Source organism: Bacillus sp. N3378-2at (assembly GCF_033412715.1).
Classification (GTDB): Bacteria; Bacillota; Bacilli; order Bacillales; family Bacillaceae; genus Bacillus; species Bacillus subtilis.
Window position 1 is genome coordinate 3,444,557 of the sequence record NZ_CP117986.1, and the last position, 461,373, is coordinate 3,905,929.

Annotated in this window: 483 protein-coding genes, 2 tRNA genes, 1 other RNA gene, 18 pseudogenes, 3 riboswitches and 1 other annotated feature (2 of these 508 only partly in view); of the genes and pseudogenes, 382 read left to right on the forward strand and 122 right to left on the reverse strand. The window is 44.3% G+C overall.

Going from position 1 to position 461,373, the window contains the following annotated elements; translation table 11 throughout:
• A protein-coding gene (locus PUN35_RS18375; protein WP_031601027.1) for a beta-class carbonic anhydrase crosses the window boundary here: on the forward strand, window positions 1–110 show its 3' portion. Its footprint begins 484 nt before the window's first position; the window shows 110 of its 594 coding nt (coding positions 485–594); its start codon lies off the left edge, out of view; its stop codon occupies window positions 108–110.
• Window positions 111–128: 18 nt separating this feature from the next.
• The gene (locus PUN35_RS18380; protein ID WP_014480994.1) at window positions 129–1,721 is read left to right on the forward strand and encodes a SulP family inorganic anion transporter; all 1,593 of its coding nucleotides are present in this window, start codon (window positions 129–131) and stop codon (window positions 1,719–1,721) included.
• A gap of 26 nt (window positions 1,722–1,747) precedes the next feature.
• Here PUN35_RS18380 and PUN35_RS18385 read toward each other — a convergent pair.
• Window positions 1,748–2,069, reverse strand: a pseudogene (locus PUN35_RS18385) (MazG nucleotide pyrophosphohydrolase domain-containing protein).
• A 116-nt stretch (window positions 2,070–2,185) separates the two neighbouring features.
• Here PUN35_RS18385 and PUN35_RS18390 point away from each other — a divergent pair.
• The 10 genes from PUN35_RS18390 (at window position 2,186) to pgmB (ending at window position 14,822) form a co-directional block, all read left to right on the forward strand.
• Window positions 2,186–2,761 carry an LOG family protein gene (locus PUN35_RS18390; RefSeq protein WP_003228180.1) on the forward strand — a complete coding sequence of 192 codons (576 nt, stop codon included), beginning with the start codon at window positions 2,186–2,188 and terminating at the stop codon, window positions 2,759–2,761.
• Between the two features lie 205 nt (window positions 2,762–2,966).
• Complete coding sequence (locus PUN35_RS18395) at window positions 2,967–3,917, forward strand: LacI family DNA-binding transcriptional regulator (protein ID WP_014480991.1); 951 nt, start codon at window positions 2,967–2,969, stop codon at window positions 3,915–3,917.
• A gap of 112 nt (window positions 3,918–4,029) precedes the next feature.
• Window positions 4,030–5,796 carry a maltogenic alpha-amylase gene (gene mdxD / locus PUN35_RS18400; protein WP_033881301.1) on the forward strand — a complete coding sequence of 589 codons (1,767 nt, stop codon included), beginning with the start codon at window positions 4,030–4,032 and terminating at the stop codon, window positions 5,794–5,796.
• A gap of 95 nt (window positions 5,797–5,891) precedes the next feature.
• Entirely contained in the window at window positions 5,892–7,145 is a 1,254-nt protein-coding gene (mdxE, locus tag PUN35_RS18405) for a maltodextrin ABC transporter substrate-binding protein MdxE (RefSeq protein ID WP_014480989.1), read from the forward strand.
• A gap of 40 nt (window positions 7,146–7,185) precedes the next feature.
• Window positions 7,186–8,496, forward strand: coding sequence for a maltodextrin ABC transporter permease MdxF (gene mdxF, locus PUN35_RS18410; protein ID WP_014480988.1), 1,311 nt, complete (start codon window positions 7,186–7,188; stop codon window positions 8,494–8,496).
• Window positions 8,497–9,333 carry a maltodextrin ABC transporter permease MdxG gene (gene mdxG / locus PUN35_RS18415; protein ID WP_014480987.1) on the forward strand — a complete coding sequence of 279 codons (837 nt, stop codon included), beginning with the start codon at window positions 8,497–8,499 and terminating at the stop codon, window positions 9,331–9,333.
• A gap of 4 nt (window positions 9,334–9,337) precedes the next feature.
• A complete protein-coding gene (locus tag PUN35_RS18420) occupies window positions 9,338–10,222 on the forward strand; it encodes a DUF1189 domain-containing protein (RefSeq protein WP_014480986.1) in 885 nt (294 codons plus the stop codon).
• Window positions 10,200–12,473, forward strand: coding sequence for a maltose phosphorylase (gene mdxK, locus PUN35_RS18425; protein ID WP_014480985.1), 2,274 nt, complete (start codon window positions 10,200–10,202; stop codon window positions 12,471–12,473). The genes PUN35_RS18420 and mdxK overlap by 23 nt, the downstream gene beginning before the upstream one ends.
• The gene (gene malL, locus PUN35_RS18430; RefSeq protein ID WP_033881298.1) at window positions 12,466–14,151 is read left to right on the forward strand and encodes an oligo-1,6-glucosidase; all 1,686 of its coding nucleotides are present in this window, start codon (window positions 12,466–12,468) and stop codon (window positions 14,149–14,151) included. The genes mdxK and malL overlap by 8 nt, the downstream gene beginning before the upstream one ends.
• Window positions 14,148–14,822: a beta-phosphoglucomutase gene (gene pgmB / locus PUN35_RS18435; protein WP_014480982.1), complete on the forward strand. Its 675-nt coding sequence runs from the start codon at window positions 14,148–14,150 to the stop codon at window positions 14,820–14,822. The genes malL and pgmB overlap by 4 nt, the downstream gene beginning before the upstream one ends.
• Before the next feature lie 62 nt (window positions 14,823–14,884).
• On the opposite strand, the gene clpP is transcribed toward pgmB, so the two are convergent.
• Window positions 14,885–15,478, reverse strand: coding sequence for an ATP-dependent Clp endopeptidase proteolytic subunit ClpP (gene clpP / locus PUN35_RS18440; protein WP_003228214.1), 594 nt, complete (start codon window positions 15,476–15,478; stop codon window positions 14,885–14,887).
• A 269-nt stretch (window positions 15,479–15,747) separates the two neighbouring features.
• Here clpP and PUN35_RS18445 point away from each other — a divergent pair.
• From PUN35_RS18445 to PUN35_RS18455, 3 genes are all read left to right on the forward strand, one after another.
• Window positions 15,748–15,823 (forward strand) — tRNA-Arg (locus PUN35_RS18445).
• 200 nt (window positions 15,824–16,023) lie between these two features.
• Window positions 16,024–17,013: a tyrosine-type recombinase/integrase gene (locus PUN35_RS18450; RefSeq protein ID WP_014480981.1), complete on the forward strand. Its 990-nt coding sequence runs from the start codon at window positions 16,024–16,026 to the stop codon at window positions 17,011–17,013.
• Between the two features lie 158 nt (window positions 17,014–17,171).
• Entirely contained in the window at window positions 17,172–17,903 is a 732-nt protein-coding gene (locus PUN35_RS18455) for a helix-turn-helix domain-containing protein (protein ID WP_041516560.1), read from the forward strand.
• Window positions 17,904–17,933: 30 nt separating this feature from the next.
• Here the strand turns inward: PUN35_RS18455 and PUN35_RS18460 are convergent, their stop codons facing one another.
• Together PUN35_RS18460 and PUN35_RS18465 are read right to left on the reverse strand one after the other, a co-directional pair.
• Window positions 17,934–18,116, reverse strand: coding sequence for a hypothetical protein (locus PUN35_RS18460; RefSeq protein ID WP_033881294.1), 183 nt, complete (start codon window positions 18,114–18,116; stop codon window positions 17,934–17,936).
• A gap of 59 nt (window positions 18,117–18,175) precedes the next feature.
• Window positions 18,176–18,409: a helix-turn-helix domain-containing protein gene (locus PUN35_RS18465; RefSeq protein WP_033881293.1), complete on the reverse strand. Its 234-nt coding sequence runs from the start codon at window positions 18,407–18,409 to the stop codon at window positions 18,176–18,178.
• Between the two features lie 588 nt (window positions 18,410–18,997).
• On the opposite strand from PUN35_RS18465, the gene PUN35_RS18470 reads away from it, so the two are divergent.
• Complete coding sequence (locus PUN35_RS18470) at window positions 18,998–19,333, forward strand: hypothetical protein (RefSeq protein ID WP_031601018.1); 336 nt, start codon at window positions 18,998–19,000, stop codon at window positions 19,331–19,333.
• A gap of 201 nt (window positions 19,334–19,534) precedes the next feature.
• Here PUN35_RS18470 and PUN35_RS18475 read toward each other — a convergent pair whose 3' ends face one another.
• Window positions 19,535–19,762 carry a helix-turn-helix domain-containing protein gene (locus PUN35_RS18475; protein WP_306306790.1) on the reverse strand — a complete coding sequence of 76 codons (228 nt, stop codon included), beginning with the start codon at window positions 19,760–19,762 and terminating at the stop codon, window positions 19,535–19,537.
• A 108-nt stretch (window positions 19,763–19,870) separates the two neighbouring features.
• Between PUN35_RS18475 and PUN35_RS18480 the strand changes: the two genes are divergently transcribed.
• The 17 genes from PUN35_RS18480 (at window position 19,871) to PUN35_RS18560 (ending at window position 28,766) form a co-directional block, all read left to right on the forward strand.
• Window positions 19,871–21,046 (forward strand): AimR family lysis-lysogeny pheromone receptor, encoded by a 1,176-nt coding sequence (locus tag PUN35_RS18480; protein ID WP_014480746.1) that lies wholly within the window; start codon window positions 19,871–19,873, stop codon window positions 21,044–21,046.
• A gap of 403 nt (window positions 21,047–21,449) precedes the next feature.
• Window positions 21,450–21,587: a hypothetical protein gene (locus PUN35_RS18485; protein ID WP_014480745.1), complete on the forward strand. Its 138-nt coding sequence runs from the start codon at window positions 21,450–21,452 to the stop codon at window positions 21,585–21,587.
• Window positions 21,580–22,122 (forward strand): hypothetical protein, encoded by a 543-nt coding sequence (locus PUN35_RS18490; RefSeq protein ID WP_041516557.1) that lies wholly within the window; start codon window positions 21,580–21,582, stop codon window positions 22,120–22,122. The genes PUN35_RS18485 and PUN35_RS18490 overlap by 8 nt, the downstream gene beginning before the upstream one ends.
• A gap of 37 nt (window positions 22,123–22,159) precedes the next feature.
• The gene (locus PUN35_RS18495; protein ID WP_031601016.1) at window positions 22,160–22,315 is read left to right on the forward strand and encodes a hypothetical protein; all 156 of its coding nucleotides are present in this window, start codon (window positions 22,160–22,162) and stop codon (window positions 22,313–22,315) included.
• Window positions 22,316–22,364: 49 nt separating this feature from the next.
• A complete protein-coding gene (locus PUN35_RS18500) occupies window positions 22,365–22,487 on the forward strand; it encodes a hypothetical protein (RefSeq protein WP_031601015.1) in 123 nt (40 codons plus the stop codon).
• Window positions 22,484–22,825 carry a hypothetical protein gene (locus tag PUN35_RS18505; RefSeq protein ID WP_033880970.1) on the forward strand — a complete coding sequence of 114 codons (342 nt, stop codon included), beginning with the start codon at window positions 22,484–22,486 and terminating at the stop codon, window positions 22,823–22,825. The genes PUN35_RS18500 and PUN35_RS18505 overlap by 4 nt, the downstream gene beginning before the upstream one ends.
• Before the next feature lie 13 nt (window positions 22,826–22,838).
• Window positions 22,839–23,018, forward strand: coding sequence for a hypothetical protein (locus tag PUN35_RS18510; RefSeq protein ID WP_206697824.1), 180 nt, complete (start codon window positions 22,839–22,841; stop codon window positions 23,016–23,018).
• A 682-nt stretch (window positions 23,019–23,700) separates the two neighbouring features.
• Window positions 23,701–23,898, forward strand: coding sequence for a helix-turn-helix transcriptional regulator (locus PUN35_RS18515; RefSeq protein ID WP_049832645.1), 198 nt, complete (start codon window positions 23,701–23,703; stop codon window positions 23,896–23,898).
• Complete coding sequence (locus PUN35_RS18520) at window positions 23,895–24,278, forward strand: hypothetical protein (protein WP_033880966.1); 384 nt, start codon at window positions 23,895–23,897, stop codon at window positions 24,276–24,278. The genes PUN35_RS18515 and PUN35_RS18520 overlap by 4 nt, the downstream gene beginning before the upstream one ends.
• Before the next feature lie 67 nt (window positions 24,279–24,345).
• Complete coding sequence (locus tag PUN35_RS18525; protein ID WP_033880965.1) at window positions 24,346–24,717, forward strand: sigma factor-like helix-turn-helix DNA-binding protein; 372 nt, start codon at window positions 24,346–24,348, stop codon at window positions 24,715–24,717.
• A gap of 72 nt (window positions 24,718–24,789) precedes the next feature.
• A complete protein-coding gene (locus tag PUN35_RS18530; protein WP_031601014.1) occupies window positions 24,790–25,581 on the forward strand; it encodes a hypothetical protein in 792 nt (263 codons plus the stop codon).
• Window positions 25,578–25,856 (forward strand): hypothetical protein, encoded by a 279-nt coding sequence (locus PUN35_RS18535; protein ID WP_031601013.1) that lies wholly within the window; start codon window positions 25,578–25,580, stop codon window positions 25,854–25,856. Before PUN35_RS18530 ends, PUN35_RS18535 begins: the two co-directional genes overlap by 4 nt.
• Window positions 25,853–26,395 (forward strand): hypothetical protein, encoded by a 543-nt coding sequence (locus tag PUN35_RS18540; RefSeq protein WP_031601012.1) that lies wholly within the window; start codon window positions 25,853–25,855, stop codon window positions 26,393–26,395. Before PUN35_RS18535 ends, PUN35_RS18540 begins: the two co-directional genes overlap by 4 nt.
• 1,044 nt (window positions 26,396–27,439) lie before the next feature.
• Window positions 27,440–27,619, forward strand: coding sequence for a hypothetical protein (locus PUN35_RS18545; RefSeq protein WP_033880962.1), 180 nt, complete (start codon window positions 27,440–27,442; stop codon window positions 27,617–27,619).
• Between the two features lie 252 nt (window positions 27,620–27,871).
• The gene (locus PUN35_RS18550) at window positions 27,872–28,183 is read left to right on the forward strand and encodes a hypothetical protein (protein ID WP_049832644.1); all 312 of its coding nucleotides are present in this window, start codon (window positions 27,872–27,874) and stop codon (window positions 28,181–28,183) included.
• Between the two features lie 245 nt (window positions 28,184–28,428).
• Window positions 28,429–28,500: transfer RNA gene (locus tag PUN35_RS18555), tRNA-Trp, on the forward strand.
• Window positions 28,501–28,556: 56 nt separating this feature from the next.
• Window positions 28,557–28,766, forward strand: coding sequence for a hypothetical protein (locus PUN35_RS18560; RefSeq protein WP_031601009.1), 210 nt, complete (start codon window positions 28,557–28,559; stop codon window positions 28,764–28,766).
• A gap of 29 nt (window positions 28,767–28,795) precedes the next feature.
• Here the strand turns inward: PUN35_RS18560 and PUN35_RS18565 are convergent, their stop codons facing one another.
• Entirely contained in the window at window positions 28,796–29,344 is a 549-nt protein-coding gene (locus PUN35_RS18565) for a site-specific integrase (RefSeq protein ID WP_033880961.1), read from the reverse strand.
• An 83-nt stretch (window positions 29,345–29,427) separates the two neighbouring features.
• Here PUN35_RS18565 and terL point away from each other — a divergent pair, with 83 nt between their 5' ends.
• The 25 genes from terL (at window position 29,428) to PUN35_RS18690 (ending at window position 49,819) form a co-directional block, all read left to right on the forward strand.
• Window positions 29,428–31,188 (forward strand): phage terminase large subunit, encoded by a 1,761-nt coding sequence (terL, locus tag PUN35_RS18570; protein WP_033880959.1) that lies wholly within the window; start codon window positions 29,428–29,430, stop codon window positions 31,186–31,188.
• A gap of 16 nt (window positions 31,189–31,204) precedes the next feature.
• Entirely contained in the window at window positions 31,205–31,639 is a 435-nt protein-coding gene (locus PUN35_RS18575; protein ID WP_031601007.1) for a phBC6A51 family helix-turn-helix protein, read from the forward strand.
• A gap of 4 nt (window positions 31,640–31,643) precedes the next feature.
• Window positions 31,644–33,314 (forward strand): phage portal protein, encoded by a 1,671-nt coding sequence (locus tag PUN35_RS18580; protein ID WP_031601006.1) that lies wholly within the window; start codon window positions 31,644–31,646, stop codon window positions 33,312–33,314.
• Window positions 33,314–34,126, forward strand: a complete 813-nt coding sequence (locus tag PUN35_RS18585; RefSeq protein ID WP_017695234.1) for a phage minor capsid protein — start codon at window positions 33,314–33,316, stop codon at window positions 34,124–34,126. Before PUN35_RS18580 ends, PUN35_RS18585 begins: the two co-directional genes overlap by 1 nt.
• 105 nt (window positions 34,127–34,231) lie before the next feature.
• Complete coding sequence (locus PUN35_RS18590) at window positions 34,232–34,792, forward strand: hypothetical protein (RefSeq protein WP_031601005.1); 561 nt, start codon at window positions 34,232–34,234, stop codon at window positions 34,790–34,792.
• A gap of 31 nt (window positions 34,793–34,823) precedes the next feature.
• The gene (locus PUN35_RS18595) at window positions 34,824–35,732 is read left to right on the forward strand and encodes a major capsid protein (protein WP_031601004.1); all 909 of its coding nucleotides are present in this window, start codon (window positions 34,824–34,826) and stop codon (window positions 35,730–35,732) included.
• A gap of 56 nt (window positions 35,733–35,788) precedes the next feature.
• Window positions 35,789–35,980, forward strand: a complete 192-nt coding sequence (locus tag PUN35_RS18600) for a hypothetical protein (protein ID WP_033880957.1) — start codon at window positions 35,789–35,791, stop codon at window positions 35,978–35,980.
• A 17-nt stretch (window positions 35,981–35,997) separates the two neighbouring features.
• The gene (locus tag PUN35_RS18605) at window positions 35,998–36,390 is read left to right on the forward strand and encodes a hypothetical protein (protein WP_031601003.1); all 393 of its coding nucleotides are present in this window, start codon (window positions 35,998–36,000) and stop codon (window positions 36,388–36,390) included.
• Window positions 36,391–36,471: 81 nt separating this feature from the next.
• On the forward strand, window positions 36,472–36,729 hold the full coding sequence (locus PUN35_RS18610) for a hypothetical protein (RefSeq protein ID WP_225910698.1): 258 nt from the start codon (window positions 36,472–36,474) through the stop codon (window positions 36,727–36,729).
• The gene (locus tag PUN35_RS18615) at window positions 36,726–37,133 is read left to right on the forward strand and encodes a hypothetical protein (RefSeq protein ID WP_033880954.1); all 408 of its coding nucleotides are present in this window, start codon (window positions 36,726–36,728) and stop codon (window positions 37,131–37,133) included. The genes PUN35_RS18610 and PUN35_RS18615 overlap by 4 nt, the downstream gene beginning before the upstream one ends.
• Before the next feature lie 4 nt (window positions 37,134–37,137).
• On the forward strand, window positions 37,138–37,512 hold the full coding sequence (locus tag PUN35_RS18620) for a minor capsid protein (RefSeq protein WP_033880952.1): 375 nt from the start codon (window positions 37,138–37,140) through the stop codon (window positions 37,510–37,512).
• 40 nt (window positions 37,513–37,552) lie between these two features.
• Window positions 37,553–38,122 carry a hypothetical protein gene (locus PUN35_RS18625; protein WP_033880949.1) on the forward strand — a complete coding sequence of 190 codons (570 nt, stop codon included), beginning with the start codon at window positions 37,553–37,555 and terminating at the stop codon, window positions 38,120–38,122.
• Window positions 38,123–38,181: 59 nt separating this feature from the next.
• Entirely contained in the window at window positions 38,182–38,565 is a 384-nt protein-coding gene (locus PUN35_RS18630; protein WP_017695225.1) for a hypothetical protein, read from the forward strand.
• 95 nt (window positions 38,566–38,660) lie between these two features.
• Entirely contained in the window at window positions 38,661–38,882 is a 222-nt protein-coding gene (locus PUN35_RS18635; RefSeq protein ID WP_033880947.1) for a hypothetical protein, read from the forward strand.
• A 4-nt stretch (window positions 38,883–38,886) separates the two neighbouring features.
• Window positions 38,887–41,709 (forward strand): phage tail tape measure protein, encoded by a 2,823-nt coding sequence (locus tag PUN35_RS18640; RefSeq protein ID WP_080283095.1) that lies wholly within the window; start codon window positions 38,887–38,889, stop codon window positions 41,707–41,709.
• A 3-nt stretch (window positions 41,710–41,712) separates the two neighbouring features.
• A complete protein-coding gene (locus PUN35_RS18645; RefSeq protein WP_033880944.1) occupies window positions 41,713–43,131 on the forward strand; it encodes a glucosaminidase domain-containing protein in 1,419 nt (472 codons plus the stop codon).
• A gap of 14 nt (window positions 43,132–43,145) precedes the next feature.
• A complete protein-coding gene (locus PUN35_RS18650) occupies window positions 43,146–44,540 on the forward strand; it encodes a phage tail protein (RefSeq protein ID WP_031600997.1) in 1,395 nt (464 codons plus the stop codon).
• A gap of 12 nt (window positions 44,541–44,552) precedes the next feature.
• Window positions 44,553–46,130 (forward strand): hypothetical protein, encoded by a 1,578-nt coding sequence (locus tag PUN35_RS18655; protein ID WP_031600996.1) that lies wholly within the window; start codon window positions 44,553–44,555, stop codon window positions 46,128–46,130.
• Window positions 46,131–46,166: 36 nt separating this feature from the next.
• Entirely contained in the window at window positions 46,167–47,390 is a 1,224-nt protein-coding gene (locus PUN35_RS18660; protein ID WP_031600995.1) for a BppU family phage baseplate upper protein, read from the forward strand.
• Window positions 47,391–47,405: 15 nt separating this feature from the next.
• Window positions 47,406–47,699 (forward strand): hypothetical protein, encoded by a 294-nt coding sequence (locus PUN35_RS18665; RefSeq protein WP_014480978.1) that lies wholly within the window; start codon window positions 47,406–47,408, stop codon window positions 47,697–47,699.
• On the forward strand, window positions 47,700–47,870 hold the full coding sequence (locus PUN35_RS18670) for an XkdX family protein (RefSeq protein WP_014480977.1): 171 nt from the start codon (window positions 47,700–47,702) through the stop codon (window positions 47,868–47,870).
• A gap of 24 nt (window positions 47,871–47,894) precedes the next feature.
• Window positions 47,895–48,098: a BhlA/UviB family holin-like peptide gene (locus PUN35_RS18675; RefSeq protein WP_033881227.1), complete on the forward strand. Its 204-nt coding sequence runs from the start codon at window positions 47,895–47,897 to the stop codon at window positions 48,096–48,098.
• Window positions 48,099–48,170: 72 nt separating this feature from the next.
• Complete coding sequence (locus PUN35_RS18680) at window positions 48,171–49,118, forward strand: N-acetylmuramoyl-L-alanine amidase (protein WP_033881228.1); 948 nt, start codon at window positions 48,171–48,173, stop codon at window positions 49,116–49,118.
• Window positions 49,119–49,137: 19 nt separating this feature from the next.
• Window positions 49,138–49,395: a holin gene (locus tag PUN35_RS18685; RefSeq protein ID WP_014480975.1), complete on the forward strand. Its 258-nt coding sequence runs from the start codon at window positions 49,138–49,140 to the stop codon at window positions 49,393–49,395.
• Between the two features lie 121 nt (window positions 49,396–49,516).
• Window positions 49,517–49,819 (forward strand): hypothetical protein, encoded by a 303-nt coding sequence (locus tag PUN35_RS18690; RefSeq protein ID WP_014480974.1) that lies wholly within the window; start codon window positions 49,517–49,519, stop codon window positions 49,817–49,819.
• 41 nt (window positions 49,820–49,860) lie between these two features.
• Here PUN35_RS18690 and PUN35_RS18695 read toward each other — a convergent pair whose 3' ends face one another.
• The 3 genes from PUN35_RS18695 to PUN35_RS18705 are packed head-to-tail and all read right to left on the reverse strand — an operon-like array spanning window position 49,861 to window position 51,955.
• Entirely contained in the window at window positions 49,861–50,493 is a 633-nt protein-coding gene (locus PUN35_RS18695) for a replication-relaxation family protein (protein ID WP_014480973.1), read from the reverse strand.
• Window positions 50,480–51,664, reverse strand: a complete 1,185-nt coding sequence (locus PUN35_RS18700) for an FtsK/SpoIIIE domain-containing protein (RefSeq protein WP_014480972.1) — start codon at window positions 51,662–51,664, stop codon at window positions 50,480–50,482. The genes PUN35_RS18695 and PUN35_RS18700 overlap by 14 nt, the downstream gene beginning before the upstream one ends.
• A gap of 12 nt (window positions 51,665–51,676) precedes the next feature.
• Window positions 51,677–51,955 (reverse strand): hypothetical protein, encoded by a 279-nt coding sequence (locus PUN35_RS18705; RefSeq protein ID WP_014480971.1) that lies wholly within the window; start codon window positions 51,953–51,955, stop codon window positions 51,677–51,679.
• Window positions 51,956–52,233: 278 nt separating this feature from the next.
• Between PUN35_RS18705 and PUN35_RS18710 the strand changes: the two genes are divergently transcribed.
• Together PUN35_RS18710 and PUN35_RS18715 are read left to right on the forward strand one after the other, a co-directional pair.
• Window positions 52,234–52,467 (forward strand): helix-turn-helix domain-containing protein, encoded by a 234-nt coding sequence (locus tag PUN35_RS18710; protein ID WP_033881229.1) that lies wholly within the window; start codon window positions 52,234–52,236, stop codon window positions 52,465–52,467.
• A 343-nt stretch (window positions 52,468–52,810) separates the two neighbouring features.
• Window positions 52,811–53,319 (forward strand): annotated as a pseudogene (locus tag PUN35_RS18715) (DUF3231 family protein).
• Window positions 53,320–53,354: 35 nt separating this feature from the next.
• Here PUN35_RS18715 and PUN35_RS18720 read toward each other — a convergent pair.
• The 6 genes from PUN35_RS18720 to sacB form a co-directional block, all read right to left on the reverse strand.
• On the reverse strand, window positions 53,355–53,675 hold the full coding sequence (locus PUN35_RS18720) for a QacE family quaternary ammonium compound efflux SMR transporter (protein WP_014480967.1): 321 nt from the start codon (window positions 53,673–53,675) through the stop codon (window positions 53,355–53,357).
• On the reverse strand, window positions 53,675–54,010 hold the full coding sequence (locus tag PUN35_RS18725; RefSeq protein WP_014480966.1) for an SMR family transporter: 336 nt from the start codon (window positions 54,008–54,010) through the stop codon (window positions 53,675–53,677). Before PUN35_RS18725 ends, PUN35_RS18720 begins: the two co-directional genes overlap by 1 nt.
• 81 nt (window positions 54,011–54,091) lie before the next feature.
• A complete protein-coding gene (locus PUN35_RS18730) occupies window positions 54,092–54,676 on the reverse strand; it encodes a TetR/AcrR family transcriptional regulator (protein ID WP_003228226.1) in 585 nt (194 codons plus the stop codon).
• A 94-nt stretch (window positions 54,677–54,770) separates the two neighbouring features.
• Window positions 54,771–56,333, reverse strand: a complete 1,563-nt coding sequence (aspP, locus tag PUN35_RS18735) for an aspartate/proton symporter AspP (RefSeq protein ID WP_003228228.1) — start codon at window positions 56,331–56,333, stop codon at window positions 54,771–54,773.
• A 105-nt stretch (window positions 56,334–56,438) separates the two neighbouring features.
• The gene (gene levB / locus PUN35_RS18740) at window positions 56,439–57,989 is read right to left on the reverse strand and encodes a 2,6-beta-fructan 6-levanbiohydrolase (RefSeq protein WP_014480965.1); all 1,551 of its coding nucleotides are present in this window, start codon (window positions 57,987–57,989) and stop codon (window positions 56,439–56,441) included.
• A 73-nt stretch (window positions 57,990–58,062) separates the two neighbouring features.
• Complete coding sequence (gene sacB, locus PUN35_RS18745) at window positions 58,063–59,484, reverse strand: levansucrase (protein ID WP_014480964.1); 1,422 nt, start codon at window positions 59,482–59,484, stop codon at window positions 58,063–58,065.
• A 538-nt stretch (window positions 59,485–60,022) separates the two neighbouring features.
• On the opposite strand from sacB, the pseudogene PUN35_RS18750 reads away from it, so the two are divergent.
• From PUN35_RS18750 to padC, 4 genes and pseudogenes are all read left to right on the forward strand, one after another.
• A pseudogene (locus PUN35_RS18750) lies at window positions 60,023–61,379 on the forward strand (serine hydrolase).
• Window positions 61,380–61,394: 15 nt separating this feature from the next.
• Window positions 61,395–62,078, forward strand: coding sequence for a broad specificity amino-acid racemase RacX (gene racX, locus PUN35_RS18755; RefSeq protein ID WP_014480961.1), 684 nt, complete (start codon window positions 61,395–61,397; stop codon window positions 62,076–62,078).
• 101 nt (window positions 62,079–62,179) lie between these two features.
• Window positions 62,180–62,664 (forward strand): annotated as a pseudogene (locus PUN35_RS18760) (DUF3237 domain-containing protein).
• Between the two features lie 22 nt (window positions 62,665–62,686).
• Window positions 62,687–63,172 (forward strand): phenolic acid decarboxylase, encoded by a 486-nt coding sequence (gene padC, locus PUN35_RS18765; protein WP_003243190.1) that lies wholly within the window; start codon window positions 62,687–62,689, stop codon window positions 63,170–63,172.
• Window positions 63,173–63,198: 26 nt separating this feature from the next.
• Here the strand turns inward: padC and PUN35_RS18770 are convergent, their stop codons facing one another.
• The 3 genes from PUN35_RS18770 to slrR all read right to left on the reverse strand — a co-directional run bounded on the left by PUN35_RS18770 (window position 63,199) and on the right by slrR (window position 65,395).
• Window positions 63,199–63,390 carry a hypothetical protein gene (locus PUN35_RS18770; RefSeq protein ID WP_014480958.1) on the reverse strand — a complete coding sequence of 64 codons (192 nt, stop codon included), beginning with the start codon at window positions 63,388–63,390 and terminating at the stop codon, window positions 63,199–63,201.
• 2 nt (window positions 63,391–63,392) lie between these two features.
• Window positions 63,393–64,862 carry a para-nitrobenzyl esterase gene (pnbA, locus tag PUN35_RS18775; protein ID WP_014480957.1) on the reverse strand — a complete coding sequence of 490 codons (1,470 nt, stop codon included), beginning with the start codon at window positions 64,860–64,862 and terminating at the stop codon, window positions 63,393–63,395.
• Window positions 64,863–64,936: 74 nt separating this feature from the next.
• Window positions 64,937–65,395: an HTH-type transcriptional regulator SlrR gene (gene slrR, locus PUN35_RS18780; RefSeq protein WP_014480956.1), complete on the reverse strand. Its 459-nt coding sequence runs from the start codon at window positions 65,393–65,395 to the stop codon at window positions 64,937–64,939.
• A gap of 245 nt (window positions 65,396–65,640) precedes the next feature.
• On the opposite strand from slrR, the gene PUN35_RS18785 reads away from it, so the two are divergent.
• From PUN35_RS18785 to PUN35_RS18855, 15 genes are all read left to right on the forward strand, one after another.
• Complete coding sequence (locus PUN35_RS18785) at window positions 65,641–66,345, forward strand: YveK family protein (RefSeq protein WP_003228247.1); 705 nt, start codon at window positions 65,641–65,643, stop codon at window positions 66,343–66,345.
• A gap of 5 nt (window positions 66,346–66,350) precedes the next feature.
• Window positions 66,351–67,034, forward strand: a complete 684-nt coding sequence (epsB, locus tag PUN35_RS18790) for a protein tyrosine kinase EpsB (RefSeq protein WP_014480955.1) — start codon at window positions 66,351–66,353, stop codon at window positions 67,032–67,034.
• Between the two features lie 234 nt (window positions 67,035–67,268).
• A complete protein-coding gene (locus tag PUN35_RS18795; protein ID WP_173401379.1) occupies window positions 67,269–69,089 on the forward strand; it encodes a polysaccharide biosynthesis protein in 1,821 nt (606 codons plus the stop codon).
• An 11-nt stretch (window positions 69,090–69,100) separates the two neighbouring features.
• The gene (locus PUN35_RS18800) at window positions 69,101–70,246 is read left to right on the forward strand and encodes a glycosyltransferase family 4 protein (protein ID WP_014480953.1); all 1,146 of its coding nucleotides are present in this window, start codon (window positions 69,101–69,103) and stop codon (window positions 70,244–70,246) included.
• Complete coding sequence (epsE, locus tag PUN35_RS18805) at window positions 70,243–71,079, forward strand: glycosyltransferase EpsE (protein WP_014480952.1); 837 nt, start codon at window positions 70,243–70,245, stop codon at window positions 71,077–71,079. Before PUN35_RS18800 ends, epsE begins: the two co-directional genes overlap by 4 nt.
• Window positions 71,072–72,226, forward strand: a complete 1,155-nt coding sequence (locus PUN35_RS18810; RefSeq protein WP_014480951.1) for a glycosyltransferase family 1 protein — start codon at window positions 71,072–71,074, stop codon at window positions 72,224–72,226. Before epsE ends, PUN35_RS18810 begins: the two co-directional genes overlap by 8 nt.
• Window positions 72,223–73,326: a biofilm exopolysaccharide biosynthesis protein EpsG gene (epsG, locus tag PUN35_RS18815; protein ID WP_014480950.1), complete on the forward strand. Its 1,104-nt coding sequence runs from the start codon at window positions 72,223–72,225 to the stop codon at window positions 73,324–73,326. Before PUN35_RS18810 ends, epsG begins: the two co-directional genes overlap by 4 nt.
• Window positions 73,327–73,350: 24 nt before the next feature.
• Window positions 73,351–74,385, forward strand: a complete 1,035-nt coding sequence (locus PUN35_RS18820; RefSeq protein ID WP_014480949.1) for a glycosyltransferase family 2 protein — start codon at window positions 73,351–73,353, stop codon at window positions 74,383–74,385.
• A gap of 4 nt (window positions 74,386–74,389) precedes the next feature.
• Entirely contained in the window at window positions 74,390–75,466 is a 1,077-nt protein-coding gene (locus tag PUN35_RS18825; RefSeq protein WP_014480948.1) for a polysaccharide pyruvyl transferase family protein, read from the forward strand.
• Window positions 75,463–76,491 (forward strand): glycosyltransferase, encoded by a 1,029-nt coding sequence (locus tag PUN35_RS18830; protein ID WP_014480947.1) that lies wholly within the window; start codon window positions 75,463–75,465, stop codon window positions 76,489–76,491. The genes PUN35_RS18825 and PUN35_RS18830 overlap by 4 nt, the downstream gene beginning before the upstream one ends.
• Window positions 76,488–78,005, forward strand: coding sequence for an MATE family efflux transporter (locus PUN35_RS18835; RefSeq protein ID WP_033881234.1), 1,518 nt, complete (start codon window positions 76,488–76,490; stop codon window positions 78,003–78,005). Before PUN35_RS18830 ends, PUN35_RS18835 begins: the two co-directional genes overlap by 4 nt.
• On the forward strand, window positions 78,002–78,610 hold the full coding sequence (locus tag PUN35_RS18840) for a sugar transferase (RefSeq protein WP_014480945.1): 609 nt from the start codon (window positions 78,002–78,004) through the stop codon (window positions 78,608–78,610). The genes PUN35_RS18835 and PUN35_RS18840 overlap by 4 nt, the downstream gene beginning before the upstream one ends.
• Window positions 78,607–79,257, forward strand: coding sequence for an acetyltransferase (locus PUN35_RS18845; RefSeq protein WP_014480944.1), 651 nt, complete (start codon window positions 78,607–78,609; stop codon window positions 79,255–79,257). Before PUN35_RS18840 ends, PUN35_RS18845 begins: the two co-directional genes overlap by 4 nt.
• Window positions 79,258–79,261: 4 nt before the next feature.
• A complete protein-coding gene (locus PUN35_RS18850) occupies window positions 79,262–80,428 on the forward strand; it encodes a DegT/DnrJ/EryC1/StrS family aminotransferase (RefSeq protein ID WP_014480943.1) in 1,167 nt (388 codons plus the stop codon).
• Complete coding sequence (locus tag PUN35_RS18855) at window positions 80,407–81,375, forward strand: polysaccharide pyruvyl transferase family protein (protein WP_014480942.1); 969 nt, start codon at window positions 80,407–80,409, stop codon at window positions 81,373–81,375. The genes PUN35_RS18850 and PUN35_RS18855 overlap by 22 nt, the downstream gene beginning before the upstream one ends.
• Window positions 81,376–81,384: 9 nt before the next feature.
• Here PUN35_RS18855 and yvfG read toward each other — a convergent pair whose 3' ends face one another.
• On the reverse strand, window positions 81,385–81,603 hold the full coding sequence (gene yvfG, locus PUN35_RS18860; protein WP_003219905.1) for a protein YvfG: 219 nt from the start codon (window positions 81,601–81,603) through the stop codon (window positions 81,385–81,387).
• A 78-nt stretch (window positions 81,604–81,681) separates the two neighbouring features.
• Between yvfG and rpoN the strand changes: the two genes are divergently transcribed.
• Window positions 81,682–82,992 carry an RNA polymerase factor sigma-54 gene (rpoN, locus tag PUN35_RS18865; RefSeq protein ID WP_033881237.1) on the forward strand — a complete coding sequence of 437 codons (1,311 nt, stop codon included), beginning with the start codon at window positions 81,682–81,684 and terminating at the stop codon, window positions 82,990–82,992.
• A 26-nt stretch (window positions 82,993–83,018) separates the two neighbouring features.
• Here the strand turns inward: rpoN and lutP are convergent, their stop codons facing one another.
• Window positions 83,019–84,710: an L-lactate permease LutP gene (gene lutP, locus PUN35_RS18870; protein WP_014480940.1), complete on the reverse strand. Its 1,692-nt coding sequence runs from the start codon at window positions 84,708–84,710 to the stop codon at window positions 83,019–83,021.
• Between the two features lie 227 nt (window positions 84,711–84,937).
• Here lutP and lutR point away from each other — a divergent pair, with 227 nt between their 5' ends.
• From lutR to ganB, 7 genes are all read left to right on the forward strand, one after another.
• On the forward strand, window positions 84,938–85,660 hold the full coding sequence (lutR, locus tag PUN35_RS18875) for an L-lactate utilization/bacilysin biosynthesis transcriptional regulator LutR (RefSeq protein WP_014480939.1): 723 nt from the start codon (window positions 84,938–84,940) through the stop codon (window positions 85,658–85,660).
• 179 nt (window positions 85,661–85,839) lie between these two features.
• A complete protein-coding gene (ganR, locus tag PUN35_RS18880; protein ID WP_014480938.1) occupies window positions 85,840–86,838 on the forward strand; it encodes a galactan degradation operon transcriptional regulator GanR in 999 nt (332 codons plus the stop codon).
• Window positions 86,839–86,972: 134 nt separating this feature from the next.
• Window positions 86,973–88,238, forward strand: coding sequence for an arabinogalactan oligomer ABC transporter substrate-binding protein GanS (ganS, locus tag PUN35_RS18885; protein ID WP_014480937.1), 1,266 nt, complete (start codon window positions 86,973–86,975; stop codon window positions 88,236–88,238).
• Between the two features lie 39 nt (window positions 88,239–88,277).
• Window positions 88,278–89,534 (forward strand): galactooligosaccharide ABC transporter permease GanP, encoded by a 1,257-nt coding sequence (gene ganP, locus PUN35_RS18890; protein ID WP_014480936.1) that lies wholly within the window; start codon window positions 88,278–88,280, stop codon window positions 89,532–89,534.
• A gap of 3 nt (window positions 89,535–89,537) precedes the next feature.
• On the forward strand, window positions 89,538–90,389 hold the full coding sequence (gene ganQ, locus PUN35_RS18895) for a galactooligosaccharide ABC transporter permease GanQ (RefSeq protein ID WP_014478026.1): 852 nt from the start codon (window positions 89,538–89,540) through the stop codon (window positions 90,387–90,389).
• Window positions 90,390–90,407: 18 nt separating this feature from the next.
• Entirely contained in the window at window positions 90,408–92,471 is a 2,064-nt protein-coding gene (gene ganA / locus PUN35_RS18900; RefSeq protein ID WP_072592560.1) for a beta-galactosidase GanA, read from the forward strand.
• A gap of 79 nt (window positions 92,472–92,550) precedes the next feature.
• A complete protein-coding gene (ganB, locus tag PUN35_RS18905) occupies window positions 92,551–93,840 on the forward strand; it encodes an arabinogalactan endo-beta-1,4-galactanase (RefSeq protein WP_014480934.1) in 1,290 nt (429 codons plus the stop codon).
• Between the two features lie 53 nt (window positions 93,841–93,893).
• On the opposite strand, the gene rsbP is transcribed toward ganB, so the two are convergent.
• The 5 genes from rsbP to PUN35_RS18930 all read right to left on the reverse strand — a co-directional run bounded on the left by rsbP (window position 93,894) and on the right by PUN35_RS18930 (window position 98,147).
• On the reverse strand, window positions 93,894–95,105 hold the full coding sequence (gene rsbP / locus PUN35_RS18910; RefSeq protein ID WP_014480933.1) for a phosphoserine phosphatase RsbP: 1,212 nt from the start codon (window positions 95,103–95,105) through the stop codon (window positions 93,894–93,896).
• A gap of 35 nt (window positions 95,106–95,140) precedes the next feature.
• On the reverse strand, window positions 95,141–95,950 hold the full coding sequence (gene rsbQ / locus PUN35_RS18915; protein WP_003228292.1) for a sigma factor SigB/phosphatase RsbP regulator RsbQ: 810 nt from the start codon (window positions 95,948–95,950) through the stop codon (window positions 95,141–95,143).
• 229 nt (window positions 95,951–96,179) lie between these two features.
• Window positions 96,180–96,599 (reverse strand): ASCH domain-containing protein, encoded by a 420-nt coding sequence (locus PUN35_RS18920; protein ID WP_014480932.1) that lies wholly within the window; start codon window positions 96,597–96,599, stop codon window positions 96,180–96,182.
• Window positions 96,577–97,611, reverse strand: coding sequence for a hypothetical protein (locus PUN35_RS18925; protein ID WP_014480931.1), 1,035 nt, complete (start codon window positions 97,609–97,611; stop codon window positions 96,577–96,579). The genes PUN35_RS18920 and PUN35_RS18925 overlap by 23 nt, the downstream gene beginning before the upstream one ends.
• Window positions 97,612–97,628: 17 nt before the next feature.
• The gene (locus tag PUN35_RS18930) at window positions 97,629–98,147 is read right to left on the reverse strand and encodes an ATP-binding protein (RefSeq protein WP_014480930.1); all 519 of its coding nucleotides are present in this window, start codon (window positions 98,145–98,147) and stop codon (window positions 97,629–97,631) included.
• A gap of 399 nt (window positions 98,148–98,546) precedes the next feature.
• On the opposite strand from PUN35_RS18930, the gene PUN35_RS18935 reads away from it, so the two are divergent.
• The 9 genes and pseudogenes from PUN35_RS18935 to PUN35_RS18975 all read left to right on the forward strand — a co-directional run bounded on the left by PUN35_RS18935 (window position 98,547) and on the right by PUN35_RS18975 (window position 107,889).
• A complete protein-coding gene (locus PUN35_RS18935; RefSeq protein WP_072592559.1) occupies window positions 98,547–99,452 on the forward strand; it encodes an ABC transporter ATP-binding protein in 906 nt (301 codons plus the stop codon).
• Window positions 99,453–100,190: an ABC transporter permease gene (locus tag PUN35_RS18940; protein ID WP_003228297.1), complete on the forward strand. Its 738-nt coding sequence runs from the start codon at window positions 99,453–99,455 to the stop codon at window positions 100,188–100,190.
• A 3-nt stretch (window positions 100,191–100,193) separates the two neighbouring features.
• Window positions 100,194–101,309 (forward strand): two-component system sensor histidine kinase YvfT, encoded by a 1,116-nt coding sequence (gene yvfT / locus PUN35_RS18945; RefSeq protein WP_014480928.1) that lies wholly within the window; start codon window positions 100,194–100,196, stop codon window positions 101,307–101,309.
• Between the two features lie 16 nt (window positions 101,310–101,325).
• Entirely contained in the window at window positions 101,326–101,928 is a 603-nt protein-coding gene (gene yvfU / locus PUN35_RS18950; protein ID WP_014478018.1) for a two-component system response regulator YvfU, read from the forward strand.
• A 174-nt stretch (window positions 101,929–102,102) separates the two neighbouring features.
• Window positions 102,103–102,819, forward strand: a complete 717-nt coding sequence (lutA, locus tag PUN35_RS18955; protein WP_014480927.1) for a lactate utilization iron-sulfur protein LutA — start codon at window positions 102,103–102,105, stop codon at window positions 102,817–102,819.
• 26 nt (window positions 102,820–102,845) lie between these two features.
• On the forward strand, window positions 102,846–104,285 hold the full coding sequence (gene lutB / locus PUN35_RS18960; RefSeq protein ID WP_014480926.1) for a lactate utilization iron-sulfur protein LutB: 1,440 nt from the start codon (window positions 102,846–102,848) through the stop codon (window positions 104,283–104,285).
• Window positions 104,285–105,007, forward strand: coding sequence for a lactate utilization protein LutC (gene lutC / locus PUN35_RS18965; protein ID WP_014480925.1), 723 nt, complete (start codon window positions 104,285–104,287; stop codon window positions 105,005–105,007). Before lutB ends, lutC begins: the two co-directional genes overlap by 1 nt.
• 107 nt (window positions 105,008–105,114) lie before the next feature.
• A pseudogene (locus PUN35_RS18970) lies at window positions 105,115–106,144 on the forward strand (glycosyl hydrolase family 18 protein).
• A 97-nt stretch (window positions 106,145–106,241) separates the two neighbouring features.
• Window positions 106,242–106,477, forward strand: a binding site (T-box leader).
• Window positions 106,478–106,545: 68 nt separating this feature from the next.
• Window positions 106,546–107,889, forward strand: coding sequence for an amino acid permease (locus tag PUN35_RS18975; protein ID WP_003228313.1), 1,344 nt, complete (start codon window positions 106,546–106,548; stop codon window positions 107,887–107,889).
• Between the two features lie 40 nt (window positions 107,890–107,929).
• Here PUN35_RS18975 and PUN35_RS18980 read toward each other — a convergent pair whose 3' ends face one another.
• Window positions 107,930–108,847, reverse strand: coding sequence for a DMT family transporter (locus tag PUN35_RS18980; RefSeq protein WP_014480922.1), 918 nt, complete (start codon window positions 108,845–108,847; stop codon window positions 107,930–107,932).
• 99 nt (window positions 108,848–108,946) lie between these two features.
• On the opposite strand from PUN35_RS18980, the gene PUN35_RS18985 reads away from it, so the two are divergent.
• Both PUN35_RS18985 and PUN35_RS18990 read left to right on the forward strand, forming a co-directional pair.
• Window positions 108,947–109,825 (forward strand): LysR family transcriptional regulator, encoded by an 879-nt coding sequence (locus PUN35_RS18985; RefSeq protein WP_014480921.1) that lies wholly within the window; start codon window positions 108,947–108,949, stop codon window positions 109,823–109,825.
• 156 nt (window positions 109,826–109,981) lie between these two features.
• Entirely contained in the window at window positions 109,982–110,992 is a 1,011-nt protein-coding gene (locus PUN35_RS18990) for an LLM class flavin-dependent oxidoreductase (RefSeq protein ID WP_014480920.1), read from the forward strand.
• A gap of 48 nt (window positions 110,993–111,040) precedes the next feature.
• On the opposite strand, the gene araR is transcribed toward PUN35_RS18990, so the two are convergent.
• Window positions 111,041–112,129: an arabinose utilization transcriptional regulator AraR gene (araR, locus tag PUN35_RS18995; RefSeq protein ID WP_003243070.1), complete on the reverse strand. Its 1,089-nt coding sequence runs from the start codon at window positions 112,127–112,129 to the stop codon at window positions 111,041–111,043.
• Between the two features lie 203 nt (window positions 112,130–112,332).
• Between araR and araE the strand changes: the two genes are divergently transcribed.
• The 7 genes from araE (at window position 112,333) to eno (ending at window position 121,244) form a co-directional block, all read left to right on the forward strand.
• Complete coding sequence (araE, locus tag PUN35_RS19000) at window positions 112,333–113,727, forward strand: arabinose-proton symporter AraE (protein ID WP_003243899.1); 1,395 nt, start codon at window positions 112,333–112,335, stop codon at window positions 113,725–113,727.
• 297 nt (window positions 113,728–114,024) lie between these two features.
• Window positions 114,025–115,047 carry a gapA transcriptional regulator CggR gene (gene cggR, locus PUN35_RS19005; RefSeq protein ID WP_033881240.1) on the forward strand — a complete coding sequence of 341 codons (1,023 nt, stop codon included), beginning with the start codon at window positions 114,025–114,027 and terminating at the stop codon, window positions 115,045–115,047.
• Window positions 115,048–115,093: 46 nt separating this feature from the next.
• On the forward strand, window positions 115,094–116,101 hold the full coding sequence (gene gap, locus PUN35_RS19010; protein WP_003219957.1) for a type I glyceraldehyde-3-phosphate dehydrogenase: 1,008 nt from the start codon (window positions 115,094–115,096) through the stop codon (window positions 116,099–116,101).
• 316 nt (window positions 116,102–116,417) lie between these two features.
• Window positions 116,418–117,602 (forward strand): phosphoglycerate kinase, encoded by a 1,185-nt coding sequence (locus PUN35_RS19015; RefSeq protein WP_003243051.1) that lies wholly within the window; start codon window positions 116,418–116,420, stop codon window positions 117,600–117,602.
• A 30-nt stretch (window positions 117,603–117,632) separates the two neighbouring features.
• A complete protein-coding gene (gene tpiA / locus PUN35_RS19020) occupies window positions 117,633–118,394 on the forward strand; it encodes a triose-phosphate isomerase (protein WP_003243394.1) in 762 nt (253 codons plus the stop codon).
• A complete protein-coding gene (gene gpmI / locus PUN35_RS19025; RefSeq protein ID WP_014480918.1) occupies window positions 118,387–119,922 on the forward strand; it encodes a 2,3-bisphosphoglycerate-independent phosphoglycerate mutase in 1,536 nt (511 codons plus the stop codon). The genes tpiA and gpmI overlap by 8 nt, the downstream gene beginning before the upstream one ends.
• 29 nt (window positions 119,923–119,951) lie before the next feature.
• Window positions 119,952–121,244 (forward strand): phosphopyruvate hydratase, encoded by a 1,293-nt coding sequence (gene eno / locus PUN35_RS19030; RefSeq protein WP_003228333.1) that lies wholly within the window; start codon window positions 119,952–119,954, stop codon window positions 121,242–121,244.
• A 43-nt stretch (window positions 121,245–121,287) separates the two neighbouring features.
• Here the strand turns inward: eno and PUN35_RS19035 are convergent, their stop codons facing one another.
• Window positions 121,288–121,755 (reverse strand): GNAT family N-acetyltransferase, encoded by a 468-nt coding sequence (locus PUN35_RS19035; RefSeq protein WP_072592558.1) that lies wholly within the window; start codon window positions 121,753–121,755, stop codon window positions 121,288–121,290.
• Window positions 121,756–121,882: 127 nt separating this feature from the next.
• Here PUN35_RS19035 and PUN35_RS19040 point away from each other — a divergent pair, with 127 nt between their 5' ends.
• Window positions 121,883–123,697, forward strand: coding sequence for a zinc ribbon domain-containing protein (locus tag PUN35_RS19040; protein ID WP_014480916.1), 1,815 nt, complete (start codon window positions 121,883–121,885; stop codon window positions 123,695–123,697).
• Window positions 123,698–123,732: 35 nt separating this feature from the next.
• Here the strand turns inward: PUN35_RS19040 and PUN35_RS19045 are convergent, their stop codons facing one another.
• Window positions 123,733–124,431, reverse strand: a complete 699-nt coding sequence (locus PUN35_RS19045) for a zinc ribbon domain-containing protein (protein ID WP_014480915.1) — start codon at window positions 124,429–124,431, stop codon at window positions 123,733–123,735.
• A gap of 131 nt (window positions 124,432–124,562) precedes the next feature.
• Window positions 124,563–125,177, reverse strand: a complete 615-nt coding sequence (locus PUN35_RS19050; protein ID WP_014480914.1) for a PH domain-containing protein — start codon at window positions 125,175–125,177, stop codon at window positions 124,563–124,565.
• A 149-nt stretch (window positions 125,178–125,326) separates the two neighbouring features.
• Between PUN35_RS19050 and PUN35_RS19055 the strand changes: the two genes are divergently transcribed.
• A complete protein-coding gene (locus PUN35_RS19055; protein ID WP_031600965.1) occupies window positions 125,327–125,962 on the forward strand; it encodes an NAAT family transporter in 636 nt (211 codons plus the stop codon).
• A gap of 16 nt (window positions 125,963–125,978) precedes the next feature.
• On the opposite strand, the gene opcR is transcribed toward PUN35_RS19055, so the two are convergent.
• Window positions 125,979–126,536 carry an opuC operon transcriptional regulator OpcR gene (opcR, locus tag PUN35_RS19060; protein WP_003228345.1) on the reverse strand — a complete coding sequence of 186 codons (558 nt, stop codon included), beginning with the start codon at window positions 126,534–126,536 and terminating at the stop codon, window positions 125,979–125,981.
• A gap of 263 nt (window positions 126,537–126,799) precedes the next feature.
• On the opposite strand from opcR, the gene opuCA reads away from it, so the two are divergent.
• Genes opuCA through opuCD form a run of 4 tightly spaced genes read left to right on the forward strand, consistent with a single transcriptional unit; the run spans window position 126,800 to window position 130,241 of the window.
• Window positions 126,800–127,942 (forward strand): osmoprotectant ABC transporter ATP-binding protein OpuCA, encoded by a 1,143-nt coding sequence (opuCA, locus tag PUN35_RS19065; RefSeq protein WP_014480912.1) that lies wholly within the window; start codon window positions 126,800–126,802, stop codon window positions 127,940–127,942.
• 22 nt (window positions 127,943–127,964) lie between these two features.
• Window positions 127,965–128,618: a glycine betaine/carnitine/choline/choline sulfate ABC transporter permease OpuCB gene (opuCB, locus tag PUN35_RS19070; protein WP_003228349.1), complete on the forward strand. Its 654-nt coding sequence runs from the start codon at window positions 127,965–127,967 to the stop codon at window positions 128,616–128,618.
• Between the two features lie 19 nt (window positions 128,619–128,637).
• Window positions 128,638–129,549 carry an osmoprotectant ABC transporter substrate-binding lipoprotein OpuCC gene (gene opuCC, locus PUN35_RS19075; protein WP_031600963.1) on the forward strand — a complete coding sequence of 304 codons (912 nt, stop codon included), beginning with the start codon at window positions 128,638–128,640 and terminating at the stop codon, window positions 129,547–129,549.
• A 17-nt stretch (window positions 129,550–129,566) separates the two neighbouring features.
• The gene (gene opuCD, locus PUN35_RS19080) at window positions 129,567–130,241 is read left to right on the forward strand and encodes a glycine betaine/carnitine/choline/choline sulfate ABC transporter permease OpuCD (protein ID WP_014478003.1); all 675 of its coding nucleotides are present in this window, start codon (window positions 129,567–129,569) and stop codon (window positions 130,239–130,241) included.
• A gap of 31 nt (window positions 130,242–130,272) precedes the next feature.
• Here the strand turns inward: opuCD and PUN35_RS19085 are convergent, their stop codons facing one another.
• The gene (locus PUN35_RS19085; protein ID WP_014480910.1) at window positions 130,273–130,806 is read right to left on the reverse strand and encodes a GbsR/MarR family transcriptional regulator; all 534 of its coding nucleotides are present in this window, start codon (window positions 130,804–130,806) and stop codon (window positions 130,273–130,275) included.
• 283 nt (window positions 130,807–131,089) lie between these two features.
• Between PUN35_RS19085 and opuBA the strand changes: the two genes are divergently transcribed.
• From opuBA to opuBD, 4 genes are read left to right on the forward strand one after another with little or no spacing between them, the layout of a single operon-like run.
• Complete coding sequence (opuBA, locus tag PUN35_RS19090) at window positions 131,090–132,235, forward strand: choline ABC transporter ATP-binding protein OpuBA (RefSeq protein WP_014480909.1); 1,146 nt, start codon at window positions 131,090–131,092, stop codon at window positions 132,233–132,235.
• A gap of 16 nt (window positions 132,236–132,251) precedes the next feature.
• Complete coding sequence (gene opuBB, locus PUN35_RS19095) at window positions 132,252–132,905, forward strand: choline ABC transporter permease OpuBB (RefSeq protein WP_003228370.1); 654 nt, start codon at window positions 132,252–132,254, stop codon at window positions 132,903–132,905.
• 11 nt (window positions 132,906–132,916) lie between these two features.
• Window positions 132,917–133,837, forward strand: a complete 921-nt coding sequence (gene opuBC, locus PUN35_RS19100; RefSeq protein ID WP_014480908.1) for a choline ABC transporter substrate-binding lipoprotein OpuBC — start codon at window positions 132,917–132,919, stop codon at window positions 133,835–133,837.
• Between the two features lie 16 nt (window positions 133,838–133,853).
• Window positions 133,854–134,534: a choline ABC transporter permease OpuBD gene (gene opuBD / locus PUN35_RS19105; protein ID WP_014480907.1), complete on the forward strand. Its 681-nt coding sequence runs from the start codon at window positions 133,854–133,856 to the stop codon at window positions 134,532–134,534.
• 40 nt (window positions 134,535–134,574) lie between these two features.
• Here the strand turns inward: opuBD and PUN35_RS19110 are convergent, their stop codons facing one another.
• The 4 genes from PUN35_RS19110 to rghR all read right to left on the reverse strand — a co-directional run bounded on the left by PUN35_RS19110 (window position 134,575) and on the right by rghR (window position 137,677).
• Window positions 134,575–136,275, reverse strand: coding sequence for a methyl-accepting chemotaxis protein (locus PUN35_RS19110; protein ID WP_014480906.1), 1,701 nt, complete (start codon window positions 136,273–136,275; stop codon window positions 134,575–134,577).
• Window positions 136,276–136,402: 127 nt separating this feature from the next.
• Window positions 136,403–136,729, reverse strand: coding sequence for a catDE operon transcriptional regulator CatR (catR, locus tag PUN35_RS19115; RefSeq protein WP_003242888.1), 327 nt, complete (start codon window positions 136,727–136,729; stop codon window positions 136,403–136,405).
• Window positions 136,730–136,820: 91 nt separating this feature from the next.
• The gene (locus PUN35_RS19120; RefSeq protein WP_014480905.1) at window positions 136,821–137,240 is read right to left on the reverse strand and encodes a helix-turn-helix domain-containing protein; all 420 of its coding nucleotides are present in this window, start codon (window positions 137,238–137,240) and stop codon (window positions 136,821–136,823) included.
• A 29-nt stretch (window positions 137,241–137,269) separates the two neighbouring features.
• Window positions 137,270–137,677 carry a transcriptional repressor RghR gene (gene rghR / locus PUN35_RS19125; RefSeq protein ID WP_003220034.1) on the reverse strand — a complete coding sequence of 136 codons (408 nt, stop codon included), beginning with the start codon at window positions 137,675–137,677 and terminating at the stop codon, window positions 137,270–137,272.
• A 151-nt stretch (window positions 137,678–137,828) separates the two neighbouring features.
• On the opposite strand from rghR, the gene PUN35_RS19130 reads away from it, so the two are divergent.
• Window positions 137,829–138,062 (forward strand): helix-turn-helix domain-containing protein, encoded by a 234-nt coding sequence (locus tag PUN35_RS19130; RefSeq protein WP_003220031.1) that lies wholly within the window; start codon window positions 137,829–137,831, stop codon window positions 138,060–138,062.
• 33 nt (window positions 138,063–138,095) lie between these two features.
• Here PUN35_RS19130 and PUN35_RS19135 read toward each other — a convergent pair whose 3' ends face one another.
• The gene (locus tag PUN35_RS19135) at window positions 138,096–138,869 is read right to left on the reverse strand and encodes an alpha/beta fold hydrolase (RefSeq protein ID WP_014480904.1); all 774 of its coding nucleotides are present in this window, start codon (window positions 138,867–138,869) and stop codon (window positions 138,096–138,098) included.
• 148 nt (window positions 138,870–139,017) lie between these two features.
• Here PUN35_RS19135 and secG point away from each other — a divergent pair, with 148 nt between their 5' ends.
• The 5 genes from secG to ssrA all read left to right on the forward strand — a co-directional run bounded on the left by secG (window position 139,018) and on the right by ssrA (window position 143,632).
• On the forward strand, window positions 139,018–139,248 hold the full coding sequence (gene secG, locus PUN35_RS19140) for a preprotein translocase subunit SecG (protein WP_003220028.1): 231 nt from the start codon (window positions 139,018–139,020) through the stop codon (window positions 139,246–139,248).
• 131 nt (window positions 139,249–139,379) lie between these two features.
• On the forward strand, window positions 139,380–140,120 hold the full coding sequence (locus PUN35_RS19145; RefSeq protein ID WP_003242610.1) for an alpha/beta hydrolase: 741 nt from the start codon (window positions 139,380–139,382) through the stop codon (window positions 140,118–140,120).
• 18 nt (window positions 140,121–140,138) lie between these two features.
• Window positions 140,139–142,478 carry a ribonuclease R gene (gene rnr / locus PUN35_RS19150; protein WP_003228386.1) on the forward strand — a complete coding sequence of 780 codons (2,340 nt, stop codon included), beginning with the start codon at window positions 140,139–140,141 and terminating at the stop codon, window positions 142,476–142,478.
• Window positions 142,479–142,622: 144 nt separating this feature from the next.
• The gene (smpB, locus tag PUN35_RS19155; protein WP_003220025.1) at window positions 142,623–143,093 is read left to right on the forward strand and encodes an SsrA-binding protein; all 471 of its coding nucleotides are present in this window, start codon (window positions 142,623–142,625) and stop codon (window positions 143,091–143,093) included.
• A 176-nt stretch (window positions 143,094–143,269) separates the two neighbouring features.
• Window positions 143,270–143,632, forward strand: a transfer-messenger RNA (tmRNA) gene (ssrA, locus tag PUN35_RS19160).
• A gap of 73 nt (window positions 143,633–143,705) precedes the next feature.
• Here the strand turns inward: ssrA and PUN35_RS19165 are convergent.
• A pseudogene (locus PUN35_RS19165) lies at window positions 143,706–144,766 on the reverse strand (tyrosine-type recombinase/integrase).
• Window positions 144,767–145,017: 251 nt separating this feature from the next.
• Here PUN35_RS19165 and PUN35_RS19170 point away from each other — a divergent pair.
• Both PUN35_RS19170 and PUN35_RS19175 read left to right on the forward strand, forming a co-directional pair.
• Complete coding sequence (locus PUN35_RS19170) at window positions 145,018–146,118, forward strand: AimR family lysis-lysogeny pheromone receptor (RefSeq protein WP_014480900.1); 1,101 nt, start codon at window positions 145,018–145,020, stop codon at window positions 146,116–146,118.
• 18 nt (window positions 146,119–146,136) lie between these two features.
• Window positions 146,137–146,265, forward strand: a complete 129-nt coding sequence (locus PUN35_RS19175; RefSeq protein WP_014480899.1) for a hypothetical protein — start codon at window positions 146,137–146,139, stop codon at window positions 146,263–146,265.
• A 285-nt stretch (window positions 146,266–146,550) separates the two neighbouring features.
• Here PUN35_RS19175 and PUN35_RS19180 read toward each other — a convergent pair whose 3' ends face one another.
• Entirely contained in the window at window positions 146,551–146,949 is a 399-nt protein-coding gene (locus PUN35_RS19180) for a helix-turn-helix domain-containing protein (RefSeq protein WP_014480897.1), read from the reverse strand.
• Window positions 146,950–147,183: 234 nt separating this feature from the next.
• Here PUN35_RS19180 and PUN35_RS19185 point away from each other — a divergent pair, with 234 nt between their 5' ends.
• From PUN35_RS19185 to PUN35_RS19435, 51 genes and pseudogenes are all read left to right on the forward strand, one after another.
• Window positions 147,184–147,387, forward strand: a complete 204-nt coding sequence (locus tag PUN35_RS19185; protein WP_014480896.1) for a helix-turn-helix domain-containing protein — start codon at window positions 147,184–147,186, stop codon at window positions 147,385–147,387.
• Window positions 147,388–147,438: 51 nt separating this feature from the next.
• Complete coding sequence (locus PUN35_RS19190) at window positions 147,439–147,630, forward strand: helix-turn-helix transcriptional regulator (RefSeq protein ID WP_033881244.1); 192 nt, start codon at window positions 147,439–147,441, stop codon at window positions 147,628–147,630.
• A gap of 24 nt (window positions 147,631–147,654) precedes the next feature.
• Window positions 147,655–147,873, forward strand: a complete 219-nt coding sequence (locus PUN35_RS19195; RefSeq protein WP_033881245.1) for a hypothetical protein — start codon at window positions 147,655–147,657, stop codon at window positions 147,871–147,873.
• A complete protein-coding gene (locus PUN35_RS19200) occupies window positions 147,866–148,747 on the forward strand; it encodes a phage replisome organizer N-terminal domain-containing protein (RefSeq protein ID WP_014480895.1) in 882 nt (293 codons plus the stop codon). The genes PUN35_RS19195 and PUN35_RS19200 overlap by 8 nt, the downstream gene beginning before the upstream one ends.
• Window positions 148,731–149,558 carry a P-loop NTPase family protein gene (locus PUN35_RS19205; protein WP_014480894.1) on the forward strand — a complete coding sequence of 276 codons (828 nt, stop codon included), beginning with the start codon at window positions 148,731–148,733 and terminating at the stop codon, window positions 149,556–149,558. Before PUN35_RS19200 ends, PUN35_RS19205 begins: the two co-directional genes overlap by 17 nt.
• Window positions 149,559–149,571: 13 nt before the next feature.
• Window positions 149,572–149,721, forward strand: coding sequence for a hypothetical protein (locus tag PUN35_RS19210; RefSeq protein ID WP_014480893.1), 150 nt, complete (start codon window positions 149,572–149,574; stop codon window positions 149,719–149,721).
• Window positions 149,718–149,876 carry a DUF6906 family protein gene (locus PUN35_RS19215; RefSeq protein ID WP_003220291.1) on the forward strand — a complete coding sequence of 53 codons (159 nt, stop codon included), beginning with the start codon at window positions 149,718–149,720 and terminating at the stop codon, window positions 149,874–149,876. The genes PUN35_RS19210 and PUN35_RS19215 overlap by 4 nt, the downstream gene beginning before the upstream one ends.
• Window positions 149,873–150,421: a hypothetical protein gene (locus PUN35_RS19220; RefSeq protein ID WP_014480892.1), complete on the forward strand. Its 549-nt coding sequence runs from the start codon at window positions 149,873–149,875 to the stop codon at window positions 150,419–150,421. The genes PUN35_RS19215 and PUN35_RS19220 overlap by 4 nt, the downstream gene beginning before the upstream one ends.
• Before the next feature lie 107 nt (window positions 150,422–150,528).
• Complete coding sequence (locus PUN35_RS19225; RefSeq protein ID WP_003237439.1) at window positions 150,529–150,669, forward strand: BH0509 family protein; 141 nt, start codon at window positions 150,529–150,531, stop codon at window positions 150,667–150,669.
• 12 nt (window positions 150,670–150,681) lie between these two features.
• Window positions 150,682–150,837 (forward strand): hypothetical protein, encoded by a 156-nt coding sequence (locus tag PUN35_RS19230; RefSeq protein ID WP_014480890.1) that lies wholly within the window; start codon window positions 150,682–150,684, stop codon window positions 150,835–150,837.
• A gap of 78 nt (window positions 150,838–150,915) precedes the next feature.
• Complete coding sequence (locus PUN35_RS19235) at window positions 150,916–151,113, forward strand: XtrA/YqaO family protein (RefSeq protein ID WP_003220282.1); 198 nt, start codon at window positions 150,916–150,918, stop codon at window positions 151,111–151,113.
• A 42-nt stretch (window positions 151,114–151,155) separates the two neighbouring features.
• Window positions 151,156–151,518 (forward strand): hypothetical protein, encoded by a 363-nt coding sequence (locus PUN35_RS19240; RefSeq protein ID WP_014480888.1) that lies wholly within the window; start codon window positions 151,156–151,158, stop codon window positions 151,516–151,518.
• Entirely contained in the window at window positions 151,515–151,832 is a 318-nt protein-coding gene (locus PUN35_RS19245; protein ID WP_014480887.1) for a hypothetical protein, read from the forward strand. Before PUN35_RS19240 ends, PUN35_RS19245 begins: the two co-directional genes overlap by 4 nt.
• On the forward strand, window positions 151,829–152,236 hold the full coding sequence (locus tag PUN35_RS19250; protein ID WP_014480886.1) for a hypothetical protein: 408 nt from the start codon (window positions 151,829–151,831) through the stop codon (window positions 152,234–152,236). Before PUN35_RS19245 ends, PUN35_RS19250 begins: the two co-directional genes overlap by 4 nt.
• The gene (locus PUN35_RS19255; protein WP_014480885.1) at window positions 152,233–152,490 is read left to right on the forward strand and encodes a YrzE family protein; all 258 of its coding nucleotides are present in this window, start codon (window positions 152,233–152,235) and stop codon (window positions 152,488–152,490) included. Before PUN35_RS19250 ends, PUN35_RS19255 begins: the two co-directional genes overlap by 4 nt.
• 117 nt (window positions 152,491–152,607) lie before the next feature.
• A complete protein-coding gene (locus PUN35_RS19260; RefSeq protein WP_014480884.1) occupies window positions 152,608–153,264 on the forward strand; it encodes a dUTP diphosphatase in 657 nt (218 codons plus the stop codon).
• Window positions 153,264–153,596 carry a hypothetical protein gene (locus PUN35_RS19265; RefSeq protein WP_014480883.1) on the forward strand — a complete coding sequence of 111 codons (333 nt, stop codon included), beginning with the start codon at window positions 153,264–153,266 and terminating at the stop codon, window positions 153,594–153,596. Before PUN35_RS19260 ends, PUN35_RS19265 begins: the two co-directional genes overlap by 1 nt.
• On the forward strand, window positions 153,593–154,012 hold the full coding sequence (locus tag PUN35_RS19270) for a YopX family protein (protein ID WP_014480882.1): 420 nt from the start codon (window positions 153,593–153,595) through the stop codon (window positions 154,010–154,012). The genes PUN35_RS19265 and PUN35_RS19270 overlap by 4 nt, the downstream gene beginning before the upstream one ends.
• On the forward strand, window positions 154,009–154,209 hold the full coding sequence (locus tag PUN35_RS19275) for a hypothetical protein (RefSeq protein ID WP_014480881.1): 201 nt from the start codon (window positions 154,009–154,011) through the stop codon (window positions 154,207–154,209). The genes PUN35_RS19270 and PUN35_RS19275 overlap by 4 nt, the downstream gene beginning before the upstream one ends.
• A gap of 108 nt (window positions 154,210–154,317) precedes the next feature.
• Window positions 154,318–154,446 carry a hypothetical protein gene (locus PUN35_RS19280; protein ID WP_031600946.1) on the forward strand — a complete coding sequence of 43 codons (129 nt, stop codon included), beginning with the start codon at window positions 154,318–154,320 and terminating at the stop codon, window positions 154,444–154,446.
• A gap of 16 nt (window positions 154,447–154,462) precedes the next feature.
• Window positions 154,463–154,915 carry an ArpU family phage packaging/lysis transcriptional regulator gene (locus tag PUN35_RS19285; protein ID WP_031600945.1) on the forward strand — a complete coding sequence of 151 codons (453 nt, stop codon included), beginning with the start codon at window positions 154,463–154,465 and terminating at the stop codon, window positions 154,913–154,915.
• Window positions 154,912–155,453: pseudogene (locus PUN35_RS19290) on the forward strand (tyrosine-type recombinase/integrase). Before PUN35_RS19285 ends, PUN35_RS19290 begins: the two are co-directional and overlap by 4 nt.
• A gap of 670 nt (window positions 155,454–156,123) precedes the next feature.
• Window positions 156,124–156,489, forward strand: a complete 366-nt coding sequence (locus PUN35_RS19295; RefSeq protein ID WP_123772464.1) for a PIN domain-containing protein — start codon at window positions 156,124–156,126, stop codon at window positions 156,487–156,489.
• Window positions 156,490–156,639: 150 nt separating this feature from the next.
• Window positions 156,640–157,413 (forward strand): hypothetical protein, encoded by a 774-nt coding sequence (locus PUN35_RS19300; RefSeq protein WP_031600943.1) that lies wholly within the window; start codon window positions 156,640–156,642, stop codon window positions 157,411–157,413.
• 390 nt (window positions 157,414–157,803) lie between these two features.
• Complete coding sequence (locus tag PUN35_RS19305) at window positions 157,804–158,550, forward strand: hypothetical protein (RefSeq protein ID WP_033881251.1); 747 nt, start codon at window positions 157,804–157,806, stop codon at window positions 158,548–158,550.
• Window positions 158,551–158,599: 49 nt separating this feature from the next.
• The gene (locus PUN35_RS19310; protein WP_046160532.1) at window positions 158,600–158,974 is read left to right on the forward strand and encodes an HNH endonuclease signature motif containing protein; all 375 of its coding nucleotides are present in this window, start codon (window positions 158,600–158,602) and stop codon (window positions 158,972–158,974) included.
• Complete coding sequence (locus PUN35_RS19315) at window positions 158,869–159,282, forward strand: hypothetical protein (RefSeq protein ID WP_224588978.1); 414 nt, start codon at window positions 158,869–158,871, stop codon at window positions 159,280–159,282. The genes PUN35_RS19310 and PUN35_RS19315 overlap by 106 nt, the downstream gene beginning before the upstream one ends.
• Before the next feature lie 71 nt (window positions 159,283–159,353).
• Window positions 159,354–159,887, forward strand: a complete 534-nt coding sequence (locus PUN35_RS19320; RefSeq protein ID WP_017697674.1) for a phage terminase small subunit P27 family — start codon at window positions 159,354–159,356, stop codon at window positions 159,885–159,887.
• Window positions 159,887–161,596 carry a terminase large subunit gene (locus tag PUN35_RS19325; protein WP_031600939.1) on the forward strand — a complete coding sequence of 570 codons (1,710 nt, stop codon included), beginning with the start codon at window positions 159,887–159,889 and terminating at the stop codon, window positions 161,594–161,596. The genes PUN35_RS19320 and PUN35_RS19325 overlap by 1 nt, the downstream gene beginning before the upstream one ends.
• A gap of 12 nt (window positions 161,597–161,608) precedes the next feature.
• Complete coding sequence (locus PUN35_RS19330; RefSeq protein WP_033882051.1) at window positions 161,609–161,824, forward strand: hypothetical protein; 216 nt, start codon at window positions 161,609–161,611, stop codon at window positions 161,822–161,824.
• A gap of 5 nt (window positions 161,825–161,829) precedes the next feature.
• A complete protein-coding gene (locus tag PUN35_RS19335) occupies window positions 161,830–163,077 on the forward strand; it encodes a phage portal protein (RefSeq protein ID WP_033882052.1) in 1,248 nt (415 codons plus the stop codon).
• Window positions 163,067–163,693 (forward strand): HK97 family phage prohead protease, encoded by a 627-nt coding sequence (locus PUN35_RS19340; protein ID WP_003220242.1) that lies wholly within the window; start codon window positions 163,067–163,069, stop codon window positions 163,691–163,693. The genes PUN35_RS19335 and PUN35_RS19340 overlap by 11 nt, the downstream gene beginning before the upstream one ends.
• A 36-nt stretch (window positions 163,694–163,729) precedes the next feature.
• The gene (locus tag PUN35_RS19345) at window positions 163,730–164,932 is read left to right on the forward strand and encodes a phage major capsid protein (protein ID WP_033882054.1); all 1,203 of its coding nucleotides are present in this window, start codon (window positions 163,730–163,732) and stop codon (window positions 164,930–164,932) included.
• A 15-nt stretch (window positions 164,933–164,947) separates the two neighbouring features.
• Window positions 164,948–165,262, forward strand: a complete 315-nt coding sequence (locus PUN35_RS19350; protein ID WP_031600935.1) for a hypothetical protein — start codon at window positions 164,948–164,950, stop codon at window positions 165,260–165,262.
• 28 nt (window positions 165,263–165,290) lie between these two features.
• Window positions 165,291–165,782 (forward strand): collagen-like domain-containing protein, encoded by a 492-nt coding sequence (locus tag PUN35_RS19355; protein ID WP_031600934.1) that lies wholly within the window; start codon window positions 165,291–165,293, stop codon window positions 165,780–165,782.
• Window positions 165,783–165,797: 15 nt separating this feature from the next.
• Window positions 165,798–166,145: a head-tail connector protein gene (locus PUN35_RS19360; RefSeq protein WP_031600933.1), complete on the forward strand. Its 348-nt coding sequence runs from the start codon at window positions 165,798–165,800 to the stop codon at window positions 166,143–166,145.
• Window positions 166,078–166,449, forward strand: coding sequence for a phage head closure protein (locus PUN35_RS19365; protein ID WP_033882056.1), 372 nt, complete (start codon window positions 166,078–166,080; stop codon window positions 166,447–166,449). Before PUN35_RS19360 ends, PUN35_RS19365 begins: the two co-directional genes overlap by 68 nt.
• Entirely contained in the window at window positions 166,442–166,825 is a 384-nt protein-coding gene (locus PUN35_RS19370) for an HK97-gp10 family putative phage morphogenesis protein (RefSeq protein WP_033882058.1), read from the forward strand. The genes PUN35_RS19365 and PUN35_RS19370 overlap by 8 nt, the downstream gene beginning before the upstream one ends.
• A complete protein-coding gene (locus PUN35_RS19375) occupies window positions 166,822–167,202 on the forward strand; it encodes a tail completion protein gp17 (RefSeq protein WP_031600930.1) in 381 nt (126 codons plus the stop codon). The genes PUN35_RS19370 and PUN35_RS19375 overlap by 4 nt, the downstream gene beginning before the upstream one ends.
• On the forward strand, window positions 167,203–167,814 hold the full coding sequence (locus tag PUN35_RS19380; RefSeq protein WP_017696306.1) for a major tail protein: 612 nt from the start codon (window positions 167,203–167,205) through the stop codon (window positions 167,812–167,814).
• Between the two features lie 54 nt (window positions 167,815–167,868).
• Entirely contained in the window at window positions 167,869–168,207 is a 339-nt protein-coding gene (gpG, locus tag PUN35_RS19385) for a phage tail assembly chaperone G (protein ID WP_003220222.1), read from the forward strand.
• A 2-nt stretch (window positions 168,208–168,209) separates the two neighbouring features.
• On the forward strand, window positions 168,210–168,389 hold the full coding sequence (locus tag PUN35_RS19390; protein ID WP_017696308.1) for a hypothetical protein: 180 nt from the start codon (window positions 168,210–168,212) through the stop codon (window positions 168,387–168,389).
• A gap of 12 nt (window positions 168,390–168,401) precedes the next feature.
• Window positions 168,402–172,280, forward strand: a complete 3,879-nt coding sequence (locus PUN35_RS19395) for a phage tail tape measure protein (protein ID WP_033882059.1) — start codon at window positions 168,402–168,404, stop codon at window positions 172,278–172,280.
• Window positions 172,280–173,119 (forward strand): phage tail family protein, encoded by an 840-nt coding sequence (locus tag PUN35_RS19400; RefSeq protein ID WP_031600927.1) that lies wholly within the window; start codon window positions 172,280–172,282, stop codon window positions 173,117–173,119. Before PUN35_RS19395 ends, PUN35_RS19400 begins: the two co-directional genes overlap by 1 nt.
• An 11-nt stretch (window positions 173,120–173,130) precedes the next feature.
• Window positions 173,131–174,837 (forward strand): phage tail spike protein, encoded by a 1,707-nt coding sequence (locus tag PUN35_RS19405; protein WP_031600926.1) that lies wholly within the window; start codon window positions 173,131–173,133, stop codon window positions 174,835–174,837.
• 36 nt (window positions 174,838–174,873) lie between these two features.
• The gene (locus tag PUN35_RS19410) at window positions 174,874–176,448 is read left to right on the forward strand and encodes a hypothetical protein (protein WP_072592555.1); all 1,575 of its coding nucleotides are present in this window, start codon (window positions 174,874–174,876) and stop codon (window positions 176,446–176,448) included.
• A 36-nt stretch (window positions 176,449–176,484) separates the two neighbouring features.
• Window positions 176,485–177,708 carry a BppU family phage baseplate upper protein gene (locus PUN35_RS19415; RefSeq protein ID WP_031600924.1) on the forward strand — a complete coding sequence of 408 codons (1,224 nt, stop codon included), beginning with the start codon at window positions 176,485–176,487 and terminating at the stop codon, window positions 177,706–177,708.
• Between the two features lie 15 nt (window positions 177,709–177,723).
• A complete protein-coding gene (locus PUN35_RS19420) occupies window positions 177,724–178,023 on the forward strand; it encodes a hypothetical protein (RefSeq protein WP_031600923.1) in 300 nt (99 codons plus the stop codon).
• Complete coding sequence (locus tag PUN35_RS19425) at window positions 178,020–178,190, forward strand: XkdX family protein (protein WP_014480879.1); 171 nt, start codon at window positions 178,020–178,022, stop codon at window positions 178,188–178,190. Before PUN35_RS19420 ends, PUN35_RS19425 begins: the two co-directional genes overlap by 4 nt.
• A 53-nt stretch (window positions 178,191–178,243) precedes the next feature.
• Complete coding sequence (locus PUN35_RS19430) at window positions 178,244–178,666, forward strand: phage holin family protein (protein ID WP_014480878.1); 423 nt, start codon at window positions 178,244–178,246, stop codon at window positions 178,664–178,666.
• A 41-nt stretch (window positions 178,667–178,707) separates the two neighbouring features.
• Window positions 178,708–179,649, forward strand: a complete 942-nt coding sequence (locus tag PUN35_RS19435) for an N-acetylmuramoyl-L-alanine amidase (RefSeq protein ID WP_014480877.1) — start codon at window positions 178,708–178,710, stop codon at window positions 179,647–179,649.
• 39 nt (window positions 179,650–179,688) lie between these two features.
• Here the strand turns inward: PUN35_RS19435 and PUN35_RS19440 are convergent, their stop codons facing one another.
• The 4 genes from PUN35_RS19440 to PUN35_RS19455 all read right to left on the reverse strand — a co-directional run bounded on the left by PUN35_RS19440 (window position 179,689) and on the right by PUN35_RS19455 (window position 182,971).
• Complete coding sequence (locus PUN35_RS19440; protein WP_014480876.1) at window positions 179,689–180,444, reverse strand: hypothetical protein; 756 nt, start codon at window positions 180,442–180,444, stop codon at window positions 179,689–179,691.
• A 189-nt stretch (window positions 180,445–180,633) separates the two neighbouring features.
• Window positions 180,634–181,023 (reverse strand): Imm50 family immunity protein, encoded by a 390-nt coding sequence (locus tag PUN35_RS19445; RefSeq protein ID WP_014480875.1) that lies wholly within the window; start codon window positions 181,021–181,023, stop codon window positions 180,634–180,636.
• A gap of 14 nt (window positions 181,024–181,037) precedes the next feature.
• Window positions 181,038–182,621 (reverse strand): T7SS effector LXG polymorphic toxin, encoded by a 1,584-nt coding sequence (locus tag PUN35_RS19450; RefSeq protein WP_014480874.1) that lies wholly within the window; start codon window positions 182,619–182,621, stop codon window positions 181,038–181,040.
• Between the two features lie 161 nt (window positions 182,622–182,782).
• Window positions 182,783–182,971 (reverse strand): hypothetical protein, encoded by a 189-nt coding sequence (locus tag PUN35_RS19455; RefSeq protein WP_033882082.1) that lies wholly within the window; start codon window positions 182,969–182,971, stop codon window positions 182,783–182,785.
• Between the two features lie 509 nt (window positions 182,972–183,480).
• Here PUN35_RS19455 and PUN35_RS19460 point away from each other — a divergent pair.
• From PUN35_RS19460 to azoRB, 6 genes and pseudogenes are all read left to right on the forward strand, one after another.
• Window positions 183,481–184,275, forward strand: coding sequence for an SDR family NAD(P)-dependent oxidoreductase (locus PUN35_RS19460; protein WP_003228388.1), 795 nt, complete (start codon window positions 183,481–183,483; stop codon window positions 184,273–184,275).
• A gap of 110 nt (window positions 184,276–184,385) precedes the next feature.
• Window positions 184,386–184,958: a TetR/AcrR family transcriptional regulator gene (locus PUN35_RS19465; protein WP_014480872.1), complete on the forward strand. Its 573-nt coding sequence runs from the start codon at window positions 184,386–184,388 to the stop codon at window positions 184,956–184,958.
• Window positions 184,955–185,314: a DMT family transporter gene (locus PUN35_RS19470; RefSeq protein WP_014480871.1), complete on the forward strand. Its 360-nt coding sequence runs from the start codon at window positions 184,955–184,957 to the stop codon at window positions 185,312–185,314. Before PUN35_RS19465 ends, PUN35_RS19470 begins: the two co-directional genes overlap by 4 nt.
• Window positions 185,311–185,712, forward strand: a pseudogene (locus tag PUN35_RS19475) (YvaD family protein). Before PUN35_RS19470 ends, PUN35_RS19475 begins: the two are co-directional and overlap by 4 nt.
• Window positions 185,713–185,877: 165 nt before the next feature.
• A complete protein-coding gene (locus tag PUN35_RS19480) occupies window positions 185,878–187,764 on the forward strand; it encodes an FUSC family protein (protein WP_014480868.1) in 1,887 nt (628 codons plus the stop codon).
• 137 nt (window positions 187,765–187,901) lie between these two features.
• Window positions 187,902–188,535, forward strand: a pseudogene (azoRB, locus tag PUN35_RS19485) (FMN-dependent NADH-azoreductase AzoRB).
• 36 nt (window positions 188,536–188,571) lie between these two features.
• Here azoRB and iolW read toward each other — a convergent pair.
• Entirely contained in the window at window positions 188,572–189,648 is a 1,077-nt protein-coding gene (gene iolW / locus PUN35_RS19490; protein WP_014480865.1) for a scyllo-inositol 2-dehydrogenase, read from the reverse strand.
• Between the two features lie 127 nt (window positions 189,649–189,775).
• Here iolW and csoR point away from each other — a divergent pair, with 127 nt between their 5' ends.
• The 7 genes from csoR (at window position 189,776) to PUN35_RS19525 (ending at window position 197,136) form a co-directional block, all read left to right on the forward strand.
• Window positions 189,776–190,081, forward strand: coding sequence for a copper-sensing transcriptional repressor CsoR (csoR, locus tag PUN35_RS19495; protein ID WP_003228404.1), 306 nt, complete (start codon window positions 189,776–189,778; stop codon window positions 190,079–190,081).
• Window positions 190,082–190,156: 75 nt separating this feature from the next.
• Entirely contained in the window at window positions 190,157–190,366 is a 210-nt protein-coding gene (gene copZ, locus PUN35_RS19500; RefSeq protein ID WP_003228406.1) for a copper chaperone CopZ, read from the forward strand.
• Window positions 190,367–190,449: 83 nt separating this feature from the next.
• Complete coding sequence (copA, locus tag PUN35_RS19505; RefSeq protein ID WP_033882081.1) at window positions 190,450–192,861, forward strand: copper-exporting P-type ATPase CopA; 2,412 nt, start codon at window positions 190,450–190,452, stop codon at window positions 192,859–192,861.
• 160 nt (window positions 192,862–193,021) lie between these two features.
• Window positions 193,022–195,130: a heavy metal translocating P-type ATPase gene (locus PUN35_RS19510; RefSeq protein ID WP_121509435.1), complete on the forward strand. Its 2,109-nt coding sequence runs from the start codon at window positions 193,022–193,024 to the stop codon at window positions 195,128–195,130.
• Between the two features lie 119 nt (window positions 195,131–195,249).
• Window positions 195,250–195,918: a disulfide bond formation protein BdbD gene (gene bdbD / locus PUN35_RS19515; protein WP_003228414.1), complete on the forward strand. Its 669-nt coding sequence runs from the start codon at window positions 195,250–195,252 to the stop codon at window positions 195,916–195,918.
• Window positions 195,919–195,922: 4 nt separating this feature from the next.
• Window positions 195,923–196,339, forward strand: a complete 417-nt coding sequence (locus PUN35_RS19520) for a disulfide oxidoreductase (protein ID WP_003228417.1) — start codon at window positions 195,923–195,925, stop codon at window positions 196,337–196,339.
• A 185-nt stretch (window positions 196,340–196,524) separates the two neighbouring features.
• Window positions 196,525–197,136, forward strand: coding sequence for a trimeric intracellular cation channel family protein (locus PUN35_RS19525; protein ID WP_003228419.1), 612 nt, complete (start codon window positions 196,525–196,527; stop codon window positions 197,134–197,136).
• 108 nt (window positions 197,137–197,244) lie between these two features.
• Here PUN35_RS19525 and PUN35_RS19530 read toward each other — a convergent pair whose 3' ends face one another.
• Window positions 197,245–197,679, reverse strand: a complete 435-nt coding sequence (locus PUN35_RS19530) for a hypothetical protein (RefSeq protein ID WP_014477979.1) — start codon at window positions 197,677–197,679, stop codon at window positions 197,245–197,247.
• Between the two features lie 577 nt (window positions 197,680–198,256).
• On the opposite strand from PUN35_RS19530, the gene helD reads away from it, so the two are divergent.
• The 4 genes from helD (at window position 198,257) to PUN35_RS19550 (ending at window position 206,577) form a co-directional block, all read left to right on the forward strand.
• Window positions 198,257–200,581, forward strand: coding sequence for a DNA helicase IV (gene helD / locus PUN35_RS19535; RefSeq protein WP_014480861.1), 2,325 nt, complete (start codon window positions 198,257–198,259; stop codon window positions 200,579–200,581).
• A gap of 170 nt (window positions 200,582–200,751) precedes the next feature.
• On the forward strand, window positions 200,752–202,569 hold the full coding sequence (locus tag PUN35_RS19540; RefSeq protein ID WP_014480860.1) for an assimilatory sulfite reductase (NADPH) flavoprotein subunit: 1,818 nt from the start codon (window positions 200,752–200,754) through the stop codon (window positions 202,567–202,569).
• Between the two features lie 25 nt (window positions 202,570–202,594).
• A complete protein-coding gene (gene cysI, locus PUN35_RS19545; RefSeq protein WP_003243849.1) occupies window positions 202,595–204,310 on the forward strand; it encodes an assimilatory sulfite reductase (NADPH) hemoprotein subunit in 1,716 nt (571 codons plus the stop codon).
• 254 nt (window positions 204,311–204,564) lie between these two features.
• The gene (locus PUN35_RS19550) at window positions 204,565–206,577 is read left to right on the forward strand and encodes a Na+/H+ antiporter (protein ID WP_014480859.1); all 2,013 of its coding nucleotides are present in this window, start codon (window positions 204,565–204,567) and stop codon (window positions 206,575–206,577) included.
• A gap of 44 nt (window positions 206,578–206,621) precedes the next feature.
• On the opposite strand, the gene yvgO is transcribed toward PUN35_RS19550, so the two are convergent.
• Window positions 206,622–207,107 (reverse strand): stress response protein YvgO, encoded by a 486-nt coding sequence (gene yvgO / locus PUN35_RS19555; RefSeq protein WP_014480858.1) that lies wholly within the window; start codon window positions 207,105–207,107, stop codon window positions 206,622–206,624.
• Window positions 207,108–207,329: 222 nt separating this feature from the next.
• Between yvgO and pgoN the strand changes: the two genes are divergently transcribed.
• Window positions 207,330–208,160: a glyoxal/methylglyoxal reductase gene (gene pgoN, locus PUN35_RS19560; protein WP_033882084.1), complete on the forward strand. Its 831-nt coding sequence runs from the start codon at window positions 207,330–207,332 to the stop codon at window positions 208,158–208,160.
• A gap of 30 nt (window positions 208,161–208,190) precedes the next feature.
• On the opposite strand, the gene modB is transcribed toward pgoN, so the two are convergent.
• Both modB and modA read right to left on the reverse strand, forming a co-directional pair.
• On the reverse strand, window positions 208,191–208,883 hold the full coding sequence (gene modB, locus PUN35_RS19565) for a molybdate ABC transporter permease subunit (protein WP_121517036.1): 693 nt from the start codon (window positions 208,881–208,883) through the stop codon (window positions 208,191–208,193).
• Window positions 208,855–209,637: a molybdate ABC transporter substrate-binding protein gene (modA, locus tag PUN35_RS19570; protein WP_014480855.1), complete on the reverse strand. Its 783-nt coding sequence runs from the start codon at window positions 209,635–209,637 to the stop codon at window positions 208,855–208,857. The genes modB and modA overlap by 29 nt, the downstream gene beginning before the upstream one ends.
• A gap of 110 nt (window positions 209,638–209,747) precedes the next feature.
• Here modA and PUN35_RS19575 point away from each other — a divergent pair, with 110 nt between their 5' ends.
• Window positions 209,748–210,674, forward strand: coding sequence for a substrate-binding domain-containing protein (locus PUN35_RS19575; protein ID WP_033882087.1), 927 nt, complete (start codon window positions 209,748–209,750; stop codon window positions 210,672–210,674).
• A gap of 27 nt (window positions 210,675–210,701) precedes the next feature.
• On the opposite strand, the gene PUN35_RS19580 is transcribed toward PUN35_RS19575, so the two are convergent.
• Window positions 210,702–212,555, reverse strand: coding sequence for an LTA synthase family protein (locus PUN35_RS19580; protein WP_014480853.1), 1,854 nt, complete (start codon window positions 212,553–212,555; stop codon window positions 210,702–210,704).
• Window positions 212,556–212,654: 99 nt separating this feature from the next.
• Window positions 212,655–213,137: a metal-dependent hydrolase gene (locus tag PUN35_RS19585; protein WP_003228444.1), complete on the reverse strand. Its 483-nt coding sequence runs from the start codon at window positions 213,135–213,137 to the stop codon at window positions 212,655–212,657.
• A gap of 166 nt (window positions 213,138–213,303) precedes the next feature.
• Here PUN35_RS19585 and sspJ point away from each other — a divergent pair, with 166 nt between their 5' ends.
• Complete coding sequence (gene sspJ, locus PUN35_RS19590) at window positions 213,304–213,444, forward strand: small acid-soluble spore protein SspJ (protein WP_003221612.1); 141 nt, start codon at window positions 213,304–213,306, stop codon at window positions 213,442–213,444.
• Window positions 213,445–213,560: 116 nt separating this feature from the next.
• A riboswitch (Lysine riboswitch) is annotated at window positions 213,561–213,740 on the forward strand.
• Between the two features lie 103 nt (window positions 213,741–213,843).
• Complete coding sequence (locus PUN35_RS19595; protein WP_003228445.1) at window positions 213,844–215,253, forward strand: amino acid permease; 1,410 nt, start codon at window positions 213,844–213,846, stop codon at window positions 215,251–215,253.
• Window positions 215,254–215,486: 233 nt separating this feature from the next.
• Here the strand turns inward: PUN35_RS19595 and PUN35_RS19600 are convergent, their stop codons facing one another.
• The gene (locus PUN35_RS19600) at window positions 215,487–216,434 is read right to left on the reverse strand and encodes an iron-hydroxamate ABC transporter substrate-binding protein (protein WP_014480851.1); all 948 of its coding nucleotides are present in this window, start codon (window positions 216,432–216,434) and stop codon (window positions 215,487–215,489) included.
• 205 nt (window positions 216,435–216,639) lie between these two features.
• Here PUN35_RS19600 and PUN35_RS19605 point away from each other — a divergent pair, with 205 nt between their 5' ends.
• The 6 genes from PUN35_RS19605 (at window position 216,640) to PUN35_RS19630 (ending at window position 222,780) form a co-directional block, all read left to right on the forward strand.
• Window positions 216,640–217,686: a FecCD family ABC transporter permease gene (locus tag PUN35_RS19605; RefSeq protein ID WP_041516607.1), complete on the forward strand. Its 1,047-nt coding sequence runs from the start codon at window positions 216,640–216,642 to the stop codon at window positions 217,684–217,686.
• The gene (locus tag PUN35_RS19610) at window positions 217,686–218,696 is read left to right on the forward strand and encodes a FecCD family ABC transporter permease (protein ID WP_003244298.1); all 1,011 of its coding nucleotides are present in this window, start codon (window positions 217,686–217,688) and stop codon (window positions 218,694–218,696) included. The genes PUN35_RS19605 and PUN35_RS19610 overlap by 1 nt, the downstream gene beginning before the upstream one ends.
• A 15-nt stretch (window positions 218,697–218,711) precedes the next feature.
• On the forward strand, window positions 218,712–219,521 hold the full coding sequence (locus PUN35_RS19615; RefSeq protein ID WP_003243882.1) for an ABC transporter ATP-binding protein: 810 nt from the start codon (window positions 218,712–218,714) through the stop codon (window positions 219,519–219,521).
• A gap of 170 nt (window positions 219,522–219,691) precedes the next feature.
• On the forward strand, window positions 219,692–220,885 hold the full coding sequence (locus PUN35_RS19620) for an efflux RND transporter periplasmic adaptor subunit (RefSeq protein WP_014480849.1): 1,194 nt from the start codon (window positions 219,692–219,694) through the stop codon (window positions 220,883–220,885).
• Window positions 220,869–221,558 (forward strand): ABC transporter ATP-binding protein, encoded by a 690-nt coding sequence (locus tag PUN35_RS19625; protein WP_014480848.1) that lies wholly within the window; start codon window positions 220,869–220,871, stop codon window positions 221,556–221,558. The genes PUN35_RS19620 and PUN35_RS19625 overlap by 17 nt, the downstream gene beginning before the upstream one ends.
• Entirely contained in the window at window positions 221,551–222,780 is a 1,230-nt protein-coding gene (locus PUN35_RS19630) for an ABC transporter permease (RefSeq protein WP_014480847.1), read from the forward strand. Before PUN35_RS19625 ends, PUN35_RS19630 begins: the two co-directional genes overlap by 8 nt.
• 32 nt (window positions 222,781–222,812) lie before the next feature.
• On the opposite strand, the gene rsiO is transcribed toward PUN35_RS19630, so the two are convergent.
• The 3 genes from rsiO to PUN35_RS19645 form a co-directional block, all read right to left on the reverse strand.
• Window positions 222,813–223,223 carry an acid stress-sensitive anti sigma factor RsiO gene (gene rsiO, locus PUN35_RS19635; RefSeq protein ID WP_003243579.1) on the reverse strand — a complete coding sequence of 137 codons (411 nt, stop codon included), beginning with the start codon at window positions 223,221–223,223 and terminating at the stop codon, window positions 222,813–222,815.
• Window positions 223,224–223,283: 60 nt separating this feature from the next.
• A complete protein-coding gene (oxdC, locus tag PUN35_RS19640; protein ID WP_014480845.1) occupies window positions 223,284–224,441 on the reverse strand; it encodes an oxalate decarboxylase in 1,158 nt (385 codons plus the stop codon).
• Window positions 224,442–224,561: 120 nt separating this feature from the next.
• On the reverse strand, window positions 224,562–224,714 hold the full coding sequence (locus PUN35_RS19645; RefSeq protein ID WP_003244090.1) for a YvrJ family protein: 153 nt from the start codon (window positions 224,712–224,714) through the stop codon (window positions 224,562–224,564).
• Between the two features lie 201 nt (window positions 224,715–224,915).
• Here PUN35_RS19645 and PUN35_RS19650 point away from each other — a divergent pair, with 201 nt between their 5' ends.
• The 5 genes from PUN35_RS19650 (at window position 224,916) to PUN35_RS19670 (ending at window position 229,242) form a co-directional block, all read left to right on the forward strand.
• Window positions 224,916–225,512 (forward strand): sigma-70 family RNA polymerase sigma factor, encoded by a 597-nt coding sequence (locus PUN35_RS19650; protein ID WP_031600902.1) that lies wholly within the window; start codon window positions 224,916–224,918, stop codon window positions 225,510–225,512.
• On the forward strand, window positions 225,449–225,688 hold the full coding sequence (gene rsoA / locus PUN35_RS19655) for a sigma-O factor regulator RsoA (protein WP_003228484.1): 240 nt from the start codon (window positions 225,449–225,451) through the stop codon (window positions 225,686–225,688). Before PUN35_RS19650 ends, rsoA begins: the two co-directional genes overlap by 64 nt.
• A gap of 151 nt (window positions 225,689–225,839) precedes the next feature.
• Complete coding sequence (gene yvrH / locus PUN35_RS19660; protein WP_003243545.1) at window positions 225,840–226,553, forward strand: two-component system response regulator YvrH; 714 nt, start codon at window positions 225,840–225,842, stop codon at window positions 226,551–226,553.
• Window positions 226,550–228,292, forward strand: a complete 1,743-nt coding sequence (gene yvrG, locus PUN35_RS19665) for a two-component system sensor histidine kinase YvrG (protein WP_014480842.1) — start codon at window positions 226,550–226,552, stop codon at window positions 228,290–228,292. The genes yvrH and yvrG overlap by 4 nt, the downstream gene beginning before the upstream one ends.
• A 71-nt stretch (window positions 228,293–228,363) precedes the next feature.
• Complete coding sequence (locus tag PUN35_RS19670; RefSeq protein WP_003228493.1) at window positions 228,364–229,242, forward strand: SMP-30/gluconolactonase/LRE family protein; 879 nt, start codon at window positions 228,364–228,366, stop codon at window positions 229,240–229,242.
• Between the two features lie 36 nt (window positions 229,243–229,278).
• Here the strand turns inward: PUN35_RS19670 and PUN35_RS19675 are convergent, their stop codons facing one another.
• The gene (locus PUN35_RS19675; RefSeq protein WP_014480841.1) at window positions 229,279–230,070 is read right to left on the reverse strand and encodes an SDR family NAD(P)-dependent oxidoreductase; all 792 of its coding nucleotides are present in this window, start codon (window positions 230,068–230,070) and stop codon (window positions 229,279–229,281) included.
• Window positions 230,071–230,223: 153 nt separating this feature from the next.
• Window positions 230,224–230,363, forward strand: a riboswitch (cobalamin riboswitch).
• Window positions 230,364–230,467: 104 nt separating this feature from the next.
• Between PUN35_RS19675 and PUN35_RS19680 the strand changes: the two genes are divergently transcribed.
• The 11 genes from PUN35_RS19680 (at window position 230,468) to liaR (ending at window position 240,483) form a co-directional block, all read left to right on the forward strand.
• Complete coding sequence (locus tag PUN35_RS19680; protein WP_014480840.1) at window positions 230,468–231,412, forward strand: ABC transporter substrate-binding protein; 945 nt, start codon at window positions 230,468–230,470, stop codon at window positions 231,410–231,412.
• On the forward strand, window positions 231,375–232,436 hold the full coding sequence (locus PUN35_RS19685) for a FecCD family ABC transporter permease (RefSeq protein WP_033882094.1): 1,062 nt from the start codon (window positions 231,375–231,377) through the stop codon (window positions 232,434–232,436). The genes PUN35_RS19680 and PUN35_RS19685 overlap by 38 nt, the downstream gene beginning before the upstream one ends.
• A complete protein-coding gene (locus PUN35_RS19690; protein ID WP_072592611.1) occupies window positions 232,436–233,764 on the forward strand; it encodes an ABC transporter ATP-binding protein in 1,329 nt (442 codons plus the stop codon). The genes PUN35_RS19685 and PUN35_RS19690 overlap by 1 nt, the downstream gene beginning before the upstream one ends.
• Before the next feature lie 22 nt (window positions 233,765–233,786).
• On the forward strand, window positions 233,787–234,368 hold the full coding sequence (locus tag PUN35_RS19695; RefSeq protein ID WP_014480837.1) for a cob(I)yrinic acid a,c-diamide adenosyltransferase: 582 nt from the start codon (window positions 233,787–233,789) through the stop codon (window positions 234,366–234,368).
• A gap of 176 nt (window positions 234,369–234,544) precedes the next feature.
• Entirely contained in the window at window positions 234,545–235,813 is a 1,269-nt protein-coding gene (locus PUN35_RS19700) for an MFS transporter (protein ID WP_014480836.1), read from the forward strand.
• Between the two features lie 161 nt (window positions 235,814–235,974).
• Window positions 235,975–236,355: a cell envelope stress-induced membrane anchor protein LiaI gene (gene liaI / locus PUN35_RS19705; protein WP_014480835.1), complete on the forward strand. Its 381-nt coding sequence runs from the start codon at window positions 235,975–235,977 to the stop codon at window positions 236,353–236,355.
• Between the two features lie 26 nt (window positions 236,356–236,381).
• A complete protein-coding gene (gene liaH, locus PUN35_RS19710) occupies window positions 236,382–237,059 on the forward strand; it encodes a stress responsive protein LiaH (RefSeq protein WP_014480834.1) in 678 nt (225 codons plus the stop codon).
• Window positions 237,060–237,159: 100 nt separating this feature from the next.
• A complete protein-coding gene (locus PUN35_RS19715; RefSeq protein ID WP_014480833.1) occupies window positions 237,160–238,032 on the forward strand; it encodes a LiaG family protein in 873 nt (290 codons plus the stop codon).
• 33 nt (window positions 238,033–238,065) lie between these two features.
• Entirely contained in the window at window positions 238,066–238,791 is a 726-nt protein-coding gene (gene liaF, locus PUN35_RS19720) for a LiaRS two-component regulatory system accessory protein LiaF (RefSeq protein WP_014480832.1), read from the forward strand.
• A complete protein-coding gene (gene liaS, locus PUN35_RS19725; RefSeq protein ID WP_014480831.1) occupies window positions 238,788–239,870 on the forward strand; it encodes a two-component system sensor histidine kinase LiaS in 1,083 nt (360 codons plus the stop codon). The genes liaF and liaS overlap by 4 nt, the downstream gene beginning before the upstream one ends.
• Window positions 239,848–240,483: a two-component system response regulator LiaR gene (liaR, locus tag PUN35_RS19730; RefSeq protein WP_014480830.1), complete on the forward strand. Its 636-nt coding sequence runs from the start codon at window positions 239,848–239,850 to the stop codon at window positions 240,481–240,483. The genes liaS and liaR overlap by 23 nt, the downstream gene beginning before the upstream one ends.
• 7 nt (window positions 240,484–240,490) lie before the next feature.
• Here liaR and gerAC read toward each other — a convergent pair whose 3' ends face one another.
• From gerAC to gerAA, 3 genes are read right to left on the reverse strand one after another with little or no spacing between them, the layout of a single operon-like run.
• Window positions 240,491–241,606 carry a spore germination receptor protein GerAC gene (gene gerAC, locus PUN35_RS19735; RefSeq protein WP_014480829.1) on the reverse strand — a complete coding sequence of 372 codons (1,116 nt, stop codon included), beginning with the start codon at window positions 241,604–241,606 and terminating at the stop codon, window positions 240,491–240,493.
• Complete coding sequence (gerAB, locus tag PUN35_RS19740) at window positions 241,603–242,700, reverse strand: spore germination receptor protein GerAB (RefSeq protein ID WP_014480828.1); 1,098 nt, start codon at window positions 242,698–242,700, stop codon at window positions 241,603–241,605. Before gerAB ends, gerAC begins: the two co-directional genes overlap by 4 nt.
• A complete protein-coding gene (gerAA, locus tag PUN35_RS19745; protein ID WP_014480827.1) occupies window positions 242,669–244,117 on the reverse strand; it encodes a spore germination receptor protein GerAA in 1,449 nt (482 codons plus the stop codon). Before gerAA ends, gerAB begins: the two co-directional genes overlap by 32 nt.
• A 118-nt stretch (window positions 244,118–244,235) precedes the next feature.
• On the opposite strand from gerAA, the gene PUN35_RS19750 reads away from it, so the two are divergent.
• Both PUN35_RS19750 and fumC read left to right on the forward strand, forming a co-directional pair.
• A complete protein-coding gene (locus tag PUN35_RS19750; protein WP_014480826.1) occupies window positions 244,236–244,421 on the forward strand; it encodes a YvzF family protein in 186 nt (61 codons plus the stop codon).
• A 66-nt stretch (window positions 244,422–244,487) separates the two neighbouring features.
• Window positions 244,488–245,876 (forward strand): class II fumarate hydratase, encoded by a 1,389-nt coding sequence (fumC, locus tag PUN35_RS19755; RefSeq protein ID WP_014480825.1) that lies wholly within the window; start codon window positions 244,488–244,490, stop codon window positions 245,874–245,876.
• A gap of 39 nt (window positions 245,877–245,915) precedes the next feature.
• Here the strand turns inward: fumC and PUN35_RS19760 are convergent, their stop codons facing one another.
• Window positions 245,916–246,791 carry a TetR/AcrR family transcriptional regulator gene (locus PUN35_RS19760; protein ID WP_003243192.1) on the reverse strand — a complete coding sequence of 292 codons (876 nt, stop codon included), beginning with the start codon at window positions 246,789–246,791 and terminating at the stop codon, window positions 245,916–245,918.
• Between the two features lie 167 nt (window positions 246,792–246,958).
• Between PUN35_RS19760 and spxO the strand changes: the two genes are divergently transcribed.
• On the forward strand, window positions 246,959–247,123 hold the full coding sequence (gene spxO, locus PUN35_RS19765; protein ID WP_003221681.1) for an anti-adapter protein SpxO: 165 nt from the start codon (window positions 246,959–246,961) through the stop codon (window positions 247,121–247,123).
• Window positions 247,124–247,150: 27 nt separating this feature from the next.
• On the opposite strand, the gene cssS is transcribed toward spxO, so the two are convergent.
• Both cssS and cssR read right to left on the reverse strand, forming a co-directional pair.
• On the reverse strand, window positions 247,151–248,506 hold the full coding sequence (cssS, locus tag PUN35_RS19770) for a two-component system sensor histidine kinase CssS (RefSeq protein WP_014480824.1): 1,356 nt from the start codon (window positions 248,504–248,506) through the stop codon (window positions 247,151–247,153).
• Window positions 248,503–249,180, reverse strand: coding sequence for a two-component system response regulator CssR (gene cssR / locus PUN35_RS19775; protein ID WP_014480823.1), 678 nt, complete (start codon window positions 249,178–249,180; stop codon window positions 248,503–248,505). The genes cssS and cssR overlap by 4 nt, the downstream gene beginning before the upstream one ends.
• Before the next feature lie 277 nt (window positions 249,181–249,457).
• On the opposite strand from cssR, the gene htrB reads away from it, so the two are divergent.
• Complete coding sequence (gene htrB, locus PUN35_RS19780) at window positions 249,458–250,834, forward strand: serine protease Do-like protein HtrB (RefSeq protein WP_014480822.1); 1,377 nt, start codon at window positions 249,458–249,460, stop codon at window positions 250,832–250,834.
• 43 nt (window positions 250,835–250,877) lie between these two features.
• Here htrB and mrgA read toward each other — a convergent pair whose 3' ends face one another.
• On the reverse strand, window positions 250,878–251,339 hold the full coding sequence (mrgA, locus tag PUN35_RS19785) for a metalloregulation DNA-binding stress protein MgrA (RefSeq protein WP_014480821.1): 462 nt from the start codon (window positions 251,337–251,339) through the stop codon (window positions 250,878–250,880).
• A gap of 89 nt (window positions 251,340–251,428) precedes the next feature.
• Window positions 251,429–252,214, reverse strand: a pseudogene (locus PUN35_RS19790) (oxidoreductase); the annotation flags it as partial.
• A gap of 870 nt (window positions 252,215–253,084) precedes the next feature.
• Here PUN35_RS19790 and PUN35_RS19795 point away from each other — a divergent pair.
• The 14 genes and pseudogenes from PUN35_RS19795 to PUN35_RS19860 all read left to right on the forward strand — a co-directional run bounded on the left by PUN35_RS19795 (window position 253,085) and on the right by PUN35_RS19860 (window position 268,472).
• Window positions 253,085–254,347, forward strand: coding sequence for an aminotransferase class I/II-fold pyridoxal phosphate-dependent enzyme (locus PUN35_RS19795; protein ID WP_014480818.1), 1,263 nt, complete (start codon window positions 253,085–253,087; stop codon window positions 254,345–254,347).
• Window positions 254,348–254,358: 11 nt separating this feature from the next.
• A complete protein-coding gene (locus tag PUN35_RS19800) occupies window positions 254,359–255,642 on the forward strand; it encodes a hypothetical protein (protein WP_014480817.1) in 1,284 nt (427 codons plus the stop codon).
• A 7-nt stretch (window positions 255,643–255,649) separates the two neighbouring features.
• The gene (locus PUN35_RS19805; RefSeq protein WP_014480816.1) at window positions 255,650–256,942 is read left to right on the forward strand and encodes a hypothetical protein; all 1,293 of its coding nucleotides are present in this window, start codon (window positions 255,650–255,652) and stop codon (window positions 256,940–256,942) included.
• Entirely contained in the window at window positions 256,939–258,273 is a 1,335-nt protein-coding gene (locus PUN35_RS19810; RefSeq protein ID WP_014480815.1) for a glutathionylspermidine synthase family protein, read from the forward strand. Before PUN35_RS19805 ends, PUN35_RS19810 begins: the two co-directional genes overlap by 4 nt.
• Window positions 258,273–258,797, forward strand: coding sequence for a GNAT family N-acetyltransferase (locus PUN35_RS19815; RefSeq protein ID WP_014480814.1), 525 nt, complete (start codon window positions 258,273–258,275; stop codon window positions 258,795–258,797). Before PUN35_RS19810 ends, PUN35_RS19815 begins: the two co-directional genes overlap by 1 nt.
• The gene (locus tag PUN35_RS19820; protein WP_014480813.1) at window positions 258,787–260,028 is read left to right on the forward strand and encodes an MFS transporter; all 1,242 of its coding nucleotides are present in this window, start codon (window positions 258,787–258,789) and stop codon (window positions 260,026–260,028) included. Before PUN35_RS19815 ends, PUN35_RS19820 begins: the two co-directional genes overlap by 11 nt.
• A 29-nt stretch (window positions 260,029–260,057) precedes the next feature.
• Window positions 260,058–261,164 carry a methyltransferase gene (locus PUN35_RS19825; RefSeq protein ID WP_014480812.1) on the forward strand — a complete coding sequence of 369 codons (1,107 nt, stop codon included), beginning with the start codon at window positions 260,058–260,060 and terminating at the stop codon, window positions 261,162–261,164.
• Window positions 261,165–261,221: 57 nt separating this feature from the next.
• A complete protein-coding gene (locus PUN35_RS19830; protein WP_014480811.1) occupies window positions 261,222–261,947 on the forward strand; it encodes an ABC transporter ATP-binding protein in 726 nt (241 codons plus the stop codon).
• On the forward strand, window positions 261,944–263,140 hold the full coding sequence (locus tag PUN35_RS19835) for an ABC transporter permease (RefSeq protein WP_029318434.1): 1,197 nt from the start codon (window positions 261,944–261,946) through the stop codon (window positions 263,138–263,140). The genes PUN35_RS19830 and PUN35_RS19835 overlap by 4 nt, the downstream gene beginning before the upstream one ends.
• A gap of 254 nt (window positions 263,141–263,394) precedes the next feature.
• Window positions 263,395–263,523 (forward strand): hypothetical protein, encoded by a 129-nt coding sequence (locus PUN35_RS19840; protein ID WP_014480809.1) that lies wholly within the window; start codon window positions 263,395–263,397, stop codon window positions 263,521–263,523.
• A 1,247-nt stretch (window positions 263,524–264,770) separates the two neighbouring features.
• Window positions 264,771–266,567 (forward strand): M3 family oligoendopeptidase, encoded by a 1,797-nt coding sequence (locus tag PUN35_RS19845; RefSeq protein WP_014480806.1) that lies wholly within the window; start codon window positions 264,771–264,773, stop codon window positions 266,565–266,567.
• A gap of 109 nt (window positions 266,568–266,676) precedes the next feature.
• On the forward strand, window positions 266,677–267,114 hold the full coding sequence (locus PUN35_RS19850) for a YusW family protein (protein WP_014477935.1): 438 nt from the start codon (window positions 266,677–266,679) through the stop codon (window positions 267,112–267,114).
• Window positions 267,115–267,331: 217 nt separating this feature from the next.
• Complete coding sequence (locus PUN35_RS19855) at window positions 267,332–268,159, forward strand: ABC transporter ATP-binding protein (RefSeq protein ID WP_080265401.1); 828 nt, start codon at window positions 267,332–267,334, stop codon at window positions 268,157–268,159.
• 24 nt (window positions 268,160–268,183) lie between these two features.
• A pseudogene (locus tag PUN35_RS19860) lies at window positions 268,184–268,472 on the forward strand (YusU family protein).
• Window positions 268,473–268,491: 19 nt separating this feature from the next.
• Here the strand turns inward: PUN35_RS19860 and PUN35_RS19865 are convergent.
• A complete protein-coding gene (locus tag PUN35_RS19865) occupies window positions 268,492–269,379 on the reverse strand; it encodes a LysR family transcriptional regulator (RefSeq protein WP_014480804.1) in 888 nt (295 codons plus the stop codon).
• 133 nt (window positions 269,380–269,512) lie between these two features.
• Between PUN35_RS19865 and PUN35_RS19870 the strand changes: the two genes are divergently transcribed.
• Together PUN35_RS19870 and PUN35_RS19875 are read left to right on the forward strand one after the other, a co-directional pair.
• The gene (locus tag PUN35_RS19870) at window positions 269,513–270,253 is read left to right on the forward strand and encodes an SDR family NAD(P)-dependent oxidoreductase (RefSeq protein WP_014480803.1); all 741 of its coding nucleotides are present in this window, start codon (window positions 269,513–269,515) and stop codon (window positions 270,251–270,253) included.
• An 18-nt stretch (window positions 270,254–270,271) separates the two neighbouring features.
• Window positions 270,272–270,655: a tautomerase family protein gene (locus PUN35_RS19875; protein WP_033882098.1), complete on the forward strand. Its 384-nt coding sequence runs from the start codon at window positions 270,272–270,274 to the stop codon at window positions 270,653–270,655.
• Between the two features lie 35 nt (window positions 270,656–270,690).
• Here the strand turns inward: PUN35_RS19875 and mdtP are convergent, their stop codons facing one another.
• The 4 genes from mdtP to PUN35_RS19895 all read right to left on the reverse strand — a co-directional run bounded on the left by mdtP (window position 270,691) and on the right by PUN35_RS19895 (window position 273,529).
• Window positions 270,691–272,316 carry a multidrug efflux MFS transporter MdtP gene (gene mdtP / locus PUN35_RS19880; RefSeq protein ID WP_014480801.1) on the reverse strand — a complete coding sequence of 542 codons (1,626 nt, stop codon included), beginning with the start codon at window positions 272,314–272,316 and terminating at the stop codon, window positions 270,691–270,693.
• Window positions 272,313–272,780 carry a MarR family transcriptional regulator MdtR gene (gene mdtR / locus PUN35_RS19885; RefSeq protein ID WP_014480800.1) on the reverse strand — a complete coding sequence of 156 codons (468 nt, stop codon included), beginning with the start codon at window positions 272,778–272,780 and terminating at the stop codon, window positions 272,313–272,315. The genes mdtP and mdtR overlap by 4 nt, the downstream gene beginning before the upstream one ends.
• A 158-nt stretch (window positions 272,781–272,938) precedes the next feature.
• Window positions 272,939–273,271: a spore coat protein gene (locus PUN35_RS19890; protein WP_003222766.1), complete on the reverse strand. Its 333-nt coding sequence runs from the start codon at window positions 273,269–273,271 to the stop codon at window positions 272,939–272,941.
• A 12-nt stretch (window positions 273,272–273,283) separates the two neighbouring features.
• Entirely contained in the window at window positions 273,284–273,529 is a 246-nt protein-coding gene (locus PUN35_RS19895; RefSeq protein ID WP_014480799.1) for a hypothetical protein, read from the reverse strand.
• 93 nt (window positions 273,530–273,622) lie between these two features.
• Between PUN35_RS19895 and PUN35_RS19900 the strand changes: the two genes are divergently transcribed.
• Entirely contained in the window at window positions 273,623–274,531 is a 909-nt protein-coding gene (locus PUN35_RS19900) for a proline dehydrogenase family protein (protein ID WP_014480798.1), read from the forward strand.
• Window positions 274,532–274,555: 24 nt separating this feature from the next.
• On the opposite strand, the gene PUN35_RS19905 is transcribed toward PUN35_RS19900, so the two are convergent.
• Window positions 274,556–274,702 carry a YuzL family protein gene (locus tag PUN35_RS19905; RefSeq protein WP_003240817.1) on the reverse strand — a complete coding sequence of 49 codons (147 nt, stop codon included), beginning with the start codon at window positions 274,700–274,702 and terminating at the stop codon, window positions 274,556–274,558.
• 174 nt (window positions 274,703–274,876) lie between these two features.
• Between PUN35_RS19905 and PUN35_RS19910 the strand changes: the two genes are divergently transcribed.
• The 21 genes and pseudogenes from PUN35_RS19910 to glxB all read left to right on the forward strand — a co-directional run bounded on the left by PUN35_RS19910 (window position 274,877) and on the right by glxB (window position 292,722).
• The gene (locus PUN35_RS19910; RefSeq protein ID WP_041516604.1) at window positions 274,877–277,246 is read left to right on the forward strand and encodes a 3-hydroxyacyl-CoA dehydrogenase/enoyl-CoA hydratase family protein; all 2,370 of its coding nucleotides are present in this window, start codon (window positions 274,877–274,879) and stop codon (window positions 277,244–277,246) included.
• Window positions 277,247–277,256: 10 nt separating this feature from the next.
• Window positions 277,257–278,432, forward strand: coding sequence for an acetyl-CoA C-acetyltransferase (locus PUN35_RS19915; RefSeq protein WP_014480796.1), 1,176 nt, complete (start codon window positions 277,257–277,259; stop codon window positions 278,430–278,432).
• Between the two features lie 17 nt (window positions 278,433–278,449).
• On the forward strand, window positions 278,450–280,234 hold the full coding sequence (fadE, locus tag PUN35_RS19920) for an acyl-CoA dehydrogenase FadE (protein WP_014480795.1): 1,785 nt from the start codon (window positions 278,450–278,452) through the stop codon (window positions 280,232–280,234).
• A 110-nt stretch (window positions 280,235–280,344) separates the two neighbouring features.
• Window positions 280,345–280,701, forward strand: a complete 357-nt coding sequence (locus tag PUN35_RS19925; protein WP_003222779.1) for an arsenate reductase family protein — start codon at window positions 280,345–280,347, stop codon at window positions 280,699–280,701.
• Window positions 280,702–280,767: 66 nt separating this feature from the next.
• On the forward strand, window positions 280,768–281,151 hold the full coding sequence (gene gcvH / locus PUN35_RS19930) for a glycine cleavage system protein GcvH (protein WP_003222781.1): 384 nt from the start codon (window positions 280,768–280,770) through the stop codon (window positions 281,149–281,151).
• 55 nt (window positions 281,152–281,206) lie between these two features.
• The gene (locus PUN35_RS19935; protein WP_014480794.1) at window positions 281,207–281,443 is read left to right on the forward strand and encodes a YusG family protein; all 237 of its coding nucleotides are present in this window, start codon (window positions 281,207–281,209) and stop codon (window positions 281,441–281,443) included.
• A 77-nt stretch (window positions 281,444–281,520) separates the two neighbouring features.
• Window positions 281,521–281,883: a toprim domain-containing protein gene (locus PUN35_RS19940; protein WP_015483668.1), complete on the forward strand. Its 363-nt coding sequence runs from the start codon at window positions 281,521–281,523 to the stop codon at window positions 281,881–281,883.
• Window position 281,884: 1 nt separating this feature from the next.
• On the forward strand, window positions 281,885–282,205 hold the full coding sequence (locus tag PUN35_RS19945; protein ID WP_014480792.1) for a thioredoxin family protein: 321 nt from the start codon (window positions 281,885–281,887) through the stop codon (window positions 282,203–282,205).
• Between the two features lie 106 nt (window positions 282,206–282,311).
• Window positions 282,312–282,656: an SCP2 sterol-binding domain-containing protein gene (locus PUN35_RS19950; RefSeq protein WP_014480791.1), complete on the forward strand. Its 345-nt coding sequence runs from the start codon at window positions 282,312–282,314 to the stop codon at window positions 282,654–282,656.
• Window positions 282,657–282,770: 114 nt separating this feature from the next.
• Window positions 282,771–282,877, forward strand: a riboswitch (SAM riboswitch).
• A 105-nt stretch (window positions 282,878–282,982) separates the two neighbouring features.
• The gene (gene metN / locus PUN35_RS19955) at window positions 282,983–284,008 is read left to right on the forward strand and encodes a methionine ABC transporter ATP-binding protein MetN (RefSeq protein WP_014480789.1); all 1,026 of its coding nucleotides are present in this window, start codon (window positions 282,983–282,985) and stop codon (window positions 284,006–284,008) included.
• On the forward strand, window positions 284,001–284,669 hold the full coding sequence (gene metP / locus PUN35_RS19960; RefSeq protein WP_003228593.1) for a methionine ABC transporter permease MetP: 669 nt from the start codon (window positions 284,001–284,003) through the stop codon (window positions 284,667–284,669). The genes metN and metP overlap by 8 nt, the downstream gene beginning before the upstream one ends.
• Window positions 284,670–284,682: 13 nt before the next feature.
• Complete coding sequence (gene metQ / locus PUN35_RS19965; RefSeq protein ID WP_003228595.1) at window positions 284,683–285,507, forward strand: methionine ABC transporter substrate-binding lipoprotein MetQ; 825 nt, start codon at window positions 284,683–284,685, stop codon at window positions 285,505–285,507.
• A gap of 84 nt (window positions 285,508–285,591) precedes the next feature.
• Window positions 285,592–285,969, forward strand: a pseudogene (locus tag PUN35_RS19970) (carboxymuconolactone decarboxylase family protein).
• A 193-nt stretch (window positions 285,970–286,162) separates the two neighbouring features.
• Window positions 286,163–286,300: a YuzK family famiily protein gene (locus PUN35_RS19975; RefSeq protein ID WP_003228600.1), complete on the forward strand. Its 138-nt coding sequence runs from the start codon at window positions 286,163–286,165 to the stop codon at window positions 286,298–286,300.
• Window positions 286,301–286,493: 193 nt separating this feature from the next.
• Entirely contained in the window at window positions 286,494–287,279 is a 786-nt protein-coding gene (sufC, locus tag PUN35_RS19980) for a Fe-S cluster assembly ATPase SufC (RefSeq protein WP_003151872.1), read from the forward strand.
• 17 nt (window positions 287,280–287,296) lie between these two features.
• The gene (sufD, locus tag PUN35_RS19985; protein WP_014480787.1) at window positions 287,297–288,610 is read left to right on the forward strand and encodes a Fe-S cluster assembly protein SufD; all 1,314 of its coding nucleotides are present in this window, start codon (window positions 287,297–287,299) and stop codon (window positions 288,608–288,610) included.
• Window positions 288,610–289,830, forward strand: a complete 1,221-nt coding sequence (sufS, locus tag PUN35_RS19990) for a cysteine desulfurase SufS (protein ID WP_014480786.1) — start codon at window positions 288,610–288,612, stop codon at window positions 289,828–289,830. The genes sufD and sufS overlap by 1 nt, the downstream gene beginning before the upstream one ends.
• Window positions 289,820–290,263: a Fe-S cluster assembly sulfur transfer protein SufU gene (gene sufU, locus PUN35_RS19995; RefSeq protein ID WP_014480785.1), complete on the forward strand. Its 444-nt coding sequence runs from the start codon at window positions 289,820–289,822 to the stop codon at window positions 290,261–290,263. Before sufS ends, sufU begins: the two co-directional genes overlap by 11 nt.
• Before the next feature lie 20 nt (window positions 290,264–290,283).
• Window positions 290,284–291,681, forward strand: a complete 1,398-nt coding sequence (sufB, locus tag PUN35_RS20000; protein ID WP_003228608.1) for a Fe-S cluster assembly protein SufB — start codon at window positions 290,284–290,286, stop codon at window positions 291,679–291,681.
• Between the two features lie 269 nt (window positions 291,682–291,950).
• On the forward strand, window positions 291,951–292,229 hold the full coding sequence (locus PUN35_RS20005) for an ArsR/SmtB family transcription factor (protein WP_033882108.1): 279 nt from the start codon (window positions 291,951–291,953) through the stop codon (window positions 292,227–292,229).
• A gap of 109 nt (window positions 292,230–292,338) precedes the next feature.
• A complete protein-coding gene (glxB, locus tag PUN35_RS20010) occupies window positions 292,339–292,722 on the forward strand; it encodes a methylglyoxalase (protein WP_014480784.1) in 384 nt (127 codons plus the stop codon).
• Window positions 292,723–292,785: 63 nt separating this feature from the next.
• Here glxB and PUN35_RS20015 read toward each other — a convergent pair whose 3' ends face one another.
• Complete coding sequence (locus tag PUN35_RS20015) at window positions 292,786–293,061, reverse strand: hypothetical protein (RefSeq protein WP_003243521.1); 276 nt, start codon at window positions 293,059–293,061, stop codon at window positions 292,786–292,788.
• Entirely contained in the window at window positions 293,061–293,207 is a 147-nt protein-coding gene (sspG, locus tag PUN35_RS20020; RefSeq protein WP_003228613.1) for an acid-soluble spore protein SspG, read from the reverse strand. The genes PUN35_RS20015 and sspG overlap by 1 nt, the downstream gene beginning before the upstream one ends.
• A gap of 158 nt (window positions 293,208–293,365) precedes the next feature.
• Here sspG and PUN35_RS20025 point away from each other — a divergent pair, with 158 nt between their 5' ends.
• The 7 genes and pseudogenes from PUN35_RS20025 to frlD all read left to right on the forward strand — a co-directional run bounded on the left by PUN35_RS20025 (window position 293,366) and on the right by frlD (window position 300,215).
• Window positions 293,366–294,484: an NAD(P)/FAD-dependent oxidoreductase gene (locus tag PUN35_RS20025; protein WP_014480783.1), complete on the forward strand. Its 1,119-nt coding sequence runs from the start codon at window positions 293,366–293,368 to the stop codon at window positions 294,482–294,484.
• A gap of 102 nt (window positions 294,485–294,586) precedes the next feature.
• On the forward strand, window positions 294,587–294,961 hold the full coding sequence (locus PUN35_RS20030; RefSeq protein WP_003228617.1) for a nucleotide excision repair endonuclease: 375 nt from the start codon (window positions 294,587–294,589) through the stop codon (window positions 294,959–294,961).
• Between the two features lie 215 nt (window positions 294,962–295,176).
• Complete coding sequence (frlB, locus tag PUN35_RS20035; RefSeq protein ID WP_014480782.1) at window positions 295,177–296,163, forward strand: fructosamine deglycase FrlB; 987 nt, start codon at window positions 295,177–295,179, stop codon at window positions 296,161–296,163.
• An 80-nt stretch (window positions 296,164–296,243) separates the two neighbouring features.
• On the forward strand, window positions 296,244–297,512 hold the full coding sequence (locus PUN35_RS20040; protein ID WP_014480781.1) for an ABC transporter substrate-binding protein: 1,269 nt from the start codon (window positions 296,244–296,246) through the stop codon (window positions 297,510–297,512).
• A 57-nt stretch (window positions 297,513–297,569) separates the two neighbouring features.
• Window positions 297,570–298,448: a carbohydrate ABC transporter permease gene (locus tag PUN35_RS20045; protein ID WP_014480780.1), complete on the forward strand. Its 879-nt coding sequence runs from the start codon at window positions 297,570–297,572 to the stop codon at window positions 298,446–298,448.
• A gap of 3 nt (window positions 298,449–298,451) precedes the next feature.
• Window positions 298,452–299,347, forward strand: a pseudogene (locus tag PUN35_RS20050) (carbohydrate ABC transporter permease).
• 13 nt (window positions 299,348–299,360) lie between these two features.
• Window positions 299,361–300,215 carry a fructosamine kinase FrlD gene (gene frlD / locus PUN35_RS20055; protein ID WP_003228626.1) on the forward strand — a complete coding sequence of 285 codons (855 nt, stop codon included), beginning with the start codon at window positions 299,361–299,363 and terminating at the stop codon, window positions 300,213–300,215.
• A 24-nt stretch (window positions 300,216–300,239) separates the two neighbouring features.
• Here the strand turns inward: frlD and frlR are convergent, their stop codons facing one another.
• A complete protein-coding gene (frlR, locus tag PUN35_RS20060; RefSeq protein ID WP_014480777.1) occupies window positions 300,240–300,968 on the reverse strand; it encodes a transcriptional regulator FrlR in 729 nt (242 codons plus the stop codon).
• A 181-nt stretch (window positions 300,969–301,149) separates the two neighbouring features.
• Here frlR and PUN35_RS20065 point away from each other — a divergent pair, with 181 nt between their 5' ends.
• On the forward strand, window positions 301,150–302,253 hold the full coding sequence (locus PUN35_RS20065) for an ABC transporter ATP-binding protein (protein ID WP_014480776.1): 1,104 nt from the start codon (window positions 301,150–301,152) through the stop codon (window positions 302,251–302,253).
• 178 nt (window positions 302,254–302,431) lie between these two features.
• Here the strand turns inward: PUN35_RS20065 and PUN35_RS20070 are convergent, their stop codons facing one another.
• Complete coding sequence (locus PUN35_RS20070) at window positions 302,432–303,298, reverse strand: endonuclease I family protein (RefSeq protein ID WP_014480775.1); 867 nt, start codon at window positions 303,296–303,298, stop codon at window positions 302,432–302,434.
• 82 nt (window positions 303,299–303,380) lie between these two features.
• A complete protein-coding gene (locus PUN35_RS20075) occupies window positions 303,381–303,518 on the reverse strand; it encodes a hypothetical protein (protein ID WP_014480774.1) in 138 nt (45 codons plus the stop codon).
• A gap of 222 nt (window positions 303,519–303,740) precedes the next feature.
• Between PUN35_RS20075 and allC the strand changes: the two genes are divergently transcribed.
• From allC to pucE, 7 genes are all read left to right on the forward strand, one after another.
• Complete coding sequence (gene allC, locus PUN35_RS20080; RefSeq protein WP_014480773.1) at window positions 303,741–304,979, forward strand: allantoate deiminase; 1,239 nt, start codon at window positions 303,741–303,743, stop codon at window positions 304,977–304,979.
• A 16-nt stretch (window positions 304,980–304,995) separates the two neighbouring features.
• Window positions 304,996–306,246, forward strand: a complete 1,251-nt coding sequence (gene pucG, locus PUN35_RS20085) for a (S)-ureidoglycine--glyoxylate transaminase (RefSeq protein ID WP_014480772.1) — start codon at window positions 304,996–304,998, stop codon at window positions 306,244–306,246.
• Window positions 306,247–306,472: 226 nt separating this feature from the next.
• Window positions 306,473–307,465, forward strand: coding sequence for an XdhC family protein (locus PUN35_RS20090; RefSeq protein WP_033882109.1), 993 nt, complete (start codon window positions 306,473–306,475; stop codon window positions 307,463–307,465).
• Entirely contained in the window at window positions 307,462–308,079 is a 618-nt protein-coding gene (gene pucB, locus PUN35_RS20095; protein WP_014480769.1) for a xanthine dehydrogenase accessory protein PucB, read from the forward strand. The genes PUN35_RS20090 and pucB overlap by 4 nt, the downstream gene beginning before the upstream one ends.
• Window positions 308,076–308,909, forward strand: a complete 834-nt coding sequence (pucC, locus tag PUN35_RS20100) for a xanthine dehydrogenase subunit C (RefSeq protein WP_014480768.1) — start codon at window positions 308,076–308,078, stop codon at window positions 308,907–308,909. Before pucB ends, pucC begins: the two co-directional genes overlap by 4 nt.
• On the forward strand, window positions 308,910–311,147 hold the full coding sequence (gene pucD / locus PUN35_RS20105) for a xanthine dehydrogenase subunit D (protein ID WP_014480767.1): 2,238 nt from the start codon (window positions 308,910–308,912) through the stop codon (window positions 311,145–311,147). It abuts the gene before it with no gap.
• Entirely contained in the window at window positions 311,138–311,659 is a 522-nt protein-coding gene (gene pucE, locus PUN35_RS20110) for a xanthine dehydrogenase subunit E (protein ID WP_014480766.1), read from the forward strand. Before pucD ends, pucE begins: the two co-directional genes overlap by 10 nt.
• A 206-nt stretch (window positions 311,660–311,865) precedes the next feature.
• Here the strand turns inward: pucE and yuzJ are convergent, their stop codons facing one another.
• The 6 genes from yuzJ to pucR all read right to left on the reverse strand — a co-directional run bounded on the left by yuzJ (window position 311,866) and on the right by pucR (window position 318,649).
• Entirely contained in the window at window positions 311,866–311,997 is a 132-nt protein-coding gene (gene yuzJ / locus PUN35_RS20115; RefSeq protein WP_009968115.1) for a YhzE/YjcZ family sporulation protein YuzJ, read from the reverse strand.
• Window positions 311,998–312,420: 423 nt separating this feature from the next.
• Entirely contained in the window at window positions 312,421–312,765 is a 345-nt protein-coding gene (gene uraH, locus PUN35_RS20120; RefSeq protein WP_014480763.1) for a hydroxyisourate hydrolase, read from the reverse strand.
• Window positions 312,765–314,249 (reverse strand): factor-independent urate hydroxylase, encoded by a 1,485-nt coding sequence (gene pucL, locus PUN35_RS20125; RefSeq protein WP_014480762.1) that lies wholly within the window; start codon window positions 314,247–314,249, stop codon window positions 312,765–312,767. The genes uraH and pucL overlap by 1 nt, the downstream gene beginning before the upstream one ends.
• 12 nt (window positions 314,250–314,261) lie before the next feature.
• Window positions 314,262–315,554 (reverse strand): uric acid permease PucK, encoded by a 1,293-nt coding sequence (gene pucK, locus PUN35_RS20130; RefSeq protein ID WP_014480761.1) that lies wholly within the window; start codon window positions 315,552–315,554, stop codon window positions 314,262–314,264.
• 5 nt (window positions 315,555–315,559) lie between these two features.
• The gene (gene pucJ / locus PUN35_RS20135; protein ID WP_033882116.1) at window positions 315,560–316,909 is read right to left on the reverse strand and encodes a uric acid permease PucJ; all 1,350 of its coding nucleotides are present in this window, start codon (window positions 316,907–316,909) and stop codon (window positions 315,560–315,562) included.
• A gap of 144 nt (window positions 316,910–317,053) precedes the next feature.
• On the reverse strand, window positions 317,054–318,649 hold the full coding sequence (pucR, locus tag PUN35_RS20140) for a purine catabolism transcriptional regulator PucR (protein ID WP_014480759.1): 1,596 nt from the start codon (window positions 318,647–318,649) through the stop codon (window positions 317,054–317,056).
• 174 nt (window positions 318,650–318,823) lie between these two features.
• Here pucR and PUN35_RS20145 point away from each other — a divergent pair, with 174 nt between their 5' ends.
• The 7 genes from PUN35_RS20145 (at window position 318,824) to yunB (ending at window position 324,951) form a co-directional block, all read left to right on the forward strand.
• Window positions 318,824–320,164, forward strand: a complete 1,341-nt coding sequence (locus PUN35_RS20145; protein ID WP_014480758.1) for an allantoinase — start codon at window positions 318,824–318,826, stop codon at window positions 320,162–320,164.
• Window positions 320,165–320,260: 96 nt separating this feature from the next.
• The gene (locus PUN35_RS20150) at window positions 320,261–320,608 is read left to right on the forward strand and encodes a YunG family protein (RefSeq protein WP_014480757.1); all 348 of its coding nucleotides are present in this window, start codon (window positions 320,261–320,263) and stop codon (window positions 320,606–320,608) included.
• Between the two features lie 37 nt (window positions 320,609–320,645).
• Window positions 320,646–321,494, forward strand: a complete 849-nt coding sequence (locus PUN35_RS20155) for a DUF72 domain-containing protein (protein ID WP_003243895.1) — start codon at window positions 320,646–320,648, stop codon at window positions 321,492–321,494.
• Window positions 321,495–321,511: 17 nt separating this feature from the next.
• Window positions 321,512–322,333: a sulfite exporter TauE/SafE family protein gene (locus PUN35_RS20160; protein WP_003228670.1), complete on the forward strand. Its 822-nt coding sequence runs from the start codon at window positions 321,512–321,514 to the stop codon at window positions 322,331–322,333.
• 19 nt (window positions 322,334–322,352) lie between these two features.
• Window positions 322,353–323,741 carry a bifunctional metallophosphatase/5'-nucleotidase gene (locus tag PUN35_RS20165; protein WP_014480756.1) on the forward strand — a complete coding sequence of 463 codons (1,389 nt, stop codon included), beginning with the start codon at window positions 322,353–322,355 and terminating at the stop codon, window positions 323,739–323,741.
• Window positions 323,742–323,805: 64 nt separating this feature from the next.
• Entirely contained in the window at window positions 323,806–324,111 is a 306-nt protein-coding gene (locus PUN35_RS20170; RefSeq protein ID WP_014480755.1) for a YunC family protein, read from the forward strand.
• A 72-nt stretch (window positions 324,112–324,183) separates the two neighbouring features.
• Window positions 324,184–324,951, forward strand: coding sequence for a sporulation protein YunB (gene yunB / locus PUN35_RS20175; protein ID WP_015483652.1), 768 nt, complete (start codon window positions 324,184–324,186; stop codon window positions 324,949–324,951).
• Window positions 324,952–324,978: 27 nt separating this feature from the next.
• Here yunB and lytH read toward each other — a convergent pair whose 3' ends face one another.
• Window positions 324,979–325,959 (reverse strand): L-Ala--D-Glu endopeptidase, encoded by a 981-nt coding sequence (gene lytH, locus PUN35_RS20180; protein WP_014480753.1) that lies wholly within the window; start codon window positions 325,957–325,959, stop codon window positions 324,979–324,981.
• 234 nt (window positions 325,960–326,193) lie between these two features.
• Here lytH and lipA point away from each other — a divergent pair, with 234 nt between their 5' ends.
• Entirely contained in the window at window positions 326,194–327,090 is an 897-nt protein-coding gene (gene lipA, locus PUN35_RS20185) for a lipoyl synthase (protein ID WP_003222888.1), read from the forward strand.
• 15 nt (window positions 327,091–327,105) lie between these two features.
• Here lipA and PUN35_RS20190 read toward each other — a convergent pair whose 3' ends face one another.
• Window positions 327,106–327,738, reverse strand: coding sequence for a YhcN/YlaJ family sporulation lipoprotein (locus PUN35_RS20190; RefSeq protein WP_014480752.1), 633 nt, complete (start codon window positions 327,736–327,738; stop codon window positions 327,106–327,108).
• Between the two features lie 112 nt (window positions 327,739–327,850).
• On the opposite strand from PUN35_RS20190, the gene PUN35_RS20195 reads away from it, so the two are divergent.
• From PUN35_RS20195 to nucF, 3 genes are read left to right on the forward strand one after another with little or no spacing between them, the layout of a single operon-like run.
• Window positions 327,851–328,126: a YutD family protein gene (locus tag PUN35_RS20195; protein ID WP_003228682.1), complete on the forward strand. Its 276-nt coding sequence runs from the start codon at window positions 327,851–327,853 to the stop codon at window positions 328,124–328,126.
• Window positions 328,127–328,149: 23 nt separating this feature from the next.
• The gene (locus PUN35_RS20200; protein ID WP_003228684.1) at window positions 328,150–328,584 is read left to right on the forward strand and encodes a DUF86 domain-containing protein; all 435 of its coding nucleotides are present in this window, start codon (window positions 328,150–328,152) and stop codon (window positions 328,582–328,584) included.
• Between the two features lie 28 nt (window positions 328,585–328,612).
• Window positions 328,613–329,383 (forward strand): 5' nucleotidase NucF, encoded by a 771-nt coding sequence (gene nucF, locus PUN35_RS20205; protein ID WP_003243196.1) that lies wholly within the window; start codon window positions 328,613–328,615, stop codon window positions 329,381–329,383.
• A 26-nt stretch (window positions 329,384–329,409) separates the two neighbouring features.
• Here the strand turns inward: nucF and PUN35_RS20210 are convergent, their stop codons facing one another.
• Window positions 329,410–329,910, reverse strand: a complete 501-nt coding sequence (locus PUN35_RS20210) for a phosphatidylglycerophosphatase A family protein (RefSeq protein WP_003243814.1) — start codon at window positions 329,908–329,910, stop codon at window positions 329,410–329,412.
• Between the two features lie 152 nt (window positions 329,911–330,062).
• Here PUN35_RS20210 and cotNH point away from each other — a divergent pair, with 152 nt between their 5' ends.
• The 5 genes from cotNH to PUN35_RS20235 all read left to right on the forward strand — a co-directional run bounded on the left by cotNH (window position 330,063) and on the right by PUN35_RS20235 (window position 336,648).
• A complete protein-coding gene (gene cotNH / locus PUN35_RS20215; protein WP_014480751.1) occupies window positions 330,063–331,082 on the forward strand; it encodes a spore coat-associated protein CotNH in 1,020 nt (339 codons plus the stop codon).
• A 200-nt stretch (window positions 331,083–331,282) separates the two neighbouring features.
• Complete coding sequence (locus PUN35_RS20220) at window positions 331,283–332,584, forward strand: homoserine dehydrogenase (RefSeq protein ID WP_003228694.1); 1,302 nt, start codon at window positions 331,283–331,285, stop codon at window positions 332,582–332,584.
• Complete coding sequence (gene thrC / locus PUN35_RS20225; RefSeq protein ID WP_031600869.1) at window positions 332,584–333,642, forward strand: threonine synthase; 1,059 nt, start codon at window positions 332,584–332,586, stop codon at window positions 333,640–333,642. Before PUN35_RS20220 ends, thrC begins: the two co-directional genes overlap by 1 nt.
• Window positions 333,639–334,568, forward strand: a complete 930-nt coding sequence (thrB, locus tag PUN35_RS20230) for a homoserine kinase (protein ID WP_003228699.1) — start codon at window positions 333,639–333,641, stop codon at window positions 334,566–334,568. The genes thrC and thrB overlap by 4 nt, the downstream gene beginning before the upstream one ends.
• 106 nt (window positions 334,569–334,674) lie before the next feature.
• Entirely contained in the window at window positions 334,675–336,648 is a 1,974-nt protein-coding gene (locus tag PUN35_RS20235) for a S9 family peptidase (protein WP_014480749.1), read from the forward strand.
• A gap of 42 nt (window positions 336,649–336,690) precedes the next feature.
• Here the strand turns inward: PUN35_RS20235 and PUN35_RS20240 are convergent, their stop codons facing one another.
• The gene (locus tag PUN35_RS20240; RefSeq protein WP_010886606.1) at window positions 336,691–337,026 is read right to left on the reverse strand and encodes a NifU family protein; all 336 of its coding nucleotides are present in this window, start codon (window positions 337,024–337,026) and stop codon (window positions 336,691–336,693) included.
• Between the two features lie 98 nt (window positions 337,027–337,124).
• Between PUN35_RS20240 and PUN35_RS20245 the strand changes: the two genes are divergently transcribed.
• Window positions 337,125–337,451, forward strand: coding sequence for a YuzD family protein (locus PUN35_RS20245; protein ID WP_014477874.1), 327 nt, complete (start codon window positions 337,125–337,127; stop codon window positions 337,449–337,451).
• 25 nt (window positions 337,452–337,476) lie between these two features.
• Here PUN35_RS20245 and PUN35_RS20250 read toward each other — a convergent pair whose 3' ends face one another.
• Window positions 337,477–338,544: an NAD(P)/FAD-dependent oxidoreductase gene (locus PUN35_RS20250; RefSeq protein WP_003228707.1), complete on the reverse strand. Its 1,068-nt coding sequence runs from the start codon at window positions 338,542–338,544 to the stop codon at window positions 337,477–337,479.
• A 262-nt stretch (window positions 338,545–338,806) separates the two neighbouring features.
• Here PUN35_RS20250 and PUN35_RS20255 point away from each other — a divergent pair, with 262 nt between their 5' ends.
• The 7 genes from PUN35_RS20255 (at window position 338,807) to PUN35_RS20285 (ending at window position 344,798) form a co-directional block, all read left to right on the forward strand.
• Window positions 338,807–339,043 carry a YuzB family protein gene (locus PUN35_RS20255; RefSeq protein ID WP_003222913.1) on the forward strand — a complete coding sequence of 79 codons (237 nt, stop codon included), beginning with the start codon at window positions 338,807–338,809 and terminating at the stop codon, window positions 339,041–339,043.
• 136 nt (window positions 339,044–339,179) lie between these two features.
• Entirely contained in the window at window positions 339,180–340,394 is a 1,215-nt protein-coding gene (locus PUN35_RS20260) for a NupC/NupG family nucleoside CNT transporter (protein WP_003228710.1), read from the forward strand.
• Window positions 340,395–340,516: 122 nt separating this feature from the next.
• Window positions 340,517–341,371, forward strand: a complete 855-nt coding sequence (gene dapF, locus PUN35_RS20265) for a diaminopimelate epimerase (protein ID WP_003243745.1) — start codon at window positions 340,517–340,519, stop codon at window positions 341,369–341,371.
• A gap of 78 nt (window positions 341,372–341,449) precedes the next feature.
• Complete coding sequence (locus tag PUN35_RS20270; protein WP_003244166.1) at window positions 341,450–341,812, forward strand: HesB/IscA family protein; 363 nt, start codon at window positions 341,450–341,452, stop codon at window positions 341,810–341,812.
• A 170-nt stretch (window positions 341,813–341,982) separates the two neighbouring features.
• Window positions 341,983–343,029 (forward strand): tyrosine-type recombinase/integrase, encoded by a 1,047-nt coding sequence (locus PUN35_RS20275; RefSeq protein WP_014480748.1) that lies wholly within the window; start codon window positions 341,983–341,985, stop codon window positions 343,027–343,029.
• 160 nt (window positions 343,030–343,189) lie between these two features.
• Window positions 343,190–343,915: a helix-turn-helix domain-containing protein gene (locus tag PUN35_RS20280; RefSeq protein ID WP_031600865.1), complete on the forward strand. Its 726-nt coding sequence runs from the start codon at window positions 343,190–343,192 to the stop codon at window positions 343,913–343,915.
• Between the two features lie 331 nt (window positions 343,916–344,246).
• Window positions 344,247–344,798, forward strand: coding sequence for a site-specific integrase (locus PUN35_RS20285; protein WP_033882127.1), 552 nt, complete (start codon window positions 344,247–344,249; stop codon window positions 344,796–344,798).
• Window positions 344,799–344,934: 136 nt separating this feature from the next.
• Here the strand turns inward: PUN35_RS20285 and PUN35_RS20290 are convergent, their stop codons facing one another.
• Window positions 344,935–345,171: a helix-turn-helix domain-containing protein gene (locus PUN35_RS20290; protein ID WP_017695574.1), complete on the reverse strand. Its 237-nt coding sequence runs from the start codon at window positions 345,169–345,171 to the stop codon at window positions 344,935–344,937.
• A 184-nt stretch (window positions 345,172–345,355) separates the two neighbouring features.
• Here PUN35_RS20290 and PUN35_RS20295 point away from each other — a divergent pair, with 184 nt between their 5' ends.
• The gene (locus tag PUN35_RS20295) at window positions 345,356–345,499 is read left to right on the forward strand and encodes a hypothetical protein (RefSeq protein WP_017695573.1); all 144 of its coding nucleotides are present in this window, start codon (window positions 345,356–345,358) and stop codon (window positions 345,497–345,499) included.
• Window positions 345,500–345,769: 270 nt separating this feature from the next.
• Window positions 345,770–346,105: a hypothetical protein gene (locus tag PUN35_RS20300; protein ID WP_017695572.1), complete on the forward strand. Its 336-nt coding sequence runs from the start codon at window positions 345,770–345,772 to the stop codon at window positions 346,103–346,105.
• 191 nt (window positions 346,106–346,296) lie between these two features.
• Here PUN35_RS20300 and PUN35_RS20305 read toward each other — a convergent pair whose 3' ends face one another.
• On the reverse strand, window positions 346,297–346,512 hold the full coding sequence (locus tag PUN35_RS20305) for a helix-turn-helix domain-containing protein (RefSeq protein WP_017695571.1): 216 nt from the start codon (window positions 346,510–346,512) through the stop codon (window positions 346,297–346,299).
• A 120-nt stretch (window positions 346,513–346,632) separates the two neighbouring features.
• Between PUN35_RS20305 and PUN35_RS20310 the strand changes: the two genes are divergently transcribed.
• The 19 genes and pseudogenes from PUN35_RS20310 (at window position 346,633) to paiB (ending at window position 359,864) form a co-directional block, all read left to right on the forward strand.
• Entirely contained in the window at window positions 346,633–347,808 is a 1,176-nt protein-coding gene (locus PUN35_RS20310) for an AimR family lysis-lysogeny pheromone receptor (RefSeq protein WP_033881308.1), read from the forward strand.
• A 403-nt stretch (window positions 347,809–348,211) separates the two neighbouring features.
• The gene (locus PUN35_RS20315; RefSeq protein WP_014480745.1) at window positions 348,212–348,349 is read left to right on the forward strand and encodes a hypothetical protein; all 138 of its coding nucleotides are present in this window, start codon (window positions 348,212–348,214) and stop codon (window positions 348,347–348,349) included.
• The gene (locus PUN35_RS20320) at window positions 348,342–348,884 is read left to right on the forward strand and encodes a hypothetical protein (RefSeq protein ID WP_041516551.1); all 543 of its coding nucleotides are present in this window, start codon (window positions 348,342–348,344) and stop codon (window positions 348,882–348,884) included. The genes PUN35_RS20315 and PUN35_RS20320 overlap by 8 nt, the downstream gene beginning before the upstream one ends.
• A 37-nt stretch (window positions 348,885–348,921) precedes the next feature.
• The gene (locus PUN35_RS20325; RefSeq protein WP_033881461.1) at window positions 348,922–349,248 is read left to right on the forward strand and encodes a hypothetical protein; all 327 of its coding nucleotides are present in this window, start codon (window positions 348,922–348,924) and stop codon (window positions 349,246–349,248) included.
• Complete coding sequence (locus tag PUN35_RS20330; RefSeq protein WP_033881464.1) at window positions 349,241–349,426, forward strand: hypothetical protein; 186 nt, start codon at window positions 349,241–349,243, stop codon at window positions 349,424–349,426. The genes PUN35_RS20325 and PUN35_RS20330 overlap by 8 nt, the downstream gene beginning before the upstream one ends.
• Before the next feature lie 941 nt (window positions 349,427–350,367).
• Complete coding sequence (locus PUN35_RS20335) at window positions 350,368–350,601, forward strand: helix-turn-helix domain-containing protein (protein WP_014480743.1); 234 nt, start codon at window positions 350,368–350,370, stop codon at window positions 350,599–350,601.
• Window positions 350,582–351,514, forward strand: coding sequence for a hypothetical protein (locus PUN35_RS20340; RefSeq protein WP_014480742.1), 933 nt, complete (start codon window positions 350,582–350,584; stop codon window positions 351,512–351,514). The genes PUN35_RS20335 and PUN35_RS20340 overlap by 20 nt, the downstream gene beginning before the upstream one ends.
• Window positions 351,515–351,589: 75 nt before the next feature.
• Window positions 351,590–351,808 (forward strand): hypothetical protein, encoded by a 219-nt coding sequence (locus tag PUN35_RS20345; RefSeq protein ID WP_014480741.1) that lies wholly within the window; start codon window positions 351,590–351,592, stop codon window positions 351,806–351,808.
• Between the two features lie 130 nt (window positions 351,809–351,938).
• Entirely contained in the window at window positions 351,939–352,139 is a 201-nt protein-coding gene (locus tag PUN35_RS20350; RefSeq protein ID WP_033881469.1) for a hypothetical protein, read from the forward strand.
• Complete coding sequence (locus PUN35_RS20355) at window positions 352,118–352,492, forward strand: hypothetical protein (protein ID WP_014480740.1); 375 nt, start codon at window positions 352,118–352,120, stop codon at window positions 352,490–352,492. The genes PUN35_RS20350 and PUN35_RS20355 overlap by 22 nt, the downstream gene beginning before the upstream one ends.
• Window positions 352,489–352,839: a hypothetical protein gene (locus tag PUN35_RS20360; protein ID WP_014480739.1), complete on the forward strand. Its 351-nt coding sequence runs from the start codon at window positions 352,489–352,491 to the stop codon at window positions 352,837–352,839. Before PUN35_RS20355 ends, PUN35_RS20360 begins: the two co-directional genes overlap by 4 nt.
• 161 nt (window positions 352,840–353,000) lie before the next feature.
• The gene (locus PUN35_RS20365; RefSeq protein WP_225910695.1) at window positions 353,001–353,321 is read left to right on the forward strand and encodes a hypothetical protein; all 321 of its coding nucleotides are present in this window, start codon (window positions 353,001–353,003) and stop codon (window positions 353,319–353,321) included.
• Between the two features lie 11 nt (window positions 353,322–353,332).
• Complete coding sequence (locus PUN35_RS20370; RefSeq protein WP_014480738.1) at window positions 353,333–353,959, forward strand: hypothetical protein; 627 nt, start codon at window positions 353,333–353,335, stop codon at window positions 353,957–353,959.
• Window positions 353,960–354,015: 56 nt separating this feature from the next.
• On the forward strand, window positions 354,016–354,348 hold the full coding sequence (locus PUN35_RS20375; RefSeq protein WP_033881466.1) for a hypothetical protein: 333 nt from the start codon (window positions 354,016–354,018) through the stop codon (window positions 354,346–354,348).
• Complete coding sequence (locus tag PUN35_RS20380) at window positions 354,348–357,461, forward strand: phage tail tape measure protein (RefSeq protein WP_014480736.1); 3,114 nt, start codon at window positions 354,348–354,350, stop codon at window positions 357,459–357,461. Before PUN35_RS20375 ends, PUN35_RS20380 begins: the two co-directional genes overlap by 1 nt.
• Before the next feature lie 133 nt (window positions 357,462–357,594).
• The gene (locus tag PUN35_RS20385; RefSeq protein WP_014480735.1) at window positions 357,595–358,047 is read left to right on the forward strand and encodes an SHOCT domain-containing protein; all 453 of its coding nucleotides are present in this window, start codon (window positions 357,595–357,597) and stop codon (window positions 358,045–358,047) included.
• Window positions 358,048–358,265: 218 nt separating this feature from the next.
• Window positions 358,266–358,361: pseudogene (locus PUN35_RS20390) on the forward strand (iron-sulfur cluster assembly accessory protein); the annotation flags it as partial.
• Between the two features lie 337 nt (window positions 358,362–358,698).
• Window positions 358,699–359,217 (forward strand): spermidine/spermine N(1)-acetyltransferase, encoded by a 519-nt coding sequence (paiA, locus tag PUN35_RS20395; RefSeq protein WP_014480734.1) that lies wholly within the window; start codon window positions 358,699–358,701, stop codon window positions 359,215–359,217.
• A gap of 23 nt (window positions 359,218–359,240) precedes the next feature.
• The gene (gene paiB / locus PUN35_RS20400; protein WP_014480733.1) at window positions 359,241–359,864 is read left to right on the forward strand and encodes a protease synthase/sporulation negative transcriptional regulator PaiB; all 624 of its coding nucleotides are present in this window, start codon (window positions 359,241–359,243) and stop codon (window positions 359,862–359,864) included.
• A gap of 73 nt (window positions 359,865–359,937) precedes the next feature.
• Here the strand turns inward: paiB and guaC are convergent, their stop codons facing one another.
• Window positions 359,938–360,918, reverse strand: coding sequence for a GMP reductase (gene guaC, locus PUN35_RS20405; RefSeq protein ID WP_014480732.1), 981 nt, complete (start codon window positions 360,916–360,918; stop codon window positions 359,938–359,940).
• Between the two features lie 276 nt (window positions 360,919–361,194).
• On the opposite strand from guaC, the gene PUN35_RS20410 reads away from it, so the two are divergent.
• Window positions 361,195–361,335: a hypothetical protein gene (locus PUN35_RS20410; RefSeq protein ID WP_003228723.1), complete on the forward strand. Its 141-nt coding sequence runs from the start codon at window positions 361,195–361,197 to the stop codon at window positions 361,333–361,335.
• Window positions 361,336–361,373: 38 nt separating this feature from the next.
• Here PUN35_RS20410 and yumC read toward each other — a convergent pair whose 3' ends face one another.
• The gene (gene yumC / locus PUN35_RS20415; RefSeq protein WP_014480730.1) at window positions 361,374–362,372 is read right to left on the reverse strand and encodes a ferredoxin--NADP reductase 2; all 999 of its coding nucleotides are present in this window, start codon (window positions 362,370–362,372) and stop codon (window positions 361,374–361,376) included.
• Between the two features lie 331 nt (window positions 362,373–362,703).
• Between yumC and PUN35_RS20420 the strand changes: the two genes are divergently transcribed.
• The 4 genes from PUN35_RS20420 to spsC all read left to right on the forward strand — a co-directional run bounded on the left by PUN35_RS20420 (window position 362,704) and on the right by spsC (window position 365,374).
• Window positions 362,704–363,924, forward strand: a complete 1,221-nt coding sequence (locus PUN35_RS20420; protein ID WP_033881474.1) for an NAD(P)/FAD-dependent oxidoreductase — start codon at window positions 362,704–362,706, stop codon at window positions 363,922–363,924.
• Window positions 363,925–364,096: 172 nt separating this feature from the next.
• Window positions 364,097–364,240: a YuiA family protein gene (locus tag PUN35_RS20425; RefSeq protein WP_003243733.1), complete on the forward strand. Its 144-nt coding sequence runs from the start codon at window positions 364,097–364,099 to the stop codon at window positions 364,238–364,240.
• Window positions 364,241–364,293: 53 nt separating this feature from the next.
• Entirely contained in the window at window positions 364,294–364,614 is a 321-nt protein-coding gene (locus PUN35_RS20430; protein ID WP_014480728.1) for a YuiB family protein, read from the forward strand.
• A gap of 103 nt (window positions 364,615–364,717) precedes the next feature.
• A complete protein-coding gene (spsC, locus tag PUN35_RS20435; protein ID WP_072175151.1) occupies window positions 364,718–365,374 on the forward strand; it encodes a stationary phase survival protein SpsC in 657 nt (218 codons plus the stop codon).
• 30 nt (window positions 365,375–365,404) lie between these two features.
• Here the strand turns inward: spsC and PUN35_RS20440 are convergent, their stop codons facing one another.
• Window positions 365,405–365,881 carry a divergent PAP2 family protein gene (locus PUN35_RS20440; RefSeq protein ID WP_003244337.1) on the reverse strand — a complete coding sequence of 159 codons (477 nt, stop codon included), beginning with the start codon at window positions 365,879–365,881 and terminating at the stop codon, window positions 365,405–365,407.
• A 157-nt stretch (window positions 365,882–366,038) separates the two neighbouring features.
• Here PUN35_RS20440 and PUN35_RS20445 point away from each other — a divergent pair, with 157 nt between their 5' ends.
• Complete coding sequence (locus PUN35_RS20445) at window positions 366,039–367,541, forward strand: leucyl aminopeptidase (protein WP_014480727.1); 1,503 nt, start codon at window positions 366,039–366,041, stop codon at window positions 367,539–367,541.
• 146 nt (window positions 367,542–367,687) lie between these two features.
• A complete protein-coding gene (locus PUN35_RS20450; RefSeq protein WP_003228736.1) occupies window positions 367,688–369,016 on the forward strand; it encodes a Na+/H+ antiporter family protein in 1,329 nt (442 codons plus the stop codon).
• Between the two features lie 69 nt (window positions 369,017–369,085).
• Here the strand turns inward: PUN35_RS20450 and PUN35_RS20455 are convergent, their stop codons facing one another.
• Window positions 369,086–369,688: a biotin transporter BioY gene (locus tag PUN35_RS20455; protein WP_003228737.1), complete on the reverse strand. Its 603-nt coding sequence runs from the start codon at window positions 369,686–369,688 to the stop codon at window positions 369,086–369,088.
• A gap of 100 nt (window positions 369,689–369,788) precedes the next feature.
• On the opposite strand from PUN35_RS20455, the gene PUN35_RS20460 reads away from it, so the two are divergent.
• The 8 genes from PUN35_RS20460 to PUN35_RS20495 all read left to right on the forward strand — a co-directional run bounded on the left by PUN35_RS20460 (window position 369,789) and on the right by PUN35_RS20495 (window position 383,664).
• On the forward strand, window positions 369,789–370,385 hold the full coding sequence (locus PUN35_RS20460) for a sulfite oxidase-like oxidoreductase (RefSeq protein WP_003228739.1): 597 nt from the start codon (window positions 369,789–369,791) through the stop codon (window positions 370,383–370,385).
• A 213-nt stretch (window positions 370,386–370,598) separates the two neighbouring features.
• Window positions 370,599–371,468: a ferri-bacillibactin esterase BesA gene (gene besA / locus PUN35_RS20465; protein WP_014480726.1), complete on the forward strand. Its 870-nt coding sequence runs from the start codon at window positions 370,599–370,601 to the stop codon at window positions 371,466–371,468.
• A gap of 193 nt (window positions 371,469–371,661) precedes the next feature.
• The gene (locus PUN35_RS20470) at window positions 371,662–372,447 is read left to right on the forward strand and encodes a 2,3-dihydro-2,3-dihydroxybenzoate dehydrogenase (protein ID WP_014480725.1); all 786 of its coding nucleotides are present in this window, start codon (window positions 371,662–371,664) and stop codon (window positions 372,445–372,447) included.
• 25 nt (window positions 372,448–372,472) lie between these two features.
• The gene (dhbC, locus tag PUN35_RS20475; protein WP_014480724.1) at window positions 372,473–373,669 is read left to right on the forward strand and encodes an isochorismate synthase DhbC; all 1,197 of its coding nucleotides are present in this window, start codon (window positions 372,473–372,475) and stop codon (window positions 373,667–373,669) included.
• A gap of 28 nt (window positions 373,670–373,697) precedes the next feature.
• Window positions 373,698–375,317 carry a (2,3-dihydroxybenzoyl)adenylate synthase gene (locus PUN35_RS20480; protein WP_014480723.1) on the forward strand — a complete coding sequence of 540 codons (1,620 nt, stop codon included), beginning with the start codon at window positions 373,698–373,700 and terminating at the stop codon, window positions 375,315–375,317.
• Window positions 375,318–375,344: 27 nt separating this feature from the next.
• The gene (locus PUN35_RS20485) at window positions 375,345–376,283 is read left to right on the forward strand and encodes an isochorismatase (RefSeq protein ID WP_014480722.1); all 939 of its coding nucleotides are present in this window, start codon (window positions 375,345–375,347) and stop codon (window positions 376,281–376,283) included.
• Window positions 376,284–376,302: 19 nt separating this feature from the next.
• Window positions 376,303–383,439, forward strand: a complete 7,137-nt coding sequence (gene dhbF, locus PUN35_RS20490; RefSeq protein ID WP_014480721.1) for a non-ribosomal peptide synthetase DhbF — start codon at window positions 376,303–376,305, stop codon at window positions 383,437–383,439.
• A 15-nt stretch (window positions 383,440–383,454) separates the two neighbouring features.
• On the forward strand, window positions 383,455–383,664 hold the full coding sequence (locus PUN35_RS20495; RefSeq protein ID WP_014480720.1) for an MbtH family protein: 210 nt from the start codon (window positions 383,455–383,457) through the stop codon (window positions 383,662–383,664).
• A 43-nt stretch (window positions 383,665–383,707) separates the two neighbouring features.
• On the opposite strand, the gene PUN35_RS20500 is transcribed toward PUN35_RS20495, so the two are convergent.
• From PUN35_RS20500 to adeR, 3 genes are all read right to left on the reverse strand, one after another.
• On the reverse strand, window positions 383,708–384,385 hold the full coding sequence (locus PUN35_RS20500; protein ID WP_014480719.1) for a YukJ family protein: 678 nt from the start codon (window positions 384,383–384,385) through the stop codon (window positions 383,708–383,710).
• A 111-nt stretch (window positions 384,386–384,496) separates the two neighbouring features.
• Window positions 384,497–385,633, reverse strand: a complete 1,137-nt coding sequence (ald, locus tag PUN35_RS20505; protein ID WP_014480718.1) for an alanine dehydrogenase — start codon at window positions 385,631–385,633, stop codon at window positions 384,497–384,499.
• A gap of 101 nt (window positions 385,634–385,734) precedes the next feature.
• Window positions 385,735–387,003 (reverse strand): sporulation transcriptional activator AdeR, encoded by a 1,269-nt coding sequence (gene adeR, locus PUN35_RS20510; protein ID WP_049832643.1) that lies wholly within the window; start codon window positions 387,001–387,003, stop codon window positions 385,735–385,737.
• Between the two features lie 521 nt (window positions 387,004–387,524).
• Between adeR and PUN35_RS20515 the strand changes: the two genes are divergently transcribed.
• From PUN35_RS20515 to PUN35_RS20555, 9 genes and pseudogenes are all read left to right on the forward strand, one after another.
• A complete protein-coding gene (locus PUN35_RS20515; RefSeq protein ID WP_003220661.1) occupies window positions 387,525–387,818 on the forward strand; it encodes a WXG100 family type VII secretion target in 294 nt (97 codons plus the stop codon).
• A 69-nt stretch (window positions 387,819–387,887) separates the two neighbouring features.
• Window positions 387,888–388,127 carry an ESX secretion system protein YukD gene (gene yukD / locus PUN35_RS20520; protein ID WP_003228763.1) on the forward strand — a complete coding sequence of 80 codons (240 nt, stop codon included), beginning with the start codon at window positions 387,888–387,890 and terminating at the stop codon, window positions 388,125–388,127.
• Window positions 388,128–388,141: 14 nt separating this feature from the next.
• Window positions 388,142–389,497 (forward strand): type VII secretion protein EssB, encoded by a 1,356-nt coding sequence (gene essB, locus PUN35_RS20525; RefSeq protein WP_014480715.1) that lies wholly within the window; start codon window positions 388,142–388,144, stop codon window positions 389,495–389,497.
• Between the two features lie 60 nt (window positions 389,498–389,557).
• Window positions 389,558–394,045 carry a type VII secretion protein EssC gene (gene essC / locus PUN35_RS20530; protein ID WP_014480714.1) on the forward strand — a complete coding sequence of 1,496 codons (4,488 nt, stop codon included), beginning with the start codon at window positions 389,558–389,560 and terminating at the stop codon, window positions 394,043–394,045.
• Window positions 394,042–397,221, forward strand: coding sequence for a type VII secretion protein EsaA (gene esaA, locus PUN35_RS20535; protein ID WP_014480713.1), 3,180 nt, complete (start codon window positions 394,042–394,044; stop codon window positions 397,219–397,221). The genes essC and esaA overlap by 4 nt, the downstream gene beginning before the upstream one ends.
• 31 nt (window positions 397,222–397,252) lie before the next feature.
• Window positions 397,253–397,708 (forward strand): type VII secretion protein EssA, encoded by a 456-nt coding sequence (gene essA, locus PUN35_RS20540; protein WP_010886603.1) that lies wholly within the window; start codon window positions 397,253–397,255, stop codon window positions 397,706–397,708.
• A 62-nt stretch (window positions 397,709–397,770) separates the two neighbouring features.
• Window positions 397,771–398,502 (forward strand): (S)-benzoin forming benzil reductase, encoded by a 732-nt coding sequence (locus PUN35_RS20545; RefSeq protein WP_003244421.1) that lies wholly within the window; start codon window positions 397,771–397,773, stop codon window positions 398,500–398,502.
• Window positions 398,503–398,699: 197 nt separating this feature from the next.
• Window positions 398,700–399,230 (forward strand): HD domain-containing protein, encoded by a 531-nt coding sequence (locus tag PUN35_RS20550; RefSeq protein ID WP_003244444.1) that lies wholly within the window; start codon window positions 398,700–398,702, stop codon window positions 399,228–399,230.
• 176 nt (window positions 399,231–399,406) lie between these two features.
• Window positions 399,407–399,642 (forward strand): annotated as a pseudogene (locus PUN35_RS20555) (YuzF family protein).
• A gap of 40 nt (window positions 399,643–399,682) precedes the next feature.
• On the opposite strand, the gene PUN35_RS20560 reads toward PUN35_RS20555, so the two are convergent.
• A complete protein-coding gene (locus PUN35_RS20560) occupies window positions 399,683–400,072 on the reverse strand; it encodes a DUF2283 domain-containing protein (protein WP_003243066.1) in 390 nt (129 codons plus the stop codon).
• Between the two features lie 114 nt (window positions 400,073–400,186).
• On the opposite strand from PUN35_RS20560, the gene PUN35_RS20565 reads away from it, so the two are divergent.
• The 7 genes from PUN35_RS20565 to pdeH all read left to right on the forward strand — a co-directional run bounded on the left by PUN35_RS20565 (window position 400,187) and on the right by pdeH (window position 405,869).
• Complete coding sequence (locus tag PUN35_RS20565) at window positions 400,187–401,296, forward strand: AI-2E family transporter (protein ID WP_014480712.1); 1,110 nt, start codon at window positions 400,187–400,189, stop codon at window positions 401,294–401,296.
• 59 nt (window positions 401,297–401,355) lie between these two features.
• Complete coding sequence (locus tag PUN35_RS20570) at window positions 401,356–401,577, forward strand: spore germination protein (RefSeq protein ID WP_014480711.1); 222 nt, start codon at window positions 401,356–401,358, stop codon at window positions 401,575–401,577.
• 72 nt (window positions 401,578–401,649) lie between these two features.
• Window positions 401,650–401,898, forward strand: coding sequence for a YueH family protein (locus tag PUN35_RS20575; RefSeq protein ID WP_003228783.1), 249 nt, complete (start codon window positions 401,650–401,652; stop codon window positions 401,896–401,898).
• Between the two features lie 71 nt (window positions 401,899–401,969).
• Window positions 401,970–402,368, forward strand: coding sequence for a YueI family protein (locus PUN35_RS20580; protein WP_014480710.1), 399 nt, complete (start codon window positions 401,970–401,972; stop codon window positions 402,366–402,368).
• Between the two features lie 96 nt (window positions 402,369–402,464).
• Window positions 402,465–403,016 (forward strand): cysteine hydrolase family protein, encoded by a 552-nt coding sequence (locus PUN35_RS20585; RefSeq protein WP_014480709.1) that lies wholly within the window; start codon window positions 402,465–402,467, stop codon window positions 403,014–403,016.
• A 15-nt stretch (window positions 403,017–403,031) separates the two neighbouring features.
• On the forward strand, window positions 403,032–404,504 hold the full coding sequence (locus tag PUN35_RS20590) for a nicotinate phosphoribosyltransferase (protein ID WP_014480708.1): 1,473 nt from the start codon (window positions 403,032–403,034) through the stop codon (window positions 404,502–404,504).
• Between the two features lie 135 nt (window positions 404,505–404,639).
• The gene (gene pdeH, locus PUN35_RS20595) at window positions 404,640–405,869 is read left to right on the forward strand and encodes a cyclic di-GMP phosphodiesterase (protein ID WP_014480707.1); all 1,230 of its coding nucleotides are present in this window, start codon (window positions 404,640–404,642) and stop codon (window positions 405,867–405,869) included.
• On the opposite strand, the gene PUN35_RS20600 is transcribed toward pdeH, so the two are convergent.
• Window positions 405,845–406,213 (reverse strand): YuzC family spore coat inner layer protein, encoded by a 369-nt coding sequence (locus tag PUN35_RS20600; protein ID WP_014477834.1) that lies wholly within the window; start codon window positions 406,211–406,213, stop codon window positions 405,845–405,847. The genes pdeH and PUN35_RS20600 overlap by 25 nt on opposite strands.
• Before the next feature lie 113 nt (window positions 406,214–406,326).
• On the reverse strand, window positions 406,327–406,452 hold the full coding sequence (locus PUN35_RS20605; protein ID WP_003228793.1) for a hypothetical protein: 126 nt from the start codon (window positions 406,450–406,452) through the stop codon (window positions 406,327–406,329).
• Between the two features lie 221 nt (window positions 406,453–406,673).
• Between PUN35_RS20605 and degQ the strand changes: the two genes are divergently transcribed.
• The 6 genes from degQ (at window position 406,674) to PUN35_RS20635 (ending at window position 411,537) form a co-directional block, all read left to right on the forward strand.
• Window positions 406,674–406,814 carry a degradation enzyme regulation protein DegQ gene (degQ, locus tag PUN35_RS20610; RefSeq protein ID WP_003220708.1) on the forward strand — a complete coding sequence of 47 codons (141 nt, stop codon included), beginning with the start codon at window positions 406,674–406,676 and terminating at the stop codon, window positions 406,812–406,814.
• A 184-nt stretch (window positions 406,815–406,998) separates the two neighbouring features.
• Window positions 406,999–407,862 (forward strand): polyprenyl synthetase family protein, encoded by an 864-nt coding sequence (locus PUN35_RS20615; RefSeq protein WP_014480705.1) that lies wholly within the window; start codon window positions 406,999–407,001, stop codon window positions 407,860–407,862.
• Window position 407,863: 1 nt separating this feature from the next.
• The gene (comX, locus tag PUN35_RS20620) at window positions 407,864–408,085 is read left to right on the forward strand and encodes a competence pheromone ComX (RefSeq protein WP_014480704.1); all 222 of its coding nucleotides are present in this window, start codon (window positions 407,864–407,866) and stop codon (window positions 408,083–408,085) included.
• A 15-nt stretch (window positions 408,086–408,100) separates the two neighbouring features.
• Window positions 408,101–410,413: a sensor histidine kinase gene (locus PUN35_RS20625; RefSeq protein WP_014480703.1), complete on the forward strand. Its 2,313-nt coding sequence runs from the start codon at window positions 408,101–408,103 to the stop codon at window positions 410,411–410,413.
• A gap of 80 nt (window positions 410,414–410,493) precedes the next feature.
• Complete coding sequence (gene comA, locus PUN35_RS20630) at window positions 410,494–411,138, forward strand: two-component system response regulator ComA (protein ID WP_003220716.1); 645 nt, start codon at window positions 410,494–410,496, stop codon at window positions 411,136–411,138.
• An 18-nt stretch (window positions 411,139–411,156) separates the two neighbouring features.
• The gene (locus PUN35_RS20635) at window positions 411,157–411,537 is read left to right on the forward strand and encodes a hotdog fold thioesterase (RefSeq protein ID WP_017695528.1); all 381 of its coding nucleotides are present in this window, start codon (window positions 411,157–411,159) and stop codon (window positions 411,535–411,537) included.
• A gap of 38 nt (window positions 411,538–411,575) precedes the next feature.
• On the opposite strand, the gene mnhG is transcribed toward PUN35_RS20635, so the two are convergent.
• Genes mnhG through PUN35_RS20670 form a run of 7 tightly spaced genes read right to left on the reverse strand, consistent with a single transcriptional unit; the run spans window position 411,576 to window position 417,344 of the window.
• Window positions 411,576–411,950 (reverse strand): monovalent cation/H(+) antiporter subunit G, encoded by a 375-nt coding sequence (gene mnhG / locus PUN35_RS20640; protein WP_014477830.1) that lies wholly within the window; start codon window positions 411,948–411,950, stop codon window positions 411,576–411,578.
• On the reverse strand, window positions 411,934–412,218 hold the full coding sequence (locus PUN35_RS20645) for a Na(+)/H(+) antiporter subunit F1 (RefSeq protein ID WP_003228814.1): 285 nt from the start codon (window positions 412,216–412,218) through the stop codon (window positions 411,934–411,936). The genes mnhG and PUN35_RS20645 overlap by 17 nt, the downstream gene beginning before the upstream one ends.
• Complete coding sequence (locus tag PUN35_RS20650; protein ID WP_003228815.1) at window positions 412,218–412,694, reverse strand: Na+/H+ antiporter subunit E; 477 nt, start codon at window positions 412,692–412,694, stop codon at window positions 412,218–412,220. Before PUN35_RS20650 ends, PUN35_RS20645 begins: the two co-directional genes overlap by 1 nt.
• Window positions 412,695–412,699: 5 nt before the next feature.
• Complete coding sequence (locus PUN35_RS20655) at window positions 412,700–414,181, reverse strand: Na+/H+ antiporter subunit D (protein WP_033881486.1); 1,482 nt, start codon at window positions 414,179–414,181, stop codon at window positions 412,700–412,702.
• On the reverse strand, window positions 414,174–414,515 hold the full coding sequence (locus PUN35_RS20660) for a Na(+)/H(+) antiporter subunit C (protein ID WP_014480700.1): 342 nt from the start codon (window positions 414,513–414,515) through the stop codon (window positions 414,174–414,176). The genes PUN35_RS20655 and PUN35_RS20660 overlap by 8 nt, the downstream gene beginning before the upstream one ends.
• Window positions 414,515–414,946 carry a Na(+)/H(+) antiporter subunit B gene (locus PUN35_RS20665; RefSeq protein WP_003228819.1) on the reverse strand — a complete coding sequence of 144 codons (432 nt, stop codon included), beginning with the start codon at window positions 414,944–414,946 and terminating at the stop codon, window positions 414,515–414,517. The genes PUN35_RS20660 and PUN35_RS20665 overlap by 1 nt, the downstream gene beginning before the upstream one ends.
• The gene (locus tag PUN35_RS20670) at window positions 414,939–417,344 is read right to left on the reverse strand and encodes a Na+/H+ antiporter subunit A (RefSeq protein ID WP_014480699.1); all 2,406 of its coding nucleotides are present in this window, start codon (window positions 417,342–417,344) and stop codon (window positions 414,939–414,941) included. Before PUN35_RS20670 ends, PUN35_RS20665 begins: the two co-directional genes overlap by 8 nt.
• A gap of 230 nt (window positions 417,345–417,574) precedes the next feature.
• Here PUN35_RS20670 and PUN35_RS20675 point away from each other — a divergent pair, with 230 nt between their 5' ends.
• The gene (locus tag PUN35_RS20675) at window positions 417,575–417,790 is read left to right on the forward strand and encodes a hypothetical protein (protein WP_015251336.1); all 216 of its coding nucleotides are present in this window, start codon (window positions 417,575–417,577) and stop codon (window positions 417,788–417,790) included.
• 35 nt (window positions 417,791–417,825) lie between these two features.
• Here PUN35_RS20675 and maeN read toward each other — a convergent pair whose 3' ends face one another.
• From maeN to maeL, 7 genes are all read right to left on the reverse strand, one after another.
• Complete coding sequence (gene maeN / locus PUN35_RS20680; RefSeq protein ID WP_003244241.1) at window positions 417,826–419,172, reverse strand: sodium/malate symporter MaeN; 1,347 nt, start codon at window positions 419,170–419,172, stop codon at window positions 417,826–417,828.
• Between the two features lie 153 nt (window positions 419,173–419,325).
• On the reverse strand, window positions 419,326–420,285 hold the full coding sequence (nupQ, locus tag PUN35_RS20685; protein WP_014480697.1) for a guanosine ABC transporter permease NupQ: 960 nt from the start codon (window positions 420,283–420,285) through the stop codon (window positions 419,326–419,328).
• Entirely contained in the window at window positions 420,286–421,332 is a 1,047-nt protein-coding gene (nupP, locus tag PUN35_RS20690) for a guanosine ABC transporter permease NupP (RefSeq protein ID WP_014480696.1), read from the reverse strand.
• Window positions 421,325–422,857 (reverse strand): guanosine ABC transporter ATP-binding protein NupO, encoded by a 1,533-nt coding sequence (gene nupO, locus PUN35_RS20695; RefSeq protein ID WP_014480695.1) that lies wholly within the window; start codon window positions 422,855–422,857, stop codon window positions 421,325–421,327. Before nupO ends, nupP begins: the two co-directional genes overlap by 8 nt.
• Before the next feature lie 75 nt (window positions 422,858–422,932).
• A complete protein-coding gene (nupN, locus tag PUN35_RS20700) occupies window positions 422,933–424,057 on the reverse strand; it encodes a guanosine ABC transporter substrate-binding protein NupN (RefSeq protein ID WP_014480694.1) in 1,125 nt (374 codons plus the stop codon).
• 424 nt (window positions 424,058–424,481) lie between these two features.
• Window positions 424,482–425,189: a two-component system response regulator MaeM gene (gene maeM, locus PUN35_RS20705; RefSeq protein WP_017695522.1), complete on the reverse strand. Its 708-nt coding sequence runs from the start codon at window positions 425,187–425,189 to the stop codon at window positions 424,482–424,484.
• Window positions 425,182–426,783 carry a two-component system sensor histidine kinase MaeL gene (maeL, locus tag PUN35_RS20710; protein ID WP_014480692.1) on the reverse strand — a complete coding sequence of 534 codons (1,602 nt, stop codon included), beginning with the start codon at window positions 426,781–426,783 and terminating at the stop codon, window positions 425,182–425,184. The genes maeM and maeL overlap by 8 nt, the downstream gene beginning before the upstream one ends.
• Before the next feature lie 177 nt (window positions 426,784–426,960).
• Between maeL and PUN35_RS20715 the strand changes: the two genes are divergently transcribed.
• Window positions 426,961–427,518 carry a YufK family protein gene (locus PUN35_RS20715; RefSeq protein ID WP_003228837.1) on the forward strand — a complete coding sequence of 186 codons (558 nt, stop codon included), beginning with the start codon at window positions 426,961–426,963 and terminating at the stop codon, window positions 427,516–427,518.
• A gap of 202 nt (window positions 427,519–427,720) precedes the next feature.
• Here the strand turns inward: PUN35_RS20715 and PUN35_RS20720 are convergent, their stop codons facing one another.
• From PUN35_RS20720 to PUN35_RS20730, 3 genes are all read right to left on the reverse strand, one after another.
• Window positions 427,721–428,134, reverse strand: coding sequence for a thiol-disulfide oxidoreductase DCC family protein (locus PUN35_RS20720; protein ID WP_014480691.1), 414 nt, complete (start codon window positions 428,132–428,134; stop codon window positions 427,721–427,723).
• A gap of 20 nt (window positions 428,135–428,154) precedes the next feature.
• A complete protein-coding gene (locus PUN35_RS20725; protein WP_017695519.1) occupies window positions 428,155–430,029 on the reverse strand; it encodes a transglycosylase domain-containing protein in 1,875 nt (624 codons plus the stop codon).
• A gap of 92 nt (window positions 430,030–430,121) precedes the next feature.
• Complete coding sequence (locus tag PUN35_RS20730; protein WP_371929879.1) at window positions 430,122–431,330, reverse strand: multidrug efflux MFS transporter; 1,209 nt, start codon at window positions 431,328–431,330, stop codon at window positions 430,122–430,124.
• Here PUN35_RS20730 and PUN35_RS20735 point away from each other — a divergent pair.
• Both PUN35_RS20735 and kapD read left to right on the forward strand, forming a co-directional pair.
• Window positions 431,233–431,436 carry a hypothetical protein gene (locus PUN35_RS20735; protein ID WP_003243502.1) on the forward strand — a complete coding sequence of 68 codons (204 nt, stop codon included), beginning with the start codon at window positions 431,233–431,235 and terminating at the stop codon, window positions 431,434–431,436. The genes PUN35_RS20730 and PUN35_RS20735 overlap by 98 nt on opposite strands.
• A 75-nt stretch (window positions 431,437–431,511) precedes the next feature.
• Entirely contained in the window at window positions 431,512–432,129 is a 618-nt protein-coding gene (gene kapD, locus PUN35_RS20740) for a 3'-5' exonuclease KapD (protein WP_014480688.1), read from the forward strand.
• Between the two features lie 26 nt (window positions 432,130–432,155).
• Here kapD and kapB read toward each other — a convergent pair whose 3' ends face one another.
• The 3 genes from kapB to patB all read right to left on the reverse strand — a co-directional run bounded on the left by kapB (window position 432,156) and on the right by patB (window position 435,163).
• Complete coding sequence (kapB, locus tag PUN35_RS20745) at window positions 432,156–432,542, reverse strand: kinase-associated lipoprotein KapB (protein WP_014480687.1); 387 nt, start codon at window positions 432,540–432,542, stop codon at window positions 432,156–432,158.
• A 45-nt stretch (window positions 432,543–432,587) separates the two neighbouring features.
• Window positions 432,588–433,874, reverse strand: coding sequence for a sporulation sensor histidine kinase KinB (kinB, locus tag PUN35_RS20750; RefSeq protein WP_014480686.1), 1,287 nt, complete (start codon window positions 433,872–433,874; stop codon window positions 432,588–432,590).
• A gap of 125 nt (window positions 433,875–433,999) precedes the next feature.
• On the reverse strand, window positions 434,000–435,163 hold the full coding sequence (gene patB, locus PUN35_RS20755) for a cystathionine beta-lyase PatB (protein ID WP_014480685.1): 1,164 nt from the start codon (window positions 435,161–435,163) through the stop codon (window positions 434,000–434,002).
• An 86-nt stretch (window positions 435,164–435,249) separates the two neighbouring features.
• Here patB and PUN35_RS20760 point away from each other — a divergent pair, with 86 nt between their 5' ends.
• The gene (locus PUN35_RS20760) at window positions 435,250–435,510 is read left to right on the forward strand and encodes a YugE family protein (RefSeq protein ID WP_014480684.1); all 261 of its coding nucleotides are present in this window, start codon (window positions 435,250–435,252) and stop codon (window positions 435,508–435,510) included.
• Between the two features lie 25 nt (window positions 435,511–435,535).
• On the opposite strand, the gene PUN35_RS20765 is transcribed toward PUN35_RS20760, so the two are convergent.
• Window positions 435,536–436,357, reverse strand: coding sequence for an alpha/beta fold hydrolase (locus PUN35_RS20765; RefSeq protein ID WP_014480683.1), 822 nt, complete (start codon window positions 436,355–436,357; stop codon window positions 435,536–435,538).
• 147 nt (window positions 436,358–436,504) lie between these two features.
• Here PUN35_RS20765 and PUN35_RS20770 point away from each other — a divergent pair, with 147 nt between their 5' ends.
• The 3 genes from PUN35_RS20770 to yugI all read left to right on the forward strand — a co-directional run bounded on the left by PUN35_RS20770 (window position 436,505) and on the right by yugI (window position 438,760).
• Window positions 436,505–437,005: an Lrp/AsnC family transcriptional regulator gene (locus PUN35_RS20770; protein ID WP_009968070.1), complete on the forward strand. Its 501-nt coding sequence runs from the start codon at window positions 436,505–436,507 to the stop codon at window positions 437,003–437,005.
• The gene (locus PUN35_RS20775) at window positions 437,006–438,166 is read left to right on the forward strand and encodes an aminotransferase (protein WP_003228862.1); all 1,161 of its coding nucleotides are present in this window, start codon (window positions 437,006–437,008) and stop codon (window positions 438,164–438,166) included.
• 201 nt (window positions 438,167–438,367) lie between these two features.
• Complete coding sequence (yugI, locus tag PUN35_RS20780; RefSeq protein WP_003228864.1) at window positions 438,368–438,760, forward strand: S1 domain-containing post-transcriptional regulator GSP13; 393 nt, start codon at window positions 438,368–438,370, stop codon at window positions 438,758–438,760.
• A gap of 78 nt (window positions 438,761–438,838) precedes the next feature.
• Here yugI and PUN35_RS20785 read toward each other — a convergent pair whose 3' ends face one another.
• The gene (locus tag PUN35_RS20785; protein ID WP_003220771.1) at window positions 438,839–439,075 is read right to left on the reverse strand and encodes a DUF378 domain-containing protein; all 237 of its coding nucleotides are present in this window, start codon (window positions 439,073–439,075) and stop codon (window positions 438,839–438,841) included.
• Window positions 439,076–439,304: 229 nt separating this feature from the next.
• On the opposite strand from PUN35_RS20785, the gene PUN35_RS20790 reads away from it, so the two are divergent.
• The 5 genes from PUN35_RS20790 (at window position 439,305) to PUN35_RS20810 (ending at window position 444,100) form a co-directional block, all read left to right on the forward strand.
• Window positions 439,305–440,468, forward strand: a complete 1,164-nt coding sequence (locus PUN35_RS20790) for an iron-containing alcohol dehydrogenase (protein ID WP_003228869.1) — start codon at window positions 439,305–439,307, stop codon at window positions 440,466–440,468.
• 101 nt (window positions 440,469–440,569) lie between these two features.
• On the forward strand, window positions 440,570–441,742 hold the full coding sequence (locus tag PUN35_RS20795; RefSeq protein ID WP_014480682.1) for an iron-containing alcohol dehydrogenase: 1,173 nt from the start codon (window positions 440,570–440,572) through the stop codon (window positions 441,740–441,742).
• 111 nt (window positions 441,743–441,853) lie between these two features.
• On the forward strand, window positions 441,854–443,206 hold the full coding sequence (locus tag PUN35_RS20800) for a glucose-6-phosphate isomerase (RefSeq protein WP_323709574.1): 1,353 nt from the start codon (window positions 441,854–441,856) through the stop codon (window positions 443,204–443,206).
• A 58-nt stretch (window positions 443,207–443,264) separates the two neighbouring features.
• Window positions 443,265–443,636, forward strand: a complete 372-nt coding sequence (locus tag PUN35_RS20805; protein WP_072175168.1) for a hypothetical protein — start codon at window positions 443,265–443,267, stop codon at window positions 443,634–443,636.
• A gap of 59 nt (window positions 443,637–443,695) precedes the next feature.
• Window positions 443,696–444,100 (forward strand): YugN-like family protein, encoded by a 405-nt coding sequence (locus PUN35_RS20810; RefSeq protein WP_003228878.1) that lies wholly within the window; start codon window positions 443,696–443,698, stop codon window positions 444,098–444,100.
• On the opposite strand, the gene kbfO is transcribed toward PUN35_RS20810, so the two are convergent.
• Together kbfO and mstX are read right to left on the reverse strand one after the other, a co-directional pair.
• Window positions 444,097–445,083: a potassium channel protein KbfO gene (gene kbfO, locus PUN35_RS20815; RefSeq protein ID WP_014480680.1), complete on the reverse strand. Its 987-nt coding sequence runs from the start codon at window positions 445,081–445,083 to the stop codon at window positions 444,097–444,099. The two genes, PUN35_RS20810 and kbfO, sit on opposite strands and share 4 nt — an antisense overlap.
• Window positions 445,080–445,412 carry a biofilm formation protein MstX gene (gene mstX, locus PUN35_RS20820; protein ID WP_003228886.1) on the reverse strand — a complete coding sequence of 111 codons (333 nt, stop codon included), beginning with the start codon at window positions 445,410–445,412 and terminating at the stop codon, window positions 445,080–445,082. The genes kbfO and mstX overlap by 4 nt, the downstream gene beginning before the upstream one ends.
• Before the next feature lie 46 nt (window positions 445,413–445,458).
• Here mstX and PUN35_RS20825 point away from each other — a divergent pair, with 46 nt between their 5' ends.
• The 7 genes from PUN35_RS20825 to PUN35_RS20855 all read left to right on the forward strand — a co-directional run bounded on the left by PUN35_RS20825 (window position 445,459) and on the right by PUN35_RS20855 (window position 450,594).
• A complete protein-coding gene (locus PUN35_RS20825; protein ID WP_014480679.1) occupies window positions 445,459–445,722 on the forward strand; it encodes a YuzI family membrane protein in 264 nt (87 codons plus the stop codon).
• A 41-nt stretch (window positions 445,723–445,763) separates the two neighbouring features.
• Window positions 445,764–446,441, forward strand: coding sequence for a zinc metallopeptidase (locus PUN35_RS20830; RefSeq protein ID WP_003228889.1), 678 nt, complete (start codon window positions 445,764–445,766; stop codon window positions 446,439–446,441).
• Window positions 446,442–446,484: 43 nt separating this feature from the next.
• Complete coding sequence (locus PUN35_RS20835) at window positions 446,485–447,774, forward strand: hemolysin family protein (RefSeq protein WP_014480678.1); 1,290 nt, start codon at window positions 446,485–446,487, stop codon at window positions 447,772–447,774.
• 126 nt (window positions 447,775–447,900) lie between these two features.
• Window positions 447,901–449,565 (forward strand): glycoside hydrolase family 13 protein, encoded by a 1,665-nt coding sequence (locus tag PUN35_RS20840; protein ID WP_014480677.1) that lies wholly within the window; start codon window positions 447,901–447,903, stop codon window positions 449,563–449,565.
• A gap of 25 nt (window positions 449,566–449,590) precedes the next feature.
• A complete protein-coding gene (locus PUN35_RS20845; RefSeq protein ID WP_003243642.1) occupies window positions 449,591–449,725 on the forward strand; it encodes a hypothetical protein in 135 nt (44 codons plus the stop codon).
• The gene (locus PUN35_RS20850) at window positions 449,685–450,083 is read left to right on the forward strand and encodes a secondary thiamine-phosphate synthase enzyme YjbQ (RefSeq protein WP_003243483.1); all 399 of its coding nucleotides are present in this window, start codon (window positions 449,685–449,687) and stop codon (window positions 450,081–450,083) included. Before PUN35_RS20845 ends, PUN35_RS20850 begins: the two co-directional genes overlap by 41 nt.
• A gap of 256 nt (window positions 450,084–450,339) precedes the next feature.
• On the forward strand, window positions 450,340–450,594 hold the full coding sequence (locus tag PUN35_RS20855) for a hypothetical protein (protein ID WP_014480675.1): 255 nt from the start codon (window positions 450,340–450,342) through the stop codon (window positions 450,592–450,594).
• Window positions 450,595–450,607: 13 nt separating this feature from the next.
• On the opposite strand, the gene PUN35_RS20860 is transcribed toward PUN35_RS20855, so the two are convergent.
• On the reverse strand, window positions 450,608–451,345 hold the full coding sequence (locus PUN35_RS20860) for a protein-glutamine gamma-glutamyltransferase (protein ID WP_003228904.1): 738 nt from the start codon (window positions 451,343–451,345) through the stop codon (window positions 450,608–450,610).
• A 158-nt stretch (window positions 451,346–451,503) separates the two neighbouring features.
• On the opposite strand from PUN35_RS20860, the gene mcpB reads away from it, so the two are divergent.
• From mcpB to PUN35_RS20885, 6 genes and pseudogenes are all read left to right on the forward strand, one after another.
• Window positions 451,504–453,492, forward strand: a complete 1,989-nt coding sequence (gene mcpB, locus PUN35_RS20865) for a methyl-accepting chemotaxis protein McpB (RefSeq protein WP_014480674.1) — start codon at window positions 451,504–451,506, stop codon at window positions 453,490–453,492.
• Window positions 453,493–453,668: 176 nt separating this feature from the next.
• Window positions 453,669–455,556: pseudogene (gene tlpA, locus PUN35_RS20870) on the forward strand (methyl-accepting chemotaxis protein TlpA).
• 266 nt (window positions 455,557–455,822) lie between these two features.
• A pseudogene (gene mcpA / locus PUN35_RS22520) lies at window positions 455,823–456,719 on the forward strand (methyl-accepting chemotaxis protein); the annotation flags it as partial.
• Window positions 456,714–457,664, forward strand: coding sequence for a methyl-accepting chemotaxis protein (locus PUN35_RS22525; protein WP_372338629.1), 951 nt, complete (start codon window positions 456,714–456,716; stop codon window positions 457,662–457,664). The pseudogene mcpA and the gene PUN35_RS22525, both read left to right, overlap by 6 nt.
• A 113-nt stretch (window positions 457,665–457,777) precedes the next feature.
• A pseudogene (gene tlpB, locus PUN35_RS20880) lies at window positions 457,778–459,765 on the forward strand (methyl-accepting chemotaxis protein TlpB).
• Between the two features lie 135 nt (window positions 459,766–459,900).
• Window positions 459,901–461,373: the 5' portion of a bifunctional rhamnulose-1-phosphate aldolase/short-chain dehydrogenase gene (locus tag PUN35_RS20885; protein ID WP_014480667.1), read on the forward strand. It continues 597 nt past the right edge of the window; only the first 1,473 of its 2,070 coding nucleotides appear in the window; its start codon is at window positions 459,901–459,903; its stop codon lies off the right edge, out of view.

The following is a 461,373-nucleotide window of genomic DNA, read 5'->3' on the forward strand; positions in this document are numbered from 1 at the left end:
TGCTTCCGAAAAAAGTGCCGGTTCACGGACTTGTCATTCATCCTGAAACAGGAAAACTTGATGTGGTCATTAACGGTTATGAAACTGAGCTTATAAACAATCACTCATAAGGGAGGTTATAATAAAATATGCGATTCTCAGGGAGATTCAAGGGATACAATTTGCAGAAATTTCAGAAAGACTTGATTGCAGGTATCGTAGTAGGTGTCGTGGCAATTCCTTTAGGAATGGCGTTTGCCATTGCCTCGGGAGTCGAGCCTGAATATGGGCTGTACACTGTTGTTATAGCAGGGATTTGTATTTCTTTGTTTGGAGGATCAAAATATCAGATTGGCGGTCCGACGGGCGCCTTTGTCCCGATTTTATTCGGCATTGTCATGCAATACGGCTTGGAAAATCTGCTGATTGCGGGGTTTATGGCAGGAGTGATGCTGGTGCTGTTTGGGCTGTTTAAGCTCGGAAAAATAATGAAATTCGTGCCCAAACCCGTTATCGTCGGTTTTACAGCCGGAATTGCCGTGCTGATCTTTACGGAACAAATCGCTAATTTTCTCGGATTGAGAAATGTTGAAAAACATGAGAACTTTCATCACAACATGTTTGAAATTGTGCAGCAGCTCGGCACCTTTAACGTATATGCCATTTTGACAGCTGTGATCGGGCTCGTCATTTTGCTTGTATCCGCCAAGGTGATGCCTAAAGTGCCGGGCGCTTTGTTGGCGCTTCTTATTTCCACAGTGGTCGCGGTTGTCTTTTTCCCTGACCGCATGGCAACGATCGGGTCAACTTATGGAGAAATCCCCCGCCATTTGCCGGAATTTCAGTTTCCTGAGCTTACTTTGGATAAAATGGTTATGCTGTTTCCGGCTGCGCTTGTCATCGCGCTTCTTGGAGGACTTGAGTCGATTTTGTCCGCAATGGTCGCTGATAACATGAAGGGCTCAAAGCATGACAGCAACAAGGAGCTTGTCGGCCAGGGGATTGCGAATATGGCAGCGCCCCTGTTTGGCGGAATCCCGGCTACAGGAGCGATTGCGAGAACGGCGACCAATATAAAAAACGGAGCGGTTTCCCCAGTTTCCGGCGTCGTTCACGGCGTAGTCGTTCTCCTTGTCCTGCTTGTATTTGCGCCTTATGCGTCCCATGTGCCGCTCGCCAGTATGGCACCGATTCTCATGGTGGTCGCATGGAATATGAGTGAGCGCAAGGAAGTCGCAAACATGCTGAGACTGAAAAATGCTGATTCCTTTATTTTGGCGGCGACCTTCGCCCTTACGGTTCTGTTTGACTTAATCATCGGTGTGGCAACCGGATTGCTGCTTGCATTCGTGTTCTTTATCAGAAGAATGAGCGAAGCGACCCGCATCCACAATCAGGAAACGCATCCTGTTCTGGCGAAGAGAGAAGATCCATCTGTCAGCATGTATGCCATAGAAGGGCCGCTGTTTTTCGGATCAATTGATTCCCTTGAATCGTCATTGCTGGAGCATGTACAGAAAAAACCGAAAACCCTTATTCTGCTCATGAATAAGGTGCACTATATGGATACGTCAGCTGAAGCGGTGCTTGGGAACATTATGAATCGAATTAAGCGCCACAATGGAAAGCTGATGATTGTAGGATTGCAATCGCAGCCAAAGGAGCTGCTGCATAAAACAGGCCTTTTTCACAAAATAGGAAAGCAGCATTTCTTTGATCACCATGATGAAATCACAGGTTAAAAAAAGCGGCCATCGCGGCCGCTTTTTTATGCATGCTCAAATCGTTTTGTCAGTTTTTCTTGGTGGGCCTTCATGACGTCTTCTAAAGAGACACCATACATATCAGCAAGAATGGCGATATTTCCGATGACATCTCCCATTTCTTCAATCAATTCTTGTTTTTGCTCAGCGCGTGACGATTCTTTCTCATCCGGCCGGTCTCTGCCGATTTCATACGCCCTGACAGCCCGGGCCAATTCTCCGGCTTCCTCCATTAAAAAGCCGACGCGAATAAAAGGTCCGTATTCTGTCCAGCCTCTTTTTTTCGTAAAACTCTTTCATCCATTTTTCTGCATCAGCCAGCTCCAACCTCATCACTCCTGCATTCTTTATGTATTTCATATTGATATTATCACATGGAGATGGGACAATATATAGTGTGTTTTTGAATGTTTAACACGATATATAGATGCGGAGATGACAAGTTGAAAACCATTTGTGTATTTGCGGGATCAAACCCTGGGGGAAATGAAGCGTATAAAAGAAAAGCGGCAGAGCTTGGCGTGTATATGGCTGAGCAGGGAATCGGCCTTGTCTATGGGGGCTCCCGCGTCGGCTTGATGGGCACGATTGCCGACGCGATTATGGAAAACGGCGGAACTGCAATCGGGGTCATGCCGAGCGGTTTGTTCAGCGGGGAGGTTGTCCATCAAAACCTGACTGAGCTGATTGAAGTAAACGGGATGCATGAACGAAAGGCTAAAATGAGCGAGCTGGCGGACGGCTTTATCTCGATGCCGGGCGGCTTCGGTACATATGAAGAATTATTTGAAGTGCTGTGCTGGGCACAGATCGGCATCCACCAAAAGCCAATCGGACTGTACAATGTAAACGGATATTTTGAACCAATGATGAAAATGGTGAAATACAGCATTCAAGAAGGGTTTTCTAACGAATCGCACCTAAAACTGATTCACAGCTCGTCACGGCCGGATGAGTTAATTGAGCAAATGCAAAATTATTCTTATCCGATTTTAGAAAAAAAGTGGACAGAAATTTAAAAAAGAGACTTTCTCATGGAAGTGGAGAGAATGAGTCTGCCATCTAGCGTATGAATCCATGAAAAATCGAGTGTTTTTAACAAAATGAGGTTTCCTTAAGGGAAATCTCTTTTTTATTTCTCTTTTGCCTGCATCGTATATTTAACAGTAATAGAGGACTTTATCACTAGTTTGGATAATAAGCACAGATAAGGAGGGGATGAAAATGGCAACATTGTCAGATGTGGCAAAAAAAGCAAATGTTTCGAAAATGACGGTATCACGAGTGATCAATCACCCCGAGACGGTGACAGATGAATTGAAAAAGCTTGTTCATTCTGCGATGAAAGAGCTGAATTACATCCCTAATTATGCGGCGAGAGCGCTCGTGCAAAACAGAACACAGGTTGTGAAACTATTGATACTTGAGGAAATGGATACGACAGAACCATATTACATGAACCTGCTGACAGGAATCAGCAGGGAGCTGGATCGCAATCACTATGCTCTCCAGCTTGTGACAAGAAATTCTCTTAATATTGGCCAATGTGACGGCATTATTGCCACCGGCTTGAGAAAGAACGATTTTGAAGGTGTAATAAAAGCGTTTGAGAAGCCGCTCGTCGTATTTGGGCAAAATGAAATGGGCTATGACTTTATCGATGTGAATAACGAGAAAGGCACTTTTATGGCAACCCGCCATGTTATGGGGCTGGGGGAGCGGGAAGTTGTCTTTTTTGGCATTGATTTAGATGAGCCTTTCGAACGTGCAAGAGAACAGGGGTATATACGGGCGATGAATAAAAGCTTTAAAAAATCGAATGTGTTTCGGATCGACAACAGTTCTAAGAAAAGTGAATGCCTTGCAAGAGAACTGCTGAAATCCATGGACAATCAGGCCGCATTTGTCTGCGCATCTGATCGAATCGCGCTCGGCGTCATTCGTGCGGCGCAATCCCTTGGAAAGCGAATTCCAGAAGACGTTGCGGTTACCGGGAATGACGGTGTGTTTCTTGACCGCATCTCCTCGCCGCGCTTGACTACGGTCAGACAGCCTGTTGTTGAAATGGGGGAAGCCTGTGCGAAAATGTTACTGAAAAAAATGAATGAAGACGGTGCTGCACAAGGAAGCCTATTTTTTGAACCAGAGTTAATTGTTCGAGAATCAACGCTGTAAGCGCCTTATTCTGTTATCGGTAACAGGGTGAAAAGAATTGTTCCCGCAATTTCATCATGATACTTTCAAACTATGAGCCGGCTTCAATAAAACGGAAATCAAAGGGGGAAACATGATGGAATATGCAGCGATTCACCACCAGCCATTCAGCACAGATGCTTATTCTTATGATGGGCGGACTGTGCATATCAAGATTCGGACGAAAAAAGGTGATGCAGATCACATTCGATTCATTTGGGGTGATCCCTATGAGTACAACGACGGCAAATGGTCCGCAAACGAGCAGCCGATGAGAAAAATTGCTGCAACAGAAATGCATGACTATTGGTTTGCTGAAGTGGTGCCGCCATTTAGACGTTTACAATATGCGTTTGTTGTAACAGACGATCATGAAGATATCTTTTTCGGAAGTTCGGGTGTATGCCCTTATAACGAAAAAACACTGGAAACGATTCATTATTACTTTAAATTTCCGTTTGTTCACGAGGCTGATACATTTCAAGCGCCTGAATGGGTCAAGTCAACGGTTTGGTATCAAATTTTTCCGGAGCGTTTTGCAAATGGAAGAGAAGACTTGTCACCGAAGAATGCATTGCCGTGGGGGAGCAAGGACCCGGGCGTCAATGATTTTTTTGGAGGAGATTTGCAAGGGATTGTTGACAAGCTTGATTATTTAGAGGATTTAGGGGTGAACGGCATTTATCTGACGCCGATCTTTTCCGCGCCTTCTAATCATAAATACGACACGCTGGATTACTTTTCTATTGATCCGCATTTCGGGGATCCAGAGATTTTTCGTACATTTGTCAGCCAGCTGCATCAGCGGGGGATGAGAATTATGCTTGATGCGGTTTTTAACCATATAGGAAGCGCGTCTCCGCAATGGCAGGATGTCGTCAAAAACGGAGATCTATCCCGCTATAAGGACTGGTTCCATATTCACTCTTTTCCCGTCACAGACGACAATTATGACAGATTTGCTTTTACAGCTGATATGCCGAAGCTAAACACGGCTAATCCCGAAGTGCAGAAATATTTGCTTGATATTGCTTTGTACTGGATTCGCGAATTTGACATTGACGGCTGGCGTTTGGATGTCGCAAATGAAGTGGATCACGTGTTTTGGAAGACATTTAGGCAGGCTGTATCAGCAGAAAATCCTGATGTTTATATTTTAGGTGAGATCTGGCATTCTGCCGAACCCTGGCTTAGAGGGGATGAATTTCATGCGGCGATGAATTACCCTTTTACAGAGCCTATGATTGAATATTTTGCTGACCGGACGATTCCAGCCTCACGTATGGCTCACCGTGTCAATGCACATTTGATGAATGGAATGAAGCAGGCCAATGAGGTGATGTTTAATTTACTGGATAGCCATACAAAGCGCCTTTTGACCAGATGCCGCAATGATGAGAAGAAAGCACGCGCGTTGCTGGCCTTTATGTTTGCCCAGACAGGCTCACCATGCATCTATTACGGGACGGAAATCGGGCTGGACGGCGAAAATGATCCATTATGCCGGAAATGTATGGTTTGGGAAAAGGAGAAGCAAAACCAAGACATGCTGCGATTTATGAAACGGTTAATTGCTTTACGCAAGCAGGAAAACACTTTATTGACTGAAGGACATCTTGAGTGGAATCTGCTGGACGACAAAAATGATTTTATTAGCTTTTCGCGGACTCTTGATGAAAAAATACTGATTTATTTCTTTAATCAAGGGAATGCGGTTCAACACGTCAGTTTACGAGAGTTGAATATTGATAGGAATAAGAAAATCTGTGATGCATGGACAGAGCAGCCGCTTCATCATCACGATGTCATTGCTGTTCAGCCGGGAGAATTTTTGATTTTGAGTGCTGCCGCCCCTGTATAACATTCTGTTATCGGTAACAAATCGAAAGTTGTTGTAACCGCTTTCTATAGGACAATACAATTGTTATAGTTTCGTAAATAGAAGGGGGAAAAGAGATGGTTCTTTTAAAAAAGGGATTCGCCATATTGGCGGCATCATTCCTGGCAATCGGCCTTGCCGCCTGCCAAAGTTCAAAAAATCCAGCAAGCGCTGATGGCAAAAAGGTGCTGACTGTGTCTATCGAAGAAACGTATAAAGAATACATTGAAAGCATAAAAACAAAGTTCGAAAAAGAGAATGATGTCACAGTAAAAATTGTTGAAAAGCAAATGTTCGAACAGTTAGAAGCGCTTCCTCTTGATGGCCCGGCGGGTAATGCGCCTGATGTTATGCTTGCTGCATATGACCGGATCGGCGGTTTGGGACAGCAAGGACATTTGCTTGACATTAAGCCATCTCATACAAAAAGCTTTGGTGATAAAGAAATGCAGCAGGTGACAGTTGACGGCAAAGTGTACGGAATGCCGCTAGTCATTGAGACACTTATTTTGTATTACAACAAAGATCTCTTAAAGACAGCGCCAAAAACATTTAAAGACCTTGAAAAATTAACAGAGGATCCTCGATTCGCGTTTGCTTCGGAAAAAGGAAAATCAACCGGATTTTTAGCAAAATGGACTGACTTTTATATGTCGTACGGCTTATTGGCTGGATACGGCGGATATGTATTTGGAAAAAACGGCACAGATTCCGGGGACATCGGCCTGAACAACAAAGGGGCTGTAGAAGCGGTGAAATATGCGGAGAAATGGTTTAAAACCTATTGGCCGAAAGGGATGCAAGACAATTCAAACGCAGACGACTTTATTCAGCAGATGTTTTTAGAAGGCAAAGCGGCTGCGATCATTGGCGGTCCTTGGTCAGCTGCCAACTATAAAGAGGCTAAATTGAACTACGGAGCGGCTCCCATTCCGACATTGCCAAATGGAGAAGAATACGCTCCTTTTGCCGGCGGGAAGGGCTGGGTAGCTTCAAAATATACAAAAGAGCCCGAGCTGGCTGAAAAATGGCTTGAGTATGCCGCAAATGATGCCAATGCTTACGCTTTTTATGAGGATACAAACGAAGTTCCAGCTAACACTGCTGCAAGGAAGAAAGCCGATGAGCAAAAGAATGAACTGACGTCAGCTGTGATTAAACAATATGAAACAGCAACGCCGACTCCAAATATTCCGGAAATGGCTGAAGTATGGACAGGAGCGGAAAGTTTAATTTTTGATGCAGCTTCAGGAAAAAAATCGACACAAACATCAGCGAATGATGCTGTAAACGTCATAAAGGAAAATATTAAAGAAAAGTATGTGAAATAAAACGGCGGGATAGCGTCCGGAAGAATAGAGGGCGGAAAAAATGAATAAACATCACACACTTGCAAAGCAAAAACGAAAGGCAGGGCTTTTATCGATCATTCCAGGACTTGGGCAGATTGCGAATCAGCAATTGTCAAAGGGGCTCTTATTTCTAGCCATCACAGGCTTGTTTGCTTTTGAATTATGCGTTTTCGGTATACAGGCGCTAAGCGGATTGATGACATTGGGAAGTGTTCCCGGTGAAGATCACTCGCTGTTTATGCTGATTGAAGGCACGCTGCAATTGATCGTGACGGTGATTTTCCTCATGTTCTATATCTTTAATATTCATGATTCGCGTAAGACAGCCGCTATGAAAGCGGCGGGTTTGGAGGTCAATACAACAGCCAAGGATATGATCTGTCATGCGGGCGATAAAGGGTTTCCATATCTATTTACACTGCCGGCATATATCATGATGGTGTTTTTTGTGATTATCTTTCCGGTTTTGGTGACTCTGTTTGTTGCATTAACAAACTATGATTTTTATCATATTCCGCCTAATCGTCTGATTGACTGGGTCGGGTTTAAAAATTTCTTAAATATTTTTTTCCTTGGCTCCTATCGTGAAACATTTGTGAATGTACTGGGCTGGACGGTTATCTGGACAATCTGCGCGACAACGCTGCAAATCATTTTAGGGATTGTGACGGCACTTTTCGTCAATCAGGATTTTATAAAAGGCAAGCGGATATTTCGAATGATTTTCTTATTTCCATGGGCTGTTCCGGCTTTTATTACAATCATGAGTTTTTCCAACATGTTTAACGACAGCATAGGAGCGGTGAATGCACAGGTGATACCATTATTCAATCACCTGCCGTTTGTCGAGCTGCCTGCGATCGCGTGGAAGACTGATCCTTTCTGGACAAAGACAGCCCTCATTATGATTCAGACGTGGCTCGGCTTTCCATATATATATGTCATGGTAACGGGAGTGCTTCAGGCGATTCCAGGTGAATTGTATGAAGCGGCAAAGATTGACGGGGCCACTTTTATTCAGCGTTTTCGGCATATTACATTCCCGATGATTTTATTTGCCACAGCACCCGTGATGATTACTCAGTATACGTTTAATTTCAATAATTTCTCGATCATCTATTTATTTAATGAGGGAGGGCCAGGCAGTGCGGGAGCCGGGGCCGGATCGACCGATATCTTAATTTCGTGGATTTATAAACTGACAACAGGCACATCACCCCAATATTCCGTTGCGGCGGCTGTGACACTGTTAATTTCTTTCATTGTCATTGGAATTTCACTGATTGCTTTCAAAAAATCGAATGCTTTTGGCAATGAGGAGGTTATGTAGGTGAACGCGAGCACTGCCAGAATGCTTAATAAAATCTGTACGTATTTATTTTTGACGCTTTTAAGTATTGTCATTATATATCCGTTGCTGATTACGGCATCATCAGCCTTCCGTGTGGGGAATTCGGCGGCTTTTCAGCTCGATTTTTCGGGTCCTTGGACATTGGATCATTTTAAGCGGCTATTTGACGAAACGCTTTATCTTCATTGGTACAGCAATACACTTGTCATCGCGCTATCGGTCATGGTTTTGCAGGTTACAATCGTGACACTTGCCGGGTACTCGTACAGCCGCTATCGGTTTGCAGGCAGAAAAAAGAGCCTGATATTCTTTTTAATCATTCAAATGGTGCCAACAATGGCGGCGCTGACTGCTTTTTATGTCTTGGCGATGCTAATAGGCGCACTCGATCAATACTGGTTTTTAACAGCGATCTATATCGGCGGCGGAATTCCGATGAACACGTGGCTGATGAAAGGTTATTTTGATACTGTGCCGAGAGAAATTGATGAAGCCGCGCGAATTGACGGAGCGGGACATCTGAGGATTTTCGCTTCAATTGTTCTGCCGCTTGTTAAGCCAATGCTCGCGGTGCAAGCGCTTTGGGCATTTATGGCACCGTTTGGCGATTATTTGCTGGCGAAATTTCTGCTTCGCTCACCGGAAAGGCTGACCATCGCTGTAGGATTACAATCCTTTATTTCTAATCCGCAGCAGCAAAAAGTAGCTCTATTTGCGGCTGGTGCCATCCTTGCCGCACTGCCGATATGCGTTCTATTCTTTTTTCTCCAAAAGAACTTTGTGTCCGGTTTGACAGCCGGCGGAACAAAGGGGTAATTCAATGAAGAATCTGGAGAATAAAAGCTTTATCATCCGCTGCCTGAAAGCGGCTGCATCTCCATCAGGTGTTTGCAGCTATGGGAATACCTTCAGCTGGCTGCAGCTCTCTTTTCTCTTTATGTTTTTAACGGCCTGCTTAATGGCGCCGTTAGCGGTTTCGTTTGTGAAAATGGATCGCTTCAGCGTTGCATCTTTTATGCCGTCAGCGATTCAAGGGGTTAATGATCAATTTGCTGATCAATTACAGGGTTTTCAAATCAGGAACGGAAAACTAACAGGCGGGAAGAGCTCTGAGAGGATTGAAGATGGGCAGAATGTGATGGCAGTCGATATGAAGCATGAATATGAGACAAGCGGTGAAAATGGGCGATTGAAAGTAACTGGATTTGAAAACGCCGTCATATTTCAACCTGATCAACTGGTGATCACCGATCAAAACGAAACGGGGTTTTCTGTTGGCTATGCGAAAATGGACGTTAAGCTCGAGAAACCAAACGTCCATGATGTAGAGGTCTTGATCGATACATTGTGGTTGGCACAGTATAAGCCGATGATCATGATGCTGGCATATACGGTGGTTTCTATGATCCAGCTTTTGTTAACGTTTGTTCTTGCAGGTGGCCTCTGGATCACAAAAATATCAAACATGGTCTCTATTGCATCATTCAAGGAAGCAGTATCTACGGCGATTTGCGCCTCGGCACTGCCGGCATTTGCGGCAGCTGCTATCGGCATGGTTCATTTTGATTTGATTACTGTATTGATGATCCATTCGTGTGGCGTTACTTTGATGATCTCTTTTGCATTTAGATATTTGACCAAAACCCGCCGTGATAATGGAAACTTACATTCGGGAGGAAATGATGATAAATCAGCGGTTATTTGAGATTGATGAATGGAAAATCAAAACAAATACATTTAATAAGGAGCGTACACGGCTGCTGGAAAGCCTGACGTCTCTTGCCAATGGCTATATGGGGGTCAGAGGGAATTTTGAAGAAGGCTATTCAGGCGACAGTCACCAAGGCACATATATTGCAGGCGTGTGGTTCCCCGACAAAACGCGAGTCGGCTGGTGGAAAAACGGGTATCCGGAATATTTCGGAAAAGTGATCAATGCAATGAACTTTATGGGCATAGGCTTATATGTTGACGGTGAAAAAATCGATCTCCATCAAAACCCAATCAAATCATTTGAGGTAGAACTCAATATGAAAGAGGGGATTCTGCGGCGAAGCGCTGTTGTCCGCATTCAGGGTAAATCCGTCAGAATCAGGTCAGAGCGGTTTCTTAGCCTTGCTGTAAAAGAACTCTGTGCGATTCATTATGAAGCGGAGTGCTTGACGGGAAATGCTGTCATTACGCTTGTTCCTTACCTGGATGGAAACGTGGCAAATGAAGATTCTAACTACCAAGAACAGTTTTGGCAGGAGGAAGCGAAAGGTGCTGATTCTCACAGCGGCCATTTAGCGGCAAAAACGATCGAAAATCCATTTGGAACACCGCGCTTCACGGTATTAGCCGCAATGGCAAACGAGACGGAGGGTTTTGTCCATGAAAGCTTTAAAACGACTGAAATGTATGTCGAGAATCGCTACAGTTATCAAACGAAGGCATCATTGAAAAAGTTTGTGATTGTCACGACTTCCCGTGATTTTCGGGAGGAAGAGCTTTTATCGAAAGCCAAGGAGCTTTTGGCGGATGTGGTAGAGAACGGCTATGAAGATGCAAAACGGAGGCACACTGATCGATGGAAGGAAAGATGGGCAAAAGCGGACATTGAGATTAAAGGAGATGAGGAGCTTCAACAAGGAATCCGCTACAATATCTTTCAGTTATTCTCGACATATTACGGGGGCGATGCCCGTTTGAATATCGGGCCGAAAGGATTTACTGGCGAGAAATATGGAGGTGCCGCATATTGGGATACTGAGGCGTACGCCGTTCCGATGTATTTGGCGACAGCCGAGCCGGAGGTGACGAAAAACCTGCTTTTGTATCGCTATCATCAGTTGGAGGCTGCCGAACGAAACGCGGCAAAATTGGGGATGAAGGGGGCACTTTATCCGATGGTGACGTTCACCGGTGATGAATGCCACAACGAATGGGAAATCACCTTTGAAGAAATTCACCGCAATGGCGCGATCTGTTATGCGATCTACAATTATATCAATTATACAGGCGACCGTAACTATATGGAAGAATACGGGATAGACGTACTTGTGGCAGTCAGCAGATTTTGGGCCGACCGTGTTCACTTCTCGAAACGAAAAAATAAGTATATGATCCATGGCGTCACAGGGCCGAATGAATACGAAAACAACGTTAACAACAATTGGTATACGAATGTCATTGCGGCTTGGACGTTGGAGTATACTCTACAAAGTCTCGAAAGTATCTCAGCGGAGAAACGCCGCCTTCTGGATGTACAGGAAGAAGAATTGAAAGTCTGGAGAGAAATCATCCAGCACATGTACTATCCGTATAGTGAAGAACTGCAAATTTTCGTTCAGCATGACACGTTCTTGGATAAAGACCTGCAAGCAGTTGACGAATTAGATCCAGCGGAACGGCCTCTTTACCAGAATTGGTCATGGGACAAGATTCTCCGCTCCAATTTTATTAAGCAGGCAGATGTTCTCCAAGGCATTTATCTTTTTAATGACCGTTTTACAATGGAAGAAAAACGGCGAAATTTTGAATTTTATGAGCCGATGACTGTCCATGAATCAAGCCTATCGCCCTCTGTCCATGCGATTCTCGCAGCCGAACTCAAGCTGGAAAAGAAAGCGCTCGAATTATATAAGCGCACAGCAAGGCTTGATCTTGATAATTACAATCATGATACGGAAGAAGGCTTGCATATTACTTCAATGACGGGTAGCTGGCTGACAATCGTTCATGGCTTTGCAGGCATGCGCACCGCGAATGAGACGCTGTCATTTGCTCCGTTTTTGCCGAAAGAATGGGACGAATATTCATTCAACATCAATTATCGAAACCGATTAATCAATGTGACGGTTGACGAAAAGCGCGTTATTTTTGAGCTTGTAAAAGGCGAGCCGCTGCACATGAACGTTTATGAGGAACCAGTTGTCCTACAGGGACGATGTGAAAGGAGAACGCCTAATGAGTGAATGGTGGAAAGAAGCTGTCGTTTATCAAATTTACCCGCGCAGTTTTTATGATGCCAATGGAGATGGATTCGGGGATTTGCAAGGTGTGATTCAAAAGCTGGATTACATCAAAAATCTCGGGGCGGATGTCATCTGGCTCTCCCCGGTATTTGATTCCCCGCAGGATGACAACGGATATGATATCAGCGATTACAAAAACATGTATGAAAAGTTTGGGACAAATGAAGATATGTTTCAGCTGATTGATGAAGTCCATAAACGCGGAATGAAAATCGTCATGGATTTGGTCGTGAACCACACATCAGATGAGCATGCTTGGTTTGCTGAAAGCCGCAAGTCGAAGGACAATCCTTACCGGGATTATTATTTTTGGAAAGATCCTAAACCGGACGGCTCAGAGCCGAATAATTGGGGATCGATCTTTTCAGGCTCAGCGTGGACATACGATGAAGGAACAGGGCAGTATTATTTGCACTACTTTTCGAAAAAACAGCCTGATTTAAATTGGGAAAACGAAGCCGTTCGCCGGGAAGTTTATAATGTAATGAGATTCTGGATGGATAGAGGCGTTGACGGCTGGCGGATGGATGTGATCGGTTCTATTTCTAAATACACCGATTTTCCGGACTACGAAACGGATCACAGCCGCAGCTATATTGTCGGCCGTTATCACTCTAACGGCCCCCGTCTTCATGAGTTTATTCAAGAGATGAACAGGGAAGTGCTTTCTCATTACGACTGCATGACAGTCGGAGAGGCAAACGGCTCTGACATTGAAGAGGCGAAAAAGTACACAGATGCAAGCAGGCAAGAGCTGAATATGATCTTTACATTTGAACATATGGATATTGATACAGAACAAAACTCGCCAAATGGGAAATGGCAGATCAAGCCGTTTGATTTGATTGCTTTAAAAAAGACGATGACAAGGTGGCAGACCGGGTTAATGAATGTCGGCTGGAATACCCTGTATTTTGAGAACCATGACCAGCCGAGGGTTATTTCCCGCTGGGGCAATGACGGGAAGCTCCGTAAGGAATGTGCGAAGGCATTTGCAACGGTTCTGCACGGCATGAAAGGAACGCCGTTTATTTACCAGGGAGAAGAAATCGGCATGGTCAACATCGATATGCCGCTGGAGATGTATGATGATCTTGAAATAAAGAATGCATATCGTGAACTAGTCGTCGAAAACAAAACGATGTCAGAAAAAGAGTTTGTCAAAGCCGTGATGATAAAAGGAAGGGATCATGCGAGAACACCGATGCAGTGGGATGCCGGAAAACATGCGGGATTCACAGCCGGAGACCCGTGGATACCGGTAAATTCCCGCTATCAAGATATCAATGTGAAAGAGTCTTTGGAAGATCAAGATTCGATTTTCTTTTACTATCAGAAGCTCATTCAATTACGAAAGCAATATAAGATTATGATATATGGCGATTATCAGCTGTTGCAGGAGAATGATCCGCAGGTCTTTTCTTACCTTCGAGAATATCAAGGGGAAAAGCTTCTTGTCGTTGTGAATTTATCGGAAGAAAAGGCTCTGTTCGAAGCGCCTCCAGAACTGATTCATGAGCGTTGGAAAGTGCTGATTTCAAACTATCCGCAGGAGCGGGCTGACTTAAAGAGTATTAGCCTCAAACCTTATGAAGCTGTGATGGGCATTAGTATATGAAAGCGGTCATTTTTGATTTAGACGGAGTGATAACAGATACTGCTGAATATCATTTTCTCGCTTGGAAGCACATCGCAGAACAAATCAATATCCCCTTTGACAGAGACATGAATGAAAGGCTAAAAGGAATCAGCAGAGAAGAGTCACTTGAAAGCATATTGATCTCTGGCGGTGCGGAAACAAAGTATACAAATGCGGAGAAACAAGAACTTATGCATCGGAAAAATCATGATTATCAAACGCTGATCAGCAAATTGACGCCGGAAGATCTTTTACCGGGGATTGGCAGGCTCCTATGTCAATTGAAAAACGAAAATATAAAAATCGGGTTAGCATCTTCAAGTCGCAATGCTCCTAAGATTTTAAGACGTTTGGCAATTATCGATGATTTTGATGCCATTGTTGATCCGACGGCTCTTGCGCAGGGGAAACCTGATCCTGACATCTTTTTAACAGCTGCAGCGCTGCTCGATGTTTCCCCTGCTGATTGCGCGGCAATAGAAGACGCAGAAGCAGGCATTTCTGCAATCAAATCTGCGGGGATGTTTGCGGTTGGTGTAGGTCAAGGACAGCCGATGCTTGGTGCTGATCTGGTTGTGAGGCAGACGAATGATTTGACGCTTGAGCTGTTACATGAGGAATGGGAGCAGTATAGAATAAAAAGTGTTTAAGGGAGTCAAATCCTTGAAATGAAAAAAACCTGCAAGAGACGCAGCTCTTGCAGGTTGTGTTATTACTTTTTGTCTTCTGTGTGAGTCAAAATTTTGTCAATCAGGCCGTATTCAAGCGCTTCTTCAGCAGACTTGAAGTTATCACGGTCTGTGTCGCGTTCGATCACTTCAAGCGGCTGGCCAGTACGTTCAGCAAGGACTTTGTTTAGTTTGTCGCGAAGCAAGAGAATGCGTTTCGCGGCAATTTCAATTTCTGTCGCCTGACCTTGCGCACCGCCAAGTGGCTGGTGAATCATGACTTCACTGTTTGGAAGCGCATAGCGTTTGCCTTTTTCGCCGGCTGCAAGCAGGAAAGCGCCCATTGATGCAGCCATACCGATACAAATTGTAGATACCTTCGGCTTAATAAACTGCATGGTATCATAGATCGCCATACCGGCTGTAATAGAGCCGCCCGGGCTGTTGATGTAAAGAGAAATTTCTTTTTCAGGGTCTTCTGCTGCTAAGAATAAAAGCTGTGACACGATGGAGTTCGCAACGTTGTCATCAATCGCAGATCCAAGCATGATGATACGATCCTTTAATAGACGAGAATAAATGTCATACGCTCTTTCCCCGCGGTTCGTTTGTTCAATGACTGTAGGTATTAAATTCATAATGCTCCTCCTTCACCTTTTAGGTAAGTATGTAGTTACATGATACATTTTTGGTCAATAAAGGTCAAACAAAAAGCTGGTCTGATATGCAAAGTCGTCTCTTTTTCCCATTTTCCCCAAAAATACATGGGTTCAAACCATCGTATGTCAGATTTCCAATTAAGATGCTGTGTCTATTTAAAAAACGGCCTCTCGAAATAGAGGGTTGTTATTTTAATTGAATTATCGTATAATTAGTTGTGCTGACGTTCTCATAACGCAGTCTATATGCGCTCGTAGCTCAGTTGGATAGAGCGGTGGTTTCCGGTACCACGTCTGTCGGGGGTTCGAATCCCTCCGAGCGCGTCCAATACGTTTTAACCCCGTCATATCAACGTTTTCCGACGGTCCGTTAAGGCGTTAAGTGTACGAAAAGTGTCCGAAAGGACGCGAACCGGTAAAGAACGGGCCCGGCTTTAATCGGCTGGCTCGTATCTCTTAAAACGATATAGTTCGATTCAGCAAACGTAACCTCGCGGATAAATAAATCCGGGAGGTTTTTTGTTATGGCGGTTTTAAAACGCAGGCAAGGCGTCAGGAATCGGCGTGAGACTGACGGAATAGTAAAGAGCTTCAGAGCGACGAAGACCGTTCACGAAGCGTTAGGGATCGTTTGCGAGTTATTCGAAACGGAGAACTATCGCGAAAGAACGATCAATGATTATCGGAAGTATTGGTCGGAATTTATGGAAGTGGCCGGCATACAGCCGACGGATAACATAACGGACATTACGGAAGATCATCTGCGGTCCTATATATCAACGATGCTAAACGTACGCGATCTTTCACCAGTAACGATAAATATCCGTTTAGGCGGCATCAAATCGATTCTTAGCCGAATGACTAAGCGCGGTCTTATAAACGAGAATCCAGCGAAAAGAGTAACAAAGCTGCGGGTCGATGAAAAGACGATTAAGATGCTCACGGACAGTCAAGTACGGCGATTCTTTAAAATGATCGATAAGGATACGTTCCCAGGCTTTCGCGATTATGTAGCGTTCCTCATTGCGTTAAAATGCGGGCTTCGTTCGAATGAGCTTGAAGGGCTTAAGCCGGAAGATATCGACTTTGATAACCTCGTCATCATGCTACCAGGCGCGGTTAACAAGAACCGTAAAAATAGAATGGTACCGATGACTGAGCAAGTCGCAGAAGAATTGCGCCAATTACTAACGGAAATGACGGAGTATTTTGGTACATTTACGCATGTTTTCGTTAATCAGTACGGCGAGAAGATCGCGAAAGATCATTTGCGGAAAAGAGCTGCGAAGTACGGGGAAATGGCGGATTTAAAAAAGGAATGTCGACCGAGCCTTCATAGCTTACGACATACCTTTGCGATTAATTATTTAAGAAACGGCAGCGATATACGTTCCTTACAAAAAATAATGGGACACGCTGACCTCGCTTCGACGGAAATATATCTCGATTATGTAGACGATATCGTAATCGAACAGTACAGAAAAGCAAGTCGAAACGATACATTAAAGGTTTAAAACAAAAAAAAAGAACGCCATCCAGCGGAAATGAATCCGATAGATAGAACGTCCTGACCTACGTCTATTATATCGGAAAAAAGCGTACTTGTCTACGTTTATTTAAGTGCGCCAAAATTTCCGTCGGACAGGTGTCTCTTATCGAGGAGAGAAACCGAATGTACACGAAAGAAGCCTCTAAAATGGCGTCATTCCGTTCAGTGGACGAGCTTAACGGCGCCATCCGTACGCACATATACCGCAATAAATCCGACCTAACGCCTGCCGCAATCGAGGTTCTAAAGGTGTTGTCTCGTCATGCCGTCAAAACGCCGGGCGTGGCGTATCTGAAGCTCGCAACGATCGCAGAACTAATCGGCAAGCACCGCGTTACCGTTATTCGCTCCATTAAACGACTAATTAATCTCGGCATTATCCGCAAAGAAATAAAGTATCGGCCAGTATCCGGCGGCAACGGCGCCAATATGTACGTTATCCTGCCAGCGGTTAAAGCCGATGTTACCCCGTCCGTGTTACCCCGCCAAGACGCCGAAAAGCCAACAGAGACAAAGGCGGAAGTATCGAAACGGAAAGACGAAGCTGTTATTTCTCAAAGCAAATTAAAGTTACTACGTAATACGTATAGCGCGTTTAAATCGGCAGTCAATACGTTTATTAGTGACCGCAAGTTAACGAACAAGCTTTACGGCATTTATTTAGCGCATACGTCGTATTTAAAAGGCGTTTATGCTGCCGATACGCTTCAAGAAATCGGACTGGAAGCTGTACGACAGACATTTATCGCGACTAAAAGGAAAGCTATACGCAATCTTGCCGGTTACTATAGCGGTGTGCTGGATCGGATGCTCGACCGTTTGTATGCTGCGCGATTTGACGATTTAGAAGCATAAAAAAGACGCTGATTGTTCAGCGCCAGTAATTTATCGAATGCGGACCGTTTTGCAATCCGGACACATAACTAGTTTAGACGGGGTTCTATCGCGAGTTGTCGAGTTCAATCCTCTACTTTTCACAAGAAAAACGTAGTCCTTATCTGCCGCAATTGGGACAAAGCTTCGCTCGCCTTCTTCGAATCCGCAAGCTGCACATTTTATGTTTGCCATTAAAAACACCTCCCTATGCCAATTATATCAGCGTAGAGAGGTGTTGTGTGGAGGCTCGGTCAGTCACGGCGTTCGAACTGGACTACCTCTTCGATCGGACAGTCTAAGTATTCGCATATTTGCGCGATCACTTTCAAGGCAACAAACTCACCGGCGGTCATCTTCGCTAATGTTGACGAGGATATGCCTAAGTCATTTCTAAGGTCTGTTTTATTCTTCTTCCGTTTAGCAAGTGTGACTTCTAACGGATGGTATGTAGGTTTTAGGTTTACGATTTTTTCTTTTCTAGCCATATGTATCACTCCGCAAATATGTTTTGTCCTATTATATCACAAATAACCCGAAAAAAATATTCGATATATTAAACATTTTGTTCGATAAAGTTATTGACAGAGGGGCTGCAGGTGCGATATACTATGTTTAATAAGTCGAACAATTTGTTTGATTAACGAAAGGAGGACAGGAGATTGATTGAACTAATAACAAAGCTTTCCGTTATCGCCGCATCATGGCTAACCATTTTCAAACTCTTGTTAGAACTTAACAAGATGCGAAAAGAGACGAAAAGCAAAAAGCGACGCTCTCCCTCCAAGAAGCAACGTCGCAAGTGACTAAGACGGGGCGAAAGCCCTGGCTGTTCAATCAATTATACCACATATGAAAAAGATTAATACAATCGAAATTTTTCTAATCGTTGCCCTTTGCTTCTGGATCGCGAACATGAATTTCGCAGCACTTTCTGTTTTAGACTTCATCGGAATAGGCACCGCGGTCGTATATTGCGGGTTGATCGTGTGGAAGTTGCTGTCCCGATGAAAAACAAACCGGCGTTCGGCGGCAGCGCAGTCGTCGGACGTCACAAAACGAAAGGATGATCCATTATGACAAACGTTATTAAACAAAGCAGCCTTATTCCGGCTGAGTACGTTATATATGACTACGCAGGAGAAGGTGAGGACTTGCGGAAGGATAAACAGCTCGTTCACGTTGGCGGTAACTTGGCGATTGGGTATGAAGAAGGCTGCGGTATTATGCTTTACGAAATGGCCGGCAATCCTGGCGCATGGGAGATCGGAGACAATGATAACGTCTTACACGATGTATACGACGATGGGTGGCTCTCTGATGTACCGATCGAAAAGCTCGCAAGTATGTCGGTTCTTGAATTCATGCTTGCGGTTGCCGAAAGAAAAGCTCAGAAGAAGGCAGTATCGTAGCGATTCGACAAATTTGTAAACAATTGCCTCTAAAATTTTTGTGACTTTCGACATAAATCGACTGTAATATTCGTAATAATCAGTTATCATAGTAGTATAAAACGGGAACGTCTGTACGGTTTTTAACGAATGATAAGCTAAAGTTGAACAAATGTACAACTTACCGGATGACGGGCGATGTTCACCCCGTCAGCGACCTACTTAATCCTCCGGAATCCATTCGTACAAGTCGTCTATCGTCGAATTGATAGCGACAGCAATGGTTTTCGCGGTATCGAATCCCATCCGACGACTACCGTTGACATACTTAGATACGATGCTCTTATCGTACCCGGTTCGGTCAACGATGTCGGTTTGGGTTAGCCCGCGTTTACGGAGTAGGTCACGAAGTAGACATTTCCCACGTCGATACTTCACCGGTCTAAACACCTCCGCAAAGCTATATATCGGGCTTTACGAGGAAATTATAACCTATTGCCGTCAGTTTTTCTATTCGTTTCTGGATGTACAATCATTTCGAGGAAGAAGGGGAAAAGGTTGAAAAGTTTATCTGATGAAATTCTGAACTTGATTGAAGACAGCGATTTAAGTTACAAAGAGGTTGCCCACATGGCCGGAGTTTCTGCGCGTAGTATTTATGAAATAAAAAATCGTGGAACTATAGGTTTTATAACTATGCTCAAAATCGCCCAAGTCTGTAACGGCGCGGATTATCATGAAAAAATGACTAAATGGTGTCACTTACTTACCACCACTGAAGGTATAAAACACGCCTTTGAATACGCAGCAATAAAAAGAGATATCGCACTTTTGGGTGACTTGTTAGACAATGCAGAAGGCGACTATTCATTGAGTGCGTACTATGGGATTTACAGCTTAATTTATAAATTTATGAAGAAGGAGATTGCTTTCTTAGACTTGTACGATTTGCTTAAGCAGGTTCGAATTTCGAAGGATAAAAACCTCGCGATTATAGTGGATATCTACAAATGTTATTTACTCTATTACCAAAAGGACTTTCTAGGCATTCTTCAGATGGCAAATGTAATCGAAAAAGAAATACAAAACATAGGTCAAGACAGAAGCGCTTTTTTCAGACAATGCTATATATACCGGTTGGCGGAAGTGTTAATGCCGGTCCACTTGCATTTTAATAATTTTGAAGCTTCACGCAAATTTGCGAAAATTCTACTTTACAGTAATATCAGCAGCAAAACTATGTCGGATGGTTATTATTGTATTGGGATGACGTACTTGGGTAGAGATAAGGAGGTTTGTTTAAAGAGTTTAGAACGTAGTTACGAACTGATGAAGGAGATAGAACGTTCTGATTTGATTGAAGAATCCAGAATGCACTTAGAACTAGCACGCCTGTACTATGAAGTAAAAGAAGGGGCGTCCATTAAAGGTGTGGCAGGTTTTGCGGAGAGAATGCAATTTAAAAGTGATTCGGATTTCATAAAGTATTTTGAATATCGGTTAGAGAACTCACTGTCAAAACTCTATGAGGGTTATAAATACTTTTTTAGTCGAAAGAATTTCTTGTTTGCTAATTTAATAGCCGATGACCTTGCGTGTTTTGGAGTCGACTCAGCGCAAGTAGAGGCACTTAAGTCGATAAATCTAAATGAAAAGGTGGAGTTTAATTTTGAAGAAGAAGTTGTTAGCTGTTTTAGCCATTGGAGCCGTATTAATATCGCTCGGGTATCTTAACAAAAATGATCAGGCATCAACGCAAGAGGCGAAGTCTGAATTTAAAGTGGCCGAGATAAGCCCAGGGGCGTAGAAACAAACACTGCCCGCTGATAAAAATTGGCGGGCGTACTCATAATTTAAAAAACGTTTTGGCGAACGTAGTAAAACAAAAAGGCCGCCCTGTTGGCGCAGGACGACCCGATCAAAATCAGTTAGAAGATATGCAAGTACGATATCTACACTCTTGGCGGAGTAATCGTATTTGCCGTCTGCTGTTACTCTCACATAACAGCATTTTTCAAGCAACCAAAAAATAACCCGAAGGTTTAGTTACTTATTTTGTATTTTATCCGTTGCCAACGGATTTTACAAGGCGAACAGTATACGAACACCTTCGGAAAATTGAATGGAGGTCAATGATATGCCAGTCGATTTCGGATGGATATTTCAAATATCCGCAGTAATCGTAGTGTTTATCTTAGGCTGCATGGCATGGGCGGTTTGGAAAGAGGATTCCGACGCTCAAAACAACAACTTCGGAGGGTTCGATAATGAATAAATATAACGTTTCTCGATCAGCAGTAAAAAACGCGGTAGTTCGTCTTGGTCTTACAAATGCGCAGGCACCGAACGCATTAATTAAATATGCACAAGGGTCTTCATTCGTTTGGTTACTCGAATCAACAAGCGGTAGCCAAGCCGTTTACGACAACTATAACGAAAGAGTGCGCCTTGTAATCGCAGAGAACGGCACCGTACTGGACGTTTTCCCCATTGATTACGCGCTACAGTCACCGCACAACTTATCGGAAGAGGTTTGCCAATCGCTTAAGGAGTCGACTAAAAAGACTCTGATCGCGAAAAGAGACGAGATCCACCGCAAATGGTGCGAAGCTGAACTCGCTTTTCACGAAAATAGTTACGAAATAGCTAAAGTGCGTTTCGGATTAATTGACGCGAGTACCGACGAGGCTGCGGCGTTAAACAGCCGTTTAGCGGAGCTTTGCGCAGATAATAAGCGACTGCACGAAGATAGATCAGCACTTAGAAAAGAACGGACTGAAATAGAGCGTGCTCTTGTACCTTATATCTAAGATTGCGGACGGAACTAAAATTCGAGGGGGAAACGAAATGGAGAAAGTAAAAGTGAATCATCTTTGGTTGGTTGAGGACGGAAAGCGTTTTGAAGAAGAAATTGACGCAATTAATATCGGAAATGGGTACGTACTCATTATGACAAACGGAGAAGATAACGAGCATTTAGTCGTTTCTTTACTCACTGTATGAAGGTTTAAACGGACCGGAAATCGGATGGTTCTCGGAAGTTCACGAAGATGTGGCGTACACGGTGCCGGAAAGTGGCGTCATTCCTACGCTGGAAGAGGTTGCGGCCATGTCTGCGGTTGATCTGATGTTATTCCTTGCGGGAAAAGCGCGAAGGGAGGCGCAGCCAGCATGAGCCCATTCAAAGCAGAAAAAGTACGGGTAGTTCGACACGGATCGACAGATTTCCCATATAAAGAAACATACGACGCCTATCTCATCGCGGCAGATACGGTAGCATTGTGCGCATTTGATGCGCTGGGCGGCGGCAGGTTTGCGTTTTACGACACTGACGGCCTAACGCGAAAGAAAGACGGCTACCACTTATATGACGATGCGCACCCGGAAGCATTCGTATTCGAGTTCGCCAAGACGACGGAGGCCTTAGCAAAGCTTGACGGTCGCGAAATAGCCGATATGAGCGTCGCGCAGTTCATGCGATTGTTTTTCACGGGAGGCGAAAGTTGTGTATAAAGCAGGCGAAACCGTGCGATATTGGGGCGTTAAAACTGGCGGACTGACTTGGCTCTCATCTGAAGCGATGATCGGTAAGGTAATCGACTGGCAGCGCGAAAAACAGAGTTATAAGATCGAGGGGCGGTCGGGAACCGTCCAGGACGTTCCGGAAAGGTTAATTGACGGAGATTGCGAAGTTAAAGCCGGTTAAACGCCGGCTTAATTTTTTGTCCATTTTCCGAAGTACATACGCATCTATAAGTGAGGGAAGAAATTTTGCGAAAAGGTGTCCGTTTTGGAAAGTGACCTTGCAGTTATTTATGAAAAGATTGTGCCAATCCGGAAGTGTATACGCAGTTATATATGAGAGGTGAAAATTTTTTTGAAGCGTCTGTCCCACTTGTGGTAGGGTATACGAGGTTTTTGGTAAAAATTAGGATGTCGTAAAATCTAAGGTAGCCTACCCATTATATAAGTGTAGGGACAAAAACAAGAAAAAGTGTGCCAATCCGATACCTAACCTCGCAGTTATATATGAGGAGGTAAATTTGCGCGACATTTATTTGATGTGCATATTATCGGTTGTACTACTTCAGGTGTCGTAAAATCAGATATATATATATATCGATGGGGCTTTACTTTTGAAGAACGAAAAATCGGTGCCAATCCGGAAGTAGATACGCAACTTATAATGACGGAAGAATTTTTCGCTTAATTGTGCGGTTTAGAAAAGTCGCGGGTATTATCTAGTAGAAAAAGATTTATTCAGATGTCGCAAAAAGATAGAGGGAGTTATTAATTTTTGTAGACTTCTGTCACAAGACGGAACAATAAGGGAGGTTTTGATCATCATTACCAATGAGTTATTCGAATTAATAAGAAGGCATCAAAATATGACGCAGGAGGAATTTGCGAACTTATTAGGGATAAGCAGAAAGACAGTAAGTGCGATTGAACGTAACAAGCGTCCGGTATCAAAAAGAACAGAACATAAACTAATTCAAAAAGTCCCCATTTCAGATAGCCTTCTAAACTACAAAATGAGGCATGACAGTCTGAAAGAATTTATAAAAACGGAGGTAAGTCAATGAGTGCGAAATCTGAATACTGTCATTTTTGCAAAAAGAAACACCCTCTTCGAAGTATTGCAGATAACAAAGGAAATGAGGTGGCGTTGTATTGTACGAACAAAAGGTTGGTAGTTAAATCAGACATAGCGTTGTGGGACGGCGAGGACTTATACGGTAAACTTCGCGAGTATGTAAGGAGAACCGCAGACATTAGTAGCCTGAGTCGTATTAGGCCCGATAAAATCGAAGGTTTGGCGAAGAAGTTTGCGTACACCTACTGTAAACTGCCTTATGCGAAAGAAAAACGTTTGGATTATGCATTTACTCAATACCATATACAAACGATTATTGTCCGGTTAAGGTCAGAGCTGAGGGCTAAAGGGTGGGGAAAGAGTTTTTGATTTTGACTTAAGGAAAAACGCTAAAAAGATCCAATAATATCTTAACATGAAAACGGGAGGGGACGCAATGGGTTCAGCGACAAACAGACCGGACCAACACCGCAAATATGAAGCGGACTATAAACTGAATGATTCCGAGGGTATCCGCTCTCTATTGCGTGATTACCACAAGCTCTGTTATAGCCGAATAAATGGCGATTACGCGGCTTCAGATATCCTCCTAGACTTAGATGATGCGATAGACGCCGCGACGCTCACAGCGCTTCAAAAACGAGCTTTAACGTTAATCTATATCGAGGATCTTACACAAAGGGAAGCCGCCGCCGAAATGGGTATCGAGAGAAGCGTTGTATCAAAACACGTAACTGCTGCCGTAGATAAAATCGCAGAAATTTACGCATATTGGGCGGATAGAGGCGAAGGCTACTGCGTTAATTGAATCAAACCGGGAGTGTACCTGCCGCACTCGACGATTTAAACTATAAAACTCAAAAAACAGGGGGAATTTTTAATGAAAAAGTTTACTGAAATCGAACGCAATCTTATTACTGTTATCTTGGACGGACGTCGCAACGATTATAAAAAGGAGCATGATTTCGAGAAGGTGTTCGGTAGAAACGCAACCATCGATCTGACGGAGGGGCGTACCTTTTTACTGGATGAGGCACTGTTTGGCGTAGAGGGGCCTCCGGAAATCATTTACGACCTCTTATACGAAGTGGAGTGCGGCAATGTAAGCTATGACGTTATGATTGATGCGCTTGAAGCCGCAGTAAATGGCGATTGGGAGAACGTTCCGAGTGTCGAAGAAGCGATGCATAGGTCGGTTATTGTAGACAAGTTCCTGGACGAGCTAAGTCGCTATTACAATGCACTCCGGATGCTACTGGAGCACGGTTGCGAAGTTGAAAAGCTCAAACGCATCGATGATGAGATCATTTTGGCGCTCGGGGTGGAAAAGCAAGGTGAGAAAAGCCTTATGGAGTGTCTGGGCGACAATAAATCCTGCCAGAACACTGCGGTTCGAGTGTTCGAATCAGCGGACTTATCCTCCCTTTTTGAAACAAACTTCCAGACCCTGCGAAAGCTGATCAATTTGTTACAGGAGTTGGATGGGCATCTTCCGCAATCAGTTGAGTTCGACGCCTTTTCATGTGAATCAGTAGTATCTGATATGGCGTTTATAGTCTCTGGAGCAGATACTGAGTGGACAGAGTTTATGGAGAACGTAGGTGTTTCAATCTATGACTGTGATGCGGAGAATTACATTGAACAACTTAAGGAGATGATTGAAAGTCTATGAAAACTTACAAAATTGTCTATAAACCGGCGATAAAGCCGTTATTTAAGCTCGCCGACCCTTACGATATCTATGCGTTCCCAATGCCCGAATTTACCGGGTATGGGACGGCAACAGGCGAAAGGGAAGAAACGGTTACAGCACCCAATAAACAAATCGCGAAATCTATGCTCGCCTGCAGTATCATGTCAGAGCACCTAGGCGCCGGCTACGACAGCACACCGATCATTGTTCAAGCTCTACAGAATATCGTATCAATCGAGGAGGTGCGCGAATGAGTAACGTACTAGCGTTTGGTGGTGGAGGCGAACAGGAACAGCGCAAGCCAATGCCGAATGACAAAGCCGCGCTCTTAGATAATCCGCAGGGCTTCGAGGTTTACAACCGCGAGCTCATGCGGAAAGTCTTTCCGCGCTTGATTAACGAAGCCTATGACGTAGCTTATGCCGAATACAAACGTAAGCCGGAGATACGCGATGTGGTGGCGTTTTACTTTCTGCTGCAGTCGTATATTGACGGTAACTATACGCGCAGTGACGGCACCATCAACGACAGGTTCGGCGCTTGCTTCTTAAATTATGAAACTATCCAGCAACGATTGCGGATTGAAAAGCACCGAATCAATCTGCTGGCCGCGATCTTAGAGACGAACGGGATTATACGGACGACCGGACACTACGAAGGGACGAAGCGCTTTAAGTGGTACTTTCCGTCGTTCTGTCCGCACATAACTGACGATGGATATATCGTTAATGAAGACGGTGAGAAGATCGTGCCGGACTTCGATGTGTACCGGATGAGACGGCGCAAACGTTGATATGACGCTTCATGTGCGCAGGACACATTAACGGTGATGTGTACAGGACACACTACGGATGATGTGCGCAGGACACATTGTAAAAAGAGAAAGACGTAAAAGAGCAATTAGTAAAAGAGAAACAAATAATAGCGAGCCAAATGCTTACGCCTTTGACATCGCAGATATTAGTTATAAAGGATGTGTAAGTAGTTAAGTACCTTATCGCGATAAAGAACTTAATATATAAATATCTGCGTACACGAAGGAGCGAAAGCGACGGAGTGGGCGCTATTCTTTTATATTAAGAAATAATACTTATAAATGCACAATATACCCGAATAGTTATCTATGTATTATGAAAGGGTATATGCACACAATGTGTCGATATGCTGTCTTACGTTATGAGAACCGATATGCACATTATCGGGCTTTAGCTGTCTATACGTTATGAAGAAGGCTATCGTAAAGAAGGGCTGCCACTTACGGAAATAATACCGAGGCATCAGCCGCAAATACTGGCGCCTTTCTTTATGATGAGACTGCGTGATACCACACGATATGCCTAACGTGTTGCATACGAATAGGTGACGCTACTTATATATGTAGGAACTCGGTACAACCTAGGCGAGATTGGTAACGAAGTGTAACCGTAAATCAAGCACGGGCCCGGCGCGGACGAACCCTTTCGAAACTCACGGGGCTGGTCCGGTTGCCTACCGGTATATGCAATACCTTATACATCATAGGCGGCATACGGCATAGCCAGCACCCGTTGATCTAGCGCGGTTTCTCGAATGTATAAATGACATACGATTGATTGCGTTGTGTTAACGAGGAGGAACGCCGGTATACCAACGATCGTCAATCAATTCGAATGTAACTCAATTTACTTCTGTTAAATTCATTATTCAATAATACGAATAAAGTATTCATTTGCAAAAATCCGAATTTGAAAAAGGCCGAGCCCCCCCAAGCCGCCCCAAAATGCCCCGGAAATCAGGCGAATAAAACTGCCGCACATTTTTTCGAACTCGGGGCGTCAACTAAACGGAGGTGATCGCGTTGTTCATTCAGGTTCAACGGCTGACAGACGACCAGAAGGCGCTATTAACGGAAAGGTTCGCGGAGATGCTCGAAGGAGACGGCGCGATAAAGATCACTGTAAATTGCGGAAGACCCTCCATATACGACATGGTAAGTAGAACGACGAGCTTCGAAATCATCGAATCGATTACGAAATGATAAACGGAGGCGTAGGCGTTGCCCCATAAATGCGACGTTTGCGAAAAAGATTGCGAAGTAGAATACGATGATATTAACGATCGTCATATGTGCGAACGATGTTGGGACGAATATTACGAGTCTTGTTATTATGGCGGCTTAACATAACGATTCTGTCACGAAATTAAAACGTCACAGCCGTTTTAATCCAGCCGGAGGGTATTCGGTAGGGCGACGGCTAGAAGCGCTAATTCTCGAAAGGAGGTGCGTAATATGACCGAGGATATTATCGCACTGATGCTCCGGATCGAAACACTATATCCTATAACGTTTGAAACGATACAACGTTCTTTAGCGCATTTAAAAGCGTCTAATTGCGCCTGGTCTGACGAAGACATAATCGAAGCGCTTGGCCGATTAGCATATCACGGATGTACCGGTATTGATGCGAGTATCAGAATCGCGAGAATTGCGGAGATACACGAATATAGCGCAGTAAAGAACGGTTTACACGTGTCACTTGAAACGCTAGGTGTAGACGAACGGTCAGCGCCTCCTCTCGTATGGTATATCTGCGGTAGGTAGCTCCGCATTCCCTCGTCTTAGGGACGCTAAAATAATAAAGACGCTATACCCGTCCTGACTGCGGATAGATATAAAGCAGTCGGCTACCAAACGCCATCAGAACGAGGCTTCCGCCAACACGGCGGCGGTCTTTTTGTGCTTGCGTTTTACTGATCAGCCGGAATGTGCTTCCGAGCCTTCCGGTAACGCTAGCGCACCCACCGACACGCCTCTTAACAATGCGGACCCCGGTCGGTGTGGCAAATAGGGGCGCATGTTCCTCGGCGGCGATGCGGTCTCCAAAACCGCGTGGGCAGGTTCGATCCCTGTCGCCCCTGTAAAAGCGGGTTTCACGTTGAAGCGCGCTTTAAATAACGAAAAGGAGACGATGTGAATGGCGGACAAACGCGTATCAGACGAAATTAACGTAAAAGTAAACGTAGAGGTATCCGAAGCCATAACTGGTCTCAAAGCGCTTCAGCGCGAAGCGAAGGCGGCGACCAAGGCGTTGGCTGAGTTGCGGGAGGAACAGGTGCGGTTCCTAAGTGATTTCGATTCAGCCGATCTAACGAGAGAACTTTTGTGCCAAGGCTACAGCAAATAAAAAGCACCGCAGGCGAAAAGCCCCGATGCTTAAAGGTTAACATTCGCGTATACTTCATCGATTCGGTCCTGGTTAATACCGATATAACGAAGCGTGACTGACTGCTTCGAGTGATTGAAGATCGATTGTAAAAGCGAAAGGTCAGTGCCATTCTTATACGCATGATATCCGAAGGTCTTACGTAAAGAATGGCAGCCGATCGTACCAAGCTTTTCCGAAAGGCCGGCACGTTCAACTGCTTCGTTTAGAATGCCATAAGCACGTACCCGGGTAATGGCTTTCGAACCCTTTCGTGAAGGAAACAGCCAGTCGTCGTCAGCAGCTTCGGCCGGAATCAATTCGGCAGCGGCTTTTTTGATCGCGGTGTTGAAAAAGAATCGTTTTGACTTCTTCGTTTTACCTTCCGTAATCGTAACGAAGTCCTTACCGCGAATATCACCGACCTTTAGCGCGAGAATATCGGAAATACGTAGTCCGGAGTTAATACCGATTGTAAATAGCAAAAGATCACGCCCACGAAGGGCTTTTTTTATTGCGTTTATTTGGCGTTTTTCTCTAATTGGTTGGACTTCGTTCATCTGAATATCACTCCGTTTTCAATATGTTAAATTCATGATATCGAAATTGTTCAATTATGTCAAATGAAAAAAGGAGGCAGCCAATGGCGTACATTAACGATCAATGGCTTGGCCGAGAAGAGCGCCAAAAGCGAATAGATTTAATTACCGATCGTGTGCGGAAATTGGTTGCGCTCATCGAAGCTGGAAAAGCTACCGATCATCATATCGATACTTTTCGAAAAGACAAAGACGAACTCATTAAATTAAAACGAGTACATCGCGCGGAAGTGGATATGCTCTATTTCTTTTACGAATATTTCTCCGAGGCGAGGAATCCTGGAAATCCGGACAACTTAGTTCCGACTGCTACGGTCGATATGGAACAAGCGCCGGATTTCCACGTTAAGTTATCTCGTATCCTCGATACGGTTTCTAATACTAACCGGACAGCGCGAATCGCTTGGGCGGCGAGTCGGGGGCACGCAAAGAGCGCATACCTATCAAACTCCTTTCCAGTCCACGAAATAGCTTATCGCAAAAGAAAAATGATCTTAATAATTTCGGAGACAAATGCGGGTTCCAAGAAATTCATTAAGTGGGTCGCCAATCAGTTAAAGTACAATATTAAGCTGCGCGAAGACTTTGGCGTTCTGCTACATGAGCAAAAGACACGGAACGAAAAGGATAGCGAAGAGGCGTTTTTGACTACGAATGGAATCAAGATGGAAGCCACGTCACTCGGTACGCAGATTCGCGGATTCCGTAACGGATCACAGCGCCCGGATCTGATAATTCTTGATGACTTGGAATCGCGAGACTCGAATAACACGCCGGAGCTACGCCAAAAGGCGAAAGACTGGCTAAACCAAGACCTAATGCCGGCTTACGATCCGACACAGACTGCCGTTATCTTTATGGGAACGCTAGTGCATCACGATTCCCTTTTAAATTACGTTCTAAATGAGCGTCGTGACTTCATAAAAAACAAGTTCCCCGCAATCGTTTCGATGCCTAAGCGCGGAGATTTATGGGCGGAATTTGAGCGCATTTACAAGGAGTATGAACCAACGGACGAAGAGCTCGCGGAAATGGAGACGGCAGAGGAAGAAATGCCAACACCAAACGCCCGAGCAGCGCTTGATTTTTACGAAGCAAACCGAGAGGCAATGGACGAGGGCGCCGAGGTTCTTTGGCCGGCCCGATTCCCTATAACGCATTTAATGCTCGAAAAAGTAAACTACGGGACTAAAGCATTCAATACCGAATTTATGAATAATCCAATCGACGAAGACTCTCAGGTATTCAAACCGGAGTCTTTTTATTATTACGACGGAATTGATTTCACCGAGGACAAGTACGACTTTTATAGCGGAATCGACTTCGCTATGGGTAAGGAACGCGGAGATTACTCGGCAATAGTTACTATCGGGAAACACAAAGCAACCGGCAAGATATACGTGGTCGACGCGTGGGGCGACCGAGTGCATCCGGACGTTTTCTTGCGTGTAATAGCCGACAAAGTTCGGAAGTATCAGCCGACTAAGATAGCGGCCGAGGCACAGATGGCGCAGGAGTTTTTTATCGATACATTAAGGCGCGAGCTGCAGATCGAAGGATATCCGGCGCATTCACGCGTTAAGAAGATAGTACAAAGGTCGCGCAAAGAGCTCCGTATCGAGGCACTTTTGCCGGAAATAGAAAACGGAACAATCGTTTTTAACCGTGGACATGCGCTTTTATTAGAGCAATTAGAACGATACGGTTCGAGGTGGAACGATGATCTACCGGATGCGTTAGAAATGGCGGTATCTATTTCGAAACACACAAAAAGCCCAATTCGGATGAAACCGAGTTGGCTATAAAGGAGGCGATAACTACATGTCAAGACTAAAGGAACTGGAATCAAAGCTTACTGTTCAGCAGAGAAAGGCGGCGCAGCTACTTGTCGAGAATGACGTAATCGCGGCAGCTTCCGGTGAGAAAAAGAGCCAGGAGGAAATAGCAAAGGAAGTCGGCGTCGACAGGATCACGACTTATAGATGGCGGCATCAAAACGCGACATTTATCGAATATATGAACCTACTAGCTGACGATATGCTTTCATCTCATCGCGCAGGTGTTTACGGGCAGCTTTTAAAACTAATCAACGGCAAACAGCCATCAGTTAAAGCGATCGACTTGTTTATGAAGCGTTACGGACTACTTACGGAGAAAGTTCAGACAACCGCGGGTCCGACCGAACCGAGCAGTAACGCGGATATCGAGAAGGAAATCGCAGAATTAGGCGAGATATTGGGCGAAAAGGAGGAATAGCGTAATGGGCGTTTTAGATTGGTTTAAACATCGCGGCCATGATCCAGACGAATGCCTGCACGTTAAAACGTACGGCATTATTCGAGAAGGAGCGCAGTTCCCGCCCGCAGACTCAATTGAGCGTCTGGCGAAATATAAACGAGCAAAAAAGTTCTTCGATGGGAAGCAAAGGGATCTATACGAAAGAGCCACGCACGTTCTTAAAGGAACACCTCATGCGGATCAGCTTGAAAAGCTTTATATCGCGATTAACTTGGCGGATATCCTTGTTACAAAGCCGGCCGATCTACTCGTAGGAGAGCCCGTTAGATTTGAGACGGGTAAGCCGGATACAAGCGAAGAACAAAAAGCGCTTAACAAGTACGTTGAAGAAAATGACGTTAATCAGTTAATCCATGAAAGTACAGTGTCTAACGGGTATAGAGGCGATGCGTGGTTTAAAGTTCGCTACGGTTATCGACAAGACTTTTCCGAAGTTAAGAAGTTAGGCTTGATCGATGGAGATGCGCCGCCGGGCGTTGAAATGGAGCCGATTATTGAGCACGTTAACGCAAATTTTGTTTTTCCGGAAACGTCAGACGGCAACGTGAAAACACTAAAAGCACTGAATATCGCGCAAGTTCAATGGGTGGAGACTGAAACCACTGAAATTCCTTACTTACTTGTCGAAAGGCATATACCGGGATATATCTTCTACTCGAAGTACCGTCTTTACGAGAATGGTTACGATAATTCTACCGGAACACCTATCCAGGTATTTAGAATTGGCGAATTAATCCCTGACGGAGTAGAGACGGAGTACGAAGAAACCGGCCTAACTCATATTCCTGTATTTCACGCACCATATAAGAGCGTAGATGACTCGCTCTTTGGGATCGGCGTCATAGAAAAGCTTGAAACTGTGTTGTCCGCGATAAATGATCGGCTTGTTCAGATCGACTATATCTTATATAAGCATAGCGATCCCGTTGCATTCGGTCCAGACTTAGAAGGCGATGGCGATTCTATCCAGTTCGGCGGCAGATATATTCCAGTTACGAAAGAGGATGCAACCCCCGGTTATATGACGTGGAACGGTCAATTAGACGCGGCTTTTAAAGAACTCGATATTTTATTCAGTAACGTTTTCCAAATGGCAGAGACGCCGCAATGGCTGTTCGGAACTACAGTTTCCGGAGAAAGCGGCGCCGGGACCGGAACATCACATACAGACGGCGCAGCAATAGAGGCCCGATTTATGCCGATTCTTTCGAAAGTTAAGCGAATCCGTACCCACTATGACAAAGCGATCAGAGATGCGTTATGGACGTGTATGTTATTCGATAAACAACTCGGTGACCTGAAAGTCGCAGAGGCAGTATATCCTAAAGCGGTTTGGAGCGACGGTCTACCTAAGAGTGCGAAAGAACTTGCGGAGATCATGCAAATACGTACCGGAGGCAAGCCGACAATCGACGTCAGAACTGCGATTAAGATGCAAGACGATGTCGATGACGAAAAAGCTGACGAAACTATTCGCCGTATTGAAGACGACGAGAAATCAGCAAACGGTTTTGTAGACTCGTCTATATTCAATGGAGAGGCTGAAGATCCGGGCACCTCCACAGACGAGCAGACGGAAGATCACGACAAAGCAAAATATCCCGAAGAAGTCCCGAAAGTAGATGACGAATAATGCCGCAAGTTCCCGAACCCAATTACGATTATCAAACGGATCAATTGGCTGCCCTTTATCAGAGTGCGATACGGGATATCTTAGCCGAGCTCGACCGAGTAGACGTCAGTAACTTTCAGAGAGCAAACGCGACGGCGACCCTTAAATCGATCAGCGAAATTCTAAGCGAATTAAACAAAGAGTCTGCCACATGGGTCAAAGAAAACGTCCCGAAAGCAGCAAAAGACGGAATAGTAAATACGTTACTATCTCTCGAAGTTGCTGCGAGCGTTTCAGAAGCCCAAAAGATCGTAGCTTTTAACGAAGTAAATGACGCGATGGTGGCCGCGGCGGTAGCAGATACACAAGCGGACCTTTTGGCCGTTACGCAGAACGTTGACCGAAAGACACGCGCAGCCGTTAGAAAAGCCGTATCTGATTCGATGCGGTATAACATGGCGCGCGGTACTAACGGGCGGCGAAGCATAACCGAAGATGTCAGAAAAGCACTTCAAAACTCGGTTACAACTGGCATCATTGACGCGCGAGGAAGGCGCTGGAAACCTGAAGTTTATTCGGAAATGGTAGTTCGAACAAAGATGATGGAAACTTATCGCGAAGCAAATACGAATGAGGCGGTAGGGCGCGGTGTTTATTACGCGCAGATATCATCGCACGGGGCAACGGATCTTTGCCGTAATCACGAAGGTCAAATTATTAAGCTGACGGAAGATGCGCCAGGCAACTATCCGACCTATGAAAGTCTGAAAGCGACTGGCGAGATATTTCACCCCCGATGCAAGCACGTTTTTTCACCTATAAGAAATCCTTAAGAGCGCCTATATTGGGCGCTTTTTTATATCGTCCGAACGTTAAGACGTTAAACGAAACGGTGCTTATTTAATAGGCGACGGCCTTAAAACGGTTGGAGGACGAGTATGAGCGAATCAAAACTTCTTCGATTGAACAGTCTTCAGTTTTTCTCGGAGCCGACAGAACCCGCAGCAAGCGAACCCACTGAACCTACAGCGGCCGCAGGATCAGAGGAAACACCGCCGGCAGAAAAAACGTTCACCCAGGAAGAGCTTAACAGAATCGTAACTGAACGGGTTGATCGCGAGAAGAAGAAGTATGCAGACTATGAGGATTTAAAAGCTCAATTAGCTGCGTTAGAAGACAAGACAAAGGCGGACAGCTCGGCTTTAGAAAAGTATGCCGAAGTCGAAGCGCGAAAGGACGCCCTAGAAGGAACGCTAACCAAGCTATTTGATTCCAAAATTACGGGCATCCCGGAAGAGTTTCATGATCTTATCCCTAGCGACGGCCCTATCGAGCAGCGGCTAGATTGGGTTGTAAAAGCTGAAGAAAAAGGGCTATTTGCCCCTAAAGCTAAGACGCCGTTAGGAAAACCAAGTAACCCGCAGCCAGATACAAGCGAACACCTATCCAAATTATCACCACGCGATCTAATCAGAAAAGGATACGCGAAAAACCAGTAACCCATATAAAACCAAAGGAGTGTTTATTTAAATGGCAATCTCATTAGTGGAATCAGCAAAACTAACCCAAGACGCACTGAAGAAGGGTGTTATTACAGAGTACGCACAGAACTCAGCAGCATTGGAGATCTTACCGTTTATCGAAATGGAAGGTAACGCGTTCTCTTATAACCGTGAAGGCGCACTGCCTGGTATCGATTTCCGTGCAGTAAATGAAGCTTACAAAGAAAGCTCAGGAACAGTAAACAACCAAGTCGCTCGTTTAGCGATTCTCGGTGGAGACGTAGACGTTGATAAATTTATCGCTCAAACAAGAAGCAATATTAATGACCAACGAATGGTACAAACATCTCTTAAAGTAAAAGCATTTGCGCGGTTCTTCGAAAAGAACTTCATTGACGGAGATGTAGGAGCCAACCCGAACGGATTTGACGGACTGAAAAAACTTACTACAACGGTTGTAGACGCCGGCGAGAATGGTAATCCTTTAACGCTCTCAATGCTTGACGAGTTACTAGACGCGGTCGATGGCGGCCCTAATGTTTTGTTGATGTCTAAGGAAATGCGAAGAAATTTAAAGGCCCTCATCCAAGCCGAAAACGGATACTTTGAAACAGACGGATACGACGCGTTTGGCCGTCCTGTATTAATGTATGGTGGCGTCCCTATCCGTACTATCGGCAAAGATACAAACAACGCTGAAATTCTCGGATTTAATGAAACTCAAGGAACTTCTGCGGACACTGGATCTATCTACGCGCTCCGCGTTGACGAAGCTGACGGCGTTGCGGGTATCACTAACGGCGGCGTTCAAGTATACGATCTAGGCGAGCTGCAACAAAAACCGGCTTACCGTACACGTATCGAGTTTTACGCTGGATTAGTTGTTCAGAACTCTTCATCTGCGGCTCGTCTTAAAGGTGTACAACGTAAAATCTAATCGCAGTAACTAACGGGGCGGCATAGTCCGCCCTATTCTTTTAAGGAGGAAAGATAATGAAATATAAAATCCAAGCCCCAAACGAGCATTATAACGGCATTACTGCGGGCGTTTCTTTTTCTTCCGGCGTTGCTGAAGTCGAGTCGAAAGAAGTACGGAACGAGCTCGTAAATAATTTCGGATACAAAGATATTAGTCCGGAGGCTAAGGCGCCTAAGAAACCCGCACGTAAATCCTCCGACAAGTAAAAAGGAGGCTGCCGGAAATGGCGTTAAGTTTAGAAGCTGCAAACGAATATATAAACCGTATGACTATAGATAACGAAGATTGGAACGATTATGAAGACGAAAAAAGAACCCGAATCCTTAACGTTGCTGAAGACGTACTCAAACGAAAATATCTCGATAACGATTACGTTATCCCGGATGATGCGGTGTACGAGTTCGCCAACGTTTTGGCAACGGCTTATAACGATACAAACCGTTTAAACAAGCACGGTATCGCATCGTTTTCTATTACGGGTGTCGGCTCGTTTACCTATAAAGAAACCTTACGTGCAGATGATGAGGCGCTTATTCCCAAAAAGACGTACGACCTTATCGGAGAAGCAAACGGAGTAAAGCTTGGCGGCCGTAGAGCAAAATGGACGGTGATGTAGATGCCGATCATTCCTATGCGTCAGATCGTACACGTAAGTCGCGATAGTTCGTCAGAGTTGGATAGATGGGGAAACCCGAAAGTGCCGAAAAAATTCGAATTGAAATGTCGGATAGACGAGGGTTCCAACATCGTATCCTCACGGACGTCGGGCGTAGTTAAAGGCGAGGAAGTCGTATCAACTGCGCGTATTCTTATCGATAAGCTGGCTGACGTGAAATACCAGGACGTTCTATCATTCACTAACGAGTTAGGCGAAACTGTCCAGCGGAAGCCGAAAGAAATTAATGTTCGCAGAAATATCGGAGGAAAGCCAATTCTTACGGAGGTCATCCTATGAGTTTTACACTTGATGCGGGCGACTTTCTCCATCGGCTTACCGAAGAAGAATCAAACGTAACACAGGCAGCAAAGACCGCAATGTACGACAACGTCGATGATCTCGCAAGGATTGCGCAAAACATAGCTCCGATCGATAAGGGAACGTTGCGTCGAGGGATGAAAAAGAAGGTAACACTTAAGCGAAAAAGCATTATCGGTGAAGTCTCGTTTTCAGCAAAGGACAAAGGCTTCAATTATGCCGTATGGACACACGAAGCCGATTATAATCTCGGTCCTACCTCGGCTGCTGCCGGAGGGGCGGACGGATATTCAGTCGGCAATAAGTACCTGGAGCGCCCATTAAAAGGTGAGGCACAAAAGTACATCGATAACATAGCAAACGCAGTGAAAGGGGCGTTGTAATGCGTTGAAGATACTCGAATTAATCTCGTTTATAGAAGCGCGAGTTGACGGCGTTTATTACCCGAACCGTTTTCCGCGTGAAGCAGTTGACGAATGTATCTCGGTTAAATTGACCGGAGGCTTTCCTCCGTCACAGTGGACCGGCAAGAAGCAGCCGTCTTTTCAAATTCTTGTACGTGGTAAAGCCGCCGGTGATGCTGCCTGCGAGGATAAGGCGTATGAGTTATATGGTGCCTTGTGTAATTTACGCGAAGTCACTATCGGAAATGATTCGGTAGTTATCATACGCGCGACAAACTCGGAACCGTTATTTATAGGTTATGACGACAATGATCGACCTCAATATTCGTTAAATTTTGATTGCGTTGTGCGCCCTTAATCGGGCGCTTTTTTATTGCGAAAAATAAGGAGGAAAACAAATGGCAGGAATTAGAACGATTAATGTTCCGATTGGCCCGGCTATCGTAGAGTACGGCGAAGGCGCGGACATGGTGGTATTTGATATCACTAAGGGCGGTATCAACTTTAAGGCACAAATGTCGAAGCAAGACACCACGGTAGATCAGTACGGGGATTCCGTTGTTAAGTCGACAACAAAAGGTGGAACAGCAGAGGTTACGGTACCTTTCGCGCTATATGATCTCGATAAACTTAGCGCAGCAATCCCTAATAGTACCCTCGTCGTTGACGGCGCAGACCCTACGAAGAAAAAACTCGTGGTAAGTGGGAAGGCCGGCCATGACATGCTTAAAGACGCGAAAAAGCTCGTTATTAAGCCGATTGATCCGGAGGCTACTGCGAACGATTGGATCACGATTCCACTTGCGGGCGCTATGACCGATCTCGAATATACCTACGATTCCGATAACGAAAGGATTGCGAACCTTACTTTCGTAGCTTATCCGGACACTCTAGGAAACGGCGACCTTTACATTCTTGGTGACGAAACGGCTGACGCTGCAAATACGGCTCCTTCAACAGGGGCGTGAACATAAGGCATCGCTTAATTGCGGTGTCTTTTTATATTTAACGAAAAGGAGCGAGTTGATTGGGTATTTTCGGTCTTAAAAAAGCGATGGACCAAACGGATAACAAAATGAGCCTCGGCGAAAAAACGGTCGAGATTCCGAAATTAACGCCGGCTAAATGGAAGCAACTATTCGGAACAGTAGATAAGATCCCAGGCTTGGTTCTTCAAGTGTTAACCGCGGAGAAAAGCGATTTTTATGCTTACCTTATGAGCGCAATCGATATCGGATTAGATGAGCTAGTCGATCTCGTAGCAGCTCTTAGCGACGTAGAGGCGGATTATCTTAAAGACGAAGTTGGGACAGACGAAATTGTGGAGTATTTAGTGCGAACAATTAAGAAAAATCGATTAGATACGCAATTAAAAAACCTAAAAAGCCTTCTTCCGAGCCCTCAAAAGTAAAAGAAGAAGGCGATAAGTACACAATCGACGATTATCTCATAGAAGCTGCGATTAACCTTGGCGTTACTCAGCACGAGATTGAGCACGAGTATTACATGGTAGATATACCGAAGTTCGTGCGACTTAACAACAAAAAACACGCATTAAAACGGATTGAAGAAGTACGCATCGCCTTAGCGACAAACAGCAGGGCGAGCGATGAGGAAGAATACAAGGCGCTTATTCAGGGCTTAACGAAAACCGCTGATATTCGCGCAGAAAATAGATTCGATCGGGAGAAATTTGAACAATTACGTTCATTTACGGGAGGGAGGTAACTAAATGGCAGGAGCAACAGTCGGAGAGATTCGCGCCCGGTTGGTACTCGATTCACAGGAGTTTAGCAACGGAGCCAATCGCGCACGACAAGAAATGGATCAGATGGGTCGTTCATCCGCGAGTCTTTCGAGTCAAATGGGCCTCGTCCAAAAAGCGGCGCTTGCCGTAGGTGGCGCAGTAGCGACCGGAGTAGGCGCGGCAGCAACAGCGGCAGCCAATTTCGAGCAGCAGATGAGCGCAGTAAAAGCCGTATCGGGCGCGTCAGAATCGGAAATGAAAAAGATGACCGATCTAGCGATTAAGCTCGGAGAGACAACGTCATTCAGCGCAACAGAAACGGCCAAGGCAACAGAAGAGCTCGTTAAAGCCGGTGTTAGCGTAACTGACATTATTAACGGTGGTCTGTCCGGTGCGCTGGACTTAGCTGCGGCTGGGAACATCGAACTTGCTGACGCGGCAGAAATCGCATCTACAGCCTTAAACGCGTTTAAAGACGACAATATCGAAGTTGTAGACGCGGCAAATATCTTGGCCGGTGCGGCAAACGCTTCAGCAACGGACGTAGGCGAGTTGAAGTACGGACTTTCTCAAGTATCTGCAGTAGCTTCCGGAGTCGGTATGTCGTTTAAGGATACTTCGACGGCATTGGCAGTTTTCGCACAAAACGGAATTAAAGGAAGCGATGCCGGAACGTCACTTAAAACGATGCTCGCGAATTTACAGCCGACCACAAAAGCACAAACCGAACTATTCTTTGATCTCGGATTAATGACTGAAGATGGGACTAACAAATTCTTCGACCAAGCTGGCAGTCTTAAAAGTCTTTCGGATATCGCAGGCATTTTACAGCAGTCGATGAAAGGCATGACTGATGAACAACGCCAGTGGACGTTACAAACGCTTTTCGGGTCTGATGCAGTACGTGGCGCGACGATTCTCTACAAAGAAGGCGCTAAGGGTGTAGACGAAATGTGGAAAGCGATGTCTAAAGTAGCTGCGGCAGACGTTGCGAAAACGAAACTCGACAACCTTAAAGGATCATTTGAGGAATTTAAAGGCGCATTGGAAACGCTTGGCATCAAGATCGGAAATGAGTTTTTACCCGCATTCCGTCAAATTGTAGACAGCGGTACCGCAGTCGTTCGCGTATTCAGCAACTTAAATCCAGGCGTTACGAAAACCGGTATTGAAATGGTCGGCGCTGCCGCCGGTATTGCGTTGGTCGCATCGTCAGCCGTTAAGCTTGCGACAGCCATGCGTGGTCTATTTATTGCGATGGGCCCTACCGGATGGGTTATCACAGGGCTTTCGATTCTTGGTGGCCTTTTAGTCGGCGTCAAAGAGGGCTATGATTCGATGAATACGGTTAGCCTCGAAGCAGCGAACGCCAAGCAAAAGGAAATCGACTCCTTAAACGGGTTGATAACCGAATTCGATAAGCTTCAAGCTAAGACGAAACTAACTTCGGACGAGTTTGCGAGGTACCTCGACATTAATGACCGTCTGAAGAGCGAAACAGATCCGCAAGCCATTGCACGACTGAAAGACGAACAAGCAGGGCTGAAAGATAAGTCCGGCCTTACTAATGCCGAATTTAAACGATTCCTCGAATTAAATGACGAGGTTATTAAGAAATCGCCGGACACCGAAGCCGCAATTAGCGGTCAGGGTAACGCGGTTGCTAAGAATACAAATGCGCTTAAAGCATTGAACGCAGAGAAAGCGGAAGAACTGCGTTTGGAGTTAGAGAAGCAAAAGAACCTCGCGGAAAAGAACTACGATAAGAACTTAGAAAGACAGAAACAGCTACAAAGCGAGATAAACGAGTTATCGAGACAGCGGAGCAAGAGCGAGGGCGAGGTCGCCAACCAAGTCGCGATCGTCGAAGCCACAGAGCAGAAGCTCCGTGAAGCTAAACTAGCCGGCAACGCTAAAGAGGTTGAGTCTTTAGAAACTGTATTAGGCGTTCAAAAAGGTACTTTATTAACACTTCGCGGCCAATTAGATACAACACTTTCTAAGATTTCTGCAAAGAACACAGAACTCAATAAGGTTAACGAAGAGATCGGTAAACTCGACACTGTTAAGCAAAAAATGGTCGACCTCGAACTTCGTCAAGTTGGACTGAACGCGAAGAAAGGCGAAGGCATAAAGGTCCTTAATAGTGAGATCGCAAGATTAAAAGACGCCAGGGCGAACCTCGTAAATAACACTTCAGCAGCGGACAAGAAAAAACAAGAATATCGCAAATCATTAGCTGCAATCGATAGTGAAATCGCTAAGCTACAAAGCGCAAAAGGACGCGTCCAAGAGATCACGGGAGCAGCCGAACAAATGAACGCCGCCCTAAGCAAAGATATTACGAAACGGATTACGACAATTACGACGGATGTTTCGATGAAAACAGAACGGGCAGTCAGTCGCGGAAGAGGAAACGAAGGTACTTACCACGTCGGGGGTATCGTCGGTGTCGGTCAAATTAACAAACTGCATACCGGAGGTCTCGCATCTAAATTCGTAGATCGGCCTATGAGCCACGAAGTGGATATTCGCGCACTTCGTAACGAAATGGTGCTAACCGAAGCACAGCAAGCAAACCTTATGCGAATGATCGACGCGGGACACACCGCAGCCATGAGCGGAAATCCAGCGGTGTCGGCCGATGTACTTCGCGCGCTAGTTTCGATCGAGCAGGCAGTACGCGATAGTAACGGGCAGGTTGTCGTAATGGATTCGGAAGCGGTCGGTCGATTAGTTGCGCCGCATGTTAGCCGCGCACAGCAAGACGATATCGATATGGCGCTTCTGACAGATGGGAGGTACTAGCGATTGAGTAATACGGATTTCATTAAGAAAATCGCCCCGGATGCGCAGAAAATGTATAAGAACTACAAGATACTCGCGAGTCTAATAATTGCGCAGGGCTGTCTCGAAAGCGCGTATGGAAATAGCGGCCTTGCAGTTGACGGCAAGAACTTGTTCGGTATGAAGGGCGAATATAATGGCCAATACGTGATTATGAAAACGTGGGAAGTTATCGACGGTCGGAACGTACAAGTCGACGCCAAATTTCGGAAGTACCCGTCTTGGTCCGAGTCAATCCAAGACCTCGCAAATCTTTATTTAAAGGGTACGAGCTGGGACCCGAATCATTATAAAGCGGTCGTCGGCGAAACAAACTACAAAAAAGCGACGGCAGCGTTAGTAAGTGCCGGTTATGCGACCGATCCTTCATACGCGACTAAGCTTAATAACATCATAGAAACGTATAGTCTGACGAAGTATGACACATTGGTATCCGAACCTACAACTACGCCGACACCGGCTCCTTTACCGTCGGTTGTAGTTCCGGAAGAAATCGAAATAGACGTCGATGCTTATTCGAACGACATTAAAGTCGATCCATCGGCTAACGTACCGATCACGGACGGGAACTTCCGTATCCAATACAAAAACGGAACCGTTATAGATATGGCGCGAAACCTTTCGGTATTGGTCCGAAGCTTTAGAATTAGCTCGCCTGATCCGGATATTGAATACGAAACAATCCCCGGAAGAAACGGATCTCTTAGAATGGGGAAAACGTATGGGAATCGCACTATAACGGCTGATTGCGTGTTTTTTGGTACAGATAATACGGACTATCACTTGTTGCTAGCCGAGCTTTTTCACGCGTTATATAAAGACGACGAGTATTTTTTAATCTCGGAAGCAACTCCTAAAAAGCGTTGGCGCGTCGAATTAAATTCGTCCTTTACTCCGGACAGAATGGGGAGCACCGGCGAATTTACTCTTACGTTTGTAAGTACGTCGACCTATTGCGAATCGGTTGCGACAACTTTAAGCGCATTTACTTTCGATTCTGATATGTGGCAAATTGGCGAAGGGCTTACCGAGGAAACCTTTAAATACAAGCATAGCACTAATACGTTCAAGATTTACAACGCGGGAACGGTTCGAATAGACCCGCTAGAGCTGCCGTTAAATATCTCGTACAAAGGTGCGTCTAACAAACTAGAGATATATAACAAAACAACTGGAGATAAGTGGACGTACTCGGGTACATCTTCAGCGTCCGATACGATTAAATTAACTGGCGTTATAGCGCGAAAGGGAAGTACGAGCATATTCGGAAATACAAACCACGGACTTATAACGCTTGCACCTGGCTGGAACGAATTTATACTCGGCGGCACCTCCGGCAACTTCGAGATTACGTTTGATTTCCGGTTTTATTATTTCGCATAAAGGAGGTGGGACGCATGACATTACTCGTAAAAAGCCTCGCAGGGCAATTCGAAAGGCTGACCGATTATAACGTCACCAAGAAAGACACTATTGATAATGAAAAGACTATATCCGCGACAGTTATTCAAACCTCGCGAAACGGCCACGCCTTTCCTCTAATCCAAAATGAGGGGGCGCTTTTTTATGAGGATGAAGAGTACGTAATTAAGAAAACGAAGTATACGCCGGCCGGGAAATTCCTACAGGTCGATATTGACGGAATACATCGTGCGTACGCGGATTTAGGAGATAATTATGTTTACACGACGTCAGGAAAAAAGAAAAATCTATATATCGAAGACATGCTTGATATTGCGCTAAAAGGCTCCGGGTACTCTTACGATGTCACTCCCGCCGGCCTTAGCGACTCTTTCGAAGTCGAGGAATTTGGCAACGGGTATTCACTCGGTCTATTAAACGACATCAAAGATAAGTATTCATGCGAATACGAGATCGTCGGTAAAAAGGTGTATATCGCGAAGGAAATATCCAGAGATACGGACTACGTGATTCGCGACCGGTTAAACGTAAAAGACCCATCGCAAGAACTTGATACGTCTTCAATCAAAACCTATATTCGCGGGTTCGGAAAGAAAGACTCCAAGACCGGAAAATACGCAGTCGAAGCCGAATACACGAGCCCTCTTGCGTCCGTCTACGGTATTAAGCACGCAAACCCGATCATAGATGACTCGTACGGTTCGGGTGATAAAGGGAAGTTGGAAAAACGGCTCGAAAAAGAGCTAACCGATAAGCTCGAAATCACGATTAATCTTACGTACACCGAAGTCGTAGCGCGAGGAATGCAGGACATCCGGAAAGGCGATTATGTTTGGTGCATATTAGAGCCGTTCGATTTAAAAACCAAACTCCGAGTTGTAAGTGTCGAGAGCTATTCCGATCCACATAAGCCGGATAACTTTACTTTCGGTAAACTACGACCAAGTTATAAGAAAACGGTTGCTAGTCTCTTGCGAACGCAAAAGTCTATCTCGAAAATGATCGACTCGTCCAGCGGAAAGCTAAAGGGCAGTGCAGTCGGCGAAAATATAACGATCGGATCGCAAGCGGTTTTCGAAGACGGTTACGACCCAACGAAAATATCAATTCCGACATACACGGTTGCGAACGCCACAACGGACGGACTCATGAGTGCCGCGGACTACGTTAAGTTAGCGAGTATCGTTATGGGGCCCGATGGTCAAGTATCAATCGCATTAGCGACGGCCACTTCGAACGGGTTGTTAAGTGCTGCCGATTTTTCGAAGCTACAGAATATCAAGGTCGGCTCGACGGTAATCGATCTGTCTACATTACCGCAACAGTTGGCCTCGTTAGATAAGAGAATAACAGCGTTAGAGACTCAATAAAGGAGGAATAAAATGCCGAAATACCCGTACAGAAAAGCCGGCATCACTTGGGATCGGACTTTTCGAAATAACCATAACCAAAACCTATCGGACATTGCAGACGATATTCGCGGCTCATATAATGCGCTAAATGCTCATGCTAAAGCTTCAACGGCGCATAAATCTTCACAGATCGCACATGGCGACGGATTAAGTGTTTCGCAAGAGATCGAGATTGCAAAGGCGCGGATTCGCAACCTGGTCTTAGAAGCGGACGGTACTAATGTAAAAGAGGTCGTGGATGCGCGCGTAGACGATGATGGTTTTGTGTATCCTGTGTTGAAAGAAAGATTAGATGCAGATAAGGGAGAAATTAAGACTCAACTGGAAGCAAATAAGAACCAACTAGCAGAAATGTACAAGACGGTTGAATTAATAACCAATTCGCAGGATGCTTTAAGCTATTTGAATAATGTTGAAGCGATGACTACATTTAAGGCGCGGGAAGAAGCTTTATTCTGGCCACAATCTGCAAATATAAACGAGCTGACAAATGAAATCTATGTTGCTTCCCAAGAAAATGAAGGAACAGAACTGAGAATTGAAATTCGCGATCTTGATACAGGTAGTTTCAAAGAAAGAAAATCAATCCCTATAGAATCTGGCGCATATACTGAGGGGCTGTCATTTTTTTATAATGACCAAGGTAACTTATGCTTTATCGTTAAAGCTTCAAAAATGTCTGGATATAATATTTTTAATTATGATACAGGAGAACTCTCGGATTTAATTAGAGCTAATGTAAGTAGTAAATATGCGGCTAACAAATACTATTTTGCTTCGATAACCGTAAATCAAGCCAGCATTCATGCTTATGTGTACACTTGGGAATCGATAAAGATGGGGAATCCCGTTCTATACACCGATTTTACTGTAGACTATATTCCTAACTTAGAGAAGGTACAAGGTATAACCCTAAATGATGGATTCCTATTCATGTCACACGGTAAAAGTAATGGGAGGCCGGCTATATCTGTGTACAACCTAGCTGGAGAACTTTTAAATTACTATATTTACACAAAAGACTCACTCGCTAGTGCGATCAATAAAAAGTTTTCTGACTTCATTCCGAATATTTACAACTATAACTTTGAAAATGAATCGTGCTGTGTGTACAAAGGAGATTTAGTTGCAGTTCAGGTCGTGAATAACGCCGACGTTGTTCTTGTACGGCATAATCGAATGTTGGGATATTCCTTGGATGTAAACGTAAACCAATCTCGCAAAGACACGGGATGGATGGATACAGAATTATTAAATGGTGCGACTGCCTACGTTCCAGAACGCATACCAAGAATACGGAGAATAGGAAATAAAATACGACTAGAAGCCGAACTAAAAGGCGTAACGACTATGGACACAGAGTATATAAGCTACTATCCTGAGTGGTCGCCCGATAGAGTGTTGCCCTTTACGATTCCAACATCAGGAGGGTACAATGCTGTTTGTCAAATCCAACCAAATGGGAAAGTGAAAATATTATCCACAAGACACCCTACTCCTGATGTGAATTCTTGGTACCCAATTGTTTTTGAATGGTATTTGAATTAATGTACGCGGCGACTATTTAAAGGGAGGTAACGGATATTGGCTATTTATAAAAACGGCTCTTACGCGTTCGATATAAACGCAATAACAGAAGGGAATTACCAATCATCTTTTATATTTTCAACGCAAGATATTAATACGGCAAAGTTGATATTTTATTTACGCAAGGACGGCATCCCATTGCCACTATCAGCCGTGACCGGAAAAGTAATCCTCGTTCCGTCCAGCGGTAAGCAGAGAATACGAGATGTCACGATAGTTGATCCGTTGAAAGGTATCGCAGAGTATGTTTTAGATGAGGATGAAATCAAAATGTACGGCAAATTCAACTGTCAACTCATTCTGAAATATACGAACGGGCAATCACTCTCTGCTCACAAATTCGGGTTTGAAATATCGCAAAGTCTTGCGGATCAAAACATCGCACCTCTCGCAGAATATTACGTCGATGATTTCGAATCATTAAAGGCGTTAATCATAGCGATGTATGACGAAGAAACAGCAATGCTCGACGAATTAAAAGCGAAGTTCTCTGATCTCGACCGAATTGAAACGAAAGAGGGAGCGCAAGAAAAGGCAGATGCAGCGGAAGCTAATGCGAAGGCTTATACGGACGAACACGCAGCTAAGACGGACAATCCTCACAAGGTAACGAAAGCTCAGGTGGGGTTAGCTAACGTCGATAATGTCAAACAAGCGAAGAAAACTGAGTTTGATAACCATGTCAATGACACGAGTAACCCACACGCTGTGACAAAAGCGCAGATTGGCTTATCGAATGTAGATGACGTGCAGCAGGCGAGTAAGATAGAATTTAAGGCACATGACGACGATACTACACGGCATATCACGGCTGATGAGCGAACAGCTTGGAACGCTAAAGAAACAACGAATGGCGCGCAAGAAAAAGCGGATAAGGCGCTTGCTGACGCCAAGACTTACGTATCTAACTTTTCGTGGGTTGTTGCGACTTTGCAGAACGGCTGGTCTCACTACAACGGCGGCGAAGATGTAGTTTTTGGAATTGACGCGTCGAAAACAGTATGGGTGCGAGGGGAAGCAAAAGGAGGCGTTGTTGGAACGACTGTTTTTACACTCCCTGAAAACATGCGGCCGCCACGATCTATGGGTTGTATACAAATAGCGTCAGGGTCGGCACAGGTTGCTCGGATTGCATACAAATCTACTGGGGAAGTCATCGTAGAAAGCGTATCCAGTAACCCGAACTATATTAAATTTGATTTCGCGTTTAAAGCGCTGTAGAGGAGGCGTTATCAAATGAAACAAATATACAAATACGACAACAAAATGAATTATGTGCCGTCAGAAAATATGATTATCAATGACGGCGAGGAGATTCCGGAAGGGTACACAGATATCCCTCCTGTTAATCCCGACGGCGCCGGCATGTATAAACCGGTGTTCGATAAAGGCAAATCGGAATGGCGCGAAACAGCTACACAAGAATACATCGACAGCTTACAGCCGCCTGACCCCGGACCGTCAGAAATCGAAGTCCTTCAGAAACAAGTGGCGGATCTATACTACTTAATCGCGTTAGGAGGAGCGTAAATGGCAATCGATTGGTTTACGTATATTAAAGGGTTTTATGGGAACGGCCTTTGGACGAAAAAGCAGGTCCACGACGTCGTCGCAGTAGGACGGATCACACCGGAACAATATGAAGAGATTACCGGAGATCCTTACGATCCGGATAATCCGCCTAGTGAAGATGTTGCTTAATTAACGGAAAGGAGGGCGCCATAATTGGGCGAACTAGACGTAATTAAATATTTTTTAACGCAAGGGCCCTTCGCGGTCCTTTTTACGTGGCTTCTTATTTACGTCATGAAGTCGAACCGGGAACGCGAATCAAGGCTGCAGGATCTACTCGATAAGTTTAGCGATAAGTATGATGTCATCATCGATAAGATCGATAGACTAGAAGAAAAATTTCGCGGAAGAGAGTAACCAAATAAACGCAATACGCCCGTCAGGTGAGAGTCCCGGCGGGCTTTTTTAATTTCGAAAGGAGACGATAAAATGGCGATTTCAGTACGTAAGAATCTCGTCGCATCAAGTAAGTATTCCGTTAAGTGTCCGTATTCTATGGATGCGAAATACATTACGTTCCACAATACGGCGAACGACGCATCAGCGGACGCAGAGATTCGGTATATGATCGGAAACAACAACGAAGTATCTTACCATTTCGCGGTGGACGATAAGGAAGTCGTTCAAGGAATTCCGACGGATCGTAACGCGTGGCATACCGGAGACGGTAGCGGATCAAATTCCGGAAACCGTACGTCTATCGGCGTAGAGGTTTGTTATTCGAAATCAGGAGGCGCTAAGTACAAAGCGGCCGAAAAGCTGGCGATTAAGTTTATTGCGCAACTGTTAAAAGAGCGCGGCTGGGGCGTTGATCGTGTCCGAAAGCACCAGGATTGGTCCGGCAAATATTGTCCGCATCGCGTGCTCGCTGAAGGACGTTGGGAATCTGTAAAGGCGGCAATCGCGGCGGAACTTAAAGCGCTCGGCGGAAAATCAACGTCATCTTCATCCGCGAAGAAATCAGCGCCAAAAGCTTCCGGGTCTACTTATACCGTCAAGAAAGGCGACACACTTTCCGAAATAGCGGAGAAAACAGGCGTAAGTGTAACGAAGCTTCAATCGTACAACGGCATCAAGAACGCGAATAAAATTACGGTCGGCCAGGTGCTCAAACTTAAAGGCGGATCGTCTAAGCCGTCGTCCGGCGGTAAGAAATACGTCTACCTTCCGGCTTCGGCCGATTCTTGGCGTATCTATCCGACTAACAAAGCGCCGGTTAAAGGAAATGAATGCGGCTACTTGCGCCCTCAGAAATTTGGCGGTCTGAAGTACGAAGTCCTTGCGAACCCACAAACGGACGTCTATACGATCAAAACGGATCAGTTCGGAAAAGTAAATATCTATGCTGCGAAATCAACCGGCGCAACAATAAAATAACCAAAAGGGAGACGATAACATGCAAGACGTTTTAATTTTCGCGACTGTACTGGCGCCTATTTTAACGGCGCTTGTTCAACTCGTTAAGAAAACGGTTAAGCTTCCAACTAATGTAATCCCGGCCATAAGCTTCGTAATTGGTATCGGATTGGGCGCGGTAGCATATCCGTTTACTGACCTCGACTTGGTGCTGCGGCTATGGGCCGGCGGCTTTGCGGGATTAGCTGCGACAGGTCTTTTTGAACTCGGAGCCAAACGCGAAGGTACAACGAAATAACGAAACTTTTAGCGAGTGCTTACGTATAATAACGTAGGTGCTCGCGTACATAAAAACTCATTGCGGATAAGTTTGGCGCCGTAGTATAATTTTACTAACTCATATAACGGAGGTTAGGCAGATGGTTAATTTCATTAAATACGTAGGACTGGCTATTTTGGCGTTAGGAGTTATTTCTTTTTTTGTACTAGGCTTCGGATTAAAGGCGTATACGCCGGGATTGTCGGAAGGTTATACGTATGCCGATCCTCACCCGTTGCGTTGGTTCTTTGCTGCTGCGTCATTACTCGGGGCGTCATTCTTCGGAAGTATGCTGCTCGGGTTGTCCCGCATCCTATTACACAAGGAATCAGAATCCGAACATATCCGAGAAATCCAAGAAGATATCCGCCTAATGAAAGCTCGCGGCGGAATTGTAAAATAGATAGTAGCGCCCTGTCCTTCGCGGATGGGGCGATTTTTTTGTTATGCAGATGATTGTTTCTCTTTCGGCTTTGTTATCGACTGGATGAACGCAGTAAAGGTCGGCGCCTGGAATACCTTAAATGGAAACGAAGGCAATCCGTATCGCGTATTCGACAGAATCAATACGTGCGGAAACATTATCCGCTCGGGATTCTGCCACGGTTCCAGCGCAATAATGCCCGACTGGAAAAACGCTTCGTACCGGTCTAACTTTTCGCGCATCTGTTTTTCCGAATAAACTGACCGCTGCACCTCGATAAAGAAAGGCGTCCGCCGATATAACGCAAATATATCCGGCTCGACCGTTCCCTTTTCGCCGTACTTCGGCTCCACCAAGAACGACTCCAACGCCTGCCCTCGCATCTCTTTATAAACGTTACCTATCGCAAGAAAATGATCGATCTTGGCGCTGTTCTTTTTCATCGTCGTTTCGCCGCCAAAGTAAACGTAAGGCTGGCGCGCCGTAGATCGCTGAATATGTCCGTCTCTAAGTAAACGCAGCAGAACGTTATTGGCTGCGTATTTTGGTCTGCGTAAATTTCCGAAATGTAATTCGGCAATCGTATCGCGATCCATTACGCGAAATTTATTAAGATCCGCAATGATCGCTTTATCTCGGTTAGTAAGGGCCATCGATAAACACGTCCTTTTCCGTTAAGGTTTCCGGCTCGGCTGCCGGTGGTTGCGGTGGCGGGCCGTCAACAAAACGGTTATTCCAGTTATCGATCCGATACGCGTCGAGAACCTTATCGGCATTCTCTTCCGATAAATAAGGCGCCTGCAGTTCGGTTAGTTCATCGCGTTTAATTACGAATCGGCCGGGCGTCGTTTTGCTAATCTGTTCACTTCCGGGCGTACCGATAATTTTTGCGTTAGATGCGTCCGTAGTACGAAAGCCCATCCGAACTGTTAATAAGCTGCGGATTTTTGTATCGAGAATATCGTGAGAAGGTCGCTGCAAGCTTAAGATTACGTAAATACCAAGCGCTCTCCCAAGCGATACTAACTGAACGATGATCTTTCGCATTTCTTTATCGTCCATTATCATAACGATCTCATCGATACAAAGCAGGATATAAGGCGGCTTAGTCGCGGCCGGTAATTTATCGACATGCGTAACGCTATGTTTGTTTAACGTCTCGCTGCGCTTTTTTAATTCAATCGCAAGAAAGGAGAGCATAACGGCGAGGTCTTCCGGATATACACATACGCTTTTTACGTGGCCGACACGTTTGAATAAGTGAAATTCACTCATCTTCAGATCGCCTAAATAAAGGTGAAGCTCGTCGGACGTCTTGTGTTGGATGAGCGTTGTCAAAATACTACGGAGCTGCGTACTTTTCCCTGCGCCGGGCTCTCCGGATATAAGGCAGTTAGGTTCCGTTATTGCGTCGTAAACCATCCAATTTCCGTTTATATCCCTTCCACAAACAATCGGCAGCCCTTTACCGACCAAAGCCGGCCCTATATTCGAGAAGCTATACGGCAGGGCTCCGGCTTGTGGACGTTTGTATATCGTTAATACGTACTTCTTAAGCTCGCCTTTTAACTCGATACTTTCCCCGAACACTTGCTTAAAAACGTACACCTTTTTCGCGACGTCTTTCGGGTCCATACCGTTGAGTAGCGTGAAGACATAACGCGTGAAATGTTCGTTTATAGTGACGTCATGAATCTTAGGATATCGTCGCGCCTCCTTACCGTTAGACAGCCGATTTCCGATATACAGATTCGCAGCGTTAAAAGCATATTTCAGCGTATTTTTAGCGTGCATAGAACGGAGCATATCTAATACTTTCGGCAAGGTGATCGCCTCCTATAACGTGGTGAAGAACCGAATCAATAAAGCGAAATATCCAACGGGTAGGCCGATCTTAAGCAAGCCGTTAAGCGCGTCCGCAATGTATGAGAATTTACCGCCAAACAAGCGCCCCTCTAGCCAAGCTGCACCTATACAAACAAGCCCGGCTCCGCCAACCAAAACGTACAGGCCGACGACCTCCGGCGTCATATCGAAAAATCCCTCTAATGTTAAACCCGGCACAAACGAAAAAGCTCGCGTTCCTCGGTCGTTCTTTCGTTTCGTTTTACTCAACTCTCTCACTCCTTAACAAGTTTTGCGATTCCTTTTATACCGGCGTTTATCCGGCCTAAAGTGCGGTAGGTTAACACGGTTGTAACCGTTACGGAGTTTTGTTTTAAGTGCGGTCGATTAACTATAAGCGTAAGGGAATCGTCTGTGTAGCTACCGTGTAGGTGCTGTGTAGTAAACGTTACGCTGCGTCGTTTGTCCAGTATGTCATTTTCTTTCGCGAGGTATAAAAAATGACGTTATGGACAAGGCTGTTTTTAAAAACGGGAGAGGGTGCGGACATGTTTTCGTTTTTCAATATCGGCAAGCCTCGGACAAGGTTCGGAAAGTGGATTGATCGAGAAGGAATTACGCAAATTGAAATCGAGGAAAAGGCGAAGCTTAGTCGCGGGACAGTCTCGAAATTATGTAACGATACCGAGTACGTCCCGAAGCATTCGACGTGGTCGAAGATAGAACGGGCTCTCAAATCGATGGGGTACGAAGTGGATCGCGAGGATTATTTTAGTAGCTGACGTGTTGACGCGCGGAGATTTAACGGTATATAATACGGACAAGTACATGCGGTGACCGCGTCCTTAATTTCGGGACCGTTAATCGCATTAAGTGTCCGTAAAGGTTACGGGTGCTCGATCGGATGTAATATCGTTATAGGTTTCCGGTACCACGTCTGTCGGGGGTTCGAATCCCTCCGAGCGCGTCCAATAGAACAACAGGAAAGACAAGGGTTTGGCAACTTGCCACTCTTGTCTTTTTTGTTTTGTTTCATTTCATAAATCTTTTTCGCTGAAACATAAATGTTCCTCCGCTTGGGCACGTTATGAAATGTGCAATATTGAATATGGGAGGAGGATGAACATGGGTATTTTAAGCGGGAATCCGCAGGATGAACCGATGCATTACGGTGAGGTATTCGGCTTGTAGATGTGATGGCGGGCACTAAAATGGTCGGCAATTACCAGATGCTATTGAATCATGTCGGTGATGACGACCTGAAGAAGCTGCTTCGTGAGTCTATTGAGAAATGCCAAGATGAAATCAAACAGGTCAGCACGATCCTGAAAGAAAACGGGGTGGCGCTGCCGCCGGCTTCTCCTGAACCGCCGACAGCAGATCTTAACGATATTCCGCCTGGCGCACGGTTTCTCGATCCGGATGTGGCGGCCTCCGCGGCAGCACAAAATGCTGCAGGTCTTGTGACATGCAGCAAAATGATGGGGCAATCGATTCGTGAGGATATTGCCATGATGTTTGGGCAATTTCATATGTCGAAAGCGGCAACCGGCGAAAAATACTTAAGGCTGCTAAAAAACAAAGGCTGGCTCATCCCGCCGCCGCTTCATCTTCAAAAACATCACGAAGTTTAATGGCAAAGGCATATACAGCTGTATATGCCTTGATTTTATGAAGATGACGTAAGACGCAGGCCGATGACGCCGGCTAGGATAAGGCAAAGTGAAATCACCTGTGAAAGCTGAAACCGCTCCTTAAACCAGATGAGCCCGACCGCCGAAACGCCAATGCTGCCAATGCCGGTCCAGACGGCATAAGCGACTCCGGCAGGCAGGACGATCATCGCTTGGGACAGGCAGTAAAAGGATAAGCCGAATCCAAGCGTCATCACAATGATCGGCCATTTTTTTCTTGTCCCATCAATATATTTCATGGCAATGGCAGCTATAATTTCTTCAATGCCGGCAATCACTAATAAAAACCATGCCATTATTGTTCACCTCCCGGTTGAGATTTGCTTTCTTTCGTAAATAATTTCATTCCTAAAATGCCAGCCAGCAATAAAGCTAAAAAGAACATTTGGGCTGCTGAGAAGGATTCGCCCAGAACAATTCCAGTCAGATATGTTCCGACGGTTCCGATTCCCACAAACACAGTGTACGCCGCGGCCATCGGGATTTTTTGATAAGAGCGGATCAACAGGATAAAGCTGACCGCGATTAAGATAAAAATGATGATCCAATCCAAAAGCGAATCGGCATGTTTGAGGGAAGAGGCCCAAACAACCTCTAAAAGCCCTGCAATAAAAACAAGAACCCAATTCAAATGAAACACCTCTCTATTTTATGAATGAACATCAGTCATTTTTAGGGCATTAAAAAATGAGCGGTGTTACCCAGTCATTTTTTAAGCAGTGCCTAAGCTCCGTTTTAAGAAAGTGAAAATTTCCTTTTTATACACTTCAACATTTTCATCTTGTTCAAATCCGATATAGAATCGTTCCGCAGTATTCTCGACCAAGTTGATAATCGTTCTGGCCGTCCATTTTGAATTGATGCCTTCCGTTACCTCATGGTTTGCAATGGCCTTGTTGATGATTTGTTCAAGCCAGGAATAATAAGGCTGATAGATCGTCTCCCATTTTTCCATGGAGTGGTCGATCGCAAGCCCGGAATAACAGAGGACAATAATATCCTTATGGCGTTCTGTAATGAGAAATGTCTCATCAATTAATATATCTAAAACGGTCCAAAAATCTTCGTCCCCATGCAGCCTACCTTTGATTTGATCAAGTGTATGGGTGAGAAGATTTTCTGCAATGGCCGGTATGAGGGCATTTTTAGATGAAAAATACAAATAGAATGTTCCTTGGGCAGTGCCGGCCTTTTTGACAATATCAGAAATAGAAGCTTTGTCGAGGCCTTTTTCAGAAATCACTTCTATGGCAGCCTGCAGAATTTTTTCATATTTGCCCGATGTTTGTTTTGGCATGAGGAACACCTCCAATAATGACTGACTATCATTCATTTTATCGCGTGAATGTATGTTTGTAAAGAATAAAGAAGCAAGAAAACCTGTTGCTTCTTTATTTATCGTAATCAATGGCGGCTTTTGGGAGCCCGGTATACTTTGCCCAGTAATAAATCGCAAGTGAGCCGATCGCGACTAAAATGAGGTCGACGGGATTGCTGATAATCCCTAAACCATGTCCGAAAGAACCGATGTAGGAAAAGATCAGCATCATAATATAAAACCCGATAAGCCACCAGGCTGATTTCAGCTGCTGAGCGAGGCTGACATCTTCTTTAGGCGTATATTTGCTGAAACAGAGATAGATCAAAAACATCACGAGCTGTGAACCGAGCAGCCAGGAGACTGTTTTCCATCCTGACCAGTACACGATAAACGCTGTAAATATAAAGGAAAGCGGCCCGATAATACTCATTCCTTTTAAATAAAACGGCCTGTTTAAGTCCTTCGCGTTGACCCTCAGCGCAGCTGAAGAAATGGGTGCAATCGCATATGAAAGAATGAGCGCGACTGAACAGACATTGACGAGCGCATTCCACGAAGGAAAGGGAAGTGTCCAGAAAATGGACAGGGCAAACGAAAGCCAAAGCGAAGCGCGGGGTGTCCCCGTATCTTTATTGACCTTTGAGAATATGCCAAATAATGTGCCGTTACGCGCCCAGGCGTAAACAAGGCGGGATGTCGTATTCATAAAGATATTCCCGTTTCCTCCGGGAGACAGAATGGCGTCTAAAATGACAAGCGTTGCAAGCCAGCCTAACCCGAGCATGACCGCAATATCCTTAAACGGCAATGAGAACTCCCGGCCAATTGCCGGCCAGCCATGTTTCAGTGTTTCTGTCGGGATTGCACCAATAAAGGTGACCTGCAAAACAGTATAAATGATGGTTGAAACGATGATGCAAATGATTAAAGCGATCGGGATATTGCGTTTTGGATTTTGGACTTCACCTGCTACAGATACAATCGGGTGCAGGCCGAGATACGCAAACATGACGCCGCCTGTCGAGATGGCAGCCTGAATACCTGTAAATCCAAACGGTGCAAATCCTTGAACGGATAAATTCTCCGGCTGAAAATGAAAGATCAGCACAATAATGATGGTAATCGGCACAATATATTTAAAAATCGATATGATGAAATTCGCCTTAGCGAAGGTTTTGACGCTCCAATAATTCAGCAGGAAAAACAAGCATAATAGGGCAAATTGCAAGATCCAGCCGGAAATGGTCGGCGAATCAGACCCTTTAATGGTCAGGCCGGGAAACCAATAGGCCACATACTGGCGCACAGCTGTCACTTCAATTGAAATCAAGCTTGTATAAGCGACAATCGTGACAAACGAAATTAAGTAGCCGACAAGGTGGCCATGTGAATAAACGGGGTATCGAATGATGCCTCCGGTACGGGGCAGAGCGGCTCCGAGCTCTGCATATACGAGCCCGATTAACAAAATAATGGCTCCTCCGAGGATCCAGGAAAAAGCGCCGGAGGGCCCTGCTTTTGAAGCGACATTACTGACAGCGAACAGCCACGCTGATCCAAAGATGGCTCCCATCCCAATCAAAATCAGATCAAACAGCGACATTGATTTTTGAAAATTTCCTTGTTTAGACATTCGCTTCCTCCTTTGAAACCAGCCTTATATTCCTTACAATGTCCAATATGTAACAGAGAATACCGCTCCTAATAAAAAACAGGGCAGCCTGCGCTGCCCCTGTTTTTATTCGTGAACCGAATCAAAGTGTTTCACTGTTATATTTTTGAAGGAGGCTGTGCCGCCGTCAGAATAAAGGGTAATTCCTTTATCTTCAGGCTTTGGGAAGACTTCATTTGAAAAAACGGTTTTCCCGTCGCCAACAAATACTTCTATCGTTGTTTTATCGACAAGTATTTTCAAATGCACCTTACGTTTGCTTACATCATAAGGAGCTTTGCTTTCGACAAAGGTATTGCTTTTGTCAGGCTGATTTGTGGCTGCTCTATTGACATATGCATAGCCGCCTTCGGCGAAAATGCCGACATCAATATGGCGTTTTTGGTCTTCTGATTCTCTGAGCCTGACGCCTGCATTCTTTAGCTCTGACCAAGAAAGATCCGTATCAAGCTGGTACGTATCACCTGTTATCGACAATGTTTTTGATCCGTTCACATCCTGATCCTCTATTTCGTCAGTTGAAACAGTCAGCTGCTCCAAAGCTTCAATCGGCTGTGAGACGAGGCTGTATGTTCCATCCTGCTCCTTCAGCCGGAGTTTGCGTATGACAGAATCTGTGCCGTTAAAGCCGTTCTTCATTGTCGGGGTGTTGTTGGCATAATCCCAATTGTTCATCCAGGCAAGCGCATACCGCTTTTCTAATGGATCTGTGCTTTTGCTGTCTTCGAACGTCACACCGCCATACCAGTCGAAGCCATAGTCAAGCCATTGGGCTTCAGTCTGATCCGCTTTGAATTCTTTTCCGTCGAAGCTTCCGGTCCAGTAGGCGTACGTATTTGGTTTGCCCCACGGTTTGCCATTCGCGCTGGCACCGAGAACCCACTTATTCGTTCCGTCGCTTGCCCGCATCATGTAGAGGTCGGGACATTCCACCATTCCCGCCTGTTCTGGGAAGAATCCGCTTGTGTAATGCCAGTCCTTAAGATTATCGGATTCATAAAAGCCGATTTTTGATCCTTCAGCCATGACCATGACCCATTTGTTATCCTGGTCATCCCATATGACTTTCGGATCTCTGAAATCGTCTGTGCCCGGATTAGGCATAACGGGGTTGCCACTGTAGAATTTGAATGATTTTCCTTTATCTGTGCTGTACCACAAATATTGCTCCTGTTTTTTGTCTTTGGCTGAGGGCTGTGTCACAATCGCGACAAGCGCATTTTTCCCGAAGCCGGCTGTGTTCTCTTTATCAACTACGACGGAACCGGTCCAAATGTCACCGTCCGGATTTGTATATTTCGGAATCGCCACGCCTTCATCGGTCCAGTGCACCAAATCCTCTGAGACGGCATGGCGCCATTCTGTGCCGTTGCCTTTTGGGTAATCCCGGTTATATAGATAGAAATAATGATACTTGCCATCAAAATAGATCGGTTTTTGAGGGTCATTTTTCCATTTATCCGGCGTCGTAAAATGATATGCCGCCCGGTAGTCCGGCTTCTGTTTTGATTTTATTTTTTGGTCATGTTCTTCTTTTGGAAATAAGTCGATAAACAGCAATATTTCTAAAAAGGTTAGGAATACGGTTAGCCATTTGCCTGCTTTTATATAGTTCATATGGGATTCACCTTTATGTTGATAAGAAATAAAAGAAAATGCCAATAGGATATCGGCATTTTCTTTTGCGTTTTTATTTGTTAACTGTTAATTGTCCTTGTTCAAGGATGCTGTCTTTGACAACAGATGTTTTCTTGCCTTTGATGTTCAGCAGGAAGCTTGGCGCAAACGTTGATTGTTTGTCTGCGTAGAACCCTCTGTTTGTCATATAGCTTGTAATCACGACATTGTTTCCTTTCGCTTGAGGTACAGCGAAGTGTGAGTAAGTAAAGGTTACATCGTTAGGATCAAGATCCATTTTTAACACAAGGCCAGTTTTGTTCAGCGGCTTGTATGGGCCAGTTAAAGAATTAGAAACATAACCAAGCATGTAAATATCGTTAGACGTAATGCCGTCAATCGTCATTTTTGATCCGCGGGAGTCAGTGAACAGGTACCATTTGCCGTTCATTTTAAAGACGTTCGCGCGTTCAATTTCATCTGTTACTGTGTTAGATGCAATCAGCGGTTTCATCACTTTTTTCAGTGTGTAGTCATCGTTTAGCTCAATCATGCCGAGGGCGCCGTTTGCTAACTCAGCCGTGCGTTTTTTATCGCTTTGCAGAAGTTTTTGACTTTCTTGACGGAAGAACGATGTGCTTTTGCCATAGTATGCTTTGTTAAATAAAGATTCTTCGCCTTGGTAGCCATCTTCAGTTCCAGTGTTTGCTTCAAATACTAAGTATTTGTGGCCTTTATCTTCTACGTAGTGAGGATCTCTCAGCGTATGGTTGTCGCCTGAGCTGTAGTTGCCTTCATCGATGAACTGCTGTACATTTTGATACGTTTTGCCGTCACCGTCAAAGATTGATTTATAATCCTCTACACCGTTGATGTTCAAAGAGCTGTCTGATGCTGATACGTTAACCTGTGCAGTTGTCAGTGTTTGTTTGCCGTAATGTTTACCGGAGAAATCAGTATAGAATAAACGGATTTTTCCGTCAGATGTAAATGTGGCTGAACCTGACCATTCTTGCGTTTGGTCTTTTAGGATAGAATCATTTGCATCGAATTTGTCGCTGTCTTTAAAGACGCGGCCAGCGTTTTTCCAGCTGTCAATAGAAGTTTCGCCGACTTTTTGATAGAACATGTAAATCGATGTGTCATCCGCATTTTTAGGATCTCCGGCTAATGCAAAGACGATGTGGTAGCCGTGATAGTTTGCGACTGTGCCATCAGCGTTTTGTAATGGCCAGCTGTCCCAAACGTCCAGGCCTTTTGCAGAAGAGATATTTTTAATTGTGGACGGATCGAATTCAGGCACTTGATATTTTTCATTTTTTTGCTGTTCAGGGATTTGCAGCATGTCATGGCGTGTAATATGGGAAATGCCGTACGTTTCCTTATATGGCTTTTGGTTTGTTTCTTTCGCAAACGCTTGAGTTGCGCCTCCTGCCAGCAGTGCAGTAGTAAAGGTCAATACTGTTGCTTGTTTTGCAAACTTTTTGATGTTCATCGTTCATGTCTCCTTTTTGTATGTACTGTGTTAGCGGTCTGCTTTTTCCAGCCCTCCTGTTTGAAGATGGCAAGTTAGTTACGCACAATAAAAAAAGACCTAAAATATGTAAGGGCTGACGCCAAAGTATACACTTTGCCCTTTACACATTTTAGGTCTTGCCTGCTTTAGTCAGTAACAAACCCGCGCGATTTACTTTTCGACCTCATTCTATTAGACTCTCGTTTGGATTGCAACTGGTCTATTTTCCTCTTTTGTTTGATAGAAAATCATAAAAGGATTTGCGGGATACGGGCCTAAAGAACTAAAAAATCTATCTGTTTCTTTTCATTCTCTGTATTTTTTATAGCTTCTGCTGCATGGGCATAAAGTTGCCTTTTTAATCATAATTCAGAAAATATCATAATATCTCATTTCACTAAATAGTAGTGAACGGCAGGTATATGTGATGGGTTAAAAAGGATCTCTAACTGAAGGGTTTTTCAAAATTTGAAACGTTAGTAGGTTAGTAACGTACAGAGATATGGGAGGTGGAGGAATGAAGCAGAGTAAAAGAAAGCATCTTCAGACGTTATTTGAGACATTAGGCGAAAAACATCAGTTTAACGGGACGGTTCTGGCTGCGGAGGGTGGCGACATTTTATATCACCACTCTTTTGGCTATGCGGAAATGACGGAAAAACGCCCGTTGAAAACCAACTCTTTGTTTGAGTTAGCGTCTTTGTCAAAGCCTTTTACAGCATTGGGAATCATCTTGCTGGAGGAGAAGGGGATTCTTGGCTATGAGGATAAAGTGGATCGCTGGCTGCCCGGTTTTCCGTATCAGGGCGTAACGATTCGGCATTTATTGAACCATACGTCAGGGCTTCCTGATTATATGGGATGGTTTTTTTGCCAATTGGGATTCACACAAGATTGCGGTGAATCAGGATATTGTCGATATGCTGATGAATGAGGGGCTATCTGGTTATTTTGAACCGAATGAAGGCTGGATGTACAGCAATACGGGGTATGTGCTGCTGGCGGTTATCATTGAAAAAGCATCTGGCATGAGCTATGCGGATTTTATGAAAACAAGTATTTTTTCACCGGCAGGCATGAATGAAACAAGAGTGTATAACAGGAGGCTTTCGCCTGAGCGAATTGATCATTATGCATATGGATATGTGTATGATGTACATTCCGAAACATACGTCCTTCCTGATGAGCTGGAGGAAACGAACTATGTTGTGTATCTCGATGGCATACAGGGAGATGGGACGGTGAACTCTGTCACAAGCGATTTGTTTCGATTTGATCAGGCTTTATATCAGGACGATTTCATCAGCAAGGCTTCTAAGGAATCTGCGTTTTCTCCAGTGCGTCTCAACAATGGAGAAACAATTGATTATGGCTTTGGCTGGGTACTGCAAAACAGTCCTGAAAAAGGGCGGGTTGTCAGCCACAGCGGAGGATGGCCCGGCTATTCGACGATGATGATCCGATATATCGATCATCGTAAAACGCTGATCTATTTGAGTAATAAGGAAGAGGATACTGAATATGAACAAGCGATTCTGAAGGCGGCGGAACATATTCTATTTGGCCAGCCATATGAGGTCCCGGAACGTCCTGCTGATAAAAAGAAAAAAGCAATTGATACGGCGATATACAGCCGCTATGTTGGCAGCTACCTGTTGCAGGATGGGACGGCTGCACAGGTGACTGCCGAGAATGAACGGCTTTATTTGGAGATCGCCGGACGGCTGAGACTGGAGTTGTTTCCTTCTTCGGAAACCCGTTTCTTTCTGCGAGCATTGTCTGTTGAAGTCGAGTTTACGTTAGGTGTGGATGCTGCGAAAAGCTTTATCCTCTATGAGGATGGCTCAGAGGAAGAAGCGGTCCGTACGAAGTAGAAAGGAATGAATTTGATGATCGGAATATTAGCCGGAATGGGGCCGAAATCGACCTCACCGTTTATTGATAAGGTGATTGATTACTGTCAGAAGCTGTATGGGGCTTCAAACGATATTGACTACCCGCACATGATGATCTATTCATGCCCGACGCCCTTCTATGCAGATCGTCCAATTGACCATGACGAGATGAAAAAAGCGATTATCGACGGAGCGGTAAAGCTCGAGAAAACAGACGTGGATTTCATTGCGCTGCCTTGTAATACGGCGCATGTCTACTATGAAGAGATTCAGCAGGCACTGTCGGTTCCTATGTTGCATATTGTTGAGGAAACGATAAAAGAGATTCCGCATCCTGCAAAAAAAGCGGTGGTTTTAGGAACAGAGCCAACCATCCAATCCGCCATCTACCAAAAAGTTCTGGAGGAAAATGGACAAGAAGTTGTTCACAAGGACCATTGGCAGCAGGCTGTGAACCAGCTTATCGCCGCAATCAAACAGCCAAATCATATGGAGTATTCACAATCATTGTGGCAGACGCTATATGAAGAAATCAGTCAGCATGCAGACATCATCATTTCAGCCTGCACGGATTTAAATGCGGTGTTAGATCATATTCAAAGTGAGATTCCGATGATAGATTCCTCTGCCTGTCTTGCAAAAAGCACTGTCAGCACATATCTTGCTTATCAAAGCTAGCTTCAGACAAGGACTGTCTTCAAACAGTCCTTGTTTTTTTATGTTCCTATTGTTTGACAGTTAACTTGCAATGGTGTTAAAGTAAACATGTAAATAGTTACATGTTTTTTTCTGAAGGTGAGGTGGTTCTCGTGAAGAAGCCGGTTTTAAAACCATTCGCCTCTTTAGAAATCAAGGTTGATCCGCCTATCGTGATTGGTGAGACAAGCCTGGGACTGAGACGATTCATTCCGATTCGTTCGGGAACAATAACCGGGGAAGTAAAGGGACGTATTTTGCCGGGCGTGCCGATTCACAAATGATTCGCGCTGACGGCAGAACAGATTTATCTGCCAGGTATGTGATTGAAACAGCAGATCATGAACTGATTTACATTGAAAACAATGGAATACGGCAAGTCAGCGAGCCGTTTCGAAAACAAGCGGCAGCCGGGGAAATTATTGATCCGGAGCATGTTTATTTTCGTACGGTACCGACGTTTGAAACAGGCAGTGAAGACTATCAATGGCTCCATGACCGCTTGTTTATCGGTTCCGCAGAAAGAACCCCTGATTACGTTCGACTAGACATTTATGAAGTGCAGTAAAAGACTAAGGAGAGTGTGAAAAATGGAAAACTTTATCGGAAGCCACATGATTTATACGTATGAAAACGGCTGGGAATACGAGATTTATATTAAAAACGACCATACAATTGATTATAGAATTCATAGCGGAATGGTTGCCGGACGCTGGGTTCGGGATCAGGAAGTGAATATTGTCAAACTGACAGAAGGCGTATATAAAGTGTCTTGGACAGAGCCGACTGGCACGGATGTTTCATTAAACTTTATGCCAAATGAAAAACGCATGCACGGCATTATTTTCTTCCCGAAATGGGTGCATGAACATCCTGAAATTACGGTTTGCTACCAAAATGACCACATTGATTTGATGAAAGAATCCCGCGAAAAATATGAAACGTATCCAAAATACGTTGTACCTGAATTTGCGGAAATTACATTTCTGAAAAATGAAGGAGTCGACAACGAAGAAGTGATTTCGAAGGCTCCTTATGAGGGAATGACAGACGATATTCGCGCGGGAAGATTATAATAAACAAAAAAACCCGGAAAAGAGAATTACTTCTCTTTTCCGGGTTTTCTTTTTGCTGAGTATGCGGGAACCATCACAATTCCCGTGAAAAACAGTATGATGCCAGTCCAGCGCATAGGCTGGTAATAGACTGTGTCCCGTAAACATACCACGGCCGATAAAATAATGATACAAGCTGCCACAACAATGGCAGCACCAATGTATCCTGTTTTCCCCATGTTTATTCACCTTTTGGAGGGAATAGTTTCTGCCTTTTTTCAGATTCGGGATCTTTTTCGATCGTAATCTCTGAATCTAAAATCAGCGTCTCTCTCGTTTCTTCATGATACGTCGGCCAATTCACAGCTTCGGTGCTTGGGTTTCCTGTTTTGGCGAACGTGATCCACGCTGATTGTATCGTGTGAGAAAGCTGTTTCACCTCATCCGTAATCTCCGCTTTTGCCATTCGTTCCAATCCGTCCAGATTTCCAAAGACAAAAGGAAGCTCTAATGCGTGAAACGCTTTATTGTACGGCGGCTTCTTCGGGTGCCAATCGAACCTGTACATCCAGACAGGGGCGTAATGAGACTGTGCGGATGCATAGGCGACGGCAGGGCGCCAAAATAATAAATCAGTCATCATATGAATTTGGCTTTCCAGAGAACGCGGATACAAATCGGCAACTTTCTCTGCCAGCGGCTTCCCTAGTAAAGACTCGAGCGCTGCATCAAGCGTTTCCTGAGAATGAACGTCTGAATCCGGGGTGAAAAATAAATATCCTTCATCACGGGTTGTTCCAATCAATAGAGGAATGCCGGAAGCAGCCCCTTCTGCGATCGCTTTTTCTGGTTCTTCAGGCAGCGTTTTCGGATCAAGGGCGGGCTGGAAGAACAGCTGAAAGATATTTTCTTTTTCTGCAATCCGAAGCTGATCAGCCGCTTTTAGCAAATCTTCCGCAGAAACCGTATGCAATTGATCCAGCTGGCTCTCATTAATTCCAAGGACTTGTAAAAAGGCAGCCGCAGTGCTTGCCGCTTGTTCTTTTGTCATTGTTCGGGAAGCGCCGCTTTCCATGATCGCTTTCTGGAACAGGCCTTTTGCCGCAGGCATAGCAAGCAGCGCGGCAATGCTCATGCCGCCGGCGGATTCTCCAAATACTGTTACGTTATCGGGATCACCGCCAAACGCTGAGATATTCTCCCGCACCCATTTCAGTGCGGCGGCTTGGTCTAAAAGCCCAAGGTTATCGGAATACGCCTCATCAAATGAAGACAAGTGCAAAAAGCCAAACGGCCCCAGCCGATAGTTCAGTGTAACGACAATGACCTCTCCCTGCGCCGCAAGTTTTGATCCGTCATACAATGGCTCACTGCCTGCGCCGAGATAAAAAGCGCCTCCGTGAATCCAAACCATGACAGGCAGGTTTTGGCTTGGAGTGTCAGGCGCAAATACATTGACAAACAAGCAATCCTCGGACTGGCGGGGCAGCTCAGTATACGAAAGTGACAGCAAATCAGACGGCTGCGGGCAAATAGGGCCGTATGCTGTGGCATCAAGGACATCTTCCCACACTTCAGGCGGCTCAGGTGCTTTAAAACGCCATTGTCCGACAGGCGGCTTGGCATAGGGGATGCCTTTCCACTTATGTACGCTGTTTTCCGTTGTGCCCTTTACTTTGCCGTATTGAGTCGTTACTATTTGATGAGTCATCGTGTTCTCTCCCTTTTTCCCCCATTATAAACAGATTTACCCTGCAGATGCGAACGTTAGCCCTTAACCGATCATCATCTTCCCATTGTTTTTAAAAAGGATTTGACTTCATAGACAGTCAAGCCGATTTCTCTTGCTTCCGCCATCAGCGCTTTCCATTCTTCTATATTGGATTCCGTCAATTTACGGTTGCGGTAAGAGGCAGTTTCAGGCTGTTCTTTCTTTAGCCTGTTCGTAAAAGTGAACAATTCTTCCTTTTCCATCCCGGCTTGTACGGCTTGCACTAAATGTACGCGCCATTCTTCTTCACCGCCGCTGATTTTTTCATACATCATTGTTTCTGCGTCAAATAATTCTGTTAATTCAACTTCCAGTGTGGCAGAAACTTTTTTTAAAAATTGAACGGACGGATTCGTGTGAACGCCTCTTTCAATTTTGCTTAAATAGGATTTGGATACGCCTGACTCAACAGCCAGCTGATTAATAGAATAGCCTTTTCTTTTACGGTACAAACGGATAATTCTTCCAATCATAATATGAAATTCTCCTCTATTCCTGTCGTTATTTTGTTCATTATAAGGAATTTTTCGTTCTTTATAAAATTTAAAATAATAAGGGAAGTGCAGTAAATTAGAGGAAAATCATGATTTTGTTCTCTAAAGAGAACTTATTGGCTTATTTTGCAATTTTTAAATAATAACGTTTTCTTTTATAATCCAATCATTAACAGAAAGGGGCGCGGGAAGCCAGCCGCGGGAAGGCTGAAGGCTATGAATACATGAATGAGAATATGAGTTTCAAAGAATTATATGCGATTGTCAGACACAGATTCGTGCTGATTCTGCTCATCACAATCGGCGTCACCCTTATTATGGGTTTTGTGCAATTTAAGGTCATTTCACCGACCTACCAGGCGTCGACACAGGTGCTGGTTCATGAATCAGACGGTGAAGAAAACTCGAATCTCAGTGACATCCAGCGAAATCTTCAGTATAGCAGCACGTTCCAATCGATTATGAAAAGCACTGCCTTGATGGAAGAAGTTAAGGCGGAATTGCACCTATCTGAATCGGCTTCCTCGCTGAAAGGAAAAGTGGTTACCAGCAGTGAAAATGAATCAGAAATCATTAACGTTGCCGTCCAGGATCACGATCCGGCGAAAGCGGCTGAGATTGCGAACACGTTAGTGAACAAGTTTGAAAAAGAAGTAGATGAAAGAATGAATGTACAAGGCGTACATATATTATCAGAGGCGAAGGCTTCTGAAAGCCCGATGATCAAGCCGGCCAGGCTGCGAAATATGGTCATGGCTTTTGGCGCTGCTGTCATGGGCGGCATTACACTGGCATTTTTTCTGCATTTTCTCGATGATACTTGCAAAAGTGCACGGCAGCTCAGCGAGAGAACCGGATTGCCATGCTTAGGCTCCGTTCCTGATGTCCACAAAGGGCGGAATCGCGGGATAAAACATTTCGGGGAGTGAAGCGAGTGATCTTTGGAAAAAAGAAAGCAAGGCGAGGTTTGGCTCAAATATCTGTTTTACACAATAAATCAGTTGTTGCGGAACAATATCGCACCATTCGGACAAACATTGAGTTCTCATCTGTCCAGACCAACTTGCGATCTATCCTCGTCACCTCCTCTGTGCCTGGTGAAGGTAAATCGTTCAGTGCAGCGAATCTTGCGGCTGTCTTTGCGCAGCAGCAGGAAAAGAAAGTACTGCTGGTGGATGCCGATTTAAGAAAGCCGACCATCAATCAGACGTTTCAGGTTGATAATGTAACCGGGCTGACAAATGTGCTGGTCGGCAATGCTTCACTCAGTGAGACGGTGCAAAAGACGCCGATTGATAACTTATATGTACTGACAAGCGGGCCGACCCCGCCAAACCCGGCAGAACTGCTGTCTTCAAAAGCAATGGGAGACTTAATATCTGAGATCTATGAACAATTCAGCCTCGTCATCTTTGATTCCCCTCCGCTTTTGGCTGTTGCAGATGCTCAGATTCTAGCAAATCAAACAGACGGCAGCGTGCTCGTCGTTTTAAGCGGAAAAACAAAAACCGATACCGTTCTGAAAGCAAAAGATGCACTGGAACAATCCAATGCGAAGCTGTTAGGCGCTCTTTTAAACAAAAAGAAAATGAAAAAATCGGAACACTATTCCTACTAGTTTTTGTAAAGGTGATGTCTCCTGACCTGTATCAATGGAGGCACTCGGCTCTGCTGTGGGCAGCTGAAGTTGCTGCCTTAGATGCTGGTCGTCGCTGGCGGGGCGTGAGGATGGGTTAAATGCCCACTTATCTGATATATACATAGGACGTATTGTCGGTTTAGCTGCTGCCGATTTTTTGGAGAGACGAAAACCGCCGCAGCTAAACCGATAAAAGAATTAGGGGGGAAAAGGTTGAGTTACCGGAGAAGACTGTCAATGATTATTGCGCTGGATACTTACCTCGTTTTAAATTCAGTTATTGCAGGATATCAATTTTTAAAGGATTCCTATCAATTTTATGACTCCGGAGCATTACTGCTTACCGCTGTCAGCTTGCTCCTCAGCTATCATGTGTGTGCTTTCCTGTTCAATCAGTATAAACAGGTGTGGACATACACCGGACTTGGCGAGCTGATTGTCCTGCTTAAGGGGATTACGCTTTCCGCCGCTGTGACCGGTATCATTCAGTATGCTGTGTATCATACGATGTTCTTCCGTCTGTTAACCGCGTGCTGGGTGCTTCAGCTTTTGTCTATTGGAGGGACCCGTATTTTATCCAGAGTATTAAACGAAAGCATCAGGAAAAAACGCTGCGCCTCGTCCCGCGCGCTGATTATCGGGGCGGGCTCAGGTGGGACTCTGATGGTCAGGCAGCTGCTTTCGAAAGATGAACCTGATATCATACCTGTCGCTTTTATTGATGACGACCAAACGAAGCATAAATTAGAAATTATGGGGCTGCCCGTAATCGGCGGTAAAGAAAGTATCATGCCTGCGGTGCAAAAGCTCAAAATTAATTATATTATTATTGCCATTCCTTCACTCCGCACCCATGAGCTTCAGGTGTTATATAAAGAATGTGTGCGAACCGGAGTAAGCATTAAAATTATGCCTCATTTTGATGAAATGCTGCTTGGCACACGAACTGCCGGACAAATCAGAGATGTAAAGGCTGAGGACTTGCTCGGCAGAAAGCCGGTAACCCTCGACACTAGCGAAATTTCGAACCGCATCAAAGGAAAAACAGTTCTTGTCACGGGAGCGGGCGGATCAATCGGCTCGGAAATCTGCCGTCAGATCAGTGCGTTTCAGCCTAAGGAAATCATTCTGCTCGGCCATGGGGAAAACAGCATTCATTCGATTTATACAGAGCTGAACGGACGATTCGGCAAACACATTGTGTTCCATACGGAAATCGCTGATGTGCAGGACCGCGATAAAATGTTTACCTTGATGAAAAAATACGAGCCGCATGTTGTCTATCATGCAGCTGCCCATAAGCATGTGCCTTTAATGGAACACAATCCTGAAGAGGCGGTCAAAAACAATATTATCGGAACAAAAAATGTCGCGGAAGCAGCCGATATGTCGGGAACAGAGACATTCGTGCTGATTTCATCGGACAAAGCGGTGAACCCAGCCAACGTAATGGGGGCGACAAAACGATTCGCAGAGATGATTATTATGAATCTTGGGAAAGTCAGCAGAACCAAATTTGTTGCTGTTCGCTTCGGCAATGTACTCGGGAGCCGCGGCAGCGTCATTCCGATTTTCAAAAAACAGATTGAAAAAGGCGGCCCGGTGACAGTAACACATCCGGCAATGACCCGCTATTTCATGACGATTCCCGAGGCATCAAGGCTTGTGATTCAGGCTGGGGCACTGGCGAAAGGGCGTCAAATTTTCGTTCTCGATATGGGAGAGCCCGTAAAGATTGTGGATCTTGCCAAAAACCTCATTCATTTGTCCGGCTACACGACTGAGCAGGTTCCAATCGAATTCACAGGCATTCGTCCGGGCGAAAAAATGTATGAAGAATTACTGAACAAAAATGAAGTCCATGCTGAACAAATCTTTCCAAAAATTCACATCGGTAAAGCGGTAGATGGCGATTGGCCGGTGCTGATGCGCTTTATCGAGGATTTTCATAAGCTGCCGGAAGCTGACCTGAGAGCGAGGCTGTTTGCGGCAATCAATACATCAGAAGAAATGACGGCTGCCAGCGTTCATTAGGGGGAGTGAAAATGACGAAAAAGATATTGTTTTGCGCGACTGTTGATTATCATTTTAAGGCCTTTCACCTCCCTTATTTTAAATGGTTCAAACAAATGGGCTGGGAGGTTCATGTCGCCGCGAACGGACAAACCAAGCTGCCGTATGTGGATGAGAAATTCTCCATCCCGATTCGCAGGTCACCTTTTGCCCCTCAGAACCTGGCCGTTTATAGGCAGCTGAAGAAAGTGATCGACACCTATGAATACGACATTGTCCATTGCCATACACCGGTCGGCGGCGTTCTCGCCAGACTGGCGGCGAGGCAGGCACGGCGGCACGGAACAAAGGTGCTGTATACAGCGCACGGATTTCACTTCTGCAAAGGAGCACCAATGAAAAATTGGCTTCTTTACTATCCGGTCGAGAAATGGCTTTCAGCATATACGGACTGCCTGATTACGATTAATGAAGAGGATTATAAACGGGCGAAAGGACTTCAAAGGCCGGGCGGAAGGACGCAGAAAATTCACGGCATTGGCGTCAACACCGAGCGTTTCCGGCCTGTCAGTCCGATAGAGCAGCAAAAACTCAGAGAAAAACACGGGTTCCGTAAAGATGATTTTATATTGGTTTATCCGGCTGAGCTCAATCTGAACAAAAACCAGAAGCAGTTAATAGAAGCCGCAGCCTTGCTAAAAGAAAAAATTCCTTCGCTCCGCCTTGTGTTTGCCGGGGAAGGGGCAATGGAACAAACGTATCAAACGTTAGCTGAAAAGCTTGGTGCCTCCGCCAATGTCTGTTTTTACGGCTTTTGCAGCGACATACATAAGCTGATTCAGCTTGCGGATGTATCTGTCGCATCCAGCATTAGAGAGGGCCTCGGCATGAATGTGCTTGAGGGAATGGCGGCAGAAAAACCGGCGATCGCCACAGATAATCGCGGGCATCGGGAAATCATTCGCGACGGAGAAAACGGTTTTCTGATCAAAATCGGTGACAGTGCTGCTTTTGCCCGCCGGATTGAACAGCTTTACCATAAGCCGGAGCTCTGCCGAAAGCTGGGACAGGAAGGCCGAAAAACAGCCTTGCGCTTCTCGGAGGCGCGAACGGTGGAAGAAATGGCAGATATTTATTCCGCGTACATGGATATGGATATAAAGGAGAAAAGCGTATGAACTCAGGACCGAAAGTTTCTGTCATTATGGGCATTTATAATTGCGAACGCACTTTGGCAGAAAGCATAGAATCCATTCTCAGCCAATCCTATAAAAATTGGGAGCTGATTTTGTGCGATGATGCGTCAACAGACGGCACGCTCCGTATCGCGAAGCAGTATGCCGCTCATTACAGCGACTGCATCAAACTGATTCAAAACAAAACAAATAAGCGGCTTGCCGCATCATTAAATCATTGTCTTTCGCATGCGACAGGCGATTATATCGCACGTCAGGACGGAGATGACCTTTCGTTTCCGCGCCGTCTGGAAAAGCAGGTCGCGTTTTTAGAAAAGCACCGACACTATCAGGTGGTTGGCACCGGCATGCTTGTGTTTGATGAATTTGGCGTAAGAGGCACCCGCATTCTGCCTTCTGTTCCGGAGCCGGGCATCATGGCAAAAGGGACTCCATTTTGCCACGGCACGATTATGATGAGAGCGAGTGCCTACCGCACGCTGAAAGGCTACCTGTCGGTGCGGCGGACGAGACGAATGGAAGATATTGATTTGTGGCTTCGCTTTTTTGAAGAGGGCTTCAGGGGCTATAATCTTCAGGAAGCCTTGTATAAAGTGAGGGAAGACAGCGATGCATTCAAACGGCGGTCATTTACGTATTCAATCGACAATGCCATTCTTGTCTATCAGGCGTGCAGACGCTTGAAGCTTCCTTTATCTGATTACATATATATCGCGAAACCGTTAATCCGCGCCTTTATGCCTGCAGCCGTGATGGATCGCTACCATAAAAAAAGAGTGATGAACCAACAGGAAGGGCTTGTCAAGCATGAATAGCAGCCAAAAGCGCGTGCTCCATGTTCTCAGCGGCATGAACAGGGGCGGCGCGGAAACCATGGTAATGAATTTATATCGGAAGATGGACAAAAGCAAAGTGCAATTTGATTTTTTAACGTATCGAAATGATCCGTGCGCTTATGATGAAGAGATTTTATCTTTAGGCGGGCGGCTTTTTTATGTCCCGAGCATTGGGCAAAGCAATCCCCTTACATTTGTGAGGAATGTGAGAAACGCGATAAAAGAAAACGGGCCGTTCAGCGCCGTTCATGCGCACACGGATTTCCAAACGGGTTTTATCGCCCTTGCGGCAAGGCTCGCCGGAGTGCCGGTCAGGGTATGCCACTCCCACAATACGTCTTGGAAGACCGGCTTCAACTGGAAGGATCGCTTGCAGCTGCTCGTGTTCAGGCGGCTCATTTTGGCAAATGCGACAGCGCTGTGTGCCTGCGGAGAGGATGCGGGCAGGTTTTTATTTGGACAGTCCAATATGGAGCGGGAGCGTGTTCACCTTCTTCCTAACGGGATTGACCTTGAGTTGTTCGCCCCAAATGGGCAGGCGGCTGATGAAGAAAAAGCAGCACGCGGCATTGCAGCCGACCGGCTCATCATCGGCCATGTGGCCCGGTTTCATGAAGTGAAAAACCACGCGTTCCTGTTGAAACTTGCCGCACATCTCAAAGAAAGAGGCGTTCGCTTTCAGCTCGTTCTGGCGGGAGACGGGCCGTTGCGCGGGGAGATAGAGGAGGAGGCGCGGCAGCAGAATTTGCTATCAGACGTCCTCTTTTTAGGCACGGAAGAACGGATCCATGAACTGATGCGAACATTCGATGTATTTGTCATGCCGTCTCTGTACGAAGGCTTGCCGGTTGTGCTTGTGGAAGCGCAGGCGTCGGGGCTTCCATGCATCATTTCAGACAGCATTACAGAAAAAGTCGACGCCGGTCTCGGGCTTGTCACAAGATTAAGTCTTTCTGAGCCGATCAGCGTCTGGGCTGAAACCATTGCAAGGGCGGCCGCCGCAGGCAGGCCGAAGCGTGAGTTCATCAACGAAACACTCGCTCAACTTGGCTACGATGCACAGCAAAATGTAGGAGCGCTGCTGAATGTATACAACATCAGCACGGAAAAGGACCATGACCGATGATTGTATATGCCGTTAATATGGGGATTGTATTTATTTGGTCTTGGTTCGCTAAAATGTGCGGCGGCCGTGACGATTCGCTTGCCACGGGGTATCGGCCGAATAAGCTTTTGATCTGGATTCCGCTCGCTTCACTTGTGCTCGTGTCAGGTCTCCGCTATCGAGTCGGCACGGATTTTCAGACGTACACGCTGCTGTACGAATTGGCGGGCGATTATCAAAATGTGTGGCAGATATTCGGTTTCGGCACAGCGAAAACAGCGACAGATCCGGGGTTTACCGCATTCCTTTGGCTGATGAATTTCATCACGGAAGATCCTCAAATCATGTATTTTACGGTGGCGGTCGTGACCTACAGCTTTATTATGAAGACACTCGCCGACTATGGCAGGCCGTTTGAGCTGAGTGTCTTTTTGTTTTTGGGAACCTTTCATTACTACGCGTCTTTTAACGGCATCAGGCAATACATGGTGGCAGCTGTTTTGTTTTGGGCGGTCCGTTATATCATCAGCGGGAACTGGAAGCGATATTTCCTGATTGTGCTGGTCAGCTCGCTCTTTCATTCGTCGGCGCTGATTATGATTCCGGTGTACTTTATTGTCAGAAGAAAAGCCTGGTCTCCGGCGATATTCGGCCTATCCGCTTTGTTTCTCGGCATGACATTTTTATATCAAAAATTTATTTCTGTGTTTGTCGTTGTACTTGAAAACAGCTCATACAGCCATTATGAAAAATGGCTCATGACGAACACAAATGGAATGAATGTGATCAAAATCGCTGTGTTGGTTCTGCCGCTGTTCCTTGCATTTTGCTATAAAGAACGACTGCGGAGTCTGTGGCCGCAAATTGATATTGTCGTCAATTTGTGCCTGCTAGGTTTTTTGTTCGGCCTTTTGGCCACAAAGGACGTGATTTTTGCCAGATTCAATATTTATTTCGGTCTGTATCAAATGATCCTAGTCCCTTATTTCGTCAGGATATTTGATGAAAAATCGAACGCTCTTATCTATATCGCTATCGTTGTTTGTTATTTTCTTTACAGTTATTTGCTTATGCCGGTCGATTCATCGGTTCTGCCTTACAGAACGATTTTTTCCCGGTAATTTATGCAAGAGGAGCCGGTCATTATGGAAACATCTGCGGTTAGTCTGTTAGTCGCTGTTTATAACACAGAAACATATATCAGAACGTGTCTCGAATCCCTGCGGAACCAGACAGTGGACAATATTGAAATCATCATCGTCAATGACGGTTCTCAAGACGCCAGCCCGGATATCGCAGAAGAATACGCCAAAATGGACAACAGGTTCAAGGTGATTCATCAGGAGAACCAGGGTCTCGGTGCGGTTCGGAATAAAGGCATTGAGGCAGCACGCGGCGAATTTATCGCGTTTATCGATTCAGACGATTGGATCGAACCTGATTATTGCGAGCAGATGCTCCGGGCAGCAGGCGATGAAACTGATCTGGTCATTTGCAATTATGCCGCAGAGTTTGAGGACACTGGCAAAACCATGGACTCTGACATTGCCCAAACCTATCAGGATCAGCCGAAGGAGCACTATATCAAGGCGTTATTCGAAGGGAAGGTCAGAGGGTTTTCATGGAACAAACTGTACAGAAGAAGCATGATTGAAGCCCATCGGCTGTCGTTTCCGCTCCGAGGCGAGCTGGAGCATGTCGAGGATCAGTTTTTCAGCTTCAGGGCTCACTTTTTCGCCCGCTCAGTATCCTACGTAAAAACGCCGCTCTATCATTATCGAATTCACCTTTCCTCCATTGTGCAGCGCTATCAGAAAAAATTGTTTGAATCAGGACTTGCGCTGTATGAGGCGAATGCGGCGTTTTTACAGGAGAACAACAAACTGGAGGAGTATCGCAAGGAGCTTGATACCTTTATCGTTCTTCACAGCAGCATCTGCATGCTGAATGAATGGAAAACGAGCGGCAGCCGCCGGCTGTTTGAAAAGCTTAGAAATGTTGGCGTGATATGCGCGGACCCGGTGTTTCAAGAAAGTCTTTCAAAAACGGGTACCGCTCCTTTTGACACAAAACGGTCATGCCTGCTTCTGATGGCGAAATACAGAATGATTCCGTTCGTCGCGATGGCATCGGCTGTGTATCAGCGGGTGATCGAGTACAAAATGAGAAACAGAGGGTGAGGACATGTCGTTACAATCGTTGAAAATCAATTTTGCAGAATGGCTGCTGCTAAAGGTCAAATACCCGTCCCAATATTGGCTGGGAGCGGCAGATCAGCCGGTAAAGGCCGCAGCACATCAGAAAAAAATCATACTGACCCTGCTGCCGTCCCATGACAATTTGGGAGATCACGCAATTGCTTATGCCAGCAAGGCATTTCTTGAGCAAGAATACCCGGACTTTGACATCGTCGAGGTTGATATGAAGGACATTTACAAATCAGCAAAAAGCCTGATCCGCTCGCGCCATCCGGAGGATATGGTCTTTATCATCGGCGGCGGAAACATGGGGGATATATACCGTTATGAGGAGTGGACGCGCCGCTTCATCATTAAAACATTCCATGACTATCGGGTTGTCCAGCTTCCGGCAACGGCTCATTTTTCTGACACGAAAAAAGGGCGCAAAGAGCTGAAACGGGCACAGAAAATTTATAATGCGCACCCCGGCCTGTTGCTGATGGCGCGGGATGAAACAACGTATCAATTTATGAAACAGCATTTTCAAGAAAAAACAATTTTGAAGCAGCCGGACATGGTGCTGTATTTAGATAGAAGCAAGACCCCCGCAGAACGCGAAGGGGTTTATATGTGTTTGCGCGAGGATCAGGAAAGCGTGCTTCAGGAGGAGCAGAGGAACCGAGTCAAAGCTGCGTTATTTGAGGAATTCAGCGAGATCAAACCCTTTACGACAACGATCGGGCGCCGGGTCAGCCGCGATACACGCGAACAAGAACTTGAAGCGCTGTGGTCTAAGCTGCAAAGCGCAGAAGCCGTCGTCACTGACAGGCTTCATGGCATGATTTTTTGCGCGCTGACAGGAACGCCGTGTGTTGTCATTCGCTCCTTTGACCATAAGGTGATGGAGGGCTATCAATGGCTTAAAGACATCCCGTTCATGAAGCTGATAGAACATCCGGAGCCAGAGCGCGTAACAGCCGCAGTCAATGAGCTTTTAACAAAAGAAACACCCCGTGCAGGCTTTCCGAGAGATGTGTATTTTAAAGGTCTGCGTGACAAAATCAGCGGTGAAGCGCAATGACCCCGCTCGTCAGCATTATTGTCCCGATGTATCATGTTGAACCATTTATAGGGGAGTGCATTGATTCTTTGCTTCGTCAAACGCTTTCTGATATTGAAATCATCCTCGTGAATGACGGAACACCGGATCGTTCAGGCGAAATTGCAGAGGATTATGCAAAACGGGATGCGAGAATCCGGGTCATTCATCAGGCAAACGGCGGGCTTAGTTCAGCGCGAAATACGGGAATAAAGGCCGCGCGGGGCACTTACATCGGCTTTGTAGACGGAGACGATTATGTATCATCCGCCATGTTCCAGAGACTGGCTGAAGAAGCGGAGGAAAATCGGCTCGACATCGTCGGATGCGGTTTTTACAAACAGTCATCGGACAGGCGGACATATGTGCCGCCGCAGCTTGAGGCAAACCGCGTGCTGACGAAACCAGAAATGACTGAACGGCTTAAACATGCTCACGAAACGAGATTTATCTGGTATGTATGGCGTTATCTTTACCGCCGTGAGCTTTTTGATAGGGCGAATCTGATGTTTGATGAAGACATCCGTTTTGCCGAAGACTCTCCCTTCAATTTGTCCGCTTTTTGCGAAGCGGAGCGGGTGAAAATGCTTGATGAGGGATTGTACATTTATCGTGAAAACCCGAACAGCCTGACAGAAATCCCTTATAAACCGGCGATGGATGAACATCTTCAAAAACAATATCAAGCTAAAATCGCATTCTACAATCACTATGGCTTAGCAGGCGCATGCCAAGAAGATTTGAATGTGTACATTTGCAGGCACCAGCTTCCGATGCTTTTGGCAAATGCCTGTGCTTCTCCGAATTCGCCGAAAGACATCAAAAAGAAGATCAGACAGATTTTATCCTATGACATGGTGCGGCAGGCTGTCAGACATACACCGTTTGAGAAATTATTAAGAGGAGAGCGCTTGGTATTAGCACTGTGTAAATGGCGGCTCACTTTTCTCATCAAGCTGTTTTTCGAGCATCGGGGGATAATGAAAGGCAGTGCGAAGCAAGCATGAAATTCACAATAAACTTCACCGCTAATCTCACGGCTTTTCTGTTGTCCGTTTTCCTATCGGTTTGGATGACGCCTTTTATTGTCAAAACGCTCGGTGTGGAAGCGTTTGGCTTTGTTCACTTGACACAAAATGTGATTAATTACTTTTCGGTTATTACCGTGGCGCTCAGCTCGGTTGTCGTTCGGTTCTTTTCTGTTGCTGCCCACAGGGGAGAGCGGGAGAAAGCAAATGCGTATATCAGCAATTATTTAGCGGCCTCTGTTTTGATTTCATTGCTGCTCTTGCTGCCGCTTGCGGGTTCGGCTTTTTTTATTGACCGCGTCATGAATGTGCCGCAAGCGCTTTTGGCAGATGTGCGTTTGTCGATTTTAATCGGCAGTTTGCTGTTTATTTTAACGTTTCTGATGGCGGGTTTCGGTGCTGCACCATTTTATGCCAACCGCCTTTATATCACCAGTTCCATTCAGGCGGTGCAAATGCTTATACGGGTGCTGTCTGTGCTGCTCCTGTTTGCATGCTTTGCGCCGAAAATCTGGCAGATCCAGCTTGCAGCTTTAGCTGGTGCTGTTATTGCGTCTGTGCTGTCTTTCTATTTCTTCAAAAAGCTGATTCCGTGGTTTTCGTTTCGTATGAAGGATCTTTCATTCCGCACTAGCAAGGAGCTGTTTCAAGCGGGCGCATGGAGCTCCGTCAATCAAATCGGCGTCCTGCTTTTTTTGCAGATTGATCTGTTAACCGCCAATTTGATGCTTGGGGCGTCCGCATCCGGGAAATACGCGGCGATTATCCAGTTTCCGCTGCTTTTGCGCAGCTTGGCCGGAACGGTCGCATCCCTGTTTGCGCCCATCATGACTTCATATTATTCAAAAGGCGATATGGAAGGATTGATGAATTACGCCAATAAGGCAGTAAGGCTCAATGGTCTTTTGCTTGCACTTCCTGCTGCCTTATTGGGCGGATTGGCGGGACCTTTTCTGACAATCTGGCTCGGACCGTCCTTTTCAACGATAGCACCGCTTTTATTTATTCATGCCGGATACTTGGTTGTCAGCCTCGCCTTTATGCCGCTGTTTTATATATGGACCGCTTTTAATCAACAAAAAACACCGGCGATTGTTACCCTGCTGTTAGGTGCGGTGAATGTGGTGCTGGCGGTCACGCTGAGCGGGCCGGCTCATCTCGGTCTGTACGGCATAACATTGGCAGGGGCCATTTCTCTTATTTTAAAAAATGCCATCTTTACGCCGCTTTACGTATCCCGCATTACAGGCTACAAAAAGCACGTGTTCTTTAAAGGCATCATCGGGCTTCTTTCAGCCGCTGTATTTGCCTGGGCGGTCTGTAAGGCAATTCAGTTCGTTGTGAAGATTGACAGCTGGCCGTCATTGATAGCGACGGGAGTGACAGTCAGCTTTTGCTACGCTGTTTTCGCTTTTATGCTCGTTTGTACAAAAGAGGAAAGACAGCTGGTATTAAAACGGTTTCGAAAAACGAAAGGAGCTGTGAATCTTTGATCCTGAAACGACTTTTTGATCTGACGGCCGCCATTTTTTTGTTGTGCTGTACAAGTGTGATCATTCTGTTCACCATCGCCGTTGTCAGGCTGAAAATAGGATCACCTGTCTTCTTTAAGCAAGTAAGGCCGGGCCTGCACGGCAAACCGTTCACCCTATATAAGTTCCGGACAATGACGGATGAACGGGACAGTGAGGGAAATCTGCTGCCCGATGAAGTCCGGCTGACGAAAACGGGCAGGCTGATCAGAAAGCTGAGCATTGATGAGCTTCCGCAGCTCCTGAATGTCCTGAAGGGCGATCTGAGCCTTGTCGGGCCGCGGCCGCTTTTGATGGACTATCTGCCTCTTTATACAGAAAAACAGGCACGGCGCCATGAGGTGAAGCCGGGTATCACAGGCTGGGCGCAAATCAATGGCAGAAACGCGATTTCCTGGGAAAAGAAATTTGAATTAGATGTTTGGTACGTTGACAACCGGTCATTTTTTCTCGATTTGAAAATTTTATGTTTGACGGTGCGAAAGGTCCTTGTTTCAGAAGGGATTCAGCAAACCAATCATGTGACCGCGGAACGGTTTACCGGAAGCGGAGATGTGTCCTCATGAAAAACGTGGCCATTGTGGGTGACGGCGGACACGGAAAGGTGATCAGAGAGCTGATAAACGCCCGCTCAGATACGCGCTTAGCCGCGGTGCTGGATGATAAATTCAAAACGTTCGAAGGCGGAAAAGAATGGTACACAGGACCGCCGGAAGCCGTTACTGAACTGCGCAGGCTCATTCCTGATGTGCTGTTTCTGATTGCTGTTGGGAATAACAGTGTCAGAAAACAGCTGGCGGAGCGACTGGGACTGAGGAAAGATGATTTTATTACATTGATTCACCCGTCAGCCATCGTCAGCAGGTCGGCTGTCATTGGGGAAGGGACAGTGATTATGGCGGGCGCGATCATTCAGGCGGATGCGCGCATCGGCGCTCATTGCATCATCAATACGGGTGCAGTGGCAGAGCACGATAATCAAATCAGCGATTACGTTCATCTGTCCCCGCGTGTCACGCTGTCAGGAGCGGTTTCCGTTCAGGAAGGCGCTCACGTCGGAACTGGTGCATCCGTCATACCGCAGATCACAATCGGGGCTTGGAGCATTGTCGGCGCCGGCTCCGCGGTGATCCGTCCCATACCGGACAGGGTAACGGCGGCCGGTGCTCCGGCACGCATCATTTCTTCCATTCAAACATCAAACAAAGGATGATTCTATGCATAAAAAAATCTACTTATCTCCCCCTCATATGAGCGGCAGGGAGCAGCACTATATTTCAGAAGCCTTTCGCTCAAACTGGATCGCGCCGCTTGGGCCGCTCGTGAATTCATTTGAAGAACAGCTGGCAGAACGAGTCGGTGTAAAAGCAGCCGCTGCGGTCGGCTCAGGAACGGCGGCGATTCATCTCGCCCTGCGTTTGCTTGAGGTAAAAGAAGGTGACAGCGTGTTTTGCCAGTCCTTCACATTTGTAGCAACCGCCAATCCGATTTTATATGAAAAAGCGGTGCCCGTCTTTATTGATTCTGAGCCTGATACGTGGAATATGTCGCCGACAGCCCTTGAAAGAGCATTGGAGGAAGCGAAAAGAAACGGAACACTGCCAAAAGCGGTTATTGCCGTCAATCTATATGGGCAGAGCGCGAAAATGGATGAAATCGTAAGCCTGTGCGATGCATACGGAGTTCCTGTCATTGAGGACGCAGCCGAATCTCTCGGAACAGTCTATAAAGGGAAGCAAAGCGGAACATTCGGGCGCTTCGGCATTTTTTCATTTAACGGGAACAAAATCATTACCACATCAGGGGGAGGGATGCTCGTTTCAAATGATGAAGCCGCAATTGAAAAAGCAAGATTTCTCGCTTCGCAGGCACGAGAACCGGCTGTTCATTATCAGCACAGTCAAATTGGACATAATTACAGGCTGAGCAATATCTTAGCCGGCGTCGGCATTGCCCAGCTTGAGGTGCTGGATGAGCGAGTGGAGACAAGAAGGACCATTTTCACGAGATACAAAAATGCGCTCGGTCACATAGACGGCGTCCGCTTTATGCCGGAGTACGCAGCAGGCGTATCCAATCGCTGGCTCACCACGCTCACACTTGATAACGGGCTCAGCCCATATGACGTAGTTCAACGTCTTGCTGAAGAAAACATTGAAGCCCGTCCGCTGTGGAAGCCGCTCCATACCCAGCCGCTATTCGATCCGGCTTTATTTTATTCTCATGAAGATACAGGAAGCGTATGCGAAGATTTGTTCAAGCGAGGAATCTGTCTCCCATCGGGGTCCAATATGACAGAAGATGAGCAAGACCGGGTCATTGAAGTGCTACTGCGCTTATTCCAAACTGCCGAGGTGAAGAAATGGACAGCAAGCATTCGATGATCAGCCTGAAACAGAAACTGTCCGGGCTGCTCGACGTCATACCGAAACAATCAGAGATTATATATGCTGACTATCCTCTATACGGAAATGTAGGGGATTTATTTATTATGAAAGGAACAGAAGCTTTCTTTAAAGAACACGGGATTCGGGTCAGAAAACGCTGGAATCCTGACAATTTTCCAGTCGGGCGAAAGCTGGATCCTCATCTCATCATCGTCTGCCAGGGAGGCGGAAACTTCGGGGATCTGTATCCGTATTATCAAGGCTTTAGAGAGAAAATCGTCCAAACCTATCCGAACCACAAAATTGTGATCCTGCCGCAATCGATTTATTTTCAAAACAAAGACAACCTCAAACGGACGGCAGAGATATTTTCTAAGCATGCGAACCTTCACATCATGACAAGGGAAAAAGCCTCCTATGCTACGGCACAGGCCTATTTTACAACAAATCACATTCAGCTTCTGCCTGATATGGCTCATCAGCTGTTTCCCGTCATTCCCACGCAGCAGCCGTCCAATCAAAAGCTGAGATTTATCCGAACAGATCATGAAGCAAACCAGGCGCTTCAGGAACACGCAGAAGCGGAAAGCTACGACTGGCGCACGGTGCTGTCAGCTTCAGACCGCCGGACGATTGCTTTTCTCCAAACGCTGAACGTCTTGAATAAAAAAGCAGGCAACCCTTTGCCCATTGCGTATATATGGGAAAAATACTCGGATTATATCGTCCAAAAAGCGATTCGGTTTTTCAGCCGTTACGAATCGGTGGAAACGTCAAGGCTGCACGGACACATCTTGTCTTCTCTTCTTCAAAAAGAAAACACGGTCATTGATAATTCCTACGGGAAAAACGCCAATTACTTTCATACCTGGATGGAAGGCGTGCCAAGCACCCATCTCATCCAACACGCCTCAAAGAAGGAAAACCTTCCTGCTCACATGTGAGCGGAAGGTTTATTTTGATTCTCCACGTTTGACTTTGTTGTATGCTTCATCTAAATGCTGAATCCGTTTCAGGACAACTGCGTTTTTCGTCAGCTGGTCCTGCACGAGTGTTGAGACAACGGAACGGTAGTAGCTGTTCATCGCGTGGATTTTATCCTCAGACTGATTCATTTCAATATGCTGTTTTAAATTCTCAATAAAATAAGGGACGGAAAAAAGTTCAGACATTTCTTTGGCAGCTCCTTTTTCATAAATGTATACGGTGTGATCTCAATCATGTACAATGAAGAAAGGGGAGTGAGCATGATGGATATGAAACTTCAGCAAGTACAAGTATTAAAGCCTCAACTGACACAGGAGCTCAGGCAGGCCATCACGCTGCTTGGCTATCATTCGGCAGAACTCGCCGAGTACATTGATGAGCTCTCACTGGAAAACCCTCTTATTGAACGAAAGGAAACAGACACACCGCCACTATCTTACCATAAAACAAACAAAAACAGGATGAATGCACAGGAAGCGGGCCTTCAATTAAGTAATCCGCAAAAAACATTGCAGGATGCGTTAAAACAGCAGTCACTCGATATGAATCTGACCAACACTGAAAAAAAGATTTTTAATTATCTGATTCATTCGCTTGATTCAAACGGGTACTTGGAAGAAGATGTGGAGGAGGCAGCACGGCGCCTATCTGTATCGGCTAAGGAAACGGAGGCTGTTTTGGCAAAACTCCAGTCGTTAGAACCGGCTGGAATCGGCGCGAGATCTTTGCAGGAATGCATCCTTCTTCAATTACAGCGGCTGCCGAACAGAAATGAACAAGCGGAAATGCTGGTTTCAGCTCATTTTGATGCTTTTGCACAAAAAAAATGGAAAGCGCTTTCAGTGGAGACAGGAATTCCGCTTCATACTATTCAAGATATCTCAGATGATATCGCGGCTCTTCATCCTAGACCTGGCCTTCTGTTTGCCCGGCCAGAGCAAGATGTGTATATTGAGCCTGATATTTTTATCACCGTAAAAAACGGGCACATTGCAGCGGAACTGAATACCCGCTCGTTTCCCGAGATCGATCTGCATCCGCAGTACAGAACGCTTTTATCATCCGGCTCCTGTCAGGATACTGTCTCCTATTTATCTGCGAAATATCAGGAGTGGCGCTGGCTGAGCCGCGCGCTGCGGCAGCGAAAACAGACAATCACGAGAATTATCAATGAACTGATCACACGCCAAAAGGATTTCTTTCTGAAAGGGCGAAGCGCAATGAAGCCGCTGACTCTCAGAGAGGTGGCGGACTGTCTAAGCCTTCATGAATCAACTGTGAGCCGGGCCATTAAAGGGAAAACAATACAAACGCCTTACGGGCTGTTTGAGATGAAACTCTTTTTCTCAGCAAAAGCCGAGGCTTCAGGTGATGGAGATGCGTCGAATTATGCAGTCAAAACGCATCTGGAAAACCTGATCAATCAAGAGGACAAAACAAAACCGCTTTCAGACCAAAAGCTTGTCGATTTGCTGTATGAACAACATGGCATCCAAATCTCGAGACGCACCGTGGCAAAATATCGCGACCAAATGAATATTCCGTCATCGGCAGCGAGAAAGCGATATAAATAAAATCCTCCCTAGACGGGAGGATTTTTTTAAGGAATCATCCAGCTGAATATGTGATGCTGCAAAAAGGTGATGATACAAACGAGCAGCAGCAAAAACAGACTGTGTTTAATGGTAAAGCGGAAAAGATCTGACTCCTTTCCGGCGAGTCCTACGGCAGCGCACGCCACCGCTATCGACTGCGGCGAAATCATTTTTCCTGTGACACCGCCTGAAGAATTGGCGGCCACAGACAGAACGGGGTCCATGCCGACTGATAATGCGGTGACTTTCTGCAGGTTGCCGAACAGCAGGTTGGCGGAAGTATCCGAGCCGGTAATGAAGACGCCGAGCCAGCCGAGGACGGGCGAAAAGAAGGTAAACATCGAACCTGTCAGCGCGAGTGTCATCCCGAGTGTCGTGCTCATTCCCGAGGAGTTGGTGACATAGGCAAAACCAACGACAGAAGCGATGGTCAAAATCGGAAGCTTCAATTCCTGGACTGTTTCTTTAAAAACGGTTCCCCAGTCTTTCCACGAAATCGCCGTGATGAACTTTGACAGCACTGCGGCAATCAATATCGCGGTGCCGGCCGAACCAAGCACCTCAAGCTTGTAAACCGCCTCAATCGGCGTACCGTCAGCATTGACAATCTGATTGTTCAAAAAAGGCACACCGGGGGCAAAAGTCAGTTTTTCTCCAACAGCATTCAGCCACTTCAAGAACGCCGCAGAGCCTTCATAATGCCCGGTCAGTGCAGATTTGACAGATGGAATGCCCCATACGGAAATCATCGCCGTCAGCAGCAGAAATGGCGACCAAGCCTTAAAAATCTGTCCGCCGCTGTATGCAGGCGCCGCCGGACTTGTGCGCGCCGTTTCAATTGAGGCGGCCGACTCTTGTTCACCGGCAAACCGGAATGCTGTTTTCGGCTTCCACCATTTCAAAAACACAGCAAGCGCAGCCATTGAAACAAGAGCTGACAAAACATCGGGCAGCTCAGGCCCTAAAAAATTGGAACTGAGATATTGAACAACAGCAAAGGAAACACCGGATACGAGAATCGCCGGCCAGATTTCCAAGGCTTTCCTGAACCCGCTCATGATGATGATTAAATAAAGAGGAATAAATACGGATAAAAACGGCAGCTGCCGCCCGACCATTTGCGAAATCTCCATCGCCGGAATCCCTGTCGGCCCTTCTACGGCTGTAATTGGAATCCCAATCGCCCCAAAGGCAACCGGCGCCGTATTGGCGATCAAACAGATCCCCGCAGCATAAAGAGGATTAAAGCCGAGACCGACCAGCAGCGCGGCAGAAATGGCGACCGGCGCTCCGAAGCCTGCTGCCCCTTCTAAAAAAGCCCCGAATGAAAAAGCGATCAAGAGAGCTTGAAGCCGTCGGTCATCAGTAATCGAGAGAACAGAGCTGCGAATGATATCAAACTGTCCCGTTTTCACAGTGATTTTATACAAAAAAACAGACGTCACAATGATCCAGCCGATCGGCAACAATCCGTATACGGCTCCTTGTGTCGCGGACATCAGCGCTTTTTCCGCCGGCATCCGATAAACCAATACAGCAATGATAAGGGCGATCCCCAATGTGGCCAAGCCAGCTGTATACCCCTTCATCCGTTTAATCGCGAGTGCCCAAAAAAAGAAAATAATCGGTACAAGTGCGGCAAGCGCTGATAATAGCAAATTTCCCCCTATAGGCGTATATGCCTGTGTCCATTGCATCCCAAACCCCTCCTTAAAACATAAACTGGCGCCATATGTAAGCGGTTTCCATAGATGATATGATCATCTGATGACTGGGTAATAAGACCAGTTACCTAGCATTATATTTTGAAAAAAATCAAAGTACAAGACTTTTTGACAAAATAGTCAAAATCTTTTGGCTGCCCACAAAACAGAGTATAATAGATCGTAAACAGCCAGACCTACAAGTTACGGGGTGAATTGCATTGAAATACAAACAGATTAAAACAAAAAAAATATATGAAGAAGTAGCGGATGCACTATTAGATATGATCAAAAACGGCGAATTGAAGCCTGGGGATAAACTGGACTCTGTTCAGGCGCTTGCTGAGAGCTTTCAAGTCAGCCGTTCAGCGGTTCGCGAAGCACTTTCTGCGCTAAAGGCGATGGGGCTTGTCGAAATGAAACAGGGAGAAGGCACGTATCTGAAGGAATTTGAGCTCAATCAAATTTCTCAGCCGCTCTCAGCCGCCCTTCTGATGAAAAAAGAGGACGTCAAGCAGCTGCTCGAGGTCAGAAAACTGCTTGAAATCGGCGTGGCTTCACTAGCGGCTGAAAAAAGGACAGAAGCAGATCTCAAAAGAATTCATGATGCACTAAAGGAAATGGGCAGCATTGAAGCGGACGGGGAGCTGGGAGAGAAAGCAGACTTTGCATTTCATCTTGCGCTTGCGGACGCTTCTCAAAATGAACTTCTTAAACACTTGATGAATCACGTGTCATCATTGCTGCTGGAAACAATGAGGGAAACGAGGAAAATCTGGCTGTTTTCCAAGAAGACCTCCGTTCAGCGGCTGTATGAGGAGCACGAACGGATTTACAATGCTGTGGCTGCCGGGAACGGTGCACAGGCGGAAGCCGCCATGCTGGCGCATTTGACGAATGTGGAAGATGTGCTTTCGGGATATTTCGAGGAAAATGTGCAATAACCAACTCATTTCCCGGGCAATTCCGCCGGTTCCGAATGATACGAACAACTGAGACTGAGCCGCAAATGGTTCAGTCTTTTTACATGGCAGCCAGAGGGCTTTGTGCACTTGACATTTGTGAAAAAGAAAGTAAAATATTTTACTAAAACAATGCGAGCTGAATAATGGAGGCAGATACAATGGCGACAATTAAAGATATCGCGCAGGAAGCGGGATTTTCAATCTCAACCGTTTCCCGCGTTTTAAATAACGATGAAAGCCTTTCTGTTCCTGATGAGACACGGGAGAAAATCTATGAAGCGGCGGAAAAGCTCAATTACCGCAAAAAAACAGTAAGGCCGCTGGTGAAACATATTGCGTTTTTATATTGGCTGACAGATAAAGAAGAATTAGAAGATGTCTATTTTAAAACGATGAGATTAGAAGTAGAGAAACTGGCGAAAGCATTCAATGTCGATATGACCACTTATAAAATAGCGGATGGAATCGAGAGCATTCCTGAACATACGGAAGGGTTTATTGCCGTCGGCACATTTTCAGATGAAGAGCTGGCTTTCCTCAGAAATCTCACTGAAAACGGCGTGTTCATCGATTCAACTCCTGATCCCGATCATTTTGACTCGGTAAGGCCCGATTTGGCACAAATGACAAGGAAGACGGTAAACATCCTGACTGAGAAGGGGCATAAGAGCATCGGTTTTATCGGCGGCACATACAAAAATCCGAATACCAATCAGGATGAAATGGACATCCGTGAACAAACCTTCAGATCCTATATGAGGGAAAAAGCCATGCTGGACGAGCGCTATATTTTCTGTCATCGCGGATTCTCTGTAGAAAACGGCTACCGCCTGATGTCAGCAGCGATCGACACATTAGGCGATCAGCTTCCGACTGCTTTTATGATTGCAGCGGACCCGATTGCAGTGGGCTGTCTGCAAGCCCTGAACGAAAAAGGAATTGCCATACCAAACAGGGTAAGCATTGTGAGTATCAACAACATCAGCTTCGCGAAGTATGTCTCGCCTCCTCTGACGACGTTTCATATTGATATACATGAATTATGTAAAAATGCTGTTCAATTACTGCTTGAACAAGTGCAGGACAAGAGAAGAACGGTAAAAACATTATATGTGGGCGCAGAATTAATCGTCAGGAAGAGTATGAATGAAGGATGACTTAGGACACTAAGTCATTTTTTATTTAGGTAAAAAAATTTACTCTATGAAGTAAATAGTTTGTTTACACATTTTCTCAGGCATGCTATATTATCTTTAAAGCGCTTTCATTCCTACCGAAAGGGTGACAATCAATGAAAATGGCAAAAAAGTGTTCCGTATTCATGCTCTGCGCAGCTGTCAGTTTATCCTTGGCGGCTTGCGGCCCAAAGGAAAGCAGCAGCGCCAAATCGAGTTCAAAAGGGTCAGAGCTTGTTGTATGGGAGGATAAAGAAAAGAGCATCGGCATTAAAGACGCCGTTGCTGCGTTTGAAAAAGAGCATGATGTGAAGGTCAAAGTCGTTGAAAAACCGTATGCCAAGCAGATTGAAGATTTGCGAATGGACGGACCGGCCGGCACAGGCCCTGACGTGTTAACAATGCCAGGGGACCAAATCGGAACCGCTGTCACGGAAGGATTACTCAAGGAATTACATGTCAAAAAAGACGTTCAATCACTTTATACTGACGCTTCCATTCAGTCTCAAATGGTAGATCAAAAGCTTTATGGACTGCCAAAAGCGGTCGAAACGACTGTCCTTTTTTACAACAAAGATCTCATCTCCGAAAAGGAATTGCCCAAAACGCTGGAAGAGTGGTACGACTATTCCAAAAAGACTGCTAATGGCAGCCAATTTGGCTTTTTAGCCCTATTTGATCAAATTTATTATGCAGAAAGTGTGATGAGCGGATATGGCGGATACATTTTTGGAAAGGCCAAAGATGGGAGCTATAACCCGTCAGACATTGGAATTAATAATGAAGGAGCTGTCAAAGGTGCGGCGCTGATTCAGAAGTTTTACAAAGATGGCCTGTTCCCGGCTGGCATTATTGGAGAACAAGGGATTAACGTATTGGAATCGCTGTTCACAGAAGGAAAAGCCGCCGCAATTATCTCTGGGCCATGGAATGTAGAAGCTTTTTCAAAAGCAGGAATCAATTATGGCATTACGAAACTGCCGAAGCTGGAAAATGGGAAAAACATGAGCTCCTTTATCGGCGTCAAAAGCTACAACGTTAGTGCATTTTCAAAGAATGAAGAGCTGGCGCAAGAATTAGCCGTTTTTCTGGCAAATGAAAAAAATTCTAAAACACGATATGAAGAAACGAAAGAAGTTCCTGCTGTGAAATCCCTAGCCAATGACCCGGCTATTATGAAAAGCGAGGCGGCACGGGCTGTTACTGAACAATCCCGTTTCTCAGAGCCAACCCCAAATATTCCGGAAATGAATGAAATATGGACGCCGGCTGATTCAGCATTACAGACGGTTGCAACAGGGAAGGCAGATCCGAAACAAGCATTGGATCAAGCAGCTGAAACGGCCAAAGGACAAATTAAGGCAAAGCACAGCGGAAAATAAAGAGAAAGCTAGATTTGTATTGTAAGAGAGGTGAAAACGGTGCAGCATCGTCAAGTCGCTTTGTTGCTTTCTATCATTCCGGGACTCGGGCAATTTTATAACAAGCAATGGATAAAAGGTATTGTCTTTCTTTTCTTAGGCGCATCGTTTTTTGCGGTCTTTGGAGATCTGCTCAATATGGGGTTTTGGGGAATCTTTACACTGGGAACAGAAGTGCCGCGGGATAATTCCGTTTTTCTGCTGGCGGAAGGGATTATTGCTGTCATCGTGACCTGCTTTGGCCTTGCGGTGTATTATGTAAATCTTCGCGATGCGTTCCAAAGCGGAAAACAACGTGATGAAAATAAGCCATTAAGTTCCTTAAAGGAACAATACCAGCATATCATTTCTGAGGGCTATCCTTATGTCGTCAGCGGCCCATCTTTGTTTATTTTAATTTTCGCCGTGATCTTTCCTATCTTATTCAGCTTTGCATTAGCGTTTACAAACTATGATTTGTATCATTCTCCTCCTGCAAAATTAATTGATTGGGTCGGTTTTCAAACGTTCGCAAATATTTTCACAGTTGATATTTGGAGGTCGACTTTTTTTGATGTACTGGCTTGGACGGTGGTTTGGACACTTGCTGCATCCACACTGCAAGTCACATTGGGGATTTTTCTCGCGATCATTGTTAACCAGAAAGACCTTCGGTTTAAACGTTTTTTTCGGACGATTCTGATTTTGCCATGGGCCGTTCCCGGTTTTGTGACGATTTTAATTTTTGCGGGACTGTTTAATGATAGCTTCGGTGCGATGAATCACGACATCTTGGCTTTCTTCGGGATAGATCCGCTTCCGTGGATGACAGATGCCAATTGGTCGAGGCTTGCATTGATTCTCATGCAGGGCTGGCTTGGATTTCCGTACATCTTTCTCGTCTCAACAGGCGTATTGCAATCCATCCCGGACGATCTGTATGAAGCAGCTACGATTGATGGCGCTTCTGTCTTTTCAAAGTTGAGATACATCACGCTTCCAATGGTGTTCATTGCAATGGCTCCGATTATCATTACCCAGTTTACGTTTAATTTTAATAACTTTAATATTATCTATCTATTCAATGGTGGAGGTCCGGCTGTAACCGGATCAACAGCCGGCGGGACAGATATCCTCGTTTCATGGATTTATAAATTGACAATGCAGTCCAGTCAATATTCTCTTGCTGCGGCTTTAACCATTTTATTATCTGTATTTGTTATCTCCATCGCATTGTGGCAATTCAGACAGACAAAGTCTTTTAAAGAGGGGGCATAAGGCATGCTGGCAGATATGAAGGTCAGAAAATATATCCGTCTCCTTTTCTCTTACTTGTTGCTAGCCTTTATGGCGGTCATCATTGTTTATCCTCTCCTTTGGACGGCAGGCGCAAGCTTTAATCCCGGCAACAGCTTAATCAGTACATCCATCATTCCGAAGCATCCGACATTCGACCATTACAAAGAATTATTTGCGGGCAAGGAAAGCCTTCAATATGTGCAGTGGTATGTCAACTCTATGAAGATCAGCCTGTTTACAATGGCAGGGTCTTTGCTCTGTGTGACGTTTACGGCCTATGCGTTTTCGCGCTTTCGGTTTAAAGGGAGGAAATACGCTTTAACGCTCTTTTTATTGCTCCAGATGATTCCTCAGTTTTCAGCTTTAATTGCCTTGTTTGTGCTGGCGCAAATCTTGGGAATGATCAATAGCCACTGGCTGCTAATCTTGCTTTATATCGGCGGCCTGATCCCGATGAATACGTATTTGATGAAAGGGTACATGGATTCCATTCCGATGGATTTAGACGAAAGCGCCAAGATTGACGGAGCCAGCAGCACCAGAATCTTCTTCCAGATCATTCTGCCATTATCAAAACCGATGGCGGCAGTCGTGGCCATGAACGGCTTTACCGGTCCGCTCGGAGATTTTGTGCTGTCCTCAACCATATTGAGAACGCCTGAATCATATACATTGCCCGTCGGTCTATTCAATTTAGTGAATGATGTCATGGGGGCCAGCTATACGACATTTGCGGCCGGAGCCCTGCTTATCAGCATACCGGTTGCCGTTATCTTTATCATGCTGCAAAAGAATTTTGTATCCGGATTAACCGCAGGCGGAACGAAGGGCTAAGAGAACAAGGAGGAGAATGTGATGTCAAAGCTTGAAAAAACGCACGTAACAGAAGCGAAATTTATGCTCCATGGGGGAGACTACAACCCCGATCAGTGGCTGGATCGGCCCGATATTTTAGCTGACGATATCAAACTGATGAAGCTTTCTCATACGAATACGTTTTCTGTCGGCATTTTTGCATGGAGCGCACTTGAGCCGGAGGAGGGCGTATATCAATTTGAATGGCTGGATGATATTTTTGAGCGGATTCACAGTATAGGCGGCCGGGTCATATTAGCAACGCCGAGCGGAGCCCGTCCGGCCTGGCTGTCGCAAACCTATCCGGAAGTTTTGCGCGTCAATGCCTCCCGCGTCAAACAGCTGCACGGCGGAAGGCACAACCACTGCCTCACATCTAAAGTCTACCGAGAAAAAACACGGCACATCAACCGCTTATTAGCAGAACGATACGGACATCACCCGGCGCTGTTAATGTGGCACATTTCAAACGAATACGGGGGAGATTGCCACTGTGATCTATGCCAGCATGCTTTCCGGGAGTGGCTGAAATCGAAATATGACAACAGCCTCAAGACATTGAACCAGGCGTGGTGGACCCCTTTTTGGAGCCATACGTTCAATGACTGGTCACAAATTGAAAGCCCTTCGCCGATCGGTGAAAATGGCTTGCATGGCCTGAATTTAGATTGGCGCCGGTTCGTCACCGATCAAACGATTTCGTTTTATAAAAATGAAATCATTCCGCTGAAAGAATTGACGCCTGATATCCCTATCACAACGAATTTTATGGCTGATACACCGGATTTGATCCCGTATCAGGGCCTCGACTACAGCAAATTTGCAAAGCATGTCGATGTCATCAGCTGGGACGCTTATCCTGTCTGGCACAATGACTGGGAAAGCACAGCTGATTTGGCGATGAAGGTCGGCTTTATCAATGATCTGTACCGAAGCTTGAAGCAGCAGCCTTTCTTATTAATGGAGTGTACGCCAAGCGCGGTCAATTGGCATAACGTCAACAAGGCAAAGCGCCCGGGCATGAATCTGCTGTCATCCATGCAAATGATTGCCCACGGCTCGGACAGCGTTCTCTATTTCCAATACCGCAAATCACGAGGGTCATCAGAAAAATTACACGGAGCGGTTGTGGATCATGACAATAGCCCGAAGAACCGCGTCTTTCAAGAAGTGGCCAAGGTAGGCGAGACATTGGAACGGCTGTCCGAAGTTGTCGGAACGAAGAGGACGGCTCAAACCGCGATTTTATATGACTGGGAAAATCATTGGGCGCTCGAGGATGCTCAGGGGTTTGCGAAGGCGACAAAACGTTATCCGCAAACGCTTCAGCAGCATTACCGCACATTCTGGGAACACGATATCCCTGTCGACGTCATCACGAAAGAACAAGACTTTTCACCATATAAACTGCTGATCGTCCCGATGCTGTATTTAATCAGCGAGGACACCATTTCCCGTTTAAAAGCGTTTACGGCTGATGGCGGCACCTTAGTCATGACGTATATCAGCGGGGTTGTGAATGAGCATGACTTAACATACACAGGCGGATGGCATCCGGATCTTCAAGCTATATTTGGAGTTGAGCCTCTTGAAACGGACACCCTGTATCCGAAGGATCGAAACGCTGTCAGCTACCGCAGCCAAATATATGAAATGAAGGATTATGCAACCGTGATTGATGTAAAGACAGCTTCAGTGGAAGCGGTGTATCAAGAAGATTTTTATGCGCGCACGCCAGCGGTCACAAGCCATGAGTATCAGCAGGGCAAGGCGTATTTTATCGGCGCGCGTTTGGAGGATCAATTTCAGCGTGATTTCTATGAGGGTCTGATCACAGACCTGTCTCTTTCTCCAGTTTTTCCGGTTCGGCACGGAAAAGGCGTCTCCGTACAAGCGAGGCAGGATCAGGACAATGATTATATTTTTATCATGAATTTCACGGAAGAAAAACAGCTGGTCACGTTTGATCAGAGTGTGAAGGACATAATGACAGGAGACATATTGTCAGGCGACCTGACGATGGAAAAGTATGAAGTGAGAATTGTCGTAAACACACATTAGGCTGATGCTCCGCTCGATATGGGCGGATTCTTTTTTCTATAGAATGAAAACGCTCACTAAGTCTTGGGGGGATGAAATCATGAAAAGCAAAGTGAAATTGTTCTTTGCGGCTGCCATCGTGTGGAGTGCATGTAGTTCAACAGGATATGCCGCTGCCATTGAGAAGGAGAAGCACGTGTCAAAGCTTCGGGCAGAGGATCTTTTTGTTAAAAAAGTAGAGGGGATGAACAAGGATTTTATCAAAGGGGCAGATGTGTCCAGCGTTATTGCTTTGGAAAACAGCGGTGTCACCTTTTACAATACAAGCGGAAAACGTCAGGACATCTTTACAACCTTAAAACAGGCTGGGGTCAACTATGTTCGCGTCCGCATCTGGAATCACCCGTATGATTCAAATGGCAACGGGTATGGCGGGGGAAACAATGATGTTCAAAAAGCCATCGAAATCGGAAAAAGAGCGACAGCGAACGGAATGAAGGTGCTGGCCGACTTTCACTACTCTGATTTCTGGGCCGATCCAGCGAAACAAAAGGTGCCCAAAGCCTGGGCGAATCTCAGCTTTGAAGCAAAAAAAGCAAAGCTCTATGAGTATACGAAACAAAGCCTGCAAAAGATGATCAAGGAAGGCTTTGACATCGGCATGGTTCAGGTCGGAAATGAAACAACAGGAGGATTTGCCGGTGAGACTGATTGGACGAAGATGTGCCAATTATTTAATGAAGGAAGCCGAGCGGTCAGGGAGACAAATTCAAATATTTTGGTCGCCCTGCATTTTACCAATCCTGAAACGGCTGGAAGGTATTCATTTATTGCAGAAACACTCAGCAAAAACAAAGTGGATTATGATGTGTTTGCTAGCTCCTATTATCCTTTCTGGCATGGCACATTACAAAATTTGACCTCTGTGCTGAAGGCTGTTGCCAATACGTACGGCAAAAAAGTCATGGTGGCGGAGACATCGTACACCTATACCGCTGAGGATGGCGATGGGCATGGAAATACAGCACCAAAAAGCGGGCAGACGCTGCCATATCCAATTTCTGTTCAAGGCCAGGCAACTGCAGTAAGAGATGTAATGGAGGCAGTGGCGAATACGGGCAAAGCAGGACTTGGTGTTTTCTACTGGGAGCCGGCGTGGATTCCAGTCGGGCCGAAGACACAGATAGAGAAAAACAAAGTGTTATGGGAAACATACGGGTCAGGGTGGGCGTCCAGCTATGCTGCTGAATACGACCCTGAAGACGCCGGGAAGTGGTATGGGGGAAGTGCTGTAGATAATCAAGCTTTATTTGATTTTAATGGACACCCGCTGCCTTCTTTGCAGGTGTTTCAATATGCGGAGTCAGGACATATTCCAAAGAAACGCTGAAACAAAAAAATCCATGAGATGTAACAAATCATTGTTATGTCTCATGGATCATTTTATTTTACATCAACTAATATAAAACATTCGTCATCACTCTTATGATGAGCTTCCTTTTGATGCTGCAGTGATGTAAGGATGTTCTCCTTCAGGTCAGCGATCGGCGAATCAGGTTGATCCTTTAGTAAATCATATAAATAACATGAAGCCGCAGGATCCATCACGCCATCCGTATACAGAAGCAATCTTCCGTCCTCCGTGTATGAAAGGCTGCTTGACTGAAACTCTAAGTCTTCAAACATCCCGATCGGAGGCGAGGTCGCGTGAAGCAGATGTTGAGTTCCGCTATCGTCCTGCCAAAGTGCCGGCGGATGCCCTGCGTTGACATAATCAATTCTTTGCCGTGCTATATCAATCTCGAGATAAATGGCAGTGCAATAATGTCTTGCTTCCTCATCATTTTGAAACAAGCTGTGAAGGTGCCGGTCCAATTCCTTCATAACTTTAACGGGGCTGAGACCTTGCGTGATCTGGCGCTGGAACAAAGGATGAAGAGACATCGTAATCAATGCAGATGAAATTCCGTGCCCCATCACATCAAGGATAATAATGCCGTAACGGTGTTCATCGATTTGATAATATCCGTAAAGATCACCTGACAATTCACTCGATGCGTTGTAATAAGAGTCAATCTGAACCTGATCGTTTACAATCGGTTCAGTCAACGAGTTTTTCTGGATCTTTCTGGCGAGTTCAAGCTCTCTTTTGGTGTTTAATTTAAATTGTTGATTTTGTTTATTGATCTCAAGAAGTTCTTCTTGTTTTGCTTTAAGCGTTTCCAAGGCAATTTTTAACTCCGCATTGGCTTTCTGTTTGGCAAGCAAAGCTTCCTGAGCCTCATTTCTGGCTATCAGCAGCTCATTTTCATATTCATTTCGCTTTCGCATTGGAATAAGAACACAATCAAAGACAGAAGCCTCGCTATCGTGTCTCGCAATAGCATTGATAAGGACGGGAATTTCTTCTCCATCTCTTGCTTTCAAGGAAATGTATATTTCTTCGATGTGATGCTCCAATTTCAAAAGCGGAAAAAAATAAAGCTGGCAGAAAAGCTGTGCGGGAATGGTCAACATCATATTCATGTGCTGGCCGATAACCTGCTCCGGTTCATAATCCAGAATCTTGATAAGGGTACGGTTGGCAGCTATGATCGACCCCTCTTCTGACAAAGCGAGGAAACCGCATGGTGCATCATTCAATTGTTTGTCCATCTAAGAGGGTCACCTCTATCCCTTTCGTTCCTATATCACACGTGTGCTTTTAAATAATCGCCGATCAGCTGTATCGTCTCATCTGGATGGCTCATATGAGGGCAATGTCCGCGAGCCTCCATTTGTTTCAGACTGCTATAAGGCAGATGCTGATGCATATACTTACCTACTGTTGCAGGTGCGATGATATCATCTGCACATTGGAGAATAAGAGAGGGAACCGTTACCTTCGAAAGATCCTCTCGGTGATCAGAAAAAAACGCCGCTTTCGCGAATTGGCGGGCAATGACAGGATCAGTAGAACAAAAACGGCTTTCAAGCTCTTCCTTAATTTCAGGCCGATCTGGCTGATTCAGAACGGTTGCCGCAAATACAGTCGCCCAGCCGATATAATTTTTCTCCATCATCTCCAGCAAGCCAAGGAGCTGCTCCTCTTCAAATCCTCCGTAATACTCAGGCGGATCATTCAAATAGCAAGGAGAAGGCCCCACCATCACCAGATGGGAAAAAAGCTCCGGGCGGCGGATGGATGCAAGCATCCCAATCAAGGCCCCGACGGAGTGACCCACAAACACGGTTTCCTTCAGATCTAAAGCTTCACAAACATCAAGAACATCCTGGGCATAGCCGTCAAGTGTCTGGTAACGATTCAGGTCATATGCGCGCAAATCTGAATGTCCCGAACCGACGTAATCAAATAAAATCACCCGATGATCTTCTTCAAAGGCAGGTGCCACGGCATTCCACACGCTTTGATCGCATCCAAAACCAGGTGCGAACATGATAGATGCTTTGCCGCTGCCTTTCACCTTCACATGATTTCTAGACAAAATCGCTTCGTTCATGATTGGCTCCTTTCAGCCGGAAAAATTAAATGTGTATTAACTTTCTGTTTTATTTTAAGCTTGAATGTACTATTAAATTTGTTCCTCTTTATAGTACAACGTTATATGTACCTTTGAAAGACAATAAAAGGTTTTGCGGATTTTGTTAGAATAGTAATCTATTTTAAAGCACAAATTTCTTAATAAAAAAACACTCCAACTTTTTTAATAGTAGGAGCATTCGCTTTTATTATATATTAAAATGTAATTGTTTGGTTGAATAATCATCTAAATCAAAACCCGATAAATACTTATATGATTGGGGGGGGGTAAAATCTTTATCAAAATCCCTGGGGTTTATTGGTTTATCATACTTGATAAACCTTTTTATTTTTATAGCAAATCCATCATCTCTACCAGAAAAATATTCTAAAAAAGAGTCTTTTGATATTCCAGAATATGAGGAAGTTTTTCTCCATATTTCTATTGGTGTATCATTTATTATTTTATCAATCGTAAATTCACCAATTATTTTTCCAACGGGCATTGTTGAATATATTATCACGGAATCAACTTTTTTTTTGAAAATTCTTTTTCTATATTCAAACTTTTTTGTCCCATTTATGATTTCTTCAACATATTCAGGTTTAATTGATAACAATACCTTCACTTACTCCACCTTCTTTTAGTATCCGCTTAAAATGTTCATCAGATAATTTAATAAATGACCAACGTGTATTTCTATCTAGGCCAATACCGTCCGCTAATTTTTTTCTAATTAATCTTTTGGTTAACGCTGCATTGTAGGTCATTTTTATTGCATAGCATCGACCACGATCATACCATGATTTTAAGTCATCTTTATCAAAAATACTATAGGTGGTAGCATACGTATAGAAGTCCTCAAAATTAGCAAATTCTTTTTGACTTTTCACCTCTTCTACTATACAAACTGAAGTAGCCACCGCTGTATATTCGGCAGACATGCCCTCACTTCTTGTTCGATACATAACTAATATGTCCCCAGGATTTGCTTGGTTTACTCTCATTGTTGTCACATAAGTTTTATGAATACTATTTGTAATTGTCACATCTTCTAGAATATCAATATTCTCATTATTTAATATTGAGTCAGGAAACATTACTGAGTGGTATTTTGGATATATAGCTAATAAAAATTTTTGCTTATTTCTTGTGTTTATCAATGGATAATCTAATAATATATTGTTTTTTACTTCTCTAAAATTTTTAACTAATACTAATTCACCATTTTTATCAGCTGCTCTATTAAAACCGTACTTTTCAAACAATTTAACAAGTGCATCATGCTTCTCAAATATTGTTACATAACAAAGATCAACTTTACCAGCAATAGCATAGTCGAGAGCTTTTTTGATAAAGCGTTCACCTAATCGAGTTCCATGAGGATTGATTTTTAATGTACCGATTTTTAAGGCATTTATACATTGAATATTAGGTGTAACGTCAGTTATAGGCCCACTTTCGTATTTTAAATAGAGAAACCCATTCACTAGACCTTTTTCATAAAGAACGTAGGCTTCTTCATCTTTTTTTCTTTTAAACCAATTCTCAAATCCATCATAATCTGCTTTAAGTGAATCAAAGAAAGGATCGTTAATGTCAATATCTCTAATTTTAACTTTCTCAAGGTAGTTAGTCATATATATCCTCCTAATTCTTAGTCTAATAGTTGCTTTATGAAGTGACACAATTCATCTTCTGTAGAAGACATTGGATTATAAAAAAAATAAGGAATCTCTAATTTTTTTGCTATGTATTCAGAATATTCGATCTCGGTAGATTGAAGAGATTCGAGTAAATCGATATCATAGCTAATATTATCACGACATTTAAGTCTTTCAGCTATTGTTTTGGTTAAATTAGTCAAGACTATTATTGCTTTAGGGGATAAGTCAATGAATGTTTTTTCATCTATTTTAGTTATTTTTCCTTCTTTATTCAGTAAACAAAAATGGCCATCTAAAAAGTAATTTTCATACTTTATCTCATCAATTGCCTCCTGTAAGAAAGTCTGATTTTGGTTAATGTTTTTTATTTTTTTACTCTTCCCGAACTGTTCTTTCTTTTTTTGAGATATTAAATTACTTGAAGAGAAGTGCATTAAATCAAACTTACTTTTTAGTTTATTACAAATAAATGATTTACCTACACCATGAATTCCCCCGATAAAAATCAATGTGTTAACCTCCTAGTTTTAAAGAGTTGTTTAGTTTGACTTAAAAACTTTTTTGGGAAAAGTTAATCGCATTTATATTGTCTATGTTGTGTTTCTGAAAACACCAATACAAGTGATGTCTTTTTAACTAAGTTTTCTCTCTTATCACATTTTAAACCTTTTTATACCAGTTAATAATCAAAAACGCCATTTTAATATTATAAATAAATTATACAACTGAATCCTTACCGTTAAAACAGTAAATTGAAAATGAAGAAAAATATGTAATGATTTTTGGGTTACCTAGACACCGGGATGAGAAAGAAAATGACATTTGTCACTTCATCATCATGACACCCCATACTAACATCGTCTTCTCCGTCATTTTACAATCAATGTAAACGATCAGGAGGTGCTCATGTGATGAAAGAAGTAGTAACAGTAAGCAACGTGACAAAACATTTCCATCGAAAAACCGCTGTAAACCACATCAGCTTCAGTATTGAAAAAGGAGAAATTGCAGCCATTCTCGGGCCAAATGGGGCAGGGAAGACGACCGTCATCTCTATGATATTAGGATTGCTGAAACCGAGTGAGGGAGAAATCAAACTATTTAACCGGGTTCCCGATGATCAACAGGTTCGTGAAAAAATAGGTGTAATGCTTCAGGAAGTAAGTGTCATGCCGGGCCTTAAGGTGGATGAAATTCTTGAACTCTTCCGGAGCTATTATCCGAATCCATTGTCCATGAAAGAACTCGTTTCGTTAACAGCACTCACCAAAGAAGATTTGAAAACAAGAGCAGAAAAATTATCCGGCGGACAAAAACGCCGTTTGAGCTTTGCTTTGGCTCTTGCCGGGAACCCAGAGCTGCTTATACTTGATGAACCGACAGTCGGCATGGACACTTCATCAAGACACCGATTCTGGCAGACCATTCACGGACTGTCGGACCAAGGAAAAACAATTATTTTTTCAACTCATTATTTACAGGAAGCAGACGATGCCGCACAGCGAATCCTATTTTTTACTGAAGGACAGCTTGTTGCAGACGGCTCACCAATGCAAATCCGCTCAAGAATTCAAAAACAGTCTGTTTCCTTTACGCTTCATTCAAGTGAATCAGTGGAAAGACTGTCTTGTCACCCGGAAGTCGAGAGAGTGATCCACGAGCATGAGAGAACCATCATCCAGACATCAAATACAGACAAAGTGTTGGCGCTGATCTTTCAAGAAAACATACATGCACGGGATATTCGAATTGAGCAAGCAACGCTCGATGAGGCATTTCGCCAGCTGGCTGACGGCAACAGGGAGGCGATGTGAGTGAACGTGCTGCAAAAGCAAAGCATCGCTGAAATGAAAAGGGTGCTTAGGAACAAGTACTTTGTGCTTTGGTCTCTGATCATGCCGATTGCCTTTTATTATTTCTTTACAAATGTAGTGAATACCAACGTCCCTGATCAACGTGCATGGGAAGCCCATTACCTGATGTCGATGACAGTCTTCAGCGTGATGGGTTCCTCTATCATGACGCTTGGCATCCGAATGGTACAAGAACGGTCACAAGGCTGGGCCGCCTTTATCCGCCTTACGCCTCTTCCGGATCATATCTATTTATCAGCTCAGATGATCGGCCAAAGTGTCATTCACGTTTTATCAATTACCGTCATATTTCTGTTCGGCGCAATCATCAATGATATTGCCTTGTCACCGTTTGAATGGATGATGAGCGGACTGTGGATTTTGTTTGGCGCATTGCCTTTTTTAGCATTAGGCACACTAATCGGCCTCATGAGAAAAGTAGAAACAGCGGCCGGAATCAGTAATGTGCTTTATATGCTGCTGGCTTTAGGCGGAGGGATGTGGATGCCGTTTGAGGTCATGCCTGACATGATGCAGAGCATTGGCCAGTGGCTTCCGTCTTATCATTTCGGGAGCGGAGCGTGGGAACTTGTCCGGGGCGGGAGTCCGACTTGGAAAAATATTCTGATATTAATCGCTTATATGATGCTCTTCATGCTACTATCTAAATATATAAGAAGAAAACAAGAAGCGGTGTAATACATGAAAAAGGCAATATCTATTTTCCCGAAGGAATTCGGGTTTTTCCCTTATATCTTTCTGGTGTATACGATTATGCCGTTCCTCTCTTTATTAAAAGAATCAGGGGTCAAACAGGGGATCGGATATGGCATGCTGCTCCTTTTTGTAGCGGCATATCGCCAGTTATTCTGCAGCGTGGGCAAAGCTTCGTTTACATATTGGCTTATCGTGCAAATGGCGGTTATTTTGATGTATAGTGTGTTTTACAATATCACCTATATATACTTAGGTTTTTTCCCTGCAAACTTTGTTGGTTATTATAAAGAGAAAACGAATTTTAACCGTGCGTTCTGCGCTTTAATCTTTATACTGCTTTTTCCATGCCTATACCAATTTATCGCGAATTCGGTCTCGCTTCGGGAGCTTTTTTCTGTTCTCCCGTTTCTCGTCATTATGCTCATTTCTCCATTCGGAATTCGTTCTATGTTTCGGAGGATTGAGCTTGAAAATAAGCTTGCACAAGCAAACGAACAGATAAAAGAACTCTCTAAAAGAGAGGAGCGTGTTCGAATCGCCCGTGATCTTCACGATACTCTTGGCCACACCCTGTCGCTGCTTACATTAAAAAGCCAGCTCATTCAGCGGCTGGCTGCATCTGATCCAGAACGGACCAAGCTTGAGGCAAAAGAAATGGAAACCAGTTCACGCTCCGCACTCAAGCAAGTTCGAGAGCTGGTTTCTGATATGAGAACGGTCACGATAACAGAGGAGCTCGTAAACATTCAGCACATATTAAGAGCGGGGAACATTACCTTTCAATACGAAGGAGCCGACGACTTTTCAGCGATATCTCCCGTCACTCAAAATATTATCAGTATGTGTATGCGGGAAGCCGTGACTAACATTATCAAGCACAGCAAAGCAACCCACTGTGCCATCACCATTTCTCAGTTTGCTGACAAAATGAGGATCGTGATACGGGATGACGGAAAGGGAGCGGCGAAGGAGAAAATGTTTGGAAATGGCCTGCGGGGAATGGAAGAACGGCTCATGCTCATTGAAGGGGGATTAACGGTTTCAGATCATAACGGAACGGTTGTGGCACTGACGATTCCGCTTATTAAAAAAGCAGAATGATTGGAGGACGAAAAGAATGATTCGTCTGTTTATTGCTGAGGACCAGCGAATGCTTTTAGGCGCTTTGGGATCTTTGCTTGATTTAGAAGAGGATATGACAGTCATCGGACAAGCATTAAACGGGGAAGAGGCGCTACATGCTATTTTGAAGCTGGAGCCGGATGTATGCATTATGGACATTGAAATGCCGGTTCGAAGCGGGCTGGATGTGGCAGAGGAATTAATGAAAAAAGGCTGCGTCAGCAAGGTCATTATTTTAACCACCTTTGCTCGCCCCGGATATTTTGAACGCGCCGTAAAGGCCGGTGCACATGGCTATCTGCTGAAAGACGGCGAAATTGACGATCTGGCCGATGCCATTCGAAAATGTGTAAAGGGAAAACGTGTCTTCAGCCCTGAGCTGACGTTTAATATGATGCGAGACGAAAATCCGCTAACCGTTAGAGAGCAAGAAATTCTGAGGCTTGCGGCTTTAGGCAAGACAACAAAAGACATTACGCTGGAGCTCTATTTATCTCAAGGCACAGTTCGAAACTATATCTCAGAAATCATCCAAAAGCTTCATGCGAAAAATCGGACAGAAGCCGCCAGCATTGCTGAGGAAAAGGGCTGGATTTAACCATATACTGCACTCCTGGGAGATCGGGAGTGTTTTTGATATGCCACAAATGAAAATATCCCTAGAAAACCCTTCCCTTCCATTGTCAGAATAGTGTACGATATTCATATAGTTATTTTAACTCAGGTCATCAGATGACCTGATCATATATTGGGGATGAGAGAGGGGTTCATCATGAAAGTCTCACTTTTTGTCACTTGTCTTGTTGATATGTTTCAAACAAATGTCGGAAAAGCAACGGTTGAGCTGCTGGAGCGGCTTGGGTGCGAGGTTGATTTTCCAGAAGGGCAGATTTGCTGCGGACAGCCGGCTTACAACAGCGGCTATGTACATGACGCCAAAAAAGCAATGAAACGGATGATCGAAACGTTTCAGGATTCCGAATATGTTGTCAGTCCTTCGGGTTCCTGCACAACGATGTTCCGGGAGTATCCGCACCTGTTTCAGGATGATCCGAAATGGGCCGATAAAGCGCAAAAGCTGGCGGATAAAACGTATGAACTGACAGATTTTATTGTGAACGTCCTTGGGGTAGAGGATGTCGGCGCGACCCTTCATACAAAAGCGACCTTACATACGTCGTGCCATATGACTAGGCTGCTGGGTGTTCGGGAGGAGCCGATGAAGCTGTTGAGCCATGTGAAGGGCCTGCAGTTTACAGAGCTTCCGGGCAAACATAACTGCTGCGGATTCGGAGGAACGTTCTCCGTCAAGATGGCGCAGATTTCTGAGCAGATGGTCGATGAAAAAGTCGAATGTGTGGAGGAAACGGGAGCAGAGGTGCTGATCGGTGCTGACTGCGGCTGTTTGATGAATATCGGGGGACGGCTTGACCGAAAAGATAAGAATGTCAAAGTGATGCACATCGCCGAAGTGCTCAACAGCAGATAAAACTGGATTCAGAGGGGGAAAGGATCATGGCGATGAAAATCGGTACTGACGCTTTTAAAGAGCGGGTATCACAGGGGATTGATAATGAATTTATGAGAGGTGCTGTTTCGGGTGCACAGGAGCGTCTGCGGACGCGGCGCCTAGAGGCAGCAGAAGAACTGGGAAACTGGGAGGAGTGGCGCTCATTATCAGAGGAAATCAGGCAGCATGTCCTTGAAAACCTTGATTTCTATCTCGGACAGCTTGCCGAAAATGTGGCGAAAAGAGGCGGACATGTCTATTTCGCGGAAACAGCGGAAGAGGCGTCTTCCTATATTCGGGATGTCATTCAAAAGAAGAACGGGAAGAAAATTGTGAAATCTAAATCAATGGTCACAGAGGAAATCAATCTGAATGAGGTGCTGGAGAAGGAAGGCTGTGAAGTCGTAGAAACCGATCTCGGCGAGTATATTTTGCAGATTGATGATCACGATCCGCCGTCACATATCGTAGCGCCCGCCCTTCATAAAAATAAAGAGCAGATACGCGATGTGTTTAAAGAAAGACTGGACTATCAACATACAGAAAAACCGGAAGAGCTGGTGATGCATGCGCGCGCCATTCTCCGGAAAAAGTTTCTGGAAGCGGATATCGGCATTACCGGCTGTAACTTCGCCATCGCTGACACGGGTTCCGTCAGCCTTGTGACCAATGAAGGAAATGGACGGCTTGTGAGCACCTTGCCGAAAACACAAATTACCGTCATGGGAATGGAGCGGATTGTCCCGTCATTTTCTGAATTTGAAGTGCTAGTCAGCATGCTGACAAGAAGTGCTGTCGGACAGCGGCTGACAAGTTATATTACAGCTTTGACGGGTCCGAAGCTGGAAGGTGAAGTGGACGGTCCGGAAGAATTCCATCTTGTCATCGTTGACAATGGACGATCCAATATCCTTGGAACGGAATTCCAGTCTGTGCTGCAATGTATCCGCTGTGCCGCCTGTATCAATGTCTGTCCTGTGTACCGCCATGTCGGCGGACATTCATACGGCTCAATCTACTCGGGGCCTATCGGAGCGGTTTTATCACCGTTGCTCGGCGGTTATGACGATTATAAGGAGCTGCCGTACGCGTCTTCACTGTGCGCTGCTTGTTCAGAAGCCTGCCCGGTCAAAATCCCGCTTCATGAGCTGCTACTCAAGCATCGTCAGAATATCGTCGAAAAAGAAGGCAGGGCGCCGATCAGTGAAAAGCTTGCAATGAAAGCATTCGGACTTGGCGCATCCTCCTTATCGCTTTACAAAATGGGCTCAAAATGGGCGCCGGCCGCCATGACGCCTTTTACAGAGGACGAAAAAATTTCGAAAGGGCCCGGCCCGCTTAAAAATTGGACCCAGATCCGCGACTTTCCGGCACCGCATAAATCGAGATTCAGAGACTGGTTTGCGGACAGAGAAACAAGTGAACGCACGAAGGAGGAGCAGTGATGACGAAGGGAACCATTCAGAATCAAGAGAGCTTTTTAAACCGAATCGCATCCAGCCTGGGCCGTGAACGAAGAACAGGAGGCGTGGCAGTCCCTGAATGGGCGCATCAGCCGCAATATAAAACACTTGAAGGTTATTCAGCGGATGACTTAGTCACAGTGCTCAAAAACCATTGTGTCAAAATCCATACAGAGCTGATTGAAACGGATTCAACCGGCCTTTACGATGCCCTGCGCGAGCAAGTCAGCCGCTTTTCCGGAGGCCCTGTCATCATTCCGAAGGACCCCCGCTTTGAAGAATACGGACTGAAAAGCCTGCTCACCAAGGACTGGCCGAGTGAAGGAACGCCGGTCTGGGAGTGGGATGCTGACAAAGGCGAGGAAAATATCAAAAAAGCGGAGCAAGCCAATGTAGGGATTACATTCAGCGAAATAACATTGGCTGAGTCGGGGACGGTTGTCCTCTTCTCCTCAAAAGACATCGGCCGATCTCTCAGCCTTCTGCCGACGACTTATATTGCGATCGTGCCGAAATCAAGCATTGTACCGAGAATGACACAAGCCAGTGATATCATCCGCCAAAACATTGCGGACGGTGTCACTGTTCCTTCATGTATCAACTACATTACCGGACCGAGCAACTCAGCAGACATTGAAATGGATTTAGTTGTGGGAGTGCACGGACCTGTAAAGGCAGCATATATTCTCGTCTCTGATCGCTGAACTCAGGAAGCCCGGCAGGCATATGCCGGGCTTTTTGGTTGAAAAAACTTCAACTTCCAATTTTTTGGCCGATGAGAAGAGTATGAATTGAAATAGGAGGAAATGCGATGAAAAAATGGCTGATCATAGCGGTTTCACTGGCGATTGCGATTGTTCTGTTTATCTATACAAAAGGAGAAGCGAAGGCAGCCGGAATGACACTAGGCTACACGACTGGGGATACGGCTTCATACAATTCTCTTACAAAATATCATACATACATGAATGCCATCGCAACCGATACGTTTGCGTTTGAAAAAAACGGACATGTGATTGGCGATGCCCCAACTAAGCAGCTGACATATGCGAAAAAGAAAAAAATCAAGACATGGGCTGTCATTTCAAACTATAATGATGCCATTTATGATTTTGACGGAGATTTAGCGAGTCGGGTCATGAGTAATAAAACAGCGAAAAAACGATTCACAGATCAGTTAATAACACTGGCCAAAAAGCACTCATATTACGGAATTAATATCGATTTTGAAGCAGTAAATCCAGAAGACCGCGCTGCATACTCGAACTTCATTCAATATGTCTCACAGGCTTTGAATAAGAAACATATTAAAACAATGGTATCCGTTCCGGCCAAAAGCGCCGATGATAAAAATGATGACTGGAGCTGGCCGTATGATTATGCGAAAATCGGCAAATATGCCGACTTCGTACAAGTCATGACCTACGATGAACACGGCATTTGGGGTGAGCCGGGGTCAGTGGCAAGCACAAACTGGATCAAAAGCTCTCTGCAGTTTTCAGTCAAAAAGATCAAAGCCAATAAAGTCATCATGGGAATCCCTGCGTACGGCTATGACTGGGATGTAAAAGACGGAAGTAACAGCACAATAAGGGAATGAGCTCAAATCCCTCATCAAAAAACAAAAAGCAAAGCCGGCATTCAACAAAAAATCAGGCTCGATGACGTTTTCTTATGTTGACAAAAAGAAGCATAAACATGTCGTGTGGTATGAAAACGAAAAAACCGTTCAAACGAAAAGCCATCTGGCAAAGCAATATAAAATAGCAGGTGTTTCAGTTTATGCATTAGGAAACGAGTCAGAATCCTTTTGGAAAGCCATTCGAAAAGGGACAAAATAACAGTTTCTTTTTTCTCTGAAGTTATTGACAGTTAAAAGAGAAGCACGTATATTATGTTAATATATTCAGAACATAAAATTTGAGTTTTTCAGAAAACTAAAACACATAGATTGGGAGCAGTAAAAGAAAGTGGTCAGAACAGAGAGCTGCGGGGTGGTGCGACGCAGCCTGATTCTTCTTTGAACTCGCCCGGGAGTGGTAAGACGGAACGGAATAGATTGAATATTCCCTATGTTTTAACGGCTAACCTTCGTTACAGGTCAAAAGCAGGATTCTTCATGAAGAATCAACAAGAGTGGTACCGCGGTCAGCCGAAGGCTCGTCGTCTCTTTATCTATTAGATTAGGTAGGAGACGGCGGGCTTTTTTGTTTTTGAAAACGAGAAGGAGAGGTAAAAGAGGATGAAAAACGACAATCAAACGTTAAAACGCACGATGACGTCCCGCCATATTATGATGATGGCGCTGGGCGGAGCAATCGGCGCAGGTTTATTTAAGGGGAGCAGCTCAGCGATCGATGTGGCAGGGCCATCTGTCATTATCGCATACCTGCTCGGCGGGATTATTTTGCTGTTTATTATGCAGGGACTGGCGGAAATGGCTGTTCGAAACCGTAACGCCAGAACCTTCCGTGATCTTGTCCAGCAGGTATTGGGAAATTACGCCGCTTACTTTTTGGACTGGATCTACTGGAAAATGTGGGTGCTTAACATTGCGGCTGAAGCTGTTGTAGCTGCGATTTTCATTCAATATTGGCTGCCGGGCTGCCCGATCTGGGTGTTGGCATTAGGAATTTCTCTTATCGTCACGATTGTAAACTTGCTTTCTGTTAAAATCTTCGCCGAAACTGAATATTGGCTGGCAATGATCAAGATTACCGTTATTATTATCTTTATTATTCTGGGATTGCTGCTCTTATTTGTATCATTCGGTGATCATACAGCATCCGGATTTTCCAACCTGACAGACCACGGCGGATTTTTCCCGCACGGCGGCACAGGGCTGATCACGGCGATGCTTGTCGTCATCTACTCTTACGGCGGTACAGAAATTATCGGTGTAACGCTTGCAGAGACAAAAAATCCGGAAAAGGTTGTCCCGAAAGCTGTCCGCAGCACACTGACACGGATTGTCGCGTTTTACCTGCTGCCGTTTTTCATCATCGTCAGCCTGATTCCATGGAACCAAGTCAATTCGGTTCCGGAAAGTCCTTTCGTGATGGTCTTTAAAATGGTAGGCATTCCGGGCGCGGACCATATCATGAATGCAGTCATCCTGCTGGCGATCATTTCTTCTATGAATTCAGGTTTATACGGATCATCACGCATTTTGTATACACAGGCAAGTGACGGAAGGCTTCCAAAGGTCTTCTCGAAGCTTTCATCGAAAAACGTACCGATGTTTGCGATTCTGATGTGCACTTCTTCTCTCTATATTGGCGTATTGATTTCTCTGTTCGCAGGAAGCCAAACATTTAATTATTTAATGGGATCATTGGGATATACCGTTTTATTCATTTGGCTGATCATCGGATTCGCTCATTTAAAATCGAGAAAACAGCAAACGGAAACACCGGCCTATTATGTAAAATGGTTCCCGTACACGACATGGTTTGCGATTGTGGCATTACTCGCCATTCTGATCGGAGTCATCATGACAACATCAATTGTCATTACCGGCATTACTGCGGCGATCTACCTTTTGATTACAGTTGCATATTTGGTCAAAGGACGCAAGCATCAGTAAATAAGAAACCCTCTTGCCGCATCCGGCAAGAGGGTTTTTATTATTGTGCAGCTTTCTCGTTTATACCAATCGCCGCAGCTTTCTGCGCTTTTGATTTTGTATTCACGAGACAGATGCTCGTGACAATCAGCAGCAGCCCTGCCAAGAGGCTAAGGGTGAGCGGTTCATGCAGGAAAATGGAGCTGGCCACGATTGATATGAGCGGAATCAAAAAAGTATAAGATGCGACCTTGCTTGCTTCGCCTGAACCGACAAGCGTAAAAAAGACAAGCCAGCCGAGCGCGATAACGAATACGGAGATGAACAGCAGGCTCGTGATAAACGGAGCTGTCCATTGGATCGCCGAAAAGCTTTCTGTCCAAAAGCCGGATATAAGCAGAAACACGCTTCCGATCGTCAGCTGCAGAGCGACCATCCAGATGGAATCGACGCGGCTGCCTGTTTTTTTCATATATACCGTCCCGAGCGCCCAGCTGATTGCGGAGCCGAGAGCCAGAAGAATCCCAATGACAGAAATATGCCCGCCAAAGCCCGCAGCACTAATGACGGCTACTCCCGCAAAACCGAGGATGAGCCCGATCACTTTCATTACAAACATGGATTCGCCGAGCCACAGCCAAGAAAATACACCCATCAGAACAGGCTGGAAGAAGACGATTGCAGAAAACAGGCCGGCCGGAAGATAATTCAGCCCGATCGTTTGCAGGCCGTAGAATAATGTAATATTTAAAAGAGCAGAAACAAGATAAATCGGCCACGTTTCTTTTAAGCGTAATTTATGAATACGCGGCAGTGCGACAATGACTAATAAAAGCCCGCCGATCAGCGTTCGGATGCCCGCGAACAATAATGGCGGAGAATAGGCGAGCGCGGCTTTGGACAGCGGCCAATTGACGCCCCACATGATGACGAGAAATGCGAGCAGGAGAGCTGTCCGCGTTTTTGAGAGCTGCTTCATTGTTCATTCACTCCTTGTAGAACTTTTCCATCATATGATACGGTAGAACATAAGATAAATAAAATGAATCTTTTTTATAGGGAGCATAAGTAAATTGTTATGACCATTACACAATTAAAGGTTTTTGTGAAAATAGCTGAAACGGGAAGCTTTACAAAAGCGGGTCAGGCGCTGAACATGACACAGCCGGCTGTCAGCCATGCGATTTCTGCGATCGAAGCTGAGCTTGATGTAAAGCTGATCATTCGTGACCGCCGCAATGGCCTGATGCTGACAGATACGGGAAAACAGATCTTAGTACACATTAGAGAAGTCTTAAAAGGCATTGAAAAAGTTGAGCAGGTAGCAGCAGCGGAAAAAGGGCTTGAACTGGGAACGATCCATATCGGCACATTCTCAACTGCCTCGGCTTATTTTATGCCGAAGCTGATCAGTGAATTTAAACAAAAATATCCGAAACTTGAGCTTGTGCTGCACGAGGGAACTGTAAATGAAGTCAAGGAGTGGCTTCATACGCGGATGATAGATGTTGGGATTCTTCTGTATCCAACAGAGGAGATGGAGTACATTCATTTGAAAAAAGACAAAATGGCTGTCGTGCTCAGGGACGATCACCCGCTTGCCGGTCATTCGGCCATTACGCTGAAAGATCTTGACCATGAACCGATGATCGTCTGTGACGGAGGCTATGAATCACCATTTGTCGATATGTTCAGGCAGGCGGGCGCTACGCTGCACCCAGCTTTCACGGTCTATAACATCAACACCTCGATCAGTATGATCAGAGAAGGCCTGGGTCTCGCGATTTTATCAGAAATGTCCATGTCGGGGATGCCGCTGCCGGAGCATGTGGTGACCCGGGAATTGGACCCGCAGGTATACCGTGATGTGCAGCTTGCTGTTCCGTCGCTAAAGGAGGCTTCTCTGGCGGCTAAGCTCTTTATTGAGATGGCTAAGGAGCTGTTTGGAGCAGAATAATGTTCCAAGCCGTTCGTTTTTTATTGTTCGAATTTCATCGAATCAAATTCTTTTATTCCTGAATGCAGTTGTGTTATGGTGTGATAGAAGTTCTTTCAATCATGACCTGACAGCTTTGGGCTGTTTACTGATAACACATTTGCAAAGGAGAACAATATGTCTAACAACCAACGCAAAGATACCTTGCTTTCTGTCTTGAATTTATCTCCGGTTGTTCAGGGAGGAACGATTGCAGAATCATTCCGAAACAGCATGGACTTGGCGCGCCGGGCAGAGGAATGGGGCTATCACCGTTACTGGCTTGCTGAACATCATAATATAGAAGGTGTTGCAAGCTCTGCCACCGCAGTTTTGATTGGCCATATTGCCGGAGGCACGAAGAAAATCCGCGTCGGTTCCGGCGGCATTATGCTCCCGAACCACTCTTCATTAGTCATTGCTGAACAATTCGGCACACTGGAAACACTGTATCCCGGGCGGATTGATCTGGGGCTTGGACGTGCGCCGGGAACAGACCAATTGACAGCCAGAGCGCTCCGAAGAAACATCAACAGCGGTGAGGATTTTCCAGAACAATTAGAGGAACTGCGCAATTATTTTAAACCGTCAGGAAATGTGCGCAATCAAGTTCGCGCCATTCCCGGAGAGGGCATAGATGTGCCGATTTGGCTGCTGGGCTCAAGCGGCTTCAGCGCCCGTCTGGCTGGCGAACTTGGTCTTCCGTTTGCGTTCGCGGCCCATTTCTCACCGGCGAATACGGTTCCCGCTTTGGAGCTGTACCGCAATTCCTTCACGCCGTCAGACGTGCTCGACGAACCGTATGCGATGGTCGGTGTCACCATTATCGCGGCAGATACAAACGAGAAAGCGCAGCACCTTGCGACTTCGCATTATCAAAGGTTTCTTGATCTTGTCCGCGGTACGCCGAACCAGCTTAAACCGCCTGTTGAGGATATGGACCAAATCTGGAGCCCGTATGAAAAAGCGATGGTCAATGAGCAGCTGAGCTCCACGATTGTCGGAGGTCCGGAAGAAGTGAAGGCGAAGCTTGAAGATTTCGTCAAAACGACACAGGCTGACGAAATTATGGTTAACTCAGAAACCTTTGAACACGCAGACAGAATGCGTTCGTTTGAAATCATCGCTGACGTTTGGAACAACAGATAACAGCTATAAAAAAAGCAATGTAGCGGGGGGACCCATACATTGCTTTTTTTATTCATTCAGTTTTCGTGCGGACTGGCGAATGATCAACTCAGGCTCAAATATGACATCCTCTTGCTTCGGCTTTTTATGCTCTAAGCAGTCAATGACATATTTGGCGGCTGCTTTTCCAAGCACTGATTTCGGATGTTTGACAGAGGTTAGTTTCACTTCTGAGATTTGGGCGAAATGTGAATCATCGTACCCGACAATAGACATATCCTCCGGCACTTTAAGATCCATCTCCCTCAGCATATCAATCACCTTCAGCGCAATTTCATCGTTATAACAAAGAATGGCTGTCGGCATGTGCTTGCTGTTTTTCTCCAGTGTGGCTTTTACTTTCTCCAGAAGTTTTGATTCTTTTTCTTCCGTTGTAAATGTCACGATCATATCCGGAGAAGGAAACAACTCACGCTCCCGGTGCGCCTGTATAAATCCGTTCATCCGTTTCACGCCTTGTGTGTCATCAGCTTTAAAAATACCCATCATATGCGTGTGGCCGAGAGAAAGCAAATGCTCCGCCGCCATCATCCCGCCTTTCACATCATCCAAGGTAAAACTCGGCGCGGCAAGCTCGGCATATGACGCGTTAATCATCGCAAAAGGAATGCCGTTTTTTTCCAAGTTCAGATAATAGCCGATGTTTGGGGTTTGAAGGGCGCTTTTTGTCGGTTCTACGATGAGTCCGTCAATATGCTGGGACAGCAGGTTTTCTAAGCCTCTTCTTTCGTTGTCCGGGTTGTTGTTTGTGCTTGTCAAAAGCATAGAATACCCCTGCTCGCTTAAATAGGACTCGATTCCTCTGATGATGCTCGGGAAAATATAGTCTGATATGTAGGTTGTCAAAACACCGATCGTTTTATTGGAATGCAGCGCTGACTTAGCAGAGCGTGAAGCGACAAAGGTGCCTCCGCCTTGCACGCTGTACAGCAGACCTTGTGATACGAGGTCTCCGATCGCTTTGCGGATGGTATGCCGGCTGACGCCGAATTGCTGCATTAATTCGTTTTCGGTAGGGATTTTTTGATCGGGCAGTATTTTGCCTTGATTAATCCATGAACTGATTTCTTCTTTTACTTGCGCGTATTTTGGTAACATATCCATTCCTCCAAAATGTATACGGACAAATTTCAGTATATCACAGCGTTCTTTGTAAGAAAACATTGACAGAAAATGCAAACAAGATTATTCTATATTTGTACGTACTAATTAAATGTAATTTTCGTTAAATTTTAATATAAGTACGTACAATTGAAAAACATAATGTAAACGCTTTACTCAACATTCGGGAGGGCAGGGAAATGAAGAATACTCCAACTCAATTAGAACCAAATGTTCCTGTAACACGAAGCCATTCTATGGGATTTGTCATTTTGATCTCATGTGCGGCGGGGCTTGGCGGCTTATTGTATGGCTATGACACGGCAGTGATTTCTGGCGCCATCGGTTTTCTGAAAGATTTATACAGCCTGAGTCCGTTTATGGAGGGACTTGTCATTTCAAGCATTATGATTGGAGGAGTTGTTGGCGTCGGGATATCCGGATTTTTAAGTGACAGATTCGGCCGGAGAAAAATTTTAATGACAGCCGCTTTGTTATTTGCGATATCAGCAATCGTTTCAGCGCTTTCTCAAGACGTGTCCACCTTAATCATTGCAAGGATTATCGGGGGGCTGGGAATCGGGATGGGCTCATCGCTCTCTGTTACGTATATTACAGAAGCGGCACCGCCAGCCATACGCGGAAGTTTATCTTCCTTATATCAGCTCTTTACGATACTGGGTATTTCCGCAACATACTTTATTAATCTAGCTGTGCAGCGGTCCGGAACATACGAATGGGGCGTGCACACCGGCTGGAGATGGATGCTTGCTTATGGAATGGTGCCGTCCGTCATCTTTTTCCTTGTCCTTCTCGTCGTTCCGGAAAGTCCGAGATGGCTGGCGAAAGCGGGCAAAACAAATGAAGCTTTAAAGATCCTGACACGTATTAATGGAGAAACTGTTGCAAAAGAAGAATTAAAGAACATTGAGAACTCATTAAAAATAGAACAAATGGGGTCGCTCTCCCAGCTGTTTAAGCCGGGTCTCAGAAAGGCGCTTGTCATTGGAATCCTGCTGGCGCTGTTTAACCAAGTCATCGGCATGAACGCGATTACTTACTATGGTCCGGAAATCTTTAAAATGATGGGATTCGGGCAAAACGCTGGATTTGTGACGACTTGTATCGTCGGGGTTGTAGAAGTCATCTTTACCGTTATTGCGGTGTTGCTGATTGATAAAGTCGGACGAAAAAAACTGATGTCCATCGGTTCTGCTTTTATGGCTATTTTTATGATTTTAATCGGGACGTCGTTTTATTTTGAGTTAACAAGCGGGATCATGATGATCGTCCTTATATTAGGTTTTGTCGCTGCTTTCTGTGTCTCGGTCGGACCGATCACATGGATTATGATTTCTGAAATCTTCCCGAACCATCTGCGTGCGCGGGCCGCGGGCATTGCGACCATCTTTTTATGGGGAGCAAACTGGGCGATCGGACAGTTTGTGCCAATGATGATCGATTCTTTCGGGCTCGCCTATACATTTTGGATCTTTGCGGTGATTAACATCCTTTGTTTCCTGTTTGTCGTTACGATCTGTCCGGAAACGAAGAACAAATCGCTCGAGGAAATTGAAAAGCTTTGGATAAAATGAAAACGCTTTAATGAAACAGCCCTTTCTGCGGGAAGGGCTGTTTATATTGGGATGCACCATTTGGCGCTTTCTGTATAAGATAAAGATATATAGGATAAAATATTGCTGGATAAAACGACGCGGCATGAAAACTCTGCGAATATTGTCGATGAATTGGCTCTTAACAGTTGAATAAACAATTCCACCCTGTTAAAATAATTAAAGAAAGCAGAAATGATTTTTTTTGGCTATGACGGGACGTTTTTTGTCATAGCGGGACATATAATGTCCAGCAAAAAAGGAAGGAACGTTTGAGTCATGAACCAGTTAATACAAGCTCAAAAAAAATTATTGCCTGATCTTCTGCTCGTTATGCAAAAGAGGTTTGAAATCTTGCAGTATATCAGGCTGACAGAACCCATCGGGCGAAGAAGCCTGTCTGCCAGTCTCGGAATCAGCGAGCGTGTGCTGAGGGGCGAGGTTCAGTTTTTAAAGGAACAGAACCTGGTCGATATTAAGACAAACGGCATGACATTGACAGAAGAGGGCTATGAACTGCTTTCTGTTTTGGAAGATACGATGAAAGATGTTTTAGGTTTGACTCTTTTGGAAAAGACATTAAAAGAACGTTTAAATCTGAAGGATGCCATTATCGTATCCGGAGACAGCGATCAATCCCCATGGGTCAAAAAAGAAATGGGAAGAGCGGCTGTCGCATGTATGAAAAAAAGATTTTCAGGCAAAAATATCGTCGCTGTAACTGGCGGTACGACAATTGAAGCTGTCGCCGAAATGATGACGCCGGATTCTAAAAACCGCGAGCTTTTGTTTGTGCCTGCAAGAGGCGGTTTAGGCGAAGACGTGAAAAACCAGGCGAACACCATATGCGCGCATATGGCGGAGAAGGCTTCAGGCACTTACCGGCTTTTGTTTGTTCCGGGACAGCTGTCACAAGGCGCCTATTCATCTATTATTGAAGAGCCTTCTGTCAAAGAGGTGCTGAACACCATTAAATCAGCGAGTATGCTGGTTCACGGAATCGGCGAAGCTAAAACTATGGCTCAGCGCAGAAACACGACTTTAGAAGACTTAAAGAAAATAGATGATAACGACGCGGTGACAGAAGCGTTCGGCTACTATTTTAACGCGGACGGCGAAGTGGTTCACAAAGTGCATTCTGTCGGAATGCAGCTGGATGACATAGACGCCATCCCCGATATTATTGCGGTAGCGGGCGGATCATCAAAAGCCGAGGCGATCGAGGCTTACTTTAAAAAGCCACGCAACACGGTTCTCGTCACAGACGAAGGAGCCGCAAAGAAGTTATTAAGGGATGAATAATCCCTCAATATAAATATCTCTCACTTATTTAAAGGAGGAAACAATCATGGCAGTAAAAGTCGGTATTAACGGTTTTGGTCGTATTGGACGTAACGTATTCCGCGCAGCATTAAACAATCCTGAAGTTGAGGTAGTAGCGGTTAACGATTTAACAGATGCTAACATGCTGGCTCACCTTTTACAATATGATTCTGTACACGGAAAATTAGACGCTGAAGTTTCAGTTGACGGTAACAACCTTGTTGTTAACGGCAAAACAATTGAAGTTTCTGCAGAACGCGATCCTGCTAAACTTAGCTGGGGCAAACAAGGCGTTGAAATCGTAGTTGAATCTACTGGTTTCTTCACAAAACGCGCAGACGCTGCGAAACACTTAGAAGCTGGCGCGAAAAAAGTAATCATCTCTGCTCCTGCTAACGAAGAAGATATCACAATCGTTATGGGTGTTAACGAAGATAAATACGATGCGGCTAACCACGATGTTATCTCTAACGCATCTTGCACAACAAACTGCCTTGCGCCGTTTGCAAAAGTACTTAACGATAAATTCGGCATCAAACGCGGTATGATGACAACTGTTCACTCTTACACAAACGATCAGCAAATCCTTGATCTTCCGCACAAAGACTACCGTCGTGCGCGTGCAGCAGCTGAAAACATCATCCCTACATCAACTGGTGCTGCTAAAGCAGTTTCTCTAGTTCTTCCTGAACTAAAAGGCAAACTGAACGGTGGAGCAATGCGTGTTCCAACTCCAAACGTTTCTCTAGTTGACTTGGTTGCTGAACTGAACCAAGAAGTAACAGCTGAAGAAGTAAACGCAGCTCTTAAAGAAGCGGCTGAAGGCGACCTTAAAGGAATCCTTGGCTACAGCGAAGAGCCATTAGTTTCTGGCGACTACAACGGAAACAAAAACTCTTCTACAATCGATGCTCTTTCTACAATGGTTATGGAAGGCAGCATGGTAAAAGTAATCTCTTGGTACGATAACGAAAGCGGCTACTCTAACCGCGTTGTTGACCTTGCAGCTTACATCGCAAAAAAAGGTCTTTAATTTATAGCTGAAAAAGGACCTGACTTGGTTCTTTCGAATAGAAGCGCTATAATGAAAGCGGACAAGGGAAGGGGACGGACTCCCTTTCCCTTTTTCCATGAAGACCGGCTTTCAGAAAACGCTCTGTGATAGAGAAACGACCGCGTTTTAAGCAGCTTTGCCGGCACTTTCGCCTAAGGCCGCTGCCCTGGCTTTTAGACGAACTGCCCTGTGCCGAAAAAGACTGCGATCTGCCCTAGCGGCGTTATCACTTGAACAGACGGTTTCACGTTTTTCGTGCTGTATGCAAACCATTTTGAAGGAGGATCTCCTAGGCATGAATAAAAAAACTCTCAAAGACATCGACGTAAAAGGCAAAGTTGTATTCTGCCGCGTCGACTTTAACGTTCCAATGAAAGACGGGGAAGTAACAGACGATACACGTATCCGTGCTGCGCTTCCAACAATCAAACACCTTGCAGACCAAGGCGCGAAAGTCCTTCTTGCGAGCCACTTAGGCCGCCCGAAAGGCGAAGTGGTTGAGGAGCTTCGTTTAACTCCTGTCGCTGCACGTCTCGGCGAACTGCTTGGAAAAGAAGTGAAAAAAGCGGATGAAGCATACGGCGATGCTGTAAAAGCACAAATTTCCGAGATGAAGGACGGAGACGTTCTTGTATTGGAAAACGTACGTTTCTATCCTGGTGAAGAGAAAAATGACCCTGAACTTGCAAAAGCATTTGCTGAGCTTGCAGATGTATATGTAAATGACGCATTCGGTGCTGCCCACCGTGCTCACGCATCTACAGCTGGAATTGCCGAGCATCTGCCAGCAGTTGCAGGTTTCTTAATGGAAAAAGAGCTTGATGTACTTGGAAAAGCGGTTTCCAATCCTGACCGCCCGTTCACAGCGATCATCGGCGGAGCGAAAGTAAAAGACAAAATCGGTGTAATCGAAAGTCTTCTTGATAAAGTAGACAACCTGATCATCGGCGGAGGTCTTGCTTATACTTTCGTAAAAGCGCTTGGCTATGAAGTCGGTAAATCTCTTCTTGAAGAGGATAAAATCGAGCTTGCGAAATCATTTATGGACCGCGCTAAAGAAAAAGGCGTTAACTTCTACATGCCTGAAGATGTACTCGTTGCAGATGATTTCTCTAACGATGCAAACGTGAAAATTGTGCCGATCTCTGAAATCCCTAGTGATTTAGAAGCAATCGACATTGGTACGAAAACACGCGAAACGTATGCTGACGTCATCAAAAACAGCAAACTTGTCGTGTGGAACGGACCAATGGGCGTATTCGAAATCGACTTGTTCGCTCAAGGAACAAAAGCGGTTGCGGAAGCATTGGCAGAGGCGAAAGATACATACTCTGTCATCGGCGGAGGAGACTCTGCGGCAGCGGTTGAAAAATTCGGCCTTGCTGACAAAATGAGCCACATCTCAACAGGCGGCGGCGCATCCCTTGAGTTTATGGAAGGCAAAGAGCTTCCAGGGGTAGCTGCACTGAACGATAAATAATCTCAAAACTGCTATAAGGAAGTGGAACAGATGAGAAAACCAATTATCGCCGGTAACTGGAAAATGAACAAAACACTCGGCGAAGCTGTCAGCTTCGTTGAAGAAGTGAAATCTTCCATTCCAGCAGCAGACAAAGCTGAAGCTGTTGTTTGCGCGCCAGCGCTTTTCTTAGAAAAGCTTGCTTCTGCTGTGAAAGGCACTGACCTAAAAGTCGGCGCTCAAAACATGCACTTCGAAGAAAGCGGCGCGTTCACAGGCGAAATCAGCCCGGTTGCTCTGAAAGACCTTGGCGTTGACTACTGCGTCATCGGCCACTCTGAGCGCCGTGAAATGTTCGCTGAAACTGATGAAACAGTTAACAAAAAAGCACATGCAGCTTTCAAACACGGCATTGTGCCGATCATCTGTGTAGGTGAAACGCTTGAAGAGCGTGAAGCCGGCAAAACAAATGATCTTGTTGCTGACCAAGTGAAAAAAGGCCTTGCTGGTCTTTCTGAAGAACAAGTTGCTGCTTCTGTTATTGCGTATGAGCCAATCTGGGCAATCGGAACAGGCAAATCTTCTACAGCGAAAGATGCGAATGACGTGTGTGCGCATATCCGTAAAACCGTCGCTGAAAGCTTCAGCCAAGAAGCTGCAGACAAGCTTCGCATCCAATATGGCGGAAGCGTAAAGCCTGCAAACATTAAAGAATATATGGCAGAGTCCGATATTGACGGTGCTTTGGTCGGCGGCGCGAGCCTTGAGCCACAGTCATTCGTTCAATTATTGGAGGAAGGTCAATATGAGTAAAAAACCAGCTGCACTCATCATTCTTGATGGGTTCGGATTACGTAACGAAACAGTAGGGAACGCAGTCGCTTTAGCGAAAAAACCGAATTTTGACCGCTATTGGAACCAGTATCCTCATCAAACATTGACTGCTTCAGGCGAGGCTGTAGGTCTTCCTGAAGGGCAAATGGGGAACTCCGAAGTAGGTCACTTAAATATCGGTGCGGGACGTATTGTGTACCAAAGCTTAACACGCGTAAATGTTGCCATTCGTGAAGGAGAGTTCGAACGCAATCAAACATTCCTTGACGCGATCAGCAACGCGAAAGAAAACAACAAAGCCTTGCACCTGTTCGGTCTTTTATCTGACGGAGGCGTGCACAGCCATATCAATCATTTATTCGCACTGTTAAAGCTTGCGAAAAAAGAAGGGCTGACAGAGGTTTATATCCATGGCTTCCTTGACGGCCGTGATGTAGGTCCGCAGACAGCGAAAACGTACATCAACCAGTTGAACGATCAAATCAAGGAAATCGGTGTAGGTGAAATCGCCAGCATTTCCGGACGTTACTACTCTATGGACCGCGACAAACGCTGGGACCGTGTAGAAAAAGCGTACCGCGCAATGGCGTACGGCGAAGGCCCATCTTACCGCAGCGCCCTGGATGTTGTTGATGATTCATATGCAAATGGTATCTACGATGAATTCGTGATTCCATCTGTCATCACAAAAGAAAACGGTGAGCCTGTTGCGAAAATCCAAGACGGCGATTCTGTGATTTTCTATAATTTCAGACCGGACCGCGCCATCCAGATTTCCAACACGTTCACAAACAAAGACTTCCGTGACTTCGACCGCGGCGAGAATTATCCAAAGAACCTGTATTTCGTCTGCCTGACTCACTTCAGTGAAACAGTTGACGGCTATGTAGCGTTTAAACCGATAAATCTTGATAACACAGTCGGAGAAGTATTATCTCAGCACGGGTTAAAACAGCTTCGAATTGCAGAAACTGAAAAGTATCCGCACGTCACGTTCTTTATGAGCGGCGGCCGTGAAGCTGAATTCCCGGGTGAAGAGCGTATTCTCATCAACTCGCCTAAAGTTGCAACGTATGACTTGAAGCCTGAGATGAGTGCGTATGAAGTGAAAGACGCGCTTGTCAAAGAAATTGAAGCTGACAAGCATGACGCGATCATTCTTAACTTCGCAAACCCTGATATGGTCGGCCACTCCGGAATGGTTGAACCAACAATTAAAGCAATTGAAGCAGTGGACGAATGCTTGGGCGAAGTCGTTGACGCGATCCTTGCTAAAGGCGGACACGCTATCATTACCGCTGATCACGGTAATGCTGACATTCTGATTACAGAATCAGGCGAACCGCACACTGCGCATACAACAAACCCAGTCCCTGTGATTGTAACGAAAGAAGGCATTACGCTGCGTGAAGGCGGAATCCTAGGCGACCTTGCACCAACGTTATTAGACCTTCTTGGTGTTGAAAAACCGAAAGAAATGACAGGAACATCTTTAATTCAAAAATAATTTGAAAATCAAAAGGAGAGACAAAACTCATGCCATACATTGTTGATGTTTATGCACGCGAAGTATTAGACTCCCGCGGCAACCCAACAGTTGAAGTTGAAGTATATACAGAAACAGGAGCTTTCGGCCGCGCATTAGTGCCAAGCGGAGCTTCTACAGGTGAATACGAAGCGGTTGAGCTTCGTGACGGCGACAAAGACCGTTACCTTGGAAAAGGCGTGTTAACAGCTGTTAACAACGTAAACGAAATCATTGCTCCAGAGCTTCTTGGCTTTGATGTAACTGAACAAAACGCAATCGATCAGCTTTTAATCGAGCTTGACGGTACTGAAAACAAAGGTAAACTTGGTGCGAACGCAATCCTTGGCGTATCTATGGCTTGTGCGCGTGCTGCTGCTGATTTCTTACAGATTCCTCTTTACCAATACCTTGGAGGATTCAACTCAAAAACGCTTCCTGTACCGATGATGAACATCGTAAACGGCGGAGAGCATGCTGATAACAACGTGGATATTCAAGAATTCATGATCATGCCTGTAGGTGCTCCTAACTTCCGTGAAGCACTTCGCATGGGCGCTCAAATCTTCCACAGCCTGAAATCAGTATTAAGCGCAAAAGGCTTAAACACTGCTGTAGGTGACGAAGGCGGATTCGCTCCAAACCTTGGTTCTAACGAAGAAGCGCTTCAAACAATCGTTGAAGCAATCGAAAAAGCCGGCTTCAAACCTGGCGAAGAAGTTAAACTTGCTATGGATGCTGCATCTTCTGAGTTCTACAACAAAGAAGACGGCAAATACCATCTGTCTGGCGAAGGCGTTGTGAAAACATCTGCTGAAATGGTTGACTGGTATGAAGAGCTTGTTTCTAAATACCCAATCATCTCGATCGAAGACGGACTTGACGAAAACGACTGGGAAGGCCACAAGCTTCTTACTGAGCGTCTTGGCAAAAAAGTTCAGCTTGTTGGTGACGACCTCTTCGTTACAAACACGAAAAAACTTTCTGAAGGTATTAAAAACGGCGTAGGCAACTCTATCCTGATCAAAGTAAACCAAATCGGTACATTGACTGAAACATTCGATGCGATCGAAATGGCGAAACGCGCAGGCTACACAGCTGTTATCTCTCACCGTTCTGGTGAAACTGAAGACAGCACAATCGCTGACATCGCTGTGGCAACAAACGCAGGACAAATCAAAACAGGTGCTCCGTCTCGTACGGACCGTGTTGCGAAATACAACCAGCTTCTTCGCATCGAAGATCAGTTGGCTGAAACTGCTCAATACCACGGTATCAACTCTTTCTACAACTTAAACAAGTAATAAAATGACCGCCGGGATTTTCTCGGCGGCTTTTTTTATGCTTTCAGAGATCCAAATAAAGCCTCACCATATCACGGCATTGAATGCCGTTTTCAAAAATCTCCTCGTCGTAGTGTCTGATAAAAAAATCATGGTCGATCGCTTGAAGGCGAAATCCGCATTTTTGATATAGAGACAATTGATGGATGCTTGAATTTCCAGTACCTATTTCAATCACCTTTGCTCCCATGTGTTTCGCTTTTTCAATGGCGTCGAGGATAAGAAGCTTGCCAATGCCCTGTTTTTGCATTGTTTGTTTTACTGCGATGTTAACGATTTCTACCGTTTGTGGCCTAGTTGTGATGATCACGTATACACCAGCTAATTCGCCTGATATATAACCTGTGTAGCATTCTCCTCTGACCAAGTAGTCATCAACAATTTCTTTTGACGGATCGGCGAGCAGCAGAAGCTCATACAGCGGTTGATCAAAGTTTGTTGCTTTTTGAATGGTGAGGTGTTGCATTATCATTCCACCTTTTCATAGTTTATAGAGATATTTTCATGATTTTCTCCAATTTCTTACCATTCTATTATAAAATATGTAACATAGGAAATAAGCACAAAATATAGCGGGTAACAAACAGGAGGAAAGCCACATGTTTTGTAAGGAATGCGGTCAAAAAAATAATGAAGGAGCCAAGTTTTGTAAACAATGCGGCACCCCGGTCGGAGGGGGCAGCAAACAGGCGAATCAAGAAACAGCTAGCACTGCAGAAACAAGGCAGGCTCCGCGAAAACCGATCCCTAAGAAAACCATCATTTTATGGAGCAGCATTGCAGCAGCGTGCGTTATATTATTCGCCGCATATAAAACCGGAGCGTACTTTACTTCAAAGGATAGGTTAGTCGACAAGTTTGAACAGGCCGTAAATGATGAGGATCAGGACCAAATCGCGACTCTGCTTACACCGGTAAATGACAAGCTGAAGCTCACTAAAAATAATGTAAAACCGTTTCTTACATATTTGAAGGATCATCCAGACAAAAAAGATGAACTTTTTGCATCGCTGCGTGATGAAACAGCCCAGAAGGATATCGTATATGCAGAAAAAGACGGGAAAAGCCTGCTGGTATTTGACCATTACGACTTAAAAGTAGCACCTGTTTATTTTGAAGTGAGCAGCAATTATAAAAATACCGATCTATATGTCAATAAAGAGGAAGCCGGATCTGTAAAGAAAGCAGATCAAGCACAAACTCTCGGTCCGTACATTCCCGGCGAATATACAGTCTCAGCCAAACTGACAAACGATGTCGTTGACCTTGTGAAAAAGGAAGACATTCAGGCGGTTGGCGATAGCAGCTTTCGTGTTGATCTCTCATTGGAAGCAGACGATGTGACATTCAGCTTAGCGGATGACATCAAGAGCGGGAAGGGAGATTTGCTGATTAACGGCAAGTCGATTCATAAAGATCCATTCAAATCCGTAACATATGGTCCGCTGCTGACAGATGGATCAATGACAGCTTCAGTCGAGGCAGAATTTCCGTGGGGAAAAACAAAAACTGCCGGCGTTCCGATCGATGACAACGAAATGAAGTTAACGTTAATTCCTGATCAAGATACACAGGAACAGATTATGAACACGATTGTCAAAACAACAAAACAATACTCCAAAGCTCTATCTGATGGGAATATAGCCCAGATGACAGAGGCAAGTGCCAATTGGAAGGCAGAGACGAAGGACACCGTCGATTCTATGAAAAGCGCGGATTCATACTTAAAAGATAGATACTTGGAAACTGATTTTGACCTGGACACATTTGCCCTCTCTCAAAAAAACGACGGGACGTGGCAGGTATCGGTAACAGGAAAAGAACTCCACCAGTCTTCTACGTATAACGACTATACAAAATCTGAAATGACTGACGACAGTCCGAGTTATGAATATCTTCTTTCATATGATAAAAAACAGAAAAAGTGGATTTTCGAAGATGCAGAATCAACATTCGAATCTGCAGGCACAAATATAAAGAAAATCAAAAATGATAAACCAGAGACATACACTTCCGCCTGGGCTGGCTCGAAAAACAAAGGCAGTGAAAGCTCTGCAAGCGGCAATGTTACAGATGAACAAGTGACATTATTTATGGGCAGTTATCTGCAAAGTCAGGCAGATGCCGTGAATCAAAATAATTTCTCACTAATGGAAGACAGCCTTGAAAAAGGCAGTTCCCTTTATTCCGACCAGCAGCATCTCGTGGCGAAACTAAATAAAGAGGGGACAACAGAAGACTTTAATAACTATGAAGTGAAAAGCTGGAGCCAAAATGGGTCGGCTGTCACAATTAAAACATACGAAGAATTCGAAATCACAAAATCAGGCGGCAGTCCAAAGCTCAGAACATATAACTGGACCTATACCGGCGTAGTGAAGAACGGAAGAATTTACTTAACGTCTATTCAATAAAACAACCCCATCACCAGCAGGTGATGGGGTTGTTTTTAAAAGAGCATATAACGGAAAATTTCTTTGACATAGTGTTCGATAATAAGCTGAAATGTAACGCAGATGATCAGATAAATCACAATCGTTGAGTAAATGACATCAATTTTCCCTTTATATGAATGCTGGTAACTGCCCAGCATCGCAGGAGGAATGGCGAAGAATGCACCGATTAAACCAACGGCTAATATGGTAAAGCAAATGTCTGTATGTAATAAAAAGAAGAAAAGGGCAAGAATCAAAATAGCCGTAAACGGTATGAGAAACGCTCCGAATCTTGAGAATGAATCCTTGAAAGACACTTGGTTTCCCGCGATTTTCAGGGCGAAAAAGATGCATGCATGCAGGCCAAATAGAAATAAAATAAAATAAATGGTTGGCTCTAAGAAGATTGCTGTAAAACTTGCGCTTCCGGGACCGTCTGAAAAAAGAATATAAAACATCAAAGGGGTCAGCAAACTGAAAAGAACCATCGTAATGATTGCGCTGATCAGCTGCTCTCCGCCTGTTGTTTTACATTCCTGATAAGGGCGTTTCAGGACGGATAAGACAAATGAACCGAACTGTTTTGCTGCTTGTTTTGCAGCGGCTCCAGTTTGAGCTGCATGCTGGTAGCCTGATTGACCGGGGAGCGGTGATCCGCATTTCTCACAAAAATTTCCGCCATCTGTTTGATGGCCGCATTGAGGACAATACATAAAATAACTCCTTTACCTGTAATATAGGGAAAATAGACTGATAGTTTTATTATAAAAGAAAAAAGTTGTAAAGTAATCAATATTCATACAAAAAAAGACACGAGGCCGATAGCAGCTGTGTCTTTTTTTATCTAGTTATTCATATATTTCTCAAATACATCCCCAAAATCCTTAATATGATACTGCGAGCGAACGGATGTCAGCCAAGTGAATCCGAATTTGGTCAGCTCTTTGTATTGCGTTTCAATATTGACGTGCTCAGGGCGGGTATGGTGAAGAATCGTCACTGCTTTATCTAAGCTTTGCTCCGCTTGATTGATTAAAATGTCATTTTCATAGGTTGTTTCAGCGATGCGAAGCAGTGCTTTATAAAGGTCTTTTAACTTTTCAATCTGGTCTTTGTGGACATCAATGTCGAATTGTTCACCGCCCAGCTTGAACTTAATTTCAACATCCAAATCGACTTTTCCGGCAGTTTCAAGAAAAACGTCAGAGATTTTATATTGCGAATAAGGATAGCGTTTCAACGTTCGTTTCGAGGAAGTGGCGCGTTCGCCGTCCACATGGATCAGGGCCAGGTTCGTAAAGCAATACTCGTCTGCTTTTGTTTTAATCAAGAAATAAATTTTCTCATTATCTTCATGCATGACATAGTCATCTGCGTCTGTTTTGTCATAGTCCTGAGGTTCGATAATTTTTCCGATATCAGATAAGCCCAAGGCATCTGCCGCAATTTTTTTGAACATCTGTATACGTCCTTCCTATTCAATTGGTCACTTCATTGTAGCATGGCGCGTTTCTGACAGGCTATAAAGGTTTACCGGGAAATCACCTCCGCGTAAAAGGGGGAAGAATAATTCTATTTTCTGTGCAGACAATACCAACAAGGAGGTATATGATGTTCTCATTCATCGTTCACGTTCTCATTTCTTTATTCGCAGTATCGAATCCGATCGGAAACGTACCGATATTTCTGACGCTGACAGAAGGCTATACTGCAGCGGAAAGAAAAGCGATTGCCCGGAAGGCAGCTATTTTATCCTTTTTTATTCTCGCAGCTTTTTTGTTTTTCGGTCATCTTATCTTTAAACTGTTTGATATCAACATTCACGCGCTACGAGTGGCGGGCGGCATATTCATTTTCGGCATTGCCTATAATCTATTGAATGCGAAAGAATCCCATGTGCAATCTCTTCACCATGATGAACATAAGGAAAGCAAGGAAAAAGCGGATATATCAGTCACACCTTTATCCATTCCGATCATTGCTGGGCCCGGAACGATTGCAACAGTGATGAGCCTTTCCGCCGGACATAGCGGCATTGGTCATTATGCGGCTGTCATGATCGGCATAGCCGCCGTTATTGCCCTGACCTTTCTCTTTTTCCACTATTCTGCTTTTATCAGCAGCAAACTCGGAAAAACTGAGATGAATGTGATTACCAGACTGATGGGATTAATCTTAGCCGTGGTTGCGGTCGGGATGATTGGTGCGGGGCTGAAAGGCATGTTTCCGATCTTAACCTCATGATGCAAAAAGCAGCTCCTTATTTTAGAGAGCTGCTTTCTTTTGTTTTTGGCACGTACCGAAAGACTTCCTCACTCTCAAAAAATTCAATCAACCTGCTCAGCCAATCATAGTAATGAAGCCATTCTTTTAATTCATTCAGCAGCTGATTGACTTTCTCTTCCGCTTCCGGGGTAAGCCCGTCCCTTTGTAAAAGATCACTCAGTTCCCGGTTTAATTTTTTATACAGCACTTTGTTTTTGCTCACGACCTTTGTCCAATTCGCCGCAAATAAAGAAATGAAGGTTTGATAATAATCCTGCTCGACGTCATAAAGGTCTTTTCGTACGCCTTTTTCAAACACCTTTTCGGCGATATTGGCATCGATCATTTCCCGGACAACCTGGCTCATCCGTGTTTTGCTCATGCCCGTTGCCTCAGAGAGCTCGCTTAAGGTCATCGGTTTTCGATTCATATAAATAATTCCGAGCACACGTCCGACAGTTGAAGGCATTCCAAACGTATGCATATTTTCGGCAATCTTCTCAATGAGATGCTCTTCAGCATGTTCAATGATGTCGAGAGCGGTTTTTTTCACAGCTGATCATCCCTTCAAATGGCAATTGATGGTGTCAATATATCATATTTCTTCCTGGTGTTGAAAATAGCTGAATGCAGAGGAAGTGGGAGGTATCCGGCGTAATTGTAAGAACACCCTTTCCGTCTCGGTCATAACAATAAATAATCTATAAATAACATATAATTTCAACACATTATAAACTTTTTATTTTACAAAGTTCAAACTATAATAAGGATTATACTTTTCAGAAAATTTAAAGGAAACCTGCGGAGGTGCACGGATTGCTGAAATTGGAACAAGTGTCAAAAGTATATAAAGGCGGCAAAAAAGCTGTGAACAGCATTGATTTAGATATTGCCAAAGGTGAATTTATCTGTTTTATCGGCCCGAGCGGCTGCGGAAAAACGACGACGATGAAGATGATCAACAGACTGATAGAACCATCGTCTGGAAGGATCTTTATCGACGGAGAAAATATTATGGAACAGGACCCGGTTGAGCTGAGGAGAAAAATCGGCTATGTGATTCAGCAGATTGGTTTGTTCCCCCATATGACCATCCAGCAGAACATCTCACTCGTACCAAAGCTGCTGAAATGGCCTGAGGAAAAGCGGAAAGAACGGGCGCGCGAGCTGTTAAAGCTTGTGGATATGGGCCCGGAGTATTTAGACCGTTATCCGTATGAGCTCAGCGGCGGACAGCAGCAGAGAATCGGCGTGCTGCGCGCCCTGGCAGCGGAACCCCCTCTCATTTTAATGGATGAACCGTTCGGAGCGCTTGATCCGATTACGCGTGATTCCCTTCAGGAAGAATTCAAAAAACTGCAGAGAACCTTAAACAAAACGATTGTGTTTGTAACCCACGATATGGATGAAGCGATTAAGCTTGCTGACAGGATTGTGATATTAAAAGCGGGAGAAATCGTTCAAGTCGGCACACCTGATGAGATTCTTCGAAACCCGGCAAATGAGTTTGTTGAAGAATTTATCGGGAAAGAGCGCCTGATTCAGTCAAGACCGGATATCGAGCGGGTAGAGCAAATGATGAACAGAACGCCGGTGACGGTATCTGCGGACAAAACGCTTTCTCAGGCGATTCAGCTGATGAGAGAAAAACGTGTTGACTCGCTGCTCGTTGTGGACCGGCAAAACGTGCTGAAGGGCTATGTTGATGTGGAAATGATTGATCAAAACCGCAAAAAAGCGAGCATCGTTGGCGACGTATACCGTTCAGATATATATACCGTTCAAAAAGGGGCGCTTCTTCGCGATACAGTCCGAAAAATTTTGAAGCAGGGGATCAAGTATGTTCCGGTGGTCGATGAACAGAACCATTTAGCAGGGATTGTGACAAGAGCGAGCCTCGTTGATATCGTATACGATTCCATTTGGGGCGACGAGGAAAACCAGCTCATGACGATCTGACCAGGGGAGGAGCTCTTTTAAGATGAATCAAATGATGACTTTTTTGCAAACGAACGGCGGAGAGCTGCTGTATAAAACAGGAGAGCATTTATATATTTCACTCATAGCCGTTGTATTGGGCATTATCGTTGCAGTGCCGCTCGGCGTTGCTCTTACCAGAATGAAAAAAGGCGCAGGTGCGGTAATCGGTTTCGTAAACATTGTGCAAACCCTGCCGAGTCTGGCGATTTTAGCCTTTTTTATTCCGCTTCTCGGCGTAGGAAAAGTGCCTGCGATTGTCGCTTTATTTTTCTATTCGGTGCTGCCGATCCTGCGCAATACGTATACCGGCATTAAAGGTGTAAATAAAAACCTCCTGGAATCGGGGAAAGGGATTGGCATGACCGGCTGGGAGCAGATTCGGCTCGTTGAAATCCCGCTGGCGATTCCCATCATCATGGCGGGGATCCGCACATCAACGATCTATCTAATTGGCTGGGCGACACTTGCGTCGTTTATCGGGGGAGGCGGCCTCGGGGACTATATTTTTATCGGACTGAACCTATACCAGCCTGAATATATCATTGGCGGTGCCGTGCCTGTCACAATTCTGGCAATTATTATTGATTATGTGCTGGCTGTGACAGAACGAAAGGTGACGCCGAAAGGCTTGCAAGGGATGAAGGAAGTTTCGTAAGGAGTTGGCACTGTTGAAAATGACAAAAATCAAATGGCTTGGCGCGTTTGCTCTCGTCTTTGTCATGCTGCTAGGCGGCTGCTCTCTGCCGGGTCTCGGCGGCGCTTCTGACGACACGATCAAAATCGGGGCGCAAAGCATGACAGAATCAGAAATTTTAGCGAATATGATCGCGCAGCTTATTGAACATGATACAGATTTGAATACCGCTTTAGTGAAAAACCTCGGCTCAAACTATGTTCAGCACCAAGCGATGCTGGGCGGTGACATTGATATTTCAGCCACGCGCTATTCCGGAACAGATTTAACAAGCACCCTCGGCAAGGAAGCGGAGAAAGATCCGAAAAAAGCGCTGAACATTGTGCAGAACGAGTTTCAAAAGCGCTTTTCTTATAAATGGTTTGATTCCTACGGCTTTGATAACACGTATGCCTTCACCGTAACAAAAAAGTTTGCGGAAAATGAGCATATTAACACCGTGTCCGACCTGAAAAAAAATGCCTCCCAATATAAATTAGGCGTCGACAATGCCTGGCTGAAACGGAAAGGCGACGGATATAAAGGCTTTGTCAGCACATATGGCTTTGAATTCGGCACAACTTATCCGATGCAGATCGGGCTTGTCTATGACGCAGTCAAAAACGGGAAAATGGACGCCGTTTTGGCTTATTCAACGGATGGACGGATTAAAGCATACGATCTGAAAATCTTAAAAGACGATAAGCGTTTCTTCCCGCCGTATGACTGTTCACCGGTGATTCCGGAAAAGGTGCTTAAGGAGCATCCGGAGCTTGAGGGTGTGATCAATAAGCTGATTGGGCAAATCGACACGGAAACGATGCAGGAACTTAATTATGAAGTGGATGGCAAGCTGAAGGAGCCGTCTGTCGTAGCAAAGGAATTTTTAGAGAAACATCATTATTTTGACTAAGAAAAGAGGTGGATCATATGGAAGTACTACAGCAGCTTGGCACATACTATTCGCAAAACGGCGGTTATGTGCTGCAGGAGTTTTACCGCCATTTTCTGATGTCGGTATACGGCGTTTTATTTGCCGCCATTGTTGGAATTCCGCTCGGCATCCTGATAGCCAGATACAGAAGATTAAGCGGATGGGTTTTTGCGGTCACGAACGTCATTCAGACGATCCCGGCTCTCGCCATGCTTGCCGTGCTGATGCTTGTCATGGGGCTGGGCGCTAATACGGTGATATTGTCATTATTTCTGTATTCTCTTCTGCCGATTATCAGAAATACGTATACAGGGATTATCAGTATTGAGCACGCCTATCTTGAATCCGGAAAAGCAATGGGGATGACAAAATTTCAAGTGCTGCGGATGGTCGAGCTTCCGCTTGCGCTTTCGGTCATAATGGCCGGCCTGCGCACCGCGCTTGTCATTGCCATCGGCATTACGGCCATCGGGACATTTGTCGGTGCAGGCGGTCTCGGGGACATCATCGTCAGGGGATCAAACGCCACAAACGGAACCGCGATTATATTAGCGGGAGCGATCCCCACAGCTCTGATGGCGGTGATTGCCGATTTGGTCATGGGCTGGCTTGAACGAGCATTAAGCCCGATTAAAAAGAGAAAGAAGAAAAATCTGGCAGGTGCCGCATAAGAAAAAACGCCTTGTAATGACAGGGCGTTTTTTACGGCTTCGGCACATATTTAAAAATTTCTTCGCTCTCAAAAAACTCAATCAAACGGCTGAGCCAATTATAATAATCAAGCCATTCCTTTAATTCTTTCAGCAGTTCATTCACTTTTTCTTCCGCTTCAGGAGTAAGCTCTTCATCCAACACGCTAAGCAGCTCCCGATTGAGTTTTTTATGCATCATTTTGTTTTTGCTGACGACTTTGCTCCAGGTGGCAGAAAACAGCGTGATAAATGTTTGATAGTAGTCCTGCTCAACCTCATATAAATCTTTTCGCACGCCTTTTTCGAACACCTTCTCGGCAATGTTGGCATCAAGCATTTCCCGCACTACCTGGCTCATGCGTGTTTTGCTCATGCCGGTGGCCTCAGATAATTCCGTAAGCGTCATCGGTTTTCGATTCATATAAATAATGCCCAGCACACGTCCGACGGTAGAGGGCATTCCAAATGCATGCATGTTTTCCGCGATTTTTTCTATAAAATGGTCCTCGGCTTGTTCAATGATCGTTAACGGATCTTTCTCCAACGGTTTCATCCTTTCAGCTAACAATTCCGATGTCAATATACCACATTTTTGATACGGCGAAAATGCTGTCAAAAGAGAATTTGGCAGGAAATTGGAGCAATAAGGAGATCAACACACGTCAATGCGGGTAAATCAGCGTTTACACATACTTCATAAATAATATGAACAAATTGTAAACTTTTTATTTTATAAACTTTATTCTATAATGGGAAGCATTCAATTGTCTGAAAAATTAAATTAAAACTGAACAAATTGAATAAACTTAATTTTGGAGGTGCGATGTTTGCTGACATTAGAAAATGTCTCGAAAACATACAAGGGCGGCAAAAAAGCTGTGAACAACGTAAATCTTAAGATTGCAAAAGGCGAATTTATCTGCTTTATCGGGCCGAGCGGCTGCGGAAAAACGACAACAATGAAAATGATTAACCGATTAATTGAGCCTTCCGCCGGAAAGATTTTCATTGACGGCGAAAACATCATGGACCAGGATCCTGTAGAGCTCAGGCGCAAAATTGGCTATGTGATTCAGCAGATCGGCCTGTTTCCCCATATGACCATTCAGCAGAATATCTCACTCGTCCCAAAACTGCTGAAATGGCCGGAGCAGCAGCGGAAAGAACGGGCGCGTGAGCTTTTAAAATTGGTCGATATGGGGCCTGAATATGTAGACCGTTACCCTCATGAATTAAGCGGGGGGCAGCAGCAGCGTATTGGTGTATTACGGGCACTTGCCGCGGAGCCGCCGCTTATCTTAATGGATGAACCGTTTGGGGCACTCGACCCGATTACGAGGGATTCCCTCCAGGAAGAATTTAAAAAACTGCAAAAAACCTTACATAAAACCATCGTATTTGTTACCCACGATATGGATGAAGCGATTAAGCTGGCAGACCGGATTGTGATTTTAAAAGCGGGAGAAATCGTTCAAGTTGGAACGCCCGATGACATTTTAAGAAATCCGGCAGACGAATTTGTTGAGGAATTTATCGGCAAGGAGCGGCTGATTCAGTCATCCAGCCCGGATGTTGAACGGGTTGACCAGATTATGAACACACAGCCTGTAACGATCACCGCGGATAAAACGCTTTCTGAGGCCATTCAGCTGATGAGGCAGGAACGGGTCGATTCATTGCTGGTCGTCGATGACGAGCACGTTCTGCAAGGCTATGTCGATGTTGAAATCATTGATCAATGCCGGAAAAAGGCCAATCTCATAGGTGAGGTTTTACATGAAGATATATACACAGTACTGGGCGGCACACTGCTGCGCGACACGGTCCGCAAAATTTTAAAACGGGGTGTCAAATATGTTCCCGTTGTGGATGAAGACCGACGCCTGATCGGAATTGTGACGAGGGCAAGTCTGGTCGACATCGTGTATGACTCCCTCTGGGGAGAAGAAAAGCAGCTCGCAGCATTGTCATAGGGAGGGGCGATAAGTCATGCATCATATTGTTCAATTTTTGCAAACCAATGGGGGCGAGCTTCTTTATAAAACATACGAGCATATTACGATATCGCTCATTGCTGTGATCTTAGGTGTGCTGGTTGCCGTCCCCCTCGGAGTTGTGCTTACCAGAATGAAAAAAGGAGCCGGCACCATTATCGGCATTGTCAATATCATTCAGACGCTGCCGAGTCTGGCCATCCTCGCTTTTTTTATTCCGCTCCTTGGTGTAGGGAAGGTTCCGGCCATTGTGGCTTTGTTTTTCTATTCCGTATTGCCGATTCTTCGCAACACGTATACCGGCATTCGCGGCGTCAACAAAAATCTGCTCGAGTCTGGTAAAGGAATCGGAATGACGCCGGCTGAACAAGTCCGCTTGGTGGAGCTGCCGCTTGCCGCACCAGTAATCATGGCGGGAATCAGAACATCGACGATTTACTTAATCGGCTGGGCCACGCTTGCTTCCTTTATCGGAGGCGGCGGATTGGGTGATTACATTTTTATCGGACTGAATTTATATCAGCCGGAATATATCATCGGGGGCGCGGTACCTGTCACGATATTGGCAATTGTGATTGATTATGTGCTGGCAGTTGCTGAACGAAAACTGACACCTGCCGGCATGCAGAGATTGAAGGAATTGTCATAAGGAGGCGGCTCATGAAAAGAAAATATCTCAAATTAATGATAGGTTTAGTACTTGCGGCAACGCTGACGCTGAGCGGCTGTTCGCTTCCTGGTCTCAGCGCTGCTGCAGACCAGACCATTAAAATCGGCGCGCAAAGCATGAGCGAATCAGAAATCATCGCCAGCATGCTTGGCCAGTTGATCGAACACCATACTGATCTCAAAACAACAACGATTAAAAATCTTGGCTCCAACGCGGTGCAGCAGCAGGCTTTAATGAACGGGGAAATTGACATTGCGGCCACAAGATATACGGGAGACGCGCTGACAGGCACGTTGAGAATGGAACCTGAAAAAGATCCGGACAAAGCGCTGGCGCTTACTCAGCGGGAGTTTAAAAAAAGATACAATTTAAAATGGTATAACTCCTACGGGTTTGATAATACATATGCCTTTACAGTCAGCAGGGAGCTGGCCGACCAATACCATTTAGAGACCGTATCAGACGTTAAAAAATGGGCGCCGCAATTAAAGCTGGGCGTTGATAACTATTGGATGAAGCTCAAAGGAAACGGCTATCAGGATTTTACGAAAACCTACGGCATGACATTCGGCGGCACGTATCCGATGCAGATCGGCCTTGTGTACGACGCGGTGAAAAGCGGAAAAATGGACATTGTGCTTGCGTATTCAACCGATGGAAGAATCAAGTCCTATGGTCTCAAAATGCTAAAGGATGATAAACAATTTTTCCCGCCGTACGACTGCTCTCCGGTTGTTCCGGAAAAGGTGCTCAAAGAACATCCTGAGCTTGAAGGCATCATCAAGAAAATGCTCGGAAAAATCGACACAGCCACGATGCAGGAGCTTAACTATGAAGTCGACGGCAATCTCAAAGAACCGTCTGTCGTTGCCAAGGAATATTTAGAAAAACATCGCTATTTCGAATCGTGAAAGGGGGAAGAGGTCAATGAACGTGCTTGAACAGTTAATGACGTATTACGCGCAGAATGGCAGTTACGTCATGGATGAATTCGGCCGCCACTTTCTCATGTCGGCTTACGGCGTATTGTGTGCCGCTGTCGTCGGGGTTCCGGCCGGAATCCTCATCGCGCATTTTCGCCGTTTGTCAGCCTGGGTGTTTGCCGTAACAAACGTTATTCAAACAATCCCGGCGCTCGCTATGCTGGCCGTCTTAATGCTTGTTATGGGGCTCGGCGCAAATACCGTGATTCTATCATTATTTCTGTATTCCCTGCTGCCGATTATTCGAAACACGTACACAGGCATTATCAGTATTGAACATGCCTACTTAGAATCGGGAAAAGCAATGGGCATGACGAAATTCCAAGTGCTCAGAATGGTTGAGCTCCCGCTCGCACTTTCTGTCATTATGGCGGGCCTTCGCACGGCTCTCGTCATTGCCATTGGAATTACAGCGATCGGCACATTTGTCGGTGCCGGAGGCCTTGGGGACATGATTGTCCGCGGCTCAAACGCAACAAACGGAACTGCGATTATTCTAGCCGGAGCGATACCAACTGCGGTGATGGCGGTAGGGGCGGATTTGCTCATGGCCTGGCTGGAGCGGGCATTAAGTCCGGTGAAGAAAAAAAGAACCGGGGCGAAACACGTTCAATCAGCTGCATAGAATAGAAAAAAGAGGCTGGAGTCCAGCCTCTTTTTTCTATTTAAATCGTAAACTGACCCATCTTCTCATTAAGCTCCTTGGCCAGCTGCTCAAGCTCTTCAGCATTTTGAAGCACTTGATCCATCGAATAGGCGGATTGCTCGGTTATTGAAAATGTTTCTTCAATGCCGGCGGCCGACTCTTCGGATACAGAAGCGATATTTTCAATCGATTGATTGATAGTAATCGATTGGTTTGTTAACTGCTTCAGGCCATCCGTTACTTCCTTAATGCTGTCTGCAACATGAGTGACGGATTGCTTGATATGCCGCATAGCCTGTCCGGTGTCTGTCAGGTTTTCCGTTCCTTTTTCGACTTCTGTAAAGCTGCTTTCCAAGTACGTAATGACAGTGTGGATCTCCTGCTGTGTCCCGCCTACAATCCGGGTAATATCCTGCACGGAATCAGAAACGCCGTCAGCCAGCTTTCTGACTTCATCAGCCACAACGGCGAAGCCTTTGCCGCTTTCTCCAGCGCGGGCAGCTTCAATCGCGGCGTTAAGGGACAGCAAATTCGTTTGCTCGGCAATTCCGTTGATGACTTGAACGAGCTTGTTAATATCCTGAGAATGCTGTTCCAGTGATCTCACTTTATGCACGGCTTCTTCAACAATATGATGGATGGTTTTCATTTGCTGTAATGACGTAGCCATATTTTCGTTTCCGCTTACCGCGAGTTCGAGAACGTTTTGAGACGTATCGCTGATGGTGATGCCGTGATTATAGGCTTTATCAATGCTTTCAGTGAACTCATTCATCGATTCGGCAATCGTCACCGCGTCTTGGGCCTGCTGTTCAGAGCCCTCAGCCATTTCGTTCATCGTTTCAGTAATATGTTTGCTGCCGGATCTTGTTTCATTCGTTGCGGTTGCAAGCACCTGTGAAGAAGAAAGAACCCGGCTTGATATGTCTTTAGAATATCCGACAATATCTCTCAGATTCCCTACCATTTTTTGCAGCGCTTCATTCAGATCACCCAGCTCGTCTTTTGAGTTGAGCGGCTCCATATCGTTCGACAGATCGCCTTCGGCAATATGATTGGCAGATTCCTTCATGCGAATGATAGGCTTTACAATGTTTCGCGTGATATAAAGCCAGATGAAAATGCTGATGAGGATTGATGCTGCCACAAGCAAAGCAGTGTAAATGAGCCCTTTATGATAGACGGCCTTCGTTTCTTTTACCGCTGTGTTGCTGCCTTCTTGATTTAAGTCAACAAGCTGAGTGATTGTTTTTTTCATATCCTCAAAGCTGGCCTCAGTCTGAACCAATAAACCTCTTACTTTGTCCATGTCATTCGTGCGGCCGCTTTCGATAATTTGCGCATGAATATCCATATAGGTATTCACTTCAGTTTGAAGCTGCTCGAACAGTTTCTGCTCTTTATCAGTGGAGATCGTTTTTTCGTAGTTATCGAGCTTTTGGTTAATGACTTCCATGATTTGATTCATTTCTTGATCAAGTGTATCCATTTTGCTTTTGTCTGTATAAATCAGAAAGTCCTTTTCTTTAGAAGACAGGTGCTCGGTTACATAATTAATTGAAGTGATTTCTTTGATGCCGTCAATCCATTTTGTGTTGATTTCATCTGTTTTTTGAATGATATGCTGCATATTAAGAACGCCTATTCCGCCTACAAGTAAATTGATCAGGATCAGTGTCAAAAATACCAGGCTGAATTTGCGGGAAATCGTCAGTCGCATATAGTGGTCTCCTTTAAAAACGTAATGTGTGGATGTACTATATATCGGCTGAGAAATCGTTTTCTCACCTGGGAAAAAATAAAAAACGGCTCTTTTCTCGTCTTTGAGATCAGAACCGTTTTAGCAATTAGTCAAGAAAGGAAGGGTCAATCCATTCAGTCGCCCATTTAGAAATCTCACCTAATATGGGTGCTAGTGCCTTTCCTTTATCAGTCAATGAATATTCGATGCGAACCGGAGTTTCAGGGATGACATCCCGCTTCACTACTCCTTCAAGCTCAAGTTCTTTCAGCCGTTCTGACAGAACTCTGCCGCTTAGATTTGGAAGTGCTGCTTCAATTTCGCTAAATCGCTGCGACCCGTTCAAGAGCTGAAATACGATTAAAGCGACCCAGCGTTTACTTAAGATGTCGACTGCTTTTTCAAATCTAGGACACATTTCTGATTGGTTCATACTTTTCACCTCGTCTGTCACTATTATAACGCAAATAACGAGGGAGGGTATGCAAGCGTGATTGATAAAATATAGAAAGAGAAACAGGGGATTATGAGGAAGAGGCGCGTTTTTTTGCTTCTGAAGACAAAAAATCGAAGTATTTGCTGAGATTTTCAATATCCTGCTTTGAGAGATGTTCCCATTTTTGACTATTGAAAATCGGGAGGTGCTCCGCTCCGCGCGTGACAGCCGTCTGGTAAATTTCATAAACGGATTGATAGCTTTCAGATGCTTCGCGGATTTCTTCAGGAAAGGCCTGAATATGGCCTGCGGCGGCCATTAGGTTTTCGTACGGCACTTTCAGGACGGCTGCCAGTTTTTTAATCGTGGCGGGTTTTGGCGTCCCGCGTTTGCCGTTTTCAATTTTTGAAATGGTGGCCGAGCTGATGCCTGAGTACACCGCAAGCTGATTCACTGTCAGTTTGCGGGCGCGGCGCAGCTCCCGTAATTGCTGTCCGAACGGTGACATGGTCTATCGCCTCACATTTCTATCAAGAGTCAGTCATCAGCAGACCGTTTTTTGGCTTCGTCTGAAATAAACGAAAAATAATGATCCAGCATGAGCAAATCTTCTTTATTGAGATATTGCCACTTTTCGTTCTCAAGAAGCGCAAGGTTTTTCAGATCATAAGCCTCCGCTTTTTCAAGCAGCTTGCACTTCGTTTCATAAGGGGCCCTGGCTTCATGCACTTCTTCGATGTAACCAGCCTTGTACATAAGTCCCTCATAAGGAATTTTTAAGGCCTCTGCCAGTTTTTTGATGGTGGCAGGTTTGGGAACGCCCCGTTTTCCGTTTTCGATTCTGGAGATGCCGGCCGCGCTTACGCCTGAATAAGTCGCCAGCTGGTTGACTGTTAACTTTCTCTCTTCACGCAATGCCCGTAATTGTTCGCCAAAGCTTTCCATATATCTCACCCCGTCCCACACTGTTACTCATATTTTAGTATGTTTATTGACTAAAGGGAATAGGTAGACTGGAAATGTATTGACGAAAGTTAACATAAGCCGTAATGTAAAAGTATAGAAAAAAGTTTTTCAGGAATGGAAGGTGAGGAAAGTGCCAGTAGAAAAGATACAGATTAGACGTGATTATGTCTTGCAGTATATGGTTAATAACGATTATTCCCTTAATCAGCTTGCGCTGGAAATCGGAGTCTCACCCGCCACACTGAGCCGCGTGCTGAATGGAGAAAGACGGCCGGGGCAGCTTGTGATCGGTAAAATGCTTCACTATTTTAATTTGAAATTTGAGGATCTTTTTTACTATGATTTTATTGACAAAAGTCAATGAAATGCAGAAAACGCAAGGAGATCCAAGCGTTTTCTATCTTGAATGTTGTGTCAGCACAAACCCTGTCACCAGCTCATTGCACGTTTTCCATTGTTTTGTCGGCAATTGATGTCCCTGATATTCCAATCTGAAAAATTCGGCATGTCTGCACGCTCTTCGGTAATAGCCTGCGTTTGTAAAGGTCCAGTCCCGCAGGCCTCCATACATAAACAGCATTGGCATGTCTAGGCGGGGCAGCTGTTCAATGCAGTTGTAGCCAAGCGAATCCAGATAATACTGATGCCAATGGGCCTGGTCTGCTTTTTTCATATGGTCTGTTAATATGCTGCGAAGCTGTCTGTCTTTTGTGTGGCTGCCAGCGAGGATTTTCATGAGCAAACCGGGGTTTTTTTCAAGCAGATACATTCCCAGTTTGTGCAGCTTCTGGCCGATTACGTTATGAACAGCGGGGTAGGCGCCGGACAGAATAAGGTGTGACACTTTGTCCGGGCGGGTGAAGCCGATATGCTGCGCGATTAAGCCTCCGGCAGAATACCCGAATAACACAGCTTTATCAATGTGCAAAGCGTCCATGAATTGCGCGATCTCGTTTGCGTAATAGGAAATAGACGCTGGCTGATCGATGTGATCACTATCACCGTGGCCGCTTAAATCGGGAAAAATCACCCTGAAATGTTTGGATAGAAGGCGCTGATAATAAAAAACCTTGCGTCCCATGCCCGGCGGGTGGATAAAAATGATAGGGATTCCCTGTCCATATTCTTCATAAAAAAGATGTTTCCTGCTGTCTATGCTGATAAGCGGCATCGCTTTTCTCCTTTGACCTTTTCATATGAATAGGGTAACCAAGATAAAACGTCTTATCCAGCCTTTTGGCGTCTGATACAGCGTGACATGCCAACCCTTTTCATGTAAAATAGAAGTAATGTAGCCAGTGAGTCTGGAGGTGTATGGGATGCACGCAGTTTTGATTACCTTATTGGTTATCGTCAGCATTGCACTTATTATTGTCGTTTTGCTTCAATCCAGTAAAAGCGCCGGATTATCTGGTGCGATTTCAGGCGGAGCGGAGCAGCTCTTCGGGAAACAAAAAGCAAGAGGTCTTGATTTAATTTTGCACCGCATTACGGTAGTGCTGGCAGTCTTGTTTTTCGTGTTAACGATTGCGCTTGCTTATATCCTATAGGGCAATGTTTGTATAAGGTCTGATGTGAAGTCAGGCCTTTTTCACGTTTCTGGATGATATTCAAATCGTTTTTTTCTGATTAAACTGTGGAAAACTAAAATGATCGTGCAGATAGAAAGGGAGACATGAGCATGAAAGTTGTGACACCAAAACCATTTACATTTAAAGGCGGAGACAAAGCGGTGCTTTTGCTGCATGGCTTTACAGGAAATACAGCGGATGTAAGGATGCTGGGACGATATTTGAATGAACGCGGCTATACGTGCCACGCGCCTCAATATGAAGGACATGGCGTCCCGCCTGAAGAACTTGTACATACGGGGCCCGAAGACTGGTGGAAAAACGTAATGGATGGCTATGAATACTTAAAATCTGAAGGCTATGAGAGCATTGCTGCCTGCGGACTGTCGCTTGGCGGGGTTTTTTCGCTGAAATTGGGTTACACTGTACCCATAAAGGGAATTGTCCCAATGTGCGCACCGATGCATATTAAGAGTGAAGAGGTTATGTATCAAGGCGTTCTTTCATACGCTCGCAATTACAAAAAGTTTGAGGGGAAAAGCCCGGAGCAAATTGAAGAGGAAATGAAAGAATTCGAAAAAACGCCGATGAATACCCTCAAGGCACTGCAAGACTTAATTGCTGATGTGCGGAATAATGTCGATATGATTTATTCACCGACATTTGTGGTGCAGGCCCGTCATGACCACATGATTAATACCGAAAGCGCCAATATTATTTACAACGAAGTGGAAACTGATGATAAACAGCTGAAATGGTACGAGGAATCAGGGCATGTCATTACACTCGACAAAGAACGTGACCTCGTCCATCAGGATGTGTATGAATTTTTAGAGAAGCTCGATTGGTAATCAACAGGAGGTCGGATAATGGAAAAAGAAGCATTTATGGAAAAGCTTCTCTCGTTTATGAAGGAAGAGGCGTACAAGCCTCTGACCGTTCAGGAACTTGAGGAGATGTTAAATATTACGGAAGCCGAGGAGTTTAAAGAGCTCGTCAAAGCGTTAGTCGCCTTGGAAGAAAAAGGGCTTATCGTACGGACGAGAAGCGACCGCTACGGCATTCCGGAGAAGATGAATTTAATAAAAGGAAAGATTTCAGCCCATGCGAAAGGATTCGCCTTTTTGCTGCCTGAGGATACGTCGTTAAGTGATGTGTTTATTCCGCCTAATGAGCTAAATACGGCAATGAACGGCGATATCGTCATGGTGCGTCTGAACTCACAGTCAAGCGGCTCCAGGCAGGAAGGAACCGTCATACGGATTTTAGAAAGAGCGATTCAGCGGGTTGTCGGCACGTATACAGAAACGAGAAACTTCGGCTTTGTCATTCCGGACGACAAAAAAATCACGAGTGACATCTTCATTCCGAAAAATGGGAAAAATGGAGCTGCGGAAGGGCATAAGGTTGTTGTCAAGCTGACGAGCTATCCTGAAGGCCGCATGAACGCAGAGGGTGAGGTTGAAACCATTCTCGGCCACAAAAACGACCCGGGCATTGATATTTTATCAGTCATTCATAAGCACGGCCTGCCGGGAGAATTTCCAGCTGACGCGATGGAACAGGCATCAAGTACGCCTGACACGATTGATGAAAAAGATCTGAAAGACCGCCGTGATCTCCGTGACCAGGTGATTGTCACCATTGATGGTGCGGATGCGAAGGATTTGGATGATGCAGTTACCGTGACGAAGCTTGATGATGGAAGCTACAAGCTTGGCGTTCACATAGCTGATGTCAGCCATTACGTAACCGAAAACTCGCCGATTGACAAAGAAGCGCTTGAAAGAGGGACAAGTGTGTATCTGGTTGACCGTGTCATCCCGATGATTCCGCACAGATTGTCAAACGGCATCTGCTCCTTAAATCCAAAGGTTGACCGCCTGACGCTTTCTTGTGAAATGACAATTAACAGTCAGGGACAGGTGACAGAGCACGAGATATTCCAAAGTGTCATCAAAACAACGGAAAGAATGACATATTCAGATGTGAATAAAATTCTTGTTGACGATGATGAAGAGCTGAAACAAAAATACGAGCCTCTTGTTCCGATGTTCAAAGACATGGAGCGTCTGGCTCAAATTCTGCGCGATAAGCGGATGGACCGCGGCGCCGTTGACTTTGATTTCAAAGAAGCAAAGGTGCTTGTTGATGACGAAGGAGCGGTTAAAGACGTTGTGATCAGAGAACGCTCTGTCGCCGAGAAGCTGATTGAAGAATTTATGCTTGTAGCAAACGAAACAGTGGCGGAGCATTTCCATTGGATGAACGTCCCGTTTATATACCGGATTCACGAAGAGCCGAATGCTGAAAAGCTGCAAAAGTTTTTAGAATTTGTGACGACATTTGGCTATGTGGTGAAAGGAACGGCGGGGAATATTCATCCGCGCGCGTTGCAAAGCATTCTGGACGCTGTGCGTGACAGACCAGAGGAAACGGTTATATCTACTGTTATGCTCCGTTCGATGAAACAGGCGAAATACGACCCGCAAAGCTTGGGGCACTTCGGTCTGTCAACGGAATTCTATACGCATTTCACATCGCCGATCCGCCGTTATCCGGACTTAATCGTTCACCGCCTGATCCGAACGTATTTGATCAACGGCAAAGTCGATGAAGCGACTCAGGAAAAGTGGGCTGAACGCCTGCCGGATATCGCCGAACATACATCATCAATGGAGCGCCGTGCAGTTGACGCCGAGCGTGAGACGGATGATCTGAAAAAAGCGGAATACATGCTTGATAAAATCGGTGAAGAGTTTGACGGCATGATCAGCTCTGTGACAAACTTCGGAATGTTCGTCGAGCTGCCGAATACAATTGAAGGACTCGTCCACGTCAGCTTTATGACAGATGACTACTACCGATTTGACGAACAGCATTTCGCAATGATCGGCGAGCGGACAGGCAACGTCTTCCGCATCGGGGATGAAATCACAGTCAAGGTTGTCGATGTCAATAAAGATGAGCGCAATATCGACTTTGAAATTGTCGGCATGAAGGGCACTCCGCGGCGTCCGAGAGAATTGGACAGCAGCCGGAGCAGAAAACGCGGAAAGCCTGCCAGAAAACGTGTTCAAAGCACCAATACACCTGTGTCTCCAGCTCCGTCTGAGGAAAAAGGGGAGTGGTTCACTAAGCCGAAGAAGAAAAAGAAAAAACGCGGCTTCCAGAATGCTCCGAAACAGAAACGGAAAAAGAAGAAATAGCAGCTCAACCAGCAAATAGGGCCGCAGCGCTCTATTTGCTTTCTTTCGGAAACAGCTTTTCATTGTAGCAGTACGTGACATTTGGTAAAATAGAGCGTATCGCAAAAGGTGGACAGTTTTTCCTTAGAGAGAGGAGGTTCTGGCATGCCAAAAGGGTCAGGAAAAGTATTATCTCAAAATAAGAAAGCCAATCACGATTATTTTATAGAAGAAACCTATGAAACAGGCATCGTTCTGCAAGGAACCGAAATCAAATCGATTCGCGCCGGCCGCGTAAACCTTAAGGATTCCTTCGCCAAAATCGAACGGGGAGAAGTGTTTCTCCACAATATGCACGTCAGCCCATATGAGCAGGGAAACCGCTATAACCATGATCCGCTTCGGACAAGAAAGCTGTTAATGCACCGCAAGGAGATTAATAAGCTGATCGGGTTAACAAAGGAAAAAGGCTATTCTCTCGTTCCGCTGAAGCTGTATTTAAAAAACGGCTTTGCCAAAGTGCTTCTCGGCCTTGGAAAAGGGAAGAAGAACTATGACAAACGGGAAGATCTGAAGCGCAAGGACGCGAAGCGGGAAATCGAAAGAGCGTTCAGAGACAGTCAAAAAGGCTTCTAAAGGCATAGTGCTTGATTCGAAAATCAGGCCTGTGCTATACTGTGTTCATGATCAGATCACGACGCCATTCATTTGAAGGATTTGACAATTGAAAAGAGCCGTGATCATGTTATAATAAGACTATAGCCAGTTTGAGTGAAAGCTTGATATTTTCTCCCGTATTTCCCTTATACCAAGGGGACGTTACGGATTCGACAGGGATGGATCGAGCTTGAGCTGCGAGCCGAGAGGCGATCTCGTAAACACGCACTTAAATATAACTGGCAAAACTAACAGTTTTAACCAAAACGTAGCATTAGCTGCCTAATAAGCGCAGCGAGCTCTTCCTGACATTGCCTATGTGTCTGTGAAGAGCACATCCAAGTAGGCTACGCTTGCGTTCCTGTCTGAGAACGTAAGAAGAGATGAACAGACTAGCTCTCGGAAGGCCCGCCCGCAGGCAAGAAGATGAGTGAAACCATAAATATGCAGGCTACGCTCGTAGACGCTTAAGTAATCGATGTTTCTGGACGTGGGTTCGACTCCCACCGTCTCCATACATATGTTGAAACCACAGTGTTATCAAGGGTTTAAGCGCCCTTGATAACAGCGTGGCAACATTTTGGCAACATTTTAGAAATTTTCTTTGTCCATAAGCTCAACTATTTCTTTTTGGGCTGAGGGGTAAAGGTGGCTATATGTGTTCAATGTTTCAGCCACATTTTTGTGTCCTAATCTTTGGGCTATGACGAGAGGATTACATCTCTTATGGATTAAGTATGACGCGTGAGAGTGTCTAAATTCATGTATAAGAATCCTTTTGACTCCAGACAATTTTAAGTATTTTTCGTATCGTCTATCTATTGTACTGGTTGCAATGCTATCATAGAATGAACCAAAAACTCTATACTCAGGTTTGACCGGTGCTATTTTTTCGGCGCTTTTTTTTATGCCTTTTAATAATTCCATAACTTTTTGAGGCATTGGATTAATTCGAATGGACGATTTAGTTTTAGGAGTAGTAACAATCCGATTGTATTCAGTTTTATTTATGTCAATTAGGTTATTATCGAAATCCACATCAGCCCAAGTCAATGCCAACATTTCTCCTTTCCTTGCCCCGCTGAAATACAGGGTCGTGAAAAATGCTCTGTACAATTCATCGTCAACCACTGAAATAAACTTCTTGAATTCATCAAACTCCCAATAATTCAATCTTTTATTTACTTCCATTTCAAAATTCCCTGCAATTTTTGCGGGGTTATTTTTCGTGCCATGAAACTTTATGGAGAAGTTAAATACAGCTGACAACGTTGTATGAATTTTTTTAAGAAGTCTGGTGCAAATTTATCTATTATTTTGCTTTGATACAGCATGACTTTTTTAGGTGTAATTGAGTCTACCTGAGTATTGCCAAACTCATGGATTAGATGGTTGTAAAGAATGTTTTTTATAACGTTAACAGAGGATTCTTTTCGTCGTGCTCTATACCAAGCGAAATAACTGTCAGCTGCTTCTTTGAAAGTTATATCAGAGGAATCATCTATCTCGATTAAAAATTTAGCTTCAGCTTCTTTCGCTGCTTTTTTTGTTTTAAATCCACGTTTTCTAGCCTGCTTTACACTGCCGTCCTCTCGCTGTACCCGGGTGGTAAAAAAGTATGTGTTTGTTTTCTTATCTTTGTATACCGGCAAAGTGATTCCATCCTTTCTAATCACTAATTCACAATATTAAGATAGCACTAGTTTTAAAACTTTAAAAGAAATTTTTACATAATTCATGAGAAAATAGACGGAATATTCAATACTTTTTGTTACAAATATGGTATAATTAAGTATAGGAATATTTTTCTTTAAAAATATTGCAAAATTCTAAATATTTTCGTCAGTATTCGACAATTTTCTATTTGCGCTTATGTTAAATTTAAGTTGAAAAGGTGATTATAGTGAACACGGTAGCAACAAGAGACATAAGGGGACATCTAAGAGAACTGATAAAATCATCGGGAGAAAAACAAATCACTGTCGCTGCTAATATAGGGATTAGCGAGGGATACCTTAGCAAATTCTTTAATGGGAAAGAGATTAATTTTTGGATGGTAAGAAATATTGTTCTGTACTTGGATAGCGAAAATGAAACTGAGTTAATGAGAAGGTATTGTTTAGACGGAGTAAAAAAGAAGAATTACCCTGCTGCATTAGAATATTGTTATGCTAAGAGACTATTTTCGGTTGTGGAAACCTTGATTGATAGACAAATTGAAAAAGACGGAAAACTCAATTCTTGGTCTAAAATCTATAAATTTATACTTGAAAATAGATTGTCGCTTGGAAGTTTGGAGTATACACAAAGGCTTAATGAGCTTAAATCAGATTGCCATGATACGAAAACCTTACTACTTATCTTAGAAATGTACGCTAATTTTCAAAGCAGAAAGTATGAACTAACTCTCGACAAAATCAAAAAAATTAAAAAGCTCATCAGTAGAATATCTGATCCGTTTTTAAAATTAGCGTTCTCTGCTCGTTTAGAAGAGGTTTCTGTGAATATATATTTAAAGCAAGATAACGCTGTGTATAAAGCGAGGGAAGCTGCTCATTCTCTTCACGAGAAAAATCTTAGTGTGAATTTAAATTTGACTGCACTGTACATATTAGCGTTGTCCTATATGAACGAGTCTTATTTTGTATCTTATGAATACTATAAGAAATGCATTAAATTACTCGACCAATTTCCAGACCGGATTAAAGAACTGACACAAAATAAAGAAGAAATAGCAATCCTACAACGGTACTGGGGAAAAGAGATTTCTACAGAATATCAGGTGACTACTTTCGCTAAGGCATTAGCAACACAGGACTCATTAAGCTCTTATTATGAGCATGATTTCTATAAAAGGTATGCTCTACTCTTTGACGGAATTAAAGAAGAGTCTGCAGAAAAGTTATTGCTGTCTCTATCTTTTTTCTCTCAGCAAAAAGATCAATTTCGATCAACCCTGCCAAAAATATACTTGATAAAATTAGGATTTAATTTTAATATTTAGTAGCAGGAGGTGTTGAAGATGAAAAAAATGATGGTAGTCTTAATCTTGGCGTTCGGTATACTGTCCTTAGGTGTTACAAATGGAGCATTAAACCATTCTAATGCAGAAGGCGAATTCCAAACAGCCGAGATTATTGTAGGCGCATAATTTCATCAACACCCTCGAAAAGCAAATATAATTTCAAAAAAGACGTTGCCAGCAATGGCATCGTCTTTCGTGCTTTTTGGGGAAATTTCCTGTTTTCAAAAAAAACGAAAACAGGAAATTCTTTTAAAAGTATTTGTTTTGATAACATTTTAAAATATAATGGAACATATGTTCTGTATAAATTGGGGGATGCAACATGAAAATCACTTTTGAAAATCTTATTGATAATTTGAGAAAGGAGATTAATAAAGAAAAGGAAAAGGTAAATGACCGAAAAGAGGCAGTTTAGTCCTTATCGTTCATATAACTTTCCTTTAATTTCCTTAACTCTTTCAAGTGTTGAATCACTATTTGTAACTCTTCTTCTGTTATTTTGCTACCGTTCTCGTGCACTATATTGAGTTTTTTTAGATCGTCGACTGTAATGCTTTTTTGTGCGAGTAACTTTTTCTCCGGGTCAGTAAAGCTATCCAAGCTTTCTTCATCAAAAAATAAATATGATTTATGAACATTAAAGTAATCAGCAATTTTCTCAATAACCTTCAACGAAGGCACTTGAGTATTGTTTTCTATTCTTGATAAATAACTCTGAGAAATTCCGATTTCCTTAGCTGCCTCATCCACAGTCTTTTTCTTTTCGGTTCTCAGACGTTTAACGGCATGTCCAATTTTCTTACTTTCCATGCTTAACCACCTTTTCATCTAAGGGATAAAGGATAAACAAATTGAATTTAATGTCAAAAATAAATTGACTTTAAATTCAAATTTAAAGTCAATGATACAAATAATGATATAAATATTATATCATAGCAACTTTCCGGACGGGAATATTGTATTGAAAAAAATACTTGCCACGAATATTCCTGTGTGGTATATTTTGAATATATTCCTGATAAGAATAATTTGGAGGGGTTAATTTTGATAGACTTATCTGAACTTGGTCATATGATCAGGAAAAAAAGAAAAGAGAGCGGTCTTTCTCAAACAGTTTTCGCAGAAAAGATCGGCTGTACTGGTTCTTATGTTTCACGGTTAGAAAACGGAAAGGTTTCGCCTACCTTAAAAAGCCTAGAACAAATTTCGCAAACATTAAATATCAAAGCGAAACTTTTTTTTGACTAGTTTCATACCTGTCAGGAATATAATTAGACTGAGGAGGCGTTTAATGGAGTTATGTACTTAAATCTTTTTGTTGCTAGGAAAGAAAAAAGAAAATCCCAACGTGAAATTGCTGAAGTTTTGAATATTAGTCCGCAGACCTATCACTTAAAGGAATCCGGTAAAAGTGATTTTCTTTTGGCGGAAGCGCGAGTTTTGGCCCAACTTTTCGAGCGGTCTATAGATGATCTGTTCAAAGTGAGCTAAATCGCGGTAAGGAGGTAAAATGCCATGTATTTAATTAGTCAAGTATGGTCGAAAGCAAAATTCCATACGGTTATAAGCGAATCAGAATCATTGCATCAGAAAGCTTTATGTAAGTTAGAGGCACAGGGCGGCAAAGTGGTTAGAACCGAAAGGATAGATAATGCATTGGGGTCAGTAATCGTCAATGGTAAGAGATCAGTTTGGCCTTTAACTAAATCAGAGAGGGCTGAACAAAATGTCTGAGGTAAAGTGGATCAAGTTAAGCACCCAGATGTTTGAGGACGAAAAAATTAAGTTGATAGAGCAAATGCCTGAATCAGATACGATTTTAATTATTTGGGTCAAATTGCTTTCTCAAGCTGGGAAAACCAATGCTTCTGGATACATTTATTTAAGCGAAAACATCCCTTATACAGAAGAAATGCTTGCAGCTATTTTCGGACGTCCTTTAGGTACAGTAAGGCTTGCTCTGCAAACGTTTAGACAATTTGGAATGATTGACATTACTGATGACAATTACATTTCAATTTCAAATTGGGAGAAGTATCAAAATCTTGACAGGTTGGAAGAAATCAGGGAACAAAACAGAATAAGAAAGCAGAGACAAAGGGCTAAGCAAAAGCTTTTATCTGTTGATAAAGGTATGTCACGTGACGTCACGGAACAAGTCACGTCGAGTCACGCAACAGATATAGATAAAGAATTAGATATAGATAAAGAAAAAGAATTAAAAGATATATTGTCGGGTAACCCCGACGACACGTCCTCTTCAAAAAAAGCAAAAGAGGACATTCCATACAAACTGATCATTGATCTGCTGAACAAAGTAGCAGGTACACGATACCGTCATACTACTGACAAAACAAGAAAACTTATAAAAAAACTTTGGAAAGACGGTTTTCGCTTTGAAGATTTCAAACACGTCATCCTAGTAAAAACAGAGGAATGGCTTCATGACCCTGCTATGAATAAGTTTCTGCGTCCTGAAACATTGTTCGGTACAAAATTCGAGTCTTATTTAAACCAAAAAGGAGGCTTATCACATGGAGGAAATCACAAGGGAGCGGGCAGCCGCAGTCAAGGGCGAAATATCTCGGAGGATGACATTCCATACTGATGAGGCTGGAAATCCTGTCTACTGCAATAAACACACAAGAATTATCGGCGGCGAAGAAAAGCCTTATCCAGTTCAACTGATGAAGCTGCGTGACGGCTCAGTGAAATGCCCAATGTGTGAAAGGGAACAGCGCAATAAGGAGATCGAACAAGAAGCTGAGGCGTGGCGCCGGCAGGTAGAGAGAAAGGTTCTTTCTACACATTCACTAATCGCTGATCCAACTCTGGTAAATGCAACATTCGAAACCTTTCATTGTTACAACAAAGAGGATACACAGAACAAACGCCGGATGCTTGAATTGGTTGATCAAATCAAAGCGGGCGTGATCATGAACATTTTTTTAACTGGCGAGTCAAATGCCGGGAAGAGTCACTTGGCAATATCAGCTCTTAAAGAACTGAACAAAAAGAGTCCAGAAGAGTATGCAAAATCAGCTCTTTTCGTTAATAGTGACGCACTCATGCGGCGTATTAAAAATTCTTTCAAAGATGATTCGGAAAAGCTTACGGAGTCCAAGGCAATCGAACTGCTTACAAGAGTCGACTACCTTGTTATTGATGACTTAGGGAGCGAAGTGGGCGACACAGATAATGAGAACAGGGCGGCATCTGATTTCATTTCAAGAGTTTGGTATGGAGTCTCTACTGGCAGACAAGGCAAGGTGACCATAGTGACAACCAATCTTACCGGCGTTGCTTTAGCAAAGCTTTATGACAGAAAGACCGTCAACCGACTTACAGCCCATCTTGAACAAATTGATTTTGTCGAGAAGCAAAAGAACAAAGGGCGTAAGACACCGGCTTTGCCTTAAGGGGGTGAGATAAGTGGTACAAGCAGTGATGCCCGGCGTTTGGGAGCTCAAGCCAGAACGGAAGCTTACTGACGCTGAACGAAAACAAGAGGTTAATAAACTTATTGCTCTCATTGATCAGAAAATTGCTGACTATCAAAACTTTAGGAGGAATGCAGTTTGAAACACGGTAAACGCCCAACACGCGCGCAAAAGGACATCATCAAGCAAAACGGTTTAAATCCAAACAACTGGCTGGTTTCTAAAAACCTGCAGCATGAACAGAGATTGATCATTGTTCATCGGTATACCGGGACGGTAAGGAAGTGTTTGGCATGAGCGTTGCGGTTCTTGCTGATCGGTTAGAAATCGCTTTGACTGATCTTAATTTTGAATGGTCATTGGTGCAAATGAGTCAGGTTGTTGATTATTGGTACGACGGCAAATCCATTTATGACATGGCGGAGCTGCTGAATAGAAAGCCAGATGAAATCATTTTGCTGATTGTTGACTTTGCAAGAGGTCGCGTGCTCCCGCCACGTCCTTATGGGTTAAATGCAAATAAACGAATTTCAATCAAGAGAACGCACCTGAAAGGTAAAAAAGATAATCTGCGGCGGTTCGTGCAGGATAGCCCGGTGTATATACCATTCATTGAAAAAAACTTTGTCTGGAATGATTCGGAGATCAAGCGGTTTCGTGAAATGTGGGAAGCCAATGAGTCTATTATCTGTATTTCAGAGGAGCTTAATAGAGACATAGACGAAGTGCTGTTCCTCGTTATGGATCAAGCCAGCAGGGACTTCATTCAGCCACGAATGAATGGACTTCTCGGAAAGGATGCGACGGAACATGATCTTATCAGGCAGCGCCTTCCCTTTTGAGAAAGCAACCATTCACCAACTTATGGTCATTGTGCGGTATGAAGAATGTCCGCCTGACTATAAAAATGCTGCGATGCAATTATTAATCAAGAAGGGAGCGGAGACCGTTGGAATGGACAGAACGTCAGCACTTGATTGAGTGGCTCACTATCTTGGGCGGATATGGAAAAGCATTTCTGGAACGCCAGTCAGACGATGAAATTGAGACACTTTACAACCTGCGTATCAAACAATTGAACGAAGAGTAAGGAGGCGAGGACATGACAGAGAATAAAAACTTACGTCAGCATGGAGAAGTCATTACATGGGTTATGACGGAAGAGGAGCGTTTGGAGTATATAAAAAAACATCCAATCATCCCAACGGAAGAACCACAGACAAAGCTGCAAGTTTTCCCGATGAACGATTGGATGTAATGATGGTCATTTAGTAAATGCCACCGTATGGAAAATAGAAACTCAACACTTTTATTATACCATACGGGGGCGTTTATAGTGAACTGTCCAAAACATATAGAAAATCTGGAACAGGTACTTAATCAAATTGAAAATGACAAAAATTACGTCATTGTGATTGACGGAAACAATAAATCATTCAAGTTAACGGAAATGCCAGAGCACGGGAAAACAATCGTGCAAACGTCAAAAGGCAATCTTTCAAGAATTGATTTTGAAATCGGATATAAAATGTGACGCAGAGGGGCCGGTCCTCTCTGCGATATGGGAGGAACGGACATGGATAAATTGCAGGAAATTAAAGCGCGTATTTCAAAACTGAAAGGCTATGAAAATGCTAAGCCAACAGATCAATACTGGATGGCTAAGGAGCATATTGATTTTCTGATTGATCGGACTGAACTGTCTGTTAAACAGCAGGAAATCATTGAGGAAAACAAACGCCAGCAGGAAGTAACGGTTCATCAATTCCGGCAGGCTCAGAAAGAAATTCAGCGGATCACTAAAGAGAGTGATGGTTTCAAACAAGCATTAGAAAAAATCGCTACTCTCAAGCCTTCTACTAACAATGATATCAACGCTTGCAACTTTCAATTTGCAATTACTACAGCCAATTTGGCATTGGAAGGTGATGCGGAATGAAAGAGTATCTAATTTTAACCACTAGATATAAAGACTTACATTTCGGTGGCAGTGTTCATTTGTTTTGGGGGATCAATAGCAGCGGATACACAGCTATTCTACAGCGTGCAGGACTTTATACAAAAGAAGAGGCCTTTAAAATCGGTAAGCATTCTGAGGGTCAGGACATACCGGTTCACTTCTCAAAATTCGGATTTGACCGTGCTTTCTTTGAAACAAAAGAACGTTTTGTACAAATGCCTGTTCTGTATTCAATATCTGAGGACTCTAAAAAGATCATTGCTGACTGGCAAAAGGATGGTGCTGCGGAATGAAAATTACAGTAGACAAAAAAGTGAAGAAGTTCTATCTAGCCCTTAGTAATACACGTAAGCCAGAGGATGGCAAATGGAAGCCGGCGGTTGGTCATGAAATTCAAGTTGGAAAATATCGTTTCTGTGCTATTCCATCGTTTGATCATATTAACGTATCAGAGGTAACAACCGGACTACAGGTTCTTAAAATTCCGATGACCTCTAAAATCTATCAGATGACACTCGACAAAGAAGACACGTTGAAATTTTTCGAGAGCGTTGGTAAGGATTTAATCAAAATCATCAATAAGCACAGTGCGGCTGTTTTTGATAAATGTCTTATGGAGCAAAAAAAGCACATGTTCAGCAGGCTTGGCGAAATGCCACCGGTTGAAGTTTTTGACATGGAGGAGGATGCAAAATGATCCCTCTACAAGTAGAGCTTCAGCGGGCAGTCAAAGCCACGAAAGACGAAGCGATGACAGTTGAGCAGGCTGCGGAATATTTGAAAGTGCATCCAGATTACATACCGGTGCTTGTGGCAAAGTCAGACGATCTGAAAATGATCGGCGATGAAACAATCATTGCAAAGCGTGATAAGACGAATGGCTGGCTTCTCGGTGGGATCGTGGCGGTTTTATTCTTTGCAATTGCGGTTCTGCCGGGGATAGGGGGATGACAGCATGATCGAATACAGCTGCCCTGAATGTGGTCACAACGAATTAGATATAAAAATCCGCCCAGATGCTTGCTGCCCGAAATGCGGCTGCAGCATGGGCGTTGAGGAGGAAATAGCGTGAATCTACAAAAAATGTTCGAAATGCAAAAGGCGCTTGATGATCGGATCATCAAAGAGAAGGGGCTGGAAGGTCAGGACTTGCTGCCAAACCTCATTCTTGCATTACAAGTGGAGCTGGCCGAGTGTGCGAATGAATGGCGCGGCTTTAAGCATTGGAGCAATGACCGGGAGCCACGTACAAAAATAGAACATTTTTGCCCTACATGCGAAGGCACTGGCGATGAAAACCACGATATTAATTTGCAATATCTCGAAGAAGGACATGCAGCTGAACCATATTCCAAATGCCAAGACTGCAACGGCTCTGGAAAGATAGGTGAATCGAACCCACTGCTTGAGGAATACGTGGACTGCCTGCATTTTATCTTGAGCATCGGGAACCGGCTTGGCTGGAATGACACTGACACCATAGATGATGTAGTCGTACAGCATTTAATATCTGACAAAGAGTTTGACACAGCAAAAACATTCTCTTGCTTGTTATCCATTGCTTATGGATTCCATTTCAGCAATGTGGAAAAGCGGACATATATCAGCTTGTTTACAACGTTCTTTGAATTAGGCAACAAGCTCGGCTTTAAATGGGAACAAATCGAAGCTGCATACATGGACAAAAACGCCGTCAATCATCAGCGGCAGCAGGAGGGGTATTGATGAACCACACTGACAACCCGATCATTTCAGCTTTACAAACAATTGAAGGAGGAAGAACAATGAATTTCTATGAAATCACTGAACCATATTACGCACTTCTCAAAGCGGAAGACAAGGCCGAAGCCGAGAAAATTTACATTGAGAACGTCGCCGACACGGACGATTACGATAATTTTCAAGATGAAGAAATCAATGAGGTAAGCCGTGATTATGCCCTTAGTGAATACAAAAGAATTATGGAGAAATATGGCGAAACCAATCATCATCTGATTATGGAAACGTTCAATGTTCCGGCGGGTGAAATGCTTATTTGGGACGGTTCACTAGAATGAACACAGCATACAGAGTTTGGGACGGCGAGCATATGCATTATTGGGATGATGAAGGGATAAAGTTGTTAATTGAGGGAGATAAGTGGACTTTATATCTTGAAGTTGCCACAGGTCATTTGCTTGATGTCGCGGATAGTGAAGATGGGAAGTCCGTTCTCATGTGGGGCACAGGGTCGAAGGATAAGAAAGGTAAGGATATATATCAAAAGGATATTACTGAGGAATCCTATATACATCCTATGTCTAAGGAGAATATCATTGATCGTTATGTAATAGAGCGAAAAAACGGATTTGACAGAATTGAACACGTTAGTGGAAAAGAAGGTTTTTACAGACACTTATGGTTACGAACTGATGAAGTTGAAGTCATCGGCGATGTATTTCAAAATCCTGATTTATTGGAGGGCGCGGAGTGAGTGAATACATTATAAAAGTCGGCAAACACGATTATTATGTGAAAGACTATAGGTTCAGCGCTTTAAATGGAGACATAGGATTGATGTTAACAGAAAGAATGGAAGAAGCGTACAAATGGGATGATCTAACCGAAGGCAGCTGCGAATCCCTTGCGTTTTTTATTGGAGGTAAAGTAATACCAAGTAATTTAGCTTAGAAAAATAAATATAAGTCCAAGATGGAGACGCCTGCGGACACTAATCACTGTACAGAGAATATCTGTGCTTTGGTTGGTGTCCGTTTTTTATTTGAACGGAGGGATAGCATGAAGAAGAGGAAGGAAAAGCCCAATAAAAACGCGCAGGAGCGTTCTGAACGGTTTTGGCGGCAAATTATGGGTCAAGATAGGCAAACATTGAAAAGAGGCAAAGGCGGGGCTTTAAGACGTAAATAAACGGGAGGGTAAAAATATGAATCAATTAACATTAAACATTCCCCAGATTGATGAAGAAGCAACTAAATTAAAAGCAGAGAAGCTGCTGGATCAATACCGGTTATATCTCTTACAGGTGCCAGATGATTTTTTGCCAAAGGTTACACCTACTTATAGCATTGTTCCGCCAAGTATCACGAATGAGTTTCATTCCTCAACAGAAGAGGCAGCATTAAAGCGTCTTGATTGGGAGATTCAGCGTGACAAATTCTTAAAAAGGATTCAAAGGGCTGTTAACCGGCTTTCTCAAAGAGAACGGCAGATCATTGTCATGCTCTATATGCAGCCGGAAGAAATGTATGATTATGAAGTGTATGCAGAAATGGACCTGAGCCAGCGCAGCTATTATCGTGTGAAGGCAAAGGCTCTATATCGGTTGGCATTTGCTCTGAGAGAAGAAGTATATAAGGATGGGGGAACCTCTGAATGAATTTTGTTCAGCCTATACGTGATCCGGAATGTATCTTCTACATCAAGAGGTTTTTAAAAGAGCAAAACATGAGGAATTACATGCTATTCGTGACCGGTATCAACTCAGGGCTCCGCATATCGGATATTCTGCAGCTGAGAGTAAGAGACGCGAAACGCCCTTATTTCAATCTCATAGAAAAGAAAACGAAAAAGAAAAAGAGAATCGACATGACGCCAGCTCTTCAAAGAGAATTTAAGGCCTATGTTGAAGGGAAAGAGGACCATGAGTTTCTCTTTAAAAGCCGTGAAGGGATTAACAAGCCAATATCCCGGTCGATGGCATACAAAATTCTCAGGGCTGCTGCTGAGTACGTGGGTTTAGATGACATTGGCACGCATACATTGAGGAAAACATTCGGCTATCACTTTTACAAACAAACGAAGGACGTTGCCATGCTGCAGAGATATTTAATCACTCGGACCAACGGACAACCCTGCGGTATATCGGAATCAATCAAGACGCCATGAACAACGCTATGAAGAAATTTAAAATATAACCCGGCTCATCCAAAACAACGAGGATGGGCCTTTTTCTTTGATTTTTCGTCAATTCCTCAAAAATAACAGATGTGTAATTCATTTTAGGGATATTGGTTCAAAACAGAGAGGACAAGGGGTTGGCTCAGTTCGACGAGTTGCACAGTATAAAACATATGGGGAATTCGTGGATTTGTGGGTAACCATAGTAAAAAAATAACATCGGAATCCACATATTTGTTTATTTTGCCACTCCTAGGTGGTATATTTTTCATACGGACAGCCATATCCTTTACTATCCAACTTGTTCTTTAATTTGGCCGACAAGTCAGAAAGGAGGGATTGTGTTGTCACATCATCATAAGGAGGAATGGATGATGAAGGTTTTAGAAGCTCTTTGAGAAAATGAATCTTGTGAACAAGAAGTAATTACTGAAAGACATGCTGAATTTCAAGAATCAATTGAAGCCTTACAGGAATTGGGGGAACTGTTGGCTGATGATCTGTTTGAGGATGGAGAGATTGAGGATATAATCTCTCAAGCAAGGGAGTTTGCCAAGATAACATGACCGTAAAAGCAGTTATAGACACCTCTACATTAGTAGATGGGCTGATCAGAGGTTATAAGGATCCAGAGTATATAATTAGAAAACTAAAAAAAGGTGACTTGATTTGCTTATGACGGAGGAAATGGCAAAGGAACTTTTTATTGTCGTTTATGCCTTATTAGAAAAAGCAAAGAATTCTCCGAAACAGAAAGTTTCATTTAACCCCAAAAAGTATTTGAGAGCAGTAAGCGTATTTAGTTTGAATGCTACAAAAATAAAAACCAGTACCCAAATTACCTCATGCGTTGATCCGAATGATAATATGTTTTTAGAATGCGCGATTGATGGAAAAGCTGAGTATTGTATTTCCAGTGATTATAGTATCCATAATTTTAAAAATTATTCGGATAACGAAATTGAATTGGAATGGGTTAAAGACATAAAGATATTCCACCCTTCTGATTACGTATTGCATGATCAAGGAAAAATTAAGACGACGGGCGCATAAGCCGTGGTCTATTTTTTTGCATTATATAGGAGCAGAAAATGACAAATTATAAAGAGTTCAGTCGATCCGAATAGATGGAGATAAATCTTTGTTGCCATGATTGGAATTAATATGTATTAATAATATTTATGTTTTTGGGAGTGTTTGCTTATGGAGAAATTTATAGATTTGTTTAGTCAAGGATGGGTCGGTTCGTTGATAGGAGTTATCGGAATAATAATTGGTATTTTCATTTCGTTTTATTTCTATTCAAAGGGAAAAATCAAACGTGATTTTGCATATTTGCTAAATACTCGTAGAGTTGTTGGAAAAGACAATTTTGCAACTGAAGATATTGAGATTACGGTTAAAGGTAAGTCTGTTAATAAATTAGTTAATACAATAATCAAAATTAGAAATAATGGGAACCAAACAATTAATGGTCAAGATACTTCCGTGAAAGATCCTATAAGATTTGAAGTTAGTAGCGATGAAGAGATTATTTCTGCGTCAATCCTAAATCAAACTAAATTTACAAATGACATATCAGTTAAACATAATGCCAATGAGCTTAATATATTGTACATAGAATTTGACTATTTAGATCCCGGAGATGGGGCCGCAATAGAGGTTTTACATACAGATAACACCGGTCCTCATGAAATAAAAGGTACTATTAAAGGTGTAAACTCTTTTAAAAATTATACAGACAATACTTTAGAGAAACGCACTCAAACGTTTATATTGTGGACTGCGCTAATACAAGGATTAATGATAGCTGGTATTGGTAGTCGGGATTCAATAGAATCTGTTTCTCGTTCTGCCATGTTATTATATAACATAATAATGTTAGTAATATCATTATGCATGATTACAATAAGTTTGTTGATTTTTAAAGATAGAATAAAGGAAATGAAGTACTTAAGATTTATTAATGATAAATAATAAAATGGCATAAACTTGGCAGGATAAAGGCACACCATTTCTTTTTAAGTAAGGTATCATGGTAATAGATAATAAATCGACAGGCGCTTTCCCAATTAGGAGGGCGCCTTTTCATTGGAATTTATCCCTAAAAAACTATGTACTAAATATTCTATTATGGAGGTAGTGCCGTGATTAAGGAAAGTAAGCTGCCATTTATAGAAACACTTGTGTCTCTTGGATGCTATGAAGGAGAAAAGGGAGCAGCTTTGTATGATATGTCGGTTCCTGAATAAACTAAATTGTTCGTTGAAACAAGATGTAAGCTTGTTCGTAAATAATTCGACAAATTCCGCAAATTATTCCTTATTTCTTCTCTTTCGCCGATAATATATGGTGGGAGTGAAAGCAATGAATAAGCAAACGACAAAAATTAATTGGGATTATGTTTTTTGGATTATTATTTTTTCGATAATACTATTTGATCTTATAATTTATGCTGGTGTAACTAAAGCTTTCTTTGGTGAAATTGATACCACAATATTATCTGCCTGTATTGCATTTATAGGTGCAATAATTGGAGGAGGTATAACATTTATAGGTGTTAAAAAGACAATCAAAGCTAATGAAGATTTATACTACAGAAATGAATTACCAAAACAACTATATAGGCTTGATAAGGTAATAACAGATGTTGATATGATTAATAAATTTGAACTTCGGGGAGTTAGGCACAACAATTATATAAATGATCGATACTTTTTTTCTTTGACTGGACAATTAAAATTAGAAAAAAGAGATTCATATAAAGAGTTTACAGTTGATTACTTAGAGAAATTTAAAGATGAACTTATATTTGTAGATGGTGAAGGATATAAAATTTGGATTGAGTTTAAAGAAAAAATCATTGCTATCGAAAAGTATTACAATACTGCAGAAGTTTTAACCCAAAAATTTCATAACGAACATGGTCATGAATATATGCAAGGTGATTTTAATGGGGATTTAGATAAATTAAGTAAAAAAATACAAGAACTAAAGGATAACGTAGACCAATTGGAAGTAAACTTTTTTGAGGAGTTAAGTCAAATATATATAGAACTTCAAAATAAATTAACCTCAAAGCAAGATCGAATGATTAAGGAAATGGATTTCTAGTATGACAGGCCTCTTTTGGAGGTCTATTTTTATTTACGCAGGTGATAGAATGCTAAAATCATTAAAACCTTGTGGTGAACCCTGTTGCTCTAACCTGACTCGAGAAAGTTACTGCGAACAGCACATGCGAACTAAACCAGCCTATGATCAATACCGGGAGTCCGCTACCAAACGGGGGTACAACAGCAAGTGGAGGCAGGCACGTCTTGGCTACCTGTCAAAGCATCCATTTTGTGTATCGTGCATGATGGAAGGTAGACGGGTGCCGGCAACAGTAGTCGATCATATCAAACCGCATAAAGGAGACAAGAAACTCTTTTGGGACTCAGGCAACTGGCAACCCTTATGTGCGCCGTGCCACAGCAGAAAGACAGCGAAGGAGGATGGAGGATTTGGGAACAGAACATCAAACGTGCATGTGTGATGAATGTGGAACAATGCTCTTGGTCAGAGGGTGCTCAAAGGTCAGGAAGCATGACGACGGCATCCGTGAGCAATATCAAGTGTCCTCGGTGTCGGACTGAGTATACATCCTATTACACCAATGCTGACATAAGACGTATGCAACAGAAGGTAAAGAAACTGTTTGCTCTTCGTGCAACGATGAAAAAGGAAACAGCATTCGATCTGTATACAAAGAAATTAACAGAAGAACAAAAGAAATTAGAAGCCGCCATGCTGCAGTTGAAAGAGAAAATGAGCACCCCCCACCCTAAAATCTCTGAGGGATGAACGCCGGAGACCGCGCTCCCCTCCCCATTTTGAAAAATTCCCTAAATGAAAATTCGGAAGGAGGTGAGGGAATGGCTAGACCACGGCAACCTGTTGACTTGCTACTGGTGAAAGGGAAGAAACACCTGACACAGCAAGAGATTGAGGAACGTCGAGCACAGGAAATAAAGGCACCAAACGACAAAGTAAAAGCTCCATCATATTTGCCAAAAGACTTAAAAAGAGAGTTTAAAAAGATAGCGGATGAGCTGAAAAACATCGGGATCATGACCAATTTAGATGTTGATGCGCTTGCCCGTTTTTTGTTTGCCCGGAAATTATATTTGCAAGTAACAGAGCAATTGCTTGAACGGGGTCCGATGAAAACAGTGATCGTTAGAAAATTTGACGATGACGGGAATGTAATAGGAGAAGAAGAAAAGGTTGTTCCGAATGATGACTATTCTGAACTATTGATAAACCAAGACAAGTTGTTTAAACAATGCCGGCAAGCTTCAAGCGACTTAGGACTGACCATTTCCTCTCGCTGTAAACTCGTTATCCCGAAAAAAGATGATGGGAAACCGAAGTCAAAAGAGGAAGAACGGTTCGGGGGCCGTATGTAATGCAGGAGATTACTGCCGAAGTTCTCATAGAACGGGTATGGTCATACGCTGAGAAAATCCGTTCCGGTGAAATCAAGGCAAGCAAAAAGCACAGATGGGCAGTTGAACGCTTTTTTCGAGATGTTGAACGCCTCGCAGATGGTGACTGTCCTTATTATTTTGACGCTGAGGCTGTTGTCGATTTTTATGAATGGGCGCGGCAATTCAGACACGTCGAGGGGATTCTTGCCGGACAGCCGATTGAGCTTACAGACTTTCAGCTTTTTATAGCGGCTAATATCTACGGTTTTTATAAAAAAGAAAACGGTGCTCGGCGATTTCGAAAAGTTTATATCCAGCTGGCCCGGAAAAATGCGAAATCACAGTTTCTTGCTTTAGTGGCGTCATACGAGATTTTTCCGACGCAAGAAAAACACCGGGTATTTATCGCCGGCTGGTCCAGAGAACAATCCGATGAGGTTTATCAAGCCATACTCGAACAGTTGCACCATGCGCCCATACTGAAAGGGAAATACTCCTCAGCCAATGGGCGAGTAAAAAAATACAACACAAACTCCATCATTCAGCCTTTATCTAGAGAAGCCCGGAAGTTAGGGGACGGGAAAAATCCATCTATTGGGATAGTGGACGAATATCATGCTCATGAAACAAGTGAAATTTATGATGTTCTTGATAGTGGTATGGTCGCCCGCCGCAGCCCGTTAATGGCTGTTATTACGACAGCCGGCTTTCATATGGAAAGGCCGTGTTTCAGGGAATATCAATATACAAGTAAAATCCTTGATCCAGACATTGACACGGAGAATGATGATTATTTTGTCATGATCTGTGAGCTTGATCCAGAGGACGATATAAAAGACGAATCAAACTGGATTAAAGCCAATCCCATTGTTGCAACGTATCCAGAGGGCATGGAGTCTTTGCGTGCTGCGCTTAAAGTAGCGCTGGAAGTTCCGGAGAAAATGAGAAGCTTCTTGACTAAAAATATGAATCGGTGGGTTGATCAAAAGGATAATGGATATATGAACATGACAAAATGGCGGGCATGCAGCGGCGACATTCCTGATTTACAGGGCATGTCAGTTTATCTGGGGCTTGATCTGTCTATGACTACAGACTTAACATCCGTTGGATATGTGGCTGTGCAGGAGGGATTTTACTACGTTGGTCAACATTCCTTTATGCCCGAGGCACGAGCCAAGGAAAAAATGGCAACAGATAAGGTGCTATATGATTTGTGGAAAGAGATGGGTTACATCACGTATACGGCAGGGGAAGCGGTTGATTATCAACGCGTCGAACAATGGATCATAGAATTTATTCATAAACATCGTTTCCGGCCGCAAGAGATCGTATACGATAAATGGAACGCTCTTCATTTAGCCCAACGTCTTGAATCAAAAGGGCTGACGACAGTAGAAATGCCACAAAGAATAAATCATCTTTCATTACCTACAAAGAGTTTTCGAGAAAACGTTTATGAGGGGAAAGTCATACACGGTGACGATCCGGTTTTAACATGGGCCATTAATAACGCGATTACGAAAATTGATCCGCAGGAAAATATCATGCTGGATAAAGCAAAATCGAAGCAAAGGATTGACCCTATTGCAGCTGTTATAAATGCGTATGCCCGTGCGATGTACTTCGGCAATAGTGGAAGAGTTGATTTGAATGAACATTTTGGGTCCGGCAATTTTAGTTTTTAGGATGTGAGAAGTATGAAAAAGGTTAGCGCCTTTTTTGCAATGTTTAACCCTAGAGTTATGAAAAGAGGGTTTTCTTTTTTCTTGTTGATATTAAATGATCTGCTGTTCATCACGGGAGCAGGCTTTATCCTGACAGCTGCTTATAGATGGAATACAAACATCGGTCTGATTCTGACGGGTGTCTTTTTTATGTTTTATGCCTATCTTCTGACCAAGAAAGCGAGGTGAAATAATTGCTAATAGATCGGATGTTTGAAAAACGGTCCGGTTCAACGGATATAGACGGTTTCAATGATTTATTTGTAAATTTATTCGGCGGCCGGAAAACAGCAAGCGGTGAAACTGTAAATGAAAGAAATTCATTAGTGAAGCCTGACGTTTTTGCATGCGTGAATGTATTATCTGATGATATTGCAAAGCTGCCGATCCATACGTTTCAAAAAACAGAAAACGGCATAAAACGTAATCCGGATCATCCCACTGCCTACGCTGTTTATGCACGTCCTAATCCTTATATGACGGCTTTCATCTGGAAAAAGTTGATGATGACGCATGTTTTGACGTGGGGAAACGGCTATTCATATATACAATTCGGCGAACATGGTTATCCAGAAGCGCTGTACCCTTTGCGCCCTGAAACTACAAACGCTTATATTAGTCCGATTACAGGCATGTTATGGTACCAAACGGTGGTCAATGGAAAGGCTATGGAGCTGTATGATCATGAAGTGCTGCATTTTAAAGGACTTTCAACAGATGGCATACACGGAAAATCACCCATAGGGGTAGTGCGGGAACATATCGGGGCACAATCGGCCGCTACAAAATACAATGCCAAGCTGTATAAAAATGAAGCAACACCGCGCGGGATCTTGAAAGTTCCTGCTTTTTTAGATGAGAAGCCTAAAGAGAATGTTCGTAAGGAATGGAAAAGAGTAAACCAGGGCGAAAATATTGCGATCATCGACAATGGCTTAGAATATCAATCTATTTCTATGCCATTGCAAGAAGCTCAATTTGTCGAGTCTATGAAATTTAATAAAGCGCAAATTTCAATGATCTATAAAGTGCCGTTGCATAAACTCAACGAATTAGATAAAGCAACCTTCTCCAATATTGAGCATCAGTCTATTGAATATGTCAGGAATACTCTGCAGCCGTGGATCGTGAATTTTGAACAAGAACTCAACGTCAAATTATTTATGGATCACAACCAAAGAAGCGGCCACTATGTAAAATTCAATGTCGACAGTGAGCTGCGGGGAGATAGCCAGTCGCAGGCTGAGTATTTTAAAACAATGCATGAAACAGGAGTGCTGAATAAAAACGAAATTAGAGAGCTCATTGAACGCAATCCGATTCCACACGGTGACAAATATCTTGCCAGCTTAAATTATGTGTTCCTTGATTTCATGGAGGAATATCAGCGTCTTAAAGCTGGCGGTGCCGTGAAAGGGGGTGACATCAAGAATGAAGGATAAAGAGGTCCGGCAGTTAACAACACCCATTGAAATACGTTCAGAAGGTGAAGGGCAAAGCGAATTTGTCGAAGGATATGCTTTGAAATTTGAAAAATGGTCAGAGCGTCTTGGATGGTTCAAGGAGATTATCAGCAGGAATGCACTTGATTCAGCCGATCTTTCAAACGTTATTGCTCTTTTTAATCATCAGCAAGACTTTCCTTTGGCGAGAAATACTGTTTCAGGCGATTCTGGGCGTCTTGACCTTGAAATAGATGGAATAGGTCTCAAATTCAGATTTAAGCCCTCAGACACGTCATATGCTCGTGATTTAATGGAGAATGTCCGCAGCGGTGTTATTAATCAATGCTCTTTTGCTTTTTCACTCGATTATGGAGACGCAGAAGCGGACGAGTGGCGGCTGAATGAAGATGAGGACATCTACGAGAGAAGAATTAACAAAATACATCGTATTTTTGATATATCTCTTGTCACGACGCCAGCGTATAGCGATACAGAGGCAGTCGTAGGCGCCCGCAGTTTGGAAAAAGTGGAGCAATTGAAGGAGAGCCGCAACGCATCAGATGAAACATTAAAAATGGAATTGGAATTACTTGACCTTGTACTCCCGGAGTAAGGTCTTTTTTTGTGTCTAAATAAGGAGGAAACCTATATGCCAATGCAAATGAGCAAAAAAGAAATTCAATTAAGACAGCAATTTACCGAAAAGAAGCAGCAAGCAGACAAGGCGCTGCAGGAGGGTAAAACAGATGAGGCCCGTGCCTTGCTTGATGAAGTGAAGCAGCTCAAGAATCAAATCGAATTGATGACCGAAGGACGTTCACTTGATGTGCCTGACTTGCCGGGCGGTGTGAATTTTGTGCCGGAACAGGAGCGGAATCCAGAGGGGCGATCAGGAAACGATGGGGATATAGAAGAACGACAAAATATGTTCCGCAAAGCCTTTATGAAGTCACTCCGCGGCAAGCGTTTAACTGATGAGGAACGTGACTTATTTGAAAGTGAAGAGTTTCGGGCAATGTCCGGAAAAAATGAAGAAGACGGTGGCATCCTGATCCCAGAGGATATTTCTAGACTAATCAAAGAGTTGAAACGGGAGCAAGTGCATCAGTTGGAGCAATACGTGACTGTTGAGCCAGTTGCAACTCGCTCAGGAAGCCGCATGCTTGAGAAAAATAGTGATTTGACTCCGTTTGCAGTTCTTGAAGAAATGGATGAGATTCAAGAAACAGATCAGCCGAAATTCTCCAAACTCTCTTATAACATTGTGGATTATGCTGGCATCTTGCCACTTTCAAATACACTACTTCAAGATACAGATCAAGCAATCATGGCCTATGTTGCTAAATGGTTTGTAAAGAAATCAATCACAACGCGTAATGCTTTGATTTTGGCGATTCTTGATAGCTTGAAAAAAGTAGAATTTAAAGGGTTGGACGCAATTAAAAAAGCTTTAAACGTAACGCTTGATCCTGCTATTTCATCAGGCGCAATCATCATGACTAACCAAGACGGCTTTGACTATCTTGATCAGTTAAAGGATGCAGACGGCAAATATCTACTTAAAGACATCCCTTCTGAACCGACAAACAAAATGCTATTTGGCTGTCGGGTAGTGGTCATTTCAAACAAGATTCTAAAAACAAAATCAGGGAAAGCGCCTGTCATTGTCGGCGATCTAAAAGAAGCGATTGTTTTATTTGACCGCCAGCAACAATCAATTGCCTCTACTGATGTCGGGGCCGGTGCATTTGAGACAAATACTACTAAAGTGCGCGCAATTGAGCGTGAAGATGTGAAGTTGTGGGATTCTGAGGCTATAGTGTACGGTCAATTGACGTTGCCTACTGAGTAATAAAGGAGGGTTATCATGCGAGTAACTAAAAACTACACCACTGATGGCGGAGATCGTACCGTCATTGGCGGTATTTTAGACATTGACGGCGGAACCGTTATGAAAGATGGTCAGGAAATTTCATTAGGCGGCGGAAATCAAACCGAAATGGGTGCAGGCAGTGTTACTCATGAAATGTTGCAGGATAAATCAGTCCGCAGCAACAATATAGGCACCGGAAGTGTAATGGAAGAGCACTTGAATTCAGCTATCACAGAAAGACTTTCAAGTTTAGAAAATAGATTAAAAGCATTAGAAACAGCGAAAACAGAACCAGCTGCAACTGAATGAAAAATATAAAAGAAAAGGATGAGTGAAGATGGCAGAAGATTATCTTTATGAGAGTGGCGGAGTAAAAACATCATCTGAGAAGGGTGCTGACGGAAAAGCAATCACACCCGTTTATTTAAAAGAAAACAGCGAGGAAAACCCTGTCTATGTGAAAGGACTTCAAGGTGAACCCGGACCCCAAGGTGAACCCGGACCCCAAGGTGAACCCGGACCTCAAGGTGAACCCGGACCCCAAGGTGAACCCGGACCTCAAGGTGAACCCGGACCCCAAGGTGAACCTGGTCCTCAAGGTGAGCCCGGTCCAAAGGGCGATCCAGCTGTAATTGAAGAAGGTTCTATTACTCACGAAATGTTGGGGGACAAGTCTGTTCGTAGCAACAATATTGGCACGGGAAGTGTCATGATGGATCATTTGAATGCAGAGGTGAAGGCAGTATTTGACCAGCTGCAGAAACAAATTGACGAGTTGAAAAATGATGTGCGGACGCTTAAAGGAACAGATGAAGCGCCACATGAATAAGGCGGTGTGTCCTAAATGGAACTAGAGGCTATTAAAAACTATTTAAAGATCGAGCATGAAGAAGATGATCGCCAACTCTTGAAACAAATAGCCGCGGCCAAAAGCTATATCATCAATGGAATAGGCCGGTATATAGAAGGGCACCCGCAATTTGAGCTGGTACTTCAGATGCTTGTTGAACATTGGTATGAAAACAAAGGGATATATGAGTCCGGGGGTGCCGGATCGTCTATCCCTTTTACTGCTGAAAATATATTGACGCAGCTGCGTTATATATCTGTGGAGGAACAAGAAGATGAGAAAAAAGATCAGCCAACTTCGGCACAGACTGACCTTTCAAAAGAAGGAGTCGATACAGGATGAAGAGCTGAATTGGAATGAGGGATATATTGATCTTTTCACTGTATGGGGAGCCATAGAAGGATTTAGTTCTCTCGGAAACAATGAATCTGTTGTCGCGGGAGCATTGGGAGTCAAATCACCGAAAAAAATCACTATTCGCTATCGAGATGACGTTCAACGAGATATGAGGATTGTAAAGTATGTCGGCAGAAACGAAAAGAATGAACCGATGTTCCGTACCTTTGATGTGATAGATTTTAACGATCCCGAAGATAACAAGGAAGAGCTTGAGATCATGTGTCGGGAGGTTGGTTTGAATGGCTAATATGGACATTGACGGCCTCGAAGAGTTAACTGTGTACTTTGAAAAGATTGGCGGGGATGTTGAGAAAGTTGAACCTGTGGCATTAAAGGCCGGCGGTGAAATTATTGCTGAACGGCAGCGCGGCCACGTTAACCGAAGTGATAAACAACAACCCCATATGCAGGACAATATCACAGTCTCAAATGTAAGAGAATCGAAGGACGGCGAGAAATTTGTTGCTGTTGGTCCGAATAAAAAAGTAGCGTTCCGAGGGAAATTCTTAGAGTGGGGCACTTCAAAAATGCCGCCGTATCCGTTCATAGAAAAAGGTGGACAAGAAGGGGAGGGGCCTGCTGTGGATTTAATGGAACGAATACTTACAGCGCCGATCAAATGACGATGGACCCGGTTCGTGAATTGGTCAAAACTCTTACGTCCAGTTCTAAATTAGATGAATTAGTAACGGGCGGAGTTCATAACCTTACCGCAAATGATGTGAATGCTTTTCCGAGAGTCGTATTTTATGAGCTTAAAGATGCTGATGCCGGTTATGCAGATAATAAAGCATACTGTTTTGAAGTTCGGTTTCAGATTAGTATATTCACTCAAGCAGCTTCGCGGAAATTTGAAAAGCCGATTGCTAATGAAATAGATAAGTTAATGCGTTCAATCGGTTATGGCCGGTATGATTCGCAACCATTATACGAAGAAGACACCAAAGTCTATCACAAAGCAATGAGATATGTAAAAGGCTATTTTAGGGAGGAAGAATAGATGGGAAAAATTTTAACCGGACTGGATATGTTCCATATCGCAGAAGTTCTGAAAGATACAAAAGATGAACTTGAGTTTTCAGTTCCAGAGGAATTACCAGGTGCAGTTAGTATGAAACTTGACCCGAAGTCTGAAACGGAAACTTTCTATGCGGATAACGGTGCGTATGCACAGTTAAGCAGCTTAGGAGACATTGACGGAGAAATGGAAGTCGCAGATTTACCCCTTGATATGCAGGCGAGGATTTTTGGGAAAACGGTTGAAAATGGCATTCATTTCTCTAGTGCAGATGACAGGCCACTAGAGATTGCGCTGGGTTTCCGTGCAAAAATTTCAACTGGTGGCTACCGTTACTATTGGGCTTTAAAAGGGAAGCCGGAATTAGTACCAGTTGAACATAAAACGGAGGAAGGAAAACCGTCGCCTCAATCTACTCAAGTGAAAATTAAATTTAGTCCACTGACAAATGTGAAAAAAGGAAAGAGAAGATGGGAAGCCAAAGCTGAAGAAGGAAACGGCATTAATGCTGATACTTGGTTCAGACAAGTTGTCTATAACAAAGACAGTTTTACTTCTGGCGGAAATGACGAAGTTGTTGACGTTGGTAAATAAGTAAACTGAGCGCTTTAAGCGCTCTTTTTTCTTGAATTAAAAGGAGGAATGAAAGTGGAGGCTTTAACAATCACTTTAAGAATTGACGGGAAAGACAAAAAGTTCGTGACACCAGACTTCATTTCCGGAAAGTTGTTTCGTAGTGCTGCGGCTATTGCAGAAGATTTTGAATCTAACGATACTGATAGGTTGTTTACTGAAAAACAAAATGAATTTGTCTGTAATGTATTCGGAAATAAATTCACGCTTGATCAATTTGAAGAGGGAATTGATTCCCGACTAGCTGGAAGAACAATTTATGCTACTGCAAATTATGTTCTTGGGAACATAACAGAAGCCAGCGCTCTGTTAAATCCGAACCAGAATGCAGATGGTGAAGAACCGGGGGAGTAAGTTTGTCCGAGGCTGTCATGGATATGTACAACGCCTTGGAAGAAGTCGGGTTCTCCCAAAACCAAATTGACGAAATGGACATTGTGTATCATCTCAAACGGTTGGCTAGGAGAAAAGAAACAACTGAAAATCCGAAAACTAATGAGAATGATCAAGTGTACATAGATCAGATTTTAGGATAAGGAGGTGCCCGATTGAGCAAGGATATTAAAGTCAAACTGTATTCCAATTCATCGCAGTTTAATACTGAAATGCGTGGTATTGCTGTCCAGATGAAAAATATCAAATCAGAGTTTGAGAAGAACCGTACAGCAGTTGGCGTATGGGGGAATCAGTTAAAGACTGCCCAAGTAACAGCCCGGACTCTTAGCCAACAGCTTGAGCAGCATAAACAAAAAGTAAAAGCACTTCAAAGAGCATATGCAGATGCAGCAATCAAAAAAGGGAAGGATGCAAGAGAGACACAATCTCTTGCCCGCCGACTGAATAATGCAACAGCTCAGATGAACAGAACGCAGCACGCTTTGAATGAAACAACTCAGAAAATCAAAGAAATGGAAAGCGCATCAAGAAGAGCTGCAACACGTATCAGGCAGATGGGTCAGCGCATGAATTCTGTAGGCGGAACAATGCGGAATGTTGGATCATCAGTAGCAATGACATCGGGTGTGGCCTTCGGTGGCTTAGTTTTGACATTCAAAGATGCCATACAAACAGGTATGGAATTTGAAAAACAAATGAGTAAGGTACAAGCGATCTCTGGCGGAACAGCGTCAGAGGTAGCCAAATTGAAAGAGCAAGCAAAAGAGCTCGGTGCAACCACTGTCTTTACAGCAAGTCAGGCGGCGGATGCACAGGGCTTTTTAGCTATGGCTGGATTTAAAGTGAATGATATTTATGATGCTATGCCGGGGATGCTCAGTCTTGCGGCTGCTGGTCAATTGGAGCTGGGCGCGGCGGCAGATATTACGTCAAACATCATGTCGTCTTTTGCTCTGAAAGCAAAAGAGTCAGGTCACGCTTCGGATGTCATTGCTTATGCAGCTGCTAACGCAAACACAAATGTAGAGCAGATGGGTGAAGCCATGAAATTCTTGGCACCTAATGCTCATTCACTTGGATGGGGTATGGAGGAATCAGCTGCTGCCATTATGGCCTTTGGTGATTCTGGTCTCCAAGGAACTTTAGCAGGACAAGCGTTTGGAACATCTTTAACCCGCCTTGCAGCGCCTTCCAGAAAAGCAGCCAAGGAAATAGAAAGATTAGGCTTTAATTTCTTTGATGCTGCTGGGAATATGAAGAGCATGCCAGAAGTAGTCGCTGAGATGGAAAAAGGCATGAAGGGCATGACGAAGGAGCAGCAGGCAGCTACACTGAAAACAATTGTGGGTGCCGAGGCGTATAAACATTGGACAATTCTTCTTCAAAAAGGGTCGAAAGCCCTCGGAGATAATACAAAAGCTCTTGAAAAGTCAGACGGGGCAGCCAAAAAGATGGCGGATACCATGCTGGATAATGCACATGGTAGTATCGTAGCGTTTGAATCGGCTCTTGAAGGCGCGAAAATAAAGCTTACCGAGAGCCTGTTGCCGGCACTTGGTGATTTAGCTGATAAAGGTGCCGATATTATATCCACTTTTAACAATATGGATTCCAGCACCGTTCAAACGATTGCCAAAACCGCACTTCTTGCCACAGGAGTTCTAGGCGTAACAACAGCCGTTGCAACGTTAACAGCTGGTATTGGAGCCCTCCTTGCATTCACCGGACCAATTGGTTTGGCAATTGTCGGCGGAACAGCTCTTCTCGGAGGAATCACTGTTGCTACTTATGCTTACAACGAAGAATTAAAGAATCAAAAGAAGAAGCAGGAAGAGGCACGGGAAGCTGCATTGCTATATGGTGAAGGGGTTTCTAAAGCGACTCAAAAGTCAGCAGCTGCTTATGTTGATTTGAGAGAAAAAGCTGAACTTCAATTATTTGAATTGAGCCGGGTTTCTGGTGAAGAAGCAGAAAAAATGTCTTCTAAACTTGTAACCACTTATTCTCAAATGCGGGACAGTCTAATCAAGGAACTTGAGGGATTAAAGAAAGATGCGTTGGTTGTTCTCAAAGGGTTATTTGAAGATACAGACGAGAATACCAAGAAACAAGGCGAAAAGATCACAGATAAGATGGTCGGCGCTATTGATAAGGACATGCAGGAAGCCCGCAAAAAGGTAAAAGAATTAGAACAGCTACAGAAGGACACGGGTCTTGTATCCTCAAAAATGAATGAATCGCAAAAGGCTAAATTCAATGAGATTCTTTCATACTTTGAGCAATCTACAAGTAAGTTTGCGGCCAATCAAAAAGAAGCTATCGCCATGCAAAAAGCTGTTTCCGAGCAACAAGGGAAACTATCATTCAAACAGGCGAAACAGTACAACGATGATATTAAGAAGGTTTATGAAGATGGACAAAAAGCAGCCAAAAAGGACTTGGATTATCGGAATGATGTCATTGAAAAACTATATGCACAGGGCTATATTGATGCAGAAAAACGCAATACTTTGCTCAGTAAGAGCACAGCTGATTATGACAAGGCTTTAGCGAAAAACACAGCTGCTTATGAAAAGAATTCAAGTGCTCTCTTCTCAAAAATGTCGAGAGACGGACAACTATTAGATTTAGAGACTGGAAAAGCATTAAAGCGACAAGATGAATATATTTCTAACTCAATGGGGATTATGGTCAAAACTGAGGAATCTGAATCCGCCTATCAAGAACGTTGGGCCAATAAACAGATTGAGTTTCTCCAAAGTCTAGGTAAAAGCAAAGAAGAGGCCATTGCTACCACACAGCAGGCACTTCAAGAGTTTTATCAAGGCGTTGGGATGACAGAAGGCGAAGCGCGAGCAGAAGCAAGTAAAGTTGTCTCAGCTGTTGAAGATGAAATGAATAAGCCTGGTAACACGCAAGCTGCCGGTCAGAAGGTTGTTCGCGACTTTGCCAGCGGCTTAAAACAAGCAAAGCCGGCCGTTGTGGGAGAAGGAACAGTTTTACAGCAGGCTTTAAATAATTCATTGAAGTCTGATACTTCTACACCTGCCCAAGCTGGTAAGTCTAAAGGGAACGCATTCAAATCAGGTTTGAATTCCACAAAAAACTCTAATGTTCAAAGTGGATCGGTCTTGCGTCAGGCTGTACTGAGTGAGCTCAACAAAGGCGGAGGACAGGCCAGTTCAGCTGGTCAGAACAAGGGGAATAAACATAAATCCGGTTTGAACTCAACGAAAGGAGCAAACACCTCTGCAGCTGGTTCACTCAGTTCATCCGTGACAAATACTCTTGGGAAAACTACAGATGGTGGCGGAGGTAAGAAAGCCGGGACCATGTTTTCGAGTGGAGTGAACAGCAAAAAAGGAAGCGCGAGCAGTGCAGGGAAGAATGTTTCCAACAGCGCGAAGACAGGTTTGAAAAGCGCTAAAACAAACAGTGTAGGCCAAGACTTTGTAACGGGATTTATAAACGGCATGGGTTCGCAAAATGGTTCGCTTTTCAGCGCTGCGTGGAATCTCGGTAAATCTGCATTAAGTGCATTAAAGAAATCAATTGATTCTCATTCTCCGTCAAAACTGACTCAATCGGAAGGTCACAACTTCTCAGATGGTTTTGCAATTGGGATTCAGAATAAATCAAAATTAGCGAAGAAAAGCGCTGTTTCCATGGCTCAAAGCACAATGAGCTCATTTAAACGGGAACTTAGCCAGATGGCTTTTGACATAAAGGGCGCGGCCGATCAGCTGATTTCTTTGAAATCGGAACTTGTGGTTAGAAACGAAGTAGATACACCATCGTTAAACCAAAAGCTTGATGCTTTGATCACGCTTTTATCCAAGGAACTTACAGGTGATGGAGGAGGAAGTGCGGGAATGAGCCAAACTCCAATTGTCATTTATCCTGCACCTGTTCAGATCGACGGGCAGCATGTTGCAAATATCCTGTTTGAAAAAGGAGATGGGAAAATTCTTGATCAAAAGAGTGCAGATCGTTACAACCAGAGTGCCTATAAAGGTGGGGTGAGAGGCTAATGCTTGATCTATATATAGATTTTAACGATGGAAGGGGGGAGCGAGAGCTGACAAGCTTGCTCCCTCGTTTTAGTGTGAGGGGTTTTACACCCGACTCTCCCAATATTGAGCGAGAAACAACAACGATGTCGAGGATAAACGGATTAGTCTTGCCGCAGCATCCCCGGGATGTTGTGTATAAGGAGCGGAGTATAAAAGTTGAATTTCTTCTCGATTCAATTATTGCTGAGACGTTTTACCAGAACAGGCATGAACTTTATGCCTTGTTAGTTCAGCCGTTTCCCTATTACATTTCAACGGATTTGTTTCCTAACCGTCGTTTTCTTGTTACTTGTGACGGGAATTTCTCTATCCCGAAAGATAAGCAGAAAAACCATGCAACATTCACTGTAGAGTTTACAGACATTCTTGGACTGGCTGAATCTAAATTCACATCATCTACCTCTCAAAACTTTTCCGGAGAGCATTGGAGTTTTGGCATGGGAATTTTAATGAGGGATGATCTTGAATATCACTTCAAAAACAAAAAGCGATTCAGCATTTATAATCCGGGGGATGCCATTGTAAATACTTTGCAGCATAACTACAATGTTACCTTTTGGGCGAAAGGAAAGAATGTCACAATAGTCAATCACACGAACGGTGAAAAGCTAAAGATTGAACAAGAGCTTCAACGATCTCAGAAGGTAACGTTCATCAAACAATATACAGTGATTAAAGATAAACGAATTAAAACCTCTGGCCGGCTTCCGTCCTTAGATATTGGATGGAACGAGTTTGAAATACAAAACTCGAATGATTTTGAAATCAAATTTGATACCCATTTTTATTACAAGTAAGGAGGGATGATATGGCTGCAGCAGACTTTATTAAAAGCCTTGTACCCGGTGCACAAAATGTATACAAAAAATACAATGTTCTCGCCAGCCTTGTCATCGCTCAGGGGTGTCTTGAGAGTGCGTACGGTACAAGTGGACTTGCTCAAAAAGCTCATAACCTTTTCGGCATAAAAGGGACCTATAACGGTCAATATGTCTTGATGTGGACAAGTGAGCAAGACAAATATGGAAACGTTACCCGGATTCAAGCAAAGTTTAGAAAGTATCCCTCCTATGCTGAAAGCTTGGCTGATTTAGGAAGCTTGTATAACCGTCTTGATCGGTATAAGGCGGTTGTGGGTGAAAGCAATTATAAAAAAGCATGCCAAGCAGTAAAAGACGGCGGATATGCTACTGATGTGAACTATCCGAGCAAGTTAATCAGTATCATAGATAAATATAATTTGACGCAATATGACAACATTACGACGCTGCCTAACGATCCAGATGTACCAGAGAATCCAGATACACCAGTTGAGGACCCTGTATTTCCAAGTAAGGAATATGCGGGGAAAGACATTTCTTTGAATAAAAACTTGCCTTCAGATGTGGATTTCCCTCAATTATTTGTTTCGACGACGGACGGAATGGATGTTGTTGAAATAACAGGGGTTATTGTTGATTTGACAGATGACACAACGGGAAAGAAAAGCTTTACCTTTACTATTACAAAAACTCAGCAGAATGCAGCTGAATTTGATCTCTTAATAAACGACAATATCCTTTATATAGACGAGAGAAAGTTCAATCACCAGAAATACTACATTACGGATGTTGACTTGAAACAATCAAAAAACGTAATCACAAAAACGATTACCGCGAATCATATCTATTCTGTCCTTCTTGTCGAAAACCGTGTTGAGGAAACTGTCTCTAAAAAGCTAAGGCTAAAAGAGGCACTTGATATTGCGCTGAAAGGGACGGACTTCACTTATGTATTAGAAGCTCCTGAAAGTGATTTCCCGTCTGCAGAAGAGGAGAATTTCGGAGAGAAAAACAGTACAGAATTGATGGATCAGATCATAGAGGATTATGACTTAGAAATTGATGTTGATAATTATAAGATTCATGTTTACAAGAAAATGGGGCAGGAAGTAGACTTCACGCTTGATTCCCGTTATAACATGCCGGGAATTAACATTAAAACAAACTCGCAAAACTGCACGACTCGGGCATGGGGGTACGGTGCCATGGAAAAGGATAGCAATTCTACGGATAAGAAACCTAAGTATGTTTTTGAACCTATTCTTTATGTTCATCCCGAAGAGAAAAAATTCTTACGAGAAGATAAACCAAGATGGGCTGATCCGCTAAAAGATGAAACAATCAAAAAGGCTAGCAGCATGGTTTCAGCTTTAAAAAAACATGTAAATCCTTACCCGGAAACAACGGTAAGTGTTGATTATCAATATATCTACGAACCTAAGCTTTTATCCATAGAAAAACCTTTTTGGAAAGGTGACACAATTCATGTTTTAGCTGATACGGCCGATGGCATTACGTTTGAAGATGATGTTCGTTTAGTAACCATTCAGTATAATCCTTTGAACCCTTATAGCAGTCCTAAGCTTACATTTGCGAATTTCAGAAAGGATATTCAAGATATTGCAGTCAATCAGGCCAAGAAAATAAGAGATCAAAAACGTTATATTGATCAGTTATTGCAAACGCTCCGATAAGCGTTTTTTATTTTGCTCAAGAAAGGAGTGCTGCTGTTGTTAACGCTAAGAAAGTATTTTGGTACCATCAGAAACGCATTATATGAGGAACAGCTTGCAAATGATTTAGGAAGCATTGAAACTGCTGTGAATGGTATTGAGCGAGATGTTACGAATCATAAACGGACAGACAATGCTCATACATCCTCACAGATCGCTCATGGGGGCGGACTAACTGTTTATGAAGAAATCGAAATTGCAAAAGCGCGTATACGAAACCTAATTTTAAACGCGGACGGAACCAACATAAAAGAGGTTGTGGATGCACGCGTAGACGATGATGGTTTTGTGTATCCTGTATTGAAAGAAAGATTGGATGCAGATAAGGGAGAAATTAAGACTCAACTGGAAGCAAATAAGAACCAACTAGCAGAAATGTACAAGACGGTTGAATTAATAACCAATTCGCAGGATGCTTTAAGCTATTTGAATAATGTTGAAGCGATGACTACATTTAAGGCGCGGGAAGAAGCTTTATTTTGGCCGCAATCTGCAAATATAAACGAGCTGACAAATGAAATCTATGTTGCTTCACAAGAAAATGAAGGAACAGAACTGAGAATTGAAATTCGCGATCTTGATACAGGTAGTTTCAAAGAAAGAAAATCAATCCCTATAGAATCTGGCGCATACACTGAGGGGCTGTCATTTTTTTATAATGACCAAGATAATTTATGCTTTATCGTTAAAGCTTCAAAAAGGGCTGGATATAATATTTTTAATTATGATACAGGAGAACTCTCGGATTTAATTATAGCTAATGTAAGCAGTAAATATGCGGCTAACAAATACTATTTTGCTTCGATAACCGTAAATCAAACCAGTATTCATGCTTATGTGTACACTTGGGAATCGATAAAGATGGGGAATCCCGTTCTATACACCGATTTTACTGTAGACTATATACCTAACTTGGAGAAGGTACAAGGCCTAACCCTAAATGATGGGTTCCTATTCATGTCACACGGTAAAAGCAACGGGAGGCCGGCTATATCCGTGTACAACCTAACTGGGGAGCTTTTGAATTACTATATTTACACAAAAGACTCACTCGCTAGTGCGATCAATAAAAAGTTTTCTAACTTCATTCCGAATATTTACAACTATAACTTTGAAAATGAATCGTGCTGTGTGTACAAAGGAGATTTAGTTGCAGTTCAGGTCGTGAATAACGCTGACGTTGTTCTTGTAAGGCATAATCGAATGCTGGGGTATTCCTTGGATGTAAATGTAAACCAATCTCGCAAAGATACGGGATGGATGAACATAGAATTATTAAATGGTGCGACTGCCTACGTTCCAGAACGCAAACCAAGAATACGAAGAATAGGGAATAAAATACGACTAGAGGCCGAACTCAAAGGCGTAACGACTATGGACACAGAGTATATAAGTTACTATCCTGAGTGGTCGCCCGATAGAGTGTTGCCCTTTACGATTCCAACATCAGGAGGGCACAATGCCGTTTGTCAAATCCAACCAAATGGGAAAGTGAAAATATTATCCACAAGGCACCCTACTCCTGATGTGAATTCCTGGTACCCAATTGTTTTTGAATGGTATTTGAATTAATGTACGCGGCGACTATTTAAAGGGAGGTAACGGATATTGGCTATTTATAAAAACGGCTCTTACGCGTTCGATATAAACGCAATAACAGAAGGGAATTACCAATCATCTTTTATATTTTCAACGCAAGATATCAATACGGCAAAGTTGATATTTTATTTACGCAAGGACGGCATCCCATTGCCACTATCAGCCGTGACTGGAAAAGTTATCCTCGTTCCGTCCAGCGGTAAGCAGAGAATACGAGATGTCACGATAGTTGATCCGTTGAAAGGTATCGCAGAGTATGTTTTAGATGAGGATGAAATCAAAATGTACGGCAAATTCAACTGTCAACTCATTCTGAAATATACGAACGGCCAAGCACTCTCTGCTCACAAATTCGGGTTTGAAGTATCGCAAAGCCTTGCGGACCAGAACATCGCATCTCTCGCAGAGTATTACGTCGATGATTTCGAATCATTAAAGGCGTTAATCATAGCGATGTATGACGAAGAAACAGCAATTCTGGACGAATTAAAAGCGAAGTTCTCCGATCTCGACCAAATTGAAACGAAAGAGGGAGCGCAAGAAAAGGCAGATACAGCGGAAGCTAACGCAAAGGCTTATACGTCCGAACACGCAGCTAAGACGGATAATCCTCACAAGGTAACGAAAGCTCAGGTGGGGTTAGCTAACGTCGATAATGTCAAACAAGCGAAGAAAACTGAGTTTGATAACCATGTCAATGACACGAGTAACCCACACGCTGTAACAAAAGCGCAGATTGGCTTATCGAATGTAGATGACGTGCAGCAGGCGAGTAAGATAGAATTTAAGGCGCATGACGATGATACTACACGGCATATCACGGCTGATGAGCGAACAGCTTGGAACGCTAAAGAAACAACGAATGGCGCGCAAGAAAAAGCGGATAAGGCGCTTGCTGACGCCAAGACTTACGTATCTAACTTTTCGTGGGTTGTTGCGACTTTGCAGAACGGCTGGTCTCACTACAACGGCGGCGAAGATGTAGTTTTTGGAATTGACGCGTCGAAAACAGTATGGGTGCGAGGGGAAGCAAAAGGAGGCGTTGTTGGAACGACTGTTTTTACACTCCCTGAAAACATGCGGCCGCCACGATCTATGGGTTGTATACAAATAGCATCAGGATCGGCACAGGTTGCTCGGATTGCATACAAATCTACTGGGGAAGTCATCGTAGAAAGCGTATCCAGTAACCCGAACTATATTAAATTTGATTTCGCGTTTAAAGCGCTGTAGAGGAGGCGTTATCAAATGAAACAAATATACAAATACGACAACAAAATGAATTATGTGCCGTCAGAAAATATGATTATCAATGACGGCGAGGAGATTCCGGAAGGGTACACAGATATCCCTCCTGTTAATCCCGACGGCGCCGGCATGTATAAACCGGTGTTCGATAAAGGCAAATCGGAATGGCGCGAAACAGCTACACAAGAGTATATCGACAGCTTACAACCTCCGCCTCCCGAACCGTCAGAGCTAGACAAGCTTAAACAGCAAGTATCTGACCTCACATTCAAGCTGTTAACAGGTGGTGTGATTAAATGAGTGATTGGTACGAAACAATAAAAGATTATTATGATGACAAACTCTGGACTCCTGAAATGGTCAGGGATATGATACCGATAAAGATTTTAACGCCAGGAGAATATCAAGAAATAACAGGTTTTATTTATCCAGCCACGGAGCCGGTTGTCATAGATTTAGGAAGTTAACCAACACCCAGAGAGGTGTTTTTATTTTGCCTCTAAGGAGGTGATAACAAGAAATGGAGGATACAACTGTGTTTATTAATTTTGAAACATTGGATTTAGCGAGAGTTTATCTGTTTGGGGGTGTAAAATATCTTGATTTAATGCTGGTGCTAAACATCATTGATATCCTTACCGGTGTGGTGAAAGCGTGGAAGTTTAAGGAGCTCCGCAGCCGTAGCGCGTGGTTCGGTTATGTGCGTAAGATGCTGAGTTTTTTGGTGGTCATTGTGGCAAATATCGTAGATACAATCCTCAATTTGAACGGTGTCCTGACATTTGGAACCGTTCTTTTTTATATCGCCAATGAGGGGCTTTCCATTACGGAGAACCTGGCACAGATCGGCGTTAAGATTCCGGCTGCTATCACGGACCGGCTTCACGTAATCGAAAATGACAACGAACAAACAAATGAAAAGGATGAACAGGCTGCTGGATAACCCGGCGGCCTTTTCTATAAACAAAAAGGAGACGATGAAACATGGTAAACATTATCCAAGACTTCATTCCGAAAGGAAATAAAAACAGACCAGCATACCCTATGAATCCTCATTATATTACAGTTCATAATACTTCGAATACTGCGAAAGGGGCAGACGCTGCCAGTCATGCTCGGTATGTTAAAAATCCGGAAACAGCAACCAGCTGGCACTTTACTGTGGATGATAAAGAGATTTATCAGCACCTTCCTTTAAATGAAAATGGCTGGCATGCAGGAGACGGAAACGGGACAGGAAACCGTAAATCAATTGGTATTGAAATCTGTGAAAATAGCGATGGGGATTTTGAAAAAGCTGTTTCAAATGCTCAATGGCTTATCAAGAAATTGATGAAAGAACAGGGGATTTCTTTTGCAAATGTCGTGCCTCATAAGCATTGGTCAGGTAAAGAGTGCCCTCGGAAGTTGCTGAACCGTTGGGATTCATTTAAAGCAGGGATCAGCGGTGCTGCATCTTCGCCGACAAAAACGGTTAAGAAAACCGCCGGAGATACCTACACAGTCAAAAAAGGCGATACTCTTTCCGAAATTGCAAAAGAGCACGGGGTGAGTGTGGCAAATCTTCAGAGCTGGAATAACATTAAAGACCCTAATAAAATCACAGTTGGCCAAAAGTTAAAGCTCACAGGCTCAAGCACTTCAAGCACTAAACCAAGCAGCAAAAAAACGTCATATGCGCTGCCTTCTGGAACCTTTAAAGTAACTAACCCTATGCGAAAAGGTGATGACGTAAGGCGGATTCAAAAAGCGTTGGCGGCTCTTTATTTCTACCCGGACAAGGGAGCGAAGAATAACGGTATCGACGGCGTGTATGGACCGAAAACAGCAAACGCAGTCAAGCGGTTCCAGTCTATGTACGGGCTTACTCAAGACGGCATTTATGGTTCTAAGACTAAAGCGAAACTTGAATCACTATTGAAGTAACAAAAAAACCCTCTCTTTTTCCAAAGAGAGGGGCATCATTTATTTCGGTTCGATTTTCACTACTACAGCTGTATCTGGAATTTTAGCGAGATGCACAAAGTAATCTCCCTCGTCTACATCCAACATATCTTGATCGCTTTCTAAGAGGTCATTTAAATGACCAATATCAATTCCTAACGCATGAAAAACTGCAAATGTATTAAAAAGACCAATTTCAGATTCAATATTATCTGAACCAGAAGTCATTAAATTTAAACCGTTGAAATTTTGATCGTTATCAAACCAAGCTGTTAAAGTAAAAACTCCGCCGGAGTCATCACTTTCAGTTTTTAGTTCTCTTGTATAAATGTCTTTATTTTCATCATGTTTAAAATCTCCAATGTTATCTCTATTAATATGATTGAGACTAGGAGATTCGATTTTTTCATCATTTTCAATATCTTGGACTGCATCATTAAAAGTCTGTACAAATTCCTCAAGGCTAAAATTAAATTCTTTTTGGTTATCCTCAACACTCTGAATGTCAGAGTCTTCGTCGTCTTCAGAATGCATCGGCTCCTCTTCTATTGAGGGTTCATCTGTAGTGCTTTCTGTGGCAGCAGTGACATCCTCAGTTTTGAATTTGTGAGATTCTCGATTCAACGTACCCATAATGAAAAAAAGACATAAAGCCAAAACAAGGCTTATTGGAGCTATTTGAATACCTATCTTCCTAGTTTTTTCAAAGAAGATAAAAATCAACGCTGTAATAAAGACAAAGGCTGCTAATGTTGCAAGAATACCAAGAATAATCATAAGATCCTCCTCTTTTTAAAACGAACATTTACATTTTAAAGCAAATGAGGATTTAATTCTATGATTTGTAAAGACATTGATAATGAGTGGGATTACAGAGCTGAAACGAAAGAGAAACTTGAAGCATTATTGAAGTAATAAAGGCCCCATCTAGTGTGAGAGAGGCCCTTTATTGTTTTAATCTGCTAATCATATAGCTTCATTAATATAACCATTAATTGATTGAATAAAACCGGTGTCTGCTTTTATCTTTGCATTAATTTCACCTGTTACATTTATTTCTAATAAGCCTTGTTCATCCTTAGTTATCTCAATGTTTCCTCTGTATGTATCTGAAGAAGTTTTCATTTCTAAGGAATGGATATCGAAGAAGTCCACTTGAAGGGCGATTGAGTTGTATCCCAGATTAGCCCATTTCTTAGGTGGATTCTCGGCATAGAATGGCATATCAAAATGCAATGTTACTTTTCTACCTTCTTCTTTTATATAAATACCTTCAATGCGTACACTTTCTAATCCTGGTACCTCGTTATATAAACTATTTAAAAAATGACTTTCTTCTATATTCTTGTACCACATAAAATCACCTCAAATTATTTATTAAAAGGATAATGTTCTTTTGTGCCAGGGACTTTTCCTGTTCGAGTATTATCAATTGGTCTAACGTTAAAGTGCGGACCTTGACCACCTTTTTCATGTCCAGCGCTATGATCTTGTATAATAATTTTTTCGCCTTTGTTGTTAGTGAAGGTGTATTCTCTCGTCCTAATGATTTTACCATTTTTATCTTTAATTACACGACCGCCTTCGTGAGGAGCAGTACGCATTTCTACACGATTGATTGATTCTGGTTGTTGAGCACGTGGTATACCGGCATCTCTTTTCGCTTCTTTAAAAGCCCCTTTTCTACTAACTGTAACTTGAGTTACGGTTTCAGTTGATGATGAAGCTTTAAGGCCCGTTTTTCCGGAAAAACCTTTTGCACCAAATGGCATGAAAACAGCAAGTGCTGCATTTATACTGTTATGCTGCTGTTCTTTTGAAATCTTATTGCCAAACATGTCGCGGCCTGTTATAGCTTCGCTAAAACCGTTCGCAGAAGCAAGCCCATAAAGACCTTTACTCGAATTTTGAAGAGCATGGAATGTCTGTGGCGTTTTGTAGACATCAAGTGCTTTGTCTGCTGTGTAGAGTGCTTTACTGGTTGAATAAACAGCTTTTCCGCCTTTTGCTAATTTTCCAGCCCATCCAACAATCGGGACATAACCTGCCGCAGCCATCGCTCCAGCTGCTACACGTTGGCCCTCTGTCAACTTTTCGCCGGTAACAGGATCAACTCCATCAGCGGCTCTTTTATAATCATAATATCCAGAGACTTCCCCTGTAAAATTACAAACAACATCCCACGTCTTTTCGTACCATGGCCTGTTCGCTAGCTCTTCCTGTTCTTTTGCTAGCCTTCTTTGTTCGGCCTGCTGATCTTTAAAGGCGATATAATCAGTCGATTGTTTTTTTACATCCTCAGTCATCTTGTGAATTTCACTGTCTCTATAAGCCTTTGCGTTATAGTGGATAGGAGAGGCACTCTTGCCTTTTGCTGTTGCATTTATGAGTGCTTGGTAATCAGCCTGAATCATTTGTTCATTTGCTTCTGACAAGGCGTATTCTGACGTTAGGTCCTCATCGACTTCACTTATTTTCTCGACTGTATTTTTTCGTTTTTTCTCAGCAGAAGATAACTCAGTTTTAAAATCTTCCGTTGAAAAAACATCTAAGGGAAGGACATCGTGTATTTCATTTAAGATGTCTTTGATGGCCTTTTTCTGTTCTGACATGATGGATTTTGATTTAGAATTAGCATTGGCCAACTCATGCTCTAGGAAGGATTCTTCTATGTAGGCATCTGATAAGCTGGAGTCTTCCAAGATACCAGGAATACTCGTTAAAAAAGATATTTTCATCTCAATTAGATCAATCCACTGGTCAGCAATGCCGGCCTGATCTTCATAAAATGATTTGATGTTATTTGCACCTTTACCTGAAAATTCACTATCATCTAAATCAGCGACAGCTTTGAATGCTTTCTTTAATTTGATCATTTTACTTTTTAAATCTTTGTATTCTTTTGCACGGTTTTCAGCTTCGGAAAGCAGTGTTTTGGCTTCAAATACTTTCATGATCATATCCCTTCTTTTGGAACTTTACATCTAAAATTTTACCACGAGGAAAAGAGGAATAATTGAAAAGGCTTTGTATTAGAAAAAAATGATTCGTTTGATCTGTGTCTTTGTTCCTGTTGTATAAAACAAAAAAAGTCCCGGCTCATTAGAGAGGGACTTTATATAATCCATAATTTCTTTTCTTTATCCCAAGAAAGCGCTCCTTTTCGAATAAGACTTTTTGTAGCCTCACGTATTTCCTGTTCGCTTTTCCCGGTCTTTCTTTTTAGTTCTGGCAAAGTCGGGTTCTTTCCGTAAAGACGCATATTAACAAAAATCTGATATAACTTTCGTTCGAAATCAGTCATGCTCATTTGTATTTCACGCCTTCTTATTCACATCCCATACCAACAGGCGGATCACACCGCATCCCGATGGCTGGATCATAATATTCAATTACCGGCGGATCAAGTTTAACATTCTTCATTTGTCTCAACTCCCATCACAATTACAACATAATATTATAATTCAATTATATCAGTAAGGATTCTGTGGCAACATTTTGGCAACAAATTCATAAAAAAATAGTTTTATTCGACCAAGGTGAATGAAAAGGAAATCCTTATTTATCAACGTTTTTCCACCATTTTAAAAATATATAAATGAAGTATAATAGACTCCCACCGTCTCCATACATACTGACAATAAAGCAGAACCTCTTAAGAGGTTCTGCTTTATTTTTTCTCCAAACCACAGGCACCAAAAAGTGCGTACTTCCATTTCGATCCCAGCTGTTTCATACTGATTGCAGAGCAGATGTTTCACCAATCAGATTTCTGTCAATAAATAAGAGGAATCAAAAACGGAGGGATGAATAATGAAGCTGAATTTACAAGGAAAAACCGCACTGGTGACCGGTTCGACATCAGGGATCGGAAAAGCTATTGCCTCTTCGTTAGCTGAAGAAGGTGCGGCAGTGATCATTAACGGACGCCGGGAAGAGAAAGTGAATCAGACGATAGATGAACTGAAAACACAACATGCTGAAGCGGTTCTTTATCCGGCCGCATTTGATTTGGGAACTGAAGAAGGCTGCAATGAGCTGTTTCAGGCATATCCAGAGGTTGATATTTTGGTCAACAATTTAGGGATTTTTGAACCGGCGGAGTACTTTGATATTCCCGACGATGAATGGTTTCGTTTTTTTGAAGTGAATATTATGAGCGGTGTAAGGCTGACACGCAGGTATTTGCATAACATGATAGAGAAAAAAGAAGGGCGTGTGATTTTCATTGCCAGTGAAGCGGCGATTATGCCGTCACAGGAAATGGCCCATTACAGTGCGACAAAAACGATGCAGCTGTCCATTTCCCGCAGTTTGGCGGAGCTGGCAACCGGCACGAATGTCACAGTCAACACCGTCATGCCGGGCTCTACCTTAACAGAGGGTGTGGAAACCATGCTGAACTCGCTGTATCCTGGTGAAAACCTGACTGTTCAAGAAGCTGAGGCACGTTTTATGAAAGAAAACCGGCCGACATCTATTATTCAAAGACTGATCCGTCCGGAAGAAATCGCCCACTTCGTTACATTTTTAAGCAGCCCGCTTTCCTCTGCGATCAATGGCGCGGCACTTCGGGCAGACGGCGGTTTGGTCCGCAGTGTCTTTTAAACCTCTCCCAACAGGAGAGGTTTTTTTATGTATTGTTGATTTCCATAAATTTCTGCCGTATAATATTGGTACCGAAATAGTTTTCTTGGTACCGAAAGCGGGGGATTAATGTGGAAAAAAGAATGATGGCGGAAACCATCCGACTGATCAAGCAGAAAGGATTTTCATTTACGATGAATGATTTGGCGGCAGCGCTGGGAACGAGCAAGCGGACGCTCTATGCATATTATTCATCTAAAGATCAGCTTGTTGAGGCGGTTGTCGAACAATTTATAGCTGAAATGAAGCAAATAGAAAGAGACATCTATGAAAATGAAAGTTTAAATGTGCTCGAAAAGGTGAAACAAATGCTGATCAGCCTTCCGCAGGGGATGGAACTGCTGAACATGGGATTATTAAATGAACTAAAGAAATACCATTACGATGCGTGGCTTACATTAGATGCGTTTATTAAGGAAGAATGGGCGATTGTCCTAGCATTATTAAACGAGTGCAAACAGCAAAAGAGAATCAGAAACATCAATCCGGACCTGTTTGTTCACATGTATATAGGGAGCATCAATCAAGTGTATGACCCTGAATATCCACTGAAACATCAGTTCACGACAGGAGAGGTTCTTGAATCAATTGTAGATGTTTTGTTTAACGGTATAACAGCTGATGAGGAGGCTGATGCCACGTGAATTGGGTGTTTCTATGCTTGGCGATTTTGTTTGAGGTTGCGGGAACGGTCAGCATGAAGCTATCATCCGGTTTTACAAAGCTTATTCCCAGTTTGCTGTTGATTTTCTTTTATGGAGGGAGTCTTTTCTTTCTGACGCTTACGCTAAAATCAATAGATGTATCAGTTGCTTATGCTGTATGGTCAGGGATGGGAATTGTCCTGATTACAGTCATTGGTTTTTGGTTTTTTCAAGAACATGTGAGTGTCATGAAAGTCATTTCAATTGGATTGATTATTGCCGGTGTTGTGTCTTTAAACCTGATCGATCATGCTAGGGTGTCTGAGCCGGTACATAAAAGCGGGCAGTACAAATGAGATATATGAAGCTGTTTTTTCTCGTGACTGATATCGGTTTTATCTTGTACTGGCTGTCAGCCGGGTTTTCGCTCATACCGGAAAACTGGGCTTTTAAACATCATGACCATCCGTTTATGATTGCCTGGAACTGGTCTTTTTTTCCGCTGGATATCCTGATTTCTGTCACAGGGTTGTACAGCTTGTACCTACAGCGGGTGAATCGTGCTGACTGGAAGCTGATGGCGCTGATTTCTCTTGTGCTGACCTGTTGTTCAGGTCTGCAGGCGCTATCATTCTGAACATTCAGCAGGGACTTTGATCTTGTGTGGTGGCTGTTTAATGGGTATCTATTGATTTATCCTTTATTTTTTATTCACCTGCTCTTAAAGGAAGGCAGAAGGACAAAACAGTCCTGACAGGTGCCGCTTTTATGATAATAAACTGATGTAATGAAGCAGAGACGGTATAAGTCTCTGTTTTTTTATCGGGCGCACCAATTGAGAAGCTAACCGCGTTTTTGGGCATACTAAAGCGAAGAAACGGGAAAAGTTCTACACATTCATTGAAAAGGATTTTGTCAAATGAACAAAACTGCTGCGAACAATCAAAGAATCATGCCTATCGTGAAGGATGCCTTTCGCATTCATGCAAATCCATTTCCTTGGAAAAAGGCTATCGGATCAGGTTTCGCTTCAGGGTTTCCTGTGCTGGTCAGTGCATTGGCAGGTCACACGGATTACGGATTAATTGCAAGTATCGGAGGCTTTGTTTATTTATATGCGGGCGGTGAATCGTACAAAAAGCGCGCCTTGAAGCTGCTCTTGGTTTCTATTGGGATCGCCCTCTCATTTGGTTTAGGGACACTTTTGTCCGGGATGCTTTGGATGATGGCGGCTGTTTTGGGGCTGATCGGTGCAGCGGCGATGTTTATTTTTAGCGCGCTCGGCATTCAAGGCCCTGCGCCGATGTTTTTTGTCCTTGCCTTTTTAGTCAGTTCCGGGCTGCCGGCCGATCCTTCACAAGCGCTGTTCAGAGCGGGACTGACGTTTCTCGGCGCCATTTTCGCCATGGGTATCGCTTTAATCGGCTGGTTATGGAACAAACATGGACCGGAGGGAGCGGTGCTGCAAAAAACATATCATCAGCTGGCTGCATGTCTTTCAGCCGTCGGAACGCCAGGTTTTCATAACGCACAGCATCAGACCGTGCTCATGCTTAGAACAGCCCGCCAAACGGTTCTTGGGAAAGGGAACAGACGGAAAAAATCGCGGCATGATGAACGATTTTTCCGCCTCCTTGAAAAAGCTGACGACATATTCCTTGCCATTATTCATTTTTCAGCTGAAACGCCGGACAGAGAGACCGCGCAGATTGAAAAGGCACTTCGCCAAACCGGAGATATGCTTGCGCATGAGAACGAATCTGAGCCTAGGCGGAAGCTGTTTGAAGAAATCAATGAGGTTTTGCATATCGCTTCAGGACGTTTTGATAAGCAGCTTGACGGGGAGCCGAGCCGCCTGCCATCCTCTTTTTACTTTTTGAGAAATGCCTTTGACTGGAAGTCTCCGGTTTTGATTAGAGCGTTAAAGTATGGAATTGTTCTGTTTGCCGCCGATATGTTTGCCCTCGCATTCGGCTTTGCACGCTCCTATTGGATTCCGCTTTCGGCAGCAGCGGTCATGCTTGGCACTACTGTTGTGTTTACGCTTCACAGGGCTATTCAGCGTTCGGCCGGAACGGTGATCGGTGTTATGCTGGCAGGCGCAATCCTGTTTTTTAAGCCGGGCGGTGTTTATATTGCGTTTTGTATTGCAGCGCTTCAATGTCTTCTTGAGATGCTGATCGTCCGCAATTATGCGCTGGCTGTTCCCTTTTTAACCGCAAATGCGCTTGTTATCACAGAAAGTATGCATGGCGGCGCGAGTGCCGGTTATTTTATGATAGCGAGGCTGACTGATGTAGCTGTCGGCAGCGTGATCGGGCTGTTGGGAACAATACTTTTGTGGCGGCGGTTTTCAACCAAGCGACTGCCTGAACTGATGAGGAACGTCATCCGGCTGGAAGGGCAGTTTATGGAGAAACTGTTAACCGGGCAGAATGCCGACGAACACAAGTTAAGGGTGAGTCTTGTCAGGCTTCGGGATGCGTATGACAAGGCCCTTGGAGAGTTTCCTCATGCGAATGCGGAGGCGCTCTGGCCTGCCATTTCCGGTGCTCAGCACTTAGGGTACTATTTGCTTTCGGCCCAAGCTCACCGCCGTCCGCCTGCTCCGTTTTCTGATGAAGAGATCAACCAGCTGCGGGCGTTTTTTGAACAGGCTGAGCAATCCTTTATAGTGAAAAGGATGCCTGCGGATATTCAAGTGCCGCATGTCCCTCATTATCCTCGAATCAGTAAAGAACTGTCCGCGCTGTATTCCGGCTTGAGAACAGCTTTTGAAAAGAAAGCTGTTTGGAAAGTTAAATAATCTTTAATTCGAGATGTTTTACTTGAAAGTAAATTTCTTTGTCTCTATAATAAAGTCTAAGAGAGACAGAATAATCATTATGCATCTGTATGATAATAATTGATGTGTGATTTTTAAAAACGAAAGGGCTGGTAAAAATGGCAAAAGTATTATATATCACTGCTCATCCGCATGACGAAGCAACTTCGTACAGTATGGCAACAGGTAAAGCATTTATCGAATCTTACAAAGAAGCGAATCCAAATGATGAAGTTGTACATATCGATTTGTACAAAGAAAACATCCCGCATATTGACGCAGATGTATTTAGCGTGGGGAAAGCTTCAGTCAGGTACAGGCTTTGAAGAGCTTTCTGAAAGCGAAAAAGCGAAAGTAGGCCGTTTGGGAGAGCTTAGCGATCAATTTGCATCAGCTGATAAGTACGTATTTGTTACTCCTTTATGGAACTTCTCATTCCCGCCAGTGATGAAAGCGTATCTCGATTCTGTTGCTGTTGCAGGAAAATCATTCAAATACACAGAACAAGGCCCTATTGGCTTGTTGACTGATAAAAAAGCAATTCATATCCAAGCGCGCGGCGGCTACTATTCAGAAGGCCCTGCGGCTGAGATGGAAATGGGGCACCGCTACATCGGCATCATGATGAACTTCTTCGGCGTACCATCATTCGAAGGCATTTTCGTAGAGGGACATAATGCGGAGCCTGATAAAGCACAGCAAATCAAAGAAGACGCGATTGCGCGTGCGAAAGAAGCAGGAAAAACATTCTAATGAAAAAGCCTCCCCTTATTTGGGGAGGCTTTTGTTTTAGTGCTCCAGCATAATGGTTCGTTTCTCTTTACTGCTTTTCATCGCGGCTTCAATGATGCGGATGACATTAATACCTTCCTCAGCAGTGACTGGCAGCGCAGCACCTTCCCGTATGCTTTCCGCTATTTTGCGGTAATAAGTAAGGTAGGAGCCATTTACTGATGGGATCGTTTCTGTTTTTTTGCCGGAGCCACGAATGGTTGTAAGCTGTCCGTAAAACTCCGGATCATCTGCACCCCAGCTGTCATCCTCTGGTTTTCTTCCCGCTCTGAGTGCGTCTTCCTGTCCGTCAATTCCGTATTTGATAAAGCTGGAATCTTTTCCATGGATTTGATAACGAGGTCCGTTTGCCGGAACGATTGATCCCCCGTATAGAATGGCTTGAAGCTTGCCATAGTCCAGGGTTAAATGAAAATAGTCAACCGTTTCGGCATTTTCCCGCTGGGCCATCACGTTTGCAGTCACGGCTTTAGGCATCCCAAACAAATGCAGGGTTTGGTCTATGATGTGGGAGCCGAGATCATACAGCGTACCAGTGGCAATGCCTTCTTTTTCCCGCCACCGCGCTTGAACTTCAGGTCTGTAGCGGTCATAGGAAACTTGATATGTATTGATATCTTCAAGAGATCCCTCAGAGATCAGCTTTTTAATCGTTAAAAAGTCGTTATCCCAGCGTCGGTTATGATATACGCTTAATAATACGCCTTTTTCATCGGCAGCCCTTTTTAATGTTTCCCCCTCTTCGGCTGTTGCTGTCATTGGTTTTTCCATCACAACATGTTTTCCGGCCTGTATGCATGCCATAGCATGCTCGTAATGAAGGCCGCTCGGGGTGGTGACAATGACAAGCTCAATGGCAGGGTCATTTGTGATTTCCTCAAGCTCATGTACAACCTCAGCATCTGGAAAGTCCCGTTTCACTTCTTCTGTCCGAGATGTCATGATTTTGCTGATTTGATATTCATCCAGAACATCCAGCAGCGGCCCGTGAAAAACAGAACCGGACAATCCGTATCCTAATATTCCAACCTTGATCGTATCCACTTTTCTTCTCCCCTTTAAAAGCGTTATCAACAGAAGTATATACCCTCCTGATCAAATGGTAAAACGTAACTGATTCATTTTTTGCGTCGGCATGCTTAGACAACCGTTTGGACAATCAGTATAATGGGAATTAATATCATTAAACAGAGGTGTACGCATGGAAAAGCATAACGAACATAAAACATTAAACCATAAAAGCTCGAAAGAAAAAGATCAGATTACAAACCGGCTTAAGCGGATTGAGGGCCAGGTCAGAGGCATTCAAAACATGGTGGAAAACGACAGATATTGTGTAGATATTCTTGTGCAAATTTCAGCTGTTCAGGCGGCAATGAAAAATGTGGCGCTTCATTTGCTTGAGGATCATGCCCATCATTGTGTAGCAGATGCCATCAAAAGCGGCGACGGGGAACAGGCCATTTCTGAGCTTTTGGACGTATTTAAAAAGTTCACAAAATCATAAAGCGTTTTTTTATTGTAATACCCTACGGGGGTATGGTAGGATGTAAATAGAAAGAATAAACAGGAGGAATTGATTATGGAACAAAAAACATTGCAAGTTGAAGGAATGTCTTGTCAGCACTGCGTCAAAGCAGTAGAAACAAGCGTAGGAGAACTGGACGGCGTCAGTGCCGTTCATGTCAATCTGGAAGCGGGTAAAGTCGATGTTTCGTTTGATGCTGACAAAGTATCAGTCAAAGATATTGCGGATGCGATAGAAGATCAGGGCTATGACGTAGCTGAGTGATTCAAGGTATCGCGCCTTTAGGGAGGCGCGATATTTCTTTCATTTTTATATACCCCCCAGGTGTATATAAAGGAGTGAGTATGTTGAGTGAACAAAAGGAAATCGCGATGCAGGTCTCTGGTATGACCTGTGCGGCATGTGCTGCCAGAATTGAAAAAGGCCTGAAGCGGATGCCCGGTGTCACGGATGCAAATGTTAATCTGGCAACGGAAACATCAAATGTAATCTACGATCCTGCTGAAACAGGGACTGCAGCGATTCAAGAAAAAATAGAAAAGCTGGGCTATCACGTTGTTACAGAAAAAGCTGAATTCGATATTGAAGGCATGACCTGTGCGGCTTGCGCCAATCGGATTGAAAAACGGCTTAACAAAATAGAAGGCGTCGCAAATGCACCAGTAAACTTCGCTTTAGAAACAGTTACGGTCGAATACAATCCAAAAGAAGCGTCTGTCGGCGATTTGAAAGAAGCGGTAGATAAGCTTGGATATAAGCTAAAGTTGAAGGGGGAACAGGACAGTGAGGCTGCTGCTGCTAAAAAGAAAGAAGAACGGAAGCAAACAGCGAGACTGATTTTTTCAGCTGTCCTGTCATTTCCATTGCTTTGGGCGATGGTGAGCCATTTTACATTTACATCATTCATTTGGGTACCCGATATATTTCTCAATCCGTGGATGCAATTTGCGCTGGCGACACCAGTCCAATTTCTGATCGGCTGGCCGTTTTATGTGGGTGCGTATAAGGCGCTCAGAAATAAAAGCGCCAATATGGATGTATTGGTCGCCCTCGGTACGACGGCTGCTTACGCTTATAGTCTTTATCTTACTTTTCAAAGTCTTGGATCTCACGGGCATACAGACGGCCTTTACTATGAAACAAGCGCGATTTTGCTGACGCTGATTTTATTAGGCAAGTTGTTTGAAACAAAAGCAAAAGGCCGTTCCTCGGATGCGATTAAAAAGCTGATGAAGCTTCAAGCGAAAACAGCGACTGTTGTAAGAGACGGACAGGAGCAAATCATCCCGATCGATGAAGTGCTTGTTAATGACATTGTTTACGTCAAACCCGGCGAACGAATTCCTGTCGACGGAGAAGTGGTTGAAGGCCGTTCAGCGGTTGACGAATCGATGATTACAGGAGAAAGTCTTCCTGTTGACAAAAATCCTGGTGACAGCGTGACAGGTTCAACCGTTAACGCAAACGGCTTTCTGAAAATTAAAGCTGTCAACGTCGGAAAGGATACTGCGCTTTCTCATATCATCAAAATTGTTGAGGAAGCACAAGGGTCAAAAGCGCCGATCCAGCGTCTCGCTGACCAGATTTCAGGCATTTTTGTACCCATTGTATTGGGGATTGCCGTTCTCACTTTTCTCATTTGGTACCTTTGGGCGGCTCCTGGCGATTTTGCTGAAGCGATCAGCAAGTTCATTGCGGTTCTTGTCATTGCCTGTCCTTGCGCCCTCGGTCTTGCCACTCCGACGAGCATAATGGCTGGATCTGGACGCGCTGCTGAATTCGGGATTTTATTTAAAGGCGGCGAGCATTTAGAAAAAACACATCGTCTCGATACCATTGTTCTTGATAAAACCGGAACCGTGACAAACGGGAAGCCGCGTCTGACAGATGCCATTCCATTCGGCCATTTTGAAGAAAAAGATTTGCTTCAATTTGCAGCGGCAGCGGAAACGGGATCAGAGCATCCGCTTGGCGAAGCGATTATTGCTGGCGTGAAAGATAAAGGGCTTGAGATACCGAAACTTACCCGCTTTGAAGCAAAAGTCGGCGCAGGCATTTTGGCTGAAGCCGGAGGAAAAAGCATTCTCGTCGGCACAAGAAAATTAATGGAGAGCGAACAGGTTGAGCATGGGGCTCTTCTCGCCCAAATGGAAGAGCTAGAGGCCGAAGGGAAAACAGTTATGCTTGTATCCATTGATGGAGAAGCAGCGGGGCTAGTAGCAGTTGCAGATACGATTAAGGATACGTCGCGGAAGGCTGTTGCCCGTCTGAAAGAGTTGGGTCTTGATGTCATCATGATGACAGGAGACAATCGCAGAACCGCAGAAGCCATTGCGAAGGAAGCGGGAATTGCGAATATCATTGCGGAAGTCCTTCCTGAACAAAAAGCGGCGGAAATCGCCCGCTTGCAAAAAGAAGGCCGCCAGACAGCAATGGTAGGCGACGGAATTAACGATGCGCCGGCGCTTGCCACAGCTGACATCGGCATGGCGATTGGAACTGGCACGGACATTGCCATGGAAACAGCAGACATTACACTGATTCGCGGCGATCTAAACAGCATTGCAGACGCAATCCGCATGAGTAGATTGACAATGAAAAACATTAAACAAAACTTATTCTGGGCGCTTGGCTATAACAGCCTCGGCATCCCAATCGCAGCACTTGGATTTTTAGCACCGTGGATAGCAGGAGCAGCAATGGCATTCAGCTCCGTTTCCGTTGTTCTGAATGCTCTTCGCCTGCAAAAAGTAAAATGAAAAACCGGCTATATGCCGGTTTTTGTTTTTCATTGACACTTTCTTGGAAAACAACATATAATAGGTGTAACTTATATATGAGTATATGCTCATATATATTAAAATGAATGCAATACTCATTGATACGCTTTGAAAAGGGAACCCTAAATCGGAAGGTAAGGTGAGACTAGTGAAACAGGAATACGTTCTGGACGGTTTGGATTGCAGCAATTGTGCCCAAAAAATCGAAAATGGAGTCAAAGGCATAAAAGGCATTGACGGATGCGCGGTAAATTTTGCGGCAAGCACCTTAACTGTCTCAGCCGATGGGAAAGAAGAGCAATGGGTCACGAATAAAGTAGAGAAAAAAGTGAAATCAATTGATCCGCATGTAACGGTTCGCCAAAAGCATATAAAGAAATCAGCTGATGATGGCTATCGTAATCGAATGGTCAATATGCTGATCAGAATGGCGGCGGCTGTCATTCTCGGCGCAACGGCATATTTGGTTCATTCGGGAACCATTGAACTTTTCCTTTTCCTCGCTGCTTATTTGATCATCGGCGGTGACATTATGATCCGCGCAGTCAAAAACATCATCCGCGGTCAGGTGTTTGATGAGCATTTCTTAATGGCTCTTGCCACAATCGGCGCCTTTCTGATTCAGCAATACCCTGAGGGCGTCGCAGTTATGCTGTTTTATCAAATCGGTGAGCTTTTTCAAGGTGCCGCGGTCAGCCGTTCCAGAAAATCAATTAGTGCGTTAATGGACATACGGCCTGATTACGCCAATCTCAAAACAAAGAACGGCATCGAACAGGTTTCCCCGGAGGACGTTCAGACAGGAGACATCATTGTGGTTAATCCGGGAGAAAGCATACCCCTGGACGGTAAGGTCGTGCAAGGGTCAGCGATGGTTGATACATCTGCTTTAACAGGTGAGTCCGTTCCGAGAAAAGCTGCGGTAGGACAAGATGTAATGTCAGGCTTTATCAATCAAAACGGCGTTCTGCATATTGAAGTCACAAAGAGCTATCAAGAATCAGCAGTATCAAAAATATTAGACTTGGTTCAGAATGCGAGCAGCCGTAAAGCCCGGACAGAAAACTTTATCACGAAGTTTGCCAAGTATTATACACCTGCTGTTGTGATCATCGCGGTATTGCTGGCCTTTGTTCCGCCGCTTGTTCTTTCTGGCGCCGCGCTTTCCGATTGGGTGTACCGCGCGCTTATCTTTTTAGTGATTTCTTGTCCTTGTGCGCTTGTTGTCTCCATTCCGCTCGGTTTCTTCGGCGGAATCGGAGCGGCCTCAAAGGCCGGAGTGCTTGTAAAGGGAAGCAATTATTTAGAAGCTTTGAATCAAGTCAAATACGCGGTGTTTGATAAAACGGGAACACTAACAAAAGGAAGCTTTGAAGTGACAGAAATCAAACCCGCGGAAGGTTTTACAAAGGATAGATTACTTGAAGCGGCGGCATACGCTGAGCTTCATTCACAGCATCCGATTGCTGAATCTGTGCGTAAAGCTTACGGGAAAATGCTTTCCTCCGATGAGATTGAGTCATACGAAGAAATCTCCGGTCACGGCATTTTTGCAAAGGTAAATGGAAATGAGATCCTTGCCGGGAATAAAAAGCTCATGGAAAGAGAACAAATTGAGGATGTCCCGGATGAAAATGCTGGAACAATCGTACACGTTGCTGTTGATCAACGCTATGCCGGAGCAATCATCATAGCGGATGAGATAAAGGAAGACGCAGCACAAGCGGTTGCTGATCTGAAGTCGCTTGGGATCAAACAGACAGCTATGCTGACGGGTGATTCGAAACAAACGGGAGAAGCCGTCGGAAAACAGCTTGGGATTGGTGAGGTATATGCAGAGCTGCTGCCGCAAGATAAAGTCGCGCAGGTCGAAGCATTGGAAGCTAAGCTTTCACCTAATGAAAAACTCATTTTTGTCGGTGACGGCATCAATGATACGCCGGTGCTTGCCCGCGCAGATATAGGGATCGCGATGGGAGGCCTTGGCTCAGACGCCGCAGTAGAAGCCGCAGACATCGTGCTGATGACAGATCAGCCGTCAAAAATAGCGGAAGCGATTCGGATTGCGAAACGGACACGGCGAATCGTGTGGCAAAACATCGGCTTTGCTTTAGGTGTGAAAGCGATCTTTCTCATTCTTGGTGCATTTGGAATTGCGACCATGTGGGAAGCGGTTTTCTCAGATGTCGGCGTTACACTGCTTGCTGTGGCGAACGCCATGCGCGTCATGCGTCTCAAAAACAAATAAATTGTCGGAGAGAATTCATTTTTTCGGGGTTTTCTTATCAGCGCTTGTCTTGTTAAAATAAAGAAGTGGGTCAATTGCGATCCGCTTCTTTTTTAATTTTAAAACGATGAGGTGTCGGAGTGAAAAAGAAACAGCAGTCTTCTGCGAAATTCGCGGTCATCCTTACGGTTGTGGTTGTTGTATTGCTAGCAGCCATTGTCATCATTAATAACAAAACGGAACAAGGTAATGATGCGGTGTCCGGGCAGCCGTCTATCAAAGGGCAGCCTGTGCTTGGCAAGGACGATGCACCGGTAACTGTAGTAGAATTCGGAGATTACAAATGTCCGTCTTGCAAGGTGTTTAACAGTGACATCTTTCCAAAAATACAAAAAGACTTTATTGATAAGGGCGATGTGAAATTTTCTTTCGTGAACGTCATGTTCCATGGAAAAGGTTCAAGGTTAGCGGCTCTTGCATCTGAAGAAGTATGGAAGGAAGACCCTGACTCTTTTTGGGATTTCCATGAAAAGCTGTTCGAAAAACAGCCGGATACGGAACAGGAATGGGTAACCCCAGGCCTCCTTGGTGATCTTGCAAAAAGCACCACAAAGATAAAACCTGAGACGCTCAAGGAAAATCTTGATAAGGAAACATTCGCTTCTCAAGTGGAAAAGGATTCTGACCTTAATCAAAAAATGAACATACAGGCAACACCGACGATTTACGTCAATGATAAAGTGATCAAAAATTTTGCGGATTATGATGAAATCAAAGAGACAATAGAAAAAGAGCTGAAAGGGAAGTAACGATATGAAAAATAGAATCGTATTTTTATATGCTTCCTGGGTTGTGGCTCTTATCGCTATGCTGGGCAGCCTGTATTTCAGTGAAATCAGAAAGTTTATTCCATGTGAACTGTGCTGGTACCAGCGTATCCTCATGTATCCGCTCGTCCTGATTTTAGGCATCGCCACCTTTCAAGGGGACACACGAGTGAAAAAATATGTGCTCCCAATGGCGATTATAGGGGCATTCATTTCGATCATGCATTACTTAGAGCAAAAAGTGCCCGGCTTTAGCGGCATTAAGCCATGTGTCAGCGGCGTGCCGTGCTCGGGCCAATATATTAACTGGTTTGGTTTTATTACGATTCCATTCCTGGCCCTGATTGCTTTTATCCTGATTATCATTTTTATGTGCCTGCTGAAAGGCGAAAAATCTGAATAACAAAAAAAGCGCCCGCGTATGCCGGGCGCTTTTTTAATTTCGCAAACTCATGCCATTCATCAATGCGGCATTCCCTCTAAATTTATCTTTTTTTCTCATAAAAATGTTATTGATTTTACGCTTGAGCGATTATAAAATCTAGAGGTCGTCAGAAAATTTAACAAACATAAAAGGGAGTCATCAGAATGGCTTGGGAGCTGCTCAGTGTGATTGGCATCATTGCGTTTGCAGTCAGCGGCGCAATTGTTGCGATGGAAGAGGAATATGATATTTTAGGAGTTTATATATTAGGGATTGTCACCGCTTTTGGAGGAGGAGCGATCCGCAATTTGCTGATCGGAGTTCCGGTGTCAGCGCTATGGGAGCAGGGAGCGTACTTTCAAATCGCGCTTTTATCTATTACAATTGTGTTTCTGTTTCCGAAGCTGCTGCTGAAGCATTGGAATAAGTGGGGCAATTTATCAGATGCGATCGGCCTCGCTGCCTTTGCTATCCAAGGCGCACTGTATGCTGTCAAAATGGGCCATCCGCTTAGTGCCGTGATCGTGGCTGCGGTGCTGACGGGAAGCGGGGGCGGAATCATCCGCGACCTTCTTGCCGGGCGCAAACCGCTTGTGCTGAAGGCAGAAATTTATGCAGTCTGGGCGGCTCTCGGCGGTTTAATCGTCGGCTTGGGCTGGCTGGGGAACTCGTTCGGCTTATACGTTCTGTTTTTCGTGCTCGTTGTTTGCCGGGTTTGTTCCTATATGTTTAATTGGAAGCTGCCAAACCGTTCTTTTCGCTTAGATAGTCAGTAAAATAAAAGAAACCTCTCCGTCATGGAGAGGTTTCTTTTATGGTAGCCTGCCGGGATCAAATAAAAAGTCCTTTTCGAATGCTGACGCGCAGAGCAAAGCTATTGAAAATTAATAGGTAGCCCAAAAGGTATAGCTGATGGTTTTTTTAGTTCCTGTGTTAGTGAATTTGAATCTGTATTTTGTTTTGTAGCTTTTAGAAGCTTGTTTGTAACTTAAATTTGTAGAGCCTTTTTTCGTTGCGTAAAAAGTTTTAACATTTTTCCAGCCTTTATTTGTCTTTTGTTGCAGAGTTGCTGTAATTTTCCCGCTGCCTGATCCGTTTGCTGTCATGTTGGCCCAAGTTCCTCGTCCTGGATAATAAATCTGAAATGTTGGCGAGTAAGTATAGTTTTTAAATGAGCCCGAATGGTAATGAGTACTCCATATTTGACCTTTTTTAACCCAATCTTTAGCTTCCGCTTTGTTGTTTACTAGGTCAATTGCCGTAAAACTTGTTACGGCTACGACGAATGCCAGCAACATCATAGATAGCTTTTTCTTCACTGAGTATTTCCTCCTAACTAATTCTGGTTCTTTCTTCATGTTTATATCATAAACCGAGAGAAATAATGTAACATCGTCCTATTCTCCCAAATGAAAAACTTCAATTTGTTGAAATATGTCGAAATTGGATGAAAAATGACTATTTTACTGCGACTATAGATACGATAGCAAGGATGTAGTTGCTTTATGGAAGATGACAATAACAGCCAGTTTAGTCATTCTTCACGTTAGATGAACAGACAAACACGGTAAAGCTCTGCGGTGTTTTTAAAATGAAAAAGAAATATTATATCGAAGATTGAATGGAATAAGGAATCGATACTGATGAAAGAGAAGATTCGCAACCTAAGAAAAGCACCTCCAACAGTGATCAATGTGAAATCATAAGAGAAAAAACCGATTTCGAGTTGAAATCGGTTTTTTCTGCATATAAATAACCCAAACCTTGATTGGTATTGGGTGAATGTGCTAAGATAAATTGTATTTGCTAGTTTCGTCATACATTAGATATATGTATCCAATTATATTTTACAGTATTTCATCTATGTTTGTCAACTATTTTCTGGAGGTGCCGTTCATGAATCAGCAGGATAAGGAATGGAAGGAAGAGCAGTCGAGAATAGATGAGGTGCTGCAGGAGCTCGAAAAAAAAGAGCGGTTTCTGGAAACGTCTGCGGGCGGGTTGAAGCATGATATCATCGGATTAAGAAAAAGCTTTTGGGAGGATGTTAAGGTTAATTTTGATGATGCCCATGAAGCGATTGAAACGATGGCAAGCATTAAGCAGCAGGCAGAGCTGCTGTCTGATCGGGAACACAATCATCGGCGCATGGATCAGCAGCTCAAACGAATTCATCAATTAAAAAAATCGCCTTATTTCGGCCGGATTGATTTTATTGAAAACGGCGAGGAGCAGGCAGAGCGAATTTATATCGGTTTAGCTTCCTGTTTGGATGAGAAGGAGGAACACTTTCTGATTTATGACTGGAGGGCGCCGATATCAAGTTTGTACTACAATTATTCCCCAGGAAAAGCGGAGTACGAGGTGCCCGGTGAAACGATAGAAGGGGAAATGGTGCTGAAACGCCAGTTTATGATCAAAAACGGCACTCTCAAGGCGATGTTTAATACCGATATGACGATTGGTGATGAAATGCTGCAAGAGGTATTAAGCCATCACTCCGATACCCAAATGAAAAACATCGTGTCTACGATTCAGAAAGAACAAAATCAGATTATCCGTAATGAAAAAAGCAAGATCCTGATCGTGCAGGGAGCGGCTGGCAGCGGGAAAACATCGGCTGCGCTTCAGCGTGTCGCTTATTTGTTATACAGGCACCGTGGCGTCATTGATGCCGGACAAATCGTTTTGTTTTCTCCCAACTTCTTATTTAACAGCTATGTCTCCTCTGTTTTGCCGGAGTTAGGAGAAGAGAATATGGAGCAGGCGACGTTTCAGGAATATATCGAGCATCGTCTTGGCCGCAGGTTCAAATGTGAAAGCCCCTTTGATCAGCTCGAATATTGCCTGACCGAAACAAAGGGAGGCGATTTTCCAACAAGGCTTGCGGGAATCACATGGAAGGCGGGTTTATCCTTTCAGCAATTCATTAATGAATACGTCACACGGCTTTCCTCTGACGGGATGATTTTTAAAAATATTATATTCCGCGGACAAAAGCTGATCACAAAGGAGCAAATTCAATCCTATTTTTACTCATTGGATCAAAATCACTCCATTCCGAATCGGATGGAGCAAACCGCGAAGTGGCTGCTGAGTGAGCTTAACAAGCTTGAGAAAAAGGAACGGCGAAAGGATTGGGTCGTTCATGAAGCTGAGCTGCTTGACAAAGAGGACTACTTGGACGTGTGCAAAAAACTGCAAGAAAGGAAACGATTCAGCGAGAGTACGTTTAACGATTATCAAAGAGAGCAGCAGCTGCTTGCCGCCATCATTGTGAAAAAAGCTTTCAAACCGCTCAAGCAGGCGGTCAGGCTCCTTGCATTTCTTGATGTTACACAGCTGTATTTGCAATTGTTTTCTGGCTGGGGAGGAAAATTTCAGCATGAGAAGATGGCCGCGATAGGTGAGCTGACCCGTTCGGCATTTACGGATAATAAATTGCTCTATGAGGACGCGGCACCGTTTCTTTATATGCAGGATCTGATTGAGGGCAGAAAGAAAAATACGAAGATCAAACATCTATTTATTGACGAAGCCCAGGACTATTCACCGTTTCAGATGGCTTACATGAGAAGCATTTTTCCGGCTGCCAGCATGACAGTGCTCGGTGATATCAATCAGTCCATCTACGCGCATACCATACACGGGGATCAGCGTATGGATGCGTGCTTTGAGGATGATCCTGCTGAGTATGTTCGTTTAAAGAGAACATACAGATCAACAAGGCAGATTGTCGAGTTTACCAAAGCGATGCTTCAAGATGGAGCGGATATTGAGCCGTTTAATAGAAGCGGGGAAATGCCGCTCGTTGTTAAAACTGAAGGACATGAGAGCCTTTGCCAAAAGCTCGCGCAAGAAATTGGCCGGCTCAAGAAAAAAGGGCACGAAACAATAGCCGTCATCTGCAAGACTGCGCAGCAATGCATACAGGCGCACGCCCACATGAGTGAATATACAGATGTTCGCCTGATTCATAAAGAAAATCAACCATTTCAAAAGGGTGTTTGCGTGATTCCGGTGTATTTAGCGAAGGGAATTGAATTTGACGCAGTGCTTGTCTATGATGCATCTGAAGAACACTATCATACAGAGCACGACCGCAGGCTTTTATATACTGCGTGCACCCGTGCGATGCACATGCTGGCGGTATTTTATACAGGTGAAGCCAGTCCGTTTGTAACCGCTGTGCCGCCTCACTTATATCAGATGGCTGAATGAAGAGAAGGGAGTCCTTCTCTTTTTTCTATTTACATGAAGCATAGCCGTTTTATCATTAGGATTCTTAATAGTTATCATCATGTAAATATATTTTACTTAAGCCTAGTATTCCGGTAAAGTTCAATTAGATGCAATTTTCGATCAGTTTATAACTTTGTGAGGTGGATACGTTGCAACTTCAGGTAATGAACAGTCCGTTTAATCAGGAGCAGGCAGAGCTCCTTAACCGCCTTCTGCCGACCTTGACCGAATCCCAGAAAATCTGGCTGAGCGGATATTTATCCGCTCAATCTGTTTCCGCCCAAGAAGCTGCGGGTGCGCCGGCGGCAGCTGTGTCTGCGGAAGCACCGGCACCGGCCGTTTCAAAAGAAGTGACCGTTCTTTATGGTTCACAGACGGGAAACGCACAGGGGCTTGCAGAAAATGCCGGCAAGCAGCTTGAACAGAGCGGTTTTCAAGTGACCGTCTCATCCATGAGCGATTTTAAGCCGAATCAGCTGAAGAAGGTAACCAATCTTTTAATCGTCGTCAGTACTCATGGAGAAGGCGAGCCGCCTGATAACGCGCTGTCGTTTCACGAATTTCTGCACGGAAGACGGGCGCCTAAGCTTGAAGATCTGCGTTTTTCCGTTTTGGCGCTTGGTGACAGTTCGTACGAATTTTTCTGCCAGACAGGGAAAGAATTTGATCAGCGCTTAGAAGAACTCGGCGGAAAACGGATTTCTCCGCGCGTTGATTGCGATCTTGACTATGATGAACCGGCAGCCGAATGGCTTGAGGGTGTATTGAAGGGATTAAATGAAGCTGGGGGCGGAAGCGCCGCGCCTGCGCCGCCGGCTGCGTCTCAAACCGGTGAGTCTTCGTATTCCAGAACAAACCCGTTTCGGGCTGAAGTGTTAGAAAATTTAAATTTAAACGGCAGAGGATCAAATAAAGAAACACGCCATGTGGAGCTGTCTCTTGAAGGATCAGGCCTGACTTACGAGCCTGGTGACAGCCTCGGCGTCTATCCAGAAAACGATCCGGAACTTGTCGAGCTGCTCCTTAAGGAAATGAATTGGGACCCGGAAGAAATTGTGACGCTTAATAAGCAAGGTGATGTCCGTCCGCTGAAAGAAGCGCTGATTTCTCACTATGAGATTACCGTTCTCACAAAACCGCTTCTTGAACAGGCAGCCCAGCTGACAGGGAACGATGAGCTTAGAGAGCTTTTAGCCCCGGGAAATGAGGAGAATGTAAAAGCCTATATTGAAGGGCGCGATTTGCTTGATCTCGTCCGTGACTATGGCCCATTTAGTGTATCTGCGCAGGAGTTTGTCTCGATTTTGCGAAAAATGCCTGCCCGCCTTTATTCGATTGCAAGCAGTTTATCCGCAAATCCGGATGAAGTGCATTTAACAATCGGCGCAGTCCGCTACGATGCGCATGGCCGTGAACGAAAAGGCGTCTGCTCGATTTTGTGCGCGGAACGTCTGCAGCCGGGAGACACACTGCCGGTTTATGTACAGCACAATCAAAACTTTAAGCTTCCGAAAGACCCTGAAACACCGATTATCATGGTGGGCCCTGGGACAGGCGTCGCACCTTTCCGTTCCTTTATGCAGGAGCGTGAGGAGACGGGAGCGGAAGGAAAGGCATGGATGTTCTTTGGCGATCAGCGCTTTGTCACGGATTTCCTTTACCAGACAGAGTGGCAGAATTGGCTCAAAGACGGTGTGCTGACAAAAATGGATGTGGCGTTCTCACGTGATACAGAAGAAAAAGTATATGTGCAGCACCGCATGCTTGAACATAGCGCAGAATTGTTTGAATGGCTTCAAGAAGGAGCGGCTGTTTACATTTGCGGAGATGAAAAGCACATGGCGCATGACGTCCATAACACATTGCTTGAAATTATCGAAAAAGAAGGCAATATGAGCCGCGAAGAGGCGGAGGCTTATCTTGCCGATATGCAGCAGCAAAAACGCTATCAGCGTGATGTATATTGATTTGACTTGAAAGGAGTTTTTCAACATGGTGACCAAAATTCTAAAAGCACCGGACGGCTCTCCAAGTGATGTTGAACGCATTAAAAAAGAAAGTGATTATTTGCGCGGCACGCTGAAAGAAGTGATGCTCGATCGAATCAGTGCGGGAATTCCGGATGATGATAACCGCCTGATGAAACACCACGGCAGTTATTTGCAGGATGACCGCGACCTCCGAAATGAACGCCAAAAGCAGAAGCTTGAGCCCGCATATCAGTTCATGCTGCGCGTGCGTATGCCAGGGGGCGTCTCGACGCCTGAACAATGGCTTGTCATGGATGACCTGTCCCAGAAATACGGGAACGGCACATTAAAATTGACGACACGTGAAACATTCCAAATGCACGGAATTCTGAAATGGAACATGAAGAAAACCATTCAGACGATCCACTCAGCACTTTTGGATACGATCGCAGCCTGCGGAGACGTAAACCGTAACGTCATGTGTGCATCAAACCCTTATCAATCTGAAATCCACTCAGAGGTATACGAGTGGTCTAAAAAATTAAGTGATGATCTGCTGCCGCGGACGAGAGCATATCATGAAATTTGGCTTGATGAGGAAAGAGTTGCCGGCACGCCGGAGGAAGAAGTCGAGCCAATGTACGGACCGCTCTATCTGCCGCGGAAGTTTAAAATCGGTATTGCCGTTCCGCCGTCTAATGATATTGACGTCTTTTCACAAGATCTGGGATTCATTGCGATTGTCGAGGATGGCAAGCTGATCGGTTTTAACGTGGCAATCGGCGGCGGTATGGGAATGACGCATGGCGATACTGCGACATATCCGCAATTAGCCAAGGTGATCGGTTTCTGCCGGCCTGAGCAAATGTATGACGTTGCTGAAAAAACGATTACGATTCAGCGTGATTACGGCAACCGTTCTGTCCGTAAAAATGCGCGGTTCAAATACACAGTTGACCGCCTCGGTTTAGAAAACGTAAAAGAAGAATTGGAAAACCGTCTCGGCTGGAGCCTGGAAGAAGCGAAGCCGTATCATTTCGATCATAACGGCGACCGCTATGGCTGGGTGGAAGGCATCGAGGATAAATGGCATTTCACGCTGTTTGTCGAAGGCGGCCGTATAACGGATTACGATGATTATAAGCTGATGACTGGCTTGCGGGAAATCGCCAAAGTTCATACAGGTGAGTTCCGGCTGACAGCCAATCAGAACTTAATGATTGCGAACGTTTCAAGCGATAAAAAAGAAGAAATCAGTGCTTTAATTGAACAATACGGACTAACTGACGGCAAGCACTATTCAGCGCTTCGCCGCAGCTCGATGGCGTGCGTCGCTCTTCCGACCTGCGGATTGGCAATGGCTGAAGCAGAACGTTATTTGCCGACCCTGTTAGATAAGATTGAAGAGATTATTGACGAAAACGGCCTTCGTGATCAGGAAATCACCATTCGCATGACAGGATGCCCGAACGGCTGTGCACGTCATGCACTCGGTGAGATCGGATTTATCGGAAAGGCGCCGGGCAAATATAATATGTATCTTGGCGCTGCGTTTGACGGAAGCCGTTTAAGCAAAATGTACCGTGAAAACATCGGTGAAGCAGACATTTTAAGCGAGCTGCGCATCCTTCTTTCCCGCTATGCGAAAGAACGTGAGGAAGGCGAGCATTTCGGTGACTTTGTCATCCGCGCGGGCATTATCAAAGCAACAACTGACGGTACGAATTTTCATGATTGAGAAAGAAAGACGAGAGACAGGGAGTAGCTTCCTGTCTCTTTTTTCTGTAATTTGCTCTGCTGCAAAAAAGTTCACTGTGAGCATATCATGAGAAAAAATACCCTAAAAAGGGTACTATAAAAGAAGACAAGTGTGGAGAGAACTCCTGCGAAACCACATAGCGTATGCAAGGCCACCCTAGCTCAAGGGCTTTTAGACAAACAGATTTTTTGGCTCATCATGCCGACACACAACAGACGAAGGAGGTCATGCATTTGGACATATTTTTAGTTGTGCTCGTATTATTAACGATTATTGCGATTTCTAATATCGTGAACCGGTTTATTCCGTTTATTCCGGTGCCGCTGATTCAAGTGGCTCTTGGGATTCTTGCCGCCTCATTTCCACAGGGACTTCATTTTGAATTAAACACCGAATTGTTTTTTGTTCTTTTTATCGCGCCTCTGCTATTTAATGATGGAAAGAGGACACCGCGGGCAGAGCTTTGGAATTTAAGGGCTCCGATTTTATTGCTTGCACTCGGCCTTGTATTTGCGACTGTGATTGTAGGCGGCTACACGATTCACTGGATGATTCCTGCTATTCCGCTGGCAGCGGCCTTTGGACTTGCGGCCATTCTTTCACCGACAGATGTCGTCGCTGTCAGCGCATTATCAGGAAGAGTGAAAATGCCAAAAGGGATTCTTCGCCTGCTGGAAGGTGAGGGGCTGATGAATGACGCATCAGGTCTGGTGGCCTTTAAGTTTGCGATTGCAGCGGCAGTGACTGGTGCATTTTCATTAGCACAAGCGGCTGTCAGCTTTGTCTTTATTTCTCTCGGAGGCTTGCTGTGCGGGGTTGTCATTTCATTTTTGATTATTCGTTTTCGCCTATTTCTGCGCCGCCTTGGCATGCAGGATGTCACGATGCATATGCTGATTCAAATTCTGACGCCGTTTGTGATTTATTTGGGAGCTGAAGAAATCGGCGTTTCCGGCATTTTAGCTGTTGTGGCTGGCGGTATTACCCATGCGGTTGAACAGGATCGTCTGGAATCAACGATGATCAAGCTGCAAATCGTCTCCTCAAGTACGTGGAACATTATTTTATTTATTTTGAACGGCCTGGTCTTCGTTATTCTCGGCACGCAAATTCCTGATGTTATTTCTGTTATCTTTAACGACACTGCCATCAGCAACATGAAGGTGATCGGCTATATCCTAGTCATCACATTTACGTTAATGCTCCTGAGATTCCTGTGGGTGCTGTTCTTCTGGAACGGCAAATGGTTCTTTAATAAAGATCAGAACATCTATAAACCGGGTCTTCGTTCGACGCTGTTAATTTCGATTTCCGGTGTGCGTGGAGCAGTAACGCTTGCAGGTTCTTTTTCCATTCCGTATTTCCTGGAGGACGGTACGCCGTTTCCGGAAAGAAATCTGATTCTCTTTTTAGCAGCCGGCGTCATTTTATGCACGCTTGTCATTGCTACCGTTGTGCTGCCGATTCTGACTGAAAAAGAAGAAGAGGACGAGGAACGAAACAAGAAGCTGCTGACGGCGAGACGTAAATTGATCAAAACAGCCCTTCAAACGATTAAAGAGGACATGAATGAGACAAACAAAACGGCCTCTCTTGCGGTGATAGCTGAATACAATGAGAAAATGAAAAATCTTCGTTTTCAGCAGTATACATCATCTAATCGCATTAAGAAGCACGAGCGAAAAGTCCGTGCGCAGGGGGTTAAGGCTGAGCAAGAGGCGCTGATGAAAATGCTGGAGCGGGGAGACATCCCGGAAGAAACAGCAAATGTGCTGCAAGAACGATTTAACGAGTTGGAAATTTTGTATGCGAACCCGTTTAAAGTCGGATTATCAAAAACAAGGCTCAAGAGGCTGATGTATTGGATTTTCTTCGGTGAACATAAAAAGCCGGAGATGTCGATTTTAAATGAAGCGGGATTGATACGGGCAACAAGAGTGAAAACGGCAAAAGCAGCGATAGAATATCTGGAAAAACATAAGACGGAAGAACATAAAGAAGTGTTTTTATCTGTCATTTCGTTCTATAAACAGTTAATTTTCAGGCTGGAGCACAGCCATCATGAGCTGAAATCAAGCGCCCATTTTGAAAATCAGAAGCTGGAAGTAAAGCTGAAGGCTGTGCAGGCGATCAGAAATGAAATTCAAACGCTCTTCGAAGAGAGGGAAATTTCCCGGGACATTTCCCATGAGCTTCGCCAATACATTAATGATGTCGAAGCCGCCATGCTTGAAGGCGGCGAATAAATGCAGCAAAAAAGCTGGCGTTAGAGCGCCAGCTTTTTTCTATATTAAGGGCGATGAAATGCGACAGTGCTGCCATCCCGGTCGAACCAGCCTCTGAAGGCCCAGTTGATCCAGCCGCCATCGCCTTTGTTTGTAAAGGTTCCATCTTCAAATACCCAAATGCCATACGTAATGCCGTCGTAAACGGCTGAGCCGTAAAATTGCACACCGTTCAAATGATCTTCATATTCCTGGCTTAAATTAAAGACCATGACATTATATTTTTGGCCGGATGCGTAGAAGGAAGACTCCATGAGGTTTTTCACAAACCCATCCCTGTTCTGTGCGGATTTGATGGCATCAGCGATCTGGTTGGCAATTCCAAGTACATCCAGATTGACGTTTAAACCTACATCAGCGGCAGTTGTTCCAGCAGCAGTTGTCTGCGACATCTTCGGAGCAGGATTTTCTTCAGCGGAAGCAAAGGACAAAGGGGCAATTGTCAAAGCGGCACCAAGAGCAAGTGTCATTGGGATACGAATACGTTTCAAGTTGTTTCCTCCTTTGTTTTCATTTGGTTACACTAAACGCATACCCTGCTCAATGTATTTGTAATCTCAATATTGTTAAAATAGGAAAAAAATAGTGTTTGGATTTGCCTGTGCTGTGAAAAAAGAAGCAAAAAGAGGGTCTTAAGCGTATTATTGGTATCGGCTGAGAGGAATGTGAGATAATATAGACGCTTACATTTCAGTGAAAGGGTGGATGTTCAAGTGCCAACAAGTTTAAAAGATACTGTAAAGTTACATAACGGAGTTGAAATGCCTTGGTTCGGTCTGGGTGTTTTTAAAGTAGAAAATGGTAATGAAGCGACTGAATCAGTGAAAGCGGCAATTAAAAATGGCTATCGCAGCATTGATACAGCAGCGATCTACAAAAATGAAGAAGGCGTTGGCATCGGGATTAAAGAATCCGGTGTGGCAAGAGAAGAGCTCTTCATCACATCAAAAGTGTGGAATGAAGAGCAAGGCTACGAAACAACGCTTGCTGCCTTTGAAAAGAGTCTGGAAAGATTGCAGCTTGATTACTTAGATTTATATTTGATCCACTGGCCTGGCAAAGATAAATATAAAGATACATGGCGCGCGCTTGAAAAGCTGTACAAAGACGGCAAAATCCGCGCGATCGGCGTCAGCAACTTCCAAGTTCATCATTTAGAAGAGCTGTTGAAAGATGCTGAAATCAAACCGATGGTGAACCAAGTTGAGTTTCACCCTCGCTTGACGCAAAAAGAATTAAGAGATTACTGCAAAGCGCAAGGCATTCAGCTGGAAGCGTGGTCTCCGCTCATGCAGGGACAGCTTTTGGATAACGAAGTACTGACACAGATTGCTGAAAAACACAATAAATCTGTGGCTCAAGTGATTTTGCGCTGGGATCTGCAGCATGAAGTTGTAACCATTCCAAAATCCATTAAAGAACACCGTATCATCGAAAACGCTGATATTTTTGATTTCGAATTGTCTCAAGAAGACATGGACAAAATTGACGCATTAAATAAAGATGAGCGTGTCGGCCCAAATCCTGATGAGCTTCTGTTTTAATCAAAAAACTCCCCGTTATGGGGAGTTTTTTTAGTGCGTTTTTTTCTGTTGAATGAAAAACAGCATCAAAAAGGAAATGACTACAATACAGACGACCCACGCCCAAGCAAGGGTATTGTTGCCGGAATCCAATGCGACATATATCGCCGTCGGCAGTGTTTGCGTAACACCGGGGATGTTTCCTGCAAACATGAGTGTTGCGCCAAATTCTCCGAGCGCCCGCGCAAGGCTGAGGATGCTTCCGGTCAGTAACGAAGGATAGGCAAGCGGGACGGAGATATGGATAAACACTTTCCATCTGCTAGCGCCGTCTACCATTGCCGCACCTTGTATATCGGGATCAATGTCAGCAAATCCGGTTTTGGCTGATTGATACATAAGCGGAAAGGCTACAACAGCCGAGGCGATCACAGCGGCCCACCAGGTGAAAATGACAGGCTGCTGGAAAATCCACTCGATGGCTTGTCCGATGAAGCTGTGCTTTCCGAAAATGACGATCAAAATAAAACCGACAACAGTAGGCGGAAGAACGAGCGGAAGCATAAAACATGTTTCGAGTGCCGTTTTTCCGAAAAATGATGCCCGTGACATCCATGCTCCAGCAAGTGTTCCGAGAATAATGACAACAATTCCGGCAACTGCCGCCACCTGAAAGGAAAGCGCAACGGGTGTGAAAAATTCTGAAGCGCTTATGCTACTCGGCAGTAAAGCCATATTTCTCAAATACTTTCATTGCTTCATCAGATTGCAGGTATTCGTAAAATTCCTTCGCTTCCTTACGGTGTTTTGTATCTTTTACGATTCCTAACGGATAGACAATTGGGCTGTGTGTATCTGCTTTTGCCTCGTCAATAATGTTGACCTTTTTCGAGACCAGGGCATCTGTTTTATAAACAATACCTGCGTCTACATTGCCGGTTTCAACATAAGAAAGAACTTGGCGAACGTCTTTTCCATACACAATTTTATCCTTCACTTTGTCCCATAAAGACAGCTTTGTCAGTGATTCTTTCCCATAAGCTCCTGCCGGTACGGATTCCGGAGTGCCAAGGGCGATTTTTTCTGATTCAGCCAGATTGCTGAAGCTTGTCACAGGTGAATCTCCGTTTTTCGGTACGACCAGCACAATTTCATTACCGACCAAATCAGTGCTGTCTTTTTTTGCGATATCTCCATCATCCACCAGCTTTTTAAATTTATCCTCAGCAGCTGAGAAGAACAGATCTGCTCCTGCTCCTTGAGAAATCTGTTTTTGCAAGGCGCCGGAAGAGCCATAGTTATCTTGGATGGTAATATTTTGATGCTCTTTTTCATAATTTTTTTGGATTTCCTCAAGTGCATCCTCCGCGCTGGCGGCAGCTGAGATGGTTAACGTTACTTTTTTCTCGCTGTCCGTTGAAGACTGGTTTGAAGAACAGCCTGCTGCAAGGAGAAAGGCAGTTAAGGCTGCGATGAAAATAGAATACTTCTTAAACATGATTGCACCCCTTATCATTAGATATAACTAATTATAACTGATTATGTTTGGTTTATGTGGGTTTTTTTACATTCGGCGAAAAGGTATAATAAAATAGGAGAGTGATGATGATGAATGAAACCTCTTCCTATACGATAGAAGAAGTTGCAGGTCTGCTGAAGGTATCAAAGCTGACCGTTTATGATTTGATTAAAAAAGGCGTGCTGCCTGCTTATCGTGTCGGAAGGCAGATGCGTGTGGATGAAGAAGATTTAAAGCAATATAAAACGAATATGAGAATGTCTCAGCCCATCGCTGCAACAGAAGCGCCGAAACAGGTGCAGGAGGCTGAGCCGGACGGCAGACGGAATGTCATGATCAGCGGACAGGACATTTCGATGGATCTTCTCAGCAAGCATTTGGAGAATGCCATTCAGGAGACGCCGCTCCGTAAATACAAAGGAAGCTTAAACAGCCTGATTGATATGTATCAAGGCAAGTGTGACATTGTCAGCCTCCATTTGTACGATGCTGAAACGGGCCAGTATAACGCTCCTTATGTAAAACGGATTTTGACAGGTGAACCGTTTTGTCTCATCAATGTCGTTCTCCGCAAAGCAGGACTGTATGTGAAAAAAGGGAATCCGAAAAACATTCAAGGCTGGAAAGACTTGAAAAGAGCCGATATCCGGATCATCAACAGGGAAAAGGGTTCTGGCGCAAGGGTGCTCCTTGATGAACAGCTTGGCTTGCTTGGTGTGAATCCGGCTGATGTAAAGGGATACGGCGATATCGTGACCGATCATTACGCTGCCGCTTCACAAGTTTCAAGCGGACAGGCTGACGCGGGAATCGGGGCGCAGCACGCGGCACATATGGGCAGTGTTGATTTTATCCCGCTCATCGACGAACAATATGATATCGTTGTTTTGAAAAAACATGAGCAGCTGCTGAAAGCCGTGAAGGAGATTTTGAATTCTGAGGAATACAAGGCGAATTTGTCTCATTTAAACGGCTATGAAACGAAGCTGACTGGCAAGGTGATGTTGGAAACGTAAAAAATCCCTCTTGATAGAGGGATTTTTTCATTCGGAAAACCTGAGCAGGTCACCATTTAAAATTTTATCAGAGAGAGAAAGTTCTTCGTTTGCTTTCTCCTTGTAAGGGAGGCACGCATCCTGATCTTCCAGCACTTCACCTGTTTTTTGGCTATAGCACGTGTTCTTTGTGTATATATAATCGTTCGTAATAAAGCTGCCGTTTCGCAGAACGGCGAATGGGGTGCGGTCGCCCGACAGCAAATCATTGCCGAATTGGATATCGCCTTTTGTCTCAACGCCGAGCAAATGCATCAGCGTCGGCCTGACGTCGACCTGTCCCCCGGCATCAGGGATGGTTTCCGGCTGTTGATCGGTGATTCCCGGGATATGTATGATAAACGGCACCCGCTGGAGCTGAACGTTGTCATACGGTGTGATTTCGTCTTTCCTTAAAAACTCAGCCATGGCCTCGTTATGGGCTTCAGAAATGCCGTAATGATCTCCCATAAATACGATCATCGAATTTTCGTATAAGCCTTCGTCCTTCAGTTTTTTGATAAAATGCTTCAATGCCTCATCCTCATAGCGAACCGTGGTCACATAGCGGTTTAACAGATCACTGCTTGAATCGAATTCATCTATCAGCTGATCCTTTTCATCAATCTCAAACGGAAAATGATTCGTTAACGTGATAAAACTGCTGTAGAACGGCTGCGGCAGGCTTTTCAGCTTTTCGGCGGACTGCTCTAAAAATTCTTTGTCTTTTAAACCCCAGCTTGTCGATGTCCCGGGAGTGACATGAAAATCATCAACATCAAAAAAGCGGTCAATGCCAAATGTATCGTACATGACATCTCTGTTCCAAAATGTTTTATGGTTAGCATGAAAGACGGCTGAATAATAATCGTGCTGCTTCAGCGATTTATACATCGTATAAAATTGATGGTCGCTTTTCGTGAAAAAGACGGCGCCGCTAAGGGAAGGATACAGTGAGTTAGCGACGATAAATTCTGAATCTGATGTTTTGCCTTGTTCTGTTTGCTGATAGAAATGATCAAAGGAATAGCTTTTTTTAATGAGATCATTCATAAATGGGGTAATTTCTTTTCCATTTACTTTTTCATTCAGAACAAAGCTTTGGGTCGATTCAAGTGTTACAAAGATGACATTGCGCCCCTTTGCAAGACCGAATTTGCTTTGATCAGGCTTGCTGTAATCAGCCTCTGTGTAGTTTTTAATGGCAGTTATACTGTCTTCATCGGCAAAAGCTTTCGCGCTGATATTAACAGTCTGAGAAATTGTATCGTAAATATGGAACTGAAACAGGCCGATGCTTTTGACTAGCATTTCCCGGTCAAAAGAATGTGCCAAAAGCTTCGGCTGCTGTACTTCTGCAAGTGCCAGTGTGCATAAAAGCATGCCGCAGGAAGCTGCATAGTACCGTTTGATCGTGCGGGGAGCGGCTTTTGTCTGTGGGTGTTTGGTTTTTCTGGCGAACAGCAGCAGAAAAACCAAATCCACAAACAGGGCGATAAACAGAGGATGGAACAATTCTTTTACACTGCTTCCCATATCGCTCATGTTGCTCGCCTGAAATAAAACCGGAATGGTAATAAAATCGATATAAAAGCCGTAAAAAATCGTATTAGAGATCAAGATAACAGTCAGAACCAAATTGGCAATCAGCAAAAAAGCCCGCTGCTTGTTTCCTTTCAGAAGCAGGCCGATCCCGAATAAAGGAAGAATAAAGCTGAGCGGGTTGACCAGCAGCATTAGCTCCTCCAACAGAGTATCGATTTGCAAATCAAAGCCGAGTTTATATATCACATACGTTTTGATCCACATAAATAAGATCGAAAAACATAAAAACCGCTGATTGTGAAAAAAGGTTCCTTTCATCAATATGACTCCTCACGTTTTCTTGATCATCTGCATGAAATGCTTCTTAAGTAAAACCTACTAAAAACAGCCGGTTCAGACAAGTCTCAGCACTCATGTTTAAAACATGCGCCCATGAAACAGCATATAAAAGTAGTAACATGAAGCAAGGGTCAGGCCGGCTAGCACGAGCTGCTCAGAAAAACTGCCTGTCTTCATATATAATGGAAGCCGAACGCGGATCGTTGAAGGGAATAATAATTTGATTCCGTTCACCGTCCAAGCGTCAAGAATCAAGTGGCTCGCCATTCCGATCATCAGGCCGGCTGATATGTTTTTATCTGGAATGTATGTAGAAGTGATAAAAAACATGATGAGCATAAACAGCAAGCTGTGTGTAAATGTGCGATGGCCAAAAACGGAGCTGACCACTTTCGATAAAATAGGAAATTTTCTCCCGATTTTGCTTTGTGTGTGGCAGATATCGGGTATTAATGCTCCAACCGCGCCTGACGCAGCCATAAGCACTGGATCAAATCCATAATAATAAGCCGCTGCCGTACAAGAAGCGATGCCTCCCATGATGTGTGTTTTTCCTGTCATTTGCCGCTTCTCCTTTTATCTTTTGCAAAAAATCTCTGAATTACAAATATATCAAGAGAATGTATGTTTGATCAACAGGACTTTGGACGATAAAAAATATCCCGCATAATTTTTCAGGAAAGAGGTATCTTAAACATGTACCTATTTTTTAAAAGAGGTGATACGAATGGGTTTCTTTAATAAAGATAAAGGAAAACGTTCCGAAAAAGAAAAAAACGTAATCCAAGGAGCTCTTGAAGATGCTGGTTCAGCTCTAAAAGATGATCCGCTTCAAGAAGCTGTGCAAAAAAAGAAAAATAATCGATAACCACATGCGGATAGGGCTTGGCTCTATCCGTATTTTCCATCTGTTCCCTTTGACAGATCATCCTTTCTTTGATAACCTTCTGGGAGTAACTGAATAATTAAATCCTCACTCTTTCTCAGTGAGGTAGAGGTTGCGCGGATGATGAGTCACACATGCCAGGCTGACAGGGGCTGTTAAACATGTGTAAAAGGCATCAGCGCCGAAGTGTGGAGAAAGCCGATCCTTCTCTATGCTGGGACTGTATCTGAATAAGTGCAGGACTGCCGCGTGCTTTTTCGCGGAGGGCTATCCGGAGATCAAGGGTGTGTGTTTCTTTAAGCATGGACTTTTGTTCAGGCTTTTTTTGCGTTTATATGATCTCGGGGTCTGGTCCGTACAAAGAATCATGGAGGTACTGGAATGGAACAGACAAAAAAATGGGGTTTTTGGTTATTAACGGCGTTTGTCGTTGGAAATATGGTTGGATCAGGAATTTTCTCCTTGCCGAGCTCGCTTGCTTCAATTGCGAGTCCGTTTGGAGCTACGTCCGCCTGGCTTTTGACAGGTGCCGGCGTGCTGATGATTGCACTTGTGTTCGGACATTTGTCCATTCGCAAGCCTGAACTGACAGCGGGACCGCAAAGTTATGCAAGAGCGCTGTTTTCTGACCCGAAAAAAGGCAACGCTGCCGGTTTCACAATGGTGTGGGGCTACTGGGTGGCGAGCTGGATCAGTAACGTGGCGATCATCACAAGTCTCGCCGGTTACTTGACTTCGTTCTTCCCGATCTTGGTTGATAAACGTGAGATGTTTTCGATCGGCGGGCAAGAGGTGACACTCGGCCAATTACTGACGTTTGCCGTATGTACGATCTTGTTATGGGGAACGCACGCGATTCTTGTTGCCAGCATTAACGGCGCAAGTAAACTAAACTTTGTCACAACGCTTTCTAAAGTGTTAGGTTTTGTCTTCTTTATCGTTGCCGGTTTATTTGTGTTTCAAACGGCATTATTCGGTCATTTTTATTTCCCGGTTCAAGGAGAAAACGGCACAAGCATTGGAATTGGCGGCCAGGTTCATAACGCCGCGATTTCTACACTGTGGGCGTTTGTCGGAATTGAATCCGCGGTGATCCTGTCCGGCCGTGCGCGCTCTCAGCGTGATGTGAAACGTGCGACAATTACCGGCTTGCTGATTGCCTTGAGCATATATATTATTGTGACTTTAATTACGATGGGTGTTCTGCCGCATGATAAGCTTGTCGGCTCTGAAAAACCATTTGTTGATGTACTCTATGCGATTGTTGGAAACGCGGGAAGCGTGATTATGGCGCTTTTGGCTATCCTTTGTTTATTCGGAACGATGCTCGGCTGGATTTTGCTTGGCTCTGAGGTGCCATACCAAGCCGCTAAAGCAGGAGATTTCCCGGCATTTTTTGCAAAAACGAATAAAAAGGGAAGTCCGGTCATTGCACTTATTATTACAAACGTCATGTCACAGGTCTTCATTTTCTCGGTTATTTCCCGGACAATAAGTGACGCATTTACATTTTTAACGACAGCGGCTACACTTGCATATTTAATTCCGTATCTGGTATCTGCAATCTACAGCTTGAAGGTAGTCATCAAAGGTGAAACGTATGACCAGCTGAAAGGCTCCCGTGTAAGAGACGGATTGATCGCGATACTGGCGTGTGCATACTCCGTGTTTGTTATCGTAACAGGCACAGCAGATTTAACGACATTTATCCTCGGCATCGGTTTATTCTTTGTCGGCTTAATCGTTTATCCATTTGTGAGTAAAAAGTTCCAGAAAGAAAAACAAGCATAATGAAAAGTCACCTGATTTGCTCAGGTGTCTTTTTTATAAAATCACAATTTCTCCTGTTAGGAATCCGTTCGTTAAATATGCAAAAAACGTTTTTCAGTCTCTCCAGCATAAAAAAACTGATCGTGTTGAGGATGCAGCTTAATATGAAGGCTCAAAGAAAATATCCGATATGATTCAAATTGAGCCGTTCCTTATAAATCAGCAAAAGAGCCGCGGGTAGGCGGCTCTTTTGTTTATTTAGTCAAGCTTTCCGTAATATACTCCAGTTGTCCTTCTAATGAAATCGGGTCTGTGAAATAGAAGCCAATCGGATCAATCTTGTATACATGGCCATTTTTAACGGCATTCAGGTTCTTCCAAATGGAGCTGTCAAATACGCCGCCATCATCACCGCCTGATTGCCATGGGCCCGCGAAAATGTAATCCCCGGCGAAATCAGGGAGCTTCTCTAATGAAATACTTGTATAACCTGGCCCCTGGTCAATGGCTTTTTCTTTTGTCAGCTTTGTAGCCTGCAGGCCGAGGTCTTTGTAAATGATGCTTCCGCCTCTTCCAAAGTCTTTACCAAATACGTAAATGTCTTTTCCGTTCGTTTGCATAATGGAAATGGTTTTGTCACCGACCGCTTTTTTGATTTTTGTTTTAGCGGCCGCAACTTTTTTATCCCACTCGGCCAGCCATTTTTCAGCTTTATCTTCAGTTCCCGTCATTTTTGCAAATTCTTTCAGCTGTTCGATGTTGTCGAGCTTATCGTATTTTACTGCGACAGTCGGCGCAATTTTTTCAAGCTTTTTAATATCAGCGCCCTGTGTTGTCCAGACGATAATCAGGTCAGGGTTCAAATCAATGACCTTTTCAACCGAAGTGCCGTCTCCGATGTTTTCGACGCCGTCGGTTTTTCCTTTGTAGTAAGGGTTTTTAAATACATTCTCAGGCGCACCGACAACGTTGATGCCGAGTGTTTTGAAGTAGCCGTAATAGCCGTCTGCCATGACAACCACCCGTTTAGGATGCTTCGGGATTTTTACATTTCCGTTTTCAGCCTTGTATGTAAAGGTTTCTGCGCCTTTTGAATCAGAGGCAGAACCTTTGCTTTCTGAGTTATTCCCGCAGGCTGCCAGCGCTGCAATCAATAACAGGGCAAAAAACGCGGCTCCGAGTTTCTTGTATATATGGGTCATATCTCATACCTTCTTTCTAAAAGATAGATGAAAAAGAGAATCATTATCATCTGTGATTATACCACTGCAAGTGCCGGTTGACACGATATTTTTGCAAATGCATTTTCATTTTTGTTCAAAACACTCTATTAAATCAGCTGAAAAAAGTGATATACTGAAACAGCAATTGATAATCATTATCAGTAACAGAAAGGAAGTACGGCAGTTGAGTCAACATAAAAATATACAGACTGCATCAGAAGAAATCCAATGGACGTCAAGGACATATGGCGCGGTCATCGTCCTTATTGCAGGTCTATGCCTGCTTTGCCTTGGCGCATTTTTATCCATATCCCTCGGTGCAGCGGATATTCATTTGCGCACTGTATGGGACGCCATTTTTTATTTCAAGCCGACAAAGACATCTCACCAAATTATACATGATCTTCGGCTGCCGAGAACGGCGGCTGCCGCGCTTGTAGGCGCATTGTTGGCAGTGTCGGGAGCAATCATGCAGGGGATGACGAGAAACCCTTTGGCAGAGCCTTCGATTATGGGTGTGACATCAGGCTCTGCGTTTGCGGTTTCGATTGCGTTTGCCTTTTTTCCCGGACTTTCTGCAATGGGGCTTGTGCTATGGTCCTTTGCGGGAGCGGGGCTGGGGGCATCGACGGTAATGGGCATCGGCTTGTTTTCAAGGGGCGGACTTACGCCTGTAAAGCTTGCTCTGGCGGGTACGGCAGTTACTTATTTCTTTACCGGCATTTCAACTGCCATTGCAATTCGCTTTGATGTCGCTCAGGATATCAGCTTTTGGTACGCAGGCGGGGTAGCGGGTGTGAAATGGCCGGGGGTCCAGCTTTTGTTTATTGCAGGGGCTGTCGGTTTAACGCTTGCGTTTTTCATCGCCCGGTCTGTGACAGTGTTGAGTCTCGGTGACGATCTGGCAAAAGGGCTTGGACAATATACATCAGCAGTGAAACTGGTGGGCATGCTTATTGTAGTAATTCTGACCGGAGCTGCGGTTTCCATTGCCGGCACCATTGCATTTATCGGGCTGATTATTCCGCATATTACCCGTTTTTTGGTCGGTGTGGATTATCGGTGGATCATTCCTTGCTCGGCGGTGCTCGGTGCTGTTTTGCTTGTTTTTGCTGACATAGCGGCCAGACTCGTAAATGCGCCCTTTGAGACGCCTGTCGGCGCGCTGACTTCTCTGATCGGCGTTCCCTTTTTCTTTTATTTGGCACGTCGTGAAAGGAGAGGGCTGTAATGAAAACAAAAACAAACAAACCGCTTATTGTAATGGCTGTGACCTTTTTGCTTATCGTGGTGGTCTTTTTTATCAGTCTCAATTTGGGCGTTATCAAAATTGCACCGCTTAAAACGCTTCAGGTCTTTTTCGGCCAAGGAACGGCGCGTGATGAACTTGTCTTATTTGAGTTCAGGCTGCCTCGGATCATCCTTTCTTTGCTTGTTGGAGCAGGGATCTCCGTAGCTGGAGCCATTTTGCAAAGCGTGTCTCAAAATGAACTTGCCGAGCCTGGTATTCTCGGAATTAACGCCGGCGGTTCACTTGCTGTAGTGCTTTTTATATACTTTTTTCAAGGGTCAGCTTCAGATCTCAGCTTTTTCGGAACATTTATGCTGCCATTCAGTGCTTTGGCAGGAGCAATCCTCGCTGCGTTTCTCATTTATATTCTGGCATGGAAAAAAGGCGTGACACCGATTCGGCTGATTTTAGTCGGCATAGGGGTGAATGCCGGATTCAATGCCCTGTTGCTGATTTTTCAGCTTAAGATGGACCCTCATGATTTTATGCAAGCCGCGGTTTGGATATCCGGCTCAATATGGGGGGCGAACTGGAATATGATCTGGGCGATTCTCCCTTGGATTGTGATCTTGCTTCTGTTTACTTTATATAAGGCACGCTATTTGAACATTATGCAGCTCGGAGACCAATTGGCGACCGGGCTGGGCACCGCTGTTGAAAAGGAAAGACGGATTCTTCTTCTGGCAGCGGTCACTCTTGCCGCTTCATGCGTGGCAGCTGCGGGGGGCATTGCGTTTCTCGGATTGATCGCGCCGCATGTGGCTAGAAGGCTGACCGGTCCACGTCACCAGACGCTGATACCGGTCTCCGCCTTCATCGGCTCATTCCTGTTTTTGCTTGCTGATACGCTGGCGAGAAATGTATTGGCACCATCAGAAATTCCGGTCGGACTTGTCATTTCCGTGCTAGGTGCGCCTTACTTTATTTATTTATTGATGAAAGCGAATTAGAGGAGGGGGCCGAATATGAATTCATTATCAACGGAACAGCTTGGAATCGGTTATGGCGACAGGGTGATTGTAGAGGATTTAAATATATCGATTCCTAAAGGGAAAATTACCACCTTAATTGGCCCGAACGGCTGCGGGAAATCAACGATTTTAAAAACAATGTCCAGAATTATGCGTTCACATGCAGGTGCCGTCTATTTAAACGGCAAAGCGATTCATAAAATGTCTACAAAGGACATTGCAAAAGATATGGCGATTCTTCCACAGACACCTGAAGCGCCGAGCGGCCTAACAGTGCACGAATTGGTGTCGTACGGCAGGTTTCCGCATCAATCAGGATTCGGCAGATTAAATGACGAAGACCGCCGGATTATCAAATGGGCGCTTGAAGAAACAGGCATGGCTGAATATGCTGAACGGCCGATTGAGGCATTGTCAGGCGGACAGCGTCAACGTGTGTGGATTGCCATGGCGCTTGCGCAAGGGACGGAACTGCTTCTGCTGGATGAACCTACAACGTATCTTGATCTTGCACATCAGCTTGAAATTCTGCAGCTGCTTGACAGACTCAACAAAGAGCAAGGGCGGACGATTTTAATGGTCATTCATGATCTTAACCATGCAGCTCGTTTTTCTCATTATATGATCGCGCTCAAAAAAGGCACGGTCATCAAGGAAGGAACTGCTCTGGAGGTCATGACACCGGACATTTTAAAGCAGGTATTTCAGATTGATGCCGAAATCGTGACTGATCCCCGTACAAATAAACCTGTATGCTTGACATATGACTTGATTAAAAATGAAAAAGAGCTAGTTACTGTATGAAAAAATCCCGGTTTGAAGCCGGGATTTTTTTTATTCGGCTTTGAAAATACAATTTTTCTATTTGATTCCGTCATTTCAATAAAAGGATTGCAAGTCTTTTTGAATTAATAGATAATATTGGTTAGAATGTTTCGAAAATATTACATAGTTTACAGAAAGAGGAGATCGTTGTGTCCAAGAAGAAAAAATGGCTTATTGGCGGTGCGATATGTGCCGGTGTGCTTGTATTGGCTGGGATCGGCGCTGGCGGTTTTTACTTTTTTACCCACATGAACCAAGTTGCCGTATCATCGGAGCCCTATGCTGAATCGGTCGCGGTATACATGGGAGGAGATTCAGAATCAGGCCAAACGTTTTCTGGAAAGGTTGAACCTGAGAAACAGCAGAAAGTATACATAGATTCAGAAAAAGGCAGCATTAAAAAAACATACGTCAAAGAAGGCGATCAGGTTAAAAAGGGCGATAAGCTTTTTGAGTATGAGGGCGAGGATCATTCTGATGAAGTGGAGCAAGCCAATTTGCAAATTGAAATGACAAATCTGCAAATCAACCGTTTGCAAAAATCAATAACGGAAACGGAAAAGAAGCTGAAAGTTGCAGGGAAAGAAGAGAAAACCCAGCTTCAAGATGAACTTGATCAGGCCAATTTCGATTTGAAAACAAGCCAGCTCGAACTGAAGCAGCATCAAAAAGAACTGGCTGGCCTGACGAAAAACAAAGGTTCCAATGTCATTACAAGCAAGCATGACGGAATCGTTCAAAGCGTCAATCAGGATATCGCTGACGGTGCAACAGGCGACCAGGCAACAGGCCCGTATATCCAGATTGTTTCGACAGGCAAATATCTGGTCAAAAGCCAAATCAATGAGCTGTTAATGGACACGATCAAAAAAGGCAGCAAAGTCAGGGTCACGCTGAAAACAGGCGGTGAGGGCGAGTGGAAAGGAAAGGTCACCTCGATCGGCAAGCTTCCAGCGGGAGCAGGCGAGGGTGAAGAATCAGAAAGCTTTGCTGATGAAGAAATGAACCCCCAGTCCTCTAACTATCCTTTCACCATTTTATTAGACAGCCATAAAGGTCTTGAAGTCGGCTATCATGTCAATATCGAAGTGATGAGTGATAATGCTGATGCGGATACGATCAAGCTGCCGTCCGACATGGTCATTCAGGATGACGGCGAACCGTATGTGTGGAAAGCTGATGAGAATCAGAAAGCGGTTAAGCAGCCTGTTGAAATCGGAGAGACTGATGAAAATGACATGGTGGAAATTAAGAGCGGCCTGACGCCGGAAGATTATGTGATCTATCCTGATCCCGCGGTCAAGGAAGGAAAGCAGGTTACAGTCAATGCTGACACTGAATAATATTTCGAAGTCGTACAAGCTGGGAAAAGAAGAAGTTCCAATCTTGAAACATATCAATCTGACTGTTCAGGCGGGGGAGTTTTTAGCTATTATGGGGCCTTCCGGTTCTGGAAAGTCAACGCTAATGAATATTATCGGCTGTTTGGACAGGCCAACCTCAGGAACCTATACGCTTGACCAGATCGATATATTGAAAGGGAAAGACGGGGCTTTAGCCGAAATTCGCAATGAATCAATCGGGTTTGTGTTTCAAACTTTCCATTTGCTGCCGCGTCTCACCGCGCTGCAAAATGTCGAGCTGCCGATGATCTACAATAAAGTGAAGAAAAAAGAGAGAAGGCAACGGGCATATGAAGCGCTGGAAAAGGTCGGATTAAAAGACAGGGTCTCCTACAAACCGCCTAAGCTGTCCGGCGGCCAAAAGCAGCGGGTGGCGATAGCGAGGGCCCTTGTCAATCAGCCGAGGTTTATTTTAGCTGATGAACCGACCGGGGCGCTTGATACCAAATCAAGTGAACAAATTTTGTCACTGTTTTCCGAACTGCATCGGGAAGGCAAGACCATTATTATGATAACCCACGACCCGGACGTCGCCAAAAAAGCTGACAGAACCGTTTTTATCAGAGACGGAGAGCTGGTATTAGATGAGAGAGGGGATATCAGCCATGCTTGAACATATTCGAATCTCCTTTCAATCCATTTTTTCTCATAAATTAAGATCGATTCTGACAATGCTCGGCGTGATTATCGGCATAGCGGCAATCATCGCGATTGTTTCAATGCTGAAGGGCCAAAGTGAGCAATTAAAGCAAAGTATGATCGGCATGGGAAACAACGCGATCAACGTTGTCTACCAGCCGTCTGGCGGAGAAGAGGAGAGCGGCGGCCCTCAGGTGTCGTATGCGTCCGCGCCGCCTGTAGCGGAAGAAACAGTAAAGGCGATCAAATCAGATCCGATGGTCAAAGGATTATCCTTATATTACTTGTCAGAAGGCGCGAGCGTTTTTCATTTAACAAACGTTTCGTATCCCCAAGTGTATGGAGTGGACGATGATTACTTCGACATGTTTCCAATCCGAATAACCGAAGGGAGAAAGCTGACGGAAAACGATTTAAACAGCACACACCAAGTAGTGATGATCAATGAAGCTGTCAGAGATGAACTGTTTCCAGACGGAGAAGCTCTGCATAAAAACATTGAGATGAATGGTGTGCCGTTTAAGGTCGTCGGTGTTTTTAAAGAAAAAAATCAACAGGAAAGCATGTTTGAAGGCGACTACGCGAACCCGGTTTTGTACGTGCCGAAAAAAGTGTGGCCGCTTATTGAAGGATTTGACGCGCCAACGCAGATTGCCGTGCAGGCTGATTCTTCTGAGCATATCCAAGAAGCGGGTGTAATGGCTGCAGATCTTTTAAATCAGGGACTGTCAGAAGCTGAGCTGGAAAAAGCAGAGTACAGTGTAATGGATCTTCAGGAGATCGCGCAGGAAGTGGAGTCCTTTAATCAGTCATTTGCATTGCTGCTTGGCGGTATCGCCAGTATTTCACTTTTGGTGGGCGGTATCGGCGTCATGAACATTATGCTCGTTTCCGTAACGGAGCGCACGAGGGAAATCGGAATTAAGAAAGCGCTCGGTGCTAAGCGGCGTGTGATTTTATTTCAATTTTTAACCGAGGCTGTCGTGCTGACAAGCATTGGCGGAATACTCGGTGTGCTGGCGGGCTTCGGCATCGCCAAGCTGCTGACGGTCATTTTTCCGATGCCTTTTATCGTCTCCATTCCAGCTGTTGTCGGAGCACTCATCTTTTCAATGGCAGTCGGCATTATCTTCGGCTTGCTTCCGTCTATCAAGGCTTCGAAGCTTCAGCCTGTAGACGCGCTTCGCTATGAATAAAAAGAACGCATCCAATTGGAATGCGTTCTTTTTTAGCTGGGAAGAGCCGAGTTGCATTTGTCTAAAATCAAAAAAACGGCTGCGACAATCATTTCTTCTGTGGTGGACAGCCAGATGTCGCTGATCAATTGGTCTGTTGTATGAGCAGTCATCCACAAAAACAGCAGCTGTACGATGCCGGCAAGGAGAATGAATAGACGTTTTCCTGTCTTGAAAAATGTAAAACTATGTATCATCAGCCTTTCAAATGGTTCAAAGCATAATCCGAGAACAAGAAATACCACGGCAAAAAGCAGGACATGAGCTGCTGAGCGGTAGCTCGTTCCCGCTAAAGAAAACAATATATAGATGACAGCAAAATAGGTCAACACCACTGCTGCTGCGGCTAGCAAGTACTTTATGGAGAGCCGCAATAAGCGTTTTGAAGGGTTTTGATGTTTCACTGGTTCAGCTCCTTATGAAGGCTTGCAGAGAACGAGTGCTCTCTGCAAGCCGCAAGTCTTTTATTTACTGCATTTCTTTTTCACTACTGGGTGCTTTTCTTTTGAAAGCACATCAGTAAAGTCTTTGCCCAAGTCAAGGTGTGCTTGAACAAATGTTTCAGGAAGCATGGCAAGCCATTGGTTTAAAGATACATCAGCATAATGGTCGTCTTTGAAGATTTCTAAAAAGACAAGCGGTTCATCCCCGATGTTTTCAACGTAATGACCCATTGCAAATGGTACATATCCGACATCACCGGCTTGGTAATTAAACGTTCTGGCATGGCCGTCAGATGCAAAAACGGTCATTCTAGCTTTACCGGAGATGTAGTATTGCCATTCGTGGGTATTCGGATGCCAGTGCAGTTCTCTCATGGCGCCGGGTTCTACTGTTACGAGCGCTGATGCGATGGTTTTAGACACTTTGAAGTTTGTCGAATCTGCAATGTATACATTTCCTCCCTCAGATTCGATCGGCTCTTGTTCAAGAAGTCGGTAAGTAAATGGATAAGGCACTTCGCCATTTGGCCCTTCCACAATATCATCTTTTAAACTGCCAGGAAGTTGGTTTTCAAATATATATTTTTCTTTGCCAGGTAAATTGGCAATCTCTTCTTTTGTCACGCCAAAGTTCGCAGCAATGACTTCTTTTGGAGTGTGGGCCAGCCAATCTGTCAGCTGGAACGTGCTGTTTTCAGAGAATGATCCATCGTCAAATACGAGCAGGAACTCAGCTCCCTCCTCCAGCGCTTGGATGGAGTGCGGCAGGCCTGACGGGAAGTACCAAAGGTCTCCTTCACCTACATCGTCAATAAAGCTGCGCCCTTTTTCATCTACAATTGTGACTCTTGCACTTCCGTAAATCATATAAGCCCATTCAGCTTCTTTATGCCAGTGAAGCTCGCGAATCGCACCTGGCTTCAGCCGCATATTTACGGATGCAAGGTTTTCTGAAATCGGCAATTCACGTACTGTCACTTCACGGGCATATCCGCCTTTTTCTAATCGGTTATGAGTATCAGAGAACGAAAACTTCATATTGCTGACGGTGCCATGATCGGTTTCAGGCGGAACGAGCATATCAGGGTTTTGCCGGTCTCTTTCAATATTGCGCGGGATTTTTACCGTTGCTCCTTTGTCTCCTCTAATTGGCTGCGGAATGTCATTTTGTTTTTTCATGAAATGTTTCCTCCTTACATTTAAATGTGATAGCAGAAAGAGAAGGTGAAAGGCCTTTCGTTTTCCCTTCTGTTTTGTTAAGTGAAAAAAACCAGTGAAAAGTCAACTTCGATTGAAAAATTATTTTTTTGCATGATCTTTCAGTTCTGTCATTAGTTCTATTAGTTGATCAAACTTCTTTTCGAATCGGGTCAGCAGATACATTGCAATCAGCGCGGGAAACCCCAAATTGCCGATCTGTTTTACGACTTCCTCTATAAAAACCTGATCCATAGGAAAATACCTCCCTTCTTTTTCTGCAGTCATGTATGTAAGTGAAGGAAAACCGATAAAACGTAAACTGCTGCAAAGTATTTTGCAAAACACTAGTCGGAAAGTAGTAGTTTACTTTTTTTTGCTTTCCTTCATTTAATTTAGTAGGGAGGCGGTTTGATGGACTATCAAAGTCTTTTACGGTCAAAATGTAAGGAGATAATGAAGCATCCCATCGTGAAGCATTTTTTGAGCAATCCTCAGCATTACCGTTTGTTCAAAAACGTAATGGAAAGCCCTAACGAAAAAGATGCAAAATCATTGGACGAGCTATTTAAGCAGTTTTATAAAGAAATCCGCATCGTCAAGTATATGAATTCAATGATTCGCATCTTTTCTATTGATTTTGATAAGCGGGTTCGCAAAAACCAAAAACGGTATCCGCTGACGGTTGATCATCCGGAGGCGGGAGATCGGCTTCCTTCCGAAACAGGTAGCGATGCATTTGAAGAATTTTTAGACAGGCAGGATGATTTGAGCCAGCATGTACAGGATTACCAGCTCTACCAAGCGATCCAGAAGCTGACTGACAAACAAAAAAGTGTGCTGACGAAAGTCTATCTTCACGGTGCCACGATGCAGGAGATTGCAGATTCATTAGGGGAGTCCCGACAAAACATTTCCAACATTCATAAAAAGGGGCTGGAGAATATCAGAAAGCAGCTAGCGGCGCAAAAAAGGGGGAAAAGTAAGCTGTGGACGGCCAGTTTGAACAAAAAAAGAAACAAAAAGACGAGACTTATGACATTGAGCATCTGATTGCATGCTTTTCACCGATGATCAGAAAAAAACTCAGCAATACGTCCTATCAAGAAAGAGAAGATTTAGAGCAAGAGCTGAAGATCAAAATGTTTGAAAAGGCTGATATGCTTTTGTGTCAGGATGTCCCGGGATTTTGGGAGTTTATTTTGTACATGGTAGATGAGAACTCATAATATTTTCATATGAAAAAACATCAAAAGGGAGCGCTTGTTTGCTCCTTTTTTGCTGTTTTGATTTGCCAAGCTCCAATGTATTCAAAAATGTACCATAAATAAACGATATAATGATAAGATGAAAAAAACAGTGACAGAAAGGAACATAAAAGTGGAAAATGCGTCAATTTTAATCGTAGACGATGAGAAAGCGATTGTGGACATGATCAAACGCGTTCTCGAAAAAGAAGGTTATCGAAATATACTGGATGCAGCAAGCGCAGAAGAAGCGATTCCCGTTGTGAAGGCCAATAAGGTTGACTTGATTGTGCTGGATGTCATGATGGGCGGAATGTCCGGTTTTGAAGCCTGCACACTTATCAGAGAGTATTCAGACGCTCCGATTTTTTTCCTGACGGCAAGATCATCCGACGCGGACAAATTATCGGGCTTTGCGGTTGGAGCTGATGACTATATCACAAAACCATTTAATCCGCTGGAATTAGCGGCGCGGATCAGAGCGCATCTCAAGCGTACATATCAATCGAAAGAAACGAGTTCAAATCAAACCTACACATATGATTACTTTACTTTTTCTCCGCAAAATGCCGAGTTGATCGTAGGCGGGGAAGCCGTTGCCTGTTCAGCCCAGCTTCTGCAGCTTTTGCAGTATTTTTGTGAACACCCTAACGTGGTGCTTTCCAAAGATCAAATATATGAAAAAGTATGGGGCTATCCTTCCTACGGTGACAACAACACCGTCATGGTTCATATTCGCAAGCTTAGGGAGAAGATTGAGCGCGATCCGAGCAATCCGGAGTATATTGTAACCGTTCGAGGTCTCGGCTATCGTTTTATCCCAAATCCTGAAGGCAAGCGGTCATGAGGTTAAGATGGAAGTTTTTGTTTCACTTTTTCGGCCAGATGCTGATTGTGATCCTGCTGCTTACGGTTATGCTTGTTGCGTCGTTTTTCTATTTAGACGCCCGTTTTAGCGATGCGGAATCCAATTCAGGGCTGACGAAAGCAACGACCGACACACTTGAGGCATATCTCGATGTAAACGAAGACGGGACATGGGAAGTGGATAATTTCCTGAAGAAATCTGTTGATAAACAGCACGGCTGGATGCAAATCATTGATTCGGAAGGAAACACTGATTATTCCTACGGCGTGCCAAAAGACGTGCCGGGCACCTATACCAAGAAAGAGCTTTTGTCTATTTATAAAACCAAAAAGCTTCATAACTATAAACTGAATTATTGGGCCATCAATATTGAAGATAAGTCGTATCTTCTATTGTCCGGCTGGAAATCAAAAAGTGAACAGCTCCTGACTTCCGTTGAAAAGCGTGAACAAAAGATAGACTCACTAGCGCACTATAAGTCTAGTACCATCGACTATATTAAACGGAAAAAAGGCGCCATTTACCTGTTAGACAGCAATGGAAAGATTCTCGACAGCATCAATAGCACAAAAAGCGAAAGAAAAACGATGAACCAGCTGGAGCTGCTTAAATACAGCTCTAAGCCTTGGAACTATAAGCGGGAAATTTCCGTTAAGATCCTCAATAAAGACAGATGGATGGTCGCTACGGTGCCAAACCCAGTCTATGTAACCGATCAGGAGTTTAACAAATCATTCCTGAAGGTTGTATTAAAAGCGATGTTTCTCGTGATGGCCGTTTTGTTCATGTATATCATTTGGATGACCGTTTGGTATATGTTCCGATTCGGGCTGCCGATTTTTCACACGATTAGATGGCTGGTCAATCTGTCAAAAGGGAAGCTTGAGGAACCCAGAAACCGGGACGGCCGTCCTGTCAGCAAAAATAAAAAGGGAAAAATCAAACAGCCGTACCGCTTCTTCGGTGAGATATTTGAATCAATGGATCAGCTGACTGAAACGCTGAGAAGGGATAAAAGAAACAGAGAAAAAATCCAGGCGACAAGGGAAGAATGGATTGCCGGTTTGTCACATGACTTAAAAACACCGCTCAGCAGCATTTACGGCTACAGCATGATGCTCGAGTCGAAGCAGTATGACTGGTCGCCGGAAGAAGTGAAAGAAATGGGGCAGGTTGTCAGAGAAAAATCTGAATACATGTCTAAGCTGATTGAAGACTTAAATTTAACGTATCGGCTGAAAAATGATGCTCTTCCTATTGAGAGAAATCTCACTAGCCTTATCCCGTTTTTTAAAAATGTCATTGAGGATTTTAAGAAAAATCCGTTTTCTGAAGGCTATGATATCTCGTTTGTATCCAAAGAAGAGCATATTGAATTTGCCCTTGATGAAGCGTGGTTCAGGCGCATATTAGAAAACCTCCTTGGGAATGCCGTGAAGCACAACGGCAAAGGAACAGAGATTCAAGTCATTCTGGAGCAAACAAAAAATCATATATCTTTAAAGGTGAAGGACAATGGGAAAGGAATGGATGAAGAAACGATCACCCATTTGTTTAACCGTTACTACAGAGGGACGAACACAAAAGATTCAACTGCCGGAACGGGTCTCGGGCTCGCGATTGCCAAGGAGCTTGTCCATCTGCATAACGGAACGATACATGTGAACAGCAGAATGAACATTGGAACGGTCATTACCATCCTTTTTAAAAAACAATAAACATCAAGTGGTTTGGACACCTCTTTGCCGGGAATAACAATATATAGACTGAAGCTAAAGAGGTGTAACACATGGATGCAGTATTGGAAGCAGACACTCGGGCAGTGATTGGAGAAGGCCCGTTATGGGATGAAGAAAACGGCCGCTTATATTGGGTTGATATCCTGGGGAGCGAGCTCCATATCTTTGACCCTGAAGAAAAAATCAACCGATCAATCAAATTCAAATCCTTTGTGACGGCGCTTGCGAAATATTCAAAGGATGAACTGATTATGACGATGAAGGACGGGTTTTACCTGTATCATCTTCGGGATGACAGCTTGGAAAAAATTAAACAGCCGAAGGACATGCATGAGAGCCTGAGATTTAATGATGCTAAATGTGACCCGTACGGAAGGCTTTGGGCGGGGACGACGAGCATGGAAGGCGAGCAAAAACAGGCGTCGCTGTACCGTTTGAATCTAGACGGCAGTCTTGTCAAAATCAAGGATCAAGTCTCCACCTCAAACGGTTTGGATTGGGACCGCGAGCGGAATTTGATGTATTACATCGACACGCCGACCCAGGAGATTGTACGTTACAGCTATGATCCTCAAAGCGGGGATGTTTCGAATCCAGAACCTGTCTATCGTTTTGATCAGTCAGACGGATTGCCGGACGGCATGACAATTGACCAAAATGGCATGCTGTGGGTGGCGCTGTTTGGCGGCAGCCGCGTTGTTCACATTGACCCGTTTCAGAAAAAAGAAATCAATTCAATCAGCGTGCCGGCTAAATATGTCACGTGCTGCGCGTTCGGCGGCAGAGACTTAAAAACCCTTTACATTACAACGGCAACAGAACAAATGACAGAAAAAGAGAGATACGAGCAGCCTCACGCTGGAGGGTTGTTTTCAGCACAACTGGAAACAGGCGGATATCAGCCGGTACCATTTGCTGGAGACGTATAAAAAAACGCATCCGAAACACGGATGCGTTTTTTTATACTACAGAGAACGGATAATGCCGCCTTCCACACGCTGTGCCGTGCCGTTAATGGCGGATGCGGCGTCAGACGCGAGGAATACGATTGTGTTGGCGACTTCTTCTGCTGTCGCGTATCGCTGAATAAGTGAGGTTGGCTCATTGACCTTGAAATAGTCTTTGATAAATGTATCTGTATCCTGGCCGGCTGCTTTTGCGGCGCCTTCCATATAGGATGCCACGCCCTCTGTCCAAGTAGGTCCCGGGAGCACTGAGTTAACCGTCACATTTGTGCCTTTTGTCATTTCAGCCATTCCTCTTGAAAGGCTGATCAGCGCCGTTTTTGTCATTGAGTATGGAATCATCGTTGGCAGCGGTTTGACGCCTGCTTCACTTGCAATATTTAAAATGCGGCCGCTGTTTTTGGCAAGCATTTTTGGAAGGAAGTGACGGCTTGTCCGAACGGCGCTCATCACGTTCACTTCGAAATATTGATTCCACTCTTCATCTGTCACATCGGCAAAGTCTTTTACCTCGAAGAAACCAAGGTTGTTGACAAGGATATCAATATCACCGATTTCATTTACTTTTTCAATAAAAGCCGCTGCTTCATCTGTTTTTGACAAATCGGCAGCAGCACCGTGCACCGTTCCATATCCAGAAAGCTCTTCAATCGTGCGATTAACAGTCTCCTGTTTGCGTCCGTTGACAATGACTGCCGCACCCTCTTGCAGAAAGCTTTTTGCGGCGGCTTTCCCGATACCGGACGTCGAGCCGGTGATTAAGACGAGTTTGTCTTTTAGCTGTAAATCCATAAGAATCATTCCTTTTGATTGATGATGGTATTAAGTATACAAGATCAAATTTAGTGTTTACGAGGATTTTGCTCCCATACACAATACGGGGAAAAGTCATTCGGGACACATATACAAGCCTGTCAGTCATATAGTATAATTACTCCGAAAAAAGGATACGAATGTCAAATAGGTGCCGGTCCGTGAACAACAGCCGGCTTAAAAGGGAAACCGGTAAAAGCCGGTGCGGTCCCGCCACTGTAATTGGCCAAGCGCCAAGAGCCAGGATACCTGCCTGTTTGATCAGCACGAATTCTGCGAGGACAGATGATGTGTAAACAATAGGCTTTTTTGTGTTGTTTACAGCATCTTTACCGTCGTAGAGATGCTTTTTTAGTTCGTTTAGGAGGAAGAGATTATGAAAAAACGAGCCGGGATATGGACTGCGCTCCTGTTGGCTGTTGTTATGCTGGCAGGCTGCGGCAATCCTGCGGATCAGAAGGATTCAAAGGCAAAACAAAAAACAGAAGTGTTCCCTGTCACCATTGATGATGCGTCGAACCAAGATGTAACCATCAAAAAAGAGCCAAAAAAGATTGTTTCATTAATGCCGAGCAACACAGAAATTACATACGCACTCGGCCTTGGTGACAAAGTGGTCGGTGTCACCACAAACGATACCTATCCAAAGGAAGTCAAAAAGGTTGAGAAAGTCGGAGATATGAATGTAAACGTTGAAAAAGTCATTTCTCTAAAACCAGATCTCGTTCTGGCCCATGAGTCTTCCATGTCAGCATCAGCGGATGCCATCAAACAGCTGAAAGACGCGGGCATTACAGTGCTGACTGTCAATGATGCACAATCATTCTCCGAGGTGTACAAATCAATCGAAATGATCGGAGAAGCTGGCGGGGCGGAGAAAAAAGCCGATCAGCTCGTGAAAAGTATGAAATCAGATCTAAAGGATATTCAAGAAAAAGCGAAAACCATTTCAAAAGACGAGGAGAAAAGCGTATTTATCGAGGTTTCTCCTGATCCTGACATTTATACAACCGGAAAAGATACGTTTATGAATGAAATGCTGAATGTCATCCATGCTAAAAACGCAGCTGCGGATCAGACAGGATGGGTGCAAATGACAGACGAGGCGATCGTAAAACTCAATCCTGATGCAATTGTTACAACGGACGGTGTGAAAGCGAAAGCTGTGGAAAAACGCGATGGCTGGAGCGAAATCAATGCTGTGAAACATCATCGTGTATATGATGTGGACCCTGATCTTGTGACACGTTCCGGTCCCCGTCTGATCGAAGGGGTCGAAGAACTTGCGGAAAGCATTTACCCGGATACGTTTAAAGAATAATCGTTATGCCGCATATATCATTGGTTTCTCATTTTTAGCCGTGAGCGTCATCTTAGGAATTTCTTGCGGCAGCCTGCATATTCCTATTCCCGCTGTTTTTCGTGTCTTTTGGCATCAAGGTTTCGGCGGCTCTATCGGTTCTGATGATCCGATGTACACTAATATTATGATGAATATCAGACTGCCGAGAGTTGTGCTGGCCGCCCTTGTGGGGGCGGCTCTTTCTATTGCAGGGGCCGCTTTTCAAGGATTGTTGAAAAATCCGCTTGCTGATCCCTATACGCTAGGTGTGTCATCCGGTGCTTCAGTCGGAGCTGTTGTGACTCTGTTCTTAGGTCTGCACCTTCCTGTCATCGGAGGGTTTACACTCCCGGTTGTGAGTGTAGCCGCGGCACTTGCCACGATGGCGGCGGTCCTTTTCTTCAGCCGCCTCGTTCATGCTTCGATGTCTGTTTCCACCCTCATTTTGACCGGTGTCATCACCAACTCTTTTTTGGGCGCATTTATTTCTCTTATCATCGCCTTGACAGGAGACAACCTGCTTCCGATTGTGCATTGGCTGCTTGGCAGCGTCTCAATGAGGGGCTGGAGCTATGTTATTTTGTTTCTCCCGTTTTTTCTTTTGGGAACCATTTTATTGATTATAAACGGAAGGGAACTGAACGTGATGACATATGGAGAAGATAAAGCAAAGCTTCTTGGAGTCAGTGTTCAGCAGAGGAAGATGCTGATTTTAATAGCCGGATCTCTTTTGACGGGAAGCGCTGTGGCAGTATCGGGTACGATTGGCTTTGTCGGCCTTGTGATTCCGCATATCACAAGGCTTTTGTGGGGAACGGACCATCGGCATTTACTGCCGCTGTCCGCCTTGCTCGGGGCAGGGTTTCTCGTTTTAGCCGATCTGCTTTCCAGAACCATCATTGAGCCGATTGAACTGCCGATCGGGATCATTACGTCCTTGGCGGGAGCGCCTGTGTTCGCTCTTATTTTAATTCGGCAGCACCGCGGGGGGAGAAGCTTATGATGAAGGCAGAAGGGCTGTCGGGAGGATACGGCGACAGCCGCCTAATTAACAATGTCAGCTTAACCGTGGAGAAGGGAGAATTTCTCGGAATTCTCGGCCCTAATGGAAGCGGAAAAACCACGCTTTTGCACTTGCTGACAGGTACGCTGCCGGCCAAGGAAGGCAGGGTTTATCTGGCTGGAAAACTGCTGGCGGACTATAAACCGAAGGAACTGGCGCAAATCATGGCTGTCCTGCCGCAAAAAACGGATCAAGCCTTCACCTTTACCGTCGAAGAAACTGTAGCCTTTGGCAGATATCCATTCCAAACGGGACTGTTCAGACAGCAGACTGAAAAGGATGAAGCCATTGTACAGGAAGCAATGGAGCAAACAGGAGTGGCCGATTTTGCGCAAAAGCCGATTCGCGAACTAAGCGGAGGGGAACAGCAGCGGGTGTATTTGGCACAAGCTTTGGCACAGCAGCCGCGCATTTTATTTTTGGACGAGCCGACTAATTTTCTCGATCTGGCTTATCAAAAAGACCTGCTTGATCTGATCAAACGCCTGACGAGAGAAAGCGGATTGGCGGCTGTCAGCGTTTTTCATGATCTGAACACCGCAAGCCTGTACTGTGATGAGCTCATGTTTATGAAAAACGGTACCGCCGGGCCTAAGCAAAAACCGGAATATGCTGTCACAGAACAAAGCATAAAGGCGGTGTACGATACAGATGTCACCGCCTTGGTACATCAAAGCTCACCTAAACCGATGATTGTGATTCAGCCTGAAAAAGATAGCGTGAAGCAGCAGTCTATCCCATTTGAAGCATTGCTCCAAGCGGGGCGTGATGACATTCTTCTGCAAACGGAAATCCCGCTTCGAACATTGTCCTCCACGCCTATCGGTGCAGGGTTTTCGTGGAGCAGGACGCTGATCCATAAACGGCTGCCAGATCAGCCAGATCCGATAGAAGGACTTACGGCCTGTCTTTCAGAAAGCGGTTTTCAACTGCAGGAGACGTGTGCGATGGCTTCTTCAGAAAGACTTGACCATTTCGTGTATCGAACATATGAAGACGGAGAGTTATCCGTTTTCATATGCGTTCAGACCGGCTTTTCGATTTGGATTTTGATTAACGGCTATGCGGCAGATCAATTCTTCATCAAGGCTCTTATGGCTGCCGAAGCAGAACGGACGAAAGTGCTGGGAGACGGAAGAGGCACAGGTGATATTCTCATCGCCGCGACTCAAACTCAGCAATCCGAAAACATAGAACAGCGGCTGAACCAATTGATAAAGAAAGGGACAGCTGAATGTATAAAAGAGGCTGCTGAGTTGTTTGAATAAGTCTGTAAAGGAGATTCAGGGTATGAAACTATATACAAAAACAGGCGATAAGGGACAAACGGGCTTAGTCGGGGGCAGGACGGACAAGGACAGCCTGCGCGTCGAAAGCTACGGCACGATTGACGAGCTTAACAGCTTTATCGGGCTTGCTTTGGCAGAGCTTTCCGGGCAGCTCGGCTTTGAAGATCTGACAGCCGAGCTGCTGACTATCCAGCATGAGCTGTTTGACTGCGGAGGCGATCTGGCAATCGTCACAGAAAGAAAAGACTATAAACTAACGGAAGAATCTGTTTCTTTTTTAGAAACACGCATTGATGCCTATACAGCAGAAGCGCCGGAACTGAAGAAATTTATTCTTCCAGGCGGATCAAAGGGTGCTTCGCTTCTCCATATCGCACGCACCATTACAAGGCGGGCAGAACGAAGAGTGGTGGCGCTGATGAAATCGGAGGAGATTCATGAAACAGTGCTGCGTTATCTCAATCGTCTGTCCGATTATTTCTTTGCCGCCGCCCGGGTTGTAAATGCAAGAAGCGGTATTGGCGATGTAGAATATGAAAGAAGTGCCATTGTGTTTCGGGACCGAAACAGCAGTGAATCATAAAAAGTGAAAACGAAAGCCGGCGTGTTCAAATACATGCCGGCTTTTTTTGTTTTTCACTCTGTCAATTTCCCATTTTACGACAAAAAGTGAACCTTATGAATTATTGACTGAAAAATGGAAAAATGAGATATTGTAATAAATAGATGTAAAAAATAGGCAGTGGGGGGCTCTGATGGATGGTGAATTTAATTGAAAGTGATAGCATCTGGAAGAGAAATTTCAATTATCTGTTTTTCTCAAGAATAGTCAAGATATCCGGCGATATGTTCGCATTTAATTCAATATTATGGTTTTTAATTTATGACGGCAAAGGTGCGATCGGCACTGCTTTATTGATTGCTGTCACGTTTTTGCCGGAAGCCGTTCTGGCGCCTGTGACGGGGCCTTTTATGAAACAGACCACGCTGAAATTCTGGATGTACTTTTCAGATCTGACAAGGGCGGCGATTGTTTTGATTATCCCTCTATGTCATTTTGCGGGCTTCTCTCCGCTGTGGTTTGTCATGACACTTATGATTGTGCATTCAGCTACTGGAGCTGCCTACAATCCCGCCTCTATCGCTTTGATTCCTCAAATCGTCAATGAACAGGGCATTCAAAAAGCAAACGCTGTGCTGCAATCCTCCGCTCAAATTGTCCGGCTTGGGGCTGTCACATTATGCGGCGCTTTTCTTACGTTTATCAGTCCTTCTTATACCATGCTTATCGCACTTGTGCTCTATTTGGTGTCGGGTTTTCTCGTTCTTTTTATTAAGTACACTGCGGTTGAATCTCAATCAGAGTCTGCGGTTGTTACACAGAGAGGCACATATATCGGAAGACTGAAACGCGGCTTTAGGCTCGTCAGAAAACACCAGATTTTATATCCGCTCGCCATTTACTGTATCTTTATGAATTTCGCGGCTGCCCCATGGGAAGCGCTCTCTGCCGTATACGTTGCGGAAGATTTAAACGGAGAGCCGATCGTTTACTCGCTGTTAAAAGCCACCACTGCCGGGGGTGCGTTTTTATTAGGGTTTGTGCTGGCGAAAGTCAAAGTAAACAGGTACGGCTTGTTATTCGTCACTGCTGGCATTATTGAAGGATTTGCTTTCTTTATTACCGGGATGAACACCTTTTTGCCGCTCGTCTTTTTCGCTGCTTTTACCTTTGGTGCCGCAGTCAGTGCTGTTAATGTTCCTGAGTACACGATTATCCAGACGTCTGTGGATAGTGAGGATCAGCCGCAGGTTTACGCCGTTATACATATGATCTCAAATATTTCGATTCCTGCCGGAGCTGTCATTTGCGGGTATGCCGCTAATGCTTTCGGCTCAGGAACAGTGATTGCTGCCGGCGGGATTGTCGAAATTATTGCGGGTATCGGAATCTTGCTGTTTACAAAACTGGCCAAAGCAGAAAGGTCCGACCTGATTAAAGAAAGGGAAGCAAGTGTTCATCTGTAAAGGGTTTTGAAACGCCATGCCTCGTGCATGGCGTTTTTTTGTGCCGATGGGTCCTGTGCGAGATACGACTCCGGTCTTATATAAAAATCAATCTCTGATTCGTTTTGCATATCTTCCAACTTGTATAAGATGAAGACAAGGAAAACGAAAGGAGGATCTGCATGAAGATCAACAAGAAAACAATAGGCGGATTCTTATTAATTGTATTTGGGATCTCCGTCTTTTTTGGAGGAGGAAGCTTCGGCTTTATCATCCCGCTCGCCATCGGGAGCTTGATGACATACGCAGGAGTCAAAAGGTTTGCCGCGGGAAAAACCATTACGGGAATCATCGTGGGCGGTATCGGAGCCATTATGCTCATCTGCTCACTTCCGTTTGTCGTCGGAATCGCATTGGCGGCCGCTATGGTGTATTACGGCTGGAAGCTGATGAAAAACGGATCAGCTGATAACGGTGTATCATCTTTTGATCCTGAACCGGCTTCTGCTGCCTACCAATCTCACTTTGATGACGAATGGGAAGAATTTTTGAAGAAAAAATAATATCAATATATTAGGAGGAATTAGGTATGGTATTAAAAAGAATCAGAGATATGTTTGTTGCGTCAGTTCATGAAGGACTTGATAAAATGGAGAATCCAAAGGTGATGCTGAATCAATATGTACGCGATATGGAAAGCGACATCGCAAAAGCAAAGCAAACAATTGTGAAACAGCACACGATTGCCTATCAATTTAAGAAAAAATATGAAGAAGCCGCTGAAGTGGCTGGCAAACGGAAAAATCAGGCACAGCTCGCATTTGACGCGGGTGAAGAAGAACTGGCGAAAAAGGCGCTGACTGAAATGAAGTATTTAGAAGGGAAGGCGGCTGAGCATAAAGCTTCCTATGAACAGGCAAACAGTCAGCTGGCTGATCTGAAAGAGCAGCTGGCTGCACTTGAAACAAAGCTTCAGGACGTAAAGGATAAAAAACAGGCGCTGATTGCGCGGGCAAATGCGGCGAAAGCTAAAGAGCATATGAATACGACATTTGACAAAATTGACAGTGAAAGCGCGTATCGTGAATTTTTACGTGTTGAAAATCGTATTGAAGAAATGGAAATCCGCGCGAATTATTCAAAGTCAGCGGAAGCCGGCGCAGAACTTACACGTAAAGAATTCGCAGACGATGTGGAAGCAGAGATTGAAAAAATGCGGACACTTTCACTGCAAAAATCAGACCAGACACAAGCGGCAAATGAATAAGCGGAACGGGGAAGGATTTGCGGTCAAGTCCTTCCCTTCCGCACGTATCAATTCGCAAGCTTTTCCTTTATAATAGAATGAATGAGAAGGATGAAACCGAATGAAAAAAATGCTTGGCAAACTGTTGATCACTGCCGGTATTCTGGTTTGTTTCGCTGTTGTCGTAAAAGATGTGTTTGCTGCAGGCCTGGGTTTCATAAATGGCATAGAAGCCGATTCAGCCAGCGCATCGCCGCGGGACATTGACAGCATGGTCATTGAGTCGGATAGCAAGGATGTCCGGATTATAGCGGAAGAACGAAGTGACATATCGGCAGGCATTTCAGGAGACTCAGGAAAGTTATTTGTTACTGAAAACAAAAGAAAACTGGAGCTGACCGTAAAGGAAAAAGAATTTCAATTTTTGAATGGGTTTAACCGTTCAACTCTTATCGTCAGGCTTCCGTATGATTATAAAGGTGATCTGGCAGTACGAACCTCAAGCGGCGACTTGTCTGTGGCCGGGAATGACCATCTTGCGCTTTCCGGGCTGAACGCAGTATCTGCGAGCGGAAATACGAGCGTGACGGACGTACGCCTTCAAGACCTGAAAGTGAAGGCATCATCGGGGGATGTTTCCATTTCAAATACCGTCTCTAAAACAGCCGGCATTGATTTAGCTTCAGGGGACGCAAATCTGGTTCATGTATCAGGCTCTCTTGATGTGAAAATGACTTCAGGAGATTTTAATGCTGTATTGAAAAAGGTAACCGGTCCCGTATCTGTCACGCTGACAAGCGGTGATGCTAATGTAAGCCTTCCCCAAAACGGCTGCTTTGCAGTCAATGCTTTATCAGCAAGCGGATACGTCAGTTCGCCGTATTCATTTGCTGACAAAGCACATAAAGAACAGCATCACATCACAGGCACGCAAGGAAGCGGCCGGCATCCAATCGACATCAAAACGGACAGCGGGGATCTAGCGATACGGTAGCACTAGGCAGAAGAAAGGAGGCGGACACCAGGAATGACAAAAAAACAGCTTCTCGGATTGATCATTGCTTTATTCGGCATCAGTATGTTTTTGCAAATTATCGGAATAGGCGATCTGCTGTTTTGGCCGCTCTTTTTTCTGATTGCCGGCTATTTCCTTAAAAAATATTCCCGTGATTGGCTTGGCTCCGTCATGTATATCTTTGCCGCGTTTCTATTTTTGAAAAACCTCTTCAGCATCACCTTTAATTTATTCGGCTATGCGTTTGCCGCATTTCTAATTTACGCCGGCTACAGGCTTATCAAAGGGAAGCCGATATTTGAACCGAATGAGAAACAGGTCAATCTCAATAAAAAAGAACATCATGATCCGCCAAAAGATGTAAAACATCCCGACATGCGCAGCTTTTTTATCGGTGAGCTGCAAATGATGAAGCAGCCGTTTGATCTGAATGATTTAAATGTTTCTGGTTTTATCGGTGATATCAAAATCGATTTGTCTAAAGCGATGATTCCCGAGGGAGAAAGCACAATCGTCATTAGCGGAGTCATTGGAAACGTTGATATTTATGTACCATCGGACCTTGAAGTAGCTGTCAGCTCGGCTGTTTTTATAGGAGACATCAATCTGATCGGCTCGAAGAAAAGCGGATTAAGCACGAAGGTATATGCCGCGTCAACCGATTTTAGCGAGTCAAAGCGCCGGGTCAAAGTGTCCGTTTCCTTATTTATCGGTGATGTGGATGTGAAGTACGTATGAGAAAAAAAATGCTTGCCAGCCTCCAATGGCGCGCCATCCGCATGACAACGGGAATCAGCCTGCTCCTTTTTGCCTGCCTGATTTCCTTTATGATGTTTTACTATCGGCTCGATCCGCTTGTTTTGCTGTCATCTAGCTGGTTCGGAATTCCGTTTATCCTGATTTTGCTTCTGATCAGCGTGACCGTCGGTTTCGCCTCAGGGTATATGTACGGCAACCGGTTGAAGACAAGGATTGATACATTAATTGAATCCATTTTAACCTTTGAAAACGGCAATTTCGCTTATCGGATACCGCCGCTCGGTGATGATGAAATCGGCCTGGCTGCTGATCAGCTGAACGAAATGGCGAAGCGCGTGGAACTTCAAGTCGCATCCCTCCAGAAACTTTCCAATGAACGTGCGGAATGGCAGGCTCAAATGAAGAAGTCGGTTATCTCAGAAGAACGCCAGCGATTGGCCAGAGATCTTCATGATGCGGTCAGCCAGCAGCTCTTTGCCATATCGATGATGACATCAGCCGTGCTGGAACATGTCAAGGATGCTGATGACAAAACAGTCAAGCGGATCAGGATGGTCGAGCATATGGCAGGCGAAGCCCAAAATGAGATGAGGGCGCTGCTGCTCCATTTACGGCCTGTTACCCTTGAAGGAAAAGGGCTGAAGGAGGGCCTTACGGAGCTTTTGGACGAGTTCCGAAAAAAGCAGCCGATTGATATTGAGTGGGATATACAGGACACAGCGATATCCAAGGGTGTTGAAGACCACTTGTTCAGAATCGTGCAGGAGGCCCTTTCAAACGTATTTAGACATTCAAAAGCGTCAAAAGTAACCGTGATTCTAGGCATAAAGAACAGCCAGCTCCGTCTGAAGGTGATTGATAATGGAAAAGGCTTTAAAATGGACCAGGTGAAAGCATCCTCATACGGATTGAATTCTATGAAAGAACGTGCAAGTGAAATCGGCGGGGTCGCCGAAGTGATTTCAGTAGAAGGAAAAGGCACCCAAATCGAAGTGAAGGTCCCGATTTTCCCGGAAGAAAAAGGAGAGAACGAACGTGATTCGAGTATTATTGATTGATGATCATGAAATGGTCAGAATGGGGCTCGCGGCTTTTTTGGAGGCGCAGCCCGATATTGAAGTCATCGGCGAAGCATCGGACGGCAGCGAAGGTGTTCGGCTTGCTGCGGAACTGTCGCCTGATGTCATTTTAATGGACCTTGTCATGGAGGGCATGGATGGCATTCAAGCTACAAAGCAAATTTGCCGGGAGCTTTCTGACCCGAAAATTATTGTGCTCACTAGCTTCATTGATGATGACAAAGTGTACCCGGTTATTGAAGCTGGCGCGCTCAGCTATCTGTTGAAAACCTCAAAAGCGGCAGAAATCGCCGATGCCATCCGCGCCGCAAGCAAGGGAGAGCCGAAGCTGGAGTCAAAAGTGGCGGGAAAAGTATTATCCAGGCTGCGCCACTCAGGTGAAAACGAGCTCCCTCATGAATCGCTTACGAAACGGGAGCTCGAAATACTCTTCCTGATCGCAGAAGGAAAGACAAACAAAGAAATAGGCGAGGAACTGTTTATTACGATTAAAACAGTCAAAACACATATTACCAATATTTTATCAAAGCTGGATGTCAGTGACCGGACGCAGGCGGCGGTGTACGCACACCGAAATCATCTCGTGAATTAGGCGGCTGTTATTTGTTTGCGCCTTTCGTTCCGAAGTCTCTGACAATCACATTGACCCGGTAGTCTATTTCCGCATTGCTGAAATAATCATCATCCCATTTTCTTGAGATCTTTTTCCACTTTTGAGGATAATGAATTCTGACTTGGTTTCCCAATCCGGTCACATCCGCTTTGATCTCTTTCTGCAGTTTCTCTGTAATAAATGTCGTTACTGTTTTGTGTACTTGTTTTTCGACTGTCTTTTCAATGCTTTTAATATATGAATCCTTAAACGAATCTTCACTAGGATTCCAGTCCTCAGATAGACGACCTTCAATAGTGCGGGTGACGGTGAATTTGAACTTTCCGTCCTTATAGGCCGTCTTGATCTTCCGATTGCTTGAATATACTTTATAAGAAAAGAGATGGCCATCGCGCTTCAAGTCAATGACGCCTCCCTCGACATTGCCTGAAAATAAGTTGATATTTTGAACCTCAATCGGGGTGAGATCTCCGTGCCATAATTTATTTTTGATGATAGAGGCTCCGTTTATCGCGAGCTTTCCGTTTTCCTTACCGACATGAGGGATGAGGAATGAATCGTCAGAGGTTAAGTGTTCTGAGATCTCCCCCAATGTAACTGGCTCCATCATTCTGATCGTCACCTTATTATTCTCTGTCAGATCATATATCACGTTGGATGCGGGTTCGTCTTCATCATTCATGTTAAATATATCCTTAGTTCGGCCGTTGGTGATAAAGACGTAGGAACTCCTCCTTGTTCCGTTGTCTCTGACAAACTGGTTAATAATGGCATCCGTTCCGATTTGATCCGCAATCACGTTTTTGGAAAGCAGAATGAGACGCAAATGCTGTAAAAACGTAGGATTATGCTTTAATGCAGAGGTTCTCATCATTTGATGGACAGTTTCACCCTTTGTGATAGAAAGCTGTGTCGGATCAGATGAAGAGCCCTCGCTGATTTTTTTCGGCACGAGAATTTGCTGTGTCAGCTCTAAATTTTCATCGTCAGGCTTGTCTAGCCCTACTCCGATCACTAAGCTTAATTCCTCGATATTCTCACTGTCCCAGCATCCGGACAGCAATAGGGTGCATATAAACATACATAAAATCCGGATTTTCATTTTGCTGTAATCCTCCTCTTGAGAGCTACAATGAAAAAGAGAATGAACGGAAGCAGAAACAGGGAGACAAAAATATAGCCAAGATAATCGCTATACATCATGACTTGATTGGCGTCATCCGGCCAGAGAGAAAAATAAAAGACCGCTATACCGATAATCACCATGCTTGTTTTAGTCGATAATCCAAATGTCTTCTTTAGCCCGTTAGCGGCAAAGTATCCGTAAATGACAAATGTGGTGAAAAACTGGATGATCCAGACCACCAGTAAAAACGATTCAAACCGTTCAATAAATATGCCTTTAAGCTCAAAGGACTGAAAGAGAGAAATAGTCGGCCAAATCAGCGTTTTTACCTCGGGAGCGGTCAAAGCTCCGACAACGATAATATACGTAAGGATATATAAAATAATCGGAATTAAAAATCCTAGAGACGCATATCTGAACGTGTATTTCTTTTTCTTCATATGTTCAGGAAGAAACAGCATCACTTCCATTCCTAAAAAAGAGATGGAAACGACGGTAAGGGAGTTTGCAATGGGTCCAAGGCCTTCGCCTAAAACAGGACGCAAATTATTGATATCAAAAATTTTAAAACTGATCCCGAACACAATCAGCAAAATAATAATGGTTACCGTTAAATAAAAGGGAAACAGCCGCGACACATCACTTAAGCCCCCAACGATTAAATAAATACCGCAGCAAATAAACGTTAAAATGATGACTTGAATTGGGGTTCTCTCCAGCAGGAAAAACTTCACCATTTCAGCCATTGCCCGTGTCTCGAAGCTGGCTACGCCGAGGAAATAGCCGCAGATCAAAAGGCCGATGATGCTGCCGATCCATTTCCCAAGCCCTTCCTTCAAATATTCAAAGAGTGAAGGGTATTGATGTTTTTTCTGAATGAGCGTGTTTAAATAAATGAAGAAAATAAAAATGAAACCTTCTAATATCAGCGTGATCCAGCCGTCAGGCGTATTAGCCTTAGTGGTCAGCGCTCGCGGCAATGTTAAAAGTCCGGCCCCAAGCATTGTATTTGCAACAATAGAAATACCTTGAAAGGTATTAAGTTTCAGTGGAGTCTGTTTTTGGCTCATTTGGATTATTCGCCTCTTTTGGTTTGTTTTTAATTGGGAGACGGATAATGGAGTCATCCGTATTTTTCAGGCTAAAGAATCCGTTTGGCGAAAAATACGGAGACCCAAAGCTCGTTTGTCTCGTTAAGTGCGTATAAACGACAAGCATAAATAAAATAATGCCGTACAGCCCTAAAATAGCGGCGGAAAACATCGAAATAAAACGCAGCACCCGGAAAGACAGACCCATTCCGTATTGAGGAACGGTAAAGGATGCCAGGGCAATGACACTGACGACAATGACCATAATCGAACTGACGAGATTCGCTTCTACAGCAGCCTGTCCGATGACTACGCCCCCAACGAGGCCGATCGTCTGTCCGAGCGGATTGGGGAGTCGCAGTCCGGCTTCCCTTAGCAGCTCGATGGTGACTTCCATCAGCAGGGCTTCAAATATCGGAGGGAACGGCACGTTTTCCCTGTTCGCCGAAATTGTAACGGCGAGCGCGGTCGGCAGCAGCCCCTGATGGAAGGAAACAAGTGCTATATAAATCGATGACAAAAACAAGGTGATAAAGATAGAAGCATAGCGCAGCGACCGGATAAGAGATGCTGAAATCCAGCGTTCATAGTAGTCATCCGGGGATTGCATCAGGATGCCGAGAGAAACCGGCACCAGCAGCACAAATGGTGAACCATCGACCAAAATTGCCACACGGCCGTTAAACAGGGCTGAAGATACTTTGTCAGGTCTTTCCGTATTTTGAATCTGCGGAAATGGTGAATATTTATTATCTTCAATGAGTTCCTCGAGCGTTCCGCTGTCCTGGATATCTTCCAGCTGGATATTTTTAAGCCGCGCCTTCACTTCTTTTATGACGGACTTTTTTGCTTTGCCTTCAATGTACATAATGGCTGCGGGCTTCAGCTTGTTTTCGCCGATCATGATTTTTTTGGTGATCAATTTCGGATGAGAGGTTCTTTGTCTAATCAGAGCGAGATTTGTATCGATATCCTCTACAAACGCTACTTTTGGGCCGCGAACCACTATTTCAGTTGTCGGCTCTGTCAGGCTTCTTGTTTTTTTCTTTCCTGTGGTCAGAATATAGGCTTTATCCAATCCGTTGATAAACACAGCACAATTGCCGTTGAGAATCGATTCAATCGTTTTTTTTGCGGTTTCAACAGGTCTTGCGTCAAGCTGGTCAAGGCGTTTTTTGACCTGGTCAAGCGTTAAGGTCTCCTCATCTTTAATTAAAGTTTTAATGGCTTCTGACACCTTATTCTCATCAGTCAGTTCACTGAAATAGAGATAGTAAAAAACCAGTCCGTTCGCAAGCATTTTTTTGTTTTTCACCAGATCATCGTTTTCTTTTAATTTTGGCAGCACCAATGCTAAATTATCGTGTATATATTCCTTAAACTCTGTTTGTTCCAATGAGGTCACCTCTTATCCAAAACCTTAGTAGAGGTTATCTTTTCCTATTAAAAAAATGATATACTGTGTTAGAGTATTTCATGGAGTAAGTTTTTTTTATGAAAGCGGAGGATACGAAGTGGCACAGGTAAGGCTAGCTGGAAATCAAGAAGAAATTGAACAGCTCATTAGATCATTTGAAAAGCATTATGATGTCTCTTATACATCAAAGGAGTACGGAAGGACGAATCCAAAATACAAATATTCAAAGGATTCCCGCGTATATCTTGAATTAAAATTAAAATCTGCCAAGATCGAAAAATAAAAAGGATTTTTTGTGTCATTGGCGAATTATGATCTATTGAAGCAACCGTTATGGAGGGATACATAAATGGAATACAGAATTGAACGAGACACCATGGGAGAAGTAAAAGTTCCTGCTGATAAATTTTGGGGCGCCCAAACACAGCGAAGCAAGGAGAACTTTAAGATCGGTTCTGAAAAAATGCCGATGCGTGTTGTGAAGGCGTTTGCAATCTTAAAACGAAGCACTGCTCTAGCTAATAAACGCCTCGGCAATCTGGATGCTGAAAAAGCAGAAGCGATTGCAGCGGTTTGTGATGATGTGCTCAAAGGCAAGTACGATGACAACTTCCCGCTTGTCGTATGGCAGACCGGAAGCGGCACACAAAGCAATATGAACATGAACGAAGTGGTAGCCAACCGTGCGACTGCTTTATTAAAAGAGAAGAACTCTGATCAAACGATTCATCCAAATGATGACGTGAACCGAAGCCAAAGCTCAAACGACACATTCCCGACTGCGATGCATGTTGCCGCTGTTTTGGCTGTTTACGAGCAGCTTGTGCCAGCGCTTGATCAGCTTCGCAATACACTGGATGAAAAAGCAAAAGCATACAATGATATTGTCAAAATCGGACGCACACATCTTCAGGATGCTACGCCACTGACCCTCGGACAGGAAATCAGCGGATGGGTTCACATGCTGGACCGTTCGAAGGAAATGATTTTGGAAGCGACAGATAAAATGCGTGCGCTTGCAATTGGTGGAACGGCTGTCGGAACAGGTATCAACGCCCACCCAGAGTTTGGAGAGCTTGTCTCAGAAGAGATCACTAAGCTGACCGGCCAAACGTTCAGCAGCTCCCCGAATAAATTCCACGCGCTGACAAGCCATGACGAAATCACTTATGTGCATGGCGCATTAAAAGCGCTTGCGGCTGACTTAATGAAAATCGCGAACGATGTCAGATGGCTCGCAAGCGGACCTCGCTGCGGCATCGGGGAGATCGTCATTCCTGAAAATGAGCCGGGAAGCTCTATTATGCCTGGTAAAGTCAACCCGACACAAAGCGAAGCGTTAACAATGATCGCAGCGCAAATCATGGGGAACGATGCTACAATCGGCTTTGCTGCGAGTCAGGGAAACTTTGAACTGAACGTGTTTAAGCCTGTTATCATTTACAACTTCCTGCAATCTGTGCAGCTGCTCAGTGACGGCATGAATTCATTCCATGATAAATGTGCTGTCGGTATTGAGCCTAATAAAGAAACCATTCAGGAAAACCTGTCAAATTCATTAATGCTTGTTACGGCGCTGAACCCGCATATCGGTTATGAAAACGCGGCGAAAATCGCCAAGCTTGCCCATAAAGAGGGATTGACGCTCAAAGAAGCAGCTTTGAAGCTTGAATTGCTGACAGAGGAGCAATTTAACGAAATGGTTAAGCCGGAAGACATGGTAAAACCAAAGGCGTAATAGTAAGAAAGAACGGCTGCTTTTTAAGCAGCCGTTCTTCTAAATATGTTGCTGTTTTAATAAATATTTAAGCTGCTCCGCATCTTTGGCGAGAGCTTCAGACTCCGTCAGATTATGAATCATTCCTTTTATGATCGCCAGCTTCGGTGTTTTTTTCTTCATTTCTGCTTCAAGTATGTCCAAGCTCTCCGATAATTCAAGAGAGGAGTTTGTGTTTAAGCTGTTAATTTTGTCACGTAGGCTTTTCACAATCGATTCAGTCAGCGGGTCAGGCCGTCCGTGCGTAAGAGGCCCGAATAAAGAGCTCGCCTCTTCCAATGTGATGAAAGGCTTATCGTTTCGTTCAGACATGCCTTTTACCATATCATCAATTCGATTCATAATGATATCAGCTAATTGAGACGGCTTCACAGTGTACCCGAGCAAAATCATGCACTCCAGGTAAATCTGGCTGATGCCCTCTATTAAAAAACAAAGCTCAGCAGTGTACGGTTCCGCTTTTTTTCCATAGATGTTCAGCAGGCTGTCGATATGAAATTGAAGTGAGGACTGGCGGATCTTTTTTGCGCATTGCTCCACTTCTTCTGTGTAAGGCAGAGAACCCTCCTTCAACTGCATGCTGATAAAATCTTTGTGTTCAAGAATGTTTTCATAGAGGACGGTCAGCTGTTTACGGTAAGCCGTTCTGGGGCTGTCGCCCTTCGTTTTAATATTTAAAATTCGGGTAAACGTTTTATCATAATAGTAGTTCAGCATAGAGAGAAGAAGCGCTTCTTTCGAAGGAAAATAAATATAAAAAGCGCCTTTAGATATTTTGCATTCTTTTGCGATTTCCTGAACTGATGTTGAGTTGTATCCTTTTTGGGCAAATAGTTTTAAGGCTGTTTCAATAATCAGTTTTTCTTTTTCCTTCAATGGTTCCACCCTTTCGGAGCCCGGAGGCCTGCTAGGATATGACCATATAGTCACACCGTCTGTTATAAAATTAACCTTATTGTAACTTGTTTTTTTATCATGTATTATTTATATTATAAATTGAGATGACCGAATGGTCAAAGTTCAAGCGAAAGGGTGAATCTAGAATGAGAGAATTGGACGAAATGATTAGCCGCTTGCGAAACAGAGGAATCAAAGTGGAGAAAGTCAAATATCCGAAGCAGACCTTGTCAGAGAAAAAATGGGTTCATCAATGCAAACAGCCGCTCAAAACAAATTACAGAGATTTTAACGGCTATTCTTTCACATAAAAAAATAGACTGCAAAACATCTACAGTCTATTTTGGCACTGCTATGCGGTATGTTACACCCGTTTTGTCATTTTCAATTGAGATAGATGCCTTATGAAGAGTTAAAATTCGTTTTACGATGCTTAGACCAATGCCGAATTCGCCTTTCTTCCCTTTATTAAAAGGCTCATAGAGGCTGGAGAGCATCTCATCTTCAATATGCGGACCGTCATTTTTAATGGTGATCACGATATTTCGATCATCTTGTTTCATGCTGATTTCTATTTTTGTCTCAGCATAGCGGATTTGATTTTCCAGAATGTTTTCGAGGAGTTTGTTCCATTGCTCCGGATCGCCCGGCATCAAAATATCCTCTTCTACATCAATTTCCCACGATAGTTCTTTCCGCGCCCACTTCAATCGTTCGATGACTTCTTCTGTCACTTCTACAATACTGAACATGTCGTGCTGCACTTTTTGCTTCGCTAAATAATCCAGCTTCGTTAAATATAATAAATCCTTTATTTTTTTCTCCAGCTTAAGAGCTTCGCATTCAATAACATCTACAGTGTTTTCAAGGTCTCCTTTAGGAAAAATCCCGTCTTTAATTGATTGTGTATAGCCTCTGATGACCATGACCGGCGTTTTTAAATCATGAGAGATATTTTGCAATAGAGTTCTTTCTGTTTCATCCTTTTGCACAAGCTTTTGGCGCATCTCTTCGATGGTATGGCCCAATTTTCCGATTTCATCTTTCCGGTCCACTTTTACTGGGTCATCCCAATCCTGTTCAGAAATCCGTTTGACGTGTTTTTCAAATGATACAAGAGGCCTTGATAAATACTTTGCAAGCCAAATAGCCGGAATCCAGCTTAATAAAATGACGACAGCTATAATAAACAGAAGCTGTTTGAATAAGGTATAGGCCAAATCGTCCCGATAAGAATCAAGCGCGTAAGAGAGCATCATCGCTGATTGTCCATTGACGGAAAGTCCCTTTTTAATGACAAAAAACACTTTCTCTCCATTGACGTCGGCGCTGTAACGTTTCTTTTTAGCTTCCTGCTGATCAGCCAGCTTGTACACCTTGTGGATAAATGAAGATGACAGAATGCTTAAATCCTTGTCTGAAGAAGCCTCTTCATTTTCAGGAAGGAGCACGTGCTGTACGGAGCGGACAGTTGTCGGCGCCGTCGCTTCCTCGCTGTAATAGCGCCTTTCAATCGAACCTGGCAGGCGGTACTCTGTCAGAACATGCTGCTCATTTTCAATCGTCGTATACGTTTCATTAGTGAAAAAATCTCGCAGCGTGTTTGAAAATAACACAAGCAGTAAAATCGATATCGCTAACAGGATGCCGGATATGACAACCCATATCTGAAACGCGAGCGGCTTGTTTTTCATGATGACATCAACCTGTAGCCGAAACCGTAAATCGTCTCCACCTTCAATTCAGGCATCTTTCTGCGCAGTCTCCGGACGAGATCATCAACGACCCGGTCTGTTCCGAAGTAGTCATGCCCCCACACTTTTAGGAGGATATCCTCACGAGAGTACGGATGCCCTTTATGATGGATAAATAATAGCAGCAGATCAAATTCCTTTGACGTCAAATTGATAATATTCCCGTTTTCGTCATAGACCTCGCGGGCGTCTTCAGCGACCCGATACGAGGAGACGGCAATTTCATTTTTTTGGACAGGAGGAGCTTCCTTATATACGAGCTGCAGCAGCTTTTGCACACGGATAATCAGCTCCCGCGGCAGAAACGGCTTTGAAATGTAGTCATTGCTGCCAAGCTCTAAGCCAAGCACTCTGTCAATATCCGCATCTCGGGCGGAAATAAAAATGACCGGCACGTCAGGATCTTTCGCCTTGATTTCTTTTATTAATGTATAGCCGTCGGTATCCGGCAGCATGATATCAAGAATCCATAGGTGGGGAGACGGTGTCATTTTCTTTCTGGCGTCTTCACCTTTCGTAAAAGATGTAATGTTCCAGCCCTCATTCTCTAAATACTTCGTCAGCAGTTCATTCAGGTTATCCTCATCTTCAACTAGATAAATGGTGTATGACAAGGCTCTTCACATCCTTTCAACGTCATTATAAACTAGTTTTAACATACGGCAGGCAATTTTCATAATTTCACATATTCTTTTCATTTTTATCCCACAATGTTTGTTTATGATATGTATAAGGGAAGAAAGGAAGAGAAAAAGAGCGAGGAAGATGTAGGATGATCAAACATATTCTATTTTGGTGCTTTGCTTTTCTCCTCATTATTGGGACAATTGAACTTGTACATGCGATGAATATGTAACGATAAATGAATAACCGTTAAAGGAGTGTAAGAACATGGATTATCGACGTGATGGCCAAAACGATCAACATCAAACTGAACCTTCACATACAGAACAGCAGAATACAGAAAACCAGAAGCTGATTGGACATTCTGAACAAGAATTGCTTGACGTGCCTGTGTCTTATGAAGCGGGACGGCAGGAAACGGCTTCTGCACTAGAAATGGAAAAGCAAGAAACGGCTGTGAAAAAAGAAAAGAAACGGAGAGCCGCATGGCTGAGCCCGATTTTAGGCGGTATTATCGGCGGGGGCCTCATGCTTGGCATCGCGCCTTATCTGCCGTCAGACCAAAATCAGGCGACCGAGACCGCTTCCGCAAATAAACAGGTGCAGTCTGATAATTTTACAACGGCGCCGATAACGAACGCATCAAACATCGCTGATATGGTAGAGGATTTAGAGCCTACGATTGTCGGAATCTCAAATATCCAAACCTCTCAAAATAACACATTCGGCACAGGAGGAGGCTCCAGCTCAGAAAGTGAAAGCGGAACCGGGTCAGGTGTTATTTTCAAAAAAGACAGCAATAAAGCGTATATCATTACAAACAACCATGTCGTTGAAGGCGCGAACAAGCTGACTGTTACGCTATACAACGGAGAAACGGAAACTGCCAAGCTTGTCGGCAGCGATACCATTACTGATTTGGCAGTTTTGGAAATCAGCAGCAAGAACGTCAAAAAAGTGGCGAGCTTTGGTGATTCTTCACAGCTGCGCACTGGCGAAAAGGTAATCGCTATCGGTAACCCGCTCGGACAGCAGTTTTCCGGTACGGTGACACAAGGCATCATTAGCGGACTGAACCGGACAATTGATGTGGATACAACACAAGGGACGGTGGAAATGAACGTGCTGCAAACTGATGCAGCGATCAATCCGGGGAACAGCGGAGGCCCATTAATCAATGCAAGCGGCCAGGTCATCGGCATCAACAGCTTGAAGGTGAGCGAAAACGGCGTGGAATCACTTGGATTTGCGATCCCAAGCAATGATGTCGAGCCGATTGTTGACCAGCTGCTGCAAAACGGGAAGGTGGACCGTCCGTTTTTAGGCGTGCAGATGATTGACATGTCACAAGTTCCTGAAACCTATCAGGAAAATACGCTCGGCCTGTTTGGAGATCAATTGGGCAAAGGTGTTTATGTAAAAGAAGTTCAAGCAAATTCGCCGGCAGAAAAAGCAGGTATTAAATCTGAGGATGTCATTGTCAAACTAAACGGTAAAGACGTGGAAAGCAGTGCGGATATCCGTCAGATCCTTTACAAAGACTTAAAAGTCGGAGATAAAACAACAATCCAAGTGCTGCGAAAGGGAAAAACGAAAACGTTGAACGCGACACTGACCAAGCAGACAGAAAGCAGTTCAAGCTAAGAAAAAAACAAAAAGCTGAACCCAAAATAGGGTTCAGCTTTTTTTATCCTAAGTAAGAGGAAAGCATCCACACTTGTTTTTCAACTTCTTCAATTAATCCGACAAACAAGTCCGCTGTCGCATTGTCTTGATTTTCTTCAGCCAGGCCGATCACGAATTTAGATTCGCTGCTGATTTGTTTGTAGTCGTTTACCAATGCTTGTACCATTTCTGATGCTGATGTTTCGTTTCCGCCGTCTGTGATAGATGCATGCTCAGTGTATTCTTTCACTGTGGCAACAGGCTGTCCGCCAATCGCCAGCAGGCGCTCAGCGATGGTATCCACTGTTTCAGCCGCATAGTCATAAAGTTCTTCAAATTTCTCGTGCAATGTAAAGAAATGAGGCCCTTTCACATACCAATGGAAACGGTGGAGCTTAGAGTATAAAAGAAACCAGTTTGATAATTGTGTGTTCAGTGAATTCTCAACTAATGTTTGATTTGTTTTTGCGTTTTCAGTTTTCATAAGATAACGTCCTCCTTGTGATCTGTTGTTTTAATTATATCATATACTAAATAAAAATCAATACTAAATTATAATAATTATAATTTAGGTTATTTGAATAGCTTTTTCTTCAGGATAGACTCCCACGCAGACCAAGGAAAAAGCGATCGGAATAGCAGGGTGAGCTTGATGCCCTTTCCGATCGGGTATCGCAATTTCTTTATGTGCTGTTTTGTTGCCAATTGATAAATGAGGTCGGCAACCTCTTGGGGATCTCCGCTTTCTTCTCCGGTTTTTTGAACATAGGAAAGGATCTTTTTATAGTATTGATGATAGGCTGAATCGTCAGCAGGCACCGACATAAAATTTGATAATGACGTTGACCAGATCGATGTCTTGTATGAGCCCGGCTCGATCAAAGCGGTTTCGATACCGAACGGAAGCAGCTCGATACGCAGGCTTTCAGAAAAACCTTCCAATGCATGCTTAGAAGAAACATATGGCGACAGCGCTGGGAATCCGGTCAGTCCGCTGATGCTGCTCACGTTTATAATCTTTGCGCCGCCATGCTTTCTTATGTAAGGGAGAACGGTTTTTGTCACATGGATCACACCGAAGACATTCGTTTCAAATTGTTCTCTGAAATGTTCCATCGGCACATCCTCGATAAATCCTCCATAAGCCGTTCCGGCGTTGTTAACGAGTAAGTCGATCGGGGCGTAAGCACTAATGGCTTTTCCGAATGAGACTATAGATTGTTCATCGGTGACATCGAGAGCTGTAATGTGAATAGAATCAGACACATTGTGTGCTGCAGCCAATTCCCGAAGCTGTTCGGCTTTTTCAGGCTGTCTTGATGTGGCTATCACGAAAAATGATCGGGCAAGCTTTACTGCCGTTTATAAAAAAGAAGAAGGGAAAGCTGCTCCTTAAGCGAAGAGTAGCTGTTTTACGAGTGCCTTTTTGAATTTCAATTCCCTACCATAGTCCAAAGGCTCATCGGCTAAAGATTGATGTCACTTGCTTCTAATCTTAATAGGCTAGAAACTTTTTCAGAAAGGTTGACAACTGATTCATGGGAAAAACTGTAGCTTTCCAATTGGTAGCCGGTTTCATTTTAATCTTTTCTGATGCAATCTAATAGAGATGAGTAAACGCGGAGCATTTTCGGACTAATCCGGTCGGATCGCCGCAGATCAGATGTTTACAGTTGTACCCGGACGAAAATCTTGGACAGAAATAAAGTATGTCTCCTTCAGATTCTGCAGCAGCTTGAGTTTCACCTGCTGTTGCGGCCATGAACGCAAAGTATTTGGGCATCGATGTCCGGGTCGCCACCGTATGACCTCCTACGGTTTTCCTCGGGTGGCTGTCCCTTTGCAACAAAAATCCGCTACCTTCCTTAGTTGCTTTTTAATTTTCCTCTACTATTGTTATGCTCTCATTAGAGGTCAAAAGGTGGAGTATTTTCGATAGAAAGTGCCACTGGTTATCGCGCGAGATGTATGAGTTCTTCCCACAATACTATTAAGGGTTTTTGAAGGAGTTAATTTGAACAGCATAAATCAGTTTGCCAAAAAAATAATAATCAGTTTCAGTATCGTACAAAAATCCGGTTCTTTAAGTAAATATCCACGTTAATACCATTGATCGTATAGGCGTATTTAAATGTAATCAATGGTTTTTTATTTTATTACAAAATAATTGAAATATATTACATTTAATTCTATAATGTATAAAAATAGGATTTTTGGGGAGAGTTGCAAATGGAGAGTCTAGTAAACACTAGGAATAGAGACTTAACTTTTCAATCAACAAAAACAAGACGAAATAAGCTTTTATATGATTGGCTGACAGAAACCGATCATATGAAAGTTATGGGACGGACGTTTAAAAGTATTCCACATCGTTATGTTTCTGCGGCATATTCAGTAGAGTCCACTTCCCCCCTTCCAAAAGAGGAACAATATAAAAAACTGTTACACCTTGGTTCTTATAACTATTCTGGACTCAATGGTCATCACCTAGTATTAAAAGCATCTAAAGAAGCATTAGAAAAGTACGGAGTAACAACAAGTGGAGTTAGACTACTAAACGGGACAACTGACTTACATGTTGAATTTGAAAAAAAACTTGCGAACTTCCTTGGTGTAGAAGACGTGTTAACGTATAGTAGCGGATTTTCAGCAAATGTATCTGTGATTTCAGCTCTTTGTTCAGAAAAAGATGTCATATTATCTGATGAATTGAATCATCAATCTATTATTGATGGCATTAAATTATCTGGAGCTAAATATATTAAATATAAACATAGAGACTCGGACAGCCTAAAAGGTGCTCTAGAGGGATTGCCATACGTTCAGAGAAAGTTTATTATCACAGATGGCATTTTTAGTATGGATGGTGATGTAGCTAAGTTAGACGAACTTGTTTTATTAGCCGAAAAATACAATGCATTTATTATCGTAGATGATGCGCACGCAACCGCAGCTTTTGGACCTTATGGCAGAGGGACGCCATCTCATTTTAAAGTTGAAAAAGAGATTGATATACTAACTGGAAGCCTAAGTAAAGGATTACCGGGTGTTGGTGGATTTGCTGCTGGATCAAAAGAAACAATAGATATTCTTCGCTGGGGATCCAATGGCTATATGTTCTCTGCATCATTACCACCGTCAGTTATCGGAGGTTTAATTGCAGCTATTGATATTCTAGAGAAAAATCCGGACATCCAGGAAAAGTTACACGAGAACGAAAAGTATTTAAGAGATGGCATTCAACAAATAGGACTTAATGTTTTGCATAGTGAATCACCTATTATTCCAATTATTCTTCCAGATCGCAACACAACTTTACGTTTTGCAGACTTACTTCATCAAGAAGGTGTTTACGTTAACCCCGTTTTCTTTCCAGCCGTTTCAAGAAAACTGCCTAGACTCCGCTTAAATACGAGTGCAGCCTTAGAAAAATCCGATCTAAATTACACATTAAATGCAATTGAAAAAGTTGCGTTGTCTATTCTGAAATAAGGAGTGTAAATATGAATTGGATAATGGACAGGCGAAAAGATTTAAAATGGATTATCGGCCCGGCAGTAATCAGTTTTATTGTGGTTATTTTATATTATGGTATGACGGCTTTGGGATTAGGAGTAACTTTAACCCTGGGCATTCTTTATTTAAGTTGGACATTATTATTTGACGGCACCCATGTTTTTGCTACATATACAAGAACATACTTTGATAGAGAGTTCCGAAGCCAAAATAATAAAGCTTTACTTTATAGTCTATTGATCTTAGTTGTTGGTCCCTTACTCATTTTATTTTTCTATTTAACACAGGGGATAGGGGCCACAAGAGCAGCTGCAATCACATTTAATCGCTTTGGTTTGCTCTATGCCTATTATCACTTAATTAGACAGCATTGGGGTTTTATTTCCTATTACAGAGGAAAAAACGGAGAGAAAGATCTAAAAACAAAGAGATATGATGCGTTATTGATAGGATTTGGGAGCTTATACCCACTTTTTCAAAATCACCTACTATACTATCATCCTTTTTCATTAGCAGAACGCTTTTCAGTTTCCTATTTGTATTGGCAACAGACCGCAAATTCCTCACTTTTAATCGGTCTCTGTTTAGTGATAGGATGTATGTTTTTAAAATATTTTAAAAACATCGAAAAAAATAAGGTTATGAAAATTTTATTTAAAAGTTCTTTTGTATTCTTAGGGATTTCTGTTTTTATTCATCTTGCTCTAATGTATGGTTTATCTTCCGTATTAAAAACATTGGCTACTATATCATTGGTTGGTTTTTTCCTATCTGCAGTTTTTGCAATATACCATGCAGTATCAAATCTAAAACATAACTCTTTCAACTTACCTAAATGGTTACTAATTGGTGCTGTTTTAATAACTCATAATGTTATATTGCTGATTAATGTTCCTATCACTATCCCATTTATAGCCCTAACAATATTTCATAATATTCAATACCATCGGTTTATAAGGTTTCATAATGTAAATAAATATTTAGTTAATGAAGGAAAAGTAAAGTTTGGTTTAGCTTTTTCAGTTACTGAAAAATTAATTTTATTTGTAGTCTTGGCTTTTTTGTTTGATATGTTCATAACTCTTCCGAGAGCAATAAACAATCAGATAATGACTTATGAATTGCTGAATTACACATTAGGTGCTTTATTTTGGGGAGTGGCTTTTCATCATTATATTTTGGACGCTTTTATTTGGAGCAGGAGAAAAAATAAAGATCTTAGTCAAACTTTGAAAATTCAACAGGATATTCAAGTAAGACATGGAGGTTAACAACTATATGAATTTGGAGTTTAAAAATTGGAGCGAAAGATTCAAGAATGAATTAACAGATTTAGGGATATTTTTTGAGGATGGAAGAATGCCTATATCACCAATAATTTTAAAGAAAGAAAAAATATATGAGTGGGAAAAAGAACTTCCCAAATTATTAGAGTTGGGACGCAAGGTTACATTTAATAATAAATCTCAGGTGCGACCGGATCATAAAGAAATTGCGGAGTTATATAAGAATGAGTCTATTCCTGGAATCATGCGTCCAGATGGAATATTAGTTGATGATCAGCTTAAGATAATTGAAATGAATATTGAATCTGCAGTAGGAGGGACATGGGAAGTTGATTTCATTCAGTATTGGATACAACAGAATCCATTAAGTCAGGCACCAAGTCATGCTGAATACCCCAGTGTAAAAGATGGAATAAAGAGATTTTTAATCGAAATAAAAAGAGAGAGTCAAACAAATATTAAGGAAGAAGAAATCAATATTGCACTTATGGGGTTTAATGATTTCGATCAATTTTATAAAGATTTAACGGAAGAAATGGTTGAATGGATTGAAGAGGCTGTTGGAATTAGAGCTTTTTTTGTTACACCGGAGAATTTAAGGGCAGCAGCAGATTACATTACTGATGGTATACGAAATTATCATATATTATACCGAATCGGAACGTTGGTACATCCTCAGGAAAAAGTAAAGGAAATGATTCGAGTTATAAAAGAAGCATGGAACACCGACACAAGAGTTTACTCAAATCCTGCGGATCTTTTTATGGATCATAAAGGGATTGTTGCTGAACTGAGTGAGCAAATAGAAAATAATGGCCGTTTAACATCGTGCGAAATTGATTTAATCAATAAATATATCCCTTGGACACGGACAATTAAGAAGAGGGACGTTATTTACAAGGGCAAACAATACAATCTTCTTGATCTAATCCTCTCGAATAAAAACCAATTTGTCATAAAAAGATCGCATTCGCATGTTGGTGAATACGTTTTTATAGGAGCTGAAACAAAGGATGATAGATGGGAAGACTTAGTTCATAAAATAGGTATGGATTCTACTCAGTGGATTGTACAGGAAAACCTAGAATCACCTTTTTATGATTTTCAATATTATCATTCTACAAAAGGAATTATTACTGAATCTAAAAGGTTTACGCTAAGTCCTTATATATTCGGGTCACATTTGGGAGGGGTTTTAGTCAGAATAGAGGATGACTCTAATAAACGAGTATTAGCATTACCTTCAAATAGTTGTATGAGCTCAACGGGAGTGGCTATCTTATGATTGTACAAAATGAGATGTACTCAATTGATCAAAGAAAGATGAAGCAGGGTATTGAAAAGAAACAAATTTATTTTGATGGTAAAACACCTATACCCGTTTCTTTAACTCCTTTTTTAATTGATAAATGTAAATATGATCACCTAGTATCTAAATCAGAACTCGTTTTAGAAGCGATGGAAACATTTTTGCGAATCTATATTGAATATGAAGATATTCAGAAGCATTTTCCTGAGTTATCAGTGTTTAGAGAACTGAGTAAGGTAAAACCTGAATATAAATATTGGATACACTTGGCACGATTTGATGTAACTGAAACAATTGACGGCAGTTTTAAACTTATGGAAACAAATTGTGATTGTCCAGGTGCGATTCTTTGGGTTTCTTATATTAAACAAATATACGAAGATCTTGACATTTTTAAAGAAATCTCGAGTAAATATGAAATAAATGCACAGGCTACAGATGATCCGCGACTCTTTATAAAGAGCCTTATAGATGTGTATAAAGAAGTAACTGGAAAGAACCAAGATCCCAATATTGGTTTTTTAAGTAGTGAGTATCATCCTGTGCTTACTGATTTGGATTTGCTTGAAAAACTTGCTGCTTCTATGGGACTTTCAGCAAAACATATACCTATTCAAAAATTGCAGTCTGTTGAGAATCTTCCTGGTTGGGATAATAAACCTCTTCAGATGGCGTTCCATAAATTTGACGCATTTATAGATGAAAATGACCAATTTAAATACTGTCTTTACGAAGAATCAGTGTCAGAGGTAGAAGAGTATTGGAATGGATTAAAAAACAATCAATTTATTTATGTTAATTCATTTCCATCTGCAATGGTCGCCGAAAATAAAAGAATATTATATCTATTAAAAGACAAACACATTCAATCTTTTTTCTCTGAGAAACAAAAAGAGGCTATTGATATGTTGATTCCAGAGACATTTTCTCTAACATCGCAAAAACTCGACCAAGTAAAAGAGGTTATAAATAATAAAGATCAATACGTTTTAAAGCGAGTTATTGATACAAGGGGTAGAGGAGTCATCCTGGGGAAATTTTGTCCTGCTGATTTATGGAGTAAACATGTTAACCAAGCTATAGATAAACCTTTCATTATACAAAAATATATAGATCAATCAAAGAAAATTATCATTAATCCCAATGTAGATCCTACCCAGATAAGTGTATATCAAAGCTTAGCGTTATATTTAATAAAAGGGAAAGCGTCTGGACTTTTATGCCGTTCATCTATTGATCCTATTACAAATGTCGGTAAAAGGGGAGCTGTTCAACCAGCGTATATCATTAGTGAAAGGGAGATTTAATGTCTACAATTATTCATATGTCTAAAGCATATTCAATTGTGAATGTATCTGTTAAAGATAAGGAGAATTTAGAGTGCTCTCTAGATGTCATAATGGAAGGGCTAGAGGATATCTATCGTAATTTTAATTTTGATAACAATAACGAAAACAGAAAAAGAGTAGATAATCTTATTGAGAAAAGTTTAGAAGTCCCTGAAGGAACGTTGTTACTTGCAAAAGCGGACCAGAATATTATCGGATACTCTTTTTCAGGTAAGAGGGTAAATGAAATAACCGGTCTTCGGTACCCATTTATTTACGCATTGTGGGTGCATCCTGACTGGAGAGCAAAGTTTGTCGGAGTAAGGTTATTAGAAAAAAACATCCAGTTATTAGAGCAAAGAGGCTTTAAATTGGTAGCAGCACAGGTGAATTATAATAACAAAATTAAAGAAACATTAGCTCCACGCTTTAAATTTGAGCCGAATAGCTTAATTTATACACTTTCTTTAGCTGATAAAAAGGAGAATGAAATTGATTCATAATGATTACAGGCGATCATTTTATTTGCTATTGAGCAGTCAGTTATTTGCTATCTTGGGTAATGGAATCAGTCGTTTTTCTATAGTGTGGTGGATAACAACAGCTTATCATTCAGGAATCATAACATCGTTTCAAATGATTGCTGCCACTTTACCTGGAATAATATTGGGGCCTCTTTTAGGTCCCCTAATTGATAAGCTTTCCCGCAAAAATATTCTGCTTTTTTGTAATGTGTCAAATTTAATTATTTTATTCTGTCTTTGGGTTCTTTTTAATTTTTCTTCAGTGAATTTGATTACATTAACTTTATATGGTTTTATAGCCAGTTCTTTACTATCAATGCAGCAACCCGCACTAATTTCAAGCTGTTCTAGTATGATATTGGAGCAAAAGAAAGGAAAATTAGCGGGTTTGCAAGAATTGCTAAATGCTTTAGGGATGGTCTTTTCACCAATAATCGCGGGTTACCTTATAGTGGTCCTAAAAATTCAGCAAATATTGTTTTTAAACCTGAGCTTTTTTATGTTAGCTGTTGTGTTATTGGTTTTTACAAATGTGCCTAAAAAAGAATTTGGTAAAGAGGATCATAATCATTTTCTTAGTGAACATATTGTAATGCTATATGAAGGTTTTCAATTCATTAAAAAGCGTAAATTATTAAAAGCATTACTATTGTTGTTTTTTATAGTCAATATTTGTTGTGCTGTACAACCAATTCTCCCTTTGTATGTAACAAATGATCTTTTAAAGGGACCTGTTACCTTAGCCCATTTGGAACTGTCACTTGGAATTGGACTTATAATTGGTAGCATCCTGAATGCTTTATTAATTATCCGAAAAGAAAAAGAAAAAGTAATTTTATTTAGTTTGATTGTTTGTGCTCTTATAGAAATGGGACTTGGTCTTTTTGTAGACGTTTCTTGGTCCACTTTATTGATCGGATTCTTTGGATTTGTTCTTCCATTTATAAATGCAACAAGTACATCTATATGGCTGGAGGTTGTTCCTAACCATTTACAAGGTAGAGTATTTAGCATAAGAACAACTTTTGCTCAAATGGGAATACCTATTGGATTTTTATTAGGGGGGGCTATAGCTGATATAACAAATGCTTCCATTGTGTTTATAAGCGGTGGTCTGCTTTTATTACTTACAGCAATCTTTTTTAAATTAAGCGGTTCATTACGTACTTTAAACATCGAGTCCCAAAAAAGAATACAAGAGACGTTGTAGTTTTCTCAGTCCTTTAAGGAGATGATTTTATGAAACAAAATTTTGATATTGTAGAGAAGTTTGATCTTTGGAATGAGTATTGTGAATACTGGATAGACCACTCACCTTTATTATCTCAAAAGGATATTCAAAGTTCTAAAGATGAACGTGCAAAAGCAGATGTTATTTTAAACGGTTTTATAAGCACTTATCTGCTTCTGTCAGCTGTTGAAATAAACTTGTTTGATGTACTACATGAAACTCCTTTAGATTTGCCGGAATTAAGTAAAAGACTCAATGTTCCAGAAACAAATGCATATCGTTTAGTATATATGTTAGAAAAAATGCAGCTAGTTACTATTAAAGAAAAAATAGAAGTAACGGACTTTGCGAAGAAGTTTTTTATTCCTGCCTCAAATAGTTTTGAACCTTATTTGTGGCCAAGAATCGGATTCACACGACTTTTTTTAAAAAAGTACGGTCCTATTTTCTCAGAGATGGTAAAGACAAATGTCCAATTTGATGAGATTCATTGGCCACCAAAAAATGAGATAGAATCAAGAAATTTTGAACCTATTATGACGGCGGAAGTACCTTACTTAGCTTCCTTTTTATCGCAGCACTTGCTTTCTAATTCACAGAAAGATGTAACCATGCTAGATGTTGGTGGCGGAGATGGAACTATGGCTTCTATATTAGTTAAGAAACATCTTGATTTATACATCGATATTTTAAACCTTCCTAGTGCCTGTTCCATTATTGAAGAAACTTTAAGCAGATGGAATACAATGTCTAAAATAACTGTCTTTCCAGCAAATTTTTTGCAGGATAAGTTCCCTCAAGGATATGATAAAATTTTATTTTCAAGGGTTCTAGTTGATTGGGAAGATGCAGTTGTATGTATGTTGTTAAAAAAAGCTTTTAATGCTTTGAAACCAAAAGGAGAAATTTACATACTTGAACGTATAAACAAACCTGATGGGATCAGTCGTTCTTGGTTAACATTTATGGCTATGGGGATTGAAGCTCACGTTTTTGCCAGGTCTTTTGATGAATGGGAAAAATTGTTGGGAACAGAGGGTTTTTCAAATATTTCAAAAATTACAGACGGATCATTTGAAGGTTATGGTATTATTAAAGCAATAAAATTAAAGTGAAAAGCATTCAAATAAAATGAGTGTTTTCTCAATATTTTTTAGCAGAGGTGTTTTCATATGTTGCGCGTAGAACAGGTTACAGGAGGTTATAAGCGTAATAAGATGGCAAACCACAATATTTCTTTTCAGATTGATAAAGGGGAAATAGTTGGTTTAGTTGGGCTAAATGGTGCGGGGAAAAGCACGATCATTAAGCACATCTTAGGTATCTTAAAACCCACTGAAGGCCGTGTTACACTTGATGGTGTGTCATTAAGAGATGATCCCTCCTATTTTAGGCCGCGTATTTCCTATATCCCTGAAGTTCCTCAATTATATCAAGAATTAACTCTTTGGGAACATTTGGAATTCACTGCATCAGCTTATAAAATGAAAAGAGAAAAATTCGAATTAAAAGCGGCCGAACTGTTAAAAAAATTTAGAATGGAAAAAAAAATAAATGATTACCCGCAGACTTTTTCGAAGGGGATGCAACAAAAGGTTATGATTCTTTGTGCCTTCTTGGTTGAAGCAGTTTTCTTTATTATTGATGAACCCTTTGTTGGGCTAGATCCTTTAGCAATTGATACATTAATTGATTTAATGGTTGAAATGAAACAGAGGGGAATGGGAATCCTTGTTTCTACTCATATTTTAACTATGGCTGAAAAATATTGTGACCGTGTTGTTTTCTTACATGAGGGAAAGGTTAAGGTGCAAGGAACCATTCAGGAAATTCAAGATCAGATGAAAATGAATGATGTTTCATTAGAAGAAATGTTTATTGGGGTTGTGAAAAATTGAGTTCACTATGGGGGAAATTGTTTAAAAGACGATTGAAAACTCAATGGGAAAAAGAAAGAATTTATCTTTTTCGAGTATTCAGCAATAGCGGCGTATTCATAGTTTTCGGAGTGTTGATGTATTTATATGTAAAATTGTTTAAATGGTTTGATCAGATTGTAACGGGCAGGTTTGAATTTATTTTATTTTTTTCTATTATAATGGCGATTTTTCTAACAAAGAATCCACTCACAACCTTTTTACGTGAAACAGATATTTACTTTATGCTACCGGCTGAATCAGAGTTGACCCCATATTTTAAATATGCTTTTTATCTTAGCTTGTTTATCCAAGTACTAAAAATTATTGTGTTAATGTTTATTCTGTATCCATTATTTCAAAGCAAGACAGGTGATCATATACTGTTTTTAACAACATGTATAATCTTGCTTTATTTAAAATACTTAAACATGAAAGTTGTTTTTTATGTAAATAAAGAAATCTTTCTTGTTCAGTTTATTATAAATGTTGTATTGCTAAATCTTTTCTTTTATCACCTTCTGTTGTTTTTGCTTATGGTTGGGACTATAAGCTATATTTTGATAACCAGGCAGACATACATATTGCCAAGCGATATGTGGATTATCCAAATCAACAAGGAACAAAAGCGAAAGTCATTTTATTATACTTTTTTGAACTTGTTTATTGATATACCGAGTGTGCAACATCGTGTTAGAGAAAGAAAGTATTTGTTCTTTTTGATTAAAAGATCTTCGTTTATTTTCCTAAACCCTTTTTTATATTTATTGATTCGCTCTTCGTTAAGATATGGGGAGTTTTTTGGCATCTATATTCGCTTCTCATTTGTCATGTTGATTGCTTTGGTATTCACAACAAACCCTGTTTTAACCGTTTGTATTACGCTGTTGGGATTATTTCTAACAACATTACAAGTACTTCATAATTTCAAGCCTAACTTATATCCGTTAATACTACGTACATATCCAATAACAAATAGAGATGTGAAACTTGGACTTGAATATATTGTGTTTTCATTACTTTTACTTCAAATCTTTTCTCTGTTATTGTTGTTGATTTCAGGTAGTATTGAAATTCAAAATATATTGTTATTACAAGCATTATCCCTTGCTGTAGCCTATATTTTAAGTTTCTGGTATGTTCCCAAAAAGGTAAAAGATATATTTAACGATTAAAACTCTGATTCCCTATAACATCGTCTCAAGATTTCGGTTGTGTTTGGAAGCAGTGTCAAATTTTTTGGACTCGAGCTCTTGAAAAGAAAGTACTCTATTACTTATCAGTATATATCCTGTTGGTGACAATTTAGCTGTCCGCCCCGTCTTTACTGATCCGGTGGTATCCTACTCCAAACCGGCACAGATCACAAGCGGAATCGATAACTTTATTATTGAACTCTATTTAGATTTAATTAAGGGAGAGTGGCCTTTTGATAAGTTCTATTGGAGTATCAGATGTTGATATTGTGTTTGGAGGAAGGGCTATGGAGCTTCTGCCTGCCATTAAAGATATACCCAAGGATTTTAGAGAAGGCTCTCACCCTTGGTATATTGCATAAAATATATTTTATAACAAGAAAGCAACAATGAAATCTCATAAAAAAGAATATTGATCCCGAGAAAACAGTTCGTCATATTCAAACAATACTAAGTTCTTTTCAACCCAAACATGAACACAAAATTGCAGGTTGTGCGTATTTAAGGAGTCAATTTTTTGATGAAACATAGTGAGCATTTTATATTAGTTACTGACACTTCCAGATTTCCAAAATCTTCTCCACCCTAGGCCTAGGCCGCCGTCAGTTTATTTATCGATCTTTATGTAGGATTCAACTGTTTTTGTTTTATTTCTAGATACAATAGCAGCATGTCCTACACCACCAATGAACCAGCTACCAGAGTTAACCTCATAACTAACTATACATCTCCTTTGGTGCCCAATAATCCTAAAACTTTGTTTTCTGTTTGATATTTAGGTTCGTTCCACTTGTGTAAAACTTCATCAATTTCACCGGATTCTTTCAATTTTTTTATTTCCTTCTTGTGACTCCTTGTATAAGTCATCTGCATGTTTTTATACAAATTGATATTCTTCCTTGCTCATTTCATAAATTTTTTAATCTCATCATCGGTCAATCCTTCTTCTTTTAACTCTTGGGTTCAGTTTTAACTCTTTGATCGGCAAGACTCGGGACCCCCTCTGCCTTTCCACTGCTTCCAAACCATACCCTAGAAATTAACATTGTTGTAAAGGTCATGGTTGCTAACAAATATTTTCTCCTTTCATTATAATATTCTATATGCTAATTGTTAACTTTTATTATGAAACAACACAAATAGAAGATTGGTGACGCTTTAATTGAGAGTATGGACAGTGACAATTAGTCCAAATAACTCTCTTTCTTGATAAATCTTTCTCCATTGACGTTATTGACAGGTTACATAAACCTTAAATGAATCTCTTATGTACAAATCAACCCCTTTTCAGACTCTGCTGTAATTTTAGGAATCATTGAATACTTTTTCCTGTAAATAGTACTAAATCACCGTCTATTCCAAAAAGTCAAAAATGAGTGGGTTTAGCAACCCGTTAACAAGTACTAAGTTGTTCTGTATGTCAAGTTTTTCGGACTTTCAATTGCTCCCGTTACGATTGCTATTTTTTTATTCATCCTAACCCTCCTATTAAACTGCTACAGCTATTGTACAATCCTGAACAGGAAATGACGCCTGTAAAAAGAAATTTTTATAGAACAATTCAGAATTGTTCTATAATAGAACGAAAGAACGAAAGGGGTTTTGTGATATGGCGCTGCAAGGGGTAGGCCAAAGATGGGATCTTGATTCATTTTTTAAGGGCGGAAGCCAATCGGAAGAATTCAAAGGTTATATTGAGAAGCTGTCACAAAGTCTGCGTGCATTTCAAGACAGGACTGATGCGTTTCAGGTGCCTGAATCGCCTGAAGAGGCTGAAGGGCTGACCGCGTTGCTTGATTTATTCGAACAGACATCCGTCAAGCTTCAGCAGGCCGGCGCGTTTGTTGCCTGCCTCCAGGCCCAGAATATCAATGATCAAAAGGCTATAGAGCATCAGGCACTCATGAACCGGCTTTCCGCAGATTTTCAATCGTCGCTCGTTACATTAGATCATAAACTTGTGGACGTAGATCAAGACGTGTGGAATGAATTGCTAACAAAACCGGGATTAAGAGATATATCTTACATATTAAATGAAAGAAGACAGAGGGTTGCCGAAAAGCTTAGCCCCGGTAAAGAAAAACTGATCGGGAACCTTGCCGTGGACGGATATCACGCTTGGAGTGACTTATACAATATGGTTGTCGGGAAAATGACGATCCCGTATGGGGAAAATGGTGAAAACAAGCAATTGTCTGTCGGTCAGGCGGAGAATATGATGGACCATCAAGACCGTACTGTCAGAAAAACAGTATATGAACGTTTCCGCCAAGCTTGGGAGAGCAAGCAAGATATTTTCAGCAACACGCTGAATCATTTGGCGGGATTCCGGCTCGAAACCTATAAGGCGCGTGGCTGGGAGAATGTCCTGAAGGAACCGCTGCAAATTAACAGGATGAAAAAAGAAACACTTGATACGATGTGGCAGGTCATCACTGAAAACAAGAAGCCGTTCGTTCAGTTTTTGAACCGGAAAGCATCCATGCTCGGCCTTGAAAAACTCAGCTGGTACGATGTCGAGGCACCGATCGGTTCTGACGGAAAGGTCTATTCGTATGATGAAGCCGCAAATATCATTACCAGCCAGTTTTCAACGTTTGGCAAAAAGCTGTCCTCATTCACTGAAAAAGCGTTTCGGGACGGCTGGATTGAGGCGGAAGACAGGAGCGGAAAAAGAGTCGGCGGCTTTTGCACCAGTTTTCCTGACAGCGGGGAATCCCGGATTTTCATGACATTTTCGGGCAGCGCCTCAAATGTCTCTACTCTTGCGCATGAACTCGGGCACGCGTTCCATCAGGAAGCAATGCTCGACGTCAGGCCGTTAAACCGCTCCTACGCCATGAATGTTGCAGAAACAGCTTCAACGTTTGCAGAGATGATAGTCGCGGACGCGACTGTCCAGCAGGCCGAGACGAGGGAAGAGAAGCTTGTTCTTCTGGAGGATAAAGTGCAAAGAAGTGTTGCGTTCTTCATGAACATTCACGCAAGATTTCTATTCGAAACGAGATTCTACGAGGAACGAAAGCGGGGAGTGGTACCGGCCAGCCGCTTGAATGAGCTGATGGAAGAGGCACAAAGAGAGGCATACTGCAATGCGTTAGAAGAATATCATCCGCTTTTTTGGGCATCAAAACTTCACTTTCACATCACGAGGGTGCCGTTTTACAATTTCCCTTATACATTCGGCTACCTATTTTCTCTTGGCATTTACGCGCTGGCGCTTGAAGAAAAAAATGCATTTGAAGAGAAGTATATGGCGCTATTGCGCGATACTGCTTCTATGACAGTGGAGGATTTGGCGATGAAGCATTTGGGCGCTGACATCACGAAGCGTGATTTTTGGGAGAATGCCATCAAGCTGGCTGTGCGTGACGCCGAAACCTTTTTGCAAATGACCGAATCTTAAAGAAAAAGCCGTGGCGTTAAATGCCCCGGCTTTTTCAATTCTTCTCTGAATGAGGATTTCATTCTCTGGATATACCTAAAATAAATGGAATCCTACAGGGGGGAAACATATGCATTTGATCAGAGCAGCCGGGGCTGTATGTCTCGCAGTGGTTCTGATTGCGGGCTGCCGTTTCAATGAAGACCAGCAGCAGGCAGAAGGAGAAAATACAGCCGTCACCCAGCTGAAGTCCGTTCCCTACAGCAATTTTTCGCTTCGTGTGAGCTACGGGGATGGTGAGCATAACCGTTATGAAGGAATCTATACAAAGAACGGAACTCAGGAAAAAGCGGAAATACAGGATAAGCTCTCCGGTGTCAATCAGGAGGGAGAAGAAGCATTGGATGAGATGAAAATGATTTTGAGCGAGCTTTCCGTAACAGACCAAATGGCTGAAACAGAAGTGATACACAGTGTGCTGGCAGCATTTAATCTGGACAGTCATTATGATCATATCGATTTAAAATTGAAGCTGAAGGACGGCTCCATCAGAGAAATCAAGAAGTAATCTTGTGATAAAAAACCCATAAACGTCAATTATGTCCATAAAACTAATTGAAAATGATTTTCAAAGTCAGTGTTTTCTGCTACAATGAGGGATATATGACCATATCAAATGGCTGAATATCGGAATCACTTGCATTGATGATAATTGACTTAAAAGCATGTATATAGAAAACGTGCAATACATAGTGCTGCTAAAAAGCCAGCAAAAAGGAGCGGTTATGGGTATGAGTGCAATTTCTACAGAAACGCTGAGCTTAGGATACGGGGATGCCGTTATTATTGATGAGTTGAATTTAACAATTCCCAAAGGTGAAATTACCGTATTTATTGGCAGCAATGGCTGCGGAAAATCGACACTTTTACGTTCATTAGCGCGCCTGATGAAGCCGAGAGGCGGTTCAGTGCTGCTGGAAGGAAGAGCGATTGCCAAGCTTCCGACGAAGGAAGTCGCAAAAGAGCTCGCAATCCTGCCCCAAGGTCCTTCGGCTCCTGAGGGGCTGACGGTGCATCAGCTGGTGAAGCAAGGAAGATATCCTTACCAAAACTGGCTGAAGCAGTGGTCAAAAGAGGATGAGGAAGCAGTTGAAAGAGCGCTTAAAGCAACAAAGCTTGAGGACATGGCTGACCGCGCCGTTGATTCTTTGTCAGGCGGACAGCGCCAGCGGGCTTGGATTGCGATGACGCTTGCCCAGGAAACGGATATCATCCTTCTTGACGAGCCGACGACGTATTTAGACATGACGCATCAAATTGAAATTCTTGATTTGCTGTTTGAGCTGAATGAAAAGGAAGGCCGGACGATTGTTATGGTACTCCATGACTTAAACTTGGCGTGCCGCTATGCACACCATCTCGTGGCCATAAAAGACAAACGGATTTATGCAGAAGGCCGTCCGGAAGAGGTCATCACTTGTGATCTTGTGCAAAATGTGTTTTCTATGAACTGTCAGGTTACACAGGACCCGCTCTTCGGAACGCCTCTTTGCATTCCTCATGGCAGGGGCAGATGCATTGTCCAGGAAGCGGCTTTCACATCACATGGATAAATAACGCAGCGAAGGAGCTTTCAATTGAGAAAGCTCCTTGCTGTTTTTTTTGAAAGGAAGATGGAAAATGGAACAAAAACTTCAGGAGCAGCTTGATGGATTGCTAGAGAAGTATACTGAGCTTCTGCTTGGTGAAACAAACGATGAGCTAAAAGAAGAAGTGAAGCAATGGATTTTGTACACGCATATAGCCAAGAGCATGCCTCCGCTCGCTAAGCATTGGAATGCGACATACCCCGACGCAAAGCAGGGCATTAAAGAGATCATTCAGCATATTAAGGAATTAAATGAAGCGCATCGAAACAAACAATAGCCAAAAAGCAGTCTGTACATTATAGCAGACTGCTTTTTTGTGATTCAGCCGTTTTATCTGGCGTAAAGGAATCCATAAAGGTTCTCAGCGCGCTGCTGATAAACGAATCTTTTCGAACAATAAACTCTGTTTTCATCTGGCTGAGCGCTTCAGGCAGCGGGTACAATCGAATTGATCCTTCTGCTTCATGTTTCTGCACAACCGTTCTTGGCAGCAACGAGATGCCAAGACCTGCTGTAACCCCGCCGATAATTGCTTCAAGCGTCCCAAATTCCATAATGACCGGCTGTGTGACACCGACGGAACGCAGCCATTTTTCAAGTGTTTCTCGATACGAACAGCCTGTGCTGTAAACGAGAATCGGCTTTGTGATGGCTTCCTCAACATCGGGCACGGAGGCAGCCGAAACAACTACTGGTTCTTCCTCAAACGCAGGATAGGATTCGAGCTCAGGATGATGGCATTCGCATCCGATAAACGCGCCATCCAATTCATAACGAAGAACTTTATCAAGGAGAAATTGCGTATGTCCTGTTGTTAAAGATAGCTGGACGTTTGGATGTTCTTCATAATAAGATGCCAGGAGCTTTGGAAGCCTTACCGCGGCGGTAGTCTGAGTGGAGCCGATCATAAGCGACCCGCTTGGTTCTGCGGAGGATGAGAGCGCTTTAGACGCTTCATCAAGCAGGCCGATAATTTTATTTGCGTAGTCCAGCAGCAATTTTCCGCTTGCAGAAAGTGTCATGCCCCGATTATGGCGCAAAAACAGTGTGGTACCCAGCTCAGCTTCCAATTGCTGAATTCTGGCCGTGACATTCGATTGTACATAGCCAAGCTGCAGGGCTGCTTTCGTAATGGTTCCTTCACGAGCTACCATTTGAAACACACGTAAATCTCCGCTTTCCATTTTGAACTCCTCCGTTCGTTTGCTATCAATCTAAGTGATATCTAGTATCTTTAACAATCATTATACGTAACATCAAAGCTGGATTACAATGGAATCAGAAATATACTTTAGTCAACAGCAAGGAGTGGCGGCAATGAATGTCTTGAACAAAATAGCTCTCGTAACGGGGGGCGGCACAGGAATCGGAAAAGCAGCCAGTATGGAATTGGCAAAGCGCGGGGCGATTGTGGCGGTGAATTATTCACGCTCGCAATCAGAAGCGGAGGAAACAGTGGAAAAGATTCGAAAAGCTGGCGGGCAAGCCTTCGCCATCCAAGCAGATGTATCTAAAAACAGCGACGTGCAGGATATGGTTCAAACAATCGTGAAAACATACGGCCCGATTGATGTTTTAGTCAACAATGCCAGCATTACACGGCATATTCCAATGGATGATCTTGAGGCTGCGACAGAAGACGTCTGGGATGAGCTGTACGCCGTCAATGTGAAAGGGATGTTTTTCTGCGCGCGGGCAGTGGTTCCGTTCATGAAGAAAAGCAAGGCCGGGGCGATTGTAAACGTCGGCAGCATTGCAGGGGTAACTGGTGCCGGCTCATCTATGCCTTACGCAGTATCAAAATCGGCGGTGCACGGTTTAACGAAATCATTGGCTCACGCCTTAGCGCCTGAAATCAGAGTGAGCGGTGTAGCACCAGGAGCTGTGGCAACGAGATGGTGGGCTGGCCGGGAAGAAAAAATGAAAAGCATGATTGGCTCTTTGCCGCTGCAGTGTATTGCTGAACCAGAGGAGGTTGCCAAATTGATTTGTTCATTAGTTGAACAGGAATCACTCACAGGCCAAATTATCACAATTGACAGCGGACAGACGCTGTAAAGAAAGGGATGCAGGGAGATGCCATTTGTACAGATTCATTTACGGTCGGGAAGAAGCGAAGCGTGGCTTCAAAAACTGAGCAGGACTATCCACAAATCGATGATTGAAGAAATCAATGTGCCGGAAGATGACTATTTTCAAGTCATTAGACAATATGAAAAAAGCGAATTTTTTTATGATCCATTTTATCTCCAAGTCGAGCGTACTGATGAACTAATATACATTCATTTTACACTGAAACAGTCAAGAACAACTGAACAGAAAAAAGCACTTTACCGCTCAATCGCGAGCCGGATTCATTCCGAGCTTGGTGTCAGAAAAGAAGATGTGTTTATCATGCTGGCCGGAAATCAGGCTGAGGATTGGTCTTTCGGAAATGGAAGAGCCCAGATGATTGAATAAAAAACCCCGCGGATTGATACCCGCGGGGTGCTCTATTAATGGGAAGGTGATTCAACGGCTTTTGCCGCTTTCTCTTTTTCTTGTTGGTCTTCCGTTTTCTTATTTGATAGCTTGATAGGTTTTAAGAACAAGGTGAATACGGCTCCGACTGCGATAAAGATCAGGCCCGTATAAAACACGCTGTGGAGCGAATCCATCAACGATGTTTTTAAAATCGGCACAATATGGGATGAGAAAGCCGCAGGGATTTGTTTGACCGCGTCCGGACTGAACAGTGATTGCAGCAGCCCTTGCGGATTTGTATCAATCATACCCTTTAGCTGGGCGGCAAACGAGCTTGCCTGTGCCGGAAGAGAGTCTAAATATGGAACCAATTTATCTGTTAATAGATTTCCTGATCTCGCATTCATTACGGCTCCCAGCATGGTAATGCCGAATGTTCCGCCGATAGAACGGAAGAATTGGCTGGATGAAGTGACAACTCCAAGCTCCTCCTTCGAAAAGCTTTCCTGTAAAGCCAATGTCAGAATCGGCATAACAAGACCCATTCCCAGACCAATAATCGCCATAAAAGATGTAGCGACAAGCTTGCTCGTGTCGAGATCCAATGTCGTTAACAGCAGGAATCCGCCGGCCATAACCAGCATGCCTGCAATGATTTGCGGTTTAATCCCGATTTTATAAACAAGCTGTCCGCCGATGATACTTGTGATAATCATAGAAATCATCATCGGTGTCATAATTGTACCCGATTCAGACGCACTTACACCGACAATTCCCTGCATAAAGAAAGGAACAAATGTAATGGCGCCAAACATACCGATACTCATAAAGAAGCCGATCAAGTTTAGAAATGTAAATGTTCTGTTTTTAAATAAATACATTGGCAGGATTGGCTCTTTTGCTTTTGATTCTACGATGATAAAGCTGACAATGCCGATCAGTGCGAGAGCGAACAACCCAAGAATCTGCCATGAATCCCATGCATAATCTTTTCCGCCAAAGCTTAAGGCGAGCAGGAGGCTGACCACACCCACAATCATTGTGAAAATACCAGCGATATCGAAGTTGATCGGCCCAGTCTGCTGGCGTCCCTGTAATCCCCTGGCAATAAAAATAACCGCAATAATTCCGACTGGCAGATTAATATAGAAAACCCATTTCCAGTTTAACGAGTCTACAATCCAGCCGCCGATTTGCGGCCCAATCACTGAAGCCAGCCCGTAAATTGCGCCAAAGACACCTTGGAATTTAGCACGCTGTTTTCCTGTGAACAAGTCACCGATGACAATCATCGCCATCGGCATCATGATGCCTCCGCCGATTCCCTGCAGTCCACGGAAGATAATCAATTCCGTCATGTTGTTGGCCATTCCGCACAAAGCAGAAGCGGCCATGAAAATAATCAAACCTGATACATAGACAATGCGGCGTCCCAATAAATCAGCCAGTTTACCGGCAATTGGAACAATGGTTGTTGATGTTAACAAATATGCAGTTGTCAGCCAGGTCATCATGCTCAAACCGCCCAGATCACCGACAATTTTCGGCATGGCCGTTCCGACAATGGTACCGTCAAGGGCTGAAAAAAACATGGCAATAATTAAGCCTGTTATTAATAACGTTCGTTTTGATTGTTTGCCTTCTTTACTCATTTTCATCCGTTTCCTCTTTTCATGTTTTGCTTTTCATCCGTTTCTGCTGCTTGTGCGAGCTTTGCTGTAATATGCGCCGCCTGCAGCATTTCCTCCTCCGTCAAAAAGGAAAGATAGCGCGCCATAATGGCTTTTCTGCCCGCCAGAACCTCCTCGAACTTTCTGTCTCCTTCGTCAGTAAGACTGAGATCAATCACTCGCCTGTCTTTTGTGTTGTGTGTTCTGGCGATAAGATTTTTTTGTTCAAGGCGATCTGCCATCAGCGTCACCGCGCTTGGCTTCACCTCCATACGCTCGGCAATTTCAGAAATTTTGAGGCTGCCGTGTTTCTTTAGGCTGGCCAGCACAAACAGCTGCGCTGGGGTGACACCTTGTTTCTCCATGCTTTCCAGCATTTCAGGCTGTATCTTTTGAAAGAGCGCCTGAAGCGATAATTGAATATCGGACATTAACTGATCCGCACTCTTCATATTCATTTCCCCTCTGTTACATACACTGTATATATATTTTAATGACAAAATAGTTAATGCTTATTAAATATAAATAAGCGTAAATGAAAAGTCAACTGATTTTACACAAAAAAAGGATAGATGCCCGAAAGAACATCGTATCCTTTTTACTGATGTTGTTATTGCTGATAAGGAGACTGCTGCTGAATGGTCTGCTGGAATTTTTGATAGGACTGCTGCAGCTTTTGTGCATCCTCCGCTTCAACAGAATACCATCCATATTGGAACATGAGATCATATAGTTTTCTTTGCGCTTTTTGTGACTCATCAAAAATGGATTGAATATCCTGATAAAGAGACTCGTGGCTGAATTCGTGCAAGGCAGTGCAATAAGCTGTTGTCATGTATTTTTCGGTTGTCAGCAATTCGTTGACGAAATCTCTGTCATTCATTTCCGATGTTGTCGGTACAGGTGTCTGCGGATTGCTAATTTTTTGATTTTGCTGATTCATTCTGGCGCCTCCTTATTGGATGTAGCCGGACTGCTGCTGGCCTGGCTGCAGGTGCTTTAATATTCTTTGATAGTGATCATGATGCATGTGTCCGATGCGGTCGAGTTCTTGCTTTAACGTTTGATCCTGGCACTGCTGCGCCATGAAATGCGCTTTTTTCATCGCGAGCAAATTCCAGTTCAGCATGTCATTGAGATACAAATGATCCTTTGTCGAAATAACGGAAGGCGGCATTTGAGATTGCTGCTGATTATCCATTGTGATCCTCCTTTGGTTTCTGTTCATTTTATAGTTTCCTTCAGACTGGGAGTTATATACAGGGTTTTGAAGATGACGGCGGGAGGGAGTCGGATGTTGAGACATGTGTTTTTATTCTTATCTCAAAATAAAACACTTACCAAGTTCGCAAAAGCATACGGAACGCGGCTTGGAGCACGAAGGTTTGTCGCAGGGGATACGATTGAATCGGCGGTTAAGACCGTCAAAAGGCTAAACAGATCCGGTTTGTGTGCAACAATTGATTATTTAGGCGAGTATGCAGCTTCGGAAAAAGAAGCAAACCAAGTCGCAGAGGAATGCAAGAAAGCCATTCAAGCCATTGCCGAACATCAATTGGACTCAGAGCTTTCACTTAAGCTGACCTCAATCGGGCTCGATCTTTCAGAAGAACTTGCTCTTACTCATTTGCGCGCCATTCTTTCCGTTGCGAAGCAATATGATGTTGCTGTGACCATTGATATGGAAGACTATTCCCATTATGAACAGACACTTTCTATTTACAGGCAATGCAAACAGGAATTTGAGAAGCTCGGCACGGTCATTCAGGCGTATCTGTACCGGGCGGCAGAAGATATCAGAAAGATGCGGGACTTAAAGCCGAATCTCAGACTTGTAAAAGGCGCTTATAAAGAATCTGCGGCCGTAGCGTTTCCCGACAAAAGAGGAACGGACCTTCATTTTCAGAGCTTAATAAAGCTGCAGTTGTTAAGCGGGAACTACACGGCTGTCGCCACACATGACGATGACATCATTAAATTTACGAAACAGCTCGTCGCCGAACATCGAATCCCCGCGTCGCAATTTGAGTTTCAAATGCTATACGGCATCAGGCCGGAGCGTCAGAAGGAACTCGCCAAGGAAGGCTACAGAATGCGTGTGTATGTCCCATATGGAACGGACTGGTTCAGCTACTTTATGAGAAGAATTGCCGAACGGCCTGCCAATGCAGCGTTTGTGTTAAAAGGAATTTTGAAAAAGTGAAAGCAGCCGCGGGAAGCAGCTGCATTATGATTGTTCCATGTTATGTTTTTTATACTGCTGATTTTGACTTGTCCGTTTTCCGCCGCCGTAATGCTGAGTCGGACCGGCATCTCCCTTTACGCTCGCCGCGCTGACTGCCGCTGAAGACGGATTTTTTTTCTCTCGTACCATTCCCTTCACCTCCGGGCTTAAGTTGCCCGACTTTTATAGGCTTCATACAAAAAAATAACAAATTAGCTATTGAAGTCGAACCGGAAATCTTTTAAGATGAAAGAAGAAACGAGTTTCATTTTTTTTGGTCAAAAAATGAATGATTATTCATTCAATGTTCAAGGGGGATATCTCATGCACAAACACATTCGGAAGGCAGCCGTTTTAGGATCGGGGGTAATGGGTTCCGGGATTGCGGCGCATTTGGCTAACATCGGAATTCCTGTCCTGCTGCTAGATATTGTGCCGAACGATTTGACAAAGGAAGAGGAAAAAAAGGGGCTGACGAAGGACAGTCCGGAGATGCGCAGCAGGCTGAGCCGGCAGGCGGTGAAAAAACTGCTGAAACAAAAGCCCGCTCCCCTCACATCAGCGAAAAATACCTCCTATATTACACCGGGCAATCTGGAGGATGATGCAGAAAAACTGAAAGAAGCAGATTGGATTATTGAGGTCGTTGTCGAAAACCTTGAAGTCAAAAAGAAAATTTTCGCTCTTGTGGATGAACATCGAAAGACTGGAAGCATCGTCTCAAGCAACACATCCGGCATATCAGTGCAGGAAATGGCTGAAGGCCGGTCGGATGATTTTAAAGCCCATTTTCTCGGAACGCATTTTTTTAATCCCGCACGCTATTTAAAGCTGCTGGAGATCATTCCGATTAAGGAAACGGATCCTGATATTTTAAAGTTTATGAAAGCTTTCGGAGAAAATGTCCTCGGGAAAGGCGTTGTTACAGCAAAGGACACACCGAACTTTATCGCAAACCGAATCGGGACTTACGGGCTTCTCGTGACAGTCCAAGAAATGCTGAAAGGCGGTTATCAGGTCGGGGAGGTTGATTCGATCACAGGACCGCTGATCGGCAGGCCGAAAAGCGCCACCTTTAGAACGCTTGATGTGGTCGGCCTCGATACATTCGCCCACGTTGCCCGAAATGTGTATGACAAAGCTGATGGCGATGAAAAAGAAGTGTTTCGCCTTCCAAGCTTCATGAACGATATGCTGGAAAAAGGGTGGATCGGAAGCAAGGCCGGCCAAGGCTTTTATAAAAAAGAAGGAAAAACGATTTATGAGCTTGACCCAGTGACGCTTACTTACGGCGAGCGGACAAAAATGAAATCACCGGCACTTGAAGCGGCAAAACAGGCAAAAGGGACAAAAGCCAAAATGAAAGCGCTTATTTATTCGGATGACAGGGCCGGCCGTTTGCTGTGGAATATCACTTCTCAAACCCTGCTTTACTCAGCCGAGCTGCTTGGCGAGATTGCCGATGATATTCATGCGATTGACCAAGCCATGAAGTGGGGATTCGGCTGGGAACTGGGACCTTTTGAGATGTGGGACGCCATCGGCCTCAAGCAGTCAGCGGAAAAGCTTGAGCAGCTTGGAGCAGATATGCCTGGCTGGATAAAAGAGATGCTGGATAAAGGAAATGAAACCTTCTACATCAAAGAGAACGGAACGGTATTTTATTATGACCGCGGCGAATACAGAGCCGTGAAAGAAAACAAAAAACGAATTCATTTACAAGCACTTAAAGAAACAAAAGGCGTGATTGCGAAAAACAGCGGAGCAAGCTTAATTGACCTTGGAGATGATGTGGCCCTTCTTGAATTTCATTCGAAAAGCAATGCGATCGGCCTCGATATCATTCAAATGATCCACAAAGGATTAGAGGAAACAGAACGGAATTACAAGGGCCTTGTCATCGGCAATCAAGGGAAAAATTTCTGCGTCGGCGCGAATCTCGCCATGATCTTAATGGAAGTCCAAGATGACAACTTTTTGGAAGTTGATTTTGTGATACGCCGTTTTCAGGAGACGATGATGAAGATCAAATACAGTGCGAAACCGGTTGTCGCCGCGCCATTTGGCATGACGCTCGGCGGAGGAACGGAAGTATGCCTGCCGGCGGCGCGCATTCAAGCGGCAAGCGAAGCCTATATGGGCCTTGTTGAATCAGGTGTCGGCCTCATCCCTGGCGGAGGGGGAAACAAAGAGCTGTACATCAATCATCTTCGCCGCGGCCTTGATCCGATGAATGCGGCAATGAAAACATTTGAAACGATTGCGATGGCGAAAGTGTCCGTTTCCGCTCAAGAGGCTCGTGAGATGAACATCTTAAAAGAAACGGATCAGATCAGCGTGAATCAAGACCACCTGTTATACGATGCGAAGCAGCTGGCCGCATCTCTATACGATACCGGCTGGCGGCCGCCTGTAAAAGAAAAGGTCAAGGTGCCGGGAGAAACCGGTTATGCGGCACTCTTGCTTGGCGCTGAGCAGATGAAGCTGTCCGGCTATATATCTGAGCATGATTTCAAGATCGCGAAAAAACTCGCTTATGTCATTGCGGGCGGAAAAGTGCCGTTTGGTACAGAGGTTGATGAAGAGTATTTATTGGAGATCGAAAGAGAAGCGTTTTTGAGTTTGGCAGGAGAAGCAAAATCTCAAGCGAGAATGCAGCATATGCTTGTGAAAGGTAAACCTTTACGGAATTAGGAGGGAGCTTATGAAAGAGGCAGTCATTGTGTCAGGTGCAAGAACACCGGTTGGAAAAGCAAAAAAAGGATCGTTGGCCACCGTTCGTCCGGATGATTTGGGAGCGATTTGTGTAAAAGAGACACTGAAACGGGCAGGCGGTTACGAAGGTAATATTGACGATTTGATTATTGGCTGTGCAACGCCTGAAGCGGAGCAGGGGCTTAACATGGCGAGAAATATCGGGGCGCTCGCGGGATTGCCATACACGGTTCCGGCGATTACAGTCAACCGGTATTGCTCTTCAGGCCTTCAGTCTATTGCATATGCAGCAGAAAAAATTATGCTGGGCGCCTACGATACAGCGATCGCCGGCGGAGCAGAATCCATGTCGCAAGTTCCGATGATGGGGCATGTTACCCGTCCGAACCTTGCTTTGGCAGAAAAGGCACCGGAATATTATATGAGCATGGGACACACAGCCGAGCAAGTCGCGAAAAAATACGGCGTCTCCCGTGAGGATCAAGACGCGTTTGCCGTTCGCAGCCACCAAAACGCCGCTAAAGCCCTTGCAGAAGGAAAATTTAAAGATGAAATTGTACCCGTAGAAGTGACGGTGACAGAAATCGGAGAAGACCATAAGCATATGGAAAAACAGTTTGTGTTTTCTCAGGATGAAGGTGTTCGCCCGCAAACGACTGCAGACATCTTATCGACATTGCGCCCGGCGTTTTCCGTTGACGGGACGGTGACTGCGGGCAATTCCTCGCAGACAAGTGACGGAGCGGCGGCTGTCATGCTGATGGACCGGGAAAAAGCCGATGCTCTTGGCCTGGCGCCGCTTGTGAAATTCCGCTCCTTTGCGGTAGGCGGCGTGCCGCCGGAAGTGATGGGAATCGGACCGGTGGAAGCGATTCCGCGCGCTTTGAAGCTTGCCGGACTTCAGCTGCAGGACATCGGCTTGTTTGAACTGAATGAAGCTTTTGCCTCACAGGCCATTCAAGTAATCAGGGAATTGGGAATTGATGAAGAAAAAGTGAATGTCAACGGGGGCGCAATCGCGCTTGGACACCCGCTTGGCTGTACGGGCACGAAGCTTACACTCTCACTCATCCATGAAATGAAACGGAGAAATGAGCAATTTGGAGTCGTGACCATGTGTATCGGCGGCGGGATGGGAGCGGCCGGTGTATTTGAATTATGCTAAAGGGGGAAAAACAAATTATGGCAAAAAAAACGGCTGGAGTACAAAAAGGCGGCGGATTTTTAATCGAGGATGTCACATACGATCAAATGTATACACCGGAGGATTTCACTGACGAGCATAAAATGATTGCGAAAACAACGGAGGATTACATCGAGCAAGATGTTCTCCCTCATATAGATGATATCGAAAACCACCAATTCGAGCATTCTGTCAGATTGTTGAAGAAAGCGGGCGAACTAGGGCTGCTTGGCGCCGATGTGCCAGAAGAATACGGCGGGCTCGGCCTAGATAAAATCAGCTCGGCACTCATCACTGAGAAATTTTCGCGTGCGGGAAGCTTTTCTCTTTCTTATGGCGCGCATGTCGGTATCGGTTCCTTGCCGATCGTCTTTTTCGGATCAGAAGAACAAAAGAAAAAATATTTACCTGGACTCGCTTCAGGCGAAAAGATCGCCGCTTATGCTCTGACTGAGCCTGGCTCTGGGTCTGATGCACTTGGAGCAAAAACAACAGCTGTGCTGAATGAAGCAGGAACCCATTATGTATTAACAGGGGAAAAACAGTGGATTACCAACTCTGCTTTTGCCGATGTATTTGTGGTTTACGCCAAGGTAGACGGCGACAAGTTTTCAGCCTTTATTGTAGAAAAAGAGTTCCCGGGTGTCTCCACCGGACCGGAAGAAAAGAAAATGGGAATCAAGGGATCATCGACAAGAACCCTCATTCTGGATCAAGCTGAAGTGCCAACGGAAAACCTGCTCGGAGAAATCGGCAAAGGGCATGTCATTGCCTTTAATATTTTAAACATCGGCCGTTACAAACTGGCGGTTGGCACAATCGGCGCATCTAAACGCGTCATCGAGCTGTCTGCGTCATACGCAAATCAGCGCCGCCAATTTAAAACGCCGATTGCTGGTTTTTCATTGACACAGGAAAAAATCGGGACAATGGCCTCAAGGCTGTATGCGATGGAAAGCTCTGTATACAGAACCGTCGGGCTGTTTGAAGACAATATGAGCCAGTTCACGGCGGAAGATCTCAAGGACGGCCGGCAAATTGCCAAATCGATTGCGGAATACGCTATCGAATGCTCTCTGAATAAAGTATTCGGCTCTGAAACGCTTGATTATATCGTTGATGAAGGCGTGCAGATTCATGGAGGCTACGGCTTTATGCAGGAGTACGAAGTAGAAAGGGCCTATAGGGATTCAAGGATCAATCGGATTTTTGAAGGCACAAACGAAATCAACCGGTTAATCGTGCCAAGCACCTTCCTGAAAAAAGCGCTTAAAGGCGAGCTGTCTTTATTCGAAAAAGCGCAGTCGCTGCAGGAAGAACTCATGATGCTTATGCCTGAAGAGCCTGGAAGCGGCGTCTTAGAGCAGGAGAAATATATCGTCAAGCAAGCCAAAAAAATTGCGTTGTTTGCTGCCGGCCTAGCCGCGCAAAAATACGGAAAAGCGATCGATCGTGAGCAAGAAATTCTCGTGAACGTAGCGGATATCGTCAGCAATGTATACGCAATGGAATCAGCCGTGCTCAGAACGGAAAAGGCCATTGCCGCACAAGGCGCTGAAAAAGCAGCGCAAAAGGTGCTGTACACAGAAATTTTCGTTCAAGAGGCCTTTAACGAAATTGAAGCGCATGCGAAGGAATCCCTTATCGCAATGGAAGAAGGAGATTCACTCCGCATGATGCTTTCCGCTCTGCGCAAGCTGACACGCGTAACGCCTAAAAATGTGATTCAGAAAAAACGCGAGGCGGCGGCAGGCATTTTTGAGGCTGAGAAATATACTGTCTGATTGGCCATGAGCTCCGCATGCGCGGAGCTCTTTTTTAAGAAGCACTGTTTTAGGTTTTTAAAACAAACTGTGTTAAAATAACCTCGATTATTTTATTGAGGGGGAAGAAGATGTCGTTAACTTTTTACTGGTACCCTAAATGCGGAACGTGCCGCAAAGCAAAGAAGTGGCTTGAAGAGCATGGGAAAGAAATAAACGAAATACATATTGCTGAGCAGCCGCCAAGCAAAGAAGAATTAAAAGCGCTTTATGAAAAAAGCGGGCTGGATCTCAAGAAATTTTTCAACACGAGCGGCATGAAATACCGCGAGCTCAATCTCAAGGAAAAGCTGTATCACATGTCAGAGGACGAACAGCTCGAGCTGCTGGCTTCAGATGGTATGCTGATCAAACGCCCGCTTACAACAGACGGTGAAAAAGTGACTGTCGGATTTAAAGAAGACCAATTTGAAGAAAACTGGGCTTAATGTAAATTTTTTTTGAAAAGTGTGGTATCTTCTTATTGTAGTGCTGTAAAAAATGGAGGGATTCAATTGAGCATACCAAAAGATTTGCGTTACTCAGGAGAACACGAGTGGGTAAAAGTTGAAGGAGAAAAAGCCAGAATCGGAATTACGCATTTTGCCCAGTCCGAACTAGGCGACATCGTGTTTGTCGAACTTCCTGAAGTGGGCGCTGAAATCAAAGCGGACGAGCCATTCGGCAGTGTTGAATCCGTTAAAACGGTATCTGAGCTTTATGCACCGATTAACGGAACGGTTGTGGAAGTAAACGAAGATCTTGATGACAGTCCGGAATTCGTCAACGAATCTCCGTACGAAAAAGCATGGATGATCGTCGTTGAGCCATCTGACGCTTCTGAAATTGAAAAACTGATGACAGCAGAGCAATACGAAGAGATGACACAAGAAGACTAAAACAGGATAGCCGTAAAAGCAATTGGACACGCTAACGTTATGGGAGGTGTCCAATATGGCTTTCGACAAACAAAAGCTCGATGTCACCAATGACGTGACAGGCCGCTTTCAAAATGGCCGGCTCTCGTTATATCATGATAATGAGATGATCGGCCAAATGACAAGCATGAATGAATATGAGCTTAAGCCCGGTTATTCCTTTGAAAATGAGAAATTTTATAAGACAGCCGATGTGGTTTCTGGAGACGACGCAAAATATGTAGATTGTGACTACGAAAACGGCTGGTGTTAATGTTGGCGGTGAATTTCACTGCCTTCTTTTACAATCTGAACGTTTCAAATTTGCCGCGGCAGGTGAACAAGATGAAGATCGATGAGCTGGAAAAGGTAATGATTGTCGAGGGGAAATCAGATAAAGAGAAAATCGAAAGCGTCCTGAATGAACCGGTGCGCATTATCTGCACAAACGGAACAATCAGCCAGCTGAGGCTCGAGGAATTGGCTGACGAGCTTTATGATAAAGACGTCTATATATTAGTTGATGCTGATGAATCAGGTGAGAAATTGAGAAAACAGCTGAAGCGTGAATTTAATGAAGCCTGCCATCTCCATATCGACAGAGCCTATAAGGAAGTAGCGGCTGCGCCCAGGCACCATGTCGCCTCTGTATTGCTGCGTGCGAATCTGAATGTCCATACTATTTTTCTTGAAAGAAAGTCCCGAGGTGTATAGCATGAAAGAACTCCAAGAACACGAACTCGATCACATTGAAGATGATGTGTACCTTCTATATTTATATACTCCGTTTTGCGGCACCTGCCAGCTTGCAAGCAAAATGCTGACAGTGGTGAAAGAAATGCTGCCGGATGTCGCCTTCTATCAAAACAATGTCAATTACTCTCCGACATTCGCAAAAGCGTATCAAATTGAAAGCGTCCCTTGTTTTCTGCTGTTTAAAGGCGGAAAGGTGGTCGAAAGAGGATATGCATTTCATTCCGTTTCTTATTTATATGAGCTGATCAAACAAAAATCATCTTCCGCATCCCATTTATGACATATTTCTCAGCATATCCAATGAAATTGTCGTTCGTTTTATAAAGGGGTTCTTGCGACAAAGAGAGAAATGTGTATGTATGACCAACAAATAGGAGGTTGTACATATGGAGAAAGCGGAAGTTTTAGAAGATGAGTATCAGCATCTGTTTTTAAAACCCCTTTTGAATGCCTCAACATTGCTCATTACCTTCCAAGGAGAAGCAGAAGCCTTAACCGTCTCAATAAACGAACAGGGAGAAATGAAAAAAGTTTCTCCGCCCCAAACGTCCAACCTGACCTTTTACGGAAACCAAACGGAAATTATTGATTTATTGCACGGAGACATTTCCCTTCAGCACCTGATTCAGAGCGGAAGCCTCAAAGTAAAGGGGTCATTCAGGGCCCTGTTAAAGCTGGAAGCCATTCTCTGGCTGACAAATGGATTTTTTCAGAGGGTTTTAAAAAATTAAAAAATAATAAATTATTATAATAGTAAAAGTTGACATCATTTATTTTATTGACATTTAATCATTCGCCGTGCTATTCTACATTAAGAATTTCCGGACGAAAAAGACTATATATTTCTCTTATCAAGAGAGGTGGAGGGAAGTGCCCTATGAAGCCCGGCAACCATCAACACTGTTGAAATGGTGCCAATTCACACGAAGCGTTCAGCTTTGAAAGATGAGAGAAAGGCATTTTATATAAGCCTTTCTGCTCAAGTGTGCAGAAAGGCTTTTCTTTTGCAGAAAAAACCGGAAGATATCTTAGAATAGTGTTAAGGCAGGTGATTGCTTTGATCAATCTTCAGGATGTTTCAAAAGTTTACAAATCGAAACATGGAGATGTCAATGCTGTCCAAAATGTCTCGCTTTCCATTAAAAAAGGTGAGATTTTTGGAATTATAGGATATAGCGGAGCTGGTAAGAGTTCCTTAATCCGTCTGCTGAACGGCCTTGAGAAACCAACCTCAGGAACCGTGGAAGTGGCGGGAACCAAGATTAATGAAGTAAATGGACGCGGTTTAAGAAAAGCACGCCATGAGATCAGTATGATTTTCCAGCATTTCAATTTGCTTTGGTCGCGGACTGTCAGAGATAATATCATGTTTCCTTTGGAAATTGCCGGGGTGAAAAAGAGCGAGCGGATCAAGCGCGCCAATGAACTGATTAAACTGGTAGGTTTAGAAGGAAAAGAAAAATCTTATCCATCTCAACTGAGCGGCGGTCAGAAGCAGCGTGTCGGAATTGCCAGAGCGCTTGCAAACAATCCGAAGGTTCTCCTTTGTGACGAAGCGACATCAGCATTAGATCCGCAAACGACAGATTCAATTCTGGATCTATTGTCCGATATTAATGAAAGACTCGGTTTGACGATTGTGCTGATTACGCACGAAATGCATGTCATCCGCAAAATCTGCAACAGAGTCGCCGTCATGGAAAACGGCAAGGTGGTCGAAGAAGGCGAGGTTCTCGATGTCTTCAAAAATCCAAAGGAACAAATGACAAAACGATTTGTTCAGCAGGTGACAGAGCCGGAAGAAACGAAAGAGACGCTTCAGCACCTTCTTGATGATACAGCATCAGGAAAAATGGTTCAGCTCACATTTGTCGGTGAGTCAGCTGAACAGCCTCTGATTACAGAGATGATCAGAAACTTGAATGTCAGCGTCAATATTCTGCAAGGGAAAATTTCGCAGACGAAGGATGGGGCTTACGGTTCACTGTTCATCCACATTGACGGGGACGAGGAAGAAGTGCAAAACGTGATCCGTTTCATTAATGACAAACAGGTGAAAGCAGAGGTGATCACGAATGTTTGAAAAATACTTCCCGAACGTTGATTTAACTGAATTATGGAACGCGACATATGAAACACTTTATATGACGCTGATTTCTTTACTGTTTGCTTTTGTCATCGGGGTCATCCTCGGCTTGCTGCTCTTTCTGACGAGCAAAGGAAGCCTCTGGCAGAATAAAGCGGTCAACTCTGTGATTGCGGCCGTTGTTAACATATTCAGATCGATTCCGTTCCTTATTTTAATTATTTTACTATTAGGTTTTACGAAATTTTTAGTCGGCACGATCTTAGGGCCAAACGCCGCTTTGCCGGCGCTGGTAATCGGCTCGGCACCATTTTACGCGCGCCTTGTTGAAATCGCGCTGCGTGAGGTGGATAAAGGTGTGATTGAAGCCGCTAAATCAATGGGCGCGAAAACGTCTACGATTATTTTCAAAGTGTTGATTCCGGAATCAATGCCTGCTCTTATTTCTGGCATTACGGTTACTGCCATCGCTTTGATCGGCTCAACGGCAATTGCCGGAGCCATTGGTTCAGGAGGCCTTGGAAACCTTGCGTACGTAGAAGGATATCAGTCTAATAACGCTGATGTTACCTTCGTTGCTACTGTGTTTATTTTAATCATCGTGTTTATTATTCAAATCATCGGTGATCTAATAACAAATATTATAGACAAACGATAAGGGAGGATTTACATTGAAAAAGCTATTTTTGGGTGCATTACTGCTTGTATTTGCAGGAGTCATGGCTGCCTGCGGTTCGAATAACGGCGCTGAATCCGGCAAGAAAGAAATTGTCGTTGCGGCAACAAAAACACCGCATGCGGAAATTTTAAAAGAAGCTGAACCATTGCTGAAAGAAAAAGGCTATACGCTGAAAGTGAAAGTGCTTAGTGATTACAAAATGTACAATAAAGCTTTAGCTGATAAAGAAGTGGACGCGAACTACTTCCAGCACATTCCTTACCTTGAGCAAGAAATGAAAGAAAACACAGATTACAAACTTGTGAATGCCGGCGCTGTTCACTTAGAGCCATTCGGTATTTACTCTAAAACATACAAATCACTGAAAGACCTTCCAGACGGTGCGACAATCATTCTGACAAACAACGTTGCTGAACAAGGCCGTATGCTTGCAATGCTTGAAAACGCTGGATTAATTACTCTTGACTCTAAAGTTGAAACAGTTGACGCAACATTGAAAGACATTAAGAAAAACCCGAAAAACCTTGAATTCAAAAAAGTAGCGCCTGAATTAACGGCAAAAGCATATGAAAACAAAGAAGGAGACGCGGTCTTCATCAATGTAAACTATGCGATCCAAAATAAATTAAATCCTAAAAAAGATGCAATTGAAGTAGAATCAACGAAAAACAACCCATACGCTAACATCATCGCAGTAAGAAAAGGCGAAGAAGATTCTGCAAAAATCAAAGCGCTGATGGAAGTTCTTCACTCTAAAAAGATCAAAGACTTCATCGAGAAAAAATACGACGGAGCTGTGCTTCCTGTATCTGAATAAGACTGAAACCCCGGATGAGAATTCCGGGGTTTTTTTTGCGTATTTTCCTAAAAGCTGTTCATAATAAAAAGGAATGTTAAACAGATGGAGGGATTTTCTTTGAATCAAGACAGAGGAAGCATGCAGGACGCGTTAAAACAATATAAACATGGTTTAGGCACATTTGAACAAAAGATGCCGCTGATGGGAAGAAAATTTAACGAATTTACTGAACAGTGCTTTGCCGGGAATTCTCTGACTGAAAGAGAAAAACAGCTGATCGCCCTCGGAATTGCCATCAATGCTCAGGACGAATATTGCATGATCTATCATACAAAAGGCTGTCTCGATCAGGGAGCGACAGAAGAAAACATTCTCGAAGCCGTCAGTGTGGCAGCGGCATTTTAAGGCGGCGCGGCTTTCAGCCAAGGCGTGACAGTCGTTCAACAGTGCATTGAGGAATTCGGAAACACCACGCATTAAGAGAAGGAATATTCCGAAAAACCATTCTCATTTGTTCTGAAAGGATGCTTTCGTCTCATCTGCCGCTATTTCACGCCAAATCGTTTTTGCGGCATCCAACGCAGCACTGGTACAATAAAAAGCAAATATATGAAGGGATTGATTCATTATTTGCAGCAGCCAGGACAGACTGAACCTCGATTATACGTCAGAAATGGAAAAAGCGATGCAGCTGTCACATGGAATTGGATACGAGGAATATGGACGCCGGCTGGAAACAAGAATGAAAGTAGAGCGGCAGAGAGAGCTTGATTATGAAAAAAGCAAGCGGATTTCTGCGGGAGCTTATTGAGAAAATCAATCTTTTAAAAAAGGGTGGGAATCCACTCTTTTTCTTTTTCAATCGCTTTAATAAAGTGCTGATCTTTGTTAAACTTGAGGAATGTGCAAGGCACGATAAAAAGTTGTATTTACTTTTCATTTGTTATAAAATTAGAATGAGAATAAAATGAGAATAATGATTATATATTTTTGGAGGTATAGATATGGCTGCTTCAACATTAACGATCAAAGATCTTCACGTTGAAATCGAAGGGAAAGAGATCTTAAAGGGTGTAAACCTTGAAATAAAAGGTGGAGAATTCCACGCAGTAATGGGCCCGAACGGAACTGGTAAATCCACTTTATCAGCTGCTATTATGGGGCATCCTAAATATGAAGTAACAAAAGGCAGCATCACGCTTGACGGCAAAGATGTACTGGAGATGGAAGTGGACGAGCGTGCGCAGGCAGGCTTATTCCTTGCGATGCAGTACCCAAGTGAAATCAGCGGTGTGACAAATGCCGACTTCCTTCGCTCAGCAATCAATGCGCGCAGAGAAGAAGGCGATGAAATTTCTCTTATGAAATTCATCCGCAAAATGGACGAAAACATGGAGTTCCTTGAAATGGACCCTGAAATGGCTCAGCGCTACCTTAACGAAGGATTCTCAGGCGGGGAGAAAAAACGCAACGAAATCCTTCAATTAATGATGATTGAACCGAAAATCGCCATCCTCGATGAAATCGACTCAGGTCTTGATATTGACGCTTTGAAAGTTGTATCAAAAGGGATCAACAAAATGCGCAGCGAAAACTTCGGCTGCCTGATGATCACTCACTATCAGCGCCTGTTAAACTACATCACTCCGGATGTTGTTCACGTTATGATGCAAGGCCGCGTTGTAAAATCCGGCGGTGCAGAGCTTGCACAGCGTCTTGAAGCAGAAGGTTATGACTGGATCAAACAAGAACTTGGCATTGAAGACGAAACTGTTGGCCAAGAAGCGTAAGCGTTAGGGGGATTAATATGACACTAGGTACAAAACTATCCGTAGATCAGGAGTATCTCAAAAGCTTTTCCGAAAAGCACCAAGAACCTGCCTGGCTGAAGAACCTGCGCTTACAGGCTCTTGAACAAGCTGAGGATCTGCCGATGCCAAAACCTGACAAAACAAAAATCACAAACTGGAACTTCACGAATTTCGCGAAGCATACAGTGGATAACGAACCGCTTTCTTCATTAGAAGATTTGACTGATGAAGTAAAAGCGCTGATCGACGTTGAAAACGAAGATAAAACATTATACGTACAGCGTGACCAGACGCCGGCATATCTTTCTCTTTCTCAAGAATTGAAAGACAAAGGCGTCATCTTCACTGATATTCTGACTGCTGCACGCGAGCACAGCGACTTGGTGGAGAAATACTTTATGAAGGACGGCGTGAAGGTTGACGAACATAAGTTAACTGCACTTCACGCGGCTCTTGTTAACGGAGGAGCATTCCTTTATGTTCCGAAAAATGTTCAGGTGGAGACGCCGGTTCAGGCTGTTTATGTCCACGAAAGCAATGATACAGCTCTATTCAACCACGTGCTGATTGTGGCTGAAGACCACAGCTCTGTCACATATGTAGAAAACTACATCAGCACTGTAAACCCGAAAGACGCTGTCTTCAATATTATCAGTGAGGTCATCACAGGTGATAATGCCAGCGTGACATACGGTGCGGTGGATAATCTGTCAAGCGGTGTGACAACTTATGTGAACCGCCGCGGTGCTGCGCGCGGACGCGACAGCAAAATCGAGTGGGCTCTTGGCCTGATGAACGACGGCGACACGATTTCCGAAAATACAACAAACCTTTACGGTGACGGCACATACGGTGATACGAAAACGGTTGTTGTCGGAAGAGGAGAGCAAACAGAAAACTTCACAACACAAATCATCCATTTCGGTAAAGCTTCTGAAGGCTATATCTTGAAGCACGGTGTGATGAAGGATTCCGCTTCTTCTATCTTTAACGGAATCGGCAAAATCGAACATGGCGCTTCTAAAGCGAATGCGGAGCAAGAATCACGCGTGCTGATGCTTAGCGAAAAAGCACGCGGAGACGCAAACCCTATTCTTTTAATTGACGAAGACGATGTAACTGCAGGACATGCGGCATCTGTCGGCCGTGTGGACCCTATTCAGCTTTACTACCTGATGAGCCGCGGGATTCCGAAAGAAGAAGCAGAACGCTTAGTCATTTACGGATTCCTTGCACCGGTAGTAAATGAACTTCCGATTGAAGGCGTTAAGAAACAATTAGTTTCTGTTATCGAAAGGAAAGTGAAGTAATGAATATCACAGATATTCGTGAGCAGTTCCCGATCCTTCATCAGCAAGTGAACGGACATGATCTCGTTTATCTCGACAGCGCGGCGACTTCCCAGAAGCCGCGTGCTGTCATTGAAACACTGGATAAGTATTATAACCAATACAATTCCAATGTTCACCGGGGCGTCCATACACTTGGAACCAGAGCGACAGATGGTTATGAAGGAGCGCGTGAAAAAGTCCGCAAGTTTATTAACGCGAAGTCAATGGCTGAGATTATTTTCACAAAAGGCACGACCACATCACTGAATATGGTGGCGTTAAGCTATGCGCGCGCCAACCTGAAACCTGGTGATGAAGTGGTCATCACCTACATGGAGCATCATGCGAATATCATTCCGTGGCAGCAGGCTGTAAAAGCAACTGGCGCCACATTAAAATATATTCCGCTGCAGGAAGACGGAACGATTTCTTTAGAAGACGTCAGAGAAACGGTCACAAGCAACACAAAAATTGTTGCGGTGTCTCATGTATCTAATGTTCTCGGCACGGTCAACCCGATTAAAGAAATGGCGAAAATCGCTCATGACAATGGGGCTGTCATTGTGGTGGACGGTGCACAAAGCACGCCTCACATGAAAATTGACGTGCAGGATCTCGATTGCGACTTCTTTGCGCTTTCTTCCCATAAAATGTGCGGACCTACTGGCGTTGGTGTGCTGTACGGAAAGAAAGCCCTGCTGGAAAATATGGAGCCTGCCGAATTCGGCGGTGAAATGATCGACTTTGTCGGGCTTTATGAATCAACTTGGAAAGAGCTTCCGTGGAAATTCGAAGCGGGTACGCCGATTATTGCAGGAGCAATCGGTCTCGGTGCCGCCATTGATTTTCTCGAAGCAATCGGTCTTGATGAGATTTCCCGCCATGAGCACAAGCTTGCAGCTTATGCGCTTGAACGCTTCCGCCAGCTTGACGGCGTAACGGTTTACGGGCCGGAAGAGCGTGCCGGGCTTGTCACATTTAACCTTGATGATGTTCATCCGCACGATGTGGCGACTGTGCTTGATGCGGAGGGAATCGCAGTCAGAGCCGGCCACCATTGTGCGCAGCCGCTGATGAAATGGCTGGATGTAACTGCTACTGCAAGAGCAAGCTTTTATCTGTATAATACAGAGGAAGAGATTGATAAGCTTGTGGAAGCTCTTCAAAAGACAAAGGAGTATTTTACAAATGTCTTTTAATGCAAACTTAGATACATTGTACAGACAGGTGATTATGGATCATTACAAAAACCCGCGAAATAAAGGGGTTTTGAATGACAGCATTGTCGTGGATATGAACAATCCGACATGCGGCGACCGCATCAGACTGACAATGAAGCTTGACGGAGACATCGTGGAAGATGCGAAGTTTGAAGGGGAAGGCTGTTCCATTTCAATGGCATCCGCTTCGATGATGACTCAGGCCATTAAAGGGAAAGATATTGAAACTGCCCTTTCCATGTCTAAGATTTTCTCGGATATGATGCAAGGGAAAGAGTATGATGATTCTATAGATCTCGGGGATATTGAAGCCCTTCAAGGCGTTTCAAAATTCCCGGCCCGTATCAAATGTGCAACCCTGTCTTGGAAAGCACTTGAAAAAGGAGTCGCGAAACAAGAAGGCGGCAATTAAAAGGATTGGAGTGAAAATGGATGGCTAAAAAAATGCCTGATATTGGTGAATACAAGTATGGTTTTCACGACAAGGACGTTTCCATTTTCCGTTCAGAGCGCGGATTGACAAAAGAAATCGTAGAAGAAATTTCTCGCATGAAAGAAGAGCCTCAATGGATGCTTGACTTCCGCTTGAAATCACTTGAGCATTTCTACAATATGCCGATGCCTCAATGGGGCGGAGATTTAAACTCACTGAACTTTGACGAAATTACGTACTACGTAAAACCGTCTGAGCGTTCAGAGCGTTCTTGGGATGAAGTTCCTGAAGAAATTAAGCAAACATTCGACAAGCTCGGTATTCCTGAAGCTGAACAAAAATACCTTGCGGGTGTTTCTGCTCAGTACGAATCTGAGGTTGTATACCACAACATGAAAGAAGATCTTGAAGCGCAAGGCATCGTCTTTAAAGACACTGACAGCGCGCTGAAAGAGAATGAAGATATTTTCCGTGAGCACTGGGCAAAAGTAATCCCGCCGACTGATAACAAGTTTGCGGCGCTTAACTCAGCTGTTTGGTCCGGCGGATCTTTCATCTACGTGCCTAAAGGCGTGAAGGTTGAAACACCGCTTCAAGCTTACTTCCGTATCAACTCTGAGAACATGGGTCAGTTCGAACGTACACTGATCATTGTTGACGAAGAAGCAAGCGTTCATTATGTTGAAGGCTGTACTGCGCCTGTTTACACAACAAACTCACTTCACAGTGCGGTCGTTGAGATCATCGTGAAAAAAGGCGGCTACTGCCGTTATACAACGATCCAAAACTGGGCGAACAACGTTTACAACCTTGTAACAAAGCGTACAGTCTGTGAAGAAAACGCAACAATGGAATGGATCGACGGCAACATCGGTTCTAAGCTGACAATGAAATATCCGGCTTGTATCCTAAAAGGCGAAGGCGCGCGCGGTATGACGCTTTCTATCGCTCTTGCGGGTAAAGGCCAGCATCAGGATGCAGGTGCGAAAATGATTCACCTTGCACCAAACACATCATCTACAATCGTATCAAAATCGATTTCAAAACAGGGCGGAAAAGTAACGTACCGCGGAATCGTCCACTTCGGACGCAAAGCGGAAGGCGCCCGCTCTAACATCGAGTGCGATACGCTCATTATGGATAACAAATCAACTTCAGACACAATTCCTTACAATGAAATCTTAAATGATAACATTTCATTGGAGCACGAAGCGAAAGTGTCTAAAGTATCTGAAGAGCAGCTCTTCTACTTGATGAGCCGCGGTATTTCTGAAGAAGAAGCAACTGAAATGATCGTAATGGGCTTCATCGAGCCATTCACAAAAGAGCTTCCAATGGAATACGCAGTTGAAATGAACCGTTTGATTAAGTTCGAAATGGAAGGTTCTATAGGTTAATGATGAAAACTCCTTTGTTTATCAAGGGGTTTAGAGATAGTTATCAATTTTAAAATGGCCGGCGTGCCGAATTTGATTGTAGAAGACGAACTTTTGAAGTTCGTCTTCTTTTATTTTTCAGAGACATATCCACTGTTATTTTGATGGTTTTAATTCCTTATCGATTAGAACATTTCAGACCTGCGCCGGATAGGTTCAGTTCCTATATCACGCAACCATACAGTTGCTTATACTTGACATGCAACTAATGAGTTGCTTATACTCAATATATGAATGAGAACAAAGACGCTATATTCAAAGCACTCGGCGATTCGACTCGGCGGCTTATATTAGACGAATTATCTGAACGCAACGAGCTGACGTTGTATGAACTTACGATACGTCTTATTACAAAGTACGACCTTTCTATTACGCGACAGGCGATAGCTAAACACCTTTCTGTACTGGAGGATGCAGGACTCGTAACATCAAAACGAAAGGGAAAATATCGAGTACTTATATTCAACAACGAACCGCTTAAAAATTTGCTGAAAGGATGGATAGAGTAATTTTATAAAACCAGCACTGAGTTTCTGACAAATGTTGGTTTGTTTTGCTTGAAGCCGGATTGTTTGCACAGTACCATGCACCATAAATATCAAAGGAGGCAACAACAATATGAAAATCATTGTGACTAGTATATTCGTGCAAGATCAAGACAAGGCACTGAAGTTCTATACAGAAAAACTGGGGTTTGTAAAAAAGGAGGATGTCCCCATGGGGAAATTCAGGTGGATAACGCTTGTTTCTCCAGATGATCAAGACGGAACCGAGCTTTTACTCGAACCGAATGAACATCCTGCCGCCAAGGAGTATCAAAAGAAGATATTCTCCGAAGGCTTCCCGGCCACAATGTTTGGCGTTGCAGATATTCAAAAAGAGTACAACCGATTAAAGGAAAAAGGCGTGACGTTTTCGATGGAACCGACAAAAATGGGCGAAGTCACAATAGCTGTCTTCGACGATACATGCGGTAACCTTATTCAAATTGTACAGAAGTAACCGATTCAGTCGCGTCCTTTTTGTATGCAGAAGAAAAACCGCTGGCCGAGGGGCCGCGGTTTTTTACTCTTCTTCTGTCTCCTGATTGATAATTTGCTTTACAGATGATCTGCTGTTATTTTCTCTGTTCATCTCTCGCAATTGAGTATAAGCCATATCGAATTCCTCTTTTGTCATCTGCTTTGCGGCTAATGCAGAGCATAATATAGCAAAAGCAATTGGCATTGTATCAATGTGAATGTCGATATGGACCTCTGAGTTGCCGCTGTTTTTGATAACAGATTCAGTAGTGGGTATCTCTTGAGTATGTCTGTTGAGAGGAATGATGTTTTCGTTCATTAGTCTTCTCCGTCTTGTGACTGCGCCTGTGCCTGATCCTGATCTGTATTCACGCTGACCACGACTTTTGCATTACCGCTGTTTTGGACTTTTGCGACTGCCGCATCGCGTCTGTTTTCTTCATTTTCATGACGATTTTCGCTCATGGTATCATCCTTTCTCTATTGATAGTGACAGGATATTCGATAGAAGAGTAAAGAGATTGGACGAACTTCGCGGTTTTTCCACATTAGGGAAAAAGGTCGAAGGAAAGCATACTATTTGGTAAAATGAATAGACATTATAATAGAAAAGGTGTTTGCATATGAAATCGTACATCATCGTCGGCGCAGGGATTCTGGGCGCGTCGACGGCTTATCATCTCGCAAAATCAGGCGCTCGCGTTACTGTCATTGATCGGAAAGAGCCGGGACAAGCGACTGATGCGGCGGCGGGGATCGTCTGTCCATGGCTCTCGCAACGCCGTAATCAGGATTGGTACCAGCTTGCTAAGGGGGGAGCGCAGTACTATAAGGATTTAATCCATCAATTGGAAAAAGACGGTGAATCGGATACAGGATACAAACGTGTCGGTGCCATCAGCATTCATACTGACGCGTCTAAACTCGATAAAATGGAGGAAAGGGCGTATAAGAGACGGGAGGATGCGCCGGAAATCGGCGACATTACCCGCTTGTCTGCAAGTGAAACGAAAAAGCTGTTTCCGATTTTAGCTGACGGCTATGAATCGGTTCATATCAGCGGTGCCGCCCGTGTGAACGGAAGAGCGCTGTGCCGGTCGCTTTTAAGCGCTGCAGAGAAACGCGGCGCAACGGTCATCAAAGGAAATGCGTCCTTGCTTTTTGAAAACGGAACAGTCACCGGCGTGCAAACAGATGCAAAGCAGTTTGCGGCTGACGCGGTCATTGTGACGGCGGGAGCATGGGCCAATGAGATATTGAAGCCTCTTGGCATTCATTTTCAAGTGTCATTTCAAAAAGCGCAGATTATGCATTTTGAAATGACAGATGCAGATACAGGATCGTGGCCGGTTGTCATGCCGCCGAGTGATCAGTACATTCTTTCGTTTGATAACGGCAGAATTGTAGCCGGCGCCACACACGAAAACGATGCAGGCCTTGATGATCTTCGTGTGACAGCCGGAGGCCAGCACGAAGTATTAAGCAAAGCGTTAGCCGTTGCACCGGGTCTTGCTGATGCGGCTGCAGTTGAAACAAGAGTGGGCTTCAGGCCGTTTACACCGGGTTTTCTGCCGGTCGTTGGGGCCGTGCCGAATGTTCAAGGCCTATATGCTGCAAACGGTTTGGGTGCTTCTGGACTGACGATGGGGCCGTTCTTGGGTGCAGAGCTCGCAAAGCTAGTTCTCGGAAAGCAGACAGAATTAGACCTTAGTCCTTATCATCCAGCCGGAGCACTTGCATAATAAATAAAGGCTTAACAAACAAATAGTATAAAGCTGTTCTGGCTTTTCTTTTCTGTATGTGTTAGCATTTATCTTTAATGAAAAAGAGGACGTGAACTGATTTTGATAAAAATTGATATACCCGCACCGAATGTCACCATCACTGAACGACAGCAGTCAGCTAATGATAACGAGCCGAAGATAAAACCGATTCACGGATTCATTGACTTTCACCAGATCCCAAGGGACAAAGGCGGCATTTTTATGTTTTACAACATTCATGACGAGCTGCTGTTTGTCGGTAAAGCCAGAAAGTTAAGACAGAGAATTAAGAAGCATTTCGAAGACACTGTTTCACCGATCAAACATCACAGAGATGAAGTTTATAAAATTGAGGTATGTGTAGTTGATGATCCAATGGAAAGAGAGATTTATGAAACATATATCATCAATACACAGCACTCGAAGTACAATATAGACAAGGTATTTTTTAAATAAGACGTCAGTCTGCGGATTGAACAGCGAAGCCAGAGCTTAAGTCAAGTTCTGGCTTTTGATTTGGGCATTTTTTCGCATATAGACCCTTTGTCTGTCATTCGAATAAATTATTGAGAAATTTCAGAAAATAATATTGACAATCCTACCCGCGGACTTTAATATAACAATATATAATGTTATATAACGTTATATAATAAAAACGGGGAGTGAAGGATTTGAGTCAGGCCACAGCAAAAGTAAATCGTGAGGTTCAAGCTTTCTTGCAGGATTTGAAAGGGAAAACCATTGATCATGTATTCTTTGTCGCATGCGGAGGGTCTTCTGCCATTATGTATCCGAGTAAGTATGTGTTTGACAGAGAGTCAAAATCAATAAACTCCGACCTCTACAGCGCCAACGAATTTATTCAGCGCAACCCTGTTCAGCTTGGTGAAAAGTCTCTTGTTATTTTGTGCTCGCATTCGGGAAATACCCCGGAGACAGTCAAAGCTGCTGCGTTTGCAAGGGGAAAGGGTGCACTTACGATTGCGATGACGTTTAAACCGGAGTCTCCTTTAGCGCAGGAAGCGCAATATGTTGCCCAGTACGATTGGGGTGATGAGGCGCTTGCGATCAATACAAACTATGGCGTTTTGTATCAAATCGTTTTTGGCACCCTGCAAGTATTAGAAAACAATACGAAATTTGAGCAGGCAATTGAAGGCTTAGACCAATTGCAGGCTGTATATGAAAAAGCCCTTAAGCAGGAAGCTGACAACGCCAAGCAATTTGCAAAAGCCCATGAAAAAGAAAGTATTATTTATACCATGGCAAGCGGTGCAAACTACGGTGTCGCTTACTCCTACAGCATCTGCATTCTCATGGAAATGCAATGGATTCATTCCCACGCCATTCATGCCGGAGAATATTTTCACGGACCGTTTGAAATTATTGATGAATCCGTGCCGTTTATCATCCTGCTCGGTTTAGATGAAACAAGACCTCTTGAAGAGCGGGCGCTTACCTTCTCGAAAAAGTATGGCAAAAAGCTCACTGTGCTTGATGCTGCATCTTACGACTTCACTGCAATTGACGATTCAGTTAAAGGCTATCTTTCTCCGCTCGTTCTCAATCGTGTGCTGAGAAGCTATGCAGACGAGCTGGCAGAGGCGAGAAATCATCCTTTATCCCATAGAAGATACATGTGGAAAGTTGAGTATTGATCTGAAAATGAGGAACCATTATGCATTAGACTATAATGTTATATAACATTATAGTCTAATGTCCAGAGGAGGCCAACCCTTTGAAGAAAATGTTGTTGTTCTTGATCATTGCAGCTGTCAGTATGTTCACCATTGCAGGCTGTTCGAGCCAAAGCAGTTCAGCGGACGGAAAGGTGACATTGAAATTTTTCCACAGATGGCCGAAGGAGCCGGAAAAAAGTTATTTTGAAGAGGTTGTTAAGGAATTTGAAAAAGAACACCCAGATATCGATATTCAAATTGAAGCCGTTTTAAATGACTCCTATAAAGATAAAATTAAGGTCATGCTGGGAACCACCAGCCCTCCTGACATTTACTTCTCTTGGAGCGATGAGTTTGCTTTTAAATTTATCAGAGGCAATAAAGCACTTGATCTCTCGTCCTACTACAAAAATGACACCGATTGGTCATCACAGCTCGTTCAATCGCAAATTACACCATTTACTTATGAAAACAAGCAATATGGCGTACCGTGGCAAATGGACGCTAAATCATTCTTCTATAATAAAGACATTTTCCAAAAGCTGAATCTTGATCCCCCGAAGACGTGGGATGAATTAATCGATGTGTCAAAAAAGCTGAAAGAACATGGCTACACACCGATCAGCTTTGGAACAAAGGCGACTTGGACAATCTCGCACTATATCGGCACGCTTAATCAGCGGATGGTCGATGAAAAAACACGGGAAAAGGACTATAACGCCAAAACGGGTGAATTTACTGATGAAGGCTACGTAAAAGCACTTGAAAAGCTTCAAGAGCTGATGCCTTACTTTAATAAACATGTAAACTCCGTCGACCACGAATATGTGAGACAGCAATTTAAGAGCGGAAAGTCGGCGATGATATATGCGGAAACAGCGGAAATCAAGCTGGTTGAACCGGTTAATCTCGGGATGTTCCCATTTCCTGAAATCAGCGGGCAGAAAGGATCTTCAGAAGCGTTAACGGGAGCGCCGGAAGGATTCATGATCTCCTCAAGAACAAAACATCCGAAGGAAGCGATGGAATTTTTGCAGTTCTTGACGTCGAAAAGAATGGGCGAAAAGCTCGTGAAAGATGTCGGGAAATACAGTGCAGTGCAAGGTACGGCTACTGAAGAAAATGCAACAGCCATTCAGCGTGAAGCCGTTCAGCATATTGTTGATGCCAAATCAATGGTTCCATGGTTTGATATGGATGTCGATGTTGAAGTCGCAGATGCGTACCTAACAGGCGTCCAGCAAATGCTTGGCGGCGACATGACACCGCAGCAGGTGATGAAAGCCGTTCAAAAGGCAGCAAAGCAGGTGAGGGCGTCAGCTGAATAAATCAAAGAAAAGGTGAAGCTTCGCACCTTTTCTTTTTATAAAGGAGATGAGATACCCTTGGTCAATCAGAATAAAATAATCCCCTATTTGTTTTTGGTGCCCGCTCTCGTTTTTTTACTTTTCGTTTATATCCCGATTTTTGAGAATGTATTCCTCAGCCTGTTTCAGTGGAGCTCATTTTCTCCGGAAAAAACGTTTATCGGCTTAAAAAACTATGTTGAATTATTTCATGATCCTGTCTTCTATCAGGCACTTACCAATAATGTGCTTTATGCAGTGATCTCAATTGTATGCCAGGTATTTGGCGGTTTGATTTTGGCGGCGGTGCTTGAGGATAAGCTGGTCAGAAAATGGTCGCCGTTTTTTCGTACCGTTTTCTTTTTGCCGGTTGTCATCTCAATGACTGTGATCGCGCTTTTGTTTGATTTTATTTACAATCCGGAGACAGGGCTGTTGAATCAGCTGCTTCAGGCCATCGGTCTTGATCAGCTGACGAGGGCCTGGCTCGGGGATGACAGCACAGCTATGCTTTCTGTCATTTTTGTGTCCCAGTGGCAATCTGTCGGTTATATTGCGATGTTGTACATCGTGTCGATTCAAAAAATACCGGATGAACTGTATGAAGCGGCCCGGCTTGACGGCGCGGGTAAAATTCAGCAGTTTTTTCATATTACTGTTCCCCAGACGAAAGAGATGTCTTTTGTTGCGGTGGTCATGACGCTGACCGGGGCCTTTACGGTCTTTAATGAGCCGTACATTTTGACAGGCGGCGGGCCGGGAAACGCGTCAGAAGTCTTGAGCACGTTTTTATATAAAAGCGCCTTTACAGAGGATATGATGGGCTACGCCTCAGCGATTGCCACTGTCGTGTTAATCATTACGCTTGCATTATCGCTCATGCAAATGAAGTTCTTTAAAACCGGAAAGGAGGAGTAACTGATGCTGCCTCAGAAGAAGACAGATTCGTTCAGATTGGAGCCTGTGCCTGACCAGCACATTGAGGTGAAAAGAAAGCCTAGACGAAAATGGTATATCGGAGAAACGTCTGTGTGGGTTTTTCTGTTTCTTTATCTGATTGCGATTGCCTATCCGCTTCTCTGGATGGTGATGAGCGCCTTTAAAAACTCTGACGATATTTTTGAGCACAGCTGGTCGCTGCCGTCTTCGTGGCATCCGGAAAATTTTGTTTCCGCCTGGAACCAGGGGATTTCTTCTTATTTTATGAACAGTGTCATCGTTACGGCGCTGACGTGTGTGATCACTGTCTTTATCAGTGCATGGGCAGCGTATGGCCTTTCCCGGTTTGAGTTTAAAGGAAAAGGATTCTTCTATGTCTTGGCGGATTGATGCTGACGCCGCAGGTCAGTCTTATGCCGCTTTATTCTATTATTCAGTCGCTTGGCCTGTACAATACGTATTGGGCGTTAATCCTGCCGTATGCGGCTTATCGGATCCCATTCACCATCATTTTGATCCGCTCTTATTTTCTTTCTATTTCCAAAGAATTGGAGGAGGCGGCCTATTTGGATGGGTGTACAAGTTTTGGAGTATTTTTCAGAATTTTCTTACCGATGAGCGTGCCGATTTTGGTGACATCCGGCATTTTGACGGCTTACCATACATGGAATGAGTTTATGTTTGCGATTATTTTCATAGATGATGAGAATTTGCGGACCATTCCAGCCGGGCTGATGCAGTTCAGAGACGCGCTGCAGACAGACTGGGGCGTCCTGCTGGCGGGGTTAACGATTTCAGCCGCGCCGATTATTATTCTATTTTTATTGATGCAGAAATATTTTGTCCGCGGGATTGCAAGCGGCAGTGTAAAAGGATAAAGGAGGATGCGCTATGAAGTTGATTGCGGTTGGAGATAATGTTGTAGATTACTACCAGGATCAAGAAACATTTTACCCGGGAGGAAATGCCTTAAACGTTGCTGTGCTTGCCAAGCGGCTCGGGCATGAGTCTTCCTATATCGGAATCGTCGGCAATGACGAAGCCGCGGCGCATCTGTTGAACGTTCTCAAGCTGGAGCAGGTCAATGCAGATTATATCCGCCAGGCGCATGGAGAAAACGGGATGGCGATTGTCACCCTTGATGAACAGGGGGACCGCATTTTTGTCAGGTCAAATAAAGGCGGCATTCAGTCCCGGCTTCGGCTCGCGTTCCAGGAGAAAGATGTATCTTTTATCAGCGGGCATGATCTGCTGCATACGAGCGTGTACAGCAGGCTTGAGAACGATCTTCCGCAGCTGTGCGGGCTTGTCCCGGTCTCATTTGATTTTTCAACCAATCGGGAGGATGATTATTTGAGGAGGGTCTGTCCTTATGTGACGTATGCGTTTTTTTCAGGAAGCGATTTGAGTGAGTCGGAATGCGGTGAGCTTGCCAAAACAGCTCATGGGTACGGAGCCAAAATGGTTTGTATGACCCGAGGGGGCCAAGGAGCAATCCTGTCTGCGGGTGATCGAGTCTATCATCAGCCGATTGTGGAAGCTGATATAATAGATACACTTGGAGCGGGAGATTCTTTTATAGCAGGCTTTTTGACTGCCTTTTGCGTGAAGCAGGATATAACGTACGCTTTGCGCCAGGCCGCCGAAACGGCTGCGAAAACATGCGGTGTGTACGGAGCTTTCGGCTATGGCTATCCTTATCGCTTGGAGGACGGGGGAAGCAGTGAAAAAACGAGAATACTATAAGCAGTGTCTCGTTTTTTATGCCTGTTATGTGTAGGGGCTGTTGATGGTAAAAGTGACACGGTTTGTGTGCATCAAAAACAATGAGCAATAGATTGGCTGGTCGTTTGATGTAAAAGCCGTTTTATCAATTTCAAACAGCGCATCCCCGATATCACAATCCAGGTATTTGCTTTCCTCCTGTTGGGCATATACAACGTTTAATAGCTTAGTATTGTGCGTGGGTACAACTTTGTATTGCTGTTTCAAAATATCATGCATGGAGACGCCGTCAGCAATAAAGGTATCAATGCCGGGAAACAAATCAAGCGGATAATGCGTCACTTCAAAGGTGAGAGGCTGATCATCATTATATAAAATCCGTTTTAATTCAACGACAGGGCTCTCGGGATGGATTTGAAGCTTTTCTGCGATGGGTTTTGACGCTGGAATGATGTCATGGGACAGCACATGATGCTTCGGTTTTTTGCCGGTTGATTCCATAAATTCCGAGTAGCCGTTTACAGCGATCAGCTCTCGTTTTAATTTAGGGCTTTTAACGAACGTTCCCTTTCCCTGCTGCCTGATCAGATAGCCTTCTTCGACTAAATCGAGAATGGCTTTCCTGACGGTGATGCGGCTGACGTTATACTTGGTGCAAAGCTCGTTTTCGGTAGGCAGCTTGGCGGTTGGGGAATACACGCCCTTTTTGATGTCATCAGTGATGATTTGTTTTAGCTGAATGTATAAAGGTGTAGAACTTCCGTTGTTTAACAAAGGGTAGCCTCCTTTTAACCTATTATTTATATTATAATGTATTATGACGTTATAATACAAATTTACATTTTTTATTTTAGAAATATAGCAAAAATGGGAATCGATTACTCTAAAAATAACAGAAAGACCAAGTTGTTTCCAGTGACGAAATAACGGGTCAAAAGATAGGGGGACTTTTCTGATGGCTTCATTAACATTTGAACACGTCAAAAAATCATATCACTCACAATTAACCGTGAAGGACTTTGATTTAGATGTAAAGGATAAGGAGCTTTTGGTGCTGGTGGGGCCGTCAGGATGCGGAAAATCAACAACGCTGCGGATGGTGGCTGGATTAGAAAGCATTTCTGAAGGAAATCTTCTTATTGATGGGGAGCGGGTCAATGATCTTCCGCCGAAAGAACGTGATATTGCGATGGTATTCCAGAACTATGCGCTTTATCCGCATATGACGGTTTTTGATAATATGGCGTTTGGATTAAAGCTCAGAAAGATGGCGAAACAGGAAATTGCCGAGCGGGTTCATGCGGCAGCCAGAATTTTAGAAATTGAACATTTGCTGAAGAGAAAACCGAAGGCGCTCTCCGGCGGGCAGCGGCAAAGGGTGGCGCTTGGCAGGTCGATTGTGAGGGAGCCGAAGGTCTTTTTAATGGACGAGCCGCTTTCTAATCTGGATGCAAAACTAAGAGTGACGATGCGGACAGAAATCAGCAAGCTGCACCAGCGATTAGAGGCAACGATCATTTATGTCACGCATGACCAGACCGAAGCAATGACAATGGGAGATCGGATTGTCGTCATGAATGAAGGGGAAATTCAGCAAGTGGCGAAACCTCATGACATTTATCGTTACCCGGCCAATTTGTTTGTCGCAGGCTTCATTGGCTCTCCCGGAATGAACTTTTTGAAAGGCATCATAGAACAGCAGCATGGCGAGCTTTTTTTTACAAATTCTTCGATCCGGCTTCATATTCCTGAAGAAAAAGCAAAGCGGCTGAAGGAAAAGGGATATGCCGGAGAACAGATGATTGCCGGTGTACGGCCGGAGCACATCACACAAATGACAGGAAATGACCAGTTGTTTGATTCAGTGTTTCAAGCGAACGTGGAAGTGAATGAAAATCTGGGCTCGGAGCTCATAGTGCATGTCATGGCTGGGGACGAGCGACTCAAGGTCCGCCTGGACGGAAACACGCGAATCGATGCAGGCGATTCAATCCAGCTCTCAGTGAAAATGGACCACGTCGTCTTTTTCGATGTGGAAACGGAAGAGGCTGTGTATTAGAAAAAGGTGCTCCTAAAAAGGGCACCTCAGCGTGTCGACAAACCCTCGCATTCGTTGTCAGGACTGCGCTTCGGTGCTCACGAATTAGAACATTCGCTCCGCTCCTATGCTCGTCCTTCCTAGTCTTCAAGGGTTTTGGCAAGAATCTGAGGTGCTCCTAAAAAGGAGCACCTTTTTCTTACGGCCAAATCTCATCCGCCCATTCAGGGTGGTCGATAAATGGATTGCGGTTGTGCTGATATTTTTCATAAATGATTTCATTTCTTTTCCGCTCGCGGTCGTCAACCGGATCCTGCTTATTCCATTCGAGCAGGACAGATTGTTTGCCATGATAAGGAGCTGAGCCGTTGCCTGTCTTATCATTAAGCTCAAGATCAGGATAGCCGTCATCACCCTCGTAACGGACAGCCATGTAAAACAGCATGCGGGCAACATCGCCTTTCACATCATCGCGGGGCTCCCATGAATCGCCGTCATAATAATTTCCGGGTGCCTTCGCATATTCAGTGCCGCCATTGTCAAAATCCATATTTCCTCTGGCGCTGTTAACTTGAACATCAGCCGGGCGCAAATGATGAATATCAGTACCAGGTCCCTTGCTCGTGCCAAAATCGCCATGGGATTTCGCCCAGACATGCTCGCGGTTCCAATCGCCGACATTGCCGCCGTTCAGGTTTTTGGACCGCGATTCATTCGTATAGAGCAGGATGACGTTATTCGGATTTCTCGGATCTTCATCCGTTTCTTTCAGCGCGTTCCACACTTCGCTGTAGGACAGCATCGTGTGTCCGCTGATAATGCGGTGCAGGGTGCTTTTTAGCGAGTCTCCTGTTTTACCTTCAGCCCCTTCATAATAGGTATCTGTGTCAGCATAGGGTGCAGCGGGGGCGGCTAATGAGAGAAGGCTTCCTGTTCCAGAAGGGGAAGACGCCAATCGGTCATTAAGGCTTAATGCGGTTTGCGCGCTTGCTGAAGCTGCAGGCGCAAGCCATCCGGAAATCAGTAATACACAGACGAGCGGCAGAAACCATGCTTTTTTTGTCATCACTTGCCCTCCTTTTATCAGATCATGTCTATTATTCTAAAATTGAAATAAAGGATAGAAGTGTCATTTTGTATATTTTTCATTAAAATTGTAAATTAGTCCCTTTGGAGGAGGCGGAAATCTCCTGTTCCCATATCTTTAGGTCCTGTTTTTGCGAGCTGCCGGCATTTCTGTTTTCATCCGTTCCGCGAACATCGCCTCTCCAGCTTAGCTTGTTCATATGAAAGGCATTTTGACCCTCTCTTTCGCTCTTGCTGGCTCTCTTCCTTACCGTGTTTTCTTTTGACCTTTACATCAAAATAGTTGTGACATGTAGGGTGTATCTGGTTGCTGGATGGATACTGCGGCTAAAAAATAAACGTTTTTTTGGTTAATCTGTCAATGAACTATCATGTTCCTCCTTCTATAATGAAGTCACCATAGCGGCCAGAGGGGGGAGTACATGGAAAAGCAGAAGCTTTCAGTAAAAAACAGCATCACAGATTATATTGAATGGCTCGCCCAATACGGTGCGTCTGCGGATGGCGGCGTAACGAGGCTTTTATACACAAAAGAGTGGATGGACGCACAGCTTGCTGTGAAAACGGAAATGTCTGCTTTCGGGCTTGAAACAAGATTCGACGATGTCGGCAATGTGTTTGGAAGGCTTTCGGGCACCCAGTCTCCGGATGAAGTCATTGTAACCGGTTCACATATCGATACTGTCATCAATGGGGGAAAATACGACGGCGCCTATGGTGTTCTGGCGGCGATGCTTGCGATAAAGCGGCTCAAAGAGACATATGGAGCGCCGAAAAAAACACTCGAAGCGGTATCTTTATGTGAGGAGGAGGGCAGCCGTTTTCCAATGACCTATTGGGGATCAGGGAATTTAACGGGTGTTTTTTCATTACAGGATGGAGCAGAGCCAAGAGACGAATCAGGAGTCTCGCTGCAACATGCGATGCAAGAGAACGGTTTTGGCAAAGGTGTGTTTCAGGCAGCATATCGGACAGATATCAGCGCTTTTGTTGAGCTCCATATTGAACAGGGACAGACATTGGAAATGTCAGGACGGGACCTCGGGATTGTGACAAGCATTGCGGGGCAGAGGCGCTATCTCGTCACGCTGGAGGGGGAATGCAATCATGCGGGAACCACCTCCATGAAATGGCGCAAGGACCCGCTCGCAGCCAGCAGCCGTATCATTCATGAGCTGTTGCTGCGGTCGGAGGAGCTGCCGGATGAGCTCCGTCTGACATGCGGAAAAATAACGGCAGAGCCCAATGTAGCCAATGTCATACCGGGCCGCGTCCAGTTTTCAATCGATATTCGCCATCAGCATCAGCATGTGCTGGAGCAGTTTCATCAAGACATGGTTGCTTTGATCAACGGCATTTGCCTACAAAAAGGAATTCGCGCCGTGATTGATGAATATATGCGGATAGAGCCTGTGCCGATGGACGAAAGGCTGAAGGCTGCGGCTTTTGAAACAGCATTAGAAAACGGCTTCAGCTGTGAGGAAATGGTGAGCGGAGCAGGGCATGACGCGCAAATGATCGGAAGGCGCTATCCTGCTTGTATGCTGTTTGTGCCGAGCCGAGGCGGCGTCAGCCACTCACCGAAGGAATATACGTCAGCCAGACAGCTTGAGATCGGCGTCCGCGCACTGACTGATTTATTATACAAACTGGCTTACTGATAAAGGAGGAATGGCTGTGTCAGGCAGAAGAGAATTATGCACCCCGTTAAGAACGATTATGACGCCAGGGCCTGTTGAGGTTGATCCGCGTGTATTAAGAGTAATGAGCACCCCGGTTGTCGGCCAATTTGATCCGGCGTTTACAGGTATTATGAATGAAACGATGGAGATGCTTCGGGAGCTGTTCCAAACAAAAAACCGCTGGGCATACCCGATTGACGGCACTTCACGGGCGGGAATTGAAGCAGTGCTGGCTAGTGTGATAGAGCCGGAAGATGATGTGCTCATTCCCATTTACGGCCGTTTCGGTTATTTGCTGACTGAAATCGCCGAGCGATATGGGGCAAATGTTCATATGCTTGAGTGCGAATGGGGAACGGTTTTTGACCCGGAGGACATCATACGGGAGATAAAAAAAGTGAAGCCGAAAATTGTGGCAATGGTGCATGGAGAAACATCGACAGGACGGATTCACCCGCTGAAAGCCATCGGCGAAGCCTGCCGCACCGAGGATGCATTGTTTATCGTCGATGCAGTCGCAACGATTGGGGGCTGCGAGGTTAAAGTCGATGAATGGAAGATTGACGCTGCCATCGGCGGAACGCAAAAGTGTTTGTCTGTGCCCTCAGGAATGGCGCCGATTACATATAATGAGCGGGTGGCGGACGTGATTGCAGCTCGCAAAAAGGTAGAACGCGGGATTGCGACACAAGCTGACAGTGAAGCGCTTTCGGGAAATCGGCCGATCACAAGCAACTACTTTGATTTGAGCCAGCTTGAGGATTATTGGAGCGAAAGACGGCTCAATCATCATACAGAAGCGACGACGATGCTGTACGCCTTACGTGAGGGAGTCAGACTGGTGCTTGAAGAAGGTCTTGAGGCGCGTTTCGAGCGGCATCGGCACCATGAAGCCGCATTAGCAGCAGGGATAAAGGCAATGGGGCTAAGATTGTTTGGAGATGACAGCTGCAAAATGCCTGTTGTCACCTGTGTCGAAATTCCCGGCGGCATTGACGGCGATTCTGTCCGTGACATGCTGCTGGCACAATTCGGTATTGAAATCGCCAGCTCATTCGGCCCGCTCGCAGGGAAGATCTGGAGAATCGGCACGATGGGGTACAGCTGCAGAAAAGAAAACGTGCTATTCGTGCTTGCCGGGTTAGAGGCTGTGCTTCTCAGACATAACGCAGGAATCGAAGCAGGAAAAGCGCTCCAAGCAGCGCTGAATGTGTATGAAAACGCTGGCCGCCAGGCAGCGGTGTAAAGAAAAGCTTGCGGAACTCCGCAAGCTTTTTAGATATGATTTCGTGTTTTCTCCAATCTAATTTTCTTCGTTTGACTCTTTTTACAAATCCTCTTTCTATGTGTTTCATTTTCTGACAAATCATGAGTCATTTTTTCTTCCATCGTCTATTCTTTATACAAGTTACCTATAAAATCACGCTGAACTAGTTGTTTCTCACGGCAATTTTCGAGAGGAGGATGCGGCATTGGGGAATTTTCACACGATGTTAGATGCGCTCCTGGAAGACCAGGAGGAGGCTGTAATGGCGACAATTGTTCAAGTTGAAGGCTCCGCGTATCGAAAAGCAGGCGCCTCTATGCTCTTTAAGAAAAATGGCAGACGGATTGGCTTGCTGAGCGGCGGGTGTGTGGAAGAAGATGTATTCCAAAGAATCAGTGCGCTGGGCGATCAGCTCACACCAACGCTGATTCCCTACGACATGCGGTCGGAGGACGATCTTTCTTGGGGCATGGGAGCCGGGTGCAATGGCATGATTCATGTTCATGCGGAGCGAATCACTCAGGAAAAAAGGCGACACTATGAGAAAGTGAGGGATTGCCTTCATTCAGGCAAAGCTGTCACTTCCGTTACAAAGATTGGATCCTCCCATTATTTATTTCTGACGGAGAACGGGCATTTTGGCAACTGGCCGGACGCGCCTCTGCAAGATATTCAACGTACTGTTTCAACGCTTCATTTACCGCATTTCGATCAAACCACTAACATGTTTATTCAGCGAATTGAACCGAAGCCGCGTCTCATTCTGTTTGGGGCGGGACCGGATACTGTACCGCTGGCCAATTTGGCGGCTGACACAGGGTTTTCTGTTATCGTGACGGATTGGCGGCCCGCTTATTGTACATCCTCTCTTTTTCCAAAAGCGGATCAGCTGATCACCGCTTTTCCGGAACAAATGCTTAGCGAATTTCAATTTTTTCCGAATGATGTAGCTGTTGTAGCAACCCATCATTATCAGCACGATCAAACGATCATCAACTTCTTATTTTCTCAAAACCTCCATTATATTGGACTGTTGGGTTCGGCAAACCGCACGAAACGGCTGCTGAACGGAAAACATCCTCCGTCTCACTTTTACAGTCCGGTCGGGCTGAAAATCGGTGCGGAAGGTCCAGAGGAAATTGCGGTAAGTGTAGTTGCAGAAATCATTCAAACAAGAAAACGGATAGCGGTTGTATGAGAAGCCCCTATCTGATCGGCGTGTTTCTCGCTGCCGGCAAAAGCAGAAGAATGGGCCAAAACAAGCTGGCTTTGCCGCTAAAAGGAGAAAACATAGGCTCACTTTCTTTGAAAACTGCTCTGTCGTCCCGCCTTGATCACGTGCTGGTCGTCGAGCGGACAGAACATGCCTCCCTTGAGTGGATAGGAGCGCCGTATCACGCTCCGCCTTTTCAAAAACGCTGGAGCCTGCACGTTTGCCAAGATGCAGAAAAGGGTCAGGGGCATTCAGTCAGCAGCGGGGTGAGAAAAGCAGAAAGCATGGGGGCGGACGGCGTTGTCATTTTGTTAGCCGACCAGCCTCAGCTTTCCGTCGATCATCTCAATGCCCTTGTGGCTCTGGCTCCTGAGTCATTTGCCGTGTCATCGTTTTTAGGGGCGTTGACCCCGCCAATCTACTTCTCGTCGGCTTGTTTTCCTTATGTAAAGGGGTTAACGGGAGATGAAGGGGCTCGCAGGCTCCTGAAAAGCGGACAGCTTGGAGCAGGAGTGGTTTTGGAGGCAAAGGATAGCGGTGAGTTGGACGATATTGATACACCCGAGGAATATGACATGGTAAGGAGGGCGATGGCTTGAACGGCCAAGTGACAAAAGCAAGGATGAATATTCAATTATGGAGGCCGACAGCGCTTGATGAGGCCTATTCGCTTTTAGAGAAGCTTGCTCCGGATGTGTGTGCCGCATCGGGAAGCACGCTGCTTCAGCTTCAGTGGGACAAAGGAACTCTGCCGAAACAGCACCTTGTCAGCCTTGAAGGGATTGACGAGATGCGAGGGATCAGCGCCAGTGACACCCACGTGTCGATCGGGGCGCTCACATCACTGAATGAATGCAGAAAGAAGCCTTTGATCAAGAGAGCGCTTGGCTGTTTCAGTGACGCTGCTTCCGCTGTCGCTGCACCGGGGATTCGCAGCCGTGCCACGATTGGCGGCAACATAGCGAGTAAAATCGGTGATTTCATTCCGCTTCTGCTTGTGCTTGGTGCTGAGCTTATCGTATATCAAAAGGAGCTCATCAGGCTGCCGCTTGGCGCTTGGCTCAGTGAGGAAGACTTTAGAACGGCTATCGTCACGCGTGTCATCATCCCGCGGGCGGAGGGAGAGCGTGTATTTTATCACAAGCTTGGTAGGCGCCAGGCTTTTACAGGAGCGGCTGCTGTTGCAGCTGGACGTTTTTTGAAAGACGGCGGCATTCGCCTCGCCGCTGGCCATGCCGATATCACTCCTAGGAGATTATTGGACAGCGAAGCGAAATGGATGGCACCAGGGTGGGACTCGCATGAGCTGTACAAAACACTTATCCATGAGCTGCCGTTTTCCTCAGATGCTTTTATGTCAGCGGCATACAGAAAAAAAGCCGCTGCCAACGTCATCATGGCAGAGCTGATGGCTGAGGGAGGGGAATAAATGATCATCAATAAACCGTCAAGAGTCAGGCCGGATGGAAGGGATAAGGTCACAGGGGAATTGAAATATATGACCGATCTCAGCTTTCCGGGAATGCTGTATGGCAAGGTGCTGAGAAGTGCTTATCCTCATGCAGAGATTGTGTCGGTTTGCACCATAAAAGCTGAGAAAATGGAAGGCGTGCAGGCCGTCGTCACACATAAAGACGTTCCCGGCTTAAACCGATTTGGCATTGTCATCCCTGATCAGCCGGTTTTATGTGAGGACAGGGTGCGGTATGTCGGGGATGCGATCGCCGCAGTTGCTGCGGAAACGGAAGAAATCGCGGAAGCGGCGCTGGAGCTGATTCGAGTTGAGTATAAAGAGCTGGAAGTCATGGATTCCCCAGAAAAAGCGATTCGGCCGAATGCGCAAAGACTGCATGAGGACGGGAATATCCTGCACCGCGCATTTTTTTCAAACGGCGATGTGGAAGAAGGGTTTCAAGCATCTGACACAGTCCTTGAAGAAACCTATGAGCTGCCGCGGCAGATGCATACGTATATGGAAACGGAGGGAGGCGTAGCCGTTCCGGAAGACGACGGGGGTTTTACGATGTATGCAGGAACCCAGCACGGCTATAAAGACCGTTTCCAGCTTGCCCGTATTTTTGACATTCCTGAAGAGAAGATCAGGATTGTGTCAAGTCCGATGGGCGGCTCGTTCGGAGGAAAGGATGAGCTGAATATTCAGCCGTATGCCGCGCTTTTGTCACTGAAAAGCGGACGTCCTGTCAAAATCCATCAGACACGAAAGGAATCTGTACGTTCTGGCATTAAGCGCCATCCGATGAAGATTACGATAAAAACGGGTGCGGATCATTCGGGAAATCTATTGGCGCATGACGTGAAAATTGTGGCGGACACAGGCGCATATGCTACGCTCGGACCGGCTGTTCTTGATTTTTCTGTCGAGCATGCCGCGGGGCCGTACCGTATTCCGAATATCCGGACTGAAGGAATATCAGTATTTACGAACAACGGGGTGGCGGGGGAATTTCGGGGTTTTGGCGGCAACCAAATCACATTTGCACTCGAAACCCATCTCGATCGTCTCAGCGGCATGCTCGGCATCGACCCGCTCGAGCTGAGAAGAAAAAATATCAGAAAACCGCATGACTTGGGGCCGCTTGAGCATCGAATTGCACCAACTGACGGAGCGGCACAGGTGTTGAATGCCATATCTAAATCTCCCATTCTTACAAGAACCAGCCGGAACTGCGGGTATCTGCAAAGAGGCACGGGAGCGGCAATTACAATGCACGGCGGCGGACTGGGGTATGGCCGAATGGATGCGGCAGGAGGCCGTTTGTCCCTTTCGAGTGAAGGCAAAATCACAGCATCGTTTGGATTTGAAGAATGCGGACAGGGGATTCTAGCAGCGATTGAACAGATTGTCATGGAGGAGTTAGGTTGTGCCGCAGAGGATATTTCCATTGTTATTGGGGATACCGCAAAAGTGCCGAAGTCAGGCTCCTCCACAGCATCCCGTGGCACAAGCATGGTGTGGCACGCGATCCAGCTTTTGAAGAAGCCGTTTCTAGCTCAGTTGAAAAAACGGGCGGCAGAATGGAGCGGCTGTTCAGCGGAAAACCTTATTCCCGGCGCTGCAGGCTTGCGTGACAAAAACACAAAGGCGCTCGTGGTGACGTATAAGGAGCTGGCTGAAAAAGGCCCTTTGGCAGAGGAAACGGCATTTGACTTTCCAACAACGCCTGATCCTGTGGTGGGCGGCCATTTCCTCTACTCATTTGGAGCGGCTGCCGTTGAGGTGGAGGTAGATCTGTTAACAGGCGATGTCAAATTGATAGATTGTGAGCACGCTATTGCGGCAGGTCCGGTTGTCAGTCCGCAGGGATATCGAGGTCAAATTGAAGGCGGCGCTGCCATGGCACTCGGCTACACACTGATGGAGGAAGCGAAAATGACGGATGGCCGTTATGCTGCGGAAAATCTCGATCACTATTTGATTCCCGGAATCAAAGATGTTCCTGACATGAAGCTGATTGCAATAGAAGACTTAATGAAGGGAGACGTATATGGACCGCGCGGTGTTGGCGAAATCGGAACAATCGCCATCACTCCGGCGATTGTAAAGGCAGTACATGATGCGGTCGGATGCTGGATAAACAAGCTGCCAATTTCAAGAGAAGAGCTGCTTGAAGCGATCGACAGAAAGGGGCTGAAGCAATGGACGTAAAAGAGGCCGGGCCATTTCCTGTAAAAAAGGAACAGTTCCGGATGACCGTGAATGGGCAGGAGTGGGAGGTTGCTGCCGTTCCTACGACACATCTGAGTGACCTGCTTAGAAAGGAATTTCAGCTGACCGGGACAAAGGTGTCCTGCGGAATCGGCCGCTGCGGAGCCTGCTCTATTTTAATCGACGGAAAACTGGCCAATGCGTGTATGACCATGGCTTATCAAGTGGACGGCCACTCCATTACAACAATCGAGGGCGTACAACAAGAGGAACTGGATATCTGCCAAACCGCTTTTTTGGAAGAAGGAGGCTTCCAATGCGGCTACTGTACCCCAGGAATGATAATTGCGCTTAAAGCGCTGTTTCGGGAAACCCCTCAACCTTCTGACGAAGATATAGAAGAAGGGCTGGCGGGGAATTTGTGCCGGTGTACCGGGTATGGCGGGATTATGCGGTCAGCTTGCAGGATTAGAAGAGAGTTGAACGGAGGGAGACGGGAGTCCGGCTTTTAAAAGCCGGACTTTTTTAGACTGAGTCAGACAGCGCGATCAAGACGCAGAAGCGTTGTGGGAAAACATCACGATAAATCTCGTAGAACTTGACAGCTTCTGGATTAGAAAATGATTAGTGAATCCATAGCAAAGACGCCATAAAAACTTCTTATGGCGTCTGTCGGACAGGGAGGTGTTGGATACGGCGGAGGCAAGGAAAGTTAAACTTAATAATTAAAGATAGCTGCTCCAACAATGATCAACAAAATGAATAGCACCACGATCAAAGCGAAGGAGCTCCCGAAACCGTTTGAGTAACCAGAGTTTCCACTGTATCCACCAGAATTGTAGAATCCCATAATGTCACCTCCTTTAGTGGAGATAGTATAAGATATGCCAAACGATCATTTTCGACATAGATTTAAGTCTAAAAAAGAAAAAATGAATATTTTGTCTAAAGGTGTAAGAGAGAACGCATTATCAAAACTATTAAAACCGCAGCAATTGTTTTCAGAGTAATTTTTCGAGAAAAAACGCGGTCTGTTTATTGGATTGGAAAAGGGAGCTCGGCTTCTAAGAGCTGACTTATTAGTTTGAAACCCCGATTTATAAATGAAAGGGCTACAGGATATTTTTCTCGTAGGCAATTATCCTGAAAAATATTGGTGCATGTTTATTCAAGCTGTTGTTTCACTAAGCGTGGGATCACTGCAAGTACTGTCCTAGGATCAAAAGTTTATTGAAGTGCAAATAGAAGCCCGCCTCACCGGCGGGCTTCCTTCTTAACTCCCCCTATACACCTGATAACCAAACGGCGACAGCAAGAGCGGGATATGATAATGTGCATCTGGATCTGCTAGCTGAAAACGGACGGTGACTATGGTTAAAAACGGCTCGTCGACCGTATTCACGTTTTTATTCGCAAAATAGTCTCCTGCATGAAATTCCATCACATACTCTCCGGAAACCAGCTCTTCACCAGCCAGCAGAGGGACATTGGCTCTGCCGTCATTGTTAGTGTAAACCTCTTTCATAATACTTTCGCCCAGCCGCTTCAATTCAATTTTTACGTTCGCCGCTGGTTTGCCGCAGGTTAAATCTAAAATATGGGTTGTCAGTTTTCCCATCAGGCTTTCAGGCTCCGACATTTTTCAGCAGTTTTCTGTTTTTCTTTCTCGGCGTCTTCTCTTGTCACGGTAAAATGTTGGAAACCGTATGGCGGGCGCGGTTCGGTGTAGACTTTTCCTTTTGAGCCCGGGATTTCTTCGACAACCGTATCCCACGTGTGATTTTGAGATTGGAAGCTGACATCAGTGAGCTGCGGGAACCTCGCTAATATTCTGCAGCCGATATGATAGATTAGGTTTTGGATTGAAGGGGTTTCGAGCTCGTGAAAAACGGTGCTCGCTAAGTCGCGGACTTGTTCAGCCGCGACGTAGCGGGATGGATCAAAAGCGTATGCGTCATTGGTATTTTCATATTGCCAGCTGATGTTTAAATAGACAAACAGCGGGCGGTTGCCGTCTTCCGGGAGAGTCGTATATTCGTCCCGGATGAAGCCGACGAAGGAGTTGCCGCTCACCTTGACGAGCTGAAGATCCATGATTTCGCTGTATTGCTCTGTAATCGTTATGGTATTCCCGCTTCGTTCTGCTTTCAGCACAGAGCGGCTTCGTTCATTACGCGATCTTCTGAAGACGAGGCGGCTTGTGCTAAGCTCTTTCTCCTCGTATGCAGGCATTGCTTCAAACGGAATGTCTTCGCCAGTCAGAGTGATCTTGTCCATATGAGAATAGGTATCTAAAAATCGGTGAGCTACATAGTGTAGGAACCCCTCGGTTGTCGTTCCTTCATAGGATGCGAGATGGCGCTGGATAAAGTTTTTCATTGAATCCGTTGCCACGACGAGAGTATTGTCTCCGTCTGTAAATGATGGCAGGAAGGCTTCTCCGCCAATTTCGCATGTCACATCAACGCCGACAACGGTATTGCTTCTCCCGGCAAAAGATGATTCTGGGATTTGCTTCACTCCAGTGAGCGGTTTTAAAAACGTTCGGTATGCAAATACATTTCCTTTGCCATAAGACATAGTTCTTTTCATTTGCGTCTCTCCTTTTTCAGTGATGATGTCAGCCAGACGAAAGCGGGCGATTCGGTAAATTTCTATAAGGGCCTGCTGGAACTCCGTTTCTCGTTCGCTCTCAAGCCTTGCCAGCAGGGCTTGGTGAATGTCCTGTTTCGTCTTTCCCTTCACCGCTAAAATAAAAGGAAAGCCGAAGCGATCATAATAGTGTTCATTCAGCATGAGAAACTCCTCGTATTCCTGCTGTTCTAATTTGCTGAGCCCCGCGTTCTGCTGCTCTCGTACCGAGTCACCGCTCATTGTTTTCTTTGTTCCGAGCCGGGGATGCTTTTTGATTAAATCAAGCTGTGTCTCGCGATCCGCGGCTTTTACAATGCCAGTCATTTTGCGGTGAAGATCAGAAAGGGACGAAAACGGCCGTAGTGCTGCGGATCTCTCCGCAATCCATGAAGAGTGTTCAAAAATAGAGCCAAGTGTGTCTGTCAGTGTTTGTGTATCCATTTGGTTCAGGTCATCCATTGTGAACATTGGCATCTTCCTTTACGTTTTTATGTCTGTGCCATTCGGCTGTTTGGTTTGAAAAAAAGCGTGCAGTGCAATGGCCGTCAAACTGCCGATCACAATTCCGCTTCCTGCCAAGACAGAGGCCGCGCCCGGAAGAGATGAAAACAACGCGGGAACTGTTGTAGCGCCAAGCCCCAAGCTGACGGAAGAGGCGATAATCAGCAAGTTGCCTTGCGAATCAAGGTCAACGCTGGATAGCATTTTGATCCCGTAAGAAATGACCATGCCGAACATGACGATCATTGCGCCGCCGAGAACTGGGGTGGGGATCACTGTTGTCAGGGCCGCTGCTTTTGGAACCAGCCCGATCGCCATCAGCATGATTCCTGTAATGGCGATGACGTTGACACTTTTCAACTTTGAAAGCTGAACGATGCCGACATTCTGCGAGAAAGCTGTATAGGGAAACGCGTTAAATAATCCGCCCAGCAAAATCGCAAGGCCTTCTGCCCGGTAGCCTTTTTCCAGATCCTTCTCCGATAGCCTGCGGTTTGTGATATCGGCAAGCGCAAAGTAAACACCTGTCGATTCAACGAGGCTGACAATCACAACGAGAAGCATCGTGACAACAGCCGGCAGCTCAAAGGTTGGCGGTCCGAAATAAAACAGAGATGGAACATGAAGCCAAGACGCCTCCAAGACCTCAGAAAAATCGACCTTTCCCATGAAATATGCAGCCGCTGTTCCTGCGATAAGACCGAGCAAAATCGCTATGGAGCGGATAAAGCCTTTAAAGAAATAAAACAGCAATAAGATAAATGCTGTGACGCCAAACCCGAGGAGCACGTTGTCCAGTGAGCCGAATTCTTTGCTTCCTTCACCTCCGGCCAGGTTATTCATTGCCGTTGGAATCAGGCTGATGCCGATGATCATGACGACTGATCCGGTTACGACAGGCGGAAAAAAACGGACAAGCTTCCCGAAGAAGCCCGCGGCTAAGACGACAATCAGTCCTGCGGCGATAATGGCACCATATATCGCTGGGACACCGTAAGTGCTTCCGATGGAAATCATCGGGCCGACTGCGGTAAACGTGCATCCGAGCACAACGGGAAGGCCGATGCCGAAATATCGGTTTCTCCAGAGCTGCAAAAGAGTTGCCGCCCCGCACATAAACAAATCAATCGCGATTAAATACGTCAGCTGCCCCGCATTCAGCCCGATCGCTGCTCCGACGATCAACGGAACGAGAATGGCTCCCGCATACATGGCGAGCATGTGCTGAAGCCCCAGCATCATTAGCTGTAAGGCATTGTGCTGTTCCTTCATCTTTTTTACACCTCTTTTTCTAATGCGAGTGTATGTTCTAATACCGGAAGTTCTGTTTGCTGTGCTGTTAATTCTTTTTTGTCGCGCAAGCTGAAAAATAGATTCAAAAAGATGGCGGTCAGGCTGCCAGTGATGGTGCCGTCACTGACCAGAATTCTAATCGGAGCGGGGAATTCAGCAAAAATCCCGGGGGCCGTGCTGGCGCCGATGCCGAGTGCGATTGAGCATGCGATGGTTAGGAGGTGGTATTGATTTTTGAGATCCGCTGTGCTGAGCATTTTGACGCCGGAGGCAATCACCATGCCGAACATGACGACGGTCGCGCCGCCAAGTACAGCAGCAGGAACGGCAGATGCAAGGGCGGCAATCTTCGGAATCAGTCCGAGACAGACAAGGATACAGCCTGCGGTAACGACGATGTTTCTTGTTTTCACTTTGGTCAGCTGCAATAAGCCGGCGTTTTGCGCAAAGGTATTATAAGGAAAGGCATTGAACAGCCCGCCGATGAGAATGGCGATTCCTTCCGCTCGATAGCCTTTGACGAGATCTTTTTCAGTTAAAGGTCTGCCGCATATCTTTCCGATTGCGTAAAAAACGCCGGTTGATTCCACAATAATGACGATTCCGACGATCAGCATCGTTAAGATCGGACCGATTTCAAACGTGGGGGCTCCGAAGTAAAAAGGCTTCGGGATTTGGAAGAACGGTGCTTCTGTAACAGAAGAAAAGCTGACTTTGCCCATGATCGCTGCTGCCGCTGTTCCGGCGGCGATGCCGATCAGAACGGATAGTGTTCGGGCAAATCCTTTGAGAAAGCGGTTGAGGACTAAGATCAGAACAAGGACACCGACAGAGAGAAGAAGGTTTTCGAGCGAACCGTATTCGGGGTTGGCACTGCCGTTTATTTTTTCGCCGCCAGCCATATTTTTCACACCTGTCGGAACAAGTGAAAGGCCGATCAAGGTCACAACGGTACCTGTTACGACAGGAGGAAATAACACAGTCAGCTTGCCGAAAAAACGCGCAAACAAAAAGATGAACACACCGGCCGCGATGATGGAACCGTAAATCGCGTGAATGCCGTAATTGCTGCCGATTGCAATCATCGGGGTGACGGCCACAAATGAACTGCCAAGCATGACGGGAAGCCCGATGCCGATGTATGCTCCGCGCAAGGTTTGCAAAAGCGTCGCCACGCCGCATGTTAACAGGTCAATCGCCAATAGGTAGGACAGCTGTTCAGTTGTTACATTCAGCGCCCTGCCGACAAGCAGGGGCACCAAAATCGCGCCTGCATACATGGCGAGCACATGCTGCAGGCCAAGCGTAAACACCTTAAACGATCTTTTTTTCACCATAGTCCCTCCCTGTATGTGAACTTTAGTAACATGATATCGTGCCGGCCGAGGGGTGTCATTGGATACAGTAGCTGAAAAAGGCAGGTGTGATTGCTGAAAGTGACGAAAAATGATTCATTTTGTAAGAAAATGTGACAAACTTTAGCTGATCAGCCGCTGCATACGTAAGGCAAGCCGCAAACGCATCGTTGTTTCAGGATCTTTTAAGCTTTTACCCAGAAGCTCTTCGCATTTTTCAAGGCGGTATATGACCGTATTGCGATGAACGTACAGACGCTTTGCCGTCTCTGAAATTTGGCAGTGTGTCTCTAAATAGACGGAAAGCGTATGAAGCAGGCTTTGATCCTCCTGCTGTTTTTCAGCGAGGCTCTGAAGCGTGGAGTTGTAAAATTTCTTCAAATCCTCAACCGGGAGCAAGCGCAGAAGCTCAGGCACATCTTTGGCGTGATACACCTGGATAAATGCGGTGCTTCTCGACAAATGCCCCGATTGCAGAGCATCAGAAGCTTCTGTGAAAGCGTCGGGAACATCAATGAGCTTTTGGCAGATATTGCTGATGCCAAAGGACACGGTTCGTTTAAATTGAGCGCTGACCTGTGTTTGAAACTGTTCTAAAAAGCTGATCACCGAGGCGTGCATTTCACTCCAGCTGTCTGTCGCCTCGATTAGAATAATGCCGACATTTCCTTTCATAAAGAAGTGAGGCGGAAACGGGAAGGCTGATAATTCACCTTCAAGAAATTCGAATACGCTGTCGGAAGCGAGCTGATTTTCTGTAAAGCTGATTGATTCGTCATTGCGATCGAGTTTGCCGGCAATGCACATGTATTTTTGATCCCAGCGCAGCTTGAATTCTTTCGCCCGGTTTTTGATTTCGTCATCTGAAGAAAAGGACCGCTCAATAAAATTGCTGAAAAACTCATTGCGGGCCCGCCGGCTGAACTGCTTCAGCGCATTTTCCTTCAGCAGTTCAAAGGAAATGACGTTGGCCGCTTGTTCAATCGTGAGGATCAATCCTTTATCGCCGGCCTGGACCATGTCCGGTATCAGCAGGTATCCGCAGTTTTTTTCGTGATTATAAATAGGCAGGACAGAATATGTTTTCTGATCTGAGATTGTAGAGAAACAAGTGAAAAATGGCCCGGATACGGTATTCAGGGTGCCTTTCAGCTTTTCGGTCTCAACTGAAATCTGATGAGACGCGGACAGCATTTTGGCATGCTGGTCAAGCAGCAGCACGGGAAGCTGAAGGAGGTCTGACACCTTTTTGAGGAGGGATTGCAGCCCCTTGCCGCTCATAATGTGGTTTGTGAATTTTTTGTGCGCGTAAATGGCTTGCTGCAGCTCGTTAGAACGCATATCGAGAATGTGGCTGAGTGTGGCATTTACAATATCGCCGAGGCGGATGTGTTCTGGAAGTTCAATGATCGGAAACGCATATGAATCGGCCAGTTCGATGATTTCCTTCGGGATATCTTCCAGATAGCGCTTTGTTTTAATGCCGAGGCCCGCGCAGCCGCGTTTTGCCATTTGCCGAATCAGTTCAGATAATTGATGCGGGTGATCCTTCAGGTGATAGGCGGTGGTGACGAGCAATTCATTCTTATGCAAAAAGTCTGCGATATCCGGAGCGTCCATCATATTGACATGCTGAACCTCTCTTTCCCCTCCTGCTTTTCCAGCGATTAAATTGGCGTTTTCAAAAGCCGGTATTTTCATCACATCAAAAATATTCATAGCGCATTCTCCTTTTCTATAAAAACATTGGTTAAGGTGAATAATTTTCAATAGGAATTCTAGCGGTTTTGCTGATGTAATACGATCATAGTAGCAGTAAACTGTTGAAAATAGAACTGGTTGTGTTACATAAACTGACATGAAAAATCGTCATCCTGACATGGGGGGATCAATATGGCTTACGATATGGTGATAAAAGGTGCGAAGGCAGTTACGCCAGATGGCGTTATAGAAGCTGAGATTGCAGTTCAAAACGGTGTCATTGCCGAGATAGGTTCTGACATTGAAGCAAGCGGGACGGAAATCATCCAGGCAGACGGGAAATACGTGTTTCCTGGTGTGATAGACTGCCATGTTCATTTTAATGAACCGGGCAGGGAGGATTGGGAGGGGTTTGAAACAGGTTCTCAAATGATGGCCGCAGGCGGTTGCACCACCTATTTTGATATGCCGCTCAACTGTATTCCATCAACCGTGACGGCAGAGCATCTTCTCGCAAAAGCTGAGCTAGGCAGACAAAAATCTGCCGTGGATTTTGCGCTATGGGGCGGCCTTGTGCCAGGCCATATCGAGGACATCCGTCCGATGGCTGAAGCGGGAGCGATCGGGTTTAAAGCGTTTTTATCAAAGTCAGGCACTGATGAGTTCCGCTCTGTTGATGAACGGACATTGCTCAAAGGCATGGCAGAAATCGCGGCTGCAGGAAAAATCCTCGCTCTCCACGCGGAAAGCGATGCGATCACAAGCTACTTGCAGATGGTTTTGGCCAATAAAGGAAAGGTGGACGCGGATGCGTACGCCGCCTCCCGCCCGGAGGAAGCAGAAGTTGAAGCGGTGTATCGCACGATTCAGTATGCGAAGGTGACAGGCTGTCCGGTTCATTTTGTCCATATCAGCACGGCGAAAGCGGTCCGGCTGATCAGAGAGGCGAAACAGGAAGGTCTTGATGTTTCGGTCGAGACATGCCCGCATTATGTCTTGTTCAGCCATGACGATTTACGGCAAAGGGGCTCTGTCGCAAAATGCGCGCCTCCGCTCCGGTCGCTGCAATCAAAAGAGACGCTGATCGAAACGCTCATTGCCGGGGACATTGACATGGTTTCCTCAGACCATTCCCCCTGCCGTCCATCCTTGAAGCGGGAGGATAACATGTTTTTATCATGGGGCGGAATCAGCGGCGGGCAGTTCACTTTATTAGGAATGCTGGAACTGGCGCTTGAGCATCAGATTCCGTTTGAAACCATCGCAGAATGGACAGCGGCGGCCCCTGCAAAACGATTCGGCCTTCAGAAAAAAGGGCGGCTTGAGGCGGGGTGTGATGCAGATTTCGTGCTCGTCAGCATGGAGCCGTACACTGTTACAAGAGAATCGATGTTTGCAAAGCATAAAAAAAGCATTTACGAAGGACATACATTTCCCTGCAGCATTTGGACCACTTACAGCAAAGGCCGATGCGTGTACAATGATGGGGAAAAGGTCACTGAAATTGACGGAGCTCTGGTCGTTCCTTCGTAAGCCCGGCGGATTTTACCGCCGGGTTTTTTGATTTCCTCCGTTCTAGTTTTTAAAATCTCATCAACGTGGTATCTTTTTTTAAAGGAGGCGGAGGCAATGGAGCATGTCAAATACATACTTAAGCAATCCTGGTCGCGCCATTCGAGCTCTAAATGGACGGAAGAATGCCCGTCATGCGGCCAATGCGGCGTGACGGCATTGGTGATTCAAGACCATTTCGGCGGCACGATTTTCAAAACAAAAGTCGGTGAGAGCTGGCATTTTTACAACAGCATCAATGGTGTGATGTACGATTTTACGAGTGAGCAGTTTCAGGCGCCTATTGAATATCAGCATATTCCTTCCTCAAGAGAAGAGGCGTTTTTAGATACGAATGAGGAACAATATCAGCATCTTCGTTCTGCATTTTCCCGCCATATGAACAGCATTTCCAAGGAAACCTGAAAACACGTGTGATAAACTGGAAGAGAGGTGAATGAGTGTGATTTATATCGGACTGACGGGGTGGGGGGATCATGACAGCATCTATCCGCCGAAAACGGCCAGCCAGAAAAAATTGCAGGCCTATTCCTCCCATTTTCCGATCGTGGAATTAGATGCGAGCTTTTACGCGATTCAGCCGGCGCGCAATAATGAAAAGTGGGTGAAGGAAACGCCCGAAACCTTCCAATTTATCGTGAAAGCATATCAGGGCATGACAGGGCATCAGCGCGGCGAAATTCCCTTTGACTCAAAAGAGGAGATGTTTGATGCGTTTAAGGTGTCTTTAACGCCATATTTACATAGCAATAAGCTCGCCATGGTGCTGTTTCAATTTCCGCCTTGGTTTGACTGCAAGAAGGAGAATGTCGCCTATTTGAGATGGTGCAAGCACCAAATGGGAGATATCCCTTGTGCGCTTGAATTCAGAAACCGTTCCTGGTTCTCGCCGCCATTTTATGAGCAGACGCTTTCATTTATGAAAGCGGAAGGCTGGATTCACAGTGTCTGTGATGAACCGCAAATCGGAGAAGGCAGCGTTCCGACTGTGTTGCGCGCGACCGATGAAAACAAAACGCTCGTCAGATTTCACGGACGCAACAAGCAGGGCTGGATGAAGCCTGATGGCGGGAAAAACTGGCGGGAGGTCAGGTACTTATACCGCTACAACCAACAGGAGCTGGAGGATTGGAAAAAGCACCTGAATGAATTGCAGCAGCAATGTAAGGATGTTTTTGTCCTGTTCAACAATAATTCCGGCGGTGACGCTGCGGATAATGGCAAGCAGATGCTTGAACTGCTTGATATCGAGTACAGCGGACTTGCTCCGAGACAGCTCGATTTATTTTAGAAAAGAGGTTTTTATTGATGTCGTTTGTGATTTTGGTCGTACTGGGATTAATCGCAGGTACGGTAGGAAGTCTGATCGGGCTTGGCGGCGGAATTGTCATTGTGCCGTCTCTGATGTTTTTAAGCACAGTGACGCAGCTGTTTCAGGATGTGACGCCGCAGGTTGCGATTGGAACTTCGCTTTTGGTCATTATTTTTACGGGCCTTTCTTCAACTTTGGCTTATATTAAATATAAAACCGTTGATTATAAGAGCGGGCTCATTTTCTTTATCGGTTCAGGTCCCGGCAGCATGATCGGGGCTTACGTGTCAAAGCTGTTCAATTCAAACTCGTTTTCCGTTTGGTTTGGCATTTTTATGATTCTGATTTCATTATCCTTAATGCTGAAAGCGAAAGCCCGGCCAATCAACAAAGCGCACAAAGGAATTATCCGGACATTTCAGGATGATGCCGGTGAGCCTTATACGTACTCATATCAGGCCTCTGTGGGTATTGCCATTGCCTTTGTTGTCGGTTTTTTAGGCGGACTTTTCGGTATAGGCGGCGGATCACTGATGGTTCCGGCGATGATGCTGTTATTTCTGTTTCCGCCGAAGGTTGCGGTGGCAACGTCCATGTTTATTATTTTCCTGTCTTCTATGACAGGGTCTGTTTCACATATGATTTCCGGGCACGTCAATTGGCTGTACGCCCTCGCGCTTGTGCCCGGCGCTTGGTTCGGCGGAAAGCTTGGCGCCGCCATCAACAGAAAAATGCAGACGAAAACGATCGTTATGATCATGCGGATCGTATTGATTTTGATCGGCTGCCAGCTCATTTATGAAGGCATTTTCAGCTGAACGATTAGGGAGAGATATTATGAAGGAGAAGCTCCGCTTATATCATACAAATGATTTGCACAGCCATTTTGAAAACTGGCTGAAAATTGTAGATTATATCGAGCAGAAAAGAAAAGAGCATCAGTCAGACGGCGAAGAGACGCTCGTTTTTGATATTGGCGATCATCTTGATCGTTTTCAATTCGTGACAGAGGCGACATTCGGAAAAGCGAATGTTGATCTCTTAAACCGCCTTCACATTGATGGAGCGGCGATCGGCAATAACGAAGGGATTACGCTTCCGCATGAAGAGCTTGCTGCCTTATATGATCATGCTGAATTTCCTGTCATCGTCTCTAACCTGTTTGATAAAAACGGAAACCGTCCGTCCTGGGCGGTGCCTTACCATATCAAATCATTGAAAAACGGTATGTCCATTGCTTTCTTAGGTGTAACTGTGCCGTATTATCCTGTATATGACAAGCTGGGATGGACAGTAACGGATGCTCTTGAAAGCATAAAGGAAACCATTCTGGATGTGAAAGGGCAGGCTGATATTATCGTTCTGCTGTCACATTTAGGCATTCTTGATGATCAGGCAGTGGCTGAAGCGGTGCCTGAGATTGATGTAATCCTCGAATCACATACCCATCATTTGCTTGAAGATGGACAAGTGGTGAATGGGGTACTGCTGGCCAGCGCCGAGAAATACGGGCATTATGTCGGCTGTGTAGAAATCACGGTGGACAGCGTACAGCGAAGCATCATCAGCAAAACGGCTTCTGTGCAGAACATGGCGGAATGGACAGGAGAATCCGCAGAAACAAAAGCGTTTCTCAATGAAAAAGAACGAGAAGCCGAGGAGAAGCTGTCCGATGCCGTTGCAGAGCTTGCACAAGATGCTGAGGTGAAGTGGTTTGAAGAATCAGAGCTGCCTTTGCTTTTGGCATACGCCTTAAAGGAATGGTGCGAGACGGACATCAGTATGGTCAATTCAGGTGTCATTCTCGGTCCGCTAAAAGCAGGTCCTGTGACAAAGCTGGATCTGCACCGCATCTGTCCGCATCCGATCAACCCGGTGGCTGTCCGCCTGACGGGAGAAGAATTGAAGGAAACCATTGTCCATGCCGCTTCCGAACAAATGGAGCAGCTCCGGATCAAAGGACTTGGCTTCCGCGGAGAAGTGATGGGGAAAATGGTGTATGCCGGCGTTGAGGTAGAAACGAAACGGCTCGATGACGGGATCACCCACGTCACCCGGATCACACTGAACGGGGAAGATATTAAAAAACATAAACAATACTCCGTTGCGGTGCTTGATATGTTTACGCTCGGCAAACTGTTTCCGTTGATTCGCGATGCTGCAGAAAAAGAATATTTTATGCCGGAATTTTTGCGGGATCTGCTTGCTTGGAAGCTTGCACAATAAGGCAGTCAGCCCACAACAAGCTGTGCCCTTCATCATAAAGTGATGAATGAAGGGAGTGGTTGACGTGGTAAACCTGACACCGATCATGATAGAAGGACAGCCTTTTACAGCTGTGACAGTGAAACTTCCCAAAACGAATTTTATGGCCGTCGCCAATGATCACGGATACATTATGTGCGGCGCGCTTGATGTGGCGCTGCTGAATGAAAAATTAAAGGAGCGCGGCATTGTTGCTGGTCGCGCAGTTGGTGTCCGCACCATTGACCAGCTGTTAGACGCACCTTTAGAATCCGTCACGTACGCCGCGAAAGATCTTGGCATCAAAGTCGGTATGAGCGGCAGAGAAGCGCTTTTAAAAATGGTGAAATAAAATAAATTGGCCCCGGCTATTACTATGTCCCCTCTTACAAGCATACATTGTGATATGTAAGGGGGGATTTTCTTGCCAAGATATCGCGGCCCTTTTCGCAAGAGAGGACCTTTGCCTTTCCGTTACGTGATGCTCCTGTCCGTTGTCTTTTTTATCCTGTCAACAACGGTCAGCCTTTGGATGATCAATGGCTCGATCAAACCTGTTTTAATGGACATCGGCGAGATGGAAACGAAGCGTATAGCGACAGAGGTGATCCAGGATTCGATTGAGGACTATATGTCTGACAGTGAAAATATGAAAGATATGTTTCAAATGAATTCTGATGAAAACGGAAACTTAACGACAATCGATTTTAATACACAGGTTGTAAACAGTGTGAAAACAAAAGTGACAAAGCAGCTTCAGGCTCATTTGAAAGAGATGGAAACCCATACCGGACACAGCGGCGCCAGTGAAAACATTATGATCAACATTCCGCTGGGACAGGTAACCGGCAACAGCCTTCTTGGAAACCTCGGGCCGAAAATCCCGGTCCGGTTCAATTTAATCGGTGACGCTTTTACAGATGTCAAAACCAAAATCAAGCCGTATGGCATAAATAACGCACTTATTGATATCAGCATCTTTGTCGAAATTAAAGTGAAGGTCATCATTCCATTTGCCAGCAAAACCGCTGTCGTCACAAATAATGTTCCTGTATCGATTAAAGCAGTGCAGGGCGAAGTGCCGCAGTTTTATAATGGAAGCGGCGGCTCGGGTGTCACGCCTTCTGTCCAGCTCCCGAGCAGCAAAGAAGAAGACGGTGCTGATTCAAAAAAAGAAAAAAGCAGCAAATAAGCCGCCTGTCGAAGAGGCGGCTTTTTGTTACTTCTTTTTTTGGTATTCATATCGCTCCCACGCCCTCAAATGCGGGTATGGATCAAATGACCATTCGGTTCTTCCGTTATCTTTGTACATGCCATAGTGCAGATGCGGCGGGAACTTCCCGGCGGTTCCCGGCGGGCCGTATCCGGAGCTGCCGACTGATCCGATCACTTGGCCAGGCTCAACGATTTGTCCTGTTTTAATCCCTTTGGCAAACCCATTGAGATGGGCAAAATAATGATACGTATTGTTAATGTCCCTGATGCCGATTCTCCATCCTCCGAAGCGGTTCCAGCCCTTCATTTCAACTACGCCGTAACATGTGGATTTGACAGGAAGGCCGTAATGGGCAAAGATATCCGTACCTTCATGAATCCGCCTTCCACCGAAGCCGCGGGCATCTCCCCACGTGCTTCGGTAGCTGTAATCGGTTCTGATCGGAAGCGGGAATGCATGCTCGCCCAGATCAATATGGCCGTAGGCTTTAAACAGCTTCATGAATTCAGATATAATCCCCACTGTCTGATCACGCCGGTAATAATTCCAAAGCCCGATCCGGATGTTGTCTTCATCTGTGCCATACGACAGTAAGTATTGGCTGAACGTATACAAGATATCTTCATCGTTGCTGACCTCGGCTTTCCCGTCTCCATCGCCATCCATTCCGATTCCGTCAAACACTTTAATGCTTAACGGCGCATCGTCTTTCGGATTCGGGTTTTCAGGCCCGCTCCAGATATCATCGGGTATATAGATGCTGATGATTCCCGCCTTTTCAGGCAGATCTTTCCGGTTGCTCCGCACGTTTTCTTCGTATTGATCAACAGCGGCGAGCGCATACCAAGGGATCTGCGTCACAGCTTCGATTTTATGATATAATTCCATCCGTTTCGACAGCACTGGATCTGAAAGTTTTTTTCCAGACACAGAAGGCTCAAATGCAAACAAAAGGAGAAGAAGAGCGGATAACAAAACTTTCACAAAATAATCTCCTTTCATATTGAATACACATAGTTTGCGGCAACCCGGCTTAAAAATGTCAGTAATCATCTTCCCTTGTCGAGAAATTTTTCCTATGTTAAAGTGTCTAAAGAAAAGACTTTCTTTAGTTAGAAAAACATTATTTTTGTTGCAGAACTAAAACCTGCACCTTTCTCGTTTTCAGAATGTTTCGTGTCAGAAATTGAGTATATTGGATATTGGAGATGATGGGAATTGGCAAAGAAAGACGAACACCTCAGAAAGCCCGAATGGCTTAAAATTAAATTAAATACAAATGAAAACTATACAGGGCTCAAAAAACTCATGCGGGAAAACAACCTGCACACCGTATGCGAAGAAGCAAAGTGCCCGAATATTCATGAATGCTGGGCGGTCAGACGTACAGCGACATTTATGATTTTAGGTTCTGTTTGTACAAGAGCATGCCGTTTCTGTGCTGTCAAAACAGGCCTTCCAACTGAGCTTGACCTGCAAGAGCCGGAACGCGTAGCGGATTCAGTCGCGCTTATGAATCTGAAACACGCGGTCATTACGGCTGTTGCGCGTGACGATCAGAAAGATGGAGGGGCAGGCATTTTCGCGGAAACTGTCCGTGCGATCCGCAGAAAAAGCCCGTTCACAACAATTGAGGTGCTGCCGTCTGATATGGGCGGAAACTACGATAACCTAAAAACCTTAATGGATACACGCCCAGACATCCTGAATCACAATATCGAAACGGTTCGCCGCCTGACGCCAAGAGTCCGCGCGCGTGCGACGTACGACCGTTCATTGGAATTTTTGCGCCGTGCGAAGGAAATGCAGCCTGACATTCCTACAAAATCAAGTATCATGATCGGACTCGGCGAAACAAAAGAAGAGATTATTGAAGTAATGGACGACCTTTTGGCGAACAACGTGGATATTATGGCAATCGGCCAATATCTGCAGCCGACGAAGAAACACTTGAAAGTCCAAAAATACTACCATCCTGATGAATTTGCAGAATTAAAAGAAATCGCGATGCAAAAAGGCTTCAGCCATTGTGAAGCCGGTCCGCTTGTCCGTTCCTCTTACCATGCGGATGAACAAGTAAACGAAGCATCTAAAAAGCGTCAAGCACAAGCATAATGCCAAAACGCCAGATCATCTGGCGTTTTTGTCATTCCTATCGATTTTCATGTCCTGACGCGTTTCTCCATTGGCATTTTCATTCTCTGAGACAGGGCTTCCTTGCGGGGAGGTTTTCATTTCTTGAATCGTCCCCGACATGATCTCTCTGATATCCCTTGAACCAGAGCCGAGATTGCTGTAATTTTCGACGGACTGCATATGGTTTGGATTATCGGAAATATACACGTGATAGTATCGCGGTATCACGGAAGCCGCTGTTTTTTTCACCTGATCGGCGGTCAGCTCCCGGTTTTTAGAATCGGTTTTGTATACGACAAGCGCTTCTCGGTCAGTCACCAATGTCGCAGCATCTTGAATATGGGGGAGCTGAACCGTTAAACTTGATATCATGTGAGCGGTTTCTTCCCGGTTCATCACCGGCGTTTTCTGCTGGTCTCCGTCAAATTGTTCTCTTTGATAGCGGACATAGCCAAATTGTTCGTTCTCATTATGCCTGTTAAAAGCCTCGTTGCGGTCCGACACATGAATGGGTTTGGTTTGATTCTGCGTCTGATTCCGGACATTTTGTGCATTATCCAATCCTGCGCCTCCGCACCCGGATAATAGTCCGGTTAGCAGGCAGAGGCTGACAGCGGTTCGTTTCATTTATCAATCCCTCCTCAGTGTAGGGTAGCCAAATCGCATGATTTATTCTTTAGCAATTGATGGGGACGGGGCAATGAATTATGATAGGAATGAGTGAAAAAGAGGTGAGATCATGATTCTTATTCAAAATGCTGAATTTGAATTGGTGCACAATTTCAAAGACGGCTTCAACGAAGAGGCTTTTAAAGCCCGCTACTCCGATATATTAAATAAATACGATTATATTGTGGGAGACTGGGGATACGGTCAGTTAAGGCTCAAGGGCTTCTTTGACGACCAGAATCAAAAGGCAACCTTCGAAACGAAAATCAGCACATTAGATGAATATATTTACGAATACTGCAATTTCGGCTGTGCGTATTTTGTCTTGAAACGGATCAGAAAATAAATATACACAAAGGGGATGCTGTCATGTATTTTGTTGACAGAAGCAAAATCGAGAAAACACTAGGGTTCTTCGAGCACCAGCTGGCGCTATTTGACTCACAAACAGACTGGCAGTCTGAAATCGGGGAATTGGCACTTCAGCGTATAGGCCATCTGTTAATCGAATGCATTTTGGATACAGGCAATGACATGATTGACGGCTTTATTATGCGGGACCCGGGAAGCTATGACGACATTATGGATATACTTGTTGATGAGAAAGTTGTCACGGAAAAAGAGGGTGATGAGCTCAAGAAATTGATCGCCTACCGCAAAACGTTGGTTCAACAGTATCTGCTCGCTGACAGCGGCGAGCTTTACAGGCTGATCAAGGCGCATCAAACAGCTCTTCAAGACTTCCCGAAACGGATCAGAAGCTATTTGGAAACAGAGCTAGGACCTGTTTCCGCGTTTAAATAACAACTGGAAAGCCACAGGAGTGTTGGATATGAAAACATATAAAGGGTATTTAATTGATTTAGACGGAACGATGTACAATGGCACGGAAAAAATCGAGGAGGCGTGTGAATTTGTCAGAACGCTGAAAGATCGCGGCGTTCCTTATCTTTTCGTGACAAACAACTCTTCGCGCACACCGAAGCAGGTAGCGGACAAGCTCGTGTCTTTTGATATTCCGGCAACAGAAGAGCAGGTCTTCACGACCAGCATGGCAACTGCCCAGCACATTGCACAGCAGAAAAAAGACGCGTCTGTGTATGTGATTGGGGAGGAAGGAATCCGCCAGGCGATTGAAGAAAACGGCCTGACATTTGGCGGAGAAAACGCGGACTTTGTCGTTGTTGGCATCGACCGTTCCATTACATACGAAAAATTTGCTGTCGGCTGCCTGGCAATCAGAAATGGCGCCCGCTTTATTTCCACTAACGGAGATATTGCGATTCCGACTGAAAGAGGGCTTCTGCCGGGAAACGGCTCACTGACATCGGTGTTAACCGTATCTACAGGTGTACAGCCTGTATTTATCGGCAAGCCGGAATCAATTATTATGGAGCAGGCGATGCGCGTTCTCGGCACAGATGTGTCTGAAACACTCATGGTCGGCGACAACTACGCCACTGATATTATGGCCGGCATTAACGCGGGTATGGATACGCTGCTCGTTCACACAGGCGTAACGAAAAGAGAACATATGACAGACGATATGGAAAAACCGACTCACGCCATTGACTCTCTGACTGAATGGATTCCATACATTTGAAAAAAGGGCGCCCTAAAAGGGTGCCCTTATTCTGTATGCCGCGCGCGGTGAGCAAGTCTGCTTGAAGCCGCGGCGGAAATCGCTCCGACGATGTCATCTAAAAAGGTATGGCATTCACCGGTTGATTTATCATTCAATCGTTTAAGGATTCCGGGTTTTTCTTTGTCGATGTAACCGTAGTTCGTAAACCCGATCGATCCGTAAATGTTCACAATGGAAAATGCCAGAACTTCATCTACTCCATATAGGCTTTCATCTATTTCCAGCATCGTTTGCAGCGGTTCAGACAGTTTTTTCTGCTCAGCAAGAACATCCAATTCAATGCCCGTTAAAATCGCGTTTTGCACCTCGCGTTTTGCGAGAACACGATTGACGTTCAGCGTGCATTCATCAATGGTTAAATCCGGATGATATTTTTTCTGCAGAAAAAAGACAAGCTCGGCAATGTCTGATACCTCAACGCCGCGCTCCTTCATCCGTGCTCTTGCTTTAGCTTCCATCTGACTGAATTGTTCGTTTTCTGACATCAGCTTCACCCAATCTTTTTTACTAGTTTATACAAAATGCTTGAGAAGTTTACGACTTTTTCTTGCGCCTTCTTCGGATTAAAATATGTATTCATAATTCCGGCTGTGTATGACTACGATGTGATGAGCCCTAATTCAACAGGCAGGTGATCATGGTGAAAGGTACAATAAAAGAAAAATACGGCATTCACATCAGGCAGCTTTCCATGTACCAGCACACATATCAATGCTTTCAGACGCCTAATTCATACTTTCTGATTGTCCCCGTTTCCCAATTCTCAGAAACAGAGCTGGCGGAGCTTTATTACATGAGTCAGTATTTACAAGAACAAAGTGACCCATACGTTTCGGTTTTTATCTTTACAAAAGAAGGTGAACTGACATTTGAACATGAGGGAAAAACGTACGCTCTGCTGAAGGCGGCCCCCCCTTATTCAAACAGGGCGTTCTCCATTGGAGCGGAGCTTGCGGAATTTCACCGAAAAGGCCGAGGATATCCATATGAGGTGAAGGCAGCCGGAAGAATCGGCCAGTGGAAGGATCTGTGGGGAAAACGAATTGATCAGCTGGAAGCATTCTGGCAGAGAAAGGTTCAGACCCCTCCGCATGAGCCATTCGATAAAAAAATGATCGAATCATTTCCATATTATTTAGGACTGTCAGAAAACGCGATACAATATTTAGTGGACACTGAGCTGGATGACAAGCCCCAAGCCGCTGATTCAGGAACGATATGCCATCAGCGGATGGAAAGGCATACATGGTCACCGGAATCATTGATCAGGATTCCGGCGGATTGGGTGTTTGACCACGCTTCCCGTGATTTGGCTGAATATATGAGGCATACGTTTTTGCATCACAGACAAGATTTTAATCAGCAGGGCTTTCTCTTTTTACAGGAATACGAGCAAGTCACACCGCTGTCTTCATTTTCGAAACGCCTTTTATACAGCCGTCTGCTTTTCCCGCTTCATTATTTTGAAATCGTAGAAAGCTATTACATGTCATCAGAATCAGAAAAGCATTATTTTGAAGAACAGCTTAACTTCATTCTTAATGACTGTGGGCGTTATGAACAATTTCTCAATACAGCGCAGGAATTCATGAATATGCGGGCGCAGAAGCTGTTTGTTCCACGCGTCAGCTGGCTCGGCAAAGGCAGCTCAGGGTGAGGAGAAAATCTGACAAAAATAATTAGAAAATAAAGAATCTTGTCATATCAATGCGTTAAGCGTTTACATTCGCAAAATTCAGCCTAATGCTGTCTTGTCAAAACAGGAGCGGGCTTATATAATGTTTGTAACTTATATGTCTGTGTTGAGTTAACAATTGTCTTTTTCAAGAGGACAATCAAAAGAAAGGTGGAGTTTTTTTGAAAGCGATTCGTGTAGGGCTTTTAGGTTTAGGTACCGTCGGAAGCGGTGTCGTTAAAATTATTCAAGACCATCAGGATAAGCTTATGCATCAGGTCGGCTGTCCGGTTACGATAAAAAAAGTGCTTGTAAAAGATTTAGAGAAAAAGAGAGAAGTAGATTTGCCGAAGGAAGTGCTCACGACAGAAGTGTATGATGTCATTGATGATCCAGATGTTGATGTCGTCATCGAGGTGATCGGCGGCGTTGAACAGACAAAACAATATTTGGTCGACGCGCTGAGATCGAAAAAGCATGTTGTCACAGCAAACAAGGACTTAATGGCTGTGTACGGCTCCGAGCTGCTTGCCGAAGCGAAGGAAAATGGATGCGATATCTACTTTGAAGCCAGTGTTGCCGGCGGGATTCCGATTCTGCGCACGTTAGAGGAAGGCCTCTCATCAGATCGAATTACAAAAATGATGGGAATTGTGAACGGCACAACAAACTTTATCTTAACCAAAATGATCAAAGAGAAAAGCCCATACGAGGAAGTGCTCAAGGAAGCGCAGGATCTCGGTTTTGCCGAAGCTGATCCGACTTCTGACGTGGAAGGGCTTGACGCCGCACGGAAAATGGCGATATTGGCGCGCCTCGGCTTCTCGATGAACGTGGATCTGGAAGACGTCAAAGTAAAGGGGATCTCCCAAATTACAGACGAGGACATCAGCTTCAGCAAACGCCTCGGCTATACAATGAAGCTGATCGGGATTGCTCAGCGTGACGGCAGCAAAATCGAGGTCAGCGTACAGCCGACACTGCTTCCTGACCATCATCCGCTTTCTGCTGTTCATAATGAGTTTAACGCTGTTTATGTATACGGCGAGGCTGTCGGTGAGACGATGTTCTACGGGCCGGGAGCCGGAAGCATGCCGACAGCGACATCCGTTGTTTCTGACCTCGTCGCTGTCATGAAAAATATGCGCCTCGGTGTAACCGGCAACAGCTTTGTCGGGCCGCAATATGAGAAAAATATGAAATCGCCGTCTGACATTTATGCACAGCAGTTTTTAAGAATTCATGTAAAAGATGAGGTTGGTTCATTCTCGAAAATTACATCTGTGTTCTCAGAGCGGGGCGTGAGCTTTGAAAAAATCCTTCAGCTGCCAATTAAAGGCCATGATGAGTTAGCTGAAATCGTAATTGTCACACATCATACATCAGAAGCTGATTTCAGTGATATCCTGCAAAACCTAAATGATTTGGAAGTCGTTCAAGAAGTCAAAAGCACATATCGTGTAGAAGGGAACGGTTGGAGCTAATGTGGAAAGGACTTATCCATCAATATAAAGAATTTTTACCTGTAACAGATCAAACACCGGCGCTAACTTTACATGAAGGAAACACACCTCTTATTCACCTGCCGAAGCTGTCTGAGCAGCTCGGAATTGAGCTTCATGTCAAAACGGAAGGCGTCAATCCTACGGGATCATTTAAAGATCGCGGAATGGTTATGGCTGTGGCAAAGGCAAAAGAAGAAGGCAATGACACGATTATGTGCGCGTCAACAGGTAACACTTCCGCTGCTGCGGCAGCATATGCAGCCCGTGCTAACATGAAATGCATTGTCATCATCCCGAACGGAAAAATTGCATTTGGAAAACTCGCTCAAGCTGTCATGTACGGAGCCGAGATTATCGCAATTGACGGAAACTTTGACGATGCGCTTAAAATTGTCCGTTCCATCTGTGAGAAATCACCGATTGCCCTTGTCAACTCAGTCAACCCTTACCGCATTGAAGGCCAAAAAACTGCTGCCTTCGAAGTGTGCGAACAGCTGGGGGAAGCGCCTGATGTTTTAGCGATCTCGGTCGGAAATGCTGGAAACATCACTGCGTACTGGAAGGGCTTCAAGGAATATCATGAGAAAAACGGCACAGGCCTTCCGAAAATGCGCGGCTTTGAAGCTGAGGGTGCGGCGGCAATCGTGCGCAATGAAGTGATTGAAAATCCGGAAACAATAGCGACAGCCATTCGTATCGGAAACCCGGCAAGCTGGGACAAAGCTGTAAAGGCAGCCGAGGAATCCAATGGGAAAATTGACGAAGTCACTGATGATGAAATCCTTCACGCATATCAGCTGATCGCCCGTGTAGAAGGCGTGTTTGCAGAACCGGGTTCTTGCGCGTCTATCGCAGGAGTGCTGAAACAGGTGAAATCCGGAGAAATTCCGAAAGGCAGCAAGGTCGTAGCTGTGTTAACAGGAAACGGACTGAAAGATCCGAACACAGCGGTCGACATTTCAGAAATCAAGCCTGTCACATTGCCGACTGATGAAGACAGCATCCTTGAATATGTAAAAGGAGCGGCCCGTGTATGAACGAAGCCGACATGCTGTTCTCTGTCACTGTTCCCGGAAGCACAGCTAACCTAGGCCCCGGCTTTGATTCAGTCGGAATGGCGCTCAGCAGATATTTGAAGCTGACCGTCTTTGAAAGCGACAAATGGTCTTTTGAGGCTGAAACAGAAACAGTCGCCGGAATTCCGGCGGGTACAGATAACCTGATCTATCAAGTGGCTAAACGGACCGCAGATTTGTACGGAAAAGAAATGCCTCCTGTCCATGTGAAGGTGTGGAGCGACATCCCGCTTGCACGCGGCCTTGGCAGCAGCGCCGCGGCGATTGTAGCGGCCATTGAACTGGCTGATGAATTATGCGGCTTAAAGCTGTCTGAAGCGGACAAGCTGCATTTAGCCAGTCTAGAAGAAGGACACCCGGACAATGCTGGCGCTTCTCTCGTCGGCGGACTTGTGATCGGCCTGCATGAGGATGACGAGACCCAAATGATCCGCGTCCCGAATGCTGACATTGACGTAGTCGTTGTCATTCCTTTTTACGAAGTGCTGACAAGAGACGCGAGAGACGTGCTTCCGAAGGAGTTTCCATATGCCGATGCCGTAAAAGCAAGTGCTGTCAGCAATATTCTCATTGCTGCGATCATGTCCAAGGATTGGCCGCTCGTCGGGAAAATCATGAAGAAGGATATGTTCCATCAGCCGTACCGGGCGATGCTTGTGCCTGAGCTGTCAAAAGTAGAGCACGTCGCCGAGATGAAGGGCGCATATGGAACGGCTCTCAGCGGAGCAGGCCCGACGATTCTCGTCATGACCGAAAAAGGAAAGGGAGAAGAGCTAAAAGAACAGCTCGCGCTTCATTTCCCTCATTGTGAAGTAGACGCTTTGACCGTTCCGAAAGAGGGAAGTATAATAGAGCGAAATCCTTTATATCAAGTAAAAAGTGTATAGATCATGCCAAGCGTTCCTCAGCGTCAGCAGAGGGCGCTTTTTTTGCTGGAGATAAAGGAGTTTTTATTTAGAAAAACGAAATACATGTAAAAAGGAGGAGATGAATATGAAAAAGCTGATAACCGCAGACGACATCACAGCGATTGTCTCTGTGACAGATCCTCAATACGCCCCAGACGGCACCCGTGCCGCATATGTAAAATCACAAGTGAATCAAGAGAAAGATTCGTATACATCAAATATATGGATCTATGAAACGAAAACGGGCGGGTCTGTTCCTTGGACACATGGAGAAAAGCGAAGCACCGACCCAAGATGGTCTCCGGACGGGTGCACGCTTGCCTTTATTTCTGATCGAGAAGGCGATGCGGCACAGCTGTATATGATGAGCGCTGAAGGCGGAGAAGCGAGAAAACTGACTGATATCCCGTATGGCGTGTCAAAGCCAATATGGTCCCCGGATGGCGAATCGATTCTGGTCACTGTCAGTTTGGGAGAGGGAGGAAACATTGATGACCGAGAAAAAACAGAGCAGGACAGCTATGAACCTGTTGAAGTGCAAGGCCTCTCCTACAAACGGGACGGCAAAGGGCTGACGAGAGGTGCGTATGCCCAGCTTGTGCTTGTCAGCGTAAAGTCGGGTGAGATGAAAGAGCTGACAAGTCACAAAGCTGATCATGGTGATCCTGCTTTTTCTCCTGACGGCAAATGGCTTGTTTTCTCAGCTAATTTAACTGAAACAGATGATGCCAGCAAGCCGCATGATGTTTACATAATGTCACTGGAGTCTGGAGATCTTAAGCAGGTTACACCTCATCGCGGCTCATTCGGATCAAGCTCATTTTCACCAGACGGAAGGTATCTTGCTTTGCTTGGAAATGAAAAGGAATATAAGAATGCTACGCTCTCAAAGGCGTGGCTCTATGATATCGAACAAGGCCGCCTCACATGTCTTACTGAGATGCTGGACGTTCATTTAGCGGATGCGCTGATTGGAGATTCATTGATCGGTGGTGCTGAACAGCGCCCGATTTGGACAAAGGACAGCCAAGGGTTTTATGTCATCGGCACAGATCAAGGCAGTACGGGCATCTATTATATTTCGATTGAAGGCCTTGTGTATCCGATTCGTCTGGAAAAAGAGTACATCAATAGCTTTTCTCTTTCACCTGATGAACAGCACTTTATTGCCAGTGTGACAAAGCCGGACAGACCGAGTGAGCTTTACAGTATCCCGCTTGGACAGGAAGAGAAACAGCTGACTGGCGCGAATGACAAGTTTGTCAGGGAGCATACGATATCAATACCTGAAGAGATTCAATATGCTACAGAAGACGGCGTGATGGTGAACGGCTGGCTGATGAGGCCTGCACAAATGGAAGGTGAGACAACATATCCACTTATTCTTAACATACACGGCGGTCCGCATATGATGTACGGACATACATATTTTCATGAGTTTCAGGTGCTGGCGGCGAAAGGATACGCGGTCGTTTATATCAATCCGAGAGGAAGCCACGGCTACGGGCAGGAATTTGTGAATGCGGTCAGAGGAGATTATGGGGGAAAGGATTATGACGATGTGATGCAGGCTGTGGATGAGGCTATCAAACGAGATCCGCATATTGATCCTAAGCGGCTCGGTGTCACGGGCGGAAGCTACGGAGGTTTTATGACCAACTGGATCGTCGGGCAGACGAACCGCTTTAAAGCTGCCGTTACCCAGCGCTCGATATCAAATTGGATCAGCTTTCACGGCGTCAGTGATATCGGCTATTTCTTTACAGACTGGCAGCTTGAGCATGACATGTTTGAGGACACAGAAAAGCTCTGGGACCGGTCTCCTTTAAAATACGCAGCAAACGTGGAGACACCGCTTTTGATACTGCATGGCGAGCGGGATGACCGATGTCCGATCGAGCAGGCGGAGCAGCTGTTTATCGCTCTGAAAAAAATGGGCAAGGAAACCAAGCTTGTCCGTTTTCCGAATGCATCGCACAATTTGTCACGCACCGGACACCCAAGACAGCGGATCAAGCGCCTGAATTATATCAGCTCATGGTTTGACCAATATCTCTAATAAAAAAAGCCAGGCTGATCAAATATCAGCCTGGCTGCTTTATTAAAAGACTTGTTCTACTTCAACGACACCCGGCACTTCTTCTAGAAGAGCGCGCTCAATTCCGGCTTTCAGCGTAATCGTTGAACTTGGGCAGCTGCCGCATGCGCCTAGAAGACGAAGCTTAACGATACCTTCATCTACGTCTACAAGCTCACAGTCACCGCCGTCACGAAGTAAAAACGGACGAAGTTTGTCCAGTACTTCCTGCACCTGTTCTTTCATTTCAACTTCAGTCATGACATTCGCTCCTTTCGTCGTCATAAAACCATTATATTCAGTGTAACAATAAAAATCTATTGTTTGGTTTGCAAAGTTGCTTTCCCTATTATAGCACATTCAGACTTCAACACAAAAACGGTTTTTTTCTATAAAAACGCCCTTTGGCTCTGTATACTTAAAAGAAAGGACTTGCATAGGAGAAGGGGGCGTTTACAGTGATGAAACCAGTCATGCTAAGCGTATACGGGGCAGAAACCGTGTGTGCGAGCTGTGTCAATATGCCGACAGCCAAGGATACATACGAGTGGCTTGAGGCTGCGCTGAAAAGAAAATATCCAAATCAGCCTTTTGAAATGCAGTACATCGATATTTATGAGCCGCCTGACAATGAACATGCGAAAGAGCTTGCGGAAAAAATCAGAAATGACGAGTATTTTTATCCGCTTGTGCTCGTAGAAGACAAAATTGTCGGTGAAGGCAATCCAAAATTAAAAGACGTTTATGAGGAAATGGAGAAGCATGGGTATACAGAAAACCGCTGACTTGATCAGCGGTTCTTCTCTATCATTAACCGTTATGGTGTTTATACATCCACAGCAAGCCGGATTTCAGCATACGCGGAACACGGCCGATCAGCGGACGGTCAGCAACAAGCCCGAAGCCGGCTTTTTTTCCGAGTGAACCGAGGACGCCTTTCAGCTTAAACTGAGGCATTGATTCAGGCAGGGCTTCCCCATTCCAGCGTTTTTGCAAGATTTGGACAATCTGCTCTGCTTGAGCCTCTGCCAGCTGGGCGCTCGGTGCATGAGGAAGGCTGGCGCAATCGCCGACAACGTACAGATGTTCATCACCTGGAAGATTATGATGAGGCGTTAATACAATACGCCCTTGTGCGTCCTTCTCCACATCTAAGTCTCTGACGACTTTGTTTGGCTGGATGCCGGCTGTCCACACGATGGCGTCTGCAGAAATCGGATCATCGTGGTTATACACAACGCCTTCTTCTACTTTTGTGATATTTGCCCTGTTAATAATGCGGACACCGTGCTCTTCGAACCATTTTTGCACATATTTGCTTAAACGCTCGGGAAAGCTTGATAAAATGAGATTACCGCGGTCGAACAAAATAATGTTCAGGTCATCACGGCTTTCTCTCAATTCACTTGCAAGCTCAACGCCGCTTAAGCCCGCTCCGACAATGGCGACGGTGGCATTAGCGCTCAGATTATTCAGCTTTTGGTAGGTTTCGCGGGACTGATCGATGGTTTGAATACTGTAGGTGAATTCAGGCGCTCCCGGCACGTTGTGATATTTATCCTCACAGCCGAGCCCGATTACGGCGTCATCGTAAGAAATCGGTTCACGATCTTGGAACAGCACTTGTTTTTGTACAATATCAATTGATGTGATATCACCGTATTGGACATCCAGGCGAGGGTGCTCTGGGAATGACACTCTGATATGATGGTCAGAAATTGTGCCTGCGGCAAGGGCATAATATTCTGTTTTCAAGCAGTGATAAGGATTTCTGTCAATTAACGTGATTGAAACATCATCAGGCAGCTGGTTTGGCAATAAGCGATGAAGAACACGCATGTTCCCGTAACCTCCGCCGATCAAGACCAATTTTTTCATTTGAATTCCCCTTTAATCCGAAGAGTATGATAGATACATTGAAGAAAATACGAACTATGTAAAATAACATCTAGAATTATATCGAATTTGATCTAAAATCACAATAATAGTTTCAAAATAACCTACAATTTAGCCTGAAAACACAAATTAGTAAAACGTTATTTGAGAAATAATATGTTACGATAATAAATTTTGAATCATCCGTTGTCTTTGACGAATAGTGAAAAATTCGCGATAATGGACATATGTGAGGTGAAACCGCATGAATCCAATGATTGAATTTTGTGTCAGCAATCTGGCTCACGGCTCTCAGGAAGCCCGGGCGATTTTGGAGAAGGATCCCAACCTTGATGTCCTTGAATATGGCTGCTTAAGCTACTGCGGGACATGCATGGAATCGCTTTTCGCTCTGGTAAACGGAGAAGTCGTCATGGGTGAAACGCCTGCTGAGCTTGTTGAGAATATATATACCTTTATTGAAGAAAATCCAATGTTTTAAAGAAAAGGGCCTGGACAGGCCCTTTTTTATTTTGCCGTACAAAAGAACTAAAAAAATGTGTAGACATCAAAAAATATTATTGTTATCGTAAAAAAGATATTTTTTAAAATAAAATTTAAGAGGTGTACGAGTATTCATGAATGTTCTGTGGGGGCTGCTGGGCGCAGTTGCGATCATTGCTATCGCGTTTTTATTTTCAGAAAAGAAAAGCAATATTAAGATAAGAACCGTCATCGTTGGTTTATGCACACAGGTGGCGTTTGGATACATCGTGTTGAAATGGGAAGCGGGACGCGCTGTTTTTTTATGGTTTTCAAGCCGTGTACAGCTTCTGATTGACTATGCGAATGAAGGCATCAGTTTTATTTTTGGACCGCTTCTAAAGGTCGGAGACAGTCCGGCATTTGCATTAAGTGTACTGCCCGTTATCATTTTCTTCTCAGCACTGATTGCAGTTTTATATCATTTGAAAATCATGCAGCTCGTTTTCCGTGTCATTGGCGGCGGATTGTCGAAGCTCCTTGGAACAAGCAAAACGGAATCTCTGGCGGCTGCTGCCAATATTTTTGTAGGACAATCAGAATCTCCGTTAGTGATCAAACCCCTGATTGCCGGGCTGACGCGCTCTGAGTTGTTTACGATTATGACGAGCGGTCTATCGGCAGTTGCGGGATCTACCTTGTTTGGGTACGCGCTTCTTGGTATTCCGATTGAATATTTGCTGGCGGCCAGCTTTATGGCTGCTCCAGCTGGACTAGTCTTTGGTAAATTGATTATACCCGAAACGGAAAAAACGCAAACCGTAAAAAGCGATTTCAAAATGGATGAAGGCGAAGGCGCAGCCAATGTCATTGACGCAGCTGCAAAGGGAGCGTCAACAGGACTGCAAATTGCGTTAAACGTTGGGGCGATGCTGCTTGCGTTTGTTGCGTTAATCGCTGTAGTAAACGGTATTCTCGGCGGGGCTTTCGGCTTGTTCGGTTTAAAAGGCGTAACATTAGAATCCATTCTCGGTTATGTGTTTTCTCCTATCGCCTTTTTGATTGGCGTGCCTTGGCATGAAGCATTGCAGGCGGGAAGCTATATCGGTCAGAAATTGGTGCTGAATGAGTTTGTCGCTTATTCTAACTTCGGTCCGCACATCGGCGAGTTTTCTAAGAAAACTGCTACCATTATCAGTTTCGCGTTATGCGGATTCGCCAATTTTTCATCAATTGCGATTATGCTTGGTACGCTGGGCGGATTAGCACCCAGCCGCCGTTCAGATATCGCGCGTCTCGGCCTGAAGGCTGTTCTTGCAGGAACATTAGCCAATCTGCTCAGCGCAGCCATTGCCGGCATGTTTATATAAACGATAAAAGCTCCTTGCGTCAGTGCAAGGAGCTTTTATGTATGAAAAACGGGGGATAATTGTATTGTGTCCGCTTATAATAGCTTTTATACTAAGAAAAAGAAAAAAAGTTGGAGGCACCTATGAACTCATTTCGATTTACCAAAATGCACGGCCTGGGAAACAGTTATATTTATGTGAATCAATTTGAAGAACAGCTTCCAGAAGAAAAACTGTCAGAGATTGCAATTCAGGTTTCTTCTGTTTATACAGGGATCGGATCCGACGGAATGATCCTGATATGCCCATCAGACCAAGCGCCTGTTAAAATGCGGATTTTTAATAATGACGGATCTGAAGGGAAAAACTGCGGCAACGGCCTGCGCTGCGTCGCAAAATACGCATATGAGCATAAGCTGGTTGAGGAAACATCTTTTCTGATTGAAACTCTCTCCGGGCTTGTGAAAGCGGAGGTTCAAGTCGAAAACGGAAAAGTGAATGTGGTCACTGTCGATATGGGCGAACCGCGCTTGACAAAATCCGAGCTCCCGATGCTTGACGGCGGGGAAGAGCACACAATCAATGAAACGATGGCATTTGGTGAAGTAGAACTAACAGGCACTGCCGTTTCAATGGGAAATCCGCATATCGTTTTTCCGATCGCAGACATTGAACAGGCACCCTTAACGACACTGGGGCCGGTGATTGAGAAAGATCCGAGATTTCCGGAAGGCATCAATGTGGAATTCGTTGAAACCGTGAATGAACAAGAATTGCATTTCCGCGTCTGGGAACGGGGATCAGGGATTACTCAGGCATGCGGGACAGGAGCATGTGCAGCGGCAGTCGCATCTGTATTAAACGGCGTATCAAAGCGAAATCAAGACATCACGGTGCATTTAGCAGGCGGGGATTTGGTGATAAACTGGAAAGATAACGGCCATGTAATGATGACAGGGCCGGCTGAAACCGTTTGTGAGGGTGTCTATTTCTTGTAAAACACCTTGTTTGAGAATTGGAACGATCATGTTTATAATAAAAGACAGCAACCGGTTTTTAAAAGGAGGTTCACAATGATGAGCAACCCGGTAACAATTACAGAAGCAGCAGCTTTGCATATAAAAGATATGATGAAAGAGCATGAAGAAGAAAACGCGTTTCTGCGTGTAGGCGTCAAAGGCGGCGGCTGCAGCGGACTTTCTTACGGCATGGGCTTTGAGCATGAAAAGAGTGAATCAGACAGTGTGTTTGATCAGCACGGCATCACTGTTCTAGTTGACAAAGAAAGCCTTGACATCATGAACGGCACCGTGATTGATTATAAACAATCCATGCTCGGCGGCGGCTTCACCATCGACAATCCAAACGCCATCGCTTCATGCGGCTGCGGTTCTTCGTTCAGAACAGCAACGAATGCAGGCAAGCCTGAAGAGTGCTAACGGTAAACTATACGGTCGGCCAGGCGAATGATTAACGATTGTCAAAATAATTTCGGTAAAAAACGTTAGTATCTCGCGACAAATAACAACCCATTAGAGGTCGTTTATTTCTCGATTATTACGGTTTCCTTGCGGTGATTTTCATTCATCGAAAAGGAGGCCGTTTTTTTATGGCTAAAGGAACGAAGCGAATACGTGCGCGTTATACTTCAGCAACTAAACGAGAACTTCCGAATATTACGTTTGACCGTGCGACAGATATTGTTATCTCGGGAAAGATTGCGGAGGGCTTACGTGAAAGGACGATAATCGATTACAAAAAGATCGTTAGATATTTCACGGAGTGGCTAACGCAAAAATACGAAGATATGGAGTATGTGAACGACGTGACAATCGAGCATTTACGCGCATATATCCATTACTTACGCTACGAGAGAAGGCGCTATGAAGGCCATACGAATATCGATGCGACAAAACAGCCGGTAGGATTATCTGAAACTACGGTAAATATTGCGATTCGCACGCTTACGGCATATTTTAACTATTTATACGCCGAGGGATTTATCGATCCGAATCCGGTTGAGCGATTAAAACTGATTAAACAGGACGTTGATATGACGAACAATTTCACAAATGAAGAGGTCGCGAGGATACTAGAGCAGCCGGAGCAACGTGATTTTGTCGGGTTTAGAGACTACGTAGGAATTAGCCTCTTACTTGATTCCGGTCTAAGAATAGGCGAACTTGTGGGACTAACCGTAGATGAGATTGACTTCAGCGCTCCGCAAATAGTCTTAGGCGGCGGTAGAACTAAGGGGCGCTATTTTAGAATTGTGCCTATATCAACATATTGCGCAAAGCTTTTGAAGCAGCTCATTGAAGAGAATCGCGCCCACTTCGATACTAACTCGGTTTTTGTATCCAGTCTAGGAGATCAACTCACGACTAATCATTTTAATAAGCGCCTCAAGTTTTACGCAGAAAGAGCAGGAATAAAGACAAAGAAAGTCACCGCGCACGTTTATAGACATACTTGGGCTAAAATCATGATCGTAGACAAGAAGATAGACATTTACACAGTTCAAAAAATGGGTGGCTGGAAAGATATAAGAACGCTTCGGAGGTATGTACAACTTTCGACAGAGGACTTAAGAAGGTCACACGATGAAGGTTCGCCGTTAATGGCGATTAGAGATAGTCGCAGAAAAAGAATATAAAAACAAAAAAAAAAAGAACGTCAACCCATCGGAAAACCGATAAATTGAACGCCCTAACCCTGTGTTCATTATATCGGAAAAAAGCGTACTTGTCTACGTTTATTTAAGTGCGCCTAATTTTCCGTAACGGTTGTCGTCTCTTATCGAGGAGAGAAACCGAATGTACACGAAAGAAGCCTCTAAAATGGCGTCGTTCCGTTCAGTGGACGAGCTTAACGGCGCCATCCGCACGCACATATACCGCAATAAATCCGATCTAACACCTGCCGCAATCGAGGTTCTTAAGGTGTTGTCTCGTCATGCTGTAAAAACGCCAGGCGTGGCGTATCTGAAGCTCGCAACTATCGCAGAACTAATCGGCAAGCACCGCGTAACCGTTATTCGCTCCATTAAACGACTAATCAATCTCGGCATTATCCGCAAAGAAATAAAGTATCGGCCAGTATCCGGCGGCAACGGCGCCAATATGTACGTTATCCTGCCGGCGACTAAAGCCGATGTTACCCCGTCCGTGTTACCCCGTCAAGAAGCCGAAAAGCCAGCGGAGACAAAGCCGGAAGCGCCGAAACGGAAAGACGAAGCTATTATTTCTCAAAGCAAATTAAAGTTACTACGTAATACGTATGCTGCGTTTAAGTCTGCGGTCAATACGTTTGTCAGCGATCGGAAATTAACGAGCAAGCTGTACGGTATATACCTTGCGCATACGTCGTATTTAAAAGGCGTGTATGCTGCCGATACGCTTCAAGAAATCGGACTGGAAGCCGTACGGCAAACATTTATCGCGACTAAACGGAAAGCTATACGTAATCTTGCCGGCTACTATAACGGTGTGCTGGATCGGATGCTGGATCGTTTGTTTGATGCGAGATTTGACGAGAGTTGACTCGGCGGATGGCCGTGCGATTTCGTACGTTAAGGATACGGGGAGGTCTTCGAGAAGGTCGGCTTGTTCGTCGCACGATGAGACAATCAAGTCATATCTTTGCCAGCCTTCGCCTCCTCACGCGCGACCCTCCAAACGCTTTACAAAACTTTACGTAAAGAAACGTAAAAGTAACGTAAGCCCAAGCGTATCGCGCATCTGCTTTTACGGATGTAAAATATTCGCCAATGTATGATTTTAGATATTTTCGTACATTCAAAACGTTGATTTTAAAGAACCGATGTGATAACGTATAAATAAAGATACGTTTTCGTACATTGGAGGTATTAAAATGGATGAAAAGAACGTGCAGCCACTTCGCACTATAGACGAAATAAACGATATGAAATGGGCGCTCAGAAGGTTCGGAACAGAACGCGATAGATTCCTCTTTGTATTCGGCATTAACACCGGACTAAGGGTTAGCGATATTGTTCCGTTGAAAGTCGGAGATGTTCGCGGCAAACAACACGTAATAACACGCGAGAAGAAGACGGGGAAGGTAAAGCGCTTCTACTTAAACAAAGCGTTACAGGACGAGATAAACGAATATACATACGGAATGGATGACGCAGAGTATCTATTCCCAAGCCGCAAAGGGAACGCCCATATATCAACAACGCAAGCATATCGCGTACTCACGAAGGCAGCGGACATGCTCGGTCGGGATGATGTTGGTACGCACACGATGCGCAAGACGTTTGGCTACCATCATTACAAGCGCAACAAAGACGTCGCAACACTTCAGATGCTATTCAATCACTCCGCGCCATCTATAACGCTCAAATATATCGGAATAACAGACGATGAGGTACAAGCGACATTAGAAGACTTCTCGTTATAGTCGGTCAAATGGCCGGCTTTTTATTTGCGCGAAAAGGGTGGGGGAGGTCCGAGCCAGAGCCGGCGTTCCAGGCACATTTTAAACGCGCATATCAAAAATTCACTTTGACCTATCGAAGGCATAAAAAAGACGCCGATTATTCAGCGTCGTTTATACGTTCGAACTGGACAACTTCTTCAATCGGACAATCTAGGTATTCGCAAATATACGCGATTGTACTCAGTGAAACAAAATCTCCGGCTGAAAACTTCGCCATTATTGTCGGGGAAATACGTAGATCATCCTTGAGTTGTTTCTTTGTTATGTCTTTCTTTAATAAAGTCATTTCTAACGGTTTATAATTTGGCTTCAAATTGAGAGATTTCTTTGACATTCCAATACCTCCGAAAATACTTGCTTTGCTTATGCACTTATTATAACATATATGCTTAAAAATAATACAAAAAAGTATAGAAAAAATACACAAATGTGTTGACTAAAACTACACAAAAGTGTATTATGGTATCAGAAGGACGGAACACAAAGTCTTTCCAGTAAACAGAAAGGAGGACAGAAGATTGATTGAACTGATAACAAAGCTTTCCGTTATTACTGCATCTTGGCTGACCATTTTTAAACTCTTGCTAGAACTAAACAAGATGCGAAAAGAGACGAAAAGCAAAAAGCGACGCTCTCCCTCCAAGAAGAAACGTCGCAAGTAACCAAGACGGGGCGAAAGCCCCGGCTGTTCAATCAATTATACCACATATGAAAAAGATTAATACAATCGAATTGTTTCTAATTGTTGCCCTTTGCTTCTGGATCGCGAACATGAATTTCGCAGCACTTTCTGTTTTAGACTTCATCGGAATAGGCACCGCGGTCGTATATTGCGGGTTGATCGTGTGGAAGTTGCTGTCCCGATGAAAAACAAACCGGCGTTCGGTGGCAGCGTAGTCGTCGGACGCCACAAAACGAAAGGATGATCCATTATGACAAACGTTATTAAACAAAGCAGCCTTATTCCGGCTGAGTACGTTATATATGACTACGCAGGAGAAGGTAAGGACTTGCGGAAGGATAAACAGCTCGTTCACGTTGGCGGTAACTTGGCGATTGGGTATGAAGAAGGCTGCGGTATTATGCTTTACGAAATGGCCGGCAATCCTGGCGCGTGGGAGATCGGAGACAATGATAACGTCTTACACGATGTATACGACGATGGGTGGCTCTCTGATGTACCGATCGAAAAGCTCGCAAGTATGTCGGTTCTTGAATTCATGCTCGCGGTTGCCGAAAGAAAAGCTCAGAAGAAGGCAGTATCGTAGCGTTTCGACATATTTGTAAACAATTACCTCTAAAATTTTTGTGACTTTCGACATAAATCGACTGAACTATTCGTAATAGTCAGGTAATATATAGAACAAGACGAGAACGTTTGTGCGCTTTTGTTTCGGAGTGGCTGACATCGGCCACTATGCGGTTGACGGGCGATGCTTAAAATCCCGTCAGCGACTGTTTAATCTTGCGGAACCCATTCGTAGAGATCATCGATTGAACACCCGATGATTACGGCGAAGGTTTTAGCGGTACTAAGTGTCATTTCCTGCTTTCCTAGAACGTACTTGGAAACATGACTCTTATCGTATCCCGATTTGTCCGCAAGTTGCGTCTGCGTAAGCCCTCGCTCATGCAGCCGGTCGCGAAGTAAACACCTTCCGGGTTTATACTTCACCTTTAAGCACCTCCGCAAAAGCTTTATATCGGGCTGTACGAAGGAAATTATAAACTATTGCCGTCAGTTTTTCTATTCGTTTCTGGATGTACAATCATTTCGAGGAAGAAGGGGAAAAGGTTGAAAAGTTTATCTGATGAAATTCTGAACTTGATTGAAGACAGCGATTTAAGTTACAAAGAGGTTGCCCACATGGCCGGAGTTTCTGCGCGTAGTATTTATGAAATAAAAAATCGTGGAACTATAGGTTTTATAACTATGCTCAAAATCGCCCAAGTCTGTAACGGCGCGGATTATCATGAAAAAATGACTAAATGGTGTCACTTACTTACCACCACTGAAGGTATAAAACACGCCTTTGAATACGCAGCAATAAAAAGAGATATCGCACTTTTGGGTGACTTGTTAGACAATGCAGAAGGCGACGATTCATTGAGTGCGTACTATGGGATTTACAGCTTAATTTATAAATTTATGAAGAAGGAGATTGCTTTCTTAGACTTGTACGATTTGCTTAAGCAGGTTCGAATTTCGAAGGATAAAAACCTCGCGATTATAGTGGATATCTACAAATGTTATTTACTCTATTACCAAAAGGACTTTCTAGGCATTCTTCAGATGGCAAATGTAATCGAAAAAGAAATACAAAACATAGGTCAAGACAGAAGCGCTTTTTTCAGACAATGCTATATATACCGGTTGGCGGAAGTGTTAATGCCGGTCCACTTGCATTTTAATAATTTTGAAGCTTCACGCAAATTTGCGAAAATTCTACTTTACAGTAATATCAGCAGCAAAACTATGTCGGATGGTTATTATTGTATTGGGATGACGTACTTGGGTAGAGATAAGGAGGTTTGTTTAAAGAGTTTAGAACGTAGTTACGAACTGATGAAGGAGATAGAACGTTCTGATTTGATTGAAGAATCCAGAATGCACTTAGAACTAGCACGCCTGTACTATGAAGTAAAAGAAGGGGCGTCCATTAAAGGTGTGGCAGGTTTTGCGGAGAGAATGCAATTTAAAAGTGATTCGGATTTCATAAAGTACTTTGAATATCGGTTAGAGAACTCACTGTCAAAACTTTATGAGGGTTATAAATACTTTTTTAGTCGAAAGAATTTCTTGTTTGCTAATTTAATAGCCGATGACCTTGCGTGTTTTGGAGTCGACTCAGCGCAAGTAGAGGCACTTAAGTCGATAAATCTAAATGAAAAGGTGGAGTTTAATTTTGAAGAAGAAGTTGTTAGCTGTTTTAGCCATTGGAGCCGTATTAATATCGCTCGGGTATCTTAACAAAAATGATCAGGCATCAACGCAAGAGGCGAAGTCTGAATTTAAAGTGGCCGAGATAAGCCCAGGGGCGTAGAAACAAACACTGCCCGCTGATAAAAATTGGCGGGCGTACTCATAATTTAAAAAACGTTTTGGCGAACGTAGTAAAACAAAAAGGCCGCCCTGTTGGCGCAGGACGACCCGATCAAAATCAGTTAGAAGATATGCAAGTACGATATCTACACTCTTGGCGGAGTAATCGTATTTGCCGTCTGCTGTTACTCTCACATAACAGCATTTTTCAAGCAACCAAAAAATAACCCGAAGGTTTAGTTACTTATTTTGTATTTTATCCGTTGCCAACGGATTTTACAAGGCGAACAGTATACGAACACCTTCGGAAAATTGAATGGAGGTCAATGATATGCCAGTCGATTTCGGATGGATATTTCAAATATCCGCAGTAATCGTAGTGTTTATCTTAGGCTGCATGGCATGGGCGGTTTGGAAAGAGGATTCCGACGCTCAAAACAACAACTTCGGAGGGTTCGATAATGAATAAATATAACGTTTCTCGATCAGCAGTAAAAAACGCGGTAGTTCGTCTTGGTCTTACAAATGCGCAGGCACCGAACGCATTAATTAAATATGCACAAGGGTCTTCATTCGTTTGGTTACTCGAATCAACAAGCGGTAGCCAAGCCGTTTACGACAACTATAACGAAAGAGTGCGCCTTGTAATCGCAGAGAACGGCACCGTACTGGACGTTTTCCCCATTGATTACGCGCTACAGTCACCGCACAACTTATCGGAAGAGGTTTGCCAATCGCTTAAGGAGTCGACTAAAAAGACTCTGATCGCGAAAAGAGACGAGATCCACCGCAAATGGTGCGAAGCTGAACTCGCTTTTCACGAAAATAGTTACGAAATAGCTAAAGTGCGCTTCGAATTAATCGACGCGGGTACCGAAGAGGCTGCAGCGTTAAACAGCCGTTTAGCGGATCTTTGCGCAGATAATAAGCGACTGCACGAAGATAGATCAGCACTCAGAAAAGAACGGACTGAATTAGAGCGTGCTCTTGTACCTTATATCTAAGATTGCGGACGGAACCAAAATTCGAGGGGGAAATGAAATGGAAAAAGTACGGCTAGTTCGACACGGATCGACAGACTTCCCATATAAAGAAATTCATGACGCCTATCTTATCGCAGCAGATACGGTAGCATTATGCGACTTTGATGCGTGGGGCGACGGCAGGTTTGCGTTTTACGACACTGGCGGCCTAACGCGGAAGGATGACGATTATCACCTATACGACGATGTCCACCCGGCATCATTCGCATTCGAGTTTGCTAAGACGACGGCGGCCCTAAAGAAGCTCGACGGTCGGGAATTAGCGAATATGAGTGTCGCGCAGTTCGTGCGTCTGTTCTTCACCGGAGGCGCTGGCAATGTATGAAGTAGGCGAGACGGTTCGGTATTGGGGCGTTAAGGCGGAAGGGCTGACGTGGATGTCAGCAGAAGCCATGACCGGCAGGATACTAAGACGCAACGCAGACGGTGGCACATACGTAATAGAAGGGCGGTCCGGGGCTGCGTACGTGGTTCCGGAAAGATTAATCGAAGTAAGACGCTGAGAAGTAAACCATAGCGGCTCGCCTTCGCCACTTGAAACCGTGGCTTTGGCGTCCGCAGTTATTTTATTTAAGTACCTTTATCGCGATTATAAATATCTGCAACGACTGAATTTGAAGGAGTTGCTATGTTTTAAATGTCGGGTAGTCTAGTGCATGGATTGCGTTATATCTAAAGATGAACACGACTGACTAAGATATACCGGAAAGAAAGAAAATGGCTGTACTCCTTGCGGCTCTAAGTGTAGGCCTCATTATGTGAATCACCCGAAATGCAGGGTATTTAGTTAATTTCTCACCCGAAATACAGGGTATTTTTAGAGTTGTTTCTGATATGCCGACTATATACCAATTTACCTCGTCAGCTGTCTATACGTAATAGAAGGATTGAACATTGCGTCAACATTTACCTCGATATGCTGTCTTACGTTATGGGAACGAAAAAAACAGAAACTTAACGGTAATATAGTGACTTTTACCCCCGTTAGCTGTCTATACGTAATAGGATGCTAAAATTGTTAGGTACATACCCTACATTTTAACCCGTTTTGTTGTCTATACGTAATGAGAAATACGTTAACCTAACGAAATTAATTTCGGAGACTTAGCGAATATGTATCAACATTTACACCGTTAGTTATCTATGTATTATAGAGGACGTAAAGCTACGTAAAACTTAACGGAAAATATACACGTTTTTGTTCGTTAGCTGTCTTTTCGTATTAGGAGAGCTAAATTTGTAACGAGTAGCACGGTGACTTTTACCTCTTCAGCTGTCTATACGTTATGAAAGTATTAATACGACGACTTAGCGATAGTACCGTATAATTTCTTTAGCTGTCTATACCTTAAAAGAGGATTAGTTTGTGCCACTGGATCGAGTGGTGCTTTTTTATTTGATAAAAATGTAGTGAAACTATAACAAATTTGAAAGGAGGACGAAAATGACTCCAAAAACAATGCGGATGATTCGTCTTGCGTACGGGATGACGCAGAACGAATTTGCTGACCGTTTGGACTGCTCGCAACAACTTATTGCAATGATTGAAAGAGGGGAAAGAAGGCTGTCTAAAAGGATGAGAGGACGGCTTGAGCGCGTTTTTGATTTAGATGCAGATAAAATCGAAACTATTCAAAGACTAAAGGGGATGTTTGAGGATGGGGAATCGAATTGCTGAACAACGCCAGTGGATGAACTTATCGAATGGGACCAAGAGAGATATCTTTGCGGTAAAGGAAAATGCGGTAATCGAGGACGGGAGAATCTACAATAAAAACGGAACTGACGTTTCTCATCTTGTAGAGGTGGTCACTAAAACAACTGAAGAACAAGTCAGAGCGCTTCAAGTAAAAGACAACTTAACAGCGCATGTGTCCGAGAATGGCGGCTTTGTGACGGCGTTTTTTAATGCAAGAGTTACTATGGAGTCTCAATTTCAATCACTTAATCAATCTGACTTGGCACGGTTGATGTTTATCGGGACATACACAGGATGGGGAGACGGCCAGTTAAAGTATGATAATGGGAAACCGATTAATAGATCCGGTCTTAAAAAGCTTGTAGGCATGAGCCCGAATAAATTTAAAGACTTCTATGAAAATCTTAAAAAAGAGGCCGTTCTTCGCGAGGAAGGCGACAGCATTTTTATGAATTCGGCGGTATTCTACCGCGGAAATCACTCCGATATTAAACAGATAACGAGAGATATGCAATATACGCGATTGTTTCGCGATACGGTCCGAGACTTATACGAAATGTATAACGGGAGGACAATAAAGCAGCTCGCAATTATTTACGCTGTTTTGCCGTTTGTTAACTTTAACTTTAATATTATCGCGTACAATCCGAATGAGTCGAACGAGGATTTAGTCGAGCCTATTCCACTCGACAAATTAGCGGCGCTACTCGGGTACAAAGATACTAGCCGATTTAAGGCAGCACTTAACAAGATCGAATACGATGGAAAGCCGGTATTTGGTTTCTTTGAAATCAGCGGCGATCGCAGAAAGAAGAAGACGATACTGAATCCGCGAGTTGTGTATGCGGGTAAAGGGAATACATTAGCTGCAATCAAGGCGCTTTTTAACTAAATAAACTAGAGAAGGTCATCCGATGATGCTCGTTACCGGGCGGAGGGTGGCTTTTTTATATGGAGGTTTTTACGTATGGAACGCAATGAACTATGGAAATTACGGAAAGGGTGGATCGCTGGCTATACGGAAGACAGAGAGCTTATCCGTCGGGTGAAACGTTACAAAAAAGATTGGCATATTATTGCGGATTATATTAAAAACGGTCGGTTAATCGGTGTGCATTTTAAAATTCCGATTGAACAGAGGCGCGCAGCAGAAAGAATGTTCAATACGAGACTATCAAATTTTTAACAAAATAAGAGGCTACAAGCCTTCATTTAGTCGGCACAACTATTCCTATTCGAAAGAAAATCAGCCGGCTATTTTCATATCATTTTCAACGGAAATCTGTTCATTACACCTATTTTGAGGAGGTATTTGCTTGTATGGAGTTGTTGTTTATGTAAAACCTGACGAAGTGCTCACGGTTGACGCGGAAACAGGTGAAATATTGCGAAGGATTAGCGGCTGTCACCGAGACTTACTCGTGTCACAGGCGCTTTTTTACTGCCGGAATGCTGGCGAAGTGCCCAAAATCGCTTACCAAAAGGAGGAAGGCGCATGTACTGCGTATCTAAAATGACCAATCATTACGGAAGTTACGGCGAATCTGACTCATCATACATTCGCGAATCTCTAACCGGTCCTTTTTCCGACTTATTTCCGGACGGTCAGGCTTTTATCGAGCTGGACGAAGAAAGAGGCACATATAAAGTAACGGACCAGGAAGGCGGAGTAATCGCGTTTTCGACTGTTACCCGCAGTAAGAAAGCAACGGATCTGGAATTTAGTCGGCAGTTATTTAATGCAGCAGCCGACGCAGCATGTCATTACGGCGCTAAGAACGCGTTCGTGGTGAATGGGACAGTGAAAATACCGGTCGACGAGTACGAGGCCGAATTATTAAAAGCCGAGAAGGAGGACGATGGAGAATGAATGAATGGAAAGCAAAACGATCTGAATTAGAACAGCAGCTAATTGATGCGAAACAAACGGTGATTAAGTACGAGGGTACATTAAAGCCTTTCCGAACTGTTACCGAATCGGAGTATCGGAACGCAAGACGAGCGGTCATAGACCTGGCTACGCAAATTTCAGACGGCGACTACGAGGCCGGACGACCTTCAGATCCATACGAAGGGATGACCGCGCAGGAACTGCGGAGTCTATATGAGGAAAAGAAAGCGAATTATAGGGGGTACGCCGGCTCCGGTCAGGAAGCTGCGGAATTAATGCGAATCGACACTCGTATCCAGGCGCTTGAAAGCGGGGAAGCGGAGTGAACTACACGCTGTATTTAACGCAGGCCAGCGACGATCGCACAACAGTTTATTCGTACGCGCTCCACAATTACGAAGGGCTTCAGGCGTCCGGCGTATTCGTTGCGTCCGGAAGACGTCGGCAGGACACGTCATACTGCGGCCATATTGCGCTTCAACGGGCTTTGAGGGCGGCGGCTAAAATGGAAGGCGTCATTTCGCTCAAGGTAATCGTCGATCACCCGTTAATGCAGCCAATCATGTTCGAAACGATGGGAATCGACGAGCAAAAGTATCCGGAATTATGCCAGACGACAAACCGCCTGCTGAAACGTTTTGCATCACATGAACTGGCTGCGAGTGAATTCGTCAGTGACGATGCGGCTTGGCAGGAGGTCGCGGTGTTAGACGAGGCGTTGGACGCTCTAGAGCAAAATAGAACGATCAAGGGACGATGGCGGATGATTCGCGATCGATTTTTTAATATCCATAAAACAATACGGTAGGAGGAATTAATATGAAATTTTCAAAGAAACTTTCGGATAAGGTGACCGAATTAAAGGCGCTTCAAGAAAAGTACACGACTCAATACGAAAGGATGCGCGCCCATAACGAAAAAGTGTCTGCTGAACTTACCGCGGCAGAACAGGACCTCGCGGCGGCAATTGAAGCGCTGGCAGAGGAACCTTCGGAGGAGAATCGCTCGAAAGAGAAAGAAGCTAGACGGAGAGTTACGGAACTTCGTCTGGAAGCAGGCGGTGCCAGTGAACGTCGGGACGCAGTTTTCCGTTCGAAAACGGCTCAAATTACCGACATGCAGACCGAAATACTACAACTTGCACGAAAGGAGATCGTTGCCAATAAAACCGCGAAGGAAGACGGAGCGCTAGAACGAATTGCAGCCGCAAAGCAAGAGTATCTGGAAGCTGCGAAAGCATATCACGACTTGTTGATGGTCGATGGACAAGAGAAATTTTACGATCTAGCGCGTGAGATAGGTGTTAACGGAAGCACAGCGAAAGCGAACGAGCCTGGCTTTCATATTCACCATCCAATCTATACGGATAGAGGATACGGTAATAACAAATATGGGATTATTGAACTCGAAGTAAATCGTGCATGGAGACGCGGGGAAATTCAATAGATATCGAGACGCCTTTTATCGGGCGTCTTTTTTATTTGAAAAAAAGGGGAGATACCATGTTTACAGCAAAAGACATCAATGAATTAATGTTTAGCTGCACAGAGAAGTATAATGCGGAAGTATTACCTCAGATAGAAAACGCCGAGAGACGAGGACAGCTCCGTAAAGCAGCAAGGGAAGCCGTATCACTTATTAGAAAAACAGAATATACACTTCAACGGATGGAAGTCGATGAGGACCTCGAATCACATGTCAGTCATGCTAAATTGTATTTAAGCACACTTCGTAAAGGCTACGAGTGTATAGCCAAAGGTAACGCGTACAAAGGTGCACAGTATGACCGCCGAGCAAGAGAAATTTACGCCGAATACTTGAGAAGGTTCGTATAATGGCAGATCAATCGATTATCGTCCGAATTGGAACAGACATAACGGATCTTACGCAAGGGCTAAGACAATCAACGCAAAGCTTAACGGAATTCGGATCGAGAATGGCCAGCATGGGAGCGACGGTCGCGGCGGGATTCGGAGTAATTTCCGCAGCAACCGTCGGAGGACTGGCAGGAGCGGTTAAGGCTTCGGCTGATTTTGATACGGCAATGAGAAAAGCGGGCGCAATCGCCGGAGCAAGCGAGGAGCAGTTTAACGACATGCGAAACGCGGCCCTAGATCTTGGCGCTACCACGTCGAAATCAGCTTCGGAAGTAGCGGAAGCGATGACAGAACTTGCGGCGAAGGGTTTTGACGCTAATCAAGTAATCGCAGCTATGCCCGGGATCATAAAGGCGGCTGAAGCCTCTGGCGAGGACCTGGCGCTTACGTCGGACACTGTAACAAGCGCGCTAAACGCGTTCGGTATGGAGGCCAGCGATGCTACAAAGGTTGCAGACATTTTAACGGTCACAGCGAACAAGTCGGCCGCAGGTATGAGCGACATGTCTTATGCGTTGAAATACGCTGCGGGGCCGGCTCATCAACTCGGCATATCTATGGAAGAACTTTCGGCAGCAGTCGGTATCATGGTAGACGCCGGAGCTGACGGATCTCAAGCCGGTACAACGCTACGGGCTTCTTTGCTACGTCTCGTAGATCCTCCGAAGGCAGCGGCTGCAATGCTTGAGCGGCTTGGGGTGTCAACTACGGATAGTAACGGCAAATTTAAAACGCTTCAGCAAATTGTCGCCGAATTAAAGAAGAGTATGGAAGGTATGACAAAAGCAGAAAAAGGCGCTGCACTTGCTCGGATATTCGGTACGGAATCAGTATCCGGGATGATGGCGGTCATTTCTGCCGGACCTGCAAAACTCGGAGAATTCACGAAAGCCCTGGAGAATTCCGGAGGCGCCGCGGCAGAAGCCGGTAAGAAAATGAAACAGGGAATCGGCGGCGCGCTTGAAAACTTAGGCGGGGCCTTCGAAACGTTAACTATTATGATAGGTGACGAGCTTGCTCCGTTTGTGCAATCTCTCGCGGATAAAATTACTGATCTGATTAACTGGTTCAATAACTTAAGCGAAGGCGCAAAGCGCTTTGTCGCGGTAAGCGGTCTAATTATCGGAGGATTAGCCGGCTTCATTGCGTTGACCGGTGCGGCAATCGCAATCATCGGATCACTTATTTCAGCAACCGGTACCATAGTAACGGCATTTTCAGCACTTGCAACTACGATGGGAATGACGAGCGGAGCCTTACTGTTATTGCTCGGTCAATCCGCACTCATTGCCGGAGCAATCGTCGCGGCAATCGCAGCCATCGCGTTGTTAATCAAAAACAACGAAGCCATCCGCACTAAGCTAGAAGCCTTGGCGAACACGATCGGCGCAAAGCTAGCACCGGCCATTGCGACACTGAAGACACTATTTAGCGGACTAGCAACGGTTTTAACGGGCGACTTCGTAAACGGAGCCGATAAGTTGCGTCAAATTCTTCCGGAACCAGTCGTCAAGCTAATCATCGCAGGCGCTACGGCTGTACAGAACGCGATTACGAATTTGATAAGCGCAGTCAATAAAGCGTTTCAGGGCGACTTCAGTTCTATCGCGCAATACATTCCGACAATCGTAGGCATGCTGGTTGGAGGACTTCCCGGCCTAATTATTGCAGGAACACGTTTCTTGCCAGCAATCGAGCAAGGGCTGCAGACGTACCTGCCGACGTTCCTAAACGGCTTCGTTAATCTCGTAACTTCTGTCGTAAACGCGATCACTACGAATCTACCGAAGCTCGCGCAGGCAGGCGTTCAGATTATAACAGGACTTCTATCCGGACTTACGCAGGCGCTTCCGAATATTCTAACGGCCATTACGCAGGTCATAACGACGTTGGTCCAATCGATCACAACGCTTTTGCCGATGCTTCTAGGTGCGGGCATCTTAATCATCACGTCGCTGATTCAAGGAATTGTTTCTGCGCTTCCGGCAATTATTACGGCGGCAACGCAATTACTAACGATGTTGATTACGACAATTGTTACGTTACTGCCGATGATCATCGAGGCCGGCATCCAGATTTTGAATGCGCTGATTAACGGAATAATCCAGGTTCTTCCACAATTAATCGAGGCGGCGCTCCAGCTTATTATGGCGCTAATTGAGGCGATCACAACGAATCTACCGTTAATACTCGAAGCTGGCATCCAAATTTTAACGTCCTTGGTCGACGGAATTATTACGATGCTTCCGAAGCTAATCGAAATGGCGCTGTTCTTAATCGTCAGCTTGGTCCAGGCGCTGATTGACAATTTACCGAAAATCATCGAAGCAGGCGTTAATTTGATTATTGCGCTAGTCGACGGATTGATTAAGGCACTACCGCAATTGGTTTCGGCCGCGATTACGCTTTTAGGCGAGCTTATCGCTACTATCATAAAATTCATACCCGATCTAATCGATTTAGGTCTGCAGTTGTTGTTTGCGCTAATCGATGGTTTAGCGAAGGCAATTCCGGATCTCTTAGAAATGGGTCTCGAAATAGTTATGGACTTAGCGGGCGCAATCGGTGATAACGTAAGCAAAGTGTTCGACGCAGGGGCCGATTTGATTAAAGGCTTATGGGACGGTATTAACTCCGTGAAGGACTGGATTCTCGGGAAAATCGGCGACTTTGCCGACAGCATTACGGAGGGAATCAAAAGCTTCTTCGGTATTCACTCGCCTTCTCGTGTATTCCGTGACGAAGTCGGTAAGTTCTTACCGCTAGGTTTAGCGGTCGGTATCGAACGTAATATCGGAGCTGTTCAATCGGCGGCAGACGCAATGGCAAATGCGGCCATGATCGACGCACAGGACTACGCGTATAATCCGTCAATGGCGTTGACAGGCGGCAAGATGGCGAAGGTTAAACACGCCTTCGAAGCGTCGGTGGCGAAACCAGACGAGGGGCAGCCGGTGCATATCGAACTTGTGACCGTGATGGATAGCGAAGAGATCGGGCGCAGAACCGAGCGTGTTGTAAGTGTGGAACAAGGACGGAAAATTTCGATTAAAAATCTGATGCAGGGGTGATGGCGTTAGAAGACGAAGCAGGGCGGTTGGGAGGCCGCCTTTAAGCTTCGTTTTAAGAAATTTTAGAAACTACTTGCGCTACTGTACGTATTACCGATATAAAGGATAAGAGGAATACTTTGGGGGCGATAAGATGGGGGAACAAACAACATATCGATGCGATACCGGTTCCATAACAGTCGAACCAACGAAAATAACGATAAAACATGCACCAGGTACATATCACGCAGGAAAAGAAAAAGAAATTCGCATAAGGGCGATCTCCGCAGTCGAAATGAAAAAGCCCGGTAAGTTGGTCGCGGGGTATATTTCATTTATATTCAGCGGCGGAAAAGAGGCCTCCGGAAAGTGGACCGTAGACGCGGCCAAAAACGAAAACACAATGATGGTTCGGAAAAAGTACTATGCCGATTTCTTAAAGTGTAAAGCGTTAATCGACCAATACATCGAGGAAGCGCAGACTTCATCGCCAGTTAGTACGTCTAGTGATGCCGACGAGCTTATGAAATGGGCAGCGCTAAAAGATTCCGGCGCAATCACGGAAGAAGAATACGAAGTAAAGAAACGCGAAATACTTGGCACTTAGTGATCGCGATTAGCCCCGTCCTTAACTGGATGGGGCGTTTTTTTTATTTATACGTGGACAACGACGCTTGTCTTATGCGGGAAAATTGTGTAATATGTGGATAACGAAAAAAACCGTCATCGAAACGGTAATCATCGAGCGTGAAATACAATAACGTTACTGTTTCCGTGGCTTAAACGTTGATAAACTAGCGTTTCGGCCATCGGGGATAGGATTCCGGCTTCACCATCGACAATCCAAACGCCATCGCTTCATGCGGCTGCGGTTCTTCGTTCAGGACAGCAACGAATGCAGGCAAGCCTGAAGAGTGCTAAGCACTAAAAACGGATAGCAACTATTACTGACGCTTTTCTTAGCGATAAATCATCGTTAAGGGAGGCGTTTTTATTATGGGGAAATGATGCAGAGAGTTCCGGGAACTTCGGCAAGAGAAACGCTGCTTTGTTGTTTGATTTTTGTTGTAAATACAGCAAAGTTACGATATATTTAATGCGGAGTATATTTTATTGCATTTACAACAAAATCACGATAGGGAGTTGGTGATGAAGAAGATTTTTGGAATGGTAACAAGGTCAGTATGTGTTCCGTGTTTAAATATATAAAAGGGACACAAGACAATTGAATTTTAAATAAAGGGGCTGAATCCGAACAATGAGTGTAAAAATGAAAAAATGCAGCCGGGAAGATTTACAAACACTTCAACAATTGAGTATTGAAACATTCAATGACACTTTTAAAGAACAGAACTCACCTGAAAATATGAAAGCCTATTTAGAAAGCGCATTTAACACTGAGCAGCTGGAAAAAGAGTTATGCAATATGTCTTCGCAATTCTTTTTTGTTTACTTTGATTATGAAATCGCTGGATATGTAAAGGTCAATATCGATGATGCTCAGTCTGAAGAAATGGGTGCTGAATCACTTGAAATCGAGAGAATTTATATAAAGAACAGCTTTCAAAAACATGGGCTTGGCAAACATCTGTTGAATAAAGCGATAGAAATTGCGCTGGAACGTAATAAAAAGAACATTTGGCTAGGTGTGTGGGAAAAAAATGAAAATGCCATTGCCTTTTATAAGAAAATGGGGTTTGTTCAGACCGGCGCCCACTCTTTTTATATGGGTGATGAAGAACAAACGGATTTAATCATGGCTAAAACACTCATATAATATTTTTCGAAGGGTGGATGATGATGTATATTCCAAAATATTTTAAAGTCACAAATGCTGAAGAAATTTGGAATTTTGTACAAGAAAACTCCTTTGGTACGGTTGTCACAACAGAACAAGGAAAACCAATTGCCACACATTTGCCGTTAGGATTCAATAAAAAAGACGATCATTACTATATTACGGGGCATTTCGCTTATGGAAATCCTCAGTGGAGAACGTTTGAAGCCTGTGAAGATGTGCTTGTGATGTTTCAGGGACCGCACGCTTATATTTCTTCTTCCTGGTATTCGCGCGAAAATGTTCCGACGTGGAATTATCAGGCTGTCCACATGTATGGAAAAGCAAGTATGTTAGAGAAAGATGAATTAGCAGAAGAATTAACAATCATGCTGGAGAAATACGAAAAACATCGTGACAATCCTGTTTTATGGGATAAGCTTTCTCCAAAACTCTTAGAACGTGAATTGAAAGGTATCGTTGGATTTAAGATTAAGGTGGAAGATATTCAAGCGGCATATAAATTAAGCCAGAACCGAAATGAAACGGATTATATGAACATTATTGAACAGTTGCAAAATGAAGAAAATCCAAATGCAAAACAAATGGCAGAACTGATGGAAAATAAATTCAAAAAGCAAATATAAGCTTACTTTGCTGAAGAAGTAGCAGAAAACGCCAACTCAAGCGGAGAACCGCTGACTTGGCGTTTTTTTATGATTAATATTTATCCCCATTAAAAATGGAATTCTTCACAATCACATAATCCACATTGCGGATGGCGTCAAGCTTTGTTCCGCCTGCATAAGAAATAGAAGATTGAAGATCCTGCTCCATTTCAATCAGTGTATCCTTGATTGAGCCTTTATGCGCCACATGCATTTTTTTGCCTTCGACATTTTTCTTTTCGCCTTTTTGGAATTCAGAGGCTGAGCCGAAGTACTCCTTGTAAAGCTTTCCGTCTTTTTCGATCGTTTGGCCTGGCGATTCTTCGTGTCCGGCAAATAGTGAACCGATCATGACCATCGTTGCGCCGAATCGGATTGATTTTGCGATGTCGCCATGGGTGCGGATGCCGCCATCCGCGATAATCGGTTTGCTGGCAGCCTTGGCACACCAGCGCAGCGCCGCTAATTGCCAGCCGCCTGTGCCGAAGCCGGTTTTGATTTTCGTAATACATACTTTTCCCGGTCCGATGCCGACTTTAGTGGCATCCGCTCCCGCATTTTCAAGCTCTCTGACCGCTTCCGGCGTTCCGACGTTGCCAGCAATAACAAAGCTGTCCGGCAAATGTTTTTTAAGGTGCTGGATCATTTCAATGACAGCATTTGAGTGCCCGTGAGCAATGTCAATTGTCACGTATTCAGGAGTCAGATTTTCTTCTGCCAGCTGGCGGACAAATTCATACTCCTCATCTTTGACGCCCACGCTGATAGAAGAGAATAACCCGCGTGCGTTCATATCTTTAATAAAATCAATCCGTTTTTCAGGTTCAAATCGGTGCATCACATAAAAGTAGCCATTTTCGGCTAATGAAATCGCTAGTTTTTCATCTATAATCGTCTGCATATTGGCAGGGACGACGGGCAATTTAAATGTACGTCCGCCTAAACGTACGGATGTATCACATTCTGAACGGCTATTTACAATGCATTTTGCAGGAATTAGCTGAATATCTTCGTAATCAAATACGTTTTCCATGGTTTTCACTCCTAAAAACGAATATTTAAAAGTATAATATATGAAATGTTCGCCTTATATAATGTACTCTGTTTTATTTAGGATGTCAAACATTATGATTTGCTGGCAGGTGTGGTCAAGTGCCGAAGCTTGTCATGCAGGGTGAGTTTAGGTATCATAGTTTTAACGAATGGTCTTAGAGAGCGGATCAAAACGCGAATGATATACGTTCAGCAAAGCTTGGTCGTTCAGCACCAAGCTTTCTTTTGGCATGGACATGGGAAAGGAGCGAATAAAATGGCCCAAAACGAAGAAAAAACACCGAAGTCCCAAAAGATTCAGGACCGCATTATTATGGCAATGATCTGGGTAGTCGCAGCCCTTGTGATTGCGCTGGTTGTAGGAACTGCATTGAATTATATAAATATCTTCAAATAAAAAAGGAGCTGTGTCGCAGACACAAGCTCCTTTTTTTATTATTTATTTTCAAAAAGACTTGTTGAGTGAAGAGGCTGTACGCGGGCTTTCGGGTCCATGTAAGCCTTGGCGTTGTTCACTGCTGTCGGTGCCTCACCGAAGCCGCTGGCAATCAGGTTGACTTTTCCTTCGTATGTACAAATGTCACCTGCTGCAAAGAAGCCTTCGATATTTGTTTCCATTGTTGATTTTACGACAATGGAATTTTTCTCGATGTCCAGACCCCAGTTTTTGATCGGTCCAAGAGATGAAACGAAACCGTAGTTGACGATTAAGTCATCAATTTCTAAAATCTCTTTGCGGTCGCCTTTCACTTCTTCAAGCACTAGCTGTTCGATTTTGTCTTCGCCGATCAGCTCCGCAGGGACGAATGGTGTCAGGACATTAACCTTCGACGCATGAAGGTTTTCCACACTGTGCTCGTGCGCACGGAACTTGTCACGGCGGTGAATGATCGATACTTCTTTTGCGATCGGCTCAAGCATAAGCGCCCAGTCAACCGCGGAATCTCCACCGCCAAGGATCGCAACGCGTCTGCCGGCGAATTTTTGCAGATCATCAACGAAGTAATGGAGGTTTTTGCCTTCATACTGCTCGGCATTTTCAAGTTCCAGCTTTCTCGGTTTGAATGCGCCGTTTCCTGCAGTGATGATGACCGTTTTAGAGTAGTGGGTTTCTTCATTTGTTACAAGCTTAAACACGCCGTCCGCTTGTTTCTCAACAGATTCAACCGCTTGCTCCAGACAAATGGTTTGGTCGAATTTTGCCATTTGCTCTTTTAGGTTATTGATAAGCTCTTGCGCACGGATTTTCGGGAATCCCGCTACATCATATATATACTTCTCAGGGTATAGGGCGCTAAGCTGTCCGCCGAGCTGAGGCAGGCTTTCGATAATTTTGACTCTTGCCTGTCTCATCCCGCCGTAAAAAGCGGTGAATAAGCCGACCGGTCCCCCGCCTATAATTGTAATATCATAAACCTTTGTATCCTCTCGCATACGAAAATTGCCTCCTAAATGAAAATTGTTATTAATTATACCATATTGCCGTTCAAATTGACGAGTCAGCAGAAAAAATCGTAAGGATCTAACGTGCCCATCCGTTCTTGAAAATATTTCCGCAGGCCGCTACGATAATAACCAAATGAAATGATCTTTTTCTGAATGTTTCTTGGGCCAGCCGGATAAACATGATAATAGTGCTACGGGTAAGGACTTCACAAAAAACTTTTCAATATATTTCATAAAATCCCGCCAATAAGCTGAAGCTAACACAAATGATGATTTTATTATGGGTCTAACAAAAGCAAAAAAAGAGAAGGTGGATGTGATGGCATTGAATAAGCCCAAAATCGTGATTTTAGGTGCAGGATATGGCGGATTGATGACGGTGACAAGGCTGACGAAGTATGTCGGGCCGAATGATGCTGACATTACGCTTGTAAATAAACACAATTATCATTATGAAACGACATGGATGCATGAAGCGAGCGCGGGTACGCTCCATCATGACCGCTGCCGTTATCAGATAAAAGATGTAATCAACCAGTCACGGGTGAATTTTGTACAGGATACCGTAAAGGCAATCAAAATTGATGATAAAAAAGTTGTGCTTGCGAATGGGGAACTGCAGTACGATTATTTAGTCATCGGGCTCGGCGCCGTGCCTGAAACGTTCGGCATTAAAGGCTTAAAAGAATATGCGTTTCCGATTGCCAACATCAACACGTCGCGCCTGCTGCGGGAACATATTGAGCTGCAGTTTGCGACTTACAATACGGAAGCGGAAAAACGGCCGGACAGGTTAACGATCGTTGTTGGCGGTGCCGGATTTACGGGAATTGAATTTCTTGGCGAACTGGCTGCTCGCGTGCCGGAGCTCTGTAAGGAATATGACGTTGACAGAAGCCTTGTCCGCATCATTTGTGTGGAAGCAGCGCCGACCGTTTTGCCGGGCTTTGATCCGGAACTTGTTGATTACGCCGTACATTATCTTGAGGAAAACGGAGTTGAGTTCAAGATCGGCACGGCTGTACAAGAATGTACCCCGGAAGGAGTCAGAGTCGGCAAAAAAGATGAGGAACCAGAGCAGATCAAATCGCAAACCGTTGTTTGGGCGGCAGGTGTCCGCGGCCATCCGATTGTAGAGGAAGCCGGTTTTGAAAATATGCGCGGCCGGGTGAAAGTCAACCCTGATCTTCGCGCCCCAGGACATGACAATGTCTTTATTCTCGGCGACAGCTCGCTGTTTATGAATGAAGATACAGAGCGTCCGTATCCGCCGACTGCGCAAATTGCAATGCAGCAGGGCATAACGGTCGCTAAAAACCTTGGCAGGCTTATTAAGGGCGGAGAGCTTGAGGAATTCAAGCCGGACATTAAGGGAACAGTGGCTTCTCTTGGCGAGCATAACGCGGTTGGGGTTGTTTATGGCAGAAAGCTGAAAGGCACGCCCGCTTCGTTTATGAAAAAAGTCATTGATAACCGCTCGCTGTTTATGATTGGCGGACTCGGACTGACACTGAAAAAAGGCAAGTTCAAGTTTTTCTAAAAACCCGCGGAAGCGGGTTTTCTTTATTAAAAAACGCCAAAATAAAAAGAGAACGAGAGGAAAACAAGTATGTTTCCGCTTACATCAAAAGATTTGTCACATGATCTGACTTTATTGTTGACAGCTTGATATGGTATATTATCAGAAAATTAAGAAAAAGGGTGATGATTAGATGAAAACTGCAACGACAACCGCTTCACATGCATGCCCATTTTGTTCAGGAAAAGGATATTTTCAATTGATTCTCGGCGGTTCAGAGACTTGTCCGTCTTGCCAGGGGACAGGAAAAGACAGTCATTCTTTTTCCAGCCGTTGACTTTATTTCCACCCCCGCGTTACACTAAAAACAACGCAGGGGGGTGGAATAGGTTGATTAGTCTGCCAGTCGTAATCATCTCAATTGTTTTGTTTTTTGTCTTGTTTTTTGGCATCGGTTTCTTATTAAACATGCTGCTGAGAATGTCTTGGATTATGGCTGTGATTTATCCGATTGTATGCCTTTTCATTATCAGCAAAGATAAGCTGATCAGCTATGTCCAGTCGCCGGGAGAATCCTTTGCCAGCCTGTTTCATCGTGTCTTATCATTAGCGGCTGCCGATGTGCTGATTTTAGTCAGCGGTTTGGCCGGCGCCATCGTGTCCGGTATAGCGATCAACATGCTCAGAAAAAGAGGATATCAAATGTTTTAAATGCCGCTTTCTTCTAAAGAAAGCTTTTTTTATGCGTTCAGCTCATTCATCATTTTGAATAATGCTCTCTCCACTTGGGAACAATGATTCGGAGGAGAGGTGAATGATGTTGAATATGATCAGACGTTTGCTGATGACCTGTTTATTTCTGCTTGCATTTGGCACGACATTTTTATCAGTGTCAGGAATTGAAGCGAAGGACTTGTCAAAATGGGTGCAGGAACATCAGGAAAAGCACTTGAAGCATGCAGGACTGACATTAAAAGCATTGCAGCAGAAACAAACACAAACCACGTCCGCGGCTGAGGATAAAACTAAACCGTTAGAAGAGGCATTTGATTGGGATGAATATCCAGTCCAAAGAGTAACAGCAACAGGCTACACAGCAGGAGCTGAGTCGACGGGCAAAAATCCCGGTGATCCATTATACGGGCTTACATATTCAGGTGTGAAAGTGAAACGGGATTTATATTCCACGGTTGCTGCTGACCCGTCCGTTTTCCCGATCGGAACAATTTTATTCATTCCGAACTACGGTCTCGGCGTTGTAGCCGACACAGGATCAGCTATTAAGGGAAACCGCCTTGATCTGTACTTTGAGACAGTCAAAGATGTATACAATGAATGGGGCAAAAAAACCCTTGATGTATATGTGATTAAAAAGGGAACGGGAAAGATTACCGAGGATGAGCTTGAGAAGCTCAATGAAACAAAATCTTTGCAAGTGTTCAGAAATCAATATAAAACGGTGAAAGAATAAAACGCTCCAGCGAAAGCAGGAGCGTTTTTTTTACATGAAAAAGTAAGCGAGTACCAATGTCAGTAAAATACCTGTTAATCCTCCGAAAAAGACTTCGATCGGCTGATGTCCGAGAAGCTCTTTCAGCTTTTTTTGCTTTTCTTTCTCTGCAGCCTTAGGGAAGTCCTTCGCTTCATTTACGAAACGGTTAAAATCAATAACAAGCTTATTAATGACTGTTGCCTGCTCACCGGCGTGACGTCTGACGCCAGTTGCGTCAAACATGGTTATGACGGCGAAAATGGCGGAAACCGCAAAGAGTGAGGAGTCTAATCCATGCTCCAAGGCTACTCCTGTAGAAAGCGCAGTGACCGCTGCGGAGTGAGAGCTCGGCATGCCGCCTGTGCTTGTGACCAGCGACCAGTCCAGTTTTCTGGACACGATAAACTGTATGGGCACTTTGATGACCTGAGCAAAAATAATTGCGGCCAGGCTTGATAATAAAGGAAAATTCGTTAAAAGTTCCATCGGCGACATCCTTTCTATTTGAAAAATCCTTCGTGTTTCAAAAGAAAAAAGCAAGTCTTAGACTGTTGTTTGTTAAAATAAGTATAGTGGAAAGAATGTTTTTCCTATTATACCATTGTTCATTACAAATACCCATTACGTTAGGAGTGTAAGCCTCATGTTTTATGCGGTTCAACAATCAGAGCATACAGAAACCCTTGTGGTCGGGCTTTTTCAAAAAAGCCAGCTGACAGGAAAAGCGTTGGAAATTGATGAAATGCTCGAAGGCCATCTGACACAGCTTTTAAAAGAGGGTGATGTCTCTGCGAAACCGAATCAAGTATCAAAAGTATTCCCTCCATCTTCTGCGGGTATGAAACGGATTTATTTCGTTGGTCTGGGGAGAGAAGCAAATTATTCGTTTGAACAGGCGAAGGAATGTTTTGCCCATATTTTTCAAGCCATTCATAAAGATCGAAAACAAGAAACAGCTGTCCTACTTGATACGTTTATTTCGGAAGACGTGCCTCCAGCCGATGCCGCTCATGCTTTAGCTGAGAGCTGCCTGCTTGCTTCCTATGAGGTGCAGGATTATAAGCACAAATCAAATGAGCCTGACAAACAAATTGAAGCCGTGTATGTTGTAACAGATGAAGATACACAGGAAGTGCAGGCGGGGCTTCGCGTCGGCCAGGCATACGGACAAGGGACAAATTCGGCTAGAACGCTTGTGAATATGCCGGGAAACATGCTGACAGCGACTGACCTCGCTTCGTATGCTGAAGAGCTTGCGGCGAAATATGATTTTGAGTGTGAGATATTGGAGAAATCAGAGATGGAAGAGCTCGGTATGGGCGGAATACTTGCGGTAAACCAAGGCTCCACCGAACCGCCGAAAATGATTGTGTTGAAATATCAGGGCAAAAAGGAATGGGAAGACGTCGTCGGACTAGTCGGGAAAGGAATTACCTTTGACACAGGCGGCTACTCCATTAAAACGAAATCTGGAATTGTCGGCATGAAATCAGATATGGGAGGAGCAGCTGCGGTTCTCGGGGCTATGGAAACGATCGGAGAGCTTCGTCCTGAGCAAAACGTGCTGTGCGTTATTCCATCAACCGATAATATGATCTCCGGCGGGGCCATGAAGCCGGATGACGTGATCGTATCTTTAAGCGGAAAAACAATAGAAATCCTTAATACGGATGCTGAAGGAAGGCTAGTGCTTGCAGATGGCATTACATACGCGAAACAGCATGGCGCATCAGTTCTTGTCGATGTAGCTACGCTTACCGGCGGCGTCGTTGTGGCATTAGGAACAGAAACAACCGGTGCAATGACAAATGATCAAAGCTTTTACCAGCAGGTAGCTGATGCTGCACAAGAGTGCGGCGAGGCGATCTGGCAGCTGCCGATAACAGAGAAGGATAAAAAACGCGTGAAAAGCAGCCAAATGGCGGATCTCAGCAATTCACCGGGACGCGAGGGACATGCGATTATGGCAGGAACGTTTCTTGGTGAATTCGCTGAGTCAACACCTTGGGTTCACCTTGATATTGCAGGCACAGCGACTGCCAATAAAGCAACCTGCTTCGGACCGGCCGGGGCTACTGGCGTTATGGCAAGAACACTGGCTACACTTGCGGAGCGATTTACATTGGAAGAAGATAAAAACGAGTAATGAAAAATCCCTGCTGTATGATGCGGCAGGGATTTTTTCTTCCGAAATCTTTAGTTGACTAAAGTGGATCGGTTATGATACGATACGTTCGTACTTTATTTATCTACTACATTAGCAAACTAAAGGATTTTTGGAGGGGTATCATCATGAATGCAGTCGTCATCGCAGTCCTGCTTATGCTTGTATTAAGCCTGCTGCGTGTCAATATTGTTATCGCATTAATTATAGGCGCCTTGGCCGGCGGGTTAACAGGCGGGCTCGGTCTTGGCGAAACGGTTAAAGCTTTCACAGACGGTCTCGGCGGAAATGCCACCGTTGCAGTTAGCTATGCCATGCTTGGCGCGTTTGCCGCCGCTTTGACGAAAACGGGTCTTCCGGACGCAATGGTGGAAGCCTCCGTTAAATTAATCGGAAATAAAGAAGATTCTCGAAAAAAAGCACTGTCTAAGGTGCTGATTGTGCTGATTATTTTAATTGTATCTTGTTTTTCGCAAAACGTCGTTCCGGTTCACATCGCGTTTATCCCGGTGCTGATTCCGCCGCTTTTGAAAATCTTTAATGAACTTGAAATGGACCGCCGTCTGATCGCGTGTGTAATTACATTTGGCTTAACGGCTCCTTATATTTTGCTTCCGGTCGGTTTCGGCCAAATCTTCCAAGGCATGCTGAAGGACAATATGGCGGATGCCGGGTTAAACGTTCCGCTTGCTGATATTCCGTACGCACTGATTATTCCAGTTGCAGGTATGGTTGTCGGCCTTATTTTATCAGTGATCGTATACCGTAAACCGAAACAATATGAAACAAAAGACATTTCAGGTGCAGAAGCATCGCCATATACGAGAAAAAGTATTGGTATCGCGGTTCTAGCCATTGTTGTGTCACTCGGCGTCCAGCTTTACTTATCTCAGACTTTGGGAGTAGAAGGAATGATTATGGGGGCGCTCGCTGGTCTGATTGTTCTGTTTGTCAGCGGTGTGATGAAGCGTGATGAAGCGGACTCACTGATTACTGATGGAATGGTTTTAATGGCCTTTATCGGCTTTGTCATGCTTGTTGCAGCCGGGTTTTCAAACGTATTGACGAAAACCGGAGATGTCGAGTCACTGGTCAAAACGTCAGCTGGTTTTATCGGACACAGTCAGTCCTTGGGCGCATTGCTGATGCTCATTGTCGGCTTATTAATTACAATGGGGATCGGATCTTCTTTTGCGACCATTCCTGTTATCACAACCATTTTCGTGCCTCTATGCATGCAGCTTGGATTCAGCCCGATGGCAACGATTGCGATTATCGGGGCTGCTGCTGCGCTTGGCGATGCCGGTTCACCTGCCAGTGACAGTACGCTTGGGCCGACTTCAGGTTTGAGTGCGGACGGCCAGCATCACCACATTTGGGATACTTGTGTGCCGACATTTATATTTTATAATATTCCGCTTGTCATCTTTGGCTGGATTGCAGCGCTTGTTTTATAGGAAAAAGGCTCCCCTTTACTGGGGAGCCTTTTCTCGTTATGATAAAAAAACCGTCCAATAGAACGGTTTTTACGTAGATGATATGTGATTTCTGTTAAAGCCGGTTGCTTTATGAATAGAGCGGTAGATTGCTGGTGCGATAAACGACAGTATCACAGCCAGCGCTGTATCTTTTACCATAAACCAAATCATAAAGCCCCAAGCCGTGCCGTAGCTCACTGGCGTATGAATCCACAGCTTCAGTGCAAGATACATATAGGTAGTGCCGATGAGATACATGATCGCCGTTCCGATAAGTGAAGCAATGAGAAATCGAATTTTACTTGGCTGAATGTTTCGTTCTAAAAACCATCCCGCTGCAAATGCTGCCGGAATGTATGAGATAATAAACCCGCCGCTTTTCCCTGCAAACGGTGCGAAGCCTGCTGAAAATTGAGCAAACACAGGCGCTCCGGCCAATCCCACAAGTGCATATACAATCATGGCAATCGCTGCTCGTTTGCTGCCAAGAAGCAAAGCAGCCAAGAGACAGAAAAACGGCTGCATCGAAAGCGGAATGCCGGCTACTTGTAAAAAGGGTGCTACTGATGTAATGTTGGCCCCGACAGCCATAAGTGCGGCGAACATGCCAATCAGCGCCATATCTCCCGCACGAAGTTTACGTTGTTTCATCGTTGTTCCCCCTTAGGTTGACATACACAATCATAGAGTAATAAAGAACAAAAAGATTGTCAACATGATTTTAAATTAGGTTAACAAAAAGGAGGCCCATATGTATTTCGGAAAAACAAGACAGTCCGATCAATCTGGAAGAGTGCCGCCAAATCAAAACGTCACCACTTCATTTCCTGTGCTTCATACCGGAGATGTCCCATATTACGAAGATATGACGAAATGGAATCTTCAAGTGTACGGTTTGGTTGACCATCCGATGCTGCTAAGCTTTGAAGATGTCAAAGCCTTTCCACGGTATGAATCGAAAAATGACATTCATTGTGTCACGGGATGGTCAAGGCTTGATAATGTGTGGCAAGGCGTGCGGGCTTGTGATATAGCGGAAAAAGCGGGTGTAAAAGAAGAAGCTGGCTACGTCATTTTACATGCTGAAGAGGGCTGGACGACCAATCTGCCGCTTGATGATTTCTTAGCGGAAACTTCCCTTCTGGCTTATGCGCATAATGGCGAACCTTTAACCCCTGAACACGGCTTTCCGCTGCGGGGTGTGTTTCCGCATCTATATTTTTGGAAAAGCGCCAAGTGGCTGCGCGGCATCCAATTTACGAAAGAAAATCACCCTGGCTTTTGGGAGCGGAATGGCTATCACATGAGAGGCGACCCTTGGCAAAATCAAAGGTTTACATGGGATTAAGGTTCTATTTCAAATAGGACAATCTGCATCTTTATTAGGTTTTTACTTCCATATTGATAGTCTGCAGGTACCTTATTTGATCAAGGTGCCTTTTTTATTCGGGAAAAAGTTGACTTTCTTTGGAAGAAAACCTATTATTTGAGGTGTCTAGTTGATAGTGAAAATCATTATCATACATTGCGGTTTAGTTTAAAGAGAGGAATGTCGTACTGCATGAAAGAGCAAACAACAGACCGGACAAATGGCGGGACATCAAACGTATTTACGATTCCTGGTACGGAAGTGCGTATGATGTCTTCACGCAATGAAAACCGTACCTATCACATTTTTATCTCGAAACCTAGTACGCCGCCGCCACCCGCTGGTTATCCTGTGATTTATCTGCTGGATGCCAATTCTGTCTTCGGAACGATGACGGAAGCCGTTCGAATACAGGGACGCCGACCCGAAAAAACCGGGGTGATCCCTGCAGTGATCGTCGGCATTGGCTATGAGACAGCGGAGCCGTTCTCCTCAGCACGCCACCGGGATTTTACAATGCCAACAGCCCAATCGAAGCTGCCGGAAAGGCCCGACGGCAGAGAATGGCCGGAGCATGGCGGAGCGGAGGGCTTTTTCAGATTTATTGAAGAGGATTTAAAACCGGAGATAGAACGAGATTACCAGATTGATAAAAAAAGACAAACAATCTTTGGCCATTCGCTCGGAGGGCTTTTCGTGCTGCAGGTGCTGCTAACAAAGCCCGATGCGTTTCAAACGTATATCGCGGGAAGTCCGTCCATTCATTGGAATAAACCGTTTATTCTCGAGAAAACGGACCATTTCGTCTCTCTCACCAAGAAAAACAATCAGCCTATCAATATCCTGCTTGCCGCAGGAGAATTGGAGCAGCATCATAAAAGCCGGATGAATGATAATGCAAGGGAGCTTTATGAGCGGCTGGCCGTTTTATCTGAACAAGGCATACGGGCAGAATTTTGCGAGTTTTCAGGAGAAGGACATATTTCAGTTCTTCCTGTTTTGGTCAGCAGGGCGCTGCGTTTTGCGCTCCACCCTGACGGACCGCATCTTTCAATGGGCTGAGACATACTCAGCCTTGTCTTTAAAAAAATATTTGCCACTGAAATTATATTTGACTGTCCCATGACATTTGGATATGATTATTTTTATAATTGATAATGATAATCGTTATCAGTAGATTGCGTTTTTCAAGGCGCAGCAGTCTTTTTCGCTGGATGTCTGTTCGGCATTTAGAGCGAAGAAAGGAATTGATGATATGAATGCAAAGAGTATAGAGGGAAAAATTGCTTTTATAACAGGGGCTGCCCAAGGAATAGGCGAAGCTGTTGCGCGGACGCTTGCCAGTCAAGGCGCACATATTGCGGCAGTTGATTATAATCCTGAAAAGCTGGAAAAGGTTGTGAGCAGCCTCAAAGCAGAAGGCCGCCATGCAGAAGCTTTTCCTGCGGATGTGAGAGACAGCGCGGCGATTGACGAGATCACGGCGCGCATCGAACGTGAAATGGGGCCGATTGATATTTTAGTGAATGTAGCGGGTGTCCTTCGCCCGGGACTGATCCATTCGCTTAGCGATGAGGAATGGGAGGCGACGTTCTCAGTGAATTCGACTGGCGTATTTAACGCCTCGCGTTCAGTCAGCAAATATATGATGGACCGAAGATCAGGTTCGATTGTAACAGTCGGATCGAATGCTGCCGGTGTGCCAAGAACATCTATGGCGGCATATGCGTCTTCAAAGGCTGCGGCTGTGATGTTTACGAAATGCCTTGGCCTTGAGCTTGCAGAATACAATATTCGCTGCAACATTGTATCTCCCGGATCAACGGAAACTGACATGCAGTGGTCATTATGGGCCGACGAGAATGGAGCGGAGCAAGTCATAAAAGGATCACTTGAGACATTTAAAACAGGGATCCCGCTCAAAAAACTAGCCAAGCCTTCGGATATTGCGGATGCGGTGCTCTTTTTGGTTTCTGGCCAGGCAGGGCATATTACGATGCATAATTTATGCGTAGATGGCGGCGCGACCTTAGGCGTGTAACTGAATTTAAAGGAGGTTCATGAGAATGTTGGATCAAAACGTTATAACAGAAACAAAAGCGGAGCATTTGCTTCATGAATATCAGCCGGGCGCCTTTTTCTTAGCGTCTCCTCATCGTGTACTGTTAGCGAAAGGTATATGTGAAATCGTACCGGAGGCAGACGGGCAAAACCAAATGGAAACCCTTTCTGGCCGAATTGCAGAGACGCTGCGTCAGGCAAAACAATCAGGGCAAAGCCGGCCGCTTGTTGTCGGGGCCGTTCCTTTTGATCAAGTAAAAGCAGCGCGGCTCGTTGTACCTGAAGAAGTGCGCTGGTCAGGACCGCTTCAATTTGATCATGAGGAAAAGGAACAGCAGGCTGGGCATACATACCACATAAAGCCTGTTCCTGAACCTGAGGATTATAAAAATGGTGTTGAACAAGGGCTGACACGCATTGCCGATGGAACACTCAGCAAAATCGTCCTGTCCAGATCGCTGCATTTGACATCGCCTGAACCGATTCAGACGGATGAATTGCTTCGCCATCTGGCTCAGCATAACTCGCATGGCTACACGTTTGCCGCAGACGTGTCCAGTCAGGAGGAAACGTCTCCCCGCCGAACATTGCTCGGAGCAAGTCCGGAGCTCCTCGTTTCAAGGATGGGAACACAGGTCGTTTCCAACCCATTAGCCGGCTCAAGACCGCGCAGTAATGATCCTGTTGAAGACCAGCGCCGGGCAGCTGAATTGCTTTCTTCCGCAAAGGATCTTCATGAGCACGCGGTTGTCGCTGACGCGGTTGCGGCAGCGCTGAGACCTTTCTGCCGGACGCTGGAGGTTCCGGAGAAGCCTTCACTGATCAAAACGGAAACGATGTGGCACCTGTCCAGCGTGATTAAGGGAGAGCTTTCCGATCCGTCTGTAACCGCACTTGAATTAGCGGCGGCGCTCCACCCGACGCCAGCCGTCTGCGGAACACCGACTGATCTTGCAAGAGAAGCGATTCTCAGCATTGAACCATTTGACCGCGGTTTCTTTACCGGCATGGTCGGATGGTGTGACGATGCCGGTGACGGAGAATGGATCGTGACCATCCGTTGTGCAGAAGCAGAAGAACGCTCTCTCCGCCTGTATGCTGGAGCTGGTGTTGTGGCCGGTTCAAAGCCCGAGGACGAGCTTCAGGAGACGTCCGCAAAGTTTCGGACAATGCTGCGGGCAATGGGCGTGGATCACATATGAACAGAATGAATTGCTGGAGGGATGCAACATGCTGAAAGGATTTACGCCTTGGCCTGATGAGTTAGCTGAGACCTATCGAAAGAATGGCTGCTGGGCCGGCGAGACGTTTGGGGATTTGTTAAGAGACCGGGCAGCCAAATATGGCGACCGCATTGCGATTACATGCGGAAACACCCATTGGAGCTATCAAGAGCTTGACACAAGGGTTGATCGTTTGGCTGCCGGATTTCAGAAGCTCGGCATTCAACAGATGGATCGTGTCGTGGTGCAGCTGCCAAATATCAAAGAGTTTTTTGAAGTCATTTTCGCGCTTTTCCGTCTGGGGGCGCTTCCAGTCTTCGCACTGCCTTCTCATCGAAGCAGTGAAATTACATATTTTTGCGAGTTTGCTGAAGCGGCTGCATATATCATTCCCGACGCTTATTCCGGTTTTGACTATCGTACGCTTGCCAGACAGGTTCAAAGCAAGTTGCCGACTTTGAAAAACATCATTGTCGCAGGTGAGGCAGAGGAATTTTTGCCGCTCGAGGATTTGCATACAGAACCTGTAAAACTGCCTGAAGTCAAATCTTCGGATGTGGCGTTCCTCCAGCTTTCTGGCGGGAGCACCGGGCTATCGAAACTGATTCCGAGGACCCACGATGACTACATATACAGCCTGAAGCGGAGTGTGGAGGTCTGCTGGCTCGACCACAGCACGGTGTACTTGGCCGCGCTGCCGATGGCACATAATTATCCGCTGAGCTCACCTGGCGTTCTCGGCGTATTATACGCTGGAGGAAGAGTGGTATTATCTCCTTCTCCAAGTCCAGATGACGCATTTCCTTTAATTGAACGGGAAAAGGTCACGATAACCGCTCTTGTTCCGCCTCTTGCGATGGTATGGATGGATGCGGCATCCTCACGCTGTGATGATTTATCCAGCCTTCAAGTGCTGCAGGTCGGCGGTGCCAAGTTTAGTGCTGAAGCCGCGCGCAGGGTAAAAGCTGTTTTCGGCTGCACGCTGCAGCAGGTATTCGGAATGGCAGAGGGTCTCGTCAATTATACGAGATTGGATGATCCTGAGGAGATCATTGTCAACACCCAAGGAAAACCGATGTCCCCATATGATGAAGTGCGTGTTTGGGATGATCATGATCGCGACGTAAAACCTGGTGAAACAGGCCATCTGCTGACGCGGGGACCGTATACAATTCGCGGTTACTATAAGGCGGAAGAGCATAATGCTGCTTCATTTACTGAGGACGGTTTTTACCGCACGGGTGATATCGTCAGGCTGACACGAGACGGCTATATTGTCGTTGAAGGCCGTGCGAAGGATCAAATTAACCGTGGGGGAGAAAAGGTTGCGGCTGAAGAGGTAGAAAATCATCTGCTGGCGCATCCGGCTGTCCATGATGCGGCAATGGTCTCCATGCCTGATCAATTTCTTGGCGAGAGATCTTGTGTGTTCATTATTCCCAGAGATGAAGCCCCAAAAGCCGCAGAGCTCAAAGCATTTTTGAGAGAGCGCGGACTGGCGGCATATAAAATCCCTGACCGAGTTGAATTTGTCGAATCCTTCCCGCAGACAGGGGTAGGAAAGGTAAGCAAAAAGGCTCTTCGTGAAGCTATTTCCGAAAAACTTCTTGCAGGGGCAAAAAAATAAATCAACAATTTGAGAGGAAGTGTTCATATGGCTATACCTGCCATTCAGCCGTATCAAATGCCGACAGCGTCTGATATGCCGCAAAACAAAGTATCATGGGTGCCTGATCCAAATCGGGCTGTCTTGTTAATACACGATATGCAAAACTATTTTGTCGATGCTTTCACAGCGGGAGCGTCTCCGGTAATAGAGCTTTCAGCGAATATACGAAAGCTGAAGAATCAATGTGTTCAGCTTGGGATTCCTGTTGTCTATACCGCACAGCCGGGAAGCCAAAATCCGGATGACCGTGCGCTGCTGACAGACTTTTGGGGCCCGGGATTAAACAGCGGTCCTTATGAGGAGAAAATTATAACCGAGCTGGCACCAGAGGATGATGATCTTGTGCTGACAAAATGGAGATACAGCGCGTTTAAGAGAACGAATCTGCTTGAAATGATGCGCAAAGAGGGACGCGATCAGCTGATCATTACAGGAATTTACGCCCATATCGGCTGTCTTGTTACAGCATGTGAAGCATTTATGGAGGATATTAAAGCCTTTTTGGTGGGAGATGCAGTTGCTGATTTTTCATTAGAAAAACATCAAATGGCGCTGGACTATGCGGCTGGACGCTGTGCGTTTACCGTGATGACTGACAGTCTTCTTGATCAGCTGCAGAATGCGCCGGCAGACGTTCAAAAAACGTCAGCAAACACTGGCAAAAAGAATGTGTTTACATGTGAGAATATCCGTAAACAAATTGCTGAGCTTCTACAAAAAACACCGGAAGACATCACAGATCAAGAGGATTTGCTCGATCGTGGTCTTGATTCGGTAAGGATCATGACATTGGTGGAACAATGGCGCCGTGAAGGGGCAGAGGTGACTTTCGTGGAATTGGCTGAACGCCCAACGATCGAAGAATGGCAGAAATTGCTCACAACCCGCAGCCAGCAAGTGCTGCCAAACGCGGATTATTTATAAAAGGAGGGTAAACAAACGGATGCCTGATACAAAAGATCTTCAATATTCTTTGACCGGGGCGCAAACTGGCATATGGTTTGCTCAGCAACTTGATCCGGACAATCCAATCTACAATACAGCGGAATATATAGAAATCAATGGACCAATCAATATTGCTCTTTTTGAAGAAGCTTTGCGGCACGTGATCAAGGAAGCGGAATCGCTGCATGTCCGCTTCGGTGAAAATATGGACGGGCCTTGGCAGATGATAAACCCGTCTCCGGATGTACAGCTGCACGTCATTGACGTCAGCTCTGAGCCTGATCCGGAAAAAACAGCATTAAACTGGATGAAAGCTGATTTAGCAAAGCCGGTTGATTTAGGGTATGACCCTTTGTTCAATGAAGCTCTGTTTATTGCCGGGCCTGATCGTTTCTTTTGGTATCAGCGCATTCACCATATAGCGATTGACGGCTTCGGTTTTTCCCTGATAGCCCAGCGTGTGGCAAGTACATATACTGCGCTTATAAAAGGACAAACAGCTAAAGGCCGTTCCTTTGGGTCTCTCCAGGCCATTTTGGAAGAGGATACAGATTATCGCGGATCAGAGCAGTATGAGAAGGATCGTCAATTCTGGCTGGACTGTTTTGCAGATGCACCTGAAGTTGTAAGCTTAGCTGATCGGGCGCCGAGAACATCTAACAGTTTTCTTCGTCATACGGCATATCTGCCTCCATCTGATGTAAACGCGTTAAAAGAAGCGGCGCGCTATTTCTCAGGAAGCTGGCATGAAGTCATGATTGCGGTGTCAGCTGTTTATGTGCACCGTATGACCGGCTCTGAGGATGTTGTGCTCGGCCTGCCCATGATGGGTCGGATAGGGTCCGCGTCACTGAATGTACCGGCTATGGTGATGAACCTTCTCCCGCTCCGGCTGACGGTAAGCTCTTCGATGAGCTTTTCTGAACTGATTCAGCAAATTTTCCGGGAAATCCGCAGTATTCGGCGACATCATAAGTATCGCCATGAAGAGCTTCGGCGCGATCTGAAATTGATAGGAGAAAATCATAGATTATTTGGCCCTCAAATCAATCTTATGCCGTTTGATTACGGTCTCGACTTTGCCGGCGCCCGGGGCACAACGCATAATCTTTCAGCCGGTCCTGTTGATGATCTATCAATCAATGTATATGACAGAACAGACGGCAGCGGGCTGCGAATTGATGTTGATGCGAATCCCGAGGTATACAGTGAGCCTGATATTAAGCTTCATCAGCAGCGTATCCTGCAGCTGCTGCAAACGGCTTCTGCCGGAGAGGACATGCTGATTGGGCAAATGGAGCTCCTATTGCCAGAGGAGAAAGAAAAAGTCATTTCTAAATGGAATGAGACGGCAATATCCGAGAAGCTGGTCAGCCTTCAGGACATGTTCGAAAAGCAGGCAGTTCTTACGCCAGAACGTATCGCTCTCATGTGTGATGACATTCAAGTCAACTATCGAAAGCTCAATGAAGAGGCAAACCGCCTCGCGCGTCTGTTGATCGAAAAAGGGATTGGTCCGGAGCAATTTGTCGCTTTGGCGCTGCCGCGTTCCCCTGAGATGGTGGCCTCAATGCTTGGTGTGCTCAAGACTGGTGCGGCGTATCTCCCCCTTGATCCGGAGTTTCCATCCGACCGCATTTCTTACATGCTGGAGGATGCGAAACCTTCATGCATCATAACGACTGAGGAAATAGCAGCCAGTCTGCCTGATAACCTGGCTGTACCGGAGCTTGTGCTTGATCAGGCTGTTACACAGGAGATTATAAAACGCTATTCGCCGGAAAATCCGGATGTATCGGTTTCGCTTGACCATCCTGCGTATATCATCTATACCTCAGGATCAACAGGAAGACCGAAGGGAGTCGTTGTGACACAGAAAAGCTTAAGCAATTTTCTGCTGTCCATGCAGGAGGCATTTTCTCTAGGAGAAGAAGACAGGCTGTTGGCTGTGACGACTGTCGCTTTTGATATTTCAGCATTGGAGTTATATCTTCCGCTGATTAGCGGAGCGCAAATTGTGATCGCAAAGAAAGAAACGATCCGTGAGCCGCAGGCATTAGCTCAAATGATTGAAAATTTCGATATTAACATCATGCAGGCGACATCGACACTGTGGCATGCTTTGGTAACGAGTGAACCTGAGAAACTTCGGGGGCTTAGAGTGCTTGTAGGAGGCGAGGCGCTGCCGAGCGGTCTTTTGCAGGCGCTTCAAGACCTTCATTGTTCAGTCACGAATTTATACGGTCCCACTGAAACAACGATTTGGTCTGCCGCAGCTTTTCTTGAAGAAGGGCTGCAGGGCGTTCCTCCGATTGGGAAACCGATTTGGAACACGCAGGTGTATGTGCTTGATAATGGATTGCAGCCGGTGCCGCCGGGCGTTGTCGGAGAGCTTTATATTGCAGGCACCGGCTTGGCCAGAGGTTATTTCCATCGCCCTGATTTAACGGCGGAGCGCTTCGTTGCAGATCCATACGGACCGCCGGGAACTCGGATGTATCGGACCGGAGACCAGGCCCGCTGGCGTGCCGATGGGTCTTTGGATTATATCGGGCGGGCGGATCATCAAATCAAAATTCGCGGATTCCGAATTGAACTTGGAGAAATTGATGCCGTGCTTGCCAATCACCCGCACATTGAACAGGCCGCGGTTGTCGTACGGGAAGATCAGCCGGGAGACAAACGATTGGCGGCTTATGTAGTCGCTGATGCTGCTATTGATACTGCAGAGCTTCGTCGTTATATGGGGGCTAGTCTTCCTGATTATATGGTACCGTCGGCGTTTGTGGAGATGGACGAGCTGCCGTTAACACCTAATGGCAAGCTTGACCGGAAAGCACTGCCGGCACCAGACTTCAGCACATCTGTCAGTGATCGGGCCCCGCGGACTCCTCAGGAAGAGATATTGTGTGACTTGTTTGCAGAGGTTCTCGGTTTGGCACGCGTCGGTATCGATGACAGTTTCTTCGAGCTTGGGGGCCATTCTCTTCTTGCAGCCCGTCTGATGAGCCGCATTCGCGAGGTAATGGGAGCCGAACTTGGTATCGCCAAGCTCTTTGACGAACCGACAGTAGCCGGACTCGCTGCCCATCTTGATTTGGCGCAGAGTGCACGTCCCGCTTTGCAGAGAGCTGAGCGGCCTGAAAAGATCCCGCTCTCATTTGCCCAGCGCCGGCTATGGTTCCTGCATTGTCTGGAAGGACCGAGTCCTACTTATAATATTCCGGTTGCTGTCCGTTTGTCAGGTGAGTTGGATCAAGGATTGCTGAAAGCGGCACTTTATGACCTCGTCCGCCGTCATGAAAGTCTTCGGACGATCTTCCCTGAATCACAGGGGACATCCTATCAGCATATTTTAGATGCCGATCGAGCCTGTCCCGAGTTACATGTTACTGAAATTGCTGAGAAGGAGCTTTCTGATCGGCTTGCCGAAGCTGTACGCTACAGCTTTGATCTTGCAGCTGAACCTGCTTTTCGTGCCGAGCTTTTTGTGATCGGTCCTGACGAGTACGTGCTGCTTCTTCTCGTCCATCATATTGTCGGGGACGGCTGGTCCTTAACACCGCTGACCAGAGACCTTGGGACAGCTTATGCGGCTCGCTGCCACGGACGATCTCCCGAATGGGCGCCTCTTGCTGTGCAGTATGCAGACTATGCGCTTTGGCAGCAAGAACTGCTTGGAAACGAGGATGATCCAAATAGCTTGATTGCCGGACAGCTTGCTTTCTGGAAAGAAACCTTGAAAAACCTGCCTGATCAGCTTGAACTGCCAACCGATTATTCACGTCCGGCTGAGCCGAGTCATGATGGAGATACGATTCATTTTCGTATTGAGCCCGAGTTTCACAAGCGATTGCAGGAGCTGGCTCGCGCAAATAGGGTGAGCCTGTTTATGGTGCTTCAATCCGGTCTCGCCGCTTTATTGACAAGGCTCGGGGCGGGCACCGACATTCCGATCGGCAGTCCGATCGCGGGACGGAATGATGATGCGCTGGGCGATCTTGTAGGGCTGTTCATTAATACATTGGTGCTCAGAACTGATACGTCCGGTGACCCAAGCTTTCGTGAGCTTCTAGACAGAGTACGGGAAGTGAATCTGGCCGCCTATGACAATCAGGATCTGCCGTTTGAGAGACTTGTAGAGGTGCTCAATCCGGCTCGTTCGCGTGCGACGCATCCTTTATTCCAAATCATGCTTGCGTTCCAAAACACACCGGACGCTGAACTGCATCTTCCTGATATGGAGAGCAGCCTGCGAATCAACAGTGTCGGTTCTGCCAAGTTTGATTTGACGCTGGAAATTAGTGAAGATCGCCTTGCTGACGGGACACCAAACGGAATGGAAGGACTGCTTGAATACAGCACTGATCTTTTCAAGCGAGAAACTGCTCAGGCTCTTGCTGACCGATTGATGCGCCTGTTGGAGGCTGCCGAGTCTGATCCTGACGAGCAAATCGGAAATCTGGATATTCTTGCGCCAGAGGAACACAGCAGCATGGTGACTGATTGGCAAAGTGTATCTGAAAAGATTCCGCACGCATGTTTGCCAGAGCAATTTGAGAAGCAGGCTGCTTTACGTCCTGATGCCATTGCCGTTGTATATGAAAATCAGGAACTGAGCTATGCAGAGCTGAATGAAAGAGCAAACCGGCTTGCCCGAATGATGATTAGTGAAGGTGTCGGGCCGGAGCAATTTGTGGCATTGGCACTGCCCCGATCGTTGGAAATGGCTGTCGGCCTATTGGCGGTGCTAAAGGCCGGGGCAGCTTATCTCCCTCTTGATCCGGATTATCCGGCTGATCGAATTGCTTTTATGCTAAAAGATGCACAGCCTGCGTTTATCATGACGAACACTAAAGCTGCAAATCACATTCCGCCAGTTGAAAACGTGCCGAAAATCGTGCTGGATGATCCCGAGCTGGCAGAGAAACTAAACACGTACCCTGCAGGTAATCCAAAAAATAAGGATAGGACTCAGCCGCTTTCCCCTTTGAATACGGCATATGTCATTTATACATCCGGCTCAACAGGTGTTCCAAAAGGTGTGATGATTCCTCACCAAAATGTAACACGTTTATTTGCAGCGACCGAGCACTGGTTCCGTTTCAGCTCAGATGATATCTGGACCATGTTCCATTCCTATGCGTTTGATTTTTCGGTGTGGGAGATCTGGGGTCCTCTGCTGCATGGCGGACGTCTTGTAATCGTGCCTCACCACGTCAGCAGATCGCCAGAAGCGTTTCTGCGCCTGCTTGTCAAAGAGGGGGTGACTGTTCTGAACCAGACACCGTCTGCTTTCTATCAGTTTATGCAGGCGGAACGGGAACAGCCGGATCTCGGACAGGCACTCAGTCTGCGCTATGTCATTTTTGGCGGAGAAGCGCTTGAACTCAGCCGTTTAGAGGATTGGTACAACCGCCACCCTGAAAATAGACCGCAGCTTATCAATATGTATGGTATTACAGAAACGACGGTGCATGTGAGCTATATCGAATTAGACCGAAGCATGGCAGCTTTACGGGCAAACAGCTTGATCGGCTGCGGCATTCCCGATCTTGGTGTATACGTGCTGGATGAACGCCTGCAGCCGGTCCCGCCGGGTGTTGCCGGAGAGCTGTATGTATCAGGAGCGGGGTTAGCACGAGGTTATCTAGGCCGGCCTGGTTTAACATCTGAACGCTTCATAGCTGATCCGTTCGGTCCTCCAGGCACCCGGATGTACCGCACTGGGGATGTGGCCCGCCTCCGCGCTGACGGTTCTCTCGACTATGTCGGCCGTGCAGACCATCAAGTGAAAATTCGGGGATTCCGGATTGAATTGGGAGAAATTGAAGCCGCGCTTGTTCAGCATCCGCAGCTTGAAGATGCGGCAGTGATCGTTCGTGAGGATCAGCCGGGAGATAAACGGTTAGCAGCTTATGTCATCCCTTCGGAAGAAACATTTGATACGGCGGAACTGCGCAGATATGCTGCTGAGAGACTGCCGGATTACATGGTGCCTGCTGCCTTTGTGACGATGAAAGAATTGCCGCTGACACCGAATGGAAAGCTTGATCGTAAAGCGCTGCCCGCTCCGGATTTCGCAGCGGCAGTGACAGGACGAGGACCGAGAACGCCGCAGGAAGAAATTCTCTGTGACCTCTTTATGGAGGTGCTTCACTTGCCACGTGTCGGCATTGATGACCGTTTCTTTGATTTAGGCGGACATTCCTTGCTTGCTGTACAGCTCATGAGCCGCATTCGTGAAGCGCTCGGCGTTGAACTCAGCATCGGCAACTTGTTCGAAGCACCTACTGTAGCCGGGCTCGCTGAAAGACTTGAAATGGGATCAAGCCAAAGCGCTCTTGACGTTCTGCTGCCGCTCCGAACAAGCGGAGACAAGCCTCCTTTATTCTGTGTTCATCCGGCAGGGGGGCTCAGCTGGTGTTATGCCGGTTTGATGACCAATATAGGAACAGATTATCCAATCTACGGCTTGCAGGCACGGGGAATCGGGCAGCGCGAGGAGCTTCCGAAAACACTTGATGACATGGCTGCCGATTACATTAAACAAATCCGAACGGTCCAGCCAAAAGGCCCGTACCATCTGCTGGGCTGGTCCCTGGGCGGGAATGTCGTTCAAGCGATGGCTACCCAGCTGCAAAATCAAGGAGAAGAAGTATCCCTGTTGGTGATGCTGGACGCCTATCCGAACCACTTCCTTCCTATAAAAGAGGCACCGGATGATGAGGAAGCGCTTATTGCCCTTCTGGCGTTAGGCGGGTACGATCCAGACAGCTTAGGGGACAAACCGCTAGATTTTGAAGCGGCGATTGAGATTCTTCGCCGTGACGGCAGTGCGCTTGCGAGCCTGGATGAAACGGTCATTTTAAATTTGAAGAATACGTATGTCAATTCTGTCGGCATTTTAGGTTCCTATAAGCCGAAAACCTTCCGTGGAAATGTTTTGTTTTTCAGATCAACAATCATTCCTGAATGGTTTGACCCGATTGAACCTGACTCGTGGAAGCCTTATATTAACGGACAGATTGAACAAATCGACATCGACTGCCGTCATAAAGATTTATGTCAGCCGGAACCTCTGGCTCAAATCGGCAAGGTTCTCGCTGTCAAATTGGAAGAGTTGAATAAATAAGGGAGGAGAAATAGAATGGCAAATCCTTTTGAAAATGCGGATGGCACATATTTGGTGCTGGTCAATGAAGAAGGCCAATATTCCCTATGGCCGGGTTTTATAGATGTGCCGAGCGGCTGGACAGTCGTTCATGAGCAAAAAGGGCGTGAAGCTTGTTTGGACTATATCCAATCGCATTGGAGCGATATGAGGCCAAACAGCCTAAAGGCTGTTGAAAATGTGTAATCGTATCAAAAAGAGACTGCTCGCCGCAGTCTCTTTTTCTATCTTACGCAGACGTTTGGGTATGATCACAATCTCTGACAGGGTTTCCGTTTTCATCGTTACACCAAGATTGGGATAAAAACGCTAAAAACACAGCGGCCCACTGATCTGCAAACTGAATCAGAATACCCCCGTCATGCCAAGAGCCGTTGTCTTTTTTCCAGCGCGTATCCATTGCATTCCCTTGATTCATATGGATATTGTGCATTCCGTTAGTCGGGGTAAAGCCGAATATTTTATCTGCAGCCTGTTCAGGGCCGAATTTTGAACCGAATATATAAACCGGCGCTTTCTCATCTTGTGCTTTCTTCATATAGGTTTCAATAAAATCATTTAAATCATTATCAGGTCCTGTGATTTCATGAGGCAAAGGCTTCATTTCCCGCGGGTCAAACAAATTGCCCCGCACATAATCCAGTGCCACTTCACGGTTTGCTTCATTGATCCTTGTATATCCATACGGCATGTTCGGAAGGATGGTAATTGAGCCCGAATCAAACTGATCGTCAGCCAAATACAATACTTCAGATTCCTCAGAACTGGACATCACATTGATGGCGCACCTGTAATACGTATTCTCTTCACCGAGCATTTTGACTTGGAAATGAGGACTGTCATCATCTGTTTCCCGCTTCATGTCTAAGACTATGCCTTTTAACACGCCATATTGCTGAACAGCCATATGAATCCTCCTTTATGATCAACTTCATAGTCATAATTCGTGAAATGGTCTCTTTTTTCCTTTTAAAAAATAAAAAAGCCTGCAGAAATCTTTCTGCAAGCTCATTGTGAATTAAGCACCCGCTACAGATGATTCATCCTGTAAAGCTTTCTCGGCAGGAACATACTCATAGCCTAGATCTCTTGCTACAGCTTCATAGGTCACGTGTCCGTTTGCGGTGTTTAAACCCGCTCTCAGTGCCGCATTGTCTGCGAGCGCTTTTACTGCCCCTTTGTTCGCGATTTGCAGCGCGTATGGAACAGTAACGTTAGTCAGGGCGATTGTTGACGTACGAGGGACTGCGCCCGGCATGTTCGCTACAGCATAATGCACAACCCCGTGTTTTTCATATGTTGGCTGATCATGTGTTGTGATATGGTCGACAGTTTCGACGATGCCGCCTTGGTCGATCGCTACATCAACAATGACTGAACCAGGTTTCATTTGTTTTACCATTTCCTCAGTGACAAGAGTCGGAGCTTTAGCACCCGGAATTAATACCGCGCAAATGAGGAGATCCGCTTCCGCTACAGCATCAGCAATATTGACCGGATTAGAAATTAACGTTTTAATCTGATGGCCGAAGATGTCATCAAGCTGGCGCAAGCGGTCTGCGTTTAAGTCAATGATCGTCACATCTGCACCGAGTCCGACAGCCATTTTCGCCGCGTTTGTCCCGACAACGCCTCCTCCGATAATCGTTACTTTTCCGCGAGAAACGCCCGGCACCCCGGCAAGCAGAATGCCTTTTCCGCCTTTAGGCTTTTCTAAGAATTGAGCGCCGATTTGCGCCGCCATTCTGCCCGCAACCTCTGACATTGGCGTCAGAAGAGGCAATGTCCGGCCTTCACTGACCGTTTCATATGCGATAGCAGTTACTCCTTTATCCTTCAAGGCCTGTGCAAGCTCAGGCTCAGCTGCTAAATGAAGGTACGTAAACAGCACAAGTCCTTTGCGGAAATAAACATATTCTTCCGGCAGCGGTTCTTTTACCTTCATGACCATTTCGGCGTCCCAGACCTGTTTCGGATCAGCAATGATTTCCGCTCCTGCTGACTCATAGGCTTCATTTTCAAATCCGCTTCCAAGGCCCGCGCCTGTTTCAACCAGCACCCGGTGGCCGTTTGAAATGAGCTGAGAAACGCCCCCGGGTGTTAATGCGACACGGTTTTCATTGTTTTTTATCTCTTTAGGAACCCCTATGATCATATCTGTCTCCTCCTGTATCTGTGATATTTTTAGTGTAGCTTGATATTTTGGAAAATTCTTTGTTTGATTAAGAAAATAAAAAAACATGGATTTGTGAAATTTCACAAATCCATGTGCCGAAGTTTGATATCTAAATAGATGGTGAATTTTTGATTCACATTTTTCAAATCAATTTCAGCGATCTGGCTGATCCGCTTGAGTCGGTAATTCAGCGTATTAACGTGTATATTTAACAGCTTGGAAGCCGTATTCACGTTGCTGTCCGCTTCAATAAAGCGCTCTAGCGTCTCTACCAGATTTGACTGGTGATCCCGGTCATATTGTTCCAGTTTGGAAAGCGAGTAATTATAATGGCCCGCCTGTTTCCGTTTTTCATTTAAGACATCTAAGTATTGATAAATACCTAACTCAGAAAAGCTGAAAAAATGTTTGGTCTCTTCAGCGAACCGTTCCTTCGTTTTTAAGACGGACAATGCTTCCTGATAGGAGCGGGAGACAAAAGAAATAGAGTTGTATATTCCGCCAAAAGCGATAGAAACGTCTTCTATTTTATACCGCTCCTTCAGCTGTTTTTGCGTACTTAAAGCAAACTGTTTTAAATCTTGAAAAGGATGATCTGTTTTGGGTGAGGTTAATATAATAAGTTCATTGGAATCTACGGTCGCCAGCAGCACGTAAACCTGCTGGGTCGTTTCCTGTAAATATTGCAGCTGCTGTTCGATTTTTTCAGTCAGCTCGCCATTTATGCGGATGATCATAACGGAAAACTCTGAAGGAGCGGCCATTCCAAGCTTATGGAACCCATCCGCCATATCATCCTCCTGATGGATGTGTCCGGTCAGCATTTTCCAGAAAAATTCTTGGCTGCGTTCTTCATTTTTCGTTTTTCTGATTTGAAGTTTGAGAAGCTTGTTTTTCACTGCTTTTGCTGCCATTTGCAATGTCAGCAGATCTTCATCGGACAATGTTTTTTGGATCTCAAGAGCCCATATGAAGCCAAGCACTTGCTTGTTTTTCCAAATCGAAATAGCGACGCGATTGCTCAGCCCGACTTCATCAATTTGCTTGACTCTGATCGGCTGGTCCGTTTTTAAGAGAGCTGGAATTGTCCCGTCTTTCCACAACTTGTTAATCACCTTCTCCGGTACCCTTCTGCCAATAATGGTAGACGTCCGGGCAGGGTCTGTGCAGTCGCTGTGTGTACTGTAGGCAAGCAGCTTGTGGTTAACATCCTCTATGGTGATCGGGCACCGCAGAACGTCGCTGATATGATCAGCCACATCTTCAAGTCTGTCAAAACTATATTTAAACGGATCATTCGGCATGGTCATAAATCTCCCTACTTTTCGTGCTTGATTTCTCTTTGACATCTCATCCCCTTCCTTTTATTATGATTGTTGTTGTTTGTGAAAATCAACAACAAAGAACAGAAGCAAAAAAACAATTTCATGAGAGAAACGTTCTATATACATTTGGCGGTGTAATCGCCTTTTTGCAGGACAGTTGTATGCCTCATATAATACGACAGCTTATCCTATTAATCTTTTAAGTAAGTCATCGGAGGCGAGACTAATTAAGGAAAGAAAAAACTGAACCTTTCAGAAATGGTGCTGTAGCATCAAATTTTCTGAAAGGTTTTTTTTGGGAGTTGGGGAGTTATTTGGGTCTTTTGGATTATTCGGAGAATGAAGAGGAGATTAAGAAAATAAACCTATTTACTTTACAGTTTATGTCATTTTTAAGTGATTCGGGGTAAACCATTGGACTCATTTTGTAAAATTAAAACATATTTGTTTGACTATGCCGAAAAACTGTTTTTATAATAATGACGTTCTAAAAATAAGTGAATTAGCCCATATTTAGGCTGATGGCACAGGAGGTAATGAGGAATATGGCAGGATTAATTCGTGTCACACCCGAAGAGCTAAGAGCGATGGCGAAGCAATACGGCGTTGAAAGCCAAGAAGTATTAAATCAGGTTGATCGTTTAAACCGAATGATCTCTGATTTGAAAAGCATGTGGGAAGGTGCTTCAAGCGAAGCGTTCGCAGATCAATACGAGCAGCTCAAACCTTCATTTATCAAAATGTCAGATTTGCTTCAAGATGTGAATCAGCAGCTTGATCAAACAGCAAATACACTTGAGTCTACTGACCAAGACATCGCAAATCAAATCCGCGGATAACAGTATGAAAGGGAAGGAGCGCCTGATTCAAAAGAAGACGGCGCTCTTTCTATGTAAGGGTGATCCTAAATGTATATTGATATTACAATAGATTTGAAACATTATAACGGCAGTGTCTTTGATCTCAGATTGTCAGATTACCACCCGGTGAAAAAAGTAATTGATATTGCTTGGCAGGCCCAAAGCGTATCTATGCCCCCGCGCGAAGGGCACTGGATCAGAGTGGTGAACAAGGATAAGGTGTTTTCCGGAGAATGCAAGCTGTCTGATTGCGGCATTACAAACGGAGACCGGCTTGAAATATTATGAAAGGATCTGGTTGAATGTCAGGTAAACAAAAATCATATTTAGAAAACCAATTAGAAGCTGTTGCCGAGAAAACAGATGCCGGCTATACATTTACCTTTCAACGGGAAAAAATAAAGCTTCTCGACGGTCTTGAAGCTAACGTGATCAAAGATATAAATCCATTTTTTTATAAAGAAATCGATGTGACGGATGATGAAGTAATCATCACAATCCAACCTCCCTCCTCCTATAAAGCATTCCGCTTCATGAAAGCTAAGGATAAAAAAAGTAAATGGCAGTTTGCCTATCAGCTTGTTCAAGCCGTACAGCAGCACAATCTGTCGAGGCTGAATTTGATTGTCGCTCCTGAAAACATTGTATTCGATAAAGGGCTTACGCCTTATTTTCTCCATTATGGAGTAAAAGAAAGCATTCCTCCTTACGAGCGTGATGAGGAAAGAGTATGGCAGGAGCTGAAAGCGGCAGCGGCTTTGGCAGTTGACGGCGCTTTTGCGTTTGAAGACTACCTGAAATTCAATGAAACGCTCACGTTCTCCGCAGAGGCAAAGGCGATATTAGATACTGAATCCTATGATGATTTGCTCGAGCTGATTCAAATCCATATTGATGAGCTCGAAGCCAAAGCAAAAACATACATACATATCCCGAGAAAGAAGTGGAACATCCAGCGATATATCGGCCTGGGGCTCATTGTTTTGCTTGTACCGGCACTTATTTATTCGATGTACGCCTTATTTTTCGCGCAGCCAAAGCACCAGGCGATAGTGGACAGCAACCGTGCGTTCTTAAACAAGCAGTACAGTGAAGTCATCAGCACACTGTCCAAGTACGAGGCGGAAAGCCTGCCTGAATCGGTGCAGTATCAGCTGGCGACGTCCTATGTTGAGGTCGAAAACCTGGGGAGTGCAAAAACCAAAAATATAGAAAATAACTTAGTCACCCTTCAATCAGACCCTCAGCATTTCTTATATTGGATTGATTATGGTAGAGGAGAATACAAAGAAGCGATCAGTATCGGCCGTAAGCTTGAATACAATGATTATATTTACTTTGCCCTAGCTAAATATAAACAGCAGCTTTTATCTGAGGATACAAATGATGAAGATATACAAAAAGAACTTGACTCAGTAAATAGTGAGCTTGAAAAAGCCCAAAAAGAACGTCAAGAAAATAAACAGTCTAATTCTGAAACATCGTTAGTCGATACAAGCGAAGAACAGACACAAACAGACGAAGAAAAACAAGCAGAAGAGAAAGCGGCAGAAGAAAAAGCCGCAGCCGAGGAAAAAGCGAAAAAAGAAGAACAGAAGAAAAAAGAAGACGAGAAAAAAGAAACAGAAAAGAAAGATGAGAAAAAAGATGACAAATAACGTGAGACATGAAGCACAGGTCATCGCATGCTGCCATTCGGCCGTAAGGGGGTTCGCCATTTGAGTCTATTATGGGTTTTTTACCAAAATAACGTTCAAAAATTAAATCTGTCTAACCTCCCGTCGTCTCATCCGGTGACCATAGGGCCTGATGTGAAGGATTCTGTTACGATCAGCTCCATTCCATTTAATAGCGGAGTGGTTTCTCTTAAAAGAAAGGAATCCGGCGGCCAATACGAAGTTTTCCTGGGAAATGATTGTCTCGGCACGATTGAGGCGGATACATCATTTACTCTCCAAACGGATCAGCAGGATATACGTTTGATATTGACAGGCAGTGAACCTGAGAAATCCGTTTATTTTACGGGAAATCGGGATGAAATTGTATGTTCCTCAGAAAAAACGAATGCAGATATTTATCTGAATCCGCAAGATTTTGCATTTGCAGAACAAAGCACGTTTTCTTTGCTTCGTGCAGGCGGCAGCTGGTCGGTCCGCCCTGAAAGCGGAACGATCTTCTTGAACGGAGAGAAAATCAACGCCAATACGCCGCTCAAGCCGGGGGATGAAATATTCTGGAACTTCACGCAAATGAGGGTGACGGAACAAGACCTTTTAGAAATTGTTCATTATGCCCAGTTTGAAACAGCGTTAACAGAAACGGTCAAACCGAGTACAGAGATGCAGAAAAAATATCCGCAGTACAGAAGAACGCCGCGGATGGTATACGATCTCCCGGATGACCGCGTTTCTTTCAGTTTTCCCTCTCAGGAGAGCGATCAAACCAACAGAGGGCTGTGGCTCGTCATCCTGCCTCCGCTTGTGATGCTGATCGTGATGGGCGTAGTTGCCATCATCCAGCCGCGCGGCATATTTATACTCGTTTCTTTGGCCATGTTTATGATGACTCTAATTACCTCGACAGTGCAATATTTCCGGGATAAAAACCAGCGGAAAAAACGCGAGGAAAAACGGGAGCGTGTATATAAGCTTTACTTAGACAATAAGCGGAAAGAGCTTCAGGCACTTGCTGAAAAGCAAAAGCAGGTTCTTGAATTTCACTTTCCTTCATTTGAACAAATGAAATACTTAACAAGTGAAATCAGTGACCGGATCTGGGAAAAATCACTTGAAAGCAAGGATTATCTGCAACTGCGGCTTGGGACGGGAACAGTTCCGTCAAGCTATGAAATCAATATGAGCGGCGGAGACTTGGCGAATCGTGATATCGATGACCTCATGGAGAAATCGCAGCACATGCAGCGCGTCTATAAAGATATCCGCCATGCGCCGGTGACGGTCGATTTGGCAGAAGGTCCGATGGGGCTTGTCGGTAAATCGCAAATTGTAAAAAATGAGATTCACCAGTTGATTGGACAGCTGTCGTTCTTTAACAGCTATCACGATTTGCGTTTTGTATTTATTTTTCATGAAGAAGAGTATAAAGACTGGGAGTGGATGAAGTGGCTTCCGCAATTTCAAATGCCCCATATTTATGCAAAAGGATTTATTTATAATGAGCAAACCCGAGATCAGCTCTTGTCTTCACTTTACGAATTGATCAGAGAGCGTGATCTCGAAGATGACAAAGAAAAACTGCAGTTCAAACCGCATTTTGTATTTGTCATCACGAATCAGCAGCTGATCTCTGAGCATGTCATTCTCGAATATTTAGAAGGACAGCATGAGCATCTGGGCATCTCGACAATTGTCGCTGCGGAAACAAAGGAAAGCTTGTCGGAAAACATTACGACTCTTGTCCGCTACATTAATGAGCATGAAGGCGACATTTTAATACAAAAGAAAAAAGCGGTAAGAATTCCGTTCCGTCTCGATCATCATCAGCGTGAGGACAACGAACGGTTCTCACGCACGCTGCGGACGCTGAACCACCAGGTCGGCATTACGAATTCCATTCCGGAAACGGTATCGTTCCTGGAGCTTTTTCATGCGAAGGAAGTAAAAGAAATCGGCATTCAGCAAAGATGGCTGACAAGTGAATCGTCGAAGTCGCTGTCAGTGCCGATCGGCTATAAAGGGAAAGATGACATTGTGTATCTGAACCTTCACGAAAAAGCACACGGTCCGCACGGCTTGCTTGCGGGGACAACGGGATCAGGGAAAAGTGAATTTCTCCAGACCTACATCTTGTCACTTGCAGTGCATTTTCATCCGCATGAAGCGGCTTTCTTACTAATTGACTATAAAGGCGGAGGAATGGCGCAGCCGTTCCGCAACATTCCCCACCTCCTCGGCACGATCACAAATATTGAAGGAAGCAAAAACTTCAGTATGCGTGCGCTTGCTTCCATTAAAAGCGAGCTGAAAAAAAGGCAGCGCCTGTTTGACCAGTATCAAGTCAATCACATCAATGACTATACAAAGCTGTACAAGCAAGGGAAAGCAGAAGTGGCGATGCCTCACTTGTTCTTAATTTCTGATGAGTTTGCCGAGCTGAAAAGCGAGGAGCCTGATTTTATCAGGGAGCTTGTCAGTGCCGCGCGTATCGGACGAAGCCTCGGCGTTCATTTGATTTTGGCGACACAGAAGCCAGGCGGCATCATCGACGATCAGATCTGGAGTAACTCGCGCTTTAAAGTAGCGCTCAAGGTCCAGGATGCCACCGACAGTAAAGAAATTTTGAAAAACAGCGATGCCGCAAACATTACCGTAACAGGCCGCGGCTATTTGCAGGTTGGAAACAATGAAGTGTATGAGCTGTTCCAATCTGCATGGAGCGGGGCGCCTTACTTAGAGGAGGTCTACGGTACCGAGGATGAAATCGCGATTGTTACAGATACGGGTCTGATCCCGCTTTCTGAGGTTGATACCGAAGATAACGCGAAAAAAGACGTTCAAACCGAAATCGAAGCTGTAGTTGACGAAATTGAACGCATCCAAGATGAAATGGGAATCGAGAAGCTGCCAAGCCCTTGGCTGCCGCCGCTTGCGGAACGTATTCCGCGCACTCTTTTCCCTTCAAACGAAAAAGACCATTTCCACTTTGCGTATGTCGATGAACCTGATTTGCAAAGACAGGCGCCAATTGCTTATAAGATGATGGAAGATGGAAATATCGGCATCTTCGGCTCTTCGGGCTACGGAAAATCGATTGCAGCCGCAACGTTCCTGATGAGTTTTGCGGACGTATACACACCTGAAGAGCTTCATGTCTATATCTTTGATTTCGGAAACGGAACGCTGCTGCCATTAGCGAAGCTCCCGCATACCGCGGATTACTTCCTGATGGACCAGTCAAGAAAAATTGAAAAGTTCATGATTCGCATCAAAGAAGAAATTGACCGCCGTAAACGTTTGTTCCGGGAAAAAGAAATCAGCCACATCAAAATGTACAATGCGCTGAGCGAAGAAGAGCTTCCGTTCATTTTTATCACCATTGACAACTTTGACATTGTCAAGGATGAGATGCATGAGCTTGAATCGGAATTTGTCCAGCTTTCCAGAGACGGACAAAGCTTGGGTATCTACTTTATGCTGACAGCAACGCGGGTGAATGCTGTCCGCCAGTCATTGTTAAATAACTTGAAAACAAAGGTTGTCCATTATCTCATGGATCAATCAGAAGGATATTCCATTTACGGCCGTCCGAAATTCAATCTTGAGCCGATTCCGGGACGCGTCATCATTCAAAAGGAAGAGCTTTATTTCGCGCAAATGTTCCTGCCTGTTGACGCCGATGATGATATCGGCATGTTCAACGAGCTGAAATCAGACGTACAGAAACTTCAAGGGCGATTTGCTTCAATGGAGCAGCCGGCACCGATTCCGATGCTGCCTGAGAGCTTGTCGACGAGAGAATTTTCTCTCCGCTTCAAGCTGGAACGCAAGCCTTTATCTGTACCGATCGGGCTTCATGAAGAAACAGTCAGCCCAGTCTATTTTGATTTAGGCAAGCATAAGCACTGCCTGATTTTAGGCCAGACTCAGCGCGGGAAAACAAACGTCTTAAAAGTAATGCTCGAACATCTGATTGATGATGAAACTGAAATGATCGGCCTATTTGACTCGATTGACCGCGGCTTATCTCATTATGCGAAGGAATCAGCTGTTTCATATTTGGAAACGAAAGAAGATATTGAGCAGTGGATTGAAACAGCAGAAGACATTTTCAAAACAAGAGAGGCCATGTATGTAGAAGCTGTCCGCCAAGGAGACGCGCAAAATCTGCGATTCTCACAAGTGGTGCTGATGATTGACGGGATAACGAGATTCCAGCAGACGATTGATACGAGAATACAAGACCGTCTCGCTAACTTCATGAAATCATACGCTCATCTTGGGTTCAGCTTTATCCCGGGCGGAAATCACAGCGAATTTTCAAAAGGCTATGACTCCTTGACGACTGAGATGAAGCAAATCCGCCACGCGATTCTGCTGATGAAAAAGTCTGAGCAAAATGTCATTCCTCTCCCGTACCAAAGACAGGAGCCTGAGATTCAGCCGGGCTTCGGATATGTTGTGGAAAACGGGAAGGAGCAAAAAGTTCAAATTCCTTTATGTTCTGCTGAAAGGGAGAGTGCTAGATGACAGAACAACGAAAAAGCTTGATCAAGTTAATATCCGCCGTCATCATCATTTTGCTGCTGCCGGTGTTGTTTTTCCGATTTATCGGAGACGACCCAACGAAAAAAGCAGTCAATTCCACCCGACAAATCGCGGTGGTGAATGAAGACACAGGCGTATTGAGTGATGAGGTAAAGTCTGATGAAGAGGACAAATCCGCCCAGTTCGGCAAGGAAGTAGCGGCCGTTCTGGGTGAACGTCCTGATTATTCGTGGACGGTCGTAAACCGAAGCGCGGCCGAGACCGGTCTCGCTTCAAAGAAATACGATGCGATTGTCTACATTCCCTCAGACTTCTCAAAAAACATTTTGAGCTATGACAAAGACCATCCTCAAAAAGCAACGCTCGAATTCAGCATTCAAGATAACCTGAATGCGGTTAACAAAGAAAAAGTTCAGCGTGAGCTTGAGGATGCCCAAAAGACAATGAACAAAAAAATGTCGGCCTTATACTGGAATTTTGTTTCACAAAAAGTGGACAACATCAGAGGAGAATTTGACAAGATCGTCAATAAAGAATCTGAATTCCAGAATGTCATGTACAACTTTTACAAACCAAGCTCTAATGATTTAGCAGGTGAAATCAAACAGCAAAAAGACTTAATCGATGAGCTGAAGAAATCAATGAATGAAGCGCAAGGCACGACAAAAGAAAAAGCTTCTACAGCGGAGGAAGCCAAAAATACGCTGAAAGAATTCATTGATACAGTTGAAAGATACAAAGAATATCAAGAAAATCAGAAAAAGCTGCTTTTGGCAGCCCAAGATTCAACACAGCAGCAAATCCGGACAGGTCTGGATGCCATCCAAGCACAGCAAAAGGCGAATCAGTTCAGCGAACGCATGAGCGGATTGGCAACTGGGATTGGCCAAGCGAAGACACAGCTCGGACTTACTAGTCTTGCTCTGAAAAGTGCAGAACAGACAAGGCAAGGTCAAGTTCCTTTACAAGAAATGGGCATGAAAAAAATTCAAGAAGATATGTTCAGTACATTTCTTGAACGTTATGAAACTCAGTATACTGCAACTAAAATCCAAAACTTAAATCAATTGCAAGATAAGATAGTGAATCTTCGTCCGGCTTTAATAAAACCAGAGGAAGACGATCAAAAGCACGATAATTCTAATGAAGAGAATAATGACAAGGAAGAAGATACAACTGAAGAAATCAAATTGGACTTGGAGCAACAACGAGATGAACTCAATAATGTTGCAGCTGAAATCAAAGATATTTCTGAAGGATTAAAAGAACCAGAACTAAATAACCCAACAATGCCGGGGAGCGAAGACCCGACAAACGACGACAACACCAATAATAAAAATCCAACAAGTGGCGATCAGCCGACAGATGGAAATGATGGGTCAACAGATGACAGTACACAAATGAACCCTGAAATAAATAATGAAGCAGACAATCAAGGTCAACAAAATTCTTCCGAGAAAACTAATGATTTAAATGGCAAAACAGAGACGACAGCACAATCAAAAGCCGCCCTTCGTATAATTCAGCTCGCTGATGAAAACGATGGGTCACAGGTTGACGATTCTAAAAACGAATCAGATATTTCGATAGCAAAAAAACGTCTGAATGCTGCAGCTGAACAAATACAGAAAATAGAGGAAGAACTTAAAGAAAAGCAAGAGGAGCATAATAGTAAGGTTGAGAAGCGCATTGAGAAACTGGATAAAGAAATAAAAGATCTAAATGATAAGGTTGACTCATTAAACATCAAAATTAATGACTTAACATCAAAATTTAATGATATCAATGATCAGTTTAATAAATCTTCTTTATTAATTAGTGAAAAGGAAAAAGAGATTTTAAAAATTTTACGGAATAACGGTGAAAAAGATCGCTTAGAACAATTATCTTCAGTTTTTACTAATACAGTAGATACAAAAAATGTTTCAGACTTAATGAAGTACTACAATTATCTATATTTGTATGAAAAGACTTTGACTGGTTCTCTAGATGTAGGGTCTATGTCGCTCTTAAGTAGAGACGCTATCCAGGGCCAGCAGGGCAACGTCAAATCCATCCTGGCCCTCTCACCTGCAGAATCAGCCAGCTGGGAAGCTCTCAAAAACAACACGATGCAAACTGATGAAGACATTAACAGCTTCATCGACGGAATGACCAAATTTGCGGGTGACTACAGCGGCTTTATTCGTGACTCTCAAGCAGGTGTTCTCGACGAACTGACGAAAATCTCTGAAAGTGCCGCAAAAGCGTCAGAACAGCTTGTAACGGGCGCAACACAGGAATCTGCGACGTTCAGCAACGATGGGCTGTCTGGCACCATGGCACTGAGTGTCCAAGATACGGTCGGCCAGGAAGTGCTGCAAATGTCAGACATGATGGGTTCATTGTCTGATCGCCAGTCAGGCATCATTGATTACACAACCAACATGCAGCAAAGCGTCAATGATGTTCAAGCGAAAGCCGACACCTTAAACAACAACTGGGGGAAAAATGTCGCCTCCACGAAACTAGTGCGCAATGACGTATACGGCATACTCGGAAACACATTAGTAGACGGGCAAAACAATGGCTATGTATATGATTACTTGGCGAATCCGCTTAAAATCAGCGGAGAGGTTCCGGAAGAAAAAATTCAGACGGTACCTCCGGTTGTCATCCTTGTCATTGTGTTGATCAGCAGTCTGTTAATCGGCTATTTCAGCTCGTATTACCAAAACGCACCGCTTCTCGTCAAAGGAGCGTTATTCGGAATTCTGAATATCCTTGTCGGACTTATGATCAGCTTGTTCGGTTTGAATATTTATTCACTGCCGGACGATCAGACGATTAAGTGGTCGGTGTTTACGATTCTATTGCTGGTCGCAAGCTCTGCCTTCATCCGGACGGCATTCAGATTCGGATCAATCCCTGGCTGGGTTGCTTCAGCAGCAATGATCCTATTCTATGTCGCACCGCTTATTGATTTGATCATGCCGAACTTTACATTTGAAGATCCGGTTTCGAAAGTATATATCGACATCCAGTACGGTACTGGGCACTTGTTTACAATGGGAATAACAGTTCTGCTGATCATTACGGTGATTGCCGTGGCTCTGCCGCTGATTATCCGGTTGATGGCTGAACACACAGCAGAAAGCGATGAAACGTATGAAGCGTGATCGCAGCATGGAAAAGGGGATCATGATTTGTATGCTCTCCTTTTCCCTTTTCATACCCTCTGCAGCGGCTGCCCAAACTGAAGAAAATACAGATGTCGCGCCAAACCAGTATGAGAAAAAAGACATCGAAATCGATACGAATTATTTGCATGAAGATACCTACTATGAAGAAAAAACAGAACTGCCTGAGGAACAAAAGGATATCACTTTTGATAAACCGAAGGACAAGGACGCCGAGCTGATAAAAGATTTGTTTACATCAACAAATGCCGAGGATTCCAACACGATTGCGGCCCAGTCGAAACAGCTTGGAATTACTTTTGCTGAAAAACCAATGACAAAGACATCATCAACGGAAACAGAAGATGAACAAGAAACATCATCATTGCTGCTGCCGATGATCTATGTCGTACTGATCCTGCTCGGAATTGCAGGCATCGTGTTCCTCATCCCAAAAGTCACAGCGCAGGAAAACAAGAAGGCGTAGGCCGCGTGCTTGTGTTGTGTAAAAGAGGTGCCGTACAATAATAACGGAAAAGGAGGTTTCCAATGGAACTTTATATCATCACCGGAGCGTCAAAAGGGCTGGGTCAAGCCATTGCATTACAGGCTTTAGAAAAGGGGCATGAAGTCCATGCCTTATCCAGAACGAAAACAGATGTCTCTCACAAAAAACTAACGCAGCATCAAATAGACCTCATCAATCTCGAAGAAGCTGAACAGCAATTTGAAACATTGCTCTCATCCATCGATTCAGATCGTTATTCTGGTATTACCCTTATTAATAACGCCGGAATGGTAACGCCGATCAAACGTGCCGGCGAAGCGTCTCTTGACGAGCTTCAGCGCCATTATCAGCTGAACCTGACTGCGCCCGTGCTTTTGAGTCAGCTGTTTACAAAACGGTTTGCTTCATACAGCGGCAAAAAGACGGTTGTCAACATTACTTCAGGAGCCGCCAAAAATCCATATAAGGGATGGAGCGCGTATTGCAGTTCAAAAGCCGGGCTCGACATGTTTACGAGGACATTCGGATTTGAACAGGAGGATGAAGAGCTGCCGGTGAACATGATTTCGTTCTCACCTGGAGTGATGGACACTGAGATGCAGGCCGTCATCCGTTCTTCATCGAAAAAGGATTTCCACCACATTGAACGATTCCGGAAATTAAATGAAACAGGAAGCCTTCGCAGTCCGGACTTTATTGCCGGCACGCTGCTTTCTTTACTAGAAAAAGGGACGGAAAACGGCCGCATTTATGATATTAAAGAGTTTTTGTAGAGCAGATATTTTCTGCTCTTTTTTTTATACAAAAGGCTGCAGCCAGCGCATTTTATTGAACAGCCGCATATACTGACTGAAACGTTGCTTTTAGGGTATAACAATGATGATAAGAAGATCAAAATGATGTGACATAAGAATTGAGTTTCTCTGCAAATTATGTTAGGATTCTAAAAATATCTAAAGGAGGGGTTTCCATGAGAAAGGTTACATTAATGGATGTTTTCACCCATCCAATTGCACAAAAATATCTTCAGCGTTCCGGCGTGGCACATGCGATTGCCTGCGCTTATCATGCATACAGGCTGTCTGTGAAGGCTGACATTAATCCTGATTTAGCAGCAAAAGCGGCACTGCTTCATGACATTGGCCATTATGAATGGTATACAGACGGAAAGTGGGATTATGAGAAATACAAAAGAAATGACATTCATGCCATTAAAGGGGCGGAACGGGCGCATAAACTTCTGATTCGGCTTGGCGAGGAACCGAAAGCAGCAAAAGAGATTGCACTAGCCATTTTGCTTCATACAGATTCCTATTTGCCTGAAGGCGAATTAGATAAAAACACACTGCAGCAGATTGTCAAAAAAGCGGACGAACTGGATGAAGAGCCGGGCGGCCACCATCATTACCGCCAAATTGATCCTTCAACCGCACGAAAAAAAATAGAAAAGCTGGACCAATTAATCGACCAAGCCCAGGCATCCGTGATAAAGCCTGTATAAGTACGGAACAGCGCCAGCTTTCTTCGCTGTCTCCGCTTCATCGATACTTCCTTTACACCCGCCTCCAAACGTATTCTCCTAAAATCTCCGCACCCCTTTGTTTTATCAGGTAAGCCTGTGTCATTATCCATAAGCGCGGCATAAGCTGAGATAAAACACACAAAGGGGATAAAAGTATGGTCAACCAAGGTAGTCCGCAACTGGTCTCTTTAGTCGATCCTTATGTCTATCAGACCATTAAAAAGCTCATCGGCTCAAGGTTCGTTATACAGACAGTACAGATACGGTCAGAGGCAGACTGATCGATGTAAAACCTGACCATATCACAATTGAAGGAGCCCGAAATTCTGTTTGTTTGATCAGAATCCAGCACATGATTTCCGTCACCCCAGATTACAGTGAGCGGGTCTAACAGTGCTTGCGCATGAAAAATAGGCGTACAACAGGACGTCCTATTTTTCAGTTAAGCGCTGTAAAAACGCACTATGATACATTGTTCCATCAAGGTCAAAGCCGGCAAATTCCTGATAGTCACCATCTGAAAAACAGAAAGTGACACGGTACACCGTATAGCAGGAACGGACTGAAGCATGCTGACAGACCCGAAAATGATAACCGTCTGAATCTTTTACATATAGCCGGGATTTCCCGGCAAATGGGGCACAGAGGTGTGCTGCCTCACCAAAACATTCGAATCCGGCGATTTTGCCATCTTGGCTGATATCCAGCAGGAGACAATCATTGACTCTGAGCTCCTCAGTCCGTACATTCCTGTTCTTTTTCGGAGGAAGAACATAGATATAAGCCAGTTCTGAATCTGTATCGTATGTCACGGCCTTCATCACCAACACTCCTTTCATTATATTAAGAGTTCTGATATGAGTTCATTTTTGTTACAATGATGGGGTATAAGTTCTTTTATCTGACAGACAAAGAAAAACTAGGAGGAACAAAGCTTGTTGAAATCAAAAGTCCATTTTTGGACATTGCAGATTTTATTTGTTTTGCTGATTATTTTTGTAGCAACAAAAGTTTCATTTGTATTTCAGCCGTTTATTGTTTTTATCTCGACATTGTTTTTCCCGATGCTGATTGCGGGAATTTTGTATTTCATATTTAATCCGGTCGTCCGCCTGCTTGAAAAAAAAATTCCGCGGACATTATCCATTCTATTGATCTATTTACTGTTTATCGGTTTGCTTGCCTTTATTTCAGCGTCAGTCGGACCTATCATCACCTCACAGGTGACAGGGCTGTTTAACAACCTTCCTGATTATATAAAACAGATTCAGGCGCTGACAAAGGATTTGTCCCATTCTCAATGGTTTACCTGGATGATGAACCAGGATTATGTATCGATATCAAAAATTGAACAGTCATTGACAAGTTTTCTCCAAAACTTGCCGCAAAATATCACGTCCAGTTTATCTGCGGTGTTTGGTGTCGTGACAAACATCACGCTTGTTATTATTACTGTTCCATTTATCCTTTTTTACATGTTGAAAGACGGACACCGCTTTCCGCATTTGGCAGTAAAAATTCTACCGGCTTCTTATCGGACAGAAGGCTTAAAGATTTTTAAAGATTTATCCGATACGCTTGCGGCATATTTCCAGGGGCAGCTGTTAATCTGTCTTTTTGTCGGAACAGCGTGTTTTATCGGCTATTTAATTGCCGGACTGCCGTATGCCCTGATTCTTGGGATTGTCATGGCGATTACCAATATCATTCCCTATGTCGGGCCTTTTCTCGGTGCCGCGCCGGCTGTCATTGTCGGTTTTATGGACTCGCCGGCCAAAGCGCTGTTTGCGATTATTGTGGTCGTCATCGTTCAGCAGCTGGACGGAAACCTGCTGTCTCCTCTTGTGATCGGGAAGCGGCTGAATACCCATCCGCTTACGATTATTTTGCTGTTAATCGGAGCGGGAAGCTTCGGCGGAATTCTCGGCATGATTTTAGCGGTGCCGGTTTATGCGGTAGTGAAGGCGTTCTTCCTGAATATTGTCCGCTTGATCAAGCTTCGCCAGCGGTCACGACTCGAAGAAAACGCAAAGCCAGCTGAATAGGCGGGCACCATTATCGGCTCTTTGCATATGATGCTGTAAATCAATGCGGAGGTGGGGAAATGCCTGCAATTGTGGGGCCGATTTATATCATGTCAGTTACGGGTAATGCCGCGGCAAGCTTTGGAGACATATTTGCGATTTCGCCCAAAAGCGTCGCTCATTCAGGGGCGGGGTCAGGCGCATTTCAGCTTGGTGATTTTGTGAAGATTAACAACCAAACGAGTAAAACTCTCTTCGAAGATGCCGATATCACTGATGAAACAGTTTCGTTTAACGGGTAACAGCCTTTTCACAAGAGGCTGTTGCTTTTTTATTGTATAATATGGGTAGTCTTTAAATAGAGAGGTCATGTTATGAAAATCAGAAAAGCAAATATCAATACGCAAACCGGAATGATCACGGACGTGTATCTGCATGAAAACAGAAAAGAACTGCGCACGCTTGTAGCGGTACCGCAGCTGGAGTGGAGCACGATCATTTCCTATGAAGAAGATAAAGCAACTCTGCCTGAACGGCTGGAAGCGTCGTTGCGCCGGCATACAGAGGAAACCCCTGCTGGTGAGCTGGCCAAAAAAATCATTCATTGGGTAACAGAAATGTAAACGGCGCTTGAAAGTTTAGCTCCTGCCTGATCAGGTGATAATGAAGACAAACAAGACGGGAGGACAGGCTTTTGAGTGAAGACAAAATGGATCTCTATTTGCAGCAAGGAATGTATGGGCCTTTGGAGACAAAGCCTGACGAGCGCCATTTGTTTTTAGGCTCTTTAAGAGAAAGAGTCGTTTTGGCACTGACGAAAGGACAGGTGCTTAGAAGCAAACCGTATAAAGAGGCGGAGCACGAGCTGAAAAACAGCCATAACGTCACCCTTTTGGTTAATGGAGAGCTTCAGTATCAGTCTTACTCTCCTTATATCCAAATGGCGAACCGGTACGGAGTGCCCTTCAAGATTGTATCTGATCTTCAGTTTCATACGCCTTTAGGCCTCGTTATTGCGGCTGACATCGCTGTGAATCGTGAATTGATATATATTCAGGACGACATTTATAATCGGTCAGTGCTGAAATCTTAAGAGACAAACGGGTCGTTTGTCTTTTTGTTCATGGCAATTCACTTACAACTGGAGATAAGATATAATGTTCTCATACTGATGGCGGGGAGGCCGGCTATGAAAAAAGCACTTATTTGTATTGATTATACGAATGATTTTGTGGCGAGTGACGGAAAATTGACCTGCGGGGAGCCCGGCAGAATGATTGAAGAGGCGATCGTCAATTTAACCGAAGAATTCATCACAAACGGTGATTACGTCGTATTAGCAGTAGATTCTCATGCTGAAGGGGATCAATATCACCCCGAAACCCGTCTTTTTCCTCCGCATAATATAAAAGGCACGGAAGGAAAAGATCTGTACGGAAAGCTTTTGCCTCTATATCAGAAACATGAACATGAGCCTAATGTTTACTACATGGAAAAAACGAGATATTCTGCTTTTGCGGGAACTGATTTAGAGCTCAAACTCAGAGAGCGGCAGATTGGCGAACTGCACCTTGCCGGTGTCTGCACAGATATTTGTGTGTTGCATACAGCTGTTGACGCATATAACAAAGGTTTTCGGATTGTTGTGCATAAACAAGCTGTTGCCAGCTTTAATCAGGAGGGGCACGCATGGGCTCTTTCCCATTTTGCAAACAGCATCGGAGCGCAAGTGGCAGAGTAAGGAAGGGGAAAAACAGTGTTAGAGTACGGATTTAAAGATGACAGCCTGTCATTACATACAGACCTTTATCAGATCAATATGGCGGAAACGTACTGGAGAGACGGCATTCATGAAAAGAAAGCGATTTTTGAGCTGTTTTTCAGAAGGCTTCCGTTTGAAAATGGCTATGCCGTATTTGCGGGCTTGGAAAAAGCCATTGAATACTTGGAAAATTTCAAGTTTACGGATAGCGATTTGAGTTATTTACAGGATGAACTCGGGTATCATGAAGATTTTATTGAATATTTGCGCGGCTTATCTTTTACAGGTTCACTTTACTCCATGAAAGAAGGAGAGCTCGTTTTTAACAATGAGCCGATTATGAGGGTGGAGGCACCCCTGGTAGAAGCGCAGCTGATTGAAACAGCTTTGCTCAACATTGTGAACTATCAAACATTAATTGCAACAAAGGCTGCCCGGATTAAAGGCGTCATTGGTGATGAAGTTGCGCTTGAATTCGGAACAAGACGGGCGCACGAAATGGATGCGGCCATGTGGGGAGCGAGAGCAGCCTTAATCGGCGGCTTTAGCGCGACAAGCAATGTAAGAGCCGGAAAGCGCTTTAATATCCCGGTTTCCGGCACACATGCGCATGCGCTTGTGCAGGCTTACCGCGATGAATATACAGCTTTCAAAAAATACGCGGAAACACATAAGGATTGCGTCTTCTTAGTTGACACGTATGACACGCTTCGTTCAGGCATGCCGAACGCGATTAGGGTTGCCAAGGAATTCGGCGACCGCATTAATTTCATTGGCATCCGTCTGGACAGCGGCGATTTGGCGTACCTGTCAAAAAAAGCCCGGAAAATGCTTGATGAAGCAGGATTTACAGATGCGAAGGTGATTGCTTCAAGCGATTTGGATGAGCACACCATTATGAATTTAAAGGCTCAGGGAGCGCGCATTGATGTCTGGGGTGTCGGTACGAAGCTGATCACTGCCTATGACCAGCCGGCTCTCGGCGCAGTTTATAAACTCGTTGCCATTGAAGAAGACGGGAAAATGGTCGACACGATCAAAATTTCGTCCAATCCTGAAAAAGTGACGACACCGGGCAGAAAGAAAGTCTACCGCATTATTAATCAGTCCAACCATCATTCTGAAGGCGACTATATTGCGCTTTATGATGAGCGGGTGAATGATCAGAAGCGGCTCAGAATGTTCCACCCGGTTCATACATTCATCAGCAAATTTGTCACGAATTTTTATGCGAAGGATCTTCATGAGCTGATTTTTGAGAAAGGTATTCTTTGCTACCAAAACCCTGAGATTTCAGACATACAGCAGTATGTGCAGGATAACCTCAGCCTGCTTTGGGAGGAATATAAGAGAATCAGCAAGCCGGAGGAATACCCGGTTGATTTAAGCGAGGACTGCTGGAGCAATAAAATGCAGCGGATCCACGAAGTGAAAAGCAGAATTGAAGAAGAGCTTGAGGAAGAATAAAGAAAACTGGCCTTTCGTTCGCGAAGGGCCAGTTTTCTTTATGTATATATTATATTTCATGTTTAGACAATTTTCGTCAAATTATTTGATATACTTAGGGGTGAAAGCCGCGCGTATTGTAAGGGGGATAAATCAATGAGGGTGTTTGTTGCAAGACAGCCTATTTTTAATAGAAAAGAACAGGTTGTTGCTTATGAACTGCTGTATAGAGAAAGCGAAGAGAACGTGTATAGCGCTAAAGACGGCGATCAGGCAACAACAGATTTGGTGATCAACAGCTTTTTAAACATCGGAATTGAGAAGCTGACGGAAGGGAAACGCTGTTTTGTTAATTTTACGGAAAGCCTGATGTTTTCGAATCTTCCCACCTCCTTCAATCCGAAACAGCTTGTCATTGAAATCCTTGAAGATATACCGATCACGCCGGCCCTCATTTCTAGATGCAAAGAATTGAAAAAAATGGGGTATATGCTGGCGCTTGATGATTTTTATGCAATAAACCCGCAAGATGAGGACTTACTGGAAAAACTCATGAGCTATATTGATATATTGAAAATTGATTTTCTCAAAACAACACGAATGGAACGCAGAACAATTTTGCAAACCTACGGCTGCCGCGGCCTGATTTTTTTAGCGGAAAAAGTAGAGACCCGAAAAGAATATAAACAGGCGGTCCAAGACGGCTTTCAATTATTCCAAGGCTACTTTTTCAGCGAGCCGCGCATCATCAGCGGGCATGACCTATCGACTCATTTCTATTCTTACTATGAACTGCTTAACGAACTGAGTAAAGAGCAGCCTAACATAAAGCGTGTGACAGAGTACATAGAGCGGGATTTATCACTGTCCTATCAAATTTTAAAATTTTTAAACTCATCCCACAGCCGTTTGAGCCAGAAAATTGAAAGCATTCAACAGGCCATTATGCTGCTGGGATTTAATGAAATCAAACGGTGGATATATATTCTTTCCTTTAAGGATTTAAGCAGGAAAGGGCATTCCAGCAAGCACGAAATCATTAAGATTTCTCTGATAAGAGCAAAGCTTTGCGAACTGTTGGCGAGAAAGACATTCCGGCCGCAGCCTGCTTCTTATATGCTGATCGGAATGTTTTCTCTCATAGACACCCTCCTGCATAGAGGAATAGAGGAAATTGTTCAAGAATTGCCTTTAAAAGATGAAGTCGGGCAAGCATTATTAGGCCATCAAAACGACTACTACCAAATGCTTGAGCTTGTGAAATTAATTGAAAGCAACAACTGGGACACTTGCTCGGAATTAGGCAATCAACTCGACAAAGAAGAAGCGTATGAATGTTATCTTGAGGCTCTGGAATGGTGTCATAATCTTATGGACGCAAAATGATTGCGGTCCTCTGACCACCGCAAAGCAAGAATGATTCGGCTTTGCGTTCCGATAAGGCTGATATAGATGCCGTCGGGATTAAAGACCGTATCCACTTCATGCCGGACACCCATTTGTTTGATCAGGCGCTTGATGGTTTGTTTATCGGACTGCTCGGCTGCGGTCAGAATGCGGCGCGAGAGCTCCCGCGAGCCCGCAATGCGGCCGAGAACGAGCTGGGCATCCGCAAATATCCCTGCGGCCTGCCTCGCTGAACGGATAAAGGTATCAATATTGTTGGCAGGAGCGGGCGGACGGCGTACCTCATACGGATACACGTAAAACCAGGGATAACGATATCTCATGGGAGCACCTCGCAAAAAAGGATGTTTCTATATGTATAGATCCCTAATTGCCGAATATGACAAAGCGAAAAGGCCACAACTTTAGCGTTGCGGTCTTTTTCGGTGTTTGTCGGTCAGGAAACGCCAAGAATCGCATATTCAATTTTGAAAATACGGTATGAAGGACTATAGTCTTGCTTAGTGAAAATGCGAAACCCGTTAAAATCAAGGAGATTAAGAATCTTTCTCAATTTCAGCACATATAAACGCTCTTTCACATAGAAAGATAGTCCCGTTCTTGTTGTGATTCCTTTGAGTATAAGGACCTATTGAGATTTGCGGTGTCACGCAGGACTTTTTTGCATACTTTTCGGTGAAAAATGAGCCGAAAGCAGATACACTATTAGTAACAGATCAAATACCTAGGACTCGTTCACCATACACAATTCATTGATCTTTCAAAAAAAGGAGTGTGGAAACGATGGAAAAGAAACTTGAAGAAGTAAAACAATTGTTATTCCGACTCGAACTTGATATTAAAGAAACGACAGATTCATTACGAAACATTAACAAAAGCATTGATCAACTCGATAAATACAATTATGCAATGAAAATTTCGTGAAAAAGACTTGGAAACAAGTCTTTTTTTTCGTTCTACCGATACAATAAATGGATAAAGTATTATATGATTGTTAAAAAACGAAAAACCTGCTGTCCTTTAAATGTCCCATTTAGTAAAATGGAATGGGAGGGGGGAAGTCGTTATTGAGCAGATATGTTTAGATTCTGTCCGGATCAAGGAGAAAATGAAGGAGATTGTGGATGAAAATATTTTAAATGAGGACTTAAAAGTGAAGCTCATTTCTTTTATCAAAGAAAAAAAACAATTTTCATTTGCAGAACTGGCTTATTACCATTACATAGCATTTGATGGAAAAAACGACAAAGCAATTGAGTTATTGGCGTCAGGTATAGAACTTTTAATTTTATCTGCGGACATTTTTGACGATATTGAGGATAAGGACAATCTTCAGGCTTCTTGGATGAAATTAGATCCTTCTATAGCAACTAACGCAGCTACCGCACTTTATACATTAAGTCTGCAAGTAATAGGTTCAGTCTCAAATCATCCAAAACTTTTAAGCCTTACTTTGCAATATTCACTCCAATCTTTACAAGGACAACATGTAGATTTGAATTTAACAGCCTCATCAGAATCAGAGTATATTGAAATGATTAAACTTAAGTCGGGTTCTCTGGTAACATTGCCCAGTATTCTTGGTGTATATCTGGCAACTGGAGAATATAATGAAACAGTTGAGGAGTATTCACGTTATTTAGGTATAGTCGAGCAAATTGCAAATGATCACTATGGACTTTATTACCCTAACTATAATGACTTCAAAACTAGACATACGCTTGCCTTCAATTATCTTAAAAATAAATTTAACCAATCATCAATTGACTTATTAAATTTTTATGCGCAAGAAAATCATATGATAAATAATTTGGAAGATTTGAAGGGAAAGTTAAGAGAATCAGGTGTAATACAATATTTGAATGTTATAAAAAATTTAGCAGTGGAAAATTTTAAGGAATCATTCAAAAAACTGAGATTAGATGAACAAAGAAAAAATAAATTACTTATTCAATTATTAAGGGGGATTTAATTTGAAACATATTGATAAAATCATTAGCCATCTAGTAAACAACCCGGAAGCGTTTGATCAATTTAAGAATGGGAACTTAACCTTGCTAAATATAAATGAAAAAGAAAAGAAAGCAATATTATACGCGTTTGAACAAGGAGAGGTGCCAAGAACAAGCAAGTGGCCTCCAATAGAAGCTATTAGTAATTTTTTTGAGGATGATAAAAGAAAAAGTTTGATTTAATTACGGGATGATGTGATGTACAGATATATTAACGTCTATAAATATTTGTCTCTAGTTTTTATCATTTTAAGTTTTATTTATGTTATATACCTCTCGTATAGCTTTGCTTTTAACATCTTCGTAGGTGCGGATGTAAAGATAAATGAACAGGGTAAGTTAGAGGTCACCAATGTTTTAGATTATACAGATGAATATTATTCATGTGTGAAAAAGGGAGATATCATTCTTGAAGTAAATGGGGAGAAAGGCAGTGATATTCAATTAAAAAGTGGAAGATTGGTCAATGTAGAAAGTTTAATTGTTGAGAGAGATAATAAATCATTTCATTTACAAAATGTAAGCCTAATCAGTGAAGAAAATTTATTTATGTATCTCATTCCTGTAATATCTTATTCAATCTGTTTATTTTGTATATTTTTTATTTATAGAATAAATAAAGTAAGAAAATCAACTTCTGCTTATATTTTAATTTTATTTTTGTTATTTGTATCAGTAGCGTATGTAAGTGCATGTGGAGCAAGAAGAGGTGAAGAGATAAGCACTTATCTGCTTGTTCTTACTTTAGTCAGTTGTCCGGTGTTATATATTCATTTTATATATAAATACTTTATAGAATTAGGAACAAAGTTATTCGAAAAGAAGATTTTAATCATTATGTATATGCTCCCGCTAATAAATCTTTTATTAGAGGACGTTCTGAGTAATAGATTAAAATCTTCGGCTTTTTTGTCTAATCTGAATTTGATTTCATTTTTTGTCCTAGTTCTTACTGTATCGATTCTTATCCATAAAGGGATAAGAAAATTTAAACAAAAAGAGCAAAAGTCAATTTTGAAAGTCCTTGCTTATACAAATATCTTTTCTTTCAGTCCGTTTATTGTCTTTTTTGCTGTTCCATATGTGTTTTTCGAGAAGTATGTCTCACCTTTTAGTTTGGCTGCTTTTACACTTGTTATACCTTTTTCTTTAGTATATCAATTTATGACTAATAGACTTTATAATATCGACTTTGTTGTGGGGCGGCTTAAGTACTACGGTTTTTTAGCCATTACACCTACTATTATCGTAGTGACCATCTTTAATTACATTCAGCAACCAAAGGATATCTTTTATTTAGTTAAACTAACAATTGCAATATATGTTCTTATGTTTGCCGTTTTTTACTTTAAAGAAATCATTGATTTTCGTTTCAAGTTGAAAAGATTTACAGAGAAATTTAATTATCAAGATGGGATTTTTAAATTTACTCAGTTGATTAAGCAAGCATCATCAGTAGATCAAGTACTTAATCACTTTAAAAATACAATCCTAGAAGTATTAAACATAGATAATGCTTGCGTGTATGATAATTCTAAAGGGGAAATCACCCTTCTTAGTAAGAACAACTTTAAAGATCTGACTTATAAAAATCATGAGCAATATGTGAAAAATTTTTCTGGTGATATCGGTAAAATTAAAGAGTTTAAACAAGGTTTTATTATTAAAATAGGTGAACGAGGAGACAGATCATTTTTAGTACTCTGTTTCTCAAGTTATAATACTTTTAAGTTAACAAGGGATGAAATTGCATGGCTTCAAACATTAGCATTTTATACAAATGTCTCATTGGAAAACGTTATGAAAATCGAAGAATTGATGGTGCATCTTGAGGATTTAAAACAACAAGAATCCAACCCCGTATGGCTCAAAAAACTCATGTACACGATCGAGGAAAAACAACGCTCGGATCTCGCCCGCGATCTCCACGATTCGGTTCTTCAGGATTTGATTTCCTTAAAACGCCAGTGTGAGCTGTTTTTGGGTGATTTTAAGAAGGGTGATAATCCGTGCCGTGAAGAGGTGCAGGACAAGCTTGTACAGATGAATGAGCAGATGTCTGATGTGATTTCGATGACGAGGGAGACGTGTCATGAGCTGCGGCCGCAGCTTCTGTATGATCTTGGGCTGGTCAAGGCGCTGTCGAAGCTGGTGGCGCAGCAGCAGGAGCGGGTTCCGTTTCATATCCGTTTAAATACCGGGAGATTTACGGCTTCCCTTGATCTGGATTCGCAGCTGAATTTGTACCGGATCATTCAAGAGTTTCTGTCTAATGCGGTCAAGCACTCTCAGGCGACGGATGTGCTGATTATGCTCATCAGTATTCAAAACAAAATCGTTCTTCATTATGAGGATGATGGCGTAGGATTTGATCAGGAAAAGAATACTGAGCATTCCATGAGCATGGGGCTTTCTGGCATTAAGGAGAGAGTCAGGGCTTTAGATGGGCGCCTTCGGATTGAAACAAGTGAAGGAAAGGGCTTTAAGGCTGATATTGAAATCGAATTGTAATGGATTTATAACGGAAACGACTTGGCACAGGCCAAGTCTTTTTTATAAAATGGAAAAGAGTGAGTAAAAGGGAGGAAAACATGAAAAAGATACTAGTGATTGATGACCATCCGGCTGTCATGGAAGGCACCAAGACAATTTTGGAAACGGATTCGAATTTGTCTGTTGATTGTCTCAGTCCTGAACCGAGCGAACAGTTTATCAAGCAGCATGATTTCTCGTCATATGATCTCATTTTAATGGATCTGAATCTAGGCGGCGAGGTCAATGGGATGGAGCTTTCTAAACAGATTTTACAAGAGAATCCTCATTGTAAAATTATCGTGTATACCGGTTATGAGGTCGAGGATTATTTCGAGGAAGCGATTCGTGCGGGTCTGCACGGTGCCATCAGCAAAACGGAATCTAAAGAAAAGATCACCCAATACATATACCACGTACTCAATGGAGAAATTTTAGTCGATTTTGCTTACTTTAAACAGCTGATGACTCAGCAAAAAACAAAGCCGGCTCCTTCCTCTCAAAAAGAACAAGATGTGCTCACACCTAGAGAATGCCTGATTCTTCAAGAAGTTGAAAAAGGATTTACAAACCAAGAAATCGCAGATGCCCTTCATTTAAGCAAGCGGTCCATTGAATACAGCTTGACATCGATTTTCAATAAGCTGAATGTCGGTTCACGGACGGAAGCGGTTTTGATAGCGAAATCAGACGGTGTACTTTAAATGTTGGGGGTGTAGATGATGGATACGAAACACACATTGCTTGAAGCGCTTGGTATAGAGATTGTTGAAAACACAGCGGAACGATGCGTTGCGGTCATGCCGGTGGATCATCGGACGGTGCAGCCGTTCGGATATTTGCATGGGGGCGCTTCAGTGGCCCTGGCGGAAACAGCGGCGAGCGCAGGTGCACAGAACCTGATTGATCATTCAACACAGGCTTGTGTCGGTTTGGAGATTAACGCCAACCATTTAAAATCTGTAAAGGAAGGAACGGTAAAGGCGATAGCCGAGCCCGTTCATATCGGCAGAACGACGATTGTCTATCACATTCACATATATGACGAGCAAGAGAGGCTGATCTGTATATCCAGATGCACGCTGGCTGTCATCAAGAAATAAAAAAACAGCCGGAACTCTGCCTGTCCGGCTGCTTATTTTTATAAATAAGAATCCTCTTTTCGTTTAATCACAAAGTTTCTGATTCCGTTATAGTCATCCTGTACGCTTCTCTCATCAAGCTTGACGCCGGAGTTATACGCAGCACGGCAGATCAAGTGCCCGCCGATAGGCGACGTAATAAAGATAAAGAGAATCCCAAGCAGGATTTTAGCGGAGAGTTCCCCCGTCACAAACCACAAATAGAAGAAGACACCAAGCAGAATCATATTGACACCCAATGTTGAGCCTTTAGAAGCAGCATGAGCGCGTGTAAACACATCGGGAAGGCGAAGTACGCCAAATGAAGCAATGAGGCATACAAGAGCACCCAGCAAAATGAATACAGCCACAACGACTTTAGCGGTTTCGATCATTTTCGATAATCTCTCCTTTCTCCAGGAACTTGGAAAATGCGATTGTTCCGATAAACGATAAAATCCCCAGCAGCAAAATAATATCCAAAAACGCACTTGTTTTCAGCAAAATGGAGACAAGCGCCGTGATTGCGATCAGATTGATGCCGATTGCATCCAGAGCCACCACCCGGTCAGGCACAGTCGGCCCTTTAATGACACGAATGACATACAAAAAGGTAGACACTGCCATAATGCCGAGCGCGATTTGCAGGATCAGCGTAAACATCACCGGCTCACCTCCTGTATGGCTTTTTCAAATGACTCCCGAATGTCAAAAATCGCTTTTTCCGCATCCTCGATATCCATTGCATGAATATAAAGTATTGTTCTGTCATCTGAAATATCCATCACCAAGGTTCCCGGCGTTAATGTAATGAGCAGAGAAAGCAGGGTGATTTCCCAGTCCTTCGTCAGTTCAGTTTTAAAAGCAAAAATACCCGGTCTGATATTCAGTTTTGGAGATAAGACTGATTTCATCACACTGACATTGGCAAGGTACAGTTCCTTTATAAAAATGAAACAGAGCTTGATGATAGAAATCAATTTCCATAGATAAAACTGGCGAGTGAAAAAGCGCCGGAAGAAAAAGAGAGAGAGCATTCCCAGAATATAGCCTGTAATGAAGCCTGCGGCGCTTGGACTGTTGCTTAAGAACATCCAGCAAAAAGCGAGAAACACATTTAATAAAATTTGAAAAGCCATGCGATCTACTCCTTCAGAACAGCTTCGATATATTTTTCCGGATTCAGCAGCGTCTCGGCCGCTTGATCAACGTAAGGCGACACCCATTCTGTACCCAATCCGAAGAGAAGAGACAGCAAGAGAAAAATAGCTGCCGGATAAAGAAGTCCTTTAGCTGTTCGATGATTTGGTTTTGGCGTTTCTTTTTCTTCGCCCCAAAACGCATGTATAAAGATCCTCAGCACAGAGTACAGTACGAGCAGACTTGAAAGCAGAATCAGCATGGATATCGTAAATTCACCTTCTGCGAAGCCGCCCTCCGCAATTTTAAATTTGCCGACAAATCCGCTCAGTGGCGGAATGCCTGCAAGAGAAATAGCAGAAATGAAAAACATCCATCCAAGAACAGGATAGCGTTTGATCAGCCCGCCCATTTTATGCAGGTTCGCAGTTCCAGTCAATGCGATCAGCGTACCCGCCAGCATAAACAAAGCGCCCTTAATCAGCATATCGTGAATCAGATAGTAGATCGCGCCCTGAATGGATGCGGGGGTGTGTACTGCTACACCGAACAAAATCACGCCGACAGCGGTAATAATGTTATAGATCACAATTTTCATGACATTCGAATAAGCGAGTGAACCGATCACACCGAAAATCACAGTCAGCGCCGCCAGCCAAATCATCAGCTGATGGGTAAAGGCTGTATCGTGAATAAAAATCAATGTGAAAACCCTCGCAATCGAATATAACCCGACTTTTGTCAGCAAAGCGCCGAACAACGCGGAGATTGCCGCCGGTGGCGCGTAATAAGAGCCTGGAAGCCAAAAGTAGAGGGGGAAGATTCCGCCCTTCATGCCAAATACCAAAAGCATCAGGACACCAATCACAGTGATCAGCCCGGTTTGTCCTGTTTCGCTGATTTTCACGCTAAGATCCGCCATGTTTAACGTGCCGGTTACAGCGTATAAAAAGCCGACCCCTATGACAAACAGGGCAGACGATACGATATTAAACACGATATATTTAAGGGATTCCAGCAGCTGAATTTTTGTACCGCCTAATACAATCAGCATATAGGAAGCAATAAGCAGAAGCTCAAAAAATACGTACATATTAAATAAATCGCCTGTTAAAAACGCTCCGCTGACGCCGGCAAGCAAGAACTGAACGCCGGAGTAGTAAAAGGAGCGCTCCCGTTTTTCACCGACAGAACGGAAGGAATAAAGCCCAACCAATAAACCGATGATCGCTGTTGTGAGAACGAGCAGGCTGGCGAATTGGTCTGCGGCAAGCACAATGCCGTACGGCGCTTTCCAGCCGCCTAAGCTGAGTGTCTGGATACCTTTTGTGAAGACAGTCTGTACAAGTATGCCGCTAATCACAATCCCGATGGCCGATGCCGCCGTGCTGAAGATTCTCATGAGCATAAGGTTCTTCGTCATGAAAATCAGAAGAATAGCCGACAAAAGCGGGATCAGGATTGGCAAAATAACAAAATTATTCATGTTGATCATTTCCCCTCATTTGATCCATATCGTCCGATTTCAATTCCTGATAAGCGCGAAAGGCCATAACGAGGATGAATGATGTAACGCCAAAAGAAATGACAATTGCGGTCAAAATCAGGGCTTGCGGAAGCGGATCGACAAATGATTTGGCATGCTCGCTCAAAATCGGAGCGGCGCCTTTCTTTAATCCTCCCATAGTCAAAAGCATTAAATGAACGCCATGGCTTAACAGTGCTGTTCCGATAATGACGCGAAGCAGGCTTTTAGACAGCAGCAAATACGTAGCAGCCATAAAAATAATACCGGCTAATACAGCCGTTAAGATTTCCATTATTCTTCCTCTCCAATCGTTTGAATAATGGTCATCGTTATGCCTACGACAACAAGATAAACGCCTAAATCAAATATCGTCGCTGTGGCGAGCTCCGTTTTCCCAAGGATCGGCAGCTGAAAGTATCCGAATGTGTGGGTTAAAAAAGGAGCCCCGAAGACAAAGGAGCCAACGCCTGTTAATACAGCGAGCAGAAGGCCGGCTCCCGCGACATAAATGAAATTGACCGGCAAAAGGGAACGCACGGTTTTTAAATCATACGCCAAGAGCAAGAGAACGATGGAAGAGGACGTGATCAGTCCGCCGACAAAGCCTCCTCCGGGCGCGTTATGCCCTGATAAAAATAAATAGAAAGAGAAAAGCAAAATGATAAAGGATACAAGTTTTGTCGCGGTTTGAAGAATCAAGTCATTTGTTTTTTGTTCATTCACCGCTTTTCCCCTCCTCTTTTACTTTTGTTTTAATCATGCTGTAAATGCCGAGAGCGGCTATTGTTAATACCGTAATTTCAAACATTGTATCAAATCCCCTGAAATCAACAAGAATGACATTGACGACATTATCCCCTCCGCCGAGATCGTGGCTGTGTTTGACAAAGAAGGACGCAATGCTGTCTTTTGTCCGTTGGCTTGAGGATGCGATACCAAGCAGAGTAACAATAATACCGACGCCTAAAGAAATGATAAAATTCGTCATCCGGAACGTTCTCGTTTTTGTTTTCAGCCTCAGTTTCGGCAAATGGTAGAAGCAAAGCAGAAACAGTGCCACAGAAATCGTTTCAATGACGAGCTGGGTCAATGCCAAATCCGGCGCTCTGAAAATGACAAAAAACAATGCAAGCGTATAACCGACAACACCGAGTGCAATGATCGCCGTCAGTCTTGACCTAGCAAAAACAGTCGCCACTGTGGCGCTGATCATGACAAGCGTCAAAATGATTTCGTATACACCGATTTTAGCCATGCCTTCCGTTTTAAATGAAAATCCGCCTTTAATGGCAAAAGCTCCGCCTATCAGAATGATGAAACCAGCGAAGATATACAGCAAATAATCTCTTAAAAACCCGGTCATATATTGTTTTGTGATCCGGTAAGAGCCTTTCTCCATCAGAGTCAAAAGCTTATCGTATAACCGGTTGAGTGTGAGTTTCGAAGGAAACAGTTTATAGATTCCTTTCCACTTATTCAGCGACAAATAACCAATTGTTCCGATCACAACAATACCCGCAGTCATGAGCAATTCCGTTGTAACCCCATGCCACTGTGAAATGTGAACGTGGAATTTCTCATGGCCGGCAAGCAGTGTCGGATAGATTGAGTTCATCGCAGGCTCTATCAGGCTGTACGACAATATATTCGGGAAAAAGAAGAGACTGACAGCCAAAGCGACAAGAATGACCGGTGGTACGAGCATGCCGACAGGCGCCTCGTGAGCCGGTTTTTCAAGCTGTTCAGGCTGGTAATTTCCTCTGAATGTTTTAAACAGCAATTTCATGCTGTAGATAAACGTAAATACACTTCCGATCCAGGCGAAAAGAGGGAACAGAACGCCCCATGTCTGCACGTTGAACAGGTCAAAATGTGTCACGCGAAGCATGCTTGTGAAAAACATTTCTTTACTCAAAAATCCGTTAAACGGCGGTAGGCCGGCCATTGAAAATGTCCCGATTAAGGAAATGGTAAATGTAATCGGCATAATCGCCATCAGGCCGCCTAGCTTCCGGATATCCCGTGTGCCTGTTTCGTGATCGATAATCCCGACTGCCATAAACAAGCTTCCTTTAAAGGTTGCGTGGTTGATCAAATGGAAAATGGCAGCCATAGCGGCAACTGTATAATATTCTGTATGGCCATAATGAAGGGCCGCAGCACTGACTCCGAGCATGGAGATGATCATGCCGAGCTGGCTGACGGTTGAAAACGCCAAAATCGATTTTAAATCAGTTTGTTTCACGGCATGGAATGAACCCCAAACCATCGTAAAGAGGCCAACGAGGGACACGATCCAAAACCACTGAGCTGAAAAGGCGAAAATAGGACTGAATCTCGCAATCACATAAATGCCGGCTTTTACCATAGTAGCTGAATGGAGATAAGCGCTGACAGGCGTCGGAGCTTCCATCGCGTCAGGGAGCCAGATGTAAAAAGGAAATTGCGCTGATTTCGTAAAAGCCCCTAATAAAATGAGAATCATAGCCGGGATAAACAATTCGTGGCCGGCAATTAATTGAACCTGATGAACCATCTCTCGAATACTGAAGGAATCCGTTATCAAATAAAGGAGAATAAATCCGCCGAGCATGCACAGCCCGCCGCTGACCGTAATCAAAAGTGATTTGGCTGCGCCATAGCGCGACTTTTCCCGCTTATACCAATAGCCGATCAGCAAAAAGGATGAAAGGCTTGTAAGCTCCCAGAACATGTAGAGAACCATGACATTGTCTACTAGAACGACACCGAGCATGGCGCCCATGAACATCAATAAGTAGACATAAAAGGGCCCAAGCTGTTCTTTTTCTTTCGATAAATAAAAAATGCTGTAAAGAGTGACCAAAGAGCCAATGCCTGTGATCAGTAAAGCGAATAATAACCCGAGGCCGTCTATATAAACGGTAAAGTTAATGCCGAGTGACGGAATCCACTCTAATACCGATCGAAGTGTTTCTCCAGACTGTGTCATCCTGATCATTGGGAGAAAGTATATAAACAGCAAGACGGGCAGGATCAACACAAACCAGCCCGTATGCACTCTTTTTGCGTATTTTGCCAAGAAGGGAATGATAAAAGCAAATAAAAAAGGCGATAAAATAGCAAGATGTAAGAGCTGCAAAGATAAGACCTCCTTTTCTCGTTCTCAATTGAAAAATGCGCTATGTATGAAATATACGGTCAAACGACCTAGTCCAAATTATATCGCACTTTTCTGCAAGCTGCCACGCTTCGAACTGCTGTAATGGGTTTTTATGAGTTCTTTTGACCTCAAAATAAGTCTAACAAAAAAGAGGTTATTTGTATATTTAAAATCAATCCTGATCAAGCTGAAGGAAAGGAGCTGGTCATGTGAAAAGAAAAGTCGTGATGTGCTCAGGTTTATTCTGCTCAGTATTTGCAGGGGCATTCATGTTGAATCAATATGACGGGCGCAGCGGTGTGGCGGCTAGTGATGAGTGGGAGCTGTATTTACTGGAGCACCATCTGTCAGCCAGAATGAGTGAGATGGAATCAAAGGATCTGCCGTTTGGTCCCCGAGAGTATATTCGGATTGTGAATAAATAAAAAAAGAGTTCCGCATAAAACGGAACTCTTTCTGTTTATGAAGTGAAAAAACGAAGCAGCACTGTCGCGCAAATAACTGTGCCTGCACCGCCGAGACGGGTTGAAATTTGGGCAAACGGCATAAGGCCCATTCTTCCTGATGCCGATAAAATGGCAACATCACCCGTTCCGCCGAGGCCGCTGTGGCAGCAGGTAACGATTGCGGATTCAACCGGATACATGTTCATCAGCTTGCCTACGAAATATCCAGAACCAATCATCGCGATAACAACTGAAATACAGATGATGACAAACGGTATAGAAATCACAGACGCTACGTCATCCAACGGAATAAAGAGGATGCCGAGACCGACCATCAGCGGCCATGTAAAGCTTGAAGAAATAAACTTATAAAGCTGGTAAGCGCCTTCTTCCATTTTTTTCGGAAGAATATTTGCATACTTGACAGCCGCAGCTGAAATAATCATTAAGATCGCGCCCGGGATGAAGATGAATTTCTCCAATAACCCGCCAAAAATAAAGAATGTACACGCGAGCAGAACTCCTGCTCCCATTAATTTGAAATCAATTTTTGCTTCGGCTTCTTTTTGATTGAAAATCTCATTTGCTTTTTTAGATTTTACGAGACGTCCGTTCCCGTTTAGATCTGGACGCTTATCGCCAAGCTTTTTCATTAAGGCTGCACATATGATAGCAAAAACATTTCCTATAATTGCTGCTGGAACCAGCTGAGACACAAATACATCAGCAGATGAGCCCAGTATTTGTGAGTAGGCGATTGAAAGCGGCAAAATTCCTTCGCCTATTCCCCCGGCAATAATCGGGACAACAACAAAGAAAAAGGAATCATAGGCACTATAGCCAAAAATAAATCCGACAAGGATGCCGGCTGCAACGGCCGCGATCGTTCCTGCAACCAGTGGAACGAACATTCTGATAAACCCCTGTATTAAAACAATTCTGTTCATACCGAGGATACTTCCCACAACAAGGCAAGCGATATAGAAATAAAGGAAGTTAGACGTTTTCATCAAGTTGGTTACAGCGTCTAAAGATGTTGAATTCAGTACATTGTAAAAGACTAAAAATGAAGGAACAAACAAAGATAAAATAGCAGGGCCGCCAATATCCTTCAATATCGGTATGCGTTGGCCTATGTCTCCGAGAAACACACCAAGAATCATAATGATGGCAAACCCGCCAAGCATATTTGCCGGCAGCTCATTGTAATAGGCTGCAAGAATAATAATAACAGCTAATACTGTGTATAATGGCAAAGGAATCACACCGATTTCCCAAGACCAAATTTTTTGAAACAGGTTTTTCTCCTGTGAGTCTTTTTGCTCAGGTGAAATTGTCCCCGTTTTTGGAATTGCTCCCATGTCATACACCCCCATGTATTGTTTGTTACAGTCTACAAGAAAGCGTTAACACTTCATATTTTTTTAAGTTAAAAAACTAATAAACAATTAAATTAAGAGGGTCTTTTGAATTAGAAAAAAACCCCTGAGAATCGTCTTCCCAGGGGAGAATGTTTATCTTTTTCCTTTAATATAAGGCACGCCATTGGCTTTTGGCGCATCTGCCCGCCCGATAAAGCCGGTTAAAGCGAGAATCGTTAAGACATAAGGAGCCATCAGCATATACACATTTGGTATGTCTTTAAAAAGAGGGAGCAGCGATCCAATGATGCTTAAGCTTTGGGCGAATCCGAAAAACAGGGCGGCCCCCAGTGCTCCGATCGGATGCCATTTTCCGAATACAAGCGCTGCCAGGGCGATAAAGCCTTGCCCGGAGATGGTAGAGTGCGTGAAATCAAGCGCAATTGTGGAGGCATATACGCCGCCGCCGAGACCGCCGAACAATCCGCTGATCATCACACCGATGTAGCGCATTTTATATACGTTGATTCCCATCGTATCGGCCGCCATCGGATGCTCTCCGACAGAACGGATACGAAGGCCGAACGGCGTTTTGAACAAGATAAACCAGGAAATAAAGGCAAGTGCTATTGCAAGAATAGACGTATAATAGACATCCGAAAAGAAGATCTTTCCCAAGACGGGAATATCGCCCAAACCGGGGATTTTCGTCTTATAAAAAGGCTCTGGAATTTTGTCTGTCTGCGCTTTGCCGTAGATCAGTTTGACGATAAATAAAGTTGCCCCAAGCGCCAGCATGTTAATGGCGACACCGCTGACTGTCTGGTCGGCGCGAAACGAAATCGCCGCTGCCGCGTGAATCAGTGAAAACAGGGCGCCTGCTGCCATGGCGGCAAGGAGCGAAAGCCAAGGTGCGGCGGCACCTAATTCCGGACCAAAAAATAAATTAAATAACACGCTGGTGAACGCCCCGATAATCATGAGGCCTTCTAGGCCGATATTCACCACACCTGATCTCTCGGAAAACACGCCGCCGAGAGCAGTTAAAATAAGCGGGGCCGCATAGACGAGTGTTGCAGGGACAATGATAGATAAAATCTGCACAATGTCCACTTAGTTCGCCCCCTTTTTCTTCAATTTGCCCATGACGAAACGAATCGCATAGCTTGAAGCCACAAACAGAATAATAATAGCAATCACAATATCAACGACCTCTGATGGAACGCCTGATTCAATCGGCATATTTAATGCGCCGATTTTCAGCCCGCCAAGCAGGCATGCTGCCAGTATAACCCCGATGGCTGTGTTTCCCCCGAGAAGAGCGACAGCGATACCGTCAAAGCCTACGCCGGTAAATGCGCCTTTCACTGCTGCGTATTCGAATGTTCCTAGCCCCTCCATGGCTCCGGCAAGGCCTGCAAAAGCGCCGGAGATAAGCATGGAGGTCATGATATTCTTCCGCACGCTCATGCCGGCATACTGGGAAGCGTGCTGGTTAAACCCGACCGCCCGGAGCTCAAATCCTTTTGTAGTTTTGTTGATGATAAACCACATGATAACTGCTGCGAGAAGGGCAACGATGATTCCCAAATGCAGCCGTGAGTAATCGGTGATCTGTTCAAGAAAAGGAGAGCGGAGGGAGGCGGATTCGTGAATTTTCCCCGTCTTGTCCTGATGATCTGTCAAGACGTTTGAAATGATGTAATTGGTCATGTGCAGCGCGATATAATTCATCATAATGGTGACAATGACTTCATGAACGTAAAATCGCGCTTTCAAAATGCCGGGAATAAACCCCCATAATCCTCCTGCAGCTGCCGCTGTAATCAATGCGAGCGGCAAGTGAATATATGCCGGTCCGTCAAACGCCGTACCGACCCAAACCGCTGCTGTCCAGCCGACGAGCAGCTGTCCCTCGACGCCGATATTAAAGAGTCCGGTTCGGAATGCAAAGGCGACAGCCAATCCGGATAAAATATAAGGCGTAATTTGCCGGATTGTTTCTCCGACATAATAGATTTCTCCGAATATCCCATTCCACAAAGCCGAATATCCGCTAGCCACACTGTAGCCGCTCACAAGCATAATCAACGCGCCGGCCGCAAGACCAAGGATGATTGCGATGAGCGGCACGAGTAAATGAGAGAGTCGTTTAACCATTTGCTTTCCCCGCTTCCTTTTGCGTGCTTCCTGCCATCAAGAGACCAAGCTCCTGTTCAGTGGTTTCCTGCGGATTAACGCTGGCGATAATGCGTCCTTCAAAAATAACGGCGATTCTGTCACTGAGATTCATAATTTCTTCAAGCTCAAACGAGAGGAGAAGAACGGCTTTCCCGGCATCACGCTGCTCAATGAGCTTTTTATGGACAAATTCAATCGCTCCGACATCAAGGCCGCGAGTCGGCTGGGCGGCAATTAATAAATCAGGATTTCGGTCTATTTCCCGCCCGATAATCGCTTTTTGCTGGTTTCCGCCTGACAATGCCCGAGCGTGTGTATATTCATCCGGCGTTCTGACGTCGTACTCGCTGATCAGGCTGCGTGCTTTTTTGTACATTTCGCCTTTATGTAAAACGCCCAATGCTGAATACGGCTTTTTGTAATAGCTTTGCAGCAGGATATTCTCTCCGATTGGAAAATCAAGGACGAGACCGTGTTTATGGCGATCCTGAGGAATATGCCCGATCCCGGATTCAGTGATTTTTCTTGGCGTCAGGTTTTGGATCTGTTTTCCGTTTAAGGTGATTGTTCCTGAATCTGTTTTGCGGAGTCCTGTCACCGCTTCGATCAGCTCTGATTGCCCGTTTCCGTCGACGCCTGCTAAGCCGACTATTTCTCCCGCTTTGACAGAAAGAGACAAATCTCTGACTGTCTCTATTCCGCGGGTATCCTTTACAGTTATGCCGTCAATCGCAAGCACTTCCGCTCCCGGCTGAGCAGCTCTCTTTTCAGTTTTGAACGATACCTCGCGGCCGACCATTAGACTGGCGAGTTCGTCTTGGTTTGTATCACGGACATCAAGGGTTTTGATGCCTTTTCCTTTACGGATAACCGTAACGCGGTCACAAATCTCCATAATCTCTTTCAGCTTATGGGTGATTAAGATGATGGACTTCCCTTCTTTGACCAGGTTCTTCATAATTTGCATCAGTTCCTTAATTTCATGAGGCGTCAAAACAGCCGTCGGTTCATCAAAAATCAGAATGTCGGCACCGCGGTAGAGGGTTTTTAATATTTCTGCGCGCTGCTGCATACCGACTGATATGTCAGCTGCTTTTGCTTCAGGATGGATCTGCAGGCCGTATCGATCGGAAATGTCCTGCACCTCTTGGCCAGCACGCTTCCGGTCAATTCTGCCAAACTTCTTTGGCTCCTTCCCGAGAATAATATTTTCAGCAACTGTAAAGGTGTCAACAAGCATAAAGTGCTGGTGCACCATTCCAATTCCAAGGTCATTCGCTTTGTTCGGGCTGTTGATGTGCACCTTCTCGCCGCGCACCCGAATTTCACCCCGCTCCGGCTGATACAGCCCGAAAAGGACATTCATCAACGTTGATTTCCCCGCTCCGTTTTCACCGAGCAACGCGTGTATTTCGCCTTTTTTGACTTGAAGATTGATATTGTCATTGGCGACGATACCTGGAAACGCCTTGCGGATATTGAGCATTTCAATGACATATTCCATTGATTGACCGCTCCTTTATTTCAAAATAAAAGAAAAACAAGGGATAAGGGCTCGACCTCCTTATCCCTGCGATTCTTATTCAGCTTTGAAGGTTTTCAGCTCTTTCTCAGTTGCCGGGATTTCCAATCCGTCGATGATTTTTTTCTTCCATTTATCGACCGCTTTGATCACATCATCCGATAGATTTTGTTTAGATGGAGAAATGCCGACTCCGTCTTGATCAAGCCCGTAGGTAAGTGTTTCGCCGCCCGGGAACTTTCCGTCACTCGCTTTTTTCGTTACATCTTCAACGACTGTATCTACTTTTTTCACCATGGAAGTGAGGGTGACGTTATCATCTGTTCCTTCTACCTGGCCTTCTGCGTATTGGTCTTTATCGACACCGATGACCCAGACATCGCGTTTTGGATCTTCTTTTTTCAGGTTTTTCGCTTCAGTAAAGACGCCTGTGCCAGTGGCGCCCGCAGAGTGATAAATAACATCTACGCCTGATTTATACATGCTTTCGGCGGTTGCTTTACCGACATCGGCTTTATCGAAACCCCCTGCGTATTTCACTTCTACAACGGCTTTAGGGTTAATTGCTTGCACGCCGGCACGGAAGCCGACCTCGAATTTTTTGATTAACTCTGATTCCATGCCGCCTACAAAGCCGATTTTTCCTGATTTGCTTGATAGGGCTGCGGCCACTCCGACGAGAAATGAGCCTTCCTGCTCTTTAAACGTAATACTTGCGACGTTGTCTTTATCGACAACAGCATCTATAATCGCAAAGTTTGTATTTTTACGCTGGTCAGCAATTTCGCTGATTGAATCCTCCATTAAGTAGCCGACGCCGTAAATTAAGTCAAAATTCTCACGCGCCAATTTATTTAAGTTCGTTGTATAGTCTGCATCAGATTTGGATTGAAGATAGTCGTAACCGTTTTTGCCTTTTTTCAGCCCATTCTCTTTCCCAAAGGCTTGGATGCCTTCCCAGGCTGATTGGTTGAAGGATTTGTCATCCACTCCGCCTACGTCAGTAACCATCGCCACACTGAATTTGTTTTTGCCTTCGCCTGAGCCGCTGCTTTTTTCGCTGTTTCCGCATGCTCCTAATATGGTGCCTGCTGCGATCACAAGTGACATCGCCAATCCGATTTTTCGTTCAAGATATAACCCCCCAGAAAAATTTGGTTCAAAGCTGATCCGGCCAGTCATGTGATGGGCTGTCCTGAACACTTTCTTAGAATCGATAAAATTTTCTGATAATAACAAATGGAATGCGCTGAGACAGTTCTATTCTTCCCTGAATAAGCGTGGTGTGAGTATTTCCTTCGAAAGGCGGGGAAGAGAAGGATGCGGAAGGCGTTCCGGGCGGAAAACCGTGACATCGTTTTCTGAAGTAAGACTTATGACTTAGTTTTTCGGGATCAACTTACCAATCATAATTTATCATTTAACTAATAAGAAATAAATAGAATTTCGCATAATTTTTTAAAAAGTATCTATTTTTAGAATTGTTTGCTTAAAAATGTGAAAGGCCCTTTGTTATTCTTGTATAACTTATCAACAATAGAATCAAGCATCTTGGCAAGAGATATGACAGGAAAAACGCACTGCTCAAAGCGAGCAGTGCGTTTTCTTATAGATATTGCTTTATTCCGTTAAGGTTACTGTTGTTGACGTTGTACTGAAACACAGGTCTTCCGATCGTTCCGTACGCCATTTCTACATTCAGAACTTGTACATCTTCAAGAAACTTTAAGTATTTTCGTATGGATACTTGAGAGATTTCTGTGTGCTTTGCCAAGTCTTCTGTCGTAAAAGATTCATTTTCAAATGACTGGATACTGGACCAGATCAGCTTCAGCGTGCTTTTTGTCAGGCCTTTAGGAAGCTGCACTTTTTCTGTTGCTTCTTTCTTTTGAAAAAGCTCGGCGTCCAGTTCTTTTTGGCTCATGTTGCGATGGGTTGAATACACCTTTTGTTTTCGTCTGTAATCAGACAAAGCCGTTTGGAAACGTTCAAATTCAAACGGTTTGATTAAATAATCGACAGCTCCGTACCGAAGTGTTTTCTTGATTACGTCAAGCTCGCTGGCCGCTGAGATGACAATCACGTCAACCGCTTCATTATGGGCTCTCAATTCCGTCAGCAGTTCCAGCCCGTTTTTTCCCGGCATATAAATATCAAGCAAAATGAGGTCGATATGGTGCTCGCCTAAAATATGCAGAGCGCTTTGAAAGGAAGAAGCGATGCCTTTCAGCTGAAAGCCATCTATTTGGCTTAAGTATCGTTTATTTAATTCACCCACCATGGGGTCATCTTCAACTATTAGTACATTAATCATGATTTTCCTCCTTCGGTTCGTACGGGATGCGAATACTGAATGTCGTTCCTTCATTCTTTTCGCTTGTGAGGATCATTTGGCCTTTTAAATTTTCGATGCTTTGCTGTGTGAAATAAAGGCCGAATCCCCGGTTTTTGCCCTTTGTTGAATAGCCTTGTTCAAATACTTTGGCTTGGTCTTCTTCAGACATGCCTGCTCCAGTATCGGTAATTTCAATATCAAGTATGCTGTTATGGAAGCGCATGGACATGGTGATTTGTTTTTTCGGCATATCCGCAACGGCGTCTAAGCCATTGTTGATGAGATTTCCGATGATTGTAATAAGTTCATGGATGACAGAAGGGTCTGCCGCGTTCGGGATGACACCGTTGCATTCAATATCAAGATTTGCGCCCTGCTCACGTATAAAGCTTTGCTTTCCGAGCAGAAAACCGGCCAGTACGGAGCTTTTGACATCATTTATAATTTCACTTGTTTCTGATTTTTGCTGTATGGCTATATCTTTAATATAATCTCCAAGATCATCATACTCTTTCAGCTGGACGAGACCTAATATCACATGCAGTTTGTTCATAAATTCATGAGACTGCGCTCTCAGTGCGTTTGCATACATTTTAACACCGGAAAGCTGTTCAGCTAAATGTTTTACCTCGGTCTTGTCGCGGAATGTTGCAATCGCTCCGACAGTTTGTCCTTTCAGCTGGATAGGAACTTCATTAAACACAAGCTCCAGTCCGTTAATGCGGACGTCTCTGTCTTGAAGAGGTTTTTTTGTCTCAATGACCTTTTTCAAGCGGCTTTTCGGCAAGATGTCATCTACATCCTGATCAATGGGATTTGTGTTGATGCCCATTTTGACGAATAGGTGTTTTGCTTCCGCGTTGGCAAGTTTAATTTTGCCATGTTCATCGACAGCGAGTATTCCTTCCTTCGTCGATTCCAGCATCGCGCTCCGTTCTTCAAGCAGAGTCGCAATTTCATAAGGTTCAAGTCCGTACATGATATTTTTCACTGTACGGGCGACGATAACGGCTCCGATCACACCGACGAAGATGCTGACGCAAATAATAAAGTAAAGCGGCCGTAAGCTATGGCTGATCACTTCATCAATTTCATTTACGGTGATGCCGACCGCGACTGCACCGACCTGTTTTCCATTCTCCGCGTAGACAGGGACGAACGCTCTCTGCGATTTCCCGAGCGTGCCAGAGGCTGTGCTGATATGGACATGCCCTTTTAATACCTCGGACTCATCACCGCCTCTGAATTTTTTTCCGATTTTGCTCGGGTCAGGATGAGTTTTGCGGATACCGTTCATATCCATGACGACAACAAATTCCGTGCCGGTAATTTTCTGAACCCGCTTTGTGTAGCTCTGCAGTTCCTTTTGTTTTTTTCCGCTTTCTAAAGCAGCGGCTGTCATCGGCGCCTCAGCTACCATTTCAGCAGTCTGCAGCGCAGTGGCCTTTTCCTGATCTCTAATTCGTTTGGTGGTTTGGGCACCGACTGTAAAAAACGTAATGAGCAATGCGATTAATACAACGATACAAACAAATATGGTGAGTCTGGTTTGCAGTTTTAATGTTTTTTTCATATAAAACTTCCTTACGTTTTATGATTCCTGCGTACTACTTTACTCTCAAAATGCTGCTTTGTGAAGATTTGGGACCGTAATTCGTAAAAAGGAGAAAAAATGGAATAATTTATCTTGTCAATGTGTTTTAAGTCCTCCATAATAAATGAGGTAGATTATAGAAAGGGACTTTTTTATATGAAAAATACTTATTTGACAGGATATTTTCCGCTGATTGCGATCCTGCTTTTTAGTTCGTCCTTATCCATCTCAACTTCACTTTATGCGTTGAAGATGCTGTCTTCATTTGGAATGTATGATGGAATGCTCGATTATTTTTCAGAGAAAGGAATCAGGCTTGCGTTATTTGCTGCCTTTGCACTTTTATATTTTATGGTTCTGTCCGCTCTGAAATTAATTGCAAATACCGTGACCGAGCTGTCATTGCTGTTTTTTGCTAATGATCCGGAAGGGAACAACCTGAAAAAACTCAGAATGGGTTCCATGATTTATTTGGGCGGCGGGATTTTATCCTTTGTGCTCTTGCAAAATGTCATTTGGATTGTGATCTGGTTTGCGGTCGTCACGCTCGCTTACTTTGTGTTTACCGTATACCGGATTTATTCGACGCTTTCTCTCATGTCATTAGTTGGATTCATTCTATTGGAACTGCTGTTTTGGTTTACCTTTGTTATCGGTATTCTGTTCATATTTATCAAGCTTTATAATAGCATAATGGCTAGCTTACCTGTGTAAGCTATCCATTTCAGCGTTTGGTGGTCAGATTTGCGCTTCGTGCTCTGTGCGCAATGAAACGGCGGCTAGATTCTCAGGTTTCCGCCGTTTCACAACTTCAAAAGTTTTCAATCACGCTGAATAGATGACAAAATCCTAAAACGAAGCCGTTTTAGGATTTTGTCAACAATCTGTGATGGCTAGCTTCCTAGCCATTTTTTATTTACGGTAAAAATCTTTTTTTAATAGAAGGGGAGGGGAGCATACATTCATTTTTTTTGCCAAACCACTTATAGCGGTTTTTGGCAATGAAAGAATAGACCATATCTCTGACAGGCTTCGGTACTGCGAAAAACAGGACGAAGAGCCGCCATGGGCCTCGCAGATGCCTGAAAACCTTAATGGCTGCAGTTGACTTTGTGTGCACTTGGCCGTCTTCAATAAAGACAAAGCTGTCAAACCGATCAGTCGGGAGCCCGCTTTTTTTCAGCAGGCTCTGCCCTGTTTCCGACTGCAGCGATGTGAAAGAAATCAATCCGTCCGGATCACGTTTAATGATAAATTGCACGGCGCCATTGCATAGATTGCAGACACCGTCAAACAGCAAAACGCGATTTGGAATTTGTTCTGAAGTCACCCCATATCCCCTCCGATCCTTTAATAAGCCGCTTGCAGCGTTCCTTTCCAGATGGAAAGCTGAGGGCTGATGCTGTGAAGATATTCAACGCTGGTCGGTGTGTCCTTTCCGACCCAGACACCCATTGTATACGTATCAGTCAGGCCGACAAACCACATATCGTGATAATCATTTGATGTTCCGGTTTTACCGCCGATGTAAGGCGCATTGAAATATGCTTTTTTCCCTGTTCCGCTTTTCACAACGGACGACATCAGTTTTTTCAGCTGCATGTTCGTGCGGACGCTGAATATTTGAGTCGCTTTATCATTCCATTTATAAAGCGTTTTTCCTTTTAGGTCTGTCACCTTTGTAATCGCATGGCTCGGCGTATAGCTTCCGCTGTTGCCGAATGTCGTATAAGCCTTTGTCATCTCAAGAGGCGTCATGCCGTTTGTAAATCCGCCAAGCGCCGCCGGAAGAAGATAGTCACTGTCGACAAGTTTGGCAAAATGATACGGCTCAATATAACTGAATGCCTTTTGGATGCCGACGCGGTCGAGCATTCTAATAGCCGGGGTATTATATGAATTTTTAAACGCCGTATCAAGCGTCACTGTGCCGTAAGTGCGGTTATTGTAGTTTTGCGGACAGTAGTCTTTGCTGCAAAACTTGCTGGCATCAATTGTGCTGCTTGCTGTCGCGCCGGTCTGTTCAATATAAGGGCCGTAATCAAGAAGCGGCTTAATGGATGAACCCGGCTGCCTGTACGCCTGGTAGGCGCGGTTAAAGTCATATTTTTGATAGTTTTTCCCGCCGGATAGAGCGATGATTTGATGCGTCTGGTGATTAATCACAGCCGCTCCGCCCTGTACGTCCGCATACGGGAGCTTGGAATTCATTTGTGCCACAACTTGATTTTGCATGTACGGATCAAGTGCAGTATAAATTTTCACGCCGTCTTTCATCAGCGTGCTGACTCTTGCGGACAGCTCGTTTTCGATCTTTTCTTTTTGTTTTCCTGATGCTTTTTGAAGGCGTTTATCAAAGCCTTCTGATTCAGACACCAGCTGAGTGAATTCATCATTGACGTAGGAAACGTAGTCAGGATATTTGTCTTCTCTTTTTTCAACATCCAGTTTGATTTTTTGTTTTACGGCTTTTTTCAGCTCTTTGTCCGTAATGACCCCGGCATCTTTTAGCCCTTTAAGCAAACGTTCTTGACGGCTTTTCGTGTAGTCAAAATGCTTGAGAGGATCATATAATGTAGGATTATTAGGTATAGCACAGATAAAAGCCATTTCTCCCACTGTGAGAGATTTCAGCGGTTTGCTGAAATAGAATTGAGCTGCTGAACCGACGCCATAAACACCATTGTTAAAATAAATGGTATTTAAGTAAGCTTCAAGAATTTCATTTTTCGTATATTTTTTCTCCAGCTGATAGGAATACGCGAGCTCTGTCAGCTTGCGGCTGAAGGAGCGTTCGTGGCTCAAATATAAGTTTCTTGAAAGCTGCTGTGTGATGGTGCTGGCACCCTGGTCAATTTTCTTGTCTTTTACGTTAGAAGCAGTAGCCCGCACCATTCCCATAAAGTCAAAGCCTTTATGCTCGTAAAAATGGCGGTCCTCAGATGTTAAGAAAATCTGTTTGACTTCCTCGGGAATGTTGTTAAATGGAACGAGCACACGGTTTTCGTGGTCGCTGACGATTTCCGAGACAAGGGAGCCGTCCCTGTCATACATGTAGCTGTTCTGAACAAGGCTGATATCTTTCAGATTAATATTTTTATCAAGCACCTGATCCAGGGACTTCATTTGTTTTACTTCTTTTCCGGAAGCGATAACTGTAAATGCAAACAATGGGATTATGCAAAGGAGCAAAATCCATCCGATTATTTTTCGTAACATGGTCACTCTCTTTTCTCCTAAATTCTAGCCATATCGTACCATTCTTTTGAGATTACGAGAAGGTTAAATTTAGAAGATTCCTCAGTTTTTTCTCGGAATCAGCTTGCTTTGGCATAAGAATCTTTCCGAAGTTTCTGCATGATCCAAAGCATGCAGGCGCCGGCGAAAAAGAGAAACGCCGTGACGTAAAAGGTGGCCGAAATGGTAAAATGGCTCGATATGATTCCCCCGAGCAGAGGCCCGAGCACGTTTCCTAAAAAGCGAAAGCTGACATTGTAGCCGAGAACTTCACCCTGAATGCTGCCGGGAGCCTGAACGCGGATCGCTGCCGTAATGCATGGCAGCAAACCGCCCATCGCCATTCCGAATAAAAATCTGAAAACAAGGAGCACGCTGAGTGAGGACGCGAGCGCCTGCGGAATAAAAAAGAAAGAGGCGGCGAGCAAAAGTCCGATTAAAATGCGGCGGTGGCCGTAGCGGTCGCCCAGATCACCCCATTTTCTAGCCAGCAGCAAACTTCCGAGCCCCGTTGCTGAAAATGCCATGCCGGAGAAAAAGGCAAGATTGACAGGTCCGTGCAGCTCATTTACATATAAAGCGAGCAGGGGCTGGATACTGAAATTGCCTGTTTGAATCAGCATGGTTAACAGCATCATGACCCACAGCGCCGGATGGTGAAAAATATAGGAGAGCACTTCTTTTCTCGAGTATGACGTACGTTTGGCTGTTTTCTCTGCAAGAGGCTTTTCTTTGACACCAAATAACACGAGAAGAACAGACGAGAAAATTACAAAGGATGTGATAAAAAAGGTATACGTAAAGCCGAAACGATCAGCAAGCATGCCTCCCAAAAGCGGGCCGAACAAGCTTCCGGACACTTGCCCCATTTGCAGCGTGCCAAGCGTTTTGCCGGCTGAGCTCTTCGGAGTCTGTGCCGAAATCATCGCAAGAGATGTCGGGATGAATCCGGTTACAAGACCCATTGCCATACGCAGAAAAAACAATTGGTACACCGATGTAACAAAGCCCATGAAGAAAATGCTGAGGGCAATGCCCGTTCCGGTTGCCATAAGGATTTTCTTGTATCCGCGTTTGTCTCCGAACCGTCCCCAAAACGGGGATACCAAAAACGCCATGAGAAATGTAATGCCGAACACATAGCCGCTCCACCTTTGCACAAAGCCGTTTGAAAAAGAGCTGAGCGTCTCAATGTATAAGGAGAGAAAAGGAACGATCATCGTTGTGCTAGCGGAGACAAAAAAGTTCGCCAGCCACACAATGACAAAGTTTTTCTTACGGATAGAAATAACATCACCTTCTTATTATTTCGGGTTCCTTACTAATTATAAAGAAACGATTCACAATTTAAAAGAAACGAAGCGGCTGGGAAAATTCATTATTTTTAGAAAATGAAGAAATGTCGAGAAGGGGAATTGATATACTATAAAGATAGCATTTTCTGATCGGAGGAAAGGCAGGTGTAAAAAGGTGACGACAAACAGCTTACTCATTATTGATTTCGAATTTACAATGCCCGATGGAAAGTACAGCCCTCAAAACTTCTTCCCGGAAATCATTGAAGCCGGAATTGTAAAGTCGATTGATGATGAAGTGGTTGAGACGTTTTCTAGCTATGTTAGACCGAAAAAGTTCCCGAAGCTTACGAAACGCTGCAAATCATTTTTAAAAATAACCCAAAAACAGGTAGACGAAGGAATGAGATTCGAGGATTTCATCCGTAAACTAAACGAGCTGGATCCTGAGAAAAACAGCACAATTATTACGTGGGGAAACATGGATATGAAAGTGCTGAAGCAAAACTGTATGTTTAACCATATCCCTTTCCCGTTTAAGGGAGAAATGAGAGATTTATCGCTTGAATACAAAAACTTTTTTGGAGACCGGACATTGACGGGTTTATGGAAAGCTGCCGAAGAGTATGGAGATTCCGGAACCGGCACCCATCATAAAGCGCTTGATGATGCTCTCACAGCATATAAACTTTTTAAGCTTGTTGAGCAGGATAAGCAGTATCTCGAAAAGCCAAAACCGCCCACAATCGGCGAAAGAATCGATTTAACCGAACTGTTCAAGCGCGCGACGTGAAAAACCCAATCTTTTGTCAGACTGGGTTATGGCTGGTTAAAATATTCTTTTTCTAAAATGTCCAGATTATGAAGGGAGCGCTTTGCCCACTCCGAACCATCCTCATTCAATTTGGCTCTCAGCTGTGCTGTCGCCTCCCGCAGAGATTCGGTATAATCCGGCACTTCACCGTCATAAGGCTTCACCATATGGTGGGGGATATTGGTCTGTTCACCATATGCGAGCGCTTTTCTCTCATGGAAAAATGGCACATCCGCCTGTTTTGGATGATGAAGGTCTCCCTGAGCGGGATGGGTAAGAACCGCTTTCACTTTCACTAAATAATGCTGCAGCCTGCAAGCCGTGATTTCTCCTATGTATACACCTGTTTTGTAAAATCCTTTAACGATAGAGCCTGTCTCAAACGTGCTCATCTGTCATCACCTCGCATTTATTCTATTAAAGTTCCAATCGATTTGCTAGTGAGGAAGATCAGCGGGAAGCTTAATGGTCACCGTAGTGCCTTTTTGGAAGCTGCTGTTAAATGAAATGGTCCCGTGATGATGTTCAATAATGGAAAAGGTTACGGTGAGGCCGAGTCCCGTTCCGTTCGTTTTTAAGGAATAATAAGGTTCGCCGAGTTTTTGCATTTGATGGTCTGTCATCCCGACCCCATTGTCTGTGATGTTAATCATGATCGTATGGCCGTTTCTTTTGGCTGATATGTGGATCATCCCCTTCCCGTGAGGAACTGCTTCAATACTGTTTTTCATCAGGTTGATGACAGCCTGCTTCAGCTTTGTTGCGTCTCCGTATATCAAAAGTTCCGGTTCTGTTTCAGCCTCGACGGTTACTGACTTGTAATTGGCGTACGACACCATAAGGGAGCTTGTCTCTTTGATAAGGGCTGATAGGTCAAAAACCTCTTTTTCGTATAATTGCTGTTTGGCCATATCGAGATAGTTTGTAATAATGCCTTGCGCCCGGTCAAGCTCTGACAGTACAAGCTTTTTGTAATCCGCACTCGACTTGTTTTGTAGGGTTTCGTCATTAAAAAGCAGCTGGACAAACCCGCGGACAACTGTCAGCGGATTCCTGACCTCATGGGCGACGCTCGCTGCCAGTTCACTCACAATCGTCATTTTTTCAGAATGGATAAGCTGTGAGCGCAGGGCGATATTTTCGGCGATGCTTTCGATAATATAGATGCTTAATAGAAGAACACTGGAGCGGAAAAGCCCTGAGACTGCCGCCTCGTAAACGAAAATTCCTGATTTTTGAAAATTTAAAATATTCAAGGCGGATAGAATCCAGCTTGAGGCGAAAAATAGGAAAATCTCCACGCAGCTGATCAATAAAGACAGCAGCAGTTTTTTCGCTTTGGACATGAATGGCCATTTTTTCTGAAATAAGATTGGGATAATGATAAGAAAAGGCAGCAAAGTGAAAACAAACATTGCGGAAGGTTCGTAAAAAAGCAGTTCAAAACATAGGACAGATGCGGCGACTGTAAGTCCGGAAGCGGTACTAATGTAAAATAAACAAATGATAACGGGAATCATCTGAAGGCCGTATTGTATGTAGTCCATTTCATGAATCGGGAAAATAATGCATAAAACGGAGGCGCCGCAGGCGAAGAGCGTGACCAAACCGCTGTTTATTTTTGGCACAAGAATCGCAGGTTTTCCAAGCCAAAACACTTGGTAAAGAAGAATAGGAAACAAAATAAAGCAGATGTGCAGAAGATAGTCTTTTAGAATTTCCATTCGTGTAAAATCCTTTCGTATAAAATATGAATCTATTATAACACTAAATATTAGAAGTAAAATATAAAATTCCTTTATTAAGAACGCCTTTACAAATGAAGACGTAAAGGCGTTTACAGCTATATTTACGATAATGCGGCTTTGATGCGGCGCAGGCCGTCCTGCAGGGTTGCAAGAGAGCATCCCGCGTTCAGGCGCATAAATCCTTCTCCGCCAGGCCCGTATTTCGTCCCGGGCTCTAAAATAACTTTTCCTTTTTTTAGCATTCTTTGCTGGAGCTCTGTATCGGACAAGCCGTAAGCGCTGAAGTCGAGCCAAATCAAGTATGATGCATCCGGCTTCATCATTTTGACCTTTGGCAGCTCGGTGCTCAAAAAGGCTTCCGCTTCGTTCATGTTTTTCTCAATGTAAGTGATCAATTCATCAAGCCACGGTCCGCCTTTTGAATACGCGGCTTCGATTGCAGTGACGGCAAACGCGTTCATTCCGCCTAAACCATTGCGCTGAAGGCTTGCGGAAAACTTGGCGCGCTTCAGGCGATCCGGAATAATGATCGCTGAAGCCTGCAATCCGGCGATATTAAATGTTTTGCTTGGAGCAGCACATGTCACAGAAATATCAGCGAAATCGTCAGAGAGCGAAGCGAACGGCGTGTGTTTGTGTCCGTACAGCATTAAATCGGAATGGATTTCATCCGATACAACTGTTACGCCATGCTCAAGGCACAATTCGCCTAGCTTCAGTAAATCTTCCCGGCCCCATGAACGCCCAGAAGGGTTATGAGGATTGCATAAAATAAACAATGTAACGCTTGGGTCACTAAGCTTCGTCTCCAAATCTTCAAAATCCATTGCATATGCGCCGTCTTCTTCTAGCAGCGGATTATGTAAAATGTGCCGGCCGTTTTTCTCCACCATATGGTAAAAAGGCGTATAAACTGGAGGCTGAACAACTACTTGATCGCCCGGCTCCGTAAAAGCTTGTACCGCCATGCTCAAGGCCGTTACAACGCCGGGGCTGAATGTGATGCTTTCCGGATTCACCTTCCAGCCGTGCCTGTTTTGCATCCATCCGCACACAGCATCCCTCGTTTTTTGATCTGGAGTTGTATAACCAAAAATACCGTGGTCAAGACGCTCTTTTAACGCTTCAGTTATTGCTTCTGGCGCGCGAAAATCCATATCCGCCACCCACATCGGGAGTGCGTCTGTCACGCCAAATAATTCGCCTGTTTTGTCCCATTTGACCGATTGGGTGCCAAGGCGTTCTTCTCGTTTATCAAAGTTCATTCTGTTACCCCCTCATGTATGTTTATTCTTCTAAGCTTCACTATGATAAGATAGAACTGCAAATTTTATTATAAGCGGTGATGAATATGGAAGAAAGTCAAGCGGTCAGGGAAATGATTAAGATCATTGCCAAATGGGACCCGTTTAAATATGGAGAAGAGTTTTACGAAACGGAGGCTGTTGATGTCGTGCAGGCAGTCTATGATGAAGACGATCCCGACGTGCTGGCGAAAAGCATTCAGCAAATATTTGAAACTTCTTTTGAACAAACGCTGCCGATCGACAGCTGCCGGGAAGTGGCTGGCCAGCTTTTATTCATTAAAAACAGCAGCTCCTGCACGCCTTAAAAAAACCGGTTCAGCACCGGTTTTTTTAATTGATAAAATCAGCAATGTGTTCAGAAACAAGTTCAGGCCGTTCTTCAGGCACCAGATGTCCGGTCTGGCCAAGTGAGTACAGCACGGAATTAGGCAAATCTGCGTGCAGCCGTTTACCGATCTCCATTGGGACAATTCGATCCTCCTCGCCCCAAATCAATAGAGCAGGCTTGTTCATTTTCTTCAATTGCTCGGGTTCTAAATCTCCTTCTCTGTGGCGGATAAACCTTGTCATGGCTTTGAAAATCTGCTCGTCCTGAAATGGTCTGCCATAGCCGTCGATCATCTCCTCATCAATCAGCGATTTGTCATGCACCACATTTAATAAATTTTTCATCACGCCTTCTTTCGAGAGCCAGCGTTTGATGTAAAGATGAAAATACGGGATATGGGTCCCGAAAATGATCGTCGGGTGTGAACGTTTTAAATACCCTGAACTGCAAAGCAGCACAACCTTTGAAAAAAGCTCAGGTTTTTGGAGAGCAGCAGACAGCGATATCTGCCCGCCCATAGAATGCCCGACAAGCACAGCCTGTTTCACTTGCAAGTGCTCCAAAATCCCAATGACAAGCTTAGCAAGGTTTTGATAGGTATAGATAAACGTTCTTGATTTTTCAGATTGGCCGAAAGGAGGCAAATCAAGCGCGATGATGTCGTACTTGTCCCGAAGGAGAGGAATTACTTTTCTGAAGCTGAATGCAGATGATAAAAAACCGTGTACGCAGACCAGCGTTTGCCTGCCGGGATTTTGATAATGTTCGTAGTATACATTGACTCCATCGACCGTAAACCGCCTTATTGGTGAAACCGCCTCCATTCTGTGTCACTCCCTTTTTTTGATGGTTGTATTATGCCCTGAAATTGTAAATTCTAGCGGAAGTTTCTCCTCGTTTTTTCTTAGCATTCGTCAAAAAACGTGATATAATGTCATGAGATTTCTTGACATTGCAAAGGTGTGAATCAAATGAAATTGACAGAAAAAGAAACAGAAATATTAGAAATTTTAGACGAAAACAGCCGCGCCGATTTAGAAACAATCGCAAAGATGGCGGGCATCCCTGTAAATGAAGTAAAAACAATTATTGACAAACTGGAGAAAGAAAAGGTTATTATCGATTATTCCGCTATGATTGATTGGCGAAAAGTAGACGGACATGAGGGCGTTACGGCCATGATCGACGTCAAAGTAACGCCGAAGCGGGGCGTCGGTTTTGATGAAGTGGCGGAACGGATTTACCGATTCCAAGAGGTTGAATCAGTTTACCTGATGTCAGGCGTATACGATTTGTCTGTCGTGATTCGCGGCAATTCGATGTCTGACGTAGCGCGTTTTGTTTCGGATAAACTCTCAACGCTTGATTCAGTTGTTTCTACGACAACCCATTTTATCCTGAAAAAATACAAGCATGACGGCAAAGTGTTTGAAACAGGAGACGACGACAAAAGAATCGTGGTGTCACCGTAAATGACTTCGTATTTATCAGACTATGTACAACAAATAAAACCATCCGGCATCCGCAAATTCTTTGATTTGGCGGCAACGATGGAAGGCGTCATTTCTTTAGGCGTCGGCGAGCCTGATTTTGTTACCGCGTGGAATGTCCGCGAAGCAAGCATTCTCTCTCTTGAACAAGGATATACGTCATACACGGCCAATGCGGGTTTATACTCATTGCGGGAGGAAATCAGCCGTTATTTGAGCAACAGGTTTGATCTTAGCTACTCGCCAGATAATGAGCTGATTGTGACAGTGGGTGCAAGTCAGGCTTTGGATATTGCGATCCGCGCCATTGTGAATCCAGGTGAGGAAGTCATCATTCCTGAGCCGTGTTTTGTGGCGTACGATGCGCTTGTTTCTTTGGCAGGCGGTATCCCGGTTCACGTTCATACAACGGCAGACAAAGGATTTAAAGCAACGGCTGCTGATTTTGAAGCGGCAGTCACTGAAAAAACAAAGGCCATTCTCATCTGCTCACCATCGAATCCGACAGGTTCGGTTTATTCGAAGGAAGAGCTGAATGAGATTGCTGAGTTTGCCAAAAAACATGATGTCATCGTCTTAGCCGACGAGATCTACGCGGAGCTGACATATGATGAGGAATTTACAAGTATAGCGGCATTACCGGGAATGAAGGAACGGACGGTAGTCATCTCAGGCTTTTCAAAAGCATTTGCAATGACGGGCTGGAGGCTCGGTTTTGCTGCGGCACCATCCTTGCTTCGGGATGCCATGCTTAAAATTCATCAGTATGCGATGATGTGCGCGCCCGCAATGGCGCAGTTTGCCGCCCTTGAAGGCCTGAAGAACGGCATGGAAGACGTAGAAAAAATGAAAAAAAGCTATCGAAGAAGACGGAATCTGTTTGTAGAATCGCTCAATGAAATCGGTCTCAGCTGTCATCATCCGGGCGGCGCTTTCTATGCTTTTCCATCTATTAAAAGCACGGGAATGAGTTCAGAACAGTTTGCCGAGGAGCTTCTGACGCAGGAAAAAGTGGCCGTTGTTCCTGGAAGTGTGTTTGGTCCGAGCGGTGAGGGTTATATCCGTTGTTCATACGCAACCTCGATTGAACAGCTTCAAGAAGCGTTAGTCAGAATGAAACGCTTCCTGCACAAAACAACATAAAAAAAGATACGAACCTTTTGTTCGCATCCAATAAAAGGGGGGAATACTAGAAAGCCTTTGGTATTTTCAGTTTACCCCCTTTTTGCTGTGCATAAACCTGATTTTTTATAAAAAAGTTTTCTTTGCGGAAATAAGACATGTGTGATATAATTTTAAATTGCGTATAAACAGATATTTAATTTAACTTAGGAGTTGTTATGAATGGCAGCAAAATTTGAAGTGGGCAGTGTTTACACTGGTAAAGTTACAGGATTACAAGCGTATGGTGCGTTTGTTGCATTAGATGAAGAAACTCAAGGTTTAGTACACATTTCTGAAGTGACTCACGGTTTCGTAAAAGATATCAACGAGCACCTTTCAGTTGGCGACGAAGTACAAGTAAAAGTACTTGCTGTTGATGAAGAAAAAGGCAAAATCAGCCTTTCAATTCGTGCGACACAAGCTGCGCCTGAGAAAAAAGAAAGCAAACCAAGAAAACCTAAAGCTGCTCAAGTAAGCGAAGAAGCTTCTACACCACAAGGTTTCAACACATTAAAAGATAAGCTTGAAGAGTGGATCGAAATGTCCAACCGCAAAGACCTTATCAAAAAATAAGCATGAAAAAAAGCACCGGACAGGAATGTTCGGTGCTTTTGATTTCATGCAAAATCCTATTTCAGCGTGATTGATACCCTATCGCATTTCAGGATTTGCTGCTTCTTCACGTGATCTTTCCTCGTTTGGCTTAAATAGCAGACCGAGGTTGATTAAGCCGGCGATTCCGACAAGTCCGTAAATGATTCGGGAAAGAGCTGACCCTTGGCCGCCGAAGATAGCCGCTACTAAGTCAAATTGGAAAAATCCGATCAGTCCCCAGTTAATGGCGCCAATGATGGTTAATACAAGACAAATTCTTTGAATGGTACTCATGTTTTGCAACCTCCTCCATGAATTATTAAAACAGTTATAGATTGTGACATATTGGAGAATCTATACATGCATTCTCCATATGAGGGAAGCTGGCCTGCCCTCGCTTATATCAGCTTCTTTCCCAGCATCTTGCAAAATAAAACCATCTGGTATGCTGATCGGTGAGAGCTGATTGCTTTACATGTGGTGAGGACATTCTGCATAATAAAAAATCTAAGGAGGAGATGTCATGCAAAACTTTACATACTGGAATCCGACCAAATTAATTTTCGGGCGCGGCGAAGTGGAAAGACTTCCGGAGGAACTCAAACCTTACGGAAAAAACGTATTGCTTGTGTACGGAGGCGGCAGCATTAAACGCAGCGGCCTGTATGATCAAGTGATTGAACAGCTGAATAAAGCCGGAGCGACCGTGCATGAATTAGCAGGTGTGGAACCGAATCCTCGTGTGTCGACTGTTAATAAAGGTGTTGCCATCTGTAAAGAACAAAACATTGATTTCTTGCTGGCTGTTGGAGGCGGAAGCGTAATCGACTGTACAAAAGCGATTGCCGCAGGAGCGAAGTATGATGGTGATGCATGGGATATCGTTACGAAAAAGCATCAGCCAAAAGATGCTTTGCCATTCGGAACGGTATTGACTCTCGCTGCGACTGGTTCAGAAATGAACTCAGGATCTGTTATTACAAACTGGGAAACAAAAGAAAAATACGGCTGGGGCAGCCCGCTTGTATTCCCTAAATTCTCGATTCTTGATCCGGTGAATACATTCACCGTACCTAAAAACCACACGATCTACGGGATGGTTGACATGATGAGCCACGTATTCGAACAATACTTCCATCATGTATCAAACACGCCGTATCAGGACCGCATGTGTGAATCACTTCTGCGTACAGTCATTGAAACAGCGCCTAAGCTGATTAATGATCTCGAAAATTACGAATTACGTGAGACGATCCTGTACACAGGAACAATCGCATTAAACGGCATGCTTTCTATGGGTGCAAGAGGGGATTGGGCTACTCATAATATTGAACATGCAGTATCAGCCGTTTATGATATTCCGCATGCCGGCGGACTGGCGATTCTGTTCCCGAATTGGATGAGACACACATTGTCTGAAAACCCTGCCCGCATGAAACAGCTTGCAGTTCGCGTGTTTGATGTTGAAGAAGCAGGTAAAACAGATGAAGAAATCGCACTTGAAGGTATCGATAAGCTGTCCGCATTCTGGACAAGCCTTGGCGCTCCGAACCGTCTTGCTGATTATGATATTAATGATGAGCAGCTTGACACAATCGCTGACAAGGCAATGGCTAACGGTACATTCGGCCAATTTAAATCACTCAACAAAGAAGATGTGCTGTCAATTTTGAAAGCATCTCTATAAAAAAGGGGAAATAGCCGTTTGGCTGCTTCCCTTTTTCTTTTTGTCAACTTATGTTACATTGGAAAATCTGTTTTTTATCAGCATCATTTGGAGGTTTTACTATGGAAAATTTCACTTATTATAATCCGACAAAGCTGATTTTTGGAAAAGGTCAGCTTGAACAATTAAGAAAAGAATTCAAACGATACGGCAAGAATGTACTGCTTGTTTACGGGGGCGGCAGCATTAAACGCAACGGCCTTTATGATCAAGTCACAGGCATTTTAAAAGAAGAGGGCGCTGTTGTTTATGAGCTGTCAGGTGTAGAGCCGAACCCGCGTCTTGCAACAGTGAAAAAAGGCATAGACCTTTGCAGAGAGCATAACATTGATTTTCTGCTTGCTGTCGGCGGAGGCAGTGTGATTGACTGTACAAAGGCAATCGCAGCTGGCGTCAAATACGATGGCGACGCTTGGGATATTTTCAGCAAAAAAGTAACAGCGGAGGATGCGCTGCCGTTTGGCACTGTTTTAACGCTTGCTGCAACAGGCTCTGAAATGAACCCTGATTCCGTGATTACAAACTGGGAAACAAACGAGAAATTTGTATGGGGCAGCAATGTCACTCATCCGCGTTTCTCTATTTTAGACCCTGAAAATACGTTCACCGTTCCAGAAAATCAAACAGTATACGGCATGGTTGACATGATGAGCCACGTATTCGAACAATACTTCCATAATGTTGAAAACACGCCGCTTCAGGATAGAATGTGCTTTGCTGTTTTGCAGACGGTCATCGAAACAGCTCCTAAGCTTCTTGAAGATCTGGAAAACTACGAACTTCGTGAAACGATTTTGTATGCTGGTACAATCGCTTTAAACGGCACGCTCCAAATGGGCTACTTTGGTGACTGGGCTTCTCATACAATGGAACACGCTGTTTCAGCTGTATATGATATTCCGCACGCGGGCGGTTTGGCGATACTGTTCCCAAACTGGATGAGATACACGCTTGATACAAATGTAGGCCGTTTTAAAAACCTTATGCTCAACATGTTTGACATTGATACTGAAGGCAAAACAGATAAAGAAATTGCACTTGAAGGAATCGATAAACTGTCTGCGTTCTGGACAAGCCTCGGTGCGCCTTCTCGTCTTGCTGATTACAATATTGGAGAAGAAAAGCTTGAGCTGATTGCTGATATCGCAGCCAAGGAAATGGAACACGGCGGCTTCGGCAACTTCCAAAAACTGAACAAAGATGACGTGCTTGCCATCCTTCGCGCGTCTCTATAAACTCAAAGGGCGGAATCCAGTCATTCCGCCCTTTCTTCTTGACTTGATTTCACAGATAAGTTCATATAAAGTGAAAGATGAAAACATTATACCGTTATGGAGGGACAAGCAATGACGCATGTACGCTTTGACTACTCAAAAGCGTTGACTTTCTTCAACGAACATGAACTTACATATCTGCGGGACTTTGTAAAAACAGCACACCATAATATCCATGAAAAAACAGGCGCGGGCAGCGATTTTCTAGGCTGGGTGGACCTCCCTGAACATTATGATAAAGAAGAATTCGCGCGCATCAAAAAAAGCGCGGAAAAAATCAAATCTGACTCTGATGTCTTGCTTGTTGTCGGCATTGGCGGTTCTTATCTAGGAGCGCGGGCAGCGATTGAAGCGCTGAATCACGCGTTTTATAACACTTTGCCAAAAGCAAAACGCGGCAATCCGCAAGTCATTTTTATCGGAAACAACATCAGTTCATCTTATATGAGAGACGTCATGGATCTTCTTGAAGATGTTGACTTCTCTATTAATGTGATTTCTAAATCAGGTACGACAACTGAACCTGCAATCGCTTTCCGTATTTTCCGCAAGCTTCTTGAAGAGAAATACGGTAAAGAAGAAGCGAAAGCGCGGATTTATGCAACAACTGATAAAGAGCGCGGCGCATTAAAAACGCTTTCTAACGAAGAAGGCTTCGAATCATTCGTTATTCCTGACGATGTCGGCGGCCGTTATTCAGTTTTAACAGCTGTAGGTCTCTTGCCGATTGCTGTCAGCGGCGTCAACATTGATGACATGATGAAAGGCGCCCTGGATGCGAGCAAAGATTTTGCAACATCTGAACTGGAAGATAACCCAGCATACCAATATGCGGTTGTTCGCAATGTCCTTTATAATAAGGGCAAAACAATTGAAATGCTCATCAACTACGAACCGGCGCTTCAATACTTTGCGGAATGGTGGAAGCAGCTGTTCGGAGAAAGCGAAGGGAAAGATGAGAAGGGCATTTATCCTTCTTCAGCGAACTATTCAACAGACCTTCATTCTTTAGGCCAGTATGTACAAGAAGGCCGCAGAGATTTATTCGAAACGGTCCTGAACGTAGAGAAGCCTAAACATGAACTGACAATTGAGGAAGCGGATAACGATCTTGACGGCTTGAACTATTTAGCCGGTAAAACTGTTGATTTCGTTAACAAGAAAGCATTCCAAGGCACGATGCTTGCCCATACAGACGGAAATGTTCCGAACTTAATCGTTAACATTACTGAGCTAAATGCATATACTTTTGGATACCTTGTATATTTCTTCGAAAAAGCCTGCGCGATGAGCGGTTACCTCCTTGGCGTCAATCCGTTTGACCAGCCTGGTGTAGAAGCGTATAAAGTCAATATGTTTGCGTTACTCGGCAAACCTGGCTTTGAAGAGAAAAAAGCAGAGCTTGAAAAACGTCTGGAAGATTAATGTGAGAAAGCTGACTGGCATTTGCCGGTCGGCTTTTTATAAAATCAGAAAGGTGCTGATGTTCATGAAACAATTGGTTAAACATCTCATCATTGCCGGTTTTTCTGCAGCTATTTTAAGTTTCCTTATCTCCTTTGATGCCGTGTATACAGAGTTTTCTTCAAGCTTTGGCGGCACGCTGTCACATTTTTTCATCCACGCCTTTCTTCTCATTGGTTTGCCGCTTGCCCTTTTTACCGATGCGGTACATCGGATTTTGCATTTAAAACGAACCCATACTCTTTTCACTAAATTAGGACTCTATGCAACGGTTGTTTATGTGTCTTGGGATTCAGCTGTATGGCTTGCAGCGGCAATGGCTGTTTACTTCTTAATTGAATGCGCTTTCTTTCCTGTTGGCCGCGCGAAAGAAACAACGATTTCCATGTAGGCGCCTCTGAATGAAGTCTTGTTTGGCGGGACAGGATAAGTGAAAAAAGGGGCATTCTGATGATACCAATACCTTCCGCGATAGATGGGCAGTCTTTTCTGCTTCAAGAACTGGAACAAGTGATGAAGCCGCTCGGTTATGTGATAAACGGCGGCTGGGAATACGATCATGGCTACTTTGATTATAAAATTGATGATAGAGACGGCTATTTATTTTTAAGAATTCCCGTCAATGCGGTACAGGGCAGTCTCGATGAACGAGGGGCGGCCGTCCGGATCGGAACGCCATTTATGCTGAGACAGGTGTTTCAGGCGGATGTTGACGATCACGCCGAGGGAGGGCCTTTCCAATCACTGTTTAATCAATTTTCCGAACCGGAAAGGCGGGACGCGGAAATTGATCCGGCATTTTTGGATATCGGCGCCTCTCTCGTGAAAGAATTGGAGGATGTTCTGTTACACTAGATGGCAAGGAATTGGTCTGTTTCGAGCACCTTGTATGTAAGAGGAGGGGAAAGCATCGGTCCCTCCTTTTTTTGTACGCCTATAATTGTTGTGTTGTGATCAAGGAAATAGAGAACACAGGTTTTGTAAGCCGCTCCCTTTAGTTCGTCAGGAACAGCAAGAAGCTCCACATGCTGATCAAGTGTCAGCTTGATTCCGATCTGCTGTTTAGACGGCCGTAACTTGACTTGGTAATGCTGCAGCATCGCCCGGCTGATAAATTCTGAAGTTCCGATGATTTGGTTTGCGCCTGCCCGCTCTGCATTGGTGACAAAACGGTCAGTCAAAATTTCGACGATGCAGTAAGCAAGGGGATTAAGCCCTTTAACAGATAAAAGAGTCAGCACTGACAGCATATCAGCATCAGTTTCACTTTTATACTGATCGGCAGTAATCATCACTGATTCCGCTTCAGTAATATTGGCCCGTTTCAGTGTCCCATCATCGGCAGCGTGCCCGCGTATGAAATGAACGTTTTCAATAAGCGGGCCTTCTGTTAAGGATTCATCGATTAGTACGACTGTTTTGGAAGGGGCGGCAAGCTGAAGGTCCTTCAAAAGCCGGTTTGTTTTTTCATTCCACCCGATCAGAATGATGTGGTCCCGGCCTTTGTAAGCAACTTTTCCTTCGATGTAGCGATGCTGTCTGCTGAATGCGGCCGCTGATAACGTAGCGAAATACGCTGTGACAAAGCTTGCTCCGCTCAAAATCAGCAGTATTCCGGCTGCCTGTCCCAGCGGCGTGTGCGGCACATAGTCTCCATAACCGACTGTGGAAACCGTAACGACAGCCCACCAAATGCCTTCGAATACCGAAGTGAACTGCTTAGGCTCAAGTATATAAATGATTTGGCCGAACAAAAGAATCAGACATAAAATAATAACCCCGATTCGGATAAATAACGGCCACCTGAGCCATGAAATAAATATCCGATTTGATTTCATTCTTTTTCTCCTTCTTCAGATACTGAGATGGATAAAATCTGTTTAATAATTGTATTTAATTTTTCATTTAGCTTTTCCTGGCCGTACATATCTCGGGCCTGCTTCATTAACTCGGCTGTATCATCATCAAGCTGAATAAGCGGTTCATCAATTTCCGATTCATTATACAGCTGGATAAACGCGTCCAGTCCTTCATTCATTCGGTCGATTGCTGTGCTCAGCTGTTCCTTTTCCTCACTCGTCACTTTCATAGCTTCCATCACACCCGTGCTTTTTTCTAACAGTATGTCCCACTTCCGGTGATGTTTTTCAAAAAATGTACAAAACATATAAAACCGGATTTCTCCATAAACTAAAACAAAAAGGATGAAAAAGATGACGATCTTTCAAAGAACGATCGTGGTTTTAATCGGTACGCAGCTGGCGGCATCCGCGGTGATTTTGTTTATTTTCGATTTGAATTCATATAATCACTTTTCCGGCAGCTTCTCCTGGTTTTATTTTCTGAAAGAACTGGCCGGCAGTTTCGCCTTTTATTTGTTTTCAGCAGGCCTGTTCTTTTTGCTGATTGGATTCTGTGCTCCAAGCCGGAAGAAAAAGCGCATTTCTGTACACGGGAAAGAAAACTCATTAAAATAATCGTAATAGAGAAATGATCATGGAAAAAGGATGATGAAAAAATGCTGTTTATATTTTTAACAATAGCCGCATTGGGATTGTCGTTTTGGGCACAATTTAAAGTAAAGAGCAACTTTGAAAAATATTCAAAAGTGGAAGCCTCAAGCGGACGTACAGGGGCAGAAACGGCAAGACGGATTTTAGATATAAACGGTCTTTACGACGTGCCGGTCGAACCGGTAAGAGGCACTTTAACAGACCATTACGACCCGACAAGACGGGTGGTGCGTTTATCTGAGCCGGTCTATTACGGCCGCTCAATTTCCGCCATATCCGTAGCTTCCCATGAAGTCGGACATGCCTTGCAGCATCAGGAGTCATATGGTGCGCTTGTGCTGAGACATAAAATCTTCCCAGTCGTGAATTTTGCATCCGGTGTAGCTCCTTTGCTTTTCTTAGGAGGCATGCTTCTCGGCAGCCTGAATTTGATCGGGCTTGGCATCATACTGTTTTCAGCGGCAGTCTTTTTCCAGCTGATTACATTGCCTGTCGAATTCAATGCAAGTTCACGTGCGAAGCAGATTATTGTGTCAGAAGGATTCATCCGAAACAATGAAGAAAATGGGGTAAATAAAGTGCTGAGTGCTGCTGCCTTAACGTATGTGGCCGCCGCCCTGGTTTCCCTGTTTGAACTACTTCGTTTTGTGATGATTTTCTTAAACGGTCGTGATGAGAATTAACGTTAAGGAGGTGGCCCCTTACCATTTATGGTAAGGGCTTTTTTTGCTTATTTTACAATTGATCGCCATTTTTGTTTTGATTGGCATTACGGCTGTTTTCGTTGCAGCGGAATTTGCGATCGTCAAAATTAGAGGTTCAAAAATCAATCAGCTCATCGAAAGCGGTGACAGCCGAGCACTAGCCGCACATAAAATCATCTCCAATCTTGACGAGTATTTATCAGCCTGCCAGCTCGGGATTACGATTACAGCCCTCGGCCTTGGGTGGCTTGGTGAACCTACATTTGAACGTTTTCTTCATCCCTTATTTACAATGACAGGCATGCCGGAACCGTTTAACCACATTGTCACATTTGTAGTTGCATTTATCATCGTCACTTTTTTGCATGTGGTGATGGGGGAGCTTGCCCCGAAAACGGTTTCTATTCAAAAAGCTGAAGCTGTAAGCTTATGGATTGCAAAGCCGCTGATCTGGTTTTATAAAATCACGTACCCGTTTATTAAAGCATTAAACGGCTCTGCAAGTTTTCTTGTGAAATTGTTTGGCTTTCATTCAGTAAAGGAGCATCAGGTTGTCATCAGCGAGGAGGAACTAAGACTGATCCTTTCAGAAAGCTATGAAAAGGGAGAAATCAATCAGTCTGAATTCCGTTATGTAAATAAGATTTTTGAATTTGACAACCGGGTAGCGAGAGAGATTATGATTCCGCGGACAGAAATTGCGGTTATCTCTCTGGAGCAGTCGCTTGAAGAGGCAATTCATCACATCATTAATGAACGGTATACACGCTACCCTGTCATCAAAGATGACAAGGATCATATTTTAGGGATCATCAACAGCAAAGATATGTTTAAAGCTTATTTTCTCGGCCAGCCGATAAAGCTGGAGCAAATCATGAGGCCCGTTATCAGGGTCATTGAAAGCATTCCTGTTCAACAGCTTTTAATCCGCATGCAGAAGGAACGGATTCACATGGCGATTCTCGTAGATGAATACGGGGGAACGGCGGGGCTTGTCACTGTAGAGGATATTATAGAGGAAATCGTCGGGGAAATCCGCGATGAGTATGATCAAGATGAAACACCGCACATCCTGAAAAAGGGCGAGCACCATTATGTGATGGATGGAAAAGCGCTAATAGACGAAGTGAATGACCTTCTCGACATTGCGATTGAAAATGAAGAAATTGATACGATTGCAGGCTGGCTTCTAACGCAAAAAATGGAACTGAAAGCAGGAGATGTGATACAAGCGGAGGGCTGTGAATTTAAAATCCTCGACGCCGAAGATCATCACATCCGTTTTGTAGAAATTAAAAAAACTGATTTTTAATAAAAAACAGCCGGGGAACGAACGGCTGTTTTTTGTGTCATCAAGTCATTTCTTAAAAAGCAATGCTGTGTAGCCTTTTTTCTACATAGGATATATAAGACCGGTACACTGGGAAGGAGTTGCTGTATGAAAAAGGCTTGGTGGAAGGAAGCCGTTGTTTACCAAATTTACCCCCGCAGTTTTAAAGATTCAAATGGCGACGGAATTGGGGATATTCAAGGAATCAGATCCAAGCTTTCTTACATAAAAGAGCTGGGCGCTGACGTCATATGGATTTGCCCACTGTATGACTCACCGAATGCTGATAATGGCTATGATATCCGGGATTATCAAAACATATTAAGCGAGTTTGGCACCATGGAAGATTTTGATGAACTGCTTGGTGACATTCATGATCTGGGGATGAAGCTGATTATGGATCTCGTTGTGAACCACACAAGCGACGAACATCCATGGTTCATAGAATCCCGTTCATCCATACACTCGGAAAAGCGCGACTGGTATATTTGGAAAGACGGCAAAAACGGAAAAGCGCCCAACAATTGGGAAAGCATTTTCGGCGGACCGGCTTGGGAGTATGATCAAGAGACAAGCCAGTATTATCTGCACCTTTTTGATAAAAAACAGCCTGATTTGAATTGGGAAAATGAACAGGTGAGGAATGCCGTTTATGACATGATCAATTGGTGGCTTGATAAAGGAATTGACGGATTTCGGGTGGATGCCATTACGCATATTAAGAAAAAAGAAGGGCTTCCCGACATGCCGAATCCAAAGGGGCTGGACTATGTCCCTTCCTTTCCTTATCATATGAATGCTGACGGCATTATGGATTTGTTAACAGAGCTGAAGGAAAACACATTTTCCCGCTATCCGATTATGACAGTTGGTGAAGCAAACGGCGTCGCTGCAAAAGAAGCAGCTGATTGGGCTGGAGAAAAAAACGGCATATTCAGCATGATTTTTCAATTTGAGCATCTCGGCCTGTGGGATGTAGAGATCAATGAAAGTATTGATATCGTTGCATTTAAACGAATTTTAACTGACTGGCAGGACAGTCTGGAAGGGATCGGCTGGAATGCTTTGTTTATGGAGAATCACGACCAGCCTCGTTCAGTTTCTGTGTGGGGAGACGACGGAGTGTACCTGAAAGAAAGTGCAAAAGCGCTTTCCGCTGTTTATTTTCTCATGAAAGGCACACCGTTTATTTATCAGGGACAGGAACTCGGGATGACGAACGTGGCTTTTCCATCTATTGAGGACTATGATGATGTCGCGATGAAACGCCTGTATGAAACAAAAACAGCGAAAGGCACATCACACGAGGATGTGATGAAGATTGTCTGGAAAAAGGGAAGAGACAATTCGCGAACGCCGATGCAATGGAATGCTGGTCCATACGCCGGATTTTCTGAGGCCAAACCGTGGATCGGAATCAATGACAATTACAAATGGCTGAATGCCGAGGCGCAAAAAAACGATAAAACATCCGTTTACCATTTTTACAAAAGCTTGATCAAGCTGCGCCAAACATATGATGTTTTTATTAACGGGACATACGAGCTCATTTTACCGGAAGATCAGCAAATCTTTGCATATCTTCGGAAAAACGAGAGCCATACTGCACTGATTGCGGCCAATCTGACAGGAACACCGGCGTTGTTCAGGCACTCTGGATTGCCATTGTCATCAGATGCACTCGTCTTGTCAAATATTGAAACAGAGCCGCACAAGCATATGACATCAGTACTCTTAAAGCCGTATGAAGCAAGAATATATCTATGGTGCTAAACTCCAGCCTTAGACTGGAGTTTTTTTGTTTTATCGGGTTTATGAGAGCGGTTTAACAGGAAAAAAAAGAACACAGAACGAATTAAGCGATGAGAGCGGACAAACGAAAGGAGAAACAAATGCTGAAAACACTGCAAATCAAAACAACCAAACGAGATGAAATGATTGATATCACCCGGGAGGTGGAAGCATTTCTTCAAGAAACAGGTATAACGAGCGGCGCAGCGCTGATTTACTGTCCGCATACGACTGCGGGCATTACAATTAATGAAAATGCCGATCCGGACGTCAAAAAAGATATGCTCAGAAGGTTTGATGAGGTATATCCGTGGGAACATGAGCTGGACCGCCATATGGAGGGCAATACAGCTGCACACATGAAGTCGAGTACGGTCGGAGCTTCACAGCATGTCATTGTGGAAAACGGCCGGCTCATTCTTGGAACGTGGCAGGGCATTTATTTCTGTGAATTTGACGGCCCTCGCACCCGGACATGCTATATCAAAATGATGGGATAATAGGCTGTTTTTTTGACAAAAGCATGATCGCTGAACAAACGCCGATAGCCGGAGGGCTTGTCACACCCGCCCCGGCTGCCGCTTTATCGAATGAAGGCGCGCTTGGCATTCGTCCATATGCGAAATAAAAAGCGAGGGAAAGAGACACGCGCCTCACCCTTTGTTTTCAGGAAAGCCTGCATGAGGGATAGTCAATCAATGGATGTAAACGTACCGAGCTTTGCCGAACGTAACTTGATAAACTGAGGTGACAGATATGAACATTCTTCAATATTCTTATAAAAAAAGAGGGAAAATTGAGTTTGTATTTGAAGGCTGGCCTCACTCAAAAGTTACAATGGTTCCTATCAAAGGCTACTATTTTGTCCGCTTTATCAAATGGAGCAGCCAGGATCCAATCGTGACAAGAAATGACCTTGAAAAAATGGAGTGGGCTGCGAACCAATATTTCGGCACAGCCCCCTTCTATCGAAAACGAAAGGCATTTGAAACCCCATCGTCCCGAAAATAGGCGATGGGGCTTTTTAGCGGACGATGCGGAAAAGAGACGGAACATCCAGTCTGGTCGCCTGAGACAGAAGGTAGGCTGACTGTAAGGCTCCTTTTTTCCTAAAAGAATTCAGCTTATCTATAATTTGCTTTCCGTTTAAGATTCCAAGACCATGGGCAAAATATTTATCTTCCCCCAGTAAAATCACATTTTCGCCTCTCCATTGCGCCTTTTGCGGATCAAATTCAGGATTCTTAAAATACAAACAATCTCCAAGGAAAAAGTGGTGTCCTGTTTCCGTATAGATCGGCAATTTCTCATAATGCCAGTCATATAAAATAATTCTGTCAAAGCTGGCATTGAATTTATCTTCACCGATTGTATCGATTAAGGCCAAGTAATAAATGATAACGATTGCGGTTGCGCATTCAAACGCATAAAACGGGCCGTTCTCTGCAATGTCCCGAATCGCTTTTGAAGGCGGCATTCTGTATTTCAGCTCCAAGGCGCCCTCCGGTGAAACCCTCCAATACGTTGTATTCCCGTATGTTTTTAAAAAAGTGGCAAACTTCGCCCCGCTTTTGTGCAGCGTCTTTGCCGCTGCTACAATATTCATCCGCAGTTTAAGCTCAAACATCAGTTCAGCAATTGAATGATAATCAAACTGAACAGGCGTCTCAATCATCTCTTTTAACAGCGGATTCAGATTTTGATCAATCTGCCAATTTTCAATATCCTGGGGACGGAGCAATTGTCCTGATACAATAATCATGTTTAGCCCCCCTTGTTTTATATAAGATATGCAAAGAGCTTGGGCAATGAAAGCTAAAAAGACAGAAGACTGCCAAAAAGAACTTCTTCCATTTTTTATTTTAAAACTTTTTTAAGCAGCCGATATATACTGTATCAAACCTGAAGGAGCAAGTGGACATGAAGACTTTTATCAATTGGCTTAAGAAACCGTCTATTTCAAAGAAATTAATCGTCTCATTTATTGCGATTCTCATTATCCCTATTCTTATATTAGAATTTAGCTCTTACCGAAGCGCCAGCGGAAAGCTGGATCAGGAAATTATGGGAAATGCGAAAAACAGTGTCGATACATTTAATACAACTGTTACAAATGATCTGGGAGAAAAAGCGAAAGCAGTCACCTTTTTCAGTGAATCTCTTAAAAGGTCCGCATTCAAAGGGAAATCCAATCAAGAAGAGATCAAAGCTAAATTTTCACAATATGTATCTATTAATCAAGGAGTAGCCAGAATTTATGGGGGCGCAGATAACGGCACTTACGTACAAGCGCCAAAAGAAAAATTGCCGGACGGATACGACCCGAGACAACGCCCTTGGTACCAGGATGCGATGAAGGCCGGCGGTGAAATTGTCGTGACAGATCCTTACGTGGCTGCGAGTGACGGAAGCATGGTCATTACCATTGCACAGGAGCTGAAGGACGGATCTGGCGTTGTCGCCATGGATATTACCATTGATAAATTGTTAGAACAAATGAAACAAATCAAGGTCGGAAAAGAAGGTTATGCTTTCATTGCAACAAAAAACAAAACCTATGTCGCCCACAAGAACCATAAGGCTGGAGAAAAGCTTTCAGGCGACTGGGTAGCCAAAATGTATGCGAATGACAGCGGTGAACTCCAGTATACTCTTAATAACGAAGATAAAAAGATGACCTATACTACAAACGAACTGACTGGTTGGAAAATAGCCGGCACAATGTATATGGATGAAATTAAGGATGCCTCAAAGTCTGTGCTGACTACAGGAATGATTGTGCTGATTGCTTCCATTGTGGCAGGCGGAATTTTAATTCTGTTTATCGTTCGTTCAATTACAAAACCGTTAAAACGTCTTGTTCAATCATCGAAAACGATCAGCAGGGGGGATCTGACCGAAACGATCGAAATCCATTCAAAGGATGAGCTTGGGGAGCTTGGGGAAAGCTTCAATGAAATGGGACAATCTCTCCGCTCGCTGATCAGCGCTATTCAGGACTCGGTGAACAATGTGGCCGCATCTTCCGAACAGCTTACCGCATCTGCCGGGCAGACGAGTAAAGCCACCGAGCATATTACGATGGCGATTGAGCAGTTCTCAAACGGAAACGAGGAGCAAAGCGAAAAGGTTGAATCCAGCTCTCATCAGCTGAACTTAATGAATGAAGGACTCCAGCAAGTCTCACAAACATCGTCAGATATTACAAAGGCATCTATCCAATCAACGGAAATCGCCGGAACGGGTGAGAAGTTTGTGCAGCAGACAGTCGGACAAATGAACTCGATTAATCAATCTGTTCAGCAGGCTGAAGCTGTTGTCAAAGGCTTAGAAGGAAAATCAAAAGACATCACAAGCATTTTGAGAGTCATCAACGGAATCGCTGACCAAACAAATCTGCTTGCACTAAATGCAGCCATTGAAGCGGCGCGTGCCGGAGAGTCAGGACGCGGCTTCTCTGTCGTAGCGGAGGAGGTGCGCAAGCTGGCTGTCCAATCAGCCGATTCAGCGAAAGAAATCGAAAAGCTGATCCAAGAAATCGTCGCAGAAATCGAAACCTCTCTTCACATGTTTAAAGAGGTCAATCAGGAAGTACAGTCCGGACTTGTTGTCACAGACAATACAAAAGAAAGCTTCCAGAGCATTTTCAGCATGACAAACGAAATCGCAGGCAAGCTGCAAACGATGAATTCCACCGTCGAGCAGCTGTCAGACCGTTCACAGCATGTTTCAGCAGCAGTCAGCGGCATTGCAGACGTGTCGAAAGAAAGCTCGGCAAGCATCCAGGACATTGCCGCATCAGCTGAAGAACAGCTTGCTTCCATGGAAGAAATCAGTTCCTCAGCGACCACTCTTGCGCAGATGGCAGAAGAGCTTCGCGATCTGACGAAACAATTTAAAATCGAGTAAAAGCCGAAAAACAGCGCTATCAAAGCGCTGTTTTTTTATATGGTAAACAATAATAAAGTCCTAGTTTAACAGGTGAATTTAGAACTATTTTTCATTTTTTCCTCCATTTTCAATGTAATTTAAAGGAAGATCCGCCGATATAATTTGTAAATTATTGAAAGAAGGTTCAAAAGGAAATGAAAAAAACACTCACCACTATTCGCAGATCATCAATTGCAAGGAGACTTATTATTTCTTTCCTGCTGATCTTAATTGTTCCGATAACCGCCCTTTCGGTTAGCGCTTATCAATCAGCAGTTGCCTCACTTGATGTACAGATGACGCAAAGCGCAAAGGAAAATGTTCAGATATTAGATCACATCATTGATGATAAAATCAGCACGACTGAAAAAAGCCTCGCATATTTCAGCGATTGGGCTACAGAAGAAAAGTTTCAGGATAAAAAGAAAACAGAGCTGAAACAGGAATTTAAACAATTTATCCAAATGAATGATAATGTCGCTGCGGTATTTTCAAGCGGCAAAGACGGGCGCTGACATGCCAAGTGACTTTAATGCTTTGGAACGAGATTGGTACAAAGAAGCAATGGCCAATAAAGGCAAAACAATTGTCACTGAGCCTTATGAATCGATTTCATCAGGAAAAATGGTCGTCACCATCGCACGTCAAACGGTGGATGGGTCAGGTGTTGTCGCCATTGATATGAAAATTGATGACTTAGTCACTACCGCGAAAGGAATCAATATCGGAAAAGAAGGCTATGCTTTTATTTTGAGCCAAAACAAGAAAGTCATCGCCTACTCCGGAGAAAAAGCGGGAACAGAGCTAAAAGGGGACTGGGTTGATAAGCTCTACAAGGATAAAAGCGGGGACTTTGAATATACGTACAAAGGCAAAAAGAAAAAAATGGCATTTGCAACAAGCGAAACAACAGGCTGGAAAATCAGCGGCACGATGTATGCAAACGAGATTCACGATGCTGCAAGCAGGGTTCTGATCATGGCTTCAATCGTTCTGGCGATTGCCATCGCAGCTGGAATGACGGCGATTTATTTTGTGATTCGATCCATCACAAAGCCATTGAGACGCATTGTCGCATCCGCTGAAAAAATTAGTGAAGGCGATCTAACCGAAACGATTGAAATCAATTCAAAAGATGAACTCGGCGTTCTGAGCGAGAGCTTCAATCATATGGCACACTCGCTTCGCTCGCTCATTCACGGGATCAAAGACTCAGTAGAACACGTTGCCTCATCGTCTGAAGAGCTGACTGCATCGGCAGACCAGACAAGCAGAGCCACTGAGCACATTACGATGGCTATCGAGCAATTTTCAAACGGCAGTGAAAGCCAAAGCGAGAAAATAGAAACGACAACCGAACAAATTAATGAAATGAATGACGGATTGGCAGAGCTGGCGCGCCAAATGAACACAATTGACCATTCTGTAAAAGCAGCGGAACAAGTGGTGAAAGGGCTGGAGATCAAATCAAAGGATATCACGAATATTTTGCGTGTCATCAACGGCATTGCGGATCAAACCAATCTTTTGGCTTTAAATGCCGCCATTGAAGCGGCCAGAGCGGGTGAATACGGACGGGGCTTCTCAGTCGTCGCTGAGGAAGTGAGAAAGCTCGCGGTACAGTCGGCTGACTCGGCAAAAGAAATTGAATCGCTGATCAGTGAAATAGTAAAAGAAATTCACACATCACTGAACGTGCTTCAGTCCGTAAACAAAGAAGTTGAAACAGGGCTTGTCATGACGGATGAAACTAAACAGAGCTTCAAACATATATCGCAAATGACCAATCAAATTGCTTCCGAGCTGCAAAACATGAATGCGACGGTTGAGGAGCTGTCAGCGGGAGCTCAAGAAATTTCCGCAGCTTCAAATGATATCACAGCCATTTCTAAGGAAAGCTCGGATGGCATCCAAGATATCGCCGCTTCAGCTGAGGAACAGCTGGCATCCATGGAGGAGATTAGTTCATCTGCACTGACGCTTGAAAGAATGTCTGAAGAACTCCGTGATCTGACAAAACAATTTAAAGTGGATAGACAATAGGTCTAAAATACTATTTATTTATGGGAAATTAGTTACTTTCGTTAAATTTCTTCTTTTTTGCTGTATATATTTACCCATTTCCAGCCGATATGAAGGGTAGCATAAAAAAGGAGAAATGAATGATGAAAAAAATACTCCAACTCATAAAACAAAGATCAATTACACGGAAGCTTCTCGTTTCCTTTCTGTCGATCCTCATCATACCGGTTGTTATATTGGCGATCTTTGCCTATCAATCGGCTAGCAGCTCACTCGACAGACAGATGATGGGGAGCGCATTGGAAAATGTACAGCAATTAAACGAAATCATTAACACCAGCATCGGCGAAAAAGAAAACAGTGCTGATTATTTCAGCGAATGGCTGACAAAAGAGAAATACAATGCAAAAAGCAATGCAAGCATTGCAGAGAAATTCTCACAATATATCAGCATTAACAAGGATGTAGAATCCATTTATACAAGTGACACAAAAGGGCACTTTACCCGCTATCCGGATCTTCCGATGCCAAGTGGCTATAATCCGGTTGAACGCGACTGGTACAAAAAAGCGGTTGCAAATAAAGGGAAAGTCGTGATCACAGACCCTTATAAAACCGCGTCGACAAATACGATGGTTGTGACAATCGCCCAGCAGACAAAAGATGGTTCAGGCGTTATCGCAATCAACATGACGATTGAAAATCTGCTGAAAACAACCAAAAAAGTCAACATCGGCACACAAGGCTACGCATTTATCATGACGAAGGACAAAAAAGTTGTCGCACACCCGAATGAAAAATCAGGAACTGAATTAAAAGGCGACTGGCTCGATAAGATGTTGAGTGCTGATAAAGGCGATTTTCAATACACCATGGATGGCGATAAGAAAAAAATGGCCTTTGACACAAACAAGTTGACGGGATGGAAGATCGGCGGCACCATGTATTTGGATGAAATCCATGAGGCAGCCCAGCCTGTCCTTCACCTTGCTTTAATTGTCTTGGCCGCAGCTATTATCATAGGGATTATCGTCATGACTTTGATCATTCGGTCGATTACAACACCGCTGAAACAGCTTGTCGGTTCCTCTAAGCGGATCAGCGAGGGAGATTTGACGGAAACCATTGATATCCGTTCAAAAGATGAATTGGGCGAGCTTGGCAAAAGCTTTAACAATATGGCTTCGTCACTTCGTTCTCTCATACACGCCATCCAGGATTCCGTAGATAATGTTGCCGCTTCCTCTGAGGAGCTCACTGCATCAGCTGCGCAAACGAGCAAGGCAACAGAGCACATTACATTGGCGATTGAACAATTTTCTAACGGCAATGAAAAACAAAACGAAAACATTGAAACGGCAGCAGAGCACATTTATCAAATGAATGACGGGTTGACGAATATGGCTCAAGCTTCTGAAGTGATCACTGATTCATCTGTTCAATCGACAGAAATTGCAAGTGAAGGCGGCAAGCTTGTTCATCAAACCATCGGCCAAATGAATGTCATTGACAAGTCCGTTAAAGAAGCGGAGCAAGTCGTACGCGGATTGGAAACGAAATCGAAAGATATTACAAACATTTTGCGTGTGATCAACGGCATCGCAGACCAGACGAACCTGCTTGCCTTAAACGCAGCAATTGAAGCAGCGCGCGCAGGCGAGTACGGCCGCGGCTTCTCCGTTGTAGCGGAAGAAGTAAGAAAACTGGCAGTACAGTCAGCAGATTCAGCAAAAGAGATTGAAGGATTAATCATCGAAATTGTGAAGGAAATCAATACATCACTCGGCATGTTCCAATCTGTCAATCAAGAGGTGCAGACAGGACTTGACATCACAGATAAAACAGAAATGAGCTTCAAACGCATTTCTGAAATGACGAACCAAATCGCCGGCGAACTGCAAAATATGAGTGCGACGGTTCAGCAGCTTTCTGCCAGCTCCGAAGAAGTTTCGGGAGCGTCTGAGCACATTGCATCGATTTCAAAAGAAAGTTCAGCGCATATACAAGATATCGCGGCGTCAGCCGAAGAGCAGCTTGCTTCCATGGAAGAAATCAGCTCGTCTGCAGAGACCCTTTCGTCTATGGCGGAAGAGCTTCGCGATATGACCAAACGATTCAAAATCGAATAATAAGCCTTAACACCCAAGCTTGTTACGCTTGGGTGTTTTTTTTAGTTTTTTTATTAAACCTTTTATCCTAGTTTGACGATATTAGATTTATCTTAAAGGAGGAGTCAACAAGAATGGGAAAATTCATACATTGGATCAAACAGCCATCGATCAGCAAACCGCTAATCGCTGCGTTTCTGGCAGTGCTTATTTTGCCGGTTGGGGTTTTAGCATATTTCAGTTATCAATCAGCTTGGAACGCGTTAGACAGAGAGCTCATAAACAGTGCGAAGGGAAATGTTGAAGAACTAAACAGTACGCTGCAAAATAAATTAGAAGATAAAGTAAAAGCAATAGATTATTATAGTGAGACAGTCGATAAAGACATATTGCTAGGCAAAAACAAAACATTACTGAAAGAGAAATTTAAGCAGTACACGACACTTAACGACGATGTAGGCGCAATCTATGCTGCTTCAGAAGATAGGAAGCTTTATAAATATCCGGATAGCGGTGTTCCGAAAGGTTTCGATCCGACAGGACGTGACTGGTACAAACAGGCGGTTGCGGAAAAAGGACAAGCTGTTTTCTCAGAACCGTATACTGATGAAGCGACAGGAGATATCGTTGTCACAATTTCAAAACAATTAAAAGACGGTTCAGGGTTATAGCACTTGATTTAAACCTGGATGAAGTGCTTACTGCATCACAAAGAATCAAAATCGGTAAAGAAGGCTTTGCATTTATTACAACTGGCAACAAAAAATATATCGCCCATCCGACCATTAAGCCGGGGACAACCGGTTCCGGCGATTGGACAAACCAAGTATATTCCAAAAAAGAAGGCTCATTTGAATATACATTCGAAGGCAAAGAAAAGAAAATGGCCTTTACGACAAATAAACTGACTGGCTGGAAAATCGCGGGCACATATTTTGTCAGTGAATTGCAAGATGCGTCAAGTCCGGTGCTGAACACTGCGGTTATCATTCTATGCGTGTCAATTGTAATCGGCGGCATACTCATACTCTATATTATCCGTGCCATCACCAAGCCGTTAAGAAAACTTGTCTCAACGTCTGCAAAAATCAGCAGCGGAGATCTCACAGAAGTCATTGACATTCACTCGAAAAACGAGTTTGGCCAGCTTGGCGAAAGCTTTAATGAAATGTCTGCATCATTGCGTTCTGTAATCGGCGTTATTCAAACGTCTGTAGAAAACGTTGCTTCATCTTCTGAGGAGCTGACGGCAAGCGCAGCCCAAACGAGCAAGGCAACTGAGCATATTACACTTGCCATCGAACAGTTCTCAGATGGCAACGAGGCACAAAGCGAGAAACTGGAAACAAGCTCAAATCATCTTTCTCAAATGAACGAGGGGATTTCAAAAGTGGCTCAGGCCTCTTCAACCATTACGAAATCATCGATTCAGTCCTCTGAGGCAGCGGGCAGCGGAGAAAAGCTGGTGGAGCATACAGTCGGCCAGATGAAAACAATTGACCAATCCGTTCAAAAAGCGGAAGCGGTTGTAAAGGGTCTTGAAACAAAATCGCAAGACATCACAAGCATCTTGAATGTGATTAATGGCATTGCTGATCAAACCAACCTGCTTGCATTAAATGCTGCGATTGAGGCGGCAAGAGCGGGAGAGTACGGAAGAGGTTTCTCAGTAGTTGCGGAAGAGGTTAGAAAACTTGCTGTACAATCAGCAGACTCAGCCAAGGAAATTGAAGGATTAATTCAAGAGATTGTCAGGGAAATCAGCACCTCACTTTCGATGTTCCAATCCGTGAATCATGAAGTGAAAGAAGGCTTGCAGATTACGGATCAAACAGCGGAAAGCTTTAAACAAATCTATGAGATGACAACCCAAATTTCTGGCGAATTGCAAAACTTGAACGAGACGGTTGAACAATTGTCAGCCGGATCACAGGAAGTGTCAAGTGCTGTTGAAGATATTTCTGCGGTGGCGAAAGAAAGCTCAGCAGGCATTCAGGATATCGCAGCTTCGGCGGAAGAACAGCTTGCGTCCATGGAAGAAATCAGCTCTTCAGCGGAAACGTTGGCAAACATGGCGGAAGAACTTCAGGGCATTACGAAGAAATTTAAAATTGAATCATAATGAAACGAGAAAGCGGCATATCTGCTGCTTTCTTTTTTGTCGAAAACAAAAATAAACAAAAACAATTCAAAAACAAACAGAAATCATATATAATGAAAACGGATACAAATAAAAGGGGATGGAGGAATATCAAATATGGTGAAGCATATATGGGATTCAGACCGAGCTGCAAAGCTGCCTAAAGGTGTAGAGGAATTGGTGTATAGGTCCAATTTGATCGGGTCAGACCGCACTGTCTGCAACTGGGGCGGGGGGAATACATCTATGAAAACAACGGAAAAGGATTTTAGAGGCCGTGAAATAGAAGTCATGTGGGTAAAAGGAAGCGGTTCGGATTTGGCAACAATGAAAACGCATAACTTTACCGGTTTGAAATTAGATGATATCCGCCCGCTGATTAAAAGGGACCAAATGCCAGATGAAGAAATGGTAGACTACCTGTCTCATTGTATGATAGACAGCAAACATCCCCGCCCTTCAATTGAAACGCTATTACACGCTTTTCTGCCATACAAACATGTTGACCATACCCATCCAGATGCGATTATCAGCATATGCTGTGCAGATAATGGAAAACAAATCGCTGAAGACATTTACGGAAACCGATTTGTATGGGTGCCATACGTTCGCCCTGGATTTACTTTGTCTAAAATGATCGCTGAAGGCGTAGCAAACAATCCCCACGCCGAGCTTATATTAATGGAGAAACACGGCTTAGTCACTTGGGGAGAGACGTCTGAAACATGTTATCAAAAAACGATATCCATCATTCAAGAAGCCGAGCAGTATGTTAACGATCGTATCAATCAGCATGAGGTATTCGGAGGCAAAAGGTATCAGCCGCTGCCGGAGGATAAAAGAAAACAAATCTTGGCAGGCATCATGCCTGTGATCAGAGGAGCAGTAAGTGAAGAAAAGAAAATGATCCTTTCCTATGATGATCATGACGATGTCTTGGAATTTGTAAACAGTGTCCAAGCGCCAGCACTTTCGCAAATCGGTGCGGCATGCCCGGATCACCTTGTTCACACAAAACGGGTTCCGCTGTACATTGATTGGAATCCGGAAACTCAAGATGTGCACAAGCTTGCAGATCTGATCAAGTCAGGAGTCGAGACCTTTACATCAGAGTATCAGGCTTACTTTACACGCAATCAGCAGGATGGGGATCAAATCTTTGAATCCGCCCCGCGGGTGATATTGATTCCTGGAATCGGAATGGTGAATACAGGAAAAAGTTATGCCATGTCTAAAGTAAGCGGGGCTTTATATCGGAGGGCCATCGCCGTGATGAAAGGAGCAACCGCTCTGGGGCAATTTGTTTCTTTACATGAAAATGAATCCTACCATGTCGAATATTGGCCGCTCGAACTATATAAACTCACGCTGGCCCCGCCGGAAGCAGAATTTTCCCGAAAAGTAGCGTTGATAACTGGAGGAGCCGGCGGAATCGGCAGTGCAGCATGCCGCCGATTTGCAGCTGAGGGAGGGCACGTGATCGTAGCTGATCTGAATATAGAAGGCGCACAGAAAATTGCCGGGGAAATAAACGATGCATACGGAGAAGGACGGGCAATGGCTGTCAAAATGGATGTGACAAAGGAGGAA

Excerpts from the sequence above, each read along its gene's own strand:
- PUN35_RS18380 (WP_014480994.1), top strand. The coding sequence starts at position 129 with ATGCGATTCTCAGGGAGATTCAAGGGATACAATTTGCAGAAATTTCAG.
- PUN35_RS18395 (WP_014480991.1), top strand. The coding sequence starts at position 2,967 with ATGGCAACATTGTCAGATGTGGCAAAAAAAGCAAATGTTTCGAAAATG.
- mdxD (WP_033881301.1), top strand. The coding sequence starts at position 4,030 with ATGATGGAATATGCAGCGATTCACCACCAGCCATTCAGCACAGATGCT.
- mdxE (WP_014480989.1), top strand. The coding sequence starts at position 5,892 with ATGGTTCTTTTAAAAAAGGGATTCGCCATATTGGCGGCATCATTCCTG.
- mdxF (WP_014480988.1), top strand. The coding sequence starts at position 7,186 with ATGAATAAACATCACACACTTGCAAAGCAAAAACGAAAGGCAGGGCTT.
- PUN35_RS18420 (WP_014480986.1), top strand. The coding sequence starts at position 9,338 with ATGAAGAATCTGGAGAATAAAAGCTTTATCATCCGCTGCCTGAAAGCG.
- mdxK (WP_014480985.1), top strand. The coding sequence starts at position 10,200 with ATGATAAATCAGCGGTTATTTGAGATTGATGAATGGAAAATCAAAACA.
- malL (WP_033881298.1), top strand. The coding sequence starts at position 12,466 with ATGAGTGAATGGTGGAAAGAAGCTGTCGTTTATCAAATTTACCCGCGC.
- pgmB (WP_014480982.1), top strand. The coding sequence starts at position 14,148 with ATGAAAGCGGTCATTTTTGATTTAGACGGAGTGATAACAGATACTGCT.
- clpP (WP_003228214.1), bottom strand. The coding sequence starts at position 15,478 with ATGAATTTAATACCTACAGTCATTGAACAAACGAACCGCGGGGAAAGA.
- PUN35_RS18450 (WP_014480981.1), top strand. The coding sequence starts at position 16,024 with ATGGCGGTTTTAAAACGCAGGCAAGGCGTCAGGAATCGGCGTGAGACT.
- PUN35_RS18455 (WP_041516560.1), top strand. The coding sequence starts at position 17,172 with ATGTACACGAAAGAAGCCTCTAAAATGGCGTCATTCCGTTCAGTGGAC.
- PUN35_RS18460 (WP_033881294.1), bottom strand. The coding sequence starts at position 18,116 with ATGGCAAACATAAAATGTGCAGCTTGCGGATTCGAAGAAGGCGAGCGA.
- PUN35_RS18465 (WP_033881293.1), bottom strand. The coding sequence starts at position 18,409 with ATGGCTAGAAAAGAAAAAATCGTAAACCTAAAACCTACATACCATCCG.
- PUN35_RS18470 (WP_031601018.1), top strand. The coding sequence starts at position 18,998 with ATGACAAACGTTATTAAACAAAGCAGCCTTATTCCGGCTGAGTACGTT.
- PUN35_RS18485 (WP_014480745.1), top strand. The coding sequence starts at position 21,450 with ATGCCAGTCGATTTCGGATGGATATTTCAAATATCCGCAGTAATCGTA.
- PUN35_RS18490 (WP_041516557.1), top strand. The coding sequence starts at position 21,580 with ATGAATAAATATAACGTTTCTCGATCAGCAGTAAAAAACGCGGTAGTT.
- PUN35_RS18495 (WP_031601016.1), top strand. The coding sequence starts at position 22,160 with ATGGAGAAAGTAAAAGTGAATCATCTTTGGTTGGTTGAGGACGGAAAG.
- PUN35_RS18505 (WP_033880970.1), top strand. The coding sequence starts at position 22,484 with ATGAGCCCATTCAAAGCAGAAAAAGTACGGGTAGTTCGACACGGATCG.
- PUN35_RS18515 (WP_049832645.1), top strand. The coding sequence starts at position 23,701 with ATGACGCAGGAGGAATTTGCGAACTTATTAGGGATAAGCAGAAAGACA.
- PUN35_RS18520 (WP_033880966.1), top strand. The coding sequence starts at position 23,895 with ATGAGTGCGAAATCTGAATACTGTCATTTTTGCAAAAAGAAACACCCT.
- PUN35_RS18525 (WP_033880965.1), top strand. The coding sequence starts at position 24,346 with ATGGGTTCAGCGACAAACAGACCGGACCAACACCGCAAATATGAAGCG.
- PUN35_RS18530 (WP_031601014.1), top strand. The coding sequence starts at position 24,790 with ATGAAAAAGTTTACTGAAATCGAACGCAATCTTATTACTGTTATCTTG.
- PUN35_RS18535 (WP_031601013.1), top strand. The coding sequence starts at position 25,578 with ATGAAAACTTACAAAATTGTCTATAAACCGGCGATAAAGCCGTTATTT.
- PUN35_RS18540 (WP_031601012.1), top strand. The coding sequence starts at position 25,853 with ATGAGTAACGTACTAGCGTTTGGTGGTGGAGGCGAACAGGAACAGCGC.
- PUN35_RS18550 (WP_049832644.1), top strand. The coding sequence starts at position 27,872 with ATGACCGAGGATATTATCGCACTGATGCTCCGGATCGAAACACTATAT.
- PUN35_RS18560 (WP_031601009.1), top strand. The coding sequence starts at position 28,557 with ATGGCGGACAAACGCGTATCAGACGAAATTAACGTAAAAGTAAACGTA.
- PUN35_RS18565 (WP_033880961.1), bottom strand. The coding sequence starts at position 29,344 with ATGAACGAAGTCCAACCAATTAGAGAAAAACGCCAAATAAACGCAATA.
- terL (WP_033880959.1), top strand. The coding sequence starts at position 29,428 with ATGGCGTACATTAACGATCAATGGCTTGGCCGAGAAGAGCGCCAAAAG.
- PUN35_RS18575 (WP_031601007.1), top strand. The coding sequence starts at position 31,205 with ATGTCAAGACTAAAGGAACTGGAATCAAAGCTTACTGTTCAGCAGAGA.
- PUN35_RS18580 (WP_031601006.1), top strand. The coding sequence starts at position 31,644 with ATGGGCGTTTTAGATTGGTTTAAACATCGCGGCCATGATCCAGACGAA.
- PUN35_RS18585 (WP_017695234.1), top strand. The coding sequence starts at position 33,314 with ATGCCGCAAGTTCCCGAACCCAATTACGATTATCAAACGGATCAATTG.
- PUN35_RS18590 (WP_031601005.1), top strand. The coding sequence starts at position 34,232 with ATGAGCGAATCAAAACTTCTTCGATTGAACAGTCTTCAGTTTTTCTCG.
- PUN35_RS18595 (WP_031601004.1), top strand. The coding sequence starts at position 34,824 with ATGGCAATCTCATTAGTGGAATCAGCAAAACTAACCCAAGACGCACTG.
- PUN35_RS18600 (WP_033880957.1), top strand. The coding sequence starts at position 35,789 with ATGAAATATAAAATCCAAGCCCCAAACGAGCATTATAACGGCATTACT.
- PUN35_RS18605 (WP_031601003.1), top strand. The coding sequence starts at position 35,998 with ATGGCGTTAAGTTTAGAAGCTGCAAACGAATATATAAACCGTATGACT.
- PUN35_RS18615 (WP_033880954.1), top strand. The coding sequence starts at position 36,726 with ATGAGTTTTACACTTGATGCGGGCGACTTTCTCCATCGGCTTACCGAA.
- PUN35_RS18625 (WP_033880949.1), top strand. The coding sequence starts at position 37,553 with ATGGCAGGAATTAGAACGATTAATGTTCCGATTGGCCCGGCTATCGTA.
- PUN35_RS18635 (WP_033880947.1), top strand. The coding sequence starts at position 38,661 with ATGGTAGATATACCGAAGTTCGTGCGACTTAACAACAAAAAACACGCA.
- PUN35_RS18640 (WP_080283095.1), top strand. The coding sequence starts at position 38,887 with ATGGCAGGAGCAACAGTCGGAGAGATTCGCGCCCGGTTGGTACTCGAT.
- PUN35_RS18650 (WP_031600997.1), top strand. The coding sequence starts at position 43,146 with ATGACATTACTCGTAAAAAGCCTCGCAGGGCAATTCGAAAGGCTGACC.
- PUN35_RS18655 (WP_031600996.1), top strand. The coding sequence starts at position 44,553 with ATGCCGAAATACCCGTACAGAAAAGCCGGCATCACTTGGGATCGGACT.
- PUN35_RS18665 (WP_014480978.1), top strand. The coding sequence starts at position 47,406 with ATGAAACAAATATACAAATACGACAACAAAATGAATTATGTGCCGTCA.
- PUN35_RS18670 (WP_014480977.1), top strand. The coding sequence starts at position 47,700 with ATGGCAATCGATTGGTTTACGTATATTAAAGGGTTTTATGGGAACGGC.
- PUN35_RS18680 (WP_033881228.1), top strand. The coding sequence starts at position 48,171 with ATGGCGATTTCAGTACGTAAGAATCTCGTCGCATCAAGTAAGTATTCC.
- PUN35_RS18685 (WP_014480975.1), top strand. The coding sequence starts at position 49,138 with ATGCAAGACGTTTTAATTTTCGCGACTGTACTGGCGCCTATTTTAACG.
- PUN35_RS18690 (WP_014480974.1), top strand. The coding sequence starts at position 49,517 with ATGGTTAATTTCATTAAATACGTAGGACTGGCTATTTTGGCGTTAGGA.
- PUN35_RS18695 (WP_014480973.1), bottom strand. The coding sequence starts at position 50,493 with ATGGCCCTTACTAACCGAGATAAAGCGATCATTGCGGATCTTAATAAA.
- PUN35_RS18710 (WP_033881229.1), top strand. The coding sequence starts at position 52,234 with ATGTTTTCGTTTTTCAATATCGGCAAGCCTCGGACAAGGTTCGGAAAG.
- PUN35_RS18720 (WP_014480967.1), bottom strand. The coding sequence starts at position 53,675 with ATGGCATGGTTTTTATTAGTGATTGCCGGCATTGAAGAAATTATAGCT.
- PUN35_RS18730 (WP_003228226.1), bottom strand. The coding sequence starts at position 54,676 with ATGCCAAAACAAACATCGGGCAAATATGAAAAAATTCTGCAGGCTGCC.
- aspP (WP_003228228.1), bottom strand. The coding sequence starts at position 56,333 with ATGTCTAAACAAGGAAATTTTCAAAAATCAATGTCGCTGTTTGATCTG.
- levB (WP_014480965.1), bottom strand. The coding sequence starts at position 57,989 with ATGAACTATATAAAAGCAGGCAAATGGCTAACCGTATTCCTAACCTTT.
- sacB (WP_014480964.1), bottom strand. The coding sequence starts at position 59,484 with ATGAACATCAAAAAGTTTGCAAAACAAGCAACAGTATTGACCTTTACT.
- racX (WP_014480961.1), top strand. The coding sequence starts at position 61,395 with ATGATCGGAATATTAGCCGGAATGGGGCCGAAATCGACCTCACCGTTT.
- padC (WP_003243190.1), top strand. The coding sequence starts at position 62,687 with ATGGAAAACTTTATCGGAAGCCACATGATTTATACGTATGAAAACGGC.
- PUN35_RS18770 (WP_014480958.1), bottom strand. The coding sequence starts at position 63,390 with ATGGGGAAAACAGGATACATTGGTGCTGCCATTGTTGTGGCAGCTTGT.
- pnbA (WP_014480957.1), bottom strand. The coding sequence starts at position 64,862 with ATGACTCATCAAATAGTAACGACTCAATACGGCAAAGTAAAGGGCACA.
- slrR (WP_014480956.1), bottom strand. The coding sequence starts at position 65,395 with ATGATTGGAAGAATTATCCGTTTGTACCGTAAAAGAAAAGGCTATTCT.
- PUN35_RS18785 (WP_003228247.1), top strand. The coding sequence starts at position 65,641 with ATGAATGAGAATATGAGTTTCAAAGAATTATATGCGATTGTCAGACAC.
- PUN35_RS18800 (WP_014480953.1), top strand. The coding sequence starts at position 69,101 with ATGACGAAAAAGATATTGTTTTGCGCGACTGTTGATTATCATTTTAAG.
- epsE (WP_014480952.1), top strand. The coding sequence starts at position 70,243 with ATGAACTCAGGACCGAAAGTTTCTGTCATTATGGGCATTTATAATTGC.
- PUN35_RS18810 (WP_014480951.1), top strand. The coding sequence starts at position 71,072 with ATGAATAGCAGCCAAAAGCGCGTGCTCCATGTTCTCAGCGGCATGAAC.
- epsG (WP_014480950.1), top strand. The coding sequence starts at position 72,223 with ATGATTGTATATGCCGTTAATATGGGGATTGTATTTATTTGGTCTTGG.
- PUN35_RS18820 (WP_014480949.1), top strand. The coding sequence starts at position 73,351 with ATGGAAACATCTGCGGTTAGTCTGTTAGTCGCTGTTTATAACACAGAA.
- PUN35_RS18825 (WP_014480948.1), top strand. The coding sequence starts at position 74,390 with ATGTCGTTACAATCGTTGAAAATCAATTTTGCAGAATGGCTGCTGCTA.
- PUN35_RS18830 (WP_014480947.1), top strand. The coding sequence starts at position 75,463 with ATGACCCCGCTCGTCAGCATTATTGTCCCGATGTATCATGTTGAACCA.
- PUN35_RS18835 (WP_033881234.1), top strand. The coding sequence starts at position 76,488 with ATGAAATTCACAATAAACTTCACCGCTAATCTCACGGCTTTTCTGTTG.
- PUN35_RS18845 (WP_014480944.1), top strand. The coding sequence starts at position 78,607 with ATGAAAAACGTGGCCATTGTGGGTGACGGCGGACACGGAAAGGTGATC.
- PUN35_RS18850 (WP_014480943.1), top strand. The coding sequence starts at position 79,262 with ATGCATAAAAAAATCTACTTATCTCCCCCTCATATGAGCGGCAGGGAG.
- PUN35_RS18855 (WP_014480942.1), top strand. The coding sequence starts at position 80,407 with ATGGACAGCAAGCATTCGATGATCAGCCTGAAACAGAAACTGTCCGGG.
- yvfG (WP_003219905.1), bottom strand. The coding sequence starts at position 81,603 with ATGTCTGAACTTTTTTCCGTCCCTTATTTTATTGAGAATTTAAAACAG.
- rpoN (WP_033881237.1), top strand. The coding sequence starts at position 81,682 with ATGGATATGAAACTTCAGCAAGTACAAGTATTAAAGCCTCAACTGACA.
- lutP (WP_014480940.1), bottom strand. The coding sequence starts at position 84,710 with ATGCAATGGACACAGGCATATACGCCTATAGGGGGAAATTTGCTATTA.
- ganR (WP_014480938.1), top strand. The coding sequence starts at position 85,840 with ATGGCGACAATTAAAGATATCGCGCAGGAAGCGGGATTTTCAATCTCA.
- ganS (WP_014480937.1), top strand. The coding sequence starts at position 86,973 with ATGAAAATGGCAAAAAAGTGTTCCGTATTCATGCTCTGCGCAGCTGTC.
- ganQ (WP_014478026.1), top strand. The coding sequence starts at position 89,538 with ATGCTGGCAGATATGAAGGTCAGAAAATATATCCGTCTCCTTTTCTCT.
- ganB (WP_014480934.1), top strand. The coding sequence starts at position 92,551 with ATGAAAAGCAAAGTGAAATTGTTCTTTGCGGCTGCCATCGTGTGGAGT.
- rsbP (WP_014480933.1), bottom strand. The coding sequence starts at position 95,105 with ATGGACAAACAATTGAATGATGCACCATGCGGTTTCCTCGCTTTGTCA.
- rsbQ (WP_003228292.1), bottom strand. The coding sequence starts at position 95,950 with ATGAACGAAGCGATTTTGTCTAGAAATCATGTGAAGGTGAAAGGCAGC.
- PUN35_RS18925 (WP_014480931.1), bottom strand. The coding sequence starts at position 97,611 with ATGACTAACTACCTTGAGAAAGTTAAAATTAGAGATATTGACATTAAC.
- yvfT (WP_014480928.1), top strand. The coding sequence starts at position 100,194 with ATGAAAAAGGCAATATCTATTTTCCCGAAGGAATTCGGGTTTTTCCCT.
- yvfU (WP_014478018.1), top strand. The coding sequence starts at position 101,326 with ATGATTCGTCTGTTTATTGCTGAGGACCAGCGAATGCTTTTAGGCGCT.
- lutA (WP_014480927.1), top strand. The coding sequence starts at position 102,103 with ATGAAAGTCTCACTTTTTGTCACTTGTCTTGTTGATATGTTTCAAACA.
- lutB (WP_014480926.1), top strand. The coding sequence starts at position 102,846 with ATGGCGATGAAAATCGGTACTGACGCTTTTAAAGAGCGGGTATCACAG.
- lutC (WP_014480925.1), top strand. The coding sequence starts at position 104,285 with ATGACGAAGGGAACCATTCAGAATCAAGAGAGCTTTTTAAACCGAATC.
- PUN35_RS18975 (WP_003228313.1), top strand. The coding sequence starts at position 106,546 with ATGAAAAACGACAATCAAACGTTAAAACGCACGATGACGTCCCGCCAT.
- PUN35_RS18980 (WP_014480922.1), bottom strand. The coding sequence starts at position 108,847 with ATGAAGCAGCTCTCAAAAACGCGGACAGCTCTCCTGCTCGCATTTCTC.
- PUN35_RS18985 (WP_014480921.1), top strand. The coding sequence starts at position 108,947 with ATGACCATTACACAATTAAAGGTTTTTGTGAAAATAGCTGAAACGGGA.
- PUN35_RS18990 (WP_014480920.1), top strand. The coding sequence starts at position 109,982 with ATGTCTAACAACCAACGCAAAGATACCTTGCTTTCTGTCTTGAATTTA.
- araR (WP_003243070.1), bottom strand. The coding sequence starts at position 112,129 with ATGTTACCAAAATACGCGCAAGTAAAAGAAGAAATCAGTTCATGGATT.
- araE (WP_003243899.1), top strand. The coding sequence starts at position 112,333 with ATGAAGAATACTCCAACTCAATTAGAACCAAATGTTCCTGTAACACGA.
- cggR (WP_033881240.1), top strand. The coding sequence starts at position 114,025 with ATGAACCAGTTAATACAAGCTCAAAAAAAATTATTGCCTGATCTTCTG.
- gap (WP_003219957.1), top strand. The coding sequence starts at position 115,094 with ATGGCAGTAAAAGTCGGTATTAACGGTTTTGGTCGTATTGGACGTAAC.
- PUN35_RS19015 (WP_003243051.1), top strand. The coding sequence starts at position 116,418 with ATGAATAAAAAAACTCTCAAAGACATCGACGTAAAAGGCAAAGTTGTA.
- tpiA (WP_003243394.1), top strand. The coding sequence starts at position 117,633 with ATGAGAAAACCAATTATCGCCGGTAACTGGAAAATGAACAAAACACTC.
- gpmI (WP_014480918.1), top strand. The coding sequence starts at position 118,387 with ATGAGTAAAAAACCAGCTGCACTCATCATTCTTGATGGGTTCGGATTA.
- eno (WP_003228333.1), top strand. The coding sequence starts at position 119,952 with ATGCCATACATTGTTGATGTTTATGCACGCGAAGTATTAGACTCCCGC.
- PUN35_RS19035 (WP_072592558.1), bottom strand. The coding sequence starts at position 121,755 with ATGATAATGCAACACCTCACCATTCAAAAAGCAACAAACTTTGATCAA.
- PUN35_RS19040 (WP_014480916.1), top strand. The coding sequence starts at position 121,883 with ATGTTTTGTAAGGAATGCGGTCAAAAAAATAATGAAGGAGCCAAGTTT.
- PUN35_RS19045 (WP_014480915.1), bottom strand. The coding sequence starts at position 124,431 with ATGTATTGTCCTCAATGCGGCCATCAAACAGATGGCGGAAATTTTTGT.
- PUN35_RS19050 (WP_014480914.1), bottom strand. The coding sequence starts at position 125,177 with ATGTTCAAAAAAATTGCGGCAGATGCCTTGGGCTTATCTGATATCGGA.
- PUN35_RS19055 (WP_031600965.1), top strand. The coding sequence starts at position 125,327 with ATGATGTTCTCATTCATCGTTCACGTTCTCATTTCTTTATTCGCAGTA.
- opuCB (WP_003228349.1), top strand. The coding sequence starts at position 127,965 with ATGAATCAAATGATGACTTTTTTGCAAACGAACGGCGGAGAGCTGCTG.
- opuCC (WP_031600963.1), top strand. The coding sequence starts at position 128,638 with ATGACAAAAATCAAATGGCTTGGCGCGTTTGCTCTCGTCTTTGTCATG.
- opuCD (WP_014478003.1), top strand. The coding sequence starts at position 129,567 with ATGGAAGTACTACAGCAGCTTGGCACATACTATTCGCAAAACGGCGGT.
- opuBB (WP_003228370.1), top strand. The coding sequence starts at position 132,252 with ATGCATCATATTGTTCAATTTTTGCAAACCAATGGGGGCGAGCTTCTT.
- opuBC (WP_014480908.1), top strand. The coding sequence starts at position 132,917 with ATGAAAAGAAAATATCTCAAATTAATGATAGGTTTAGTACTTGCGGCA.
- opuBD (WP_014480907.1), top strand. The coding sequence starts at position 133,854 with ATGAACGTGCTTGAACAGTTAATGACGTATTACGCGCAGAATGGCAGT.
- PUN35_RS19110 (WP_014480906.1), bottom strand. The coding sequence starts at position 136,275 with ATGCGACTGACGATTTCCCGCAAATTCAGCCTGGTATTTTTGACACTG.
- catR (WP_003242888.1), bottom strand. The coding sequence starts at position 136,729 with ATGAACCAATCAGAAATGTGTCCTAGATTTGAAAAAGCAGTCGACATC.
- PUN35_RS19120 (WP_014480905.1), bottom strand. The coding sequence starts at position 137,240 with ATGTCACCGTTCGGACAGCAATTACGGGAGCTGCGCCGCGCCCGCAAA.
- rghR (WP_003220034.1), bottom strand. The coding sequence starts at position 137,677 with ATGGAAAGCTTTGGCGAACAATTACGGGCATTGCGTGAAGAGAGAAAG.
- PUN35_RS19135 (WP_014480904.1), bottom strand. The coding sequence starts at position 138,869 with ATGCCGCTTATCAGCATAGACAGCAGGAAACATCTTTTTTATGAAGAA.
- secG (WP_003220028.1), top strand. The coding sequence starts at position 139,018 with ATGCACGCAGTTTTGATTACCTTATTGGTTATCGTCAGCATTGCACTT.
- PUN35_RS19145 (WP_003242610.1), top strand. The coding sequence starts at position 139,380 with ATGAAAGTTGTGACACCAAAACCATTTACATTTAAAGGCGGAGACAAA.
- rnr (WP_003228386.1), top strand. The coding sequence starts at position 140,139 with ATGGAAAAAGAAGCATTTATGGAAAAGCTTCTCTCGTTTATGAAGGAA.
- smpB (WP_003220025.1), top strand. The coding sequence starts at position 142,623 with ATGCCAAAAGGGTCAGGAAAAGTATTATCTCAAAATAAGAAAGCCAAT.
- PUN35_RS19175 (WP_014480899.1), top strand. The coding sequence starts at position 146,137 with ATGAAAAAAATGATGGTAGTCTTAATCTTGGCGTTCGGTATACTGTCC.
- PUN35_RS19180 (WP_014480897.1), bottom strand. The coding sequence starts at position 146,949 with ATGGAAAGTAAGAAAATTGGACATGCCGTTAAACGTCTGAGAACCGAA.
- PUN35_RS19190 (WP_033881244.1), top strand. The coding sequence starts at position 147,439 with ATGTACTTAAATCTTTTTGTTGCTAGGAAAGAAAAAAGAAAATCCCAA.
- PUN35_RS19195 (WP_033881245.1), top strand. The coding sequence starts at position 147,655 with ATGTATTTAATTAGTCAAGTATGGTCGAAAGCAAAATTCCATACGGTT.
- PUN35_RS19200 (WP_014480895.1), top strand. The coding sequence starts at position 147,866 with ATGTCTGAGGTAAAGTGGATCAAGTTAAGCACCCAGATGTTTGAGGAC.
- PUN35_RS19205 (WP_014480894.1), top strand. The coding sequence starts at position 148,731 with ATGACATTCCATACTGATGAGGCTGGAAATCCTGTCTACTGCAATAAA.
- PUN35_RS19220 (WP_014480892.1), top strand. The coding sequence starts at position 149,873 with ATGAGCGTTGCGGTTCTTGCTGATCGGTTAGAAATCGCTTTGACTGAT.
- PUN35_RS19230 (WP_014480890.1), top strand. The coding sequence starts at position 150,682 with ATGACAGAGAATAAAAACTTACGTCAGCATGGAGAAGTCATTACATGG.
- PUN35_RS19240 (WP_014480888.1), top strand. The coding sequence starts at position 151,156 with ATGGATAAATTGCAGGAAATTAAAGCGCGTATTTCAAAACTGAAAGGC.
- PUN35_RS19245 (WP_014480887.1), top strand. The coding sequence starts at position 151,515 with ATGAAAGAGTATCTAATTTTAACCACTAGATATAAAGACTTACATTTC.
- PUN35_RS19250 (WP_014480886.1), top strand. The coding sequence starts at position 151,829 with ATGAAAATTACAGTAGACAAAAAAGTGAAGAAGTTCTATCTAGCCCTT.
- PUN35_RS19255 (WP_014480885.1), top strand. The coding sequence starts at position 152,233 with ATGATCCCTCTACAAGTAGAGCTTCAGCGGGCAGTCAAAGCCACGAAA.
- PUN35_RS19265 (WP_014480883.1), top strand. The coding sequence starts at position 153,264 with ATGAACCACACTGACAACCCGATCATTTCAGCTTTACAAACAATTGAA.
- PUN35_RS19270 (WP_014480882.1), top strand. The coding sequence starts at position 153,593 with ATGAACACAGCATACAGAGTTTGGGACGGCGAGCATATGCATTATTGG.
- PUN35_RS19280 (WP_031600946.1), top strand. The coding sequence starts at position 154,318 with ATGAAGAAGAGGAAGGAAAAGCCCAATAAAAACGCGCAGGAGCGTTCT.
- PUN35_RS19285 (WP_031600945.1), top strand. The coding sequence starts at position 154,463 with ATGAATCAATTAACATTAAACATTCCCCAGATTGATGAAGAAGCAACT.
- PUN35_RS19295 (WP_123772464.1), top strand. The coding sequence starts at position 156,124 with ATGGCAAAGGAACTTTTTATTGTCGTTTATGCCTTATTAGAAAAAGCA.
- PUN35_RS19300 (WP_031600943.1), top strand. The coding sequence starts at position 156,640 with ATGGAGAAATTTATAGATTTGTTTAGTCAAGGATGGGTCGGTTCGTTG.
- PUN35_RS19305 (WP_033881251.1), top strand. The coding sequence starts at position 157,804 with ATGAATAAGCAAACGACAAAAATTAATTGGGATTATGTTTTTTGGATT.
- PUN35_RS19310 (WP_046160532.1), top strand. The coding sequence starts at position 158,600 with ATGCTAAAATCATTAAAACCTTGTGGTGAACCCTGTTGCTCTAACCTG.
- PUN35_RS19320 (WP_017697674.1), top strand. The coding sequence starts at position 159,354 with ATGGCTAGACCACGGCAACCTGTTGACTTGCTACTGGTGAAAGGGAAG.
- PUN35_RS19325 (WP_031600939.1), top strand. The coding sequence starts at position 159,887 with ATGCAGGAGATTACTGCCGAAGTTCTCATAGAACGGGTATGGTCATAC.
- PUN35_RS19330 (WP_033882051.1), top strand. The coding sequence starts at position 161,609 with ATGAAAAAGGTTAGCGCCTTTTTTGCAATGTTTAACCCTAGAGTTATG.
- PUN35_RS19340 (WP_003220242.1), top strand. The coding sequence starts at position 163,067 with ATGAAGGATAAAGAGGTCCGGCAGTTAACAACACCCATTGAAATACGT.
- PUN35_RS19345 (WP_033882054.1), top strand. The coding sequence starts at position 163,730 with ATGCCAATGCAAATGAGCAAAAAAGAAATTCAATTAAGACAGCAATTT.
- PUN35_RS19350 (WP_031600935.1), top strand. The coding sequence starts at position 164,948 with ATGCGAGTAACTAAAAACTACACCACTGATGGCGGAGATCGTACCGTC.
- PUN35_RS19355 (WP_031600934.1), top strand. The coding sequence starts at position 165,291 with ATGGCAGAAGATTATCTTTATGAGAGTGGCGGAGTAAAAACATCATCT.
- PUN35_RS19360 (WP_031600933.1), top strand. The coding sequence starts at position 165,798 with ATGGAACTAGAGGCTATTAAAAACTATTTAAAGATCGAGCATGAAGAA.
- PUN35_RS19365 (WP_033882056.1), top strand. The coding sequence starts at position 166,078 with ATGAGAAAAAAGATCAGCCAACTTCGGCACAGACTGACCTTTCAAAAG.
- PUN35_RS19370 (WP_033882058.1), top strand. The coding sequence starts at position 166,442 with ATGGCTAATATGGACATTGACGGCCTCGAAGAGTTAACTGTGTACTTT.
- PUN35_RS19375 (WP_031600930.1), top strand. The coding sequence starts at position 166,822 with ATGACGATGGACCCGGTTCGTGAATTGGTCAAAACTCTTACGTCCAGT.
- PUN35_RS19380 (WP_017696306.1), top strand. The coding sequence starts at position 167,203 with ATGGGAAAAATTTTAACCGGACTGGATATGTTCCATATCGCAGAAGTT.
- PUN35_RS19400 (WP_031600927.1), top strand. The coding sequence starts at position 172,280 with ATGCTTGATCTATATATAGATTTTAACGATGGAAGGGGGGAGCGAGAG.
- PUN35_RS19405 (WP_031600926.1), top strand. The coding sequence starts at position 173,131 with ATGGCTGCAGCAGACTTTATTAAAAGCCTTGTACCCGGTGCACAAAAT.
- PUN35_RS19420 (WP_031600923.1), top strand. The coding sequence starts at position 177,724 with ATGAAACAAATATACAAATACGACAACAAAATGAATTATGTGCCGTCA.
- PUN35_RS19425 (WP_014480879.1), top strand. The coding sequence starts at position 178,020 with ATGAGTGATTGGTACGAAACAATAAAAGATTATTATGATGACAAACTC.
- PUN35_RS19430 (WP_014480878.1), top strand. The coding sequence starts at position 178,244 with ATGGAGGATACAACTGTGTTTATTAATTTTGAAACATTGGATTTAGCG.
- PUN35_RS19435 (WP_014480877.1), top strand. The coding sequence starts at position 178,708 with ATGGTAAACATTATCCAAGACTTCATTCCGAAAGGAAATAAAAACAGA.
- PUN35_RS19440 (WP_014480876.1), bottom strand. The coding sequence starts at position 180,444 with ATGATTATTCTTGGTATTCTTGCAACATTAGCAGCCTTTGTCTTTATT.
- PUN35_RS19445 (WP_014480875.1), bottom strand. The coding sequence starts at position 181,023 with ATGTGGTACAAGAATATAGAAGAAAGTCATTTTTTAAATAGTTTATAT.
- PUN35_RS19450 (WP_014480874.1), bottom strand. The coding sequence starts at position 182,621 with ATGAAAGTATTTGAAGCCAAAACACTGCTTTCCGAAGCTGAAAACCGT.
- PUN35_RS19455 (WP_033882082.1), bottom strand. The coding sequence starts at position 182,971 with ATGACTGATTTCGAACGAAAGTTATATCAGATTTTTGTTAATATGCGT.
- PUN35_RS19460 (WP_003228388.1), top strand. The coding sequence starts at position 183,481 with ATGAAGCTGAATTTACAAGGAAAAACCGCACTGGTGACCGGTTCGACA.
- PUN35_RS19480 (WP_014480868.1), top strand. The coding sequence starts at position 185,878 with ATGAACAAAACTGCTGCGAACAATCAAAGAATCATGCCTATCGTGAAG.
- csoR (WP_003228404.1), top strand. The coding sequence starts at position 189,776 with ATGGAAAAGCATAACGAACATAAAACATTAAACCATAAAAGCTCGAAA.
- copZ (WP_003228406.1), top strand. The coding sequence starts at position 190,157 with ATGGAACAAAAAACATTGCAAGTTGAAGGAATGTCTTGTCAGCACTGC.
- PUN35_RS19520 (WP_003228417.1), top strand. The coding sequence starts at position 195,923 with ATGAAAAATAGAATCGTATTTTTATATGCTTCCTGGGTTGTGGCTCTT.
- PUN35_RS19525 (WP_003228419.1), top strand. The coding sequence starts at position 196,525 with ATGGCTTGGGAGCTGCTCAGTGTGATTGGCATCATTGCGTTTGCAGTC.
- helD (WP_014480861.1), top strand. The coding sequence starts at position 198,257 with ATGAATCAGCAGGATAAGGAATGGAAGGAAGAGCAGTCGAGAATAGAT.
- cysI (WP_003243849.1), top strand. The coding sequence starts at position 202,595 with ATGGTGACCAAAATTCTAAAAGCACCGGACGGCTCTCCAAGTGATGTT.
- modA (WP_014480855.1), bottom strand. The coding sequence starts at position 209,637 with ATGTTTAAGAAGTATTCTATTTTCATCGCAGCCTTAACTGCCTTTCTC.
- PUN35_RS19575 (WP_033882087.1), top strand. The coding sequence starts at position 209,748 with ATGAATGAAACCTCTTCCTATACGATAGAAGAAGTTGCAGGTCTGCTG.
- PUN35_RS19580 (WP_014480853.1), bottom strand. The coding sequence starts at position 212,555 with ATGAAAGGAACCTTTTTTCACAATCAGCGGTTTTTATGTTTTTCGATC.
- PUN35_RS19585 (WP_003228444.1), bottom strand. The coding sequence starts at position 213,137 with ATGACAGGAAAAACACACATCATGGGAGGCATCGCTTCTTGTACGGCA.
- sspJ (WP_003221612.1), top strand. The coding sequence starts at position 213,304 with ATGGGTTTCTTTAATAAAGATAAAGGAAAACGTTCCGAAAAAGAAAAA.
- PUN35_RS19595 (WP_003228445.1), top strand. The coding sequence starts at position 213,844 with ATGGAACAGACAAAAAAATGGGGTTTTTGGTTATTAACGGCGTTTGTC.
- PUN35_RS19600 (WP_014480851.1), bottom strand. The coding sequence starts at position 216,434 with ATGACCCATATATACAAGAAACTCGGAGCCGCGTTTTTTGCCCTGTTA.
- PUN35_RS19610 (WP_003244298.1), top strand. The coding sequence starts at position 217,686 with ATGAAAACAAAAACAAACAAACCGCTTATTGTAATGGCTGTGACCTTT.
- PUN35_RS19615 (WP_003243882.1), top strand. The coding sequence starts at position 218,712 with ATGAATTCATTATCAACGGAACAGCTTGGAATCGGTTATGGCGACAGG.
- PUN35_RS19625 (WP_014480848.1), top strand. The coding sequence starts at position 220,869 with ATGCTGACACTGAATAATATTTCGAAGTCGTACAAGCTGGGAAAAGAA.
- PUN35_RS19630 (WP_014480847.1), top strand. The coding sequence starts at position 221,551 with ATGCTTGAACATATTCGAATCTCCTTTCAATCCATTTTTTCTCATAAA.
- oxdC (WP_014480845.1), bottom strand. The coding sequence starts at position 224,441 with ATGAAAAAACAAAATGACATTCCGCAGCCAATTAGAGGAGACAAAGGA.
- PUN35_RS19645 (WP_003244090.1), bottom strand. The coding sequence starts at position 224,714 with ATGGATCAGGTTTTTATAGAGGAAGTCGTAAAACAGATCGGCAATTTG.
- PUN35_RS19650 (WP_031600902.1), top strand. The coding sequence starts at position 224,916 with ATGAAGCATCCCATCGTGAAGCATTTTTTGAGCAATCCTCAGCATTAC.
- yvrG (WP_014480842.1), top strand. The coding sequence starts at position 226,550 with ATGAGGTTAAGATGGAAGTTTTTGTTTCACTTTTTCGGCCAGATGCTG.
- PUN35_RS19670 (WP_003228493.1), top strand. The coding sequence starts at position 228,364 with ATGGATGCAGTATTGGAAGCAGACACTCGGGCAGTGATTGGAGAAGGC.
- PUN35_RS19675 (WP_014480841.1), bottom strand. The coding sequence starts at position 230,070 with ATGGATTTACAGCTAAAAGACAAACTCGTCTTAATCACCGGCTCGACG.
- PUN35_RS19680 (WP_014480840.1), top strand. The coding sequence starts at position 230,468 with ATGAAAAAACGAGCCGGGATATGGACTGCGCTCCTGTTGGCTGTTGTT.
- PUN35_RS19690 (WP_072592611.1), top strand. The coding sequence starts at position 232,436 with ATGAAGGCAGAAGGGCTGTCGGGAGGATACGGCGACAGCCGCCTAATT.
- PUN35_RS19695 (WP_014480837.1), top strand. The coding sequence starts at position 233,787 with ATGAAACTATATACAAAAACAGGCGATAAGGGACAAACGGGCTTAGTC.
- PUN35_RS19700 (WP_014480836.1), top strand. The coding sequence starts at position 234,545 with ATGGTGAATTTAATTGAAAGTGATAGCATCTGGAAGAGAAATTTCAAT.
- liaI (WP_014480835.1), top strand. The coding sequence starts at position 235,975 with ATGAAGATCAACAAGAAAACAATAGGCGGATTCTTATTAATTGTATTT.
- liaH (WP_014480834.1), top strand. The coding sequence starts at position 236,382 with ATGGTATTAAAAAGAATCAGAGATATGTTTGTTGCGTCAGTTCATGAA.
- PUN35_RS19715 (WP_014480833.1), top strand. The coding sequence starts at position 237,160 with ATGAAAAAAATGCTTGGCAAACTGTTGATCACTGCCGGTATTCTGGTT.
- liaF (WP_014480832.1), top strand. The coding sequence starts at position 238,066 with ATGACAAAAAAACAGCTTCTCGGATTGATCATTGCTTTATTCGGCATC.
- liaS (WP_014480831.1), top strand. The coding sequence starts at position 238,788 with ATGAGAAAAAAAATGCTTGCCAGCCTCCAATGGCGCGCCATCCGCATG.
- gerAC (WP_014480829.1), bottom strand. The coding sequence starts at position 241,606 with ATGAAAATCCGGATTTTATGTATGTTTATATGCACCCTATTGCTGTCC.
- gerAB (WP_014480828.1), bottom strand. The coding sequence starts at position 242,700 with ATGAGCCAAAAACAGACTCCACTGAAACTTAATACCTTTCAAGGTATT.
- fumC (WP_014480825.1), top strand. The coding sequence starts at position 244,488 with ATGGAATACAGAATTGAACGAGACACCATGGGAGAAGTAAAAGTTCCT.
- spxO (WP_003221681.1), top strand. The coding sequence starts at position 246,959 with ATGAGAGAATTGGACGAAATGATTAGCCGCTTGCGAAACAGAGGAATC.
- cssS (WP_014480824.1), bottom strand. The coding sequence starts at position 248,506 with ATGAAAAACAAGCCGCTCGCGTTTCAGATATGGGTTGTCATATCCGGC.
- htrB (WP_014480822.1), top strand. The coding sequence starts at position 249,458 with ATGGATTATCGACGTGATGGCCAAAACGATCAACATCAAACTGAACCT.
- mrgA (WP_014480821.1), bottom strand. The coding sequence starts at position 251,339 with ATGAAAACTGAAAACGCAAAAACAAATCAAACATTAGTTGAGAATTCA.
- PUN35_RS19795 (WP_014480818.1), top strand. The coding sequence starts at position 253,085 with ATGGAGAGTCTAGTAAACACTAGGAATAGAGACTTAACTTTTCAATCA.
- PUN35_RS19800 (WP_014480817.1), top strand. The coding sequence starts at position 254,359 with ATGAATTGGATAATGGACAGGCGAAAAGATTTAAAATGGATTATCGGC.
- PUN35_RS19805 (WP_014480816.1), top strand. The coding sequence starts at position 255,650 with ATGAATTTGGAGTTTAAAAATTGGAGCGAAAGATTCAAGAATGAATTA.
- PUN35_RS19810 (WP_014480815.1), top strand. The coding sequence starts at position 256,939 with ATGATTGTACAAAATGAGATGTACTCAATTGATCAAAGAAAGATGAAG.
- PUN35_RS19815 (WP_014480814.1), top strand. The coding sequence starts at position 258,273 with ATGTCTACAATTATTCATATGTCTAAAGCATATTCAATTGTGAATGTA.
- PUN35_RS19825 (WP_014480812.1), top strand. The coding sequence starts at position 260,058 with ATGAAACAAAATTTTGATATTGTAGAGAAGTTTGATCTTTGGAATGAG.
- PUN35_RS19830 (WP_014480811.1), top strand. The coding sequence starts at position 261,222 with ATGTTGCGCGTAGAACAGGTTACAGGAGGTTATAAGCGTAATAAGATG.
- PUN35_RS19845 (WP_014480806.1), top strand. The coding sequence starts at position 264,771 with ATGGCGCTGCAAGGGGTAGGCCAAAGATGGGATCTTGATTCATTTTTT.
- PUN35_RS19850 (WP_014477935.1), top strand. The coding sequence starts at position 266,677 with ATGCATTTGATCAGAGCAGCCGGGGCTGTATGTCTCGCAGTGGTTCTG.
- PUN35_RS19855 (WP_080265401.1), top strand. The coding sequence starts at position 267,332 with ATGGGTATGAGTGCAATTTCTACAGAAACGCTGAGCTTAGGATACGGG.
- PUN35_RS19865 (WP_014480804.1), bottom strand. The coding sequence starts at position 269,379 with ATGGAAAGCGGAGATTTACGTGTGTTTCAAATGGTAGCTCGTGAAGGA.
- PUN35_RS19870 (WP_014480803.1), top strand. The coding sequence starts at position 269,513 with ATGAATGTCTTGAACAAAATAGCTCTCGTAACGGGGGGCGGCACAGGA.
- PUN35_RS19875 (WP_033882098.1), top strand. The coding sequence starts at position 270,272 with ATGCCATTTGTACAGATTCATTTACGGTCGGGAAGAAGCGAAGCGTGG.
- mdtP (WP_014480801.1), bottom strand. The coding sequence starts at position 272,316 with ATGAAAATGAGTAAAGAAGGCAAACAATCAAAACGAACGTTATTAATA.
- mdtR (WP_014480800.1), bottom strand. The coding sequence starts at position 272,780 with ATGAAGAGTGCGGATCAGTTAATGTCCGATATTCAATTATCGCTTCAG.
- PUN35_RS19890 (WP_003222766.1), bottom strand. The coding sequence starts at position 273,271 with ATGAATCAGCAAAATCAAAAAATTAGCAATCCGCAGACACCTGTACCG.
- PUN35_RS19895 (WP_014480799.1), bottom strand. The coding sequence starts at position 273,529 with ATGGATAATCAGCAGCAATCTCAAATGCCGCCTTCCGTTATTTCGACA.
- PUN35_RS19900 (WP_014480798.1), top strand. The coding sequence starts at position 273,623 with ATGTTGAGACATGTGTTTTTATTCTTATCTCAAAATAAAACACTTACC.
- PUN35_RS19905 (WP_003240817.1), bottom strand. The coding sequence starts at position 274,702 with ATGGTACGAGAGAAAAAAAATCCGTCTTCAGCGGCAGTCAGCGCGGCG.
- PUN35_RS19910 (WP_041516604.1), top strand. The coding sequence starts at position 274,877 with ATGCACAAACACATTCGGAAGGCAGCCGTTTTAGGATCGGGGGTAATG.
- PUN35_RS19915 (WP_014480796.1), top strand. The coding sequence starts at position 277,257 with ATGAAAGAGGCAGTCATTGTGTCAGGTGCAAGAACACCGGTTGGAAAA.
- fadE (WP_014480795.1), top strand. The coding sequence starts at position 278,450 with ATGGCAAAAAAAACGGCTGGAGTACAAAAAGGCGGCGGATTTTTAATC.
- PUN35_RS19925 (WP_003222779.1), top strand. The coding sequence starts at position 280,345 with ATGTCGTTAACTTTTTACTGGTACCCTAAATGCGGAACGTGCCGCAAA.
- PUN35_RS19935 (WP_014480794.1), top strand. The coding sequence starts at position 281,207 with ATGGCTTTCGACAAACAAAAGCTCGATGTCACCAATGACGTGACAGGC.
- PUN35_RS19945 (WP_014480792.1), top strand. The coding sequence starts at position 281,885 with ATGAAAGAACTCCAAGAACACGAACTCGATCACATTGAAGATGATGTG.
- PUN35_RS19950 (WP_014480791.1), top strand. The coding sequence starts at position 282,312 with ATGGAGAAAGCGGAAGTTTTAGAAGATGAGTATCAGCATCTGTTTTTA.
- metP (WP_003228593.1), top strand. The coding sequence starts at position 284,001 with ATGTTTGAAAAATACTTCCCGAACGTTGATTTAACTGAATTATGGAAC.
- PUN35_RS19975 (WP_003228600.1), top strand. The coding sequence starts at position 286,163 with ATGGAAAAAGCGATGCAGCTGTCACATGGAATTGGATACGAGGAATAT.
- sufC (WP_003151872.1), top strand. The coding sequence starts at position 286,494 with ATGGCTGCTTCAACATTAACGATCAAAGATCTTCACGTTGAAATCGAA.
- sufD (WP_014480787.1), top strand. The coding sequence starts at position 287,297 with ATGACACTAGGTACAAAACTATCCGTAGATCAGGAGTATCTCAAAAGC.
- sufS (WP_014480786.1), top strand. The coding sequence starts at position 288,610 with ATGAATATCACAGATATTCGTGAGCAGTTCCCGATCCTTCATCAGCAA.
- sufU (WP_014480785.1), top strand. The coding sequence starts at position 289,820 with ATGTCTTTTAATGCAAACTTAGATACATTGTACAGACAGGTGATTATG.
- sufB (WP_003228608.1), top strand. The coding sequence starts at position 290,284 with ATGGCTAAAAAAATGCCTGATATTGGTGAATACAAGTATGGTTTTCAC.
- PUN35_RS20005 (WP_033882108.1), top strand. The coding sequence starts at position 291,951 with ATGAATGAGAACAAAGACGCTATATTCAAAGCACTCGGCGATTCGACT.
- glxB (WP_014480784.1), top strand. The coding sequence starts at position 292,339 with ATGAAAATCATTGTGACTAGTATATTCGTGCAAGATCAAGACAAGGCA.
- PUN35_RS20015 (WP_003243521.1), bottom strand. The coding sequence starts at position 293,061 with ATGAACGAAAACATCATTCCTCTCAACAGACATACTCAAGAGATACCC.
- sspG (WP_003228613.1), bottom strand. The coding sequence starts at position 293,207 with ATGAGCGAAAATCGTCATGAAAATGAAGAAAACAGACGCGATGCGGCA.
- PUN35_RS20025 (WP_014480783.1), top strand. The coding sequence starts at position 293,366 with ATGAAATCGTACATCATCGTCGGCGCAGGGATTCTGGGCGCGTCGACG.
- frlD (WP_003228626.1), top strand. The coding sequence starts at position 299,361 with ATGAAGTTGATTGCGGTTGGAGATAATGTTGTAGATTACTACCAGGAT.
- PUN35_RS20065 (WP_014480776.1), top strand. The coding sequence starts at position 301,150 with ATGGCTTCATTAACATTTGAACACGTCAAAAAATCATATCACTCACAA.
- PUN35_RS20070 (WP_014480775.1), bottom strand. The coding sequence starts at position 303,298 with ATGACAAAAAAAGCATGGTTTCTGCCGCTCGTCTGTGTATTACTGATT.
- PUN35_RS20075 (WP_014480774.1), bottom strand. The coding sequence starts at position 303,518 with ATGAACAAGCTAAGCTGGAGAGGCGATGTTCGCGGAACGGATGAAAAC.
- allC (WP_014480773.1), top strand. The coding sequence starts at position 303,741 with ATGGAAAAGCAGAAGCTTTCAGTAAAAAACAGCATCACAGATTATATT.
- pucB (WP_014480769.1), top strand. The coding sequence starts at position 307,462 with ATGAGAAGCCCCTATCTGATCGGCGTGTTTCTCGCTGCCGGCAAAAGC.
- pucD (WP_014480767.1), top strand. The coding sequence starts at position 308,910 with ATGATCATCAATAAACCGTCAAGAGTCAGGCCGGATGGAAGGGATAAG.
- pucE (WP_014480766.1), top strand. The coding sequence starts at position 311,138 with ATGGACGTAAAAGAGGCCGGGCCATTTCCTGTAAAAAAGGAACAGTTC.
- yuzJ (WP_009968115.1), bottom strand. The coding sequence starts at position 311,997 with ATGGGATTCTACAATTCTGGTGGATACAGTGGAAACTCTGGTTACTCA.
- uraH (WP_014480763.1), bottom strand. The coding sequence starts at position 312,765 with ATGGGAAAACTGACAACCCATATTTTAGATTTAACCTGCGGCAAACCA.
- pucL (WP_014480762.1), bottom strand. The coding sequence starts at position 314,249 with ATGTTCACAATGGATGACCTGAACCAAATGGATACACAAACACTGACA.
- pucK (WP_014480761.1), bottom strand. The coding sequence starts at position 315,554 with ATGAAGGAACAGCACAATGCCTTACAGCTAATGATGCTGGGGCTTCAG.
- pucR (WP_014480759.1), bottom strand. The coding sequence starts at position 318,649 with ATGAATATTTTTGATGTGATGAAAATACCGGCTTTTGAAAACGCCAAT.
- PUN35_RS20145 (WP_014480758.1), top strand. The coding sequence starts at position 318,824 with ATGGCTTACGATATGGTGATAAAAGGTGCGAAGGCAGTTACGCCAGAT.
- PUN35_RS20150 (WP_014480757.1), top strand. The coding sequence starts at position 320,261 with ATGGAGCATGTCAAATACATACTTAAGCAATCCTGGTCGCGCCATTCG.
- PUN35_RS20160 (WP_003228670.1), top strand. The coding sequence starts at position 321,512 with ATGTCGTTTGTGATTTTGGTCGTACTGGGATTAATCGCAGGTACGGTA.
- PUN35_RS20165 (WP_014480756.1), top strand. The coding sequence starts at position 322,353 with ATGAAGGAGAAGCTCCGCTTATATCATACAAATGATTTGCACAGCCAT.
- PUN35_RS20190 (WP_014480752.1), bottom strand. The coding sequence starts at position 327,738 with ATGAAACGAACCGCTGTCAGCCTCTGCCTGCTAACCGGACTATTATCC.
- PUN35_RS20195 (WP_003228682.1), top strand. The coding sequence starts at position 327,851 with ATGATTCTTATTCAAAATGCTGAATTTGAATTGGTGCACAATTTCAAA.
- PUN35_RS20200 (WP_003228684.1), top strand. The coding sequence starts at position 328,150 with ATGTATTTTGTTGACAGAAGCAAAATCGAGAAAACACTAGGGTTCTTC.
- nucF (WP_003243196.1), top strand. The coding sequence starts at position 328,613 with ATGAAAACATATAAAGGGTATTTAATTGATTTAGACGGAACGATGTAC.
- PUN35_RS20210 (WP_003243814.1), bottom strand. The coding sequence starts at position 329,910 with ATGTCAGAAAACGAACAATTCAGTCAGATGGAAGCTAAAGCAAGAGCA.
- cotNH (WP_014480751.1), top strand. The coding sequence starts at position 330,063 with ATGGTGAAAGGTACAATAAAAGAAAAATACGGCATTCACATCAGGCAG.
- thrC (WP_031600869.1), top strand. The coding sequence starts at position 332,584 with ATGTGGAAAGGACTTATCCATCAATATAAAGAATTTTTACCTGTAACA.
- thrB (WP_003228699.1), top strand. The coding sequence starts at position 333,639 with ATGAACGAAGCCGACATGCTGTTCTCTGTCACTGTTCCCGGAAGCACA.
- PUN35_RS20235 (WP_014480749.1), top strand. The coding sequence starts at position 334,675 with ATGAAAAAGCTGATAACCGCAGACGACATCACAGCGATTGTCTCTGTG.
- PUN35_RS20240 (WP_010886606.1), bottom strand. The coding sequence starts at position 337,026 with ATGTGCTATAATAGGGAAAGCAACTTTGCAAACCAAACAATAGATTTT.
- PUN35_RS20250 (WP_003228707.1), bottom strand. The coding sequence starts at position 338,544 with ATGAAAAAATTGGTCTTGATCGGCGGAGGTTACGGGAACATGCGTGTT.
- PUN35_RS20255 (WP_003222913.1), top strand. The coding sequence starts at position 338,807 with ATGAATCCAATGATTGAATTTTGTGTCAGCAATCTGGCTCACGGCTCT.
- PUN35_RS20260 (WP_003228710.1), top strand. The coding sequence starts at position 339,180 with ATGAATGTTCTGTGGGGGCTGCTGGGCGCAGTTGCGATCATTGCTATC.
- dapF (WP_003243745.1), top strand. The coding sequence starts at position 340,517 with ATGAACTCATTTCGATTTACCAAAATGCACGGCCTGGGAAACAGTTAT.
- PUN35_RS20270 (WP_003244166.1), top strand. The coding sequence starts at position 341,450 with ATGAGCAACCCGGTAACAATTACAGAAGCAGCAGCTTTGCATATAAAA.
- PUN35_RS20275 (WP_014480748.1), top strand. The coding sequence starts at position 341,983 with ATGGCTAAAGGAACGAAGCGAATACGTGCGCGTTATACTTCAGCAACT.
- PUN35_RS20280 (WP_031600865.1), top strand. The coding sequence starts at position 343,190 with ATGTACACGAAAGAAGCCTCTAAAATGGCGTCGTTCCGTTCAGTGGAC.
- PUN35_RS20285 (WP_033882127.1), top strand. The coding sequence starts at position 344,247 with ATGGATGAAAAGAACGTGCAGCCACTTCGCACTATAGACGAAATAAAC.
- PUN35_RS20290 (WP_017695574.1), bottom strand. The coding sequence starts at position 345,171 with ATGTCAAAGAAATCTCTCAATTTGAAGCCAAATTATAAACCGTTAGAA.
- PUN35_RS20300 (WP_017695572.1), top strand. The coding sequence starts at position 345,770 with ATGACAAACGTTATTAAACAAAGCAGCCTTATTCCGGCTGAGTACGTT.
- PUN35_RS20315 (WP_014480745.1), top strand. The coding sequence starts at position 348,212 with ATGCCAGTCGATTTCGGATGGATATTTCAAATATCCGCAGTAATCGTA.
- PUN35_RS20320 (WP_041516551.1), top strand. The coding sequence starts at position 348,342 with ATGAATAAATATAACGTTTCTCGATCAGCAGTAAAAAACGCGGTAGTT.
- PUN35_RS20325 (WP_033881461.1), top strand. The coding sequence starts at position 348,922 with ATGGAAAAAGTACGGCTAGTTCGACACGGATCGACAGACTTCCCATAT.
- PUN35_RS20330 (WP_033881464.1), top strand. The coding sequence starts at position 349,241 with ATGTATGAAGTAGGCGAGACGGTTCGGTATTGGGGCGTTAAGGCGGAA.
- PUN35_RS20335 (WP_014480743.1), top strand. The coding sequence starts at position 350,368 with ATGACTCCAAAAACAATGCGGATGATTCGTCTTGCGTACGGGATGACG.
- PUN35_RS20340 (WP_014480742.1), top strand. The coding sequence starts at position 350,582 with ATGGGGAATCGAATTGCTGAACAACGCCAGTGGATGAACTTATCGAAT.
- PUN35_RS20345 (WP_014480741.1), top strand. The coding sequence starts at position 351,590 with ATGGAACGCAATGAACTATGGAAATTACGGAAAGGGTGGATCGCTGGC.
- PUN35_RS20355 (WP_014480740.1), top strand. The coding sequence starts at position 352,118 with ATGTACTGCGTATCTAAAATGACCAATCATTACGGAAGTTACGGCGAA.
- PUN35_RS20360 (WP_014480739.1), top strand. The coding sequence starts at position 352,489 with ATGAATGAATGGAAAGCAAAACGATCTGAATTAGAACAGCAGCTAATT.
- PUN35_RS20370 (WP_014480738.1), top strand. The coding sequence starts at position 353,333 with ATGAAATTTTCAAAGAAACTTTCGGATAAGGTGACCGAATTAAAGGCG.
- PUN35_RS20375 (WP_033881466.1), top strand. The coding sequence starts at position 354,016 with ATGTTTACAGCAAAAGACATCAATGAATTAATGTTTAGCTGCACAGAG.
- PUN35_RS20380 (WP_014480736.1), top strand. The coding sequence starts at position 354,348 with ATGGCAGATCAATCGATTATCGTCCGAATTGGAACAGACATAACGGAT.
- PUN35_RS20385 (WP_014480735.1), top strand. The coding sequence starts at position 357,595 with ATGGGGGAACAAACAACATATCGATGCGATACCGGTTCCATAACAGTC.
- paiA (WP_014480734.1), top strand. The coding sequence starts at position 358,699 with ATGAGTGTAAAAATGAAAAAATGCAGCCGGGAAGATTTACAAACACTT.
- paiB (WP_014480733.1), top strand. The coding sequence starts at position 359,241 with ATGTATATTCCAAAATATTTTAAAGTCACAAATGCTGAAGAAATTTGG.
- guaC (WP_014480732.1), bottom strand. The coding sequence starts at position 360,918 with ATGGAAAACGTATTTGATTACGAAGATATTCAGCTAATTCCTGCAAAA.
- PUN35_RS20410 (WP_003228723.1), top strand. The coding sequence starts at position 361,195 with ATGGCCCAAAACGAAGAAAAAACACCGAAGTCCCAAAAGATTCAGGAC.
- yumC (WP_014480730.1), bottom strand. The coding sequence starts at position 362,372 with ATGCGAGAGGATACAAAGGTTTATGATATTACAATTATAGGCGGGGGA.
- PUN35_RS20420 (WP_033881474.1), top strand. The coding sequence starts at position 362,704 with ATGGCATTGAATAAGCCCAAAATCGTGATTTTAGGTGCAGGATATGGC.
- PUN35_RS20425 (WP_003243733.1), top strand. The coding sequence starts at position 364,097 with ATGAAAACTGCAACGACAACCGCTTCACATGCATGCCCATTTTGTTCA.
- spsC (WP_072175151.1), top strand. The coding sequence starts at position 364,718 with ATGATGTTGAATATGATCAGACGTTTGCTGATGACCTGTTTATTTCTG.
- PUN35_RS20440 (WP_003244337.1), bottom strand. The coding sequence starts at position 365,881 with ATGGAACTTTTAACGAATTTTCCTTTATTATCAAGCCTGGCCGCAATT.
- PUN35_RS20445 (WP_014480727.1), top strand. The coding sequence starts at position 366,039 with ATGTTTTATGCGGTTCAACAATCAGAGCATACAGAAACCCTTGTGGTC.
- PUN35_RS20450 (WP_003228736.1), top strand. The coding sequence starts at position 367,688 with ATGAATGCAGTCGTCATCGCAGTCCTGCTTATGCTTGTATTAAGCCTG.
- PUN35_RS20455 (WP_003228737.1), bottom strand. The coding sequence starts at position 369,688 with ATGAAACAACGTAAACTTCGTGCGGGAGATATGGCGCTGATTGGCATG.
- PUN35_RS20460 (WP_003228739.1), top strand. The coding sequence starts at position 369,789 with ATGTATTTCGGAAAAACAAGACAGTCCGATCAATCTGGAAGAGTGCCG.
- besA (WP_014480726.1), top strand. The coding sequence starts at position 370,599 with ATGAAAGAGCAAACAACAGACCGGACAAATGGCGGGACATCAAACGTA.
- PUN35_RS20470 (WP_014480725.1), top strand. The coding sequence starts at position 371,662 with ATGAATGCAAAGAGTATAGAGGGAAAAATTGCTTTTATAACAGGGGCT.
- dhbC (WP_014480724.1), top strand. The coding sequence starts at position 372,473 with ATGTTGGATCAAAACGTTATAACAGAAACAAAAGCGGAGCATTTGCTT.
- PUN35_RS20480 (WP_014480723.1), top strand. The coding sequence starts at position 373,698 with ATGCTGAAAGGATTTACGCCTTGGCCTGATGAGTTAGCTGAGACCTAT.
- PUN35_RS20485 (WP_014480722.1), top strand. The coding sequence starts at position 375,345 with ATGGCTATACCTGCCATTCAGCCGTATCAAATGCCGACAGCGTCTGAT.
- dhbF (WP_014480721.1), top strand. The coding sequence starts at position 376,303 with ATGCCTGATACAAAAGATCTTCAATATTCTTTGACCGGGGCGCAAACT.
- PUN35_RS20495 (WP_014480720.1), top strand. The coding sequence starts at position 383,455 with ATGGCAAATCCTTTTGAAAATGCGGATGGCACATATTTGGTGCTGGTC.
- PUN35_RS20500 (WP_014480719.1), bottom strand. The coding sequence starts at position 384,385 with ATGGCTGTTCAGCAATATGGCGTGTTAAAAGGCATAGTCTTAGACATG.
- ald (WP_014480718.1), bottom strand. The coding sequence starts at position 385,633 with ATGATCATAGGGGTTCCTAAAGAGATAAAAAACAATGAAAACCGTGTC.
- adeR (WP_049832643.1), bottom strand. The coding sequence starts at position 387,003 with ATGTCAAAGAGAAATCAAGCACGAAAAGTAGGGAGATTTATGACCATG.
- PUN35_RS20515 (WP_003220661.1), top strand. The coding sequence starts at position 387,525 with ATGGCAGGATTAATTCGTGTCACACCCGAAGAGCTAAGAGCGATGGCG.
- yukD (WP_003228763.1), top strand. The coding sequence starts at position 387,888 with ATGTATATTGATATTACAATAGATTTGAAACATTATAACGGCAGTGTC.
- essB (WP_014480715.1), top strand. The coding sequence starts at position 388,142 with ATGTCAGGTAAACAAAAATCATATTTAGAAAACCAATTAGAAGCTGTT.
- esaA (WP_014480713.1), top strand. The coding sequence starts at position 394,042 with ATGACAGAACAACGAAAAAGCTTGATCAAGTTAATATCCGCCGTCATC.
- essA (WP_010886603.1), top strand. The coding sequence starts at position 397,253 with ATGCTCTCCTTTTCCCTTTTCATACCCTCTGCAGCGGCTGCCCAAACT.
- PUN35_RS20545 (WP_003244421.1), top strand. The coding sequence starts at position 397,771 with ATGGAACTTTATATCATCACCGGAGCGTCAAAAGGGCTGGGTCAAGCC.
- PUN35_RS20550 (WP_003244444.1), top strand. The coding sequence starts at position 398,700 with ATGAGAAAGGTTACATTAATGGATGTTTTCACCCATCCAATTGCACAA.
- PUN35_RS20560 (WP_003243066.1), bottom strand. The coding sequence starts at position 400,072 with ATGAAGGCCGTGACATACGATACAGATTCAGAACTGGCTTATATCTAT.
- PUN35_RS20570 (WP_014480711.1), top strand. The coding sequence starts at position 401,356 with ATGCCTGCAATTGTGGGGCCGATTTATATCATGTCAGTTACGGGTAAT.
- PUN35_RS20575 (WP_003228783.1), top strand. The coding sequence starts at position 401,650 with ATGAAAATCAGAAAAGCAAATATCAATACGCAAACCGGAATGATCACG.
- PUN35_RS20585 (WP_014480709.1), top strand. The coding sequence starts at position 402,465 with ATGAAAAAAGCACTTATTTGTATTGATTATACGAATGATTTTGTGGCG.
- pdeH (WP_014480707.1), top strand. The coding sequence starts at position 404,640 with ATGAGGGTGTTTGTTGCAAGACAGCCTATTTTTAATAGAAAAGAACAG.
- PUN35_RS20600 (WP_014477834.1), bottom strand. The coding sequence starts at position 406,213 with ATGAGATATCGTTATCCCTGGTTTTACGTGTATCCGTATGAGGTACGC.
- degQ (WP_003220708.1), top strand. The coding sequence starts at position 406,674 with ATGGAAAAGAAACTTGAAGAAGTAAAACAATTGTTATTCCGACTCGAA.
- PUN35_RS20615 (WP_014480705.1), top strand. The coding sequence starts at position 406,999 with ATGAAGGAGATTGTGGATGAAAATATTTTAAATGAGGACTTAAAAGTG.
- PUN35_RS20625 (WP_014480703.1), top strand. The coding sequence starts at position 408,101 with ATGTACAGATATATTAACGTCTATAAATATTTGTCTCTAGTTTTTATC.
- comA (WP_003220716.1), top strand. The coding sequence starts at position 410,494 with ATGAAAAAGATACTAGTGATTGATGACCATCCGGCTGTCATGGAAGGC.
- PUN35_RS20635 (WP_017695528.1), top strand. The coding sequence starts at position 411,157 with ATGGATACGAAACACACATTGCTTGAAGCGCTTGGTATAGAGATTGTT.
- mnhG (WP_014477830.1), bottom strand. The coding sequence starts at position 411,950 with ATGATCGAAACCGCTAAAGTCGTTGTGGCTGTATTCATTTTGCTGGGT.
- PUN35_RS20645 (WP_003228814.1), bottom strand. The coding sequence starts at position 412,218 with ATGTTTACGCTGATCCTGCAAATCGCGCTCGGCATTATGGCAGTGTCT.
- PUN35_RS20650 (WP_003228815.1), bottom strand. The coding sequence starts at position 412,694 with ATGGCTTTTCAAATTTTATTAAATGTGTTTCTCGCTTTTTGCTGGATG.
- PUN35_RS20655 (WP_033881486.1), bottom strand. The coding sequence starts at position 414,181 with ATGAATAATTTTGTTATTTTGCCAATCCTGATCCCGCTTTTGTCGGCT.
- PUN35_RS20660 (WP_014480700.1), bottom strand. The coding sequence starts at position 414,515 with ATGGAAATCTTAACGGCTGTATTAGCCGGTATTATTTTTATGGCTGCT.
- maeN (WP_003244241.1), bottom strand. The coding sequence starts at position 419,172 with ATGGGAGCAATTCCAAAAACGGGGACAATTTCACCTGAGCAAAAAGAC.
- nupP (WP_014480696.1), bottom strand. The coding sequence starts at position 421,332 with ATGGTTAAACGACTCTCTCATTTACTCGTGCCGCTCATCGCAATCATC.
- nupO (WP_014480695.1), bottom strand. The coding sequence starts at position 422,857 with ATGGAATATGTCATTGAAATGCTCAATATCCGCAAGGCGTTTCCAGGT.
- nupN (WP_014480694.1), bottom strand. The coding sequence starts at position 424,057 with ATGACTGGCCGGATCAGCTTTGAACCAAATTTTTCTGGGGGGTTATAT.
- maeM (WP_017695522.1), bottom strand. The coding sequence starts at position 425,189 with ATGATTAATGTACTAATAGTTGAAGATGACCCCATGGTGGGTGAATTA.
- maeL (WP_014480692.1), bottom strand. The coding sequence starts at position 426,783 with ATGAAAAAAACATTAAAACTGCAAACCAGACTCACCATATTTGTTTGT.
- PUN35_RS20715 (WP_003228837.1), top strand. The coding sequence starts at position 426,961 with ATGAAAAATACTTATTTGACAGGATATTTTCCGCTGATTGCGATCCTG.
- PUN35_RS20735 (WP_003243502.1), top strand. The coding sequence starts at position 431,233 with ATGTATAAGGAGAGAAAAGGAACGATCATCGTTGTGCTAGCGGAGACA.
- kapB (WP_014480687.1), bottom strand. The coding sequence starts at position 432,542 with ATGAGCACGTTTGAGACAGGCTCTATCGTTAAAGGATTTTACAAAACA.
- kinB (WP_014480686.1), bottom strand. The coding sequence starts at position 433,874 with ATGGAAATTCTAAAAGACTATCTTCTGCACATCTGCTTTATTTTGTTT.
- patB (WP_014480685.1), bottom strand. The coding sequence starts at position 435,163 with ATGAACTTTGATAAACGAGAAGAACGCCTTGGCACCCAATCGGTCAAA.
- PUN35_RS20760 (WP_014480684.1), top strand. The coding sequence starts at position 435,250 with ATGGAAGAAAGTCAAGCGGTCAGGGAAATGATTAAGATCATTGCCAAA.
- PUN35_RS20765 (WP_014480683.1), bottom strand. The coding sequence starts at position 436,357 with ATGGAGGCGGTTTCACCAATAAGGCGGTTTACGGTCGATGGAGTCAAT.
- PUN35_RS20770 (WP_009968070.1), top strand. The coding sequence starts at position 436,505 with ATGAAATTGACAGAAAAAGAAACAGAAATATTAGAAATTTTAGACGAA.
- PUN35_RS20775 (WP_003228862.1), top strand. The coding sequence starts at position 437,006 with ATGACTTCGTATTTATCAGACTATGTACAACAAATAAAACCATCCGGC.
- yugI (WP_003228864.1), top strand. The coding sequence starts at position 438,368 with ATGGCAGCAAAATTTGAAGTGGGCAGTGTTTACACTGGTAAAGTTACA.
- PUN35_RS20785 (WP_003220771.1), bottom strand. The coding sequence starts at position 439,075 with ATGAGTACCATTCAAAGAATTTGTCTTGTATTAACCATCATTGGCGCC.
- PUN35_RS20790 (WP_003228869.1), top strand. The coding sequence starts at position 439,305 with ATGCAAAACTTTACATACTGGAATCCGACCAAATTAATTTTCGGGCGC.
- PUN35_RS20795 (WP_014480682.1), top strand. The coding sequence starts at position 440,570 with ATGGAAAATTTCACTTATTATAATCCGACAAAGCTGATTTTTGGAAAA.
- PUN35_RS20800 (WP_323709574.1), top strand. The coding sequence starts at position 441,854 with ATGACGCATGTACGCTTTGACTACTCAAAAGCGTTGACTTTCTTCAAC.
- PUN35_RS20805 (WP_072175168.1), top strand. The coding sequence starts at position 443,265 with ATGTTCATGAAACAATTGGTTAAACATCTCATCATTGCCGGTTTTTCT.
- PUN35_RS20810 (WP_003228878.1), top strand. The coding sequence starts at position 443,696 with ATGATACCAATACCTTCCGCGATAGATGGGCAGTCTTTTCTGCTTCAA.
- kbfO (WP_014480680.1), bottom strand. The coding sequence starts at position 445,083 with ATGAAATCAAATCGGATATTTATTTCATGGCTCAGGTGGCCGTTATTT.
- mstX (WP_003228886.1), bottom strand. The coding sequence starts at position 445,412 with ATGTTTTGTACATTTTTTGAAAAACATCACCGGAAGTGGGACATACTG.
- PUN35_RS20825 (WP_014480679.1), top strand. The coding sequence starts at position 445,459 with ATGACGATCTTTCAAAGAACGATCGTGGTTTTAATCGGTACGCAGCTG.
- PUN35_RS20830 (WP_003228889.1), top strand. The coding sequence starts at position 445,764 with ATGCTGTTTATATTTTTAACAATAGCCGCATTGGGATTGTCGTTTTGG.
- PUN35_RS20840 (WP_014480677.1), top strand. The coding sequence starts at position 447,901 with ATGAAAAAGGCTTGGTGGAAGGAAGCCGTTGTTTACCAAATTTACCCC.
- PUN35_RS20850 (WP_003243483.1), top strand. The coding sequence starts at position 449,685 with ATGCTGAAAACACTGCAAATCAAAACAACCAAACGAGATGAAATGATT.
- PUN35_RS20855 (WP_014480675.1), top strand. The coding sequence starts at position 450,340 with ATGAACATTCTTCAATATTCTTATAAAAAAAGAGGGAAAATTGAGTTT.
- PUN35_RS20860 (WP_003228904.1), bottom strand. The coding sequence starts at position 451,345 with ATGATTATTGTATCAGGACAATTGCTCCGTCCCCAGGATATTGAAAAT.
- mcpB (WP_014480674.1), top strand. The coding sequence starts at position 451,504 with ATGAAGACTTTTATCAATTGGCTTAAGAAACCGTCTATTTCAAAGAAA.
- PUN35_RS22525 (WP_372338629.1), top strand. The coding sequence starts at position 456,714 with ATGGCTTCGTCACTTCGTTCTCTCATACACGCCATCCAGGATTCCGTA.